This window comes from Olleya sp. Hel_I_94 (assembly GCF_007827365.1).
Taxonomy (GTDB): domain Bacteria; phylum Bacteroidota; class Bacteroidia; order Flavobacteriales; family Flavobacteriaceae; genus Olleya.
Map to the genome: position 1 here is coordinate 178,015 of NZ_VISI01000002.1, position 461,373 is coordinate 639,387.

A 461,373-nucleotide genomic window follows, 5' to 3' on the forward strand; every position below is an offset into this window, starting at 1 on the left:
ATTGGTTACTCTTTTTTTAATTGAAATGGTTCCGCTAACATTGTGTTCCGTTCGTCTTTTTAAGTCGTATAAAGCTTCAAAATCGGCTTCTGGATCTTGTATGTCTGAAGTTACATTGTCATAACGTAAACCTGCTGTAATAATGGTTTTAGGATTAATAGAATACTTAGCTTCTGTAAAAACACCCAAATCTGTAATGTATGAATCTTGCCAAACCTTATCGTTAAACGTTATTGGAGTAGCTAACATATTCCCATTCATAATTTTAATAATTCTAGTTCTGCCACCATCTCTAGCAACATGCATAGCATCTAAACCAGAAAATATATTTAGTTTTTCAAGCGGTTTCCAATTTAATTCTAATTTACCACCAATAGTTGTTGCATCTACCGCAGACGACGCTTCCATCATCATAAACGACGGTCTGTTATTGTTTGTCATTAAGTGATCAACATAGCTATAATATCCTTTTGCAGTCAAAGATTTAAGGACGTTACCAATGTTATCCAATTTATAGTCTAAAGATAAAATACTGCTGTTATCAAATTCAGTATCCATTGGTAAAGCTGTATGTAGGACATCACGACCAAAAGATTGTCTCCAATGTGCTTGTAAACGTTGGTCTTCAGTAAAATTATACCCTAATTTGATGCCGTAATCGGTACTTCTAAAGGACGAAGGGATTTCTGTTCCATTACCGTCTTCATAATTTCCAAAATCTCTGTAACCAGCATTAGCTACAATATCATATTTTTCTTGAATGTATTGTAATTGCGCTAAATTGACTAATGACCTTCCGTTGCTTTCATAACCACCAGATACTTTTCCGTGTATGCCATAATCTTCATAATCTGGTTTTTGTGTTACTAGATTAACAACACCTCCAAATGTCGCACCATAACGCACAGTATAAGGTCCTTTTATAATTTCAATTTTAGAAATTTCTTCAGGAATAATATGTGTTGTAATGGGATCCATTCTATTTGGACAGGCATGCATCGCTTTGGTGCCACCATCATATTGGATGTTTAATTGCTCATATTGAGATGCTCTAAAAGATGGGTCTATAGCATAGTTCCCTCTTTTAATTACCGAAAACCCATTGATGTTGTTAAACAAATCAGCAACGTTTTTAGGTTGTACAATGTCTTTTTCATAATTATTAGAAACAATTGTTAATACAGGATCTGTGTTTAATTTTCCAGTAACAATAACTTCGTCTAATTTGTGTACTTTTTGATTTGTAGTGTCTTTTTTAGTTTCGTTTTGATCTTGACTAAAAGACATAGCTGTAATTAGCATGCATAAAAGCACGCTATATATTTTTTTCATTTATAGTAGTATTATATTTAACTTCTGTGTTTGGGGTAGATCAACTACCTATACTAAAAGATAAATTATACCTGTGGAGGATGGAAACAATCGTTAATACTGCTAAACGAATACAGGTTTTGGTAAATCGTAAGGTTTTGTCTTTTAATGTAGTCCTTATGATGGAAAACTATGGCGTCTAACGTTGTTGTAAATAATAAAAGCTCTTTAAAATCCACAATGTTTTCTGGTGTGTTTTGCTCTTTATCTTGCGATTTAAAGACCTTATTTAAATGACATTTACCATTACATTGCAACTCTGGTTTGTCCTGATTGACACATAAAGCTTCTATAAAACCAATTGGGTCCAATTTATAATACGCATAAGTTAACGATACCCTTGTGCTATTAAATAGAATAAGGCATGTTAAACATAAACTGAAAATATGTGTCATTACTTTCATAATAACAAAGATATCTAACCTCTTTTTTTCTGAAAGTAACATTGGTCACCTTCACACATTAATTTTTAGGTATTGAAAACCTTTATTCTTATATAGGTTTTACAGATGGTTTAAGTGACAAATGTTACAAACCACTTTTGTGTTGTTCAGTAATTTTACACTATAAATAATTTAAAACATTACATCTTATGAATACTTTAGAAACAACACAACAAGAGGTTTTTGCAATGCCAAGAATTGGTGACAAAGCACCAGAATTTAAAGCAGTAACAACTCAAGGAGATATTAATTATCCATCGGATTATAAAGGAAAATGGTCTATACTATTTAGTCATCCAGCGGATTTCACACCAGTTTGCACATCTGAGTTTATGACATTTGCGCATTTAGAAGAAAAATTTGAAAAAGCAAATTGTAGTCTTATTGGTTTGTCAATTGATGGTTTATACAGTCATATTGCTTGGTTAAGAACCATTAAAGATAAAATTGAATTTAACGGAATGAAAAACATTGAAGTTAAGTTTCCTTTAATAGAAGACATCTCCATGGAAGTTGCTAAAAAATACGGAATGATTCAACCAGGAGAAAGTAAAACGCAAGCGGTTAGAGCAGTCTTTTTTGTAGATCCAAATGAAACTGTTAGAGCTATCATTTATTATCCATTAAGCTTAGGACGTAACTTTGATGAGCTTTACAGAGCATTAATAGCTATGCAAACCTCAGACAAGTTTAATGTAGCTACTCCTGCAGATTGGAATCCTGGAGATGATGTTATTGTATCACCAGCAGGTTCTTGTGGTGTTGCTGAAGAAAGAATGACTTCAACAGAAGATCTAGATTGTAAAGACTGGTTTTTCTGTACTAAAAAATTAGATAAAGATTTAGTATTGGATTCAATCTTAAAAAAGTAAGTCAATTACATTTAAAAAGAGCCTTTTATTAAGGCTCTATTTTGTATTTTAATTTCTAAATAAAAAAAAATCATGATTATTAAACAATTTGAAGATAAGCCATTAGCTCACTATTCTTATGCAATAATTAGTGATGGTAAAATGGCACTTGTAGATCCATCAAGAGATGTAAAACTGTATTACGATTTTGCAGAACAACATGATGCTAAAATTATTGCTGTTTTTGAAACGCATCCACATGCCGATTTTGTGAGTAGTCATTTGCAAATACATAAGGAAACTGATGCAAAAATTTATGTAAGTAAATTGGTTGGCGCTAATTATCCGCATCAAGCATTTGATGATGGAGATACTCTTAATTTAGGAACGGTAACTTTCTCGGCTATTAACTCGCCAGGTCACTCACCAGATAGTATAACAGTGATTGCTGTAGATGAAGAAAATAATCATGCTATGTTCTCTGGAGACACCTTATTTATTGGAGATGTCGGAAGACCAGATTTAAGAGAAAAAGCGGGTAATATGAAAGCTAAAAGAGAAGAATTAGCAAAAAGTATGTATCATACCATACATCATAAATTCAATCATTTACCAGACGCTACCATAGTTTATCCAGCACATGGTGCAGGATCGTTATGTGGTAAAAATATGAGTACAGATTCATCAAGCACTTTAGGAAGAGAACGTAATGAAAATTGGGCGTTTAAAAATTTAACTGAAGATCAATTTGTGAATCATATTTTAAAGGATCAACCCTTTATACCTTCTTATTTTGGATTTAATGTGGATATAAACAAAATAGGTGCTGATAATTTTGAATCTACATTTTGTGGTATACCTTTTTCATTTGGGATAACCAATTTTATTAAAGATGACAGATTAATTATTGATGTAAGAAGCGCAAAACAGTTTAAAAATAATCACTTAAAAGGAAGTATTAATATTATTGCAGAAACGGAAGATGATAAAGTAGAAACTTGGTTAGGATCTATTGTTACACCTAATGAAGCGTTTCATTTAGTAATTAACTCAATTAATGACAGAAAAACAATCCTAAGTCGTATTGCTAAAATAGGTTATGAAAAGCAAATCAAATCGATTATTACACTAGGTGCTAATACCTTTGAGGCATTTAAAGTATTAGATATTGAAGACTTCAAAAAACACCCAAATCAATATACCATTATTGATATTAGAAACGCTAGTGAGGTTGCAGAAGGTAAAATTTTTGAAACTGCGATTTCAATTCCTTTAAATCAATTAAGAGCTTCTAGAAGTCAAATCCCAACGGATAAACCTATTGTAGTACATTGTGCAGGAGGTTATAGAAGTGCAGCTGGAAGTAGTATTATTTCAAATATAATAAAAACAGTCCCTGTATATGATTTAAGTGATGCTGTTAAAGCATTTACAGCTTAAAAATAAATAACACATATTGATTTTGAAAAGCCACTTTTTTGAGGCTTTTTTGTAATATAAGTTACACAACGTTTAAGCCTTGTGTCGTATTTTTGTATTAAAATAAATAAGCTATGGATACCGAAATTTTAGCCAGAATTCAATTTGCCTTCACCATTGCCTTTCATTATATCTATCCTCCATTAAGTATTGGTATAGGTTTGATCATGGTTATTATGGAAGGACTATATCTTAAAACAGGAAATAAGCATTATGAAGTATTAACTCGCTTTTGGTTAAAAATCTTTGCTATAACTTTTGGTATTGGTGTCGCAACTGGTATTATTATGGAGTTTGAGTTTGGTACCAATTGGGCAGTATATTCAAGATATGTTGGTGATATTTTTGGAAGCGCTTTAGCAGCCGAAGGTTTATTTGCATTTGGGTTAGAAAGTGCCTTTTTAGGAGTTTTAATTTTTGGATGGAATCGTGTATCTCCTAGAGTACATTTTATATCTACAATTGGTGTTTTTCTTGGTTCCATGTTTTCTGCAGTTTGGATTGTAGTAGCTAACAGTTGGCAACAAACACCAGCTGGTTATCATATAGTTGGCGAAGGATTTAATGCTAGAGCAGAAGTGACAGACTTTTGGGCAATGGTTTTTAATCCATCTAGTGTAGATAGGATTATTCATGTTTGGCAAGGCGCATTTTTAGCAGGTGCGTTTTTAGTTTTAAGTGTGCATGCTTACTATTTACTTAAAGGTCGATATGTTGAGATTTCAAAAAAAGCATTTAAAATTGCTTTAGGTTTGGCAACTATTATATCATTAACTCAATTACTTTCAGGGCATAGTTCGGCAGATGGTGTGGCTGTAAATCAGCCAGCAAAATTAGCAGCTATGGAAGGGCATTATGACAAATCTGCACCTGCTGATTTATACTTGTTTGGTTGGGTAAATGATAAAACGCAAGAAGTGACAGGTATTGGTATACCAGGAGGTTTGTCTTTTTTGGTACATCAAGATTTTGAAGCTCCAATTACTGGATTAAATGCTTTTCCAGAAGAGGATAGACCAGGTCAAGTAAATGCAGTGTTTCAATTTTATCATATTATGATTTCTATAGGTATGTTTTTAATTGGATTAACATTATATGCTTCGTTTTTATGGTGGAAAGGAACATTATTTGAAAAACGATGGTTATTAAAAATCTTTGCATTTTCAGTGTTACTACCACAAATTGCAAATCAAGTCGGATGGTTTGCTGCAGAGATGGGACGACAACCATGGATTGTTTATGGGCATTTAAGAACTAATGAAGGGTTTTCGCAAGAAGTATCTTCTAATCAAATTTTATTCTCTTTAATATTATTTTTAGTAGTCTATGCTATATTGTTTTTATTATTTATCTATTCTTTAAATAAAAAGATAAAACACGGACCATATGATGAAGCTAATAATACACTAGACATTATTTAAACAAACACTTATGGAAACAATATTAGGTATAGATTATCCAACACTTTGGTATTTAGTTGTCGGCTTATTATTTTCGGGTTATGCTATTTTAGAAGGGTTTGATTATGGTGCTGGTGCTTGGCACTTATTTTTAAAAAAAGACTTAAGTCGTCGTATTGCAATTAATGCTATTGGTCCATTGTGGGACGCAAATCAAGTGTGGTTAATTATTGGTGGAGGCGCCTTATTTGCAGGATTTCCTGTTATGTATGCTACTATGTTGTCGGCAATGTATATACCTTTTATGTTGTTTTTAATGCTTTTAGTGTTAAGATCTTCTGCTATAAAATTTAGAAGTGCTGAAGACATGACTTGGTGGCGAAAAACATGGGATATTATTTATTTTGTTTCCAACACGTTAATAGCTTTTTTATTAGGTGTTGTCTTAGGTAATGTTTTGCAAGGTTTTGAATTAGGAGAAAACTTGACCTATCAAGGTGGTATTTTCTTCTCATTTTTAAGTCCTTATGCTATTATGGTTGGTTTTACAACATTATCTATTTTTATGACACAAGGTGCAATTTTTTTATTACTAAAAACGGAAGGTCGTTTGCATGCTAGATTAACGTTTTTGCTAAAAAAAGGAATGATTTTCTTTATTATAAGTTTTGCAGTAACATCATTATATACTTTGACTTTTTTACACGGAGTTACAGATAAATTTAAAGAAAACCCTGTGTTTTTTGCATTACCTATTCTAGCTTTTTTAGCGGTAGCTAATGTACCTAGATTAGTGTCTCAGAAAAAATATGCTAATGCTTTAGTTTTTTCATCTTTAACTATGGCTTTTTTATTAATGTTAGTTGCTTTTCAATTATATCCAGTATTATTACCTTCGACTATAGACCCTAAATACAGCGTAACTATATACAATGCAGCGTCTTCGCAAAAGTCACTTGGTATTATGTTAACTATTGTTGCTATTGGAGCACCATTATTAGCTGGTTATTTCTTGTTTTTATATAAAACATTTCATGGTAAAGTAAAATTGGACGATACTAGTTACTAGTTATGTAACATAAGTAGCTGTGCAGGTTTTAAGTATATAATATCTTTATTTAAAATTCACAGATTATGTCTAAAATCGTCATTTTAGGAGCCGGAATTTCTGGTCATGTAGCAGCTTCTCATTTAAGAAGAAAACTATCTAAAGATCACGAAGTTATTGTGGTATCTCCTAACAGTAATTACCAATGGATTCCTTCCAATATTTGGGTTGGAATTGGTAGAATGAAATCAAAAAAAATCTTATTCCCATTAGCACCTTTATACAAAAAGAAAGGAATAGGTTATAAACAAGCTAAAGCAATTTCGTTTTTTCCTGAAGGCGATAAAAATGAGGATAAACCATATGTTTTATCAGAGTATGTCGCAGGAGCTAATAAAGGTCAACAAGAAAAAATAACTTACGATTATTTAATTAATGCTACTGGACCAAAATTAAATTTTGAAGCGACAGAAGGCTTAATTCCTGGACAAAATAAAACCTATTCTGTTTGTACTTATACACATGCTGACCATGCTTGGGAAGGTTTAAATGAAGTTATTCAGCAAATGAAAGCTGGTAAAAAAGCTAAAATATTGATTGGTACAGGACACGCCAAATCAACTTGCCAAGGTGCTGCGTTTGAGTATATTTTAAATGTAGAACAGGAGTTGCGTAAGCACAATGTACGCGATATGGCAGAAGTCACTTGGATTTCTAACGAATACCAATTAGGCGATTTTGGGATGGATGGTATGTTGTTAAGCTACGGAAGCATGACCATGAAATCTCATGAAATGGTCGAAATGATTTTTGAAGATAGAGACATCAAGTGGATATTAGGAGCAGGTGTTAATAAAATTGAAGATGGTATTGCCCATTATGAAAACTTGGAAGGAGAATATAAGACTGAAACTTATGATTTTGCAATGTTAATTCCATCATTTTCTGGTCATGGTTTTAAAGCTTTTGATAAAAATGAAAATGACATCACAGAAAAACTATTTAAAGGGTTTATGATTGTAGATGCCGATTATACAACAAAACCATACGAAGAATGGTCTGTAAAAGATTGGCCAGAAACGTATCAAAACCCAAGTTATAAAAATATTTTTGCTCCAGGAATTGCATTTGCGCCTCCACACGCCATTTCTAAGCCAAGAACTAGCAAAAACGGAACGGTTATTTCGCCAGCACCTCCACGTACAGGTATGCCCTCTGGTATTACTGCCAAATTGGTCGCAGATAATATTATTGACTCTATTAAAAGTGGATCAGAGTCATTACATCACAAGGGAAGTTTAGGTAATATGGGAGCAGCATGTATTGCTTCTGCTGGTTACGGGATGACAAAGGGAAGTGGTGTTAGTATTACCACGTTTCCTATTGTTCCTGACTACGAAAAATATCCAAAAACACAAGGTAGGCAATTAGGTAAAACTTTTGGAGAAATTGGGTTAGCAGGACATTGGTTAAAACTAGCATTGCACTATGCGTTTATCTATAAAGCAAAAATGAAACCTTTTTGGTGGTTGATTCCAGAATAAATATACTACGCGTTTTTATTTACTATTTATCACTTATCCTGAAAAATCAAGTAGATATTTAGGTTTGCTTCAAAATTTTACAAGAATTTAATAAGTATCAAAATGACAGAAAGAATATCAAAATATCAAAGATTTAAAATGATGAATCCAATCATTCAGTTTTTTAAATTCATTTATTTAAGCATAAAAATAATGGTTGTTGTAGCAGGAGGACATGGTGGTACCAGAAGCTAATCAGAAGTAATAGCTGGTCTCTTTTAAATAGATTCTGAAGTTATAATATGCACACCCATAGCAACCATATTAATTTTAATATTTTCAAATGCTTCTAGATCTAAAGGTTTAGAAGCATCTTCAATAAAATAGCATTCAAAACCTTCTTGAATAGCATCGCGGATAGAAAAGTAAACACAAATATCAGATGCTAGACCACAAAAATAGAGTTTTGTGACCTCCTTTTCTTTTAGATAACCTGTTAATCCTGTTGCTTTTAAATGGTTGTTGTCATAAAAGGCGCTATAACTATCAATGTTAATATCGGTTCCTTTTCTAAAAATAGCTTCGTATTTTGTAATGTCTAATTTTGGATGTAATTCAGCACCTTTACTGCCTTGTACACAATGTTCTGGCCACAAGGTTTGCATTTGTCCACGCCAATCAATACTCTCAAAATCAGATTTCCCTTCGTGATTTACAGCAAAGCTAGAATGCGCTTTTGGGTGCCAATCTTGTGTGGCTACAATCAAGTCGAATTTATCTTGTATGCTATTTATTAGAGGTACAATATTATTACCGTTGGGAACAGGAAGTGATCCTCCAGGAATAAAATCGTTTTGTACATCAATGACTAAAAGTGTTTTCATAGTTGGACTATTTTTTAATAAATTAGACTTCGATTTATCTAACCATCTGCAGTATTACTTTAGTTTTTATGTTTGTTAATTAGATCATTTCGTTCCTTTTTAAGTTGACTACTTAATCCAATTTTATAGGTATGCGGATTTTGAAAACGTTTATATTCATCCGGGAGTTGAGCTAAACGCGATTGCGAATATTTAGCAATTTCGTTAACCGTTCTTACAGGTATTACACGCTTACCATCCTCCATTACTAGCTCTAATAATGGCTCTTTTTTTAACGCCTTAATATTTATTTGTTTGGTTACATCAAAAGGGTGTTCCATTTGATCAATCTCACCTTCGGTATAAATCGCGACAGCATCTGCGCCATAAAATTGTCCATCGTTATCAATCATGCGATACACTTGTTTTTTAAACGGTAGTGATACTTTTATAATGTTTTCAGAGAGTTTAATTCTTGGATCACCATTGTATTCAGATAATTTATATACACCATCTAACGCAGCGTCTGGTCGTCCTGTAACCAAATTAGTACCTACACCAAAAACGTCAATAGGTGCCTGTTGTTCTTTTAAACTTTTTATAACAAATTCGTCTAACTGATTAGAGACTACAATTTTTACATAACTTAAATTTGCAGCGTCTAAAATGGCTCTCGCTTTTTTAGATAAATAGGCTAAATCACCACTGTCCAATCGGATTCCAAAAAGTTTCTCACCTTTTTCTTCCATTTCTTTGGCAACTGTAATCGCATTTGGAAGTCCTAATTTTAGAGTATTATAAGTATCAATTAAAAGCACACAGTTTTTAGGTCGTACTTGCGCAAAATCACGAAATGCGTCTAATTCATTATCATAACTTTGGATAAACGAATGTGCCATTGTTCCTGTAGATGCGATGTTGTAATCTTCCGCAGCTTTCACATTACTAGTACTATCAAAACCACCAATAGCCGCAGCTCTAGACGCATAATAACCACCTGTAGCATGTGCACGACGTAATCCCATATCTAATAAAATGGCATCTTTTGCACTATAGCGTATTCTGCTAGCTTTGGTTGCAATTAAGGTTTGAAAATTAAGAATATTTAGTAAAAGGGTTTCTATAATTTGTGCTTCTATAATATTTGCTTCAACTTGTAAAATGGGACGATTAGGAAAAACAACATCGCCTTCTTTACTAGAACGAATACTTCCTTTAAAGCTAAAGTTTTTTAAATACTCTAAAAATTCGTTCTCAAATCCTTTTTGCTTTAAATAAGAAATATCAGACTCTGAGAATTTAAGCGACTCCAATATATCTAAAACATCTTCCAATCCTGCAAATATGGCATACCCATTATCAAAAGGATTACGACGGTAATAATAGTCAAATACAGCTTTACCATTTGGTTTAGTAACAAAATAGACTTGCGCCATTGTAATTTGATATAGATCCGTATATGCTGCAGTAATGTCCATAAATTTATAAGTTTAGTTTACAAGATATTCAAAATTTGAAAGATTTCCATTCTCAAATTCTAAAGAAATTAATAGTATTTAATAATTAGTCTAGTTGAAATTAAATAGTGGTTTTAAACCGAAATTAATTCCCTTTCACACGTTGCCAAAGTTCTGATAACAGCTTTTTACCGTCATTAGAATCTTTTGGAGCTTCAATAAATGAAACTTTACCAGAAGGATCAACGTCTAATTTGTATTTAAAAACAAAACTGTCTGATTTTGGTTTTAAACTTAATAATCCAAAACGTAAATCGTTAAAATAAAGGGTGTTTTCTGTTTTAGTAATTGTGTACCAACCTTCCGTAATGGTAATCATTTGCTTTACACTTTTATCTTCAACAAGACTACCTAGTAAGTCGTGGTTTTTTGGATAGCTTTCAAAAGTGATAGGTTGGCTGTCAAAAAACGAATAATTCCCCAATAAATAAGCATCATCAGTTTGCACATTAGCACTCCAAAGTATCGTGTTTAATGCAGATGGTCTAGTGTCAATATCTAAATAAGCAATGTTTTGTTCTTTTAAAGCAGATTCAAATTTTGTGTAAGCTGCCCATTTTAAAAGTAGCGTAATGGCTAAGTACGATGTACTTATAATCAAACCCATGTTATTATAAAAACGTCGTTTTGCAGTGGTCCGTTTTTGACGCATCGCTAAAATTAAAAATATCAGAAAAGGGACTGTGTACAAAGGGTCAACTACAAATATGTTTTTAAAAGCTAACCGTAAATCAAAAGGCCAAAACAGTTGTGTTCCCCAAGTGGTGTGTGCATCTAATATAGGATGAGTTACAAAAGCTAAAAAGAATAGCCAAGTCCAGTTTTTAAAGTTTTTATAGGTTTCGTAACGCGTGACAATCCAAGCTAAAATAGGTGCAAAAAGTACTGAAAACACAATAGAATGCGTAAACCCACGATGTACATAAAGTGCTGTAACATTGTCCGTGAAAAAAGAGGCTAAAACATCTAAATCAGGAATTGTACCTGCGATAGCACCATAAAGCATGGCCTTGTTTCCAACTTTTCTTCCTAAAACAGCTTCTCCTACAGCTGCTCCTAATACTATTTGTGTTAATGAATCCATATAACATGCAAAAGTAAGAGATACTAATTTATTTATAACAAGACTTCGGTTTTATGTTGTTTTTTACTTGGTAACTTATGTTACCGACCAAGCTATTTATGTAATGTACATTTGTATTGTAAATTAATTATTGATGAAAAAACACATTTATATACCATTATTACTGTTAGGATTAACACTTTCGGTTCATGCGCAACAAGTGGTACCCATTGCAAAATCTGATGTTTTGTCAAAAGTATCTGAGAATAATACTAGTATAAAAATTTCTGAACAAGATTTTAATGCAGCCAAAGCAGATTACAGGCAAACCAATGCAGTGTTTTTGCCAAACATTACAGCAAGTCACACTGCAATGGCGACGACTAACCCTTTAATGGCTTTTGGTTCTAAATTAAATCAGGAGATTTTAAGCTCAAACGATTTTAATCCTGCATTATTAAACGATCCTTCGCAGATTGAAAACTACGCAACCAAATTCGAAATTCAGCAACCATTAATTAATTTAGATGGTATTTACCAACGTAAAGCTGCTAAGTCAAAAATGGAAGCCATGTCTTTAAAGACAGAACGTACACAAGAGTATTTGGTGTTTGAAGTGGATAAAGCCTACATGCAATTACAATTAGCCTATAAAGCGGTAGACGTGTTAGTAAAAGCATTAGAAGCTGCAAATGCTAATAAAAAATTAGCAGAGGACAGTTTTAAACAAGGGTATTTACAACGTGCAGATGTGCTAAATGTTGAAGTACGTGTGACTGAAGTTCAAAATCAATTACAAACAGCTAAAAGTAATGTGCAAAATGCCTCTAATTATTTGTCTTTTTTAATGAATGATGATACTTATGTTGTGTATATGCCAAGTGATGAATTGTCCATTGCAACGTTTACTTTAGACGATAAAAAGGTTTCAGAAAATCGTTCTGACATTAAAGCTATGCAATTAGCAACCAATGCTTATGAAGCGATGAATAAAGCGGATAAGATGGCGTTTTTACCACGTTTAAATGCGTTTGGGAGTTATGAGTTGTATGACGATCAAATTTTCCAAGGAAGTGCTAATGGGTACCTTTTCGGAGCACAATTAAGTTGGGATATATTTCAAGGGTCTAAACGTATTGGTAAAGCTCAAAAAAGTAAATCAGAATTCGAAAAGTCTAAATTAGAGTATCAGCAATATGTATCTAAAAGTAATTTAGAATTAAACAAAGCTAAACGCGCCTTTATAGATGCTGATAATAAGTTGAAATTAACAACTTTAGCATTGCAACAGTCAGAAGAATCTTTACGTATTAGAACTAACAGATTTAAAGAAGGTCTAGAAAAAACATCTGATTTATTAATTGCCGAAACGCAATATGCACAAAAGCAATTGGAATATTACCAAACCATTTTTGAATACAATTACACACAAGCATATTTACAATTTTTAACTAAAGAATAAAAAAGATACAAGAATATAGAAGCAAGAATCAAGATTGATTTCCAAGAGTTCTTAATTATAAAAATGTCACACTAAGCGCAGTCGAAGTGTCTTAAATAAAAAATAATAACCATGAAAAAAATATATACAATCCTTACACTTTCTATAGCGCTATTTGTAGCCAGTTGTGGTAGCGAAGACAAAAAACCAGTGGTAGATAATTCGCCAGCAATTAGTGTAAAAACTAGTCAAGTTGCAGCAAATAGTAACAGTCCTTTTTTATCGGTAAGCGGAAAAATTCAAGCTACAAATAGTGCAGATTTAAGCACTAGAATGATGGGTTATGTTAATAAAGTATATGTCAACGTTGGCGATAAAGTACGTAAAGGACAATTATTAGTATCAATTAATAATAGCGATTTACAAGCTAAAAGAGCTCAGGTTAATGCAGGAATTACAGAAGCTAACGCAGCTTTAAATATTGCGCAAAAAGATTACAACCGTTTTAAAAACTTATTTGCAGACAATAGTGCGTCTCAAAAAGAGATGGATGATATGACTGCAAATTACGAAATGGCTAAGGCTAGAGTAGAAGGTGCCAATCAAATGAAAAACGAGATTAACGCACAGTTTGCTTACAGTAATATTACTGCACCTTTTAGCGGAACCGTAACTAGTAAAAATGTAGAAGCTGGTAATATGGCAAATCCTGGTGTGCCATTAATAAGTATAGAAACACCTGGAAATTTTGAAGTGATGGCAATGGTACCTGAAACTGAAATTTCAGAGATTAAATCAGGAACTACAGTAGATGTTTTGGTTAAATCGATTAATAAAACTTTAAAAGGAAAAGTAAAAGAAGTAAGTATATCAGCCAAAAACACCGGAGGACAGTATTTAGTAAAAATTGATTTAGATAAAACAGAGGCTAATATTTTATCAGGCATGTTTACAACAGTGCAATTTCCTGTAGAGAGAAAAGCAACGTCATCAATGGTTTTAATACCTACTGAAGCTATTGTCACAACCGGACAATTATCTGGAGTTTATACAGTAAGCCAAAGCAATACAGCATTATTACGATGGTTACGTTTAGGTAGAACTTTTGGAGATCAAGTGGAAGTGTTATCTGGTTTAAATGCAGACGAAGCATACATTGTTTCTGCTGAAGGGAAATTATTTAATGGCGCTAAAATTTCAATTCAATAACTAATAAGTCGCGTTAAGGATAGAAGTGGAAATCCTTTTTACGTCAGTCCGAGTGAATTTGCCTAAGCAAATTTGTATCGAGAACAAGTAAAAAGATTGCAACGGATAGCCTGTTAAAACGCCCAAAATATAAAGATTTCCATTGTCATGGGAATGAAAAAAAGTAATAATTATGAAAGAAGGAATCGCAGGTAAAATTGCCAAAGTCTTTATGCAGTCGAAGCTTACAGTGCTTTTAATGATTGTATTTATGGTAGTTGGTGTGTACAGTTCGTTTTTAATTCCGCGTGAAGAAGAACCGCAAATTGATGTGCCTATGGCAGACATTTTTGTGGGTTATCCTGGAGCAAGTCCTACCGAAGTGGAGTCGCGTGTGATTAAGCCTTTAGAGCAATTAATTTCGAATATTAAAGGTGTAGAATATGTGTATTCTACGTCTATGAAAGAGCAAGGAATGGTCATCGTACAGTTTTATGTTGGCGAAGATATTGAGCGTAGTTTCGTGAAATTATACAACGAAATTAACAAGCATATGGACCAAATGCCTGAAGGTGTTACGTTTCCGTTAGTAAAAACGCGTGCGATTGATGATGTGCCAATGTTAGGGTTAACGTTGTGGAGTGAAAATTATGACGATTACCAGTTAAACCAGATGGCTCAAGAGTTGGAAGCTGAAATTAAGAAGATAAACGATGTGGCTATTACGCATAAAATTGGTGGTAGAGATCGTCAATTACGTGTGGTTTTAGATAAAGATAAATTGGCTGCAAGTGGTTTGGATTTCTTGTCGGTTTCGGAAATGATTAAAGCAAATAACAGCCAATTAAGTGCTGGTAGTTTTGATAAAAATGATACTGAGTTTTTAGTAAATACAGGTGCTTTTTTAGCTTCGGTTACTGATGTTGAAAATCTAGTGGTTGGTGTGCAACAAAATCAACCAATATATTTAAAGCAAGTCTCTAAAATTATTGATGGACCAGAAGTACCACAAAATTATGTGAGTTTAGGTTACGGAAAAGGGAGTGTAAAATCGGCTGATTATAAGTCGGAATATCCTGCAGTAACTATTTCGGTTGCTAAACGTAAAGGTGCTGATGCCATGAAAATTGCCGATGTGATTATTGATAAAGTAGATCACTTACGTAGTACTTTAATTCCGGATGATGTACATGTAGAAGTCACTAGAAATTATGGTGAAACAGCGTCTCATAAAGTATCGGAATTGCTATGGCACCTTATCGGGTCTATCTTTGCGGTTACACTTGTAGTGATGTTAGCCATGGGTTGGCGTGGTGGATTGGTCGTGTTTTTATCGGTTCCAATTACGTTTGCTTTGACCTTACTAAGTTACTACATGATGGATTACACGCTAAACCGAATTACCTTATTCGCGTTAGTATTTGTAACGGGAATTGTGGTGGATGATTCCATTATTATTGCCGAAAATATGCACCGACATTTTAAGATGAAACGCTTGCCATTTAAAGAGGCTGCTTTGTATGCGATAAATGAAGTTGGAAACCCAACCATTTTAGCAACATTTACTGTAATAGCATCAGTTTTACCTATGGCTTTTGTATCAGGATTAATGGGTCCATATATGGCACCAATGCCAATAGGAGCATCCATTGCTATGATATTATCCTTATTTGTAGCTTTAACTATTACACCATATTTAGGTTATATTTTCTTAAGAGAAAAAGATAAAAAAGGCGCAGAGGAGAAACCAGAAAAACCAGTTGAAGACACACTTATTTATAAGGTTTACAACAAGTTTGAACGTCCTTTATTAGAAAGTAAGAGCAAACGTTGGTTGTTTTTAGGATTGACTTTTATGGGTTTAATGTTAACAATGGTGTTGTTTTTTACCAAATCGGTTGCTGTAAAAATGTTACCTTTTGATAACAAGAATGAGTTTCAGGTGGTTATTGATATGCCTGAAGGTACCACACTAGAACGTACAGGAGTTGTAGCACAAGAAGTGTCGCAATACTTGTCAACACGACCAGAAGTGGTTAATTATCAAAATTACGTGGGTACATCTGCACCAATTACGTTTAACGGTTTGGTACGTCATTACGATTTACGTGGTGGATCTAATATGGCAGATATCCAAGTGAATTTAATTGATAAAGGCGAACGTGATATTCAAAGTCACGGTATTGCTAAATTAATGCGTCCAGATATTCAGAAAATTGCTACAAAGTATAATGCCAATATTAAATTGGTAGAAGTGCCACCAGGACCTCCAGTATTGTCAACGATTGTTGCAGAAGTGTATGGACCTGAGTATAATGAGCAAATTAAGATTGCTAATAGCGTTCAAGAGATTTTAAAAAACACAACTGATGTGGTGGATATTGATTGGATGGTGGAAGCGGATCAAACCGAATATCAATTTGATATTAACAAAGAAAAAGCAATGTTGTATGGTGTTGCACCACAACAAATAGCATACACAATGAATATGGCATTGTCTAATAGAGCTATTACTAATTTATATGATGAAGATGCTGTAAACCAAGTAGGATTAGTATTGACTTTAGATGAAAAAGAAAAATCTACAATTACTGATATTTCGCAATTAAAGGTAAAATCTAAACAAGGTAATATGGTTCCTATTGCAGATTTGGTAACTATTACCGAAACCATAGCTGCAAAAAGCATTTACCGTAAAAATCAAAAACGTGTGGTTTATGTTATGGCAGATATGGCTGGAGATTTAGAAAGTCCAGCGTATGCTATTCTAGGTATGGAAGAAAAGCTGAATGAGATTCCGTTACAAAAAGGCTACGAGTTAAACGAAATGTATTTAGGTCAGCCAGACTTTGAAGACAATTATACTGTAAAATGGGATGGAGAATGGCAAATTACTTTGGAAGTCTTTAGAGATTTAGGTATTGCCTTTTTAGGAGCCATTATCTTAATATACATCTTAATTGTAGGCTGGTTTCAAAACTTTAAAGCACCAATTGTTATGATGGTGGCAATACCATTATCATTAATCGGAATTATTTTAGGACACTGGATTATGGGAGCATTCTTTACCGCAACGTCGTTTATTGGTATGATTGCGTTAGCAGGAATTATGGTTAGGAATTCGGTTTTACTTATTGACTTTATAAATTTAAGAACAGCGGAAGGTGTACCTCTTAAAGAAGCGTGTATTGAAGCAGGAGCAGTGCGTACAACACCAATTTTATTAACAGCAGGAACGGTTGTTATAGGAGCATTTGTGATACTGTTTGATCCAATTTTTCAAGGATTGGCAATATCATTAATGGGAGGGACTATTGTGTCTACAGTATTGACTTTACTGGTTGTGCCTCTTGTTTATTATATGATAGAGAAGAAGAATTATAAATAATGGGAAACTGTGTCGTTAATAATGAGATTCTGAAATGAATTCAGAATGACGAGCGGTTTGCAGATAAGATTGGGTAATAAAAAGAAAGTTGAGTTGTGAATAATTAGGTTCTGAAATAGGTTCAGAATGACATGAATATTAAGTTGTAAATTTAAAAAAGAAGAAAAATGTTAAATACATATTTTAGAGTAATTGTTGGTGTAATGGTATTATTAAGTGTGGTGCTTTCGGTTTATGTAAGCCCAAAATGGATGTGGTTTACTGTATTTATTGGCGTAAACTTAATACAATCAGCTTTTACAAAATGGTGTTTGTTAGAAACTATATTAGTAAAGTTAGGTGTGAGGAAAGAAAGCGCAGGTTGTAGCGTTAAATAGCATTAGTTTTATAATAAGTTAATTCCTATAAAATTAGTAGACTAAAAGTCCATAAATTGATTTGTAGCATGTATTTTTGCGCAAATTTAATTTATGGATTTTTTATTTCAACCTTGGCATTGGTTTGTTTCAGGATTTTTAATTGCCTGTACAATGCTATTTTTATTATTAATGGGAAAAAAGTTTGGTATGTCATCAAACTTAAGAACTTTTTGTGCTGCTTGTGGTGCTGGAAAAGTCAATTCGTTTTTTAAATTTGATTGGAGATCGGATGTGTGGAATTTATTAGTTGTAATAGGAGCAATGATAGGCGGTTTTATAGCATCACATTATTTGTCATCCGCAGATATGCCTGCCATTAGTGATGCTACAAAAGCATCGTTGTCTAGTATAAATATTTCGACTGAAAACCAATACTTACCTGTCGAGTTATTTTCTATTTCCGCTTTAAGCGATATTAAAACAATTGCTATTTTAATTGTTGGAGGAATCTTAGTTGGTTTTGGAGCACGATATGCTGGAGGTTGTACTTCTGGTCACGCTATTTCTGGTTTAAGTAATTTACAACTACCGTCTTTAATTGCTGTTATTGGCTTTTTTATTGGTGGATTAATTATGGTTCATTTATTATTTCCTTTAATTTTTTAATATGAAAAAACTACTATTTATTTTTATAGGGCTTTGTTTTGGGATTATAATGTATAAATCTGAGGCTGCTTCGTGGTTTAGAATTTATGAAATGTTCCGTTTTGAAGCGTTTCACATGTATGGTATTATAGGTACCGCTTTAGCGTTTGGTATTTTGTTTGTTCAGATTATTAAAAGGTATAACGTAAAATCGTTTGATGGTCATCCAATTATAATAGCACCAAAGGAAAAATCGTTTTCTAAATACTTGCTTGGAGGTATTATTTTCGGGTTAGGTTGGGCATTAGTTGGCGCATGTCCAGGACCTATATTTGTACTGGTAGGTGCAGGTTATTTGCCTATAGTTATAGTGTTTTTATCTGCTGCTTTAGGGACGTTTTTATATGGTGTATTAAAAGATAAATTACCACATTAATTACATTTTATTTTTAAAATCTGTAACATTTTTACAAATTATACGTCATATATGTATAAATGTTAAAGTGAATTAAAGTAAAAATGAAAACAGACAGACAGTTATTAGTATTAACCCATTTAAGTCAATTAGTGTCTTTAATTATAGGTTGTGGTAGCTTAATTTTACCACTAATAATATGGTTAACACAAAAAGATAAAATATATCAAATGGACGCTCATGGTAAAACCATTGTTAACTTTCAATTAAGTATAGTGGTTTTATATATTGTATGTGTACCTTTAATTTTACTTTTTGGTTTAGGACTATTAGGCTGGTTTGTTTTAGGATTAGTATCTATAATTTACCCAGTAATAAATGCCATTAAGGTTAGTAATGGCGAAGAACCGCATTACCCTTTATCTTTTAATTTTATTAGTTAGTTTACATTACATTGATAAAGAAGAAAAACGCAACCTGTTAAGGTTGCGTTTTTTGTTATGTGATTACATGAAAGGTGTTTAGAATTATTGTTTTGTAAATTCTAAGTCAGAAAAACCTTCAATTTTTAGATGACCTTCATCAGTATATTCTACGGTCGTGTTATGCTCAAAATCTTCATTATCAATAATAGTAAGTATTTCATTATGAATAGTCCATTCAAAAGGATTTGCACTTGATATTACATTGTCCTCTGTTATTACCATAGTTACTATTTTACCAAAGTTTTCACTTTCAAAGTGAATGTGATATTCAAAAGAGTCAGTAGCATCTTCGCGAAGCCAATCACCAATAATGGGATTGGTAGTGGTATTATTTACGTTAGAAGCATCGTCATTATTATTACAAGATAATAGAGCGATACTAGTTATTAATAAAAAGAATAATTTAAAACTGTACTTCATATTCTAGATTAATTGTTTAATCAATTGCTAAGTTATTTAATGTTGAGGGTAACTTAGATTATTGCGTTGTAAAAGTATTAAAATTAAGGGAATATAATATTTATTATAACAAAAAAAGCAACTCAATAGAGTTGCTTTTTTTGTTATATAGGTTTAAGTTATTAGCTGTTTAACATTACAGGCATCACTAACATAGTTACTTGTTCTCCAACTTCTAAATCATCAATAGGCGTTAAGATACCTGCTCTGTTAGGCATGCTTAGCTCTAATTGTACGTCGTTAGATCCTAAGTTGTTTAACATCTCTGTTAAAAAACGAGAGTTAAAACCAATTTGCATGTCGTCTCCTTGATAATCACAAGTCAAACGTTCTTCTGCTTTGTTAGAGTAGTCAATATCTTCTGCAGATATATTTAATTCTGCTCCAGCAATTTTTAATCTAATTTGGTGTGTTGTTTTGTTAGAGAAAATACTAACACGACGTACAGAGTTTAAAAACTGTGTTCTGTCTATTGTTAGTTTGTTTGGATTTTCTTTTGGTATTACCGCTTCGTAATTAGGATATTTACCGTCAATTAAACGACAGATTAATATTGTGTTTTCAAAAGTAAACTTAGCGTTAGAGTCATTATATTCAATAGTAATTTCCTCGTCACTTGCACCAAGTATTCCTTTTAATAAGTTTAAAGGTTTTTTAGGCATAATAAACTCGGCTACCTGAGAGGCTTTAACATCTTCTCTAGAGTATTTAACTAATTTATGAGCATCTGTAGCAACAAAGGTTAAACCTTCAGTAGAAAACTGAAAGAATACACCACTCATAACAGGTCTTAAATCGTCATTTCCTGCTGCAAAAATAGTTTTGTTGATAGCTGTTGCTAAAATATGACCAGGCATTTTTGTACTGCTTGGATCTTCTAAGCTAATGGCTTTTGGAAACTCGTTTCCGTCTGCATAAGCTAAAGCATATTTACCATGATTTGAACTAATTTCAACGGTATTGTTTTCTTCAATAACAAACGTTAATGGTTGTTCTGGAAATGTTTTTAAAGTATCTAAAAGTAAACGTGCAGGAATAGCTACGCTTCCTTCGTTGTCACTATCTACATCTAAAACAGCAGACATGGTTGTTTCTAAATCGCTTGCAGATACAGTTAATTTAGATTCATTTAATTCAAATAAAAAATTATCTAAAATAGGTAATGTATTTGAACTGTTAATTACACCTCCTAAAACCTGTAATTGTTTTAGTAAGTATGTGCTTGATACGATAAATTTCATCTATATGTGTAAATTAATACTATTAATAATTTGTCTTACAAATATATTGCTAATGTGTTAAAATAAGAAACAAACTTATTAACACTTACTTGGCATATTTTTTCTTACGAAGGTAGTTAAATATTAAACCAAAAACACCTAATAAAACCAATGGTAATAAGAGGTTTAGTAGTTGCCATTTTGTTTTTTCTTCTGTAATTTTTTCAGGATTTAAAAAGGCAACTGCAATTTCTTTGGATCTAATGTTTATAAGTCCTGTGTCATCTAAAAGATAATTAGCCACATTTGACAAAAATTCTTTATTACCAAAGGTTTGTCCTGTGTATTTGTCAAAACCTAGCTCTTCAGGACCTAATCTTCCAACTTCGTTTTTAATGACGTCACCATCAGATATGACTACCATTTTGGTTGGTATACTGCTGTTTTTAGAGTTTGAAATAGCAAAAGGTTTTACTCGGTTATTATATGCCGACGTAAAGGTGCCTTCTAGTAACACAGCTAATGTTTGTGGACCTTTATTAAAGGTTTTAGGCTCTAACTTATTATTGACCATATCCAAGCTGATTTCGCGAGGTGTACCTTCTAATTTAGTTAAAGGCGCAGTTTGAAGCAATATTGTTTTTTTTGTACTACTTTTAATAGTATCCATAGGATTGGCAAAATCAAATTTTAAGAAATCTAAATTATTGACAATAGGATGATTGCTGTTTCCTTTTGCTAAAGGCGAATAGGTCCAAGGATAGCTTTGAAATTGACTATCACTACCTTCTCCTGACGCTAAAGTTATAGGAGCAGAGTACATAGAGCTTACTATAAGTGGATTAATACGTATACCATATTTAAAGAAAAAATCGGTTAAATTTAAATCTAAAGGGATAGCAATATTTTTACCATAATCGTTATAAAGACTATCTTTATCCATTGCGACTTGCTCTAGTAACCATAGGCTTTTACCACCATTCATGGTATACTGATCTAAAACAAATTTTTCTTTTTCTGAAAATGCTTCTGTTGGCTTAGCTGAAATAATTAAATCGTATTCCTGTAATTTTTTTAGAGTACTTTCTGCGTAATTAGTAACGCTATCTAATGTAAATGGAGCAATAAAATAATAGTCTCTTATACTTTTAATATAGTCTGCAATGTATTTGTTTTCTAGCTGTCCATTACCTTTTAAAACTGCTATTTTACGTCGTTTAGGATTAACTAATTTGCTAATACCATCTGCAAAAGCATATTCTAATTGTTGTACAGAGTTATTAACTAATTGTTGTTGAGTCGCTCCAAGGGTGTTTTTTACTAACGGGATTTTTACCGTTTGATCATTATAACTTGCCAAAGCCCATGGAAAAATAACAGCTTGACTAGTTTTTCCGTTTTCTTGAACGTTTAATTGCATTGGTGTTAACCCTCTTGCATTTAATTGCTGGATATTTTGATCTCTAGTAGCTTCGTCCTCTATTGGATTTATAAAATTGAAACTAATGTTATTATTATAAGCCACTAACTCTTCTAATAATTGTCTGGTTTCAGATTGTAATTTTCTAAATTCTGAAGGAAAATCATCACCTTCTAAAAATACATCAACCAAAATAGGAGATTCTACCTTTTCTAATATGGTTAAAACCGAAGGATTTAAAGTGTAGCGTTGATCTGTCGTTAAATCAAAACGTTTATAAAAAGTATTGGCTATTACATTAATTACAATTAACCCAATAACTACAAATGCGATATTTTTGATAGACTTATTCAAATTTTTTCTCAAGTTGATAGGTTTTTACTGCAACAACAGTATCGTTTTTAAATTGAAGTTCAATACATTCTTGGTCTTTAGTAAAAGCACCAGGTTTAAAGCCCATATTATAATTCCATTGATCTTTAGAGTTGGCTTTAATACTATCATCCCAACCATACCATTCTGCTGTACCAAAATCTGTTTTAATTTCAGCTTTAGTTTTGCCAATTAATTGGTTATTATCATTTAATTGATCCATCATTTCAAACCTAAGTTCTGGGTATTCAGCCCAATTATCAGCATCAAAATGTTTTTGGTGATGGTAACTAGAAAAGATATTAACTATTGGATAAAATAAGTAAAAATAGAGTAGAGGTGTTGCTATTACTGTAAGTAATAAGCTTATCCATTTATTGTCTCCAATGGTTTTTATAAATAGCCATGCTAAGATAAATACAACTATAAACGATATTATTAAAATGGGTGTAATTACCATACTATTGTTTTTTAATATTGAATTTGGTTAGCGCAATAAACAAAATAGTAATACTTAAAAAGTACATTAAGTCTCTAGTATCCAGAACACCACGACTCATACTTTTATAATGTGCATTCATACCCAATTGCTCCACAGTATTACTAGATATTACATCTGCAATGCCTTCAAAACCAATATAAAAAAATAGACATAAAAACACAGCAATTATAAAAGCAACTATTTGATTGTCTGATATGGTTGATGCAAAAATACCAATTGCAGTATAGGCTGCTACTAAAAATAGTAAGCCAAAATAGGATCCTAATGTGCTTCCAAAATCTAAATTACCTAATGGGTTACCTAATTGATAAACGGTATAAACGTATAATACTGTTGGTATTAGCGCTATTATTATTAATAATAAGGCTCCAAAATATTTACCTAATACTAATTGTAATGTGGTTATTGGTTTAGTTAAAAGTAGCTCTAAAGTGCCTTGTTTTTTCTCGTCGCTAAAACTACGCATGGTAACCGCTGGAATTAAGAATATTAAAATCCATGGTGCCAATAAAAAAAACGTTGACAGATCTGCAAATCCGTTATCAAGGATATTAAACTCGCCTTTAAATACCCATAAAAAAAGACCGTTTAATAATAAAAATATAGCAATAACTAAGTAGCCTATTGGCGAAGCAAAAAATGAGTTTATTTCTTTTTTAAGTATGGCTAGCATGCTTTATTTATTAATGTTATTTATAATTTATTTTAACGAAACTAATTTGTCAACACTCCAAGCTTCTGGTTTTGCATTAAACAGTGGTTTAGTTTTAGCCCAAACGCCTTTAAAAAGGTCTGAATTGCGATAGTTTTCTAAATCACTTTCATTATCCCAATAACTGTAAGTAAAAAATATATTGGGATTGGTTTTGTCCTGATACAATTCTAACAATTGGTTGCCTTTAAAGTTTCTTATTTTAAATTTTACGGTTTCAAAATTAGCTAAAAAGATGGCTATATTTTCTTCGGCAAAACTTAATTTAACAATTCTTACAAACATGGTTTGGGTTTTAATGTGTTTCCGCGAAAGCGATACTTTTATTTATTTAAAAAAATTAATGGTTACTGTATCTCGCAGTCCTAATCCCATTAGGCTACTTGCACTACCAACCGTTTGGTTATTACTTTTATATATGGCTATTTCTAGATAGTTGGAACTGTTAAAGACGACTAAACCACGTCCTTCGTCATTACGTTTATCTTCTGGTGTGTCAAAGTTAACAATATCGCTATATTTGGATTGTATTTTTTTGAACTTATAATTTCTTGCAGACACTTCGTAAGAACGTCCTTTTTGAAGCGTTTCAAAAAAGTTTTTTCTAATATTAGTAACGACATTACCATAATTGTCAATGTAGATTATGCTGCCAATTATTTGCGTTTGCTCCTCATTAACGTAAGGCACTAGATTTTTAATTGGTTTTATTTTATCAATAGCTTTGCCTATAACTTCTAATGTTCCACCACGTGCTATGTGGCATGCTACTTTTACAAAGACATCTAAAACAGGAAAACTGGTTTCTATTTTATCATGTATATTAATTTCTACTAATTTAGAATGTGCAATCTCATTAGCTATCATGCTCATAATTCCGTTATTGGCACAGATAAAATAATGTTCGTCCAGCTCTACAGCAATATGCTTGTTTTCTGGATTAATTTCGGAGTCTATACCAATGACATGGATTGTACCTTTAGGAAAACTACTATAGGCATTTTGTATAATATAGGCTGCCTCAGCAATATTAAAAGGAGAGATACTATGAGAGATATCAACAATTTTAACTTCTGGCAATTCGCTGTAAATAGCGCCTTTTATTGCGCCAGCAAAGTGATCTTTCTCTCCAAAATCTGTGGTAAGCGTTATAATTGGCATGAATTATTGTTGATATTTTTTTAACCTAGAACACACAAAAAATGTGTAAATTTGTTAGATACACAAAACTAATAAAATTGTACAGATTAATTTAATAAATCAGCGCTTTTGAACGAAATAATTATTGAACTACAGGAGATCTCTCCAAAAGAGTTTTTTGGAACCGGAAATGAGAATATTACGCTACTAAAAAAATACTTTCCAAAACTCAAGATTGTAGCTAGAGGAAATACCATTAAGGCTTTTGGAGACGAAGAATTATTGGATGAGTTTGATCGTAGAATGACCATGCTATTAAAGCATTTTTCTAAATACAATAAATTAGACGAAAACGTAATCGAGCGTGTTTTAACTAGCCAAAGTAGTGATGATTACAGCACTTCTGAAAAAAGTGGCGAAGTCTTAGTACATGGTGCCAATGGTAAACCTATTAAGGCTATTACTGCTAACCAACGTAAAATGGTCGAGCTAATGCGTAAAAACGATATGGTATTTGCTATTGGACCAGCAGGAACAGGTAAAACGTATACAGGAGTAGCATTAGCAGTTAAAGCATTAAAAAATAAAGAGGTAAAACGTATTATTTTGACACGTCCAGCAGTGGAAGCAGGTGAAAATCTAGGTTTTTTACCTGGAGATTTAAAAGAAAAATTAGATCCTTATATGCAACCATTATATGACGCATTAAGAGATATGATTCCTGCGGAAAAATTAGCACAGTATATTGAAAATGGTACCATACAAATTGCACCTTTAGCATTTATGCGTGGTCGTACATTAGATCATGCTTTTGTTATTTTAGATGAAGGTCAAAATACAACGCATGCACAAATGAAGATGTTTTTAACCAGAATGGGTAAAAGCGCTAAATTTTTATTAACAGGTGATCCAGGTCAAATTGATTTGCCTCGTCGTACTATTTCTGGTTTAAAAGAAGCTTTACTTATTTTAAAAGGAGTAGAAGGTGTAGGAATGATTTTTCTGGATGACAAGGATGTTGTTAGACATAAACTAGTCAAAAAAATTATCGAAGCTTATAAAAACATTGAAAACAGAGAGTAAATTTATATTACAACAACAACAACAACAATACAACTAATGAGTAATACTATTATAGACACTAATTTTAAATTTCCTAATCAAAAAAGTCTATACAAAGGAAAAGTAAGAGCAGTTTACAATATTAATGATGAAGAATTGGTAATGATTGCAACAGACCGTTTAAGCGCTTTTGATGTGGTTATGCCAAAAGGAATCCCATATAAAGGACAAATCCTTAATCAGATTGCCACTAGCATGATGAAAGCTACCGAAGATGTTGTGCCAAATTGGTTAACAGCAACTCCAGATCCAAACGTTGCGGTTGGACATTTATGCGAGCCTTTTAAAGTAGAAATGGTTATACGTGGTTACATGTCTGGTCATGCAGCGCGTGAGTATAAAGCTGGAAAACGCATGCTTTGTGGTGTTGTAATGCCAGAAGGAATGAAGGAAAACGATAAGTTTCCGGAGCCTATTATTACGCCTGCAACTAAAGCAGAAATGGGTGATCATGACGAAGATATCTCAAGAGAAGACATCCTTAAAAAAGGAATAGTTAGCGAAGCAGACTACATTGTTTTAGAAGACTATACGCGTAAATTATTTAAAAGAGGGACAGAAATAGCTGCTTCACGTGGCTTAATTTTGGTGGATACTAAATATGAATTTGGTAAAACTAAGGATGGGAAAATTGTTTTAATTGATGAAATCCATACACCAGATTCTTCGCGATATTTTTATGCTGAAGGCTATCAAGACCGTCAAGATAATAACGAAGCACAAAAACAATTGTCTAAAGAGTTTGTAAGACAGTGGTTAATTGCTAATAATTTTCAAGGTTTAGAGGGACAAACTGTACCAGTTATGTCTGACGACTATATTGAAACCGTATCAGAACGTTATATTGAATTATACGAGAATATTATGGGAGAACCATTTGTAAAAGCAGATGTGTCAAACATTCAAGAACGTATTGAAGCTAATGTTTTAGCATATTTAAAATAAAATATAATTTATTTTTGAAATAATAAAAGAGCTTGCAATTGCAAGCTCTTTTATTTATAAAATAGTTGAATTAATTTTTAAGATACTTATCTTCCAACGCTAGTAAAGCTAAGTATGGATTGCCTTTTAAACCAAGTAGTTTAGCAAAAGCAGGTTCGGTTTTAAAACCTATTAATTTTAACGAAATGATATCTTTTTTAAACTGAAGTCCTTTTTGTTTTAAAATTTCATTTTCAATAAGCATATGTCTGTATGCATTTTGTTGTTTTGAAGGAATAGCTTGACCAAAAATTTCATATAAAAACTGATCAGTTTTAAAAGTAGCAATGGTTGACGGTATTGTATTTTGTATGGTTTGGTAGACTTTAAAGTCTTGATATCCTGAAAATTGCTGTTTTAAAAATAAAGGAAAGGTATCATGGTTTTTACACTCGCAAATAATATCTAAATCACTATTAGGTATATCTATATCAATTGGTATAGTGCCTGTTAAAATGGGATTAAAAGGTAATAACTTGTCTAAAACATTATGTTTTTTTAAGTCTAAATACGCAATTTTCTGTTTCTTATTTCCGTGTTTTAAGTATTCAATAGTTGTAAAATCTACGTTCAAAATGTTAATTTATAGTTGGTTTTAAAAATCACTACTTATAAGTCACCAAAATATCTGCTACTTTTTGTAAATCACTTTCATTAATCTCCGTTTTTGGTGCTAACGGAAATGTCTGTTGTCCTGGCCTACCAACAAAAGCAGCACGCCAACCAGCCCAAAGTGCACCAGCAACATCCCAACCATGCGCAGCAATAAGCATACAGTCTTCTGGTTTTATGTTCATTTTATTTGAAGCCCAAATATAAACATCATTAAAAGGTTTAAATTTTCCAACCGATTCAATACTTAACAAATCATCAAAATATTGGGTCAAACCAGCATTTTCAATTTTAATTTTAAGGCTTTCATCGTTAGAATTGGTTAAAGCTACAAGAGTAAAACCTTCAGTTTTTAACGTGTTTAAAGCGTCTTTTACTTCCGGATGAGGCGGTAAATTTTGCATCGATTTTACAACAATATCTCTAGTTTCCTCTTCAGAAATTACAATGTTATTATTGGCTGCAACCATTTGTAAAGCAGCAGCACCAATGTGTCCAAACGGTTTATATTGTCCACTTGCAGATACCACTAATGAATACTGTAACATTGTAGTAAACCATAAAGACAATAAATCGGATTTACCGCCTAAAGCATCTCCAACCTGTTTTTTCATTACGGTTAGATCTAAAAGTGTTTCGTTTACATCAAAGAATAATACTTTAGGTTTAGTTGTCATTAGTGTCGTTTTTTATTTCAATTGTTTTACAGCTGATAATATTTCCGATGGTTCTGCACGCTGTGTATAATCTGCGTCTAAAAAGGCATAAGTAATTATTCCGTTGGTATCTATAACATAAGTTGCAGCTAAAGGTAAGGTATTACTAATATCTCCATTAACTTTGTTTAGTCCAAAACCAGCGTTATAAATAGTAGCAACATCATCTGTTAGCGTGTAAACCACACCATATGCTTTTCCAATAGTGTTTTCTAAATCACTTAAAACGGTAAATTCAAGATTGTTTTTTTCTGAAGTACTTAAAGAATTATCTGGCAATTCTGGAGTCAAAGCCAAAAGTGTAGCACCTTCTTTTTTAAATTCAGGTAATTTTTCTTGTAAAGCGTGCAAAGTAATATTGCAATATGGACACCAACCACCTCTGTACCATGTTAAAACTACTGGTCCGTTTTTTAATTCGTTGTATAAAGTAACCGATTCGTTTAAGGCATTTTTTAAAGTGAAATTATGCGCTTTGTCTCCAACTTTTAAAGCAGAATCTAATACTCCAGAGTTTGCTACACTAGAAATTCCATCTGCATATATTTTTTTCTTTTCGTCTGTAAATTTAGATGCACTTGCTTGACGGACTTCATCTAACAATACATCTAAGTCACCTTTATTATTTGAACTCATATGTTTCTTTTGAAAAATTATAAAATTAAACCGCTTGTTGTTCAGCAATTAACTCCGTTAATACTTGTTTAAAAGTATCTACAGGTTGTGCTCCTGTTACTGCACTTTTACGATTAAAAACAATAGTTGGCACAGAATTTACACCCATGTTTTTCCAATAGTTTTGTTTGTTTCTTACTTCCAATTTTGCTTCATCGCTATCTAATTTAGCTAAAGCTTCATCTGCATTTAAACCAACTTCTAAAAGGGCTTCTTTTAAAACATCTCTTTTAGATACATCTTTTCTATCGCTAAAAAAGGCTTTAGTTAAAGTCATTTTTAATTCGGTTTGCTTTCCGAAGTCTTTAGCATATTCTAATAAAACATGAGCATCAAAGGTGTTAGCCATTCGCATCTCATCAAAATAATCGAATTTAAACCCTAGTTCTTCACCAGCATCAGTCATCATTTGTTGCGATTCTCTTTGTTGGTCTAATGTAGAACCATACTTTTCGGCTATATGTTCAATAACATTTTGACCTTCGGCTGGCATATTTGGATTTAATTCAAATGGCTGCCATTCAATTTCTAATTGATCTTCAACACCAAGTTCTTTTATTGCTTTTTCTAAACGCTTGTATCCAATGGTACACCAAGGACATACAACGTCAGATACGATATCTATTTTTAATTTATTTGCCATAATTAAAATGTTATTATTTCACTAATTTGAAGTTCAGCCTGAATATTAGTATAATTTTTTACATCTGCAGCAAAAGTTTCTGCATGAGGTCCAAAGGACTCTTGAAAAGCCTTCACACTGTCAAACTTTAAATGCGCAATAGCTACGTAAGGCGCAAGTTCTCCAGGAACTCTGCTAGCTATGCCTAAGTCTAATTCTAAATCTTTTAAAGCGCTACCAACTAATTTTGACACCATTGGTAAGTGCGTGTTTTTATAATAGTCTGCATCAAACTGTACATCTTTACTGTTTGGATACATTACGGATACTTTTATCATATTCTATTTTTTATAAAATTAATAAACCTTCCTCAAAAAAGGAGGAAGGTTTACAGTTATTAATCAACCTATAGTTTTTTAATTTTAAAACTAGATTATTTTTTTGACCAAGCAAATTTTTGAAAAGCCTCATCAACAGGTGTATTTGCAATGTGGTTTGTGTAATTACTAATTACTTTTTGAGATAATCCTAAAATTATTTCTAATACTTGTTGCTCACCATATCCAGCTGCGTAAAAAGCTTCTAAATCTGCTTGCGACACATTTCCACGATTACGTGTTATAGATAATGTTAGAGTACGTAGTGCTTCTAATTTTGCATCTGCAAGAGGCGTTTCATTACGTAAAGCGTCAATAATTGCATCATCAACTTTCATCATTTTAGCAATACCTGTATGTGCTGGCACACAGTAATGACAAGCATGTTCTACGTTAATGGTTTGCCATACCACAGTAAGCTCGTCGTTATTAAAAGATGTTTCTGTAAATAATTGGTGTAACTCTTGGTATGCTTTTAATAATTCAGGAGAAGCTGCTAAAACACCATGTAAACCAGGAATCATTCCGTATGCTTTTTGAGAGTTTTCTAATAAAGCTTTGCTACCTTCTGGAGCAGTTTCGATGTTGTGAATTTTTAAAGTTGTCATAAATTTTTGTTTTTATTTTAATATTCTGTTAATCTTTTCTAAACGTTCGTTTAGTTATTGTGTAAAAAAAATGTTTATAAATTTTTGAAGACCATTTCTATATAATCCTCAATTTCTTCTTTTGTGTTAACTCTAGATGCTGCTGCTAACCCGTGTTTAGCTAATAATAAATAGTTAGCTTGTTTTGCTATAGTTTCTTCGTTTTTTGAAGTATCCAATTTAAGTTTTTGAATAATTATGGATTTTAAGCTATCCATAAAACTATTCATTTGCTTTTGAATGCATTCATCTTCTTTTTCAGAAAACTCATTATAAGTATTAGTCACAAAACAACCTTTAATGTTGTCGCTTTTAAAACTAGAACTTACAGAATGGTAAAAAAATTGTTTAATATCTTCAACGCCTTGTGTTCCTTTTTTAAGTTTATCCAAAACCTGACTGACATTAGAACGGTATAGCTTTAAACTTTCTAGAAACAAACCATGTTTATTACCAAAACTAGAATATATTGAAAACTTGTTGATGCCCATTTCTTTCTCAAGCATTTGCATAGAAGTAGTTTCATAGCCATTTTTCCAAAAAAGATGCATTGCTTTTTCGACTACTTCAGTTTCGTTATATTGTTTTGTTCTTGCCATTTTTAATTTCCGTGTAAACGGTAACTTCTAATTACAGGACAAAACTAAACGATTGGTTAGTAATAAAAAAGCTTTTAACATTTTTTTAGTTTTTAAGCTTTAAATAAAGCTTACGAATCTTATTATACAAATAGGTATTAGTTTGCACATAATAAAAAGAAATAAAGCACACAACCACCATAAAAACAATAGCTCCAAGGATAGCTTGGGTTGGATTTAAACTTTTATAAAAAAAGTGTTTTAAGCTTAAACCTGTAAAACTACCGTAAATAATCATAAAATGAATCACATAAATAGACAACGTTTTCTGTCCAATTTTAGTAATTATAGCTTGTTTAAGATAAGTTTCAAAAGTGTAAAATATCCCAAAGATTACTAATACATTTCCAAGTCTACTAAACAAATAATTATAGTTAGCACTTCTGGTAAATAAAGGTAAATTAAATAGGTTATCTAGTAGTTTTAAAGTTGGACTAGAATAATAAATCATAAACACACCAATAATTAAAAAGGCAGCAATTTTAATAGGTTTGTAGTTGTTTTTATGTCCAAATTTAGCAAATAGTACAGCAATAAAACCACCAAAAGCAACGTAGCCAAACCATGGGATTATAGTAAATACCGATCCATGTTGTATGCTCAAGTAATTAGAGAATAATATTGGAGCGTTTTCAATTTTTAAGGTTCGGTATAATGGCTCTGATACAAAAATACTAAAGCCTATTATTAAAAATAATGCGGCTAAAACCCATTCATTTTTAAAACTTATTTTAAATAAAAAAATTAAAATTAATAAGGATAAACCTATGCATTGTAAGACATCTACTTGTAAAAAATTCATGTTAACTTGCCCATACATTAGACTAATAAACGAAAAGCGCAAGGCATAACCTAGTACAATTAGCAGTAAGCCTCGATTTATTCCTTTTTTAATTCGCTCTTGTTCTGTACCTTTTTCTTTAGCTTTTAATAATAAAAATACAAATACTAAACCTGTAATGGTAAAAAAGGTTGGAGCTGTAATCCCTCTAAAATAAGCCCAAATATTATAAATAGTATTGGAAGTGTCCCGATAAATTGGGTTTAAAAGCGAGTCTATAAAATGACCTTGTAACATCATTAGTATAGCAAAAGCTCTGACAGCATCAAGAAAAAAAAGTCTGGTTGGTTTCAAATGGTATTTTTGTTAGGGTTGTAAAGATAATAGTTATATTTAAAGTCTAAAACTTTGTAGTTATATGTATGATAAAATAAATGACTTTATAGCAGATTTTGCCTCTTTTGTTTGGGGTTTACCACTACTAATTTTATTAATTGGAGGTGGATTATACCTGCTAATTTTATCTAAGTTTTTACCGTTTAGATATTTAGGTCATGCCATTCAAATATTACGTGGTAAGTATGATAATCAGGATGACGAAGGCGAAATCACACATTTTCAAGCCTTAACCACAGCATTGTCATCTACCATTGGTATGGGAAATATTGCAGGCGTTGCAGTAGCCATCTCAATTGGAGGACCAGGAGCAGTATTTTGGATGTGGATTAGTGCAGTTGTAGGTATGTCTACCAAATTTTTCACCTCTAGTTTAGCCATAATGTACAGAGGTAAAGACAGTGCAGGTAATACACAAGGTGGTCCAATGTATTTTATAATGGAAGGTCTTGGTAAACACTGGAAGCCATTAGCAATTTTATTTAGTTTTTGTGGTTTAATTGGAGCATTACCAGTATTTAACGTTAACCAATTAACGCAAGCAATAAATGATATTGTATTAAAACCCAATGGAATTACAGTAGATTTTACCTCTAATTTAATTATTGGTTTGGCTTTAGTAATCATAACATCTATCGTAATTTTAGGCGGTTTAAACCGAATAAGTAAAGTTGCATCCAAATTAGTACCAAGTATGGTGTTGTTATATTTTGTGTTGATACTTATTATTTTGTTCGCTAATGCGGAAGTCGTGCCAACTTATTTTAAATTAATATTTACAGATGCTTTTGCAGCAGAAAATTATAAAGGAGACGCTTTTTTAGGAGGTCTTTTAGGAGGATTGATAGTTTTAGGAATCCGACGTGGCGCATTTTCAAACGAAGCTGGTATAGGTACAGCACCTTTAGCACATGGAGCTGCAAAAACCAACGAGCCTATTCGTGAAGGTTTGGTTGCTATGTTAGGACCAGCAATAGATACTTTAATAGTTTGTACGCTTACTGCTTTGGCAATTTTAGTAACAGGTGTTTGGCAAACTACAGAAGCTAATGGTGTTAGCCTAACAGCTAATGCTTTTGGAGCAGCAATGCCAACTTTTGGACGCTATTTACTATTGCTTTGTATTGTAATATTTAGTGTGTCATCATTGTTTTCTTATGCATATTATGGCGGAAAATGTCTGTCGTTTTTAATAGGAGATAAACACAAACATTATTACAACTATTTTTACATTTTAAGTATAATTCTCGGAGCAACAACATCACTTGCGCTAATGATTAATTTGATTGATGGTGTTTTTGCTTTAATGGCAATTCCAACTATGACAGCAACTTTAATATTGGCTCCTAAAGTTTTAAAAGAAGCAAAAGCATATTTTAAAAGGATGAAAGAGATTTAGATTACAAATTAAAATAAATAAATATAAATTACGTTTTAACTTTTATAACCACAAGATTAATACGCATATAAAGCAAAACTACTTTCTAACTTTAACCAAAACTAAATTTTATGAAACGTTTGCTCTTATGTACATGCTTTTTTACACTTATTTTTTCTTGTTCTACATCAGATGATGTTCAAGAGAATAATCTAGAACTTAATTTTTACGGACTAACAGTAGGTAATTCTTATACATATAAATTTTATAAGTATAACTCAGATACAGAAGATTACGATGAAACTTTAATTGTCCAAAATGTTATCATAGAGGATACAGAAGAGGTTTCTGGACAGCAATACTTTAAGATTAAAACAACTACAAGTGGAGTAGATGGTTTTAATTTATTTTATCTTCAAAATGGTGAAGAAATTGACTATTTACGAGAAGTAGACGGAACTTTAATTAATGATAATAACGATGTTCTTTTTGTTAATAACGAATTTTCAGAGCATTTGGTTAATAGTGATAATACGTCCTTAAATTTATACAGAAAAACAATTGAGGAACCAGTAATAATTAACTCTAACACAGGAAGTTTTAATTGTATTGAGATGCAAAATTATATTGTAACTGAAGATGGTACTACACTTGATGGTGTTAGTAAAATTCATTATTCCGAAGGGGTAGGGTTGGTACAACAAACTTGTGTTTATACTAGTTCATCTACACCAGTGATGATAAAAAAATTAAATTCTTACAATATCCAAAACTAAAACAAAATCTAGTTATTTATTAAAGTAGAGAATTTATATACTCATATTTTATTAATTAATACGAACTATGAAATTAAAAATTCACTTAGGATAGTATTCAATACATCCTAGGTTTTTATATACTTAAACATTTAGATTTTATTTACTGAAGCCTTAAATTGCTGTGGCGTCATTAGTTCCATTTTTTTAAACTGTCGGTTAAAATAACTGGTGTTATTAAATCCAGATTTAAATGCAATTTCGGACATTCTAAAATCTTTAGATTCTTTAATCAGTTTTTTAGAAAATTTAATTTTTTCTGAATTTATATAATCAATAGGAGAGATGCCTAAGGTGTTTTTAAACTGTTTATGGAAGTGAGACGTACTCATGTATGCTTTTTTTGCCAATAAGTCTACGCTGATATCTTTATTGGTTAAATTATCTTTAATAAATTTAATAACCGTTCCAATTCTAGTATCGTTAAAAATCTGATTAGGATCATTTATAATTAAAGATTTTGCTTTAGTTTGAAGTAGCCTAACAATCAATTCTTGTATCATTAAATCTAATAAAACATCTTTAGATTTGTTGTTGTTAGTAAACGTGTAGGTTAGTCTTTCAATTAAATGATTAACATCCGTATTGTTTATTAAATGCGAAGTGGTTTCATTTAAATCCCAACTATTATTTTCATTTTCAATAGCCACTTGTTGGTTAAATTTTTCTACAACCTCATTAATTTTAAAAGCATCAATACCTAAGGCTAAACATTGTGTTGGTTGTTCTTTTGTGGCAATCGGAAAATCAATTACCATTTCTTTATTGGTTGGCATCACTACAGATTCACCTGGAAAAAAATCAAAAGCTTCAAAACCATCTAAATGCATAATTTTCTGTCCAGTTAGCATACTTGCAATAATCGGGAAGTTAAACGTCAACGAGACTTTTTCCGCGAAAGCGTGAGTTTCAAAAATATTAAGCTCGGCATAATCTGCATTATACGTTGTTCTGTTTTCCACTAAGGTGGTCAGTTTTCTGTTGCTTTTATGATTGTTTAATAAGGACTGCATAATCAATACTACAATAAAATTTGAACATAAATTTGTTAATAATAGATATGTTCAAGATTATGATAATTCTGTTCAATTAAATTAGAATATGATAAAATAACTTTATCAAAACTAAAGATAATCTATTTTTTAAACTAATAAATTATCTATTTACTAATTTAACATGAAATTATATGAGTTATTCTAAACCTGAATTTAAAGAGAAATATGGCAATTTTATAAACGGAAAATTTGTAGATCCGTTAGGTGGGCAATATTTTGAAAATACATCTCCAATAGATAATAGTTTAATTGCTAAATATCCAAGATCTCAAAAAGAAGATGTCGAAATGGCTTTAGATGCAGCCAATGCAGCAAAGGAAGCTTGGGGAAATACCTCAGCAACAGAAAGGTCTAATTTATTAAACAAAGTAGCAGATATTATTGAAGCTAATTTAGAAGAATTTGCTTTAGTTGAAACTTGTGATAATGGAAAACCAATAAGAGAAACGTTGAATGCAGATGTCCCATTAGCAGTAGATCATTGGCGTTATTTTGCAGCTTGTATTAGATCGGAAGAAGGAAGTGCAACCGAGTTAGACCAACACACACTATCCATGAATATTAAAGAACCATTAGGTGTGGTTGGACAAATTATACCATGGAACTTTCCATTATTAATGTTGTCTTGGAAATTACCTCCAGCTTTAGTGACTGGTAATTGTGTGGTTTTAAAACCAGCCGAACAAACACCATCTTCTGCAACTTTATTAATGGAGAAAATTGCAGATGTATTTCCTCCGGGAGTTGTAAATATTGTACATGGTTTTGGACCAGAAGCAGGTAAACCTTTAGCATCAAGTCCTAAAGTAGATAAAGTTGCCTTTACAGGAGAAACCACAACAGGTCAATTAATTATGCAATACGCATCCAAAAACTTAAACCCTGTAACAATGGAGTTAGGTGGTAAATCACCAAATGTATTTTTTAATTCTGTAATGGACGCAGACGATGCGTATTTAGACAAAGCTATTGAAGGTGCAGTTTTGTTTGCCTTTAATCAAGGTGAAGTTTGTACTTGTCCTTCCAGAATTTTAGTACAAGAAGATATTTATGATGCGTTTATGGAGCGTGTTATTGAGCGCACAAATGCTATTGTACAAGACAATCCTTACGATGTTAACACAATGGTTGGTGCACAAGCATCTAATGATCAATACCAAAAAATACAATCTTATTTTAAAATTGGTAAAGACGAAGGAGCAAAAGTATTAACAGGAGGTGACGCCAAAAAATTAGAAGGAGATTTAGCAAATGGATTTTATATTCAGCCAACTATTTTAGAAGGACATAATAAAATGAGAGTTTTTCAAGAAGAAATTTTTGGTCCTGTAGCTTGCGTTACAAAATTTAAAGATGAAGCAGAAGCAATAGAAATTGCTAACGATACACTTTATGGGCTGGGAGCAGGAGTGTGGACTAGAGATGCACACCAATTATACCAAATACCAAGAGCGATTAAAGCTGGTCGTGTTTGGGTAAATTGTTACCACGCCTACCCAGCACATGCACCATTTGGAGGTTATAAAAAATCTGGATTTGGTAGAGAAAACCATGTGATGATGCTTAATTACTATCGTCAAACTAAAAATATGTTAATCTCTTACGATAAAAACAAATTAGGTTTCTTTTAGTAGAAATAAATTAATAGCATAAAGGCTGATTTATATTATAATTCAGCCTTTTTTAATAACTTTAAATTATGGAAAGAGTAGTAATCACAGAAGAGGCAGCAAAAGTATTAGAACAATTGAAAACAAAACATGGTGATTTAATTTTTCATCAAAGTGGAGGCTGTTGTGATGGTTCTGCACCTATGTTATTCGAAAAAGGCGATTTGTATTTAGATGAAAGCGATATCCTTTTAGGAACTTTAAATGGTGTTAATTTTTATATGAATCAAGACCAATTTGAATATTGGAAACACACGCATTTAACGGTGGATATAACAGAAGGTCGAGGAGCTAGTTTCTCTTTGGAGATTCCGTTAGGTTTACGATTTTTAATTCATTCAAGATTATTAACTAAAACTGAAGACGCGTTTTTTAATAAGTAATACTGTAAATTAGTTCTATTATCATTTTAATATTTTAAGCTTTAAAAATTAGTGTTATTCGCTATTTTAAAGCTTTTTTTATGGGTAATATTTAAATAATTAACGAATGCGTGTATATTATATTGCTAAATTGATATATTTATGCTAAATTAATATATATGACAGTAGATTTGTGCCCAAATTGTGGATCAGACCATTACATTAAAAGCGGAATTGTTAATGATAGGCAACGTTATAAGTGCAAAAAATGTAACTATTTCTTCTCTGTTAATAAAATAGGTAAGAAGATAGACGACTACTACGTTAATAAATCGTTACAGTTATACTTAGAAGGCTTAACCTATCGGGAAATTGAACGCATTTTAGGAATTTCTCATGTAAGCATCATGAATTGGGTAAAAAAGTACAACATAAAACGCCCATACAATTCCAATTACCACCCAACATATAAGATTTTAAACGCATCAGAGTTAGCTATTTATTTTAGTGATTCAAAAAATATAAAAGGTGCAGGCGTTGTAGTTACTGAGTTAGGAGATAAATTCATGTTGATTAAATGGGAACGCTTTAAAGATTAGTATAATAAATTAACAAAAAAATATATTAATTTTTTGTTAACACATTGTTTTTAAGAGCTTAGTAGTGCACACAAAACCAATTAACTACTAATTAATCCTTAAAACAATGAAAAAAACAACCGTATTATTGGTAGGACTCTTTTTAATGTCCTTTCAATTAATGACAGCTCAAGGCTCTCCCGATTACGATGGAGGTCTTAAGTTTAAGTTTAACGAAGATGGTTCTAAATATCTTCGGCTTATTTCTTGGGCGCAAGTCCAAGCTAATTATAACACAGATGACACTTTTGATGCTAACGGAAACGAGAACAGTAAATTAAATTTTAATTTGCGTCGTGCTCGTATTTTAATGTTTGCACAAATTAATAAAGACTTTTTAATCGTAACACACTTCGGATTAAACAGTTTAACAAGTTCTACATTAAGTCCTACTGGAAAAGGAGATGGTTCTCAACTCTTTTTTCATGATGTTTGGGCACAATACAATTTAGGCAAAGACCATACAGTTGGTGGAGGTTTACACTATTTTAATGGGATTTCTAGATTAAATAATCAAAGCACGCTTAACATGATGACCTTGGATAACAACCGACAATCATGGGCAACTATTGGCTTGTCAGATCAATTTGCACGTCATTTGGGTGTTTTTGCAAAAGGTAAATTTGATAAACTTCAATATCGCGTTGCTATTAATGATGCTTCTGTATCATCGTTAGATGCGCGTACTGCTGTTGCAGGTGGCGAAGCAGTTTATAATGGTCGTGCTACTTTAGGTTCTAAAGATGCAGGTAAAACATATGCAGGTTATTTTGATTATAATTTTTTAGATCAAGAGTCTAATTTTCTGCCTTATAAAGTGGGAAGTTATTTAGGCGGAAAAAAGATTTTTAATGTAGGAGCTGGTTTCTTTTTACATCCTAAAGGCTCTGTAATAGACACAGGTACAGCATTAACACCAAACTTAGAAGGTGAGGATGTTTCCATCTTTGCAGTAGATGCTTTTTATGATGCGCCTCTTGGTGATAACGGAAGCGCAATTACTGCTTATGCAGTATATCAAAACAGTGATTATGGTAAAGATTATTTATACAGTGCTTATGGTACAGGAAGCATGATTTACGGTCATGTTGGTTATGTATTTAAAGGTGATGTTGCAAAAACAAGGTTTCAACCTTATGTAAGTTACGGTACACATAGTTATGATGCTGTAAGTGATGATAGATCTACTTTAGGTATTGGTGTAAATGCGTATATGAGTGGACATAATTCAAAATTAACTTTAGAATATACAAATCAAGAATTTGGAGCATTAGATGCAAATACTATTTCGCTTCAAGCAATGATTTATCTATAAAAACTAACAACTATGAGTGATAAACAAAAACACGCGTCAGCGTACTGGAAAGAAAACATTAAATACTTAGCAATATTGCTTGTCATATGGTTTGTAGTGTCCTTTGGATGTGGCATTTTATTTAGAGAAGAATTAGACCAATTTAGACTAGGAGGCTTTAAACTAGGCTTTTGGTTTGCCCAACAAGGATCCATTTATGTATTCGTAATTTTAATTTTCGTGTATGTAAGATTAATGAATAAACTAGATAAAAAATACGGTTTTGACGAGTAGTCTAAACTAATAACTTAAAAGTATAATATTATGAGTGTACAATTTTGGACATGGTTATTAGTAGGACTTACTTTTGCCTTATATTTTGGAATCGCAATTTGGGCAAGAGCAGGCTCAACTAAAGAATTTTATGTTGCTGGTGGAGGTGTTTCTCCGTTAGCAAATGGTATGGCAACAGCAGCCGATTGGATGAGTGCAGCCTCTTTTATTAGTATGGCTGGTATTATTTCCTTTTCAGGTTATGATGGTTCTGTTTACTTAATGGGTTGGACAGGTGGATATGTGCTTTTAGCTTTATTATTAGCACCATATTTGCGTAAGTTTGGTAAGTTTACAGTGCCAGATTTTATTGGAGATAGATATTACTCAAACACAGCAAGAACGGTAGCGGTAATTTGTGCATTAATTGTATCATTTACTTACGTTGCAGGACAAATGCGAGGTGTTGGTATTGTATTTTCTCAGTTTTTACAAGTGGATATTAATATTGGAGTTGCTATTGGTATGGCAGTGGTTTTAACCTTTGCTTTATTAGGAGGAATGAAAGGTATCACATACACACAAGTCGCACAATATTGTGTGTTAATATTTGCTTTTATGGTGCCTGCCTTTTTTATATCAATGCAAATGACCGGAAATATTATTCCGCAAATAGGTATGGGAAGTAAGGTAGAAGGTGGTGCATTTTTATTAGATAAATTAGACACTTTACACACACAACTAGGTTTTAATGAGTATACCAGCGGAACAAAATCTACTTGGGATGTGTTTGCAATTACATTGGCATTAATGACAGGTACTGCAGGATTACCACACGTAATTGTGCGTTTTTTCACAGTACCAAAAGTAAAAGATGCACGTAAATCTGCAGGTTATGCGTTATTTTTAATCGCTATTTTATATACTACAGCACCTGCAATTGCAGTGTTTTCTAGAACTAATTTAATAGAAACGGTTAGTAATAAAGAATATAAAGAAATCCCAGAATGGTTTAAAAATTGGGAGAATACAGGATTGATAGCATGGTCTGATAAAAATGGAGATGGAAAAATTCAATATGTTGCTGGAGATGCTTTATCAGGTAAAAAACCAGAATATACAGATGCACGAGGCGCAAGTGGAGAGCGTATAGTAGCTAATGTAAGTGATGCTTCAAACGAGCTATATGTGGATAGAGATATTATGGTATTGGCAAACCCAGAGATTGCAAACCTGCCTAATTGGGTTATTGGTTTAGTGGCAGCAGGAGGTTTGGCAGCAGCATTATCTACAGCAGCAGGATTATTACTGGTAATTTCTACATCTGTGTCTCATGATTTAGTTAAAAAGCAATTAAAACCAGATATTTCTGATAAAGACGAATTAAAAGTGGCTAGAATAGCTATTTTTATAGCTATTTTAATTGCAGGTTACTTTGGTATTAATCCGCCAGGCTTTGTAGCTGCAGTCGTCGCGCTGGCATTTGGTCTTGCAGCAGCCTCCTTTTTTCCTGCTATTATTTTAGGAATATTTGATAAACGTATGAATAGTCAAGGTGCCATTTCCGGTATGGTTGTAGGTATTGTTTTAATGCTATTTTATATGATGAAATTTAAACTAAATATGTTTGGTGGTGGTACAAGTGCAGATTGGTGGTTTGATACATCTCCAGAAGGATTTGGTACAATTGCAATGTGTGTAAATGTAATAATATCATTAGTGGTTTCTAGATTAACACCTGCACCACCTCAAGATGTACAAGATATGGTTGAAAGTATTAGAATCCCTTCAGGAGCTGGAGAAGCTCAAGATCATTAAAATGTTAAGTTCTGTCTGAGTATTTTTCCGCGAAAGCGAAAATATATTGAGCTTAATTTTAATTTAGTTAGTTAGAAAGTCAGCATTACAAATTGTAGTGCTGATTTTCTTATATTAGTAACATCATAAATTTTTCGCTTTCGCGGAAAGCAAAACCAATTAACCAAATGAAAAAAAGACACGAACAAAAGCTAGTGGTATTATCAATAGCATTGTGTTTAATTTTTAATATTCCGTTTATTTTAGTTTTCAATTTTGAAGGTGCCCTTTTTGGAATCCCAACCTTATATTTTTCAATATTTTCAATTTGGTTAGTATCTATTGTTATTTCATATATCGTATTAAAACGTCACTATGAATAATTACGCATTAATAGCCATAATTATCATCTATTTAGCAGTGTTATTTTACATTGCTTTTCTTGCTGAAAAAAAACGACAGAGCAAATGGGTTAATAATCCCTATGTGTATACGTTATCATTAGCAGTCTATTGTTCGGCATGGACGTATTACGGAAGTGTTGGTATCGCAGCAAATTCAGGAATCAATTTTTTACCAATTTATTTAGGACCTGTTATAGCAGCACCTTTGTGGATTGTAGTGCTTAGAAAGATTATTAGGATTTCTAAACAACATAAAATTTCATCTATTGCAGATTTTATATCCTTACGTTACGGAAATAGTCGATTTCTTGGTGCTTTAGTAACTATTATTTGCTTATTCGGAACCTTGCCATACATTTCACTACAGTTAAAAGCAGTTTCAGAAACGTTTGAAATCATGTCTGATGATACCAGTTATGTATCAACCGCAGTAATTGACGATTCTACTTTTTACGTCGCTTTATTATTAGCAATATTCGCTACTTTTTTTGGGACTCAAAATGCGGATGCTTCCGAAAAACATAAAGGTATTATTGCTACAGTAGCTTTTGAGTCGGTTTTAAAACTAGTCTTCTTTTTAGCAATCGGTGTTTATGTCACGTTTTATCTATTTGATGGAACAACAGATATTTACGAGAAAATTTCAGTAACCGAAAACTTTAAACAACTCACCACACTTAGTGGAATAGAAGATGGTTTTAATTGGTTTTTCTTAATAGGCTTATCCTTTATGGCTATATTTTTATTACCAAGACAATTTCAGGTTTCAGTTTTAGAAAACAATAGAGAAAAACATCTTAAAAAAGCGATTTGGCTGTTTCCATTGTATTTATTGTTATTTAATCTGTTTGTTGTTTTTATTGCTTGGGCAGGAAAATTAACTTTTGGAGATGCTCAAAATGCAGAGTATTACTCACTGTTAATACCATTAGAAAACGGAAATTCTTTTCTAGCAACACTAGTTTTTTTAGGTGGTTTTTCGGCTGTAATATCAATGGTTATTGTATCAACCTTGGCATTGTCTACAATGGTGAGTAACAACTTGATTATTCCTTATGGTTTTTTAGATAAGTTTATTAAAAATCAACCGGAACGAAATTCCAAATACATTAAGAACATTCGTCGTATTTCTATTTTTACCATTATAATTTCGGCTTATTTCTTTTATGTTTCTTTTTCAAAAGAATTATCGTTGTACTCCATAGGGTTAATTTCATTTGTAATAATATCACAGTTAGCACCTTCATTTTTTATAGGATTATATTGGAATAGAGGTGCTTCTAAAGCAGCAATTACAGGTATACTTCTTGGTTTTTTTATAGCAATTTATACTTTAGTCTTACCGTTTACATTACAAGCGTATACAGGTACGGATGATTTTACTCAGTTAGGTTTATTCGGTATTTCAGCTTTAAAACCTAATGCTTTATTTGGTATCGATTTTTTAAGTCCACCAGCACATGCGTTTTTCTGGAGTATGACATTTAATATTATGAGTTACTTGGTGTTTTCATTAACGTCTAAAGGAAATTATAGAGAACGTAATTATGCTGAGATGTTTGTGGATAGTAATAATTTTACAACACTTCAGGATAGTGCTTTGGTCTGGAAAGGTGAAGCACATGTCGCAGATATTAAAAATGTATTAATTCGTTTTTTAGGTGAAAAAAGAGCCACTCGAGCATTAAACATTTTCTTCACAAAATATAAGTTGCCTCAAGACACCCAATTGGCAGATGCAAGATTAATTAATTTTTCAGAAAAACTGTTAACAGGAAGTATTGGTTCGGCTTCAGCTAAAATATTAATTGCCAGCGTTGTAAAAGAAGAACAAATTAGCTTAGTAGAAGTATTGAAGATTTTGGAAGAGTCTAAAGAAAACATTGTTAGCAACAAGGTACTTCTAGAAAAATCTAACGAATTGTCTCAACTGTCTTCAAAATTAAAAGATGCAAATCAAGAATTAATTAGCAAAGACAAACAAAAAGACGAGTTTTTAGATACAGTTGCACATGAGCTTAAAACTCCAATTACAGGTATTAGAGCTGCAACCGAACTATTAATGGATGATGACGATGATATGCCAAAAGACATTAAAGCTCAGTTTTTAAAAAACATCTTGCAAGATACCGACCGTTTAGGACGGTTAATACATAATATATTAGATTTTGAAAAGCTTGAAACTGGTCGTTTACATTTAGACTTACAATATCACGATATTCAAAAAACAATCCACCAAGCTATTAGCAGTATCTCTCAGATTGCAGCCAAAAAAGAGGTTAAAATAATTAATAATAATCCACATACATTTAGTACTAGATATGACGAGGATCGCATTCTTCAGGTTTTAATTAATTTATTATCTAATGCAATCAAATTTTGCAATCAAAAAACAGGCATTATTGAAATAGATTATAAGCTAGGAAATCAAACTGTAGAAATCTCTGTAACTGATAATGGTAAAGGGATTCCAGAAGAAGACCATAAGTTTATTTTTGATAAATTTTACCAGTCAAAACACCAAAATACTATTAAACCACAGGGTAGCGGATTAGGTTTAGCAATCACAAAACAAATCGTAGAAAAGCATAACGGAAAAATTTGGGCAAAAAAGGACGTTAAAAATGGCGCAACGCTTGTTTTTACCATACCTTTTAAGTAAATTGTTGTCGTAAAGTATGAAGAAGAAAATTTTAATTGTAGACGACGAACCTAATATTGTAATGTCGTTAGAATATACCTTCAAAAAACAAGATTTTGAAGTGTTTATTGCAAGAGATGGAAGTGAGGCTTTAGAGATATTAAAACATCATATTCCTAATGTAGTTTTGTTAGATATTATGATGCCAAATGTAGATGGTTATCAAACATTAACACATATTAAAAATACGGACAGTTTAAAGAATACTAAAGTGGTGTTTTTAACTGCTAAAAATAAGGCTTCAGATATTGAAAAAGGTTTAAAACTTGGAGCAGATAAGTATTTAACAAAACCTTTTTCTGTAAAAAAAATAGTTTCAGAAATTATGGAGCTAGTGACTTAAAACAGTTTTTTAAGTTTATTTAAAATTGGTTTTGTGTGCAAACAAACTAAGTTTAATTAAAGTTTAAAGACATGAAATTTCACATCAACCCATTAGCGTCAGATATTATAATTAGTATTTATATTATCGCTACGCTTTATCTTAGGTTTAAATTTGAAAGTCAAACCTATACAAGCCCAATGCTCTCAATTGTTTTGGGACTTTGTTTTGTGCTTATAATCTATGCACTTGTCAAATTAAAAGTACTTAATCCCAATTGGTTCGGCTTATTTAATTCTAAAAAAGTCTAGCTATGTATTATCAAGAATTTTATAGAAAAAGTATAGACCAACCAGAGCAATTTTGGCAAGAACAAGCCTCGCAATTGGATTGGTTTAAAGCGCCTAAAAACATATTGTCTAAAGATAAATATGACTATGATCAATGGTTTCAGGATGGAGAGCTTAATCTAAGTTATTTGTGTATTGACAAACATATCAAAGAAGGATTTGGAGATCAAAATGCTATTATTTACGACTCTCCTGTAACTAATGTAAAACAGCACATTACTTTTAGTCAATTACACCACGAAGTGTCCAAACTTGCAGGTGGATTACAAGGTTTAGGATTGCAAAAAGGCGATACGTGTATTATTTACATGCCTATGATTCCGCAAGCGTTATACGCTATGTTGGCATGTGTTAGGATAGGAGTAATACACTCGGTTGTGTTTGGTGGTTTTGCACCACACGAATTAGCAATTAGAATTAATGACTGTAAGCCAAAAGCAATTATTACTGCATCAAACGGAGTCGAAATCCAGAAAATTATTCCTTATAAACCTTTTGTAGATCAAGCAATCGCTAAAGCGGAAGTAAAGCCAGAACATGTTATAGTTTTTGATAGACAATTAGGTGTTGAGATTCCGAAGAAAAACTACGATGTTGATTATCAAACGTTAGTCGAAGCGTCTCCATCAATCGAAGCGATTTCGGTAAATTCCACACATCCTTCTTACATATTATATACCTCAGGAACCACAGGAACTCCAAAAGGAATTATTAGAGATACAGGTGGTTATGCAACTGCTTTAAAATTCGCTATGAAATATATTTATGGAGTAGATGAAGGTGAAACATTTTGGGCAGCAAGTGACGTTGGGTGGGTTGTAGGGCATAGTTTTATAGCTTACGGACCATTATTAAACAGAAATACAACTATAGTTTTTGAAGGAAAACCTATTAAAACACCAGATGCATCTACGTTTTGGCGCGTAATTAATGAGCATAATGTAAAAGCAATGTTTACTGCTCCAACAGCAATTAGAGCTATTAGAAAAGAAGATCCTAATGGTCAGATGTTAAAACGTTTCGATTTGTCTTGTTTAAAATATTTGTTTTTAGCAGGAGAGCGTTGTGATGTGGCAACTCTAAGTTGGACTGAAGAAAAACTTCAAATTCCTGTAATTGACCATTGGTGGCAAACCGAAAGTGGATGGCCAATGATTGCAAATATGGTTGGTGTTGCTTTGCAAGACATAAAACCAGGTTCGGCTGGATTACCTGTATCAGGTTACGATGTTAGAATATTAAACGAAGAAGGAGAGGAAATAGAATTTAGTGTAGAAGGCTACGTTGCTATTAAATTACCATTACCACCAGGAACATTAAGTAACCTTTGGGGGAATCCACAACGTTTTAAATCGGGCTATTTAGACCGATTTCCTGGTTATTATTTTTCTGGAGATGGTGGTTACAAAGACGAAGATGGTTATGTGTTTATTACAGGTCGCGTAGACGATATTATAAACGTTGCTGGACATCGATTATCTACTGCAGAAATGGAAGAAATTGTATCCTCACATAAATCTGTAGCAGAATGCGCAGTATTTGGTGTGCATTGTCAACTTAAAGGACAAAAGCCATTAGGCTTAGTGGTTTTAAAAACAGAAACAACTTTAAATAACGATGCCATTAAAAATCAAATTATACAAGATGTACGTCGCGAAATAGGCGCAGTAGCCTCCTTTAGAGAGGTATTAGTCGTAAACCGATTGCCAAAGACACGTAGTGGAAAAATTCTTCGTAAATTGTTACGTAATATCGCTGATGAGCAACAGTATAATATACCGTCAACCATTGATGATGTTACAATTATAGACGAAATAAAAATAGTATATAAAACCCATAGTATTGGTATTCATAAATAAGTTATTGGTGTAATAATTTTAAAAATATACCATTTAAACTAACGATACCTAAAGAGAACGTCACATCGAGTGATTTTTGAAATACGAGAAAATTGTATCGAGATGTAAAAAGATAAATAGCTATTTGTCAAACTTAGCGCAGTTAAAGTGTCTCGAAAAAACAGAAATAAAAACTAAATTAATAATATAAATATCCCAATAAACACAAGTAAAGTGTTTAATAAATTAAACTAATTATGAGTAATTATCACATAAAACATTTAGAAGAGTACTACCAAGTTTACCGTAAATCCGTCAGAAACCCGGAGAGTTTTTGGGAAGAAATAGCCGAAGAGCATTTTATGTGGCGTAAAAAATGGGACAACGTTTTAAGCTGGGATTTTGATAAACCTGAAGTTAAATGGTTTGAAGGTGCAAAATTAAATATAACCGAAAACTGTATAGACAGACATTTATATACAAGAGGTGATAAAACAGCTATTATTTTTGAACCTAACAGTCTAGACGAAAAAGCACTTCATATAACCTACAGAGAATTGCACGATCGTGTTTGTAGATTTGCAAACGTATTAAAAGAAAACGGAGTTGCTAAAGGAGACAGAGTTTGTATTTATTTACCAATGATTCCTGAATTGGCAGTTTCTGTATTAGCATGTGCACGTATAGGCGCAATTCATTCTGTTGTATTTGCAGGATTTTCATCAACAGCCTTAGCAACCAGAATAAATGATAGCGATTGTAAAATGGTAATTACAAGTGATGGATCTTATCGTGGTGCAAAAACAATAGATTTAAAAGGTATTGTGGACGAGGCACTTCAGGATTGTCCTGGTGTAAATACTGTTTTAGTAGCAAAACGTATTAACTCAGACATAAATATGCAACAAGGTCGTGACCAATGGTTACAACCACTTTTGGACGAAGCGTATCATGACTGCGTACCAGAAATAATGGATGCAGAAGATCCATTATTTATTCTATACACATCAGGATCCACAGGTACACCAAAAGGAATGGTGCATACCACAGGAGGTTACATGGTGTATTCTGCATATACATTTAAAAACGTATTTCAATACAGAGAGCAAGACGTGTATTGGTGTACAGCGGATATTGGTTGGATTACTGGACACAGTTATATTGTATATGGACCATTATGTAATGGAGCGACAACCGTAATGTTTGAAGGTGTTCCTAGTTATCCAGATTTTGGACGTTTCTGGGAAATTGTCGAAAAACATAAAGTCAATCAGTTTTACACAGCACCAACAGCAATACGTGCCTTAGCAAAAGAAGGCGTAGAGCATTTAGAAAAACACGATTTATCCTCACTAAAAGTATTGGGTACCGTTGGCGAGCCAATTAACGAAGAGGCTTGGCATTGGTACGATGATAACGTTGGAAAACGTAAAGCTCCAATTGTAGATACCTGGTGGCAAACCGAAACTGGAGGGATAATGATTACTCCAATCGCATTTGCAACACCAACAAAACCAACCTATGCAACCTTACCATTTATTGGTATTCAGCCAGCATTAATGGATGAGCATGGACAAGAAATAAAAGGAAATCAAGTCGATGGTCGTTTGTGCATAAAATTCCCTTGGCCAAGTATGGCAAGAACCATTTGGGGTAATCACCAACGTTATAAAGACACTTATTTCTCTGCCTACGAGGGTAAATATTTTACAGGAGATGGCGCATTGCGTGATGAGGTTGGCTACTACAGGATAACTGGTCGTGTGGATGATGTTATTATTGTTTCAGGACACAACCTTGGAACTGCACCCATTGAAGATGCTATTAACGAGCATCCAGCTGTGTCAGAAAGTGCAATTGTCGGCTTTCCACACGATATTAAAGGAAACGCTTTATACGGTTACGTAACTCTTAAAGAAACAGGAGAAAGTAGGGATCAAGATAATTTACGTAAAGAGATTAATCAGTTAATTACTGAGCAAATAGGACCAATCGCTAAGTTGGATAAAATACAGTTTACCAATGGATTACCTAAAACACGAAGTGGTAAAATTATGCGTCGTATTTTACGTAAAATAGCAAGTAATGAGACAGAAAATTTAGGAGATACAAGTACATTATTAAACCCAGAATGTGTGCAAGAAATCATGGATAATGTACTGTAGTATCATTGTAAAAAAGTAGGACAAAGCAAACTTAAATAGTAATATATAATTATTTATTTGGGCATTACACTTTTCCGCTTAAGCTACAAAGTGTCGGGCTTTCCGTTATATCTTTTGCAAAAAAAAGCAAAAGGATACCACTGCAATCCCTAATGCAAAAAACGCAACCTTTTTAGGTTGCGTTTTTTTATTAAAACGCAATAATTGAGTCTGCATAATTTATTAAAAAATTACTTTTTTGTAACAAAAACAGATTAAAAACGTCTTATTTTTAGGATAAATTAACCATTAGCTTATATTCAAGTTAATTATTAGCATAAATCAAAACCATTACCAAAATGAAAAAACTAATAGTAATTCTTATCGTATTTATCGTCAGCTTTCAAGCTAAATCACAAGACGTTCTAATTCCAGATGAAGTTAAAACATACATTCAATCAAGAGTTAATAATCAAGTTAATGTTGGTATTGTAGTTGGATATATTGATGGTCAAAATATAGACTATTATAGCTTTGGTAACACTGCAATGAAGGATGGAACACCTGTAAATAAAAATTCAGTGTTTGAGATTGGATCTATTTCAAAAACATTTACAACGACCATTTTAGCATTAAAGGTTAATAGTGGCGAAATGAGTTTAAACGACCCAATTTCAAAATACTTACCAGAAACAGTTAAAGTACCTACAAAAAATGGCAAAGAGATTACATTGCAACATTTAGCAACACACACGTCAGCTTTACCACGTATGCCAGATAATATGGCTCCAAAAGATGTAAACAACCCGTTTGCAGATTATACCTATAAACAATTATATAGCTTTATTTCTAATTACGAGTTAACTAGAGATATTGGTGTTTTTAGTGAGTATTCAAATTTAGGAATGGGATTATTAGGTCACATTTTAGAGCTTCAAAGTGGTCAAACTTTTGAGGAATTAGTAATACAACATATTGCTAATCCCTTACAAATGGATGATACCAGAATAGTATTAACACAGCAAATGCAAAATCGTTTAGCAAAAGGACATGCAGGATTATCAGAAACTAATAATTGGGATATTATCACCTTAGCTGGAGCAGGAGGAATAAGGTCAACTACCAGTGATATGGTAAAATATATCCAAGCAAATTTAAACTGTGCTTCTGGAAATACGCCATTAGATAAAGCGATGCAGCTAGCACATCAGTCTACTTTTAAAAGTGAAGAACAGCGTTTAGAAATGGCATTAGCTTGGCATATTGAAAATGGTAAATTTTTAATGCATAATGGTGCAACAGGTGGTTATTGTGCAATGTCAGCTATTGATAAAGCGGATAAAAAAGGCGTAATAGTTTTGACAAATAGTAATGAAAACGTGGATGCTATTGCTATTAAATTAATGGTACCATCATATCCATTACAACCTGTCAAACCATCGATAGCAAAGATGATGGCTAAAAAAATTAAGGATAGTAATATAGATGAGGCTATCATATTTTATAAAGATGCTAAAGTAAGTCAAGCTAATACTTTTAATTTTGATATAGACCAGCTTAACACTTTAGGTTATCAGTTTTTAGAAGAAGACCAAAAAGAAATTGCTTTAGCATTATTTAAATTAAATGTAGCACAATTTCCGGAGGCTTCAAACCCATACGACTCATTAGGTGAAGCATATTTAAAATCAGGAGAACAAACATTAGCTATCACTAACTACAAAAAGTCTTTAGCATTAAATCCAGCAAATGACAATGCAAGAGACGTTTTAAAATCGTTAGATGTGGTATTGGAAGAGGTTGTTATATCTTCAGAAATACTAAAAACTTATGTTGGTAAATATCAATTAGCACCAGATTTTTTTATTACTATTTCAACAAACGATGGACGTTTATTTTTACAAGCAACTAACCAATCAAAATTCGAAATTTATCCGTCAGAAGTAAATCAATTTTATTTAAAAGTTGTGGAGGCTAAAGTGGAGTTTAAGCCAAACAAGGAAGGTAAAATAGACCAAATGATTTTATTTCAAAATGGTCAAGTATTACCAGGTCAGCGCGTAGAATAATAAAATTAATTCGCGATATTTGCAGTGTACATGCAAATATGATTAATATTAGAGAATATATAGAAAAAACAGTGGTTATATCTGATCAAGATTGGCAACTGTTTTCGTCTAAATTAGAGAATAGAACTTTTAAAAAGAAAAGTACAATATTAGACGTTGGCGATACAGAAAACTATATTTCGTTTATAGAAAAAGGTATCGCTCGTTTTTTAATTCCGAAGGAAGAAAAAGAAATAGATTTGACCTTTGGATTTTGTTTTAAAAATGAGTTTGTAAGTGCTTACGATTCTTTTTTGACCAGAAAACCTTCATTATATAAGTTACAAGCGTTAACGGATATTACCATGTGGAGCATATCTTATGACGATCTGCAGGAAGTGTACGAAAAAAGTTTTGCAGGTAATGTAATTGGTCGTTTATCCTCAGAACGTTTGTTTTTAATTAAATCAAAACGCGAGCAATCGCTTTTAAACGAAACTGCTGAAGAGCGTTATTTAAATTTGTTTACAGAGCGTCCAAACTTAATAAAAGAGATTCCGTTAAAATATATAGCATCTTATATTGGTGTTACTCCTCAGGCTTTAAGTAGGATTAGAAAGCGAATTTCTTAACTTAGGTTCATTGTATGAGCATAATAGTATGTAGACCTTTGTAAATAAAGCAAAGTCTATGGCTATTTTAATATTTATCATAATTTTATGGTATACAGGTTTGTTCTTTCAGACCTTCTTTTTACATCGTTACGCAGCACATCAAACCTTTACAATGTCCAAAGTGACAGAGCGTGTTTGCTTTGTATTAACATGGGTTTTTCAAGGATCAAATTATTTAAGTGCCTATGGCTACGGAGTAATGCATAGGATGCATCATGCTTATGCAGATACTGAAAAAGATCCGCACTCACCTAAATACGATAGTAATTTGTTTACTATGATGTGGCGCACAAAAAATATTTATCAGGATATTAATAAAAAACGAATTGCAGTAGCAGATAAGTTTACTAAAAATGTACCACAATGGAAGGCATTTGATAAGATAGCAAGTTCTAGAATTTCAAGATTATCATGGGCTGCAGCCTATATTGTGTTTTTTAGTGTCTTTGCAACTGCTTGGTGGCAATGGTTATTACTACCTATCGCCTTTTTTATGGCACCAATCCACGGAGTTATTATAAATTGGTTTGCGCATATTTATGGCTATCGTAATTTTAAAGTTAGTGACACGTCTAAAAATTTACTGCCTGTAGATATTTTGATGATGGGAGAAGGATACCATAATAACCACCACTCGCATAGTGGACGTGCTAATTTTGGTGTACGTTGGTTTGAAATTGATTTTACATACTGCATAATGTATGTTTTAGATAAACTACATATTATAAAAATAAAAAAAACTGCTAATTAATTAGCAGTTTTTTTTTGCATAAATATTTAATCCAAAATGATTAATTTTTATATAGAGCTGTTTTTTAATGTTTTACAAATGGCTTGGGTTTAGCTAAATTAAAAGTAAAATAGGCTATTAAGCTTTAGTGACTAAAAAGTAAATTTAGTACTAAAATAACTAAATATAAGTTTCTATTTTAGAGGTATGAAAACCAACCTAAAATTATTTCTTCTTACATATATATGCGTTACTTGTCTTTTTAGTAATAAGGCTTTTTCGCAGCATCAAACAGATAGCTTATCATACTATACAAATGCTATAGAGAAAGTAACTTCTGAAGAAACGCTAGCTAAGGCGTATCAATATTTAATTGAGCATTTAGAAATTAAAAAGAAAAAAAACAGCAAATTAGGTATAGCTTATGATTTATATTTTTTAGCAAGAATAGACTACAAAGTAGGTTTTTATGATGATAGTGAAGTAAGTGCTGTTGAAGCTTTAAAGATATTAGATGGTCTAAAAGTTAATGATTATAATACTAAACTAACAACAGGAGTTTTAAACCTTTTGGGACAAGTCTATAATCAAAAAAACATGTTTGATAAAGCTAATGAGACGTATTTAAAAGCGTTATCTATTACTTCGACTTCAAGAGATAGTTTGGTGTTGTATAATAACATTTCTAATATTTATAAAAATCAAAAATTATATAATAAAGCTCAGAGCACATTAATAAAAGCAACTAATTTATTTAATAGGGTAGAAGACTCAATAGAAAAGGCCAGAGTTATTGATAATTTAGGGTTTATAAAATTTAAATTAAATAATCATGGTGCGTTTGACGATTTTAAGACAGCCTACACCATACGTCAAAATGTTGATAATTTAGCCGAGTTATATCCAAGTTATAAAAATTTATCCGAATATTACTTAAGTAAAAAGGATACAGTCCAAGCTTTATCCTTTGCAATAAAAGCCTATGACGTTGCTAATAAGGTAAACAGTTTGTCCTACAAATTAGATGCAGTTAAAACAAGGTATAATTTAGGAGATAATACGGTATTTAAGGAGTATTCATTTTTAAACGATAGCTTATTAAAAGCGACAAAACTAAGTCAAAATAAGTTTGCTTTGCTAAAATATAACGTTAGTAAAAGTCAATTACAGTCTCAAATAGAGAAAGCTCAAAAACAAATCTACCAATTATTAGCTGTTGTAATATTGATTTTAGCTTTGGGATTACTCTATTTTTTTAGAGCAAAACATAAAAAAGAAAAATTAAAAGAGGTTTATACAACAGAAACTAGAATATCTAAAAAAGTACATGATGAGGTAGCAAATGATGTCTATCAAATAATGACAAAATTACAGAGTAAAGCCACTATAAATGAAGACTTTTTAGACGATCTGGAAAAAATTTACATTAAAACTAGAGATATTTCTAAAGAAAATAGCACAATAAATGTTAATCAAGATTTTGAAATCCTACTTACAGACTTATTAGCTAATTATAGTAGTAATCAGGTTAATGTGATTACAAAGGACATTGCAAAGGTAGATTGGAAAAAGGTGTCAGATGTTAAAAAGACTGCACTTTACAGAGTGTTACAGGAGTTAATGACCAATATGAAAAAACATAGCCAAGCTAATATTGTAGTCGTAGTTTTTAGTCAAAACAATAAAAAAGTGACTATTAATTACAACGATAATGGTGTAGGAACACTATTAAAAAAGAATAATGGTTTGCAAAATGTGGAAAACCGTATTCAATCTGTTAATGGAACAATTACTTTTACATCCACAGTCAATAAAGGGTTTAAAGCAAACATTATATTATAAAGTATGTTTAGTAAAGTAATTATATCAGATGATTTAGGTAGTATTAGTCAAGGTGTTTTATCTGTCTTAAGTAAATTATCCATAACTAATGTCACACAAGTACAATATTGTGATGATGCTTATCTTAAAATATCTAAAGCAATTCTCGACCAACAACCATTTGAATTGTTAATTACAGATTTATCGTTTATTGCAGATCATAGAGACCAGAAATATAAATCAGGAGAAGAGCTTGTTGCGGCTTTAAAGCAACAGAATCCTGATTTAAAAATTATTGTTTATTCGGTAGAAGATAGATTACAAAAAGTAAGAGTATTGGTTAATAAACATAACATTGATGGTTATGTTTGTAAAGGTAGACGTGGTTTGATAGAACTTGATCAAGCTATTGTAACTACATATCAAAATGGTCAATATTTATCACCTCAAGTGCAACAAGCTTTAAGTCCAAAGTCTAATTTAGAGATTGATGATTATGACATTTTATTAATTAAATTATTATCTAATGGTTTGTCGCAAGAACAAATTAGAGAACAACTAAAAATAGATAATATTTCGCCTAATAGCTTGAGTACTATCGAAAAAAAGCTAAACAAACTACGTATACAATTTAAAGCTAACAATGCCATACATCTTGTTGCAATCGTAAAAGATTTAGGTTTAATTTAAAAAAAAACAAGTCTTTACGGGAAACCGTAAAATACATAAGCTAACAAGTCTTAAAATTGTATGCTAATTAATTAATAATGTTTTTTCTAAGGGAAAAAACTTTAGGCAATCCTTAGTGATTGCCTTTTTTATAATTTACTATAACCAAGTAAATTGATTAGAGTTTACAGGAATAATTATAGCTAATTGACTTTATGTATTCTCGATTAAAGCCTTGCAAATTTTTTGTAGGGCTTTTTTATTTTGTATTAATCTTGTAATTAAAAATAAAATTCAATTAATGGTTTTAATTTTAATTTGTATGCTACTTTTCATTACATTTAATTAATATGTAATTCATTTTTAAAAACAATAATTATGGCTAAATCACAAGACGCAAAAAAAAATGTAAAAAAGGAAGCGACCTTATCGCCTAAAGAAAAAAAGGCTGCTAAACTAGCTAAAAAAGCAACACGAAAATAATAGCTTATCCATAGACTGTTAAAACCACTCAAAAATGAGTGGTTTTTTAATTTAAAGCTATTACCTTTAGCTACGTTATAAATTTTAACTTAGCACTTATGGATATAAAATTAGCAGTACTTATTGATGGAGACAATATTCCCTCAGCATATGTAAAGGAGATGATGGAAGAAATTGCTAAATATGGTAATCCAACAATTAAACGTATTTATGGAGATTGGACCAAACCAAATCTTAATAAATGGAAAAGTTTGCTATTAGAAAATGCTATAACTCCAATCCAACAATATGGCTATACTACTGGTAAAAATGCTACAGATTCTGCCATGATTATTGATGCAATGGATATTTTATATTCAGAGAAAGTAGATGGCTTTTGCTTAGTATCTAGTGATAGCGATTTTACACGTCTTGCAACGCGTTTACGTGAAGCTGGAATGAAAGTCTATGGTATTGGAGAAAAGAAGACGCCAAACCCTTTTATAGTCGCTTGTGATAAGTTTATTTACATAGAAATACTTAAAAACCTAACCGAAGACAGTACATTAGAACCTTCAACCAAATCTTCTAAGTCCAAAAATAATTACGACACCATCACACAAAAAGAAATTAAGCTTATTGCTACAACTATTGACGATGTTGCAGATGACGATGGTTGGGCATTTTTAGGTGATGTTGGAAGTTTATTACAAAAAAAGCAACCTAATTTTGATTCTAGAAATTATGGTTTTCAAAAACTAACACCTTTAATTAATAGTATTCCAGCGTTTGAAATAGATAGTCGTGAGGACACTAGAGGTCGCATGAAGCTAATTTATGTCAGAATTAAAGAGGTAAAACCTAAAGGTCGAAAGCGATAATTAATCACACAATTATTACTACTATAATTTAAGGTAATTGCGATACTTTATATCGCGCAGCTAATAAATCTTGTACTTCTTTAACAGGTTTAAAGCAACCTTTAAGTTTTAACTTGTTGTTTTTACTAAGGTTTTTTACATCAATAAACTGACCAGAATCATTATTTTTCAATCCTTGTTTTGTTCTAAAGCGTAGCAATACTCTAAATGCATTTATGCACGAGTCAAACAAATCTTTGTGCTGAGGTTCGATTTCAACTAGTTTTTGGTAGCGTGCTATAGTATTGTTTATATCCTTAATATCATGCGACAAAATTAAAACACGTGCAGCATCAACAAGTGGCATAATAGCTCTGGATTTAATATCAAATTGATCTTTATGTTCTCCAGAATGCTCTACTAAAAAGCTTCTAAAAAAGCTTAAAGGTGCAGGTTTTTTTAAAGCATTTCTACCCATAAAAGTTAAGAAGATTTCATGACTATGTATGGCTCTAAAAATATTGTCGGACATACCACTAACTAAACTTTGGTTTCCATAAACAAAGTTATAATCAAAAAAAATGTTGCACAACATCATTTTATCCTCGTCAGAGTGGGTAATCCAATTGGTAAATTGAGATTTCCAATCAGAGACTGTTAAACACCATTTTGGGTTACTTGCCATCATGTTATCAGGACAAAACTTAAAGCCAACAATAGCTAGTTTTTTATTTACAGCAGTTGCTAATTTTAAAAAGTAAGCTTTAGTTTTATAGTCTTCTGTACTGTCTTCATACACTAAAGCATTGTCTTGATCTGTATATAATAGTTGCTCTTTTCTTCCTTGGCTTCCAATAGCTAACCAAGCAAAAGATACAGGTGGTTCTTGGTTAAATTCAGCAATAGTTAACTCTAAAATACGCGATGTAATTGCATTATTTATTGCAGAAATTATTTTGGTTATAAAACTAATTGGGATACTTTGTTTAAGATACCCTTTTAATAAATCTTGCGCTTTTTCTCTAATATATTTTAATGACTCAGCAGAATTTGCTCGTTTTATTTCTTTAATTAAAACCGAAGGATTATTACCATAAATTACAATAATATCATGCTCTGATAGGATACCAATTAACTCAGAGTATGGTGTCCCATCTTTGGTAATACATAGGTGTGAAATATCATTTTTTAGCATTGCAATTTGTGCTTCGGCAACAGATATACTGTCAGGAAACGTGATAACTGGAGAAGACATAATGGCTTCCACAGTGTCTGTTATGGTGTGTAATCCAGTAGCCACTTTATTACGTAAATCTTTGTCTGTAATAATACCAATTGGCTGTTTGTTATTAGTTATTACAATAGATCCCACTTTATTAGTGCTCATTATTTGCGAAGCTTCTTGTATACTAATTAATGGATTGCATACCACAGGGTTTTTAGAAAACTTTGCCGATTGCATTTCTGTAAAACTAGAGGCTTCAGGTTTTAAAACACCAATGTTAGCAAATAATGTACCCTTGTCTTCATCACTATAAGGGTTACGCGTATTAGTAGCAAAACTTGCAATTAAAAACTGATTGGCTTTTGGGTTATTTATTATAATGTCTTCAATAACCTTAGCAGGAATACTATAAATAATACTTTGCTCAATAGCTCTTGCATCTAATAAATAATGATCTTTACGTATTAATGCTCGTAATCCAAAAATATCTCCAGCATCACATTTATCAACTAATTTATCATCTTTAAAAATACCAATTGCACCTGCCTTTACCACGTAAAACACCTCTTGTAAAGCTTCATTTTGTTTAAAAATAAAATTATTCTTTTCAATGTAAATTACCTCAATCTCAGATGCAATAGCTAACAATTGCTCATGAATTAAAGCATCAAAAGGAGGAAAGTCTTTTATGAAATCTAAAATACGTTCTGTAATGGCGTTTTTCATCTTACTAATTTATGCAAAATTAATAGGTTAAAATTGGACTATTACTATCATTTTGTTAAAATAATTAGCAAGATAAAAAGACAATTTATTTGATTAACTTAGTGTTCTAATTATCAAGTTTATGAAAACCTAACTATTTATTTTAAGTGTCTTGTCTTTATTATGTTTTAATTGTAAAAAGATAGAAGAAACAAAAAAGGTTGAGACTACTAATACTGCAGAAAATTATTTAAAACCTAATACTGAAGATCAATTTTTAGGAGGTATAAAAATGATACCAATTACAACACCTAAAGGCGAATTTAAGGTTTGGACTAAACGCGTTGGAAATAACCCAACAATCAAGGTGCTTTTATTACATGGTGGTCCAGGAATGACGCATGAAATTTATGAATGTTTTGATGGCTACTTTCCGCAGGAAAATATAGAGTATTACTACTACGATCAATTAGGATCGTATTACAGCGATCAACCCAAAGATTTAAGTTTATGGGATTTAGATAGATTTGTAGAAGAGGTGGAACAAGTTAGAATTGCTTTAGGTTTAAATAAAGATAATTTTTACTTGTATGGTCAATCTTGGGGAGGAATTTTGGGCATGCAATATGCCTTAAAATATCAAGACAATTTAAAAGGATTAATTATATCTAATATGGTAGCTTCAATACCTGACTATCAAAAATATTCTGACCAGGTGTTAGCACCAAAATTAGATCCTGAAGTTTTAAAAGAAATTATGAGCTATGAGGATAAAGAAGATTACACAAATCAAAGATATTTAGATTTAATTGTCGAAAATTATTACACCAAGCATGTTATAAGAATGCCAGTCAAAGATTGGCCAGAACCAATTAACAGAAGCTTTAAGCATTTAAATCCTGATGTGTATGTAACAATGCAAGGACCAAGTGAGTTTGGTATTAAAGGTAATGCTACGCTTAAAAATTGGGATGTAAAAGACCGATTAAAAGAAATTAAAACACCAACCCTTACCATTGGAGCAACGCATGATACCATGGACCCAGAACACATGAAATGGATTAGTACCGAAGTCCAAAATGGACGTTTTTTGCTTTGCCCAAATGGCAGTCATTTATCTCAATTTGATGATCAAAAGGTGTTTTTTAAAGGGTTAATTAGTTTTATTAAAGATGTAGATTCTGGTGCGTTTTAATACGTGTCAGGTACATCAGTTAAGGTTTTTAGATAAGCTATAATGGCTTGCTGCTCGGTTTCTGTAAGGTTTAAATTATCAAAAGGAAGCGTTTGATGGTCCAAATCAAAACCCAATCCACCACCTCCACCAAGGTTGTAAAAATTAAGGACTTCCTCTAAAGTAGTATAGACGCCATTATGCATATATGGACCTGTTATAGCAACGTTTCTAACCGTTGGCGTTTTAAACATACCTTTATGTAAGGCTTCTTTATATTTATAATAAAAACCAGAATCGTCATCTAGTTTTTTATTTTGGGCTGTTTTTGGAACACCAACAACTTCTTTTTCTGTTTCAGTAAAAAAAGGTGGTACAGTTCCGCTAGTTAAAGGCATAAAATGGCATGTGGCACATAAGGCTTTGCCCATAAATAGGTTATAACCTAAGGTTTCTTCATCTGTAAAATTATTAAGTTCTCCTCTAATATTTTTATCAAATTTAGAGTCAAAACCGTTTAAAGTAGAAATATAAGCAGACAATGCTTTAATAACATTGGTATTGTTTTTTGGAACTTGTCCATAGGCTTCTTTAAATAATGTAATGTAAGTTGAGTCTTGTAAAATAGCTTCAGAAAAGGTGTGAACATTAGTATTAAATTCTTTATCATTTAAAAATACAGATGAAATTTGTTCAATCATGGTTTCAGATCTACCATCCCAAAAAAAGCTTTTTTGAAAGGCACTATTTATTAAAGTTGGTGTATTGCGCTTTAATGGCTTACCGTTATTATCTAAGTTAACAGTCATAGCATCCGCATATCCTAAAGCAGGACTATGACAGGTAACACAAGCCATACTGTTATTAGCAGAAAGTTGTGTGTCAAAAAACAATTTTTCGCCTAAAGCTATTTGTTTGTCGCTTGGGTTACGGTTAGTTGTTGGTGTAAAATAGTTTAAGTTGAAACTATTACTTTCAAAAAAAGTAAGTGCATCAAAATTAAAAGCTTCTGTATTAGTAGGTTCCCAAATGTTAGCTGTTTTCCTGATAGAAACCCATTGACGCGTGATTGGATTTAAGTAATCTCTGGTAAACGCAAACCTATCAAAAGCATCAAAATCCTGATGTTGATTAATGTAATTAATTGCTTTTATAATCGAGTTGTTAAACGCATCATCTAAGGATTTGTCTTTTTTTATAATCGAAGATTTTAAGGTGTTATTATATACGTTTTGAAGACTTTTTAATGAAACAGCACTTTCTTTTATACCTAAATGACTTACAGGAGTATCAAATCCTGACATACCCAAACTTACAATGCGCAAAAGCTGTTGGTGTGTAGCTATAAAAAAACGTTGTGGTGTTAATGCTCTGTTTTCCATATTTGCTTTTAATATGGCAAACAACCCTTGTGTAACATAGATTTCTTGATTAAAATCTGTGACAGACGTATCTGACTCATAAATACTTTCTTCTATTTTTTGAAGACCAATTGGTTTTAATATTTTACCTGTATCTTCTTTATACACAGGAAGTGCAGGACCATTAGCTCTGTGTCCTACTTCAGGATTTAAATACGAGGCAAAAGGCTCTGCTTTTTTAAAAGCCTCTCGTGCTAATGTAAAATAGTGTTTGGTGTTTTTACCAGTAAGACCTTCGGTTTTTAAACTATCTAAGTAATTAGAAGCAAGATCTATATTGTTTATATAATACTTTTGAGCAATGTCCCAATTTATGACGTCTACGGTTTCGGTTTTATCCGATTTGCAAGCTGATAATGTTACTAATAATACTATTATAATTAAAAATGAATGGTGTGATTTCATGTTGAGATTGTAATAAACAAAATGAATCTCCATTGTAAAATGGAGATTCATTATTAATAATAAAAGACGTCGTTTTATCTAGGTAATCCTTGTAGTAATACGATTTGGCCACCTTGGTTGTGTGGTAAGTTTGTAGATATAAAATCGTCACTTTTCCAGTAGTGTGGTTGTAAGTTTAGAATAAACGTGTCTGGCACACCAACTTTGTCAGAAATGTCAATTAAAGCACCAAACTCTCCAGATAAAGAAGAGCTTCCAGTAGGAGATAAGTTGCTTTCAATTTTTAAATCTAATACGTCTGTTGGATTATTTCCGTTTAAGTCTGTTTGGTAGATTCTAGCTGCATGACCTCTATCAAAAGAGTTAGGATCTTCTTGAATGTACACATAGTTTTCTGTTACACAAATATTGTCCGGACTTTGTAAGCTAGATAAGTTACCATCTTGGTTGTTTGTGTCTGTGTTACCACTTACAATTTGTGTTAATTGACCTTGTAATGGGTTGTTGGCATCTAGGTTTAATTTGTAAATGGTTCCCCAATCATTATAAGTTCCTGCTCCAGGACCTCTTCCTGTTACTGCAAAATAAACGTTTCTAGCGTTTTCATCACTTCCTTTTTGGTAGTCAACATCTTCAACACGCATAAACTGTGAAGCAAAAACACCAGTACAAGCTGTTTCCATTTCTGTTTTGGTCATTGACGCACCATTTTCTATTTCAACAAATTCAACATTATAGGTTGCTCCAAAATCTAAGCTTCCTTCGTTGTACACTGTATTTGGAGCAACATTTTGGATACCATTGGCACCATCAGATACTTCTTTTAAACGTAATACATATATTTTACCGTTAGTTAAATCTGCATCTCCATTTTCTGATAAATACATGATTACTTGACCTTCAGAGCCACTAGAATCGTCATCTCCACCAATAATCACAGTTTTTCCTGCATATGAATTTTGAGGTAATGGTACTGCATTTTCCCAAGAAAATTCACCTAAAGCATCCAAACCAAAATCGGCAGTAGGCGTAGGTGTTTCTATCCAAGGATCTATTGCTTTAACATCGTATGCGATACTTTCTGAAGCAGATAAAAAGAAATCTTCAGAGCCACCATGTATTGCAGCTTCCCACATTGTACCAGAACATTGTCTTGCAAAATCTGCAACTCCAGCGTTTAACAACCATTCTCCTTTTATAGGTCTCATGTTTTGGTCAAATCTAATTCTAGAGACACTATAATCGTCTTCTGCATTGACAACATAAATATATTCGTTACCATCTTTTAATAAACCTGCACCATCTTGTGCACCAACTAAACGGAATCCATTTGGTAAATAATCTGTCGAGCTAATTAATGAGTAAGCTTTTACATTGTTAAAGTTAGCGCTAATATCTACTAAAGGATCTAAAGCCGATTTGTTACTAAAAAGCTCATCGGTAGGCGTAAAATCTTGACCATCCTGACCGTTTGTTCCATCTAATCCATTTTCTCCTTCACAGCCTACTAATCCAAATCCTAGACTGGTAATTATGCATATTTGAAAAAAATGTTGTTTAAATAATTTCATTGTATTTGATTGTTTAAGTGGTTAATTTTGAACAAAACTAAGGTCAAGAGATTTAAAGAGTATTAACTTAAAATGATTGAAATTTTAAGAAAACTTTACGCTAATGTTACTATGTAAACTTTATGTTAAGCGGTATTTTTTAGGTGTTAATATGTTGTTTTACAATGCTTTGCTTGTGGTTTGTGTGCTTTTTTTGTTTTACGTTTTATTTAAGATTAGTTAATCTAGCGATAACTTTTAAACGTCAAAAAAGAACGGAATTTGCAGAAAAAACAATGGAATTATTTTTAGCAGTATTTGGAGCATTATTTTCAATTATGAATCCTTTAGGAACCGTTCCTGTATTTGTAGGCTTAACAGGAGAGCACAGTAAAAAAGAACGATCAGTCACAGCATTTTGGACAGCAATAGATGTTTTGGTTATTTTATTGCTTTCGTTTTTTGCAGGTCAGTATATCTTATCTTTTTTTGGAATTAGTCTTAATGCTTTAAAAATAGCAGGAGGATTAATAATTACATCCTCTGGTTTTGCGTTGTTGACCGGAAAATTTAGAGAACATAAAGGGATGAAACGTAAAAAGGTACAAGAAGATATACATACTAGAGATGGAATAAGTTTAACACCATTAGCAATACCTATGTTAGCTGGTCCTGGTACAATTTCGTTATTAATTACTTATAATCAAGAGTTTGTTTTAACTGCAGAAAAATTTACCATAGTTGGTGCTATGTTTTTAGCAGCAATTACTATTTATATAATACTTAAAAGTGCTTATTTTATTGTTAAGTTTTTAGGAGCTTCAGGTATTAATGCACTGTCCAGAATTATAGGTTTTATTGTAATAGCAATAGGTGTTGAGTATATAATATCTTCGGTAGTAGATATACTTTCAACAATTAAAATATAGTAACGGTTATAAAATGATATTTCGTTTTCTTGTTCTTTTAATAAATAAAAATAAAAATAGAGACATAAAACCGAAAACCGTAAACCCTATAAATAATGGTAAAGCTGTTGTGTCAACAAAACTACCAATGTAATTTGCAATTGGTACAGCCATTATTGTAGATATAAATCCTGTTATAGCAGCTCCAATACCAGCAATGTGTCCAATTGGCTCCATAGCAATAGCTCGTAGGTTTCCAAAGATAAAGCCTATGGTAAAAAATTGAATAGCCATAAATATTAATATAATAGGTAATGCAGGATTAGTTGTAGCATTCCAAAATAATAAGACATACAGTAACGCATTAACGCTAAAAACAATGATAGCTAAATAGGATAAACGCCACATACCAAGACGCATAACAAAGCTTCCGTTTAAAAAAGTGGATAAACCAACACCACATGCCAATCCAGCAAAGATGTATGGAAACTCGTCTATTAAGCCATATTGATTTTCAAAAATGACCTGAGAAGCACTTAAATAAACAATAAATGCACCAGAGATAAAACCAGAAATAATGGTAAATCCTATAGTTTCTTTATATTTTAATAATTCTTTTAAACCATCAATAAAAACATGTCTAGTAAACTTTATTTTATATTCAGGCTTTAAGGTTTCAGGCTGACGTTTCCAAAACCAAATAGCAACAACTAAAGCCATTATTAATTGAACATAAAAGATTCCTGTCCAATCGTAATGGTTTAAAATAAATTTACCCATTACAGGAGCAATAACAGGAACCAAAATAAAGAAGGTCGTAACAAACGACATTATTTTGGCCATATAATCTCCTTTAAACATGTCTCTAATAACAGCAATAGCGATAGTTCTTGGAGCTGCTAATCCAATACCTTGAATGATACGACCAACAACCATCATTTCTAAACTATGTGATAAAACACAAACTATACTTCCTATTGCAAATACAGTAAAACCAATATAAACAATGGGTTTTCTACCAAAACTATCCGATAAAGGTCCAAATAGTAGCTGTCCACATCCTAAACCTAGAAAAATCATGGTTATTAGTAATTGGTTGTTACTAGTGTCTAAACTATTAACTGTGATACCTATAGCTGACATTGCTGGTAAAATAGCATCAATCGCTAAGGCAACAATAGACATTAAAGATGCCATTAGTAATATAAACTCTAACTTAACAGGTGGATTTTTTTGCATGCTGCAAAAGTAGTTTAAAAAAGAATTATCATTGGTTTTATTAGTGTGAAATAGGTGTTAAAATAGACCCAATTAATTTGATAATTATCAAACTTTTATAACAACTTTGCAAAACAATTATATATTGAATAAATAATTATATTCGTATGTTGTATCTTGTAACAAACCTTTGATTTTCAATGAGAAATAGTGTAATAATTAGCCTGATTTTTGTGATGATTTCTAATCAATTATCAGCGCAACAAATTGCTTCGGATGTAATAAAGGAGCAAATTACTAAGTATAAAAACGATTTACGTGGTCCTTACAAGGATATTCGTTGGTTTTGTACTGATGGTAGCGTAAGGCAACCCAAAGATCCTTGTCCAGATAATGTTGGACCAGGAAATCAACATGCTAGATATAAAGATGAAGTCGAAAAATTAGCCTTAAGTAATCATATTTTTTTAGGTCAAATTTTGTCATTTTCTAAAACTGAAGCGTTTTGGGATGCATCAGCAAGCCATTCAAGATTAAAACAATACCAATTAGATAAATATTTAAGAGGCGTTGACGATGGTTGGATTAACAGAAAAAGTCAATTTTATAGAGGTGCCATTCAGTCGGAAGATGAAGAGGCTTGGGGAATTGATTTTTACAAATGGTTGCTATCAAAAGACGATGTTATAAAGCAAAATTTCTTTTTAGTTAGACAATCCTTAAAGGATATTCCGCATAATGGAGACGATAATTTAGCGCAATTAATGCGTAGTCAATCCAAAGTGCTATCGGATGCTTATTTACCATTTATGGATTTACGTGTAAAAATTCACGCACAACCAGAAATTAGTGATATTGAAAAAGTGAAAACTTTTAAAGCAAAACACGTAACAAAATTATCGGTTAATCAAATCAAGATGATTGACGATTTAATAGTTACAATGACCACCTTTTTTAAACCCATAGATTTAACTGCTTTATTGCAAAAGGCGACCTTGTTAAAAGAGACTACTTTTGGTAAAGCATTTAAGGATTATGTATCTGTACAGAATGAAACAAGTAACACTTCGGATTTAATCCAAAATACAGCAGAGGTATTAACGCTTTTAAAAACCTCTGTTTTGGAGGAAAAACGTCCTTTAGCACGTTTGCAATTACTAGATATATCGTTAAAATTAGAGGAGATGATTTTTAAAAATGCACCTCTTTGGCAACCACAAACCGTAGCACAATTAGTGGATAAAATATGCTATTTAGGTATGGCAACTGCTGCAACTGGTTATATAGAACAGCATGAGTGGGAAGCGCTAAATCTAACATTATCTGGCAACACAACAAACGATACTACTTTAGGCGAATTAACCACTGTTTTACAAAACGGAAGAAGTTTGGTGGAATGGAGTTCTGGAATGGTTAAAGCTACTTATCAAGAAACTGTAAACACCTATACTGCTTTTGAGCCTCTAGCATACGGTTTTATTGATGATAAAATTAGAGGGTCCATTGCATTGCATTTAGGTAAAGCGGTTGGAGAATTAGGTGATTTTATAGCCAATGAGTCTTCATTGACAAATAAAGTATTAAGTATTCCAAATCAAAGTACAATACGTGGTTTAAATCCTGGTTATGCGTTTGGTGAATTAGTAGTAATAGCAGGATCTCCCGATGATATTGAGGTGTCTTCAAATAAAATATATATTTTCCAGCGTCCACCAGCAGATTTAAAACCTGTTGCAGGAATTGCAACAGTATCTGAAGGTAATATGGTGTCTCATGTACAATTATTAGCACGTAATTTAGGCATACCAAATGCAGCTTTATCTGATCAAAATCTAGAGGATTTAATTGCTTTTAGCGGTCAAAAAGTGTTTTATGCAGTATCTAATAAAGGCAATGTAATTATTAAAGTAGAACAAGACATGTCTGAAGAAGAACGTGCTTTATTTGCTAAAAAAGAACGTCGTGATGAAAAAATAGAAGTCCCTGTTGAAACCATTATTTTAAACGAACATAACGTTTTAAATCTGCGAAGTGTCGATGCCAGTAATTCGGGTAAGATTTGTGGTCCAAAAGCTGCTAATTTAGGACAATTAAAAAAAATGTTTCCAGAGCAAGTTGTGGAAGGTTTAGTAATTCCGTTTGGAATATTTAGAGATCATATGAATCAAGATATGCCAGACCAAAGTAAAACTTACTGGCAGTTTTTAGAAGCAATGTTTAAAGAAGCAATTGCTATGGAATCTAAAGGTATTACAGAAGAAGAAATTGAACACTACCAGTTAAGACAATTAGAAATATTACGTGCTGCTATTAAAAAAATGCCTTTAAAAACAGAGTTTATAACCCAAATGGAAAATGATTTTAAAACTGTTTTAGGACAAGATTTAGGTGCCATTCCTGTGTTTTTAAGAAGTGATACTAATATGGAAGATTTAAAAGAGTTTACAGGAGCAGGATTAAACCTAACACTGTTTAATGTGGTTGATAAATCCAAAATATTAGAGGGTATTAAAGATGTTTGGGCATCACCTTACACAGAACGTAGTTTTAAATGGAGACAAAAATATTTATTAAATCCAGAAAATGTATTTCCATCAATTTTAGTAATTCCTAGTGTGGATGTTGATTACTCTGGAGTGCTAATAACAAAAGGATTAACGTCTGGAAACGATCAAGATTTAACTATTGCTTTTAGTAGAGGAGCAGGTGGAGCTGTAGATGGACAATCGTCTGAAACCTATTTGCTAAAGGATGTTGGTGGTTATCAATTTTTAGCACCTTCGCGAGAGCGTTATTACAATAGTTTACCAACCACAGGTGGCACGCTTAAACAGTCTGCAACCTTTGAGCAGCCTATTTTAAACGCTCAAAATATGGCAGATATTAAAGCGTTAGCTAAAACTATTAGACAAACTATGCCAAGTGCTACAGATGTAGACTATCAAGGTGCATATGACGTTGAATTAGGCTTTAAGAATGACAAACTATGGTTGTTTCAAATTAGACCTTTTGTAGAAAATAAAAAAGCATTAAGTTCTACGTATTTACAATCCATTACACCAACAGTAAACACTAATAAAGCGATTGCGCTTTCAAAAAAAATATAAATGAAAAAAGTATTAATTGTTCTAGTTTTAGTACTAATATGTTCTGCTTTTACAACAGCAACGTTATATCCAATTGATGGATATGAGTACACAGGTATTAAGCGTTTAAAACGTTTAGAATTAATTAAAAGTGGCGAAATAGTGGAGAAACAAACCTTACCTGAAGGAGCGTTTAAATCCTATTTGGATATTAAATTAAATTTAAAAGAAAAAGCAGCAGACAGTTTACATTGTTTTTTTAAAGAGAATGAAGCTTTTCAAAAAGACATTAATAATTTGTTTAGAGGATTAGATAAAAGTTACTCGTTAACTGTAATGGATATCTCAGATTTAAACGATATTAAATATGCACATCGTAATGAAACAGCTGGTTATCAGCCTGGAAGCGTAGGTAAACTAGCTGTATTATTAGGGTTATTTGATCAATTATCTAAAATTTATCCAGATAATTTTGAAAAACGCATTACATTATTAAAAACTAAAGTAGTTAAAGCAGGAGTTTGGGGATTAACAGATGAGCATACTATACCTATTTATAACATTGAAACTAAAAAATTAGTAAAACGTCAGGTTATCGCTAGTGACGAGTTTTCTTTATTTGAGTGGGCTGACCATATGTTATCTGTTAGTAATAATGGAGCAGCAAGTATTGTTTGGCGCGAAGTGTTATTAATGCAAGCTTTTGGCGAAAAATATCTAGAATTAACTGAAGCAGATGCCTTAACTTATTTTAAAACCACAGAAAAAAAGGTGCTAACAGACCTTGGTAACGATGTAGTAAATTTACCGTTACGAAACCTGGGAATAACTGCAGAAGAATGGCGTTTAGGGAGTTTTTTTACTAGAGGAGCAAATACTTACGTTGGTGATAAAGGAGGAAGTATTGGAACGCCATTTGGTGTTATGAAATTTTTAGTACAATTAGAGCAAGGTAATGTTATTGATGCGCAGTCTAGTCTAGAGATGAAACGTTTGATGTACATGACAGACAGACGTATTAGATATGCACAAGCACCTACTTTAAAAGAAGCAGCAGTCTATTTTAAATCTGGAAGTTTATATAAATGTGATAGAAGTAATGGTCAGGTTTGTGGAAAGTATATGGGTAATATTCAAAATTTTATGAACTCTGTAGCAATTGTAGAGCATCCTGATAACACAACTTATATGGTTGTATTAATGACTAATGTATTGCGTAAAAACTCGGCAACAGACCATATGACTTTAGCAGCAAATATTGATAAATTAATCAGGAAGTAAGGCCTAAAAGACTTTCGGTTTTTGCTCTAATTTTTTTATTAGTTTCATTAATTAACACCAATTCTAAAAGCGGTTTAAAGTTGGTGTTATTTGATTTTTCAATAAGATATAAAACAGCAAATTTTAGTTTTACGTCTTTTCGTTTTAAAAGCTCGTTATAACATTCAATTTCGCTAAAAACTTTAAGGTTTAATTTTTTTAATTTTTCTTCTTGATTAGAATCTAATAATACAGATTCGGCTACTGGAATTAATTCTTTTTTAAGCTGACTGTTTAGAATGTTATCTAAAAACTCGATTGCATGAATGCGCTGCTCTTCTTTACCATGCATGATGGTGTTTAAGATTGGGTCAACATCATTTGGAGGATATTTAATGCCTAAAAACCTAAAAATGCGTTGCAGTTGTCTGTCCAATCGTTGTTCTAGCAAATGGATAAGTCCGTTTCTGGCTTCGTTTTCATCTTTAGACTCCATGGTTACCGATTTCATTTTATATTGTAACACAATTTGAGTGTGTATAACAGCTAATGTATTTTGATATAATTGACATTCGTCTAAAATTTTATCCACTATAAAGCGATCTTTAATTTTTAGATGTGGATATTTCCATTTTAATCGTTTTAAGGCTTCAATAGCCTCAATTTTAACTGTATGTTCTGTATCACCAGTTAGCAACATTAATGTGTTAATGGCTTTTTGAGATTTAAACTTTTCGATAACCAATATTACATAAGCAGCATCTTCAAAATCTATTGTTTCTTTTATAACCTTTTGATATAGGACGTCTATAACAGGATCGTTATAAAAAAACAAGGCGTCTACAGCAATTTGTCTGGTTTCTTTTATTGATAAATGCGAAATAATATGGTCGATAAATTCAGGATCTAAAGTTTTGGAAGCACTGATTATTGCAGTCTTTACAACATCTAAATCTTTGGAAAGTAGTTGCGTTTTAAGCACATTGTAGTAGGTACTGATTTTTGCGTTACCAATACTTTCTAAAACAGATTTAATAGTATTGTTTTTTAAATTGGCATCAGTAAGCTCTAAATATTTATTTAAAGCAGATTCTATTTTTTGTTCTAAGTTAAAACGATTTTGTAATAGTTGGTTGTTTCTTAACTCCAAGGATAAGCCTACTAAAGCTGCATTAGCAATGGTGTTGTCTGTACTATTAATATGGTTTTCAAATAAAACGATTGTATTTTGCTTATAATTTTTTAAAAGATATCTAAAGGCAGACGTTGTAACTTGCTGGTTATCGTCATAAATCATAGCTTCAATTTGTGTTGATAAATTTTCCGTTTTCAAAAAATATAAATTATCAATAGCTAAGGCTTTTACTTTAGGAGAGTCGTGGTTTAATAGTGTTTTAATGGCTGTAAAAAAACGTTCGTCTTTAACTTCAAGTGTTTTTTCAAGCATGTTAATTATTTGGTTTTCTTTACCAGTATTTAAAACGCGTAAAACGGAACCAATGATTGAGGTGACTTTAAGTTCCTCTTTATGAACTTTGCTTTTTTTGACTTCAGCATTATCTAAAAGTTGTTTAAATGCGATGACATATTGCTGTCTTAAAAAATAGATTAAAACCAACCATATAATAATCAAGACGATAATAATAATACTAATAGATGTAGATGAAATATCTAAACCGTTAATAAAAAATATTAAAATAAAACCTGCTATTCCTGTAGCTATACTGTCCACAACAACATCTGTAAAGGTTTTAGTTTTCTTTTTTATATCCATTGGAATAGGTATGGACAATAACTCTGTAGAGGCTTTGTTTACGGACTGTTTTAAACTACCATCCACTACTTTTATAAATACAATAACCCATAACTCTGGAATAAAAAGTAGTAAAATAGAGCCTATTAAAATACCAGCAGGAAGCCATAAAAGGGATTTACCAACACCAAAAGTACCTACAATGCGTTTGGTTAAAAAAAGTTGAATTAATAATGAAATAACACTTAAAGTAGAAAACCAAAAACCAAAAAAGGAAGTTAACTCATCTTCCGTAGCTATAAATCTAGAGGCATAATCACTATATTGATAATCAATTAACTTGGCAATTAAAACACTCATCCCAATGACTAATGCAATTAAGCTTAATAATTTGGATTGTCTTATTAGTTTAAAAGGCGATTTAGTATTCGTCTCATTTTTTATAGATAACTGAAACTCGTTTAAATTTTTAACCTCATTTTTCCAGATATATCTAGATAATGGTACACATATTGAAACTAGTATTGCAGCTATAAAAAGTAAGTCTTCTGTGTATAAAATTTTAGTTAAAAAGGAAGTAAGGTAACCTCCAAAAATACCACCTGCAATAGCACCTGCACCAATAAATCCAAACACACGTTTAGCTTCTCTAACATTGTAAACCACATTAGCTAATAACCAAAATTGAGACGCAGTAAGTAATCCGTAAATAGCGACCCATACATACGGAATATATAAGAAAACGCCTGAAATGACATTAAATTTTAGTAAAATACCAAACGCTATTAATGAGGTTATAGAGGCTATTAACGTCCTATCTATTATGATGTTTAAAGTGTATTTTTCTAGAGCTTTGGTATAAAAAAAAGATCCAATTATAGCCATTAAGGCTGTTAGTACGTAACCTAAAGGTAAAGCGCTAGAGGTAAGCTCTGATAAAAACAGCGAATTTATTGTAGGCTTAATAACCAACAATGTTGTTATTAAAATAAAGATATTGAGTTGAAGTAGGAGCGTTTTGTTTAACTCTTCTTCTTTAATATCAAATGCTTTTAAAATAAATGTTTTAAGCTTTTTATTAATAGGAAGTTTGATTTTCAAGATGGTGTTTATAGGTCAAAAATTATTGTCAAATAACACTATAAAGGTATTGCTTTTTAAGTTTTATATAGGCAATAATTTGTCTAATTTAAAGGCTAGCTATTGTGTTCTTAAAACTTTTTCAATAGGTTTTATTAAGTCTCTAATAATTTGCTCTCCAGCTGAATCTTCGATTAAAGCGACTAAAATATAGCGTCTATTGTCGTCTTTTCCCCAAACTAAAACAGAGTCTGAATGGTAATTTTTCCATGAGCCAGATTTTCTAAATATTCTAGCTTCAGGTGCAATTTTATCTAAAGTGTTTACAAATTTATGGTGTAACTCTGGGTTTTCCATAATATCTAACATTTGTTTAGATCGTTTTCTGTTTACTAATTTACCATTGGCTAGTAAGTAATAATATCTGCATACTTGTGTAACTGTAGCAGCATGACTAAGGTTTTTTAAAGGTTCTCTGTTAGTATTTCCGCCACCACCATAACGTTTTCCAACCCAAAGACCACCTCCAAAGTTTTCGTCATAAAACTTATATTTTGGGCTTCTCATAACCGCTTCAATCTTATCGTATCCTAAGCGATCAATCATTCTGGTTGTTGCTTGATTGTTGGATTTGCTAATCATTAGTCGCATATCCTTTCTAATATCTTTAGTTTCTATTAATTCTTTTTTATCAATAGCATCCATTGCAGCAAGTAAAACAGCAATTTTTGGTAAACTTGCAGCATACATCATGTGGTTGCCATTAAGTCGTGCAAATTTTACATTATTAGTGTCTCTTAAGTCCACTAAACCAATTGCCATTTTTTTCTGATTAATTAAGGTTTTCCATAACGGATTAGAATTAATTTCTTTTTCTAATGTTTTTTGAAGATTATTATCAACCAAAGAAGTCAGTAATGCAATTCTGCCATCACTTGTAGGTAAAGGCAACTCATCTTGAGCAACACTATTGGTTACTAACAAAGTAACTAAGGCAAGAAAAAAAAGTTTTGTTTTCATCTTAAAATAACACAGTAATTATAATATAGCAAATGTATATAAATAACTAGTAGTTAAAGTGTTAATTTTTAATATTGAGCATTTTTATATTTATCAGCATTTGCAGTACTTGTCTGGTAATTATTATAATTATTTAGTTAATTTATTATAATTGAAGATGAAAAATAATCCTTACAAGGCTTAAATTTTAAATATTTTTTTTAAAGTAATCAATCCATTTTTTATGAATTTTAATTTGCTTAAATTTGTTTGAAACACGATATCAAAGTTAGATTTTAATGATTTTTAAGCAGTTCAGAATTAATTCCTTTTTCACTTTATTTATAACGTTAATTCTATTTTGTGGTTTTGCAATTGGTCAATCTAAAAAGCAGCAAAATTATTACAGCTTATTAGACTCTGCACAAACATATTTAGATGTAAACCCAAAAATATCAGCTCAGTTTTTAGATAGTATTCCTAATCCGATTACTTCTAATATAACAGGACGTTTAGCGTATTATTATCAATTAAAGGGACTTTTAAATGATAAAAATGAAGAACCTATCAAGCAGTTTCAAAATTTTGCTTTAGCTTTAAAACATGCTAAATTAGAGAAGGATTACGATATTGCAGGCATGGTATCTGTTGAGCTTTTTTATAATTCGTACCTAATTAATAAGGACTCTACTGCATTTAAATATTTAGAGGATGCTAAATCATTTTATACTAAAACTAATAATGTAAATGGCTTAGCAGAAGTAAGTCAAATGTACGCTTACATTCCGTTTGATCAAGGTGATTACGCCAAAAGTAACGCCTTATTATTATCTAATTTACAGCAATATAAAAATATTATAGAGGATCAATATTATTACATGTATGCCTTATTTATGTTGACCTCTAATTACGCTCATTTAGATAATTTAAATACAGCACATTATTATTTTAATTTACTTAAAAATTTAGAAAATGACAATACAATAGCAAGTGCATTGTACAAATCACATATAGTAACAATTAATAATTGTTTTGCACACATTCAGTTCAAACAAAAAGCAATGGATTCGGTAGCATTTTATCTTGATGCCTCTACTAAAATGCGTCAATCAATGAATAGCTATGATGTTAAGGAGTATTTTAAACTATATGCTGACTATTATGGACAATTGGGTAACGACGTTGCTAAAAATAACTATTTAGACTCTTTAAGTGTTTTTAACGACCAGTTATTACAAAAAGCATCTAACGCAAGTTTAGAATTAAATAATGCATTGGTTAACACTGATGAAGCATTGCTAGAGGTTACCAAAAAAAGAAATACAAACAGAATATGGATTGCAATACTTATTGGTGCTATAATTGTGTTTGGTACTTTTATAGCATTACGCTACAAGAAAATTAAACTTAAAATTATCGAGTTTACTAAACGCAAAGACGAATATCAGTTTATGCAAACCAATCATGAAAAACTGAAAGTTAAAGTTAGAGGATTAGAGGATTATATTACTGAACTTAAAAGAGAGTTGAGAACCATTTCTTCTATAGATAATTCTTCGGAACAAAAAGAAAAAACTAAAGCATTATATAAAAACATACATCATCAATCGTCAACATTTTTAGCAAAAGAAGAAAATTATTTAGAGCTAATTAATGATGTTAATATCGAGTTTTTTACTCAAATAAAAGCGATGCATCCTAATTTAAATGATTCTGAAATCATCATCTGTTATTATTTGTTTTTAGGTTTTAAAAATAAAGAAATCGCAGCTTTTTTAAATACCTCTACTCGTGCTGTAGAAAGTAAACGCTATCGTATTTCCAAAAAAATTGAGGAATTAGACAGCACACTTACGCTAATAGATTACTTAAATGACACGTTTAAGGATTCTAAAATTAGTGTACTTTAACCTATTAAAACCTTGATTTTTAGTATTTTTAAGATGTGCGTAGTTAATGCGTAGTTTATAATTTTATTAATGCAATTAGCCTTTAGTTATTTGTAGATATATAAATTATAACTCTAAATTACTAATGAAAAAAATCTACCTAATTTTATTACTATTATCAACGGGATCATTGTTTTCGCAATCCAAAGAGTATAGTGAAATGATTAATAAAGGAACTTATACAGTCCAAGAAATCCAGATAGCAGCTCAAGCCCATTTTGAAAATAAAGGCAAAGGAAGAGGTACTGGTTACAAACAATATAAACGATGGGAATATCAGGCTTTAAGATCCATTAAACAAAATGGAGTTTTAAGATCTAATAAATTTTATTATAATGAATTAGAGCGTTATAATAATTATATTAATCAAAAAGCAATTAACAGCAGAAGCGCATCTTCTGACAACGGAAACTGGGAGCAATTAGGACCATATTCTTGGAATGCAACTTCAGGTTGGAATCCTGGAACAGGTAGAATTACTTCTATAGCTTTTGAAACAGGTAACCAAAACCATATTATTGTAGGTGCCGAAACAGGAGGTGTTTGGAAAACAATAGATGGAGGAACCAACTGGACGCCTTTATGTGATAATTTTTCTAACATGAAGGTTTATGCCTTAGCTATGCATCCATCAGACCCTTCAACTTATTTTTGGGGATCAGATAACGGAACAATCTTTAAATCTACAGATGCTGGAGCAACCTGGAATTTAGTAGCTAGTACAATAGGCAGTGGAGAAGTAAACCGAATTTTGATTGATCCAACTACACCTTCAAAAATGTATTGTAGTATTGAGCATGGTGGGCTTTTTAAGTCTACTAACTCTGGCAGTTCGTGGTCATTAATTCATCCTGAAGCAGAATCTAGAGGTTATGATTTTGAGTTTAAACCCTTTGATTCTAATACAATTTATGCTTCTGGAGTCTTTTTATTTAAATCTACAGATGGAGGTGTAACTTTTACTAAAGTTGAAGCACCAACAGGCGTAACTAATTATGACACTGAGCATGTAAATGGGACTTTAAATTGGAAATCCATAAATCAAGGTTCGCAACATTTTGGTGTCACGTTAATTACGTCAAAAACAGGTTCTGGATTAGGATTATTTGAAAAAGGTACATCTGGAGCTACTGGTAATAAGACTAAATTAGTGATACCAGCTTTAAATTTAGGGACAGCAACTAATCCAGTTTTAAAATTCTCATATGCGCAACCGGATTATTTTGGAGATGTTGATGCTTTAAAAGTGTATTACAAAACAACCTCAGCAAGTTCTTGGATTGAGTTAGCTAGTTATACAACCGCTCAAGAAGCATGGTCTGATATTACTTTAAGTTTACCAAATACTTCTGCCGATTATCATATTGCTTTTGAAGGAGCTGTTACAAACGCAGGAGGTGGAGGTGTTACATTAGATGACATTAAGGTCGAAACTTCCAATTTAGGAACGGTGTTTAATGATGGCTTTGAGTCTGCAACACCTAATGTGTTTAGTGTTGGAGCAAAAATGCTTGCAGTTACAAATGCTGATCCATCTGCTGTTTATATGGTAGAGGCAAGTGGGACGTCAGGAGCTTATTTTAAAGCATTATATAAATCTTCTAACAGCGGAAATACGTTTACTACATTAGAGCATTCTGGTAAAAATTATTTTGGCTATAATCTTGTGGCTACAGATTTAAGTGATGCAACAAGTGGTCAAGCACCAAGAGATATGGATATTGCAGTAAGTCATACTAATGCTAACGAAGTGCATATTGCAGGTGTTAATACTTGGCGATCTTTAGATGGTGGTGTTACCTTTAATCCAACAACTAACTGGAATATTTCTGATACGGAATCAAATAATTTAGGTTATTCTCATGCAGATGTCGATTTACTGACGTTTGTTGGAAGTACATTGTATACAACAACTGATGGAGGTGTGTTTAAAGCTACAAACAGTGCAGGACCAATAAGTACAACCTATTTTACAGACATAACAGCAGGATTAGGGATTAGACAGTTTTACGCTTTTGGTATTAGCCAAACTAATCCTGTCGTAGTTACAGGAGGTGCTCAAGATAATGGAAGTGCTACATTAACTGCAACAGGTGTTTGGAGAGATTGGATTGGTGGGGATGGTATGGAAGGTTTTGTAGACAAAACTAACAGTCAAATTATTTATGGTACAGCTCAAGATGGAAGCTTAAATAAATCTATTGATGGTGGTCAAACATTAGCAGCAATCACTATTCCGGATAATAAAACAGGAAATTGGATTACACCTTTTGAGCAAGATCCAATTGCTGTAAACGTTATTTATGCTGGTTACGATCAAGTATATAAATCTTTAGATGGTGGCTCAAATTGGACCGCTATTTCTCAGGTTTTTGCTTCTAAATTAAACCATCTTAAAATTTCAGAGTCCACACCAAATACAATGTATGCTGCTTATTTAAATAAGCTTTATAAAACAACAACAGGATCAGGTACTTGGACAGAAGTAACTAGTTACTCTGGAGACTATATCAATTCTATAGCTATACATCCAACTAATCCTAATAAAGTTGCAATAGCAACGGTAGGTACAGAAAAGGTATATGTTACAGACAATGGAGGTGCAACATGGACCTCTTACAAATATGATTTACCAGATTTTAGTGCTTTAGCATTAGTATGGGATAACAATGGTAACGACGGATTATATTTAGGTATGGATTATGGTGTGTATTACATTGATAATACAACAAGTAACTCATGGAAACCTTTTATTAATAATCTACCTAATGTAAAAATTAGCGAGTTAGAAATTAATTATGCAGACAATAAGTTATATACAGCTACCTATGGTCGTGGTGTTTGGCGCACGCCTAGATATGATATTACAACATTAGGAATATCAGAAAGCCCAACAGAAATATCTGGTATAAAAATGTATCCAAATCCAGCATCACAAACGTTTAATTTGGTATCTAATTCAAATGAAACAGTAGATGTTAGAGTATTTAATGCTTTAGGAAAATTAATGTTCTTTAAAAAGAATCTTAACCTAATCGAAAATTATAAAATTGATATTTCGCAGTATCAAACGGGATTTTATTTTGTTAGAATCAATAATCAAAACGGAATATTTACATATAAGTTGATAGTTAAATAATAGCAATAATTAACTATGTTAGGAATCCTCAAGAGCAGCTGCTTTTGGGGATTTTTTTGTTTAAAATAGAACTGCGTAGTTATTGCGTAGTCTTTCTTAACGCAACTATGTAAAGGATATAGCATATTTGTGTTGTTCTAACCATTAAATAGAAAAACATGAAAAAAACAATTACGTTTTTATTATTGGTCTTCACGATTGTATCCTATGCTCAATCTATAGACTATAAATCGACACCTTATATAAAAGGGAGTAATTATTATCAAATTATTAAACAAGTCCGAGAGGAATTAGGAGCATTTAATAAAAATGCATCTAAAACTGAAATTAAAAAGCATAAACAATTTGAACGTTGGGCTTATTTTTGGAAAGATAGAGTAGATATTAACGGTAATTTCCCTAACGCTTTCTCAGGGTATTATAATGCAGGTATTATTGATGCCAATGGAAAAGTAGAAAACAACACTATTGTATTTAATCAAAGTAGCAGATCTTTAAATACTGGTCAAACCTGGACTAATATTGGACCACAACAAGTCCCAGATGCTAATGGTTATCCTAATTATCCGCAGCTTGGAAGGTTAACTAATTTTTTAAGATATAAACACGCTACAGATCCAAATCAAAACGTATTATTTGTAAGTGCTCCAGTTGGTGGTGTTTGGAAATCTACAGATAATGGTACATCATGGACGCCTAAATTAGATCATTTAGCAGGTATTGGTGTTACTGATATTAAAAGTAGTGCTACAGATATTAATAATCCTGGAACTATATACATATCTACAGGAGATTATGACGCTAAGCATATTAAATCAATAGGGATTTATAAATCAACTGATTTTGGCGAAACCTATCTGCCAACAAATTTGACATTTAGTTTAGACCAACAAGAGTCAACCTCTAATTTAATAGTTATTGATGCAAATACAGTAATTGTTGGAACTAATAAACACATTAAAAAAACAACAGATGGAGGTATCACTTGGACCAATGTTTATACTCATAATTATGACGATGCTGTAATAGGTAAGTTTCATAGAAATGGTAATAATATTATGTGTTCGGATAGTTGGGGTGGATTGTTTTTCTCTTCAAATAATGGAAGTACATGGAGTGTTTTAATACCAGAAGGTAACAATAGTCAACGTCATGCTATTACATCAGATCAATTAGGCGTGTTTTATGTACAAAGCGAAAATGGACAGATTTCTACATATAATACCACTTTAGCGTCACCAGTTTTAACTACCATTGGTGTGCCAGCAGTAGGATATAATACCCAAGGTTCTTATAACCAATGTTTAACTGTAAAAGATGGATTGATTATTAGTGGAGTAGTGGATGGAATAAATTCTGATGACTTAGGTAATACTTGGTATGTAACTTTAAACAATTCATGGTCTGATAATAGTTCTGCAGGTTCTTATGGACATGCAGATATACATGAAATCGGACCTTTAGATGATGGCTATTCTTTTTGGAATGTAAACGATGGTGGTTTAAATTTTGTAACCTATAGCAATATTGCAGATGAAAAACCTACGGTAGAATATAAGTCAAACGGAGTAATAGTAACGCAGCTTTATTCAGTAGCAATAACACCACAAACCACAACAGATAACATGATTATGGGAAACCAAGATAATGATGGTTACAGTTTAGAGTTAGTTGGAGGTGTACCAACATGGGTAACAGCAGGAGCAGGAGATGGTACTTGTACAGCAGTAGATTATACAAATCCTCAAATTAGATATTTAGGGTCACAAAATGGTGGGTTAACAAGAGCAAATAATGGCTTTTTAGGCGATGTTTGGGGAACAAGTTTAACAACACCAACTGCAGGAGCTCCTTTTGTTTGGACGCTAAAAATGCACTCCACAAATTCTTCAATATTATATGGTGGTTTTGCAGATGTTTATAAATCGGCTAATAAAGGAGACACTTGGACTAACTTAAACTCTGGAGCAGGAGCTATAGAGTATATCGAAACTTTTGGAAATAATTTAATTGTTATTGGCGAAACTTCTGCTAGAAAATCTATTAATGATGGAAGTACATGGACGACAATTAATCAACCTGAAGCTAGTGCTAAGATGAATTCTGTTTCATTAAATCAAAACAATACTAATATTTTATATGCAACAGTAAATGGTTATGTAGACGGATCAAAGGTTTTTAAATCTATCGATGGTGGATCAACTTGGACTAATATTTCAGCAGGATTACCAAACATAGTTGCAAAGCAAGTGGTTTTAAAACAAAATCAAGGTCAAGAGATTTTATTTTTAGGAACCGAAATTGGCGTGTATTTTAAAACAGGAACGGAAGATTGGGCTAAGTTAGGCGAAGGGTTGCCAAATGTGGTTATTAATGATTTAGAAATTAACTACACACAAGATAAATTGGTAGTTGGAACATATGGAAGAGGACTTTGGGAAATTAGTATTTTTAATGAAACCTTAGGTGTAGAAGAAGTACAATTATCTAATGAAGCTGCACCTGTAGTGTATCCAAATCCAGTAAATGCAGGACTTTTAAATATTAAATTAAACACTACCAATAGTAATTATGAGTACCAAATGTACAATGTGATTGGAGGTTTAGTCAAAAAAGGAAGCTTAACAACAGGATTAAATACTTTAGATGTTAGCACAATAGCGTCAGGGATTTATGTAGTAAGAATGACCGATGGTACAATAGTATCTTCTCAAAAAGTGATTATAGAATAAATAATAGCTAGTAATCTCTAATTTTTTAGGGAAACTAAAAAGAGCCTCAATTGAGGCTCTTTTTTTATATAAAATAGTCGTTTTTATAAAGGAATATTACCATGTTTTCTATTTGGTAATACTTCTTCTTTATGTTCTAACATTTTAAACGCTTTTATTAATTTACGTCTTGTGTTTTCAGGAAGAATAACTTCATCTATAAAACCACGTTCTGCAGCTTTATAAGGGTTAGCAAACAGTTCAGCATATTCTGCTTCTTTTTCTAAAAGTTTTTCTTCAGGATTGTCTGATTCTTTTATTTCTTTTCTAAAAATAATTTCGCTGGCACCTTTCGCTCCCATAACTGCAATCTCAGCACTAGGCCAAGCGTAATTTAGGTCTGCTCCAATGTGTTTAGAGTTCATGACATCATAAGCACCACCATAAGCTTTTCTTGTAATTACAGTTACTTTAGGCACTGTAGCTTCGCTTAAAGCGTATAATAGTTTTGCACCATGTACTATAATTCCGTTCCATTCTTGATCTGTTCCTGGTAAAAATCCTGGAACATCCACTAAAACTAATAACGGAATATTAAACGCATCACAAAAACGTGTAAAACGTGCTGCTTTACGCGAACTATTTACATCTAAAACACCTGCTAAAAATAATGGTTGGTTGGCAACAATACCAACGCTTTTTCCGCCAATTCTTGCAAAACCAACAATAATATTTTCAGCAAAATCTTTATGGATTTCAAAAAAGCTATCTTCATCAATTATACCTTTTATAACATTATGCATGTCATATGGTTTATTGGCATTAGTAGGAATAATTGTTTTTAGTTCTTCTGTAATTTCCTCACCTAATTCAAACGGTAAATCTTTTGGTTTTTCTAAGTTACTTTGTGGTAAATAACTAAGTAAACGTTTAACATCTTCAAGACATTCGATATCATTTGATGATGTGACGTGGGCTACACCAGATTTAGTTGAGTGCGTACTTGCACCACCAAGTTCCTCACTAGTTACCTCCTCGTTTGTTACTGTTTTAACGACGTTTGGACCAGTTACAAACATGTAACTGGTGTCTTCTACCATCATAGTAAAATCCGTCATTGCAGGACTGTAAACAGCACCTCCAGCACATGGTCCCATAATTGCAGATAGTTGTGGAATGACACCAGATGCTTTTACATTTCTATGAAAAATATCGGCATATCCACCTAAGGATTTTACACCTTCTTGGATACGTGCACCACCAGAATCGTTAAGACCAATAAAAGGCGCACCAACTTTGAGTGCTAAGTCCATTATTTTACAAATTTTTTCGGCATGTGTTTCAGACAAAGCACCTCCAAATACTGTAAAATCTTGTGCAAAAACATACACTAATCTTCCGTTTATTGTTCCGTAACCTGTAATAACACCATCACCATAAAATTTTTGGTTTTGCATTCCAAAATCAACAGTTCTATGGGTTACTAATGCACCAATTTCTTCAAACGAACCTTCGTCCATTAAATAAGTAACGCGTTCTCGGGCTGTTAATTTTTTCTTCTGGTGTTGTTTATCTATTCTTGCTTGACCACCTCCTAATTTGGATAGCTCAATTTTTTCGTTTAGGGTTTTTATTTTAGATTCCATATCTCTATTTTAATCACGTATGGTCGTAAATGCTATACGTTATGTAATTATCTAATTAGTTGGTAGTCTTAATTGCTTTTGATCCTCTAAATACTGTTTTACAGCAAAAAGAGCAGCTAATTTAGCTTCGTGTTCTGCATCTTGTTTTAAAGCTTCTGGAGAATAGTACTTTTTAACAAAATGTGTATCAAAATCACCCGATTTAAAAGCATCGTGATTAAACACAAACGTACCAAATGGCAACGTCGTTTCAATACCTTTAACATCGTAATCCGCTATCGCTTGACGCATTAATTGCATGGCTTCTTCACGTGTTTTACCGTAAGTAATTAACTTGGCTAACATTGGGTCGTAATAGATAGGAATATCCATACCTTGTTCAAAACCATTATCAACTCTAATCCCTTTTCCTTCCGGAAGTTTATACACGTCTAAATGTCCAACGCTAGGTAAAAAATCGTTTAAAGGATCTTCAGCATAAATACGTAATTCTAAAGCGTGACCATTAATTTTTAAATCAGATTGTTGTATGTCTAAAGCTTCGCCACGAGCCACTTTTATTTGTAATTCTACTAAATCAACACCTGCTATAATTTCTGAAACAGGATGTTCTACTTGTAGTCTGGTATTCATTTCAAGGAAATAGAAATTCTTGTTTTCATCTAATAAAAACTCGACCGTTCCAGCACCAACATAATCGCACGCTTTTGCTACTTTTATAGCAGCTTGTCCCATTTCTTCTCTTAATTCTGGAGTTAAAACTACACTTGGTGCTTCTTCAACTACTTTTTGGTGACGACGTTGTATACTACATTCGCGCTCAAAAAGATGAATAACATTACCATGCGTATCTGCCATGACTTGAATTTCGATATGACGAGGAGATCCCACATATTTTTCAATAAAAACAGAACCATCACCAAAAGCATTAACAGCTTCACTGATAGCGCGATTCATTTGAGATTCAAATTCGTCTTCTTTTTCCACAACACGCATTCCTTTTCCACCACCTCCAACTGACGCTTTTATTAGAATAGGAAAACCAATCGTTTTGGCTATTTTTTTAGCTTCAGGAATGTCTGTAATCGCTTGATCCGTTCCAGGCACCATTGGTATATCGTAACCTTTAACAGCGTCTTTAGCTGCAAGTTTACTACCCATGACTCTAATGGCATGCGATTTTGGGCCAATAAAAGTGATATTATTTTTTTCGCAAAGCTCTGCAAAATCTGCGTTTTCACTTAAAAAACCATAACCAGGATGTATACCGTCAACATTTAAGCTTTTGGCCACTTCTATAATTTTATCGCCTAATAAATACGATTGATTAGATGGTGCTTCTCCGATTAAAACAGCCTCGTCAGCAAATTTCACGTGAGGCGCATTACGATCTGCAGTAGAGTAGACTGCTACCGTTTTGATTCCCATTTTCTGGGCTGTACTCATGACTCTTATTGCGATTTCGCCACGATTGGCGACTAGTATTTTTTTCATGTTATTCAAATTCAATTAACAATTCACCTTTGTCTACAGTACTTCCCTTTGTTCCTGTCACAGACTTTATAACACCATCTCTAGGTGATACAATGCTGTTTTCCATTTTCATGGCTTCAAGGATAAGTAATGGTGTATCTACAGTAACTTCGTCTCCTGGTTTAACCATTATATCCAAGATTAATCCTGGCATTGGCGCTTTTATATTATCAATAACTTTGGAAGCACCAACCTCAAATCCCATTGCTTTTATTAAAGCATCCAATTGGTCTTCGATTTGAACGCTATAAAGGTTATTATTAACTTTTACGGAGTACGATTTTTTAAGAAAATCACTATCTGTGATTTCGACTTTAAAAGGTTTGTTATTGTCTAAAAGATGAAATGTATTCTGTTTAACTTCAACAGAATCAATGCTTTTTATAACATCTGAGTCTATTTCAAATTGATTAAGACCATTTGTTTTTACATTAAATTTTTGGCTCATTTTGTCTAAAATTATGAGGCATAAAGATAAGTAACTATAACGTTTTAGTAAAACAGAAATACAATATATTATTCTTTAATAGTTAACAATTACATCCATTAGGTTTATTTTTACGTACTTAAGTTATATACTTCATAGATTATGAAAATAAAATTACTTCTTTTATTATGCTTATTATTTCAGGTTGGTAACGCTCAAGACTTGTCCTTAGGATATAGTGCAAACGACTTAGCACAACATCCAATGCAAGATTTGGCTAAACCAGGTTATTTACAATCTGCAGCAGACCCATCTTTTCCAGCAACCCAAATACGACGTATTACTAATGCAGGAACAGGTAATTCTATTAAGCCTATGTATAGCACAATACAAGCTTGGAATGCAGATGAAAGTTTAATGATAGTTTATGGTGGAGGAAATCACCAATTATTAAATGGTCAAGATTATACCTTTATAAGAAACCTAACAGATGTCAATCCCGATGATATCGAGACTATTTTTTGGTCGTTTTTAAATCCAGATATATTCTTTTATATGGACGATGCTACGGATGATTTGATTAGTTACAATGTGCAAACCCAAGTAAAAACAGTATTGGTTAATATTAGAACAATTAGTAGTTGTGTTTCTAGTGACGGTTTAACAGGAGGTAACGATATCCAAATGATGTCTTGGGATGATGATGTATTTGCTTTTAGATGCGGAAATACTGCTGCATATTATTACAGAATCTCGACAGGAACGCTCACACAATTCAATCTGTCAGACGTTGCTTACACAGCTCCAATGCCTTTCCCTAGTGGTAATTTGTTTTTTCATAGAGGCGATGTTTATGATGCTAATGGTGATTTTGTTAGAAGTTTAAATATTGACGGTGTACAACATTCTTGCTTAGGAAAACTAAGTAATGGAGACGATGCCTATTACAATGTTAATTTTGAAGAAGGTGCAAATGGTGGTTGTCAAGGGACTTTAGTGGCGCACAATGCGACAACAGGAGACTGTTTTGCTGTTACAACTTATAGTGATTATGCATATCCAAAATCAGGAACGCACATATCGTCTTTAGCGCATAAAAATACTGAAGATGGTTGGGTTGCAGTTTCTTGTTTAGGTTTTCAGCGTGATGGCGTACAGATTTTAGATCAAGAATTATTTATCGCGAAGGTTAATGCGTTTGATGCAGATGTTTATAGAGTAGCTCATCACAGAAGTGATCCTGATGAGTTTGGATATTTTGCAGAACCACACGTTACAATTAGCCCAACAGGTACTAGATTATTATTTGGTAGTGATTGGAGTGGTACAGAAGACGGAGACTCTGTAGATAGTTATATAGCCGAATTAAATAGTTATACGCTATCAACTGCAGAGGTTGTAACGACTACTACATCAATCGCTCTATTTCCAAATCCAGTTAATAACACACTACAATTACAGTCTGCTTTAAATAGAACCATACAATTCTCTATTACTGATATTACAGGAAAGCAAGTCCATAATGCTAGCTTTTATAACAATGCAACAATAGATGTTAGCGCCTTAGCTAATGGTTTATATTTTGTAACTTTTAATAATGAAAGTACTTTGGATGCAATAAAATTTGTTAAGAAATAGAATTAAAATCGTCTTTAAAAACGGAACTATTTTGATGGTATCTAATGGCTTTTCTAGATAGGAAGATTCCGATAGCTAGAGATACAAAAGCACCAACCCAAATACCTGGGACAAAGTCTATAAATAAGAAAAAGTCGTAGGCACCATGAAATAAAATAGCAAAAAATAAGCCTAATAAGTTTAAGTATAGTTTGTTAGGTGCAAATTTTGCTTTACCCATAAAATAACCCATTAAAATACCAAAGGTAGCGTGAGCAGGCACTGCAGTAAAAGCTCTGGCAATTGCTGTTGCTGGTCCACTTTGCATGACGTACATGATGTTTTCGGTTGCTGCAAATCCCATGGACACCATCACTGCGTATACAATACCGTCAAAGGGTTCATTAAACTCTTTATGGCGTTGTGCAAAAAGTAAAACGATTAAAAATTTACTTAATTCTTCAGAAAAGCCAACAACAAAAAAGGCTTGTTTAAACTGTTCCCAAACACTTAGTTTATCTTCTAATGGCACAAGTATATTAAAAACAGAATAGAGTAGTGTAGTAATTATGATGCTAACAATAGCACCTAATAAAAACGAAATTATTAATAAGCGTTTAGGTTCTTTCTCGTACTTATCTTTTAGATAAATGTAAAATATAATGATAACAATTGGCGCTAAAGCCATTAATAGTAGTTGCATAGGTCTAAATTATAATATTTTTTCAGAAATTTGGTTTAGCACGTTTACATAATAATCTTTATTGCTTGCAACAAAATGACCATTTTCTTTACTATTCTCTAGAAGCGATTTAAACTGAGAAATAGTGACTAGCTTAAGTGCTTCAACTTCTTCTAACTGCGGTTTTAGTGTAGATATTGGTACTGTTAAAGGGGTAATATATGTATGATGAAACTCGTAATCTTTTATTCCGTTAGGGTAATTTTGAAAGCACTTAAAAACACCAATTTTTTGTAAATCACAAGAGTTTATTTGTAATCCAATTTCTTCCTTAATTTCTCTAATAGCACCAACCTCAATAGATTCTCCTGCATCAATATGTCCAGCAACAGATACATCCCAAAGTAAGGGATAGATTGCTTTTGAAGCAGCACGTTGCGCTAATAGTATTTGACCTTGGTTAGTATAAAACCAAATGTGTGCTGTATTGTGGTAAAGTCCTTTGTTATGAATCTCACTTTTTAAAGCAGATTGACCTGTGGGTTTACCATTTTTGGTGACTATATCTATTAACTCTTCCATAATTTATACGATTAAAAAAGCCTCTTTTAATAAAAGAGGCTTAATTATTAGTTGCTTATTAGCCAAGTTTGACTAAGCTATTATTTAAAATAAGAAAATGTTTCGCCATCTTCAATTTTAAGTAATGTTTCATAAATTAATTTAATTACGTTTTCTACATCATCTTGATGTACCATTTCTACAGTAGTATGCATGTAGCGTAATGGTAACGAGATTAATGCAGACGCAACACCACCATTACTGTATGCAAACGCATCAGTATCAGTTCCAGTAGCTCTGCTTAAAGCAGCACGTTGGAATGGTATTTTATTATCATCTGCAGTGTCTGTAATTAAATCACGTAATTTTTGTTGTACAGCAGGTGCGTAAGCAACAACAGGACCTTTACCAATTTCTACATGACCTTGTACTTTCATGTCAATCATTGGTGTTGTAGTATCATGTGTTACATCTGTTACTATTGCTACGTTAGGCTTGATAGTTTCTGTTATCATTTGTGCACCACGTAAACCAATTTCTTCTTGAACAGAGTTAGTAATGTAAAGTCCAAATGGTAACGTTTTTTTATTTTCTTTAAGTAAACGCGCGACTTCGGCAATCATAAAACCACCCATACGGTTATCTAAAGCACGACAAACAAATTTGTCTCCATTTAAAATATGAAACTCATCTGGATAGGTAATAACACAGCCAACATGCACGCCCATTTTTTCTACCTCCTCTTTATCTTTTGCACCAACGTCTATTGTAATGTTGTTTGGTTTTGGAGCTTCTTCCTTAGCTTTATTACGTGTATGTATTGCAGGCCATCCAAAAACCCCTTTTACAATACCATTTTTAGTATGAATATTAACTATTTTACTAGGTGCAATTTGATGATCACTACCACCATTTCTTACTACATAAATTAATCCATTATCAGAAATATAGTTAACGTACCAAGAGATTTCGTCAGCATGACCTTCAATTACCACTTTAAATTTTGCATCAGGATTTATAACTCCCACAGCAGTTCCGTAGGTGTCTGTAAAAAACGTGTCTACATAAGGTTTTAGGTAATCCATCCATATTTTTTGACCATCCCATTCGTAGCCAGTTGGTGATGCATTGTTTAAATATGTTTCTAAAAAGTCCATAGACTTTTTGTTTAGTATGCTTTTTGTTGCCATTTAATTTAATTTTTGTCTAAAATAACAATATTCACACTTATTTAATAGTTAGCAATACGTTAATTCTTAATTTTACAGTATAAGTTTCCGTTTTGGAATAGTTTTAGTAGTTATTTAATTATGAAATACATCCTTTTTATATTATTATGCATACCTACTCTTCTTGTTGGACAAGAAGTTAATATTATAGAGCAAGACTCAACAGAAGTTGAGTATATTATAATAGAAGGTGATTCAATACCCCAAAAATCTATTTATTTAGACGAAGTAATGATTTTGGATAAGCTTTCATTTAAATCTAAAGAAGACAGAAGACGTTACCTTATTTTAGGTCGCAAAACTTTAAAAGTCTATCCTTATGCTAAGTTAGCAGCAGATAGGTTAAATGCTTTAAATACAAGATTGCAGTCTTTAGATAGAAAACGTGATAAGAAAAAGTATGCCAAAAAAGTTCAAAAATATATTGAAGAAGAGTTTTCTGAAGAGCTTAAAAAGTTAACACGAACAGAAGGTCAAATTTTAGTAAAACTAATACATAGACAAACTGGTAAAACGACTTTTGATTTAATTAAAGAATTACGTAGCGGATGGAGAGCTTTTTGGTTTAATAGTACTGCTTATTTATTTAATATCTCATTAAAGCGCGAGTATGACCCAGAAAATGTAGAAGAGGATTATTTAATTGAAGATATATTAATACGCGCTTGGCAAAACGGTCAATTAAAATTAGTAAAATCACCTTTAGATTTTGAATATTTTAAGTTGAATAATAAATGGTCAAAAACAGAATAAAATTTATAAAATGCGAAAACAAACTCCTTTTGAAGAAAAGCTAAACGCACTGACACATAGTATTGGTGCTGCTTTTGGGATTGTAGCTTTAGTATTATTAATTGTTTTTGAAACCAAGAAAACTGAATTTAGTTTATTTAGTGTCGTGGTTTATGGACTATCCATAATAATCCTATTTACAGCATCAACTTTATATCATATTATTACTGACGAAAAAAAGAAACACTATTTTAGAATTGTTGATCATGTTAGTATTTACTTATTAATAGCAGGAACTTACACACCTGTTTTGCTAATTACTTTAGAGCAAAGTTTAGGTTGGATGCTGTTTTATATTGTTTGGGGAATCGCTGCTTTTGGAGTGGTATTAAAATTGTTTTTTACTGGACGCTTTAACACTTTTTCAACTTTACTGTACTTAGTAATGGGTTGGTTAGTGGTTTTTGATTTTTCAACACTATCTAGTTTAATGGATGCTAATGGTATTGTTTTACTTATGGCTGGAGGATTATCTTATACCGTAGGAATTGTTTTTTATGCTATTGAAAAAATACCTTATAATCATGTAATATGGCATCTATTTGTGTTAGCTGGAGCTATTTGCCACTTTTTTATGGTGTTATTTTACGTCATTTAAACTTGTGATGTTAAAATATGTAACTTAATTTAGTATTGCTTTTTAAAAGCCATAGGTGTTATGCCTGTTTTAGACTTAAAAAATTTAGAAAAATAAGCGTAATCAGAAAATTCTAAAGTATCTGCTATTTCAGCTAAGTTACTTTTAGAGTGTACAATTAGTCGTTTGGCTTCCAATAATAACCTCTCAGAAATTAATTGACTAGTGGTTTTATTTAAGGTTTGCTTGACCACTCGGTTAAGGTGTTTAGTTGTAATGTTTAGTTTATTAGCATAAAAATTAGGCAGTTTTTGCGTGTAAAAATATTGATTAATCAAGATTTCTAGCTGCTCTAAAATTTTAGAATAGCTAGATGTTATTAAGTTTTCAGGTTTTACATTTGCGGTGTATGCTCTAGTCAAATCAATGTAAATACTACTAATTAACGTAATTAGTTTTAATTCTTTTAATAGATTATTACTAGAATACTCATTGTATAATACCTCAAATTTAGTGCTTAAATCTAAAGTTTGCTTTGCGTCTAATTTTAGTGTTGGTGGATTTTGATAGGAGTAATAAAATGGAAAATTTTGCAATGCATGACTTAAAAAATTAAGATCATAAAAATCCTGTGTATGAAAAAAGATATAACCTTCCGGATTAGTGTCAAACTTCCAAGCATGTGTTTGACCTGGTTTTAAAAAAAACACCTTACCAGGTAAAACACTATAACTATTAAAATCAATTTCATGCATTCCTGTTCCTTTAGTAAATAAGACACACAAATAAAAATTATGACTATGTGGTTTTGTTATCAAGTCTTTATTTATCTGTATATGATTTAAAAAATCATTAACATACAGGTCATTAAAGGTTTTAATTTTTTTAAACTGATTTATTTTTAAAACAGGAATTTTCATATAAAATGTCTTAAAAGTACAAAAAATAGCGCTTTTATTATAGGTTTAAATATATAACATATACTTAATTTTGCGCTATAAATATGTAAGTTTTATGAGTACCGTTTTAAATGTAATACAATGTAAATGTCCTAATTGTAAAAAAGGAAAAATGTTTAGCACTCGTGGTAATATATTGTTTTTTAAAATTCCTGAAATGAAAACTAGGTGTGAAGTATGTGATTTTAAATTTGAAAAAGAACCAGGTTTTTTCTTTGGAGCTATGTTTGTTAGTTACGCACTTGCTGTAGGACAAATGATTATAAGTTTAGTTGTATTCTGGCACCTAATAGACTTTTCGCCATTAAAAGTCTTTTTAATAATAGCATTAATCACGTTATTATTAAGCACCTTAAATTATAAAATTTCTAGAGCTATTTGGGTTCATATATTTTATAAAAAACCTATAGAAAGTAAAATTAATAAGGTAGATTAACCTTCAATAACATCCTTATATTCTTCAAAAAAAGCTTCTAGAAGCGACATATGTGTATTAAAAAACACCATAACTTCCTGCCATGTGTTTTTATTATGGATGGATACTTTATGACCTAAAGGCACATAAATACGTGATATTTCTTTACCATTATCTAATAAAAATTCTTCATCATAAATAGCATCAGGTAAGTAATCGTCTATTAAAATAGACTTTAAAGCCATTAGTTTTTCCCAATAATTAATGCGGTTTTCTAAGTCGTCTTCTAAGTCAAGCGCTATCAAGGCTTTTTTATTATCAAAATAAAACTTTAAGCTTAAGCCTTTTAATTTAGTATTATATAAAATCCATTTTCTAGGAAATGACTTCCCAAAACTGGTCCAAAATAGTTCTTTAATTTGTCTGGATTCTTCTTTAGAAAACATAATTTTAATACATTATTGGATGAAATCTTTCTTGATATGATTTCAAATTTATAAAACAGAAAACCTCTATTATTTTAAATTAAATAAGCAATTACAATACCTAAAATAATGGTACTTAGTTTTGCTAAATTAAATTTATGACCTTCGCTACTTTCAAATAAAATGGTAGTACTAATATGTAAAAATATACCAATAACTAAGGCAGAAACTTCGTAATAATAGTTTTCAAAAAACTGAAATTGTGTTGATAAAAACACACCTAAAGGCGTCATTAAGGCAAACAATAATAAAAATAAAATAATTTTATTTCGACTTAAATTAGACGCTAAAAAAAAGGTTGATAATATAATAGCAACAGGCAATTTGTGGATAATAATTCCGTAAATTAAGTGATCATGAGCTTCTATTGGAATGCCTTCTAAAACACTATGGATACTTAAACTAATAAATAATAACCACGGAAACTCTACACTGTTTTTATTAATATGCACATGACCATGCTCTGCACCTTTAGAGAAAAATTCTAAAATTATTTGCAACAAAATACCAATCATAATAAACAACCCAATAGGCTTGCCTTGACTATTATAAACTTCTGGTAAAAAATGAAATACAGTTATAGATAATAAAAAAGAACCACTAAACGCTAGTAGTAATTTAAGATTACGGTTATGTTTTGGTTTAAAAATTAGGACAATTAAAAAGCCTAAAACAACAGCGATAATTGGTAATAAAAAATTTTTCATGTCCTTAATTATTTAAAAATCATGATTAAACGTTCGGACGTTTTTTTATGAAACTTACTAAGCTTATAATCTCCAAAAACATCTAATAAATAAACACCAGCTTGCTCAAATAAAGCTTCAAAATCTACTAGACTAAACGCTTTAACACGTTCTTGAAATTGGTAGTCATCACCTTCAAAACTAAAGCTAATGTCTTTAATTATGTAGCCATTTTCCACACGTCTTTTTTGTAAAAAGTCAATCCCTTCAACCGTTTTAGTATTTTCAGGTACTAAGTTTTCAATAATATATTCGGTATTCATAAAGTCAATAACACCAAAACCAAAATCGTTTAAATTAGCTTTAATCGCTTTTATCGTTGCTAAATTATCAGATTCGTTTTCAAAATATCCAAAACTGGTAAATAAGTTAAACACAGCATCAAAAGTTTCGCCAAAAGGCTGGCACATATTATGTACCTTAAAGTGCAAGCTATCGTTTTCAAATTGTTTTGCATAATTGATACTGTTTTCAGACAAATCTGCACCAACAACATCGTAGCCAATGGAGTTTAAATACACAGCATGACGACCTTTTCCACAAGCCAAATCTAAAATTTTTCCTTGTTCCGGAATATTTAAATAATCCGTTAAATTAGACATAAAAGCCTCAGCTTCAGTATGATCTCTGTCTTTGTAAAGTATGTGGTAAAATGGACTATCAAACCAAGATGCGTACCATTTATTTTCGTTTTTATTCATATATTATTTTTGGGGTTTAAACTTCCGCTTAAGCTCCAGTTTAACAGGCTCTCGCAACTCGCTCTCTGCGAGGAGCTCAAACAAATTGCTCCATCCTTAACCCATTTATTTATAAAGGTTATATTTCCGACAAAAATAGAGTATTTTTGCAAGGTAATAGACGAAAAGAATGGAAGAAAATTTCAATATGGTTGCCAAAACTTTATTTGGCTTTGAAGAGTTACTATCAAAAGAGCTTAGACAACTTGGCGCACAGAACATTAAAATAGGTGTGCGTAATGTTAGTTTTTCTGGTGACAAAGGGTTTATGTATAAAGCAAATTTAGCTTTACGAACAGCCACTAAAATATTAAAACCAATACATAGTTTTAGGATTAAAACTGAGCAAGATTTATACGATCAAGTTTACAAAATGGACTGGACGCCTTATTTAAAGCCTACAGGTACTTTAGCAGTAGATGCAACAATAAACTCGACCGTTTTTACACACTCGTTATATATTGCTCAAAAAACTAAAGATGCTATTGTAGATAGATTTAGAGATGATTCAGGAGAGCGTCCAAGTGTGGATTTAAAATTTCCGGATGTAAAAATTAATGTTCATATAGATAGAGAACAATGTAATATCTCGTTAGATTCTTCTGGAGATTCCCTACACAAACGTGGTTACAAATTAGCAACTAACATTGCACCAATTAACGAAGTTTTAGCAGCAGGAATTATTATGTTGTCAGGTTGGGACGGACAATCAGATTTAATAGATCCTATGTGTGGTAGTGGTACCATTTTAGCTGAAGCAGCAATGATTGCATGTAACATACCACCAAATTTAATGCGAAAAGAATTTGCTTTTGAGCGTTGGAACGATTGGGATGTTGATTTATTTGAAAAAATAGAGGAATCGTTAATTAAAAAAACTAGAGATTTTCATCATAAAATAATTGGTTACGATAAGTCTCCAAGTGCAGTAGCTAAAGCTAAAGAAAACATTGCAAATGCACATTTAGAAGATTTTATAACCATACAACACGAGGACTTTTTTAAGACCCAAAGGGGAGGAGAGGCTAAACTGCATATGGTATTTAATCCGCCTTATGGAGAGCGTTTAGATATAGAAATGGAAAGTTTTTATAAAAACATTGGAGATACTTTAAAACAAAATTATCCTAATACCAATGCTTGGTTTATTACTTCAAATTTAGACGCCTTAAAACATGTTGGATTACGACCGTCTAGAAAAATTCATTTAATGAATGCAATGCTAGACTCGCGTTTAGTTAAATACGAAATTTACGCAGGTAGTAAAAAAGGAAAGTACATGGATAAAGACTAATGGTAAATGCATTAACTAAAAATATCACATCGCTATTTAAGTTAGCAAGTATTATTAGCATCCCTTACTTTGGACTGATTTTATTAGGTTTTTTTGTAATACCAGAAAGTCTTATTTATATAAAAGAAGTTATTGGGTTTGGGTTTTTGACGCTTATTGTTTTTAGTATTACAGTTATATTTAGTAGTAATAAAATGAGACAATTTTTAAGTCTAGTTTTTTTAACGTTACTGTCATTTTTAGTATTTGTAAAGCTTAGTTTTTATCACAATTATGGTGTAAAAATTAGTGCTTCGGCACTTTTTGTAATTTTTGAAACAGACACGACTGAAAGTTCTGATTTTTTATCAAATTACTTTGATGGATTTGTATTTGGTCTAGCCATTCTATTTTTAATAATAGTACCTATATTGGCTAAATTGTTATTAAATAAAACTAATATTTCTGGACGATTTAGATATATAAGTGTTTTAGCTATTAGTACAGTTGTCGCTTCAAGTTATGCTATAAACAAGCGTTTTGATGCTGAAAATATTGTTGTAACCAGTATTACAAGTTATTCTGAGTTTATTAGTTTACGTAAAGATTTAAAAACAGATTTAGCTAAGCCTGTTTCTAACTATGTTAATGTGACTAAAATTGACACAACAGCACAAACACATGTTGTAATTATTGGAGAGGCGACTTCAAATTGGCATATGCAATTGTATGGTTATAACCGACCAACCAACCCTAAATTATCTAAAATTAGAGAACAGCTAATTGTTTTTGATAGTGTTATTTCTCCTCATGTACACACAGTAATGTCTTTGGATAAGATATTGACACTTTCTGATATGCAAGCTCCTAATAAAAAAAATAATACGTCTATTGTGCAATTGGCAAATGCTGCAGGATATGACACCTATTGGATTTCTAATCAAAGACCAGTAGGTTTGCATGAGCGTATCTCGTCAATTATCGCTAATGCAGCCAAGGAAAAATATTTTGTCGCTACGGATAATTCTGATGACATTATTTATGATGAAGCGCTTTTACCAATATTAGATAAAGTATTAAAAAAGCCTAGTAAGCAAAAAATAATATTCCTGCATCTAATTGGTACGCATGGTCGTTATTCTAGTCGTTTTCCTGAATCGTATAATTACTTTAAGGATAATAGTTTAAATTCTAAATTTAAGCATGACAAAGCATTTAAATTAATTAATGAATACGATAATGCGATTAGATATAATGATAATATAGTTAATTCAGTTATTGATAAAGTTAGGCAGCAAAACACAAATAGTTTTGTCCTTTACTTTTCTGATCATGGAGATGAGTTATTTGATACTATAGATTTTATTGGTCATAATGAATATCAAGCGACTAGACCAATGTACGAAGTACCATTTATAGCATGGTTATCTGATGAATATAAATTAGATTTTAATCCAACCAAGCAATATAATAACTTTACAAAGCGTGCTTATAATTTGGAAGATTTTATCTATAGCTTCGCTGATTTGGCTAAAATAAGATTTAATCAAATGGATAGTACTAAAAGTATTTTTAGTGACCGTTTTTTTAGAAAACCGAGATTAATCAGGGATAATGAAGATTATGATTTAAGACTGAAAACACTAGAAAATTAATTATTCTATTTCCTTTTCCTCGTCTTTCTTTTTAACAGCTTTAGATTTATTCTTTTTAAATAAAGGTATTAAATAGGATACACTGTAGCCATATCCAACACCAATACGACCAGAATCAAAAGTTTTATTAAAGCCTGGAACAAATAAATTTTCAAAACCAACAGGTTGATCTTGCGTTATCATACCTTTTAGTTGTGCATTTATTCCAAAATATAAGTTGTTTAAAACTTCGGCTTTAATACCAATAATCAATTCAAACCATATGGCAGACAGTCCACTGTATTCTTCTGTTTCTGTACTAGAAAATTGAGGTTGCCAATATTGATCAGTGTTATATATGGTGTAATTATTTCTGGTTTGACTAAATGTACTTGCACCAAGTCTAAACCCTGTATAAATCATGTTGTCTAAACCATCCCAGTTGTTATGCATATTATAATCAACACCTGCTTTAAAGTAACTACCTTTAGCAGTAACGCTTAAATAATCATTAGATGTGATTTTTTCTTCAGTACCAATTTCTCCAGCTAAAAACCAATCTCTAGTAAGTCTGTAATCCGCGTTTAGTTCAAACCCAGAATAATCATCATCTAAAGCAGTTCTAATTAATTTACTAGCGTCAGTTCCTATTCTTAAACCGTATTTTAACTTGACTGTATCTTTTTTAATAGTAGGATCTTCTTCTTGTGCTTGCAGCGAGAAACATAAGCACAATAAAAGACTAATGGTTAAAGTAATAGTGTGTTGTTGTTTCATCTTCAATTGTTAAATTATCGTTTTCTGGTTGCGCAAGTATTATCCAATTTCCGTCTGTTCCACCATCTATTGTTACGTCAACGTTTTCATAGATAGTTTTGTAACCACAAGCTCTAGAGACATATATATCTTTACGGTCATAAGTTATAGTAACTGTATCTGTGTTACCTGAGGTAATATTACCATCTTCATCTAAAACCGTATTATTTGTTAAAAAAAATGTAGTAGTATCTGTGTCTGTACGTAGCGGTAAAATTAATTCATCTACATCAACAACACTATAACCTGGTAACACATTGTCGTTATCTAAACCAATAACGTATAAATCATTTACAGTTTTTGGGTTTTCTGGTAAAGCATTATTAAAAAAGCCAATAACTAAGCTAGGTGTTGTAGGTGTGGTTTCTGGACACAAATCGTCACGTTCGCAAGTCAATAGACTTATACAACATAATGTAAGTAGTATTAATTTTATTTTTTTCATAAACTTTAAAAGCTATTTCTTTTCTAAAAGTACAATATTTTCAACATGGTGTGTTTGCGGAAACATATCTACTGCTTGAACTTTAGTAATAACATAGTGTTCTTTCATTAAAGCTAAATCTCTTGCTTGTGTTGCACTATTACAACTTACGTATACTACTTTTTGAGGAGCAATATTTAATATTTGTTGTACCACGTCTTTATGCATACCATCTCTTGGAGGATCTGTAATTATAACGTCTGGATGACCATGTGTTTTAATAAATTGTTCATTAAATACATTTTTCATGTCTCCTACAAAAAACTCACAATTTGTAATATTATTGCGTTTAGCATTTTCTTTTGCAGCACTAATAGCATCTGGAACAGCCTCGACACCAACTACTTTTTTAGCTTTTTTAGACACAAATTGTGCAATGGTACCTGTACCTGTATATAAATCGTAAACTAGCTCGTCTCCATTTAAATTGGCAAATTCACGAGTTAATTTATATAATTCAAATGCTTGATTAGAATTAGTTTGGTAAAAAGATTTAGCATTAATTTTAAAAGTTAAACCTTCCATTTCTTCAAAAATATGATCTTCACCTTTATAACAAATCACATCTTGATCGTAAATAGTATCATTAGCTTTTTCGTTAATGATATATTGTAACGAAGTGATTTCTGGAAATGTTTCAGCAACATAATCTAATAATAGTTCACGTTTAGCTTTATCTTCTTTAAAAAACTGAATAACAACCATAATATCCTTAGTTGATGATGTACGAATCATCATGGTACGAAGCAATCCAGTTTGATTTCTAGTATTAAAAAACTCCAGATTATTTTTTATTGCAAAATCTTTAACAGCATTTCTAATCGCATTAGAAGGATCGGCTTGTAAATGACACTTTTTAATGTCCAAAATTTTGTCCCACATTCCTGGAATATGAAAACCTAAGGCATTTCTGTCTCCTAAGTCTTGATCAGATTGGACCTCTTCTAAGGTTAACCATCTAGAATCACTAAAAGAAAATTCCATTTTGTTTCTGTAAAAATATTGTTCTGCAGAACCTAAAATAGGTGTTACTTCAGGTAAATCTAAGTGACCTATCCTTGTTAAGTTATTGGTAACTTCTTTTTGTTTGTAAAACAATTGATGCTCATAACCCATGTCTTGCCACTTACAACCACCACAAACACCAAAATGTTGACACTCTGGAGTAGTACGTTTATCACTAAGTTTATGAAACACGGTAGCTTTACCTTCAAAATAAGCCTTACGTTTTTTAAATGTTTGTACATCGACAATATCTCCTGGTACTGCATTAGGTAAAAATATAACGCGTCCATCAGGTGCTTTTGCTACAGTTTTACCTTTTGCAGCTGCATCAATTACCTCGACATTGGTAAATATTTGTTTTCTTGTATTTTTTCTAGCCATGTGGCAAAAGTACTTTCTTTTTTATTAGTAAAAAACTACACACAATAATTTTAATTAGCAAGTTATATTTATTAATTTGCAACTTCTTAGGGATGATTTCTCTCCCACGCTGAATTTTCGAGCTTTCGAAAGGATAAAGGTACAGAAGGAATGGCTACTTTATAACTTTTTAAATATTAAAAAAAATGGCTGTTTTAAACCAATTAACGTCGCAAGAAGCGATGGACTTAGAAAACAAATACGGAGCACACAATTACCATCCATTACCAGTTGTATTAAGCAAAGGTGAAGGTGTATATGTTTGGGACGTAGAAGGAAAAAAATATTATGATTTTTTATCTGCATACTCTGCAGTTAATCAAGGACATTGTCATCCAAAAATAGTAGGAGCAATGGTTAAACAAGCACAAACATTGACGTTAACATCACGTGCTTTTTATAACGACATGTTAGGTAAATTTGAAAAATTTGCAACCGAAACCTTTAATTACGATAAGTTATTACCAATGAATACAGGTGCCGAAGCAGTTGAGACTGCTTTAAAACTATGTAGAAAATGGGCTTATGAAGTTAAAGGAATTGACGAAAATGAAGCTGAAATTGTTGTTTGCGAAAACAACTTTCATGGTCGTACGACTACAATTATATCATTTTCTAATGATCCTGTAGCACGTAAAAACTTTGGACCTTATACTAATGGATTTATTAAAATTGAATACGATAATCTTCAAGCTTTAGAAGATGTATTAACAAGTAACAAAAATGTTGCAGGTTTCTTGGTTGAGCCAATCCAAGGTGAAGCTGGAGTTTATGTACCAAGTGAAGGGTATTTAGCAAAAGCAAAAGCATTATGTGAAAAACATAACGTTTTATTTATAGCAGATGAAGTGCAAACAGGTATTGCTAGAACAGGACGTTTATTAGCAACTTGTGGTAATTGTACTTGTGCAGACAAACATTGTTCTGGAACACCAGAAGTAAAAGCAGATATTTTAATTTTAGGAAAAGCGTTATCTGGTGGTGCATATCCTGTAAGTGCTGTATTAGCAAATGATAATGTAATGAATGTTATCAAACCTGGTAACCATGGTAGTACATTTGGAGGTAATCCTGTTGCAGCAGCAATTGGTACTGCAGCTTTAGAGGTTATTAAAGACGAAAAACTAGCACAAAACGCTTTTGATTTAGGAGAATTATTTAGAGCTGAATTATCTAAATTTATCGAGACCTCAAATATTGTAAACTCGGTTAGAGGTAAAGGGTTGCTTAATGCTATTTTAATTAACGATACAGAAGATAGTGACACTGCATGGAACATTTGTATTGCTTTACGTGATAATGGTTTATTAGCTAAACCAACACACGGAAACATTATTAGATTTGCTCCACCTTTAGTAATGACTAAAGCGCAATTATTAGATTGTGTTAGTATTATTACAAGTACTTTAAAACAATTTGAAAAGTAATTTTAATACTTTTTGAAATAAAAAAAAGACTGTCATTGACAGTCTTTTTTGTTTAGTATAATATTTTAATCTATTTATTAGAGATGATTACTTTTTTACTAATAGTACTTCCATCTTTAGTTTCTATTTTAGTAACATAAACACCATCACTTAAGTTTTTGGTAGAAAAAGTAACTCTTGTTTTGGTTTCCATATCTGATTTGTCAAAAATCTGCTTTCCAGTAATATCAAAAAGTTTAACCGATTTTAATGCAATAGCATTAGGGTTTTTAATAATTAGTTGGTTTAAATTATTTTCTTGAAGAATTACAAACGAAGCTTCATCAAATGTTTGGTTAGATAATGTTTGTGCTTCTTGAAAAACAATCTCAAAACGTTCATTATAGTTTCCTTGTGGTAAGTTTACTTCAAAGTCTTGCACTTTTAGGTTAACGTAAAGGTTTTGTACTTTATCACGTAAAAAAATAGGTTGTGAACTTTCAAAATTTTGAATATCAAATATTCTAAACCTAATTAATTGTTGATTATCTAGTTTAAGACCTATAGGTATAGTCAATTCAACTTCAAAGTTATCTGCTTTAGTATTGTAAGCCTCTTCATTTTGTATCCAATTAGCATCAGTATTTAACGCAGAAAACACCTTACTTTCCAAACCATAATCAAAATTAGGTGTTGCTGTTTCATGAAAGTTATGTAGTAACTGTCTAGTATAAAGATTGTTAAAATCAATATTTAATCTAAATCTTTTATAATCTGAAGGTAGTATTTGTAATCCATTACTATCGTACTGGATTTCGTATACTTGGTCTTCATTATTTGTTTGATTTTGGACTGAGGTTCTATAAAACTCACTGTTGGTTGCAGATTCTCTGTAAAAAACACGATGACTATCAGAGGTTAAAAGTGAGCCAGTAGCTGCACCTTTTACCATAAAGCCTTGTCCAATTGGTATATAGCGTCTGACTTGTTTTCCTGATGTTGACGAAGTACCTGTAGTATTTAATGTTCCGTCAGAATTGTAAGCGTTAAAGGTTGGAGGTACATAAGATCCAACAGTTCCGGAAGCGGTAATGGTAAATGACCCATATCCACCTCTGTAAGCCTCTAAAATATGAGAGCTTATCGCTTGGTCTTGTTCCCAAAAATAAAGTGTACCAGAGTCTAATAAAGGCGTATTATTAGCGTCATGTATAAAAGCACGAGCATCTAGAGCTGAAGGATAAGGGTTACCTATTAAGGTTTCTTGTCCTAAAACAACAGCTGTATTAATTTCTCCTTCGTTAGGTTTACCTCTAAAATCATATTGCTGACCAGCAGCAGCAGTTGAGCCTATGGTTCCTTTCATGGAAAAACCATATCCAGCATTTACTGTTCCTGATTGACCTACAAAATCCCAATCGCTATAGGCAGCTCCTGGATTATATTTCCAAAGCCAATAACTTTCTATATTTAAAGGACTACTTGTACCATTATAACCAGACGTACTGTAACCTGCTAAATTACTGTTGGTTAAATCTACAATATCAAAAATGTTTTGATTGGGTATAAAAGGAGCGTTTCCAGTGCTATTTGTAGCAACATTTCCGACAGGAGAGGACCAATAATTATAAGCGTAATTATTTACAGTACCTTCTTGATAAACACTAAGTCTACCTAAGCCAGAATTACCAGTATTACCAGCACCTTGTATTATTTGTGCTTCATTACGTAAATATAGGTTGGAGTTTACTTCTTTTAAATTAATATCATCCTCGACGTAAATTACTACGTCATTTCCAAAAATGTACGAATCGTTTCTAACCGTAAGCTGCGCAAAGGATTGTTGGCCGAATAAAGTTAGTATTAATAGGTAGAAAGTAGGTTTCATATTCTATTTTTTGACAAAGCTAAAGATTTAAGTTAAACTATTGTTACAATATAGTTTAATTTAACATTGTTATTTGTTCATTATCAGGTTTTTAAAGGTGTAGTTTTTTTCTGTCTTTTTTAATAAATCAGTTAGTATTTAGACTGTGTTTTTTTATCAAGAAATAAATAAAAGTTTAAATTTGCGACATATAACTTGAATACTAAACTATGTTTAAATCGCCTAAAATATATTACTTTTTAATTGTAATTGGTGCTGTAGTAGCGATATATGCTAATGCCAATGAGGAACAAAATATTCTGATATTAATTATTGGAATTATTGTTTTGATGTTTGGTCTTTTTAAAGTTCAGGCTACCATACCTAGTAAAAGGGAAAAAGAATCGTTTGTTGAAACGGAATCAAGTGACGAAAAATAATGAAATTTAAAATAGGAGATACAGTAGATGTTTTGGATGATGTTTTATCTGGAATTGTAACCTTAATAGAAGGAGATGTTATTACTATTGAAACCAATGAAGGTTTTGATTTGGATTTTAATGCTTCAGAGCTAGTGAAAATTAAATCTTCTACGTTGAGAGATAATATTTTTGACTCGGCTTCCATTAACGAAGTTTTATCTGAAAAAACTGAGAAAAAGCGTCATTCTACCACAAGAGTTAAAGCTAAAGAGCGTTATCAACCTACCATGGAAGTAGATTTGCATTTGCACCATTTAGTGGATAATGAAAGAGGCATGACAAGCTACGACAAACTGTCAATACAGTTAGATACTGCAAGACAACAATTAGAATTTGCGATAAGAAAACGCATCCAAAAAATTGTTTTTATTCATGGCGTTGGAGAAGGTGTCTTAAAAATGGAATTAGAAACCCTATTTAGCAGATACGATAACGTAAAGTACTATGAAGCCGATTATAAAAAGTATGGTTTAGGTGCAACAGAAGTATATATCTTACAAAACCCAAATACAAATTAAATAAATGGTGGTGTTAAGGTTCTAGTAGTTGATAAAAATGAGTCCTCTAAAGTTCCAAAAACAGTTTCTTCATATAATATTGTAGGAAACTCAACACCTTCTAAAAATAAAGTTATAGTAAATGTTTGTGTGATAGTGTGACTTCTAAATGATGTTGGTGCATTATCGTTGGTGTAATCTGGATTTAAATAATCTGCAACTGTGCTACTACCTGAAACATCATTAGTTGGATTATTATCAAAAGAATTAATTTCTTCGTTTCTAGTTGGTACACCATCACCATCATCATCACTATCTAAATAGTTAGGGATATTATCTCCATTAGGTAAATCTAAATCAGTATTTGTAGCACTTAAATTTAATTCGGCTAACGTCATACCTTCAACATAATTAACCCCTTCACTAATTGTCAAGACGTTGTCTCCATCATCGTCTGCATCTAAAAAGTTAGGTAAACCATCTTCATCTGTATCGTCATCATAAAGGTTTCCGTTACCATTTAAATCTTCTAATGCTGCAGGAATACCATCATTATCATCCTCCAATAATTCCATTGTAAAATAGGCACTACCACTACTTGCTGTAAACTCTTCAGTTATTTGTATCCCACTTGGAGGCACGTCGTTACAAAAAAAGTTAGAAGGATTACTGGTATAACTTCTAAATTTAAACAAATTAGCGATACTAAAATCAGTAGTTTGTTCAGCTACTAAACTAAGTAACAAAGCATTGTCTGGATCGGCTTCGGTTTCAATTAAATCCACAATTGTAAAACCAGGTTCTGTAAGTTGTATGGATAAGGTTTCGTTAGGATCCGTTTTTACTTTGTAAAGTACTAAATCACCACAAGTTTGAAAGGTGTCTCCAAATTCTAACTCAGTAGTTATAATATCTCCATCATCACATGATAAAAAGCTTAAAAACAAGGTAAATAAAACAGAAATTTTACGCATTATAATTTAATTTTGAAAGACAAAAATAATAGAATTGTCAAACTTATAACGCTGCTTAAGGCAATTAATTTTATTTAAACTATTTTTGTGCCCATTAATAGCAAAATTCTCAATGAAACCAGTATATTTTGATAGTGCTGCCACAACGCAGTTAAGACCAGAAATAATAGAAAAAATGACGCAAGTCATGCAACAATGTTATGGTAATGCTTCCTCGACACATAGTTTTGGACGTTCTGCCAAAGCAATGATTGAGCAAGCTAGAAAGACGGTTGCTAAATATTTAAATGTGTCTGCATCAGAGATTGTTTTTACATCAGGAGGTACAGAAGCAGATAATTTAGCCTTATTAAGTGCTGTTAGAGATTTAGGTGTTAAAAAAATTGTTACTTCTAGGATTGAGCATCACGCAGTGTTGTATACAGTACAACAATTGGAAAAAGAATATGGTATTAGCGTAGATTATGTAGATTTAGATAATCATGGTCATGTGGATTATAAGCATCTAGAAAGTTTATTACAATCATCCCAAAAGACTTTAGTCAGTCTTATGCACGTCAATAACGAGGTTGGTAATATACTAGATATGGATAAAGTTAGTAAATTATGTAAAGCTAATAATGCCATGTTCCATAGTGACACTGTACAATCTGTTGGTCATTACAAGTTAGATTTACAAGAGTTAGCAATAGATTTTATGGCAGTTAGTGGACATAAGTTTCATGGACCAAAAGGTGTTGGTTTTGCTTTTATAAGAAAAAACTCAGGATTAAAACCTTTAATTTTTGGAGGAGAGCAGGAACGTGGTTATCGTGCAGGCACAGAAGCGGTACACAATATTGTTGGTTTAGAAGAAGCTTTAAAATTGTCCTATGAGAATTTAGAAGTAGAAAGAGCCTATATTACTGACCTAAAAAAATACTTTATTGAAAAGTTAGTTTTAAACTTTTCTGGAGTGTCATTTAACGGAAGCAGTGCAGATTTTGATAAAAGCACTTATACTGTTTTAAACGTTTGTTTACCAATAGCACCAGAAAAAGGACCAATATTATTGTTTCAACTAGATTTAAAAGGTATTGCCTGTTCTAAAGGTAGTGCCTGTCAAAGTGGAAGCGCTAAAGGTAGTCATGTATTATCACAGATTTTATGTGATGAGGACATGCAAAAACCTTCAATAAGATTCTCTTTTAGTAAATACAATACAAAGGAAGAAATAGATTATGTTATTGAGGTGTTAAAAGAATTTATTTAAGAATTTTTATATTGTACTTTTACAATTCAAAAAAATAATTGCTAAACTACTCAACATATTTACATTCTCATTCTAATGAATGGGTCACTTTTGTTCATGGAGCAGGAGGAAGCAGCTCTATATGGTATAAGCAAATACGAGATTTTAAAGCCGAATTTAATGTGCTTATTCTGGATTTACGAGGTCATGGTAATAGTAAACCTAAGTTAAAAGATGCATTTAATACTAAATATACTTTTGATTCTATTACTAATGATATTGTTGAAGTTATAGATTTTTTAAAAATTGAAAGCTCGCATTTTGTTGGAATATCTTTAGGTACAATATTGATTAGAAACATAGCCGAAAAGCATCCTTCTAGAGTTAAAAGTATGATTATGGGTGGTGCCATAATGAAACTTGATTTTAGATCTCAAATACTTATTAAAGTAGGCGTGATATTTAAAAGCGTGGTACCATACATGTATTTATACAGACTGTTTGCTTTTATAATTATGCCAAGAAAAAATCACAAAAAGTCAAGATTACTTTTTGTTAATGAAGCAAAAAAACTATATCAAAAGGAATTTGTCAGGTGGTTTAAATTAACCTCTGAGTTAAATCCATTATTACGTTTTTTTAGAGCAAAGGATATTAAAATACCGACGCTTTATGTTATGGGAGCAGAGGATCATTTGTTTTTACCTTCAATAAAAAATATTGTAAATAAACACTCGACATCTATTTTGTATGTTGTGGAAAAATGTGGTCATGTGGTAAATGTGGAGCAACCTTTACTGTTTAATAAAACAAGTTTAGATTTTATCAAAAATAGGGTAGAAGCTATTTAATTGACATTACCTTTTATTTATTAGTTTAAATTGGATAATACTCCTATTCCTTTTTCTTTTTAGAGCTTATGTTTTTACCCAAATAATAAGCTATGCATATAGCGACCAGGCATAAACGTAAACGTTCCAGCAATAAGTATTGCACCAACATATAGTCCTATCATTTTAAATTTATGACGTTTAACATTTCCTTTTTTAATGGCTATATAAGCTGTTGGGACAGTGTAAATTGTTAAAAAACTAAACAGGTGTATCCATCCAAAATGGTTTAAAAACCTTGAACCAACAAAAGCAGGCATAAACAAAGTTATAATAGCTGTAAATAGCATTAGTAGCATGTAGATTCTGCCTATTATTTTATGAGTGTTAGTTCCTTTTTTAAAAATAAAACTAACTGTTCCTAAAACAAAAGCAGGAAGTATAGTTGCTAGATGAAGGTACATTAAGGTAGTGTAAGACATGGTTTTTGGTTTTGTATATCTCAAATGTACTACCAATACTATTTGTAGAATAATAGTACTTACTCAATTGTAACTTTTTAAGGCTAGACTGTAATTTGTTATTTAAAACTAATACTATCTAATATTAGCAACGCACTATTTAGATATTTTTTAAAGCTTTTATCTAATGCAGAATATTTATATTGATAATAGTGTCCATTATTTTGAAAATACATAACAATGACTTGGTGTGTTTCAGTTTCAAATTCATGGATATATACCGTTCCTAAGTGATTGTTTACTTCTTTTAATGACGCATTATAAATTGATACCACATCTTTATATTGTTTAATTTGATTATCAACAAACGTGTTAAATGGTAAAGCTTTTGTATTTAAGTTATGTTGAAAAACAGACACAATGGTTTTAAAATGATTGTCATTTGGTTGTATTGGTGTATAACCAACATAACCATGATGAAACACCTCGAACCAATCATGAGGTTTAGTAATCGTAAAGTTTTGATTAGCTTTAAACGCTTCAATTTTGGATAGATTAGTAGAGCTTGTTTCTTGATTATTGCTTTGACCAGAAACTTCTTTAGCTATATCATAAACCATATTTGGACTGTATTCACCATAGTTAACTATATATCTACCGTCAGATTTAATGATGACAAAACTACCATAAGGAATTTGGTATTTAAAAAACAGATTTTTAAAAACAGATGCTTCGTCTTTAATCCAATTTATATTTTTTTTATTGCGGTATTTTATGTTTTTATCATCTTTAAAGACCCAAAATTGATTGCAATCGATAATTGTATTAAGTTGTTTTTGATAATCAGGGTTATATATATAAGCTCTACTTTCGCTATTTAAATCTTTATTTGGAGCATCACCAGAGTTGTAATTTATAACAATATAATCTTTAAAGGTATTTTGGGTTTTTGAGATTTTGTTAATATAGTTTTTAACCGAGTCTATTTGGTGTTTTTTTAATACACCATAACGTCTTGCAGGATGTATCATCTTATAAAAAATGCTATCGCTTTCAAAATTCAATTCAAAATTTCTAGTACTATTATTGTTGTAATTTAAAAGGCTGTCAAATTCAGAAGGTTCTATTTTCTGTTTAAAGTCATAAGTGTAATGTTCTACTTTTTTAATGTCTTTTTTTATTTCTTCAGCGATTTCATAAACCATATCTTTATTATGCTCTCCATGTAACGATATAAAAGTTCCATCCGATTTGATAATCACAAAACTTCCGTAGGGAATTTGGTAATAAAAAAACAAGTTTTTAATAACACCTAAATCATCTTTTATCCAGAGTTTTTTATCCTCAAAATATTTAATATCTTTTTTTTCTTTATAAATAGAAAACTGATTACAATTTAAAAGTTTATTAATTTTTTTGACATAACCTTTATCGACAACATAACTTTTAGTGTCAGAATTAAACGCTTCATAAGGTTCGTTTCCAGAAAAGTAGTTAATAACAATATAATCTTTAAAGACGTTTTTTTTATTAGTTAGATAGTTTAAATACCCTTTTAAGGAATCTAAAACTATGGGATCTAATACATCAAATTGTTTTCTTGGATGAAACATTTTAATAATAGTACTATCATTTTTTCTTATTTCAACAACATTCTGATATGTGTCATAGTTAGAATATATTTTTTCAAATTCGTCTTTAGTTATTTCTTTTTTTAAATTAAATGTATAGTAATGTGTGTTTTTATCCTGAGCTAAACTGTAACTAGAGACTAGTATTGATAAAAGTAGTAGTACGGTTTTCATGGTATCTATTTTTAATTTCTTTTTAAAACGGTTTCACTCTGTTCTTTTAAAACAAAAGTATCACCATTAAATTTAAATAGGCATTTACATTCTTTTTCTAAGTTAAGATTCTCATCCAAAACTTCAATGTTTTCCTCTTTATTTTGTTCGCAAAAACAATCAGGACCACTTAAATCATCCGTTTGATAATTTACTGTTATGGTTTGATTGTTATTGTTATAATCTAGTATAGTATCGTACGATCTAGAATCTGTTGTGTATTCAAAATCTACTGTAAATACATCGTTTTCAAGATGCAAAAGTGTTATGTAATTATAAAAACACATACCACATGTTTTGACACTTCCTTGTAACAAATATTTTACCTTAGTGTTGGTGGTTAGTGTCTGTATGTTATCATAGCCATCAGGTTTAAATAGAGTACTATCACCTTCATCTGTATAAGTATCGTAAACTTTTTGGTATTCGGTGTTTTGTTTATAATAAATAACAGATATTCTGGATTGATAAGAGCCTCCAGATTTGGCATATAATACTAAATTATGCAGCTTATTATCGTCACTATTTATATAACTAATCTCATTGTACAATTTGTTTGTTAAATCAAAATCTTCAGTAGATTTCAAAATAAAAATAACATTAATTAAGGTTAATATTTTATGCTGAATGGTTTCAATAGCAGCATAAGCTTGCAAGGAATCGTTTATAACATCATCTGTATTTTCAAATGACTTAATATCAGTTTTGGATAGTCTTAAATCTTTAAATGAATACAAATCTCCATGAGGCGAAAGGGTTTCATAAATTTTTAATTGTTCGTTTAATTGGTCAATTGTTTGTTGTGCTAATTTGTTTTGAGAAATACAAAAGGAGCTACAAAGCAAAATGATTAAAACGAAGCAACTTTTCATTTTAAAAACGCATCGTGGTTCTTACATTAAAAACACGTGGTGTTAAATAGTTTGGTATAGCGTATTGACGTTTGCTATACACATCTCTTACCCAAGTATTAGTGATGGAATTTTGAACATTAAAGACATTAAAAATTTCAAATCCAAATGACAAATCTTTAAATGGTTTTTTCCAACCACTATCAAATTGCTTGTCTTTATCTACTAACACAAACTGAAAACCGATATCTGCACGTTTGTAGTCTGGTAATCTATTTTGAAACACATAAGGATCTGCATAACTTGGCGATCCACCTGGTAATCCTGTATTATAAACTAAGTTTAAATACATTTTCATGCTTGGTATATTAGGTACATAATCCTGAAACAATGCAGCAAATTTAAGACGCTGATCTGTTGGTCTAGCAATATAACCTCTGTCGTTAATATTCTCTTCTGTTTTTAGATACCCAAAACTAAACCAACTTTCGGTACCAGGAACAAACTCGCCATTTAATCTTAAATCTAATCCATAAGCATAGGCTTCAGCATTATTTGTAGCACGATATCTAATACGCACGTTTTCTAACGTATATGGATTAACGTCTGTAAGTTTTTTATAATACGCCTCACTAGTTAATTTAAAGGGTCTGTCCCACATTTTAAAGCTGTAATCGTTACCTAATACTAAATGTACAGATTTTTGAGCTTTAACGTTAGATTGTACAACTCCGTTTTGATCGCGTAACTCTCTGTAAAAAGGAGGCTGATAATATAAACCACCACTTAGTCTAAATAACATGTCTTTGTCCCAGTTTGGTTTTATTGCAAATTGCGCACGAGGACTAAAAACAGATTGTGATACGTCTTGATTGGTCCCTTGGTCGTTGACAGTCCAACTATGACTTCTAACACCAGCGTTGTACCAAACATCATGCTCTCCAATGGTGGATCTTTTACTCCATTGCACATAAGCTTGTAATCTACTTATGGTTGTATTGTTTCTGGCTTTAACATTTTGGTAAGCTTCTAATGGACCTTCATATGGCGTGTAGGGTTGGTCATTAAAAGCGTCCGAACTTGGTGGATTTATAGAAAATCCTGCCGAATCGATAACTTCCCATTCTACTAACCGATCTCTAATATCTTCATTAGTATACTTGACAGAAAATTTAAACTCGTTTTCATTTTTAGTATAAGTACCTTTAGCTTCTACATTAGTAATTAATGCATCTAAATCGTTACGACCATGATTTAATTGGCTACCAATACCTTCTGCAAATTCTACTTCACCTAAATTTTCGTCACCAATATTACTATTAACTTCTCCTAAAGCATATTGCGCTAAAATGTCAAAATATTCTTCTTCAGTAGTATGATAAGTAGAGGTTACTAAGGCTACAGATAAATCGTCATTTACATCGTAATTAGCACTTAAAGCACCAAAAAGCGTTTGGTATCTATCCTTTTCTTGACCTTGATATTGCACAATTAAGGCTTGAGGATTATCTAAGGTCCCAAAGTTAGTTTGTCTAGTTAATGGAATATAATTGTATTTATTAAGTGATGCATTACCTAAAAAGCTAACTTCTAACTTGTCTGTAAATTGGTAAGTTAAATAACTTTGCACGTCTGCAAAGGTTGGATTAAAATTAGTTTCGGTTTCTTTAGCATTTACCAATAAGCTATTATCTCTGTAACGTAATCCAACGATACTTGTAAATTTTGAATCTTTGCTAACGTTTTCTAAAGCGACACTTGCACCTAATAAACTGGCGTCAATTGCTACTGTGTTGTCTGTTGGTTTACGATATGTAATATCTAGTACAGACGATAATTTGTCTCCATATTTAGCTTGGAATCCACCTGCTGAAAAATCTACATTTTGTACTAAATCCGAGTTAACAAAACTTAAGCCTTCTTGTTGTCCAGATCTTATTAAAAAAGGTCTATACACTTCAATTCCGTTTACATAAATTAAGTTTTCGTCATAATTCCCACCTCTAACCGAGTATTGTGTGCTTAGCTCATTATTACTACTAACACCTGGTAATGTTTTAAGTAAATTTTCTACACCTGCTTGAGCACCAGGTATTTTTTTTAAGGTGGCTGGATCAATATTTACAATACCTTCCACATCCTTTCGTCTTTTTCCACTAATAACGACCGTTTCTATTTGCTCTACATTTTCTTTTAAAACGGGATTAAACTCTAATGTTTCTCCATTTTTTAAATTGAAGGTGGCAATGATATTTTTATGCGAAACATGAGAAAATATAATTTTTACATTTTTATTTGCAGGAATTTTAATTTCGAAAAACCCGTTGTCGTTGGTTTGCACTCCATTGTCATCACTTTTAATATTAACAGCATCAATGGGCTGATTAAATTCGTTTAAAATGACGCCTTTTATAGTTCCTGTTTGCGCTAAACAAAATAAAGGGAATAAAAAAGCTAGTAATCTAATGGTATAGTTAGGTTTGTCCAAGGGTAGGTGTGTTATTTTCTAAAAAAGCTTGCTTCAAATGTACTGCTATTTCCTACATTATCTGTTACAATAATTTTTAAATTGTTCTTAGTGTCTGTAACGACTTTATCATTAAAATCGTATGTTAAGGTTTTCTTTTTGTAATCATATTCCATTAAAATCCACTGACCATTTAAGGTTGCTCTATAGTTGGATATACCTGTATGTTTGTCGTCAATTTTAACTTTTAAAAAACGGTATTTACTTAACCACTGACCATCTTTAAAACTAATAGGTGTTATTGTTGGATTAACAGTATCTCTAGCTAAACAGTAAGTTCCTAAATTTTTAGTTCTAGTAAAAAGGATATTATCTTTTCTTTGGGTAGAGGAGTAGCTTAAAAAATTATTCCATCCAACTAATCTGGCAATATAAACTTGTTTTAAATCTTCCGGATTGTAATTACTTACATCGTAGCTTATGGTAAAATATTTTTTAGACGCTAGGTTGTTTTCGTGTAACTTTAAAGTATCACCATTAACTCTAAAGTCTATAAAAAAATCGTCATAAAAGGTCTCTCTAGGAAAGTCTACTTTTATATTTTGGTTTTCTAAAACGTTTGCTTCACCTGATTTGATGTAATAAGGAGATGTAAAGTTTTTAGAAACATCATTTGGTTGTTTATCTTCACCTTTAATGTTTATATCAATATTAGTTTCATTACCTTCAAAATCTGAGATTTTAACTTTATAAACGTTAGAAACAGTATCGTAAATAACTAAATACCCATCGTCAATCTTGTCTTTGTATAAGCTTAACGGGTTATTGGTGTCTAAAAATAATTTTTGAAGACGCTCTTTTTCATCTTTATAATGTGTGTAATCTATTAATCTATTTAGATGTTTAGTTTCGTCAAAAGAAAATTTTCTAAAATCAATTGTAAAATTTTGTGCTCCATTATAAAAGGTTTCAATTTTGTAAACACCATTTTTATTAGCAGCCAAATCTTGTTGATCTATAGTGTTAACAGCAAAGCCTATTTTTCCGTAAGCAGTTAAATCTTCTACTTTATAATCTCCATTTTTTTGAGGAATTACGCGCAGTTTTTGTTTTAAATTACTACCATTAACATGTGATAAATCATTTATCGGATAAGCATACATGCTTTTTACAATTGGCTTTTTACTGTCTTTAACTTTTAATCCAAATAGTAATGGATTAATAGGTCGTTCTTGATTATCTCTAATTTCAAAATGAAGATGTGGTCCACCAGAACCACCTGTATTTCCGGAATAAGCAAAGACCTCGCCTTTAGTAACTATTAAATCGTTGATGTCCGGAAATAATTCTATTTCAAAACTTTCCTTTTCATATTGATGCTTTTTTACATAGGCTTCAACCTTGTCAGAAAAACGTTGTAAATGTCCATGGACAGTAACATAACCATTAGGATGTGTAATATAAATAGCTTTACCATAACCGTAATGCGAAATTTTAATTCTGCTTATATAACCACTAGCAGCAGCATAGACACTTAAGCCTTCTCGTTGTTTAGTTTTAATATCTAATCCAGAATGAAAATGATTGCTTCTAAGCTCAGCAAATGTCCCTGATAAGACCAACTCTATATCCAAAGGAGACCTAAAGTAATCCTGTGGATAAATGTTTTGCGCAATAGACGATGTTGTTAAAAAAACGAGTAATAAAAGTATGTGTCGCATAAATAATTGGTTACTGCTAAAATATAAATTAGGTTTTAATTACCAAAGTAAAATCAAAGACTAAGCCATTTAATTGATAATGAGTTAAATTTAAGATATAATAAAAATTTATGAAAAATTAATTGCAAAGTGTTAAGGTTTGATTAACTTTGTAAGATAAGTATAGTATTAGTTAATGAGTAAGATTGAAACCATTGTTGATGCGCTAGAAAATAAAATTAGAAAGGTCTTATCAAGGCAACAAGTTTTAAAACTAGAAAACGCAAAGCTTAAAGAAGCTTTAGAACAATCACAATCTAAGATAGTTGCTAAGGATTTAGAATTAAAGAGTTGGCAAGAAAAGTATGACACTTTAAAAATGGCTAATACCATACTAGGCAGTGACAACGATAAACGAGAAACAAAGCTCAAAATAAACACATTAATTAGAGAGATTGACCATTGTATAAGCCAACTTTCTAGTTAATATTATATAGTTTTTATGGCAGACACGCTTAAAATAAAGTTATCTATTGCAAATAGAGTCTACCCATTAACTATTGTACCTAGTCAAGAAGAAGGACTGCGTTTAGCAGCAAAGAAGATAGAGGCTATGATTACCAAATTTGAGCAAAGCTATTCTGTGCGAGATAAGCAAGATGTTTTAGCCATGTGCGCTTTACAATTTGCTAGTCAAGTAGAACAGAAAGCCTTAGATAAAAACCATGTGGAGGAGCATGTTCAGGATAAGTTAGAAGCTTTAAATGACATGTTGCAATCGCATCTTAGTTTATAATACGTTCTTATAACATAACAATATTAGGTTACTGCCTACATTAATTATTTTTTTGATAAACTCAACGTTAATTCTTTAAAAAGGGTGAGTTTTAAGTTGTAAAAGCATGCTGCTAATAGTGATTTATCACTGTTTGGGCAGATCCTTGATCAGCTTGTTAGCCCTAAACTTGTTTTTAAGGAGTTTATACAAAACTAAATTAGTGTAGGCTTTTTTTATATACATAAACAATCAAAAATGGATAATACAATTTTAATTATAGCAGGTCTTGCTATTGGAGCCATAGTAGGTTTTATAATTGCTAAAGTGCTTGAAAAAAACAACGCTTCTAAACTTATTAAAGGCGCTAAAAAATCGGCAGCTAGCATTTTAAAAGAAGCAAATGTTGAAGGAGAAGGCATCAAAAAAGACAAAATACTTCAAGCAAAAGAAAAATTTTTAGAATTAAAAGCAGAACACGAAAAGGTAATCTTGTCGCGTGATAAAAAAATGGCTGATACAGAAAAACGTATCAGAGATAAAGAGTCTCAAGTATCTAGTGAGTTATCAAAAAACAAAAAACTAAATACAGACATAGAAGAAAAAGTAAAAGATTATAACCATAGACTTGATGTTTTAGAAAAAAAACAAGAAGAGTTAGATAGGCTACATAAAAGTCAAGTAGAGCAATTAGAAGTTATCTCTAGTTTATCTGCAGAAGAAGCTAAATCACAATTAGTAGAGTCTTTAAAAGGTGAAGCTAAAAGTGAAGCTATGTCTTACGTACAAGACAAGATGGAAGAGGCTAAATTGACTGCTCAACAAGACGCTAAAAAAATTATTATTAATACCATTCAACGTATAGGTACAGAAGAAGCTGTAGACAATTGCGTATCTGTATTTAACATTGAAAGCGACGATGTAAAAGGACGTATTATTGGTCGTGAAGGTCGTAATATTCGTGCAATTGAAGCTGCAACAGGAGTAGAGATTATTGTAGATGATACACCAGAAGCAATTATTTTATCATGTTTTGATTCGGTTAGAAGAGAAGTAGCCCGTTTATCATTACATAAATTAGTTACAGATGGTCGTATACATCCAGCACGTATTGAAGAAGTTGTTCAAAAAACAACTAAGCAAATAGAACAAGAAATTATTGAAGTAGGTAAGCGTACAGTTATCGATTTAGGTATTCACGGATTGCATCCAGAATTAATTAAAATGGTAGGTCGTATGAAATACCGTTCTTCATACGGACAAAATTTACTACAACACTCGCGTGAAGTAGCTAAACTATGTGGTGTTATGGCAGCAGAATTAGGTTTAAATCCTAAATTAGCTAAACGTGCAGGTTTATTACATGATATTGGTAAAGTACCAGATGCAGAAGCAGATATGGAAACACCACACGCTATTTTAGGTATGCAATGGGCAGAAAAATATGGCGAAAAAGAAGAGGTTTGTAATGCTATTGGAGCCCATCACGATGAAATAGAGATGAAATCTTTATTATCTCCTATAATCCAAGTTTGTGATGCTATATCAGGAGCAAGACCAGGGGCAAGACGTCAAGTTTTAGATAGTTATATCCAACGTTTAAAAGATTTAGAAGAAATAGCATTTGGATTTAATGGTGTTAAAAAAGCATACGCTATACAAGCTGGTAGAGAATTACGTGTAATTGTTGAAAGCGAAAAAGTAAGTGACCAAAATGCTGCAGACTTATCCTTTAGTATTTCTCAAAAAATACAAACTGATATGACTTATCCAGGACAAGTAAAAGTTACAGTAATCAGAGAAACTAGAGCAGTTAATATTGCTAAGTAGTTTTAATGTAGTTTAAATAAAAAATCCAGCTTATAGCTGGATTTTTTTTTGCTTTGGTATAATAATATTAAATGTAGATCCTACATCTTTAGTACTGTTTATGGTTATTGTACCTCCAAAAGCTTCTAATTGGCTTTTAATTAAATATAAGCCAACACCTTCTGCATCTTTGTTTTTATGAAACGTTTTATATAATCCAAAAACCTCGTTACCATATCTATCTAAATCTAATCCTAAACCATTATCAGTAATAGTTAACTCCAAATTGTCTTTTGTGCAATTAGATGATATTGTTATTTCCGGTTTACGATCAGGATGTTTATACTTAATAGCATTAGTAATTAAGTTGTGCATAATACTTTGGAAGTAGGATGAACTAAAACAAATGTTGCAATCATGCTCGACATTATTGTACAGTATAGTACTACTTTCGGCTATAAGATATGATAAATCGTTTACTGCTAAATTTACCTCACGACCAACAGACATTACATTACCCTTTATGTGCTTTTTAGATTGTACGCTTACATAATGACGTAGGTTAAGTAATGTTTTAGATAACGCCTTAGACACTGTTCTTAGGTGTCTAAACATCTCTTGTTTTTCCGCTTCTGAGTCTGCTTCATCATGAAATGTGATAATGCTTTCAAAATTGCTAGCGTATTCTTTTAAATTATGAGAGACGATATGTGCAAAACTTTGCAGTCTATTGTTTTGTACTGTTATTAAATCTATAGACTTTTTTAAGGAGCGTTCCGTTTCTTTTTGTTTGGTAATATCAGTGTGTGTCCCAATTATTCTGACCGGTTTACCATTATCATCATACTCAATAATTTTACCTTGGTCCAAAATCCATCTATAGGTATTGTCTTTATGCAGTATTCTGTGGATGTTTTTATATTCTGGATTGTCTCCATTAATATGATTATTGAAGTCTTCATAGTAATCATCAATATCATCTCTATGCACACGCTTATCCCATTCTGAAGCTTCAGAGCTTATTTCGTCTTCATTAAAACCTATAATTTGTTTGGATTCTTTTGAGTAAAAAACTTTACTTGTTTTAGAATTCCAATCCCAAAGTCCTATACCTGAATTTTGTAAGGCAAATTTCCATTTCAACTCCTCAAAAGTTGAATCTTCATTTTTAGCATTTTCATTGATCTTCATTTTAAACAGTATTTGGCGTGCAAACAAATATCTAAAATTATGATTGGTTATAAGTTACTTAGTTGAAATAAATAATTATATCGATAAAATGCATTTTTTTTAGATTAAACACTAATATCATCGATTAAATGTGATTTTATTTTTTGTTTATGAAGATTATTCTTGTTAATTAGGTAGCGTTATAGTAAACGTGGTTCCTAAATTTACAGTACTTTCTACAGTGATTGTTCCACCAAAAGCTTCAATTTGATTTTTTACTAAATATAATCCCACACCTTCAGAGTCATGGTTTTTATGAAACGTCTTATATAATCCAAAGATATCCTTACCAAACTTTTTTAAATCTATACCACAGCCATTATCTGTAATTTGTATTTCAATAGACTGTTCCGTACATGTGCTACTAATATGTATTTCTGGATGACGTTGTGGATGCTTGTACTTTATAGCATTTAATACTAAGTTTTGTATAATACTGTGAAAATAAGAGGTGTTAAAATTTAAAAAACAGTCTGGAGTTGTATTATTATGTATCAGTGCGTGGTTTTCTGATATATGATAATTTAAGTCCGTTAAAACGGTATTAATTTCAGTATTAATACATAGCTTTTCAGTATCTGTTTTTTGCTTGGATTGTACAGTAACTATTTCGTTTAAATTACTTATAGTTTTAGATAAAGATTTAGATAATGTAATTAAATACTCCATCATTTGGTCTTTTTCAGACACAGTTTGCGCTTCTTTATAAAAATCTAAAAGGCTTTCAAAATTTCCTGCATGTTGTTTTAGATTATGAGTCACAATGTGTGCAAAGTTTTGCAGTTTACTGTTTTGCTTAACTACTAAGTCCAAAGTTTCTTGTACTTTTAATTCATTTAAAGCATATTTTGTAATATCTACATGTGTTCCAATAAATCTAGAGGCTTCTCCTTGCTTATTTTTTTCGATAACTTTACCACGATCTAAAACCCATCTATAAGATCCATCTTTATGTTTTACCCTATGTTTGTTTTCGTAATAGGGTTTTATTCCATTAATGTGCTCTTGAAAATCCTTATGGTATTGTTCTTTATCTTCAGGATGTACACGATCATTCCAATCGTTTATATTTTGCCCAAATGTGTCGTCGTTTTCAAAGCCTATAATGGCTTTAGATGGTTTAGAAAAAAAAATGGATTGACTGGACGCGCAAAAATCCCAGATGCCTACCTTAGATATTTCTAATGTAGATTCCCAGTTCTCATTTCTAATTTGAAAAGAATTTTGATTGTTTAGAATACCCTTAATTAACTCTGACATAAAGTAGTGTTTATTAAATAGTTAGTTACAAAGGGATTCAGTCAATTTGCTTTAATCAACAGCACAAATATATGTTAAAATACTGATTTTTAACAACATATTTAAAAGTTTTTTTTATTTTCTTGGGTGAAAATTATTTATCACAGCTGTTAAATGCGATCGGTCTAAATGTGTGTAAATCTCTGTGGTGGTAATGCTTTCATGACCAAGCATTAATTGTATAGCTCTTAAATCTGCACCATTTTCTAGTAAATGTGTTGCAAATGAATGTCTAAATGTATGCGGAGAAATAGTTTTATCCAACTTAATCTTTTTTGCTAAATCTTTTATTATCGTAAAAATCATAGCCCTAGTTAATTGTTTACCTCTTCTATTTAAAAACAAAATATCTTGATGGTCAGGATTTATGGTTAAATGATTTCTAATTTGGTTTTTATAAATCAAAATATATTTTTGAGTGTCCTCCAATATTGGCACAAAACGTTGCTTGTCACCCTTACCAGTAATTTTTAAAAACCCTTCATCAAAAAATAAATCTGATAGTTTTAAATTAGTAAGTTCACTAACACGTAAACCACAACTATATAATACTTCCAATATGGCCTTATTGCGTTGACCTTGTGGATGTGTTAAGTCAATTGCGCTAATTAAATTATTAATATCATTCTCGCTTAACGTATCAGGCAATTTACGTCCAATTCTGGGTGAGTCTATGGTATCTAACGGATTATCTTTTCTGTAATCTTCAAAAATTAAATAATTAAAAAAACCTTTTAAACCAGATATTAATCTAGACTGTGACCTTGGATTTAAATTTTTGGCAGCATCATAAATAAAGTCTTTTATTATAGTTTTATCTATGGTAATAGGTGAGTGGCTAATTGTGTTAGCTTCTAAATATTTAATAAGTTTTTTTACGTCTAATAAATAACTATTAACAGAATTAACAGAAAGTCCTCTTTCTATTTTTAAATACATGGAATAATCCTCTAATGCTTGGTGCCATTTCATAGGGTTTAAAGGTATTAATTTATAATCATGTTAAATTAAAAACACCTCTATTTTTGTAAGTGATTGAATATTAATAATTAAAACTTTAAACCTTGCTTTAAGTGTTAATAGTGTGTTAAAGCTATTTTTTGTTTTGTTAAAGAATTGCTAAATTGCTAGGGTATTAATCAAAAACAAATTTTTAATTATGAAAAAATTATTTACAATCGCAGCTGTAGCTGTATTAGGAATGACAAGTGTGAATGCACAAGATTTTAATTTAGGGATTAATGGAGGTATGCCATTAGGTGATGCAGGTGATATATCATCTTTTAGCGCTGTTTTAGATTTAAATTACCTTTGGGAAGTTTCAGATGAATTTGAAGCAGGTTTAACCGCAGGTTTTTCTCATTCATTTGGAAAAGAAGATGAGTATTCTTTTGGAGGTACTACAATTACTGTTGAGGCTGAGGATATTAGTTTTGTGCCTGTAGGAGCTGCTGCAAGATTTAATGTTTCAGATAGTTTTACCATAGGAGCTGATTTAGGTTATGCTATTGGAATCAATGACGGAAACGATGGAGGATTTTATTATGCTCCAAAATTACAGTACGGGATTTCAGAAAGCCTAGATTTAGTTGCTGCATACAGAGGTGTAAGTGCCGATGGAGGATCATTTGACATAGCTACATTAGGTGTTGAATTTAAATTATAATTGAATTTAAATATATCTTAGTAAACCGAAGCTTTATAGCTTCGGTTTTTTTTTGTTACATATTTAATATCTTAATTAATTATAAATTTTGGCTTTTATAAATGAATTTAAATCTTGTATTATGTATGTGATTTTTATGCTTTTTTAATGATTGTAATATATCTAATTAATTACCAATAATATTGTTTATAAAATTGTTAATAAAGTGATTTTAATGCTGAATTAAGGCGTATTTATTTAACAATAACTAGTGTTTGGTTTTTATGTAATCTTTCTGATAGTAAGGCTTAACATAAATTTTATCAAAATAAAACGTTAAATTTTATTTTTAATGTTTTGATTTATAAATACTTGTTAATAACCGTGTTTCTTTTGTGTTATTTTTCTTGTTTAAACTCTTAATTGCTCCTAATTTTGTCGGCTCAAATAATTTAAAATTTAAATTTAATTATGAAAAAATTATTATTTACAGCTGCAATCGCAGTATTAGGATTTACAAGTGTTAATGCACAAGATGATGCTACTGTTGGTGGTTTCGAAAAAGGAGATGTTTTTATTTCTGGTTCTGTTGGTTTTGGTACTGAAACTACTGGAGATTTAGATTCAAACGTGTTTAACATTGCTCCAAAAGTAGGATACTTCGTATCTGAGAACATTGCAGCAGGTTTGAAAGTTGGTTATACTTCTTTATCTTCTGATAATGATGGTACTGATTTAGTAGACGCAAATGAATTTGCAGTTGGTGTATTTGGAAGATATTACTTCGCTCCAGCTAGCCAATTTTCTTTATTTACTGAGTTAGGTGTTGATTATACTTCAGGAGAAGATAAATTAGCAGATGCTAAGTATGATGGATTTGACATTGCTTTTGCTCCTGGTATTAGCTATTTCGTATCTAAAAACTTCGCTATCGAAGCTTCTGTAGGTGTTTTAGGATACTCTACAACTGAGCCTGATTTTGATGGAGCTGAGTCTACTGATACTTTTAACGTAGGATTAAACTTAAGCGATATTAACTTTGGAGTTGTTTACAAATTCTAAGTTTTTAAAACTTTATTATAAAAAGACCGAAGCTTAATCGCTTCGGTTTTTTTATGCCATAACTTTTGTATTTTTACTTTATGAAAAAACTAATTATAATAAATGGACCTAATCTTAATCTATTAGGTAAACGAGAACCAAACATATATGGTAGCCTATCTTTTACCGAATTTTTGGATCAAATTCAATCTAAATATCCATCTGCAACCATACAGCATTTTCAATCTAATATTGAAGGCGAATTAATTGATAAATTGCAAGAGGTTGGTTTTAGTTATGATGGTATAATTTTAAATGCAGCAGCTTACACACATACCTCTATTGGTATTGGTGATGCTGTAAAAGCTATTGAGACTCCTGTAGTCGAAGTACACATTTCTAACACCTTTGGTAGGGAAGAGTTTAGACACCAATCCTACGTGTCTCCAAATGCAAAAGGGATTATTCTTGGTTTTGGATTGCAAAGCTATGAATTAGCCATTCAAAGTTTTTTGTAATATAAAGCGCATTAATAATTTAGGCTTTACTTAACTTTTAAAAGCATAACTCTTAAAATAAATTTAATTTTTTAGTATAAAATAAGGTTTCTATTAAATACTGTTAAATACAGCCATATTGCTGTTAAACGTTGTTAACAGAACATCTGTACTTAGATGCAGTTCGTAATTTTGATGTATTAACCTTAAAAAATATACAATGAAAAAATTAATTTTAAGTACAGCACTATTTGTTTCTGGATTAGCATTGGTAAATGCACAATCGGATTCAAGAGAAGTCCAATTAGGTATAAAAGGTGGATTAAACTCATCAACAATTAGTGGAGATGATTTAGGTGATTTAGATTCTAGAACTAGCTTTAATGCTGGTTTAGTTGCAGAAATCCCATTAACTGAAAGATTATCATTCCAGCCAGAGGTATTGTATTCTGGTCAAGGATTTGATGTTAGAGAGATTGACCAAGATAATATAGTGGATACTGACGAAAATATCGAATATCAATTAGATTACATTCAAGTACCATTATTATTAAAAGCATATATTGTTAAAGGACTTAGTGTAGAGGCTGGACCACAATTTGGATTTAAAATCCACGAAGAGTTTGATTACCAACCAAACAGCGATGGTGGAGATATCGAAATTGATTCTGATGACTCATACGTAAAAGACTTTGATACAAGTATCGCCTTAGGTGCAGCTTATAAGTTTGATAATGGCTTTTTCTTAAGTGGACGTTATAACTTAGGTGTGACAGATATTTTTGAAGATGGTACACCATTTGAAGGTGTCGATGCTAAAAATAACGTGTGGCAATTTGGTATTGGATTTATGTTTTAATCCTATACAACCTATATAAATAAAAAAAGTTCCAGATAATTCTGGAACTTTTTTTATGCTTTAAAGTGTTTAAAATAAATTTTAAAACTTTTATAAATGTATTACTTCGTCATAAGCATCTGCAACAGCTTCCATAACCGCTTCACTCATAGTTGGGTGTGGATGTACTGCTTTTAATACTTCGTGTCCTGTAGTTTCTAATTTACGTCCTAAAACAGCTTCTGCAATCATATCAGTAACTCCTGCACCAATCATATGGCAACCTAACCACTCACCATACTTAGCATCAAAAATCACTTTTACAAAACCATCTTTAGCTCCAGAAGCACTAGCTTTACCTGATGCCGAGAAAGGGAATTTTCCAACTTTAATATCGTATCCTTGATCCTTAGCTTGCTTTTCGGTTAAACCAACACTTGCAATTTCTGGACTTGCATAAGTACAACCAGGTATATTACCATAGTCTAAAGCTTCAACATGCATACCAGCAATTTTTTCGACACATAAAATTCCTTCAGCAGAAGCAACGTGTGCTAAAGCTTGACCAGGAGTTACATCTCCAATTGCATAATATCCAGGAATATTAGTTTGGTAGTAATCGTTAACTAATATTTTGTCTCTATCAACCGCAATACCTACATCTTCTAATCCAATGTTTTCGATATTAGTTTTAATACCAACAGCACTTAAAATAATGTCAGCTTCTAAAACTTGTTCACCTTTAGCAGTTTTAACCGTTGCTTTAACACCTTCTCCAGACGTATCAACTTTAGTAACTTCTGCAGATGTCATTACGTTTATACCACTCTTTTTAAATGACTTTTCTAATTGCTTAGACACGTCAATATCTTCAACAGGTACAATGTTTGGTAAGTATTCTACAACAGTAACTTCAGTTCCCATAGAGTTGTAGAAGTATGCAAACTCAACACCAATTGCACCAGATCCAACAACAATCATCTTTTTAGGTTGTGTTGGTAATGTCATTGCTTCTCTATAACCAATCACTTTTTTACCATCTTGTGGTAAACTTGGTAACTCTCTAGAGCGTGCTCCAGTAGCAATTACAATATGATCAGCACTATAAACGGTTCCGTCTACTTCAACTTTTTTTCCTGGTTTTAATGTACCAAAACCATTGATTACCTCAATTTTGTTTTTTTTCATTAAAAACTGAACACCTTTACTCATGCCTTCAGCAACACCACGACTACGTTTAACAACAGCATTAAAATCTTTATCATAATCTGTTACGGATAAACCATAATCACTTGCGTGCTTTAAGTATTCAAAAACCTGAGCAGATTTTAGTAACGCTTTAGTTGGAATACAACCCCAATTTAAACATACACCACCAAGACTTTCTTTTTCAATTATAGCGGTTTTAAGGCCTAATTGTGAAGCGCGAATTGCGGTTACATAACCTCCAGGTCCACTTCCAAGAACAATTACATCGTATTTACTCATTCTATTATTTTTTGTAGTTTTAAGAAGTTACGAAGTTACAAAACCAAATTTGAATAAAGAATTTAGATTCTTAAAAAATTATAACTTTATATTACCTTTGTCATGCAAGTTTTTTTATATGAATATACCTAAATCTAGTTTTCCTCGAATTATAATAATTGGTGGTGGTTTTGCTGGCATTGCGTTAGCTAAAAAATTATCTAAACAAGAAGTACAAGTTGTTCTTTTAGATAAGCACAATTATCATACATTTCAACCATTGCTATATCAAGTTTCAACTGGAGGATTAGAGCCAGACTCCATTGCGTATCCTATTAGAAAGGTTTTAGGAGATTTTCCTAACTTTTTCTTTAGGTTAGCAGATGTTTCTGAAATTAATACAGAAAAAAATAAAGTTATTTCTAATATTGGAGAACTTAAATATGACTATTTAGTAGTAGCATCAGGCTCTAAAACCAATTATTTTGGTAATACATCTATCGAAGCCAATAGTATGGAAATGAAAACCGTACCACAATCTTTAAATCTTAGAAGTCTAATTCTTGAAAATTTTGAAGACGCACTTTTAACTTCGGATTTAAATGAAAGAATAGCTTTAATGAATTTTGTTATTGTTGGTGCAGGTCCAACAGGAGTAGAGTTAGCAGGTGCTTTAGCCGAAATTAAAAAAGGTATTTTACCCAAGGATTATCCAGATTTGGACACACGATTGGCACAGATTAATTTAGTGCAATCTGGTGATAAGATTTTAAAAGAAATGAGCCCTCAGGCGTCTCAAAAAGCAGAAGATTTTTTAGAAAAGTTAGGCGTTCATGTTTGGAAAAATGTAAGAGTAACTGGTTTTGATGGTAAAACCGTTACTACAAATAGTGATTTAACCTTTGATGCTGCAACAGTTGTTTGGGCAGCAGGAGTTAAAGGAGCAGCTATAAAAGGGTTGGACTCAGACCAGTTTGTGTCTAGAGGTAATAGGATTATGGTTAATGAGTTTAACCAAGTTAAAGGTTTAAATAATGTTTTTGCGGTTGGAGATGTAGCACAAATGGAAACAGAAAATACGCCTCATGGTCATCCTATGATGGCACAACCAGCAATACAACAAGGTAGGTTATTAGGTGATAATTTACTTAAAATGTTAGAAAATAAACCAATGAAACCTTTTACTTACAAAGATAAAGGCTCTATGGCTACAGTAGGACGTAATAAGGCTGTAGTAGATTTGCCAAACTTTAAATTTCAGGGTGTTTTTGCTTGGTTTGTTTGGATGTTTGTTCACCTATTTTTTTTAATAGGTTTTAGAAACCGAATGATTGTTTTTATTAATTGGGTGTATAATTACATTAGGTTTGATCGTGAAGCACGTTTAATTATTAGGCCTTTTAAAAAAGAGATAAAGTCTAATTCTTAGTCTTATTAAATTTAGAGTCATTAAATGCTTTAGAAGTCCCTTTTGGTATGGATAAAGATTGCCAATCTTCATTTTTAATTATAATGCCAATATAGGCTATTTGACCAATATGGTATGAATAGTGTCCTAATTGCCTAAAAATAGCGTCAGAGACTGTTTGGCTTTCGTTTCTTATATAAACAATACGCTCTAAATCGTTATTTTTTAATGGTGTAATAGCATCGTAAAGACATTGCCAACCTTTTTCCCAATCAGCAATTAATTCAGCTTTATTTGTATAAGTGGCTTCAAATTCTTGTTCGCGTTGTCGCCATTGTTTTTCGCCATCTTCAGTTAAAAAATTGGTCCATCTGCTTAGCATATTTCCAACCATATGTTTTACAATTATGGATACGCTATTGGAGTTGTCGTGAGATTGCCAATTCATTTCATTAAATGATAACTGCTGAAGGGCTTTGTCTCCAGCAGTTTTATAATAATCAAATTGTTTGATTAGGCTTGTAATGTAATTATTCATTTTTAAAATCTACACTTGCCGAGTTGATACAAAATCGTGTTCCAGTTTCAGTTGGACCATCATTAAATACATGACCTAAATGACCACCACAATTAGAGCAAACTACTTCTGTTCTAATCATCCCATGAGACTTGTCTAGTATATTGGTAACGCTACCTGGAATAGCTTCGTCAAAACTAGGCCAACCGCAATTAGACTCAAACTTACTGTTACTTTCAAAAAGTTGTTGGTTACAGCCAGCACATGCATAGGCTCCATTTTCAAAATGAAGGTTATATTTTCCAGTATGGGGCATTTCTGTACCTTTTTTGCGTAAAATACGGTACTGTTCTTCCGTTAACTCATTACGCCATTCTTGTTCTGATTTTGTGACTTTATAATTACTCATTATCTGGCTTAAAATTTAATGCAACTCCGTTAATACAATGTCTTTCTCCTGTTGTTTCCTTAGGACCATCATTAAAAACGTGACCTAAATGTCCACCACAAGTTGCGCAATGTTCTTCATCTCTAGTATAACCAATTTTGGTATCTGTACCAAATGCTACATTTCCTTTAATTTCTTGATCAAAACTCGGCCATCCTGTTCCGGAATCAAATTTGTTTTCACTTTTAAATAAAGGTGTATCACATGCAGCGCAATGGTAAGTTCCTGATCTATGCTCTTTATTTAAAGCACTAGAAAAGGGACGTTCTGTTCCTGCTTGTCGTAAAACATAATACTCAGCATCAGATAATTCTGCTTTCCACTCGGAATCTGTTTTAGTGATTTCAAAATTTTCTTTTTCTTTTTCTTTTGTGTCTTGCGCGTTGCCTTTACAATTAAATAAGGCACATGCAAATACTAATAATGCAATTTTTTTCATATTTTCTTCTTTTTTTTAAAGATATCCTAAAATCTTAAAATAGAATTAATACAGTCGTAATTTTAATTTAAAAATAACATTTTACTGTTTGTGATTTTAAGTGTAACTTTTCAACGTCTAATAAAAATGTAATACATGAAAATATTTCATATAAGCGCAGAATGTTATCCTATAGCTAAAGTTGGAGGTTTGGCAGATGTTGTTGGAGCGTTACCAAAATATCAAAACAACCTAGGAGCAACATCTAGTGTTATTATGCCTTATTATGATAATGCTTTCACCCAAAAAAATAATTTTAAGTCAATTTATGAAAGTAAATTAGACTTTAATGGTCATAAAATAGGTTACAATATTTTAAAAACTAAAGCTGCAGTTTTAGATTTTGAGGTTTATTTTGTGGATATCCCAAACCTTTTGCACAAAAATTATGTGTATTCTGCAGATGATACAGATCGCTTTTTAGCCTTTCAGATTGCGACATTAGATTGGATATTATCATTTAAAGATTTACCAGATATTATTCATTGTCATGATCACCACACTGGATTAATACCCTTTATGTGTCAAGAGAGTTTTAAATATAAAAGCTTAAATACAATTCCGGTAATTACTACCATCCACAATGCACAATACCAAGGTTGGTTTGGCTATGATAAATTACATTTAATACCAGAATTTGAGTCTACAAAAACAGGATTGTTAGATTGGGACAATTGTATAAATCCTTTGGCAGCAGCAATAAAATGTGCTTGGCGTGTAACCACTGTATCGCCTAGTTATATGGACGAGTTAAAACTAGAGGCCAATGGACTACAAGATTTATTACAACATGAAAGTAATAAATGTATAGGTATATTAAACGGAATAGATACAGTTGTTTGGAATCCCGAAACAGACCATTATATAGATCATAATTATAATATAAAAACATTAGAAGCTGGTAAATTAGCCAATAAATTAGCGTTGTGTAAAACCTTTAATTTAGATGAAAGCAAACCGTTAATTACATTTATTGGACGATTGGTGCATGAAAAAGGTGCAGACGTTTTTCCTTTGGCAATAAAAAAAGCATTGGAAGACGAAAATTGTAGTGTTTTGGTTTTAGGCTCTGGACATGACGAAGCTGAACAGGCTTTGCTTCAGTTAAAAGAAAATAATACAGGTCTTTACAATGTATTTATTGGCTATGACGAAAAACTGTCGCATAATATTTATGCAGGAGCAGACTTTTTACTAATGCCATCAAGGGTTGAACCTTGCGGATTAAACCAATTATATGCTTTGCGTTACGGAACAATTCCTGTAGTGAGAAGTATTGGAGGTTTAAAAGATACCATTGTAGATATTGACAAAAATGAGGGTTTTGGAATTAGTCATGAAGAAGTCTCAGTAGCGCAAATTTACAAAGCCATTACCCGAAGTGTTGATTTATATAATAAAACAACTATCTTTAAATCAATAAGAAAGCATATTATGACCATTGATCATTCATGGGACGTTTCTGCAAAAGCATATATTAATTTATACCAATCTTTAAAAAAATAACTATGATTAATAATAAAGTGTTATCTATAATTTTAGGAGGAGGACAAGGATCCAGATTATATCCATTAACTGCAACTAGATCTAAACCTGCAGTGCCTATTGCTGGAAAGTATAGATTGGTAGATATTCCTATTTCTAATTGTATTAACTCAGATATCAAACGCATGTTTGTATTAACACAGTTTAACTCGGCATCCTTAAATCGTCATATTAAAAACACCTATCATTTTAGTTTTTTTAGTTCGGCTTTTGTAGATGTTTTAGCTGCTGAGCAAACACCAGGTAACGAAGGTTGGTTTCAGGGTACAGCAGATGCGGTTAGACAAAGCATGCATCATTTTTTAAGTCATGATTTTGAGTATGCCTTAATCTTGTCTGGAGACCAATTGTATCAAATGGATTTTAACGAGATGATTGATGCACATATTAAAGCTAAAGCAAAAATATCTATAGCAACTATTCCTGTAAATGCTAAGGATGCAACGTCATTTGGGATTTTAAAAACAGATGATAAAAATGTAATTACTTCTTTTATAGAAAAGCCTGATGCATCATTGCTACCAGAATGGACATCAACCGTTAGTCCAGAAATGGAAAGTCAAGGTAAAAACCACCTAGCATCAATGGGAATCTATATTTTTAATAGAGATTTATTGGTAGAGCTAATGAGTAATCCAGATACAAATGACTTTGGAAAGGAAATCATTCCGCAATCCATTGCAAAGCATAAAACACTTAGTTATCAATTTGAAGGATATTGGACAGATATAGGAAACATAGATTCTTTTTTTGAAGCTAACTTAGGCTTGACGGATGATATACCTAAATTTAATTTATACGATAAAGATCAAAGCGTCTATACACGTGCTAGGATATTACCAACATCTAAAATATCCGGAACCGCTTTAGATAGAACAGTTATTGCAGAAGGTTGTATTGTGCATGCTGCTAAAATTGAAAAATCAGTCATTGGTATTAGATCAAGAATAGGTAAAGAAACCACCATTATTAACACCTACATGATGGGTTGTGATTCCTATGAATCTTTAGAAGAAATAGAGTCTAATAAGATTAATATTTTAATGGGAATAGGAGAGCGTTGTTTTATAAAAAACACCATTATTGATAAAAATATAAGAATAGGAGATGATGTTAGAATTAATGGTGGAAAGCATTTAGAAAATAAAGAAACGGATACCTATGTTATTAAAGATGGTATTGTTGTTATTAAAAAAGGAGCTGTAATACCTAATGGATTTGTAATATAGCTTATGGCAGAAGTCACTGTGTTTAGTCTTTTTACGGACTTTGATATTAATCTTTTTAAAGCTGGAAAACATTATCGATTATACGAGAAATTTGGATCTCATATAACTACGGTTAATAATGTTGAAGGCACCTATTTTGCTGTTTGGGCACCAAGCGCGACACAAGTGTCTGTAGTAGGTAACTTTAATGCATGGACAGAAGGTGACCATCTTTTAAATGTACGATGGGATAAAAGCGGAATCTGGGAAGGGTTTATACCAAACATTGGTAAAGGCAGTTTGTACAAGTATAAAATACAAAATAGCACTAATGGTAGCGTGACAGAAAAAGCAGATCCTTATGCTAGACGTTGCGAACATAATCCAAGTACAGCCTCTATAGTTTGGGAAGATAATTATACATGGAAAGATAAAAAATGGATGGCCTCCAGAAAGCAAAAAAATGCTTTAGATGCGCCTTATTCTGTTTACGAAGTACATTTAGGATCTTGGAAAAAGCAGGTTGAAGACAATCGTTTTTTATCTTATGTAGAGTTGGCAGACGACTTAGTAAATTACGTCAAGGAAATGAATTTTACGCACGTCGAGCTGATGCCAATAATGGAATTTCCGTACGATCCAAGTTGGGGTTATCAAATCACAGGATATTTTGCACCAACATCACGATTTGGTTATCCAGAAGAGTTTAAACTTTTGGTAGATACATTACACCAAAATGATATCGGAATTATACTGGATTGGGTACCTTCTCATTTTCCAGAAGATGCCCATGGATTAGGACTATTTGATGGTTCATGTTTGTATGAGCATCCTGATAAGCGTAAAGGGTATCATCAGGATTGGAAAAGCTTAATATTTAATTATGGTCGAAACGAGGTTAAATCATTTTTAATAAGCAATGCTTTATTTTGGTTAGATCAATACCATGCAGATGGTTTACGTGTGGATGCTGTAGCGTCTATGCTGTTTTTGGATTATAGTAGAGAAGATGGTGAGTGGGAATCTAATATACATGGAGGTAGAGAAAACTTAGAAGCCATAGCTTTTATACAAGATTTAAATAAAGCAATTTACGGAAACTATCCAGATGTACAGTCTATTGCAGAGGAGTCTACTGCGTTTCCAGGTGTCTCAAAACCTGTGTTTTTAGATGGTTTAGGATTTGGAATGAAATGGATGATGGGTTGGATGCATGATACGTTACAATATTTTTCAAAAGAACCAATTTATAGAAAACACCATCAAAATGATATTACCTTTTCATTAACCTACGCATTTACAGAAAACTTTATGCTGCCTTTAAGTCATGATGAAGTGGTGTATGGTAAAAAATCTATTTTGGGAAGGATGCCAGGAGATGAGTGGCAACGTTTTGCTAATGTTAGATTGTTATACAGTTATATGTTTGCTCATCCAGGTACAAAATTATTGTTTCAAGGTGCTGAAATTGGTCAAAGTGAAGAATGGAATTTTGAAACTAGTCTTGATTGGCATTTATTGGATTATCCATCGCATAAAGGGTTAAATAGATTTATAAAAGATATTAATACGTTTTATAAAACAGAACCAGCACTTTATCAAAAACAATTTTCAAGTGATGGTTTTGAGTGGATTGATTATGGAGATTCAGAACATTCTGTAATAGTGTTTATGCGTAAAGGAAATAAGCCTAAAGACAACATTATTGTAGCTTGTAATATGACACCAGTACCTCTAAATAATTACAGAATTGGACTACCTAAAAAAGGACAATTAATAGAAGTATTTAATAGCGATAATAAGCAATACTTTGGAACAGGAGATTTTCAAAATAAGTCAATAGTTAGCCAATCAAAACTATGGCATTCTAGAAAAAATTCAGTTGAAATTACAATACCACCTTTAGGTATGATAGCCTTAAAATATCAACCTTAAAAAAAAGAATATTACGATTATATAATATATGTAATTCTCATTTTTACTGTTTGATAATTAAGGTTTTAATAAATTTAATTATCGAAAACGTTATAGTTAATAATTTGTAACAATATCTAATAGCAAAGCTTTTGTAACAGGTTTATTTTGCGTTTTTTTACTATAAATAATTAGGACATTCAATTATGATTGTAAATACAGAATTAGAACAAAAAGGAAACTTATTTCCTTCACAAATAATAAAATTTAAAAAAGATGTAGACACATTATATTTCTATACAGAAAATAACGTAGTGCTTCAATTAACAGTCTTAAGGGATAGTGTCCTAAGATTTAGATACACAACAACAGGAACGTTTGATAACGATTTTTCTTATGCTATAACCAAATACGCAAGTACAGGTTATAATAAGTTAGAAATTGTAGAAAATGATGAGTTTTACATTATAATCACTTCTAAATTGAGATGTGAAGTCTCTAAAAAAGATGCCAGAGTCTCTATATATGATGCTATAACAGACGAGCTTATTAACCAAGATGAAATAGGTTTTCATTGGGAAGAAAGCTATGAGTTTGGTGGTAACATCGTTAAAATGAGTAAAACAGTTAATGAACGTGAGAGTTACTTTGGTTTAGGTGATAAGCCTGACCATTTAAATTTAAAAGGAAAACGATTTCAAAACTGGGTAACCGACTCATATGCTTTTGGTAAAGAAACAGATCCTATTTATAAAGCAATTCCATTTTTTACAGGTTTACACCATGGTAAGGCTTACGGAATCTTTTTTGATAATACCTTTAGATCGTATTTTGATTTTGGTCAAGAACGACGTAACGTAACCAGTTTTTGGGCTCAAGGAGGTGAGATGAATTACTATTTTATTTATGGTCCAAAAATGCAGGATGTTGTTGAGAATTACACAGACTTGACAGGAAAACCACATCAATTACCACCATTATGGGCTTTAGGGTTTCATCAATGTAAATGGAGTTATTATCCCGAAGCAGAGGTTAAAGCGGTAACCTCAAAATTTAGAGAGCTTCAAATACCATGTGATGCCATTTATTTAGATATAGATTATATGGATGGTTTTAGATGTTTTACTTGGAATAAAGACCACTTTCCAGACCCAAAACGCATGGTTAAAGAGTTGTTAGAGGATGGCTTTAAAACCGTAGCTATTATTGATCCAGGAATTAAAATAGACAACGAATATTCAGTTTTTAAAGAAGCTTTAGACAAGGATTATTTTTGTAAACGTGCTGATGGTCCATACATGAAAGGTAAAGTGTGGCCTGGAGAATGTTATTTTCCAGATTTTACAAAACCAGAAGTTAGAGATTGGTGGTCAGGATTATTTAAAGAATTAGTTGAAGACATAGGTATACAAGGCGTTTGGAATGATATGAATGAGCCTGCTGTAATGGAAGTGCCAAATAAAACATTTCCGGATGATGTGCGTCATGATTATGATGGTAATCCGTGTAGTCACAGAAAAGCACACAATGTTTATGGTATGCAAATGGCTAGAGCTACTTATCATGGAATGAAAAAGTTTAACTATCCTAAACGTCCGTTTGTAATAACTAGAGCAGCTTATTCTGGTACCCAACGATACACGTCTACTTGGACAGGAGATAATGTGGCTACTTGGGAGCATCTTTGGATAGCAAATGTACAAGCACAACGTATGGCAATGTCAGGATTTAGTTTTGCAGGAAGTGATATCGGAGGTTTTGCCGAACAGCCTCAAGGCGAATTGTTTACACGTTGGATTCAATTAGGAATTTTTCATCCATTTTGTCGTGTGCATTCTTCTGGAGATCATGGAGATCAAGAACCTTGGGCTTTTGATGAAGACGTGACAGATGTTGTTAGAAAATTTATTGAAATTAGATATCAACTTTTACCTTATTTATATACCGCTTTTTGGAACTTGGTAGAGCATGGTACACCTATATTAAAGTCTCTAGTCATGTACGATCAAGAGGATAATCAAACACACTATAGAACAGATGAGTTTGTTTATGGAGATCAAATTTTAGTTTGCCCAATACAAGAACCTAATGCTAAAGGTCGCAGAATGTACATACCTAGAGGTAGCTGGTATAACTTTTGGACCGATGAGTTAGTAGAAGGAGGAAAAGAAAAATGGGTTGATGCAGAAATAGATAGTATGCCTATTTTTATAAAAGAAGGTGCAATCGTACCTAAATTTCCAGTTCAGCAATATGTAGACCAAACAATAATTGAAGAGTTATCATTAGACGTGTACTTTAAGTTAGGTAAAGAGTCGTCACAGTTATTTGATGATGCTCATGATGGTTATGATTATACTAAGGGACGTTATAGTTTCAGGACATTTAAATTAACAGGTAAGTCTCAGGAATTAATTATTCAACAGCATAAAGAAGGTAAGTATGAAGCTACCTATAAGACTTTCAAATTAAATATTCACGCATTACCATTTGAAATTAATGAGATTCAAATAGATAATGAAACTGTAGCTATTGATCAAATTAAAGACAGCGGAATAGTGTCTATGGTTATTGATAAAAACTTTTCTGAAATTCATTTAATAGGAAAATAAATACAAGTAATATACTGTTTAAAGACTATATGTGACTTTAATCGATGTTTTGTTAGCAAATAAAAATACCGTTTGTTAAAATATGGCTAAGTTTTTGTAGATTTATAAAAAGAATAAATTATAATCAATATGAAATTAAAAAATAGTTTAGCGCTTGCCTTAACATTAGTAATGTTTTTGTCATGTTCTACTAATCCATTTACAGGAAAAAAAACATTAGCTTTTGTGTCTAATGCAGAATTGTTTCCAACAGCTTTCGCGCAATATAACCAAGTGTTAACAGAAAGTAAAGTAGAAACAGGAACAACAAGAGCAGAGATGATTAAGCGTGTTGGTCAACGTATATCTGTCGCAGCAGAACGTTGGTTAAATGCTAATGGACAACAAGGTTATTTAAATGATTATAAGTGGGAATACAATTTAATTGAAGAAGATGTTGTAAATGCTTGGTGTATGCCAGGAGGAAAAATTGTGTTTTATACCGGAATTTTACCAGTAGCAGAAAACGAATCTGCAATTGCTGCAATTATGGGTCATGAAGTAGCGCATGCTTTAGCAAATCACGGACAACAACGTATGAGTGCTGGAATGATACAACAAGGCTTAGGAGTTGTTGGTAATGTAGCTTTGGCAAATGATGAAAAAACTTTAGGAATCTTTAATCAATCTTATGGTATTGTTTCTAACGTAGGAGGTATGTTACCTTTTAGTAGAAGTCACGAAACTGAAGCGGATAGAATTGGTTTATACCTTACAGCTATTGCTGGTTACAATCCAGATGAAGCAGCTAATTTATGGAGACGTATGGCACAAGCAAGTGGAGGAGAAGCACCACCAGAATTTTTAAGTACGCATCCAGCAAATCAAACACGTATTGATAATTTAACAGCTTTATCTCCTTCAGCTAAAGCAGAAGCACAAAAATTTGGTGTAACTAGTTTTAGACCTTTAGGTAAATACTAGTTTTTTAAAAATATTTAATTACTTTCGAAGCTGCTCTTTATAAGAGCAGCTTTTGTATTTTTAAGCACTAACTAATTACTATTTAATGGCACATCTTAAAAAAGGAAGTAAAAAACTGCTTAATGCTTGGGCATTTTATGATTGGGCAAATTCAGTTTATACCTTAACTATAGCATCGTCAATATTTCCAATATTTTACTCAGCGCTTTTTGTCTCTCAAGTAGAAAAAACGGTTCCTGCTTTTGGAATGGTTTTTAAAAGCACAGCATTAATAACATATGTAACAGCTTTTACATTTTTAGTAGTAGCTTTTACATCTCCTATATTATCTGGTATTGCAGACTACGTAGGTAACAAGAAAAATTTCATGAAGTTTTTTTGTTATTTAGGAGGTTTAGGTTGTATTGGTTTATACTGGTTTAGTATAGAGTCCATTCATATTAGTTTGTTGTTTTATTTTATGGGTTTAATTGGTTATTGGGGAAGTTTGGTGTTTTACAATTCTTACTTACCAGATATTGCATTTCCTGAACAACAAGACAGTATAAGTGCTAAAGGTTTTAGCTTAGGTTACGTTGGAAGCGTTTTGTTATTACTAGTAAATCTAGCTATGGTAATGACACAAGAGACAGGTGAGGCTAAATTGCAAATGATGCGCTATTCTTTTGTTATGGTTGGTGTATGGTGGATTGGGTTTAGCCAATATTCATTTTATATATTACCAAAAGGAGTTAAAACAGGTGAAAAGGTAACAAGAGCGATAGTACTTAATGGTTTAAAAGAATTAAAATTAGTATGGATTCAACTAAAACAAAACTTAAGATTAAAACGCTACTTAGCAGCCTTTTTTGTGTTTAGTATGGCAGTACAAACCATTATGTTAGTCGCTGTGTATTTTGGAGAAGAAGAAATTGCTTGGGGAAACTCTGATGCTAAAACACAAGGATTAATAGTTAGTATTTTAGTAATACAATTGGTAGCTATATTAGGTGCTTTTTTAACGTCAAAAGCATCCGAAAAATTCGGTAATATTAAAACGCTTATAATCGTTAATTTTATATGGATGGCGTTATGTTTTTACGCTTATTTTATGGTTACACCTTTTCAATTTTACATAGCAGCTGGTTGTGTAGGATTGGTAATGGGAGGCGTACAAAGTTTAGCACGATCTACATACTCTAAATTTTTACCAGAAACAGAGGATACTACATCGTATTTTAGTTTTTTTGATGTTGCAGAAAAAATTGGTATTGTTATAGGAATGGTAATTTTTGCAACTATAGATCAATTAACAGGTAGTATGCGAAATGCTATATTGTTTTTGTTTGTATTCTTTTTAGTAGGTATCTTTTTGCTGTTTAGAGTGCCAAAACAAGGTGAGTTAAATTAATTTTATTATGTTTATAATCTAAAATATTAAAAATGAAAAAAATATTACTACCATTATTATCTTTAGCTTTTGTCTTTTTAAGTTGTGAAAACGAACCATTAGAGGGTTTTGAATTAGATGCTGCAGGTGGTAGCACAGGAGGCGGAAGTGTTGGAGGAGGTGAAGTTATTATAGGAGAACCTGGAGGAGAGACTACAGGCGACTATTGGCCTATGGCAGAAGGTAACAAATGGACTTACGACTACAGTGTGGATGGTGTTGCTGAAGAAGATTCTGTAATGGAAATTTCTAATCAAGAGGACTATTTAGGTTTTCCTTCATATTTATATAGCTCATTTTTTCAAAATTCTACAAGTACAGATGGATCAACAACTGGAGATGTAGAGTTAAACTCATATTCTAGTAAAAATGGTGGAGATTATCACTTTAGTGTAGCAAGTACTAATATTAATGTTGGTGGTTTTATTGAGATTTCTCAGTCAGCTTATGGATTTATAATGTTAAAAGACTATTTAAATGTAGGCGAAAGTTGGACTAATACATATACAATTACAACATCTACTGAAGTTTTGATTGAAGATTTACCTGAAGTGCCTACTACTAATTTAAACGTAATTTATACTAGCCAAATCATGGAAAAAGATAGTACTGTTGAGGTTAATGGTACAAGTTATAGTCCAGTAATTAAAGTTAAAGCGACAACTACCTACCAATTAGCAGGAACTCCTGATAGCTCTGCTGAGTATTTTTACTACTTTGCTAAAGATGTTGGGTTAATCAAATATGAAGGAAGTGTTTATGATGCAGACGATAATATTACCTCAAATGTTTTAGGAGAATTAAACGATGTTATTTTAAACTAAGATTTTTATTTAAATAAAAAAAGCCACAATTCTAAAACTAGAATTGTGGCTTTTTTAATAGCTAAGTTTTGTATTAATTACTAATATCTCCAGATCCAGTAACTTTTTTGTCTACTTTACTTGGACTACCTTTATATTCAATATCTCCAGAGCCTGTTACTCTTGCTTTGATAGCTTCTTTAGCATAAACAACAACATCACCAGATCCAGTTACTTTAGCTTCTGTAAAGTCAGCCATTAAGCGTCCACCATGAAAATCTCCAGAGCCTGTCACACTTGCATTTAAATTAGTTGTTTGACCAGTTAATGTCAAATCTCCAGAACCTGTTACATTTGCATCAACGTTAGTTGATTGTATATCTAAAGTAATATCTCCAGAACCTGATACTTTAGCTTCAAAATTTTTAGAAACTATGGTTGCATTAGACGTAACATCACCTGAGCCTGAAAGTGATACTTTGTCAATATCTTTAAACGGAATGGTGATCTTGATAGTTTTATTTCCGCTAGGTTTTAAATTAATATTATTTTCTGTTTTAACTATTAACCCGTTGCCTTCAACTTCGGTTAAAATATAATCTAAAAGGTTTTCTTCACCTTCAATAGTAATTGTACCTTCTTCACCTTCAACTAATTCAAATTCCATCCAACCTGCAAGTCTAATTGCATCATAATCTGATGTAGTTCTAGTTATTGTAGTAAGGTTTCCGTTTCCTTTAATTGTTTTTCCTTTTCCCCATTGCGCATTACAAGATGTAAATACTAAAAGTGTTAAGGTTAATGCTAATGTTTGTTTAAATGTTTTCATGATGATTGATTTTGTTAAATTATTATTTTTTATCAAAGGTTACGCTTCCGTACTCTGAGTTTATTTTTATTAGGTTCCCTGAATTACTCTTATTGTGATATCCAGAATAGTATTTATCAGAATGCTTGATACTTTTGGTGTTAATCTCAAAGTCATCTTCGCCAGTCAAACTTCCGTATTCTAATTTTATATCAAAATCAAAAGCGTATTCTGGATCAATACCTATTTTTATACCAACATAATCAGATTCAATATTTATATCTCCAGCATTTTTTGTCATTTTTCCAATTTTAATAGAACCGTAATCTGCATTTAAAGTCACGTTTTTATACACGTCACCTAATACTACTGTAAGGTAGTCTCCATTACCAGAAATGCTATTTAGTTTATTAACACGTAAGCTTCCGTAATCACAGTTATAATTTACGTTTTCGGCTATTTCTATTAACGACTTTGTATAGTCCGCAACAATGGTTAAGTCTTTAGTTTTTGCAACTGTAAATCCACTATAGTCAGCATTAATTTTTCCACTTTTGATATATTCAAAGTAACTATTGTTGGTGTAATCAAAATTGATAACATTATTATCTGCTAACAACTCTTTGGTTGTAATTTTACCATAATCACAACTTATTTCTGCACGACCTTCAAGTGTTCCTAAAGTTATATTACCATAATCGTTACTTAAGTCTACATGGTTTGTAATGGGCATTTTAACAACGTAATTTATTTTCATATTAACATCGTTGTTATTAGACCAATTCCACCAAGAGCTTTTCTTCTTTTTGCCAATTAAAGTCTCAGCAGAAACGTAATTGGATGTACCAGAAAATTCGACATCAATTTCATCTAATCTAGATTGTACTTCATCCAAGTCATTACCGTTGGTAGTTATTTTGACTTCTATAGCAATAGTATTACCTGTCCAAGTTACAATATCCAAGTTACCATATTTATTATCTATTTTCAAGGTTGCGTTTTTGGTAACAGTATATTCTTTTTTCAGAGTTTTTTGCTTAGTATGCTTACCATCTAAATCACCATTATTAGATAGGGAAACTATAGGTATTAAAAGGCAAAGGGATAATTTATATAGTAGTTTCATAATTGTTTTGTTTTAATGTTTTAAGCGCTTCAATTTGTAAAAGTGTGCTTTGTAACACGTCTATTCTGTTTTGAAAGTTGGTAATCATCGCATAAATGACACGTTGGTCCTCGCCACTTTCTGTTAGGTTTAATTTTAAGTTTTTGTATTCTAATTCAAGCCTATCTAACCTTAATAAAGCATCATTTACTAGTTTTTGTGTCTCAGGGCTTTTTTCTATTTTAAGTTTGTTTAACTCAAAAGCAATAGTATTAGAAAAAAAGTTTTGCGTTTCTGCTAATTCTGGAGAGATACTGGCTAAATCCTTTTGGGTAGTATCTGGTTTAATATTAAGTACAATACTTAAAATTAACACAACAGATGCTGCTACTGCCAATAAAGGCTTCCAATAATTAGTTTTATGACTAGCTACTTTAGTTTCTGTTTTATTTAGTTTGACAATAAAACGCTGTTGATGTCCTAAATTAGGGACTTCAATATCAAATTGACTATCTAAATTTTCAAATAATTGTTCTATATTATCTTTCATCACAATTAATTTAATTGTTCTAATTTTTTTCTTAAACTCTCTTTTGCTCTAGAGACTGTTGTTCTGCAATTAGCATAACTAATTTGCATGACTTCACTAATTTCTTCGTAATCATAACCCTCAATAAGATTTAAGGTTAATGCAATTCTGTAATTAGATTTTAGAGTATTTAAAGTGTCTAAAATTTGTTTTGCTTTAACAGAAGTAAACTCGATTGTTGTATCAACGCCTTGATGGTCTTCAATTTTATATAATACATCGTCCAGAGCTACGTCTTCATTTTTTTTATTTTTATTAAAAGCATGTATGCTATTATTAACAACAATACGTTTTAACCAAGCACTAAATGTGCTTATTTCTTTAAGTGTATTCAGCTTAGTAAATGCAGTCAAAAATGATTCTTGCATAATGTCTTCAGCTTCAAAACTATTATTCACAATTCTAAATGACGTATTATACATTGCCTTGTAATACCTGTTGTAAATCTCCAATTGTGCTAATTGGTTACCAGATAGGCAAAGCATTATAAGCGCTTCAATATTGTGTTTGGTTAGTGTCAAAAAATGGTTTGTTTTATATAAAGAGGAAAGTTAAAACACTTTGTTACAATTTTTTAAAAAAAAATATTTTTATTTTTTATTATTGATTATAACAAGATAGTATTAAACTTTTTGCGATTTAGAGTAGCATCTTAAAGTATGGCACATTAATTGAAATTTTATAATTGAAAATATGCTGTTACTTATTGTTAACTATAAGTTTATCAGTGTAATAGTAAAAATTTAATTTGTAATTTTAAAACACAATAGCTTAAATGAAACGATTACAGTGACATTTTGGCTTACATATATCTATGAAAAAATCTAACTTTATATCGCTTGACAGTTTGTCATTACAAGATTTTGATGAAAATTCAGAATTAATCCCTTTAATGACGCCAGAAGATGAAGAAAAAATAGCAAAAGAGGAATTGCCAGAAACACTTCCAATTTTGTCATTACGTAACACAGTATTGTTTCCAGGTGTTGTAATACCTATTACTGCAGGACGCGATAAATCTATTAAATTAATTAACGACGCTAATAAAGGCGGTAAGGTCATTGGTGTTGTTTCTCAAATAGATGAAGATGTAGAAGACCCTAAGGCAGAGGATTTACATCAAATTGGTACTGTAGCTAGAATTTTAAAAGTTTTAAAAATGCCTGATGGTAACACAACAGTTATTATACAAGGTAAAAAACGATTTGAGATTGATACTGTTATAACAGAAGAGCCTTACATTAAAGCAACTGTTAAGGAGGTACCACAAGCAAAACCTGCAGCAAAAAACAAAGAGTTTGCAGCAATAATTGAATCTATTAAAGAGTTAGCTGTACAAATCATCAAGGATAGTCCAAATATACCAACAGAGGCGACGTTTGCTATTAAAAATATAGAAAGTGATTCGTTTTTAATCAATTTTGTATCGTCTAACATGAATTTGGATGTAGATGAAAAACAGGCGCTTCTAGAAATGAATCACCTGAAGGATCGTGCTCTAGAAACATTACGTTATATGAACGTCGAGTTTCAAAAGCTAGAACTTAAAAATGACATCCAATCTAAAGTACAAAGTGATTTAAATCAACAACAACGTGAATACTTTTTAAATCAGCAACTAAAAACGATTCAAGAAGAGCTTGGTGGTGGTAATGCTGAGGAGATTGAAGACATGAAAAAGCGTGCTAAATCTAAAAAATGGGATGAAAAAGTCGGAAAACATTTTGATAAAGAGTTAGCAAAAATGCAACGTATGAATCCTCAGGTTGCAGAGTATTCTATACAACGCAATTATTTGGACCTATTTTTAGATTTACCATGGAGTAAGTTTAGTAAAGATAAATTTGATTTAAAGCGTGCCGAAAAAATATTAAATCGTGATCATTATGGTTTAGATGATGTCAAACAACGTATCATCGAGCACTTAGCAGTGTTAAAATTACGTAATGACATGAAGTCGCCAATCTTATGTTTATATGGACCTCCAGGAGTTGGTAAAACATCATTGGGTAAATCTGTAGCAGAAGCACTCGGTCGCGAATATGTGCGTATGAGTTTAGGTGGTTTGCGTGACGAAGCAGAAATACGTGGACATCGTAAGACTTATATTGGAGCTATGCCAGGACGAATTTTGCAAAGTCTTAAAAAAGCAGGTACCTCTAATCCAGTTTTTGTACTAGACGAAATTGATAAATTATCCAACTCTCATCAAGGAGATCCGTCTTCTGCATTATTAGAAGTTTTAGATCCAGAACAAAATGCCGAGTTCCATGATAACTTCTTAGAGATGGGTTACGACTTATCTAAAGTTATGTTTATAGCAACTACTAATAGTTTAAATACTATTCAGCCTGCTTTAAGAGACCGTATGGAAATTATCAATGTTACAGGTTATACAATTGAGGAAAAGGTAGAAATTGCTAAAAGACACCTATTACCAAAACAATTAAAGGAACACGGTTTAGAAGATAATCACATTAAAATAGGTAAACCGCAACTAGAAAAAATAGTAGAAGGTTATACTAGAGAATCTGGTGTACGTGGTTTAGAAAAGCAAATTGCAAAAATGGTGCGTTATGCAGCTAAAAATATTGCAATGGAAGAAGAATATAATATCAAGATTTCTAACGATGATATAGTAGAAATATTAGGTGGTCCAAAATTAGAACGTGATAAATACGAAAACAATAATGTTGCTGGTGTTGTCACAGGTTTAGCTTGGACAAGAGTAGGTGGAGATATTTTATTTATTGAATCTATTTTATCTAAAGGAAAAGGTGCATTAAATATTACCGGAAACTTAGGTAAGGTAATGAAGGAATCGTCTACCATTGCTATGGAGTTTATCAAGGCTCACGCTGAAGAGTTAAATATTAACCCTGAGGTATTTGAAAAATATAATGTGCACATTCACGTACCAGAAGGAGCAACACCTAAAGATGGACCAAGCGCAGGAGTTACCATGCTAACGTCATTAGTCTCTTTATTTACACAACGTAAAGTAAAGAAAAGCTTAGCAATGACAGGTGAGATTACATTGCGTGGTAAAGTATTACCAGTTGGAGGTATTAAAGAAAAAATACTAGCTGCTAAGCGTGCAAGAATAAAAGAGATTTTATTATGTGAAGACAATAGAAGAGATATAGAAGAAATTAAACCAGAATATTTAAAAGGTCTAACGTTTCACTATGTGTCAGATATGTTGGATGTTATTAAAATTGCAGTGACAAATCAAAAGGTAAGTAATGCTAAAAAATTATAAGACATCAAGTCTTTTTAAAAGGTTGTTCTTTATTGTAGTTATACTAAATTCAGCAATAGCTTCAGCTCAAGATCAAAACTTGGTTAATGTTATACTGGATGGTAAACCTGCAGTTTTAAACACCAAAACGGGAATTACCCAATTTGTTGATGATAATTCAGACAATAATCAAGAGGTAGTAAATGGTGATACGGATTTAGTAACAACCCATATTGTAGAACAAGGAGATACACTATACGCCATATCTAATAAATATGGCGTAAGTATTTCACATATTAAAGCAATTAATAACTTAAGTGCTAACCTGATATCAATAAATCAAAGGTTAAAAATAGGTTATGCTAATTCAGCTAAAGTAAAAGTTAGTAATGTGTGGATTGTAAAAAAAGGCGATACATTGTATAGTATTTCTAAAAAAACAGGAGTGCCAATTTCAAAAATTCAAAGCCTTAATAATATAAAGGATAATATAATAATTGTAGGAAAAACACTATTTTTAAGATAGTTTGAATCAATAGTTTATATTTGTTAAAATTAATTTAATTTATAATGAAAAAATTACTATTTATTCTAACCTTATTAACTGTTACTATTGGTTTTTCTCAAGACATTGAAGAAGAGTTTTTACCTATAGAAGTAGAAGGTAAGGAAGCCTTTATGTCTACTAAGACAGGTGAGTATGTGTTTAGATCACATGCAGACACAAATCCTGAAGAATTGACAACGACTTCAAGTGGTGTTGTTTATAACGATATATCCTATCATACAGTTGTAAAAGGAGAGACATTATCTGCAATTTCTAAAAAGCACAATTTAAGTGTAGATCAAATTGTAAATGATAATAAGTTAGCAAATAATGCATTAAGCTTAGGACAAAAGGTTAAAATTGTAAAACGTATTTTAGTACCATCCAGTAGTCCTGTAATAAGTTATGTAGGCGAAGAGCGAATAATAGCTAGATTGCCAGTAGGAGAATCTCCTGCAACATTACCACCACCTCCAGTACCAACACAAACCAATAAAGTAGCAATGCCTGCTCCAAAAAACACCAGCTATTCTAAGCCTAACATAGTGCCTTTAGTTGTGGAAGAAGATGAGATAATACAAGAAGAAGATTCTGCAGAAGTAATTGCAGCAAAAAAACAATTAGAAGAAGCTAAAAAACAATTAGAGTTAGCTAGACAAAAAGCTATTTTAAAAGAAGAAGCTAACGTTAAATTAGAAGAAACTAAATCGGTTTTTAAAGATGAAGAGCTCGTTACTGAAAATGAAAACACTAAACTTGAAACAGAGGAAGTTGTTTTGGAAGATAAAGTAGAGGCAACCATTGATACCGAAGTGTTAGATAATAATACTTTAAATACTACTGAAGAAGCTGATAAAAGACCTGAATATCATGTTGTTGTAAAAGGAGATAACTTGTATAATTTATCTAAAAGGTATAATACAACGGTTGAAAACTTAAGTAAGTTAAACGATATTCAATTCAACAATTTAAAGATTGGACAAAGGTTAAAATTGAAGTAAAAAAATAAATCTACAATAACTACGTTTTAATGTAGATTTATTTACTTTGCAAACTATGTTTAAGAAAAAGATTGTCCCACTTTTAATTTTATTTTCTAGTACTATTTGCTTTGCGCAATTAGGTGGACAATCAACATATCAATTTTTAAATTTAGTCTCATCACCACGTCAAGCAGCATTAGGAGGAAAGGTCTTAACTAATATAGATTACGACGTCACTCAAGGTTTGTACAATCCAAGTGCAATAAATCCAGAAATGGATAATCAATTTTCTTTAAATTTTAGTAACTATTTGGGTGGTATTACTTATGGTACTGCTGCTTATGCTTACACTTGGGACAGACGAACACAAACATTACATGCTGGAATGACCTATATTAATTATGGTGATTTTGATGGTTATGATGAAAATGGAGTTGCAACAGGTACATTTACTGGTACAGAAGCAGCTTTGTCGTTAGGATACGCTTTACAAATAGGGTATTCAGATTTTTATTTTGGCGGAAATATAAAATTTATCACATCAAGTTTAGAACAATACAGCTCTTTTGGTATAGCTACAGATTTAGGTTTAATGTATGTTGACGAAAAATTAGAGTTTCAAGCAGCATTAGTAGTCAGAAACTTAGGTACACAAATCACAACTTACGCAGGACAACGCGAAAGTTTGCCATTAGATATTACATTAGGATTGTCTCAGACGTTAGAAAATGTCCCATTGCGTTGGCACTTAACTTTTGAAAACTTACAACAGTGGCCAATTGGAGAAGCTAATCCTGCTAGAGTTACTACAGATTTAGAAGGTAATCAAACACAAGAAAAAGTAGGGTTTATTAATAATGTCATGCGTCACACTATTATAGGAGCCGAGTTATTTCCTGATAAAGGCTTTAATATAAGATTAGGTTATAATTTTAGACGTGCAGAAGAACTTAGAATTGTAGACCAACGTAATTTTTCTGGATTGTCTGCAGGTTTTGGTCTTAAAATTAATAAGTTACGTTTTAGTTATACACATGCTAAATATACAGCAGCAAGTAACGCAAATTTCTTTGGGTTAAATATAGATTTACAGTAAGTCTAAATAATAAGTTTTTCTAGGCTGTAACTATAAATCATTACTTTAATCATCTTTAAATGTTCAAAAATTAATGTTTATTTTTGAATTCTAAAAATAAAAATAAGTGCAAAAAATCACCATAGCAATAGACGGTTTTTCATCAACTGGTAAAAGTACAGTAGCTAAGCAATTGGCCAAACATTTAGGATATGTGTATGTAGATACAGGAGCTATGTATAGAGCAGTAACTTTATTTACCATGCAAAATGGATGGATTGATAAAAATCATTTTGACGTCTTAAGTCTAGTTTCTAATTTGGATAAAGTAACTATAAGTTTTAAGTTTAATTCAGAATTAGGTTTTGCAGAGGTGTATTTAAATGGTGTAAATATTGAGCGCGAAATTAGAACATTAGAAGTTTCCAGTTTTGTTAGTCAAGTATCTACTATTCCAGAAGTAAGATATCAGTTAGTGAAGCAGCAACAAAAAATGGGTAAGGATAAAGGTGTTGTTATGGATGGTCGCGATATTGGTACAGTTGTGTTTCCGTATGCAGAGTTAAAATTATTTATGACAGCATCTGCGGACAAACGTGCAACAAGACGTTATAACGAGTTAATTAATAGAGGAGACGATGTACAATATAACGACGTGTTACGTAATGTGCAAGAGCGTGATTATATAGACTCTAATAGAGAGGATTCACCTTTAGTTAAAGCAGATGATGCTATAGAAATTGACAACTCTGATCTATCGTTAACAGAGCAATTTGACACGATATTAAATTTAGTTACGCAAACACTAGATAAGCTAAAATAGAATCTTAAATTTTAATCATAAAAAAAGCGAATTGTTAGCTTTCGCTGAAACAATTCGCTTACATAGTTTGCTATTAAACTCCTACAAATTTGGAATTTTTAACTCTTGATCTGGGTGGATTACATCAGGATTATTTAATATATCCTTGTTAGCTTCAAAAATAGCAGTATACTTTCCTGCATTACCATAATAATGTTTAGCAATTTTTCCTAAAGTATCACCACCTTTTACAGTGTGTCTTGCGTAAACAGACTCGTCAGCAACTTCGATATTTGCTAAAATGTCAGTAGGACTATCTCCACCAGCAGCTTTAATAGCGTCCCACATTAGATTTTTTTCATATTGTGTAGCAGCAGTTCCTTTAACTTTTAATACACCATTCTCCTCAGTAACGTTTCCGTTAGCGATGTTTAATTTTTCTCCTAAATCAAGTACACTTTGATATTTTGCTTTTACAGCCATAATTAATTTGTTTTTAAATGTTATTCTTTCTTAAAGATAGTAATTATATTAAGACATTTCTTAAGGAAAATAGTATTTCAAATATTCTTAGTTAAAGTGTATTAAATATCCGATAAAGTGAAATTTTTGATAAAAAATTATAATTTATAGAGTACTGATAGTCAGCTAATTATTATTTTTATAATAGTATTTGGCAATATTGTCAAAAAGTAGTATTTTTGCACACCTTTTTAGCGCACTCAAGAAAGATGAAAAGGAATCAAACAATTTTATTTATAACACTTCTGTGTGTTAGCGCCTAAATCTTCTAAACATAACAGAATACAAAACATAGTGTATTTATATTTCAGCGAAAGCGAAACGTACACTATTAAAATTTTTTAAATGGCTGAAAAAGCAAAACAAGCGGAAGTAGAAGCTCAAGTAGCAGACACAAAAAATGCTCCAGTAGTATCTGAAGCACAAGCAAACCCTGAAAAATTCTTAGCAGAATTTAACTGGCACAACTACCAAGAAGGTATTGATGAGGTTGAAGATTCTCAATTAAAAGAATTTGAAAAATTAGTATCAGAAAATTTCGTAGATACTTTAGATGATGAGGTTGTTGAAGGAACAGTAGTACACATGACAGATCGTGATGCTATTATTGACATCAACGCTAAGTCTGAAGGAGTTATTTCTTTAAACGAATTTAGATACAATCCAGACTTAAAAGTAGGAGACAAAGTAGAAGTATTAATTGATGTACGTGAAGACGCAACAGGACAATTAGTATTATCTCACAGAAAAGCTCGTGTAATTAAGGCTTGGGACAGAGTAATCAAAGCTAACGAAACTGGAGAAATCGTTAACGGTTTTGTTAAATGTCGTACTAAAGGTGGTATGATTGTAGATGTTTTTGGTATCGAAGCATTCTTACCAGGATCTCAAATTGACGTTAAGCCAATTAGAGATTACGATCAGTACGTAAACAAAACTATGGAATTTAAAGTTGTTAAAATCAACCACGAATTTAAAAACGTAGTAGTGTCTCATAAAGCTTTAATTGAAGCTGATATTGAAGAGCAGAAGAAAGAAATCATTGGTCAACTAGAAAAAGGACAAGTATTAGAAGGTGTTGTTAAAAACATTACTTCTTATGGTGTGTTTATTGATCTTGGTGGTGTTGATGGTTTAGTTCACATTACAGATTTATCTTGGTCTCGTATCAACCATCCAAATGAGATTGTTGAGTTAGATCAAAAATTAAATGTTGTAATCTTAGACTTTGATGAAGATAAGTCTAGAATCCAATTAGGTCTTAAGCAATTATCTAAACACCCATGGGATGCTTTAGGAGAAAATGTTGCTGTAGGTGATAAAGTTAAAGGTAAAGTTGTTGTAATCGCTGATTATGGTGCATTTATCGAAGTTGCAGAAGGTGTTGAAGGTTTAGTACACGTGTCAGAAATGTCATGGTCTACTCACTTGCGTTCTGCTAACGACTTTGTAAAAGTTGGAGACGAAATTGATGCGGTTATCTTAACTTTAGATAGAGAAGATCGTAAAATGTCATTAGGTATCAAGCAATTATCTGCAGATCCTTGGACTGACATTACAACTAAATACCCAGTAGGTTCTAAGCACACAGGTATTGTACGTAACTTTACTAACTTTGGAGTTTTTGTTGAATTAGAAGAAGGTATTGATGGATTAATTTACATCTCTGACTTATCTTGGACTAAGAAAATCAAACACCCATCTGAGTTCTGTAACGTAGGAGACAAATTAGATGTAGTAGTATTAGAGTTAGATGTTGAAGGACGTAAATTATCTTTAGGTCATAAACAAACAACTGAGAATCCTTGGGATAAATATGAAACTGAATTTGCTTTAGATACAACTCATACTGCAGAAATTGCTGATGTTGTAGATAAAGGAGCTACAATTGAATTTAACGAAGATATAGTTGCTTTTGTACCATCTCGTCACCTTGAAAAAGAAGACGGTAAGATGTTGAAAAAAGGTGATACTGCTGAATTTAAAATCATTGAATTTAATAAAGAATTCAAACGTGTTGTAGCATCTCATACTGCTATCTTTAAAGCTGAAGAAATGGCTAACGTAAAAGCTGCTGTTAAGAAAGCTGCTGATCAAGCTGCCGAGTCTAAACCAACTTTAGGTGATGCAAACGAAGCTTTACAAGCATTAAAAGATAAAATGGACGGGAAAAAATAATTTCCTCTTTTTATTATAAATTTAAAAGCCTCTCAGAAATGAGAGGCTTTTTTTATTGTATCAATCCCTAGCAATTTATACTGCTAATTACGAGGTTTTAATTAGTTATAGCCTTATTAACTAGTTGCATCTATTATATATAAGTTGAGTAATATAATTTCCTTTTTCATTTAAAATCAGCAATTTATACTGTAAGAATATTATGTCAGAAATTATCATATTATGGCTATAGTTGTTAAAATTACGGTCATTTCATCGATAACATTTTGATAAACAGCATAATATATTTAATTTAATGTTGAATCAAATTTTTCGTATTGCAATACATTGATTTATTTTTTAAGTGTTTTTAGTTTCCCTAAACTGATTGTTAGCTTAATATTAATTTAAATCTTTTTATTATGAAAAAATTATTACTATTAGTGTTAGTAGTAGGATTTATTACTGCACATGCGCAAACAGGAAATACTGTGGCTGAAGCCATTCCTGTGAACGGTTCAAATCTAAGTGTTAATCTTATTAACTTTACTTCAGCAACAGCATCATCAGTACCTTATAGTTGTTCTGGACCTTTTAATGAGGACGTTTTTTATAAGCATCCCATTAATTCAGGTGCTAATAAGTTAACAATAGGTATGTTTAGTTTGGGGTTAAGTGTTTTATCTCAATTTGATTACCAAATACTATTAGCTCCAGGAGGAGATACGTCTAATTTACAAGAAGTAGTTTGTAGCAATTACAATGTTTTAATACTTGCTAACGGAAGTTTTACTTTTGTAATTGATAATTTTGATCCAAACGATGTGTATTACCTAAGGGTCAACACACCTCAAGGTCTTTTAGCACCTTTATTATCAAGTTTATTATCTACAACCACAGTAACGATGTATAGCGAATATGATGCTACTTTAAGTATAGCTACAGAAGAGGTTAAAGAGTATAAAATTATTAATAAACCAAACCATTTACAGATAGTAACAGATAAACATTTTGAATCTTATCAAATATACAGTTTAGATGGTAAGCAGGTAAAAACAGTTAATAGTCTAGATCAACTAGATACAATAGATATTTCTAAATTAAATACAGGAGTATATGTTTTACTGTTGGAGGATAATACTTTAAAATATCACCACAAATTTATAAAAAGTTAGAGGCTATATATTTTAAATTTATAAAAGGAGTTTTAGAAATAAGACTCCTTTTTTATGCTAAAACAAAAAACAACTTTCTTGTTATCATAATTTACTTTACATTTGTTTACCAAACCCGTTTGGAACACTATGAGTCAAAAAGTGCTACTTAATGCAACAGAAGTCAACATCATCTTACATAGATTGGCTTGCCAACTCATTGAAAAACATAACGATTTTTCTAATACTGTATTAATAGGTATTCAGCCTAGAGGTAAATATCTTGCAAATAGGATAGCTTCTTTATTAAAAGAAGAATATAAAATCAATAATCTGCAATTAGGTCATTTGGATATTACATTTTATAGAGATGATTTTAGAAGAAGTGATAAACCTTTGGAAGCAAGTACCACAGAAATTAATGTACAAGTAGAAGATAAAAAAATTGTGTTTATTGATGATGTATTATACACAGGTCGTAGTATTAGATCAGCTTTAACAGCAATACAATCGTTTGGTAGACCTAAAGAGATTGAATTGCTAACACTTATTGATAGACGTTTTAGCAGACACTTACCAATACAACCAGATTACAGAGGTAGACAGGTAGATGCCATTAATAATGAAAAAGTCAAAGTTAATTGGGTTGAAAATGAAGGAGAAGACACAGTATATCTAATAAATAATTAAAGTTATGAGCGAATTAAGTGTCAATCACTTATTAGGAATTAAATATCTTAACAAACAAGATATTGAGCTTATTTTTAAAACAGCAGACCACTTTAAAGAAGTGATTAATCGTCCGATTAAAAAAGTACCTTCGCTTCGTGATATTACAATAGCCAATTTATTTTTTGAAAATTCTACAAGAACTAAATTGTCTTTTGAGTTAGCTGAAAAACGTTTATCTGCAGATGTGATAAATTTTTCAGCCTCGCAATCATCAGTCAAAAAAGGAGAAACATTAATAGATACTGTAAACAACATATTATCCATGAAAGTGGATATGGTAGTTATGCGTCATCCTAATCCAGGAGCAGGCGTTTTTTTATCTAAACACGTTAATGCAAGTATCATAAATGCAGGAGATGGAGCGCATGAGCATCCTACACAAGCCTTATTAGATAGTTATTCTATTAGAGAGCGATTGGGTAGTGTAAAAGGTAAAAACGTCGTTATAGTTGGTGACATATTACACAGTCGTGTGGCATTATCTAATATTTACGCTTTAAAACTGCAAGGTGCCAATGTAATGGTGTGTGGTCCTAAAACATTACTACCAAAGCATATTGATAAATTAGGCGTAAAAGTAGAGACAGATTTACGCAAAGCTCTTAATTGGTGTGATGTAGCCAATATGTTACGTGTGCAAAACGAAAGAATGGATATTAGTTATTTTCCATCTACTAGAGAGTATACACAACAATTTGGTGTCAAAAAAGCATTATTGGATAGCTTAGATAAAGAGATAACTATTATGCATCCTGGACCAATAAATCGAGGAGTGGAGATTACCAGCGACGTCGCAGACTCAAAACAAGCCATAATTTTAGATCAAGTGCAAAACGGAGTTGCTGTTAGAATGGCAGTAATATACCTTTTAGCATCCAAAATAAAACAATAGTTATGATTATAGATCAAAATGAAAATTTAACTATTATAACCCAAGAAAATGCTTCGGTTATTGAATTAGTAAAAAAAATAGAAACCCTTTATCCAAAATTTAAAAACAATAATTTAATTATTAATTTAAATACTATCAAACCAATTTCTTTAGAAGAAATTATCGAGTTTTTAAGATTATCCAATCAACATCGCGCTGCAAAACATTCTTTTGTAATCGTAAACGAAGGAATCAATACTGACAAAACTCCAGAAGAAATTGTCATTGTTCCTACATTGCAAGAAGCTAAAGATATTATTGAAATGGAAGATATGGAACGCGATTTAGGGTTCTAATACGTGTGTTTTTCACTTTACTAAAAGTAATAAACTACCAATCAATAATTAAACATAATGAAATTAAATATCTTAGGTTGCTATAGTGCAACACCACGTACTTTTACCAATCCAACCGCTCAAGTTTTAGAAATAAACAATCATCTTTTTATGATAGATTGCGGAGAAGGTACACAAGTGCAGTTACGTAGGCATAAGATTAAATTTAATAGGATTAAGCATATTTTTATTTCGCATTTACATGGCGATCATTTTTTTGGTTTGATTGGATTAATTTCAACCTTTAGACTTTTAGGACGCGAAGCAGACTTGCACATACACGCACCAAAAGGCTTAAAGGAAGTTATTACACTTCAAATGAAATTAGCCAACTCATGGACTAATTACAATCTTTATTTTCATGAATTAAATAGCAAGTCGTCTGAGTTAATTTTTGAAGATGATAAGGTCGAAGTTCATACAATTCCGTTAGATCATCGTGTTTATACTAATGGATTTCTTTTTAAAGAAAAAGTAGGAGATCGTAAATTAGATATGAATGCAGTATTAAATAATAATATTGATGTTGCCTATTACAGAAAGTTAAAGCAAGGCTTTGATGTTGTTAACGAAGATGGACATTTAATTAAAAACGATACCGTTACACTACCACCAAATAAAGCTAAAAGTTACGCATTTTGTAGTGATACAGCCTACAACGAAGCAATTATACCTATAATTGATAAGGTGGATGTGTTATACCACGAGTCCACTTTTTTAGATCAACATTTAAAGTTAGCTAAACCTACTAAGCACAGCACAGCAAAACAAGCAGCTAGTATCGCTAAACAAGCTAATGTTGGTCAATTAATACTAGGACATTACTCGACCAGGTACGAGGACTTAAATCAATTTAAAATAGAAGCTCAAACCATCTTTGATAATGTCATGTTAGGAGATGATGGTAAAGTTTTTGACTTTTAAAATTGGCTTTACTACTTTGTTTTAACCATCTAAACTTGTACTTAATTTTTAAATGTTTTGACATATTAAAAAATAAGTTGATGTCTTTACAGGCTAAAAAAAATAATTTAATCTCTTAAATTTACAGTAAAAATTCAGTTATGGAAAAAGACTTAAGTAATTATAGAAAATCTTACGAAAAAGGAGCACTATTATTAGAAGATACTCCGGAAAATCCGATTGAGCTTTTTAGATCTTGGTTTAATGAAGTCGATAATTTTTTTCCACAAGATGAAACTAATGCCATGACTATATCTACTATTGGTACAGACGGTTTTCCTAAAAGTAGAGTAGTGTTACTTAAAAAATTCACTTATGAAGGTTTTATATTTTATACAAACTATGAGAGTGAAAAAGGTAAAGCTATCCAACATAACCCTAATGTTTGTCTTTCATTTTTTTGGCATGGAGCAGAACGTCAAATTATAATTAAAGGACAAACAGAAAAAATTGCTGCAAATTTAAGCGATGGTTATTTTGAGTCACGACCAAGAGGTAGTCAATTAGGAGCAATAGTATCTAAACAAAGTAGTGTAGTGGCTAGTAGGCAAGTGTTAGAGGATGATTTAAGAAGATTAGAGGAAGAATATCAAAATAAAGACATACAACGACCTGAATATTGGGGAGGTTATATAGTTAAGCCTGTGTCAATGGAGTTTTGGCAAGGTAGACCTAATAGATTGCATGATCGCGTAGTTTACACCTTAGATTTGGATTTTAATTGGGTAAAAAATCGTTTATGTCCATAAAATAATCGCTGAAATACATGTAAATTATGTATTTCATCGACAAAACGCATAGTACTTCGTTAAAAAGCATGTTTTTCATCGATTTTAACATTTCTTTAACAGTTTAATAGACTAAGCTATTATATTTTTGGAGTCCCAGATAACCTTAACTCCTTAAAAAATGAGAAAAATTACTAGCCTACTTATTGTTTTTTGCATTGCAATTTCTTTAACATCCTGTTCTACAGATACAATGGATGAAACTTTTGAAGACTCTAGCGTTTTAGTTATTCCTGATGCTAAACCTATTGAAATTGAAATTTTAGAATTAATTAATCAACACAGGATTAGTCTTGGTTTAAATACTTTAGACAATCTTAATATTATTAAGGGTCAAGCATTTTCTCATACTGATTATATGGTTAATATTAATGAAGTAAACCACGATAATTTTTATAGCAGAAAAAACTATTTAGTAAATAATGCAAACGCTTTAAAAGTTTCAGAAAACGTTGCTTATGGTTTTTCAAGTGCAAGTTCAGTAGTAAACGCATGGTTGAATAGTGATGGTCATAAAAGGACTATTGAAGGTGATTTTACAGATTTTGATATATCTGCAGAGTTAGATGAAAACAACAAATGGTACTTTACAAATATTTTTGTAAAGAAATAAAAACTAGTAAACATATATAAAAAGGCCTTTCTAAATTAGAAAGGCTTTTTTTTTATTTATACTGATTGGTAATTATAAACTTAGATCGTCTATTAAACTCATGTTCTTCATCAGAGCATTTAACTCCGTTGGTACATTTGTTAAGTATTTGTGACTCTCCATAACCAATAGCACTTTGTATACGATCGTTTTCAATACCTCTAGAGTACAAGTAATCTCTTGTTGATTTAGCACGTCTATCTGATAGCTTAAGGTTATAAGCATCACGACCACGACTGTCTGCATGAGACTCTATTTTAATAATCATCCTTGGATGCTCTCTCATTACTGCAACAATATTTTCTAATTCGTATGCAGCATCAGATCTTATAAATGACTTATCATAATCAAAGTAAATAGGATTGATTACAATTTCATTATCGATAATTAATGGTTTTAAATATAAATCAATTTCAGTATTTTCTCCGTTAACTGGAGTTGTAGTAAATTCTTTGGTATCAGGTCTATACACAACACGTTCTGCCATAACAGTAAATGTTTTATCACAATCTACTTCTTTAAATTCATACTTACCATCGTTTTCTGTAAAATAAGTATCTAGGACTTTACCATTAGCATCCAATATCACAACTCTAACTTTATCTAAAGGTTCTTTAGTTAAATCGTCATAAGCAATTCCAGAAACAGTTTGATTACATTGGTATTTACCAAAAGCATAAATATCATCTCCACCTTGACCACCTTCTCGATTAGAAGACAAGTAACCTGTTTGAGTTTCGTTGTCAATAAAAAAACAGAAGTCATCGTATGGACTATTAAATGGTGCACCTAAGTTTTTAATGTAAACTTGAGTGGTATCATTTTTTTTAATTTTTAATAAGTTACTTTCAAAAATATCAAGTAAACCAAGGTTTAAGTTTGCATCACTAGAAAAATACAGTGTAGAATCCTTGGCTACAAATGGAAACTTTTCATTCCCTTCAGTATTTATTTCAGGACCTAAATTAACAGGTGTACCATAGCTACCATCATTTTTAATTGCTACTTTATACAAATCAGTTTGTCCAAATCCACCACCCATATCAGAAACAAAATATAGTGTTTTGTTATCAGGACTCAGCGCAGGAGCTCCACATGAATACGAATCTTTATTAAAAGGTAATTCGGTTACATTAGTCCAGGTACTTCCAGATAATGTTGCTTTGTATATTTTTAAAAAAGAAGTCCCTTCTTTAGAGTACTTTCTTTTTTCTTTTTTATTTACATTGTTTCTAGTAAAGTACATAGTTTTACCATCGTTAGTAATAGTTACTAACCCTTCATGGTCATCTTTTGTATTTACCGTAGCGTTTAGTTTTTTTGAATCGTTAAAAGATTTAATAGCATTTTCAATTTTTATATCAGCTTCAAAAATATTTAAGAAAGGTTCGTTATTCCAATCGTATAATTCATTTTCATCTGTGATAGAATCTTTAACCCAAGTAGAGTAGTAGTATAACTTATCTTTAAACTCATAACCTCCAAAATCTGAATATCTGGTATTAATAGGAAGGTTTTCAAGTTCGACATATACCTTCTCTGTATTAGTTAATTGATTGTAGTTTTCAATATTAAAGTTGTCAATATTTTTAATACGATTATCCTTTTTGTTTTTATTATTAAACGTTCTTAAATAGTCGTTTGCTAATTCGTATTTTTTTTGACTTCTTAAAGTTTGTACATATTTATATATGTATTCAGTATCGATAGAAGGATATTTGTTTATGGCTTTATTATACCAAAATTCTGCTTTTTCAAGCTTACTAATATTGAAATAGCAGTCACCAATTCTTTTCAATATATGTTCTGTACTATCTTCTTTTTTGATTGCTTCCTTATACAGCTCTGCAGCTTTTTCATAAGAAAAATCTCTAAAAAAGTTATCTGCAACTTTAGTTTGTGCAACAGCTTGTTGTACAAATAAAAATAAAATAAGATATGCGGTTATTTTCATTTTCATTTTAAAAATATCTTGGTGATTTAACACGTTTTGTAGGTTTAAAGACTTCAAACATTAATAATATTTCATGCGTTCCTCCAGTGTACGGTCTTAGATCTGTTATATAATGCTCATAGGCATAACCAATTCTCATTTGAGGTGATACCTGAAAATCTGCCAACGCACCAATAGTTGATGTATCTCTATTATATCTATAACTTCCACCAATCCAAAACTTTTCGTCAAATAGTAAATGTGCACTTAGGTCAAATGATACAGGAGCACCATTAGTTAATTTAACTAATGCAGATGGTTTAAGTTTAGTAGATTCATTTAATTCAAATACATAACCAGCAGTTAAATAATACCCAACACGCTCTAAAGCGATGTAGTCTACTTCTGGATCTAAAGCACTTTCGTTATAATCTGTATTCAATATTCTTGGAGCAGATAAACCAACGTACCATTTGTTTTGATGTAAATAAGCACCAACACCAACATTTGGGTTCCATCTATTTGTAAAATTACTAAAGAAAGGGTCTATCGCTACTGTTGGATCATCTAGAAAACCTTCTTGGTCTAGGTTATAATGAGTAAATCCAGCTTTTAAACCAAATGCCAATTTTGTTTTTTCAGAAAGCTCAATAGTGTAAGAAAAATCACCATAGGCATAAACAAAATTTTCGTAACCTAATTCGTCATTAATAATAGATAGTCCTAAACCTATTTTCTCATTTTTTAATGGCGCATGTATAGAAACCGTTGATGTTGTTGGAGCACCAGCTAATCCAACCCATTGACTTCTATGTAGACCTACCACACTAATAGTTTCTCTACTTCCAGCATATGCTGGATTTATTGAAATAGTATTAAACATGTATTGCGAAAATTGGGGCAACTGTTGTGCTAATAGTTGTGCTGAACTACATATAAACACTAGAGCAATACTGAATATATTTATTTTTTTCATTTATAATCGTTATTTAGTTCCTAAATAAAGAGGACCAGCTAATGGTTTAATACCACTATCTTTTATATCTATTACGTAATAATATGTTCCGTTTGGTAACCTTCCTGCAGATCCTACTGAACCGCTTGGGCTTTGACCATTCCAATTGTTTTGGTAATCTCTAGATTCGTAAACAATATCTCCAAATCGGTTAAAGATTTTTATGTCGATAATAAATCCACATTCTTCAACACCACCTACAGTGAAAAATTCGTTATAAGCATCACCATTTGGTGTTACAGCTTTAGAAATTTTTAAATCATCTTCACCACATGGTAAAACGGTACAATCATCATGAATAGTTATTGTTAATTCGAAAGTATTTAAACAACCGTTATTTAAAGTAGTGTAAGTGAATACATAATCACCAAGCTCAACTTCTAATGGGTCAAAAATACCATCTATTATTGTAACACCTTCAGTAACTGCAACCCATTCTATAGTGTTATCCGAAACTTCTGGTAAATAATCATATAAATCAATTAAACCATCTTCGATACATTTTTCACCTTCTAAAGGTGTTGTAAAGTTTTCTGTTATCACATTAATTGTATGAGTAATCACATTTTCATTTCCACAATCATCGGTAGCAGTCCATGTCCAAATGATATCATAAATCTCTTCTTCACCAGTAAATGTAGTTGTTTCGTTAAATTCAACTGTGACTGGGTTTAAAGAACAAGTGTCTTCAAAGTCTAATTGTGGTACCTCTGGTACATTAGAACATATTACACTACTTGGTAAATCTAATGTACTTAATAATGCTGGACCAGTTGTGTCTTCTAGAGTAAGTGTAGCAGTTAACTGAGAAGTGTTACCACAATCATCAGCTACAGTATAAGTAACAGTAATAGTACCACTAGTACCACAAGTTGACACTAAGTTAGCAAAGTCGTAATCAGACGTTACAGTATTAGTTGGATCAACATCACAAGTATCAGTACCACAAGATTGAAGCGCAGTCATGTTTTCTGTATTCCAAGCATCAGCAATTGTTTGGTTATCTGTTCCACCACATTCGATAGTTTCATCAATCACAGTACAAGCAGTTAAGTCAGGACCAGTTGTGTCTTCTAGAGTAAGAGTAGCAGTTAACTGAGAAGTGTTACCACAATCATCAGCTACAGTATAAGTAACAGTAATTGTACCACTAGCACCACACGTTGATACTAAGTTAGCAAAGTCGTAATCAGACGTTACAGTATTAGTTGGATCAACATCACAAGTATCAGTACCACAAGATTGAAGCGCAGTCATGTTTTCTGCATTCCAAGCATCAGCAATTGTTTGGTTATCTGTTCCACCACATTCGATAGTTTCATCAATCACAGTACAAGCAGTTAAGTCAGGACCAGTTGTGTCTTCTAGAGTAAGTGTAGCAGTTAACTGAGAAGTGTTACCACAATCATCAGCTACAGTATAAGTAACAGTAATTGTACCACTAGCACCACAAGTTGACACTAAGTTAGCAAAGTCGTAATCAGACGTTACAGTATTAGTTGGATCAACATCACAAGTATCAGTACCACAAGATTGAAGCGCAGTCATGTTTTCTGCATTCCAAGCATCAGCAATTGTTTGGTTATCTGTTCCACCACATTCGATAGTTTCATCAATCACAGTACAAGCAGTTAAGTCAGGACCAGTTGTGTCTTCTAGAGTAAGTGTAGCAGTTAACTGAGAAGTGTTACCACAATCATCAGCTACAGTATAAGTAACAGTAATTGTACCACTAGCACCACAAGTTGATACTAAGTTAGCAAAGTCGTAATCAGACGTTACAGTATTAGTTGGATCAACATCACAAGTATCAGTACCACAAGATTGAAGCGCAGTCATGTTTTCTGCATTCCAAGCATCAGCAATTGTTTGGTTATCTGTTCCACCACATTCGATAGTTTCATCAATCACAGTACAAGCAGTTAAGTCAGGACCAGTTGTGTCTTCTATTGTGATTGTAGCAGTATAAATACTAAAGTTTCCAGTAGCATCCGTAAGAGTATAAGTTACTAGGATTGTTCCACTATTTCCACATGTAGATATTAGATTATTATAATCGAAATCAGATGTAACTTCTATATTATCATCACAAGCATCAGTAGCACAATTCTCTAAAGCTAATATGTTAGCATTATCCCAATTTGTTGCTAGTTCTAAGTTATTATCTCCATTACATTCGATAGTCTCATCTAGTATTTCACAAGTAGAGGTATCAGGAGGAGTAATATCTTCTATTAATTCAGTTGTTATTTGATCAGTATTAGTCACTATTTCACCATTAACAATTATAACAGCATTTACTGTTGCTATATTAGTTACTTCTGTAGCATCTATATCTATTTGAGTAACTAAATATGTCGCAGTATAGATCCAAGTTTCAGTTGGCTCTAAGATATTATTGTTGTTTAAGTCTCCAGATATTAATGAAATAGTTACCGCAGGAATAGCATTATCTAATAATGAATCCGTTATAATAATGTTACCTAATGAAACATTACCAGTGTTTGTAACAGTGAAAGTATAAGATATAGTTTCATCAATTTCAGTACATTCATTGTCATTATCATTATTGAAAACACCAGTTTTAACAATATTTATTGAGCCTGTTGGAGGACAGAACATTACGTCTGTATTATTTTCATCAATCACGTAAGTATCATTAGCAGAAACTTCAGTGTTATTAAGAATCTCATTACTAGTTACTGTTACGGTGTTAGTAATTACACCAGCATCAATATCCGCTTGAGTTACGGTGTAGTTAGGAGCAGTAAAGATCCAAGTTTCCGTAGGTTCTAATACACCATTAGTGTTAGTATCACCAGACAGGGTTACATCCGCAGTAATATCACCACCTAATAATGTATCGTTAATAGTTACTGTATTAATAGACACAGTACCAGTATTAGTCACAGTGAAAGTATATGTTACTTCACTATCTAAAGCAAGACACGCATCACCATTAGCAATAGCAGCCGACTTCACGATATTTAAACCAGATGTTGGATCACAGAAGGTAACGTCTGTATTATTTTCATCAATCACGTAAGTATCATTAGCAGAAACTTCAGTGTTATTAAGAATCTCATTACCAGTTACTGTTACGGTGTTAGTAATTACACCAGCATCAATATCCGCTTGAGTTACGGTGTAGTTAGGAGCAGTAAAGATCCAAGTTTCCGTAGGTTCTAATACACCATTAGTGTTAGTATCACCAGACAGGGTTACATCCGCAGTAATATCACCACCTAATAACGTATCGTTAATAGTTACTGTATTAATAGACACAGTACCAGTATTAGTCACAGTGAAAGTATATGTTACTTCACTATCTAAAGCAAGACACGCATCACCATTAGCAATAGTTGCTGACTTCACGATATTTAAACCAGATGTTGGATCACAGAAGGTAACGTCTGTATTATTTTCATCAATCACGTAAGTATCATTAGCAGAAACTTCAGTGTTATTAAGAATCTCATTACCAGTTACTGTTACGGTGTTAGTAATTACACCAGCATCAATATCCGCTTGAGTTACGGTGTAGTTAGGAGCAGTAAAGATCCAAGTTTCCGTAGGTTCTAATACACCATTAGTGTTAGTATCACCAGACAGGGTTACATCCGCAGTAATATCACCACCTAATAACGTATCGTTAATAGTTACTGTATTAATAGACACAGTACCAGTATTAGTCACAGTGAAAGTATACGTTACTTCACTATCTAAAGCAAGACACGCATCACCATTAGCAATAGCAGCCGACTTCACGATATTTAAACCAGATGTTGGATCACAGAAGGTAACTTCTGTATTATTTTCATCAATCACGTAAGTATCATTAGCAGAAACTTCAGTGTTATTAAGAATCTCATTACCAGTTACTGTTACGGTGTTAGTAATTACACCAGCATCAATATCCGCTTGAGTTACGGTGTAGTTAGGAGCAGTAAAGATCCAAGTTTCCGTAGGTTCTAATACACCATTAGTGTTAGTATCACCAGACAGGGTTACATCCGCAGTAATATCACCACCTAATAATGTATCGTTAATAGTTACTGTATTAATAGACACAGTACCAGTATTAGTCACAGTGAAAGTATATGTTACTTCACTATCTAAAGCAAGACACGCATCACCATTAGCAATAGCAGCCGACTTCACGATATTTAAACCAGATGTTGGATCACAGAAGGTAACGTCTGTATTATTTTCATCAATCACGTAAGTATCATTAGCAGAAACTTCAGTGTTATTAAGAATCTCATTACCAGTTACTGTTACGGTGTTAGTAATTACACCAGCATCAATATCCGCTTGAGTTACGGTGTAGTTAGGAGCAGTAAAGATCCAAGTTTCCGTAGGTTCTAATACACCATTAGTGTTAGTATCACCAGACAGGGTTACATCCGCAGTAATATCACCACCTAATAACGTATCGTTAATAGTTACTGTATTAATAGACACAGTACCAGTATTAGTCACAGTGAAAGTATATGTTACTTCACTATCTAAAGCAAGACACGCATCACCATTAGCAATAGTTGCTGACTTCACGATATTTAAACCAGATGTTGGATCACAGAAGGTAACGTCTGTATTATTTTCATCAATCACGTAAGTATCATTAGCAGAAACTTCAGTGTTATTAAGAATCTCATTACCAGTTACTGTTACGGTGTTAGTAATTACACCAGCATCAATATCCGCTTGAGTTACGGTGTAGTTAGGAGCAGTAAAGATCCAAGTTTCCGTAGGTTCTAATACACCATTAGTGTTAGTATCACCAGACAGGGTTACATCCGCAGTAATATCACCACCTAATAACGTATCGTTAATAGTTACTGTATTAATAGACACAGTACCAGTATTAGTCACAGTGAAAGTATACGTTACTTCACTATCTAAAGCAAGACACGCATCACCATTAGCAATAGCAGCCGACTTCACGATATTTAAACCAGATGTTGGATCACAGAAGGTAACTTCTGTATTATTTTCATCAATCACGTAAGTATCATTAGCAGAAACTTCAGTGTTATTAAGAATCTCATTACCAGTTACTGTTACGGTGTTAGTAATTACACCAGCATCAATATCCGCTTGAGTTACGGTGTAGTTAGGAGCAGTAAAGATCCAAGTTTCCGTAGGTTCTAATACACCATTAGTGTTAGTATCACCAGACAGGGTTACATCCGCAGTAATATCACCACCTAATAACGTATCGTTAATAGTTACTGTATTAATAGACACAGTACCAGTATTAGTCACAGTGAAAGTATACGTTACTTCACTATCTAAAGCAAGACACGCATCACCATTAGCAATAGCAGCCGACTTCACGATATTTAAACCAGATGTTGGATCACAGAAGGTAACTTCTGTATTATTTTCATCAATCACGTAAGTATCATTAGCAGAAACTTCAGTGTTATTAAGAATCTCATTACCAGTTACTGTTACGGTGTTAGTAATTACACCAGCATCAATATCCGCTTGAGTTACGGTGTAGTTAGGAGCAGTAAAGATCCAAGTTTCCGTAGGTTCTAATACACCATTAGTGTTAGTATCACCAGACAGGGTTACATCCGCAGTAATATCACCACCTAATAACGTATCGTTAATAGTTACTGTATTAATAGACACAGTACCAGTATTAGTCACAGTGAAAGTATATGTTACTTCACTATCTAAAGCAAGACACGCATCACCATTAGCAATAGTTGCTGACTTCACGATATTTAAACCAGATGTTGGATCACAGAAGGTAACGTCTGTATTATTTTCATCAATCACGTAAGTATCATTAGCAGAAACTTCAGTGTTATTAAGAATCTCATTACCAGTTACTGTTACGGTGTTAGTAATTACACCAGCATCAATATCCGCTTGAGTTACGGTGTAGTTAGGAGCAGTAAAGATCCAAGTTTCCGTAGGTTCTAATACACCATTAGTGTTAGTATCACCAGACAGGGTTACATCCGCAGTAATATCACCACCTAATAACGTATCGTTAATAGTTACTGTATTAATAGACACAGTACCAGTATTAGTCACAGTGAAAGTATATGTTACTTCACTATCTAAAGCAAGACACGCATCACCATTAGCAATAGTTGCTGACTTCACGATATTTAAACCAGATGTTGGATCACAGAAGGTAACGTCTGTATTATTTTCATCAATCACGTAAGTATCATTAGCAGAAACTTCAGTGTTATTAAGAATCTCATTACCAGTTACTGTTACGGTGTTAGTAATTACACCAGCATCAATATCCGCTTGAGTTACGGTGTAGTTAGGAGCAGTAAAGATCCAAGTTTCCGTAGGTTCTAATACACCATTAGTGTTAGTATCACCAGATAGGGTTACATCCGCAGTAATATCACCACCTAATAACGTATCGTTAATAGTTACTGTATTAATAGACACAGTACCAGTATTAGTCACAGTGAAAGTATATGTTACTTCACTATCTAAAGCAAGACAGGCATCACCATTAGCAATAGCAGCCGACTTCACGATATTTAAACCAGATGTTGGATCACAGAAGGTAACGTCTGTATTATTTTCATCAATCACGTAAGTATCATTAGCAGAAACTTCAGTGTTATTAAGAATCTCATTACCAGTTACTGTTACTGTGTTAGTAATTACACCAGCATCAATATCCGCTTGAGTCACGGTGTAGTTAGGAGCAGTAAAGATCCAAGTTTCCGTAGGTTCTAATACACCATTAGTGTTAGTATCACCAGACAGGGTTACATCCGCAGTAATATCACCACCTAATAACGTATCGTTAATAGTTACTGTATTAATAGACACAGTACCAGTATTAGTCACAGTGAAAGTATATGTTACTTCACTATCTAAAGAAAGACAGGCATCACCATTAGCAATAGCAGCTGACTTCACGATATTTAAACCAGATGTTGGATCACAGAAGGTAACGTCTGTATTATTTTCATCAATCACGTAAGTATCATTAGCAGAAACTTCAGTGTTATTAAGAATCTCATTACCAGTTACTGTTACTGTGTTAGTAATTACACCAGCATCAATATCCGCTTGAGTCACGGTGTAGTTAGGAGCAGTAAAGATCCAAGTTTCCGTAGGTTCTAATACACCATTAGTGTTAGTATCACCAGACAGGGTTACATCCGCAGTAATATCACCACCTAATAACGTATCGTTAATAGTTACTGTATTAATAGACACAGTACCAGTATTAGTCACAGTGAAAGTATATGTTACTTCACTATCTAAAGCAAGACACGCATCACCATTAGCAATAGTTGCTGACTTCACGATATTTAAACCAGATGTTGGATCACAGAAGGTAACGTCTGTATTATTTTCATCAATCACGTAAGTATCATTAGCAGAAACTTCAGTGTTATTAAGAATCTCATTACCAGTTACTGTTACTGTGTTAGTAATTACACCAGCATCAATATCCGCTTGAGTCACGGTGTAGTTAGGAGCAGTAAAGATCCAAGTTTCTGTAGGTTCTAATACACCATTAGTGTTAGTATCACCAGACAGGGTTACATCCGCAGTAATATCACCACCTAATAACGTATCGTTAATAGTTACTGTATTAATAGACACAGTACCAGTATTAGTCACAGTGAAAGTATATGTTACTTCACTATCTAAAGCAAGACAGGCATCACCATTAGCAATAGTTGCTGACTTCACGATATTTAAACCAGATGTTGGATCACAGAAGGTAACGTCTGTATTATTTTCATCAATCACGTAAGTATCATTAGCAGAAACTTCAGTGTTATTAAGAATCTCATTACCAGTTACTGTTACTGTGTTAGTAATTACACCAGCATCAATATCCGCTTGAGTCACGGTGTAGTTAGGAGCAGTAAAGATCCAAGTTTCTGTAGGTTCTAATACACCATTAGTGTTAGTATCACCAGATAGGGTTACATCCGCAGTAATATCACCACCTAATAACGTATCGTTAATAGTTACTGTATTAATAGACACAGTACCAGTATTAGTCACAGTGAAAGTATATGTTACTTCACTATCTAAAGCAAGACAGGCATCACCATTAGCAATAGTTGCTGACTTCACGATATTTAAACCAGATGTTGGATCACAGAAGGTAACGTCTGTATTATTTTCATCAATCACGTAAGTATCATTAGCAGAAACTTCAGTGTTATTAAGAATCTCATTACCAGTTACTGTTACTGTGTTAGTAATTACACCAGCATCAATATCCGCTTGAGTCACGGTGTAGTTAGGAGCAGTAAAGATCCAAGTTTCTGTAGGTTCTAATACACCATTAGTGTTAGTATCACCAGATAGGGTTACATCCGCAGTAATATCACCACCTAATAACGTATCGTTAATAGTTACTGTATTAATAGACACAGTACCAGTATTAGTCACAGTGAAAGTATATGTTACTTCACTATCTAAAGCAAGACAGGCATCACCATTAGCAATAGCAGCCGACTTCACGATATTTAAACCGTTGGTAGGAGTACAGAATGAAATTTCAGTATTATTTTCATCAATTACAAAAGTATCATTTGCAGAAACCGTTGTAATTCCATCAGGTTCTAGACCGACAATTGAAACTGAGTTAGTTATCAAACCAGAATCAATATCAGCTTGAGTTACAATATAATTAGGAGCTGTAAAAATCCAAGTTTCAGTTGGAGCAAGGAAACCGTCTCCATTAGTATCTCCTGAAAGTGTTACATCAGCAGTAATATCACCACCTAATAACGTATCGTTAATAGTTACTGTATTAATAGACACAGTACCAGTATTAGTCACAGTGAAAGTATATGTTACTTCACTATCTAAAGCAAGACACGCATCACCATTAGCAATAGTTGCTGACTTCACGATATTTAAACCAGATGTTGGATCACAGAAGGTAACGTCTGTATTATTTTCATCAATCACGTAAGTATCATTAGCAGAAACTTCAGTGTTATTAAGAATCTCATTACCAGTTACTGTTACTGTGTTAGTAATTACACCAGCATCAATATCCGCTTGAGTCACGGTGTAGTTAGGAGCAGTAAAGATCCAAGTTTCCGTAGGTTCTAATACACCATTAGTGTTAGTATCTCCTGAAAGTGTTACATCAGCAGTAATATCACCACCTAATAACGTATCGTTAATAGTTACTGTATTAATAGACACAGTACCAGTATTAGTCACAGTGAAAGTATATGTTACTTCACTATCTAAAGCAAGACACGCATCACCATTAGCAATAGTTGCTGACTTCACGATATTTAAACCAGATGTTGGATCACAGAAGGTAACGTCTGTATTATTTTCATCAATCACGTAAGTATCATTAGCAGAAACTTCAGTGTTATTAAGAATCTCATTACCAGTTACTGTTACTGTGTTAGTAATTACACCAGCATCAATATCCGCTTGAGTCACGGTGTAGTTAGGAGCAGTAAAGATCCAAGTTTCTGTAGGTTCTAATACACCATTAGTGTTAGTATCACCAGACAGGGTTACATCCGCAGTAATATCACCACCTAATAACGTATCGTTAATAGTTACTGTATTAATAGACACAGTACCAGTATTAGTCACAGTGAAAGTATATGTTACTTCACTATCTAAAGCAAGACACGCATCACCATTAGCAATAGTTGCTGACTTCACGATATTTAAACCAGATGTTGGATCACAGAAGGTAACGTCTGTATTATTTTCATCAATCACGTAAGTATCATTAGCAGAAACTTCAGTGTTATTAAGAATCTCATTACCAGTTACTGTTACTGTGTTAGTAATTACACCAGCATCAATATCCGCTTGAGTCACGGTGTAGTTAGGAGCAGTAAAGATCCAAGTTTCTGTAGGTTCTAATACACCATTAGTGTTAGTATCACCAGATAGGGTTACATCCGCAGTAATATCACCACCTAATAACGTATCGTTAATAGTTACTGTATTAATAGACACAGTACCAGTATTAGTCACAGTGAAAGTATATGTTACTTCACTATCTAAAGCAAGACACGCATCACCATTAGCAATAGTTGCTGACTTCACGATATTTAAACCAGATGTTGGATCACAGAAGGTAACGTCTGTATTATTTTCATCAATCACGTAAGTATCATTAGCAGAAACTTCAGTGTTATTAAGAATCTCATTACCAGTTACTGTTACTGTGTTAGTAATTACACCAGCATCAATATCCGCTTGAGTCACGGTGTAGTTAGGAGCAGTAAAGATCCAAGTTTCTGTAGGTTCTAATACACCATTAGTGTTAGTATCACCAGATAGGGTTACATCCGCAGTAATATCACCACCTAATAACGTATCGTTAATAGTTACTGTATTAATAGACACAGTACCAGTATTAGTCACAGTGAAAGTATATGTTACTTCACTATCTAAAGCAAGACAGGCATCACCATTAGCAATAGCAGCCGACTTCACGATATTTAAACCGTTGGTAGGAGTACAGAATGAAATTTCAGTATTATTTTCATCAATTACAAAAGTATCATTTGCAGAAACCGTTGTAATTCCATCAGGTTCTAGACCGACAATTGAAACTGAGTTAGTTATCAAACCAGAATCAATATCAGCTTGAGTTACAATATAATTAGGAGCTGTAAAAATCCAAGTTTCAGTTGGAGCAAGGAAACCGTCTCCATTAGTATCTCCTGAAAGTGTTACATCAGCAGTAATATTACCACCTAACAAGGTATCAGTAATAGTGAATGAATTTATTAATAAATCACCAGGGTTCGTAACGGTGAAAGTAAAAACTAATATATCTTCAGCGACAATACAAAAATTACCATTAGCATTATATGCTGATTTTACAACATTAAGTCCAGCAACACCATCAACTGTAAGGTATACAGTAGCTTGATCACAAGCTTGAGGCGTTCCGTTATCACAGATAGTGTATACAAAAGAATCCGTTCCTACATAACCAGCATTAGGTGTATAAGTAAAGACACCAGTATTAGCATCGATAGTTACTGTTACACCTTGAGCAGTAGTAACTGTAGTTGTAGTTACTGTTTGAGTGTTACCTTCGATATCATTATCATTTTCTAAAACATTACCAGTTAAAGGTGTTGTTGGTGTTGTATTGTAAGCGTCATCATTCGCATTAGTTGTATTAGGTGTTCCATCTGGCTGCACAGTAACAGTTACAGTTGCAGTGTCACAAAGCGCAGGCGAAGCGTTATCACAAATAGTATATTCAAAAGTATCTTCACCAATAAACCCATCATTAGGTGTATAGGTAATAGTCCCATCAGTATTAACAGTAACGGTTCCGTTATCAGGCGTTGTATTATTAGTAATAATAATAGGATCAGCATCTGGATCAAAGTCGTTAGCTAAGACCACAATATCTACAGGAGTACCTTCAGGTGTGGTTGCAGTATCAGCATTAGCAATAGGTGCTTCGTTTTCAGGACCACTTTCAGGTAAAACTTCGATGTATACAGTTGCAGTATCACAAGCTTGAGGATTACCATCATCACAGATTGTGTAAGTAAAAGTATCTTCGCCAGTAAAACCAGCATTAGGCGTATAGGTATAATTACCAGCATCATCAATAGTTACCGAACCATTAGTTGGATTAGTATTAGCAGTTACTGTTTGAATATCACCTTCAAAATCTTCATCGTTAGTTAATACATTACCAGAGACCGCTTGTCCAACAAATGTATTGTTGATATCAGCGATAGCGTCAGTAGTATTAGCAATACCACCAACTGTAAGGTATACAGTAGCTTGATCACAAGCTTGAGGCGTTCCGTTATCACAGATAGTGTATACAAAAGAATCCGTTCCTACATAACCAGCATTAGGTGTATAAGTAAAGACACCAGTATTAGCATCGATAGTTACTGTTACCCCTTGAGCAGTAGTAACTGTAGTTGTAGTAACAATTTGAGTGTTACCTTCGATATCATTATCATTTTCTAAAACATTACCAGTTAAAGGTGTTGTTGGTGTCGTATTGTAAGCATCGTCATTCGCATTAGTTGTGTTAGGTGTTCCATCTGGCTGCACAGTAACAGTTACAGTTGCAGTGTCACAAAGCGCAGGCGAAGCGTTATCACAAATAGTATATTCAAAAGTATCTTCACCAATAAACCCATCATTAGGTGTATAGGTAATAGTCCCATCAGTATTAACAGTAACGGTTCCGTTATCAGGCGTTGTATTATTAGTAATAATAATAGTATCAGCATCTGGATCAAAGTCGTTAGCTAAGACCACAATATCCACAGGAGTACCTTCAGGCGTTGTTGCAGTATCAGCATTAGCAATAGGTGCTTCGTTTTCAGGACCACTTTCAGGTAAAACTTCGATGTATACAGTTGCGGTATCACAAGCTTGAGGATTACCATCATCACAGATTGTGTAAGTAAAAGTATCTTCGCCAGTAAAACCAGCATTAGGCGTATAGGTATAATTACCAGCAGCATCAATAGTTACCGAACCATTAGTTGGATTAGTATTAGCAGTTACTGTTTGAATATCACCTTCAAAATCTTCATCGTTAGTTAATACATTACCAGAGACCGCTTGTCCAACAAATGTATTGTTGATATCAGCGATAGCATCAGTAGTATTAGCAATACCACCAACTGTAAGGTATACAGTAGCTTGATCACAAGCTTGAGGCGTTCCGTTATCACAGATAGTATATACAAAAGAATCCGTTCCTACATAACCAGCATTAGGTGTATAAGTAAAGACACCAGTATTAGCATCGATAGTTACTGTTACCCCTTGAGCAGTAGTAACTGTAGTTGTAGTAACAATTTGAGTGTTACCTTCGATATCATTATCATTTTCTAAAACATTACCAGTTAAAGGTGTTGTTGGTGTCGTATTGTAAGCATCGTCATTCGCATTAGTTGTGTTAGGTGTTCCATCTGGCTGCACAGTAACAGTTACAGTTGCAGTGTCACAAAGCGCAGGCGAAGCGTTATCACAAATAGTATATTCAAAAGTATCTTCACCAATAAACCCATCATTAGGTGTATAGGTAATAGTCCCATCAGTATTAACAGTAACGGTTCCGTTATCAGGCGTTGTATTATTAGTAATAATAATAGTATCAGCATCTGGATCAAAGTCGTTAGCTAAGACCACAATATCCACAGGAGTACCTTCAGGCGTTGTTGCAGTATCAGCATTAGCAATAGGTGCTTCGTTTTCAGGACCACTTTCAGGTAAAACTTCGATGTATACAGTTGCGGTATCACAAGCTTGAGGATTACCATCATCACAGATTGTGTAAGTAAAAGTATCTTCGCCAGTAAAACCAGCATTAGGCGTATAGGTATAATTACCAGCAGCATCAATAGTTACCGAACCATTAGTTGGATTAGTATTAGCAGTTACTGTTTGAATATCACCTTCAAAATCTTCATCGTTAGTTAATACATTACCAGAGACCGCTTGTCCAACAAATGTATTGTTGATATCAGCGATAGCATCAGTAGTATTAGCAATACCACCAACTGTAAGGTATACAGTAGCTTGATCACAAGCTTGAGGCGTTCCGTTATCACAGATAGTATATACAAAAGAATCCGTTCCTACATAACCAGCATTAGGTGTATAAGTAAAGACACCAGTATTAGCATCGATAGTTACTGTTACCCCTTGAGCAGTAGTAACTGTAGTTGTAGTTACTGTTTGAGTGTTACCTTCGATATCATTATCATTTTCTAAAACATTACCAGTTAAAGGTGTTGTTGGTGTTGTATTGTAAGCGTCATCATTCGCATTAGTTGTGTTAGGTGTTCCATCTGGCTGCACAGTAACAGTTACAGTTGCAGTGTCACAAAGCGCAGGCGAAGCGTTATCACAAATAGTATATTCAAAAGTATCTTCACCAATAAACCCATCATTAGGTGTATAGGTAATAGTCCCATCAGTATTAACAGTAACGGTTCCGTTATCAGGCGTTGTATTATTAGTAATAATAATAGGATCAGCATCTGGATCAAAGTCGTTAGCTAAGACCACAATATCCACAGGAGTACCTTCAGGCGTTGTTGCAGTATCAGCATTAGCAATAGGTGCTTCGTTTTCAGGACCACTTTCAGGTAAAACTTCGATGTATACAGTTGCGGTATCACAAGCTTGAGGATTACCATCATCACAGATTGTGTAAGTAAAAGTATCTTCGCCAGTAAAACCAGCATTAGGCGTATAGGTATAATTACCAGCAGCATCAATAGTTACCGAACCATTAGTTGGATTAGTATTAGCAGTTACTGTTTGAATATCACCTTCAAAATCTTCATCGTTAGTTAATACATTACCAAAGACCGCTTGTCCAACAAATGTATTGTTGATATCAGCGATAGCGTCAGTACAGTTAGAAAGAATTTCTGCAGATAAAGTAGTAGAACATTCATTAGCGTCTAATACTATAATAGAATAATTACCAGCTGCTAAATCATTTATCGTAGCGTTTGATGTATATGTTGTACCACCATCAATGGAGTATGTATAAGGTAAAGAACCTCCAGAAACAGCAATATTTATAGTACCTGTGGCTTCTGTTGAACATAAAATATTAGTTACAGAATCAATTGATGCAGTTAAGACAGGTTGGTTTACAGTGATAACTTGAGTATGAGATGTTGTCAAGTCACAAGCATCTGTAGCAATCCATTCTCTTGTTATTGTTTGGTTACCAGTACAAATGTCTCCAACAATTTCTTCATTAAATGTAACTATGGCATCACCACAATTATCAGTCGCTGTTAAAATAGGAGCATCAGGAATATTATCTCCATCTACTGTTGTATTAGTTGGTAAAGTCTCGACAAAAGTTGGAGGAGTAGTATCTTGAACATTTATTGTTAATGTTCTGATAGTTTCATTTCCACAATCATCAGTTGCTGTCCAAGTTCTTTCTAAAGTGTAAGTGTTTGGACAATCACCATCAGTTCTTATTTCGTTAAAAGTTACTGTTGCATTACTACAACTATCAGTAGCAGTAAGTACTTCAGGATCTTCTAAATCACTACATTCCAGCGTTATTTCATCAGTTATTGTACTTGGGTTAGTGTAATTTGAAATACAAGCAAACTCTATATTATGTTGTCTTAAATTACCTGAAACATTAGCTTTTCTGGCTACAATTCCTACTCTAAATCTAAATGAGGTTGTATTTGTGTTTCTAGTAGTAATATTAGCTTGCGGATATATATTAGTTACACCTGTATATTCAGTTGTTCCTGCTGTTGCCACAATCCAAGGACCTTCTTCAGTAATAGTTAAATCTGTTGGATCATTTACGGTATAACTATTTGTAAATTGTGTCCAGTTTACTTCTCCAAAATTTGCATTTCCATCAATATCACTAAAAGTCGTATAAAATTCTGGTAAAGGTGTTGGTTGATTATTTGTATTATCAATAAAATCTATTTGATATTCAGTGTAAGCTCTATCACCAATATTAGTTAAATTAAATGCTGTTTGAGGTCTAAAAGAGTCTACACTACCATTACCATTATCATCCAATAAAGGTACTGTTGTATTTATAGTAGCAAGTATTGTTACTACAGCATCCACACCTGGAGATACATTAGTAAACCTAAATTTTTCACCTTGTAAAAAGGTGTTATTATTACCATCTCCTAAAACTTCTGTATAATTTGCAAAACTTAAAACCGGAACATCAATGCAAGAAGGTTGATCGTTATTAGTATCATTAGGAAATCCGTCAAAAGTTGGACCAACAGTATCTTCTATTGTGAAAGTAGCTGTCGTTGAAGATGAATTTCCACAAACGTCAGAAGCAGTAAAAGTAACTGTAGTAGATCCTGTTACACCACAATCATTGCTTAAGTTACTATAATTATTTGACCATGTTACAGCACTACAATTATCTGTAGCAGTAGCACTACCATTGGTAGCTAACCAATTATTAAATGCAGCTTGACTATTTTGATCACATTGTACTGTAAAGTCAAAAGCATTTGTATCTATAACTGGAGCTGTAGTATCTTTAACTGTAATTATTTGAACATAATTATCAATTGTACGTCCACAAGAATCAGTAAAATTCCAAGTGTTTGTGTAAGTACCTAAAGTTGGACAATTATTAGAAGGAACAAAAGTACCCGAAGTTTTGATTGGTGTTAAACCAGGACACGAGGATACAGGTGCTAAAGCTTGCGCATTGCTTAATGCTGTTGGATTGTTACATTCTATTTCTCTATCTAAAGCAGATGTAGCTGTTACCCATGTTGCTGGTGCAGGTGCATTGATGGTTACAAGTGTATTTAAAGTATTACCAACACCACATCCATTAATTCCGTTGTGACTGCCACTAGAAATATTTTTAGGATTTATTTGTCCGATATAAGTGGCTACTAAATTAGAATCAAATGTACCAGAACAATTATTTTGTAAATAATAACAATTATCGTTAACAGACAAATTATAACTTAAACTTATAGATTGACTTGCTTCCAAAACACCATTTGGAACCATAAAAGTTAAAGTTCTAGTGGTATTATTGTAAGTGTAAGTTATACCAGATGATAAACCAGTTATTGGAAGATTAAGTTCAGCTCCATTAGGTATAACTGTGGTTAATGATACACCATTAGCATTATCATTTCCAACATTAGTTACATTTGCTGTGTAGGTGATTGTTTGTGGACTATTTGTTGGTGTAATTAAAGTTGGTGTTGCTGTAAAAATTGTCTGTAATTCTGGTTGATATATTTCAACAGAAAAACCTAAAACAAATAAGCCATAGGTTTCTTGATTAGACGTTAATCTAAGTGTAGTAGAGGTTTGGTTATTAGTTAATAACGAATTACCAGGGTTATTTAAAGGGAAAACAGCAGCGTCAAAACCTAAAGTATTTGTGCTCGCTGGATTTCTGTCAGTAAAATTATTTGCTCCATTACTTGGTCCTACAGTAATCCTACTATTAAAAAAGTTGTTAGCGTCTCTTAATGGTGCAGATATATCAACAAATGTATTTGATGAATTTAATATTTGTAATCGGTCTCCTGTCAAAGATCTATCTCCTTCAAGTGCTCCAATAACAATGTCAGATTGTACAATTCCATTTGGTACTGTTTGAAAACCAGAAATATTAATATCAAAATTGTTTTGAGTACTAGTAACATTAGCGTAACCATCAAAAAGCGTTATGTTTCTAGCTTTTAATTTATCACTTTTATAGACCATTATTACCTGCCATCCACCAGATGTACCAGTGTTGGTGTTTTCATGTGATACTAAAAATCCAGTTTTAGCCTCTACATTGGCAACCTGATATTTACCAAAAGGGTTTCCTAAATTTTTAACACTATTAGTTATGTCCTTAACGCATACATAAGGATCATTATTTAAATGTGGATTTTGATTTTTACCTCTATATATTACCTCGTCTGCATTTATAGTAGTATATGTGGTTTGACCTGGAAGCATCAATTTTACATTGTTATAATTCCAGTTAGGTTGATTTTCGGTTTCTATTCCAGCAACGTCAATACCTTTATCTGCTGCTGCCCAATACAATAGAACTTTGTCAATTACTAAACAACTGTCGTTTGGATATGGATTGGTTAAATTGGCACTACTAGAATTAAAAGTACTAGCATCACTATCAATGTCAACATAAACGTTGTCCACAAAATCATGATTGTCCTGCTCTCCATTATAACTTCCTGTGGTCGTTCTAGACAACATGTTGTTTCCTACCATTTTTACATCTCCATTAATAGAGGCACTGTAACGAGGTGTAAAGACTTTTTTTACTTGAGCTTGCAGACTAAAGCTAATTAAAAGGACTCCTAAAATTAGTAACCTTTTTGTGTAATTTGTTTTCAATATATTCAAAACTTAATAGTTTAATACTCTATTTTTAATATAAATTTATTGCAAGAAAATAGTGGCCAATAGCTTACTATTGGCGCAAAGGTTAAATAGAGAATCTTTTGTTCTCATAGTATAAACTTATTTTACTGCGTTAAATTTTATATTTTTAACTATTCATAAAAGCTAAAAAAATGCTACAGTTTAAGGGAGGTTTATCAAAAATGATAATTGTAGGTTTTTTTTATTTACTCTATATTCAGGGATCAAAATTAATTAATAGCATAACAAAAGAAGCACGATTTACACATCAAATCAAATAAATATGTTATAGCACCTATAAAACCGATAAATGGTATTTTAAAAAACAATAAACGAATATTAAAGCACTTAAACGATAGTCATGAGTAAAATTATACAATTTATTAGACATGCCAAATCTTCTTGGAAATTTAATGTGTCAGATCACGATAGGCCATTAAAAAAAAGAGGTGTTAAAGATGCTAATTTGGTTGCTAATCACTTAAAAACTAATTTCATAAAGCCTAACTTAATTTTAAGTAGCACAGCAAACAGAGCAAAATTAACAGCATTGCTTTTCGTCGATGTTTTGGATTTAAAAAACATACAATTTCAGCAAAAAAATGCACTTTATGATTTTTCTGGAGACTCAGTTTTAGAGGTCATAACTAACTGTAATGATAACGTTAATGTTTTGATGATTTTTGGGCATAATCATGCCTTGACAAATTTATGTAATTCTCTAGGTAATACAAGTATTGACAACGTTACAACCTCAGGTTTTGTGCAAATAGAATTTGATCAAAATTCATGGAAAAACATAAAAAATGGTAACACTACAAAAATTGTCTTCCCAAAACATTTAAAATAGACAATCTAATTAGATATATTTGTAGTAAATTTTGCTGTAAATGACTAACCATATTATTGATAATAAATACATAAACAGAGAGTTAAGTTGGCTACAATTTAACCATCGTGTTTTACAAGAAGCTGCTGACGAGTCTGTACCTTTGATTGAAAGACTTCGTTTTTTAGGAATTTTTTCTAATAATCTAGACGAATTTTTCAAGGTTAGATACGCAACCGTTAAACGTATCGATTACGCTGGTAGAGCTGGTAAAAGCCAGCTTGGTGGAATAAAAGCTTCTGAGTTGTTGGAGATTATTACCAACATAGTTATAAAGCATCAAACCGAAAGTTTAAAGATTTTAAGTGATATTCAAAAAAAGTTAGAAGCAGAGAATATTTTCATTTTAAGAGAATCTAAAATCACAAAAGCTCAAAAGCAATATCTTAGAAAGTACTTTTTAGAAAAAGTTAGCCCAGCTCTTGTTACCATTGTTTTAAATACCGAAATCAAGTTACCTAATCTTAAAGATAGTGCAGCTTATCTAGCGGTAAATATGCATTTAAAAGATGGAGAAAATCAATACGCTTTAATAGAAATATCTAAAAATATGGATCGATTTATCGTGTTGCCAAAAGTTGGCGATACTGATAATATAATCATGTTAGATGATTTACTTAGACTATTTTTAAACGATATTTTTAACATCTTCGAGTATAACAAAATTACTGCTCATATGATTAAAATCACTAGAGATGCCGAATTAGATTTGGATAGTGATTTAACTAAAAGTTATATGGAAAAAATCAGTGATGGTGTAAAAGAAAGACAAGAAGGTGAGCCAGTACGATTTGTCTACGATAAAACCATTGATAAAAAAACTTTAGACTTTTTAATGGACAAAATGGGTATTGATAATACAGATAGTATTATTCCAGGAGGTCGTTACCATAATCGTAGAGATTATATGGACTTTCCTAGCTTAGGACGTACCAACTTATTGTACGATAAAATAGTCCCATTACCAGTAAAAGGTTTAAGTCTAGAAGGTAGTATTTTTGAAACGATTGCTAAAAAAGACTATTTACAATACGCACCTTATCATACGTTTTCATACGTAGTAAAATTTTTAAGAGAAGCAGCTTTAGATCCTCAGGTTAAAGCTATTAAGATTACTATTTACAGATTAGCTCAAATTTCTCATGTAGCCAGTTCCTTAATAAATGCTGCCAAAAACGGTAAAAAAGTAATGGTCTCTATGGAGATTCAAGCACGTTTTGACGAAGAAGCTAATATCGCTTACGCGGAACAAATGCAGCGTGAAGGTGTACAATTAATATTTGGAGTACAAGGTCTTAAAGTGCATAGTAAAATGTGTATTATTGAAAGGGAAGAGGACAAAAAAATAAAGCGATATGGTTTTATAAGCACTGGTAACTTTAACGAGTCTACAGCCAAAATATATACAGACTATACTTTATTTACTGCTAACCAAAGAATACTTAAAGACGTCAATAAAGTGTTTAACTTTTTTGAAGTTAATTATAAAATTTACAGATTTAAACATATAATTACATCACCTCATTACACAAAAAATAAGTTTTTTAATCTTATAGATAGAGAGATTAATAATGTTAAAGAAGGTAAACCTGGTTATATAAAACTTAAAATGAATAGTATATCTAACTATCCAATGATAGATAAACTATACGAAGCAAGTCAAGCAGGAGTTAAAATACAAATGATAGTTCGTGGAATTTGTTGTTTAGTGCCAGGCGTAAAAGGTATAAGTGAAAACATAGAAGTAATAAGTATAGTCGATAAATTTTTAGAGCACACAAGACTTTACGTTTTTTGCAATAATAACAACCCTTTGGTTTATATCTCTTCTGCAGATTTTATGACCAGAAATATCGAGAACAGGGTAGAAGTAAGCTGTCCTATTTATGATAAAGATATAAAAGAAGAATTGATTGATACGTTTCATATTTGTTGGAATGATAATGTTAAAGCTCGGATATTAAATAAAGCACAAAACAATACCTACAAGCGTAACGATAAACCACAGTACAGAAGTCAATTTGAAGCTTACAATTATTTAAAAAATAAATTAGATGCTTAAAATCCAAAAATACGCAGCTATAGACATTGGATCCAATGCTGTTAGATTATTAATATCTAATATTGTTGAAGAAAAAGGTAGTGATACAAGATTTAAAAAAAGTTCGTTAGTAAGGGTTCCAGTGCGTTTAGGTGCAGATGTTTTTATAAATGAAGAAATATCGGAAAACAATGTACATCGTATGCTACAAACCATGCAAGCTTTTAAATTACTTATGGAAACCCATGGTGTAGTAAAATATAAAGCGTGTGCAACTTCTGCAATGCGTGAAGCAAATAATGGTAAAGATGTTGCAAAATTAATTAAGAAAAAAACAGGAATTCAGATTGATATTATTGAAGGTGAAGAAGAAGCAGCTATTATAGCAGCTACAGATTTACAATCGTATATTGATGTAAATAAAAACTATTTATATGTAGATGTAGGAGGTGGTAGCACTGAATTTTCTGTGATTGTCAAAGGTGAAAAAATAGCCTCTAAATCATTTAAGATAGGTACTGTTAGACTACTTAATGATATGGTTAAAAAGGAAGCTTGGATTGAGTTAGAACAATGGATAAAGCAACAAACCACAACTTATGATAAAATTGAGGTTATTGGTTCTGGTGGTAACATTAATAAAATATTTAAAGTGTCTGGAAAAGCTATGGGCAAACCGTTGTCTTACTTTTATTTGACGTCTTACTACAATATGTTACAAACGTATTCATATGAAGAGCGTATCTCTATATTAGATTTAAATCAAGATAGAGCAGACGTTATTATTCCTGCTACACGTATATATTTGTCTGCCATGAAGTGGAGTGGAGCAAAAGATATTTATGTACCAAAAATAGGTTTGGCAGACGGAATCATAAAAAGTATGTATAATGATACCGTTTCTAGCCATACAAAGTTAAAATAATACACTTTATCTATTTATTACTTTCTATTACTTAAAAAAAAATTATATTTACTTTTACAAAACTTAACTCAAAAAAACCAACTAAATTTTTCAAAATATGAAAAAAACTATTTTACTATTAACGTTTGTATTAGCTTCTTTTTACGGATTTTCTCAAGACGCTTTGTATGGTGTAAGAGCTGGATACAATATTTCTAATTTAGATTTTGATCCTGAAGTACCAACAGGTGTAGAAAATGCACATAGAAATGGATTTTTTATCGGATTTTTTGGAGAGTATAGTCTTTCTGACTCTTTTTCTTTTGCACCAGAAATTCAGTTTTCTGCCGAAGGAGCAAAAGATCAAGAATTACGTATTAACTACATTCAAGTACCATTATTTTTTAAATATAAGATAGGTAATAAATTAGCAATAGGTGTAGGTCCTCAAGCTAGTTTAAAAGGTCATTCTTATGAGGATGGATTACAAAATTTAGGTTTTTCTGCTTTAGGAGGATTAGAGTATATGATTTCTGACGAGTTTTTTATTGACTTCAGATATTCTTATGGATTAACAAATGTTATTGATGATAACGTTATTGATTTAGAAGCAAAAAATACAAATATTCAAATAGGTTTAGGAGTAAAATTCTAAAAACTATATTTACTATAAAAAAAAAGCCAATTCTATTAGAATTGGCTTTTTTTTATAGCTCTAGTTTAACCATGTATGGTTTCTTTTTTACTTAAATTAACCATGATTTCAGCTTCATATTCTAGTAAATCATTCCACTTTTTATCGACTTCTTTGCGGTCTCCATATTGTCTCGCAAAACCTAAAAACATAGTATAGTGATTAGCTTCACTTACCATTAATTTTCGGTAAAATTCTGCTAAAGTTTTATCTTCCAATTCTTCAGATAACAATCTAAAGCGTTCACAACTTCTGGCTTCTATTAAAGCAGCATAAAGTAACCTGTGGACTAATTGTGTTGTTCTACTTCCTCCTTTAGGAAAAAAGGTTATCAGTTGTAAAACATAGTCATCTTTGCGGTCACGACCTAAAACCCATCCGTTTTTAAGTATTAAATCATGGACCATTTTAAAATGGCTAATCTCTTCTTTAACTAAAGCTACCATTTCTTGTACTAATTCTGTATATTCCGGAAAACTAACAATTAATGAGATAGCAGTACTCGTTGCTTTTTGTTCGCAATATGCATGATCCGTTAAAATGTCTTCAATGTTTTTTTCTACTATATTAACCCATCTTGGATCGGTTGGTAATTTTAGTCCTAGCATAATTTTGTTAGTTGTTAACTCTTTCTTTCTATGGTATAATCGCCAAGTGTATTAATTGCTATGCTGTAAGTATTACAATCCTTAGTGTTTGGTATGCATTGGGAAGCAATTAAATGTAAAGTGTTAGTTTGTAAAGATTTTAATTGGTCAACATAAATTTCAGTATTAACGTAGCCCATACTATTTTCTAATAAAAATTGTTCATTAATATTATTTTTGAAAATAATTTTATCATTTTTAAAAACTTCAATTTCTGAAATTACTTCTCTGAAATAGTGTTTAGACTTTATGACGTTTTCTGAGGTATAACCCAATACAGAATGATCCATATCTGTATAATTTTTAATTTTAACCCTAAAGCCATTACTTAAAATGGTATCAGTGGTGGATTCTGTATACGCTTCTGGGAAAAAAGTTGCTTGTGTCTTAAAAGATTGTAGCATGTTACTTTCAGTAAGTAATTGTGTCTTAGATTTTTTAACACGATCACGTCCATCACAACTTAAAAATGCGACAATTACAACAAGTAATATTACTGCTAATTTATTCATGATTAAACATCTAAGTCAAAAGTTGTACGTAGCAGCTCTAAGTTAGGGTTTTTTTCTTTAAGCTTTTCATATTTTTCAATAGGTGTATAAGCGTATTTAGTATCCAACTCTTCATTAACGGTTATATCCAAAGCAATGTCGTAGTTTTTTAAGTTTTTTCTTAAATAGGACATCAAGTCAAAGGATTGTCTTTCGACTTCAACTTTATTTGTAGCGTTTGGAAACGTCAATTTAATTGAAAATCCGTCTTCTGCCAACGTTGGTTTATCAATGGATAGGATAGAGGCTAAATTAAATTTACCTTCTTTTTCTATTTGATGTACAAAAGCATTCCAAACTTCAGTTAATTCATCTTGATTAAAAGGTTCTCTTGGTAAATTTTCCTCATCAACTACAACATCTAATTGTTTTATTTGATGTTCTTTTTTAGCTCTAATACTTTTTAAGGATAAACCTGAAGTTCTTTTTTTACTAGAAGCAATACCATTTTCCAAGACAATTTTAGGTTTGGTTGGTTCTGCTTGCTTTTGTAATTCAGGATTAACTTTTGTATTGTTTTGTTGAGATACAGATGTATTTTCAACATGAACCGGTTTTACAACCTTAATAGGTTTAATTCCTATTTTTTTAAAGTATGAAGGTGGTATTATGAACCGACTGCTATTTTTTTTTTCTCCATCAAAAGTGATAGAGGCAAGTTGCATTAGTGTTAGTTCAACCAACAGTCGTTGGTTTTTACTGCTTTTATATTTTAAGTCGCAGTCATTAGCTAGATTAATACCTTTTATTAAAAAGTCTTGTTCTGCTTTTTTAGATTGCTCTAAATATTTATTTTTAGTATCATCTCCAACTTCAAGTAACTCAATAGTTGTTGGGTTTTTGCAAACTAGTAAATCTCTAAAGTGAGAGGCTAAACCTGCTATGTAGTGATGTCCATCAAAACCTTTTGCCAGCGTTTTATTAAATTGGATTAATAGTTCTGGAATTTTGTTTTCTAAGATGTAATCTGTACTTTCAAAATAGGTTTCGTAGTCTAAAACATTTAAATTTTCTGTAACCGATTGTCGTGTCAGGTCTTTACCAGAAAAACTTACAACTCTATCAAAAATAGATAAAGCATCACGCATAGCTCCATCCGCTTTTTGAGCGATAATATGTAAAGCATCATCTTCAGCATTTATACCTTGCTCTTCAGCGATGTATTTTAAATAATTTTTAGCATCCTTAACAGTTATACGTTTGAAATCAAAAATTTGACAACGAGATAGTATCGTTGGTATAATTTTATGTTTTTCTGTAGTTGCTAAAATAAAAATACAATGTTTTGGTGGCTCTTCTAATGTTTTTAAAAAAGCATTAAAAGCAGCTTGAGATAACATGTGGACCTCGTCAATAATATAGACTTTATATTTTCCAACTTGTGGCGGAATCCTAACTTGGTCTGTTAAGTTTCTGATATCGTCTACCGAGTTGTTTGAGGCAGCATCTAATTCAAAAATATTAAATGCATAGTCTTCTTCACCTGTTTCGTTACCATCACTATTAATCATTTTAGCCAAAATACGTGCACAACTTGTTTTTCCAACACCTCTTGGTCCTGTAAAAAGTAGCGCTTGTGCTAAATGATTATTTTCAATAGCATTAAGTAAAGTATTAGTAATAGCAGTTTGACCTACAACATCCTTAAAGGTTTGTGGTCTGTATTTTCTTGCTGATACTACAAAATGCTCCATGACTAATTATTGAACAACAAATTTAAAAAATAGCAGGTTAATTAGGAAGTCTTAGCCTTGATTTTATTTATAGTTATCAACAAATTTAAAATACAGGTAATGGTTAAAAGTATTTGAAGTTTCTAGCTTTAAAAATGTTTAGTTTGTTGTAATTTTGCAGCAGTAAATCGCCTTATCGCTTTAAATTTATTTTAAAGAGGAAAGTCCGGACACCATAGTGTAATCATAGTGGCTAACAGCCATCCATCGAAAGGTGAGGAAAAGTGCAACAGAAAGTATGTACAGGTCATGCTGTAGTGAAACCAGGTAAACTCTATGAGGTGCAATACCATGTATACTAACGTTTGAGCGTGCACGCGCGATTGTTAGAGGGTAGGTAGCTAAAGCGTGTTGGTAACAACAAGCTCAGATAAATGATAAGGGCTCTTTAGGGAGTACAAAATCCGGCTTATAGATTTACTTATTTATAAAAAAAAACCATCTATTATAGATGGTTTTTTTGTTTATTCTTCTTCGTCTGACGCTTCATTCTCAAAAAAGCTAAATACATTTCCGCCATAACTTTTGGAACGTACAAACTGCTTTAAGTTTGATAAGTCTGTATGCTTGGAATGCTCTATTATTAATAATCCTTCAGACTCTAAAAGGTTATTTTCAAATACAAGCTCTGGTATTTTAGAAAAGGCTTCTTCTGTAAAGTCGTATGGTGGATCTGCAAAAATGATTGTATGTTGCTGTTTTGTTTTTTCTAAAAACTTAAAAACATCGCTTTTAATGGTTTGTATATCCATTTCAAAACTTTCAGCAGTTTCATTAATAAATTTTATACAGCCATAATCTTGATCTACACACAAAATTTCTTGTGTACCTCTAGAAGCAAACTCATAACTTATGTTACCTGTTCCTGCAAATAAGTCTAATACAGAAACATCATCAAAATAAAATTGATTATTAAGTATATTAAACAAAGCTTCCTTAGCCATATCTGTTGTAGGCCTTACAGGTAGCTTTTTAGGTGCTGTAATTCTTCGTCCTTTAAATTGTCCTGATACAATGCGCATTATAAGCTTTTTAGTAAGGTGAAATATGAGTAATTTGTTGTTGGTGTCTTTGTAAAATTATAGGTATCCATTCTGTTTCCAAAAGATACGTTTCGGATGTATTTATAAGTGATGTTATATACATCATCTTCTTTATTAATTAATCCTAGTAAAACTAATTGTAGCGTTTCTGGATTAAGCTGTAATTGTTCTAAAGTAAATAAAAGGTAATAAATGTAATCTTCTTTTGTATGATATTCAAAGGTGTTATAAAGTAGTAATCCACCTTCTTTAATAGCTATTATTTCAAAGTTATTAGTATCTATATTTACGTAAACTTTAGTGTCGCTAGAATGCTTTTCTTTAACTAATAATTGTTCTATTAGTATAGTAGAGAAGTGCTTGTATGTAAAACTACCATATTTATCAAATATATAGTTGTTTATATTAGTAAACGGAACATAAATATTAATACTTTCATTGGTAATAATCTCGTCAAAAGTAATAAAGTCAGTTTTTAAAATCTTGGTATTAAATTTTAAATAATCTGCTAAATAATCTTCTTTAAACAATGCTTTTGGTACTAAGGTGGACCAATCATTAACATGGATTATGTTAATAGAGGAGAAGTTTTGATTTAAAATTTCTTCTGTATTAAAAAGGTGTATTACTGCGTCTAGAAGTTCTGTTGGTGTTTTTTTTATACTAAAGACCTGAGATTTTAACTCGATAATGGTTTTAGTATCTGGGTTTAAAACACAAAAAGAAAGTCCACTCAAACTAATTTGAATGGACAGTTCTAGGTTGGTTAAATGATTATATTCCTTATTCGTTTGAGCCATAAGTTTTAGGCCAGTTTCCAATTGTTTTAGCAGAACTCATAGATCCTACACGTAAAGCATCACCATTAACACCTTCAACAGATATTACTTGGTTTTCTTTAAGAACTAAATTTTTATCTTGATCAAAAAGGATATCGTCTTTTTTAACAAATGCTTCAAAAACAGGAATTTTATTACCATTTTCATCTTCAATTTCTCCAGCATCCATAGTAAACTTAGTACCATCTTTACCTACAGGAACATTCATCATTTGTTTATATCTGTCTGATCCTTTAAATAATCTTTCTTTAACAGATTCAAATCCAATAGTATCAGTGATAACAATATCTTTATAAGATGTTACACCACCATAAGCTTTAGTTCTTTCTTCATCAACAACACTTGAGTCTCTTCTTTCTATAATAGTAAATTTACCATTTTCGATAAATTTAATTAAAGAGTCGTAACTTTTAGTAAACTTACCAGTTACAGTTCTGTGTGCTAATTGAGAATCTCTAATATCAATTAAACGGTTAATAGCTGAAGCGTATCTTTTTTCTTTTAATTGATTAAATTTTATCTCACCATAAACAGAGTTAAAAGTTAAATATCCTAAAAAGATAATAAGGCCCCAAAGCGCAATAGTAATAAAAGGTTTTGCTTTTGTTGGAACAAATTTATCAATAAGCCAAACAATTAAAATGGTTAATAGGATTGCTCCAATTATAATAAGTGCTAATTTCATAGTGATTTATTAAATTTAATTAAGGTCTGTGACAAATCTACAATTTTTTTTTATTCGTAAAAACCATTGTTGGTAAAAATGATTTATATATTTGATAAAAAGTTTTCAATCCACACTATTTAATGACCAGTTCGCAATTTTATTCCCTTATAAAACAGCATTTTCCGTTTAATCCGACGTCAAAACAAGATATTTTACTTTTACAACTTTCTGAGTTTATTTTAAATGAAAGAGAAAATGGCGTGTTTTTGCTAAAAGGATACGCAGGTACAGGTAAAACCACCATTATTGGTACGATTGTAGCCAATTTGTGGCAAGCAAAAAAAAGTGCTGTGTTAATGGCTCCAACAGGTCGTGCAGCAAAAGTTATCTCTAATTATTCTAAAAAAGAAGCGTTTACCATCCATAAAAAAATATATTTTCCTAAAAAGGAAAAAGGTGGTGGCGTAAAATTTGTTTTACAACCAAATAAGCATAAAGACACCATTTTTATTGTTGATGAAGCGTCAATGATACCAGATTCGCCTAGCGATTCTAAACTTTTTGAAAACGGATCACTTCTGGACGACTTAATGCAGTATGTTTATCAAGGACATAGGTGTAAATTGTTACTTATTGGTGATACAGCCCAATTACCACCTGTAAAATTAGATTTAAGTCCAGCGTTAGATGAAAACACGTTGAGCTTAAACTATAATAAGTCAGTTACCAAAATGGAACTAGATGAAGTAGTACGACAAGGCGAGGATTCGGGAATATTAGAAAACGCTACGTTATTAAGAGAGACCATTGCAGGAAGTTTTTACGATAGTTTTAAATTTAACTTAAAATCCTTTAAAGATATTGTTAGGTTAGTGGATGGATATGAGATTATGGATGCTATAAATGACTCCTATAGTAATCTAGGGTACGAAGAAACTAGTATAATAGTTAGAAGCAACAAGCGTGCTAATTTGTACAATCAACAAATACGCAGTCGTATTTTATTTAGTGAAAACGAGTTGTCTGCAGGAGATTTTTTAATGGCAGTTAAGAATAATTATTTTTGGATAAAACCAACCTCTGAGGCAGGATTTATTGCAAATGGTGATATTATTGAAGTGCTTGAAATTTTTAGCATAAAAGAATTGTATGGCTTTAGATTTGCAGAAGTAAAAGTTAGAATGGTAGATTATCCTAAAATGATACCTTTTGAAACCGTTTTGATGTTAGATACCATAGAAGCAGAAACACCATCTTTACCCTATGAAGACTCTAATAGATTGTATCAAGAAGTCCAAAAAGACTATGAAGATGAAAGTAGTAACTATAAAAAATTTATGAAAATTAAAGGCAATAAGTACTTTAACGCACTTCAAGTTAAATTCTCTTATGCAATTACATGCCATAAATCGCAAGGTGGACAATGGAATACTGTTTTTGTAGAACAACCCTATTTGCCTAATGGAATAGATAAAGATTATTTAAGATGGTTGTATACAGCAATTACTAGAGCAAAAGAAAAATTGTATTTAATAGGTTTTAAAGACGATTTTTTTGAAGAAGACCATTAAATTATTATATTTTTATACTCCAATTTAATTCTTAGATGAAAATAATAGCAATGATTCCTGCACGATATAGTGCGTCGCGTTTTCCAGGTAAATTAATGAAAGATTTAAACGGAAAACCTGTAATAACGCGTACCTATGAAGCTACAGTAAACACAAATTTGTTTGATGACGTTATCGTAGTGACTGATAGTGATATCATTTATGACGAAATTTCTAAAATTGGTGGTCATGTCATGATGAGTCAAAAAGAGCACGAGTGTGGTAGTGATCGCATTGCAGAAGCTGTAGCGGATTTAGATATTGATATTGTTATTAATGTGCAAGGCGACGAGCCTTTTACTGAAGTTGAATCGCTTAAAAAATTAATTCAAGTTTTTAAAGAAGACAAAGAACAGCAAGTTGATTTAGCATCATTAATGGTACATATTACCGATTGGGACGAAATTAAAAACCCAAATACAGTAAAAGTAATTGTGGATCAAAATAATTTTGCATTATACTTTTCTAGAAGTCCAATACCTTATCCAAGGGACGAGACTGTATCTGTTAACTATTACAAACATAAAGGCGTATATGCTTTTAGAAAACAAGCCATATTAGATTTTTATAATTTACCAATGTTAAGCCTTGAAGCTTCAGAGAAAATTGAATGTATTAGATATTTAGAATACGGAAAACGTATTAAAATGGTCGAAACTAATGTGCAAGGTGTGGAGATTGATACTCCAGAAGATTTAGAAAGAGCTAAAAAACTATGGAAATAGATTACAGTCAAATAAAGGTCATTGGTTTTGATGCTGATGATACTTTGTGGATTAACGAAACCTATTTTAGAGATGCAGAGTTAGAGTTTGCTAAATTACTAAGCCCATTTGAAACTGCTAATAAAATAGACCAAGAGCTATTTAAAATGGAGATGAAAAATCTTCCAGTTTATGGCTATGGTGTTAAAGGCTTTGTGTTATCAATGGTCGAAATGGCTTTGGAGTTATCCAATAACACAGTCTCAAATCAAACCATATCTAATATTTTAGACATTGGTAAAACAATGATTAATAAAGAAGTAGAACTTTTAGAAGGTGTGGAGCAAGTATTACAACAACTGTCCAAAAAGTATAAATTAATAGTCGCTACAAAAGGCGATTTACTGGATCAAGAACGTAAACTTGAAAAGTCAGGTTTGTTAGATTATTTTCACCACATTGAAGTATTAAGTGATAAAAAAGAAGCAAACTATTCCAAGCTATTAAACCATTTAGATATAAAACCTTCAGAGTTTTTAATGATAGGTAATTCTTTAAAATCAGACATACTACCATTAATTAATATTAAAGCAAGCGCTATACATGTACCGTTTCATACCACATGGTTGCATGAGCAGGTAGACGTAAATGTTAATCAGTCAAAGCAATATAAAACAATTAAAAGTCTGTTAGACTTACCAAAACTATTACAATAATTAGTGAAGACTTTAGATATAAATACTTGGAACAGAAAAGAACATTTTCAACACTTTTCAAAGCTAAAAGATCCCTATTTTGGAGTCACTATACCTTTTGAAGTAGATAACGCTTACCAGTATGCAAAAGATAATAACGTCAGTTTTTTTGGTGTTTATCTTCATGCTTGTATGCAAGCTATAAATGCTGTAGACAATTTAAAATATAGAGTAGTGGAGGATACTATTCAAGTGTACGATACTATACATGCATCTGCAACAATTATGCGAAGTGATAAAACTTTTGGATTTTCATTTATAAATTTCACCGAAGATTTAGATGGGTTTTTAACTAACTTATCTAACGAAGTAGATAGAATCGAAAACAGTCCATCTCTTTTTCCTCCAGTTAATGGTTTAAATTGCGTACACTGTTCAGCAATACCTTGGCTTAATTTTTCAGGTCATAAAGAGCCTGTTTCAGTTGAAATGGACTCAGTGCCTAAGCTAGCATTTAGTAAAGCTGTAAAACAAGATAATAAGTTAATAATGAATGTTGCTATTAATGTAAATCATGCCTTAGTTGATGGATATCATTTAGCATTATTTTCAGAAATGTTTCAGAAAAACTTAAATAAGTAATAAATTTACAAACTAAGACGACAAGTCAATGAGTTATAAAAATTTTCCAATGGTGTCCAAAGTTATTTTTGGACGAGGTAGTTTTAATCAATTAAGCGATATTATAGAGCCTAAGCGGTTAAATACTAGTGCGCCATTTATATTTTTTGTAGACGATATTTTTAAAGGAGATGCGTGGTTAACCTCCAGAATACCTCTGTCATATTTAGACAAAGTGGTTTATGTTTCAACATTGGAAGAACCAAAGACAGAGCAGGTTGATCAATATGTGGAGGATATTATTTTAAACTTTAAAGAACGACCATCTGGCATCATAGGTATTGGTGGAGGTTCTATATTAGATATTGCAAAAGCAGTTGCCATTATGTTAAATAATGATGGTGAAAGTAAAGATTATCAAGGTTGGGATTTAGTTAAAAATTCAGCTGTATTTCACGTAGGTATACCTACAATATCAGGTACAGGAGCAGAAGTTTCTAGAACAACTATTTTAACAGGACCAGAACGTAAATTGGGTATTAATAGTGACTTTACTCCATTTGATCAAGTGCTTTTAGATCCAGAATTAACTAAAGATGTTCCTAAAGATCAATGGTTTTATACAGGTATGGATTGTTACGTACATTGCATAGAATCGCTAAGTGGAACATATCTAAATGCTTTTAGCCAATCTTATGGAGAAAAAGCTTTAGAGTTATGTCAAGAAATATTTTTAAGTGATGATTTATCAGAGCAAGAGTCTCAAGATAAATTAATGATGGCTAGTTGGCATGGAGGCATGAGTATTGCTTATTCTCAAGTAGGTGTTGCACATGCTATGAGTTATGGTTTAGGATATCTTCTAGGAGTTAAACATGGTATTGGTAATTGTATTGTTTTTGATCATTTAGAAGCGTATTATCCTGAAGGTGTTGCTGAATTTAAAAAAATGAAAGCCAAACATAATATAGTTTTACCTCAAGGTATTTGTGCCGATTTATCAGATAAGGACTTTGATGTTATGATTAATGTAGCTTTAAGTTTAGAGCCACTTTGGGAAAATGCAATTGGTAAAAACTGGAAAAAAACTATTACTCATGATACGTTAAAAGCGTTATATCAAAAAATGTAATATGTACTGGTTAGCTAAACTTATATATTTTAAGTTAATAGGATGGAAGGTTGTTGGTAATACTAACTTTTCAAAAGATACTATTAAAAAAGCAGTTATTATATCTGCTCCTCATACTAGTAATTTTGATTTTATTATCGGAATTTTATTAAGAAAAGTGACACAGGTCAAAACTAACTTTATTGGTAAACAAGAATTATTTACTTGGCCATTTGGTTACTATTTTAGAGCAGTTGGAGGAGTACCAGTGGACAGAAAAAATAAAGAGAATAAAGTACAAACTATAGCTAAATTGTTTGAAAACAAAGAAGAATTTAGATTAACATTAGCACCAGAAGGTACTAGAAGTAAGGTTGACGAATGGCGTACTGGATTTTACTATATCGCTAAACAAGCTAATGTGCCTATTATTATGTTTACGTTAGATTTTGGTAATAAGCAAAATACTGTTTCAGAGCCTTTTTACCCTACAGATAATATGGAAGCGGATTTTAAATTTATGAAAGCTTTTTTTAAAGACGTAAAAGGTAAGATTGAAAAAAATATATAGTTGTTATTTTTTTTTTTTTTTTTAAATTAATTTTTGGTACGACATTTGATTTTACTAGTATGTAGTCTAAAATGAAACATAAAGTAAACTATACGTCCCTAAAAAGAAACATTGATCACTACAAACAAAAGCGACTTTAATAAGTAATTAAAGTCGCTTTTATTTATTTAAAATTATAGTAATTAGTTTTTATTTTGAATTTCTTCAATTTCGCAACCAAATAAGCTTTGTTGCATAATTAATTTAGAAACCCCTTCTGGCAGCATACTTTGCCAACCTTCTTCACCATCACAAATCATTTTTAATACTGTTCTAGAAAATACATTTAAAGTGTTAGGATCATAATCGGTAATGTCTACAACCTTACCATTATATTTAAAGAATTTGTATAATTCTTTCATTCTAGGATGTACTTTTAAGTTATCACTTGTTGTTAATGAACCATCCTCATCACGCATTGGATAAAGGTATACGCGTAGATCTTTAAAAAATAACTTTCCAAAAGCTTCTAATATACCACCACTTAAATGTCTGTAATATTTCTCGTCAAATATATCTACTAAGTTATTAACTCCCATAGCTAATCCCATTCTACTCTTAGAGTATTGAGAGAAGTATTCTACTAACTTATAATATTCCTGGAAGTTAGAAATTAAAACGGTATGACCTAAAGAGCATAAAAGTCTAGCACGATCCATAAAATCTTGCTCATCAATCTCGCCTTCAGCTCTTAGATTAGATAAAGTAATTTCAAAAATTACTTGAGTATTATCCTCATCTACTTTATTTTCTTTAATAAACATATCCAATGACTTTTCGTACATGTCAATGTTTACTTTGGTTACTGGTCTAAAACTACCACGTAACGCTAATATATTTTTCTTGTAAAGGACTCTAGCAGGTAACACGTTATTTCCGTCAGGAGCAAACATGACAGCATCTGTCATTCCGTTTTTAACTAGTTGTAAACTCATTAAACGGTTATCTACATCCTTAAATACAGGACCAGAAAAATTAATAGTATCAATTTCTATTTGGTCTTTATCTAAATGGTCATATAAATAACGCAATAATTTTCTAGGTTCATTATACTTATAAAAAGCACCATATATAAGGTTTGTCCCTAAAATACCTAAAGTCTCTTGTTGCAATCTTGCATCATTTTCTTTAAATCGAAGGTGTAATACAATCTCATTATACTCTTCTTCAGCTGGATCTATTTGATATTTAATTCCAACCCATCCATGACCTTTGTATTTTTTTGCAAAATCAATTGTAGCCACAGTATTTGCAAAACTGAAAAACATCTTATTTGGATTTTTTTCACGATCAATACGCTCTTCAATAAGTTTTATTTCATGAGAGACCATTTTACGTAAACGCGCTTCGGTTACATAACGTCTATCGTTTTCAATTCCGTAAATGGCATCACTAAAATCTTTGTCGTAAGCAGACATAGCTTTTGCAATAGTCCCAGAGGCACCTCCAGCTCTAAAAAAGTGGCGTACAGTTTCTTGTCCTGCACCTATTTCGGCAAACGTACCGTAAATATTTTCGTTTAAATTAATACGAAGTGCTTTATCTTTTAAAGAGGGAATATTTTCAAATTCTTTATCTCCTTTTAGCCTAATTTCCATATAAAAATCCCTATGATGTTAAGTTTTACAAAGGTATCAAATAACTATATCAAACAAAAAAAATAACTTATTTTTGTGAGAAATATTCATTAAGTGAAAATAACATTTTTAGGCACAGGAACATCACAAGGAATTCCAGTAATTGGAAGCACACATCCTGTATGTTTAAGTAAAAATCCTAAAGACAAACGTTTACGTGTTTCTGTTATGATAGAATGGGAGGATAGTACGTTTGTAATAGATTGTGGTCCTGATTTTAGACAGCAAATGTTATATGCTAATCCGGAAAAAATTGATGCCCTTTTATTTACGCATGAACATGCAGACCATACAGCTGGTTTAGATGATATAAGACCATTTTGTTTTAAACAAGGCGAATTGCCAATTTATGCGCATAAACGTGTTATTGAGCAACTTAAAATAAGGTTTGAATATGTTTTTGCCACAACAAACAGATATCCTGGTGCACCAACTGTAGCAGTCAATACCATTACAAATAAACCATTTACAATTAACAATTTGCCAATAATCCCTATTGATGGCTTACATTATACATTGCAGGTTTTTGGTTTTAGATTTGACAAGTTTGCTTATCTAACAGATATTAAAACCATTTCTAGTTCTGAATTAGATAAACTTAAAAATTTGGATGTTTTGGTTATAAATGCGTTAAGAGAAAAAGAACATATTTCACATTTAAATTTAGAACAAGCGTTAGAGATTATTAACATCATCAAACCTAAAAAGGCCTATTTAACACATATTAGTCACTTATTAGGATTTCATGATGAAGTACAACAAAAGCTGCCAGAAAATGTGTTTTTGGCTTACGACAAACTAGAAATCACTATTTAAACTATTTATATAAAATGAAGAACAAAATCTTTATGTACCTGTTTATTTTTACATCACTAATTGTGGTGTTTCAATATGTAAATTCTAAAAAAATATTGGATGACAGTGCAAAACGAATGGAAAAACTTAAGGAGAGATCAGGTATATTACAAGACTCTTTAAATCTTCAAAACGAAGAATTATCTGATTTGACATTATTTGATTTAAGATATAGTCAAGAAGCTAAAGATTATTTTTATAATAAAAAATTGGATAGCGATGTTATGATTCCTTATATCAAAAACGAATTATACAAATTAAATGAAGCTGAAGGTGACCATCCTTTAATACCCTTTGCAGCTTCAGAAGGAAGAAAAATGCAGTTTAATACTATTAAAATGCTAAATCATAGATGGATTATTGCAGATTTTTCTGATGGTAGTTATTGGGGAGAATTACTAATTAAGTACTTTGTAACAACTGATAAAAAAATAGAATTTGAAGTTTTAGACTATTTACTTTATACTAGATAGAAATTAAGTTGTTTAAACAGAAAAGCCCAAATTAAATTATAAGTTTAATTTGGGCTTTTTATTTTTTGATAAAATTTTATATTAAGTGTTGCAACCAATCTTTAAACTCGTAAAAATTTTGAGGTGCTACACCATGTCCCACAGGAAACTCGCTAAATTGGTTTTTGATGTTTAAAGCCGATAAAAATTTAGGTGCTTTTCTAGCCCAATCCACAGGAATTACTTGATCAACAGTACCATGAGAACAATAGAAATTTAAATGGTTATAGGCAGAAGCCTCTTTAACTTCAAATATATCTTCATTTATATATCCACTTAAAGCTACGATATTGTTTACTTTTTCTGGATAGGTTAAGGCAACAGCATAGCTTAAAATACAGCCTTGACTAAATCCAAGTAAGGATACATTATTTTTATTTACTGGATAATTAGCTGTAGCCTGATCTATAAAATTAGCTATTAAATCTCTAGATTGTTTTGCTTGCTCATTATCACTCCATTTTCCCTGATCTGCATCAAAATTAATTGCATACCAAGCATTACCATAAGGTTGCATTGGATAAGGCGCTCTCACAGATATTATAAAAAGCTCTTCTGGTAATTCTGCAGCAAAACTAAATAAGTCATTTTCGTCACTACCATAGCCATGAAATAGGATTAGTAGTGGAGCATTGTCTTTTAATGACGATGGTCTAGTTATGTGATGTAGGTTAAAGTTTTCCATTAGTTACCAAGTCCTTTAAATAGTTTTTGAAAAATTGGTCCAACAAAAGGAATAGGTTTCATTGTTCCATTAATAGCAGTCATTACTCCTAAAAATAAAAGTGCTCCCATGCTTACCCAAAAAGCAATTGAGATTTGCATATTATCAAATTGACTAACAAAATAGCCAATAATCATCCATAAAAGACATAAGCCTAAACCTTGTCTGTTATGAAAACTTGTAAAGTCATTTTTCTTTTCGCCATTCATTATTATTGCTATGACGCTACCAATTATGGTTAGGTAGCTTAAAACAGCTAATGATTTGCCTTCTTCAATTGTTTGTTGGTTCATTGTATTATAATACTATTTTGTTATTTGCAATTATTCCGTATGCTTTTCCTTTTAATTCTTGTCCTAAAAAAGCACTGTTTTTTGACTTTGAAACAATATCAGTTTCCGCGAAAGCGTATTTAATATCTGGATTAAATAGCGTTATATTAGCTATTTGACCTTCTTCAATAGTGTTGTTATTTTGACCAAATCTTGCTTTACCTTTTGTAAGTAATTGAATGGTTTTTTTTGTAGAAAATAAGGTGTTTAATGCGCCAAATGCACTTTCTAGTCCTATGGTACCAAAGGAAGCATGATCAAATTCTACTTTTTTATCTTCTATGGTCATTGGATTATGATCACTTGTAACCATATCTATCGTGCCATCTTTTAAACCTTCAATTAAAGCATCAATATCTTTTTGTATTCTTAACGGTGGATTAACTTTGAAATTAGTGTCAAACTCTTCCAAAACAGTATCTGTTAAACATAGATTATGGATGGCTACACTGCAGGTAACGTCTAGCTTTTTTTGTTTAGCTTCTCTTATTAATGCAACACTTTCTGCTGTTGAAATTGTTGGTATGTGTAGCTTTCCGCCTGCATACTCTAACAAAAACAAATCTCTAGCAACTTGCATTGCTTCAGCTAAATTAGGACTACCTTTTAAGCCTAATGAAGTACTAGTTAATTCTTCGTTGACAATACCTTTACCAGAAATTCTTGTTTCTAAAGGAAAAGAGCATACTAATCCGTCAAAATTACTGGCATATTGTAATGCGATTTTTAACAAATTAGGGTTAGTTATTGGCTTTTTGTAATCGGAAAACGCGACAGCTCCTGCGTTTTTCATATCAAAAAGTTCGGCTAAATCTACACTGTCGCTATTTTTAGTTAAAGCACCAATTGGTAACAAGGTTACTGCTTGATTTTGCGCTTTGGAAAGTACAAAAGCCACATTGGCATTAGTATCTATAATTGGAAAAGTATTGGCCTGTAAAGCAATAGTTGTAAAGCCTGACTTAGCTGCAGTTTTTAGACCATTATCAATTGTTTCGCGATCTTCAAAACCTGGTTCTCCAAAACAAATACTACTATCAAACCAGCCTTGAGATAGGTGTAAGTTGTCTAAACTTATGGTTTTATAATTGTTAGTATTTTCTATGCTTGTAGCAATTTTACTAATCTTTCCTTTTTGAATTAATACGTCACAAACCTGATTATGAAAAGGGCTTGAAGAATCAATTATTGTTGCTGTTTTTATTAAGACGTTCATTTAAAATATTTTAAGATGAGCATTTCTAAAATTAATAAAGCTAATGCCAAAATTACAAACCATTTCCATAATTGGTTAACTTTACTATCGTTATTTATTGAATCAAAAATATTAGCTATTGAGTCGCTAACAGTGATGTTTTTGTAATTATCCAAGTTAATATAGGTTAAATCACTTTCTGACCTATCGTAATTATAACTTACATTTTGGATGATTTCGGTTTTATTTTTTAAATCGTAAACACCAGCTTGTTCTGGTAAATCATTGGTTTTAATAACCACTTTATTATTAAAATAATTTTGCTCTGGGATGATTTTGTTTTCTCCTTTTACTAATGTTAGCACTGCGTCTTGTTGTAAATTAATTGCAACATCGTAATTATTATCTTGTCCAATAGTATAATATAACGTACCTGTATTTAAACTTTGTTTGGCAATGTTATAAAACGTAGGTACAATTAAATTTATATTTTTAAAATTAGAATTGGTATCGTTTATTGGAGCTGAAAATAAATACAAATTTCCGTTTTGAGACAAAAAGGATTTACCGTCTTCAAATTGTAAAACGTTAGTTGCTTTAACATTATTTTGCGGATAGTAACGTTCTACTTTTGGATATTGAAAATTATCAACGCGTTTTTCAAACACACCATTTGTGTATAATGGATGACTATAATTTATGGTAGTAATACGTTTTTGTGTAGTTAATAAATCTCCAAAAGGAGTGGTGTTAAAACGTTGCAAGAAGGTATTATAATCCTTAAGATTACCTTTATCTGAAGGAATCAAAACAACATAACCTCCATTGTCCGTAAATACTTTTAATGCAGTAGTTAGGCTTTCTGGTATCGTTTCAATTTCATCTAAAATCACTAAATTTTGAGTATCAAATAAACTATAATCTAATACATTGGATTGTATTGAAGTGAATTTAAATTCGTCTTCCGTAAAAATTCTACTTAAATAATTGCTACTAGAGTTACTAATCGCTAATATGTTTGTTTTAGTAGGTTTATTAATATTAAAAAATAAGGTATTATCAAATTGTAATTGTGTGTCATCAATGGTAATTTTTCCTTTAATAATTTGATTATTAGGAATAGAAAACACTGTAGTACCTTGCCCATTTACTTCAACTGAAGCCTTAGATAGTAAATTATCATTATTGTATAATGAAACGGGAATATTACTAGTTGCTGTATCATTGTTTTTTAAAACTACCGTTAATTCTAAATTATTAGCATCTTGAGTAGATACATATACACTATCAATGGTTGTATTGGCTTTATTTACAGGTTTTAAATTAACTAAATTTAAAGTAGATGTTGAGTCTGACTCAATATTAAAGTCTGTATTTTTTTGCTGGAAATCTGATATAAATATCACATTTTTAAGCGTGTTATCCTGATTAGAAAACGATTGCTTTGCTTTTAATAAAGCTGCATTGTAAGCTAGTTGATTAGAGGAGTAATCCAATTGCAACAACTCGTTTTTTAGTGCTTTTATAGTGGTATTTTTGTAGCTATCTGTGTTGGTTATAAGCGACAAGGTTTCGGTTTCAGGAATGGTTTCAATTAAATCTTGGATAGCGCGTTTAAGTAATTCGCCTTTGTTTCCTTTGGCTTGCATACTAAAGGAGTTATCTAGATAAATAACCATCTCTTTTTTAGTATTAAACGTATCTGTTTTTGAAGTAAAAGGTTGCGCAAAAGCTATAATTATAGCAGCTAAAAGCAATAGTCTAGTAAGCAGTGTTAACCATTTTTTTATGACTGCACTTTTTCTAGTTTGTAATTGGATTTTTTTTAAAACAGCAACATTTGTAAAATACTCTTTTTGGAATTTTCTAAGCTGAAATAAATGAACAATAATGGGAATAAGCAGTAAGAAAAGCGCGTAAAGAAGTTCGGGATATTTAAACTGCATTAATTTTAAAGTTTGTCAAAGATAATAATTGCATTTATATAAAGCCTATTTCAAAATTAACAATTTAACAAAAACTTAGTGTCAAGATTGTGTAACAAATTTTATTTTTGAGCGTCTTCTAAACAAGACCATTAACAAATAAACATAAAAAATGAAAAAACTTTTAGTAACAACTATTGCAACAGGACTATTATTGGTTGGATGTAATAGCACAAAAACATCAGACAAATTAGCGTCTCAGTCGCCAATTGTAACCTCTATTGATTTGTCTAAAGTACTTAATGACAAAGCACCTGTAACAATTAATCCAGGACGTTTTACAGAGCAAACAGTAACGTATAGACTACCTCGAGTTGTGCAAGGGACTTACTCTGTAAGTGATTTTGGAAAATATGTAGAGGACTTTAAAGCGTTTGATTATAAGGGTACTGAGTTGCCAACAGTTAAAGTAGACACTAATACTTGGACTATTGCTAATGCTACTCAATTAGATTATATTACTTACAATGCTAATGATACTTTTGATCAAGAAGTAACAGGTGGAATAGGTGGAGAGGCTCCTTTTTCTCCAGCAGGAACAAATATAGAGCCTACTAACTACGTGTTAAACTTACATGGTTTTATAGGTTATTTTGACAACCTAAAAGACAGCCAATATAGTTTAGATGTTACTGCACCTGCAGATTTTAAACGTACGTCTGCTTTACAAGAAACTGGAAAAACAGTAAGTAAAGATGGTAAATTAGCAACATCAAGTTATTTTGCACCACGTTATTTTGATATTACAGATAATCCAATGTTTTATGGTGATTTAGATGTCGAAGAATTTCAGGTTGGAGATATCAAAATTGTTTTAAGTGTATATTCTCCAAACAAAGTGCATAGTGCTGCAAGCATCAAAGAAGTAATGCAAAAAATGATGCAAGCACAAAAAACATATTTAGGAGATGTTAATAGTACACCTCGTTACGATATCTATTTATATTTATCTGAAGGTAAGCCAGAATCACCAAAAGGTTTTGGAGCTTTAGAGCACCACACATCTACTGTAGTAGTTTTAGAAGAAGATATGCCTTTTGAAGCTTTAGCAGAAAGTATGATTGATGTAGTATCTCATGAGTTTTTTCATATTGTTACACCATTAAGTGTACATTCTGAAGATGTACATTATTTTGATTATAACCAACCAACATTTTCTAAGCATTTATGGATGTATGAAGGTGTAACAGAATATTTTGCAACACTATTCCAAGTGGATCAAGGTTTAATTGACTCGGAGGAGTTTTATGGAGATATACTAGGTAAAATTCAAACTTCAGCTAACTTAGATGATAGCATGAGTTTTACGGTAATGAGTGAAAACGTTTTAGACGAACCTTACGCACCACAGTACTATAATGTATACATGAAAGGTGCCTTAATTGGTATGTGTATTGACATCATCTTACGCGAAGAAAGTAATGGTAACAGAGGTATTTTATCATTAATGAAAGAATTATCTAACAAATACGGAAAAAACAAACCTTTTGAAGATGATAAGTTAATAGAAGAAATTACTGCAATGACTTATCCTAGTGTTGGCGAATTTTTAAACACGCATGTTGTTGGTGGTACACCAATAGATTATTCTGTTTACTTTAAAAAAGTAGGATTAAGTTTAGATACAGGAAAAGTTAAAACTAACTACATCCAAAACGACGGAACTTTAATTTTTGCTCCAGATAGAGTAACAATGACTATTCCTTTTAGCGAAGCTGTTAAGGATAATAGTTTTTGGAATGACAATGGTGTTTTACCAGGAGATGTTTTAAAATCAGTTGATGGTAAAGAATTAACTTTAGCTACAGCACAACAAATTTTAACTGCAATGTACATGTGGCAACCAGGTACAGACATTAATGTTGTTTTAGATAGAAAAGGAGAAGAAATAGTTATTAAAACTAAATTAACTCAGTCTTATACTAATGGAACAAAATTAGTCGAAGATGCTAATGCAACAGAAGCACAAAAAGCAGTAAGACAAGCTTGGTTAAAAGGCTAAATATTTGATAAAAAGTTTGGCATAAAAGTTGAAATGTTTAACTTAGAGAATGATTTACAACTAATTATAAAATTATTTAGCTAAACTTAAAAATATATAAAATGAAAAAATTAATTCTTATTGCATTTACCGTTTTTCTTGGAATCAATACTATGATGGCTCAAGACGCTAAACAAATTGAAGATGCTAATTACGTTATACTTTTAGATAGTAAAGTGTTTCATTACACAGCAGATGGTGTCGCACCATTAAAAGGAGATTTAAAATTAAATAACGGAACAATTGTTAAAAGTGATGGTACGTACATTGTGGACCAAAAAACTTTACAATTAAAGGATGGACAATGCTTAGGAATGAGCGGTACGCTTTATAAAGATCAAGAGACTTTGACTAAAAAGCTTATGAAGCAAATGAAAAAATCTTAGTTTATCACTCAAATATTTAAAAAGCCTAATCGAAAGATTAGGCTTTTTTTTATTTAGAGATGGTAAAGGTAAAAGTGCTACCTATGCCAATTTGGGATTTTAAAACAATATCACCATTAAGTTTTTTGACTAAGTTTTTTACAGTAAACAATCCAATTCCAGTCCCTTTATTACCTTTTGCGTCTGTTTGATTATTGTTATTAAATAATTTAAATACTTCGTTTTGTTGCTCTTGCGCAATACCAATTCCATTATCTGTCACAGAGAAAATATGAAAATTCTTATTTTCAGAATAGTTTAAAATAACCTCAGGATTTGGTTTGTTATTATATTTTAAAGCGTTGTCCACTAAATTTATTAAAATTTGAGTAACAGCAGCTTTATTAATAAATATGTTTTGGTTTTTTGTATTTGTTTTAAATTGTAAATCGTCTAACAGGTGTATGCGTTTAACTTCTTCAAAAAGCGCATTTAAGGCAATGGTTTGTTTATCTTCATTTAATAACTCGTTAGCTTTATAATGTATTAAAATTCCGTCAATATAATTTTTAAGAGAATCTGCAGATTCTTCAATATAATTAATGTAATCAATAGATTCTTCAGTAAAAACATTACCTTCTTCTTCCTTTAAAAAGGCAGTTAAAGATATAATGTTAGCTAGTGGAGATTTTAAATCGTGAGACACGTGACTAGCAAATTTGCTTAAATCAGCATTACGCTCTAATAACTCTTTTTTGGATTCATCTAAAAGTCTATTATTTAATCTTAAATCAAATAAGTTCATGACTTGTTTACCTAAAGTTATAAGGGCTTTTTTCTGAATTTCTGTTAGTTGTCTAGGTTCATGGTCGTAAACACATAACGTCCCTAAAGCTAAGCCATCTTTATTACGTAAAGGGACACCTGCATAAAATATAGCATTAAATTGATCTATTAATGGATTGTCTTTAAAACGACTATCTTTTCTAGAGTCTTCTACCACAAAAATATCTTGACTTTGTAATATAGCATGTCCACAAAAAGAGATGTCTCTTGGTGATTCTTGAACATTTAAACCATGATGAGATTTTAAAAAATTGCGGTCTGTATCAAGTAAGGTAATTAAAGAAATTGGCACTTCGCAAATAGTCGCAACTAAACTTGTTATATTATCAAAATCACTTTCTGGTAAGGTGTCTAAAATCTTATATTTTTTAACTTCGGATAAGCGTTCTATTTCGTTTTTGGGAAAATCTGGTACAATCATAAATGGATAGTTCTACTTACATTTTGAAAATGTATGTACGAAAATAATGATATTTTAGTTTTAAAAGATTAAAATTTTTCAAAAACACCTAATCCAAATAATGCAAAATCATATTTTACAGGATCGTTAGGGTCTAATAATCTTAAACTTGCGTCTAATTGGGCTAATGCTTTGCCATCATTTTGTTTTCGTTGTAATAATCCTAATTTTCTAGCCACATTACCAGAATGGACATCTAAAGGACATGATAGTTGGGCAGGAGATAGGCTAGTCCAAATCCCTAAATCTACGTTTGTATTATTAGGTCTTACCATCCATCTTAAAAACATATTGATACGCTTTGCAGCACTATTTTTTAAAGGATCACTAATATGTTTTTGTGTTCGTTGTAGGTGTTCTATTTCAAAAAAAACATGCTTAAAATTATGTATAGACTTTTGCAAACTATCCTTTTCGGCATGTTTTTTAAACACAGCTTCTAAACCGTCATGCTTTAAATAAATATGTTGTAAACCTTTTATAAAAGTTATAAAATCCAAACCATTAAATGTGCGATGTACAAACGATTCTAATTTTTTTAAATCTGATGGTTCATGATTCATTACAAAATCAAAAGGTGCTTGATCTAATAATTGCATCATTTTATGAGCATTAGTATTTATACTTTTTCTATTTCCCCAAGCAATTGTAGCACTTAAAAAACCAGCAATTTCTATGTCTTGTTTTTTACTAAATAAATGCGGAATTTGTATTGGGTCACTATCAATAAAATCGGGTTTGTTATATAGCTCTACTTTAGCGTCTAAAAATTCTTTTAACTCTTTGTTAGTCATTAATTATTTTGTTATTAATGTTTTATTTGTCAATAGTAAAAGTACTATTATCTAAAGGTTGTATGTTGAAAATTTAGTTAAAATCAAGTTTGAAAATTGGACAAACTAAATTTATCGTCCTAATTTTGGTTAAAATCACTGTCTATTATAACCCAAGTATTGTTTATCTTCTTAAATTCAAAAAGCGCTCTACTTGTGTCGTTATAACCATTTATAATAGTTTTGGACATTAATATAGCATATGTGAAATCACTATTAAATAAAGGAACTGATAAATTATGGTAAGTATATTGATCCGCTATTGAATTATACTTATGCAAAGCATCTTGGTAGACTTTTAAATTGACAGCAGCATTATTAGCGTTATAATTATCTTCAGCTTCTAGCATTGTATACTTTAGTTGATCCAAAGTATTAATGGCATTTGAGTCAATAATTTTTACATTTTTTATAGGTAGAACTTTCCAGTTTTTAAATGTAACCTTTAAGTGATTATCAAAATCACTACTAGCAAATGAATCATTAATTTTTTTAATAAAATAGGGTAATTGTCGCTTGTAATTATAACTGCTAACTACTTCGTGTATTTGCCTATAATTTAATCCTTGATTATCAAATTGAGGAAAAAACGCTTGGTTTAAAACAGCTAGAGTTTCTGATTTATAACGGTCTGAAAAATCTACTTTTTGCGATTTACACGCGCTAACTATTATTGTTACCAGCAGTATAAAAAAAGTGATTGAATTTTTCATTTTTAAATCATTTATCTAGGAATAATACAGCCGGAATTACTAAAATCCCGTTGTAACTAGCATGTAAAAACATAGAATAGATTAATCCTAAACGTACACGTACATAACCAAATACTGATCCTACCACTAATTGTGGAGCTATTAATAGTGGAGACAATAATAGTATTTGAGGTGTTACTTCGAAATTAAAAATATGTACATAACCAAATATAATAGTAAGCATGTAAAAGCCTAGCTTAAAATATTTTTTATTAAATAAGGTCATAGGACCTCTAAAGATTAATTCTTCAAGAACAGGAGCTAATATAACAGCACTTAGTATAATATTGATTTTAGATTGCTCTTCTAATAATTTATTTATAGAGTGTGAATCAGAACTGTAAAGACCTAAAGCTTCTAATATAATAGTTAATAGACCAAATCCTAAACCAAGCATAATGCAAAGTGGTATACATTGTAATACCAATCCCAATTTTTGCTTAAAAGTAGCATGTTTTAAAGGCTTTAAACGCGGATTTTTAATGAAATTCAAAACAGATTTAAAAAGTATAATCATATTTTAAACTATTTTTCCATCTACCATTGTTAATTTACGATCAGCCAAATTAGCTAAGTCTGCATTGTGAGTAACAATTACAAAGGTTTGTCCAAATTGATCACGCAGTTTAAAAAATAGATTATGTAAATTTTCGGCACTTTCACTATCTAAATTCCCTGAAGGCTCATCTGCAAAGATTAACTCTGGATTGTTTATTAAAGCTCTTGCTACAGCAACACGTTGTTGCTCTCCACCAGACAATTCGTTTGGTTTATGGTTGTATCTATGAGATAGTCCTAAAAAATCAAGTAGCTCCTTAGCACGTTTTTCTGCATCAGATTTGCTAGTTCCTTTTATAAAAGCTGGAATACAAACATTTTCTAAAGCAGTAAACTCTGGCAATAATTGATGAAATTGAAAAATAAATCCAATATTTTGATTTCTAAATTGTGCCAATTGCTTTTCTGATAAACCTGTAATTTCTTTACCGTTTATTGTTAGTTGACTTTCGGTTTTATTTTCAATAAAATCTAAGGTTCCTAAAATTTGCAACAATGTTGTTTTTCCTGCACCAGAAGCGCCAACTATGGATACAATTTCACCTTTTTTAATATGTACATCTACACCTTTTAAAACGTGTAAATCATCGTAATATTTATGTATATTTTTTGCTTTAATCATAGTCTAATATAAAGTACGGAAATTACCACTTTATAACGTATTAGGCAACTTTAAGTTGTTTTAGCTTTTTCTTTGAAAAACTTTTTTTAAATCGTTATAATCTATAAAATAAACCATTCTTAAAGAAAAAGTATTACGTTGTTCTTGCTTAAATAAGTCTTCTGTACTGTCAAAAAAACCAGCTTCCGAGTTATTTGAAAAATTAAAAATTTGGTTTCGATACAACGCTGTAAGTTGGCTACCAGGAGCAAACTGCCATGTATAACTTAAATCTAAATTCCAAGTATTAAAATTAATATCTGGGTCAAAATCAGAATCGCTACTTATATTGTCTTTAGTGTATATGTCAGATCTGTTTAATGAGCCATCGCTTTGTAAAGTATACATGCTATCATCATAAGTAACAGTACTTAAATAGTTTCTAAAACTTAATGTTAAAGCATTAAACGAATTAAAGTTATAACTACCAGATATACTGGCTGTCATATCTATTCTGTCACGCTGACCAAAAATAATTTCATCATTCACTTCTTGTCCATTAACATAACCTCTGTCAGCAGTATAATTATCATAATCAAAACCTAAAACCATTAAAAATTTGTCATTAAATTTAAAACGTGGATTTAGTCCAAACCAAATGTTATTAAAGTTTTTACGATCATCATTAAAAAAACGACCATATCCTAGATTAGCATCCAATGCAAAAAACAAATTATAGTTACTAGAAATATACATATTAGATTGTGCATAATTTTCTGTTACAAAATAGCTATCAAAACCGTTACGTGGTTCAAAATAGTCATATTGTTTTCCAAAATTCCAATTTCCATTAATACCAAGGTTATGTAACGTTTTGGTCTGAGCATCAAAGTTAAAACCAGTATTTGCACCTGTAAACGTATTTGGATTAGCTAATTGGTTATAGTTTAACCAAGTTCCAAAATAAGTATTATTAAAGTTTTTGGTTGGCTCAAACGTACGATAGCTAATTTCTGCATTGTAGTTACTGTAGTTATTTCTAAATAAAATTCCTAAATCATTAATATCATAGTTTTCATCTGCATAATCGTAAGTAACACTATATCTTATTTTACCACTATTTTTACCAACACCAAATCTTGCAGTATATCCATTTTCTGTATCAGGAACATCATTGAATGTACTCATTTTAACTTCGGCAATTGCACCATGTGTATTCTTCTTATTAACTAAGTCTAATAATAAACCTGTAACATTAGCATCTCTAAAATCACCATCTCTAGTAACATTAGTATTGATTAATGTTACTGACGAGTTTTTATTAAACTGTTGATCCAATACCATAATATTGTAATTAGCCAATGGTTCTACAATTTGAGATCGTTTAGCACCAGAGTCTACATTGGTAATATCCACTTCTGTTTTTTTAGTTATAGCATTAAAAAATCCAATACCTAAACCGTTTTTAGTACGTCCTGAGACTTTAACAGCATTTAGTAATTGTACTTTTTCTGGATATTCATCAATGGTTTCATTATCATTAAGGTTTAATCTTCCTGAAGGACGATCTCCAATACGTCTAGAATAAAATAAATTACCCTTACTAAATAGGTCTACACCTTCAGTAAAAAACTGACGTTGTTCAGCAAATTGTTGCTCAAAAGGACCTAGATTTAATTGGACGTCATCAAAACCTGCTTGACTAAAATCAGGTATTAAAGTCGCATCTAAAGTTATATTTTCTGTAATTCCGTATTTAATATCTAAACCAGCAGCAAAATCGCTTTCAGTCTCACCATCAAATGTACTTACTAATCCCGAAGCATAAGGGAAAAAGCTTAGTCTAGTAGGTGGCGTAATGTTTTTAATTCCTTTTAGTTCGGCATTATATAAACCTATATTTCCTTTGGTAACATCAATAGGATTCCACGTCATTTGTTCGCGCGTTTTTCTATAGTGTCTATGAAACTGAATACCCCAAGTTGGGTCTTCCTGTTGAGTAAAACGTAATGCTCTATACGGTATTTTAATTTCTACAATCCAACCGTCATCAACTAATTGAACACTACTTTCCCAAACCGCATTCCATCCAAAATCTTCACCATAATTTGGGCTTTCAACAGCATCTGCTTGCGTACCTGAGCTAAACACAAAAAACTCAGTATTGTTTTGTGCATCGTTATTTGGATTAAATATTAAACCAAAAAAGTCAGACTGTCCAAAATTATCACGTTGCGTAAATTGACGCATAATATCGTCTGGATTGTCATAACAGTAAGCAGACACGTATATACCAGAATCGTCATAAGTCATTCGGACTTTGGTTGTTTTATTTGCTGCTGCACTATCACCAACATCAGGTTTAAACTCGGTAAAATTAGTGGCAATTTGTGCATCTTTCCAAGCAGTATCATCTAAAACGCCATCAATTTTTACAGGTATTTCTGTACGTTTTATCTGATATAATTTTTTGTCTTGGGCTAGTAATTGATTAGATACTAGTAATGCGAAAATTAGAATAAAGAAAGGTTTCATTTAGCTTTTTGGTTGATTGTTACTGCATTAAAGACAGATAAAACTTTGCTTTGTTACAGTTTCCAAATGCAAATCTAATTTTGAAGTTAAAATAAACTCATAATTAAACGTTAAAACTCACTTCTGTTATAGTTTTCAGTGACATTAGCTAAACAGAAATAGTTATTTTTATAAGATGAAAGAAGAAAATTTAAAAGTAGCCACTTTTGCTGGAGGCTGTTTTTGGTGTACCGAAGCAGTTTTTTTAAGGTTAAAAGGGGTAGAAAAGGTTGTTTCTGGATTTACAGGAGGAGCAATTAAAAATCCTGCATATCGCGAAATTACAACAGGTAGAACTGGTCATGCAGAAGGTATTCAAATATTTTTTGATGATACAGTGATTAGTTATATAGAATTGTTAGAAGTCTTTTTTGCAACTCACGATCCAACTACGTTAAATAGGCAAGGACACGATATTGGAACACAGTATAGGTCTGCAATTTTTTATAATTCTGAACAACAAAAAGAAGAGGCTTTAGGCTTTATTCAGTTTTTAGAAAACGAAAAAGTGTTTGAAAACAAGGTGGTTACAGAGGTTACCGCTTTAGGTCCTTTTTATATAGCTGAAGCAGAACATCAAACCTTTTACGACCGAAACAGAGAAGCATCGTATTGTCAGTTTGTAATCGACCCAAAAATCACTAAATTGAAAACCTATTACAGTAATAAATTAAAAGAAAATAGTTCAAAAAATGCCCTATAAAAAATTTGAAGAGTACAATATCAAAGTGACAGATGATGTCAAAAACAGATATAAAAATATTATTGAAGATTTAGGTGAAGATACCACTCGTGAAGGTTTAATAAAAACACCAGAACGTGCTGCAAAAGCCATGCAGTTTTTAACGCAAGGTTATAATCAAGATGCAGCTAATATCCTAAAAGGAGCCATGTTTAAAGAAGAGTACAACGATATGGTTATTGTAAAAGATATCGAGTTTTATTCGCTTTGCGAACATCACATATTACCTTTTTTTGGTAAAGCACACATTGCATACATCCCTAATGGACACATTGTTGGATTAAGTAAGTTGCCACGTATTGTAGATGTGTTTTCTAGACGATTGCAAGTGCAAGAGCGGTTGACACATCAGATATTGGATTGCATAAATGACACTTTAAAACCAGAAGGCGTTGCTGTAGTTATTGAAGCTAGTCACATGTGTATGCAAATGCGAGGTGTACAAAAACAAAATAGTGTAACAACAACCTCAGGTTTTAGAGGTGCTTTTGAAAACATTGAAACACGCACAGAGTTTTTAAACCTGATCAGTACTAAATTAAGTTAGATTTTTGGAATACTATTTGCTTTATTTAAAATAGAATTACAAAATAATATCAATGAATTTTAATAACACAAACAAGTACACAAAACTATTTTTAGGATTAATCTTTGATGCCTTAGGCTATGTTTCCTTTATTATTCCTGGAATAGGAGAGTTTGCAGATATCGTATGGGCTCCAGCATCTGCTTGGTTAATGACTAAATTGTATAAAGGAAGAACAGGTAGGATAGCAGCAGTTTTTTCTTTTATAGAAGAAGCTTTACCAGGTTTAGATATCATTCCGTCTTTTACACTTATGTGGTTATATACCTATGTATATAGTAACAAGTCAGATAAAAATACAGTAACAACTTTATAAAGCATAACAGCACTTTTTTAAGTGCTGTTTTTATTTGTAAAAGCCTTTTCTAATAGCAATAAAGATAAATATCATTCCAGAATATCCTACAAAAAAGGGAATAATCATGTGTTTTAACTGTAAGACTAAAAATAAAGCAATTAGTAATAACTGAAATCCTAATCCAAAAGTAGATATACTTGTCATTAACCATTTAGGAAACACCTTTCCATAAGCAGCTCTTGGATCCAAAAAGTAAATAGTTTTGTCAAATCCACCATAAAGTATTTTGTATAATTTAAAAAGAATATTTACGTTGCTTTGCTTCTCACCAGCTAAGGCTGTAGGTGTTTTGGTTTCAAAAATGCGGCTTGTGGTGTCACCTTCAAACTTATTTCTTAAAATTACATAATAATAATTATATAAAGTACCTTGTAATTGGACTCCTAAAAAAGCTATAATAGTAAGCCAGATTGAAGTATTAGTAACATACCAAATGGCACTAAATATAATTGCATTTAAAATAATATCTGCAACCGAGTCTAAGTAGCGTCCAGTATAAGAAGGTGTTTGTTTTATTCTAGCTAACTCACCATCTGCAGCATCTAAAATAGATTTAAGTATTAAAAAAAATGCAGCTAACCAATATAGATTTTCAATAATACAATAAATAGCTATTAAGCCTGAAATTATAAAGGCTAAGGTAACATGTACAGGAGTAAAATTGGTGTGCTTTAAACGATTTGCAATATGTCTTGCTATTGGTCTTCCATAATCAGAAAGATCAACAAATTTATGCGCTTTGGGTAGTTTTGACATGTAAAGTCATAAGATAGAAAGGTGTTGCGGAATATACCATGTTAATATTCAAAATAGGTTTTATTAATTGTAATGTAAGCAATTAGTATGGTTACAATAGCTTCTTCAGAATTAAAAAATTGTGACTCAAGTTTTTCCCATTCAGCTAATACAGTATGCTTTAAATTAGACATCAATTGTCTTCTAATAAAAAGGTCTTTGGATACTGGTAACTCAGGAAACAAGGCTATAGCTTGACTTACAATTGTAGCAGATTCCTCAGCACCAATTGCTTGATAAGCATCCAATACTTGATGGGCAAAAGCTCCAGATGTATTGTAAAAAAAGTCAAACAATCCACCATTATTTAATTCACCTTCAAAAATATCAATGTAAACAAACGTTTTTTCGGGTTCAGAAAGTTGTTCAAAACTATTAACTTCACTGGCTTTGTTCCATAACACAGTACCTACCAATTCTATGATTTCGGTATCTTGTTTTTGGTTAAGCGCAAAGTCTATTTCTGTCATTAAAACATTTAATTTTAAAGTGAAGGCAAAGATACGACATTATTTTAGCTAAGTAATATGTTATAAAATAGTAGTCTTTAATTTTATTGTTGTTTTAATAATCTAATAAAAACATATAAAAAGAAAACACAAAACAACCAATCGTTTAGTCCATATATAGAGTAAAATATGCCAGCCATTTTATCTTTATCGTAAATTATGCTAACATCATTAGTTGTCATCCATTGTAACCAAACACTACCATAAATTAATTTTTCAATAGCAAAAACAAAAACTAACCATTTTACATTCTGAAATTTATACGCAATAGATATATAAGCTAATCCCCAAATTAAAATCATCAACATACCAAAATTGGACATTACATCTGGATCGTAAGCGTTAATAGTCTTGTTGGTAAAACCTCTAGAAAAAAGTAATACTGAGCTATTCATTACACCAGCAAGGATAAATCCTTTGCTAATTAATTTATTATTTATAGTCATATTTGATATTTTGAAGTTATTATTTTTTATAAGATCGATATTATAATTGATAAGTTCAAATGTTAAAAAAATTAATATAAGCTTAAATAACCGTGTTTATTCTATTAAACTAAAGTTAAACCAATGTTTGTTTTTTGGTAAGCAAGCAATTAGCGGTTATCTTTAAGTATGGAAAATATATTAGTAGCAGGTGCAAATGGTACCACAGGAAAAAAAATAGTAAATCTTTTAAGTCAATCTCAATATTTTAACCCAATTGCAATGGTTAGAAAGGAAGAGCAAATCCCATATTTTAAAGCTAAAAATATCGAAACAGTTTTAGCCGATTTAGAGCAGGATGTTTCTGGTGCTTTTAATAAAACTATTGATAAAGTTGTTTTTGCTGCAGGTTCTGGAGGAAAAAAAGTAGTGGAAGTAGATCAAGAAGGTGCTAAACGAATGATCGATGCATCAAATAAATATAAGGTAAGAAAATTTGTTATGTTAAGCTCTATGGGAGCAGATCAACCAGAAAAAGCCGAGCAATTACAAGATTACTTAAAAGCTAAACACAATGCAGATGAGTATTTAAAGTCTAGCGGATTAAATTATAGTATTGTAAGACCAGGATCCCTAACTAACGGAGAATTAACAAACAAAATACAATTAAAAACAAAGCTAAATAAAAGTGGAGAGATTAGTAGAAACGATGTTGCGCAAACTTTAGTAAGATCATTAAATGATGATGTGGCAAATAATGCTACATTCGAGATTTTAAAAGGAGAAACTTTAATTGGTGATGCATTAAATACGGTCTCAAAAGTTAATGGATAAACATTAAGCTTTAATCCAAACTATAAAAAAGAGCTGCCATTTGGTAGCTTTTTTTAGTTTAAAATTACGCTACTTATTCTGCATTGTTTACTTCAATCCAATAACCATCTGGATCTTGAAAGTAGATTTGTTGGACACCGTCATCACGCACATAATCTTTTTTAGGTGTATCGCGCCAATCAGAATAATAAATATCTAAACTTTTAAGGTGGTTTACAAAAGCATCAAAATTAGGTGTTGCCAGAGCAAAATGAACCGCTTTATTGGTTTTAACCTCCAGTTCTGGTCTAGGTATTAAATGGATTTGCTTTTGATCCGCAAGTGCTAACCATCTAGTTTTGGAAGTAGAAGCAGTATTTTCAATTTCTTTTAAATTAAAAACACGTTGATAAAAATTAACCGATGAGTTAACATCCTTTACAGATAAAGCAATATGATCATGTACAAATGTCATTGTCGTGTTTGATTTTAGACTATAAAACTAATTAAAACCGTCAATATTAGGCCAATAAAAACGACTTTAAACCTTCGTAATCACTTATTTTAGTGGCTACTTTCGTTTTGTCCATTACCGCCTCAATTTGTGGTGGTAAAACTTGCTTTTCTTTAATGACGTCTTCAACAACATCTAAAAACTTAGTTGGATGTGCTGTTTCTAAAAACACGCAATGTGCTTTAGGATGCGTTTTTAAATAGGTTTTACATCCTAAATAACCAACAGCTCCATGTGGGTCTGCAACGTAGTTATATTGGTTAAAAATCTCTTTTAAAGCCGCTTTTGTTTCCTCATCTGTAAAGCTAAAAGATGATAAGTTTTCTTTTAATGCGCTAAAGTTGTTTTTATAGATTTCCTGAATACGGACAAAGTTACTCGGATTACCAACATCCATAGCATTACTAATGGTTTGTACTGATGGTTTTGGCGTGTATTGTTCCGTTTTTAAGTAATTAGTAACCACATTATTTTGGTTATTAGACGCAATAAAGTGTTTAATTGGTAAGCCTAATTGTTGTGCCATCATTCCTGCGCATACATTTCCAAAATTACCGCTTGGGACAGAAAACACAATCTCTTTATGTGTTTTGTGTAATTGTTTGTATGCAAACATAAAGTAGAGTAGCTGTGGCAACCAACGTGCTACGTTAATAGAATTTGCAGATGTTAATTGCATTTTACTTGTTAATGTATCATCCAAAAAAGCACGCTTAACCATATCTTGGCAATCGTCAAATACACCATCAACTTCCAAAGCTTTAATGTTTTGACCTAAGGTTGTCAATTGTTTTTCTTGAATATCGCTTACTTTTCCTGAAGGATATAAAATAACAACATTCACACCTTTTACACCTAAAAATCCATTAGCAACAGCACCTCCTGTGTCTCCAGAAGTGGCTACTAATACTGTGACTTGATTGGCATTGTCTTTATTAAAATAACCTAAACAACGTGCCATAAAACGGGCTCCAACATCTTTAAAAGCCATAGTTGGTCCATGAAATAACTCTAATGTTGATATGTTATCATTCAGTTTTATTACAGGGAATTCAAACGATAAGGTTTCAGCAATAATAGTTTTTAAAACATCCTTTGGTATATCTGGACTCACAAATTGTTGCAAGGCTTCAAATGCAATATCATTGTAACTTAAATGGTCTATATTTTTAAAAAATGAAGCTGGTAAAGGCGTAATATTTTCTGGAAAATACAATCCTTTATCTGGCGCTAATCCTTTTACAACAGCATCTTTAAATGTTGTGTTTGGTGCTTTATGGTTTAATGAGTAGTAGTTCATTTTTTTATTTTGTTTGACTTTGCGTAAACAAAGGACTTGGTAATCTGTTTTAGATTTTTTATTTATTAATAATGATAATTAACTTAATATTTTCATGCCTTCTGTATTAATTTTAGATACATAAGTATTAAACTTAATGTCCGTTTTTGCATAAATAGTAGTCATTGCTTTGGCTACAGCTTCAGCAGTTTCTTTACTTTTTGACAAAGCGAATATCGATGGTCCCGAACCTGAAATTCCAGTACCTAAAGCGCCTGCTTTTATAACTTCGGTTTTAACCGAATTAAAATGAGGAATTAATTGACTTCGGTAAGGCTCCACAACCACATCTGTTAAAGATTGGCTAAGCAAATTATAATCGTTAGTATGTAAAGCATGGACTAAGCTACCAACGTTAGACCATTGTGTGATGGCGTTTTGCAACGGAATCTGTTGTGGTAAAATAGCACGCGCTTCAGAGGTTTTAACTTCAATTTGTGGATGGATAATAGTCACAAATAAATCATCAGGCGTTGGCAATTGCAATACTTGTAAAGGCGATGTACTTTTTACTAATGTAAAACCGCCAAATAGGGCAGGAGCAATATTATCAGCATGCTCGCATCCACTAGCCAAAGCTTCACCTTTCATAGCAAAATCTGTTAATTGGGTTTGGTTATATGGTCTACCTAACAACTCATTTATAGCAAATACACTTCCGGCTGCACTAGCAGAACTGCTTCCAATTCCGCTTCCTGGTTTTATGTTTTTATAAATCTCTATTTCAAATCCACAATCAGGATTAGCGTGATTATATAAGGCTAAAGCCGAAACACTAGCAACATTTTTATCTGTTTCAAAAGGAAGGTCTGCACCAACAATTTTGGTTATTTTGATTCCTTTTTCATTGGTTTTTCTAATCACCATTTCATCACCAATAGTATCTAAGCAAAAGCCTAAGACGTCAAATCCACAAGAGACGTTAGCGACTGTGGCTGGCGAGAATATTTTGATTTCGTTCATTTAAAACTCCTTTTTATAATTTCCGCGAAAGCGGTACTATTTTTACTAATTACCGACTATGATATGCCTTATTTATTGCCTATTCTGATAATATCTGCAAATAATCCGGAAGCAGTCACATCCGCTCCAGCTCCAGCTCCTTTGACTATTAAAGGCTGTTCTGGATAGCGTTGTGTGTAAAACATAACAATGTTATCTTTTCCTTCAAGGTTATAAAAAGGATGTCCTTCTGGTACTTCTTGTAAGCCTACTTTTGCTTTTCCATTTTTATATTCGGCAACATATTTTAGCTGACATTTGTTGGCTGTAGCCGAAGCATATAGTTTTTGGAAATGTGCTTCGTCATTAATTAAAGTATCGTAAAAATCGTCAACTGAGTCGCTATTCAAATTGGCTTCAGTTAAAAATGAATCGTTTGTAATATCTTCAATTTCCATCGGAATTCCATTTTCACGTGCCAGAATTAATATTTTTCTAGCCACATCAATTCCGCTTAAATCAATACGAGGATCAGGCTCTGTATAGCCTTCAAATTGCGCTTGTTTTACCGTGTCATGAAAATTCTTTTTATCACTAAAATTATTAAACACAAAGTTTAAACTACCAGACAAAACCGCCTGTATACTAATTACTTTATCTCCAGATGCAACTAAATTGTTAAGTGTGTTTATGATAGGTAAACCTGCACCAACATTAGTTTCGTATAAAAAAGGTGCATTATATTTTAATGATAAATCTTGTAAGTTTTTATAGTTTGCATACTTGTCCGAACAAGCTATTTTATTACAAGCAACAACAGCAACACTTTGTTTTAAGTAGTTTTCATAAACGGAAGCGACGTCTTTATTTGCGGTAACATCCACAAAAATGCTGTTTCTAAGATTAAGCTCTATTACTTTTTGATAAAAGCCTTCTATACTAGATTTGTCTGCATGATGAAACGGTTCTGTCCAATTATTTAAATCTATTCCGTTAGGATTAAAAATCATTTTTCTGGAGTTAGACATTCCAACAATTTTGACATCTAATTTTAGATTCTTTTTTAAAAAGTTATGTTGTTGTTTGATTTGATCAATTAGTTTTTCGCCAACATTTCCTATTCCTGTAATAAACACATTTAATTGTTTAGTATTGACTTCAAAGAAACGCTCGTGTAAACTATTTAATGCTTTTTTAACATCACTTTGATTAATAACTGCAGAGATGTTTTTTTCTGAAGCGCCTTGTGCAATAGCTCTAACATTAATATTGTTTTTTCCAAGAGTACTAAAAAGTTTTCCGCTAATACCTTGGTGACTCTTCATGTTATCACCAATTAACGCTATAATGGATAATCCTTTTTCAACAATTATTGGATTAATTTTATGCAGCGAAATTTCGTATTCAAAAGCTGTGTTTATGTTTTGTTCCGCTTGTTCAGCATTACTAACATCTATTCCAAAACAAATAGAATGTTCTGATGACGCTTGTGTAATAAATATGATGTTTATTTTCTCGTTAGCTAAGGTTTCAAACAATCGTTTTGAAAACCCAGGAATACCAACCATACCACTACCTTCCAATGTTAATAAGGCAACATTGTCAATATGACTAATCCCTTTAACCGTTAGATGACTTTCCTTTTTTTGATTAGAAATAATAGTCCCAAAAGCTTCTGGATGCAATGTGTTTTTGATATGTATTGGAATTGATAGATTTAAAACAGGTTGGACCGTTGGAGGGTATAAAACCTTAGCACCAAAGTGAGATAATTCCATAGCTTCTTGATAAGATAAATTAGCTATTGGATATGCTTGTTTTACTAGCTTTGGATTTGTGGTGTACATACCACTAACATCTGTCCAAATCTCTAATTGGTCTACTTTTAATGCTGCAGCAACAATAGCAGCTGTAAAGTCTGATCCACCACGACCTAAAGTTGTTGTTTCTCCACTTTGTGATTTAGAAACAAAACCTGGTAAAATTGTAATAAGTTGATTAGCTTTATTAAAATAATCTACGATATTTTTATTAGTTACATCATAATTGACTTCAGCTTTTGTAAAGTTATTATTTGTAATTATTAACTCTTGGCTATTTTTTAAAACCGTATTTAGGTTTAAGTCTTCCATGACTTCTGCAATTATAAATGACGACAATAATTCGCCATAACTTACTAATTTATCAGATGTTTTAGGAGACAACTCATTAATTAAATAAATACCATTTAATAGTTGTTTTAAGTTTTCAAACGTTGCATCAACTTCTTTTAAAATAGACTTAGGATTATTAACTAAGCCTTCAATAACTTTAAAATGAATGCTTTTAATTTTTTCAAAAACAGTTAGATAACTTTTGTCTTTTTGTTTAGCTAACTCACCTGCTTGTAACAATTTGTCAGTGATACCACCAACAGCAGATACAACACACACTATAGGACTAGATAGAGATTCTTTTTGAAGAATAGCTATAACTTTTTTTATGTTTTGAGCAGTACCTACAGAGGTACCTCCAAATTTTAATACTTTCATTTCAAATTAATTTAAGATAGGAATTGTAGTTAAAAAACTACCCAAACGGAAGGATATATAGCTATTAACCCAAAAGGGTAATGGTCATAATTAACGTAAAAATAGTATGTCTTTTTTTCATTTTATGCATCTATACCTATCAAATGTATTACTTTTACTTTTATCAAAAAAACTAAACGTCAATTTTTGCGAGATTGATAATTATTAGCCAATATATTATTAAAATGAAAATATTTTCGAAAGAACAAATTTATGAAGGTGATGCTTTAACTGCTAAAAAACAAGGTATTACATCTACAGATTTGATGGAACGTGCAGGAACGCAAATCTTTAATTGGTTGCATATGCGTATGCAAGGTGCACAGGTTCCAATTCACGTATTTTGTGGGATAGGTAACAATGGAGGTGATGGTTTAGTCGTTGCAAGGCACTTGACAACTCATGGGTATAATGTAAAAACTTATATTGTTAACCATAGTACAACACGCTCTAAAGATTTTTTAAATAACTACGAACGCATAAAAAGCACCACCAAAGATTGGCCTGTTTTATTAAATGATGCTAGTGAATTACCTGCTATAAATGAAAAAGATATAATAGTAGATGCTATTTTTGGTATAGGTTTAAACAGACCTGTGGAAGGTTGGATTAAGCAATTATTTAATTATTTTAGAGCTACAAAAGCTTTTGTATTATCAATAGATATACCTTCTGGTTTGGCTACAGATACAGCACCTGTGGATGCAGAGTGTGTGGTAAATGCTGGTTACACTTTAAGTTTTCAGACTCCTAAATTAGTTTTCTTTTTGCCTGAAACCGCAAAATACACTGTACAATGGGAAGTTTTAGACATTGGTATTGATCCAGAATATCTTTACACCACACCAACCGAAGCGGAATTAATTGGAAAAAATGAAGTCTTACCGTTATATAAGCCAAGAGAAAAATACAGTCATAAAGGAAGTTTTGGACATGTTTTAGTTATTGGAGGTAGTTACGGAAAAATAGGATCTGTTACTTTAGCTAGTCAAGGTGTACTTGCAATTGGAGCAGGAAAAGTAACAGCTTATACGCCTAAATGTGGTTACATACCATTGCAAGTTGGTTTTCCAGAAGCAATGGTTATTACAGATGCAGATGAAGAAATAATCACATCCATAGCATTTGATATACAACCTAATGTCATTGCGTTAGGAGTAGGTGTAGGGACAGATGTTAAGACAATTGATGCTTTTGAAGCATTTTTAAAAGTCAATAAAACACCTTTAGTTATTGATGCAGACGGAATTAATATATTAGCTAAAAAGAAAGCGTTATTAAAATTTTTACCAGAAAACACGGTCTTAACTCCGCATCCTAAAGAGTTAGAAAGATTGGTTGGGAAATGGAAAGATGAATTTGATAAACTTAAAAAGACCAAGGCGTTTTCTAAAAAGTATAAATGTATTATAATAATTAAAGGAGCAAATACTATAACTGTTTATCAAGATAAATTATATGTTAATGCAACAGGGAATCCAGGCTTGGCAACAGCAGGAACAGGAGATGTTTTAACAGGTATAATTTCTGGATTAATAGCTCAAAGTTATGATCCATTAGTAGCAGCTATATTTGGAGTGTATTTACATGGTAAATCTGCAGATTTATTAGTAGAGGATTTAGGGTATCAAAGTTTTATAGCAAGTCATGTTATTGAAGGTATTCCATTAGCTTACCTAGATTTGTTTAAACAACCAGAGCAACCAGAAATAGAAAATGCTGATAGCGATTCAAAAAAATAAAAGTAAATAAATTAGAGCATAAAAAAAGCGAACTGAAAAGTTCGCTTTTTTTATAAAATAATTGTACTTAGGATTAAATACCCATAGACGTAAAGTATTCTTTGATTTTTGGATAAGAAGGTCTTGGTGCATCAGCATTAACAATATTTCCGTTTGGATCGATTAAGATAAATCTTGGAATAGAGTTAATTTTATAACCTGTAACAAAGTCAGATTCAAAAGCATTATCTGCAAATAATTGAATGCCTCCCATTTCTTTTTCTTCAATCATCTTTTTCCAACCGTCTTTAGATAATTTAAAAGATTCCTCTTTACTATCTGCTCTATAACCTCTACCATCATCAGTAGATAAACTAACAAAAGCAATGTTTTTACCTTCGTAATCTTTTTCTAAAGCTTTTAATGAAGGAATTTCTCCGATACAAGGACCACACCAAGTTGCCCATACATCTATATACACAAATTTACCTTTTAAGTCAGATAAAGAGGTTGTACCACCTTTGTAGTTTTCATAATTTTCAAAAGTAGGAGATGGTGATCCTGCAGGAAATTCTTCCTTAAGTTTAATACCACTTAAAACATAACCTTTTAATCCTTTTAACATTGGATCTACTTGCTTTCTAGCTTCTGAAATAATTGTAGAATCTATAGCTTCATTTTTGTCATAATAAGCAAGCATTTTAGTTTTAATATCCTCTAAACTAGCATCTAAATTTGAAGCTTCAAGATTTTTTAAAGCTTCCACATCTACTAAATCTTGTTCAAATTTAATTCTATCCACTAAGAAAGTAGATTTTTCAGCACCTTTACCACTAAATTTAATTGACTCGTCAAACATTTTTGCGTCTAAAGTCATTTTTAAATCCATATCGTTTGCTAAAAATACAGTTGTTTGCTCTTTACCATCGTAAATTCCAAAAACACCAGTAGTTACTTTTAAAGTATCACTAAATGTACCATCTTCCATTACTTTAATTGTTTTTTTAAAGTCTCGACCTTGGTATACAAACAAAGAATCGCTGTTTTTATTTTCTATTTTACCAGAAAAAGTGGCGTAATCTTTTGGAGCTTCTTTTTTACAAGCAACGATAGATAAAGCTGCTAAGCAAACTAATAGTTTTTTCATTATTTAAATTTTTATTTTCTCAAAAATATATAGAATAATACAAGTTTTAAAGTATTTGTTTAATTATTAACAAATACTTGCATATTATTTAAGTTATGATGACTTTTGACCAGACAAAAAATACAAATGAATACAACTCACATTATATCCTCAAAATCTTTAGATTTAGCAACAATTCAATCTATAATTTTAGAACAAAAGCAATTGGAGTTATCTTCAGAATCTGTTGATAAAATCAATGAATGTCGTACGTATTTAAATGAAAAACTAAAATCAGAGACGAGACCTATTTACGGTATAAATACAGGTTTTGGATCGTTATATAATGTTAAGATCAGTAATGAAAACTTAACAAAGTTACAAGAAAATCTAATGATGTCTCATGCTTGTGGGACTGGAGATTTAGTACCAGAACCTATTGTAAAATTAATGCTTTTATTAAAAATACAATCCTTAAGTTATGGTCATTCAGGAGTACAATTAGTAACAGTCAAACGTTTAATAGATTTTTATAATAACGATATATTACCTTTAGTTTATACTCAAGGTTCTTTAGGTGCATCTGGAGATTTGTCGCCTTTAGCACATATGTCTTTACCGTTAATTGGAAAAGGTAAAGTTACTTTTAAAGGAGCGATATTAGAGGCTGAAAAGGTCTTAAAACAATTTGATTGGCAACCTATTACATTATTATCTAAAGAAGGTTTAGCGTTATTAAACGGTACACAATTTATGAGTGCTTATGGGACTTATTTGTTGCTTAAGTCTTATAAATTATCCTATTTAGCAGACCTAATTGGAAGTGTATCTATTGATGCTTTTGATGGAAGAATTGAGCCTTTTAATGAATTAATACATTTAGTAAGACCGCATAATGGGCAATTAGAAACTGCAAGTCGTGTTAATGCGTTTTTAGAAGGTAGTCAAATCATTAGTCAAGAAAAACAACACGTACAAGATCCATATAGCTTTAGGTGTATACCACAAGTGCATGGAGCAACTAAAGATACTTTAGCTTTTGTAGCAAAAACGTTTGAGACCGAAATTAACTCGGTTACAGATAATCCTAATATTTTTACAAAAGAAGATGAAATAATTTCTGGAGGAAACTTTCATGGGCAACCCTTAGCTTTAGCATTAGATTATTTAAAAATTGCTATGGCAGAATTAGGTAATATATCAGAAAGACGTGTGTTTCAATTAGTATCAGGATTAAGAGGTTTGCCAGCGTTTTTAGTTGATAATCCTGGCTTAAACTCAGGATTTATGATTCCGCAATATACTGCAGCAAGTATAGTTAGTGCTAATAAGCAATTAGCATCTCCTGCAAGTATAGATAGTATTGTATCAAGTAATGGTCAAGAAGATCACGTAAGTATGGGAGCCAATGCAGCTACACAAGCGTATACTTTAATTAATAATGTAGAGCGTGTTTTGGCTATTGAGCTGTTTAATGCGTCTCAGGCATTAGCATTTAGAGCACCTTTAAAATCAAGCCAATTTATTGAGCAATTTATTTTTAGTTATCGTGAAGTAGTACCTTTTATTAAAGAGGACGAAATTTTACATGATGATATCCAAGCTTCAATTGAATTTATTCAAACTTTAGGTATAGATTCTGAAGAGTTATTTTAATTCTATAGTCTTATTTAGTATTTGAATTGCCCAAAGTTTAGCGTCTTCAATATCTGAAAATATCTCGAAAGGTTTATTTAAAAATAAACGTTCGATTTCTGCATTCCTAGCTGCTAGAGTAGTGGATACTACTGCAAATCCTTTTAGGCTTTCAACCTGTGATACGCCTTTATATATTGTAGGATCTACTGCATATGAATGTATCCTATTAGTGATATATACAAATGGATTATTTTTAAATGCTACACTAGCAAAATAGATAATCTCATCGGATATGTCCTGATTAAATACAACACCTTCATTTACTTCAGCAATCATTATATTGTCAGAAACTAATAGCGTGCAAAAAGATAATTTTGTTTTAGTAAAATTCATCTAGTATAATTAATTAAAAAAGCTTCACTTAAATTAGTGAAGCTTTTAATATGATGCAAATATATTTCTAATTTTAAGATTCTGCAGGTTTTTCTGCTTTTTCAATAGCAATAGTAATTTCATCAGTTTTTGTATCTAAATCCATTACTATTTTATCGCCTTCTTGTAATTTTGAAGTGATAATTTCTTCAGCAAGAGCATCCTCAACGTACTTCTGTATAGCACGTTTTAAAGGTCTTGCTCCATATTGCTTATCAAAACCTTTTTCTGCAATAAAATCTTTTGCTGCTTTAGTTAATTTTAGTTTATAACCTAAGCCATCAATACGTTTTAGTAGTTTATCTAGTTCGATATCAATAATCTTATTAATATCTTCTTTTTCTAGCGCATTAAATACTATAACGTCATCAATTCTATTTAAAAATTCTGGAGCAAATGATTTTTTAAGTGCATTTTCAATAACACTTCTAGAGTTAGCATCTTCTTGAGATTTTTGAGAAGCAGTACCAAAACCTATTCCTGTACCAAAATCTTTTAATTTTCTTGCTCCAATATTAGAAGTCATAATAATTATGGTATTTCTAAAATCGATTTTACGACCTAAACTATCAGTTAAATAACCATCGTCTAAGACTTGTAATAGCATGTTAAAAACGTCTGGATGTGCTTTTTCTATTTCATCTAAAAGAATTACAGCATAAGGTTTACGACGTACTTTTTCAGTTAATTGTCCACCTTCTTCGTAACCTACATATCCTGGAGGTGCACCAACTAATCTTGAAATTGCAAATTTTTCCATGTATTCGCTCATATCAATTCTTATCATAGCTTCTTCACTATCAAATAATTGATTAGATAATACTTTTGCTAATTGCGTTTTACCGACTCCTGTTTGTCCTAAAAAGATAAACGAACCAATTGGTTTATTAGGATCTTTAAGACCAGCACGATTACGTTGTATAGCTTTAACAACCTTTGCAACAGCATCATCCTGACCTATTACTTTACCTTTTATTAAATCAGGTAGTAAGGCAAGTTTGTTACTTTCGGTTTGCGCAATACGATTAACAGGTACTCCTGTCATCATGCTTACAACATCTGCAACGTTGTCTTCGGATACTATTTCTTTATGTAGTTTAGTGTCTTCTTCCCATTTTTCTTGTGCAACAGCTAATTCTTTTTCTAAGCGTTTTTCGTCATCACGTAAACGTGCAGCCTCTTCATACTTTTGTTTTTTAACAACCGTATTTTTAGTCTCTCTAACGTCCTCTAATTTTTTCTCTAATTCGATTATTTGCTTAGGTACATCAATGTTTGTAATGTGTACTCTTGAGCCAGCTTCATCCAAAGCGTCAATTGCTTTGTCTGGTAAAAAACGCTCAGTCATATAACGGTTAGTTAACTTAACACAAGCTTCAATAGCTTCATCTGTATACGTTACATTATGGTGATCTTCATATTTAGCTTTAATATTGTTCAAAATTTCAATCGTTTCTTCTACAGAAGTAGGTTCAACAATTACTTTTTGAAAACGACGCTCTAAAGCCCCATCTTTTTCAATATATTGTCTGTACTCATCTAAAGTGGTAGCACCAATACATTGTATTTCTCCTCTAGCTAAAGCAGGTTTAAACATGTTAGAAGCATCTAAGCTTCCTGTTGCTCCACCAGCACCAACAATGGTGTGAATTTCGTCAATAAAAAGAATAACATCGTCATTTTTTTCAAGCTCGTTCATAACCGCTTTCATGCGCTCTTCAAACTGTCCTCTATATTTAGTACCAGCAACTAAGCTTGCTAAATCTAAAGTAACCACACGTTTGTTAAATAAAATACGTGATACTTTACGTTTAACAATACGATTTGCCAAACCCTCAGCAATTGCAGATTTACCAACACCAGGCTCACCAATTAACAAAGGGTTGTTCTTTTTACGACGCGAAAGTATTTGAGACACACGCTCAATTTCTTTTTCACGTCCCACAACTGGATCAAGTTTACCTTCTTCAGCCATAGCTGTCAAGTCGCGTCCAAAATTATCTAAAACAGGTGTTTTAGATTTTTTGTTACCTTTTGCTCCAGGTGTATTAAATATGTCTTTAGAACCAGAGTCTTCTGCAGAGGAGTCATCCTGAAATGACTCAGCTTTTGGAGCTCCAGTTATATCTTCGAAGTTATCGTCGTTTGTAATCATAGACTTAAATTGTTCTTTAACGTTATCATAATCTACTTTTAACTTATTTAAAAGTTTTGTAGTCGGGTCGTTTTCGTTTCTTAAAATACATAATAATAAATGTGCAGTATTTATTGATGTACTTTGAAACAGTTTTGCTTCTAGAAAAGTAGTCTTAAGCGCACGTTCTGCCTGACGTGTTAAGTGCAAGTTTTTCTTTTCGTTAGAAATTATTGTGGTATTAGGATTAGCAGGACTTAATATTTCAACTTTTCGTCTTAAATGATTTAAATCAATATCCAACGCATTTAAAATATTTATTGCTTTTCCGTTTCCGTCTCTTAATAAACCAAGCATTAAGTGTTCCGTGCCTATAAAGTCGTGTCCTAAGCGCAATGCTTCCTCTTTACTATAGGCAATGACGTCTTTTACTCTTGGTGAAAAATTATCATCCATATATTTATTCCTTTCAGCTTTAAAAATAGTAAACATAATTAGTAATGGCAAAAACTATACCTTAAATAATATGTTAATTAATTGAGGTTTGAAAGTAGTGAATATTTCAAAATAAAGCACAATTGAGTTATTAACTAAAAAGGAGTAGGTAATTGTTAATAAAAAACATCAAAAAATAGACTTAAAAGGCTTACCGTTACTAATGAAAGTTTTATATTAGCGTGTTTTGAAATAATGAATAAAACTAATTAAATTTATATATGGCAGAAGGAGAAAAGGTCATTCCAATTAATATTGAAGATGAAATGAAGTCGGCTTACATTGATTATTCAATGTCAGTCATTGTGTCACGTGCTTTACCAGATGTTAGAGATGGTTTAAAACCAGTACATAGACGTGTACTTTACGGTATGCATGAACTGGGTGTTAGAGCAAGTTCCGCACATAAAAAGTCAGCAAGAATAGTTGGAGAGGTTTTAGGAAAGTATCATCCACATGGAGATACATCAGTTTATGACGCAATGGTACGTATGGCTCAAGAGTGGAGTTTACGTTACATGTTAGTAGACGGTCAAGGTAACTTTGGGTCTGTGGATGGAGATAGTCCAGCTGCAATGCGTTATACAGAAGCACGTATGCGCAAGATATCTGAAGACATGTTGGCAGATATTGATAAAGAAACTGTAGATCATAAATTAAATTTTGACGATACTTTAGAAGAACCGACTGTTTTACCAACTCGTATTCCAGGACTTTTAGTTAATGGAGCATCTGGTATTGCTGTAGGTATGGCTACTAATATGCCACCTCATAACTTAACAGAAGTGGTTGATGGTACAATTGCCTATATTGAAAATAATGATATTGAAATTGACGAATTAATCACACATATTAAAGCTCCAGATTTTCCAACAGGAGGTACAATCTATGGATATGATGGTGTAAAAGAGGCTTTTCATACTGGTAGAGGACGTATTGTAATGCGTGGTAATGCTAATATTGAAGAAGTTCAAGGTAGAGAGTGTATTATTGTCACAGAAATACCATACCAAGTCAATAAGGCAGACATGATTAAAAAAACTGCCGATTTAGTTAACGAGAAAAAACTTGAAGGAATAGCAACTATTAGAGATGAGTCTGATAGAAACGGTATGCGTATTGTTTACGTGTTAAAGCGTGATGCAATTCCTAATATTGTATTAAATAAACTATACAAGTATACAGCACTACAGTCTTCTTTCAGTGTAAATAATATTGCTTTAGTTAACGGTCGACCACAATTATTGAATCTAAAAGAATTGATTCACTATTTTGTTGAGCACAGACATGAAGTAGTTGTTAGACGTACGACTTATGAGTTGCGTAAAGCTGAAGAAAGAGCACATATATTAGAAGGACTTATTATTGCATCTGATAATATAGACGAAGTAATTGCGATTATTAGAGCTTCTAATAACGCAGACGAAGCAAGAAACAACTTAATAGAACGTTTTAAACTTTCAGAAATACAAGCAAAAGCTATTGTAGAGATGCGTCTACGCCAATTAACTGGTCTAGAGCAAGACAAGTTACGTAGTGAGTATGAAGAGATAATGAAAACTATTGAAGACCTTAAAGATATTCTGGATAAAAAAGATCGCAGAATGCAAATTATTAAGGATGAATTAATAGTTGTTAAAGAAAAGTATGGAGATGAACGTCGCTCTGTAATAGAATATGCAGGTGGAGATTTAAGCATCGAGGATATGATACCTGATGCACAAGTAGTAATTACTATTTCGCACGCAGGTTATATTAAACGAACGTCTTTAACAGAATACAAAACACAAAATAGAGGAGGAGTAGGACAAAAAGCATCTACAACTAGAAATGAAGATTTCTTAGAACATTTATTTGTTGGTACAAATCACCAATACATGTTATTCTTCACTCAAAAAGGTAAATGTTTCTGGATGCGTGTTTACGAAATACCAGAAGGAAGTAAAACCTCTAAAGGTAGAGCAATCCAAAACCTAATAAATATTGAGCAAGACGACAAAGTAATGGCGTTTATTTGTACTCAAGATTTAAAAGACGAAGACTACATTAATAGTCATTATGTAATAATGGCTACTAAAAAAGGTCAAGTTAAAAAGACTGCTTTAGAGCAATATTCTAGACCAAGAACTAATGGTATTAATGCAATTACTATTAAAGAGGATGACGAGTTACTAGAAGCTAAATTAACTACCGGAAACAGTCAAGTAATGATAGCACTTAAATCTGGTAAAGCCATTAGATTTGAAGAAGCTAAAACTAGACCAATGGGTAGAAATGCATCTGGTGTTAGAGGTATAACTTTAGCACATCCAAAAGATGAGGCAATTGGTATGGTAATCGTAGAAAATCCACAAGAAGAAACAGTTCTTGTAGTTTCTGAAAACGGTTATGGTAAACGTACTTATATAGATGATCCAGAAGATGGAGAAGCGGTTTATAGAATAACAAATAGAGGAGGTAAAGGAGTTAAAACCATATCGATTTCTGAAAAAACAGGAGATTTAGTATCTATCAAAACAGTAACAGATACTGATGATTTAATGATTATAAATAAATCTGGAATTGCAATACGTATGGCTGTAGAGAGTTTACGTACTATGGGTAGAGCAACTCAAGGTGTAAAATTAATTAACCTAAAAGGAAAAGACTCAATAGCAGCAGTTGCAAAAGTAATGAAGGACGATGAAGAAGAATTAGATGAAAATTTGGAAGGTCTAGAAAACAGTACAGATGCTGAAGATGGCACAACTATTGATATTACAGAAGAAGAATAATTTTAAATTTAACAATAAAAAAAAAACTAATAATGAAAAAACAATTAATTCTTGCGATAGCATTACTTGTAACAGTGTTTTCTTTTGCTCAGAAAAAAGAAGTAAAAGCTTTAGAAAAGGCTGTAAATAAAAATAATTATGCTGAAGCTAAAAGCTTAATCACGCAATTAGAACCTATGATAGGATCTATGGACGATAAATTAAAAGATAAGTATTATTTAGCTGCAGCAAATGCATATTTTGCTAATGGAACTTCTAATGCTGAGGATGTTTTAAAAGCGACAACACTTTTAGATAAAGTAACAGAAGATAATAGTGATGTAACTGTTTTAAGACAAGATATTGAAAATGACCTATTAACTAAGGCTAATGGTTTTTTTACGACTAAAGAGTTTGGTAAAGCAGCAGTTGCTTTTGAAAATCTTTATAATGTAAATAAGGAAGAGCAAACGTACTTATATTATGCTGCTTCTAGTGCTATTAACAATCAAGATATGGATGGTGCTTTAAAATACTATTTACAACTTAATGATTTAGGTTATACAGGTGTTGGGACAGAGTATTTTGCAACAAACAAAGCAAATGGAGAAGAAGAGATTTTAGAAAAAAATGCTAGAGATAACTACGTAAAACTTGGAACACACGAAAATCCAGGCGAAAGACAAACAGAATCTAGAGCAGGGGAAATCACTAAAAATATTGCTTTAATTTACGCTAATAAAGGTGAAAATGATAAAGCATTAGAGGCCATTGCTACAGCAAAAAAGAACAATCCGGAAGATGTCAACTTAATTATTAGTGAAGCTAATATTTATAATAAGATAGGTAATACCGCTAAGTTCCAAGAGTTATTACAAGAAGCTGCTTTAAAAGTACCTAATGATCCTACAATCCATTATAACATTGGTGTTGTGTACATGAATAGTAACGAGATAGCAAAAGCTAGAAAGTCTTTTGAAAAGGTATTAGAATTAGATCCAACAAATTCTGACGCTGCATTAAACTTATCAACTTCATACATTACAGAAGGTAATGCATTAATTGAGCAAATGAATAGTTTAGGAACTAGTAAAGCTGATAATTTAAAATATGATCAATTAAAAAATCAAAAAGGTCAGTTGTTTAATGATGGTGCAAATACGTTATTAAATTACATAAAAATAGATCCAAAAGCTCCAGATTCAATATACGAGCAATTGGCTAATATATATAATGCTTTAGGTGAAACTGAAAAAGCTAAAGAAGCTAAAAGCCATATTAATAAATAGTAGTATTTATTAAGTAGAATAAAAAAAAGCCTTCATTAATGAAGGCTTTTTTATTTTATATAATCTTTTTAATAACCCTAAGTTTATGGGTATGCATTCGTTTATCAGAATTATAAATACCACTGTGATCTAAACGGTCAATTCTTACTTTACCATGAGCATGGATGATGTAATTGTCTTTCATTATAATACCAACATGTGTTATAACACCTTCATTATTATCAAAAAAAGCTAAATCACCAGGTTCACTCTCTTCAATAAAGCTTAGAGCTTCACCTTGACTTGCTTGTTGCGAAGCATCGCGTAATAGTTTATAACCATTTAATTTATAAACCATTTGAGTAAAACCACTACAATCAATTCCAAAAGGTGTTTTTCCTCCCCAAAGATAAGGTGAATTAAGATATTTAAATGCAGTAGAAATTATTTCAGATTTAGGATTTTGTTTGTCAACATAAACACCTTCATAAGTATGGTTTAATAACGATAACCCATTTAAAGTTGAACCTAAAACAATCGTATTTAATAGCTGATTTTCGTCTTGAACAAATTCAACTAAATCAGACGATAGTTTTAGAGCTTCTAAATTTAGAATTTGATAGGACGCTTCAGTAATTTCTAAATACTGTTTATTATCAATCCAACCTTCATATTTATCATAGGCTAATCTAATTTTACTCCATTGTTTACGTTGCTCCAAAACCTTAAATAAATCGCCATATAGTACTTGCGAAACTAATTCGCTAGTATCAGATGGTTCTAATCTTAAAGGTAAAATACTTAAATTACAAATTCCGAACTGCATTTGTTGATTTTAGTGACGTTGAATAACCATAGCAGAAGCACCACCACCACCATTACATATAGCAGCAGCTCCAATTTTAGCGTCATTTTGTTCTAAAACGTTAAGTAGCGTAATTAAAATTCTAACTCCAGAACATCCAAGTGGGTGACCTAGTGATACAGCACCACCATTTACGTTAACATTAGAATCGTTTAGACCTAAAATTTTCATATTAGCTAATCCAACTACAGCAAAAGCTTCGTTAAATTCAAAATAATCAACATCTTTAAGATCGATGCCAGCTTTATTAATAGCTAATGGCAATGCTTTAGCAGGAGCGGTTGTAAACCATTTTGGCTCTTGAGCAGCATCTGCATAACTCAAAATTGTTGCAAGAGGTTTTAAACCTAATTCTTCAGCTTTTTCAGCACTCATTAACACCATTGCACCAGCACCATCATTAATAGTAGATGCATTTGCTGCAGTTACAGTTCCATCCTTACTAAAAGCAGGTCTTAAACCAGGTATTTTATCCATTTTAACATTAGTAAATTCTTCATCTTTACTAACAATAATAGGTTCTCCACGTCTTTGTGGAACTTCTACTGGAACGACTTCGTTATCAAATTTTCCGGCTTCCCAAGCAGCAGATGATCTATTGTAACTTTGTATAGCGTAGTTGTCTTGATCCTCTCTTGAAAAGTTATATTCTGTAGCACAAGCATCTGCACAAACACCCATTGCATTTTGATCGTATGCATCTACTAAACCGTCTTTTTGTAAACCATCAATTAAAGTAGCGGGACCAAATTTAGTTCCTGTTCTAGCATGAAGGTAATGCGGAATCATACTCATGTTTTCCATTCCTCCAGCAACCACTATATCATTATCACCTAAAGCAATACTTTGTGCAGCTTGCATAACTGTTTTCATACCAGATGCGCAAACTTTATTAATGGTTGTACAAGGTACTGTATTTGGTATTCCTGCATAAATAGCAGCTTGTCTAGCTGGTGCTTGACCATTACCAGCCTGAACAACATTTCCCATTAATACTTCTTGTACTAATTCTGGTTTTAAATTTATTTTATCTAAAGCTCCTTTAATAGCTATAGCTCCTAATTTTGTAGCAGGTACAGTGCTTAAAGCTCCTAAAAAACTTCCTATTGGTGTTCTAGCAGCAGAGACAATAACGACTTTTTTACTCATAATTTTTATGTAATATATTAGTCCCACGAAATTACTAATTTTTTAATAAAATTTAGGTTATTCTTGGGATTATAACTTAATAATAGGGTTATAATTTGTTACATTTGATAAACACGAGATTAAAGTATGAAAGATCAAATTAATACCATTTATAAAAACCATTCTCAGTTTTATAAGATATTATTGTTTTTAGCAACAACATTTTTAATCGTTTTTATTTTTCCAAAAAGCGGACGATTTAAGTATAATTTTGAAAAAGGGAAACCTTGGCAAACCGAAAATTTATATGCACCTTTTAATTTTGCAATTCAAAAATCAAAACTAAAAGTTACAGAAGAGCAAGAGCTTATAAAAGCTCAAACCACTTATTTTTTTGATAAAAACGAAACCATTGAAAAAAAAGTAAAAAATGAATATGAAAATGCTTTCAATAAAACATTTAATGATTCTATTGGTAACTTTAATAAGCTAAAATCTAAAGGTTTAGTGATATTGAATGACCTTTATCAGTATGGTATATTAAATGAAGATCTTAAAATTAACGAAAAAAGTAACGTTGTAATTTTAGTTGATAATGTTGAAAAAAAATCCGCATTATATACTAATTTAAAAAAACAAGGAAATATAAAAGACAACATTGAAAAAGAATTGAAAGAGGAAAATTTATTTAGATATTCAAATAAATTGACAGCTTTGTTTTTTGATATCATACAATCCAACCTATCTTACAATAAAACCCTTACAGATAATGTATTACAAGAGTCTTTAGATAAGATTTCTAGTAATCGAGGTGTAATTGATAAAGGGACCTTGATAATATCAAAAGGAGAGGTGGTAAATGATGATAAATATCAGGTATTAAATTCATTATCAAAGGAATATGAGTCTCAGGTTTGGAGTAAATCTAGCTATAATTGGATAGTTTTTGCATACACCTTATTAGTTGCTTTAGCGTTATTAATGTTGTTATTATTTATTAGAAAATATAGGTTAGATGTTTATAAAAACAATACCAAAGTTACTTTTATATTTTTTAACGTCTTAATTATTGTATTACTTACTACGTTAATCATAAATTATAATTCAGAATACGTCTATTTGGTACCAATAGCAATTTTACCCTTGGTATTAAAAGCTTTTTTTGATGCCAGATTAGGTTTGTTTACACATGTAATTACTGTTTTGTTATTAGGCTCTATTGTACCAAATAGCTATGAGTATATGTTTTTACAAATAATAGCAGGTATAGTTACTATTTTAACAGTATCAGAATTATATAAAAGAGCAAACCTTTTTATATCAGTTGGACAAATTACTTTAGTTTATATTATAGCTTACTTTGCTTTTTTTGTAATACATGAAGCCAGTATTGATAACTTAAAATGGGAAACCTTTGGACTATTTATATTATGCGGACTTGCAACCTTATTTGTGCAACCTTTAATTTATGTCTATGAAAAACTATTTGGTTTAGTGTCTGATGTTTCATTATTAGAATTATCCGACACCAATTCTAAACTTTTAAAAGAATTATCAAATAAAGCACCAGGAACATTTCATCACTCATTAAATGTGGCAAATTTAGCTGAAGCTTCAGCTAATGAGATTGAAGCCAATGCAATGCTAGTTAGAGTAGGTGCATTGTATCATGATATAGGAAAAATGAAATCGCCAACCTACTTTACAGAAAATCAATCCTCAGGAATTAATAGTCATGATGAATTATCGCCAAAAGAAAGTGCAAAAATAATTATTAATCATGTCTTAGATGGAATTGAAATAGCTAAAAGATATAATCTACCTGATCGCGTAATAGACTTTATTAGAACGCATCATGGAACAAGTCAAGTCTATTATTTTTATATGAAAGAAAAGGCTAATAGTGAAGCTGTAAACATCGAAGATTTTACTTATCCAGGTCCAAAACCTTTTAGTAAAGAAACTGCTATTTTAATGATGTGTGATAGTGTAGAGGCAGCTTCCAAAAGTTTAAAAGAACCAACATCAAGTAAAATTGATAATTTTGTTGAAAATATCATAAATAAACAAAAAGATGACGGTCAATTTTTGAATGCTAACATAACTTTTAAAGAAATTGAATCCATTAAAAAAGTGCTAAAACGCAAGCTTGCAAATATTTACCATCTTAGAATTGAATACCCTGAATAATTTTTCAAAAAAAACAGTAAAAAATGTTGTGTAATATAAGATGATATCTTAGATTTGCACCCGCAATTAATTGCAAAGTTCATTACAACATAATTAACGGAGAGGTGCCTGAGTGGCCGAAAGGAGCGGTTTGCTAAATCGTCGTAGGTGGAAACACTTACCCAGGGTTCGAATCCCTGTCTCTCCGCTATTATTTTCTCAAAATTTTTATTTTGATAACCTTTTTCGGGGTGTAGCGTAGCCCGGTTATCGCGCCACGTTTGGGACGTGGAGGCCGCAGGTTCGAATCCTGCCACCCCGACTTTTTATTGCTACGGGCTCGTAGCTCAGCTGGATAGAGCACCTCCCTTCTAAGGAGGCGGTCACAGGTTCGAATCCTGTCGGGCTCACTTAAAGCTTCACTAGAAATAGTGAAGCTTTTTTGTTTTAAATTGATTTCTTATATTTTACTATTCTTTAAGTACTTTTAAGATAGAAGTAATAATTGTTACATCACTTAATAATTAAGCTTGATACCATTTTTATGGTATTATTAAAGATTCTTAAATTATCAATTAAGTACGCGTTTATTATTTTTGAAAGTTTAAATATTTAATAAATTTACTACCGACGAATAAGGAAAGCAATATGAATAAAAAAATAGCTTACTTAGAGCTTCATTAGAAATAGTGAAGCTTTTTTGTTTTATATGGTTTTTGTGTTCTATTTTTTTTAGCCCAACATAAAGCGTTGGTTTTTAGGTGATTATGTTTTCGAATTGCATTTCATCGAAAATTTTAAAAAAAAATTATTTTGTTTCGAAAAAAAGATTAATTTTGCACTCCCAAATCGCTATGTAAGCAAAAGTTTACATATAATAATTTTTATAAATGAATAACCTACTTAAATTCGTGGCATGTCTATGCCTTATTTTTTCATCAACTAGTTGTAGTCTAGAACCTTTGGAGGGTCAAAACTCTGGCAATTCTACAAAAATTAGTAATGCAACAGCAACTACTTTTTGTGATAATCAAGATCCGCAATCTAGACTAATTAACAATGGAACGATAGCGTATACGTTTACAATTATAGATATTGACCAAAATGTTATTGAAATTTTAAATGTAGCTCCTGGAACTTCATCTTCTTGGTCAAGTTTTAATGAAGGACAAACTATTTTTAGTGTTGATGGGTCTGCATACAATGTATCAGACAGTAAAGTTGTTTTAGATATGTCTACTTGTACTAAAGTAGAAATCGTAATTAACAATTTAAATGAAGTTAATGAACCAATCATTTTAACTTTAGATTAAATTTTTACTGAACTTATTATAGTTTTTGAGTTTTCGAGGATGGTGGTGAAAAATAAATAGTTTTTACCACCATCTTTAATTTTAAACTTATTTCTAATTTGAGCAACTGTTTCAGAAAAGTTTCTTGTGGTAATATTTGCTTGATTTAAGTTTATTTCTTTCTTATAAGATTTTTTATTGTATGCTATTGTTTTGATTATTTTAAAACGTCTTCCAGGAAATTGAATTAAATCATTACTTGTATATAAATGCGAGTGTTTGTGTAGTTTATATATGTTTTTAATACCTGCAATACTATTAAATGCTCCTGATTTTAAAATGGCTGTATTTGGCTCGTATAGATAATTTAAAGGTTGACTGTAAGTAGGAGTAGTTTCTAATTCGTTTTTTAAAGTAAAATTAAAACGCTGTGTATCTTTATTAGTAATATTTATTGTTTTGATTTCTATTTCATTACTAAAATCTTTTTCTAAAATCCATAAAAGCTCTTTTACTTCGTTATTTACTGCTACACAATGAATGTGTTTTACGTTTTGTAATTCGCTAATTCCAGATGTAATATCTAAGATTGGTGACGTTTTTATCATTATATTCTTAGAATACTGAAAAAGCATATCCAAGTTTTCTGGAACATTTGGTAAGCAATCTTTAAGTAAAAAAACTTTACCTTTAATATCATTTCTTCTTGATGGATCAATGTAAATCCAATCTACTTTTTTACCAATAGTTTTTAAAACTTCTAGTCCATCATTTGCATGAAACGTTATGTTGTTTACTTTTAACTTAGATGTATTCTTTTCTACTATTTCAGATAAACTAACGTTTAAATCGCAATGTATTACTGTATCTACTTTTTTTGAAAAATAGTAACAATCTACACCAAATCCTCCAGTAATATCAATGATTGATTTTCCTGAAATTAAATTAGATTTATATTGTGCTGTAACTTCTGAGGATGTTTGCTCTATATTAAGTTTAGGCGGAAAGTATATGTTAGGAGTATTAAACCAAGTCGGTAATTTTTTTTCACACTTTTTTTTAGATTCAATTTGTGTGATTATATCTTGTTTTAAATTATTATCAAAGGGAATTCCTTTTAAAGCTAAATTGGCTAGGTCAGAATTAATATTTTGATTAATGAATTCTTGTATTTTGGGGTCTAAAATGGCTTTATTAAAATTAGTCATCCAAGCCTTGTGTCAATTTATTTACCACTCTGTATTCTGATAAAAACTCCTTTGATATAACTTTTATTGCTGTATATGTTGGTACTGCTAATATCATACCTACTATACCAAAAAGTAATCCTGCTATGATTATTACTAAAAATATCTCTAAAGGGTGAGAATTAACACTTTTAGAAAATATAAAAGGTTGGCTAATAAAATTATCTACAAGTTGTGCGATTATAAAACCAATCATAACATACATTGTTTTTGGTAAAATTACATCGCTAAAATTTTCGCCTAAATTACTAGACATACTTAACAGGATTAGCAAAAATGCACTAATTATTGGTCCTACGTATGGTATTATATTTAGTAATGCACACAGTGTTGCTATAATTACAGCATTTTCGATTCCAAAAATTAATAGTACGATGGAGTAAATTGTAAATAGTATTAATAGTTGCAATACTAAGCCACCAAAATATCTTGTTAATAAATCACGAATAGTTACAAAGGATTTTCTTAATCTTTTTTCATGCTTTTTAGGAAGCACAGTTACTATACCTGTACTCATTAATTTGCTGTCTTTTAAGAAGAAAAAGGAAATAAAAAGCACTGAAAATAATCCTATGCTAAAGCTTCCTAGTCCTGATATAAAATAGTTTAAAAATTCTGGTATAACTCCAAAATTAATTTTTGACATTATTTTAGAGTCTTTGAAAGATTCTTCCACTTCGTTTGTGCTTAAGCCAAAATGACTTATTGCTTCTTTATATAAGTTTTCGATATTAGATTGTAATAAATCTATATCTAATAAAGATAAATTTTGTCCTTGTTCTATAATTAAAGGGATAAATAAACTAATTAACCCGAAAACAAGACTTAAAAATAATATCATGGTAGATACTACAGCCAGCGTATCGGAAAATTTTAATCTATTTTTTAAAAACACGACTAATGGTCGTCCCAACAGGGATACAACTCCAGCTATTACCAAATAAACAATTACAGATTGTATCTTATACACAAACCATATCAATAAGGCTAATCCTAATAGGACAGCACAAGCTTTTAAAATTCCGTTTGCAATTGTTCTTGAAGTCATATATGTAAATATATAATTATTGAAATTTATTTTAGCGAAAACTGTTTAGTAATTTCATATAGTGTGATACTAGTGGCTTGAACAACATTCATGCTACTATTTTGGCCAAACATATTTATATGTACTATGGCATCGCTAATTTTTAGGACTTCCTCGGATACTCCAAAGTTTTCATCTCCTATAATTAATGCGATAGGTTGATTAGGATTAAATTTAACTTTATTTAATGCTTGACTATTTGTAGATATTTCTAAAGAAAGAATAAAATAATTGTTTTCCTTTAATTTGTTAACGACTTCTAATGCTGATTTATGCATTTCATAATTCACAGACTTTTCTGTAGCACGAGAAGTTTTGGTCATTTTTCTACCTAAAGGAATGTCTGTTCCACAAAATATTAATTTTTCTATACCAAAAGCATCACAAGCTCTAAACAAACTTCCAATATTTGGTGCGTTTGAAACGTTTTGACATACAACTGTTACAGGAAATTGTTGTTGTTTAAATTTTGAATTATAGTGTGTAAGTTGCAAATTTATAGATGCTATTTAATACTTATTAGTAAATAAAGATAATATTAGTTAAAATTAAAATGATTTAAGCTAATATAATTTAAAGTATGTAATAGGAGTTAGGCTTATTCAAATTAATTTTCAAAAGCATATTTAACAATATTAGCTCCCATTTTTAAAGCTTTAAGTCTGATGTCTTCTGGATCATTATGTACTTCTTGATCTTCCCAACCGTCTCCTAAATCACTTTCAAAAGTAAATAGTACCACTAATCTAGTGTCATGATATAATCCAAAAGCTTGTGGTCTTTTACCATCATGCTCATGAATTTTTGGTAATCCGTCTTTAAATAAAAAAGCTGTACTAAAAATTGGATGTGTTATTGGAAGCTCTTCTAATTCTTGATTTGGAAAAATTTGTTTTAAGGCAGCCACTACATAAGGTTGCATTCCATAATTGTCATCAATATGCAAAAAACCACCTGACTTTAAATAAATACGTAAATTTTCAGCTTCGTCATCGTCAAATATTACATTTCCATGACCTGTCATGTGTAACAAAGGAAACCTAAAAACATCACTACTTCCAGCTTCTACGGTTTCTGGTTTTGTATTTATTTTGGTATCAATATTTGCGTTACAAAACTTAATAAGGTTAGGTAGTGCTGTTGGATTACTATACCAGTCTCCACCACCTTTATATTTTAGTATTGCTAAATCTTGACTATGTAAGAAAACAGAGAATAACAAAAATACTATTAAGTGTCTTAGTTTCATAAATTACTCGTTTATAAAAGCAATACTATGACATGCAACTATTGCTGCAGTCTCTGTACGTAACCTTGTTTCTCCCAAAGTTACAGGAATAAATTTATTTTGAATTGCCATTTTTATTTCTTTAACAGAAAAATCGCCTTCAGGTCCAATTAAAATGGTAATTTTTTTATTAGGAAGTACTTGTGATTTTAAAGATTTTTTATCGGTTTCCTCGCAATGTGCAATATAGGTGTCTCCATCAAAATTTTGATTAATATAGTCTTTAAATGTTATTGGCGCATTTAAAATAGGGTAGTAGCAGCTTAAAGATTGTTTCATTGCAGATTGAATTATCTTATCAAAACGTTCAATTTTGACTACTTTTCTTTCGCTATGATCACAAATTATTGGTGTGATGCTGGTAATACCAATTTCTGTAGCTTTTTCTAAAAACCACTCGTAACGATCATTCATTTTAGTTGGTGCAACAGCTAAATGTAATTGATAATTTTTAGGCGCTTGATGTGTGGTGTTTAAAATATTTACAACACAGTTTTTTTGATCTGCAATGGTCAATTCAGCTTCAAATAAATACCCTTTACCATTGGTAATGTTAAGTAGGTCACCTGTTTTTTTACGTAATACTTTAACAATGTGCCTACTCTCGTCCTTAGGAAACGAAAATTGATTAGTATCTGGAGCTATATCTGGATTGTAAAATAATTGCATATCACTTATTTTGCGATTACCTTTAAAACTTTAATTTCCTTAATCTTTTTAATTCTTTCGGTTTTTAAAATAATATAAAAACCATTGCTTTCTTCAACTCTTACAGTATAAAGGGTATCTAGTTTATTATCTAAATTAAAGGCTTGTTCTTCCACTTCTAAAGGCATTTTTCCTTCTTTTAGCCATCCAGAATCTCCACCACGTTTAGCGTTTTTATCCATAGAATAACGCTTTGCTAAATCGTCAAAACTTATACCTTCTTCAAAAGATTTAAATATTTCATTTTTATATTGTACAATTTGTGTCGCATCTAACGTGTTACCATCAAAATAGATATAACTAATACGGTAATGTCTTTCGTCTGTTTTATCTATAACCTTGTAATGTGTTGTGTTAAATTCCGATTTAACGACCTCTGTACCACCAACACTAGTATTCATTAATTTTGTAGCTAGTTTGGTTTTGTGCTTTTCTTCGTTAAAAATTAAAATTTTATTTTTTCTAGATTTTTTACTTACCAAAAATTTTTCAGCTTGTTCTACCGTTACAATAGTATCTAATTCTTTTTCTAAATCTTTTTGAGCATATATAGAAACAGTTAGTAAGCAAATAGTAAGTTTAATAAGGGTTTTCATTTTGTATAAAGGAATTTTAATTTCAACAAAAAAACAAAATTAAAGTTTAAATGAAGAAAAATTATTGCTTTTAGTACTATCGCAATTATATTTTAAGTCTAGAGTTGGCCATAACATTTTGTTCCGCAAAGTCACCATCTAAAAATTTTAGGTAGCCAACAATAGCTATCATAGCTGCATTGTCTGTGGTAAATTCAAATTTAGGCACGTAGGTTGTCCAACCATGCTTGGTTTCGGCATCTTTTAACGCTTGTCTAATTCCGCTATTTGCAGATACGCCACCACCTATGGCAATATGTTTAATATCTGTTAATTTAACTGCTTTTTTTAACTTGTCTGTCAGAATACCAATTATAGTATACTGTATAGATGCACAGATGTCGTTAAGGTTTTCTGCTATAAAATTAGGGTTAAGTTTAACTTGTTTTTGGATAAAGTACAATACAGCAGTCTTAAAACCTGAAAAACTAAAATTAAGTCCATCCACTCTAGGTTTAGTAAAAGGGAAGGCTTTAGGACTACCTAGTTGTGCAAGTTTGTCTATTTGTGGACCAGCAGGATAGCCTAATCCTAATATTTTACCACTTTTATCAAATGCTTCTCCAACAGCATCATCAATAGTTTCTCCAATAACTTCCATATCAAAGTAATGTTTGACTTTTACAATCTGTGTGTGTCCACCAGAGATAGTCATGGCTAAAAACGGAAATGGAGGCTTTTTAAAACCGTCCTCTTCAATAAAATGCGCCAATATATGTGCTTGCATATGGTTTACATCAATTAAAGGGATATCTAATCCAAAAGCTAACGATTTTGCAAACGATGTACCTACAAGTAGGCTACCCATTAATCCTGGGCCTTTTGTAAAAGCAATAGCACTAAGTTGGTCTTTAGTAATTCCGGCTTGCTTTAAAGCTTGATCTACTACAGGTACAATATTTTGTTGATGCGCTCTAGAGGCTAATTCTGGTACAACACCACCATAGGCTTCATGTATTTTTTGACTGGCAATAACGTTGCTTAATATTTTTCCATTTAGGATTACAGAAGCAGCTGTATCATCACAAGAACTTTCAATTCCGAGTATATAAATATTTTGTGAAGTCATTAGTTATTTTTAGGCATAATAATTGTTAATTTTGATGAAATGTTTAACAACTCAATTACATTTGTTATAATAATTACAAAAGTAAGTTATTCCGTATAATTTTTAACTTTAAAAGCAATATCAAAAAAATTCTCAAAATAATAGGTAAACTGATAGCTATCTTGCTATTGTTATTCGTCATTGTGGTGTTAGTTTTATCTATTCCTGCGGTTCAAACGCGTTTAGGTAAATCTGCCACTAATTGGGTAAATGAGCAATATAAAACTAATATTAATATAGAAAAGATTGGTTTACAGTTTAATGGAGAGGTTGAGATTAAAGGCGTATTAATTAGAGATTATAAAAAGGATACCTTAATTAGTGCAAGCCAGCTAAATACATCCATAGTTAATTTTAAAAATTTATATAAAGGAAAATTAAATTTTGCAGACATTGATTTAGAAGATTTAATTTTTAATATCGTTACTTATAAGGACGAAACAGATACTAATCTTGATGTTTTTGTTGCTAGATTTGACGACGACAATCCTAGACCAGAAAAAAGCACCTTTTTATTATCCTCTAGTGATGTAACAATTTCTAACGGAACGTTTAATTTTATAAACTATAATAAGGAGACACCACAGATACTAAATTTTCATGGTATAAATTTAAATGGAACCAATTTTGTAATTGATGGTAGTGATGTCAAAACCAGAATAAATACCATGCAATTTGTAGATAGTCGTGGTTTAAAATTAGAAAATCTAACCTCTAATTTTTCGTATACATTATCTCAAATGCGTTTTGACGACTTAAATTTAAAAACACCACAGTCTTATCTGCAAGGAGATCTAATATTTAGTTATAACAGAGCAGATTTTAAAGAGTTTGAAGACAAAGTTAAAGTAGAGGCTAATTTTACAGAAGGAAGCGTTTTATTAGACGAATTAAATGTGTTTTACAACGAATTTGGTATAAACCAAAGAGCAGATTTTTCGACAAAATTATATGGTACACTTAACAATCTAACTGCTCAAAATTTAAAGTTAGAGACCAGTCGAAACACTAAAATTTACGGAACACTTAATTTTAAAAACCTATTTAATGCTGAAGATAATAACTTTGCTATGCAAGGTGATTTTGAAAATTTATCCTCAAATTATAAAGACTTAAAAGCACTGCTACCTAATGTATTAGGACAATCAATACCAACCATATTTGATAAGTTAGGAAACTTTAAGGTGGTTGGAAACACTAATATTACAACACAAAAGATAAAAGCAGATCTAGAGATAAGCACCTCTTTAGGTTACGTAAATTCCAATTTAGAAATGTCTAACATTAATAATATTGATTACGCATCCTATAAAGGTAATATTATTTTGGACGAGTTTAATTTGGGTAAAATGTTAGACGATCCCAATTTAGGTAGCACCTCGTTAAATGTAGATGTTGATGGTGTTGGTTTTAAAAAAGAAAATTTAAAAACTCAACTAAAAGGTGACATTTACAGTATAAATTATAACAAATATACTTATCAAGGTATTGTAGTTAATGGACAATACAAACAAAGTAAGTTTAATGGTAAATTAGTTGCTAACGACAAAAATTTACAACTAGAGTTTAATGGATTAGCAGATTTATCTAAAAATGTCAGAACCTTTGATTTTGAAGCCAAAGTTGATTATGCCAACTTAAAAGCACTTAATTTTTATAACAGAGACGAACAATCAGAGTTTAAAGGTATAGTGGACATGAAAATGACTGCTAATAATATCGATGATGCAGTTGGTAGTATCAATTTTAAAAATACAGTGTATAAAAATGAGAACGACACCTATACATTTAAGGACTTTGCTATTAGTTCTGAGTTTTTAGACAACGAACGATTTATTAAAGTAAACTCTCCAGAAATTGTCGAAGGACAATTAAAAGGAAACTTTAAATTTAATGACTTAGGGCTACTTTTTGAAAATTCGCTTAAAAGTATCTACACTAATTATGTTCCAAATAAAATTGAAGGTAATCAATATGTAGATTTTAACTTTAAAATTTATAATAAAATAATTGAAGTCTTTTTACCAGAAGTAGAAGTAGGTGCAAACACCTTTATTAAAGGTCGTGTAGAGAGTAACGAAAAAGCATTTAAGCTAACGTTTAAATCTCCTAAGATTAAATTGTTAGACTATTTTGCAGATGCAATTGAGGTGCAAGTGGATAATAATAACCCTTTATTTAACACTTACGTAGAAGTTGATAGCGTATACACCAAGCACTACAGCGTGTCTAAGTTTAATTTAATTAACGTGACTTTAAACGATACTTTGTTTATGAGATCAGAGTTTAAAGGAGGTAAACGTAATGACGATTTTTATAACTTAAGTTTTTATCATACTATCAATAAAGACAACCAATCTGTAGTTGGTTTTAAAAAGAGTGATGTTACTTTTAAAGGTAATAAATGGTATGTAAATGAAGAAAAAAACAAGTTAAATAAAGTAATATTTGACAGAGATTTTAAAGATTTTAAAATTGAGGAGTTAGTTATGAATCATGAAAATGAAGAAATTAAACTAGCCGGAACTATAAAAGACTCAACCTACAAAGACATAAAATTAAATTTTAAAGATGTCGATTTAAATAAAATTGTTCCCGATTTTGATGGTCTTACTTTAGCAGGTAATATTAACGGTAATCTTGATGTTTTACAACAAAACGGAAGCTATTTACCAAATTCTGCAATAACCATTGATAATTTAGAAGTCAACGACACTTTTTTAGGATCTTTTGATGCTAAAATCACAGGTAACGCTACATTATCTAATTACATTGTAGATGCTAAGATTAAGGATGATGACACCAATTCATTTACAGCAAAAGGTAATATAAATATTGCTGCAGATGATGCCTATATCGATGTGGATTTGGATTTCAATAAATTCAGTTTAAAAATACTAAACCCTTTCCTAGAAGGCGTTTTAAGCGATATAAGAGGAGATGTTTTTGGAACAGCTAAAGTGGTAGGTAGTTTAGATAAACCTAATTTTAACGGACAATTAAATATAGATAAAGGTGGTTTAGGTGTGCCTTATTTAAATGTAGATTATGCATTTCAGGATAAAGCTTCTGTTAGTTTAAAAAATCAAAGTTTTATATTTAACACCATAAATATTACAGATACAAAAGAAGACTCAAAAGGTGTTTTAGACGGAAGTATTAGTCATACTAATTTTTCTAAATGGAAATTAGATTTAAATCTAGAAACACAACGATTACTAGTTTTGGATACTAAAGAAACCGAAGAGTCTTTATATTATGGTACAGGATTTATTGGTGGATCAGCCTCAATTTTTGGACCAACCGAGAGTTTAAGCATTAATGTTATTGGTGAAACTAAAAAAGGTACAGTCTTTAAAATACCATTGAATGATAACGAGTCCTTTGGTGATAATTCAATCATTCACTTTTTAAGTCCAGAAGAAAAAAAAGCTAAACAAGAAGGTATTGTTTTAGAAAATGAGACAGATTCAGGTTTAGATTTAAATTTCGAATTGGATGTAACCGAAGAAGCTGAAATAGAAATATTAATCGATAAAACTTCTGGAAGTACTATTAAAGGTCGTGGTGTTGGTGGTTTATTAATTGAAATAAATACAAATAATAAATTTAATATGTATGGTGACTTTGTGGTTTATGAAGGCGTTTACAACTTCTTTTATGGAGGCGTTATTCAGAAAAAATTTATTGTAGAGCCATATACAAGTACACTAGCATGGAATGGAAAGCCATTAGACGCTATAATAAACATTGAGGCTAAATATTTAACACGTGCTAATCCATCACCATTATTAGATAGTCCAATTAATAGAAGCATTCCAGTAGAGCTTACTTTAGCTTTATCTGATCGATTAGAAAGACCAGAAATTAACTACCAATTTGACTTTCCAACAACAAGTTCGACAATTAAATCAGAGCTAGATTATAGGCTTGATACAAATGAAGAAAAAGAAAGTCAAGCTTTATTTTTAATTGCAACTGGTGCGTTTAGTAGTGGATTAAACGATATTAATTTTACTGGAACATTAACTGAGCGATTAAATGGATTAGTTAATAACCTGTTATCTAGTGGTGACGGTAAATTTGATATTGGTGTTAATTTTGAAGCTGGAACCAATAACCCAGAATACCAAACAGACAACCGTGTTGGTCTAACATTGCAAACCAAAATATCTGATCGTGTATTAATTAATGGTAAGGTTGGTGTTCCTGTTGGTGGTTTAGGTGATTCTGTTATTGCAGGAGACGTTCAAGTAGACTTTTTATTAAATGAAGAAGGTACACTTACCGCAAAAGTGTTTAATCGCGAAAATAGTATCCGTAATTTTGGAGAAGAGATTGGTTACACACAAGGTGTTGGTTTATCTTATAGCGTCTCGTTTGATACTTTTGGCGAATTAATGCGAAAAATTTTCAACCCTTCAAAATTAGACGAAGAGGATAATGAAGGTATTATTTTGGAGGACGAAACTCCAGAAAAAAAATCTGAAAACAATGCTCCCTTTCCTCAAAATATGATTATCAAAGAAGAGGAATAGCAGATTATCAATTCTGTATTTTTCTTCATTTAACAGCCTGTATTTTATTAAGTTATTAACGAAAACGTTATAGTTTTGCGCTTATTGCAAAATTTTGTTAAAAGCGATGTCATATATAATATTTGTTTAGTAATTTTACTTTGATAATAAAAAATACATGTCAAAAACCATAAAAAAAATAGCTGTAATGACTTCTGGAGGAGATGCTCCAGGGATGAATGCAGCAATCCGATCTGTAGCTAGAACTTGTGCATACTATAACATAGAATGCGCAGGAATATATCGTGGCTATGAAGGAATGATAGAAGGAGACTTCAAAGAATTAACAGCACGAAACGTAAAGGGTATTATTAATAAAGGTGGTACTGTTTTAAAATCGGCAAGGTCAAAAGAGTTTCGTACTAAAGAAGGACGTCAAAAAGCATACAATGCTCTAAAAGAAGCAAACATTGATGCCTTAGTAGTAGTAGGTGGTGATGGTACATTTACAGGAGCCCTAATCTTTAATCAAGAATTTGATTTCCCAGTAATGGGAATACCAGGAACTATAGATAATGATATTTATGGTACATCACATACATTAGGTTATGATACCGCTTTAAATACGGTTGTAGAAGTTATTGATAAGATTAGAGACACAGCAAGTTCTCATAACAGACTATTTTTTGTCGAGGTAATGGGTCGTGACGTTGGGCATATTGCATTAAACGTTGGTGTTGGAGCAGGAGCAGAAGAGATTTTAATCCCTGAAGAGGATTTAGGTTTAGATAGATTGTTAGAGTCTTTAAGACGTAGTAAATTATCTGGTAAATCATCTAGTATTGTAGTCGTAGCTGAAGGTGATAAAATTGGTAAAAATGTTTTTGAACTTAAAGATTACGTTGAAGAAAACATGACAGAATACGAAGTGCGTGTATCTGTATTAGGTCACATGCAACGTGGTGGATCTCCATCATGTTTTGATCGTGTTTTAGCAAGTAGAATGGGTGTTAAGGCAGTAGAAAGTCTTCTAGAAGGTAAATCTAATTATATGGTTGGATTGTTAAGCGATACTATACAATTAACACCTTTAGAACAAGCTGTAAAAGGAAAATCAAAAATTAACGAAGAATTGATACGTGTGTCAGATATCATGACCACATAATATAAACTGATTACAAATAAAAAAAATAATATGTCAACATTAAAATTAGGAATTAACGGATTTGGTAGAATTGGTCGTATCGTATTTAGAGCGACAGTAAAACGTAGTGACGTAGAGGTTGTTGCTATTAACGATTTATTAGATGTAGATCACTTAGCTTACTTATTACAATACGATTCTGTACACGGAAGATTTGATGGTACTATCGAAGTAAAAGACGGAAACCTTGTTGTTGACGGAAAAACGATTCGTATTACAGCAGAAAAAGATCCAAAAAACTTAAAATGGGATCAAGCAGGAGCAGACGTAGTTGCAGAATGTACAGGTATTTTTACAACTTTAGAAACAGCTAACTACCATATTGAAGGTGGTGCTAAAAAAGTAGTAATCTCTGCGCCAAGTAAAGATGCACCAATGTTTGTTATGGGTGTAAATGACGATAAATTAACTGCAGCAGATACAATCGTGTCTAACGCGTCTTGTACAACTAATTGTTTAGCGCCAATCGCTAAAGTAATTGAAGATAACTTTGGAATAGAAGAAGCTTTAATGACTACAATTCACGCAGCAACGTCTACACAATTTACTGTGGATGCGCCTTCACGTAAAAATTACCGTTTAGGTCGTAGTGCATTAAATAATATTATTCCAACATCTACAGGAGCTGCAAAAGCAGTAGGAAAAGTAATTCCAGAATTAGATGGTAAATTAACTGGTATGGCTTTTAGAGTACCAACGGTTGATGTATCTGTAGTAGATTTAACGGTTAGAACTAAAAAAGAGACATCTTTAGAAGACATTAAAGCAGCTATGAAAAAAGCTTCGGAAGGTGCTATGAAAGGTGTTTTAGGTTATACTGAAGATGCAGTAGTATCTCAAGATTTTGTTAGCGAAGTGCAAACAAGTGTTTTTGATGCAGATTCTGCTATCGAGTTAAACTCTAAGTTTTTCAAATTAGTATCATGGTATGATAATGAGTTTGGATATTCTAATAAATTAGTTGACTTAGCTCAAAAAATTAATACACTATAATACGTGTAACATTATGTAATTTAAGCACAGTAAATAGATTTTATTAATCTTTTTACTGTGCTTTTTTTTTATCTTACCATAAAAATTTCAAAATATGATTTTAGTTGTTGATAGTGGCTCTACAAAATGTGATTGGATAGCAGTTGATAAAAACGGTAACCAATTATTAGAAAAAATTCGTACTAAAGGTTTAAATCCTGCAATACTAAGCGAAAAGAAAATAAAAAAAATCTTAAAAAATAGTCCTGCATTAAAGGATAACCAAGAGATTGTAACGCATGTCTTTTTTTATGGAGCTGGTTGTGGTACAGAAAAACCAAGACTAATGTTAAAAGTTATTCTGCAAGAGTTTTTTCCAAATGCAGATGTTTTAGTGGACGAGGATACTATGGCTGCAGTTTATGCAACCATTAATAATCCAACAGAAGCTGCTGTAGTTTGTATTTTAGGGACAGGATCTAATTGTAGTTATTTTGATGGTAATAAAATACACCAACGTGTTAAATCATTAGGTTATAGTATTATGGATGACGCTTCAGGAAACTATTATGGTAAAGAGTTGTTACGCGACTATTATTACAATCATATGCCTGAAGATATCAGAATTGCATTTGCAGATAAGTTTAACCTTGAGGCCGATTATATTAAATACAATTTATACAAACAGCCTAATCCAAATGCCTATTTAGCGCAATTTGCTGAGTTTATGATATTAAACAAAGATTCTAAATATATAGTGGAGTTAATAAAATCAGGAATAAGACGTTTTGCTAAAAATATGATTTTGCAATATAAGGAAGAATTAAAAACGGTTCCTGTACATTTTGCTGGGTCTATAGCGTTTTTCTGTCAAAAAGAAATCAAAGCAGTCGCTGACGAGCTAAATTTTAAAGTTGGAAATTTTGAAAGAAGGCCAATTGAAGGTTTAGTTGCCTTTCATACCAATAATATTAAATAAATGGAGATAGCTATAATTGCACACGATGGTAAAAAAGCTGAAATGGTTCAGTTTTTAAATGAACATAAAAAGATTTTACTTCAAAAAGAAATCTCTTTAATATCTACAGGAACTACTGGTAAAAAAGTTAAAAAAGCAGGTTTTGAAGTGTTAAGGATGTTATCTGGACCAATGGGTGGAGACGCACAAATAGCAGCTAGAGTAGCAGAGGGTAAATGTCATATGGTATTGTTTTTTAGAGATCCTCTAGAAAAACATCCACATGAGCCAGATGTATTAATGTTAATGCGTCTTTGTGATGTGCACGATGTACCTTTAGCTACAAACTTAGCAACTGCAGAGCTTTTAATTAAAGCTATTTAACAGCAATCATACTAATTTCTACATTAACAAACTTAGGTAAGTTAGCAACTTCTACTGTCTCTCTTGCAGGAGCAGTTTCATCTTTAAAATAAGTACCATAAACTTCATTTATTTGTGCAAAGTTATGCATGTCACTTATAAATATTGACGTTTTTATAACGTGCTCAAAAGTCATGTCTGCAGCTTCTAATACTGCTTTCATGTTTTCCATGACTTGTTTTGTTTCTGTTTTAATATCATCCATGACAAGCTCTCCTGTCTCAGGATGTAAAGCTATTTGCCCAGAAGTGTATAAAGTATTGCCACTTAAAACTGCTTGATTGTAAGGTCCAATTGGAGCAGGTGCTTTTGATGTTGTAATTATTTTTTTCATAAAAGTAAAAGTGATGTATTAGCTAAAAGTTAGTTTATAAACCTTCATCAGGTTTACGACGTTGCTCGTATTTTAAATCTTGTAATATACTAGACTTGATTCCTATAAAGAAATTCCAACGGTTATAAGTACCAAAAGGAACCCAAGTAAAATTCATTCGCCAGCTTAAAAGATCTCTTTGAAAACGTAATTGCGTTAAACCAAATCCTTTATTTTTAAAATCATAACTTGATGATCCTCCAATAGACCAACGTGGTGCAATATCTAAATCTCCTGAGAACATTAACGAGTGTGATGATATTTCGTTTTGTCGTGCATTATTGGAGTAGTTTATGGCATAGGCTAATCTAAAATTCCAAGGAATTCCATAGTTGTAAAGCTCACTTGGTTCTTCCTCTTTATCTTCATCTTTATCATCATCTAAAAATCTAGAGTCCGCAAAATCTTGCGAGACACCAAATAAATCATCATCACGACCACCACTTAATAAGCGTTCGTTTCTTGAATTTTCATTTTCATCTCTAGAAGCACTTAATCCTTTACTATCAAAAGAATAACCCATGGTTAGGTTAGCACTTGTCATTCTAAATAAACTTCCGTTATTATCAATGTTGTACGTATTGATTCTAACATTATTATTATCTAAGGCGTAAGGATCTAAAGTGGCACCAAAGTTTATATTCATTTTATTATTAAACAGTTGTGTTCCTCCTGTAACTCTAATCGGACTCCAGTTTAAAGAGTCACCAGCAACGTTGTAAGAGGTTGAAAAGTTTAGGTTGTTAAGTAATATTATCTTTTTTGGTTCGACAACTGTAGAGTCCTTATCGCGCACCTTAGCTTCAAAGTTATTTGAAACTCCAATTCCAATAGAACTAGAGTAGGTGTTGTTAGGTGTTCCAAAAAGATTGTTTTCAAAACGTGTATATTCTGATTGTGTAGTACCATCAGCATCTATAACTTCTACTGTATCGTAATAATTATCAAATGCAGGATTAATGTTATAACTTATAGATGGTCTGATTACGTGTCTTATTGCTTGTAGTTTTTTACCTTCTTTTTTCTTATCAAAGTTAAACATACCATAAATCGTTGTTCCTAAACTCGTAGAAAAATTATAAGTTCTAAAGCTATCAAAGCCATTAATATCTTCTGTTACAATTTCTTCTTCATCTGCATCATAATATTTGTTAACAGTGTTTAATGTCCAAACTTCGTTAAAGTTTGCACTCGCACTCATACTAAAATATTTAAATACTTTAAAGTTAGTTGATAGTGGAATAGTGTGTTGTGCGCCAATTTTAGCGTCATCAAACATTTCACTTTTAAAGAAAAATTCGTCTGTAGTGGTAATTCTATTTTCTGCTCTTAAATTATATTGGACATTTATATTTTCTAACATCCCTTTTTTTGTACCTTCTTTAGGTGCAAACGGGAAAATACGACCAATACTACCTTGAAAAGTTGGTAAGGTCATGTTAATAGCTCCTGTTTGAGTGTTTTGAGAATGCGATGCAGTCAAGTTTATATTAACCTGAGGCTCACCCAGAAATGTTTTGGAATAAGCAATAGAAGACGCTAGCGTATTATTTTGTGTACTAGGTAAGTTGATTTGGTTTATAGATTGTTGGTAATAATTTTGACTACCTAAGTTAACGTTAGCCGAGAATCTAGCGTTTGGATTAGCTTTTGCATCTTGTTGATGTGACCAACGTAAGTTATAAATAGTTGTTTTTGCATAATCCGGAAAACCACGTTCACTGGTAATTAAGTTTTCATATCTAAAGGCTAGATTACCTCTAAATTTATAACGTCTTGCGTATTTGTTTTCTACTCTTAAACCATAACTACCATTGGTATAATAATCACCTAATAAGGCTAAATCAAAATAATCACTAATAGCAAAATAATACCCACCATTTTGTAAAAAGTACCCACGATTACCATCCTCTCCAAAACTAGGAAAAATAACACCTGACGTTTGCTTTTTGGTTAAAGGAAAAAAGGCAAAAGGTAATCCTATAGGTGTTGGTACATCATAAATAAATAAGTTTGTTAGTCCAGTAATAACTTTACTACCTGGCACTAATTTACCTGTTCTAATTAAAAAGTAGTATTCTGGATCTTCTAAATCTTCAGCAGTTGTAAACTTTGCGTTTTTTAAATAATAAACCGAGTCATTTACTTTTTTGGTAGTTTCTGTTATTAATGTACCACCATTTTGTTCGGTAACCGAATTATATATTAACCCTTGTTTAGTAACCGTATTAAATACAATAGAATCTGGTTCTATTACATTTTCGCCTTGTTTAAATACAGGTCGCTGTTTGTAAAGTTTAGTAGAATCGTCAATAATACCTTTGGCATAAATTAAATCTTTATCAAAATCTAAAATAATATGACCAGCAGTCACTTCCATATCTTCATAAAGCACTTCAGCTTCGTTATAAAGATGCATTTTGGATTCCTTTTTCTTATAAGACATGTAATCCGTAGCTTTATAGGAAACAGTACTAGATAGTAAAGGTTTGACTTTTATGGTGTCTACAGTAGTGCTATCACTAGCTTTTTCTGACAGTAAAGGAATATCTTTGTCAGTTTTTGTAGTGTCAATTATTGTATTGACTTGTAATTCGGTTGTTTTTACTGCAGGTAAATCAACGCCCTTTTTAGGGATTTCTCCTTGCGCAAAGCCTAGAGTGTTAATAAACACTGTAAAACTCAAAGTAAAAAGTATGTTAAGACTATGTGTACGCAACGCTTTTAAATGTATTTTTGTAAAAGTATGGCTTGGTATTTGAATTGACAAAACTACATATATTTTTTTGTGAATGTTTTAATATTCGTTAAAATTTATAAATCATACTAAACGCAAAATAAATTGGTTATAACATCTATGCAAACGAACATTTTTAAACTTATAGTATCCTTTATAATAGTATTAACATTTAATAGCTTTCAAACTAGTCTTGCACAAGGTAGTAATGGTAAGTTTATTGTTGTTTTAGATGCTGGACATGGAGGTAAAGATCCAGGAAAACATGCTAAAACAGGTTTGAAAGAAAAAGATATTGCCTTAAATATTGTGTTAAGTGTTGGAAAAATCTTGGAAAAAAATCCTGACATAAAAGTGGTGTATACTAGAAAAACGGATGTTTTTGTAGATTTATTTAAAAGAGGAAAGATAGCTAATGATGCCAATGCAGACCTTTTTGTATCCATACACTGTAATGCTCATAATACGCAAGCTTCAGGATCCGAAACTTATGTTTTAGGAATACATCGTAATAAAACTAATTTTGAAGTTGCTAAAGCAGAAAACGAAGTAGTTTACTTAGAAGAAAATTATAAAGAAAACTATAATGGTTTTGATCCAAACTCACCAGAATCTTTTATTGGGTTATCTTTAATGCAAGAAGAATATTTAGATCAAAGTATAAAATTGGCCTCTTTAATTCAAAGTTCTTTCACTAATAAATTGAAAAGAAAAAACAGAGGAGTAAAGCAAGCTGGATTTATAGTTTTACATCAAACGGTTATGCCAAGTGTATTAGTAGAGACTGGTTTTATTACTAATACAGCGGAAGGTGCTTATTTAAACTCGGCTAAAGGACAAAAAGATTTATCTAAATCTATATCTGATGCAATTTTGGATTATAAAACCGAAATTGATAAAAATGTAGGTAGTATTGTAATGGAAGCACCTATTGTGGACACTATTTCAACAGAAGAAAAAACAATTAAAAATACCGTTTTTAAAATTCAAATAGCAGCAAGCTCAAAATCTTTAGAGCCTAAAGCCTATAATTTTAAAGGATTGCAAGATATTTCTAGAGAAAAATCAGGAGGTCTTTATAAATATTATTACGGTTATACTTCGGACTATAATAAGATTCAAAAACTACAAATAGAAGCTAAAAATAAAGGTTATAAGGACGCTTATATTGTTGCTTTTAAAGATGGTAAACAAATCAAACTTTCAGAAGCATTAAAAACCGAGTCTAATTAGACCCATTCTTTTATAATTATTTTCTAATTTTGTTACCAATCTAAATTTCATATCTTGAAACTATCACTAGAAGTTAAAACAGCCATATTAGTTATTCTTGGAATAATATTTTTCATTTTTGGATTTAGTTATCTAAAAGGGAATAATATATTTGATTCTAACAATACATATTATACAGAGTTTGATTATAACTCATTAGCAGTATCTGCTCCAGTAACTATAAAAGGGAATACGGTAGGTAAGGTTAAAGAAATCAAATATGATTTTGAAACCGGTAAAACAAGAGTCGCTTTCTCGGTAGACAAACAATTACAGTTTTCTAAAAACAGTAAAATTAGCATGTACCAAACAGGTTTAATGGGTGGTAATGCATTAGCAATAAAACCTGCAGAAGACAATCAAATGGCTAAGGATGGCGATTTAATCCAATCAGACGTAGAGGAAGGTTTAGTAACTAGCCTTACCAGTGATTTCTCTCAATTAAGCACTAACCTTGACGGAACGTTAAAAACGGTAGATACATTAATGGGTAATCTTAATGGTTTAATTGCAGACAAATCTGAAAATGGATTACAAAATACGTTAGCCGAATTAAATGCTACCTTAAAATCTTACAAAGGATTAGCGTATTCGATTAACTCTGTAGTTAAAAAAAATGACGAAAACATAACTACAATGGTGGATAACTTTAATCAAACTAGTGGCAATCTAAACCAGATGAGCCAAAAGTTAAACCAAGTAGATATAGCAAAAACGGTTGAAGATTTGCAAGCAACCTTAGCAAGCGTAAATACCATGATGGCAAACGTTAAAAACGGAGAAGGATCACTGGGTAAACTACTTAAAGACGATGGCTTGTATACAAACCTAGAAGGTGCAGCATTACAAATGGAGCAACTTTTAGAGGACATGAAACTAAACCCTAAACGTTACGTACACTTTTCATTATTTGGTAAAAAGCCAAAACAATACGATGCAGAAGGAAACGATCTTAAAGATTAACACAAAATAAAACTAACTAAACTAACCCTATGGAATACATACCTAACATAATTTTTGCAATAATACTTTTTGCAGGTATTGGCTACTTTGCAAACAATGTAAAAAAATTAGTCAGAAACATAAAACTAGGTAAAGACGTTGACGTATCAGACAATAAACCACAACGTTGGAAAAACATGGCATACATTGCTTTAGGACAAAGCAAAATGGTTAAACGTCCTATTTCTGGATTTTTACATGTTATTGTTTACGTAGGATTTGTAATAATAAACATCGAAGTTTTAGAAATTATAATCGATGGTTTATTTGGTACACACAGGATTGGTCATAGCTTACTTCCAGAAGCACTTTACGGTTTTTTAATAGGAAGTTTTGAGATATTGGCAGTACTAGTATTAGTAGCAGTTGTTATCTTTTGGACGCGACGTAACGTTATTAAACTAAAACGTTTCATGAAGTCAGAGATGAAGGGTTGGCCTAAATCTGATGGTAATATTATATTGTATTTTGAAGTCGTATTAATGTGTCTATTTTTAGTGATGAATGCAACAGACACAGTCTTTCAAGACTATAATTCTGGTAACGTAATCAGTCAATTTATAGCACCATTATTTAGTGGATTATCAGAAGCAGCATTACATACTTTAGAGCGTGCAGCATGGTGGATTCACATAGTAGGTATTTTAGTATTTTTAAACTACCTATATTTTTCTAAGCATTTACATATCCTTTTGGCATTTCCAAATACATATTACGGTAAGCTTACACCAAAAGGACAATTTAAAAACAATGCAACAGTAACTAAAGAGGTTAAGTTAATGATGGATCCAAACGTAGATCCATTTGCAGCACCTGCAGAAGGTACAGAAGCAGCAATGCCAGAAAAATTTGGAGCAAGTGACGTACAAGATTTATCATGGGTAAACCTTTTAAATGCCTACACGTGTACAGAATGTGGACGTTGTACAAGTGAGTGTCCAGCAAACCTAACAGGTAAAAAGCTATCACCACGTAAAATAATGATGGATACCAGAGACCGTCTGGAAGAAGTAGGTAAAAATATAGATGCCAATAAAGGGACGTTTGTAGACGACGGTAAACAATTATTAGGCGACTATATTACAACCGAAGAGCTTTGGGCTTGTACAAGTTGTAACGCCTGTGTAGAGGCTTGTCCAGTTAGTATTGATCCATTAAACATTATCATGGAAATGCGTCAATACTTAGTAATGGAGCAAAGTGCTGCACCAACCGAGTTAAATAACATGATGACCAATATAGAAAACAATGGTGCACCTTGGCCTTACAACCAAATGGACCGTTTAAACTGGAAAGACGAGTAGTATAATTTGGGCGTTACCACAAGGGTCGCGCTATCCATTATATCTTTTTTTGCCATATATGGCAGCAAAAAAAGGATGTCATTACTATCGCTAACGCAAACCACAACATGAGTTTTATATTAAAAATACCATCAAAAACAAGACTAATAGTTGGCATTATAGCTACAACTTTAGCTGTGTTATCATTCTTAATTTTAGATAAATATAAGGTTGGTTTTTTAGGTGGATTAATATCAGGAATGCTTTTAGGGATGGGTATTGGTTTAATAGTAACATATAAAAAAACACAACGTATATAATTGAAGTATAGAATTTTAATATTACTAATCAGTAGCTTTAGTTTAACACAACTAAACGCACAAGATTATAAAAAAGATTCACTTCAATTTAAAATTATAACACAAATAAAATACAAGTCTGGAGCAGTACAAGACATAAAACTTAAAAAAGTATTATGCGACTATTGTACAGACAAACAAACAAAACAATTAGGGTTGCAAGCACTAAAGTTAGCAAGCTTAGAGCAAAACGATCCAAAAAATAAAAAGGAAAACGGAATTAAGATTTTATCCATTTACATAAGATTAGCTAAAACCGATTTTTCAGCAATTAAATAAAACAGATTATGAGCGAACAACTTATAGTGCCAACTATGGCAGAAATGATGAGCCAAGGTAAAACTCCAGATATTTTATTCTGGGTTGGATCAGCAGGAAGTTATGACGACAGAGCTAAAAAAATCACCAAAGCTTTTGTAAAAATATTAAACAAAGCAAAAGTAAATTTTGCAGTATTAGGTACAGAAGAGAGCTCAACAGGTGATATCGCAAAACGTGCAGGAAACGAGTTTTTGTTTCAAATGCAAGCCATGATGAATATTGAGCTGCTTAACTCATATAACGTAAAACGTATTGTAACCTGCGATCCGCATTCATTTAATTGTTTAAAAAACGAATATCCAGAATTAGGAGGTAATTACGAGGTGTTACACCACACACAATTTATCAAACAATTAATAGACAATAAAGTTATTCAAATAGAGAATAGCAACTTTAATGGTAAACGTATCACGTTTCATGATCCATGTTATTTAGGTCGTGCAAATTCAGAATATTTAGCACCAAGAGACGTGTTATCTGTATTAAACGCAAATTTAATCGAGATGAAACGAAACAAATCTACAGCATTATGTTGTGGTGCAGGAGGTGCGCAGATGTTTAAAGAGCCAGAAAAAGGAGATAAAGATATTAATGAGTTAAGAACAGAAGATGCTTTAGAGACTAATCCAGATATAATCGCTACGGGTTGTCCTTACTGTATGACCATGATGTCTGATGGTGTAAAAGTTAAAGAAAAAGAAAACACAATTAAGGTTATGGATATTGCCGAGCTAATTGCTAACGCACAGGACCTATAATGGATATCAAAAAAATTATACTTACAGGTTTAATCTCAGGAATTGTGTTTGCTTTATTAATGGCTGGATGGGATTATTATAAAGAGGTGCCTTTTTCGGTTTTAAAATTTGTAATTCATTTTGTGTTATTTGCATTGTTTAATGGCTACATGTCCTACAGAACAGAAAAAAAGAAATTAAATAATAAGTAGCATTTAGTCGCTTTTTAATAGCAGTTTAATAATGACCAACGAGATATTTCTTCTAAACATATCAGGACCAGATAAACCAGGTTTAACCTCCAGTTTAACTAATGTTTTATCGCAATATGGTGCTAAAATTTTAGATATAGGTCAGGCTAATATACACGATACGTTGTCATTGGGTTTTATGTTTGAGATAGAATCTGGTAACAACTCAGCAGCAGTTTTAAAAGATCTATTATTTAAAGCTTATGAGTTAGGTGTCAAAGCTAAATTCACACCAATATCTTTAGAGGATTACGAAAAATGGGTAGGTCTACAAGGTAAGGATAGATATATTATTACCATTTTAGGAGAAAAACTAACAGCAGAACAAATATCTGAGGTAACTAAAGTGATTTCAGAAAAAAACCTAAATATTGATGCTATTAAGCGATTAACTGGACGTACTTCATTAATTAAAGAAGAAGAATACCCAAGAGCATCCATACAACTATCCATTAGAGGTAAAATTGAAAACAAAGCAGAGTTTACAGAAAAATTTATGCAAATTTCTCATGATTTGGATGTAGATATAGCGTTTCAAGAAGATAACATTTATAGACGTAACAGACGTTTGGTGTGTTTTGATATGGACTCAACATTAATACAAACCGAAGTTATTGATGAGCTAGCAGAGCTAGCAGGAGTAGGAGCAGAAGTAAAGGCAATTACAGAGTCTGCTATGCAAGGCGAAATTGATTTCAACGAAAGTTTTAAACAACGCATGCAATTATTAAAAGGGTTAAGTGAAGACGTATTACATGACGTAGCAATCAACTTGCCAATTACTAAAGGTGCAAGACGTTTAATAGATACTTTAAAAAAATACGGTTTTAAAACAGCAATTTTGTCTGGTGGTTTTACTTACTTTGGACACTATTTGCAAAAAGAATTAGGTATTGATTATGTATACGCTAATCAATTAGAAATAAAAGATGGTTTACTTACTGGTGGCTATCTTGGAGAGATTGTAGATGGTAATAAAAAAGCCGAATATTTACAAGATATAGCTAATAAAGAAGGCATCGATATTAGTCAAACCATTGCAGTTGGAGATGGAGCCAATGACTTACCAATGCTCAACCTAGCAGGATTAGGTATTGCATTTCATGCCAAACCAAAAGTAAAAAATAATGCCCAAAGTGCTATTTCTAGTATAGGATTAGATGGTGTATTATATTTATTAGGATACCACGACAGACATATAGATTTAATAGAATAACGATAAAAAACATGTTAGTAGATTTTAACACATTACCAGAAACATCAAGAGTATGGATTTATCAGTCTAATCGCTCATTTTCGGATACCGAATTAGAAGAGATTAAAGCTAAGTTAGATATTTTTATCGAAAGTTGGACTGCTCATGGTAGCGACTTAAAAGCTGGCTATGATATTAGATATAAGCGTTTTATAATTTTAGCTTTAGACCAAGAGATAAATAAAGCAACAGGATGTAGTATTGATGCTTCTGTCACATTTATTCAACAACTAGAGAAACTGTATAATGTAGACTTGTTAGACAAAATGAATGTGTCTTATAAGCAAGGCGAATTTGTAGCACATAAGACCTTAACCGATTTTAGAAAAATGGCTAAACAAAAAGCGGTTTCAAAAAACACAATTGTATTTAATAACTTAGTTACTAACATTGAAGAGTTAAACGAAAGTTGGGAAGTACCAGCTAGCGAAAGTTGGCACAACAGATTTTTAAATTAATCATTACTTTTATTTCTTAAGGTATCTTATTTTTATAACTATTTTACTTACTTAAATTTGTTAATTATAGTTTAATTATTAGTTAATTAGTATTTAAATCTTTTTTTTAAAATTAAGGTTAAAGTAACATATGTTACACAATTAGCAATTAATTATCACGTTATTTATAGGTAAATTTATATTAACTAGTTATGTCTAAAATCAAAGTTATTTTATTTGTTACCCTATTATTCTCAATACAATCTTTTGCTCAAGATTGGCATACTGATATAGATAAGGCAAAAAGTTTGGCTAATAAAAATAATCAAAATATAATATTAGTTTTTCAAGGTTCTGATTGGTGTGCGCCTTGTATTAAATTGGATAAGGAAATTTGGAGTACTTTACAGTTTCAAAATTTAGCTAAAAATCACTTTGTAATGCTCAAGGCAGATTTTCCTAAAAGAAAACAAAATAAATTACCTCTAGATTTACAAGCACATAATAATAAGCTTGCAGAAAAATACAACCCAAACGGTTATTTCCCTTTCATACTTGTATTAAACGCTAAAGGCAATGTGTTAGGTAGTTTAGGTTATGAAAAATCAACTCCTGAAGACTTTTACAAAAAACTAATAGCTTTTGAAAACTAATATTTTAATAGTCGTATTATTATTTTGTGTTTTGGGTTTTAGCCAAGACACTTATAATAAGAAACTTAAATTAATGGGAAGTAGTTTTGGTATTACAGTAGTAGCAGACTCCCAAAAGCAAGCAGACACTTTTATTAATATAGCAATTTCTGAAATTTCTAGAATAGAAAAATTAATATCGTCTTGGGACCCAAATTCACAAACGTCTTTAATTAATAAAAATTCAGGAATCAAAGCAGTAAAAGTTGATTTGGAGTTATTTAATTTAATAAATAGAGCTTTAAAAATCTCTAAATTAACCAATGGTGCTTTTGACATTAGTTACGCATCTATGGACCAAATATGGAAGTTTGATGGTACAATGACTGAAATGCCATCCAAAGAAGCTATCAAAAAATCAGTGGATAAGGTTGGTTATCAAAATATAATATTAGATAAAGATCAACAAACAGTTTTTTTAAAATTAGAAGGCATGAAAATTGGTTTTGGAGCTATAGGTAAAGGTTATGCTGCAGACAAAGCAAAAGCATTGCTAATATCAAAAGGTGTAATCTCTGGAATTATTAATGCTTCTGGTGATTTAAATACTTGGGGAAAACAACCTAATGGAGATGATTGGAAAGTTGCCATAATAAATCCACTAAATAAAGAAAAAATTTTCTCGTGGTTACCAGTTAATAATAGCGCAGTTGTCACTTCTGGTAATTATGAAAAATATGTAAAATTTAATAACATCTTATACACGCACATTATAGATCCAAGAACAGGGTATCCTGCAACAGGCATTTTAAGTGTTACTATTTTTACTAAAACAGCAGAATTGGCAGATGCATTAGCGACTTCAATATTTGTTATGGGAAAAGACACAGGTTTAGATTTTGTAAATCAATTAAAAGGAGTAGAGTGCATTATTATTGATGAAAACAATACCATTATTACCTCTAAAAACATAGAATTAAATAACTTGAAACATGATTAAAAAAGCAATTATTTTAGTTACTCTTATTTTTTCGTTTAGCTCGTGTGTAGTAGTAAAAGAATATGAGAAAGTAAATTTAAGTGATCCAGATATGTCATTAACACAAAAAAAAATTGATCGTTTTGAAACAGCCTTTCAAGTCTATCGTGAAGGTGCTTCAGGTGCTAATGGAGGTAAGTCAGGTGGTGGATGTGGTTGTAATTAATAAGCAAAAAATGAAAAATAATATAATAATTATAATGTTTTTGTGCTTTGGAAGTGCATGGTCTCAACAAGATTCTACATTAGTTTACAAAAAACGTGTTTTAGAAACAACTGAGGTTGATTTTTTATCAAGTTATTACAGTCAAGACGGTAATAATGCCTCAGTTACAGGAGGTATAGGTACTGAAGAATTGACAGATGCAACAGCAACCATAGTTGTTAGTATGCCTCTAAATGAAGATGACGTTTTAACTATAGATGCAGGAATTTCAGCATATACTTCAGCATCGTCAAGTAATACAGATCCCTTTGACGATTCAGATGGTGCAACACCTTGGTCAACTTCGTCAGGTGCTTCAGCTAGTGATGTTTGGGCAAATATTAATGCAGATTACTCTCATAGTTCTGACGATAGAAATACTATTTGGAATGCCGATCTATCTTTGGCTTCTGAGTATGATTACTTTTCATTAGGTTTTGGTGGTGGATTGACTAAACTTTTTAATGAAAAAAATACAACAATAGGTGTAAGTGCTAAAGTGTATTTAGATACATGGAATCCTGTTTACCCAATAGAGTTAAGATCTTTTGAAGATAATAATAGAAATCTAACACAGGGTTTATTTAGTAATTTAAATATAATTGATCAAAACGGAAACACATCATTAGCGTATAATCCAGTTAATTATAAATCCATTCAGGATAAGGGTAGAAACACCTATTCTTTATCATTAAGTTTTTCTCAAATCCTTAGTAAAAACGCACAATTTTCTGTCTTTTTGGATCTTGTTAATCAACAAGGCTGGTTAGCAAATCCACTACAACGTGTATATTTTTCAGATGTAGACAATTATTACGTAGGTAATGCAGCTAGTATTCCTAATTACACATCATCAGGTAATACTGATGTATTTCAATTAGCAGATGATATAGAGCGGTTACCAGACAGTAGAATAAAAATTCCTGTAGGATTTCGCTTTAATTATTATTTAAATGAAGTTTTTACCGTTAGAACTTATTATAGATATTATTTTGATGATTGGGGAATTAAATCAAATACAGCTAGTATAGAAGTCCCAATAAAGATTTCGCAAAAATTTACATTATATCCATCGTTTAGATATTATGATCAAACCGAAGCAGACTACTTTGCACCTTATGAGCAAAACCTATCTACAGAACAGTTTTACACATCAGATTATGATTTATCTAAATTTAATGCCAACCAGTATGGTTTTGGTATAAGTTATACAGATATTTTTAGTTCTGCACATATCTGGGAATTCGGATTAAAAAGTATAGATTTTAAGTACAATAATTATCAACGTAATACAGGACTAAGTGCTAATTATTTTGGATTAGGTTTTAAATTTGTTATGGATTAACGGTTTATAATTAGGTAATAAATCTATCTTAAAGTCCTTTAATAATAGGGATAAATATACTAATTTGGCATAGTTTTTAGTTGTACATTAAAGTGTAACTATAATAGTCAATTTTAGTATATGCAATATTTAAAATCCCTCGTCTTATTTTTATGTTTTACTTGTGTCATGGTTGCACAGGATACGCCTAACCCTTTATTAGATAAAAACCCTGTAGCCCAACAACAATGGGTGGATAGTCTGTATAATAGTATGTCTTTAGAAGAAAAAATTGGACAACTATATATGGTTCAGGTGTTTTCAAGTCAATCACCACAAGAAAAAATTAATATTGTAAATCTAATTAGAGACAACAAAATTGGAGGATTAATTTACTCAAAAGGTGGTCCTGTTAGACAAGCAAAACTAAATAATGAGTTGCAAGCTGCTGCTAAAGTACCATTGTTAATTGGTATGGATGCAGAATGGGGTTTGAGCATGCGTTTAGATTCTACTTACGCATTTCCTTGGAATATGACGCTTGGTGCTGTTAAAAACAATCAGTTAATAGAGCAAACTGGACGTCAGTTAGGTGAACATTGTAAGCGAATTGGTGTACATTTTAATTTTGCTCCTGTTGTAGATATTAACACTAATCCAAATAATCCTATTATTGGTAACAGATCTTTTGGAGAAGATAGAGATAACGTTACAGATAAGGCATTAGCCTTTATGAAAGGGATGCAGAGTACTGGTGTTTTAGCAAACGCAAAACATTTTCCTGGTCATGGAGATACGGAAGCAGATTCGCATAAAACACTACCAACAGTTAGTTTTGACGAAAAACGTATTGATTCGGTTGAGTTATATCCTTATAAAAAGTTAATAAAGGAGGGTTTGTCTAGTGTTATGGTAGCTCACCTTAATATACCAAGTCTAGAACCTAGAGATGGATACCCTTCAACGTTATCAGAAAACATAGTGACGTCTATTTTAAAAGAGCGTTTAGGTTTTAAAGGCTTAATTTTTACAGATGCATTAACCATGAAAGGAGCTTCTAATTTTAGTGCTCCTGGAGATATCGATTTAGCAGCTTTTAAAGCTGGTAATGACGTTATGCTTATGTCTGGAGATGTTCCTACTGCTATAAATAAATTTATTGAGGCTTATAATGCAAATGAAATTACAGAAGCGCGATTAGCACATTCTGTTAAAAAGATTTTAATGGCTAAATACAAAGTAGGGTTAAATGACTACAAGCCAATTGGAACGTATAACTTAGTTTCTGATTTAAACAGAATTAAAGATGATGCGTTGTATGAAATACTAATGGAAAATGCAATTACCATAGCAAGAGATACAACTAATCAGTTACCTTTTAGAAATCTTGAAACTAAAAAAATCGCTTATGTTAGCTTAGGAGATGATTCCGGAAGTACGTTTTATCAAGAGTTAAAAAAATACACTAAAGTTCATGAAATTGCTGCGGATAATTTAGATGAGCTTATTACAAAGCTTCAATCTTATAATACCGTTATCGTTGGTTTTCATAAGTCCAATGACAGTCCATGGAAAGATTATAAATTTACAAATAAAGAGCTAGTTTGGTTGCAAGAAATAGCTAGAACTAATAATGTTATTCTAGATATATTTGCTAAGCCATACGCCTTATTAGATTTAAGTACAGTAACAAATATAGAAAGCGTTATTGTGAGTTATCAAAATAGTAAAATAGCTCAAGAAAAATCGGCTCAATTAATATTTGGAGCTATTCCTGCAAAAGGAAACTTACCAGTTTCTGCGGGTGAGTTTTTTAACGTTGGTGATGGTAAGCAAGCCAATTCTTTAGAGCGTTTGGGGTATTCAATACCAGAGCGAGTTGGCATGTCTAGTTATGCACTTAAAAAAATTGACTCGATTGCCAACTATGCAGTCAATGGTAAAATGACACCAGGAATACAATTAGTTATTGCTAGAAAAGGTAAAGTGATTTATAATAAAACCTTTGGTAAACATACTTATGAAGGTTCGACTAAAGTAGAATCTGATGATATTTATGACATTGCGTCTTTAACTAAAATTGTAGCTACATTACCATTATTAATGGAGTTAGAAGAGCAAGGTATTGTGTCTTTAGATACTAAACTTTCAGAGATTATACCGTCTTATAAAAATTCAAATAAAAAAAATGTGACTTTAAAAAAGATGTTGTCACATTACGCCCAATTAAAACCATGGATTCCTTTTTATTATAAAACTTTAGATCCAGAAACTAGCAAACCTTCGGCTAAATATTATAGAAAAACTAGAAGTAAGGGATTTACAGTAAAGGTTGCTCCAGAACTTTACATGAGAGATGACTATAAAGATTCCATTAATACTATTATTAAAGATACAGAGCTATTATCACGATTAAAATATCGCTATAGTGATTTGCCTTATTATATTTTAAAGCAATATATAGAATCTCATTATAGTAAACGTTTAGATGAGTTAACTACAGATCATTTTTATAAATCATTAGGTGCTAATAATACAATGTATAATCCTTACGATAAAATTAGTGACACTAAAATTGTACCTTCAGAGAATGATGATTATTACCGTTACCAAACTGTACAAGGTTACGTGCACGATATGGGAGCTGCAATGCAAGATGGTGTTGGTGGTCATGCAGGCGTATTTAGTAATGCTAATGATATTGCTAAGATTATGCAGTTGTATTTACAAAAAGGATTTTATGGTGGTAAACGTTATTTTAAAAATGAAACCTTAGATAAGTTTAATACCTGTTATTATTGCGAAAGTAACAATAGAAGAGGTATTGGATTTGATAAGCCACAATTAGGAGACGCTGGACCAACTTGCGGTTGTGTAAGTATGACTAGCTTTGGTCATTCAGGATTTACAGGGACTTATGCTTGGGCAGATCCGGAACAAGAAATTGTGTATGTATTTATGGCTAATAGGACCTATCCAACGTCTAAAGGACCAAATACATTATTAAGAGAAGATATTAGAACCAATATTCAGGCAGCAATTTACGAAGCTATTATAGATTAAATTGTAAAGTTATCTGAATTATATAGACCAAGTTATAAAACTATAAAGATTACATGAAAATAGGAATTGTTTGTTATCCAACATTTGGAGGAAGTGGAGTAGTAGCAACAGAGTTAGGATTGGAGTTGTCAAAACGTGGTCACGAGATTCACTTTATTACATATAATCAACCTGTTAGACTTGAGTTATTAGGTAATAATGTTCATTTTCATGAAGTTAATGTACCTGAATATCCTTTGTTTCACTATCAACCTTATGAGTTAGCATTATCTAGTAAATTGGTAGATATGGTTAAGCTTCATCAAATAGAAGTTTTACACGTACATTATGCAATACCACATGCATACGCAGCTTACATGGCTCAAAAAATGTTAAGAGAAGATGATATTTATTTACCTATCGTAACCACATTACATGGAACAGATATTACATTAGTAGGTAGTCATCCGTTTTATAAACCAGCTGTTACATTTAGTATTAATAAATCAGATGCTGTAACTGCAGTATCACAGAGCTTAAAAGATGATACATTGCGTTTATTTGATATTAAAAATGAAATAAACGTAGTCACTAATTTTATAGATATTAATAAGTTTAGTCATAATTTTACAGACTGTCAACGCGGAATGATGGCTAACGATAATGAAAAAATTATTACACATATTAGTAATATGCGAGAAGTAAAGCGTATTCCTGATGTGATTAATATTTTTAATAATATTCAAAAAGAAATTCCTGCTAAATTAATGATGGTAGGTGAAGGTCCAGAAAAAGAACCTGCTGAGCGTTTATGCGAAAAATTAGGTATAAGCGATAGGGTTGTATTTTTTGGAAATAGTAATGAAATTGATAGGATACTTTGCTTCTCCGATTTGTTTTTATTACCAAGTAAAACCGAAAGTTTTGGATTATCAGCTTTAGAAGCGATGGCTTCAGGAGTACCTGTAATATCTAGTAATACAGGAGGTATTCCAGAAGTAAATAAAGAAGGTTTTTCTGGTTATTTAAGTAATGTTGGTGATGTAGAAAGTATGAGTAAAAACGCTATAAAAATACTTAAAGACGATTCAGTTTTAAAACAGTTTAAAGCAAATGCTAAGGAGCAGGCTAAAACTTTTGATATTCATCAGATTGTACCACAATATGAAGCTATCTATCAAAAAACACTAAACAAGTGTAAGGTTTTAAAATAATAGTACAAAAAAAACCACCGTAATAGGTGGTTTTTTTTATTTAAATATAGTGTTGATTTAAAATCTATAACGGATTCCTAATGCGATATCAAAATCTAAATCATCTCTGTAATCTCCAAAGCCTAATTCTGGTCTAAAGTCTAAAGATAATTGTAACGGAATATCAAAATTGTATTCAATTCCAATATCTCCAGCAGCAAAAACAAAAGTTTCATCATCTATAGCGCTGTTGTCAAAACTATAAGATCCAACACCACCACCAACTCCAGCGTACCAATTAAAGTCACCATCTAATACCCAAACCCATTGGTATAAACCAGCAAGTTTAAAACCGTCATAAGCACTACCAGAACGCCATCCTAAATCTACTTCTAATCGGTTATTATCACCTAAAGCACGTTGGTAAGACACTTCTGCTCCAAACCCGTCGCTATCTCCTAAACGTAAACCAATAGCGTTATCAGAAATATCCTGAGCGTAAGTAATTGTTGCAAATCCAAAAATTGCAAAAGCAAATAAAAAGTATTTTTTCATGTTAATTAATTTATTAGTTAATGTATGTACGTTTAAAATCCAATTAAGGATTATAACGCTCTAATATATTATCAAGTTAACTTATTTTTTGTTAAAAATATAAAATTTATTAACAAAAAAAAGACTGATAAACAGGTGTTTATCAGTCTTTAGTAAACTAAAACTAACTAACTATTATTCTCTATTTTACTACAGAAACATCAATTCTTCTATTTTTAGCACGTCCTTCTGCAGTTGCATTGTCAGCTATAGGATCAATAGATCCCATCCCTTGTGTATTTATACGTCCCGAAGCGACTCCCATTTCAACTAATGTATTTTTAACAGATAATGCTCTACTAGCCGATAAACTTTTGTTTCCTTCTACAGATCCAGTATTGTCTGTGTGACCTCTAAATAAGATATTTACTTTAGGGTAAGCTTTCATAATTGCTGCTACATTTTCAATTTGATTCATAGAATTAGCATCTAAAGAAGAAGATCCTGTATTAAAATATAATCTATCAAAAGCGTAGTATTTACCAGCTTCCATTTTACCGTCTTTGATATAACTTAAAAAGTTATCTTCAAATCCGCCTTCAGGTATATTTAATTTTGTTCCATTAGGTAAATCAGAGCTAAAAAAGTTGCCGATAGCTTCACCAAAAGCGTTGACTACATTTCCAGAAGCATCAACTATTCCTCCAGCAACATTACCAATTGTTTTTCCAGCTGCATCAACAGCATTACCTGCTGCGTCTACAGTTTTACCAATAGCGTTACCAGCTGCATCCACAACATTACCAGCAGCATCAACTGTGTTATCAATCGCGTTACCAGTAGCATCTACAACGTTTCCTGCAGCATCAGTTACTCCATTGGCAGTATTTTTAATTGCTCCTGTAGTTTCATTAGCTGCATCTTTTACATTATCCATTATAGATTTTTCACTATCACATCCTTTTATTAAAAAGAAAGCTAGTAACAATCCGATAATACCGATTGCCCAAGGTAAAATCTTTTTTAGTAAAGATCCTCCCGACTTTACAGCATTATTAGCTGTGTTAGCAGCAGCTCCTGAAACTTTGCTTGCTCCACTAAAAGCAGCTTTACCTGCATTACCAGCTAACCCTGCAGCTCCTCCTACAACTTTACCTGCACCACCAATAACGGATTTTCCCGCATCTCCAGCTATTCCTGCAGCACCACCAATAATTTTACCAGCACCATCAACAGCAGCTTTTCCTGTGTTGCCAGCAAACCCTAAAGCACCACTAGCTAAGCTTCCTAATTTATCAGAAATTCCTGAAAATGAACTTAGACCTAATAATGATGCTAATCCAGCAGGAGCAAACTTATCAAGAAAACTACCTTGATTTGATAATAAACCTACAAAGCTTCCTAAATCCATCCCTGAAGCTTTTTGCTTTCCTAAGACTCCTCCTAAAACAGATCCTGCAACATTTAAAATAGATGAAGACGAATCTTTACCCATTCCAGATACAGAGCTTACCAAGTCTATAACTCCTGAAGCTTTTTCTCCTAATATATTTTTTACAAAATCTAATCCTTTATTTAAAAACCCTTCCGATTGTGCGCCACCAACTCCTATTGTACTTGCTAAGTTGTCAACAGTACTTCCGTCTCCTAACATGCTAAAAATAGATTTAGCACCTTCAGGCGAAGAGGCTTTATCCATTATTCCTCCCAACAAAGCAGGCGCTGCAGCCATAAGTCCTTTTTGGATGGTGTCCTTTTGTTCTCCTCCTAAAAGTGAAGAAACGTTACCAAGTACATCATCAGATAATTGATCTTTAAATAGATTTAATAGATTTGTTGCCATTTATTTATTGTTTTAAGTTAATAATTACTAATACAAAGATATTTTTCTAATAAGCTTTAGTATTTTTGTTAGATAACTTAATAACGGTTATCGATAAAGTGTATCATTAATACGCTAAAACACCGTTTTTTTTAACTTAATTTTAGTTTTATTTAGCTTTATGGATTTAAAGAGTCTAAAAAACAGCTTGTTAGGTGATTTGTTTTATGATGATTTAACTAAATCTATTTATGCTACAGACGCTTCGGTTTACAGAATACTACCCATAGCTGTAGCTTACCCAAAAAATAGTGACGATTTAAAATTGCTTATACAGTTTGCTACACAAAATAAAACAGCATTAATACCTAGGACTGCAGGTACATCTTTAGCAGGACAATGTGTTGGAGAAGGTATAATAGTAGATGTATCCAAATATTTTAATGCTATTGTTTCTTTTGACAAAAAAAACAAAACAGTAACTGTGCAACCTGGAGTGGTTCGCGACCAGTTAAATAATTATCTAAAGCCTTTTGGATTATTTTTTGGTCCAAATACATCAACCTCAAATCGTTGCATGATTGGTGGAATGGTGGGTAATAATTCGTCAGGTACGACATCAATAAAATATGGAGTTACCAGAGATAAAGTGCTTGAGTTACAAACGGTGTTAAGTGATAGTAGCGTGGTTACTTTTAAAGGACTTACTAAAGCTAATATCAAAGAAAAATTAAAACTTGATACTTTAGAAGGTCAAATATATAGACAACTACAAAGCAATTTATTTAATGATAACGCTAAAGCGGAAATAATAAAGCACTTTCCAAAACCAGAAATCCATAGACGTAATACAGGTTATGCAATTGATGAATTAGTCAAAGATGAAACGTTTAACATTTGTAAATTACTTGCAGGAAGCGAAGGTACCTTAGCTTTTACTACGCAAATAACATTACAATTAGACGACTTACCTCTGGCAAATAGGATTATGGTTGCTATGCATTTTAATTCTATTAAAGAGTGTTTAAATGCTGTACAACCAGTAATGGAGCATGATTTATATACTTGCGAAATGATGGATAAAACCATTTTAGATTTAACCAAGTTTAATAAAACGCAACAAGACAATCGGTTTTTTATTCAAGGTGATCCCGAAGCAATTCTTATGTGTGAGGTTAGAGGAGTAACATTAGAGCAAGTAAAACAACAAGCTAATGACTTAATTAATATTTCTAAATCAAATACAGCAAGCTATGCTTACCCTATATTAATAGAAGACCAAATTGATAAGGCTAATAATCTAAGAAGTGCAGGTTTGGGCTTAATGGGTAATATGATTGGTGATAAAAAAGCAGTAGCTTGTATAGAGGATACTGCTGTTGCATTACCTGATTTAGCTAATTATATAGCAGATTTTACAGCCTTAATGGCTAGTTACAATCAAAAAGCAGTTTATTATGCACATGCAGGAGCAGGAGAATTGCATTTGCGTCCAATTTTAGATTTAAAACAATCCGATGACGTTAAGCTTTTTAGGCAAATTACAACAGATGTAGCGCATTTAGTTAAAAAGTATAATGGATCCTTTAGTGGAGAGCATGGTGATGGTATTGTTAGAGGTGAGTTTGTTGAGCTTATGATTGGTAGTAATAACTATCAATTATTAAGAGAGATAAAATCAAGTTTTGATCCTAATAATATTTTTAATCCAGGAAAGATTGTGGATGCTTATCCTATGGATAAAAACTTGAGATACCAACCAGATAAAGAGGTGCCAGAAATTACAACTCTTTTAGATTTTTCTAAGTCGCAAGGTATTTTAAGAGAAGCAGAAAAATGTAATGGTTCTGGTGATTGCAGAAAACTACCTGAGTTTGGTGGTACTATGTGTCCTAGTTACAGAGCAACTAAAAACGAAAAAGATACAACAAGAGCAAGAGCAAATGCACTATGTGAATATTTAACAAATTCTGATAAAAAAAATAAGTTTAATCACACAGAATTAAAGTCTGTTTTTGATTTATGTTTAAGTTGTAAAGCATGTGCAAGTGAGTGTCCAAGTAGTGTAGATGTTGCTAGTTTAAAAGCAGAGTTTTTGTATCAATATCAAAAGGAAAATGGCGTTTCAATTAGGACTAAATTATTTGCATTTAATAATCAATTAAATCAATTTGGTAGGCCAGTAAAAGGGATTACTAATTTTATGTTTTCTAATAAGATTACTGCATCATTAATTAAAAAAAGTCTAGGAATTGCTAAACAAAGAAGTTTGCCTTTATTGTCAAGTAATACTTTAGGTAGTATATTTCAATCATCTAAAAACAAGTCTTTTGTATATAAAAAAATAAAAACAGTTTATTTGTTTAATGACGAGTTTACTAATCAATTAGATGCTAACATTGGTGAAGATGCTATTCAACTATTATATGCTTTAAACTATGATGTTAAACTAATCAGTAACGCGGAATCAGGACGTGCTTTTATATCTAAAGGTTTATTGGATCAGGCTAAAAAAGTAGCCGAAAAAAACGTTAGTTTATTCAAAAATATAATTACTGAAAATTCGCCTTTAATAGGTATTGAACCTTCAGCGATTTTAACTTTTAAAGATGAATATCCAAGACTAGTTGAGGACAAAATTTCTGCGGAAGCAATAGCCAAAAACACATTTTTAATTGAAGCCTTTTTATCTAACGAAATTGCTATTGGAAACATTACTTCAGATCAATTTACATCCGAAGCAGAAGTGATTAAATTTCATGGTCATTGCCATCAAAAGGCACAATCAAACCAAATCCATAGTTTTAATGTTTTAAATCTTCCAAAAAATTATAAAGTAACCATAATACCTAGTGGTTGCTGTGGTATGGCTGGTAGTTTTGGTTACGAAAAAGAGCATTATGAGATAAGTATGCAAGTAGGTGAACAAACATTATTTCCTGCTGTAAGAAAAGCACCTGAAACTACTATAATTAGCGCTAATGGTACAAGTTGTAGGCATCAAATAAAAGATGGTACACAACGCGTTGCATACCATCCAGTTACTATATTAAAAAAGGCTTTGCTATAGTTATTCTGATACATTATAATCCGATAAAACTTGTGTATTAGTAATAGAAAGTGAGGTTTGTAAAGCGCCTAAATCTGCACCTAATTGATTTAATAATGCGGCAGTTTCAGTATTTAGCTGATAATTAGTATTAGCTTCTGCTTTAATTAAACCTACATTTTCAGCATAAAAACTATTAACAGATAGTACTTGTTGAGTGTCTAAAATTGAAATGGTTTGAGCTACTAAAATGGTAACTTCAGTGGTTACAGATAACTCTAAACTAATATTAGAAGACGTCACTGTATTATAGGTTACACCATTTACATCTAGGCTATTTAAGTTTTGTAATTGTTTACTTTTTAAAGTGTAATTTATGGTAACAGGATACCCTTCTAAATCTTGTGTAAAGGATCCAGTTTGTATAGATAATTGCGTTCCGTTATTTGCTTGTGTATTGTATAATAATGCATTGTCAAGTTCAATTTGAAAATCAAAACCATCAATAGGTAAAGCTACCGTTCCGTTAGCAGCTAAAGTCGTTTGGGTTCTAGATAATTCGCCACTAGTCAATATACCACTCATGGTTCCGTTAGCGATTCCGCCTTGGTTAACAGATAATGTGTAACCGTTTGAGGATTGGCTTTCAACCATTAATTCATCTTCACTTGGTGTATCTAAGCCAGTATTATTGTCGGTATTTACAACATTATAATCCCAAGAATTTAATGTGTTTAAAGGAAAAAAATCGCCTTCAAATTGTTGTTGTGACGTTGCAGGACTATCATCGGTAGAGTCGCTAGAGCAGCCAACTAAAATAATACTTAAAATTATTAAAGATGTAAATTTAGAAAAAGTCATAGGTCTGTAATTTTTAACAAATTAACACAAACTATAACAAACACCAAAATTAACGCTTATTTAGATGTTTTAAAAGGCTTCATAATAGTTATAGCTGCAATCAATTCTTGCTCTGACATCTCTTTAATGTCTTCATCAGCAAAAAAAGCAGATAATTTATCCTCACTATATCTATATAATTTCCAACGTTTAAATTGATACTCCAAAGCTGTAAAATTTTCTACCCAATCTCCAGAGTTTAAATAGTTTGTGGTGCCTTTTTTAGTTTCAACTATTTCATTTTTTGGTTGGTGGATATGACCACAAATAACGTAATCATACCCATTTTCTATGGCTAAGTCTGTCGCTGTTTTTTCAAAATTACTAATAAAGCGTACAGCACCTTTGACACTACTTTTTATTTTTTTAGATAACGAATAACGTTCTTTACCTAAAGTTACCAATATCCAATTAAAGACTTTATTAATTAATATTAAAAGGTCATAACCGTAAGCGCCTAATTTAGCTAACCATTTGGCACTTTGTATGGACGCATCAAAAACATCACCATGAAAAAACCATGCTTTTTTACCGTCTAATTCTAGTACCAATTTGTTTACAATGGATATATTTCCAATCTCTGAGTCTGTAAATTTTCTCAGCATTTCATCATGATTACCAGTTATATAAGTCACTTTGGTACCTTTTGCAGCTAAAGAGACTATCTTTTTTATAACTTGCATGTGTGATTTAGGAAAATAACGTTTGCTAAACTGCCAGATATCTATAATATCACCATTTAGTATTAAATGTTTAGGATCAACGCTACTTAAGTAAGTCAACAATTGTTTAGCATGACAACCATAAGTACCTAAATGGACATCTGATATGACTACAACTTCAACTTTTCTTTTTAATTTCAATACGGTTTACTTTCTTGATTACTAATGCAAATATCAAATTGTAGTGTTAATCTAACATTATTGCATAATTATCTAATTATAAGCTAATTGTTAAGATATCATTACCAATTTTTATAAGTTGAAATTATATTGGTTTTGTTTGACTATTATTTATGATTACATTAGCGTAAATTAAATTATTTATGGCAGGTAATAGCTTCGGAAACTTATTTAAACTCACCACTTTTGGAGAATCTCATGGTGTAGCTATTGGAGGAATTATTGATGGATGTCCTCCAGGAATTGAAATAGATTTGGAGGCTATCCAAATGGAAATGAATAGACGTAAACCAGGTCAGTCTGCTATTGTAACTCAGCGTAAAGAGCCAGATGAAGTTAAATTTTTGTCAGGAATTTTTGAAGGCGTTACAACAGGTACGCCAATTGGATTTATTATCGAAAATTCTAATCAAAAATCTCATGACTATTCACACATCAAAGATAGTTATAGGCCAAGTCACGCAGATTATGTCTACGAAAAAAAATATGGTTTAAGAGATTATAGAGGAGGAGGTCGTAGTTCTGCCAGAGAAACTGCTAGTCGTGTCGTTGCAGGCGCAATTGCTAAGCAAGTTTTAAAAAATGTAAAAATTAATGCTTTTACGTCTTCAGTTGGAGACATATTTATAGACAAACCGTATCAAGATTTAGATTTCACTAAAATTGAAAGCAATGCTGTGCGTTGTCCAGATTCAGCTATAGCTGAAAAAATGATTACACGTATTAAACAAATCCGTAAAGAAGGTGATACCATTGGAGGTACAGTAACTTGTGTGCTTCAAAATGTACCAATAGGTTTAGGCGAACCTGTTTTTGATAAACTGCATGCCGAATTAGGTAAAGCAATGTTATCCATTAATGCTGTTAAAGGTTTTGAATTTGGTAGTGGATTTTGTGGTGCTAAAATGAAAGGTAGCGAGCATAATGACTTATTTAATATTGACGGAAGTACAAAAACTAACCTATCTGGAGGTATACAAGGTGGTATTAGTAACGGAATGGATATTTATTTTAGAGTTGCATTTAAACCTGTGGCTACTTTAATACAAAAATATGAAACCATTAATAGAGATGGTGAAATAGTAGAAATGCAAGGAAAAGGAAGACATGATCCTTGTGTGGTACCAAGAGCTGTACCTATTGTGGAAGCTATGGCAGCTTTAGTATTAGCGGATTATTTATTGATCAATAAGACGTATTCTTAAATAAAATAAAGTCTAATAACTTAGTTTATAATATTTAAATGGACCCTCAAATTTATTATACTGCTTTAAATACCTTTGATCCCGAAAGTAAAACGGGATTTAGTTGGGTAGATTTTATGGCTTATTCTGATTTGACACATCTAACAGAATTAGTATCTTTAGATGGTAACTTAAATAGGTTGTCTTTTATGCCTGATTTAGATTCGGTAAAGGATTGGGATCATATTATTACACATCATGGCATGGTCATGTTTTATTTTAATGATTTAAACTATGTGCTTGAAAAAGTAAAAGAGTTGCATTATTTTAATTTGTTAGCAATAGTCAAACAACCTAATAGTGAAAAAGCGAACTTAACAACACATTTTGATTTTGTAGGCTATGACTTAATTGACGTTACAGGAGATACTAGTGCTTTATCAAATGCAGGAGGTTTTGATGCTACATTTTTACCTTCAGATTTAAATGATTATGGTTTAATAACGGACTATGATAAAGCAAAAACAATACAAACACAATTACCATTAAACAATCCAAATCAAGAACATACAACGTGTCATCTTTACGAAGTTTGGAGACATAAAACAATAGGAAGAAAAGCTAATTTAATAACTTAAAAAAAGTACTTTTTAAAAGGAACAACTACCAAAAGATATGAAAAAACTTGCATTACACTGGAAAATTATAATAGGAATGATATTAGGTATCATTTTTGGATTTTTAATGAATAGCGTTGATGGAGGTAGAGGTTTTGTTGGAGATTGGATAGCACCTTTTGGAACTATTTTTATTAATTTATTAAAATTGATTGCTGTTCCGTTAATATTAGCGTCACTAATAAAAGGAATTTCTGACCTAAAAGATATTTCTAAAATTAAATCTATGGGCTTACGTACCATAGGTATTTATATTGGGACAACTGTTATAGCTATAGTTATTGGTTTAAGTATAGTTAATATTATTAAGCCAGGCGAAGGAATGCCTCAAGACACAATCGAGAACATCAAAACAGCATACCAAGGTAATGCAGATGTTATGATAGGCAAAGCCAAAGTGACTAAAGAAGCTGGTCCATTACAACCATTAGTAGATATTTTTCCTAGTAATATATTTAATTCGTTTGCAGAGCCAGCGATGTTACAAGTTATATTCTTTGCTTTATTTGTGGGTATATGCTTACTATTAATTCCGGAGAAAAAAGCCAAACCATTAATTGATTTCTTTGATTCTTTAAATGAAGTGGTTATGAAAATGGTAGATTTAATTATGTTGTTTGCTCCTTATGCAGTATTTGCACTAATGGCAAATGTAATTATCGCATTTGATGATACCACCATATTGGTTAAACTATTGGGTTATGCTGCATGCGTAGTATTTGGTTTATTTTTAATGATTTGCTTCTACCTAATGCTAGTCAAAGTAGTTACTAAAAAATCACCTTTATGGTTTTTAAAACAATTTAGTCCAGCGCAATTATTAGCATTTTCTACATCAAGTAGTGCTGCTACATTACCTGTAACTATGGAGCGTGTAGAGGAGCATTTAGGTGTTGATAAAGAAGTCGCAGGATTTGTTTTACCAGTAGGAGCAACGGTTAATATGGATGGTACAAGTTTATACCAAGGTATTGCTGCTGTATTTATTATGCAAGTTATTTGGCCTGAAGGACTAACTTTTACAAATCAATTAGTTATTGTAGGTACCGCTTTATTAGCTTCTATTGGTAGTGCTGCAGTACCAAGTGCTGGTATGGTTATGTTAGTCATTGTATTAGAAGCTATCGGATTTCCTGCAGAATTACTACCTATTGGGTTAGCTTTAATTTTTGCGGTTGACAGACCATTAGATATGTGCAGAACGGTAGTTAATGTAACAGGAGATGCGACTGTATCTATGTTAGTAGCTAAGTCCTTAGGTAAATTACATGATAATCCTAAGGCTAAAGAATGGGATGATAATTATGAAAATGTAAAATAAACTACTAATTTTAATACGTTTAATGGTTTAATACATATAAATAAAAAAGTAATTATGGATGGATTTGATACTATTGTTTCGGTAGATTGGTTGAAGGCTAACATTAATCATGACCAGCTAATCGTATTGGATGCGTCTATACCAAAAGTAGGAAGTCAGTCTTTAAAACCGAATCAAAAGTATATTCCAAAAGCCCGTTTTTTTGATATAAAAAACGCTTTTAGTGATGTTAACGCAACATTTCCTAATACAATACCCTCAGAGATACAATTTGAAACAGAAGCCCAAAAACTTGGAATTAATAATACTAGTTTTATTGTGGTTTATGACGCTTTAGGCATCTATTCTAGTCCAAGAGCTTGGTGGCTTTTTAAAACGTTTGGACATAATAATGTAGCGGTTTTAGATGGTGGTTTGCCAGAATGGGAAGCTAGCGGTTATGTTACAGAACATAAATATAAAACAGATTTTAAATCTGGCAATTTTACAGCTAAATACAACCCAAATAATGTAGTATACTTTGAGTCGATTGAAGCTATTAGTAAAGATCCAGATTTTACAATTATTGATGCTAGATCTAATGATAGATTTACTAGTAAAGTAAAAGAACCTAGAGCAGGTTTACGATCTGGCACAATACCAAACTCGATAAATTTACCGCACGATGCTATTTTAGAGGGTTACAAGCTTAAGTCTATAGATGAGTTGCGTCTGATTTTTGAAACTATTTTAAAGCAGAATCAACACATAGTATTTAGTTGTGGCTCTGGTATTACAGCATCTGTTTTAAGCTTAGCAGCAACAATTATAGGTTATAATAATAGTGTTTACGATGGATCGTGGACAGAATACGGAACTTTAAAATCTTCAATAATGAAACAACCTAATACATGGACTAAGGACGAATTGTTAGCCTATATTTTAATATTTATAGCACATTCAGATTTAGACGAAACTAAAAAAGAAAAAAATTATATTCTTTCTAGAGTTAATAAAGACGTTTATAATCGTGTACACGAAAAATTTGAAGAAGATAACGACTATCAAAGTATTCAAAATATAATTGAAGCAGTTAAAACTCATGATTATTATCGCAATGATTTTGCAGATCTATTTGCAGATATAAAACTTATGGCTTTTGCAGATGGTGAAATGGATCAAATGGAGAAAGCTGCTTATAATTTATTAAAAAAAATACTAAAAGCTTAGTTTAGCAACTTTTGATTAAGATTTAGGGTAAAATTAAAAAGCCTCAAAACAGTTTTTTTGTCCTAAGTATAATACTATGCTAATTTAAGGTTAGACATTCCTTAAACTAAAACGCAATCTATTCCTAACTAACAGAAGTTAGGCTTGAGTTAACATAACTGTTTTGAGGCTATAACCAACCTCATACTCAAAGTTAAGAGACTAGCTAGTGTTATAAAATTGTAATTGAGTAAACAGGTGTTTTTAATGAGGGAAGTATAACTTTGGATGAGTCAAAGCTTATTAATTTAAAAATTTAGCTTTTAATTCTGGAGTAGGAATCATACAAGCTTCTTTTTTGCCATACCATCTATAACGGTTTTTAGCTACAAAGTCGTACACCCAATTTCTAATAAATGTAGGCACTATAAAAAAAACACCTAACATATTTATCGGAAATCCCAAGTGTGTGGCTATTACTAAAGCAGCAGTAGATTTAACCTTTAAGCCTTTAGTATTGGAATAGAGTAATATAGAGTCTGTTTTGCTTGTATCCAAGTTATATTTCTGGATAATGGACTGACCAATATTACTTTGTAAAGGAGCAAATAGATACTTGTTTTTTGTATCGTGTTTTATAACAAATTGTATTGATGTGTTGCAAAGGTTGCATACACCATCAAAAAGAATAAGCGATTTGTCGTTTGGTAAATTTTGCATATCACAAAAATAAATTAATATATTTACAAAAATCAATTATATGAGAACTTTACAACAATGGTTTGATAGTTATGCTGTCAGTCATCAAAATCCGACAAACATTTCTATACATTTTATATGTGTGCCAGCTATATTTTTTAGTGTTGTTGGTTTGTTTATGTCTATACCTAGTGGATTTTTAAATAATATTTTACCGCATCCTATCATTGCTAATTGGGCATTTGTTTTATTAGTTATAACCTTGGTGTTATTTTATTTTAGACTGTCTGTAAAGGTTGGAATACAAATGTTGTTGTTTTCGGCTTTTTGTCTTGTACATAATTATGTTATTGCGCAATATGTTCCTTTAGTTTACTTCTCTTTAGCGTTATTTATTATAGCTTGGATTGGTCAATTTTATGGTCATAAGGTAGAAGGTCAAAAACCTAGTTTTATTGATGATTTACAGTTTTTATTAGTTGGACCAGCTTGGGTTATGTACAAACTATTTGGTAAGTAGTATATTTAAGTAATCACAACACATGAGTTCGAGTGCTTCGACGTAGGAGGAGTATATCTAGAACTTTTACTTTTATTATTTTAATGTACTTCTCGATACAATTTGCTCGTGCCTCACAAATCACTCGAAGTGACGATGTGTGTTTTTAGTTGTACTTAGCAGTATTTGAGTAATCGCATCATGTCAGTTCGAGTGGTTCGACGTAGGAGGAGTGTATCGAGAACTTTTACTTTTATTAATTTTATATGCTTCTCGATACAATTTGCTCGTTCCTCACAAATCACTCGAAGTGACGATATGGCTTTTTGAGTTGTAAGTTAATTAGATAAGCAAATTACATTCTAATTTAGAGTAATCACAATACGTCAGTTCGAGTGCTTCGACATAGGAGAAGTGTATCGAGAACTTTTACTTTATAGTTTTTTATGCTTCTCGATACAATTTGCTCGTGCCTCACAAATCACTTGAAGTGACGATGTGGTGTATTGTTATAATACTATTATTTCTTTTTAACAGCCTCAACAAGCTCTAATACATCAACATTGACGTTAGTGGTAAACATACCATAGTTCACAATTGCTTTGCCTTTTTCAAACTTATCAATAGTACCAACAGCGCGACCATCATTCATCCTAACGCGATCACCAACTTTTAAGATTGCTTTTGGTGCTACAGGTTTGTTTTTTTCTTTTTCTTTAGCGTCTTTCTTCTTTTTACGGATGACTTCTACTGTTTTTTCGGCTTCCTGTTTAACTTGTTTCTCTTTAGCTTTTTCGGCTTTAGCTTGTTTTGCAGTTATTTTTTTTCGTTTAGAGTTTTCAATTTGTACTAATCTAAATAACTCTGACATTAACTCTTTTTTCTTCTTATCGTTAAAAAATTTCTCTGCAATATCATTCATTTTCTGACCTAAATAAATCAGTCGTTGATTGCTGTCATATAACTCTTGATAGTTTTCTAGTTTTTTCTGAACTTTAGCATTGATTTCTTCTAATTTATCAGCTTCAGATTGTTTTTTCTTTTCATTAACCTTTAGCGATTCGCTTGTTTTTTCAAGCTTAGCACGTTGTTTTTGCAGCTTAGCTATCGTTGCATCAAAGCGGACTTTACTGCGTTCAATTTTCTTTTTAGAACGATTAATTAAGCTATACGGAATTCCATTTTTTTGTGCGACTTCAAACGTAAAACTACTACCTGCTTGACCTAATGCTAATTTGTACATTGGTTCCAAGGTACGCTCGTCAAACATCATGTTAGCGTTTATCATTTCTTCCTTTTCATTAGCCAACATTTTTAGGTTAGCGTAATGTGTGGTAATAATTCCGTAGGCTTTTCTAGCATAAAATTCTTCCAAAAAAGTTTCAGCTAAAGCACCTCCTAATTCTGGATCAGATCCAGTACCAAATTCGTCAATTAAAAACAGCGTATTCTTGTTAATTTTCTTCAAGAAATAATTCATCTGTTTTAAACGGTAGCTATAGGTACTTAAATGATTCTCGATGGATTGATTATCTCCAATATCGCTAACAATACGATCAAATAAAAAGGCTTTGCTACGCTCATGCACAGGAATTAAAAAACCGGATTGCAACATGACTTGCAGTAAACCAACGGTTTTTAATGTAATGGATTTACCTCCAGCATTTGGACCCGAAATCACAATAATGCGACTGTCTTCTTTAAGTCCAATGGTTTGCGGAAACGTTTTTTCTTTTTTCTCTAAATTGTTTAAATAGAGTAGTGGATGGTAGGCATCACGCAAGTATAACGCTCTGTCTTCGCTAATTTCTGGTAAAATAGCGTTCATGGATTTAGCATATTTCGCTTTCGCGGAAATCACATCCATTTCGGTTAAAAAGGTTTGATATAACTCTAATAACGGTAAGTAATGACGAATGTAATTGGTCACTTCTTTTAGGATACGCACGACTTCTTCGCTTTCTTCGTATTCTAAATTATTAAGTTCTCTGGTGTGTTGTAACGTGGTTTCAGGCTCAATATAAACAATACTTCCTGTTTTACTTCCACCCATAATGGCACCTTTAACTTTACGTCTATACATAGCTTTTACTGCTAGTACGCGTTTGTTGTCCACCACAGACTCTCTAATATCATCTAGATATTCTAGATTGTGATATTGGTTTAAAGCAGAGGTAAAGCTAGAGTTAATTTTACCTTTTAACTTATTTATTTGTTGTCTAATGTTTTGTAATAAAGCCGAAGCGTTATCCTTTACGTCTCCAAAACGATCCACAACGCTATCCACCTTTTCAATTATAGCAGTGGTGACTTCAATTTGTGTGCTAAATTGTTGTAAACCTGGATAATAGGTGTCAAACTTTTTTAAAAATTTGACAATATCGTTAGCGGTTAAGGATATAGAAATTAGTTTTTTAAGACTATGGGTTTCTAAATAGGTATTTTCTATTTTTAATAATTGCAGCTCTTTAGTAATGGTGTCAAAACCATGATTTGGAATGCGATTATCATTATAGTAAGACGATAGATACTCGTTAGTTAACTGTAATGCGTTAAGTAGCGTTTCTTTGTCTTTATATGGTAAAATACTTAGTGCTTTTTGGTTACCTAAAGCAGTAACGCAATACTCGCTTACTTGCTTTAAAACGGTAGAAAACTCTAAATCTTGTAATGTCTTTTCGTGAATGTTTATCATCTATATTATTTTTCGTGACAACGAAAAACTGGTAATAAGCGTTAATTATTCTTTTTTTAGCATTACAAATTTACGGAATTGCGTTGGGATTTTAAATTATAGTTTAAATAGTTGTTTATCATTTTAAGATTTGATTAATAAATATCTAGTACAAGAAACACTTTAACTTGCGATTGGTTAGTTCTTTTTATTTTTAAAATAATTATAATACAGTTTAGCTACCATTCTAGATGACGCTAAACCTATAATAAAAACAGGAATATATCTTTTTTGAAAAACACTTTCTGTAAATAAGTCTGTTACACTTAAAGTAATTAAAATTACAGATACCATCCATAATAAAGTAAATACTATCAGGTTAGTTTTTGTCGGATTTTGAAGGATATTTTTTTTGGTCATTTTGGCTATTTCAGGTCACTATTTTAACTTAATCATTTCTTGTTTTATTATAACGTCTCCAGAGTCAGTTTGACATATAATTTTATTGTCGTTAATCTCAATGATTTCAATAACATATTTAACACCAATAATAGGTTGCATTTTAGGATCGTTAACTTTAGTATAAACCATTTGGTATTTACAATCCGAAAGCCAAGTCACAGTGCTTGTCATTTCTAAATTTAGTTTTGGGTAAGTATCTATTTGTATCGAGTCTGTCCTGATAGTTAGTAAGTCTGCGTAATCTGGATCTGTGTAAGTAAATGTTCCGTTTTTAAATGCTGAACAGTTTAACTCTTGACTAAAACAATTGGTTGTTATTTGAAACAATACTATAAAAATTATTTTTTGCATATTAAGTGAAATTGGGTTTTAACTGTTTACTGTTTTTGTAACCACAATCTAATGGCTTTACGTAAAGAAACTTCAGGTTTTGGTAACGGAATGGTTTGTCCAAATTGTTTACTTCGGTTAAATTTTGAATAGTTTGTTTTGTGTTTTTTCCAAACTTCTGGGTATAACTCCAAGAACTTATTAAAAAAACTTTGTTCGTTAATTTTACCTTCTAATTTAGAAAGTACGTCTTTAAATATTTGTTCTTGATCTATAATCATTGGGTTGTTGTATTGAGCAAATTATAGCGCTTTTGGTTAGCTTACGGTAACTTGAATTGGTTAGGTAGCTAAATTAAGTAAATTTAAATTGATACTTGTTTAGAGGTTTATTAGTTATTTGGGGTAGGAGTTAGCAAAGTTTTAAGTTAATTAGTTTCTTTTGTTAACTCATTAATTATAGTAATTTTCTCTACGATATATTCAATAACTTGTTTCGGTTGTAGTTCGGAAGATTTAAAACCATAAATATCATTCTCACAACTAGAACAATATTCGTTTGTAGCGTTGTTAGTTTTACTACATTCACAAATCCAGACTTCTTTTTCTTTAGATGACAGTATTTGTTTTTTTAAGGATTTTGTGCCTCGTTTTGGAAATGAATTATTTATAGATTCTGTTATACGATTAAAACCCTCAATATCGTTATAATCATAATGAGATTTATCAAAAGTAGCTATACTTAAACCAATTTTATTTTTTGAAATATTTTCATTTTGTATAAGTTCTATGGTGAGATCAAAATCTAAGAGAAACAACTCTTTTATTATAGTTTTAATTTCGTTTATAGTAGTGTTATCATCATTTTTTAAAATGAAATTATATAAAATTTTATGTTTGTTTTCATCTGAAAGATTGTCAATATAAATTTTTAATTTTTCTGTAAATTCATTGATCTTGTTTTCAGGATAATTACTATTCAGGAAATAAGATAATTTGGTTAGCAAAAATGGGAAGACTTCAATCATTTGATTAGAAGTAATGAACTGCCAAGTATCATTATTAAAATTTAAAGTATCTTCTTTAGCTTTTTTTATAATCAAATTCTTCTGTCTTAAATCATTTATTTCATCCACAGAAATTTTTTCAGCAATTGTTTTTTGTTTTATTTCGTTACCATTTTCATGTTTGGATATAACAGCAGTACCAATAGCTGTAATCATAAACATTGATTTGCCTTTACCTGATATTTCATCAATATCAATTTTTAAGCCAAGTACACAATTCCCACCAACTTCATAACAAGAGTATTTGATTTTTGTTATAGCATCCTCATAAATTGAATTTAGTCTTTTTTGATAAGAACTAGATTTGCCACCAAATACATCTGTTAAACCACCTAAAAAATCACTAAACACATTTGTTCCTAAGACTATATGTGCAGATACTGGTTGAATATGTTTAACTACTTTCATTCCTACAATTGAAGCGGTTGTAGTCACTATGATGTCTTTTGGTTTAGCCATGTTTTTTTAGGTTTAATTAATATTTAATAAGCTTAGGAAATGAATTATTTGTTCGGTGTTTTTAATTATTATAAGTTTGTGAAACCATTTACTTTAGACTTAAAATTTTTATGAATTAATTGTCTAATGCTTTATTATTTCCTCGATAAATGCAATTAATGATTCAATTGTATCAATATTTTTAGTTGATTTTTCAAAAATTTCAAAATTGAAATTTTTTTCTATTTCTTTTTTTATTTGAGAAGGGTTTCTCGAGCACACATAAATTTTTCTACTACTTTTGTTAAATGAATGTTTAATTAACTTTTTAAGATGCGGTTCTGATTTCATTGAATTTCCAAAAATTATTAATTTATCAGAATTTTCCATTGATTTTTTTATTTCAATAAAATATCGGCTTAGAACAGAATCTCTACTAATTAATTCTTCTTTAAGATTTGGATTGTTAAAAATTATTACAGGATCAAAATTTTGTGTGTTTTTTGAGGTTTTATATGTAATTCCATGTTTTTTTTCGAATTTATATGAGCCATGTATATGAAATCTACGAATTTTATTTTTTAAGTTTTTATCATATAATTTTAAATAATTTGGAAGTTCAGGAATTGATCCAAAACCATCAACACCTATAAAACCATGTTGAGAACCTCCTTTAGTGAATAAAGCATCAATTATACCATCGTAGTTAGTATTATATATATCACAATTTGTAATGTTGTTATTATTTATAAGTTTTTCAAAAGAATCTCCAAAATCTGGAAAAAATCGTTTCAAATCTTTGTAGCCTTCTGAATTTTCATGAATTCTAAACTCTTCTGCTATTTCTCTAATCTTATCAATTAATAAGATGTTAAACGTTTTTTTTATTTCGTCTATTTTTTGTTTTCCCATTATTTGTTCAAATAATTGTATACTTGAAAAAAAGTCTAAAACTGCATAAATCATTTTTATTAATTCTTCATCACTGACATGTTGATAATGATTTTTTAATTCATTAAAGAGAGAGTCAAATTTTTTCCATAAAGAGGATATTTCACGAATTTTGCTTCCAATTTCACTTTTTGATGTAGAAATACTTGAAGGGATATTTTCTGTTGTGGTTTGGGTTATAATTGATTCAATTAGATAATTAAATCCATTTCCAATTATGAACGATATTTTCATTTTGTTTGTTTTTATCTCTTAATAATTGATGCAGTAAACTTTCTTAAGTTATAATAGACCACATATAGTTTCATAATCACTAAAACGAAGCTACAAGTATCTAATTTAGCTTGCAATACGTACAACTACGTATTTTTAGTTTCGGTTGTGTTGTAAATTTAGATTAAGTTTTGGTGGTATTTTTACGGTATTCCGTAATCATATTAAATGTTATAAACATTAAAAGCACAAACTAAGGGTTTGTGCTTTTTGTAAAGTGATTATAACTGTTGCTATAATGTAAACTGTTTAGGTCTGGTTTTATAGTTTCGGTAGTAGGTAAGTGGCTTATGGCAGTATTTCCGCGAAAGCGTTATACTATTAACTTGTGTTTAGGCTATTATAAAATTGTAGAGTAGTCCAACGCTTATGGCTATTCCAAAACTAAGTAGTGTACCTATTAAAATATATTCGGTTAATTTACGGTCTTTGGCTTTGGATAAATCGCCAAACCTAAACACGGATTTTGCTGCTATTAATAGTCCTATGGCACTCCATTGATTGATGATTATAAAGCCAAACACAAATAATCGCTCTAGTATACCAATGTATTTTCCTGCTTTTTCTAAAGAGTCGTTTGCATCGTCCTCGTCTAGGATCCATTTGCTCATGACTAAGCGCATGATTACGGATGCGATACTAGTTATAGCTATTAAGGATAGTAGTAATGCTAAAACGTTTTTAGAGTATAATGTGTTGATGTCAAAGCTGTATTGCGTGTAAGTTAATGCGACTATTGCAATGACTATTAGGTGTGCTATTTGATCTAATATAAATAGTAGTCTTGGGTTTATTTTTTTGGTTAGATTAAGTTTGATGACATCTATTATGTAATGAGAGACGACTATGCTGACTATTCCTATCCAATAGTTGGCATTAAATTGTAGTAAAATTAGTAATGCTAAGGCGTGGATTAGCACATGAAAATATAGGTATTTGGACTTGTGCTTTTTTATGGTTTTGTCTTTTACCCATTGGTCTGGTTGCAGGACAAAATCGCCAATTGCGTGTGCTAGGACTAATTTTAGGACTAATAACATCATAATTTTTGTAATTGTTGTTGGTAGTAGGTGTTTAGTTGCATGACCTCATCATAGCCACCACGTTTTAGGGCTTCGCTGATATTACTTTGGGATTTGCCTAATAGTGTAGCTATTTCTTTTTGGTTTTTTGTAGGATGCTCCAAAACCGTTACAATAACATTGGCAACTGTGCTGCTCCAGTTATTTGCGGTTAATAAGGCTAGATTTAGCATAATGTTTAAGGGTTGGTCCCAATCTGGTTGATTTGTGTTTATGGCTAGTGTTTGCTTTTTTAGGTTTTCAAAAGCTAAACCAGAGTTAACGTAAGCAGGACCATTGGATTCGGCTATTTTTTTAGCCTTATGGGTTTGCTGTCCTAAACCAATTGCGATTCTGACATCGTATAATTTACTTTCTTTAATGGCTGCTTTTATATGTATAGCAGCTAATAATGCAACTTGTGGTGTGGTGATTAATTGAAAACTGTCTCCTCTAAAAATTTCCCAATCGTGTGGCTCTTGACCATATTGATCAAGCGTTTTTTTTAAAGTATCCAACCATTGCAAGACATTACCTTGTCTAGAATTTATAATATCTCCTGTTAACACTGCTATCATAGTACTACTATTTTTTATAAAGATATCTGTTTTTAAGACGATATACAAATATATCTGCTTATAATACGATAATTTAAAATATCTGCTTTAAAACAGATAATTAATTATATCTGATTATTAAAGCGATTACATGTAGCTAGTCACTGTCATGACTACTAAAGTAAAGATAATTAGGATGATAAATAATGGCATTATAAATTTTAGCCATTTATTAAATCCTACTTTAACCACAGCTAAAGAGGCTAAAATTAAACCTGTTGGGTTAATAAAATAAAATAATCCCATACCAAATTGGTAAGCATTAACCACAATCTCTCTACCAATACCAACACTATCCGCTAAAGGTGACATGATTGGCATAGTTAGTACAGCCATACCAGAACTACTAGGTATAAAAAAGGATAAACCTGCATAAATAGCAGTTAAGGCACTAGCAAAAACACCTTTATTCATACCTTGTGTCATTCCGCTAGCATAATGTAATAAGGTGTCACTAATTAAGCCATCTGCCATAATAACGGTTACACCACGTGCAATACCAATAATTAAGGCAACACCTAATAAATCTCCTGCACCTTTTACAAAGGTGTCTATAAAATCGGTTTCTTTAATCTTAGCAATAATACCAATTATGATAGATCCCACTAAAAAAGTAGAAGTCATTTCCACAAACCACCACTCTAAAGCAACAACACCATAAATCATGATTATAAAGCAAAGCGCAAATACAATTAAGGATAATCTTAATCTAGTAGTAAAGGCTACCGTTTTTGAGTTATTTTGTGTAAATAAGGCAGCAATTTGCTGTTGTTGGTCATAAATAATAGATTTTGTAGGATCTTTTTGGACACGTTTACCATATCTAATAATATAAATTAAAGCAATAGTCAGACAGGCAAACAACATAAAAAGACGAATCCATAATCCTGTGGTCCAACTAATTCCAGCCGAATCACTAGCAATAATAGTACTAAACGGATTAATTGTTGAGCACATGGTACCAATCGAGCTTCCTAAAAAGATACAAGCAATACCAACCATAGCATCATATTTTGCTGCTAAAAACACAGGAATTAGAATAGGGAAGAAGGCGATAGTCTCTTCAGCAAAACCAAACGTTGTTCCGCCAGCAGCTACCAAAACAGTAACTAATATAATAAGGATAAACTCGCGACCTTTTAAAGCATTTGCCAACCATCCAATACCAGCATCAAAAGCTCCTGTACTATTAATAATACCAATTAATCCTCCAATAATTAAAACTAGAAAAATAATGTCTGAAGCCTCAATAATACCCTTAACTGGCGATTTTACAAAGTCGTAAAAACTTTGTGGTTTGGCTTCCAGCTGTTGGTAGGTATTTGGAATATTAATAGGTTTATAAATGTCGCCATTTGTAAATTTTTCTAACGGAATTTTAATATTTAAAGTCTCCAACGTTTCCTGAGTAGCAGGTAAGGTAACAGATTGCTCTGTACTAACTCTAGTAAACTGATTAGATGTTTTATCGTAACCCAAGGTTTGGTATTTACCAGCAGGAACTAACCAAGTTAATAGCGTTACTAATCCTGCAATAATTAGTAAAATGGTTTGTGCAGAAGGAAATTTAAGTGTTTTCATGTATTATTTATTCAACTTTTTGAAAATCAAACACTATTTCAAATAAATTAAAACAGTTTTTAAGATTACTAAAAGTTACGCTTTAAATGGTTATTTAATATTTTGAATATTGGTTTAGTGTTATTAAAGATAGTATTATTTTTAGCATACTATTACAAGTCAACGCTACAAAAATAAACAACATATGAACGTCGCTATCCATGAAAGTTGGAAAAATTATTTACAAACCGAATTTGATAAACCTTATTTTAAAGATTTAACTCAATTTGTAGACAATCAATATAAAACTGAAACTTGTTTTCCACCAGAAGATTTAATATTTAATGCTTTTAACACCTGTACTTTAAAGGCTTTAAAAGTCGTTATTATTGGTCAAGATCCTTACCACAATTACAACCAAGCTAACGGATTGTCGTTTAGTGTTAAAGATGATGTAAAACATCCACCATCTTTAGTAAACATTTTTAAAGAAATTGAAACAGATTTAGGTAAACCTTATCCGTCAAGCGGAAATTTAGAGCCTTGGGCTAAACAAGGCGTGTTTTTGCTAAATGCCACATTAACCGTTAGAGCACATGAAGCAGGTAGCCATCAAAACAAAGGTTGGGAAACCTTTACAGATGCTGTAATAAAAACTATTAGCAAGCAAAAAGAAAATGTTGTGTTTTTACTTTGGGGAGGATTTGCTAAGAAAAAAGCGAAGTTAATAGATGGTACAAAACATCATATATTAACCTCTGGACATCCATCACCATTAAGTGCTAATCGTGGGTATTGGTTTGGAAATAAACATTTTAGTCAGACTAACAGTTTGTTAATATCTGATGGGTTAGATTTGATAAATTGGTAGATTTATAATTGTTGTAGTTTTTTGAAACTGCTTCGCGTTGTATGTCAAACACTCCGATTTTATTTCATAAAACCACCTCTCTTTGGCTAAAGTGAGGAGCTGTGTAAGATTGTGCTAATGTCTTTGAGATAAAGTATAAATAAAAACGCCTCATTTTAAATGAGGCGTTTTTATAATTTATACATCTGCGACTAAATCTTCATACTTCCATTTTTCAGGAATAATATTTAATGCAAACAATTCGTCTTGTACTTTTTGTACTGTTTTTTTAGAAATATTTTCTTGCGACCATTCTGTTAAGCCTAACCATTCTTGCACGTCTTCCAATTCCTGCTCGTAGCGGTTTGCAATCATACGATCAATACTTGGTATATCTTTAAACTCTTGGGTTGTAGCATTAACAATGTCTAAAATAGCCTTCACATCGTCTTTATTGGTTTTCAAAAATTCTTCTCTAACAGCTATAACAAAACAAGGCCAAGGTGAAGGACAGTTGTCAACACGTCTAAATGTACCATTATCTACTAATGGTTTTGTGGTAAATTTTTCCCACATAAAGTAATCTGCTTTACCTTGGGTTAGTCCCTCAACAGCACCTTCAAGGTTTTTTATAACTTCAAAATCTAAATCTTTTTCTAAATCCCAACCGTTATTTTCTGCATTAATGTATGCCATTAAATGCGATCCAGAACCATATCTGCTTATAGCAGCTTTGGTTCCTTTTAAATCTTCAATCTTATTATAGTCAGTGTTTGCAGCAACATGAATTCCCCATATTAATGGTGTTTTTACAAAAACTTGTACAATTTTAGACTTATTACCATCAATAATATCTTTAATAATCCCTTCTGTTAGGATTACTGCCATATCGATGTCACCATCTCTTAAGCCTTTACACATGGCTCCAGTGCCTCCAAAATAGTCTTTCCAACGTAAGTTGATATCTTGCTCTTTAAATTCGCCATTTTTTAAACCTAAATACCAAGCTAGATTAAAATGTTCTGGTACACCACCAATATTAATTTGTTTCATCTTAACTAACTATTTTATCTAACGTATATGTAATTAACTGATCTACTATTTTTTTAGGATCTTTACTAAATTCTCCAGTAGCACGATTGGCTATAATAGCATTCATGGATACAGCACGATGACCCAATAATTTAGATAAACCGTAAATTCCGGCAGTTTCCATTTCTAAATTAGTTATAGGTTGATTGTTAAAATTAAAACTAGCAAGTTTATCGTTTAAATCGTTATCCTGAATGGATAATCTTAATACACGACCTTGTGGTCCATAAAAACCAACATTTGTTGCTGTAAAGCCTTTAGTGGTTTGATCAGATTCTAATTTTGCAGCTAAGTCTTTATCTACTGCTACGATATAGGGTTTTGATTTTTCCGAAGCCCAATTTGTATGCGCAACTAAGGCATCTGCTACATCAGTTTGTTGTATGTGTTTACTATTATAAAAATGAAGTAGACTATCAAATCCACAAGCTTTTTCGCTTATTACAAAGGTATCAATAGCAATGTCTTTTTGAATAGAACCAGAGGTGCCAATACGAATTATATCTAAAGACTTGTGCGTTTTATTTATGGTTCTGGTTTTTAAATCTATATTAACCAAAGCATCTAATTCATTAAACACAATATCGATATTATCAGTTCCAATTCCAGTTGATATAACGGTTATACGTTTACCTTTGTACATTCCTGTTTGAGTATGAAACTCTCTTTTACGGGTTGTAAACTCAACCGAATCAAAGTATTTTGTTACTCCAGAAACACGATCAGGATCACCTACAGTAATAATCGTATCTGCAATATGTTCTGGTTTTAAATTAAGATGGTAAACACTACCATCAGGATTTAAAATTAATTCTGATTCTTGTATAGCCATTTATATGGTATGTATTAATTTATTTTCTGTTTTATTGTATTGGTAGTCCGCTTTATTAACGCCTCCAAATCTAAAATTGGTATCAATTATTTTAAAGAAGTTTTTTTGATGCTCTAATGCTAAATGCCCATTTCTATTAAGTATCAATGTCTCTTCAGTTTCATCATAAAATAGGTGTAACCTATCAATCATGCGTTCTAATTGTAAATCTCCAAAACCATAATAGCCTTGATAATGTATACAGTATCCAAGTAGGTGATGGCGTGATTTAATTTTGTATTCTTTGATTAATTTTAAAGTATTGTACTCTAAGGTATTTAAACCGCTTCTTGTATCCGGAAAACGACGTAAATGTGCTTTTAAGCAATTGCTTAAATATTTAAAACTAGAAGGTCTAACAATTAACTCTTTTAATAAATTATGGTCTTCTTCACAATATATTCGCCATGCTTTTTGTGCAGTTGCAATATCATCAACATTTAATTTGATTTTGTTTTCAAACTCTTTTAATAGTTGTTTTTCAGATAATTGTGCAAGTCCTTTTAAGTCTTTTTCGCCTTCAATACGACCGCTACAAACTAAATATAAAGGTAACTTTATTCCTTTTTGTTTAATTAAACTAATAGCAGCTATTAAGTTAATATGACAAAATAAGTCATATTCAAACCATAAAATAATTTGGCTGTAGTTAGAGACATCGTTTAGTTTATTAAACTCAGTCTTGATTCTATCTACATCATACTCGACATCATAGGTGTTTTCTAGAAACGTTTGTCTAATTTCAAAAAAATTAGGTGTGTCAAAGTCTTTTAGGGTAGGACCTTCACACAGCATTTCGTGCCAAGTCAACATGTCGCCTTCAAAATTTAATTTTTTAAGGACATCTGTAACATTAGATCCATTGGTGATATGTAGACTAGTTTGACTCATTTTAACCTCCAACTCGTTTAACATTAAAACCTTTATCTTTAAGAATAGCCATTATTTTATCGCGATAATCACCTTGGATAATAATTTTATCATCTTTAAAACTTCCACCAACACTTAAAGTTTGTTTTAGCTCTTTGGCCAAAAGTTTAAAATCTTCTGTAACTCCAGTATACCCTTCCAAAATTGTAATAGGTTTCCCTTTACGTTTTTCGTATTTACAAAGTATTGGGTCATCTTGTAGCCAGATATCACTAATGTCTTCTTGTTCTTCGATATTTTCCGACACGTGATCTGGAAAAAGATTTTTTAATTGATCTTTTAAATCCATTGTAGTAGTATTCCGTTTACAGATATGTAGACTTTAGTCAATGATTATTAACTAAAGTCTAATGCCTGTTAACTTATTTTTTAAGCCCAAGTTCTCTTAAACGTTCGTCTAAAAATTCTCCAGCAGTAATATCTTCAAATTGTTTTGGATTAGCATCATCTACACAACTATCTAAAACATCTAGTTTCATTTCGCTAATAGGATGCATGAAAAAAGGAATTGAATAACGTGAAGTTCCCCAAAGTTCTCTTGGTGGATTAATTACTCGGTGTATTGTAGATTTTAATTTGTTGTTGGTATGTCTAGATAACATATCACCAACATTAATCATTAATTCGTCTGGTTCTGCAATAGCATCAATCCATTCACCTTTATGGTTTTGCACTTGTAATCCACGACCTTGTGCACCCATTAATAATGTGATTAAATTAATATCACCATGTGCAGCAGCACGTACAGCATTATCAGGCTCTTGTGTAATAGGAGGATAGTGGATAGGTCGTAAAATTGAGTTTCCGTTGTGGATATAATTATCAAAATACGTTTCTTCTAAACCTAAGTATAACGCTAAAGCACGTAACACGTATTTAGCAGTTTCTTCTAATTTTTGGTAGGCTTTTTTACCGACTTCATTAAAATGAGCCAACTCATTAACCGTAACATTTTCAGGATATTCCTTTGCACGTTCAGCATCATCTTCAACATATTGTCCAAAATGCCAAAACTCTTTTAAATCACCTTCTTTTTTACCTTTTGCACTTTCTTTTCCAAAAGACACGTAACCACGTTGTCCTCCAATTCCAGGGATTTCGTAGTTGTGTTTGGTCTCTAATGGTAAAGAGAAAAAGTTTTTTATTTCTTTATATAAATCGTCAACTAAGGCTTCATCAAGTAAATGCCCTTTTAAGGCTACAAACCCAATTTCTTCATAGGCTTTCCCTATCTCAGCAACAAATTTTTGTTTTCTAACAGGATCTCCAGATGTAAAATCCTTTAAATTAACGCTAGGTATGCTATTCATCTTTATTATTTTATAAGTGTAATATATACAAATGTAGCGAAAACATTGGAAAAATGGTAGTCATATTTTTTTTAAAGTGCTCATTTATTTTTAAGCAATTATTCTATATTTGACAAACGCTATTTATGAAAACAGCAGTATTAGAAAAAACCATAATGACTTTTGATAAAAAAACTCTAGATAACACTACGCTTTTAAACCTTTATAAGCGTATGCTAAAACCAAGATTAATAGAAGAAAAAATGCTAATTTTATTACGTCAAGGTAAGGTTAGTAAATGGTTTTCTGGTATTGGTCAAGAAGCTATATCTGTTGGCGTAACCTCGGTTTTGGATCAGGAAGAATACATCTTACCAATGCACAGGAATTTAGGTGTTTTTACGACTAGAGACATTCCATTACACAGATTATTTTCACAGTGGCAAGGAAAAGCTAATGGTTTTACTAAAGGTCGTGACAGAAGCTTTCATTTTGGAACACAAGAATTTAATATAGTGGGAATGATTAGCCATTTAGGACCTCAATTTGGCGTTGCAGATGGGATTGCATTAGCATCAAAACTTAAAAATAAAAATCAAGTTACTGCTGTATTTACAGGAGAAGGCGGAACAAGTGAAGGAGATATACACGAAGCGTTAAACGTAGCTTCTGTATGGCAATTACCAGTATTGTTTTGTATAGAAAATAATGGATACGGTTTATCCACACCAACTACAGAGCAATATAATTGTAAAGATTTAGCAGACAGAGCTATTGGTTACGGTATGGAAAGCCATATAATTGATGGTAATAATATCTTAGAAGTTTACACAAAATTAAATGATATTGTAACAAGTATGCGTAAAAATCCGCGTCCTGTTTTAATCGAGTTTAAAACTTTTAGAATGCGTGGACACGAGGAGGCTAGTGGTACCAAATATGTGCCACAAGACTTAATGGATCAATGGGCAGCTAAAGATCCTATCCAGAATTTTGAAGAGTATTTAGTACAACAAGCGCTTTTAAATGACACAATTATTGCGGATTTAAAAGAAGAAATAATTAAAGAAATTAATGATAATTTAGATATCGCTTACGCGGAAACTCCAATCACACCTATTGAAAGTGATGAATTAAATGATGTGTTTCAAAACTTTGAATATCAAGAATTTAAAGAAAACAGTAATACTGAAGAATTACGATTAATTGATGCTATATCTGAAGGATTAAAACAATCCATGGAGCGTCACGATGATTTAGTAATTATGGGTCAAGATGTTGCCGAATATGGTGGTGTTTTTAAAATAACTGATGGTTTTGTAGCGCAATTTGGAAAAGACAGAGTACGTAATACTCCAATTTGTGAATCTGCTATTATCGAAACTGCAATGGGCTTAAGTATTGCGGGAATTAAAAGTGTGGTGGAGTTACAGTTTAGTGACTTTGTGACCTCAGGTTTTAATCCTGTAGTTAATTATTTAGCAAAATCACATTACCGTTGGAACCAAAATGCAGATGTAGTTTTAAGAATGCCATGTGGCGCAGGCGTTGCAGCAGGACCATTTCATAGTCAAACAAATGAAGCTTGGTTTACAAAAACACCTGGTTTAAAAGTGGTGTATCCAGCGTTTCCGTATGATGCTAAAGGACTTTTAGCTACAGCCATTAACGATCCAAATCCTGTCTTGTTTTTTGAACATAAAGCATTATATAGAAGTATTAGACAACAGGTTCCAACCGATTATTTTACAATTCCGTTTGGTAAAGCTGCAACCTTACAATCAGGAAACGATGTTACTGTAATAGCTTATGGTGCAGCAGTACATTGGGCTTTAAATACACTAGAAAAACATCCAAATATCAAAGCAGATGTTATTGATTTAAGAACTTTACAACCTTTAGATACTGATACTATTTACGCGTCAGTTAAAAAGACAGGTAGAGCTATTATATTACAAGAAGACTCGTTATTTGGAGGAATAGCAAGTGATATATCTGCATTAATAATGGAGCATTGTTTTGAGCAATTAGACGCTCCTGTTAAGCGAGTCGCTAGTTTAGATACACCAATACCATTTATAAATCAATTAGAAGATCAATACCTTTCTAGAGATAAATTTGAAGGTGAATTACTAAAATTATTAGAGTATTAATATATTTTTAGCATTTAGGTATGATTTTTGGTTTATTTTCGACTAATAATAGATAATAATACCATGAAATTTTACATTTCTTTTTTTATTCTTTTTAGCATCTCACTATTCGGTTATGCCCAAATAGATAGTGAGAGTAATGGTTTTGCCATTCCTGCAATAGAATCTGAAGACCCTAAAGATGATCCAGAATTAATTATAGAGCCTGCTCCAGAAGCAGAAACGGTCAAACCTGATGCTGCAAATAACAATGAAATTATTGCGCCTAAGGAGGTGCAAACTGCTGTTAAACCTAAAAAAGAGTTCTCGATGATTGAAGAGGATAATAACTTTAGAAATCCAGCAGAATTGTTTAATAAGCAATTAAAAAAACAACTTAAGTTTAAGGAAGACGACGAAAAATCTAATAATGGAAGCTTAGTTAATCAATTTTTAGGAGAGTATAAAACAACAGCTAAAGTCGTTAACATAATCTACAGAGATCATCAATATCCTGATGGCGATGCTATACGTGTCTTTTTAAATGATGATATTATGGTACCAAGTGTGACATTAACTTCAGGGTTTAATGGCTTATTAATATCTTTAGATGAAGGTATTAATAAAATAGACTTCCAGGCTTTAAACCAAGGGACTTCTGGACCAAATACAGCAGAGTTTCAGGTATTGGATAAAGATGGGAATGTTATTGTTTCAAACCAATGGAATCTGGCAACAGGTGTTAAAGCATCCATTGTTGTTGTTAAAGAAGAGGGTAGTGTGCTTAAGTTAAAATCTCAGGTAGAAGACAAATCTGAAGCTGATCCAAATCCAAAAAATGACGAATAACTTAATTAGGTACTAGACCTAAACTATTAAATAATTTAGCTTTTGTAGCATAAAATTTATTGTTTAATTGTATTGCTTTTACTTGAGATTCAATCAATTTATTTTCTCTACTATTTATTAAAAACACTGAACTTTCACCAAAGCTAAATTTACGTTCTTCTGCGCTAAGCAACGTTTTGTAATCTGCAACTATTGTTTTAATTAATTGGTTTTGAGTCTTGTAAGACTCTAATTCTTGCGTAATAGCTTCAATTTTATTTTTTATCTGAAGTTGGGTGTCTGCAAATGTAAATTGGGCATCTTGTAATTTTAGTTTAGATAATTTTAAATCACCACGTTCCTTTCTTAAAAATAAAGGAAATGCAACATTTATCGTTGCTTTATATGATGCAGCATTAAACGTATTTACTTGATCTGGAGTTTCTGACAAAAAATTATATTGAGCATCAATAACTGGTAAAAGTTTATTCGCTTTTAATCGTCTATCTACATCTAAACCATCTATTTTACTTGCTAAAGCTAATAATTTTGGATGATTATCTAAATTGTAACTTTGGATAGTGTTGATACCTAAAACTAGGTCAACATCTTCTTCTAAAGTATTGATAGGACTTACGGTTTGATTAATATCAACAGGCGTATTGTTTAACCAAATAAAGTTAGAAGCCTCCAAACGCGATTTTAATAATTTTACTTTTGCTTGTTCAAGTTCAAGCATTCTGTTTTTAACTACAATACCAGCTTCTAAACTATCAATACCTGCTTTGTCTCCTGCTAAAACGCTTGAACGCACACCATTAAATCTTATGCTAGCATTAGCTAAAAAACGCTCGTAAATTTTAGTTTCATTATAAGTTTGTAACCAATCAAAATAAGCTATTGATGCGTCATAAAGGACTTGATTTACTTGTAAATTACGTTCTGCTTGAGTTTGCTCTTTAAAAAACTTAGCTTTTTTAACGTCAGCCATTCTCTTGTTTATCAATAACCCTTGTCCTAAAGAAAATCCAATTCCTGCGCTAAATAATCCATCTTCAGGGACTGTATTTTCTGGGTTTAGATAATAACCTGTGTTTTCCTCAAAGTTAGCTTTAAGTTCTATTCCGTACCAAGTTGGGACTTTAAATGTTGCATTTAAACGCTCATAATACTCGGTGTTTTTATAATCTTTTTCATTAAAATCGGCTTCAAGCTTTGGGTCAAAACCACCTCGTGCTTTCATTAAAGAAGCTTGACCACTTTCAAGTAATAAATCGGCTTGTTTAGCAACAGGATGATATTGCTTAACATAGCCTAAAAATTCGGTATAACTTAAACTATCCAACGTTTGAGACTGCAGTACAAATGGGATAATAATTGTTATGTATAAAATAACTTTTTTCATATTTATTTTTTGTCTGCTTTTGCTGTTTTATTATCAGTTGGTTGATAATAGTTAGGAGGGAAGCCATTTAATTGCCTCCATAATTCAAACCAAATTGGCACATCTTCTAATAATCCAATAGCTCTGGCACCAGAACCAACGCGAATAGCTTCAGGCCATTTATGCTCGTTTTCAACAGGAGCTAAAAGCACTCTAAATTTCCCGTTAGGACTTATAAAACGCTCTATTGCTACTACTTTCGCACCATATGTTCCGTAGGACACGTTAGGCCAACCACTAAATATAATTGCAGGCCAACCGTCAAACTGAACCCTAAAAACTTCGCCTTCGTGTACTAAAGGTAAATCTATTGGGTTTATAAACGTCTCAATAGCAATATCAAAATTTGAAGGAGATATACCTACCAATTGTTCGCCTTCTTTAAATGTTTCACCAATACCAGCTTTAATAGCTTTGTTTATGTAGCCATCTTGAGGAGCTTTAATGTAATACATATCATTACGCATCGAGTAATTAGTAAAATCGTTTTCTAATTTTGTGACTTGTGCTTCTGCATCAAAACCGCTTGATTCTGCAGTAAATTTATCGCTTTGTGCTTTTGATATTTTATCAGAATACTCAGCACTAATACGATTTAACTCTACTTTAGCGTTAATAATCTCGTTTTGAGCAGCTAGATATTTGTTTTCTTGCGAAATTAATTTTGCCTGAGTTTCTTGCAATTTTAAACGTTTTTCTTCTACGTCTGTAACTGCTTTTAAACCTTCGGTTTGCAATTGCTGTGTACGTTCAAATTGCTTTTGTGCGATGCCTAAATTGGTTTTAGAAGCTTCAAAATCTATACTATCACTTTTTACTTTTAATTTAGATTGTAACAACTTGTTTTCGGCTTGTTCAAGTTTTAATTTTCTTTCATTGGCTAAAGCCGATATTTGGTTGTTTAAAGCATTGACTTTACCAACATAAGATTGTACTGACGATGATTTAGCTTTTATTTGCTGACTTGTTCTTTCAACCAAGTTAGGATCAAAATATTCATTTTTTATTTCCGAAATAAATAAAATCGTATCACCTTTAGCTACAAAGTCCCCTTCTTTAACAAACCATTTTTCAATACGTCCAGGAATAGGTGATTGTATGGTTTGAGGACGCTGGTCAGGCGTTAAAGTGGTAACTAAACCTGAGGCTGTTATATTTTGGGTCCAAGGAAGAAACAAAATAATGATACCAATTACTCCAAAAATGATAAGTAAACGATTAAAATGCTTGTAATGTCTTCTGGTTAATGCTCTTTGCACCGAAGTATATCGACTGATGTCAACATTTTTATTGACGCTATTTGTTGAAATATTTAACATGCTATTTTGTGTTAATTATTTGACCTTTTTCTAAAATGATAACTTTGTCTAATTTAGAATGCCAAATGTTATTTTGACTAACTACTATAAGTGTCCAAGGATGTTCTGGTTGACTTAAAAAATTGACTAGTTGTTGTGCTTCTTTAGCTTCAAATTGATCAAGAGGCTCTTTTAGCATTAGTAATTTAGGGTTTTTAACGATGCTTCTAGCTAACATAATTTTTTTAGATATGGTAAAGGATACGCCTTTACCTTCTGGATAAATCATTGTATTTAAACCATTAGGTAACTGTTTTACAAAATCTTTTAATCCTACATTTTGAATAGCCCAATCTAATTGCTGACTTGTAATGTCTGTATCTCCAAACGTAATGTTTTGTAAAAGTGTACCTTCAAAAGGTGTTTCTTCTACTAAAGTTTGACCAATATGTTGTCTGTAACTATTAATATTTAAACTAGTCAGCGATTTATCACAGACATAAACGCTTCCATTTGTTGGACTAATTACTCCAGCTATTAATTTTAACAAACTAGATTTACCAGAACCACTATTACCTTGGATTAAGATGCGGTCTTTTGCATTAATTTTTAGAGAAACATCTTGCAAAATTGGCTTTTTTCTGTCCTTAACACTGTAAGACACATTATCTAATTCTATATTAAAGTCATTATGTTTTACATTTAAAATTTCGCCATCCTGAGGTTCTAATTCTTTATCAACGACTTTACCTAATTTTTCAATAGAAGTCAAAACATCATAAAAGGTTTCTAGTCCTAATATTAGTTTTTCAACAGAATTAATAACTAATAGGATAATAATTTCAGCAGCAACAAATTGACCAATATTCATTTGTTGGTTAAGTACTAAAGCACCACCAATCATTAATAATCCTGCAGTTACTAGAACTTTAAATCCAATTAACTGAATGAATTGTATGACCAATATCTTAAAATGACTCTCACGAGCTTCTAAATAATTAGTAACTAATTTGTCATTTTTATTAAGTGCTAAGCTTGTTTTTCCTGATAATTTAAAGCTTACAATAGATCTAGCAATCTCTTGAAGCCAATGCGCTACTTTGTATTTATGATTAGATTCATCAATACTTGTTCTTAACCCTTTTTCTGCAGTAAATTTAAATACTACATAAATTAGGATTAATAATAAAGCACCATAAATTATAAAAAAGGGATGGTAAAAGGATAATAACATTAATCCAAATACAATTTGTAAAACTGCAGCAGGAAAGTCTATCATTACTTTGGCAATACCTTTTTGCACATTTATTGTGTCAAAAAAACGATTAGCTAATTCTGGTGGGTAATAACCATTTAATTCGCTCATTTTCATTTTAGGAAAACGGTAAGCAAACTCAAAAGACGCTCTTGTAAAAATTTTTTGTTGAATATTTTCTATAATTCTTATTTGCATTAATTGTAGTACACCAACAAAAACAACACCTAAAGTCACTAATACGACTAATACTATCCATGATGTGCTAACTTGAGCTGCCTGTAATAAATTAATAATAGCTTGTATTCCAAGCGGTAACGATAAGTTTACTAATCCTGCAAAAATGGCATAGAAAAAGACTTGTCTGACGTCTTTTTTGTCTAATTTAAGTAGGCTAATAAAGCGTTGCCAAGCGGTTAATATTTTTTTACTCATTTGTTGAGATGTTAAGGGTTTTGAAAACTAAATCTTTAAAATAGTTAGTTGGATCGTCTGATTTTTTAAGATCAGATATAGTAGTAAAATGGTCTTTTAAAAAATGCTGATGCAATGCACCATCAATAACAGTACTTGATAAACTAAAGGCATACGAATAATCCTTATCAATGGTTAATACCATATCATGTAGTCGTGTAACCAGTCTTTTGTATACTAGAAAGTAACCTTCCTTATTTTCGTTATCGACCTCTTTAGTTAGGTATGATTTAGAGTATTCGTTAATTACAATACGTTTTAAAAGTACCTCATCGATATGAGAGAAATTAGAGTCTAAAGTTGCTGATTGTGCAAGGACCTCAATAGCTTTTTCAATTTTTTGTTTTGGATTTGCAATACTGTTAGTAGCAAAAACCAATTGATATTCTAACCAGCTCCAATACCAAGAGGTAAGGTAGATTAGTAGTTTGTGTTTGCTTTCAAAATAACGATAAATGCTACTCTCGTTAGAGCCAATTTTAGTACCTAATTTTTTAAACGTAAATAAATCAAATCCAATCTCATCAATTAGTTGGATACTGTTTTCAACAATACGTTTACCTAAATCAGAAGATTCTGGATCTTTAAGGTAAATTTTATCGTTTATATTAATTTTTAGATTTGAAAGTAAACTATGCATAAATAATTATTTGATTGCAAAGATAATAGTAATACTATTACAAATGAAATCACATTAACTATTTATTAACTTTTTCTAAAAATTATAAAAGTAATTTACTTAAAAGTACTGTTGCTAGGCAATTCAAAAAGTTCTAAATCAAAGTAAGGTACAGCAGCAAGGAAGTGGTCAAAAAGGTCGCTCATAACATACTCATAACTTTCCCAACGTTTATCTTTACTAAAACAGTAAATCTCTAGAGGCACACCTTGAGAGGTAGGTTGTAATTGTCTTGCCATTAATAACATGTTATTATTAATAGCAGAATGCTGCTCTAAATACGTCTGTATAAATTTTCTAAAAACACCAATATTGGTCATATTGCGACCATTAATTAATGAAGATTTATCTATACCATGAGATGTATTAAAATTATTAATCTTGTCTTGCATGGTACTTAGATAAGTGGATATGATTTCAATCTCTTTTAAACGTTCAATATCTTCATTGTTTAAATATTTGATAGACGTTTGCTTGATTAACATGTGTCGTTTGATACGTCTACCATCAGAGTTTGTCATTCCTCTCCAGTTTTTAAACGAGTCTGATATTAAAGCATACGTTGGTATAGTGGTAATAGTGTTATCAAAATTTTGAACCTTAACCGTTGCTAAATTAATTTCAATAACATCTCCATCTGCACCAAATTTTTCAAAAGTAATCCAGTCACCAATACGAACCATATCATTTATAGACACTTGTATACTTGCTACAAAACCTAAAATGGTATCCTTAAATATTAATAATATAATAGCAGTAGCAGCACCAAAACCAGTGATAAACTTCCATAGAGAATCTCCTCCAACCAGAACAGCCATAGCCAATCCAGCACCAAGTATCCATGCAAATATCATAAAAACTTGTATGTAACTATCTATTGGTTTATCCCTTAAACTAGGTAAAGTTTTAAAGTAATTTTTTAAAGTATTAAGTATACTTCTTACAATCCAAAGCCCTAAAACAATTCCTGCCACTTGCATACATTTTTCAAAAAGCAAATGCAGATTAGCAAAATCATTAAATACTAACGGAATACTTTTTATTGCAGTATATAAAGCTGGAATATGCGCTATATTTCTAGGGACACGATTAGTAATTAATAAGTCGTCAAAATTTGATTTTGTTCGTGATGCAATTTTAGCCGAAATCAACCTTAAAACCTTTCTAACTAATAGATCTAAAATTAAAATAAAGATTAGTGTTAAAATCAATAACACCAACATATTTAAGTACTTAGATGTAACTCTAGTTAGTCCTAAATCTCTAAAATAATCGTAAAAAAAATGTGCGTATTGTATCATGAAATATGTTAATATTTAAAACAAAAGTACTATGTTTTTAACAATTACTCTTGCTATAAAAACTAAAGATACGTTAAAGTAGTTGGTTTAGATTTTTAATAGCCAAAACATCTGCAACTTGCATATTGTCAAGAGTGATATTTCCGACTCTAACACGCACCAAACGTAGGGTTGGACAATTTACAGCACTAGTCATTTTGCGGACTTGTCTAAATTTTCCTTCCGTTAAAGTTACTGACACCCATGATGTTGGACCATGTCTAGCATCTCTTATTTTTTTGGAACGTTCCGGTAAATCAGGTAATTCTTTTAATTTTGTGACTTTACAAGGTTTTGTAATATATTTTTTACCGTTAAATCCTATTTCTACACCTTCGGATAATTGTTGTATCGCTTTCGCGGAAATGTCGCCATCTACTAACGCATAGTATTCTTTTTCAATTCCGGATTGGTTAATATGGTCACTTAGTTTACCGTCTGTGGTAAGTAGGAGTAGACCTTCACTTTTTTCGTCCAAACGACCAATAGGCATAATGCCTTCCGGAAAATCACCCAATTCTCCTAAAAATCGCTTTTTCTGTTCTTTAGCAGCATTGCTAGAAAACTGACTTAGCATTCTATAAGGTTTGTATATTTTAAAGTGTCTATGCTTAGTGTCCATATAAAATTTTGAAAACTAAATCCTTTGTAAGTTGTTGTCCATTAGCTTTTTCGCGAATTAAATCATAACTAAATCTAAAATCACAGCCCGATTTATAATCACTACAACCATAAGCTGTTTTTCCTTTAATAATCGTTCCTTTTTTACATTTTGGACACAGATTAGTTTCGGAATTTGAACTTGCTTTAGCAGACTTTTTTTGCTTAGGTTCTAATTTAAGTTTAAAATTGTCATCAAAACGCAACAAACCTTCAACAGTTGCACCTTCGACTTTAAAACCTTTTAAATTAACGGTAGATCCTTTGTCCAATAAACGTTTGTATTGGTTTTCGGATATATTCTTTTCACCAAAACTAAAAGGTAATACAAAATCACATGTTTTACCATAATTGGTACACCCATAAGCCTTTTTTCCTTTTAAAATTTGTCCTTGTTTGCATTTAGGACAGGCTTTACCAACAATACCTTTAGTACCAGTTTTGGTTTTAGATTTTGATTTGGTGGATTTTTCTGATTTATTGTTAGTGTAGCTTATTTTAGCTTCAAGTTTTTCGCTTCGCACTTCATAGACTAATTGATCTACCATATGCTTCATGTTTTTAATAAAAGCAGCAGCCGAATATTCGCCTTTTTCAATATCCTTTAATTGTTTTTCCCAAAGACCAGTCAACTCGGCAGATTTAAGCAAATCATTACTAATAATATCTATTAATTGGATGCCTGTAACGGTTGGTAATACTTGTTTTTTATTTCGTTTTATGTACTTACGTCTAAACAGTGTTTCAATAATATTTGCTCGTGTGGATGGTCTACCAATACCATTTTCTTTCATTAAATCACGCAACTCGTCATCGTCCACTTGCTTACCTGCAGTTTCCATAGCACGAAGTAGTGTTGCCTCTGTAAACTGATTAGGTGGTTTGGTTTGCTTTTCTAAAAAACTTGGTTCATGTGGTCCTTTTTCACCTTTAACAAAAGTAGGTAATAAACCTTGCTCTTTTGTTGTGCTATTTTTTGTTTCAAATACAACACGCCATCCTTTTTCAAGGATTTCTTTACCAGTGGTTTTAAAGTTTACGGTTTCGGCTTTTCCTATGACTGTGGTGTTAGCCACTTTACAATCGTCGTAAAACACAGCAATAAAACGTCGTGTAATAATATCATATACCTGTTGTTGATTATATTGTAAATTACTTTGTACACCAGTAGGGATTATGGCATGGTGATCTGTAACCTTAGCATCATCAAAAACTTTTTTAGATTTTTTAATTTTTTTAGCTAAAACAGGAGCTGTTAAAGTCGCGTATTGTGTTAGGTTTTTTAAAATACCTGGTACTTTTGGATAAATATCGTTGGGTAAGTAGGTTGTATCTACTCTAGGATAGGTAACCACCTTCATTTCATACAGTTTTTGTACAATTTTAAGGGTTTCGTCTGCAGAAAATCCAAATTTGGTATTACAGTACACTTGTAATCCTGTTAAGTCAAATAATTTTGGCGCATATTCATTACCTTTTTTCTTGGTAATAGAGACGATTTGAAAGTCATGTGCTTTTACAATATTAGCTAACTTTTCTCCATCTTCCATTTTTAAAAAACGACCTTCCTCATAGCTAAACAAGGTATCGCGATACATGGTTTGCAGTTCCCAATAGGGTTGAGGCTTAAAGTTTTCAATTTCTTTCCAACGGTTTACAACCATTGCTAAAGTTGGTGTTTGCACACGTCCTACACTTAATACTTGCTTGTAGCCACCATATTTAACCGTATATAGTCTTGTAGCATTCATACCAAGTAGCCAGTCTCCAATAGCACGCGAAAAACCTGCATAATATAGATTATCGTATTTTTTGCTTGGTTCTAGTTTTTCAAAACCTTCTTTTATTGCTTCGGTCGTTAGAGAGCTAATCCATAAACGCTGTACTTCGCCTTTATACTTAGCTTGATCAATAACCCAACGTTGGATTAATTCTCCTTCTGTTCCTGCATCACCACAATTTATTACCACATCTGCTTTGTCAAAAAGGCTTTTAACAATTTTAAATTGCTTTTGTATCCCAGAATCTTTGGTGACTTTAGTTTCAAATTTTTCTGGTAGCATTGGTAAGTTGTTTAAATCCCAACTTTTCCAATAAGGTTTATAATCATTTGGTTCTTTTAAGGTACAAAGGTGACCAAAAGTATAGGTTACTGCATAGCCATTACCTTCATAATAACCATCACGTTTAGAGTTGGCACCTAATACTTGAGCTATTTCTCTAGCTACAGATGGTTTTTCGGCAATACAGACTTTCATTTTATAAGGTCTATTAGTTATTAAAGCGCAAAGGATTAGTTTGTTGCGCTAATATATTAAAGCGTCAAAATTAGGCTTTAATTTTTAGTTTTTAAAGTCGCAAAATAAGTGAATAAGTTAACTAAATAAAAGGGTTTTGTTAGTAGTTATTAACTATTGATTAAGCCTTTTGGTTGTTGCTAAAATTTCAGAATAATTAGACTCTCCAAACTTACTAGTAAATTCGCCATCTTTTGAAATGACTAAATAGCTAGAGCAAGGATAATGGTATTCAAAAAATAAAGATTCTATTAAACCATCTGGATCTTGATGCCATTTAGATAGATCATAATTATTTGATAATCCGTCTATACTTTTATATAGATAAATAGGTTTGATTTGTACTAAATTGTATAATTTAACCTCAAAATCTTGTTGTGCTTTTACTCTTGTTTGTTTTGTTGCTGACCCACTAGAATTGCAAGGATCTTTTCCTGGATAATAAATAATTACAATAGGTTTGTCGCTAGCAATATTAATATCTAATTTATTGTTTAATTGTTTTATTATAGTTGCTTTATCTGATATTACACCATGTTTTTGACCAGCTACTAATCGTTTATCAAATTTTGTTTTATTAGACACATAAGCCCATGATAAATCTTGATTTTTTAATAGTTGATTGTAAAATTTAGATTGACTTATTCTATTATTTTCCTGATCGTATAAACGGGATTTTCGATAGGTAACTTGTGTTGTTTCGCTACTTCCGTTTTGATTTGTTTTACATGATGCTAGCAGCAGTAAGGAAAGAGTAAAGAATACTAGTTTTTTCATTTTTTAAAATTTCAATTAAAACATTAAAGACCTACAATGTAATAAAATTAAAAGACTATTTAATAAGTGCGCGTGATTAATAAAAAGTTATGAAGATTACGTAAAACAATTAATTATTTTCATTGTTAAACACTTTATTTTTCATCCATTTAAATCTAGAAAGCATTTTAGATTTATGAGTAAGCAAATGTGCAAAAAACAGTGTTGTTATTAATGCAATAAAAGCTAATGTGCCTAAAGCACCACCATAACCTTTAAAAAAAGCGCTTTTATTTATGTAAACTATACTAAATAAAAGGCCAGCAAAAGCTAACAACAAATAGTTGTTTTTACCTTTTGGAGAAGCCATTCCAATAAATGAGGCTCCAATAAATACTAACGGAATATTTTGAGTGAGATACACATTTAATACATTAGGAAAGCAGTAAAAAAACAAACCAATTGTTAAAGATAGTAAGGCAGACGCCCTGACTGGACCTTGTTTTAACTGTTCACTTACGTAAAACGTTACAGTAGCTCCTAAAACACTAGCTAATATTATAGGTATAATATTCATAAATATAACCAGTGTATTAATGATACAATAATGACACCTGCAAAAGCTAAAGCACCAAGTTTACCTCCAATTCCAAGAAACAAGTTTTTAGACAGCATATATAACAATCCAGTAATGCAACCTGCAGCAATTACAAAACTTATAGATGGTGTTATTTGTGCGCTAGACATACCAACAAAAGCACCACAATATATTACTGTTGGTAGTTTTTTTAGATAATTAGATTGGCTATTTATTTTTGGTACAAATGAGGCTAAAACACCAATAATTCCTGCTGCCAATACACTACCCAAACCAAGATATATATTAATTATATAACACAATAATGCACCTATAGGAACCCAAATTACAACAGACAACCTCTCATAATTATACTTATGATGATGTAAATCTAAATAGCGATAACCAAAAAAGGTAGATAGGATAACTACTATAATTGCAGTGCTAATTAATACATTATTTGCTGTGTATTGTTCTTTAATTATCATGGATAAAAAAATAATCTGAATAAGTAATAACAGAGCAACTGTTAAAAGTCTGATGTATTTGTGTGTTTTCAAAAAAATAAGAAACCGAATTAATTACTAATATTAGTTAGGGAAAAAGATTTAAGGCTACAAAACTACTCTAATAAATTAAATTACCATGCGACCACAAAGCATTTTGTTATTTGACCGTTAGGAAACTTTAGCCATAGTAAAGGTGAATATTTTTCGGATTGATATATGGTTAATTGTGGCTTTATTTGATCTAGAGTCAACCAATTAACATGACTATTCACGTCTAATAACCAATCGGTTTTTTGAGGCTTATAAAATTTACAATCCTTAAACAGCATTAGATCTTTATACTTAAAATAAAAGCCATAAATACAGTTATTGTTTAACGTTTTAAAAGTAATGTTACTTCCATAAGGTACAAAAATTTGCGCCTTAAAATATATTTGCTGTTTTATGGAATCGACATCTAATTGTAATTTATCTAAGTAAGGTTTTGTAGCAGTATTATATAGTAGTGGTAGTTGTTTTAATTTAAGTTTATTTAATTTTTCAATTAAACTATCTCGACGCATAGGTCCAATTAAACAGTCTATTTCAGTGCTCCCTAAACTGGCATCATATAGATAGTATTTAAATTGAATTTCTAAATGAATTGGTTCCGAATTATTTAATATTAAGCAGTCCAATTCGCCAATAGTCTGGTTCACATTTTCCTGTATTTGGATGTTTTCTGACAAAACAGAAATGTCATCAAATTGCTTTAACTCCTCAAACACAAATTGTTCTACACGTTGTCCTAACCTAATATTAGGTCTAACCTTTCTATTAAAAACAAAAGGCCTATCTAATTGCTTAACAAAAGGTTGCATAGTATTTATTTCAGAAAAAAATAAATGTGGTGTATTAAAAAAGCCACTAAATTGGGCCTGAAAATTATCGGTTTTATCGCTCATATTGTTATGTAAAAATAGGTATAATAATTTTTTTTGAAGAATAGTCGTTGAAACCCTTTAAATCGTTGTATTTTTGCACATCTTAAAATTTAAAAATTGCAATTAATTAATGTCTACTAAAACTCTAGAATTACAAGAACGTACAGAAGGAAAAAGTCTTTATAGTTACCAAAAAGGAGCAATCGATAAGATTTTTAAATGTTTTGAAGAAGCGCCTGAAGATTATCATCTATTATATCAACTACCTACAGGTGGTGGAAAAACGGTTATTTTCTCTGAAATTGTAAGACAATACTTAAAACACCACAAAAAACAAGTGTTAGTAATGACACATAGGATAGAATTATGTAAGCAAACATCAAATATGCTTTCAGAATTTGGTGTAAGTAATAAAATTGTAGATAGTAAAGCAGATTTAAGTGATCAAGGTGATTTTAATTGCTTTGTAGCAATGGTTGAGACACTTAATAATCGTTTAACAGATAATAAGCTAGATATTTCAGACATTGGACTAGTAATTATTGATGAGGCACATTACAATAGTTTTACTAAGTTATTTAAGTTTTTTGAAAAATCGTTTATTCTTGGTGTAACTGCGACACCTTTAAGTAGCAATATTAACCTTCCAATGAAGGATAATTATAACGAGCTAATCGTTGGAGAAACCATCCAATCATTAATTGAAAACGAATTTTTAGCGCGTGCCGAAATATTTTCATACAACGTTGGATTAACCTCTTTAGTGGTTGGAGCTAATGGTGATTATACCGTAAAATCATCAGAAGATTTATATACCAATACTGATATGCTAACTAAGCTGATACAAGCTTATGAAGAGCGTTGTAAAGGTAAAAAAACATTAATATTTAATAATGGTATTAATACCTCATTACACGTATATGATACCTTTAGACGTGCTGGATATCCAGTAGCACATTTAGATAATAACAATACTAAAAAAGAGCGTAAAGCCATCTTAAAATGGTTTAAAGAAACGCCTGATGCCATCTTAACTTCTGTAAGTATCTTAACCACTGGTTTTGATGAGCCAACAGTAGATTGTATCATGCTTAACAGAGCAACCAAGTCCTTAACATTGTACTATCAAATGATTGGTCGTGGATCACGTATATTAAAAAACAAAAATAAGTTTATAGTTATCGATTTAGGTAACAATTTACACAGATTTGGACCTTGGGGAAGTGATTTAGATTGGCATAAAATTTTCCGTTCTCCAAATTATTATTTAGATGGTATTTTAAGTGATGAAGAACTTGAAAACAATTTTAGATATGAAATGCCAGAAGATTTGCGCGAGCAATTTAAAAAATCTGACCATGTGTATTTTGATATTAAAAAATGCTACATTGATAGTATTAGAGCAGGAGAAAGCTCTAAAGTTGTATTAGAGCGCTCCATCCAACATCATGCACATATTTGTACAGAAAATAGTGAGGATTTATGGGATGCATTAGCTTTAGCTAAATTATTGGGTGACGATATAGATTACCGTATTTCTAGATATACTAAGTGTATAAGTAAAAGCACGTTTAACTTTGTAGAATGGTTAAAAGACGATTATCGTAAAAAATTAAACGCCTATTTACGTACTAATTTTGATGAGATTTTTGAAGAAATCAATGGTTTTCCACCAGAAGATTAAATCTTAAATGTAACAGTATTCAGTCGCAGTTTGCAGTTGCTTACTTTTGTAAAAACATATTAATAACACAGACTAATTACTATTTAATTATGACTTTTAAAGACCTTGGTTTAGATAAAAACTATATAAAATCTCTTAAGGAATTAGGGATTAAATCGCCAACCGAAATTCAGGCACAAGCGATTCCTATGTTATTAAAATCATCAACCGATTTTATTGGTTTAGCACAAACAGGAACAGGTAAGACAGCTGCTTTTGGACTGCCATTACTACATAAAATTAATCCTAAAAAAGATGCAGTCCAAGCGTTAATAATTGCGCCTACTAGAGAATTGGTTCAGCAAATTAAAAAACAACTATTTAAATTCACCAAGTATAACAACTCTAAAATATTTTTGGAAGGTGTATATGGTGGCGAAAAAATAGACATTCAGTTACGTAACGTTGCTAGAACCACACACATTATAGTGGCTACTCCAGGTCGATTAGTAGATTTAATGACGCGTGAGGCTGTAGATTTATCTCAAGTTAAAACAATTGTTTTAGACGAAGCAGATGAAATGCTAAGCATGGGTTTTAAAAATGATTTAACGACTATTTTAAAAGGCGTTACAGGTCAAAAAAACACATGGTTATTTAGTGCTACAATGTCTAACGATTTAAAAGATATTGTTAAGCGTTACATAGCTGACGAAGCTATACGATTAGAGATAGATAGAAGTAGTGTAGTAAACCAAAACATATCTCATTATTTTGTTGAAACGACGTTGCACGAAAAATCGTCTACATTAATTAGACTTTTAGAAGACAGAGAAAACCAACGTGGAATAATTTTTACAAAAACAAAAGCTGGTGCACAAGCACTAAGACATCAATTAGAAACCGAAGGATTTAACGTTGGTGCTTTGGAAGGTGACATGCAACAAAAAGAGCGTGATAAAGTCATGCGTGCTTTTAAAAATACAACCTTACAATTATTAATTTCTACAGATGTATCTGCTAGAGGTATTGATGTTAATGATTTAGCATTTGTAATTCATCATCAATTACCAGAACATACTGAATATTATACACACAGAAGTGGTCGTACAGCACGTGCTGGTAAAAAAGGAGAATCTATTGCATTAATTTTAGGTAATGAGCATAGTGATCTTAAAAAAGTAGAAACCACATTAGGTATTAAATTTAAACAACTATCTGTTTAATTATAAAATTAAAAAAAGCGACTTAATTAAGTCGCTTTTTTTGTATATACATTTTAGCATTAATTAATGCGTATTCATTTTTCCTTTACGTTTGGCTAATTGTCTTTCTAATTGATTGACAACTTCACTAACACTTTTGTGTAAAGTCTCTTTGCTTTCTTCAGCAAATAATCTAGGACCAGGAGCACTAAGTCTAATACCTGCAATTTTACCAGATTTATCATCATTAGTATTTTCTAATTTAAAAAATACATCAGCACGTACTATAAATTCATATTTATTAAAAAGTTTTTGGATTTTTTCAGTGGTAAATTCCTCTAAAGCCTCACTTGCTTTTACCTTGTCATATTCAAAATTGATATCCATATATTTAGATTTTAAGATTACTTAAAGATAATTAAATTCAATTTCATTTCCATTTAATTTATTAAAAATTTAAGACAAAAAATTATTGATTATCTTTAAACCACAATCAAAAAAACTTTAAATAATGCGTACAATTAAAATTGCTTTACTGCTAATGTCCTTAACAGTAATCTCTTGCAAAGATTCAGGTACCACTGAAACTACAAAAACCGAAGATTTTAAAATCAATTATGAAAAATTCACTCTAAAAAATGGTTTGGAAGTAATCCTTCATGAAGACCATTCTGACCCAATTGTAGCTGTTGCTACCTTAATGCATGTAGGTTCTAACCGAGAAAAACCAGGAAAAACAGGATTTGCTCACTTTTTTGAACATATGTCTTTTAACGACTCAGAGAATGTTCCTGTTGGAGCCAATCGTAAAATGATACCAGAATGGGGAGGAAGTCGTAATGGTGGAACTTCTAATGATTATACTGTGTATTATGAAGTTGTTCCAAAAGACGCCTTTGAAAAAATCATGTGGATTGATTCAGATCGTTTTGGTTATATGATTAACACTGTGACAGAAGCTGCTTTAGAGCGCGAAAAGCAAGTGGTTAAAAACGAAAAACGCCAACGTGTTGATAATGCAGCTTATGGTTATACAGATGAAATTATTAGAAAAAACCTATATCCTGAAGGACATCCTTACAGTTGGACAGTTATTGGTGCCTTACCAGATTTACAAGCAGCAACTATCGATGATGTTAAAGCCTTTTACCAACAATATTATGGTGCAAAAAATGCATCTTTAGTTATTGCTGGAGATATTGATGTTGCTGAAACTAAAAAATTAGTAGAACAATGGTTTGGCGAAATACCAAGTGGACCAGAAGTTGAAGAGCAAAATTTTGAACCTGTTGTATTAAACGAAACTAAGTCGTTATACTTTGAAGACAATTTTGCTAAACTACCAGAAATAAGACTAGTGTATCCTACATTTAAAAACTATCATGAAGACACTTATGCTTTGGATATTTTAGGTCAATTACTTAGCGGAAGCAAAAAATCACCTTTATATAATGTGATTGTTCAAGAACAAAAATTAGCACCTAACGTTGGCACTTACCAAAATAGTAGTGAATTAGCAGGCGAGTTTGTTTTTAGAGTACGTGCTAATGCAGGAACAGATTTAGATCAAGTTAAGTCTGCTATTGACGATGGTTTAAAACGCTTTGAAACTACAGGAGTTAATTCGGCAGATTTAAAACGCATTAAAGCTCAATTAGAAACAGATTTATATCAAGGTGTAAGTACTGCGTTAAATAAAGCATTTCAATTAGTTCAGGATAACGAGTTTAATGGTGATCCTAGTTTTATTACAGAACGTGCCAAATTAACTAATGCTGTTACAGAAGCAGATATTATGCGTGTGTACAATACTTACTTAAAAGGTAAACATGCTGTAATGACTAGCGTTGTACCTAAAGGGCAATTAGATTTAGCTGTAGCTGAAAGTAAAGAAGCAACGGTTTGGATTGAAGAGGTTAAACAAGACGTCGCTAACGAAGAGGTGAGTCAAGGTGAAGAAGCGGTTTACGAGAAAACACCTAGTAAATTTGATAGAAGCGAACCTGATTTTGGTAAACTTCCGGTATTTAAAGCACCTGCAATTTGGAAAGGTGAGTTAGAAAACGGAATGGCTTTATATGGTATAGAAAATAACGAAGTACCTTTAGTGCAGTTTGATATTACAATTCCTGGTGGACAATTATTAGATCCAAAAGGAAAAGAAGGTGTGTCTAATTTATTTAGCGATTTGATGATGCAAGGGACAAAAACAAAAACTGCTGCGGATTTAGAAGAGGCTATTGGTTTATTAGGTGCTAATATTAATATGTATAGTGCAAATGAGGATTTTCATATTACGGGATCGTGTTTAACTAAAAATTTAGACGAAACTATAAAACTAGTTAAAGAGATTATTTTAGAACCTCGTTGGGATGCTAGTGAGTTTAGTAGATTAAAACAAGCATTAGAAACCAGTTTAAAGGGTAGCGAAGCTAACCCAAATGCAATTGCATCTAATGTATTTGACCAATTAATGTATGGTAAGGATAACCGTTTTGGAATTAATAGTTCTGGAACCTTACAAAGTACCAAGGACATTACAATGGAGGATTTAAAAGCTTATTATAAAAATTTATCTCCTAAAAAGGCATCATTCCATATTGCTGGAGCGATTAACAAAACGCAAACCATAGCTGCTTTAAGTCCTTTAAAAGCATGGGAAGGAGAGACTATAAATGTACCAACATTAGCGGTTCAATCAACTAATACAGGCGGAACACTATATTTTGTAGACGTTCCTGATGCTAAACAATCGGTATTATATATTGGTAAATTAGCGTTATCTGGAAAAGACGAAAACGCTAACAATCTTGATTTTGCAAACGAAATCTTAGGTGGTGGATCAAGTGGTCGCTTATTTCAAACCCTAAGGATAGGTAAGGGTTATACTTATGGTGCGTATTCTGGTATTACAAATCGTGAAGCTGTTAGTCCTTTTGCTATTAGATCAAGTGTTCGTGCCAATGCAACTTTAAAGTCTCTAGAAATCATTAAAAACATGGTTAAAGACTATAAACAAAGCTTCACAGACACTGAAGTCGAGTTAACCAAAAACAAAATTCTTAAAGGTAATACTAGAGCTTATGAAAGTTTAGGTGCACAATTAGGTATTTTAAGACGTATTAGTAAATACAATAAAGACGACAATTTTTTAGACACAGATCAAGACGAATTATTATCTATGAATCTGGAAAACTACCAAGCAATTATAGACCAATATTTAAACGAGTCTGAAATGGTATATCTAGTAGTTGGTGACAAAGCTACTCAATTTGAGGAAGTTAAAAAATTAGCTAAACCTGTGGTGCAATTAGATATATACGGAAACAAAATATAACCACTCACTATATATAGTTCTTAAAAGCACAATGTAATCATTGTGCTTTTTTTTATGCTTTACAATTACTGTATATGTAAATATTGTAAAGGTCTAAGATAATTGTATAATGGATTTAGTAGTGTTTATATCCATCTTTGTAGTATAACAATTAGTAACCATTAAACACTAAAATTATGAAGCTAATAAGCATATTATTCAGTCTATTTTTTGCTTCCACAATAGTAGTAAACTCTAATGCTGTTAACACTATGGATCATAGAGGTATTACAAAACAAGTCGTTTATGATGGCTATGATGGAAGAATTTTTTACTTCACAGATATAAAAGATAACACAATTATTATTGAAGATATTAACGCAAGTAAAACCTTAAATAATTATAATCTAGAAGCCAATAAACACGTTGGTAAAGCCTTTAATTTAACTGTAAAACAAAGTACAGAGGATAACATCTACAGCGAAATTGAAGTCGTATCTATTAACCTAATAAATCAATAAATTATGAAAGCATTTAAAAACATAAAATTTGCCCTAATCGCATTTATCGCGTTTAGTTGTCAACACACAGTTAAAGGACAAACTCCAGAGGTTGTTAAACAAGCATTTGAAGCTAAGTATCCAAACGAAAATAATCCAGATTGGGAAGTTGATGCTAACGGAAATTATGAAGCTCAATTTAAACAAAATGGCGAAAAATATAGAGCAGATTTTAGTCCAAGCGGAAATTGGATTGAAACCGAATCGAGCATTAAAAAAGACGACTTGCCTAAAGCTATTAGAGACATTATTAAAAACGAATATGGTAGTGAAGACATTACCGAAGTAGAGCATGTTGATAGTGCGTCAAAAGGCGAATTTTATGACGTAGAGTTTAAGCAAAAAGGTAAAAATAAAGATGTCGAGTTTAGAGCAAACGGAACAATCATAAATTAGTATTGCCTTTAGTTAATAAAGCCCAACTAACCATGTTGGGCTTTTGTAGTTTTATAACCAAATACCATCATGACAACCACAAAAACATTTAAACTTTCAAGTTTACCAAAACTTTTGTTTACCACAGCTAAGTCTTGGTATAAAAGCGAACCCTTCCAACGTAGCGCAATCGTTGCGTATTACGCCATTTTATCCTTACCAGCTTTAATTATAATTATATTAAATTTAGTAGGATCTGTTTGGGGACGTGATATCGTACAAGGTGAATTGTTAGATGAAATCGCTAAAGCCATAGGTCCTGACACTGCCGAAACCATTCGATTAATGATAGTTGGTCGTGGTAATGAAACCACATCATTGTTTACAACAGTCGTTGGTATAGCAACCTTATTATATGGTGCAACAGGAGTCTTTTTTCAGCTTCAAGCTGCTTTTGACAAAATTTGGGATAATGAAGCGGATTATGCCAATGGATTTATAGCAACCCTAATTAGTCGTTTAAAAAGCTTTGGTTTTATATTAATTATTGGATTCTTACTGCTAACTAGTTTTTTACTAACTTCATTATTAAGTACGTTTAGCAATCAATTACAACGCTTTCTTCCAGATAATGTCGTAGAATACCTGTTTGCTTTTGATTTTATAATATCTATTGGATTTATATATGTATTATTTGCTGCTATGTTTAAGTTTTTACCATCTGCAACCATTTCATGGAAGTCGGTTAGGGTAGGTGCATTGTTAACCACGCTACTTTTCTTATTAGGTAAATATCTATTAGCTATATATTTTAATACCATGCAACCAGGATCCACTTATGGAGCAGCAGGTTCTATAATATTAATCATGCTTTGGGTGTCTTATACTAGCTTGATACTATTGTATGGAGCACATTTTACAAAAACCTATGCTAATACTTTTATTAGGGATTAATATTAGGTATTTAATATTTAACTCATGTGTCAATATTGTAAAGGACAACAATAATTGTGTAACAGGTAAAGCTACCTTTTTTCTGACCTTTGTTTAAAACAAATTCAAACCAATTAATTATAAAACGCTATACAAATAGCAACACGTTTTTGATTAATTATAAAACATAAAAAGCTGTGATTAAACCAAGAGAAAAAGCACCAGAATTACAAATCAAATTAGTAAACAATACAACATGGAAATTAAGCGATCAGTCGCCAGAAAATTTCACGTTAGTATTATTTTATAGAGGTAAACATTGTCCTGTTTGTAAAAGTCAGTTAGAAGAACTTCAAAAAAAGTTAGATAAATTTACAGATAGAGGCGTAAATGTTATTGCCATCAGTTCTGATACTGAAGACGTCGCAAAAGCAACACATAAAGAATGGGACATTTCAAATATTCCGTTAGGCTACGATTTTTCAATTGACGAAGCTAGAAAATGGGGATTATTTATTTCTTCAGGAATTAAAGAAGAACCAGAATTATTTACAGAGCCTGGATTATTTTTAATTACACCAGATCAAACCGTGTATTGGGAATCTATCCAATCTATGCCATTTGGAAGACCAGGTTTTAATGATGTCTTAGGTGGTATTGACTACATATTAAAAGCGGATTATCCTGCTAGAGGAGAAGCCTAAAACCTTAGGATTAAACAAAATTTGATCCTACAACACGATTAGCCTTTCATTAAAGGCATTTCAAAACACGCTTATTCATATTAAAGTCTGACTTGGACATTACTAAGCGTATCACTAACTTAAATATAAATTTACATGAGTAATACCACAGATAAAGGATTTACAACTATTAATCCAGCAACCGAAAAAACAATAAAACAATACGATTACATGACAGAAGACCAAGCCATTAAAGCTGTGGACAATTGTCATGAAGCTTTTTTAGAGTGGAAACTAAAACCGTTAGAAGAACGCGCAACCATTATAAAAGCAGTTGGTAAAGCATTAATGGATGTAAAGGACGAGTATGCCGAATTAATGACTCAAGAAATGGGTAAATTAGTTAGCCAAAGTCATGACGAGATCGAGCTTTGTGCTGGAATTTGCGAATACACAGCAACTGAAGGTATCAAACAACTACAAGACGAAGTACGTACCATGGAAAATGGAGGAAAAGGAATCATCCAACAAGCACCTTTAGGCGTTATTTATGGTATTCAACCATGGAATTTTCCATTATACCAAGCCATTCGTTATGCGATAGTAAATTTAATGGCAGGAAACGGAGTGTTATTAAAACATGCTAAAAACGTAACAGGATCTGCATTAAAGCTTAAAGACGTTTTTGAAAAAGCAGGATTACCTAAAAATCTTTTTACGGTTTTAATTATAGATCACGAAACATCTGATAAAATTATCGAACATAAAGCAGTTAGAGGTGTTACGCTAACAGGAAGCTCCAAAGCTGGTGAATACGTAGCACAAAAAGCAGCCAAAGCGTTAAAAAAGACAGTCTTGGAGTTGGGTAGTAATGATGCCTATTTAGTATTAGACGATGCAGATATTGATTTAGCAGTACAAACAAGCATACAAGGACGTACGTATAACAACGGAGAAACTTGTGTAGCAGCAAAACGTTTTGTGGTAGTAGACAAAGTGTACGACCAGTTTAAAGACGCGTTTGTTAAAGGAATGAAAGACATTAATTTTGGCGATCCTATGGACAAAGACTCAAAATTAGGACCCATGGCTAGAAAAGATTTAAGGGACAAAATTCACCAACAAGTAGAAGACAGTGTTACTAATGGAGCAACTATTTTATGTGGAGGTACCATTCCTGAAGTTACAGGATATTATTATCCTTCAACCGTTTTAGGTGACGTAAAACCAGGACAACCAGCATATAGTGAAGAGCTATTTGGACCTGTTGCTTCACTAATTAAAGCAAAAGATAACGAAGATGCTATGCGAATAGCTAACGACAGTCGTTTTGGACTTGGAGGCGGAATTTTTAGTAAAGACGAAGACAAAGCCATCCAATTAGCAAAAGACCATTTTGATACAGGAATGATAAACATTAACTCTTATGGATTAGCACATCCAAACATGCCATTTGGAGGAATTAAAGACTCTGGTTATGGACGTGAACATGGTGGATTTGGTATCAGAGAGTTTGTAAATTCTAAATCTATTATGTTGAATAATAGCAAATAAATTTTAATAGCGTAATAGCTGTCGTATATAAAAGATCAAGTTGAAAAGCTTGGTCTTTTTTTTGGTTTATGGTGTAATTTAAGATAGCATGAATCACTCTCATTTAAAAATTAGAAACAATTAGTTTAAAATTAAATTCAATCCTTTTTGTTTAAATCCCTATGTATTTTGTAGTTTTAATTTTTCTAAACAACTGTAATTATTGTAGTTCTTATTGTATCATAATTATAGTCTTTTTTAGTGGTTTATAAGTAGAAAAAATCTCTTTATAGTTCTATTTTAAGAGAAAAATTGAATTAAAATGAAAAACGAAAATCAAATAAAATGTCCTAATTGTGGGACTTCCATAGATGTTCAAGATATTTTATCACATCAATTAGAAGAGGAAATAAAACAAAAGTATCAGTCGCAAATTGCTGCGGAGAAAAAACGATACGAGAGTCAGCAAGAGCAACTTAAACAAGAGAAGTTAGATTTTGAACAAAAGAAAAAGCGTGAGAATGTGTTATTTCAAGAACGTCTAGAAAATCAGCTTAAAGAAGATAAAAAAGAAATTGAAGCAAAGCTAAAACTTAAATTAAAGGAAGAGCAATCGGACCAGTTTGCTGCGTTACAAAAAGAGTTAAACGAAAAATCTGAACAGGTCAAAGAGTTAAACCGCTCTAAAGCAGAAATTGAAAAGCTTAAAAGAGAAAAAAGCGAACTTAAAGAAGCTGCTGAGGCGGAAGCACAAAAAAAGCTTAACGAAATTCTAGTGGCTGAAAAAGAGAAGATTAAAAAATCTGAGGAAGACAAAAACGAATTGCGTTTTAAAGAAATGCAAAAGCAATTGGAAGACCAGAAAAAGCTAACTGAAGAAATGAAACGTAAGCAGGAGCAAGGCTCTATGCAACTACAAGGTGAAGTGCAAGAGTTAGCAATAGAGGAGTGGTTAGCAGCTCAGTTTCCGTTAGATACTATCGAGGAAATTAAAAAAGGTGCCAGAGGTGGAGATTGTATCCAAATTGTACATACTAGAACAGAACAAAACTGCGGTACTATTTACTACGAGAGTAAACGCACAAAAGATTTTCAGCCTAGCTGGATAGAAAAATTTAAAGCAGACATTAGAGATCGTGGAGCCAATATTGGTGTGTTAGTGACTGAGGTCATGCCATCAGATATGGACCGAATGGGTTTAAAGGATGGTATTTGGATTTGTAATTACGACGAGTTTAAAGGGTTGTGTGCTGTGTTAAGAGAAGGAATTTTACAAGTTAATAACGCTATTATCACACAAGAAAACAAAGGTGATAAAATGGATTTATTATATGATTACTTAACTAGTAACACCTTTAGAATGCAAATTGAAGCAATTGTGGAAGGTTTTACACAAATGAAGTCTGATTTAGAGAGTGAAAAACGATCGATGCAACGCATTTGGAAGCAAAGAGAGAAGCAAATCGAGAAAGTGGTGACCAATACCATAGATATGTATGGCTCTATTAAAGGTATTGCTGGAAATGCAATACAATCTGTAAAAGCTTTGGAATTGCCTGGTTTTGATGAAGATGACGATTAATTATTACGTTTTTTTACATAAATATTAATTTTTATTTCACTGAAAATCAAATAATAAATGAGAATTATAACTCATTATCTAATTAATGGCACTATACTTGCATAATATTAAGTATTAATAAATAAATTATATTACAATGAGTAGAGGTACAGTAAAGTTTTTCAACGACACAAAAGGATTTGGTTTTATTACTGAAGAAGGAGTAGACAAAGATCATTTTGTACACATTTCTGGATTAATCGATGAGATTAGAGAAGGTGATGAGGTTGAATTTGACTTACAAGAAGGAAACAAAGGATTAAACGCAGTTAACGTAAAAGTTATCTAAGATATATATTCAGTACAATTCAAGAAAAAGGTTGCCTAAAAAGGCAGCCTTTTTTTATGCGCAAAATTTAAGATCTATTAAAACTAGGGACTGAAAAGGTTTAGACATCTAATAGATTTATTTTGGCATAAAATTACAAACAAAAAAAGGTTGTCCAAATGGACAACCTTTTTTATTAATATATAAAGCGAAGCTTATTTTAAGCTTTCTAATAATTTTTCTGCAACTAACTCAGACGATGCTGGATTTTGTCCAGTAATTAAATTACCATCTTGAATAGCGTAAGCTGCCCAATCTTCTTTTTTAGAGTAGATTCCACCATTTTTACTTAACATGTCTTCCACTAAAAATGGAACAACCTGTGTTAAGCCAACAGCATCTTCTTCAGTATTTGTAAATCCTGTTACTTTTTTACCTTTAACTAATGGTTCTCCATCTGTTCCTTTTACATTTTTTAATGCAGCAGGAGCGTGGCATACAAATGCTACAGGCTTATCTTGAGTATTAAATTTTTCGATTAAAGCGATTGACGTTTTATCGTTTGCTAAATCCCATAATGGTCCATGACCACCTGGATAAAATACAGCATCAAAATCGTCAGCATTCATGTCTGATATTTTATGTGTATTAGCAATTAATGCTTGTGTTGCTTCGTCTTTATTGTAACGCTCAGTATCTGCAGTAGCAGCATCTGGTGAGTCACTACTTGGATCTATTGGAGCTGCACCTCCATTTGGAGTGGCAATAGTAATTTTAGCACCTTTGTCTAGTAATGTGTAATATGGATTTGCGAATTCTTCAACCCAAAATCCTGTTTTTTTCCCTGTATCTCCTAATTTATCGTGAGATGTTAATACAAATAATACGTTCATAGTTTTTTCTTTTTTAGTTTCTGTTTTTACTTCTAAAACGCTTTCAGAAGTTGTTTTATCCTTACAGCTAGTTGCTGTAACAATGGTTAGCGTTAAGGCTAATGTTTTTATTAAATTCATTTTAATACTACTGAGTATATTTAATAATAATAATAATATCAGTTTGAGTGCAGTTAAAAACCTTAGAATTTTTGCTGTTATAGCACTTTAACTACACCCAAAAATGATAATATGTTTAGTATGCCATTTTTACAATTTTTTCTGCATCTTCAGGCATTAAAGCTTGACGTTCGCCTAATTTCCAACCTCTAGCTTTAAAACGTTTAGCAACTTCTTCAGCAGTACCTTCATAATCTTTAGTATAGTCAGATAATTTAGTATCAATACCTAACTCATGGAAAAATGCTTCGGTTTTAGCAATAGCTTCATAGGCTTTATCGTCTGTACTACCTTCAGTAATATTCCAAACACGTTCTCCATATTGTGCTAATTTTTCTTTTTTAGCTTCAAAATTATATTTGTAATGACTTGGTGCAATTACAGCTAAGGTACGTGCGTGATCAATTCCGAATAAAGCTGTTAACTCGTGACCCATCATGTGGATTGCCCAATCTCCAGGTACTCCTTTTTGAATAAGTCCGTTTAATGCCATAGTGCAACTCCACATAAAGTTAGAGGCTGCTTGGTAATTTGTAGGATCTTTTAATACTGTTGGAGCTACCTCTACTAATGTTTGTAGTATACTTTCTGCAAAACGATCTTGTAATAAAGCTCCAATTGGATATGTCATATACTGTTCTAAAACGTGTGTGAAAGCATCTGTTAAACCATTTGCTAATTGACGTTCTGGAATAGACGTTATTACTTGTGGATCTAATATTGAAAACACTGGAAATAAACCAGGTCCTCCCATTGCTAATTTTTCTTTAGTTTCTTCACGTGTAATAACTGCTCCAGAATTCATTTCGGATCCTGTTGCTGGTAATGTTAACACAGTTCCAAAAGGCATTCCTTTTTCAGTTCTAACATTTTTAGTTAAGATATCCCAAGGTGTATCACCATCGTAAACAGCAGCTGCAGATAAAAATTTAGTTCCGTCAATTACAGAACCACCACCAACTGCTAGTAAATACGTAATGTCTTGATCTTTAATAACTTTTAAAGCGTCCATTAATGTTGCGTATTCTGGATTTGCAGGAATACCTCCAAACTCAGTAACATTAACATCTGCTAAAGCGGTTTTTACTTGATCGTAAATTCCGTTTTTCTTAATACTTCCTCCACCATAAAGTAATAATACTTTTGCATCTGCAGGAATTTCATTTTTTAATTGTTCTATTGTATCCTTTCCAAAAATAATTTTGGTTGGGTTTTTAAATTCAAAATTGTTCATCTTCTTTTTCTTTTGGTTATTATATTTTTACTATCATTTTTCCTTTGTTTTTACCTTCAAATAAATCGATAAAAGCTTGAGGAATATTATCGAAACCATCAACGATAGTTTCGGTATAGGTTAATTTGTTTTCAGATAACCAACCTGATAATCTTTGAATGGCTTCTGGGAACTTTTCGGCATAATTACTTACTATAAAACCTTGCATTAACGCACTGTTTTTAACTAAAAACGGTTGTACGCTTAATCCTGTAGGCAATTCAGTATTATTATATACCGAAATGGCACCACAAATAATGATTCTCGCGAATTGATTAATACTAAACATTACAGCATCCGAAATTGGTCCTCCAACATTATCAAAATACACATCAACTCCGTTTGGCGCAGCTTCTGCAATTGCAGATTTCATGTCTTTTGTGGTGTTGTAATTGATACCTTCATCAAAACCGAATTTACTTTTTAGCATATCGATTTTTTCATCTGTACCAGCAATTCCAATAACGCGTAAGCCTAATATTTTAGCTATTTGTCCAACAACACTACCAACAGCACCTGCAGCTCCTGAGACTACTATGGTTTCGCCTGCTTTAGGCTTTCCTATTTCGGTTAATCCTAAATAAGCAGTTAAACCTGTCATACCTAAAATACCTAAATAGGTACTTATTAAAGGTGCTTTTTCCGGATCTACTTTATTTAAACCTTCACCATTAGACACTTGTTGTGTTGACCAATTTAGCATGCCAGAAACATAATCTCCAACTTGGAATTTATCGTTTTTAGATTCTAAAACTTTGGCAACAACACCAGAATGTACAGGCTCATTTAATTTAAAAGGTGGCACGTAAGATTTTGCATCATTCATTCGTCCTCTTAAATAAGGATCTACCGAAACATACGCTACTTCTAATAAAATCTCACCATCAGCTATGGTTAATGTTTTATATTCTTCTACAAATTCAAAATTAGAAAGTGTAGGTTGTCCTTCAGGTCTGCTTTTTAATACTATCGTTTTCATATTCATTTTCATTTAAGTTTTATACTATTCAATAACGGTTACAATCTCATCCATAGGTCTTCTAACCTTAACAAGATTTACTAACCAATCTTCATCTTCTTTTCTGTAACCAATTGGTAATAATACAGCACTACGTAATCCTTTTTCGCGTAATCCTAAAATTTTGTCTACAGCATCTGGCTCAAAACCTTCTAAAGGCGTTGCGTCTACACCTTCAAAAGCTGCAGCAGTTAAAGCCTCTGTAAAAGCTATGTAAGCTTGTTTTGATGCGTGAATAAAGTTTTCTTCTGGATCTTTTTGAGGATACATACCTAATAACATTTGTCGGTAATTTTCCCAACCTTCGTTTTTAAAACCACGAATGTCATTAGTTAAATCAAACATATAATTAATACGCTCTGGCGTATAATGGTCCCAAGCAGCAAAAACTAACAGGTGAGAACAGTCTGTAATTACAGATTGATTCCAAGCTATTGGTTTAATTTGCTCTTTAATATCTTGGTTTTTTACCACAAATATTTCAAAAGGTTGCAATCCTGAAGATGTGGGAGCCAAGCGTGCAGCCTCTAAAATACGCTCTATTTTATCTTCTGCTACTTTTTCACCATTCATGGCTTTAGCTGCGTATCTCCAATTTAATTTATCTAATAATTCCATATATTTAATGTTTGTTTTAGTTGTTTTTAGTAATGCGTTGAATGGCATCTGATGCTATTATAGTATTAGCATGATTGGTGCTATTAGCTAGATTTAACATAGCTTGAGCAATAGTTTCTGGTTCAATAATTTTATATTTTTTTAAGGAACCTATAAATAGCGGTTTTAATGCTTCAAAAATTGAGATTCCTATTTTTTCAAGCGTACGTCTTTCTTCACGTTGGCCTCCAATTAATGAAGGTCTTAAAATAAAGGTTCGGTTGATGTCTTGATTTAGGACATCTTGCTCCATCTCGCCTTTAGTTTTATTGTAAAATATGTTGCTTTTTGCATTGGCACCCATTGCAGATATAACTACAAATGTATCTATGCCATTAGCTTTAGCGAGCTTTGCAGCAGAAACCGGAATCCCGTAATCTATTTTTTTGTAAAGTGATTTATCTGGTGTTTTACTTTTAGTTGTACCAATGCAACAAAACACTTGATGTGCGGTAAAATCGTCTTTAAAATCTTCTAGTTTTAATAGATCTCCAATGTATTGAGTTACCTTACTAGGTAAGCCTTCTATTTTAGATCGTGAAAACAATTTTATGCTGGAGTAATCTTTGTCTTCAATTAATTTTTGAAGTAAAAGACCTCCAGTTAAACCTGTAGCACCTAATATAATTGCTGTTTTTTTCATTTTAATTACAAACTTTTATGCTGTTCCAAGCAGATTGATAGGCTTCTTCTAAATGGGCTTTATCTAATTGAAAAACACCACGTTTTTGTGTAATCATTAAAAACGATAATGGATTTATAGCATAGGCGTACAGTAAATAATCAGATAAAGGTTTTATAATACCTTCTTGTCTTCCGCGTTCCCATAGGTCCAGCAGTGGTTGCAAGTGTTTTATACCTTCTTGTCTGCTTATCTCGTCAATCATTGGTGTGTTATCACATTGTGCCAAAAACATAGCGTTTTCACTTTCTTTTAATTTAAAATCTGCAATACGGTTCCAGATTAGTTTAAAGCCAGCTTCAATAGGCATATCTTTTTTATAAGTCTCAAAAGCATATTTTGTGTAGTCTGCTTTAACTTCGACGTAAGTCTTATTTACTAAATCTTGTTTATTTTCAAAATACAAATAGATTGTAGCAGGTGAGACGTTAGCCATTTTTGCTATTTTACTCATTGGTGTCGCATGAAAACCATTGTTGTTAACCAACTCGATTGTCGCCTTTACCAATGCGTTACGTTTATCTATACTTTTTTGAAGTTTTGCCATTTTTGTTCTAATTCTGATGCAAAGATATACAAAAATGAATGTTCATTCTTTTTTTTAACAAAGATTTAATTTATGATGATTTTATTACAAAACCATAAGATTAAATCATAGTGAACACTAGCGTAAACGTAAAGGCTTAAAGCTAATATAAATGATAGTGTAAATGAACAATAGTGCTAAATACCATGTGTTTACAACTAAATCTAGATAATCAATTTTACCATTTGCAAAACTTAGTATCATTAAGACTTGTGCACCATAAGGTAAGATTCCTTGAATAATACATGCAAAAACATCTAAAATAGAAGCTGTTTTTTTGTTGTCCAACTGATATTGATCGTTGATTGTTTTTGCGATTGGACCAGCTATTATAATAGAAACTGTATTATTAGCAATTGCCATATTAATTGTACCCACCAATGCTGCGATACCTAGTTGTGCAGAGCGTTTACTTTGAATTAAATTTTTAATTTTACTAAGAATATAGTTTATCCCTCCATTTTTTTCCACTAAAGCAGCTAATCCACCTGTTAATAGAGATAACAAAAAGATTTCAGTCATACTGGTGAAACCGTTGTATGCGATTTTAGTAGACTCTATTAATGTGAAATCTCCATAAATAATTCCTAAAAGTCCACCAGCAATAACGCCTAATAGCAATGTTACAAATACATTTATACCAATAACAGATAGTAGGATAACCAATAGATAAGGCGTGATTTTTATAATGGAGTAGGTGTAGGTTACAGCATCTGTCGGCACAGCTTTTAATCCAAAACCTTGTATAATTAAAATACCTATAGTGATTAAAGCCGCAGGCAAAGCGATTTTAATATTTTGCTTAAATTTGTCACTCATTTTACAGCCTAATGACTGTGTTGCTGCAATAGTTGTGTCTGATATTACGGAAAGATTATCTCCAAACATACTACCACCTAGTAATGCACCACATAATATCCCTAAATCTACATTGCTTTTATCTGCAAAACCAATAACAATTGGAGCTAATGCAACTATTGCACCAACAGATGTACCTGTAGATACAGATAAAAAACCTGCTATTATAAACACGCCAAAATAGATGTATTGTATAGCAATATAATCCAGTCCAAGATTTACAATAGCGTCTACACTTCCAGTAGCCTTGGTTATAGTTGCAAATGCACCAGCCAATAAATAGATTAGGCACATGGTTAATATTTTATCATCACCACAACCTTTAAGCAGCGTATTTATTTTAGAGGTTATGGATTGTTTAAACATTAAAAATGCCACAATTATACCGACTATAACAGCAATTGGAGCTGGTAATGCGTAAAAATCGTTTTGATAAATTCCAACACCTAAAAACGTAAATACAAATACGAATAATGGTATTAATGCTGAAAATTTTGGAGTAATTGTTTTTGAATTTGCCATGTTTCCTTTTCATTTTTAAAAGGAAATAGCAGCAAATAAAAGACATATGATTTAACATTTGTTCCAATTACTTGGCTTATCTATTTAGCACCTTGCTTGTTATTGCAGGTTGCTATCTCCTTTTATTGAGATTCTTGATAATTTATTTAAGTCGGCAAATGTATAGCATAAAGCCATACCAAAATATTAAAATACGTTAAAATTTGTAAAAATATAAACGATAAATTATGTTGAATACCTGATTAAAAACTACTGTTTTTACACGTCCGATTATATGAAGTGATTAGTTAAATAGAATTACATAATAGTTTTAAAAACAGACTTTTGCAATTAGAAATATTTACTAGAGATGTCATTGTCTTTGACAAGTTTAGTTTTCAAAATAAAGGTCATAAAAAGATAAAGCGACAAATAATGACAAAACAATATTAAAAAGGTGAAAATTTCGTTATACAGAAAATATTCATTGATTGGAGATAAGCCAAGGTTGAAAATTGTGGCAACACCTGAGGCTAACAAAATAGTACCAGTAGCGTAATTATCACTAATATATATCATAGCAAAAGTGATCGCATAAATAAATAAGCACAACGCACAAATAAACATGAATGTTATGTTATAATTCGGTATTTGATCAATCAATAAATCTACCACTGCATAAATAACATATCCAACTAAAAAAACGCCAAGTATAACAGATAATGATAGAAAAGATTTTAATTTACTTTTTATTAAATACTTTTTTAAAATCAAGGTAAAAAGTATAAGGTATCCTGAAGTTAATAAGCTTATAGCATTAAAATATTTATTATAATCGTAAAAACTTATAATATTAAGAATAAGAAAAGCTAATAAAGCTAGTAGAAATTTAGGATCGGCTTTCTTTTTAGTAATACTTAAATATTTAAAAATTAATATTAGAATAACTATAGGAGAGATATAAATTAAATCTTTTCTAGACGTAAGTGAGACACTCATAATCAATGCTGCTATTACAGCAATAAAAAAAAGGATGTCAAAAAAGAAGATTTAATTTTAAACATTACAAAATGTAATAGATTACATTCAAATATAATTAAATGATTATCAACATATACCTGTTTTGTTAATTTATAATCAGTCTAAAACTAAATAAATTTAAAGTTTAATATATATTTTAGATAAAATTTGATTTAAACAGCTTTAATTTGGCATCTTATTCTTTTATAATTTATAGGAAGAACTTATGATGACGAACAAAATGATTGGTATAGTTGGTGGTGTAGGTAGTTACGCTGGTATTGACTTAATTAAAAAGGTATACGATTTAACAGAAGCAACGTCGGATCAAGACCATTTACCAGTTTCAATGCTCTCTGTACCTCATAAAATTATTGACAGAACTAAATATCTTTTAGGTGAAACTGAAATAAATCCTGGTATTGCTATAGCAGAAATTATATCGTCTTTAATCGCTAGTGGATCGTCTATTATTGCTATTCCGTGTAATACAGCACACGCTAAACCGATTTTAAGCTTGATTGAAAAAAGTATACCAGAATCTTGTGTTTTAGTTAATTTAATTGAAGAAGTTGGACTCTATATTTCTACAAAACATCCAGAAATCACTAAAGTTGGTGTTTTAGGAACTACAGGAACTATTTTAGCAAAAGTCTATCCTGAAGTTCTAGCAAAATACAATATCGAAGTTATTCAACCTTCCGAAGATATTCAGGATTTATTTGTACATCCTTCCATATACGATACATCTTACGGAATTAAAGCATTTTCAAATCCGGTAAACGAAAAGGCGAAAGAAAACCTGAGTATGGCAGCGACCTATTTGTCTAGAAAAGGCGTACAAGCTGTTATTTTAGGGTGTACCGAAATTCCGTTAGCAATCCAATACCAAAAAATTGAAGACAGCTTAATTATTGATGCTACAACCGTTTTGGCTGCTGCTTTAATACGCGAATCTAAAAAAATGGAATTAATAGCTTAATTACTCGTTAAGCTCTAATAGTTGGTGCACAACTTCCACGTTTTAACAACATATACTCTCCATTATTTTTAAATTCTCGTATAGAAGTTCCTGCATAACGCTTAAACGTTTTAGATAAATGACTTACGTCTGTAAAACCAAGCTCGTCTGCAATTTGTGTTAATGTAAAATCGGAATTTAGCAATCGAATTTCTACAAGTTTCAGCTTCGCTTTAATAATATATTCTCGAAGAGACATATTTACTTGTTTCTTAAAATATTCACTTACATAAGTCGCAGACATCATAAAGACATCGGATAGATTTTCGACTTTAAGTAGCTCTGTTTTAGCAATATTTTCATTAATATAAGTCAACATTTTTGTAATTCTATCATCCGAATTATTTTTTGGAACTTCAAAATAACTTCCTTTTTTAATATTTCGAATTAACAACTCTAAAACACTCGTCATTAAACTAGTTACTAGGTTAACAGATTCTTCGCCATAATTTCTAGATTCTTGTAAAATCATAGTTACTAGGCTGTTTAAATGGTCTCTATCCATTTCATTCTTAATAATATCTCCTGGTAATTGGTTATAATTAGAGAGTATATAAGCAGCTTCTTTAAACCATTCGTTTCTATCAATTGTAATCCTATTTACATTCTTAAAAAACGAATCTGTAAATTTTAAAAACACAAAACGCGTCGGTTTTTCAATAGTAAAAGAGTGACATTTTAATGGTGGTAGCAAAAACATGCTATTTTTAGTATAAGTGTAATCGTTGTAATTTATACATTGTGTACCTTCACCTTCTTTAATTAAAACCAATTCAAAAAAGTTGTTTTTAACAGGACGCTGTTTCCATTCTGTTAATTCTATTTCTTGTATTTCAAAAGGTTTATATGCTTCTAATACTTGCATTATCTCGTGTTTTATTTAAAATATTCAAACAAATTTATATAAAAAAGAAATAACAACCTGATTTTTCATACTCATAACCTTTATTTATACATTAATATCCAATTAAGATACATTAAAAGGGTTTGTTTGACTAGTTTATTTTAAGTGAAATGACAGAAACGGTAAATTAGAAAACCATACAGTTATATATTAATTAATAGGGATTAGGATTTAAATTCTAATCACTATTTTTACATAAACACATCCAATTTGATTTTTAAATACATTAAAAAACATTCTATTTTATCTATTTCTGTAGGTATCATTTTTATTTGCACTTTAATTGTGTTTTTTGCTACCGAAGCAAGTTATTATGCAATTGAAACCGCTTCATTATGGGTTCGGAATTATTTTGGATATTTCTATTTATACTTAGGTTTTGGTTGTGTTGTAGCATTGTTATTAGTTGCATTTTCTAAATACGGAAACATAAAACTTGGCAAACCAAACACGAAACCAGAATACTCACTTTGGTCTTGGATTGCTATGTTGTATAGTGCAGGAATGGGATCTGGTATTTTATTAAGAGCTGTACAAGAACCTGTTTTTATGCAACAAAACCCACCTTTTAAATCTAATTTGTCTAACGATATTTTGGCCTTAGAATTCACTTTTTATCAATGGGGAATTACAGCTTGGGCATTTTACGGACTATTTGCAGTTATTGTTGGTTATGCTTTGCATGTTAAAAAAAAGAAAGTGAGAATTAGTGCCACAATCGAAGATCAAATTAAAAATAAACCTATAAAAAGTAGCGTAGATATTATCACTATTATAACCACTATTTTTGGACTAATAGCAGCAATTGGTTTGGGTACTACACAAATTAATGGAGGACTAAACCATGTGTTTAATGCTGGTTTTGGGTTAACTACAACTATAATTCTATGTGTTTTAATATCAACAATCGCTTGTTATTCCGCTTGGCAAGGTGTAAATAAGGGTATCAAAATATTTTCAAAATTAAATATTATAGTCACTCTAGTAATTTTATTATTTATCTTTTTTACTAGCAATACCAAAGAGATTTTAGTTTCCTTTGTAACTGCAACTTATCACTACATTATAGACTTTATTCCAATCAGTTTAGCATTGGGAGATTACAATCCTGGTTTAGAGTTTTTAACGGGTTGGACCTTTTATTACTGGGCATTTTGGTTGGCTTGGGCACCTTTTACAGGCATTTTTATTGCGCGTATTTCTAAAGGAAGAACAATAAGACAATTGCTATTAGGTGTTTTAATTATTCCGTCTATCGGAACCTTCTTTTGGTTTTCGGTTTTTGGAACTTCAGCATTCAATTTAATTAAAAATTGGGGAACATATAATAACGAATTTGGAAATGTATTCTCATCTATTTTTGTATTCTTCGAACATTATCCCTTTGCTACCGTTTTAAACATAACTTCTATATTTTTATTAATTAGTTTTTTAATCACTTCTGTCGATTCTGCTGTATTTGTGTTAAGCATGTTTACAGATAAAGGTTCTAAAAATCCTAACAAAGCACATCGCGTTATTTGGTCTATTTTCATTCTATTAGCCACTATCGCACTCATTCTTCTAGGTAACATTAAGTCTAATGTCAATGTTTTGGAGGCTGTGCAGCGATTATTAATTATAACGTCTTTACCATTTTCATTTTTTATCATTATCATGTTTGGCTTTTTTATACAGGATTTAAGAAAAGAAAGACCTAATAATGCAAATTTAAAAGAACATTAAAATGGACTTATTTAATCAAACAAATTTATTTTCAACAGAAGGAGTCCGCAAAACAGTATACGATTTACCAGGAGCTGATGTTACTTTATTCGAAAATTTCTTCAGCATAGAAGAAAGCAATACGCTATATAAAAGTTTACTAGAAAACACACCTTGGGAGCAAGAACAAATTGTTATTCATGGCAAATTAATTGATTATCCCAGATTAACCGCTTGGTTTGGCGATGTTGAAAAAGATATTACATATGCCGAAACTAAGAGTAAAATGCATTTGTGGAATAATGATTTACTTTTAATAAAAAACCGAATTGAAAAAGAAGTCGATATTAAATTTACACGTTGTTTACTCAATTATTATCGCGACGGAAAAGATAGTGTAGATTGGCATCAAGATTATAAAGGCGAGCAACGTAAAAATTCAGTAATCGCCTCAATAACCTTTGGAGCTACAAGACCTTTTCAGCTAAAACACGTATCTCGTAAAGATTTAAACCGTGTCGATATTCCGTTAGCTCATGGTAGTTTATTACTTATGCAAGCTGCTACTCAGCAATACTGGAAACACAAAATTCCTAAAACCAAAAAACCAATTCAGCCGAGAGTCAACTTAACTTTTAGATGGGTTGGCTAGATTTTAGCCTTGTATTAATAAAGGTTTAACGTTTATTTAATGTATGTATAAGTGTCATAAAACAGTGTTTTTTACTTGTTTTAGGAAAATTTTAAGAAAAAACCCTTAAAAAACCTTTTTTTGTACCTGCATTACCTTTTTTTGTACGCTAAAAAAAGGAGTATACGTAATTATATTTGCAATGTAATTATTAATCAACACATAAAAAATACATACAAATGAATTTAAAAGAAATTTTAAACTGGAGATACACAACTAAAGAATTTGACCCAACAAAAAAAATATCTGATGCAGATATGCAACTAATAGACAATTTAAGAATAGCTGTTTACAATGGTGATGCAAATCCTAAGCAATTAAACATATTTAATGATTTGCTTAATAAGTATACCAAAAATGGAATTGTAGTTTTAGCATGCACAGAGTTATCTGTTATTAATACCTCAAATTCTAAGTTAGTTTATGATATGGCTAGAATACAGATACAAGCAGCTATAAAATCGATTTAATAGCATTATTTTATTATAAACCACTTTTGTTTTTAAGAATATAAAATCAAAAAGACACCTAATAATATCCCAAATAAAGGAACAAGTTTTTTGCGTTTATTATGTTCTTTAAAAACAATACCTCCAATTACAACTGCAATTATAAGTTGACTTCTTTTTATAGCAGATAATAACATGATTAAGGCATCAGGATCTTGTAGTGCTTTAAAGTAAAAATAATCTGCTGCTTGTAATAAAATACCAACAGCAACAATAGTCCAACGCCATTTAAACGCTTGTCGTTTAGCTTTATACGGAAACCACGTAATAGATAATATAACTATTAAAATTAGTATGGTATACCAACAAAACCAAAATTGTAACGTTTGAGGGTTAAGGCTTAAACTCTGAATCAAAAATTTATCATATAAACCGCTAGAAGCACCTAAAAATGTTGCTCCGATAATAGCGAAAATCCATTTGTTTCTTTTAAATATAATACCTTCTTTTTTACCAATTCTAGAATAGAGGATTACAGAAAATATGATAAGAAAAAAACCTATCCATTGTAAAAACTTAGGCGTTTCGTTATAAATAATTATGGCTCCAATAAAAGTAAAAAAAGGACCTGCGGATCGGATTGGTGTGACAATAGTTATGGGTAAATGTTTTAACGCTTGATAGGCTAATATCCATGACGCAGCCATAATCATTGATTTGATAAATATAAAACCATGCGTTTGCCAAGGAATACTAGTAATATAAAATCCTAAGTTTTTGGTTTCCTCTGGAAAAAAAACAGAACCAATAAAAAACGGAAGTATAAATAAAAAGCCAGATCCAATGGTACCTAAAAGTACAGGAAAAACCTCATTACCTTGTACTGCATGCTTTTTACACAAATTATGTAATCCTAAAAAAAGAGCTGCTAATAAACCTAAATACATCCACATGCTGCGAATATAGTTTTTTAACAGATTTTGAAATACTAAAACTGATATTTTTAAACGTTTTACACCATCAAAAATTAAATTTTAATCAAAAAACTATATTTTAAATGTGATAAGATTTTTACTACAACGGACTTTTTTACTGTTCATCGTTTGAATGGAATTTCTTACTAATAATGACAACACTTTTTTTCGGTTTTATGACGAATTTAACTTTTATGCATTTACTAGTTAAGTACTAAAAACATTAGACTTAAACCATATTTAAACATAATTAATTAACGATTCTACACTCTAATTCAAAATCATTATTATTTCGATAATTGTGGGTTTTGACAGCTAATTATTTCATTAAAATTTTTGTCTTTTATTGATTTCAATTGTTGTTAATTTGCCGGCTTAATTAATTTTTAAAATAAAAAATAATTTGAATATGAAACAGTATTACAACATTTTATCATTAACACTTATACTAGTATTTAGTATGCAATTTTCTTTTGCACAAAACACAGAAAAGACTTGGTCTTTTGAAACTGGTTTTACTGCAATTGATGTTTATCCTGTCGGAGAAGATTTTCCTCAAGGAGATTATTTAGACGAATTTTTAAATCTAAACGATCATTGGAATTACGGTGTTTATGTTGGGATTACAAGAAACTTTAATAATAACTTATCACTTTCTGCTAGAGGTACTTTTAGCGAAATTAGCAAATGGGGTGATTTAGGTGCTGCAGATGAAAGTGTATTAGTGGATAACCTAAAATATTATGGTTTAGACGCTATGATCAATTATGCTTTTGGTAAAGGTAAATTACAACCTTTTTTAGCAGTTGGTGGTGGTTACACTTGGATTGAAGAAGGTCCATACAATACTTCTTTTGCTGCTAACGGATCAGACTTAGTTGGTGCTGGTACTGTAAATGGAGCTTTAGGATTACGTTATAACGTTACTAATAGATTTGGTATTAACTTACAGACAACATATAAGCACTCATTTGAGGACTATTTAACAAAGCATTGGGCACACAGTTTAGGTTTAGTTTATAGCTTAAATCAAGATACTATTAAGGAAGAAAACAGTGCTGACATGTCAGTTACAGATTCTAAAAATGACAAACGTTGGTCTTTTGAAACTGGTGTAAGTGCTATTGATGTTTATCCTGTTGGAGAAAATGCGCCACAAGGAGATTATTTTGACGAATTTTTTAACCTTAACGATCACTGGAATTTAGGTGTATATGTTGGTGTAACTAAAAATTTCAACAAAAACTTATCTATTACTGCAAGAGGTACTTTAAATGAGTTAACTAAATGGGGTGATTTAGGTAGTGCAGATGAAAGCGTTTTAGTAGACAACCTTAAGTATTACGGTTTAGATGGTATGATTAACTATGCATTTGGTAAAAACGATTTACAACCATTTTTAGCAGTTGGTGGTGGTTATACTTGGATTGAAGAAGGTCCTTATAATACATCTTATGCAGCAAACGGTTCAGATTTAGTTGGTGCAGGTACTGTTAATGGTGCTGTTGGTTTAAAATATAGCATCAATGATGATTTTGGATTAAACTTGCAAACCACTTACAAGCATGCGTTTAAAGACTACTTACCAAAACATTTTGCACATAGCTTAGGTATCGTGTATAAATTAGGAAATGGAAACGCTAAGGAAGAAGTAAATAACGATATTGATGGAGATGGTGTACCAAACGAGTATGATGTTTGTCCAGAAGTTGCAGGATTAGCTAGTCTTGGTGGATGTCCTGATACAGATGGTGATGGTGTTGCTGATAAAGACGATTTATGTCCTGAAGTAAAAGGTCGTGTTGAATTTGGTGGATGTCCTGATACTGATGGTGACGGTTTCCCTGATAATAAAGATAACTGTCCTGAGGTAAAAGGAACAGATAACGGTTGTCCTGTTGTTGTTAAAGACGTTAAGCCAGTTGCTAACCCTATTGAAGGCGAAAGAAAAGTGTATTTTGCTTATGATAGTGCAGAGCTTGATTTAAATGCTAAAATAATCTTAGATCAATTAACTACAGATATGACTAAAGATGCATCTTACAACGTGTCTATAGTTGGTCATGCAGACAACAAAGGTGGTGTTAACTATAACTACAACCTATCTGTAAAAAGAGCGCAAACTATTAAAGATTACTTAGTATCTAAAGGATTAGCTTCAGATGTTATTACGACTACAGGAGTAGGAGAGACGCAACCAGCAACTACTAATACAACTGCTGCTGGTAGAGCAGAAAACAGAAGAGGTGTATTAACTATTAAGATTAACTAATTAGTTAATCCATAAATTACAACTTATAAAAAAAGCTATCATAATTTTAATTATGATAGCTTTTTTGTTTTATAAAACTCAATGTTATTATAAATTATTCAAAAGTATGACGTTGTTCTGCTATAACAGATGCTTTAAGCAATTGGTTAAATGTTTTTATACTTTCAAAGTTTTTAGTAATTTGACTAGAAACAGCCACTCCAGAAATTCCCGTTTTTAAAATAGCTTCAATATCTGAAGTTGTAATTCCTCCAACACCAATAATTGGCGTTGTTGTATTTAAAACATCCATAATTGCAGTATAACCTTCTAAACCTAGAATTGGTCCTACATTGGCTTTAGTATCAGTAAATCTAAAAGGTCCCAAACTAATATAATCAACTTCTTTAGTGATTAAAGTTTCGCAGTCTTCTAAAGTATTAGCAGTACCTCCAATACTTTGCCAAGTATATAAGTGTTTTCTAGCAATAGTTGGACAAGTGTCTGAAGGTCCTAAATGGACTCCATCTGCTTTAATCGTTTTAGCTAATTTATAATGGTCATTTATAATTAATCTTGTCTGATAATGGGATGTTATTTTTATAACCGCTTCAGCCAATTTTAAAAACTTTTTTTCAGACACATTTTTATAACGTAATTGTACTAATTCTGCACCAGAAGTACATGCCTTTTGCACATTTTCTAAAATTTGTTTAGCAGTTTCGCCTTGTGTTATATAGTGTAGTTTAGGTATAATCATGTATTTAATACTTTCTTGTTACAACCGTGTTTTGGATATTAAAACACAAAAATACAACTATTATAAACACTTAAGTCTTTCTTGATGCGCACAACTATTATAATTTATTAAGAAGGCTTTAGCAAAAGTTTAATAGATACATACAACCTTAGCAGTACTATGTTATGTAACTTTGTAGTTGCAATATTTAAGGTCTAAAACAGACTTATAATAGCACACTTACAAACTATGAAAACTCAAAAAACATCATATTCTATTTTAGATTTAGCGTTAGTGTCTCAAGATCATTCACTAAAGCAAACCTATGATAATGCGTTACATTTAGCACAACAAGCGGAAGACTTTGGTTATAAAAGATATTGGTTGGCAGAACACCATAACTCGCCCAATATAGGTAGTAGTGCCACCTCAATTTTAATTGGTTATGTTGCACAAGGCACCAAAACAATAACTATTGGATCTGGAGGAATAATGTTACCAAATCATTCGCCATTAATAGTAGCAGAGCAGTTTGGTACATTAGCGACGTTATATCCTAACCGTATTGATTTAGGTTTAGGTAGAGCACCTGGAACAGATCGTGAAACAGCTGAAGCGATTAGGTCTGATTTTATGGAAGCTGCACACGCATTTCCTAATATGGTAGGACAAATTCAGCAATATTTTTCTGAAGATAATGCAACATCTAAAGTTAGAGCTACAGTTGCAGAAGGTGTGACTGTTCCTATTTACATCTTAGGATCAAGTACAGATAGTGCTCATTTAGCCTCTAAAAAGGGATTACCTTATGCATTTGCAAGTCACTTTGCGACAACTCATTTATGGGATGCTTTAGATATTTATAGAAATAAATTTCAACCTTCATCAGTGTTGCAAAAACCTTATGTTATTACTGGTGTAAACATTATTATTGCAGATACTGATCAAGAAGCAGAGCGTCTATCTACGTCATTAATTAGCATGATTGTTGGCTTATTTACAGGCAAAAGACAAGCAGTACAACCACCAACAGAGATGACAGAGTATTACAAAGAAGTTTTAAAAAATCCTCAGGTACATCAAATGTTAAAATATTCTTTTATTGGTAGCAAAGATACTGTAAAGCCTAAAATTAAAGCATTTATGGAGCAGACTAAAGCTGACGAGCTTATTGCTGTTACTAATATTTATGATATTAACGACCGTATTAAATCGTATCAATTATTTGCAGAAATTATGGATGAGCTAAATACTGATTAGCACTAATTTATGTACATTTATTGATGAAGCTTTTCTAATTAATCATTTAGTTTTAATGAAAATATACGAAACACTTGTTATTGGTGGTGGTCAGGCAGGTTTGTCTGTCGCCTATTTTTTAAGACGTTATAAAATTGAATATTTAATTTTGGACGATCAAGATCAAGCAGGTGGATCATGGACAAATACTTGGGACAGTTTAAAGTTGTTTTCTCCAACACAATTCAGCTCATTATCTGGTTGGGGAATGCCTGAAGGCGAATCCGAATATCCTAGTAAAACGAGTTTTATTGAGTATTTAAAGCAATATGAAATACGTTATAATTTAAATATTAAAAGAAGTACTAAAGTAACCGCTGTACATAAAACAGCGTTTGGCTATAAACTTGAAACAAATACGGGAACGTATTACTGTAAAACCTTAGTTAGTGCTACAGGAACTGCGCAAAACCCTTATATACCAACATATCCTAAGCAAGAGATGTTTTTAGGAACCATGATACATTCTTCAGAATATAAAAATGCAGATTCCTATACTAACAAAAGTGTATTAATAGTAGGAGGCGGAAACTCGGGAGCACAAGTTTTAGCAGAAGTTTCTAAAGTTGCAAAAACCCAATGGGTTACTATAAATGAGCCTAATTTTTTACCTGATGATATTGACGGTCGCTATTTATTTAATGATGCTACAGATAAGTTTTATGGAAAAACAGGTAATACTAATGCGGGTTTAAAAACATCGTTAAGCGATATTGTCATGGTACAAAGCGTAAAAGAGGCTAGAGGTAGAGGTGCACTAACGTCTAAACGTCCTTTTTCTTCTTTTTATGATAATGGAGTTGTTTGGGACAATGAAGATAAAACTGCAGTTGACGCAGTGATTTGGTGCACTGGTTTTAAGGCTAACTTAAAACATTTAGAGTCCTTGGATATTATTGAAAATAATAAAATAGAGACCAGTTATACTAAGTGTAAAAAATTACCAAATTTATGGTTAGTTGGTTATGGTAGTTGGACTGGATTTGCATCTGCGACTATTTACGGTGTCGGCAAAACAGCAAGACATACTGTTAATAATATAGTTTCGATTTTAAGATCTTAACATTTTAATTATTAATCAAGTAATTTTGTGTTTCAAATTAAAAACCTTTAAATTTTCAGCACAAAAAAAACCTATTAAAATCACGTTTTAATAGGCTTTATTTTTTTTATATGTACTATTTAAAAGACTTATTGTTTTTTAGAACTACTTTTAAATTTATAGGTAATTCCAAAGTTAATTCCGAATGACGAATATGGTACTTTTTGAGATAATTTTCTAGATGAATCCGTATTTGAATTAGATAAATTATCTACATACGTTGTTTCTTTATTATAATCGTTTGGTAAATTATCAATATTATAAAAACCAGCAAATGCAACAGTACCATCAGGTAAAACTACATCTGTATTAAATTCTGTAATTTCAGAGTCTTAACGCTTTAAGCTAATTCCGTAATACTCAGCTTCAACAAATAAATTTAAGTTATCATTTAGGTTAAATTTATAACCTAAAGCACCTACAAATCCTAATGGAAAATGTCCATGAAAATCTTCTTTATAATTCGTTTCAGAGTAAGACCCTAAAGGGATTCCAAAAGCATCAGCTTCTGCCTGAGAAAGTACTGATTTATCATATACTACAGCTTCAGTTTTTCCTCCTAATTTTAATAAAGCACCAAAACGACCATAAATATTGTTTGTAAATTTATATACTATAGATGTTGATGCTCCAAAAGCACGTGCTCTAGCAACAGCATCTACTTCACGATTTGGAACATTAACTTCGGATACCGTTTGGTCAGTACCATGTAAATATCCTAAACCTAAATCTACACCAAAAGACTCATTAAAATAATAAGTCCCTCTTAGTTGTACATTTGCACCTTCTCCATAACTACCATAAGCGTTTTCAGTTTCTGATAAGTTAACTGTTTCTCCTAATTTCATTCCAGCACTTCCAACAGCATAACCTGTACTTAAAGAGACTTCTAATTGAGCAAATGATAGACCACTAATTAATAGTGCTGTTAACACTATTCCAAATTGTTTCATAATTGTTTGATTTGAAAATTATTTTATGTAAAAAAGTAAGATTGAATTTACAGCTATTTTACTTCAATTTCAACCTATACAAATATACTTTATTTATATACAAATTAGCTTTAAAAATAGTTAATCTCTTGGTGTAAATACAGACTAATTTGCTAATCAAATACTTAAGTCAACTAGCGTCGTTAAAAGATTGTAGAAAAAAAATGTTAATTTGAACATGGATAATATTAGTTTTAAAAATGTAAATATTATATTAGTAAAACCAAACTAACTTAACCGCATTTAAAATTCTGATTAGTGCTATGAAAAATGATTATCAAGACCCTTTAGGAACCCACTCAGAACAACTTAAAACCAATAAATTAAATTATTTAAAACAATTAGAAAAAGATAAAATTATAGAGCGACAAATTCGTTTTCAAGAGTTACTAATTAGTATATCTACACAATATATTAACTCTGATTTATCGGACATTGATAATTTAATTAATACTTCTTTACAACAAATATGCGAGTTTGTAGAGTCTGACAGAAGTTACATTTTTTCATACAATTTTATAGACAACACCACGTCTAATACTTACGAGTGGTGTGCACAAGGTATTGAACCAGAATTAGATAATTTACAGCAAGTCCCATTAGAATATTTTCCGCAATGGGTTGAAGCACATAAAAAAGGGGAAGCCTTTTTTGTGGAAGATGTCAGTTTATTACCAAAAGATGGCGAGCATGGTTTACGTGCTGTTTTAGAGCCACAAGGCATTAAAAGCTTAATAACGATACCTAAGTTTAAAAACAAAGAATTGATAGGTTTTATAGGATTTGACTCCGTTAAACAAATCAATAAATTTAATGATCAAGAAAAAGATATCCTTTTTGTATTTGCTAACATGCTAGTAAATATTATTCAACGAAAGGAAAATGAAGAACGTCTTAAGGAGCAAGAGGCTAAAAAAGAAGAATTATTACAGTTTTTATCACGTCAAAATGAAGAATTAAATGAATATGCTCATGTTGTATCACACGATTTAAAAGCACCATTAATAAATATCCATACGCTAATAAGTTGGTTTATGGATGACCATAAAGATATATTGGAGGATGTAGCATTAACACCATTACATCAAGTGTTGTTTAATGTAGAAAAGATGGATTTTTTAATCAAAGGAATTTTAGATTACTCAACCATTGACAGACTTGAGGCAGAAGATAAATCTATTGATTTTAATGTAATCGTAGACGAAGTTATACAAACATTATTAGTGCCAACTTACGTTACCATAACAGTACAACCAAACTTACCTAGTATAAATGGTAATGCTTGGCGATTTAAACAAGTGTTTCAAAATTTGATACAAAATGCCATAAAATATGGTAATCCAGAAAAAGGAAGTATACAAGTTGGTTACACAGATCATGATGATCATTATCAGTTTTTTGTCAAAGACAATGGTATTGGTATTAAATCTGATTATTACGACAAAATTTTTAAAGTCTTTACTAAATTAGAAAGTACAGGATCATCCTCTGGTATAGGTTTGTCCATTGTAAAAAAAATAATTACTTACTATAAAGGGGCTATTTGGGTTGACAGTCAAGAAGGTGTTGGAACCACTTTTTATTTTACGTTATTAAAAAACTAGACCAGTTTCTTTTTTGATAAAAAATGGATTGCGCAATAAGTGATATTATTATTTGTTAATTTTGTTTAACCTTACACGTGTATTGTTAAACATTTTGTATCTTCACATAATTAAAACTAATAGATACAAAAGACACTAAATAATAACGATATGTTCGGAATATTTAAAAAGAAATCAGAAAAAGAAAAATTACAAGCTAAATATGAAACGCTTTTAAAAGAAGCCCACACGTTATCTACTACCAACAGAAAACTAAGTGACCAAAAAACGTTTGAAGCTGAAGAAGTTATGAAACAGTTAGAAAAACTTAATTAAGGTTTCTAGCTTTTTTATTAAGCATTTTATAATGTAATTTAAATGAATCTTTTAAATTTAGCAATACTATTATCTAGTTGTGCCTTTTTATTTTATGGTATTAATTGCCTGTATTCTCTGAAAATGAAAGACGAGTTTAAAAGATTTGGCTTAGACAAACAAAGAGTCCTAACAGGCATTTTACAAATATTAGGAGCTTTAGGCTTAATTTTAGGTTTTTTCCTGTCTCCAATACTAACATTAATAGCTTCTGCTGGATTAACAATTTTAATGATGTCAGGGTTTATTGTTAGGATAAAAATAAAAGACAGTATAGCACAAGCCTTACCATCGTTAATCTTTGCACTTATAAACTTATATATTTGTGTAGAATATTATTACAAAATTACTTCGTATTAGACTCTAAATAAAAGCAATAATTAGGCATAAGGTTAATAAAAACGTTGCAGGAAAAGATTTTATCAATGGATCATTTATCTTAAAATGCATTACCACAGATCCCGATAAAAGTACAGCTAATCCAAATGCTGCTGGTTGTTTTAAAACAGGAAACCAAATAGCACAAATTAATAAAACAGCAAGAGTTACCTTAAAAAAACCAACGATGTAACACATTTGCTTTGATAGTCCAAAAACGCGAAACTCTTCCAATAAAGTTTTTGCATTTCCGCCTCGCCATTTTGTTGCTTTATTATTTTGTATTAGCCATACGTTAAGTATACTTATACCTACTATAATTTGAAGAGCAATAATTATATAATTCACGATAATGTTGGTTTTATTGATTTATAACTAGATTAGCTTATCTCAAAAATACAAATTTTGTTTATCTTTACGTTAAAATAATTAAACAAAATAGTAAAGTGAAAAAACAGGATTATAAAATACATATAATTGGTGCCGGAATTAGTGGTTTAATTGCTGCAACGGTTTTAGAAAAAAATGGATTATCTCCTGTTATTATTGAATCGACTGATAGGGTTGGAGGCCGAGTAAAAACAGATATTGTAGAAGGTTATCAATTAGATCATGGTTTTCAGGTATTATTAACTGCTTATCCTGCTGCACAAAAATATCTTAATCTTGAAGCCTTACAATTACAAACGTTTATCCCAGGAGCTTCAATTTTTAAAAATGGAAAACAAAATAGTATTGGAGATCCTCTCAGAGATAAGTCATTATTATTTTCGACGGTATTTGCTAGAGTAGGAACCCTTTCTGATAAATTTAAGATTCTGAAACTTAATATTAAATTAAAGAAAAAATCACTTTCAGAAATATTTTCAAGCAAAGAACAAACCACAAAATCCTATTTAATAGATTTTGGTTTTTCTTCAAAAATGATAAATGACTTTTTTAATCCTTTTTTTAGCGGAATCTTTCTAGAAAACAAATTAGAAACCTCTAGCAGAATGTTTGAATTTGTATATAAAATGTTTGGTCAAGGTGACGCAGCGTTGCCAAAAGGAGGAATGCAAGCCATACCAAAACAATTATCAAATAATTTAAGGCGTACCACGTTTAAATTTAATACAAAAGTGGCAACTGTTAATGATAGCGAAATAATTCTTGAAGATGGGCAAAAGATTAAAAGTGATTTTACCATTATAGCAACAGAACCAAGTAAATTAGTAAACAAACTAAACAAAAAAGTAACAGAATGGCAGAGCTGTGATACTTTGTATTTTGAAACTGAAAGTAAAGTTATTAATAAACCTTTAATTGGTTTAATCCCTGAAAAAGATGCAGTAATAAATAACATTTTTTATCACACTAGCCTTGAATCCGATTTAAAAGGTAACAAAGAGTTGCTATCTGTTACTGTTGTAGATAATCAAAACTTGTCTTCAGATAAATTGATACAACGTGTTCAAACCGAATTGAAACAGTATTGTGGTATTGATGTCATTAAACTTATCAAGCATTACAAAATCCCAATGTCTTTACCTAAAATACAAAATTTACAATATAACCTTTTACCATCACAAACGCGTTTGACTGATACAATTTTTCTAGCAGGAGATGTTCAATTAAATGGGTCTTTAAATGCTGCTATGATAGCAGGAGAGAAGGCTGCACATGGTGTTTTGGATAATTTATAATCGTGTGTTATAAATTTAAAGTTTTAAGTAGTCTTATGACTAAGTTAAAATCACCTAAAAAACAGAAGATATGTATTATTTTTGTAGTCAATATATTAAGTATAAAAAATAAGATTTGTTAGATAAAAAACAGCAATTACCACAAACACAAGTAATAGATACAGACTATTTTATTTACTGTCTTGAAGCAGTTGAAGATGAAGAAATTGAAACTGTGACAGAAACGCAAAACAAATTAGACCTGTTAACATCACAGTATGGTGTTGCTAGTATTTATAACACATGCGACTCTATTGAAGGTTTAGAATCTAACCTAAATGCATTGGTCTTGGACGATCATAACTTTAATGATTACGAAATAATTTATCTAGTAATCCCAGGCGAAGCTAATAGTATTATTCTAAACGATTATAATTATAGTTTGCAGGAAGTTGCAGAGCTTTTTGAAGGACGATTACAAGGTAAGATTCTACATTTTTCCAATGCTAAAGTGTTAGATTTAGATGAAGAAGAAGCACAATATTTTTTAGATATTACTGGAGCAAAAGCTATCTCTGGTTATGGTTATGAATCCAACGGAATTACCAGCTCAAACCTTGATATAGCCTTTTTTAACTTATTTAAAGAAGATGATAATATGTTTGACGTTGTCGAAGAGCTGCATCAAAGACATTACAAACTATGCAAACTTCTTGACTTTAGATTGTATTATTAAGAATAACAATGTATTATTAAAACAAATAGACGCATTGTCTTAATTTAAAAACCCTAACTAATTTTGCATATAGTTAGGGTCTTTACAATGTTATTTTTGTTTATAAAATCGTGCTACTCTTTAAAGCTAATATCTCTAATATTACTTATTTGGGAATATATATAAGGTAAATTTTGAATATATAATTTCAAAATTTAACTTTTAGGACTAATTTTATTTATGGTTGTGGTAAATCCATTTTGCGAAAATGTTAAAGCTTTTTCATTACCATCTATAATCTCTAAAGTTGCACCAACTACAGTGTCATAAAGTGTGGTCTCATTTTTTTGGGTTAATTCACTTTTAACACCTTGTGCTTCTACTACTAAATACAACTTCGTGTTTTCTTCAATTATTTCTAGTGTTAAATTTGCTTCTTTAAGCAAATATTTACCAGTATATTTTTTAAAGTTTTCAATATTAACGGTCTTAAAGTTTTCAATGTTTTCATTACTCAAATACGCTAATAAATCATCTTTTAAAGTCTTTTCAAACGGTATACTCAAGGTATTACTAAACATTAAAAACAAGTTTTTAGTTTTAGGATTATAAGCATTTCTAAAAGCATAGCCTATGTTATTTCCACCATGTCCAAATAATTTTTCGTTAGCATTATTAGATTTCATAATTCCAAAACCATAATTCTCATTCCCTGACACCATCATTTGTTGTACTGTTTCTTTTTTAAGTAAAATATCAGTTTCAAATAAAGAGGTGTAAAACAATTCCATATCAGATAATGTAGACGCTATACTTCCTGCTGAATTTGCAATATTTGCAAAAAACTTATAATTCAAATACGCTGTAACATCTTTTTCTTGATGGTAAGGTGTTGCTAAATTTGGTAAACCTTTGTGTAAATAAGGGTAAGTATTATTCATTTTTAAAGGAATAATGATGCGCTCTCTAACCAAATCAAAATAACTTTGATCCGTTATTTTTTCAATAATTCTGCCTAATAACAAGTAGTTTGTATTGCAATAATCATACTTACCTATCATTTTTGGATTGTTTTGTTCTATTTGATTTAAAAGATCAATATTATAAATAGAATCATTTTTAGCATAAAATGCATCTTGGATGTTTTTTCCTATAACTTCATCCAAACCACTCTCATGAGTTAGTAATTGTTGGATAGTTAATCCATTATCTACATTTTTTAGTGGTGTCAAATACATGCCTATACTATCACTTAGTTTTACTTTGCCTTTTTCTACTTCTTGAAGCAATAAAATTGCAGTAAATGTTTTTGATGCACTACCAATATTAAAAACATGATTTTCATGTAAGTTAAAGTTACCAAGACTTAATGCGTTTATCTCATTATCTTTTTTTATAAGTATAGCAACACCTTTATTTTGTTGGGTTAACAAGGGATTAAATTTCTGATCAATAAGGTCTAATTTGTCTTCCTGAGCAAAAGACATACTTTGAATAAGTACAAATAGTAATAGTGTTAATTGTTGTAAAGTTTTCATGTGATATCTATTTTTAAATTATACCTCAAAACTCTCTTAATTCTTCAATATCTAAAAAAAAGAATGACAAACAGGTCTGATAAAATGACAACGGTAAAAAGACCTATTATCATTAAAAAAGAGTGGTTTACACTTATTTAGGCAACTTTCATCATTATAAAACAGAGATGTTTAGATGAAATAGTATTTTTGATTAGATAATTAAAGCAATAAAATGTCAAAATTAGAGTCTTGGTTAGATAATAAAATAGTACAAAACCTCTTTATTTGGGTTTTCTTCTTTTTAATTTTACTAACGGTTATATCCAATAGCAATAGGGTAGAAGTTGCACTGTTTTCTATATTACTGTTGGCACCAGCTGTATACATAAACAACCTTGTAATACTGCCTTATTTTAAACAAAATCGTGCGTTATTTCTTTTATTTTTTATTTTAAATACGCTGTGTTTTACCATAATTTCTGTTTTACTTATTAAAACTGTAGATAACCAAGAGTTTGAAATAAGAATGTTTATTAACTTTTTTGGAATAATGGTTTTAGCACTAATTTTTGCTTCATCTATAAAATTGGTAAGAGATAATTTTATTAGACGTCATCAGGAAAAAGAAGCCGAATTAAATTTACTTAAAGCACAATTAAATCCACATTTTTTATTCAATACATTAAATAATTTATATGGCTTAGCAGTTGTAAAATCGGATAAATTGCCAAATCTAATGTTGAAATTATCAGACTTATTACGTTATAGTTTATATGAAACAAAAGACACTTTAGTCCCTTTAGAAAAAGAAATTACTTATTTGGAAAACTATATGTCTTTAGAGAAAATCCGATTAGAAGACAAAACCGAAATTGAATTTATAAAATCAGGAGCGATTTCATCAAAAAAAATAGCTCCTATGTTATTAATTGTCTTTGTTGAAAACGCATTTAAACATTTAGGAACCTTGACAAATGGAGAAAGTAAGGTTTTAGTTTCTGTTATGGTAGATGATAAAAAAATAACATTTATATGTAATAATACTTTTGATAAAAACAGCATAAAGCAAAATGATTTTGAAAAAGGAAAGCGTGGTATTGGCTTAAAAAACGCTACTAAACGATTATCTTTAATGTATCCAGAAAAATATCAGCTAACCATTACAGATAATGATAAAAGCTATAATACCAAATTAATAATAAATGTTTAGATGAAAAATTTACAATGTATTATTGCAGATGACGAACCTATAGCACGTCAAATTTTGGAAAATTATATTCAAGCAATTCCTAATTTAGAAATTATAGCGTCTTGTAAAAATGCTTTTGAAGTACTTGAAATATTGCAAACTAAGACTGTGGATATTTTATTTTTAGACATTAATATGCCTAAGCTTTCTGGTTTAAGTTTACTAAAAACCATACAGCAAAAACCGTCTGTAATTATAACGACTGCCTATCCAGAATATGCTATTGAAGGGTTTGAACTTTCTGTAACAGATTATTTATTAAAACCTTTCTCTCTAGAACGTTTTTTACAAGCTGTAAATAAAGTGCCTCAAAAAGAAGTCTCAAAGCCTGAGACTACGACAATAACAAAACAAGAAATTCCACAATCAATATTTGTGAAAAGTGACAAAAAAATTATTAAAATAGATTTTGATCAAATTAATCATATCGAAGCATATGGTAATTATATCAAGATTTTTACAGATACAATGATTTTAACACCACAAACGCTAACGGAATTTTTAGAAAAACTTCCAAATCATTTTATCAGGATTCATAAATCATGTATCATAAATTTTAATCAGTTAAAACTGATTGATGGTAATCAAGTAGTCCTTCAAAATAATACAAAGTTACAAATAGGAAAATCTTATCGGAAAAGTGTTTTAGATAGCATTTAAGATTTTCTATCTTTTATTTATATAATAACTCTTGTTTGTCTTTATAATATATATTGAGATACTTTTGACCTATGAATAGTCTTTTCCTCGGAATATAACTTGAAAGTCATAGCAATTAACACTCAAGTAGAAGAAGACCCTTTATTGGAAATCACAGAATTATGTAAACGAAATTAGCTTGACATAATTACTATCGATATAAGTCTAAAGTCGTTATATCTGCAATTATGTCAAATAACGCCCAAAAGCGCTATTTCGCTAATTGTTGTAAAATGTACTATAATGTTCTGCGTTATGTAACTTGAGCTTTGGCTAAAAGCGAAAGTTGTTTCTACAGTTTCTTTAAAAAATTTATTCTTAAAAGTTTCTTTTACTAAAGTTAATGAAACACTTTTTATGCGACGTCGTAGGAGGGAAGCGTAATGTGTGTGGAATGATATATAAATGTTAATTATTTTCTAAAAGTTCTCATTTTGAGAACTTTTATCTATATTTGCATAAAGAATGAAGTAATTATGGTCCATATCATAGCTGTCAAGCATCTAAAAAACTTTATGGATGATAATCCTTCATACTGCGAATGCCTGAAAGCGTGGGTTTCAATTGTATCGAAGTGTAATTGGGAAAAGCCTCAAGATATGGTTGCTGAATTTGGAGCAAAAGCTGTTGATTTACTAGGTAAAAAAGATAATAAAAAGACAACAGTATCTTGTAATAGAGTAGTATTTGATATTAAAGGGAATCATTTGAGAATTATTGCAAAATATCAATTTCATCCTAAATTAAAAAAATCTCGTTTGTATTTATGTTGGATTGGAACGCACAAAGATTATGATAAGATTTGTGATAAAAATGAACAGTACGATATTAATATGTTTAATTAAAAAAAGAAAATCATGGATTTCAAATTAATAAAATCTGAACAAGAGTATGAAGCTGCTATTTCTCTTTTAGAGCAAATTGGCGACAATCCAGATTTTGAGGAAAATGAAAAATTGATAAACGATTTTGAAGTACTGGAAAAGTTGATAGAAGTTTATGAAAGAGAAAATTTCCCTATCGAAAACGGAGACCCAATTGAAATAATTAAACTTAAAATGGCTTATATGGATTTGGCTCAAAAAGACTTAATTCCATATATAGGTTCAAAGGGAGTAGTATCTGAAGTAATGAATAAAAAAAGAAGATTATCAAAAGCAATGATTAGAAATCTTTCTGAATTTTTGAATGTAAGTCAAGAAATTTTGAATGTGGATTATGATCTTGGAAAAGTTGATGTTTCAATTACAAATGAACAAGTTAAAGAAAAAGGAGTTTTAAGATTTTTAATTCCTACAGGTATTGATGCTTCTGGTATTTCAAATAGAATAAAATCAAGAGGTGTAACCCTTGCAATGTGTAACTAATTTATGAAGACAATAACATTTTATTCGTATAAAGGAGGTGTTGGTAGGTCTCTGACTCTCTCAAATATTGCTATGAGACTAGCCGATTTAGGAAAAAAGGTTTGTATTATAGATTTTGATTTGGAAGCTCCAGGCTTACATTTGAAATTTGATAAATATATTGAAAGTAATGATATTAAAAAGGGGTTAGTAGAATATCTTTATGATTATCAAGAAAACAATTATATCCCTGAAAATTTTGATGAGTATTTATTAGATATATACTATGATAGTAAATTAGAAGGATTAATTAATTTTTTTCCTGCTGGAGATGTAAATTCAAATGATTATTGGAAAAAACTATCATCTATTAATTGGAAAGATTTGTTTTATTCAAATAACAGCAAGGGAGTAGAGCTTCTTTTGAATTTAAAAGAAATGATTAGAAAAGATATTAATCCTGATTTTCTACTAATTGATTCTAGAACTGGAATTACCGATATTTCTGGGATTGCAATGACTTTATTAGCTGATTCAATTGTAACATTAGCTGCAAATAATAAGGAGAATATTTTAGGTACATCAAAAGTCATAAAAAGCTTGAAAAATGATGAAAATAAACTTCTTGGAAAACCATTAGATATATACTTTGTATTAACTAGAATACCATATTATATAAAGCCTGAAGACAAACATAAAGAAGCTCAATTAATAAATTCAGCAGCCAACTTATTAAATAGAGACGAAGATCTTGTAGATGAAATTTTTGTTATACATTCTGACCCTGAATTAGAAGAAGAGGAGAAATTTAAAATTAATCATCATTCTAAATCAAAGTCAGAAAATGTTGTTCCAATAGAGGAAGACTATTTGATTCTATTTGAAGAATTGACTAAATCAGAATTAAATGGCGATGAAATAATTAAGTTTAATAAGTTAAGAGACAGTGAATTATTGATAGAAGAAGCTAGAAGTAGTTCTGATAATTCTCTAAAAATAGAATTATTAGAAGAAGCATTAAAATTAAATGAAAATTCACTTGAGGCACTTCATTTAATTGGGATTGCTCATCATGCAAAAGGTAATTATAGTAAGGCAGTAACTTATTATAATAAAGGAATTAAAAAGAGTAGTAATGCTAATTTTTTCAAAACTTTCAAAGCTCAAAATTTATATAAATTAGGAAAAAAAGAAGAAGCTAAAAATATTTTAAAAGATGTACTAGTTGATGATGAAACTAATTTTGGAGCTTTATTAATATTAAGTAATATTCTATATGATGAAAAGCAATTTGACGAAACACTATTGTTAAACAAAAAGCTGATTAAATACCATAGTGATTATTCAATAGGCTATAATCTTGTTGGTAATTCATATAGAGTATTAAATGATTACGATAATGCCTTAAAGTTTGTTTATAAATGTTTAGAACAAGACCCAAGAAATGCTTTAGGCACTCTCACATTAGGTGAAATTTATTCCGAATTGGGTAATGATGAGGAATTCTTTAAAAATTTACAGCTAGCTTTTGTATTTGGGATTAATTCAAAAGATTTTCAAGAGATATTGAAAAACGAAGGAAAAGTATATAGTAAGTATTATAATGATAAAAGGTTTTTAGATTTATTAAAAAATTATAGAATAAAAGTAAATCTTGTATAGAATTCTTTTCGGCCTCATAAAATTTTGGTTAAAACAATAGGAGAAATGAGCCTGCATATTTTAGGGGTTTAGTAATACAGTTTCTTGAGTGTTTCATTTATTCAATGGATTTCAAAGCAATGTTAATGAGTTACAATGTTTCCTGAAATATAGCGAATGAGCCGTTAATTGTTTCCAAAAGTTTATGCAGCCTTGAATTTTTGTTTCTTTTGTTTCAAGACAAAAGACAATGAAGCTTTAAAAGAAAACTTCAATTAGTAGATTAAATATAACAAGTGCATGGAATTTTATTTTTCTTAAAATTTATGCTCTTGTGGCAAGTTGACGAGAATCGCTTAAAATTTTTTTTGACGTATATTTTGTCGAATACACGATTTTTAAAACATGGCAAAAGGTTAGCTTTTATAATGCGCTGACAAGCGGCTGGAAATTGAGTTATAAATAAATTGCAATGCAATAAGCAATTTGTATTTATAAAAACAATATGGCGTTGGCAGCGGATATTTTACATAACGTCAAATTATAGTTACAAATACTTTAGTATTCACGAACTCAAAAATTTAAAATAAAAATACGTGAGTAAATGCAAACAATTCTGCGAAGCAAACCGCTTAATAGTTTAATTGGCCTAAGTTCTCAATAGTCTTTAATAGATGAATGTTTCTAGGGGTATTTTACATAGTATAGAATTATAGCTATCAAATGAACCATTGATGTAAACAGCTATACAAATGCATTTGTACTATAATTTATATTATGTAAAATAGAATATTTTAAAACCTCTTCTATTGTTAGAAATACATGATAAATAGTTTTATTAGGTATTTTAAAACTATATACTATAAATAAATTGCTTCAAATTAAAAAAAATATTCATCGACTTAATTTATAGTATAAACTGTAAATAGAATACTTTATTTAAGTTTCGTTTTTAAAACAATATTTAAAGTTAAACCCAGAATAATTAAAATTATACCAAGTAAGCTAATTAGCGTATAAATTTCTTGTAACCAAATGGCTCCAATTATCATTGTAAATACAACTTCAATATATTTTAAAGGTGCAACTTGATTAATTTCGGCATTTTGTAAAGCTTTAGTCATGTATAGTTGTCCAAAATAACCAAAGATTCCTAAGCTTAGCAATAAAACCCATTCCATACCTTGTGGATTTGTCCAATGGTTTATACTTAGCACACCTCCAATGATTGCAGAAATAATCATAAAATAATTTACTACAACTATCGGATGATCATGGCTTCCAATTTTACGGATAATAATATAAACTAAACCAGTAAAAACAGCAGATAATAAAGCATATAACAAGCCTAAAGTATCAATGTTATTATCAAAGCCTTTTAAAATTACGACTCCCAAAAATGCTATAAAAAAACATATCCATTGAAAGTATTTGATATGTTCTTTTAGTAAAAATATTGCAAAAAAAGCTGCAAATATGGGAGAAATATACCTAATGGATACTGCAGATCCCATGGATAGATGATTAAGAGACATAAAAAACAAGGTCATAGCAATACAGCCAACTACTCCTCTAGCAATTAATAAACCTTTTTTATTTCCTAAAAAATTTATCTTGTTTTTTAGTAAAAACGGAACAGTAAAAAATAAGGTTCCAATGGATCTAAAAAACACCACTTGATTAACATTAAAATGGCTAGATTGTTTGACTAAAACATTTAATAGTGCAAATCCTAATGCACTGATAGTCATATAAAATATTGCTTTTTTTTGCATACTTTTATTATTTAGACTTTCATATTTAGTCATATATTAAAAGCAGCTTGTTTAGAAGCTGCTTTATAGTGCAAATATACTTGTAAATGCTAAATTTATAGGTAGTAAAACTTTACTTTTTAAGCGTTTTAATAATATTAATTGCTGTTTTTGTAAGGTTAGTAATGGTGTCTAAATCATAGTTACCGTCTTTATCTTTTGCTATTAGTTTTGAGCCTATACCAACACACGTTACGCCTGCATTAAACCAAGATTCCAAACTTTGTTGTGTAGGTTCTACTCCTCCAGTTGGCATAATACTAGTCCAACTACATGGTCCTTTTATTGCTTTTACATAACTTGGATTGTAAGCATTACCAGGAAATAATTTTACTATTTCACAACCTAACTCTTCTGCTCTAGCTATTTCTGTTAATGTTGCACAACCTGCAGACCATAATACTTTTCTGCGATTACATACTAAAGCAATATCCTCTCTTAATACTGGTGTGACAATAAAATTTGCTCCTAATTGCATATATAATGATGCAGCTGCAGCATCTGTAATTGAGCCAACACCCAAAATCATTCCAGGTAAATTAGCAATTGCATATTTGTTTAGTGCTGCAAAGGTTTCAAAAGCAAAGTCTCCTCTACTTGTAAACTCTAAAAGTCTTGCACCACCATCGTAACATGCTTTTAATATTTTTTTACTGACTTCTATGTCTTCATTATAAAATAAAGGAACTAAGCCTGTCTTTTGCATTACTGATGCAACTTCTATTCTTGAATATTGTGCCATGTTATTGTTTTTTATCTTGAAACTTTTCCTGATGAATCACCACTTAATAATTTTTCTATGTCGTTAAGTGTTACTAAATTAAGGTCACCAGAGATAGTATGTTTTAAACAGCAAGCTGCTACTGCTATATTTAATGCTTTTTGTTTATCTGTATCGTCATTTACTAAACCATAAATTAATCCACCCATAAATGCATCTCCACTTCCTACCCTATCTACAACCGGAGTTACCTCTTTAACATCTGCATTATAAATTGTTTTTCCGTCATATAATACGCCTCCAATACGTTGGTGCGATGCACTAACTGAATATCTCAATGTAGTCGCTGCAGTTTTTAAATTAGGGCATAATTTAAATAATTGGTCGTATAAAGCTGGCAACGATTTTTCATTTTGATAATTAGGGTCTACTTTATCTTTACCTAACATAAAAAATGCAGTATCAATATCGCCTAAAATTACATTACTATATTTTAAAAGTTCTGGCATGATTTGATCTGGAGTCTTACCATATTGCCATAATTTGGATCTATAATTTAAATCTGAAGAAATTGTAATCCCTAATTTATTAGCAACTTTTAAGGCGATTAAGCACTCATCTGCAGCAGATTGAGATATTGCAGGTGTAATACCACTCCAATGAAACCAAGTCGCATCTTTTAAGACCGCTTCCCAATCTATGGATCCAGTTTGAATAGTTGACATAGAACTGTGAGCTCTATCATAAACCACATTACTACCACGTGTACCTGCTCCAGTTTCTAAATAATAAATACCTAGACGATCACCTCCATAAATTATGTTTTTAGATTCGACATTAAATTTGCGCATCTCTTTAAGTGCACAAGCGCCAATTTCGTTATCAGGTAATCGGGTTACAAATTCAACAGGAATACCATAATTTGCTAATGATACTGCTACATTAAATTCTCCACCACCATAAGAGGCAGCAAATGTTTTTGCTTGAGAAAATCGCAAATGACGTTCTGTTGAAAGTCTAAGCATTATTTCTCCGAATGTGACAATTTTACTCATTTTATAAATTTGATTACTATTCTATTAATTGTATTAAAAGCCAGATTGTTTTGCTTAAATCTATTGTATTACCGTGAAGATAATCAATTGACAAAACAAAACAATCTGACTTTATAAATTTAGGTTATTAAATACCTAATGCTTGACCACCACCAATTTGGATAGTTTCTGCTGTGATAAATGAAGCATCCTTACTTGCTAAGAATGAAATTACACCTGCTACATCTTCTGGCTGACCTAATCTACCTAACATAATATTATTTGCCCAAGATGCAAATACTTCTGGCTTAGTCGCTTTAATTTGTGCATGAAAAGGTGTATCAATTGTACCTGGAGATACAGCATTAACACGTATTCCGTATTCTGCTAAATCTTTAGCCAATGCTCTTGTAATGGCATGCACACCTGCTTTAGACGTACCATAAATTCCTGCTCCTGGTCCACCTGCAGTCCATCCTGCATTTGATGTATAGTTTATTATTGAAGGGTGTTCTCCTTTTTTAAGAAAAGGAATTGCAGCTCTAGAAGCAAAAAATACAGAGTCTAAGTTTAATGCCATTACGTTTCTGTAAAACTCAGTTGTCATTTCTTCAAATCTAGAACGACCACCTAATCCACCTGCATTATTAACAAGTACATCAATACGACCATATTTTTCTCCAATTTTAACGATGTTTTCTGTTACTTGTGCTTCACTTGTAACATCAAAACCGTAATATTCTGCAGTGATACCTAAACCTACTAATTCTTTTAGTTTTTCAGCTCCAGCTGCATCATCAATACCGTTTAAGATTACAGTATAGCCATCTTTTCCTAATCGTTTTGCTACTTCAAAACCAATTCCACCTGTGGCTCCTGTTACTATAGCTACTTTTCCGTTTGTATTACTCATTTCTAATTGTTTTTATTGTTGTTATTCTTTATTTAAAAATCTATGTGCTTAATTAATTACTTGGTTTTAAAGGTTCTATTTTAGGACATAATATCCAGATAGCCAATAATGCAATTATTGCTAAAGCGCCTCCTATTAAAAAAGCGGGAGTATAATTACCTCCTGTTGTTATAAACGTTACTAAAAGAGTTAATCCTGCAGCACCTAGTTTTGCTGCCATACCAGCAAAACCTGATAATGTTCCTACTATTTTTCCACCAAACATATCACTAGGTAACGTTTGGATATTTCCGATTGCTATTTGAAATCCAAAAAGTAATACTGCCATAATGATGACTGCAGTTGTAGCAGATCCTGGTGCTTTAAGTAAAAAGAAACAAGGAATCATAATTAAACATCCTAATGTAATTACCATTTTTCTAGTTTTATCCACTGACCAACCTGCTGTTAATCTATTTTGCGCTATCAGACCACCAGCCCAAGCACCAATCATAGCACCAACGTAAGGTAACCAAGCAGAAAATGCGATTTCTTTAACGTTTAAACCAAAGACTTCAGATAAATATATTGGTATCCATACTATAAATAACCACCATATAGGATCTAATGCTGCTGATGCAATAATTACTCCCCAACTTTCTTTATGTTTAAGAAGTTGTGCAGTTGTTGGTACATAACCATCATCGTAATTTCCATCTTGATCTAAGTCTTGATTTTTTTGTCCAGATAGAATGTATTTTCTTTCATCCTCTGATAACCATGGGTGTGTTTTTGGTCCTGACTTTACAATGTATAGCCAAGGTATTAACCATAATAGTCCAAGAGCACCTACAACTATAAATATAGCTTTCCACTCTAAATAAGCAGATAATAATCCTATAACAGGATAGGCTACTATACCTCCAATTGCAGCTCCAGAATTAAATACGCCTTGTGCTAAAGCACGCTCTTTAGTAGGAAACCACTCTGCATTTGCTTTCGCTGCTCCTGGCCAATTACCAGCTTCAGCTAAACCTAATATTGATCTAAAAATTGAAAAACTTAGCATACCTTGTGCAAATGCATGAAACATAGTTGCTACAGACCATACACCTATTGAAAGCGCAAATCCCATTCTGGTACCAATCCAATCAAAGATTTTACCAAACAATGCTTGACCACCAGCATATGATAATATAAAAACCGTTGATATCGTTCCAAATATTAACTTATGTCCATCTTGATCCATGTCTGGGAATAGATCTTTAGCAATTTCAGGCCAAAGTGCTCCAAAAGCTTGTCTGTCTATGTAGTTAACAACTGCAGCCAAAGCTACAAGTCCAACTACCCACCATCTAAGTCCTTTTAATTTCATGTTTTTTTTTAATTTAAAAAAATAAAAGTCTAAACCAAATAACAAGTAACTACTCATTATCAGTTGATTAACTTAATTTATATTGTTTTTGATTGAAAATAATTTGAGATTTAACTATCTTAAATTATCATCTGTTTATTTTATAAGTTATAACAGTATTTATACAGTTCGTTAAAGTGATTTTTCATTGCCTGTTTAGCTTCAATTGGGTCTTGATTTTTAATGGCTTCAAAAATTAATTCGTGTTCTTTAATTGCTGTTTGAGACAAATTTTTATCACAAACATGATACTTTTCAAAATTTGTAATTATTTCTGGTGTAATAATTAACATAAAAGTATTCATTGTACTGTTTCTACTTGCTCTTGCAATAGCTAAGTGAAATAACAAATCTTCTTGAACTGCATCTTCTTTATTAATTACTTTATTTTTATAAGCATCTAAGGCAGATTTCATTTTTTCTAAATCCTCATCTGTACGTCTTAAAGCTGCTAGTCTAACCGTTTTTAATTCTAACAAAATTCGGGTTTCTACTAACGATTTAAAATCTGGATCCTCTAATCTTAAAATATCTTCTATCATACCATTAAGCGCTATGACTCCAATATTTGCTACAAATGTTCCGCTTTGTGGAATTGATTTTAACAGACCATAAAACTCTAATTTTTGAATGGCTTCCCTTACACTACTTCTAGAAACTTCAAACATTTCTGATAACATACGTTCAGCTGGCAATTTATCTCCAGGTTCAAGATTTTTTTTATTAATTAAATCTCTGATGTTAGCAATTATTGTCTTCTGAATATTAAAATTTTCGTTTTTTGTAAGGATTTCCAATTTCATATAAATAACATTTTATTTATTTAACTTTTCATGTCAAATTTAAGAATTCTGAGTAGACTTTTATTTAATTATTAAGCTAAACTTTAAGGTCTTTTTAATGACCTATAAAGCCTAACTTAACAACAAGACTAATCAAATATTTTTAGTGTTTGACTTCTAAATCATAATATCTAACTTTTGCAAAAGCCCCTTCATCTCTGGTTTGCAAATAGTTTCCTGCTTTAAAATAGTTTTCAAAAATACCCCATTTTTTCATGTGGATATCTTCGTAAACTTTGTATTCGTTTTCATTTAAAATAATCACCATTTTTCCGTCAGAAACTTCCACTTCTAAAGTAAATTTTTTGAATCCTACTTCTTGCTCAAAATTAAATCCTTCGTCATCATCCCAAGCATCTTCATGTAACATTTCTTCTTCTGTTGCATCTAAGTTTTTAAGGACTTTTGTTTTTACTCTAATTTTTCCTTTGTCCCAATAAATTTTAAGAATTGGTGGTGCATTATTATCTTTCTCTCCTATTAAATCTCTTTGTTCATTAGTTAATCTACCATGAATTTGCATAATGATAGTGCGATGATATTTACCCTCACTATCTTTAGAAATATCATCTATTGCTAATTTTCCTTTCATATAACCACCTTGCTTAAATGTCCAATTAACATTATTATCTCCAGATACCATTTGCTCTCTTAGTTCTGACCTAGAGTATTTAGTATTTGCAGTGGTTGCGCTACTTGGAAATGCATAAAAAACAATTGCTCCTTTTGTAGAATCGTTATACATATAAGGTTTTAACGATTCATTTGTAGCGTAATCCAAAATTTCTGGAGGAGACACTTCTTGTGGCTTTTTACCATCACCAGCAGGAGTTGTTACTTTCCAATGGATTAAATCTATGTTTGGCAGTTTATATCTATTTCTTTTCTTTTTTTTCTTCTTCTTTTTTGATTCAACTTTAGACTCTGTAACAACCTTATTAGATTGACAGTTAGCATTGAAGACTGAAACAAAAACAAACAAGACTATTAATTTAAGTTTTATACGCATAAGTTTCAGTCTTTAATTTTTATTGATTGTTATTAATTATTGTAAATCGGCTGTAAAATTATCTACTCTAGCTTCTTCACCTTGATTGGTGATGTAAATACTTACTGTGTTATTAGCGCCAGAATTAAACATAATGTTTACTGGCGTGTAAGCTTCTGCAGATCCAGTAAAAGATTGTAAGATTGCTGCATCTGTTTCAGCTTGAGTAGTAAATCCTCCACCTGCAAGTATTGCAACTGTACATGATCCACCAGCAGCTTCTAGTCTATATGAGTAAGAAATTACGTAATCTGTGTTTGGAGATACTTCAATTTCTTGGTAACCAATTCTGTCTCCTGCTCCTGGAAATTTAGCTGCTTGTCCACCATCTGGAACAGTACTACTTGTATTAATTTGAATTACACCACCTAAGTTAGAGTTTTTCCAAGAATCACGACCATCTCCTGAACCATCAGGTAATGTATTATCCTCAAAACTTGGTTCTAGAATAACAGGTATGATAGCTAAAGGCTCTTCTGGTTCAAACACCACAACATCTATTGTTACTGTATCAGATGCACCATTAGCGTCACTTGTTGTTAAAGTAACTGGATAAGTCCCTTCTCCTGCTTCAAATGTATAAGTAGGATCTTGATCCGTTGTTGTTACACCTCCACCAAAATCCCACAAATACATTGTAGATTCTGAGGATAAATCAGAGAAATAAATCTTTTTAAAATCATCTATATCTGCTGCATATGTAAAATTTGCAGTTGGTAAAACAGTGTCTACTTTTGAATTAGCATCTGGTAACTCAAACTCAAATTGATCTTCGCAACTTGTAAAAGTGAATGACATAATCATGCTTACAAGTAAAAACGTAGTCGTACGAATAATATTAACTTTGTTTTTCATATTTTTTTATGTTTTAATATCCTGGGTTTTGACTTAAAAGTCCATTACTTATATTAATTTCTCTAGCTGGAATAGGTAGTAATAAATCTCTTGTATTAAAAGTGTAGTCCATCTCTGTAGCATGTGCACTTAATACTGAGTTTGCAATTCCAAATCTTACTAAATCAAAGAATCTATGGTTTTCAAAAGCCAATTCTACACGTCTTTCATTAATTAAATCTTGTTTAGTAATCGCATCTGGAGCATCTATAGTTGGCATATTAGCTCTTAATCTAACTTCGTTAAAAGAATCTCTTGCTGCTTGTACTGTTGTTTGCGTACCACCTGCCATAATAGCTTCTACATGCATTAATAATACATCTGCATAACGTGATACAATCCAATCGTTTCCTGCTTGACGTGGATTTGGACCATAATTATCTGCCAATCCAAAACCATTAGGTAAAAACTTAGCTACTTCGTAGAAAGAACCAACTGTAATGTAAGATTCTGCTGTTCTATCTCCTCCGTATAGTCCAAAGTCCGCAATTAAATTATCGTTAATTACATTTAAGCCATCTTGTCTACCAACAGATGTTGTAAACTCTGATGAGAATCCTTGACTCTCTGCAGTGTTACCTGCTACATAACCAATTGCAAATAGTATTTCATCGTTTAATTCTGAGTAATACACATCATGAAAGTTTGGCATTAATGAGAATTGCATGCTTTGTATTATTGATTCGCATAATTGTTGAGCGCCTAAATAATCTGGTGATTGTTTAGTTAAATATACTTTAGCTAATAATGCTTGTGCAGCTGCAGTAGATGCTCTTGACTTGTAAGTACTATTTAAATTTAATATTGCTTCTTGTAAGTCTTCAATTATAACAGTGTAAATAGTTGAAGTACTAACTCTTGTAAAAAGTACATCTGTTTCTTCTGGACCAACTACAGATGTAATTAATGGTACATCACCAAATAAACGTACTAGGTTAAAGTAAGCGTATGCTCTTAAAAATTTAGCTTCAGCTGTGTAAGATGCTCTATTTGCTGCATCTGCTTTTTCAATATAATTTAAAACAGTGTTTGCTCTAAAAATGATCTCGTAAGAACTAGCATAGTAATCCTCTACTTCCACATTATTAGCATCTACTAAATATCTATGAAAATCTGCTTTAGATCCTTCTGTTGTAGCAGATCTAGTATTATCAGTTCTCATTTCTGTTAAAAGATATTCAAACTGTACACCTCTATTATAATTTGAAGAGTTAGTTTCGGTATCTTCATTTACGCCTTGAATAGCATCGTAAATTCCGATAATTCCAGCAAGTACATCGTCATCGTTATTAAAAAACTGATCAACTACTACTACTGAGTCTGGCGTTGGGTTTAGAAAATCATCGTTACAAGAAAATAACATCATTCCTGAAACTAAGACCGCTATATATTTTATATGTTTCATAATTTATATGTTTTTTTTAATTAAAAGTCTACGTTTAAACCAAAAGAGATAGTTTTAAAAATAGGTGTACCTGCTCTTTGCGCACCATATTGTGTTGGTGTATCATCATCTACAAACTCTGGGTTAAATCCATTATACTCACTAGAAGTAATGTATAATAAGTTTTGAGCAGTAGCATAAACTCTTAATTTAGATAAACCAATTCTTTCTGTTATGTCATCCGGTAAAGTATAACCTAAGTTGATGTTTCTTAAAGAGAAGTAAGATGCACTTTGTACCACGTCATCTGTTAATACTCTTTCTTGTAAAAATGAAGCATCTGGAATAATTCCTGCATCGACTACTTCTTGCGGACTAGTCGTTGCACCTTGCCAATGTGTTGCAAAATATTGGTCTCCAATGTTTTTAACCTCTGCACCATGACTACCTTGAACCATGAATGAAAAATCAAATTGATCATAACTAAACTCATTAGTTAAACTCCAAACTAATTCTGGGTAAGGATTACCTAAGATTGCTTTATCTTCTTCTGTAATTAAACCATCACCATTTAAATCTTTTACAATTACATCTTGTGATTGTCCATTAATTGGGAAGTATGGAGACTCCCAGTATTGATTTGCTAATTCTGTATCTACTACATAACCATAAAAAGATGATATTGGGTTACCTACTAGGTTTATCCATTGTGAGTTTCTACCAAATGTATCTTCTGGAGTTGCACCATTTGAATCACCATAATCAGTTAATTCATTTTTGTTTGTAGAAGCGATTAAAGTTGTGTTCCATCTAAAGTTTTCTGTCGAAATATTTTTTGTTCTAAACTCTAATTCAAAACCACTATTTACTACTTCTCCTAAGTTTACAATACCTTCAGAAAAACCTGTCGTGTAAGATACTGGGTTGTTTAACAATAAGTCATTACTTGTTCTTTTATAATAATCTAAAGAACCACTAATTTTGTTGTTAAATAATCCAAAGTCAATACCTGGATTAAATTCTTTTGAAGCTTCCCATCTTAACTCTGCGTTTGCAATATTAGCAGGAGAAAAACCTGTAGTAACGTTACCATCTATAATAGCATTTGAGTCGTTTAATAAAGATAAGTATGCGTACCAATCTGTAAGATCACTTCCTGTATCAAAGTTTTCGTTACCTGTAAGACCGTAACTTACTCTTAATTTTAAGTTGTTTACAACATCGCTTTCACTTAAAAAATCTTCGTTAGATACATTCCAACCTAAAGATAATGCTGGGAAGTTACCCCATTTTGTACTTGCTCCAAATACAGAACTTGCATCACGTCTAAATGACGCTGATAACAAATACTTGTCGTTATATGCATAGTTTACCCTTCCAAAATAACCGATTTTATTTTTTTCGATATTATATTCTCCGTAGCTAGCAATTGTAGTTGCTGCATTAAGATTTTTAATTAAGTCATTAGTATAACCAGAACCTTCTACTGCACTGTTTTCAATTCTTCTATTTTGAACTGTAAAACCTGCAAGAAAATCAAACTCATGGTTTCCAAAATCTTTAGAATATGATAAGGTGTTGTCCGATATTATACGTCTAGATTCTCTGTTTTGCAACTCGTAAGATGCTCTACTTGCTCCATTTTGGTGGTGTTTTGTACCATTCCAACGCGTTCTTTTTCTTCCCTCTAACGTAACACCAAGTGATGTTTTAGCTGTCAGTCCGTCTAAAATTTCATAACTTAAATATGTAGAACCTAAAAGCTTATTATTAAATTCATAATGCTCTCTTTCAGCATATTGCGCGTAAGCATTAGCATCTCCAGATGTACGTGGTCTAGTAGAACTACCATCTCCATCTAAATCAAGCTCCATTAAATGATCTTCTAAAAAGTAATCTCCTACTTGAAGATCTGGAAAATAGTAATTTGCAGAAGGGTCGTCTTGATTTACAAATTGAAGCGACTCTTCAGTATGATAAATTGGTAACCAAGGTGACTGTCTTATTGGATTGTGAATTGATGTTGGTAATGCTCTTCTTTTAGAATAAGAAGGAGTAAGACTTGCACCAAATTTTAATTTTTCGTTTAGCTTTGTATCTACTTTTAGTTTAAAGCTATATACTTTATAGTCATCTGTTAATACAACACCTTCATCATGAGAATATCTTAATGCTGTACTAAACTTTGTGTTTTTGTTACCACCTCTAGCAGAAAGCGAATGGCTAGTAATTTTACCTCCATCAAAAAACACATCTTGCCAATCTCTGTCTACACCTAAAGTACTAACTAATAGTTGCATGTACTGTGTTCTTTCTGATAGCTCACCAGTTTCAGCTAATTCTTTTGCAGCCCAATCACTTACGCTTTTTTTATAGTTATCACTATCGTGTGCTTCTTTAAATCCTGTATAAGTGTCATAGCTAAACTTAGTTTTTCCATCCTTACCACTTTTTGTGGTAATAATTATAACTCCGTTTGAACCTTCACTACCATATATTGCTGCAGATGCTGCATCTTTTAAAACCTCAAAAGACTCTACATCGTTCATATCAATACTACCAAGAAAATCAGAACTAACAACAATTCCGTCGACTACTACAGCAGGACCAGAACTAGCATTAATAGATCCTGTTCCTCTAATACGAATGGTTGGTGCAGCTCCAGCCTCAGCAGATGTTGCTTGTATATTAACACCAGACACTTGACCAATTAATGCATCATCAACTCTAGGTACAGCGATTTGATCTAAATCATCATTTACAACCTTAGATATTGAACCCGTTAAATGGCTTTTCTTTTGAGTGCCATAACCAATTACAACGACTTCTTCTAAAGTATTAGCATCAACAGTTAAAGATATATTAACTTGTGTTTGCTTATCAATAATTACTGATTGAGCAGCATATCCAATATATGAAAACTGTAAAACGTCTCCAGCTTTAGCATCGATTTGATAATTACCATCAAAATCTGTACTAGCTCCTGTATTGGTGCCTACAATAATAACATTAACGTTAGGTAATGGCATATTGTACTCTGCGTCAACCACTACCCCTTTTACTGTTAACTTTTCTTGCGCAAAAGCTGCAATACACATAAAGAGCATTGCAAATAGTGCCGATTTAGCTTTTAAATTCATAATTAATTTTTAAGTTTTAGTTAATTAATTTGTTTCACTAAAAACATAAATATTAGGCAAGTATCAATATGTTTGTTACTTTTGTAATGTTATGTTTTTGCATAATAACTTCCCGTCAAAGAAGTATTTTTATAAAAAGGATAAGTTTTAAAACTTGTCCTTTTTTTTATTTATTTACTATAATTCAAATTGGTTTACCAATCTGGTTTACCAAATATATATAAAATTTTGTTAATTACAACGTTTTCGTAAAATTTAAATGTTAAAATAGAGGATGTTAGTGTTAAAATAGCAAATAAATGTGCGTTACGCTATTACTATATTTTTTAACTAAAAACCTTCTAACATGTAGATAAATAAGAAATAATAATGCTTATTTATCCGAAAAATACGACGGTCCAACACCTGTTAAAAAATCTTCTCTTACAGGACTAAAAGTATCTATTAGCTGTCCTTCTTCTAAACAAATTGCACTATGTAATAGATTTGGTTCAATATAAACACCATCACCAGCTTCAACAATTTGCTTAACACCATCAATTTCAAATTCAAATTTTCCAGAAACACAATACGTAGCCTGTGTATGAAAATGTTGATGAGGCGCACCTAAAGCTCCTTTTTCAAACTTTACACTTACCATCATAATTTGATTGTCATAACCTAAAAATTTTCTGGAGACACCACCTCCTAGTGTTTCCCATTCCATGTCTTTTGCGACAATGTACTTTTCGCTAAATCTTTTCATTTTTATCTGTATTTAATTATTTTATTTAAAATAATAAGAACCTGACCATTCGTAATCCTTATCGTTAATTGTAACTTTATGTTTTGCATCTACTAAAGCATTTGTATTAGCTGTTATAAACAATTTAGTAACACCCTTTACATTAGTAATTTGAATAGCTGTATAGGCTTCCGAGTTTAAGACTACGTTTAATTGCTTTATATTACTGTTGGAATTGATAGCAGACTCAGTTACTGGACTGTAACTTCCATGTGCTTCTATAGTGGATACAAAAATGGTGTTTTTAGCATTTTTACGTCTGACCATAAATGCTGCCTCACGTCTTAAATTAAATTCTGGATCATTTGCTCCAATCCTAGTAAACAGCAAGTCATCATTTGCATCTGTCAAAGTTGTTAATGTGTAAAACTTACCTTTATTTAACCATGAAAGTTGACTATTATCATTAGTCGCTTTTGCTGTAGCTTCAACAAATAAATGTTGATATCCATTCTTGCTACCTAATGGATTTAGTGCATTAGTTGTTTTATAATCAAAATTGGTTTGAATTAATTGCCCTAAAAAATAATATGGGAAATCATATTTATTAGGCTTGTTTGAAGTCACCTTCATAATATCTAATACGTATGGTTTTTCAAAATCTTCGTCTTTAATGACTGCCATAGTGCGTAAAAACTCTGTATTTGGATAAGCATTACTATCTTTTGCACTTGCTACTTGTACATTTGTATTATCTGAAGAAAAATAATTTAAAACAGAATGATACTGACTACCAACTTCATATTTTGCGTCAAAGTGAGAGGTTTCATTTTGAGTAATCGTATTATGTGCAATGGTTTGTTTTGCCCAAGTTTTATTTTCTTTTAAGTAATTTCCGCCTCCTTTTTGCTCAATGTTTACATATCTAGCTAAACCATAATCTTGTATAACTTCTTCTCCATTTTCATATAAAGAATAGGATAACTTATCATAATGCCCATGACTTGATCCTTGCGCTGCATATTTAAATACTAATTCTATAGTTTCGTTTCTTAAAACTGCAACACCACCTTGTGCACCTTCTGGTCCATCAGATAGGTTAATAGATTTTTTAGAAAAAGGTGTTGCTTTGTTGTTTTTAATACCAAGTGCTACAGCTAATCCAGAGTCGTCTAATAAGACACGATCTTGTGCTTTAGCGATACTTAATAATCCAGTATCTTGTGTTCCAAAATGGTACGAAATATCTACTGCTGTGACTAACGCACTTGTGTAATACGACATCCCTTTTTGACCATCATTTAAAGGAAAAAAATCTCCATCTGCATCAGATAAATTTAATAGTGCATTAATTGACTTAAGTAAAACACCATTTTTATATTCAAATATTTTTAACTCTGGTTTTACATTATGTAATCCTTCAGCAAAAATTAAAAAAGGATACATAGCATAGCGCTGATAATAAGGTCCTTCATTATAATAACCATCTGGTGAAAAAGGCTCTTCAATATTTGCTAAAAAACCAGCTTTTCCATCTTTGTTTAAAAAACCACCATCGTCGTCTTTTTTGTTAGAGTCTAATTTTAAATCTTTAATACCGTATAATGCACGATCTATCAATTCTTGATCATCCATAACTAAACCAATCATTCCTACAGCTGCATTTCCCCAGGTACTGTGATTGTGTACGCGTTGATAAAATTGTGGACTGTCTATAGAGATATGATCTGCAAATGGTCTGAATAAATTGGTTTCCAGCGTATTGCGTTCTTCTTTAGTTAAATAATTATAAATACAATCATAAGCTTGACTTACATACACTAACCAATTAGAATCATTTAAACATTGCCAAAACAATTTACCTCTAGCATAAGACCTTGTTTTTGGATGTAATGGTAATGTTTTATACAATGCTTCATACTGCATCAACATATCTTTTACATATTTAGCATATTTCTGGTCATCTAAAATTTGATATAAAACACCGGCTTTTTGCATAATAATCATGTTACTTTTATGTTTTACATGAGTATATCCACCAGAATAATCTACTGGAATTGGTGTATCAATACCCAAAGCAATTTCGGCATCAACTTCTTCTTTAACCAGTTGTAATGTTTTATCAAAAATTGGAATGTTACCTAGTTGGGCTCTTATATCTTTTACGCCTTGAGCAGTTAAAATTAATTTTGGATGGCTTTGGTTAGCGTTGTAATTATCTTTTTCAACCTTTTTTTGAATTATTGTTGACTCATTATTATTACATGATAACATAATACATACCAACATTAGTGCTGTACTTTTTAAGAATAAGGCTATTTGTTTAGTCATTGTTATTTAATTTAAGGCAATTTCTAATTGATACACTTGATTTCCATATACAGGAATTTTAGCAGTTTTATAAGCTTTTTTATTTACAGTCTTTAATGGTTTACCATCAACCATAACTTGCATATATAAATCATTGTAAGGTTGAGACAGTAATTGTATTGTTATGGTATCATCATTATTAAAAATATAAATATCCGAAGTCTGAGAAAATGAAATAGATACCTGTTTGTTAGTTATTGTTTGCACAGAAAATAATAAAGAAGCCTCTGCCTTAGTCAACGAGACTGCATCATTATTACTAGCTTTCCAGTCAGTCTGATTTAATTTCCAATTATTAATATTAGGTATTGCTTCTGTTTCGTCAATACGTTTATCATAGGTTTTAAAAGGAAAAATGACACTTATAAAATTAAATGAGTTTTGATTATTTTTAGAAACGACAGACCATTGTTTACCTCTGGCTCCATCTGTTTTTACTGAATCTATAGTATTTAATTGTAAAATATCTAATCCTGAACCGTTATCAAACGACGCTCGTAGTAAATTTGGTCCATTTTCTTTGGTATAATGTCCTTGCCAAACTTGTTTATAAGTATGATTACTTTCTGATTTAAAATTGTCTTTTACTATCCAAAACTCTTTTTTTATAGCTATCACTTGTCTTACATAATCAACACCAATGTTATTAAACCCATCGTGAGTACCCACAAAAACATCCATTACATCATTATTAAACCATGTAAGTGTTTTAGGTTGCGCTATTTTTTTAAATTTGCCAAAACCACTACCTCCTTTATTACTTGTATATTGCTTTCCTAGTAACTGATCATCCACTAAAGCAACATTTTTAGTCATTGAGTTTTTAAACAATTCTAGGTCTGAAAGTGAATACCTAACTTGATAATTAGGCAAAACTACCTTACCATTAGACATAGCTTGAACACCAAGTACATCTCCATGTTGATGGTCTGGTTTTATAGGGTCTACTCCTGCCGAAATAACCATCATATTATCATGTTTATCCCAACCTTCCCTCATTATATAGTAACCAGTATCTGGAAAATCTAAGGATAAGGCTTTAGGAGGTGATGATTGCTTGTTTTTAAGTTTATCTAACTGAGTTTGACTAGCTGTCCAATAAAATTTAGTACTTAATTGATCTGTTGCAAAATAACCAATCTCAGGATTTTCAAAAAGTAGATACCCTAAAGTCATGGCTCCAGAAATATCATTAGTTTCTGCCCAAGGTGTATCTGTATCATCTGACAGTACAGGAGCTGATTTATCTGGAAAAGCAATTTTTGAAAGCGTTGTAAATAAGGACTTTAGTTTACTTTCCCAAACAGCATCTATAGGTAGTTTACTTTTTTTAGCTAATTGGTATACATAATAATAAGTTCCAATGTCGCTAATGTGGTAATGCACTGTGCGCTCAAACTGGAAACCGTCATTATTAATTTCTTTATCTAAATGCGCTCCTAAAAGTGTCATTGCATGATTATACCATTGATCAGCACCTTCAAAATCTTTTAAAATAATGGCAATCATTGCTAAAGCTGTTAGACCTCTAGTTTGGTGATTACCAGGTACAAATTCTTGATTATTTTCAAACAAATGTTGAGCGTGTTGCAAAAAAGTAGCTATTGTTACAAGTTGTTCTTGATCAGAATAACCCGATTGACCCAAAAATAAACTATGTAATTGTAACCAATTTATAACACGATAACCTGACCTAAAAGCTTCGTAAACACCATTGCCATCAGGAATAGTTTCAAATTGATTATTAGCTAATGCTAAATTTAATGATGCTAATTGCTGAGTGAAATAATCTAAATATTTTTGGTTTTTATTTTGATAAAAATAGTAGTATCCTATATCTATCATTTTATGTTGTCTAGCCAAATGCCTTAAAGCATAAGCATTTACTGGCTGACCATTTTGATAGTTAAAAGGAAGTTTCCATTGTGCATTTGCTTCAAATTTTGCTAAATGATCTAAAGCACGCTCTGTATGTCCAACTTCCGCTTCGGGATAAATGGTTTGATACTCTTTAAATCGTTCTTCATTTGTCTTCCAATCATAAAAATAACGCTCTGAAAATTTTTCTCTGAAATACTCAGCCAATCTTTGTTCTGATAGGTCACCATTTGCAATAAGCTGTTTTTTTACAGACTCAGTTAAATAATTACTCAGCTCTGGAATAGGTAGTACTTTGTCAGAGGGAATATTTTGAGCACCTAAAAAGTTTACAAAACCTAGGCATATTATTAAATTGAAGCAAAAAACTTTCATATTAATACATTAATTTCAGTTTCAAATTTTGCACAACTTTAATTTCACCAGAATTGGTAATAGTATTATTTTCAGGCTTTTGATCTTTTTCTCCCCAAAGAACAGCTACAATCTTAACTGGATTATTTTTAAAGGTATTATTAGCAAATTCAACATTAACAATACCTCTATTTTTAATCAAGATATTTTCAGTCTCAGATTGTCCACAATTTGTAACCGTATTATACTTAAATACTAAGTTTCCACCAATGGTAGACTCGTCATAACCACCACGATAATAATTTAAAACATTAGCATCCACATTACTAAAAGTATTATTCGTTACGTAAACAAACTCACTGTTATAATCACCTTTGTCGTTAGTCTCTTTATTTAATTGAATCCCACTCTTACAATTTTTAATAATTGAATTAGCTACCGAAACGGTATCTGCAAAAGACCCTTTTGACACTTCTAATACGCTGTTAAACTCACTAACTTCTGTATTATTAAGCCACAATCCATAAGCGCTACTCATGTTTTTGTCTAAAGTTTTAAAGGCTGCTTGGCTTTGGTTTCCTTTTAAAATAAGGTCTTCGATATGCAATACACCTTTTGGCTGCATTGAAAAAGCTGTAATATTTGATGTAAAACTTATTTCTGCTTTATTATTTTTATCTGTAGATTTTAATGTAATTAATTTAGAAATTGGTAATTCCTTATTAACTAGATATGCTCCAGGTTGTAAGCTTATTGTGTCTCCAGAATTAGCTTTTGCTAAGGCTTCGACCAATTGGACTGACGTGCTAACTTTAATCGTTTTAGCTTCGGTTTTTGCTTTATTTGTATTATACCAATTGGTTCCGTAATTAGATTTATCGTATAATACTTTGTGGTTTCCTGTATTAATAATTGCTCCAACAGTAGTATTGTCTGCAGTTCTTTTATTTCCGAATAGGTCAGTATCAATCGTTTCAAAATCAAAACCTGAATACACATTACCATTTGCTAATTTTGGCACCATTAATTGCGGTGACACTGCTGTAACGTCCATATTAGTAGTAATTAAACCTTCAGGTTTTACTTCACTTTTATTGTCGCTATTAGTGTAATTACTTTTAAATAAAACACCATCTACCTTATCATAATTTTTAATTGGAAAATCAAAAGGTGTTTGATTGTATAAAACATTGTTAGCAATTACCGTTCTAGTTGGTCTAGCAGAGCGAATTTCGGATTTTGGTAACACGTCACTTTGACTAACATTTGACCCAACACTAAAGTGAAAAGGTGTTTTTGTGTCTATAAAAGAATTATGTGCAATAACAACATCTGTAACTTGATTATAACGATTTAATGGCGATTTAGGAATTCCATTCATTATAGCTAAAGGCGCTCTAAACGTTTCACCTTTAAGGTTATAAAAATAATTATTTGTAATCCAATGTCCTGTATTAATCACTCTAATTCCACCAATAAATTGTGAATTATCATTACCTATAAAAATGTTTCCATCTATTGTAGCATAGTTTCCGTGACGTAAAACTAAAGAGCCTTCGCTTTCAAAAAACACATTATTTTTAAATGTATTATTGTTTGATTTACTAGAGATAATTTCAACTTCACCATTACAACGTTCAAATAAATTATTTTCTACATTGGTATGTGATGGTGTCATAGATGTACCACTGTCTCCTATTTGCATAGTTTCGCCATGTGGACCACCTTTTCTTGGTCTAGGTCCAAAATGATTGTTTATTATTTGATGGTAGTTTTTTACATGTTGGTTACCATCTAATCTTACCATAACGGTTGGACCAAAATTTGATTTTCCGGTTATATAATTATTACTTAACTGATTATGTCTTCCCCAAAATTCTACCCAATGGTCACTAACATCTCTATCTGGTTGTGTAAAAGCATCAATTACACAATTAGTTACTATACTATGGTTAGCAATTAAAGTATCATTAATTTTAAATTGAATAACATTTTCTGAAGGCGTATAACCGTTTTTAAAATGTAGCCCTTCTACTACTAAATAGTCTCCACCAATTTTTAAGTTTGAAATCCCTTCTATACTTACTTTTCCTGGAGTTTCCGCTTTTAGCGTGATTGGCTTATTTGAAGTTCCTTTACCATAAAATTCAATTTCAACATCTTTATATATACCATCTGCTAATACAATGTTATCTCCAGCTTTACTATCCTTAATTGCATTTTGCAATTCTTCAATAGAATTCACCTTAATATTATTAGAAATTTCTGTGTTTCCGCAGGAGACTAATACTATGGTAAGTAGTAAAAATGTTATTATTTTTTTCATCTATATATTGATTAATTTGTTGTTGTTATAATTTTTAATGTATCACGTTTAAACTAAAATATTTAATGTACGCAAAACCGTTTGGGCTGGTAGTACCTAAATAATTTCCAGCTTTAAAGTAGTTATGAAAAGGCCATTTATTTAAACTTACGTCAGTATAAACAAGTGGTTCTTGATTATTTAACTGTACTTCTACTCTACCAGTTGAGGCTAAGATCCTAAAATCAAAAGCTTCAAAGCCAACGTAACCTAAATTGTGTTTAATATCAAACCATGTAGCACTTGAAGTTTCTAGAAGTGCATCACCAGAAGTTGTTTGGTCTATTAATGATTTTTTATGTGACCATATGTAACCATCTTTCCAATATATTTTAATTAAAGGAGGTCCATTATTAGAAGAAAATCCATGAATAGCCATATCCTCTTCGGAAATTATACCATGAATCTGCATTACGATTACCTTATGAAAATTTGCACTAGTATCTGCATCTTCTGAAATAGATACCACTTGCAATCTTCCAATCATTTCGCCTCCATCGTTTAAAGACCAATTTTGCTTAGCATTATTTGGATTGATTAATTCTCTTAGTTCTGTTCTGGAATACAAACTATTTGAGGTTGAAACATCAGGAATAGAATAAAACACTAAGCTATTGTCTGAAGTATCATCATATAAATATGGTTGAATAGCTGTTTCATTTTGATAACCAAAACCTACTAATTGATTTGGTTGAAACTCGTCTGGAGAACCATTATTATTTAAATCGACTGGTAAAGTTAATTTCCAATTTGTAAAGTCTATTATGGGTGTGCTATTTTCAGTATCCAGAATTTGACCAATAGTAGTCGACGTATTGTTATCCTCTGGATTATCAACCGATGAACAAGACATCCATAAACTTAAAAACAAAGCTGTTTTTAATACAAATGCGGTTGAAGAAAAAGCGAATTTCATTATAAAAATATAAAAAATTAGAAATTGGTTTACCAAACTGGTTTACCAAATATAAACGTTTTATATTAATATTAAAATTTTTAACGGTTTTATTAATAAATTGTTAATTATTAGCCTTTAAATTGATTAAACAATAAGTAGTAATAAATTTAAGTTAAATCATATATAATTATAGATTAAAACTAAGTGTAATAATTAAATAGTGTACACTCTTACCTTTTTCTTTTTTAATCTTGTGTTATTAATTGTATCGATAATAATAGTTGCTTTTGTTTTTGGCACAGCTACAAACACACAATCTTGTTTAAGTTCTATAATTCCAATTTCGGATTTATCTAGATTACATTGTTTAAACAACACACCTGCTACATCTCCTTTAGAGATTTTATCTTTACGTCCTCCAGAAATAAATAGTGTAACCCAATCTGTTGTTAAAGTATTAACCGTACCTTTTGGCGTTACTGTATCATCAAATTTAATAAAATCCGGAAGGCGCTCTCCTTCCCATTGTATAACATAAGATGTCCCTTCTGCATTCATACGTGCAGTACGACCATTACGATGTGTAAACTCTTCTGCCTTTAAAGGTAATTGATAGTGAATAATGTAATTTAATTCAGGAATATCTAAACCACGTGCTGCAAGATCTGTGGCGATTATAATTTGATGTGTACCGTTTCTAAATTTAATTAATGCTCGTTCTCTATCAATTTGCTCCATTCCGCCTTGAAAGCAACCATGTCCAATATTATTTTTAGTTAAAAAGTCACTTACAAATTGTATAGTATCTTTATAATTACAAAATATAATACCTGGTTTATTACCTATATCATGTAATAAATCGACTAACGTTTGAAGCTTATTTTTATCTGGAGACAAAACTTGCTTGATTTCTAAATTTGAAACTTTAGTATCAGAATAATCAATAATCAATTCGTTTTCAAGACCTACAAAACGCGGAATTTCCATGTCTTGAGTTGCTGATGTTAGAATCCTCTTTTTAATATGAGGCAAACTAGCTATTATTTCACTCATTTCCTTTTCAAAGCCTACTTCTAAAGACTTATCAAATTCGTCTAAAACAAACGTGTTTATATCATCCACTACAAAGGTTTCACGTCTTAAGTGATCTGCCACACGACCAGGGGTACCTATTAAAATCGCAGGTGTATGTGCTAAGTCGATTTTATCTTTACTAAAATGTCTACCTCCATAAACAGCATTTGCTTTAAAACCGGTTCCCATAGTGCGAATAACCTGTTCTATTTGAATTGCTAATTCTCTTGAAGGTACTAATATTAGTAATTGTACATTTTTACAATCTGTATTTAATGCAGTAATGGTAGGCAATAAAAAGGCTAGTGTTTTACCAGTTCCTGTTGGCGATAATAACACTGTGTTTTCAGCATTTGTAATAGATAACAAAGCTTCTTCCTGCATTGGATTAAGTGCCTTGATATTTAATTTATCTAAAATATCTTGCTGTACTTTTAAATAGCTACTCATGGTTTATTTTTTCTTTTTTTTCTTTACAACCTCTTGTTTATCAACAATGGTATTATTTTCTGCTATGTAATTAGATAATATTTTATCTACTAATTCTTCTTTTGTTAAATGATGAAAAATAGTTTTTACTTTTGCTTTAAAATCTTCTGGAATATCTCTGTTTACCTTAGTTTTAAAGATTTTTTTAGCCCAAAGTAATCCATTATTTTGTTCTATACTTTTAGCATCAGCTTTTTGATATTGTTTGAAATTAATACCTAGTTCTGCTTCAAACTCCGGAATGTCTTGTACCTCGTCTTCTTGAATAACACTTAATGCAAGACCATTTGCTCCTGCTCTGGCTGTACGACCACTTCTATGCACATAAGCATCGTATGTGTCTGGTAAATGATAATTAACTACAAAAGCTAAATCTTTTACATCAATACCACGAGCAGCCAAATCTGTTGCTACAAGTATATTAATGTGACCTTCTCTAAACTGACCCATAATACGATCTCGAATCCCTTGTGTTAAGCTACCATGTATAGCTCCAGAAGAAAATTTATTTATAGCTAGATTTTTAGCTAACTTGTTAACTGCTGCTTTTGTTTTACAAAAAATAATGCCACGCTGACCATCATTGGCGTTTAAAAAGTGCATTAACACATTTAATTTCTCTATTGGCTCAACCACCACATATTGATGATCTATCCCTTGGTGACCAACGGTTTCCATATCAGCTTCAATAGTCAACACTTTTTTAGACAAACTGTTTTGAACCAATTGCTTTATTGTTCCTGGCATAGTTGCAGTAAACAATAACGTTCTTCTGCTTTTTGGTAAAACCTTAATTATAGCATCAAGACCTTCTTTATGTGCACTAACCATTTCATCTGCTTCATCTAAAACAAAATATGAAATCTCTTTTATGTTTATTGCGTTACGCTCTATTAAGTCCGCTAAACGTCCAGGAGTTGCTACAACAATATGAGTGGTTTTTTTAAGTGCTTCGATCTGTGGTTTTATTGGTATACCACCAAAAACACCAGCAATAGACACGCTTAATTTAGAGGAATTAAATGCTTCTAAATTTTTAAATATTTGCTGACCCAACTCTCTTGTTGGAGCTAAAATAACTGCTTGAATATGACTTTTATTACTATCTATTAATTGTAATATTGGCAATCCAAAAGCAGCAGTTTTTCCTGTTCCTGTTTTTGCAATAGCAACAATATCGTCAGTTTGGTTTAGTATTACAGGTATTACTTTTGATTGAATATCTGTTGGTTTTGTAATTTGCAAATCTGCTAAAGTGCTTTGCAATGCTGTATTAATACCTAAACTTAAAAATTGTTGTGACATAAAATATAATTTTATGCAAATATAGTAGAGTTTTATTGGTTTAATAGATTTATGTCAAGCGATTTAGAATCACTTTTAAACAGTTATTTAATTTAATAAATTATATAAATAAAAAAGGGGATAATTTTTCAATTATCCCCTTTTCTCACTATCAACAAACCAAATCAAAAAATCATTTATTCCATTTCTATAATACCAACCACTTCATAAGCTCTGGTACCATCTACTTGTATTTTTTCGTATAATATATTTGCGAATTCGTAATATGTCTCGTCGTTTATAACAACCTTTTCATAATCGTCTGGTAACTCATAAACAATAGTACCAACTTCAGGATCTACCACTTCATATTCATTACCAATTTGAGTATAAAATACACCATAAGCATTGTAATAATTACGATTATTATAACGTACTTTTTTATAATTTACTGGTAAGGTTTTAATCCTGAAACCAACCTTTGGAGCTATTACAATATAACGACCTCTAGACTGTGTATAATACTTATTTTTAGCATAGTAATAGTTTTGTCCTCTATATATTACGACCGTTCTGTTTGGTACAGTTCTAACCGAAACCACTTTACGTTTTGGTGTTTTATAAGTGACCTTAGTGCTAGGCACACGCGCAGCAACAGTGCGCTTAGTAGTCGTTGTTGTGGTTGTAGTAACTCTTTTATTACTTGTAGTTCTTCTTGTTTGTGCTTCTGTTTGTGTTGCAAATGCTACCAGTAATACTGCTGGCAATATGTATGCTTTTATAAATGTTTTCATAATTTAAAGATTTAAAATTCAACTTTATTTTACTATTAATACTAAGACGTTTTTTAGTATTAATAGTTTAAAGGTATTTGAATTAATTCTGTTAAAAAATGAAAATAGACCGTTAGCTAGAATGTATCTACAAAACTGAGATTTTTATAGATGAGATTATTTTGAAGAAACAAAATCTTAACAAATTAATGCAAAGAATTATTATTAATATACTCTAAAAACTTAGGTTTATATTGCTCTGAAACTGTTATACGTTGGTCGTTAATTATAATTTGACTGCGCTCTATTATATCTATATTTTTTAGTGATACTATAAAAGAGCGATGCACACGCATAAATTGTGTTTCTGGCAATTCTTCTTCTAACGACTTTAAACTCATTAACGTTAAAACTGCTTTAGGATTATCTTTTAACCAGATTTTAATGTAGTCTTTTAAACCTTCAAAATATAAAACATCTGCTAGTTTTATGCGAAGTTGTTTGTATTCCGATTTTACAAATAAAAATTCTTTTTCTTCAGATAATACAGACTGCTTCTTCCCTTTTACCAACTCAAACCAAGTAGCTGCTTTATTGGCTGCAGCTAGGAACTCAGCATAATCAAAAGGTTTTAATAAATAATCTATAGCTTCTACTTTAAAACCTTCTAAAGCATAATGATCAAAAGCTGTAGTGAAAATAACACGCGTATCTTTTGGTAACATTTTAGAAAATTCTAGACCTGTTAAATCTGGCATTTGTATGTCTAAAAACAATAAGTCTACAGGATTGTTTTTAATAAACTCCATAGCTTCAATCGCACTACTACACTTTTGTTTTAGATCTAAAAATGGTGTTTTTTCCACATAACTTTCTACTAAATTTAAAGCCATAGGCTCATCGTCTACAATAACACAAGATATTTTATTGTTGCTCATAATTTAATTGGTTTCAATTTCTAATTGTGCATAAAAACGGGAGTCTTTTACAAAGGTTTTAAAACTGTTTTTGCTTGGATACAGTAACTCTAATCGTTTTTTAATATTAGGAAGTCCAATTCCTGAACCGCTTTTATCTTCGGTTTTCTTCGGAAAGTTATGATTTTCAATAGTAAATAAAACCGTTTGATTATCCAAAGTCAGATTAATATCAATAGTACTTGCTTTACTAGCCGAAACGCCATGTTTAAAAGCGTTTTCAATTAATGAAATAAATAATAAAGGTGCAATTTTAATTCCGGTTTCCGCTGATGGAAAACTATAGTTAACCACTGTTTTGTCAGACACACGAAGCTTCATAAGCTCAATATACTTTTTCATAAAATCTATTTCCTTAGTTAAAGCTATAGATTCTTCGCTTGTTTCATATAGCATATAACGCATTAACTTGCTTAAACTATGTATTGATGTTTTGGCTTGTTCTGGTGAAATATCTACCATAGCATAAATATTATTCAACGAGTTGAAAAAGAAATGCGGTTGCAATTGATAATGTAAATGTTGTAATTCAGACTGTAATTTAAAATTAGCAGCTTCCTTACGTTCTGCTTCTGTTTGTACCCAACGTTTTGTGGTTTTTACTGCTATTGAAAACAATAAAGGTGCCATGTAAGATACCATCTGAACGTAAATAAACATCTTAAATGGTGGACCAGAACTATCACTACTACTTGGTCGTTTTTTTGCTATATCCTTAAAAAAAGTATCTTCAACTGTTTCTTTAAAATAAATAAATAACACTATGCAAATCAAGTTAATACCTATAAACCAAATTGTTTTTTTAGTGAATAGAAATTTATCTATTAGTACAAAGTAATTTAAATAAAATAAGACTGCTGATAACGCTAAGGGAATCCAAAAATGAATGACCACTCTATTGATTTCTTGCTCTTGACTATAGGACAATAAGTAAGGCATACTAAACAGTACAAACCAAACTAGAATGTGTGATAATAATGTTATGTTTTTGTTTTTAATCATGAGTTATCTATTCGTAACGTAAAGCGGTTATTGGGTCTAATGCTGAAGCTTTTCTTGCAGGATACCATCCAAAAAAGATACCTGTAATTGCACATACTGCAAATGATATTATTATTGAATACAACGCAACGCTTGTAGGCCAATTTAAGAATTTTTCTATAAAAACTGTAGCTCCAAGTCCTAAGATTACACCAAGTAATCCACCAGTGATGCTAATTAAAATTGCTTCAATTAAAAATTGCATTAAAATATCCGATCCCTTGCCACCAACAGCCATACGTAAACCAATTTCTTTGGTACGCTCTTTTACAGATACATACATGATATTCATAATACCAATACCACCAATTAATAGCGATATACTAGCTACTGCAACTAATAAAATGGTTAACATTTCGCTAGTAGAGCTAAAAGTTGAAATTAATTCTTCCATAGATCGCACACTAAAATCATCATCTTCATTATCTAATAATTTATGCTCAGTTCTTAAAATTTCTGTAACCTGAGTCACAGCATCTGCAGCATCATCTTCACTAATTGCAGAAGCTATAACTTGATTTAAATAGTCTATTGCCAAAATACGTTTTTGAACCGTTGTATAAGGTGCAATAACCACATCATCCTGATCTTGACCAAAGGTGTTTTCTCCTTTTTCTTCTAAAACACCAATCACTTTAAATGGAATATTATTAAAACGAATCATTTGTCCTACAGGTTCTTGTCCATCTGAAAATACATTATCGACAACCGTTTGCCCAATTACTACAACTTTTGAAGCCGATTGCACATCTACATTTGTAAACATACTTCCGCTTTGCAATCCAACAACTTTAATCTCTAAATAATCTGGATTAACGCCATAAATTGTAGAAGGCCAGTTGTTTGAGCCATTAATAACTTGTCCACCACCATTAACGACTGGTGTTACATAGCTTAATAAATCGGCTTGCGCTTTTATGACTTCGTAATTTTGAAGTGTTAATGTTTGTACATCTCCTCCACTACCTCTGGCTGGACCTCTGTCGTCTGCTCCTGGTCTTATGGTAATCATATTTGAACCCATATTTGAAATGGTAGAACGAATACTTTCTTTAGACCCTTCACCAATAGCCAACATAGCAATTACAGACGCTACACCAATGATGATACCTAACATGGTTAGCAAGGTTCTCATTTTATTAAGTACGATAGCCTTAAAAGCAATTTTTATTAAATTTAATAGTCTCATAATTAATCGTCTTGTTTAGGCAGTTTAGCTAATTGCGCTGCTGCAGATTGTACTTTGTGATTTTGATAATCCTGCATTATACTACCATCTTTTAACACAATAGTTCGGCTACTAAAAGTGGCAATATCTGGCTCGTGTGTAACAAAAGTTATAGTAATCCCTTTGGCATTAAGTTCTTGAAACAGCGACATAATCTCGTAGGATGTTCTTGTGTCTAGGTTTCCTGTAGCTTCATCTGCTAGAATCATTACTGGATTATTTACCAACGATCTAGCGATAGCAACACGTTGTTGTTGTCCTCCTGAAAGCTGCGAAGGTGTATGATGCAACCTGTCCCCTAAACCAACCATTTCCAATGCTTTTATAGCACGCTCTCTACGTTCTTCTGTAGACACTTTACTGTTATATAACAAGGGTAATTCTACATTTTCTATTGCAGATGTTCTTGCCAATAAGTTATAAGATTGAAATATGAATCCTATTTTTTCGTTTCTTATTGTTGCTAATTCATTTCGGCTTAAAGCCTTAACACTTACACCATCAATTTCATATTCACCAGAGGTTGGCTGATCTAAACACCCTAAAATGTTAAGCATCGTACTTTTTCCAGAACCACTAGATCCCATTATGGTAACAAATTCGCCTTCTTTTATATTAAAAGAAATTCCTTTTAAGGCATGTACCGTTTCAGTTCCCATGGTAAACTGACGTTTTAAGTCTTCTATTTTAATAATGTCTTTACTCATGCCTTTTATTTTTTCTTGTTTCCTCCTGGACGTTGTGGCATAAACGGACTTTCGTTTACTCCTGCTGGTCCTGATGCTTCTGCTTTTGATACACCTTTTAAACTATATACTAGCTCATCACCTTCATTAACTCCGCTTAATACTTGTACATTTACGCCATCACTAGCGCCTAAGGTTACTGTTTTTGGTGTAATGCTTCTATCTTTTTCTAATACCCAAAGTGTAGTTTCTTTTTCTGAAGTTGTACTACCACTGTTTGATAAATTATGATGTGTGTTGTAAGACTCTAATGTTTCAGCTTCTGGAGTAAAGTTTATGGCTTTAGCTTCCGCAGTTAACACATCGTTTAGTTCCAAAGTATAAATAGAAATGGTTGCTGTTAATCCTGGTTTAAGTTTTAAATCTGGATTGTGTGCCTTAATAACCACTGTGTACGTTACTACATTTGATGTTACTGTTGGGTCTAAACGTACTTGCGTGACTTCACCTTCAAAAGTTTCACCTAAATACGCATCTACCGTAAAGGTTACACGTTGTCCTTCTTTTACATTTCCAATATCTGCTTCATCTACGTCTGCTTCTACTTGCATTTCTTTTAAATCTTGAGCAATTGTAAATAAGGTTGGCGTGCTTAAACTTGCTGCAACCGTTTGTCCTTCGTCTATAGCACGAGATAATACTACACCATCAATTGGCGAATAAATATTAGCATAACCTAAATTTGTTCTAGCCGATTGTAAGTCTGAATAACGTTGAGTTACTGTTCCCTTAGCGGTTGCATAATTAAATGCAGCGTCATCAAAATCTGATTTACTTATAACTTGATTATCAAATAATGTTTGTTGTCTGTCGTAGATAGTTTTGGTGTAATTTCTTTGGCTTACAGCATTATCATAAGCTGCTTGTGCTTGGGTTTTTGCTGCGTTTAGATTGGTTTTATCCAACTCTGCAATAAGCTGACCTTCTTTAACAACGCTATTATAATCTACATAAATTTTCTCGACAACTCCAGAAACTTGGGTACCAACTTCCACTTGTGTAATTGGCTCAATAGTTCCCGTTGCAGTAACCATAGTGGTTACATTTGCTTTTTTAGCTGTAACTGTTTTAGGCTCTATAACTATGGTATCTTCACCATTTATAAAACTGAATGCTACAATAGCAAGTATTACTAATACTACGCTTCCTAATATGATTTTCTTTTTAGATTTCATAATTCTGTTAATTAAAGTTTAATATCGTTTCCTTGGTAAAATTGTAATAACTCGTGGTATAAAATATTTAAGTATTTAGACTGTAAATAGTTTTGCTGCGCATTGGTATAGGTGTTTTGGCTTACTACCAAGTCTGTTGTACTTAATCCACCTAATTCATACTTTTTTTGTGCTAGTTTATAACTTTGTTCTGCTGACACTTTAGAGGCTTCGGCAGCTATAACTTGCTCTTGTGCAGATATTGCATTTTGGTAAGCAGTTTCAACTTTTCGGTACACTTCCTTTTCTGTATTTTGTTTTTGTATTTGCGCTTTATCAATGTTTATTGATGCTGTTTTAACTGCTGCTTTAGTTTGATTTCTATTAAATATTGGAATGGTTAACGATAACCCTAATTTTTGATTAAAATTAACATCAAACTGGTCTGAAAACGTATTATTGTTAATACTTGTGTAACCAGAACCTATGCTTCCTGTTAAGGATAAGGTTGGTAAAAAGCCTCCTTTAGCAATGTCAAGTTCTTTCTCGTTTGCTGCAATATTTAAATTACTTGCCTGAATTTCTGGTAGAAAACCAATAGCATTATTATAAAGTTGATTTTTATCGATGTCTAGATTAATTAAATCCATGTTTTCATCAATAGTTTCAATTTGAATATCTTCTAAAGGCGATAATTCTAATAATTGTTTTAGTTGAATAATGTATTGTTGGTAATCGTTTTTAGCCGATATGACATTGAACTTATTAGTGGCTGCTTGACTTTGTGTTTCGGTGTAATCACCTAAAGCAATAGTGCCTGCATCTAATCTTGCTTTTGCTCTTTCAACTTCTTTTTCTGATGCAACAACATTGTTTTCCGCAATAGCGATACTTTCTTTGCTATAAAGTGTTTGTAAATACACTTCTAAAATGTTTAAAACAATATTGTTTTTTTCGACTTCTTCTAAAAAAATACTTTGCTCTAATAAAATCTTATTCTGCTTAATTTGGTTGCTAAGTTGATTCCCTTGAAATAAAGTCATCGAGCTATTAATACCAACATTTGTACTATGGATTTGATCTGTAACATAATCGCTAGTAATAGGATCTATAGTACTTCCGTTGGAAAAATTTTGCGATGCGCTTCCAAATAAATTAGGTAGTCTAGATGACTTTGCTTTACTGTAATCCACTTCGGCAAGGTTTTTATCTAAAGTGGCATCTTTGATCGTAATATTATGCTCAATTGCATAATCTATGCAATCTTGAAGCGACCAAACTTTAGTTGATGTTTCTTGAGCAAGCGACAGTTGCACAAAAAATAAACTGACTATGATTAAATATAATTTCATTTTAAAAGGTGTTTTAATTCTACACTTCAAAGGTGAAACTATATACTATCTTATTATAAAGCGATAGACGTTTGAGGGTTTTAACTATACGAAATCGGGTAATCTATCGACGAGAATTTTTTGGATTTAGCCTAAAAACAAAAACAGCCTCTAAATAACTTAGAGGCTGTTTTTTATATTATTAAAAAAGTGCTTTAATTTTTAAGCGAATTCATGTCAATTACAAAACGATATTTAACATCGTTACTTGTTACACGATCGTAGGCTTTATTAATGTCTTGCATATCAATAAGTTCAATATCACTAGTAATATTGTGTTCTCCACAAAAATCTAACATCTCTTGTGTTTCTTTTATACCTCCAATTAAAGATCCTGCAATACGTTTACGACCTACTATAATATTTCCACCATGAAAAGGTTCTAATGCTTCAATTGCACCAACTAAAACCATAGTCGCGTCTATTTTAAGCAACCCTAAATACGGATCCATTTTATGACCTACAGGAATGGTATTTAAGATAAAATCGAAACTACCTTGGTGTTTTTTCATGTCGTCTGCATCTTTAGACGCTAACACTTCATGTGCGCCTAATCTTTTAGCATCTTTACCTTTTTCTGGAGATGTTGTAATCATAACAACATGCGCTCCTAAAGCATTCGCAAATTTAACTCCCATGTGACCTAAACCACCTAGACCAATAACACCAACTTTATCTCCTTTTTTAACTTTCCAGTGACTTAAAGGTGACCATGTTGTAATTCCAGCACATAATAAAGGTGCTGTTGCTGCCTCGTCTAAATTTTCAGGAATATTTAATACAAATTTTTTGTCAACCACTACTGACGATGCGTATCCACCATATGTTTGTTTACCTTCAATATGTTTATCTGGACTGTTGTAGGTCCATGTTGCACCTTTTTCGCAAAATTGTTCTAAATCCTGATCACATGATGCGCAAGATTGGCAAGAGTCTACTAAACACCCTACACCTACTAAATCACCAACTTTATAGTTGCTAACTGCTGATCCAACCTCTGTAACACGACCAATAATTTCGTGTCCTGGCACTACTGGATAGGTAGATCCTTTCCAATCGTTTCTAACCGTATGGATATCACTATGGCAAACACCACAATACGTAATATCAATTTTTACGTCGTCTGTACCTACAGCACGTCTTTGAATATCTAAAGGTTTTAAATCTTCGGTTGCCGAAGTTGCACCATATGCTTTTACCGTTGTCGTTGCCATTTTTATGCTTTTTTAAGTGTTACTTTAAGTTCTATCTCTGTATTTAATACTTTAGAAATTGGACATACTTCCTTTGCTTTGTGTGCTATTTGCTGGAATTGTTCGGCATCAATTTTTGGAACATCACCTTCTAGGTCTAGTGTTATTTTGGTAATTGCTCCATCCTCAAAAGTGACCGTAGCATCTACGTCTAAACTTGTTGCTGTAAAATTATCTTCGTTTAATAAAAAACTTAATTGCATTGCAAAACATCCTGCGTGCGCTGCACCTATTAACTCCTCTGGATTTGTTCCTTTTTCACCATCTTCAAATCGTGTATGAAACGAATATTGTGTTTTATCTAAAACTTTACTTCCTGTAGTAAGACTTCCTTGTCCATCTTTACCACTTCCTTTCCATTCTGCATTTGCTTTTCTTGTAAATTTCATTTTGTATGTTTTAAGTTAAACTATAATTATTTTGAGGCTGTTGGATAGTCTGTATATCCTTTTTCTCCTGTTGTGTAAAAGGTATCCTCATCCCATTCTGCCAGCTCTAAATTGTTTTCAAAACGCGCTACTAAATCTGGATTTGAAATGAATAATTTACCGTAAGCTACTAAATCTGCATCACCATCCTCAATAACCTTGTTTCCTTTTTCTTGATCAAAACCTGCATTAATCATTAATGTACCATTGTATAATGGTCTAAAATGCTTAGCAATCTCTTTGACTGCATACGGAATCTCTGAAACATCAGTAAAAGGTTCTGATAAATGTACGTATGCTAGATTATAATCATTTAATTTTTTGATAATATATTCAAAAGTTGGTATAGTCTCCTCATCCATGGTCATTCCAAAAAGACCATTTAAAGAAGGGTTAAAACGTGCTCCAATTTTTTCTTGCGGAATTACTTGTTTTATAGCATCTAAAACTTCAAAGAAAAAACGTGTTTTATTTTCTATGCTTCCACCATATTCATCTATTCTATTGTTAGATGAATTATTAAAAAACTGGTGAAATAAATAACCATTTGATGAATGAATCTCTACACCATCAAAACCTGCTTTTACTGCATTTGCTGCAGCATCTTGAAAATCTTTAACCGTTTGTTTAATCTCTTGAATAGTCATTGCCTTAGGTGTCACAGTATCTTTAAACCCCTCAGGTGTATACGATTTTGCGTTTGGATTTAAAGCTGAAGATGACACAGGTAAATCACCATTATGAAAGTCTGGATGTGACATACGACCAACATGCCATAATTGAATAAAGATTTTTCCGCCTTTATCGTGCACACGTTTAGTTACTTTTTTCCAGCCTTCTACTTGCGCATCTGTATGTATTCCTGCGGTATTGATGTAACCGACAGCTTTTTTTGATACTTGAGATCCTTCTGTAATAATTAAGCCTGCAGAAGCACGTTGCTCATAATATAATCCGTGTAATTGGTCTATTGGTACATTACCATCGTTATTTGCGCGACTACGTGTCATCGGAGCCATAACGACTCTGTTTTTTAAATTTATGTTTTTGTTATATGGTAGTAATAAAGGTTGTTTGCTCATGTAAAAATATGTAATATGTTAATTATTACAAACTTACAAATCACTTCCTTCAATTTAATTGATCTATATCAATTAGGACAGTTTTAACTTTTTAATTGTTTTCTTACTCTGCTTAGGTTTTCGGGAGAAATACCAAGGTAATTAGCAATATCATAATTGGGTACTCGGTTTTCAATATTTGGATATGACACGCAAAACTCCAAATACCTTTCTTTAGTTTTTTTTTCAAGCGTCGATAAAATACGCTTACGCTGTGCGATAAAAGCTTGTGTTATTAATACCCTAAAATAACGTTCAAAAACTGGTGCTTTTACATATAACTCTTGCAGCACGTCGTAGTTTATTGCCAATAGTGTGGCGTCTTCAATAGCTTCAATATATAAGATGGATGAACCTTGATTATAAAAAGCATCAAAATCTCCGATCCACCAATTTTCAATAGCAAATTGAACAATATGAATACCACCTTTATCATCAATGTAATATGCTTTTAAACAGCCTTTTACTACAAAGTATTCATGCTTAACATGTGTGCCAGGTTTTAGTAAAAACTGCCCTTTAGATACAGATATTTGATTTAAAGCAGCATTAAATAATTTAATATCCTCCAAACTTGGAGATACGTGATTATTTATATGATTTATGATAGCAGAATACATCATACAAAGATGATAAAAATTTAAATCATTATCAATGGAATTATTGAGCTTTAAATGAATAAAAAAAGGCTTTATGTAAACATAAAACCTTTATCAACTACTATCAATCAATTCAAAAAAAAAAAAAAAACGTAAAATAACTTAAGGGTTAATAAACGTATTAATATCTTCCATACTAAATTTAGGATTAGCACCTTGACTTCCCGCAACCAATGCTCCAATAGCGCATGCATAATTAATGGCGTCTTGAGGATTGTCACCTTTAAGTAATTTGCTTATTAGTGTAGCTAAAAATGAATCTCCTGCACCAACAGTATCAACGACCTCTATATGGTAACCACTATTGTAATAAAAGGTATCATTAAAATATAAAATTGCGCCATGACGACCTTTTGTTACACAAATAGTTTTGGTATTTGTATGATCCGCTAAAAATTTGATATTTTGCTCTAAAGAATGTGTTTTGGAATTTAATGTTTCTCCTATTTCAAAAATTTCTTCATCATTAAATTTTATAAAATCAGCTTCATTCATTAAATGATTTAAAACCTCTTTTGTATAATATGGCGCTCTTAAATTTACATCAAATATCTTGTACTTTGCATAATTTAAAAGTTGGTATAAAGTCTCTCTGGAGTTTTCATCTCTTGCAACTAAACTACCGTAAATAAAAGCATCAGCTTGTTGTGTTACACTTTTATTAAGGGATGTAATTTGAATATTATCCCAAGCTCTAGGAAACATAATATCATAAGAAGCAGAACCTTTTGCATTAAGCATAACTTTAACCTTACCCGTTTTTAACTTAGCATCCACTTGTAAATTATCGATATTTACACCTTGACTTAAAATGAAATCTTTTATTTTATTTCCTTTATTATCGTCTCCTATACTACTAATAATTGACACATTATTGTCTAAAGACTGTAAGCGTAAAGCCACATTTAAAGGTGCTCCTCCAATTTTTTTATGTGAAGGAAAAACATCCCATAACACTTCTCCAAAACAAACTATATTTTTCATTTATATTAGTTTAAATATTAGCGTTTAAATCAAATACACATTGCTCCACACCATGCTTTAAAATATCATTATATGCTGTTGTGTAAGCTTCAACAAATGGCTTTGAGTCTTTTAATAAACCAAAAATTGCTTCTATTTCTAAAAAGGCTTCTGGATTAGCAGTGCTTTCCAATGCTTTTGCATGTAATATCGGTTGCATAGCATCTTTTATTATTAAACCTTTTCCTTTCTCATCTTTACCTAAACTATATATAGCCCAAGCAGCTACAACAAATGCAGCACTAGTAATATCACCTTTATCTTGTAATTGTGCGTTTACTGTCGGTAATATAAAAATGGGAAACTTAGCCGAACTTTCTGAACAAATACGATCAATTTGATCTTTAATATTGATATTTCCGAAGCGATCTAACAACGATTTTTTGTAGGCCTCTAAATCTACACCTTCTAAATTCCCTAAAGTTGGCGTCACTTCTTCATCCATATAATGCATTAGAAAAGTTCTGATATTTGGATTATTGACCGCTTCATCAATGGTATTATAACCCATTAATGCACCAAAAATTCCTATTACTGAATGACCAGCATTTAATAAGCTTAGTTTCATTTTTTCATATGGCACCACGTCTTTTACAAACTGCGCTCCAACATTTTCCCAAGCAGGTCTTCCTTCAATAAAATTATCTTCTATAACCCATTGTTTAAAAGGCTCGCAAACTACTGGCCAAGCATCATGAATTCCTGTAGTTTTAATTATTTTTAATATATCCTCTGGTGTCGTTGCTGGTGTTATCCTATCTACCATAGCGTTTGGAAACGATACGTTTGACTCAATCCAATTGATTAAATCTGGCTGAGCTTTGCTAACATAACTTAGTAACATCATTTTTATCATGTGACCATTACCTTGAATGTTATCGCATGACTGAATAGTTACACCTTTTAAACCTTGTGATTGTCTTAACTTTAATGCTTGTGTGATATATCCAAAAATGGTTTTTGGCACATTTGGATTGTTTAAGTCATGCTGAATTAAAGGATTGGTAAAATCGAATGTTTTATTCGCTTCGTTGTAATTATAACCACCTTCTGTTATAGTTAATGATATAATTTTTACTTCAGGACTTGCCATTTTTTCGATAACCGCTAATGGATTCTCTGGCGCATATATATACTCCACTATAGAGCCAATAATACGATTAGTGTGAGTACCATCTAACTCTTTAACCACTAAAGTATACAATCCATCTTGATCTTTTAGAGTATTATAAATTCTTCTATCAAAATCTAATAATGCAATACCACATATTCCCCAATCCTTATTGTTTGGATCATGTAATAATTGGTCTGTATAAAAAGCTTCATGTGATCTATGAAAACCACCAATACCAACGTGTACTATTCCTGTCTTTATGATCTTTCTGTCGTATTGTGGTACTGTAATTCTTTCAGATATATTTGAAAGATTTTCAGCGTTTAATTTGTAATTTTTCATCTTAATAATTTTATTATTTACTCTCAAATCTTTGAAGTAATACTGCAAAAATGATTATAGCTCCTTTAACAACTTGCTGCGGATAAGAAGGCACATTTAGTAAGTTTAAAATGTTTCCTATTAATCCTAAAATAAGTACACCCATTAACGTATTAATAGCAGTTCCTTTACCACCATTTAAACTAGCTCCACCAATCACAACAGCTGCTATAGCATCTAACTCCCAAGACATTCCCATATTTGGTGATCCTAAATTAGTTCTGGATGCCACTATTATTGCAGCAGTAGCAGCTAAAGCACCAGAAATAGCATATACCAAAAACTTATACTTATTAACTTTAATTCCGGATAAGCGTGAGGCCTCTTCATTACTACCAATAGCAATAATTAAACGACCAAATACATTATACCGCAACATAACCATAGTAGCGATTACGATTAAAAAAAAGACTATAGCAATATTTGGAACACCTAATGTAGAGTTGTTTGCAAAATTTGACATAAATACACCTCCTGCAGTTTTAAATGTAACTGGAGACCCTTTAGAGTAAATAAAACCTAATCCTCTTGCAATAGTCATTAATGCTAAAGTTGCTACAAAAGGAGCCATTTTTTGATAAGCTACTAGATAACCCGAAATACTACCTAAACCAAAACCGATAGCAATGGTAAAAACAATAGCTAATGGAAGTATGATTAAATTAATTAAAATAGCAAACGTAACTGCAAGCAAGGCGACCATGGAGCCAACTGATAAATCAATACCTCCTGTTAATATTACTATTAACATCCCTATACTAATAATACCAATACCAGAGACTTGTTTTAATAAGTTAGACAAGTTTACTGAGGTAAAAAACACATCGGATATCAATGCTGAAAAAATTACCAGTAAAATAAAAATGAATATAGTATTATACTTTACTAAAAACTTAAGAATACCACTTGGACTGCTAAGTTGTTGTTTTGATGTTAAAGCCATAACATGAAATTTTTAATATTTAATTAGATTGTTTTAATGCTTTACCAATCGAGTAACGCAATATGTTTTCTTCAGAAAATTGTTCTTTTTGTAACTCGCCATAAATAGTCCCTTCATGCATGACTAAAATACGGTCAGAAACACCCATAATTTCTGGCATATCAGACGATATTACAACTACTCCAACTCCTTTTTTAGCGACTTCGTTTATAAGATTGTAGATTTCTATTTTAGCACCAACATCTACACCTCTAGTAGGTTCATCAATAAAAATAACTTTACTATCAATACTTAACCACTTAGCTAGAGCTACTTTTTGCTGATTTCCACCACTTAAGTTTTTAACATCAATCTCTGAACTAGGCGTTTTAATGTTTAATTTATCAATTAAACTTAATACCTTTTTATACTCGCTGTCCACATTAATAAATCCTAATTTTCCTGATATCGAATTAAAATTAGTCACACTAATATTTCTTCTTATGGACAAGGGTAAAAAGACCCCTTCTTCTTTTCTGTCTTCAGACACAAAACCAATTTGATGAGAGGCAGCATCTACCGGAGATTTTGTTTTAATCTCTTTACCGTTTAAAATTAATGTTCCAGATTTTTTTTTGTCTGCTCCAAAAATAAGTTTAGCAGTTTCTGTTCTTCCACTTCCTCCTAATCCAGCAATACCAAGCACTTCACCTGGACGTACTGAAAAAGAAACATCATGAACCATGGTGTCTTTTGCAGTTAAATTTTTAACCTCAAAAATAGGTTCTGTTCCTATTTTAGCATCTCTAATGGGAAACAAATCTTTCAATTCGCGACCAATCATTAATCGAATAATACCATCTGTATCTGTATCCTTAATAGCCATACTTCCTGTGTCAACACCGTCTCTTAGTACTGTAACAGAATCTGCTATTTTAATAATCTCGTCTAAATGATGAGAAATGTATATTATTGAAATTCCTTTATCTCTTAATCTAAAAAGGTTGTCAAACAGTTTTTTTGTATCTGTAGGATCAAAAACAGTTGTTGGCTCATCTAAAACCAATACTTTAGTGTCTTCAGATAATGCTTTTGCAATTTCGACTACTTGTTTTTGGACTATACTTAAATTTCTAACTTTTGCTGAAGCGTCAATTGTAAAGCCTAAAGAGTCTATTAAAGCTTGAGCATCTTTAGTAATCTTATCCCAATTCATCCAAAACTTACTTGCTCCTAATTTGTGTAAATAGATGTTTTCGGCAACAGACAAATCATTAACTAAAGACAACTCTTGATACACCACACTAATGCCTAAAACCTGACCTTCATGTGTGTTTTTAGGATTAATTTCTGTCCCATTTAAGCGAACACTACCAGAGTCTTTATGATGTACACCACTTAATATTTTTATAAGTGTTGATTTTCCTGCTCCGTTTTCGCCTAATAATGCATGAATTTCTCCTGGTTTAACTTTTAAAGTCACATCTTTTAATACGGAAACAACACCAAAACTTTTTGATATTCCTGACATTTCAAGACGATATTCATTTTTTAAGTTTTTCATATCAATGGATATTAGCTATTAAAATAAAGCATCAGGATTGTAATATTTAGCAGCGTTTTCTTTTGTAATTAATAAAGGTGCTGTATAAGATTTTTTATCAAAATCACGTTTTCCGTTTATATATTCTATTGCATACTTCACAGCATTTTTACCAATTTGTACTGGACTATTCATTGCAGTACAACCATAAAAATCAGTTTCCATAATGTACTTAATAGCTTCTTTTTGTCCATCAGCACCAGCAACTATTAATATATCATCTGTTTTACCAGCCTGTTCAATAGCTTTAATAGCACCTAACACACACACATCAGACTCAGTGATCACCACATTAATATCTGGATGAGCTACTAAAATATCTTCCATAGCTTTTAAACCACCTGCATAAGACCACTCTGTGTACGCTTGGGTTTTTACATTTAAATTAATTTTTCCTTGCGTACGTAATTGCTCCTCTGTTATACCTTGTAACAAACCTTGTTTGCGTGTGCGTCCAACAGGGTTTCCTGCGTTACCACTTAACAAAGCAATATTCATTGGTGTGTTACCCATTTTTTTAGCTAACCACTCTCCCGCTAATGCGCCATTTTCCAGATTATTAGATTGAATGGTTGTTACAAAGTCTGCGGAAGAATTTATAGAACTATCAATTATAAAAACCGGAATTTTTGCAGCTTTAGCTACTTTCGTAATTCCAACCAAAGCATCCGGATCTTTTGGATTTAATAAAAGGGCATCAACACCTTTAGTTATTAAATCCTCAACCGCAGCAATTTGCTTGGTGATATCATCTTGACCGTCTGCTGATAAAAAAATCATACCATTTTTTTCTGTAGTAGATTTAATACTTTGTAGCAAAGCTTGGTAGTAAGGCGCATTTAATGATGGTGTGCAATAACCTATTTTTTTACCTGTAAGATCTATAGCACTATTAAAAAGCGCTCCTTCTACCTCTGCACTATTTGTTGTATTTTGACTTGCATCTAAATGCTCTACACAGCTGTATAGCGATAGATTAAATAAGAGAACCAACATTGGTATACTTATAAATTTTAGTTCGAATTTTAAGTTTTTTATTCTCATGATTTTAAATATTACTTAAAGATTTTTTTCTTTTTATGTAAGTTAACACTTTATCGTTACACATTCATTATTAATGATTTAGCTTTAATTTAAAACAATGTTATATCTAATTGTAACACGGTCTTTTCTTGCTCTGGATTCCACATTGCAGTAACATCCACTGGTATATTATAATTACTAATTTTAAGCTTTTTACTAAAGGTAGCACCAACATTAATGATATTACCAGAACCCTTTGTATAAAAAGTTTTATCTGTAATAAAAGACCATGCACCTCCAGCAAATAAAGACAAGCTTGAAGATTTGTTTTGCCACACTTTGCTATTAATTTCAAAATAATGTGTCCACGAGTTTTCAAGTTCACCATTGGATTGCACATGATAATCACCAGAACCTCCATTAATAATTGTTGCTAAATACAGTAAGGTATTAGGCGTAATATTGTAACCAAAATTTAAATCCACAAAATTATAACCTTGTGTTTTATCATAACTCCAATAGTGGAGCTTATCTCCTCTTTCTTCTACACCTGTATAATTATTATGTGATACTGCTTCAATAAAAAACTTATCTGAAAAACGATATTTGGTATAAATTGAAAACTCTTTATAATATGCACTTTCATTGTCACCAGTAACAATATTCTTAACATCTACAGAAGAAAAACTTGCACCTCCCCAAAAACCGAAAGTAAACTTCTTGTTTTTTGAATTATATTCTAAGTTAGCAGTAAATAATGCTCCTGGATGCACTACAAAACCATGCCATGTGTGCATATTCTTTACATGTGCACCAATACTAAATGGCTCATAATCCTGCTTTGTATCTTCTACATTATTTTGGTTGTCTTCCTCTAACACCTCTTGATTTTGAGAAAAAACATTTGGAACAACACTAAGCATAAAAAAACCAAACAATAATAGTAGTAGATTTTTATTACCAAGCTTTTCAGACTTTATACTATGTTTGGTTAATTGGCTAATTGTCATTTTATTATGTTTTAAAATTTAGCATATTTTTAAACGTCATAATTACGTTTGTTTTTCAAATGTATCATAATTAATTTATAAAAACCTAATAATTCGTAAAAAAAATATGTTATATTAACTTTTATATATGCTATATTACCAAAAACTTAAGTATATTGTATTAGAGACATATAAGTTATTTAACGTAATAATGACGTTAACTTACCTGTTTTAATAAATGAAGTAAATCTATGAGTACAGAAAAAATATTAAACCTATCGGTAGATTGTGTGGTATTTGGGTATGACACCAACACCAAGTCGTTGAATGTCTTATTAATAAACCGATTTTTAAAATCTAAATTAACTGAAGAAATATTGGTTAATGATTTTGTATTGACGGGATATCATGTATATAATAACGAAACTTTGGACGATACAGCCACTAGAGTTTTAAAAGAATTAACAGGATTAACAAATCAATACAAAAAGCAGTTTAGAGCTTTTGGAGATCCAGATCGATTAACAAATCCAAAAGACCTAATTTGGATTGAAAATGAAGCTTTTAATTTAAGAACAATAACAATAGCTTATTACTTTTTACTTAAAACAGAAGATGTTAATTTAGAAAACAACGCCTTCAACCCAAGATGGTTTCCTGTTAACACCTTGCCTGAAATAGGTTTTGATCACGAAAAAATAATATTAGAAGCTTATGAAGATTTAAAAGTTAAATGCTTATCAGAGCCGATTATATTTAAATTACTTCCTGATAAATTTACAATTAATGAAGTGCAAGATCTATATCAATCTATCTTAGGCATTGAAATAGACAATCGCAACTTTAGACGCAAGCTAATTAACAAAAAATACATTATTGCTTTAGATGAAAAGCAAGTTGGCGTATCCAAAAAACCGTCACAACTTTATATGTTTAGTATGGATATATATAATAAAATGTTTAGCAAAAATTATTTGATAAGCATCTAAAATTTATATTGTAATTTTTTAAATAAAAAAACCCATTAAGATTGCTCTTAATGGGTTTATAATTTAAATTATGGTCGATTATATTTTTTTAACCTTAACTGCGTTCATCCCTTTCATTCCTCTTTCAAGCTCGAAAGACACTTTATCATTTTCTGCAATTTGATCTATCAATCCACTAACGTGGCAAAAATATTTTTCGTTGTTTTCTGTATCGATAATAAAACCAAAACCTTTAGATGTATCAAAAAATGATACTTTCCCGTTTCTTACTGGATCTTCTTCCTCTCCTTCAACCTTTTTAGGAACACCTAAAACGATTTCTTCTGCATCAATCTTTTCCTTTAATTCTGGATCTGGTGGAGTATCTACCAAATTACCATTATAGTCTACATATGCAAACTGTATACCATCAGAACCACCATTAGCTTCTTTGTCAAGCTTACGTGCCTCCATCTTCTTGCGCTTATCTTCTCTTTTCTTTAAGCGTTTTTTTTCTTTTTCACTTTTATTAAATGTTTGTTGCGATTTAGCCATTAGCGTTATTAAATGTGTGTTTTAAATGAATTCATTTATCAGAAAGTAATTAAAAGCTATGTTCTGCTTAACGATTCTAAAGTACTTAAAATAAAGATTAAGGAAAGGTTTACTTGCTTAAATGAGCTACAAAGATAGTAAATTTTTAAATAATTGTATATTAAGTCTTTAGGCTAATTAGCTTTTTTTATGTAACAGCCTTAATTATTGCTTTTTAAATCGTGAAAAAATGATTAGTTTTTTCTTAGAGTTAATAAAATAAACTCCTGTTAATAATGTTAATGCTGCAACTATAGATTGCATGGTAATTTGCTCGTCTAGTACATACCAACCTAAAAAAAATGCTATTACAGGATTTACATAAGCAGAAGTAGAAACTTTTTCTGTAGCGACCTCTTTTAACAAGTAATTAAATGCTGTAAACGCCACAACGCCTCCAAATACAATTAATAATAACATAGACCCTTTGGCATTTAGACTCCATTTTGTTGGTGCTAACCAAGCCTCATTAAAAACTAAGCTTAATATAAATAATAAAAGACTAGCAAAAAGCATTTGATAACCTGTTGCTACAAAAAAGTTTTTAGGCAAATTAGATTTAGAAACAAAAATACTACCGTAACTCCAGCTTAATACACATGTAAATATCATTAATATTCCAATAATACTATCCTTATTAAGTGCTAATGCTTCTTGACTTACTAAAAGATACATACCTACAAAGCCAAAAATGACACCAATAATAGATTTTGTTTTAATTTTAGAACCATGCAATATTCGCATTAAAAATATAACAAATAATGGTTGTGTAGCTGCTATTAATGCAGCAAAACCGCTATCTACATACTTTAAGGCCCAAACAAAGACTCCATTGCCATACACCAAAAATAAAAATCCAGCAAAAGCTGAATTTAATAATTGTCTTTTGGTGGCTTTAAGTGATATTTTTAAAAATTTGGCAATTATAAAAATCAATATTCCAGCACTAAAAAATCTTATTCCAGCTAAAAAAAATGGTGCGACCTCTGACACCATAATTTTATTTAACAAATATGTAGAACCCCAAATAAAGTAAATAGAGAAAAAAGCAAGTACAATTAATATTGATTTTCTAGTACTATCCATACGATTAATTTTAAACGAAATTAATGATTAATCCTATATAAATGGTAATTAAAAAAAACAATAATTATCTTTGTAAAAAAGACAAATATTATGCTTCAAACATTTCGTATCGTTGCTTTATTAGAAGGTGTTTCTTACCTATTATTAATGGCTGCTGCTATTTACAAAAGACTTCCAGATGGTGACGATTATTACGTCCAATTATTAGGAATGCCACATGGTTTATTATTTGTTGGATACATTGCTTTAGCTTTTTTAATTAAGCCAGAACAAAAATGGTCAAATAAAGTCTTTGGTATTGTATTATTGGCGTCCATATTACCTTTTGGTACTTTTTACGTAGATAAAAAATATTTAAAATAAGTTTGCAATAGTGTGATGTACTTAAATACTAATTTGACAACCTGTCTTTTACAAACTCAATTTTAGTTTTTCCGTGTGGTTTTGAATTACCATCCTCGTCTAGATTAACCATAATAATATTATCTACTGTAATTATGGTTTCTCTGGTGCGCATATTTCTTACTTCGCAATTTAAAGATATTGAGGTACTTCCAAATTTTTTAACTTCCATACCTATTTCAATTATATCACCTTCAACAGCCTTACTCATAAAGTTAATTTCGCTCATGTATTTGGTCACCACTTTATTGTTTTCTAACTGAATTATTGTATAAAGTGCTGCTTCCTCATCAATCCAAGCTAATAATTGTCCTCCAAATAATGTTCCGTTTGGATTTAAGTCTTCGGGTTTAACCCATTTTCTAGTGTGAAATCTCATGTTTTTTTCTTTTAATCAAAGATAAAAAATCTTGATTGTTAACAACACAGTTAAAAAGTATATTTAACTATACCATCATTAGTCTTTATTATCAATATTTTTAATAAAACTTAAATATTATGACTACCAGAGACACACAATTACTAGCTATCAGACCCATAATTAAAAGTATTATTATTAGTCAAAATATGAGCGATGAGGAGCGTTTCCAGAACATAACCCTTAGACCAATTATAAAACTACAAAATGAATTATTTATTCAAGTTTTTAGAAATTATATAACTAAACATAAAAATGTATTTTATCAATTAACCATTGAAAAACGTTTAAATTATATTGAAAATGCTGTCCATAAAGACATCAAATTTAGAAATAGTATAAAAGGAATGATAATTGGTCAATTTACTACAGAAGAATATGAAAAATATATTCTAAATTCGTCCGCTTTAAATAAACGAATGATGACCATTGTAAAACAGCGTTTGCAAAGTAATATTCAGCTATTTGAAAAACCAGAAATACTAAAAGCAGTTTAATATAACCAATGACAATAAAACAACAACTTCTGCAAATTTGTAACGAACAGGTAGAAAAACGCATTACAGATTATAAAAACGAAATAGACCTTATAAAAGAGTCTATAGAGAGTAATGATAAAGGAGGCTCTGATGATGATGATTCTGGAAACGGTAAACTTTTAAATGATTTAGAAAAAAATATGGGTTATCTAAACGATGCTAGAAAAACCCAAGATTATTTAAAATTAGTAAAAGCTAATTTATTAAGTACTAGTGCAGCTTTAGGAAGCTTAGTTAAGACGGACAGTCTTCACTTTTTTATATCCATTAGTGCTGGTAAAATCCAAATTGATAACCAAGATTATTATGCCATTTCATTACAATCACCTATTGGGCAATTATTAAAACAAAAGTCTGCAGGTGACACTTTTGAATTTAATGGCACTAAATATACGGTTACAGAAGTTGCTTAATCTTGTATTAAAGACACACCATTTAAGTCTGTAGTTAATACATCACTCATATAATCAAAAAAGGGTCTAATGGTTTTAAAATAGTCATTGACCTTTTGAGCAAAGTCTTCTGAGATGACTTCTGCGTCTGTAAATTGTATAGAAAATATGTATTGCTTTTTCTTAATTAAATCAATAGCTTCATGATCTTTGTCAAAATTTCTTGGAGCTGTTTTTAGTTCGTCACCTTTTAGTGTTCCCCAAACAGATTTAAATTTTGAATCATTAATGATTGATTTAATCTCATAATCATCCATTTCAAATTCTTTTCTAATTCTTAACAAATCCTCTTTGCTAGGATCCCAAAAACCACAGGCAATAAAATTATTTCCTGGTTGTATTTGCACATAATATCCACCTCTTAATCTTGGTTTAACACGATGAAACGTACCTCCAAAATTATTTTTGTAAGGTAATTTATTTTTAGAAAAACGCACGTCTCTGTAAATCCTAAACAGCTTCATTTTATCAAGTTCATCATGCACTTGCATTTTTGAATATATGTCATTAAAAACCAATTTAGTTGCTTTTAACGCCTTATCATACTCTGGTTTGTTATCTGCAAACCATTCGCGATTATTATTTTTTTCTAATTTTTTAAGAAACTCTATTGCTAGTTTAATGCTCATAAATTTGTGATGTGGTTTAAAAATACAAAAGTCCTAAAATTAATTAGGACTTTTGTTGCTATTAATCAAATACATTTAAAATATATTAATTAATTTTTTCTTTTTCTTAGCTATTTTTATTTGTTTTAATCTACAGCATCTTCTACATCGTCCGCAACGTTTTCTACTGCGTCTTCAACTTTTTCTCCTGTAGTTTCTTCTCTACATCCTGTTAACAGTAGTGATACTGAAAATAACAAGATAAATGCGTGTGCTAGTTTTTTCATTGTTTTGGTTGTTAGTGGTTATTTTATTCTTCTATTTCTTCTTCTACATCATCCATAGCATCATCAACATCATCTGAGGCGTCCTCTAGATTGTCGTCTATGTCGTCCATAGTTTCTTCAACTTTTTCTTCAGTCGTTTTGTTTTCTTCTCTGCATCCTGTTACAGCTATTGAAAGTGAAAATAGGATTAGAAATGTATATAAAAGTTTTTTCATTGCTTTAGGTTTTAACGGTTTAATAAACTAATCAGCTTACTTATTTTTGCTTAAAATATCAGTTAAAAACTGATTAGTTTTTAATTAGTTTTAAGCTTTTTTTAATAGTGTCAATACAAATAACACTAAAAAAATGAAGAATAATACTTTAGCAATTCCTGCAGATGCTCCTGCTATTCCACCAAATCCTAAGATTCCAGCGATAATTGCGATAATAATAAATGTGATTGTCCAACGTAACATAATTTTTGGTTTTTAATGATTAATACTAAACTAAAAGCGCTTTACTTTTAATTGTTTGAGAATGAATTCTCGGTTTCCTTAGGCACATCAAATGATAGTTTGTTATCAAATTGAAGTGTTCTAATTGGAAATGGTATGTTTATATTTTCTTTGTCGTAAGCTTTCTTTATTTCAATTATAGCTTTACTTTTTGATCTCATTTTTTCTAAAGCATTTTCTGCATCTATCCAAAATCTACATAGGTAGTTAATCGAGCTTCCTCCATATTCTGTGTAGTAAAACTCCACATCTTCTGGTTTTTCTATTTGATCAAATGTATTGCAAATGGTTGCTTTAGTTAATTGTTCTACATGATCTAAATCCGATTCATAACCTACTCCACATTCCAAGAAAACTCTCATTTTAGTGGTTAAGGTGTAATTTTTCATGGGATTGTCAAGGATCATCTTATTTGGGATTATCACCATGTTATTGTCAGCTTCCTTTATGGTAAAATCTTTTAAATTAATATCTATAACCTCTCCAGAAAACCCATTGGTTTCTACCCAATGCCCAATTTGTATTTTTTTTCTAAAAGACAATACAATACCAGCAAACGTGTTAGATAATGTCCCTTGCAATGCTAAACCAATTGCTAAACCTGCAACACCAGCACCTGCTAGTAAAGAGGTTAAAGTTTTACTTAAGTTTAAAATACCTAAGGCCAAAAACAGTCCTGCTAATACTACAACTACCGATGATAGACTACCTATCATGTTAGTAATAGAGTTTTGCTGAATTTTTCTAGATACTAATTTTGTTACATATTTATTTACATATTTAGCTATAAAATAGGCTGCTACTAATACAACTATGGCTAAAACTAGATTTGGTATATTGGATACTATAGCATTAAACCAAGATTCTAACTTGTCGATTAATAGGTTGTATGCTTCTGATAATTGAGATTTCATATTGTTTTATTAAGTTAATTAAGATGTAATAGTTTTAAACTTTTAATTAACTGGTAGTTACTACTTTTTTTAGTTGCTCTGAGGTATTTTTAGACCAAGCGTTTAACATCCAACTTGATTTTTCAAGCTCTCTAATGTATGCACCAATCAAATCAATTGTTCCCTCATCTCCTGCTTCTTCCGCTTTACTAAGTACTTGAGACATTTGCGCTAACATCGTCTTGTGGTCATTTAGTAGTTCCTCTATCATTTCTTGATCAGTAATCATGCTTGAGGCTTCGGATAGTGACGAAATTTTTAAATAATTACTAAATTTACTTACTGGGTGGTGTCTTAAAGTTAAAATGCGTTCTGCTATTTCATCTACTTTTAATTTTGCTTCGTTGTACATGTTTTCAAATTTTTCATGTAAATCAAAAAAGTTTTTTCCTAAAACATTCCAATGGAAACTTCTTAATTTTTGGTAGTATATATTATAATCTGCTAATAACGTATTTAACTCTACAACTACAGGTAGTATTTTCTCATCTTGCATATTCAAATAATTCATGTGTTCTGTTTTTAATGTTGTTAATTTCTTTGATACAAAGATGCAACACTAATCCAGTTGGCATGTTATATGATTTTTTAAGAATGTTATAGAATTTCAACAAACACCTATAAAACAGAGGTTTTTATATTAAAATGGTGTTAAAATGTAGAAATTATGAAGAATTTGATAACTTTTACTCGAACTCGATATCCTTTAAAATTAATCCAGAAGCAGGAGCTATGTAGTGATTATGACCTTCAAAATCTGGTTTTAAACTGGCTTCAATATCTGCTAATGTGCGTTTACCTTGACCAATTTCAATCAATGCTCCCATCATTAAACGGATTTGATTACGCATAAACCCCTTTCCCTTTACACGCAGTATATAACTTTGTTCTGGAAAAAAGTTTGCTGTATAAATCGTGTTTTCAACAATTTCGCATTTTAAAATAGTCCTATTATATATACCATTATCTGTTGGTCTATAACAATAGTGTTTTAAAAAATGTTCTCCTTCAAACAGTCTCGCTGCCTTTTTCATTAACTCAATATCTAAAGGATCTAAAATTGTAGTTAATATTGGTGCACAAAACGGATGAAACTTACCGCCAAATGCAAAAACGTATAAATACTCTTTTATTTTAGAATGTTGAATAATATTAAATTTACTATCCACCTCTTTAATTGTCAAAGCACGAAGATCTTGTGGTAGATTGTAATTAAACAAGGCCATAAATGCTTCAAAATCATCAATAGGCTCTTCTAAAAACAACTCGAAAGCAGCACTCTCCGCACTTACCATAGCATCTGTACGACCAGAAGTTAGTGTTTTAAATTTCTTTTTTTCTAAGATGAAATTTAAAGTTCTGTCAATCATTAAATGTAAGGTCTTTAAGTTAGGCTGCTTTTGCCAACCATGAAACCTATACCCTAAATATTGAATTGTAATGACGTAGAAATACTTTTTTTGCATGATATTTTATGAATGCCGAAAATACTGCTTTGTAATCATTTCGCAAAAATTTTATACCTTGAAACCTTAATAACTAACTAAAACTAACTTTATGACAAATGTAAACTCACAAAAACCACCTATGTGGTTTTTAGTAATTAGTATTATTGCCTTAATATGGAACCTTTTAGGCGTATTTGCTTACATAGGACAATCTATGATGACTGACGAAGTATTAGAACAACTACCAAAAGCTGAACAAGAGATGTATGCAAACTTACCTTCTTGGTATATTGGTGCTTTTGCTATAGCTGTTTTTGCTGGAGCAATTGGAAGTTTAGCTCTGGTGATAAGAAAAAAATGGGCTTTTCATGTTTTATTAATTTCGTTAATTGCAGCATTAGTACAAATGTATTATTTAGTATTTGTACTAAAAATGGCTAATGCAATGACACCAATGATAGTGATTGTGGGAATGGCTTTAGTATGGCTAGCCAATCATGCAACTAAAAAAGGATGGATATCATAAAGCTGATCAATACACACAAAAGCATCAATTATGTAATTGATGCTTTTTAAAACTTTTATAATTTGAATTTAAAATATCCCTTTGATCCTTATTTAAAACACCACGTTATTATTGGATTTGGTCTTGCTTTATGGATTTTTTTATTTTTATTTATTACTGAACCTTTAGACATAAGTGAGCTTAACACATCAGAAAAGCTAAAGTATTTACCTTTTTATAGTCTGATTGCTACAGTATCCTACTTACTATTTTTACCGCTACAAAATTACATTTATAAACAGTCACAAAATAATTGGTTATTAAAACACGAAATACTGTTTTTATTAAGCCTGTCTGTTGTTTCTGTTATTTTAGCTAGGTCTTATTATTTATATGTTGTGGTCGCTGGACAAGCAAATCCACATACTTTAGGCTATATGCTTATGTCACTTTTACTACCTGCATTAGCTATTATTTTACCAATTATAATTATTGGTCGCTTTGCTTTTGGCAAATATTTTGAAAAAATATTAGAGGATAAAAAAATTGAGATTAAAGGAGAAGGTAATTATGAAAGTTTAAAGCTTCATTTAAACGATTTAATTGCTGTACAATCTTCAGACAATTATATTGAGGTTTTTTATATATCTGGAGCTATTCTTAAAAAAAGTTTGATCAGGAATAAATTATCTACTATCGAAACTACTTTTACAGATTTACAACGCACTCATCGCTCTTACGTTATAAACCCTTATCATTTTCAGTCTTGGAAAACCGAAAAAGGGAAACACTTTTTAGTACTATCGCATAACATAGAAGTGCCAATATCCAAAACTTATTTAGAAGCTATTAAAAGTGCTTTAAATTTCGCCACAGCATAACGGTATCTCACCCCAAACCCTTGTTATAATTGATTTTTATTTGATTTGAAATATATCTTTGTTTCAGAAAGTTTAATCAATTAAAACCTGTTACAATGAAAAATTTCACATTAATTTTAGTTCTTTTTTTAGCTTCTATTCAGCTTACTTTTTCTCAAACCGAAACTTGCGACTGTAAAACCGATTTAGATTTTATTGTTGAAAAAATAAAAGCAATGCCTTCTTTTAAAACGCAAATTAAAGGTGAGAAAGCAACCCAATTTGAAAATACTTACACAAACTTATCTAACCAAATGAAGCAGCCCATTTTAATAGAGGATTGCTATAAAATGTTATTACAACAAATGGTTTTAGTTAATGATGTGCATGCCTCATTAAGCTATACTAAAACACCTATTAATAAGGAAGACTTAAAAGATACTTTAAAACTAAATGACTTTAAAGCAAGTAATGCTTTTAAAAATCATCCAAAAACAGAATATAATTTAAACGATTTGAAGGCCGAATTATCCAAAAAAAATGATGAAGAACTAGAAGGTATTTATAATTATGGTGATGATCTTAAAATTGGAATTTACCAACAAAAAGAAAGTGAAACCTTAGTAGGTGTTGTTTTAAAAAGTAACCTAAAACAATGGGACGCTGGACAAATTATAGTTTATGCTACCCATACCGTCGGACTAAAATATAATTTGTTTTACTATAACCCAAGCACTAGAACTCCTGGGTTTGTTAAAAATATATCTTTTGAAAATGGAAGACTTTGGATATATAAAAAAGTAAGCAACACTAATAACGAAGAATTACCTATAAAAGACCAATCTAACTGGGAGTTTAGACAATTAACACCAGATATTCAATATTTGTATTTTGGTAACTTTAGTTCGTTTAGTAAATCTAATCGAAAAGCGTTTATAGACTTTTATGCTAAAGCGAAAAAAGAGCTAAGCGCTACAAATGTAATTGTGGATTTAAGAAGTAATGCTGGTGGAAACAGTAAACTATCTGATCCATTTTTAAAATTATTAAAAAAGAAGAACGTTTATATTTTAACCAATTGCTTTACAGGAAGTAATGGTGAGCAATTTACTTTAAAACTAAAAGCATTAAAAAACGCGAAACATTTAGGACAGACCACTCGCGGTATTATTGCTTACGGAATGAATTATGGTTACAACTACAATACCCCTTCTGGTAATTTTAATATTACTCCAACAGATATGAATTTTAATAAGTACATAGCTTACGAAGGGAAAGGTGTCACTCCAGAATTTGCTTTAGATTTTGATAAAGATTGGCTAGAGCAAACATTAGCAATAATAAAAAACACACCTAAGTAATAACACATAACGGTTTTACGTGGTTCTAATGCACGATTAAACTTTCTATTTTATCATTAGATAAACTGTCGCTAAAAAATTAGCGACAGTTCTTATATTTACTTCTTCTCTCTTCCTTTTAAAACATCCACAACATCATTAAGCTTAAACCCTTTAGCTTGCAATAACATTAAATAATGAAACAGTAAATCTGCACTTTCACTTAAAAATAAATCGTCTTTGTTATCCATTGCTTCAATAACAACTTCTACAGCTTCTTCACCCACCTTTTGTGCTACTTTATTAATTCCTGAAGCAAATAACGACGCCACATAAGATTTCTCTGTATTACCAGCTGCCACTCTACTTTCAATAGTATTTTCTAATTTTGAAATAAAACCGAAATTTTCAGAATTAGCGTCATCCCAACACGTATCAGACCCTTTATGACATGTTGGTCCTTTTGGATTAACTTGTATTAGTAAGGTGTCGTTATCACAATCAAGCTTAATATCAACTAGGTTCAATACGTTTCCACTTTCTTCCCCTTTAGTCCATAATCTGTTTTTTGTGCGACTAAAAAAAGTAACTAATTTAGTGTCTTTTGTTTTATTGAATGCTTCCTCGTTCATGTAACCCAACATCAAAACGTTTTTTGTTGTGGCATCTTGGATTACTGCTGGTACTAGACCGTCATTGTTTTTGTTGAAATCTATAGTCATCTTGTTATGTATTGGTATTGCTAAGTGTTTTTATTTGCTTAGTAATGTTTTCTTAATTATTTGATACTGAAACAAGTTCAGTATGACTTTGTGCTTATTATCGTGTCGTCAGTTCGAGTGACATTGTCTTTTTTACAATTTTGTATTGAGTAACTTTTTTGTTGCGCTTCTCGATACAATTTGCTCATGCTTCACAAATCACTCGAAATGACGTAATGTTGCTAGCTCTAAGTAGAACGTTTTACAATCTAACTTCTATATTATTTTCTCTTAATTCTTCTTTTAAATCTTGTATTGCTATTTCACCAAAATGAAAAACACTTGCAGCTAAAGCAGCGTCAGACTTACCATCTTTAAACGTATCAACAAAATGTTGTACTGTTCCTGCGCCTCCTGAAGCTATTATCGGAATATTTAATGTTTCGGATAACTTTGCTAAAGCTTCATTTGCAAAACCTGCTTTAGTACCATCGTTATTCATAGATGTAAACAAAATCTCTCCTGCTCCTCTACTTTCAACTTCTTTTGCCCAATCAAATAAATTTAGTTCGGTAGGAATACTTCCGCCAGCCAAATGCACGATCCATTCACCATCTATTTGTTTTGCATCAATAGCAACCACAACACATTGGCTACCAAACTTATTAGCCAATTCGTTAACTAATTCTGGTCTTTTTACTGCTGAAGAATTGATAGATACTTTATCAGCACCAGATTTTAATAACACATCAACATCTGCGATTGAAGAAATACCACCGCCAACCGTAAACGGAATATTAACATGTTCAGCCACTTTTAAAACCATATCAATCATGGTTTTTCGACCTTCTAGTGTTGCTGAAATATCTAAAAACACTAATTCGTCTGCTCCTTTTAAAGCGTATTGCTTAGCTAATTCTACTGGATCTCCTGCATCACGTAGGTTTACAAAATTGACACCTTTAACGGTTCTTCCGTCTTTAATGTCTAAGCATGGTATGATTCGTTTTGTAAGCATATTTAAATCCTCGAAATCAAGGTTTATTATTAATTATTATACTACTATTTAATAAGTATTGAAATACGTCAGAGAGACACTTCGACTGCGCTCAGTGTAACTTTATAATCGCATTTTTTACTCTATATCACAATAAGGAGCATTATAAAAAGCGTTCTAATTCTTTTAAAGTAATTCTGTTTTCATACAGTGCTTTTCCTATAATTACACCTTCACATCCAATCTCTGCAAGCTTTTCTAAGTCTTCAATGGTAGTTACACCACCTGATGCAATCAACTTAACTGACTGACCAGAACTGTCATTACTGCATTGTTCAATAATATTTTTATACAATTCTATAGAAGGGCCTTCTAACATGCCATCTTTAGAAATATCCGTACAAACCACATATTGTATGCCTTGTTTTTGGTAATCTTTTATAAACGGTATAACTTCCAAGCTACTCTCTTCTAACCATCCACTAATTGCAATTTTCTCATTATTACAATCTGCACCAAGAATAATTTTTTGAGAACCGTACTTGCGTATCCAACCTTCAAAAGCATCTCTGTTTTTAACAGCTATACTTCCTCCTGTAATTTGTTTTGCTCCTGAGTTAAATGCTGTTATAATATCGTTATCAGACTTTAAACCACCTCCAAAATCGATTTTAAGATTGGTTTTAGACGCGACTTGCTCTAAGACTTTATAGTTTACTACGTGTGATGCTTTTGCACCTTCTAGATCTACCATGTGTAAGTATTCAATTCCTGCATCTTCAAATTGCTTAGCAACTTCTAATGGGTTTTCGTTGTAGATTTTTGTGGTACTGTAATCTCCTTTAGTCAAACGTACACACTTTCCTTCTATAATGTCAATTGCTGGTATTATTCTCATATCTCTTGCCCACAAAAGTGGAAATTATTTTTTTATTTACTTTTTATTTTAATTCAAGACCTTTCGACTGCGCTCAAGGTGACAACATTATGGTTTACAATTCAATAAAATTCTTTAATATCTGTTCTCCTGCAGTACTACTTTTTTCAGGATGAAATTGTACACCATAAAAATTATTGTGTTGCAAAGCTGAAGCAAAGTCTATACTATAAGTAGTAGTCGCGATGCTTTCTTTACAGTTTTCCGCATAAAAACTATGTACGGAATACATAAATTCTTCATTTTTGACACCCTTAAACAAATCAGACTTTAGATCTGCAATAGTATTCCATCCCATTTGCGGTACTTTAACTGAGTTATCAAAACGCTTAACAATCACATCAAAAATACCTAAACCTTCTGTATTTCCTTCTTCAGACGATTTACACATCAATTGCATGCCTAAGCAAATCCCCAAAACCGGTTGTTTTAATGTTGGAATTAAAGCATCCAAACCACTTGATTTAAGCATTTTCATTGCTGAACTCGCCTCTCCAACTCCTGGAAAAATTACTTTATCTGCTGCTTTGATTTCTTCTGGATTATTAGATAATATAGCATCATACCCTAAGCGTTTAAACGCAAATTGTATACTTTTTATATTACCTGCTCCGTAGTCTATAATTACTAGTTTCATAATTTGGCTTTTCGTTTTTCGCTATCAGCAAATGGCTAACAGCTAATAGCTGATTTACAACATCCCTTTAGTTGATGGTAAAAACATTTTGTTAGAATCGCGTTTTACTGCCATTTTCATAGCTTTAGCAAATGCTTTAAAGATGCCTTCTATTTTATGATGCTCATTAGTACCTTCCGCTTTTATGTTTAAGTTACATTTTGCACCGTCGGTAAACGATTTAAATAAATGGAAAAACATTTCTGTTGGCATATCACCAATTTTTTCACGTTTAAAATCAGCGTCCCATTCTAACCAGTTTCTACCACCAAAATCAACTGCAACTTGCGCTAAACAGTCATCCATTGGTAAACAAAATCCGTAACGCTCGATACCTAATTTATTACCTAAAGCTTTATTAAACAACTCCCCTAAAGCAATCATCGTATCTTCTATCGTATGGTGCTCGTCCACTTCTAAATCGCCTTCAACTTTTATTGTTAAATCCATTGCACCATGACGACCAATTTGGTCTAACATGTGGTCAAAAAAGGATAAACCAGTATCAATATCATTTTTTCCAGAACCATCTAAATTTAATTTGATATAAATCTTAGTCTCGTTAGTGTTTCTAGTGATTTCTTGAACACGATCTTCTAATTTTAAAAACTCATAGATAGCTTCCCAATCTGTGCTTGTCAATGCTATACAATCAAAAATAGCTTGTTTAGATGTTTCAATTTCGTCAGCTCCTAATTCTGGATCCTCAGACAAAAAGATACCTTTAGCGCCTAAATTTTTAGCCAATTCCATGTCTGTAATTCGATCTCCTAACACAAACGAATTTTTTAAATCGTACTGTGTCTCATCAAAATACTTAGTCAATAACCCTGTTCTAGGCTTACGTGTCTCTGCATTTTCATGCGGAAATGTTTTATCAATAAAAACATCACTAAAAACAACGCCTTCCTTTTCAAAAGCAGTCATCACTTTATTTTGTGCAGGCCAAAAGGTGTCTTCCGGAAATGAATCTGTTCCTAAACCATCCTGATTTGTAACCATTACCAGCTCGTAATCTAATTCTGAAGCAATTTTAGCCATGTATTGAAACACTTTGGGGTAAAACTCTAGCTTCTCTAAACTATCTAATTGATAATCTACAGGTGGCTCTAATACCAATGTTCCGTCTCTGTCTATAAATAATACTTTTTTCATGTGCTATTTGTTGTAGTGAAATCCTGAAACACGTTCAGAAAAACGTGTTATATTCTTTTTAATGTTTCGATTAATGTGTTGTTTTCTTCCGGTGTCCCAACAGTTATACGAACGCAGTTTTTAACTTGTGTATTTCTATTTCTAATAATTACTTTCTCTTCTATTAGATATTGATACGTTTTATTTGCATCATCAACTTCAACTAACAAAAAATTAGCATCCGTAGGATATATTTTCTTTACAATATCCAATTTAATTAATGCGTCTTTTAACTTTGCTCTTTCATCAAGAATAGTATCAATATTTTGCGTCACTTCTTCCAAATAATTCAAACTTTTTAAAACAGCTTCTTGATTTAAAGTACTCACATTATAAGGTGGTTTAACACGGTTATAAAGTGTAATTATAGCCTGACTAGCATAAGCAACACCTACCCTAACGCCCGCCAATCCCCACGCTTTACTAAAAGTTTGACTTACAATTAAATTATTAAACTTATCAATGTTTTTAATAAAAGATGCTTGCGCACTAAAGTCAATATAAGCCTCGTCCACAATTACGATACCGTTAAAATTTTCCAAAATATATTCAATATCTTCAGGATTTAAACTGTTTCCTGTTGGGTTATTAGGCGAACATATAAATATGATTTTAACATCTTCAAAATCTAAATACGGTTGTAATTGATTTAAATTAATCTGAAAATCGTTAATTAACGGTTGTTCTATAACTTCAATATTATTGATGTTGGCAGACACATTATACATTCCGTAAGTTGGCGTAAAGGTTAAGACCTTATCTTTTCCAGGTTCGCAAAAAATACGAAACGCTAAATCTATAACTTCATCACTACCATTACCAATAAAAATTTGGTCTGTTGCGACCTTTTTAATGGCAGATAATTTATCCTTAATTTCTTTTTGCTGCGGATCAGGATATCTGTTTAAATCTCCAAATGGATTCTCGTTTGCATCTAGAAAAACATCTGCAGTCCCTTTAAACTCATCTCTTGCAGAAGAATATGGTTTTAGCGCTTTTATGTTAGCTCTAACCAGATTGTTTATGTTTGTTTTTTGGTTCATTTTCTCTTATTACTAAATGTATTGGCAATATTCTGTTGTATTATTCTTGTTTGAAACTGAAACCAGTTCAGTAGGACGTTGCACTATTTTAAATCATTTAAACGAATAGTAACCGCATTTTTGTGTGCTTGTAATCCTTCGGCTTCAGCCATTAACTCAATAGTGTTTCCAATATTTAGTAACCCTTGTTTTGTAATATTTTGAAACGTAATCGCTTTTGTAAAACTATCTAAATTTACTCCTGAATAGGCTTTACTAAACCCATTAGTTGGCAAGGTGTGATTGGTTCCAGATGCATAATCTCCAGCACTTTCTGGTGTGTAATTACCAATAAACACAGATCCTGCATTCTCTATTCCGTCCACATAAAAATCGTTATTATCCGTACAAACAATAAAATGTTCTGGTCCGTATTGATTAATTAAATCTAATGCTATGGCATCAGTTTCAACTAAAATAGATTTAGAATTATCTATAGCTTGTTGTGCAATATCTTGTCTTGGAAGCGCTTTTAGCTGAAGCTGAATCTCTTCCGCGACAGCGTCAATTAACTTTTGAGAGGTAGACACCAAAATGACTTGGCTATCCGCTCCATGCTCGGCTTGGCTTAATAAATCCGAAGCCACATAACTAGCATTTGCAGTATCATCTGCCACAACTAATAACTCACTTGGACCTGCAGGCATGTCAATAGCAACACCATATTTAGTTGCTAATTGCTTAGCAACCGTTACAAATTGATTTCCTGGTCCAAATATTTTGTAAACCTGAGGGATACTTGCTGTACCAAACGTTAAACCAGCGATCGCTTGGATTCCGCCAACTTTTATAATTTTAGTCACTCCGCAAAGTTGTGCTGCATATAAAATTTCGTTAGCAATTTTACCCTCTTTATTTGGCGGAGAACATAATACTATCTCTTTGCAACCTGCAATTTGCGCAGGCACTGCTAGCATTAAAACCGTTGAAAATAAAGGCGCTGTACCAGCAGGTATGTAAATCCCGACTTTCTGAATCGCTCTTTTTTCTTGCCAACAGTTAACACCTTCTGTTGTTTGTACACTAACTTTTTCGGTTTTTTGTGCAGCATGAAACGCTTCAATATTATTTTTTGCTTGCTGAATGGCTTCTTTTAATGGCTTTGAAACCTTAGCACTTGCTGCTTCAACTTCTTCAACTGTAACCACATTTGACTCTAATTCTGCGCCATCAAATAATTGCGTGTACTTAGCTACTGCTTGGTCACCATTACGCTGTACGTCTTCAAAAATTTGAGTTACCGTAGCTTCTATATCATTAACGGTTTGCGTTGGACGTTGCAAAATGTCTGACCAAGACGATTGGTTTGGGTTGCTTATTGTTTTCATTTTAGTTTTTTATTAAGCTTCTCGATACAATTTCTCGTACCTCAAAATCACTCAAAGTGACGTTATGTTATAGTACCATGTTATCGATTGGACAAACTAGGATACCTTCTGCTCCGTTTAGCTTTAGTTCGTCAATAATTTCCCAAAAATCATTTTTGTTAATTACAGAGTGGATTGAACTCCAACCCTCTTGTGCCAATGGTAAAACCGTTGGGCTTTTCATTCCTGGTAAAATATTTATAATATCGTCCACCTTGTTATTTGGTGCATTTAATAATACGTAGCGGGATTGTCTAGCTTTTAAAACAGATTGTAATCTGAACTGCAGTTTATCAAGTATAGCCTGATTATCATCAGAAATTTGAGGAGATACCGCTAATACCGCTTCTGACTTTAAAATAACTTCTGCTTCTTTTAAACCGTTTTTAAATAATGTACTTCCGCTAGATACAATATCTACAATAGCATCCGCTAATCCAATGTTTGGAGCAATCTCTACAGACCCATTAATAATGTGTAAGTTGGCTGTTACTCCGTTTTTCTCTAAAAATTGATTAACTGTATTTGGGTAAGACGTTGCGATGCGTTTTCCTTCTAAATCTCTTACAGAATTGTATTTAACACCTTTTGGCACTGCCACAGAAACTTTACAACTTGAAAATCCTAGTTTTTCAGCAATTGTGATATCGTTTCCTTTTTCGATTAAAACGTTTTCTCCAATAATAGCAACATCCACCACACCGTCTTTAAGGTATTGTGGAATATCTCCATTACGCAGATAAAAAATTTCTAATGGAAAGTTTTTTGCAGATGCTTTTAATTGGTCTTTACCATTATCTATAGAAATACCAACATCTTTAAGGATTTGCATCGAATCCTCGTTTAATCTTCCTGATTTTTGAATTGCAATTTTTAATTTACTCATTTTATTTCTTTTTAAATTTTTTAGATTTTTTTTGAAAATTTGAGTAAATCTTTAGGAAAGTGTATAAAAACAAAAAACCGTTTGATTTACTCAAACGGTTTTAAAATATATTTTGATTTTATTCAATACATTTCTAACTGGCTTGAGTGCTAGTATGGAAATGATGATGATGTAATTGAATAAAGTTCATGTCTTTTTTTGCTCTGTACAAAGATTGTTAAATTTTATTTTAAAAACCAAATTTATTATAAAATAATTTTAAGTTTTTATAAAAATTCTAATACTCAATTTATTGGTTACCTAAAATAATAGGCATTCCGCTATCTCCTGATCCAATCACAATTACTTTGCTATTATTAGATTCTGAAAGCTTTACAGTAGCTTCTATTCCTTTATCTTGTAATATTTTATCAGTTAATGACGCACTTAAAATTTTGTTTGCATCAGCTTTACCTTGAGCTTCGATAATTACTTTTTCAGCTTCTTTAGCAGCAGTAACTAATCTAAACTCATACTCTAAAGATTCTTGTTCTTGTTTAAGTTTACGCTCAATTGCATCTTTAATAGTTGGAGGTAAAGTCACATCTCTAATCAAAATGTTATTTAATTGTATGTATTGTGACTCGACGATTTTTTTGGTTTCTTCAAAAATTTCATCTTGAATAGCATCACGTTTACTAGAATATAATTGCTCTGGAGTATAACGCCCTACAACGCTTCTAGCTGCACTACGTATGGCAGGCTGCAATACTCTGCTTACATATTCTCTACCTTTTTCTTTATGTAATTTACTTAAGTTTTTATAATCAGGTTGATATAATACAGAAGCATCTAATTTAATATCCAAACCGTTTGAAGATAACACAGACATTTTTTCTGGTAATTCTTGTTGTCTAACCTCGTAATCGATAACACTGTTCCAAGGTGCTACAAAATTTATACCTTCACCAAGTGGTTCGCTATCTGGATCTACTCCACCTCCAAGTTGATACAATACTCCTGCATGACCAGAATCAATTGTTTTAACCGATTTAGCCATAATAATTAATCCTATTACTGCTGCTATTATAAAAGGAAATGCTCCTTTTGGTAATTTTTCCATAATTTTTTTTAATTTTAAATTAATCCTTTAAATTTTCTGATAAACCATTCTAACGCTAAGCTTAAAGCGATAATAAATAGTAAGTATGACCAATCAATCAAAGGTACAACACTTTTATTGCTTTTTTGAATGGGTTGGTAACGATTATCGTTTAATAAACTATCGATTAAAGCCTCATAACTATTTATAAAATATGCTTCACCACCACTATTAGTAGCTAATTGTTGCAACTTTGTTACATCTGCGTTTAAAAATTGTTGCTCTACGTTATACTCAATAATTTTAAAAGTACCAGAAACTGAAATATTCTCTGAAGCTGAATTTACCGTAAAGTTGTAGTTTCCAGATTCTAATCCATTTAAGTTAACTTGATAACTATTTCCTTTTAAAATCAAAGGTCTATTTAAAACAGCTTGGGTTTTTGTGTTTTTTAATGAAATCACCAAGGATGCATCAGTATCAAACTCGTAATTTTTATTAAAAAACTGAGCGTTTATAACAATATTATCACTTCCGTTGTAAAATGAATTATAATCAATATTCAATCTATTGCGACGCTTATTAGATGCCAAGTATTGAACTAATTTACCAATAAAATTATCAAACTTTAAAAAACTGTCTTCGTTAATGTAACTTTGCGCTCGCCATTTCCAAATATCTTCTCCAAACAATACTGCTTCCCTAGTTCCATTAGTTTCTAAAGTAGCTAATAACGGTTGTTCTGTTTTTATACTAGATACTGTTTTATACAATATTGTTTCAAACGGTTGATTAAAAATAGCCTCACCAAAAGTAGATTTTAAAGGAGGAAGATTTTCAAAATCTATATCTTCAACTATAAAAGGGTTATAATTTTTATTAAATGAAGGTTGATAATCTTCGGTTTGTGAGGTATAATCTAAATTATAACTACTAGTCACTTTATTTAAAAATTGCCAATCTGTTTTTGCTCCAATAATAACCCATTTATTCTTGTTTTGCTTTTGTAATTCATCAAACAATGACTTAAACAAAGCATTTGGCTGATATAGTATAACTAATTGAAAATCATTTAATTGATTTAAAATTTTATTAGGGTTTAAAAACACAACTTCACGTTGCTCATTACTTTCAATACTTTTTTTAATAGCTCCTAAATCAGGATGTAAAATAGTACTAACAATAGCAATTTTAGATTTTTGATCAATGACTTCTACTGCAAAATTTTTGTAGTTATTGGTCTTATTTTTTTCAGTATCTAACGGAATTATTTGTGCTTTGTAATCTTGCACTCCAACATCATTTGCAGGTAAAGTAAAATTTAAAACTTGACTATTATTAGATTTATCTAAAGTTATTGGTTTGGAAAAAACGGTAGCATTTCCTTTTGTGACTATAAACTTACTAGTTATTGGTTGACTACCATTATAGACTACTATAGCTTCAAGAGGAAAATTATTTTTTAAATATGCGTATTTATTAACATTTAGCTTACTAATCTGCAAATCTGAGTAAACTACTGTATCACCAAGGATTATTGGGTAAATAGCTTGATTATATTTTTTTGCAGAAAATTGATAATCATTACCAATAGTCTGATTACCATCTGTTACCATTATAGTTGGCGACACTGTGTTTTTATACACTTGGGTTAAGGATTTAAAAACTTTATCAACATTAGTTTGACGATCTGCAAAAGTAAAACTATCTGCAACTTTTATATCCTCTCCAAAAGCAAACAGTTTTACATTAAATTTATCAGTAACCTGAGTGTTTTTTAGAATATAGTTAGTGAATGTTTTAGCCTTATCTGCTTGATTTAAATGCTTTAACGATGCTGAATTATCTACCGCTAATATTAAGTTTGGTTTTTCAGTATAATATTCTACTTGCTCAAATTTTGGATTTATTAGTAATAATAAGACTGAAAACAAGGTGATAAAACGTAAAAAAGCAAAAAGCGCATTATCTTTTGATGCGCTTTTTGTTTTATAATACTGAAATAAGGCTAATAATACAGCGATTATTCCTGCTAAAATGATATATAATATAGTATCTGCAGACACTTAATCTTCTTTTACTTTAATAATATCAAACGCGTCCATAAAACGTTTGATATCCTTATTATTATCATTTTCTGTCAAGCATATTACTTGAGATACAAACATTATATTATCTACTAAATAAGCATTCATATAAATATATGCCTTTTCAATTTCAATTTTAAAACTCCTTCCTGGATAGCCATTGTGAGTTACTTCGTTTTTAAATATTAATGTACCATTAACATTTTGCACAGCACCTTGAACCGCTGCATCAAGAACTTCATCTTCATAATTATCCGCTACATCTTCGAATTGAGACTTTGGATATGCTGATTTTATAACAGAATAAACAACATTAATACTATTTTCTGAAGTTGCCACATGCATAATCATGTACATATCTAAAGGTCCTACTTCCGTATCTATAACTTCAAGTGTTTGTACAGGTTGAACAGGATATTTAGCAATAAATGCATGCTCTTCGGATTTATAGTCAATCCATTCTTGAGCTGAAGCATTTAACGCTGACACTAAAAAAAGCGTCAATGCAAAAATAATGTTTTTCATGGTTTAATTATTGTAAGACCGTTTGTGGCTAACCCAATTTTAGGTTAACATTCCACCATCAACATTTATAGTTTGTCCAGTTACATAGGCAGACATATCTGATGCTAAAAACACACATACATTAGCAATATCTTCTGGTGTACCACCACGCTTAAGTGGTATAGCATTACGCCATCCTTTAACGGTTTCTTCATCTAACTTTGCAGTCATTTCTGTTTCGATAAAACCTGGTGCAATCACATTACTTCTAATATTTCTAGAGCCTAACTCTAAAGCTACAGATTTAGAAAAACCAATAATACCAGCTTTTGATGCTGCGTAGTTAGTTTGTCCAGCGTTACCTTTGACACCAACTACAGAACTCATGTTAATTATAGATCCTTTACGTTGCTTTAACATAGTACGTTGTACTGCTTTTGTCATATTAAAAACAGACTTAAGATTAACTTCAATTACTTGATCAAAATCTTGTTCACCCATTCTCATTAACAAGTTATCTTTAGTAATACCTGCATTATTTATTAACACATCAATGCTACCAAATTCTGCTAAAACATCCTCTGCTAATTGCTGTGCTTCGTCAAAACTTGCTGCGTTACTTTTATATCCTTTTGCTTTTACACCAAAAGCATTTAATTCTTTTTCTAACTCGTTTGCAGCCTCTACAGACGAACTGTAAGTGAATGCTACATTTGCACCTTGCTGAGCAAATACTTGAGCAATCCCTTTACCAATACCTCTGGAAGCACCTGTAATAATTGCTGTTTTCCCTTCTAAAAGTTTCATTTATGATCTATTTTTTGTTTTTCGATTTAATCGAAAATATATTGTTAGTTTACTATTTCAAATATAGTAATTACAAATTGTTATGTATAAAAAAACCTCATAATTTATACAATTATGAGGTTTTAATCTATAGCCTTCTTGCAGTCTCTTTATGTTGTTTTAATTACATTTTAACGTCTTCTTGTTTTTCGTAATTAAATAAATAATCCACATCCATCTCTTGTACTTTTCCTAATTTATTTAGAGCTTTTAAATCCACATCTTTTTTGTTTCCAATTACCATAACGTTATAATCTTCTCCTTTTATGTTTTTATTAAAAAACTCGCGTAAATCCGCTAAAGTCATATCTTTAATTGCATTATACATAGCTTCTCTGTTATCCTCTGAGATTCCTAATTTTTGAAGTCTTTCATAACTCCAGAAAATACTAGATTTATTAATACGTTGTGCTGCTATTTGCTTTAAAGTAGACTCTTTAGCTGCATTAAACTGTGCTTCAGACTCTGGCATATCATTCATTAATCCCATCATAGCCTCCACTGCTTGTGGCATTTTGTTTGCCTGAGTACCAATGTATGCCATTACATAATTAGAATCGTCTTTTTCTCTAGCAGTACTATAATTAGACCATGCAGAATATGCTAATGATTTAGATTCTCTAATTTCCTGAAAAACTATTGAGGATAAACCTCCTCCAAAATAGGTGTTAAATAATGTAGATGCAGCCATGTTTTCTGCTTTAAAAGGTTCTCCTTTTGCTAAAAACATCATTTCTGATTGTACCATGTCAAAATCTACAAAATACACATTTCCTCCAGTTTCTTTTTCTGTAAAAGTAACTGCTTCAGGATAATCTTTAAGATCTTGACTTACTTTATGAGATTTATTTATAGCTGAAATTGCATTATCTACATCTTTACCGTAATAAAACATACGCTGTTTGTAGTTTTTTAAATCTTTGGTTAGATTTACTAATTCTTGAGGATTAATACTATTTAATTCTGTTACAGGAATGATATTTCGTAAGCTAGAATTTTCGCCATATTTAGCATAATTCATTAAACCACTTCTTAAAATACTACCTTTATTAGTTTTATTATTTTGTCTTCCTTTAGCAATAGATTGCACGTATTTACTATATGCTTCTTGGTTTGGTACAGCATTATCCAATAATTCTTCTAACAGCTCAAGACCTTTTGGAAGATTTTCTTTTAACCCATTTAAACCAATAAAAGTTTGCTCATTACCTGTATTAACGTAATAATCTATTCCTAATTTATAAAACTCTTTTTTCAAGTCTTCATTTGAATATTTATCTGTGCCTAAATACTCTAAATAACCTACTGCTAAATCTAATTTTTTGTCATTATCACTTCCCATATCAAAAATGATGTTTAAGTCAAATAAATCATTTGATTCATTCTCAATATATGACACTTTAATTCCGCTATCGGTTTTAGTTGTTTTAATAGCTGAAGCATAATCTACATAGACAGGTTTTAAAGCTTCTGACTCCATTTTATTAAAGTCTTCGATATATTTAGAATTAGCACCTCTATTAAGATTAACAGGTGTAATTCCTGGGTTTTGTACCTTTACGATTTTGTCGTCATTACCTTTACGTTTGTACGTTACAACGTAATTATCTTTGTAAAATGAATTAGCAAAATCCACCAATTGTTGTTTTGTAATCTTTTTTAGGTCGTCTAAAAAACGGACTTTGTCTTCCCATTGTTCGTTATGAATAAAAGCATCAACATAAGCATCTGCTACAGCTGTACTACTTTCAAATTGCTTTAATTGAGATTTTTTAAGATCATTGATAACTGCATCAATCATCCAATCTTCAAATTCACCTTTTTTAAGTTTGTTAATTTGATCTAACATTAAACCTTTTAACTCTTCTAACGACTGACCTTCTTTAGGTGATCCACTTAAAGAATGATAACCATAATCGTTTAAAAATGTTGTTGAAGATCCAGCATATTGCACTAATTGCTTTTGATTTAAATTTAAATCCATCAAACCAGCGTTACCATTAGCCAAAATCATATCTGCTAAGGTTACAAGTTTTTCTTCTTCAGTATTAACTCCGCCTGTTCTGTAGGCTATAGAAATACTTTCTGCAGTTGGTCCATACACCTCGTTTTCTACTATTGCAGTTAATGGCTCTTCCTTAGGTAGTACAGGATGCTCTACTTCTTTTCTTTCAAACTTACCAAAGGTATTGTTCACTTTTTGTATGGTTGATTCAAAATCTAAATCACCAACTAAAACGACTGCCATATTATTTGGTACATAATATTTGTCAAAATAGTTATTAATATCTATCATAGAAGGATTTTTTAAATGCTCTGCAGTACCAATAGTAGATTGCTGACCATAAGGATGATTAGGGAATAAACCTTCCAGCATAGCTGCATAACGTTTACGACCATCATTATCTTGGCCTCTATTAAACTCTTCAAAAACAGCTTCTAATTCTGTATGAAATAAACGTAAGACTACTTGTCCAAAACGCTCGCTTTCTAGTGCTAAAAATTTGTCTAATTCGTTTACCGGAATTTTATTGGTATACACTGTTTGCTCAAACCAAGTATAAGCGTTAGTACCTGTAGCACCTAAAGAGCTTGACATTTTATCATACTCATTAGCTACTGAATAGTTTGATGCTTCTAAAGACACTCGATCAATCTCTTTATAAATAGCTAGTTTATTATCTGGATCTTTTTCAGCTCTATGTTTTTCATATAAATTAGAAATAGTGTCTAGATATTTTTTTTCAGTTTCCCAATTAACTGTACCAATCTGATCGGTACCCTTAAAGACCATGTGCTCTAAATAATGTGCTAATCCAGTAGATTCTTTGGGATCGTAATTAGAACCAGCTCTTACTGCAATGTAAGTTTGGATTTTAGGCTCATCGGTGTTTTTGCTTAAATATACTTTTAGACCATTATCTAGGGTATACAATCTTAATCCTGTTGGGTCATTAGCTACGCTTTGATAACTAAATCCATTGGCATCCTTTTGTGTTTCTGTTTTAGCTGCGGTTGTATCCGAATTACTTTTTTTGCAGCTAGCAACAAAAGTAATTACAACTAAAGCTAAAATTAGTTTTAAATGTTTCATTTTTTGGTTGATTATGTTAATAAAAAAAGTTCGTTAGCTAAATTAAGCTAACGAACTTTAAACGTTTATTTATTTGGATTATTTTAACACATTAGTGTTAAGTAATTTAAGCCATAACTTCGGCTACTTTTTTACCAATTTCAGCTGGAGAATCTACTACGTGAATACCACAATCTCTCATAATTGCTTTTTTAGCTTGAGCTGTATCATCAGATCCACCTACAATTGCTCCTGCATGACCCATTGTACGTCCTGCTGGTGCAGTTTCACCTGCGATAAAACCAACGATAGGTTTTTTACTTCCTGAAGCTTTGTACCAGTTAGCAGCATCTGCTTCTAATTGACCACCAATTTCACCAATCATAACAACACATTCAGTTTCTGGATCATTAATTAATAACTCAACCGCTTCTTTTGTAGTTGTTCCAATAATTGGGTCTCCACCAATACCAATTGCAGTAGTGATTCCTAATCCTTGTTTTACAACTTGATCCGCAGCTTCATACGTTAATGTACCAGATTTAGATACGATACCAACTTTTCCTTTTTTGAAAACAAAACCTGGCATAATACCAACTTTAGCTTCTCCTGGAGTGATAACGCCTGGACAGTTAGGTCCAATTAATCTACAGTCTTTGTCTTTGATATAAGCTGCTGCTTTAATCATATCTGCTACAGGAATACCTTCTGTAATACAAATAATTACTTTAATTCCTGCGTTAGCAGCTTCCATTATTGCGTCTGCTGCAAATGCTGGTGGTACAAAAATGATTGTAGTGTCTGCTCCTGCTTTATCTACAGCTTCTTGCACTGTGTTAAAAACTGGTCTGTCTAAATGAGTTTGACCACCTTTACCTGGTGTTACACCACCTACTACATTTGTTCCGTATTCAATCATTTGACCTGCGTGAAAAGTACCTTCACTACCTGTAAATCCTTGAACTATTATTTTTGAATCTTTGTTTACTAAAACGCTCATGTTTTGTATTGATTAAGAAATTTTATGTTGAATTGTTCTTTGCTATGCAAAAGTAAGTTTTTGATTGCGATTACTAAAAGTATTTTAAATTTTATTTTACGAATATGATGATAAACTAGAAGGATTTTCATCAAATAATTGACTTATTTCGTATCCTTTATATAAAAGTCCATCCTTTACTTCCCAGATTGAAATAAAATGAGCTATTGGCTCCACCTTATCAGGTCTTTCAATTGTAGCTGCATAGGCTGTATATCTAGCTGTAATGGTATTATTTTCTTTTAGTAAATGACTTAATTTATAAGTAAATGACACAAATGATTGTCTAACCTCCTTTAGCTTTTGGTCAATACCGTTATAATCTAAGGCTGTATATCCTTGACTACTATTCCAATGCAATTGACAATTTTTATCAAACATTTCAATCGCATTATCTGCTTTTGCTAAATCTAAACTATAAAAGGCTTTTACAATTGCTCTGGCTGACATCTATTTGTTTTTTAATTGTTTAATTATTTCAGGAATTCGCTTAATATATGCCAACTCTTTTAATTTTACTCTTGATTCTTCAATTGGCGTCCCAAAATAGGATTTTCCGCCTTCTATGGATTTTGTCACACCTGTTTGACCTAAAACATTAGCTTTTTTACCTATTGTAATTCCGCTAGTTGTTCCTACTTGTCCCCAAAGTGTAACTTCATCTTCAATAATACAACATCCTGCAATACCTGTTTGAGAGGCAATTAAACATTTTTTACCAATAACGGTATCATGCCCAACTTGGATTTGATTATCTAATTTAGAGCCTTCTCCAATGGTCGTGTCTCCTGTAACCCCTTTATCTATAGTACATAATGCACCAATATCTACATTATCTTGTATTACTACTCTACCTCCAGATTTTAATTGATCAAATCCTTCTGGTCTATTTTTATAATAAAAAGCACTAGCACCTAAAATACTTCCAGCATGGATGGTAACATTGTTTCCAATAACCGTGTCGTCGTATATACTTACGTTAGAATGGATTACACAATTATCTCCAATAGTAACATTATGACCTATAAAACAATTTGGTTGTATTACTGTATTTACGCCAATTTTTGCTGATGTTGATATCTCTACATTTGAACTAGTAAATGGTTTAAAATATGACGTAAGTTTATTAAAATCTCTAAAAGGATCATCACTAATTAACAATGCTTTACCTTTAGGACAATCCACCTCTTTGTTAATTAAAACAATGGTAGCTGCACTATTTAAGGCTTTATCATAGTATTTTGGGTGATCAACAAAAACAATATCTCCAGGTGTTACTACATGAATCTCGTTCATGCCTAGCACCTCAAAATTAGCATCTCCTACAAACGTACAGTCTATAATTTTTGCAATGTCTTGTAATGTATATGGCTTTGGAAATTTCATTTAACTCCAGACTATTCCTTTACACGTTCTTTGTAAGTCCCTTTGTCTGTTTCAACTTTAATTTTATCGCCTTCATTAATAAATAAAGGAACGTTAACAGTTGCTCCAGTTTCTACCGTTGCAGGTTTTGTTGCATTAGTAGCAGTGTTACCTTTAACTCCTGGCTCAGTAGCTGTTACTTCTAAAATTACGGTTGCTGGCATATCTACAGAAAGTGGCATATTGTCTTCTGAATTGATTTGAATAGTAACCACTTCACCTTCTTTCATTAAATCTGGTGTATCTAAAGCAGACTCTAATAATCTAATTTGAGAATAATCCGCTTCATTCATAAAATGATAAAATTCGCCATCATTATATAAATACTGAAATTTATGTGTTTCTACTCTTACATCTTCTAATTTATGACCTGCAGAAAACGTATTATCTAACACTTTACCGTTAGTTACACTTTTCATTTTTGTTCTAACAAATGCTGGTCCTTTACCTGGTTTAACATGTAAAAATTCAATGATTTTATAGATATCATTGTTATATCTAATACATAGTCCGTTTCTAATATCTGAAGTCGTTGCCATTTTTATTTTTTAATTTTTAATTTTTAATTTGATTTGAAATACCCTTTCATGATTCCACGATGAGAATTCTTTATAAACTGAAGAATTTCATCTCTTTCTGTCGTTGCTTCCATTTCTGCTTCAATAATAGCAGCAGCTTGCGAGTTGTTGTAATTTTTTTGGTATAAAATTCTGAATATGTCCTGTATTTCTCTAATTTTTTCAGTGGTATAACCTCTACGTCTTAAACCAACAGAATTAATTCCTACGTAAGATAGTGGCTCTCTACCTGCTTTTACAAAAGGTGGTACATCTTTACGCACCAAAGATCCTCCTGTTACAAAAGCATGACTACCTACTGAACAGAATTGGTGTACAGCTGTCATACCTGCCAAAACAACATAGTCACCTATATTTATATGTCCAGCTAAAGTTGAATTATTAGAAAATATGCAATTATTACCTACGATACAATCATGAGCAATATGGCAATATGCCATTATTAAACAGTTATCTCCAACAACAGTTTTCATTCTGTCAGTTGTACCTCTATTAATTGTAACACACTCTCTTATAGTAACATTATCACCTATGATTGTAAGTGTATCTTCATCATTATATTTTAAGTCTTGTGGTACCGCAGAAATTACAGAACCAGGAAAAATATTACAATTTTTACCGATTCTTGCGCCTTCCATAATTGTTACGTTACTACCAATCCACGTACCTTCTCCAATAATTACATTATTGCTTATAGTAGTAAATGGCTCAATAACCACATTTTTTGCGATTTTCGCTCCTGGATGAACGTATGCTAGGGGTTGGTTCATTTTTTTAGTATTATTTTACTTTTGTTATTTGTGCCATTAATTCTGCTTCTGCACATAATTTACCGTTTGCATAAGCATAACCTTGCATATGGCAAATACCACGTCTTATTGGTGTTATTAATGAACATTTAAATATTAACGTATCACCTGGCACTACTTTTTGTTTGAATTTAACATTATCCATTTTCATGAAAAAAGTTAAATAATTTTCTGGGTCTGGAACGGTACTTAAAACTAAAATACCACCTGTTTGCGCCATAGCTTCTACGATTAAAACGCCTGGCATTACTGGTGCTCCTGGAAAGTGACCTTTAAAAAACTCCTCGTTCATGGTCACATTTTTAAGACCAATAACATGATTGTCTGATAATTCAAAAACCTTATCTAGTAGTAAAAAAGGTTGTCTATGTGGTAACATGTCCATAATTTGATTGACATCCATAACCGGAGTTTGGTTTAAATCAATATTTGGTACGTTATTACGTCTTTCGTTTTTTATTAATTTGGACATTTTTTTCGCAAACTGAGTGTTTACAAAATGACCTGGTTTATTAGCAATTACTTTACCTCTAATGCGTGTTCCTATTAAAGCTAAATCACCAATAACATCTAGTAGTTTGTGTCTTGCTGCTTCATTAGGATAATGTAAGGTTAAGTTATCTAAAATCCCATTTGGTTTAACAGCAATTGCATCTTTATTAAAAGCTGATTTTAATTTTTCCATTGTAGAATCAGACAATTCTTTATCTACATAAACGATAGCATTATTTAAATCACCTCCTTTAATTAATCCATGCTCTAGTAATGATTCTAATTCATGTAAAAAACTAAACGTCCTAGAATCTGATATGTCCTTTTTAAAATCGGACATATTATTTAATGTTGCATTTTGTGTACCTAATACTTTAGTCCCAAAATCAACCATTGTTGTAATTTGATACTCTTTCGCTGGCATTACTAAAATTTCGCTACCAGACTCTTCATCTGTGTAAGAGATAACATCGCTTACGTCATACACTTCTCTAAAGGCATCTTGTTCTTCAATTCCTGCTTTTTCTAATGCTTCTACAAAAAACTTAGAAGATCCATCCATAATTGGTGGTTCTGAGTTATCTAGTTCTAAAATAGCATTATCTATATCTAAACCTACTAAAGCAGCTAATACATGTTCGCACGTTTGAATGGTAACTCCGTTTTTTTCTAAACAAGTTCCACGTTGTGTGTTAGTCACATAGTTTGCATCTGCCTCTATAACAGGGTTTCCTTCTAAATCTATTCTTTTAAAAGAAAATCCAGCATTTACTGGTGCAGGTTTAAAGGTTAATGTTACCTCTTTTCCTGTATGTAAGCCAACACCTTTAAGGGATACTTCCTTAAGTATTGTTTTTTGCTTTATGTCAGTACTAATTATTCCCATTTCCTTTTTTTTCTAATTCGTTTATTGTTTTAGCTAATTTTGGAAGATTTTTAAAATACACATAAGATTTATTCCAATCCACGTAGCTAAATGCTGGCGAACCTTGTAACACCTCATTGTCTTTAATATTTCTACCTATTCCTGATTGTGCTTGTATTTTAACATTGTTTCCAATAGTTAAATGTCCTGCAAAACCTACTTGACCTCCTATTTGGCAATTTTCGCCAATTTTAGTTGAACCTGCAATACCTGTTTGAGCAGCTATTACTGTGTTTTTTCCAATTTCTACGTTGTGTGCTATTTGGATTTGGTTATCTAATTTTACACCTCGTCTAATTATTGTAGATCCTAAAGTAGCTCTGTCAATGGTTGTAGCTGCTCCAACATCTACAAAATCTTCAAGTATAACATTTCCAATTTGTGGTACTTTACTATACTCGCCTTGATCATCAGGTACAAAACCAAATCCATCTGCTCCAATTATAGCTCCAGAATTAATTACACAATTTTTACCAATCACACAGTCTGAATAAATTTTTGCTCCAGAAAACAACACTGTATTATCGTCAATTATAACATTGTCTCCTATATAACAATTAGGAAAAATCTTTACATTATCTCCAATTTTTACGTTGTCACCTACTACTGTAAATGCACCAATGTAAATATCCTTTCCAACTTTAGCTGTATCGGATATGGATGTTGGTTGTTCAATCCCAAACTTATTTAGCTTTACTTGATTGTAATACTCTAATAATTTTGAAAATGACTTATACGCGTCATCCACCTTAATTAAAGTGCAACTAACGTTTTGCTCAGGTACAAAGTCTTTTGCTACAATAGCAATTGATGCTTTTGTAGTATATATATAATGTGTGTATTTTGGATTTGCCAAAAAGGTCAAAGCGCCTTCTACACCTTCTTCTATTTTAGATAATTTAGATACCTCTACTTGAGGATTGCCTTCTACGACACCATCTAAAATACCTGCTATTTGTTCTGCGGTAAATTTCATTGTCAACAAAAATAGAAAAAATGTGCTAAAGTTGGTCTTTTGGATAGCATATATAATATTTAGTCACTGGTTTTGACAACGCTTTTAAGCTAAGTTGGTCTGAAGCCTTAACTATATCCTCAACTTTACCATTTTTATGTAAGATATTTATATTTTGTTTTTTTCTTGAATATGCTTGATTACTAATCTGTCCTGTAAACACAAAATAGTCTGCATCTGCATCAGTAATATTATATTTTGATTGCAAATTAGATTTATGTGCTATTAAAACGTCTTTTGAAATAGGCTTTTTCTTTATTTTTACTTTTAAAAGATGTCTATTTATTATCATCTCGCAAAGATTTTTTAAAACAAAGTCATCATGATATTGCCAATTTTTCATTGCTGCAACAATATCATAATCATCTAATTTAGCAAATGTTTCTAGACAATCTGCATCAAATTTGTCAATAGTAATTTCATTTTTCAAAAAAAAGGATAACGGTTTACTTGCTTCTAGATAAACGCCTTTTGCTACCAATTCTTTAGCACGTTTTAGCACTCGTATTAATAACTGCTCTGCGACTAAGCTGGTTTTATGTAAATAAACTTGCCAATACATTAAGCGTCTAGCTACTAAAAATTTTTCTACACTATATATACCTTTATCTTCAATAACTAATTGATCATCTTTAACATTAAGCATTGTTATTAAACGCTCACTATTAATATTACCTTCGGACACACCAGTATAAAAACTATCACGTTTTAAGTAATCTGCTCGATCCATATCAATTTGACTAGAGATTAATTGCAACATAAAGGTCCTGTGATAGTCTCCTTTAAAAATCTGAATAGCAAGTGTTAAATCGTCGTTAAATTCAATATTTAAAGCTTCCATAAATAACAACGATATTTCTTCATGAGAAACACCACTTACAATACTATGTTCCATTGCATGACTAAATGGTCCATGACCAATATCGTGTAATAAAATAGCTATATAAAGCGCTTTTTCTTCGTCTTCAGAAATTTCAACCCCTTTAAAACGAAGCACTTGCACTGCTTTTTGCATTAAATGCATACAACCAATAGCGTGATGAAAACGTGTATGATGCGCACCTGGATATACTAAATAGGACAAACCCATTTGAGAGATACGTCGCAGTCGTTGGAAATATTTATGCTCTATTAAATCAAATATTATAGAATTTGGTATAGTAATAAATCCGTAAATTGGATCGTTTAGTATTTTAAGTTTGTTACTTGCTTTCAAGCTTAATCCTTTATTTAATTAATATACACAAATATACATGAACAATATAAATATTCTTTGGGTTGATGACGAAATAGATCTATTAAAGCCTCATATCATCTTTTTAGAACAAAAAAACTATAAAGTAACCACTTGTAATAGCGGAACAGAAGCTTTAGAAATTTTAGAGGAGAAAAAATTTGATATTGTTTTTTTAGACGAAAACATGCCTGGATTAAGTGGTTTAGAAACTTTAAACGAAATTAAAGAAAAACAAGACACACTTCCTGTAGTGATGATTACTAAAAGTGAAGAAGAATATATTATGGAAGAGGCTATTGGTAATAAAATTGCCGATTACCTTATAAAGCCAGTAAATCCAAACCAAATACTACTTAGTTTAAAGAAAAACTTAGATCATTCTAGATTGGTGTCTGAAAAGACAACCTCTAATTATCAACAAGAATTCAGAAAAATTGCGATGGATATGTCCATGGTTAATAGTTATGAAGAATGGGTAGATCTTTACAAAAAGCTAATTTATTGGGAAATTCAATTAGAAGACATTGAAGACCCTAGTATGTTTGAAATTTTAGAGTCTCAAAAAAACGAAGCTAACACACAGTTTGGTAAATTTATTGACAAAAATTACCCTTCATGGTTTGAGCCTAACACTGATGCTCCAATTTTATCACATACCTTATTTAGAGAAAAAATTGCGCCAGAACTAAGCAAAGAGCAACCAACCTTATTAGTAGTCGTTGATAATTTAAGATACGACCAATGGAAAGCGTTTGAACCTTTTGTAAACAACCACTACAAAAAGCAAAAAGAAGAAGCCTTTTATAGCATCTTACCTACAGCCACTCAATACGCCAGAAATGCTATTTTCTCTGGGTTGATGCCAAGTGACATGGAAAAACTACATCCAGAATATTGGAAAAACGATACAGATGAAGGTGGTAAAAACTTACATGAAGCTGACTTTTTAAATGCCCAAATGAAGCGTTTAGGACTTACAAACCTTAAACATGAATATTATAAGATTACCAATCTTGCGTCTGGAAAAAAACTAGCAGATAACTTTAAAGGTCTTAAAGAAAACGATTTAACTGTTGTGGTTTATAACTTTGTAGATATGCTTTCGCACTCTAAAACAGAAATGGATGTCGTCAAAGAATTAGCCTCTAACGATAAAGCTTATAGAAGTTTAACTCAAAGTTGGTTTAAAAACTCACCTTTATTAGAAATGATACAGCAAGCCCAACACATGGGATTTAAACTTATAATTACAACAGATCACGGAACCATAAATGTTAAAAACCCATCAAAAGTTATTGGAGACAGAGACACAAGTTTAAACTTACGCTACAAAACAGGTCGTAGTTTAAGCTACGAAAACAAAGACGTCCTAGCTGCTAAAGATCCAAAAACAATCCATTTGCCTTCTATTAATATGAATAGCTCATTTATATTTGCAAAAAGTGATTTATTTTTTGCTTACCCAAATAACTACAATCATTATGTAAGTTACTACAGAAACACTTACCAACATGGTGGTGTATCTTTAGAAGAAATGATTATACCTTTTGTAGTATTAAGTCCTAAATAATATATTTTTGCAAAAAAAAAGTTTAAAGTGACTATACAATATAATATAGAACAAGTAGAAACAGTTGCAAAACAAGTCTTAGAAGCAGCAACCTCTAAAATAATATTGTTTGAAGGTGACATGGGTGTTGGTAAAACAACATTAATAAAAACACTTGTAAGCTTATTGGGTAGCGACGACCTAGTTAGCAGCCCAACGTTTTCATTAGTTAATGAGTATAAAGGTTTAAATGATAACATCTTTCATTTTGACCTTTATCGTGTTGAGGATGAAGAAGAGTTATACAACTTTGGTATAGAAACTTATATATACTCAGATCATTACATTTTTGTAGAATGGCCAAATCTTCTAAAACCCTTGCTACAAGACCAGTTTACCACCATTCAAATTGTATTGTCAGAAAATACGACTCGCGAGCTCACGCTAACCAATAATGATTAAAAAAATCTCTTTTTTCTTTCAATAAATAGTGTATTTTTGACCAAGTGTGGTTTAAACCACAACAAGAAATTAAAAAAAGCTTGATTTTAACATAATTTTAACATTTGGCCTATTTTTGATTAGAGATTTTATATACTTTAGAGGTATAATTAATTAAATCCCTAACAAAATGAAAACTAAAAAGTACGTAATAGCATTAGCTATTTTTGGTGGTGTATTATTCACTGCACAAGCAACAAATCTTATTGATTTAAATGGACAACAAACAACAGAAATCGACGGAAGAAAAATCAAAATCCCACCAGCAGGTTAATAGAAAAATAATAATTTCAGGTTCGATTATAGCAACATTCATTGCTTTAACTCCTTATCTGTTTTACATTTATGAAAGTGTTCCAGACCAACAAGTTTGGGACACTTTTTTTTACAAATTTAATAGTGTAGTTTACGAAAATGTTCAAATTGTTGTTTGGACAATAACAGGTAAGTTAATTCCATTACTACTGCTATTTATTTGGTTCTTTACCTGTCGACACTGGTGGTATCATGCATTATTAGTACCAATTATGATGTATAGTTATCAATTAATACATTTTGCCTTAAATAACACATATTATTTTGATGAATTTAATTTAATTCATATGCTACCATTTATGGCAATAATTATTCCATCAATATATTTAGTTAGAGCTAGAATATTTAATAGATTAAATACGGTTGACAAAACAATACAAGACCTAGAAGACGAATTAACATTTAAACCAAAAACGTTTTGGGGAAAGATTAAACAATATTTTTAATACCACCCTAAAAACCCCCATACTACCCTACTTAAAATGCTTAAAACCTACTATATTATTAATAGTTTTGTTCAAAATTTATTTAACAATGCTAAGGCTAATAAAACCTTAGAAGAACAAGAAGAAGAGCTTTTTAAAAAGCCTACAACCTTTTGGGAAAAAATAAGACTTTATTTTTAATGCTTTAATTACAATAATTTGTAATTTGTTTCAGTTTTAAAAACCACATTAATAATGTCTAAACCACTGTCTCCATTTTCAAAAGCAGAATTATTACCTCAAGAGGAAACTTTAGAAATTTTTAAACACAAAAGCAGTTTATTTATTGGTATTCCTAAAGAAACTGCATTTCAAGAAAAACGTGTTTGCCTTACTCCTGACGCTGTATCAGCAATTGTTAGTAATGGTCATCGTGTTTTAATTGAGTCTGAAGCTGGTAAAGGCTCTAATTTTAGCGATAAAGATTATAGCGAAGCTGGAGCTGAAGTCACAAAAGATACTGCAAAAGTGTATTCTTGCCCAATGATTTTAAAAGTAGAACCACCTACTTTAGACGAATTAGAATTAATTAATCCTCAAACCACCTTAATCTCTGCTTTACAGATTAAGACACAATCTAAAAAATATTTTGAAAAACTAGCTGCAAAACGAATCACTGCTTTAGCTTTTGAATTTATTCGTGATGCGGATGGTGCATATCCTGCGGTTAGAGCTTTAAGCGAAATTGCTGGAACTGCTTCCGTACTGATTGCTGCGGAGTTATTGAGTAATTCTAGTAATGGTAATGGTTTAATGTTTGGAAATATTAGTGGTGTTCCTCCTGTAGAAGTGGTTATTCTAGGTGCTGGAACCGTTGGCGAGTTTGCTGCCAGAAGCGCTGTTGGACTTGGTGCTAATGTTAAGGTTTTTGACAATTCTATTACAAAATTACGTTGTTTACAAGCTAATCTTGGACGCACATTGTACACATCCACAATTCAACCTAAATATTTAAGTAAAGCCTTAAAACGCTGTGACGTAGTCATTGGAGCTGTAAGAGGAAAAGATAGAGCACCAATTATTGTGTCTGAAACCATGGTGGAAAGCATGAAAAAAGGATCCGTAATTATTGATGTAAGCATTGATATGGGAGGCTGTTTTGAAACTAGCGAAATTACGACACATAATAACCCAACCTATATTAAAAATGGCGTAATCCACTATTGCGTACCAAATATTCCTGCTCGCTACTCTAGAACCGCTTCTGCTTCTATTAGTAATATTTTTACGCCTTATTTATTAGAAATTGCAGATAATGGAGGTTTAGAACACGCTATTAGATTTGATAAAGGTTTAAAAAATGGATTGTATTATTATCACGGAATTTTAACAAGTCGTGCAGTTGGCGAATGGTTTGACTTAAATCATAGTGATATAAACCTATTAATATTCTAAATTTGCAATTCAATTTATTAGAATGAAAATATTACACAGAATTGGTTACTATTTAGGTGGATTCTCTATTGGTTTAGTTTTATTAGCTTTTTTCTTAAACGGAAGAGGTGTCTCTTGCGAGTATAATTATGGTCCAGAAGGAAGAGTCTTAAAGAATATACGTACAAAAACACTACACTTCTCTGCAGACAGTCAAGCACTTTTAGACACAAAAGCTATTGACACCTCTGCAATAAGTTACATCCTTAAAAAAGGAGATGTAGATTTTTCTAAAAGTGAACCTAGAAAAGAACCTTGTGGTATGTATTTTATTTATGGTGAAACTAAAGACAGTAAAAACTACGAATTTTATATAGAAAACTGTGATAGCATTGCAACCTTGCAAACTATAAAAGTTCTAGATTAATTAGATTTTCGTCTTTTACGCTCCTTTTTTAATAAAGTAAGCTCTCGTCCTGTTTGTCCAGCAACAGATGTGTTTTCTTCTGCACGTCTAATTAGGTATGGCATCACGTCTTTAACTGGTCCAAAAGGCAAATATTTTGCAACATTATAACCATGCGCAGCTAGATTAAAGCTAATATGATCGCTCATACCATATAATTGACCAAACCAAACACGATTATCATCTTTACTTATTCCTAATTCTGTCATTAGTTTTAAGGCTAATAAAGAGCTTTCTTCGTTGTGTGTACCAATAAATATTGAGATTGTATTTAAATTATTTAAAATATACAATAAGCAATCATTAAAGTTTCTGTCGGTCGTGATTTTGTCTTTACAAATCGGTGATTCATAACCTTTATCATTAGCACGTTCACGCTCTTTCTCCATGTAAGCACCTCTAACAATCTTATAACCTAAAGTATAACCTTCAGATTTAGCACGCTCATGCGATACTTTTAAAAAGGCTAAACGATCGTGTCTATACGTTTGTAAGGTATTATAAACAATAGGTTTATCTGTATTATAAACCTTCATCATTTCTACCGCTAAATCATCTGCAGCGTCTTGCATCCAACTTTCTTCGCCATCAATCAAAACTTCAACATCTCTTTCTTTTGCTATTTTACAAATGGCGTGATATCTAGCCACTACTCTATCCCATTCTTGCTGCTCAGCATCAGTAAAAGCTTTTCTTTCTCCTTTTTTCTGAAACAAAAATAAACGACCTAAACCTGTTGGTTTAAAGACTACAATTGGCATAGCGTCTTTCTTATCGCTAAACTCGACAAGCTTCATTATTTTTTCTTTAGCAGAATCAAATTGATTTTCGACAGCTTTACCTTCAACAGAATAATCTAAAACCGAACAAACACCTGCAGTATACATTTTATCAATAACTGGCAAACAGTCTTGTTCATTTATTCCACCACAAAAATGATCAAAAACAGTCGCTCTAATCAAGCCTTCTACAGGTAAATGTGCTTTTAAAGCAAAATTTGTAGCTGCTGTACCTATTCTAACTAAGGGTTGATTAGATATCATTTTAAACAAAAAGTAAGCACGATCTAACTCAGTATTGCTTTTAAGCTTGAATGCAACTTCAGTGTTTTCAAAAATAGTGTTGTCCAACATAATAATTTTAATTTTGACAGCACAAATATACTACTCATTAGTCTTATTTTTTAAAAAAACTATTAATTTTACCCATTAACGTTTTTACGCATTTATGACTCCTATTAAAACCCAAGATTACAGCATACAATTTAATCAAAATAGCTACTCTGCATTAAATACTTACATCTCTGAAAATACGTTTTCAAATATTTTTATTTTAGTAGACAGCAATACGTCAACCCTTTGCTTACCTAAGTTGTTATCAGAATTAACAACAGATTTGACTATTGAAATAATTGAAATTGAAGCTGGCGAAAAACATAAAAACATCGAAACTTGTTTGGGTGTTTGGCAAACGTTATCCGAGTTAAGCGCAGACCGAAAATCTTTTATGATTAATTTAGGAGGAGGTGTTGTTACGGATTTAGGTGGTTTTGTGGCGTGTACTTATCAAAGAGGTATACAATTTGTAAATATTCCGACCACACTTTTATCTATGGTTGATGCGTCAATTGGAGGTAAAAATGGCGTAGACTTAGACCACATAAAAAATCAAATAGGCATCATTAAAACACCTAATATGGTGTTAATCGATACTAGTTACCTTTCTACTTTATCAAGCAGAGAAATGCGTTCTGGTTTAGCAGAAATGCTTAAACATGGATTAATACACAATGAATTATATTACAATAAGTTAACAGCCTTATCTAAATTAACACTTGAAGATTTGGATCAGCTAATTTATGACTCTGTTTTGATTAAAAAAGCAATTGTAGAACAAGATCCAACCGAGCAAAATCTTAGAAAATCTTTAAATTTTGGACATACACTAGGTCATGCAATTGAGTCGTTTTATTTAAACCATGAGACTAAAGCTTTACTGCATGGAGAAGCCATAGCGATAGGTATGATTTTGGAAGTTTACTTATCTTCTAAACTAATTAACTTTCCTGAAGAAAAGGTTATCGACATTAAAAACAGTTTAATAAAGATATATGACAAAGTAGATATTCCAACAGAAGATCTCGAGGCTATTATTGATTTAATGAAGTTTGACAAGAAAAACGAAAAAGGTAATATCAATTTTGTATTATTAGAAGCTATTGGGCAACCAAAAATCAATTGCATAGTAGATAATGACTTGATAATCAATTCTTTTAAATTTTACAACGAATAATACGTTTGCATTAAAATAATTTGTAATTTTAGTTAATTGCTATGTTACAGAACTATTCTAACCAGTTTAATTTAAAATATATTGGTATGCGAAAAGTTATTGTAGATTATAAAAAATTAACACCTGAGGTACTAAATTTACTCACTCAAAAGTTTCCGGATGGTTATGGCGATAAAGATATTATCACCTTTGACAATCATAACAATGAAACTATTGAAGCTGTTGAAGTCCAAACTAAAGATACGATCTATTTAGTCAAGGTTAGCTGTAAATTACATTACACGATGACCAATTTTGATTCTGAAATTAACTTAGAAACAAATAGCGATGGTCATGTTGTTGTAGATTTTAACCAAAAACAACTTGACAGCAATTTGATTTTATCTGATGAAGAAGAATAAAGCTACAAATAACGCTCTTTAATAATACGTATATGATGTTTTTCATGACCAATTATTAAAAAGCCTAATGCTCTAACAGATACATGTCCTGAGCCAGCTACACCTTTGGATAACAACGTTGTTTGACTAAAGCTATTATACAGCGCTATACTAGCCTGCCTAACACTTTTATACTCTTCTAACAAGCTATCAATAGTCCTATCATCTGCACCAGAATACTCCACATATTCATTTTCATCAAAGCCCGACAACACTGTTTTATCTTGTCTAGCAAAACGTAATGCTCTGTAACAAAATATACGCTCAGTATCAATTAAATGACAAATAATCTCTTTAATAGTCCACTTACCTTCTGCATATCTATAACTTAATTTATCTTCATCAATAGATTGAAAAAAAAGAAGAGCTTCATCAAAACTAGATTGCAATCCTGGCAACAACTTAAGTCCATTAGCATTATCAATATACCCTTTAAAATAAGGAATATATTCCGTGTCATTTAAATCTGATATGGTCATAATTTTAAAATTTAATCTAAATAAACAAAAAACGCTTCAATATTGAAGCGTTTTAAATTTTAATAAGTGTTTTTTTAATGCATTACAATTCGTTAAAAATACTGTGCATTAAACGTTTTTTATCGTTAATGCTTTCTTCTAAAGATATCATTGTTTCTGTTCTGTAAACACCTTCTATGTCATCTAACATAAAGATTACATCCTTTGCATGCTCAGTGTTTCTAGCTCTAATTTTACAAAAGATATTAAATTTGCCTGTAGTAACATGCGCTACAGTCACAAAAGGAATTTCGTTTATACGCTCCAAAACAAAAGATGTTTTAGAAGTATTTTGTAAAAACACACCTACGTAAGCTATAAATGAATACCCTAATTTACGATAATCAAGCGTTAATGACGATCCTTTAATTATCCCTGCATCTTCCATCTTTTTCACTCTAACGTGAACTGTACCAGCTGAAATTAATAATTTTTTAGCTATATCTGTAAAAGGAACTCTTGTGTTTTCTATCAACATATCAAGAATCTGATGATCAATTTCGTCTAGTTTAAACTTTGCCATTTTATGTTTTTATTAAATAATAGACAAAATTAAAACATTTTTAATGAATTTTATACATTAAAATTGTAAATTTTTAAAGATTTAATGATAATTTCACATTAGTAATAACAACGAAATCGTTTTCGTAATCTATAGATATCAACTTATTATCGTGATTTAGAACGTTATTGTGGCTAGCATCTATTTCTTTATGACCATAAAATTTAGATAAATCTGTAATAGCAACAACTTTAGGCATAAACTTTACTGCATTATTAAGCAATCGTTCCTGATAATTAATACCAATATCTAATATCTGATCTTTAAATTGTGCATTACGTATAATTACATCATAAAATCGCTTTCCGTTTTCTGGGATAGCATTATAATGTGTCACATCAAACCGCTGCTTATCCTCACTAACTATATAATTCAAAGCTAGTAAAAGAGCTTTAAAAACAAAACCTCGTACTACTTCCCTATTGTAATCATCTTTATAATGTCCTGCTTCAAACAAGATTGTAGGCGAATTTAAGCTTTGAAACGCATCACCAACACAATTAATATTAAAACCGTCGTCATACCTCCCAATTTGATTAGGTAAATCATCTTGTAAACCCATATTAATAGCACTTATAACATGCATAGCTTTTTGCCTAGTTGTAGTAACACTTCTATGTTTATCCTGCGATGGAGACAAAAAAGATAAAGTCGCAGGTTTATTAGTATCACCAACACTAAACATAGTACGTTGTCCATGAAGATTAAAACAATAATCGGGTTTAAAGCATTTAAAACAAGTGTTTAAAACAACACTTTCAGGCTGGGATAAATCCTGTGCATCCCTATTTAAATCTACAGCATTAGCGTTTAGCCTAGTATAAGCTGCAGAGCCATCTGGATTTAACATAGGTATGATTTTAAGTGTACATGCCTCTAAAAGTGATTGCATACTAACATCACTAAAACTATTTAACATATCAAATACCGCTTTTGTAGTCGTAGATTCATTTCCGTGCATCTGTGACCACATTAACACTTTAATTGGTCCATTACCAATTGTTATAGAAGAAATACTTTCACCCAAAACAGATTTACCAATAACTTCTACTTTACAAAATTCAGGTAGATTATTTATAAGCGGAGCAATGTCTTTTAACTGAATATAACGTCCATACAACGCAGCCACTTTATAGGTAGTATATAACGTATTTAATAATTGATTATCCATAGTTGTTTTATTAGTTTACAAATGTAACCAAATAGTTATTTACAATTGTAACCAACAGAATTTACATTTGTAATTTACTTATGTAAACATTTATGGTGATTTAAAAGGCAAATACTATAACGCTAATAATCAATTAGTTCTGATTCTTACAAAACTATTTTAAAATACTATTTTTCAGGTAGTTAATGCATTACATTTAAAGTTTTTATTTAATATTATTTACGCGATAGCTATGCTAATTAACCTTTAATAGTTACAATATTTACATTTGTAACATCGATTGTTCAGATTAAATGTTTACATTTGTATCGTTATGATAAACAATGCAGATTTTTCTAAAAGACTTCAAAAAGTCATGGATTATTACGGTGAGAATGCCTCTTCTTTTGCCGAAAAAATTGGTGTGCAACGCTCTAGCATATCACATATATTATCAGGTAGAAACAAACCAAGTTTAGAATTTGTATTGAAAGTGCTCTCCTCTTTTGAGGAAGTAGAATTGTATTGGTTGATGAATGGAAAAGGTGAATTTCCAAAAAGTGAAACTAAAAACCGACAAACACCAATTGCACCAATTTCTAAAAATGAAGATCAAGATTTATTTTCTAATACAAAAAATGAAAATCCAGTAGAAACTAAAAATTCTGATTTACTACAAAATTTAAATCAAAAATCTTCTAACGGAAAAATTATTGAACGCATCGTAATTTTTTATTCTGATGGAAGTTTTTCAAATTTTGAAAATTCTTAATTAAGACGCCTCTTTTTTATTTTTCATTTTCTTTTGAATAAAATTTCTGTTTTGTGAATTTTAAAAAAACGAACGCAGACGTCATAAATTTTTAAAAATTTAAATTTGTTCACCTTTTCAACTTTTTGTCACCATTTTCAAATTTCGCGAATTTGTAGTTAGGTACATAAAATTTTCAAATACGCGAATTATAGAAAGGTTGAATTTTTGATATTATAATCAAACTTTTAATTAATTTTGTTGTAAACCTTATGTGATGAAATTAAAACTAATATACCTTATTATTTTAACTAGCTTTTTTAGTTGCTACAAAGTGGAACGAAACTGCAAAGACTTTAAAACAGGTCAATTTTATAGCGAAGTTAAAGTTGGAGATGTAATTTATAAATCTACCTTTACTAGAACAGATAGTTTACAAATAGAAACATATGAAGGTAAAGTTGATAGTACATTGGTAAGGTGGGTAAATGATTGTGAAGTCATTTACAAAACTATAAATCCTAAAAATATGGCTGAACGTAAAGATGTACATCTTAAAGTTTTAGTCACTACAGATACTTCTTATACTTTTGAATATTCTTATGTTGGAGAGACCAATAAACAAAAAGGTATAGCTTATATTAAAAAATAAAACATGTTAGACTTTCTACTTTCTAGTGATGCTATTTTTGCATTATTAACTTTAACTTTCTTAGAAATAATATTAGGGATTGATAATATTGTTTTTATTTCTATTGCTGCAAATAAACTTCCAGAAGACCAACGAAACAAAGTAACAAACATTGGACTACTACTAGCAATGGTACAACGTATAATCTTACTGTTTTTTGTATCCTTTTTGGTAGGATTGTCCGAGCCTTTTTACAAAATAGATTTTAATTGGATGCATCTGGAATTAAGTTGGCAAGCATTAATTTTATTTTTTGGAGGATTATTTTTAATATATAAATCTACTTCGGAAATTAGAGAGAAAGTAGAAACACCATCACATGATGAAGACGAAGTAAAAAGCAAACCAATTAAATCCTTGCAACAAGCTATTGTTCAGATTTTAATAATAGATTTTATATTTTCAATAGATAGTATTTTAACAGCAGTTGGTATGACCAATGGATTATCTACTAACCATAATCATAATTTGATTTTAATGATTATTGCTGTAGTAATATCCATTATTATAATGATTGCTTTTGCTAATAAAATAAGACGTTTTATAGACGCCAATCCAAGTATTCAAATTTTAGGACTATCCTTTTTAATCTTAATAGGGTTTATGTTAATTACCGAAGCTGGTCACCTATCGCACACTACCTTTTTTGACAAAACGGTTGGAGCTATACCTAAAGGTTATCTGTATTTTGCTATAGCCTTCTCGTTATTTATAGAGTTTTTAAATCAAAAAATTTCTAAAAAGAAATAAAAAAAAAGACCATCTAACGATGGTCTTTTTTTTATTTAATAAGTTTAAATTATTTAGACAAATATACTGCTGATGCAGCTGCTAAACTATTATTAATAAAAGGAGTAATGTTTCCTCCTGCTTCAAAATTATTGAACGCTAAAATTCTTCCGCCTCCATTACCTGCTTCTGCAATGTAAACAGTTTGTGTTGATGCGTCATAAGCAACATCTACAGGATTACCTAATAATGTTGAAGCACCTGATACTCTAACTTGTTGTGACACTTCTAAAGTTCCACCATTAGCTACAGCATTAAACTTTGATGTAAAATTTTCGATGTAATGAAAACCTCCATCATCTTGACCATTTGCAGCATCTGCAATATCTGTTAATATCATAACATCAGAACTAGCATCAAAAGTTAAACCATGTGTTCTAACAATTCCTTCTACAGCAATTCGTTTAGTAGCTGCCAAAGTCATATCTGTTGTGTTAGATAAAAAGTCCGAAAACACTGCTAACTCATTTGTAGCATCCACTACAGCATAAAGATTATTGTTATCAAACGTTATTCCCCATAATTTAAACGACGTTGTAATAGTATTACGCAATGTAATTGTGTTACCATCTTTTGTGTAAACGTATAATCTTCCGTCTGGAGTTAATGGATCTCCATCCACATCTGCATTATCTGCAACCACTATAAAATTGCCATTAACAGCAACTTCTCTTGGACTTTGCATATCATTGGTTCCATCCACATCTACTGTTAACGTAGCGCCAGAAACCAAACTACTTGTATTATTATAACCTTCTAATCCCAAATCTGTTCTAGAAGCTTGTAATAAAAAATCGTTTGTTGCATTATAATATACTCCGTCTGCAGCAATACTAGTTGTAATTAATGTTTTAGACGTTACAGCAGATTGATCTGTAACATCATAAATTGTAATATTACCATCTGCATTATTAGAAGTATATAACTTTACTGAAGTAGGTTCACCATCGTTAATGACTATTGCATCGTTATCATCATCACTACAAGATACTAGTGCTGCCGCAACGAAAAGGGATAACATTGTGTTTTTTGCTAAATTTGATGTTTTCATAATTTTAAAATATTTATTGGTTTATAAGTATGTACGTAAACACTCTAAAAGCAGTTTTTAATATTTTAAATTTTATGATATTGTTAACGTTATTGGCTATGGTAACAAGCCTGATTTAAAGATCTTGTTTGGCAAATATTCGGTCATATGCAATATGTTTGCTTAGTTTTTATTCCTTCAGATAATCTTTTAATTCCTCCTTTAATTTATGATAAGATTTTAATTTTTGGGATAATATATCTTTTTCTGAGTAAACTTTACTTATTGAAATTGGAGTATCAAAATTGTTAGATATTATTTCTATAGAAATCTTATCACCTTCCTGTAATTTATTACTAAACCAATTAGCGTGTTGTTGAGTATCCGAGTTTAATCCGCTAATTGAGATGTTTAATTCTTCTGAATTATCCTTTTCTCGTCTTACAGAATCTAGAATACAGGTAACTATAGTGTTTTCATTTTCAAATCCAGCTCGACATATTTTTTTTCCATTTATGAGAACTTGAAATCCAAATTTATTTTTCATTTAATTTTTAGGTTTTGAGCGCGTTCCGCAATGAATGGCAACACTAAAACAAAGTCACCTGACCCTTATCATCTAACCCATATTCCTGATTATCATCATCTTTGCTAGATATTTCATCTGTTTTAGATTCTGTTTTTTTAGAAATATTCTCCTCCTCCTTCACTTCTATGTCTTCTGCTGGAGTTTCTTCTGGAGCTTCATAAGGAATTGGCTCTAATAAATTAATGGCATTTACTTTGTCTTTGGTTAGTTGGTTTCCTAAAGCAGAAATCCCTTTAATAGCGATAAACTCTTCCAAATTCACTTCTTCGTTATCCTTTCTATCTTTACCTCTTTCTTTAGCAAAAACAATTTCGGCAACAGGTTTCCAGTCTGTAGATACAATTTCTAATTGCGAATTAGGATGATCTGTAATAAAGGATTCTTCTTTGTTTTCATTTTCAATTAAAAATCGCTTAACATAGTATCGCTCCTTTTCTCCATCATAATAAATAGCAGATACAGGCTTTTTAGGCAACCATTTTTCCAAGACAATCATATCATCATCAAAATGAAGCGTTACCTCTGGAGTAACCGTTTTTACTATACCTTTTTGATTTATTATTAACAGTTTATCCTCTCCTCTAAACTCGCCAACTAACTCACCTCTACCGTCAACATTTAAACGCTGTACAGTGTCGTCAAACCATATTTTTCTTGGCTTTAAAGTCGAAATTCCTTTTTCTTTTAACTCTACAGATTTAATAGCATGTTTAGTCACCACGTTACCTTTAGACGCACGACCTTTAATTAAAATATCCGCAAAATCTAAATCCCATTTTAACTTTTTAATACTTCCAACCTGACGTAAACTAATAGAAACTACCTCAGCTTCTCCATTTGGATTAGCAGAAAAATACCAGGTTTTAGAGCCTTTGTTTCCGTTAGTTAAATCATATTCTTTATCTCGTGTAATAGACGTTACAGCAAAACGCTTAACATACGCTGGACCTTTTGTGCCATCACGATAAATTAAATTATAAATGGTACGCTTGTCTTTCTTTTTAAAGACTGCTACGTGTATAATATTTTTACCTATAAAGGTTTTACTATCCACTTTGGTAACCATCATTTTACCATCTGCAGTAAAAGCAATGATATCGTCAATATCACTACAATCGCAAACATACTCATCACGTTTTAGTGATGTACCAATAAAACCTTCTTCTCTATTTACATATAATTTGGTGTTTCTTATTACTACTTTAGTAGCATCCACATCTTCAAACGCACGTAGTTCTGTTTTACGCTCACGACCTTCACCATACTCTTTTTTAAGTCTTATAAAATACGCTATTGCATAGTCTATTAAATTTGCTAAATGATGTTTAACCTCAGCTATTTGCGCTTCTAAAGCATCAATTTTTTGTTGCGCCTTATCAATATCAAATTTAGAAATACGTTTTATTCTAATTTCTGTTAAACGCGTAATATCATCTACTGTAATTGCACGTTTAAGATGTTTTGTATGTGGTTGTAATCCTTTATCAATAGCCTCAATAACACCATCCCAAGTTTCTTCTTCTTCAATGTCACGATAGATTCTATTTTCGATAAAAATACGTTCAAGACTCGCAAAGTGCCATTGCTCTTCAAACTCACCTAGTCTAATTTCTAACTCTTGTCTTAATAAATCTACAGTATTATCTGTACTACGACGCAACATTTCTGTCACACCAACAAATAGTGGTTTGTTATCTTCAATAACACAGCCTAAAGGCGAAATTGAACTTTCGCAGGCTGTAAATGCATATAAGGCATCAATGGTTTTATCTGGAGACAAACCAGAAGGTAAATGAATTAAAATCTCTACTGTTGCAGCAGTATTATCTTCAATTTTTTTGATTTTAATTTTTCCTTTGTCGTTAGCTTTTAATATCGAATCTATTAATGAAGAGGTTGTAGTACCAAAAGGCAACTCATTAACAACCAATGTGTTTTTATCTAACTGACTAATTTTAGCACGACAACGTACTTTTCCGCCACGCAATCCATCATTATAGTCACTACAATCTGCAATACCTCCTGTTGGAAAATCAGGAAACAATGTAAAGCGTTTACCCTGTAGATGTTTTACAGACGCATCAATTAACTCAATAAAATTATGCGGTAATATTTTTGTTGATAATCCTACAGCAATACCTTCTCCTCCTTGTGCAAGCAATAAAGGAAACATTACTGGTAAATTCACAGGCTCTTTACGACGACCATCATAGGACGCTTGCCATTCTGTTATCTTAGGATTAAAGACAACGTCTAATCCAAATTTAGAAATTCGGGCTTCAATATAACGTGCTGCTGCTGCACGATCTCCTGTTAGGATGTTTCCCCAGTTTCCTTGTGTATCTATTAATAAGTCTTTTTGACCAATTTGTACCATAGCATCTGCAATACTTGCATCTCCATGTGGATGATACTGCATGGTATGTCCAACTATATTGGCTACTTTATTATAACGTCCATCATCCAAATCCTTCATGGAATGCATGATACGACGTTGTACAGGTTTAAATCCGTCTTCTATTGCTGGAACTGCACGTTCCAGAATTACGTAGGATGCGTAATCTAAAAACCATTCTTTATACATACCAGTAATCCTGGTAATGGTTTCTTGAGGTTCTTGATTGTCTAAGTTTTCTAAATTGTCGTTAGCTAGGTCGTCGTTTTCTTCTATCATCTATTTATCCTCCTCAATTAAATCAAGTTCAACTTTAAGATTATCAATAATAAACTCTTGTCTTGTTGGTGTGTTTTTACCCATATAAAATGACAACAACTCTTCAATAGACATATTATCATCTAACATTACTGGATCCAATCTAATATCTTCACCTATAAAGTGAACAAACTCATCTGGACTAATTTCTCCTAAACCTTTAAATCGAGTAATTTCTGGCTTTGGTTTCAGTTTTTCTATTGCTTCTCTACGTTCATCCTCTGAGTAGCAGTAAATGGTTTCTTTTTTATTACGAACTCTAAATAAAGGGGTTTGTAATATATACAAATGACCTTCTTTAATTACTTCTGGAAAAAATTGTAAAAAGAAAGTGATTAATAATAATCTAATGTGCATACCATCGACATCGGCATCTGTTGCAATAACGACGTTGTTGTATCTTAAATCTTCCAGCGACTCTTCGATATTTAAAGCAGCTTGCAGGAGATTAAACTCTTCGTTTTCGTAAACAATCTTCTTTGTTAATCCATAACAATTTAAAGGTTTACCCTTTAAGCTAAATACCGCTTGTGTATTTACATCTCTAGATTTTGTGATACTTCCTGATGCCGAATCTCCCTCTGTTATAAACAAGGTACTTTCCAAGTTACGTTCATTTTTAATATCACCAAAATGCACACGACAATCGCGTAATTTTTTATTGTGTAAACTCGCTTTTTTAGCTCTGTCTTTTGCTAATTTTCTAATACCTGACAGCTCTTTACGTTCACGTTCTGCTTGTAAAATTTTACGTTGTAGCTTATCTGCTGTTTCAGGGTTTTTGTGTAAATAGTTATCTAAATGTGTTTTAAGAAAATCTGAAACATAGGTTCTAACAGTAGGTAACTCTCCTCCCATGTCTGTAGATCCAAGTTTTGTTTTTGTTTGACTTTCAAAAACAGGTTCCATAACCTTTATAGCTACAGCACTTACAACGGACTTACGTATATCTGAAGCATCATATTGTTTTCCAAAAAAGTCACGAATGGTTTTTACCAAACCTTCTCTAAAGGCATTTAAGTGCGTACCTCCTTGTGTGGTATTTTGACCATTTACAAAACTGTTATATTCTTCGCTATATTGTGTTTTACTATGTGTTAAAGCGACTTCAATATCATCACCACGTAAATGAATGATTGGATATAACAAGTCTGATTCAGCAATTTTTTCTGCTAATAAATCTTTTAATCCGTTTTCAGAATAAAATTTTTCTCCATTAAAAACTATAGTCAATCCTGGGTTTAGGTAAACATAGTTTTTAAGCATTTTTACTACATATTCACTTCTGTATTTATAGTTTTTAAATATAATATCATCAGGAACAAAGGACACCTTGGTACCTTTACGACGCGTTGTTTCTTCTAAAAACTCCTCGTCCATTAAATTACCTTGAGCAAAATCTGCAGAAGCACTTTTACCGTCTCTAGAAGACTCTACTCTAAAATAAGATGATAATGCATTTACTGCTTTTGTACCGACACCATTTAATCCTACGGATTTTTTAAAGGCTTTTGAGTCGTACTTACCTCCTGTGTTCATTTTAGACACAACATCCACTACTTTACCTAAAGGAATACCACGTCCATAATCGCGAACAATAACTTTGCTTCCTTGTATCGAAATTTCTATGGTCTTCCCTGCTCCCATGACATACTCATCAATGGAGTTGTCTAACACCTCTTTAAGTAGAATATATATACCATCATCTGGAGACGATCCGTCACCAAGCTTTCCAATATACATTCCTGGACGCATACGTATATGCTCTTTCCAGTCTAGTGATCGTATATTATCTTCGGTATATTTAGTTTGTTCTGACATAAAATTTTGATGCAATTTGGAGATACGTTGCTAATATAATATAACCCTTTAAAAAATGAAACACTGCATAGATAAAGTAATTAACAATGTATAACTATTAGTGTTAAGATTGTTGATTTTGTATGATTTCGGCCTTAATTTTTAGAAAATGATTTCTAGTTTCAAGCAAATTTTTCATATAACTAGTTAAAAATAACACGTTAGCCAATCTACCTAAAATGCCAAAAGGCGACTGAAAATAAAACATATCAATCATTATGGTATCTTCTCCTTTTGTACTAAAAATATGTTCGTGCTTAAAACTTTTAAATGCTCCTGAAACCATCTGATCAACAAAGTATTTAGGCGATTCAAAATGTGTTATTTTGGAGGTTAGTTGCTGACGGATTCCAAAATGGGTAGCTTCCCATGTTACCGATTCTCCTAAACCTATTAAACCAGAGGTTTTACCTGCAATAGCCTTCTCATTTGAGTGTTTTAATGAATCCTTATGAAAATCTATATCTCTGGACAAATCAAAACATGTTTTCAAACTCGCATGGATAACTGTTTTAAGTTGTATTAAAGGCATATTAATTACTTTACTGTAAAAATACAAAACGCCATAATGAAATGCATCATTATGGCGTTGTAAAAACTTTATTTTAGTGGGCTTACACGTTAAATAAGAAATGCATTACATCTCCATCTTTAACAGTGTATCCTTTACCTTCTACTCTCATTTTACCTGCCTCTTTAACTTTTGACTCGCTACCATAAGTAACATAATCATCATAAGCAATCACTTCGGCACGAATAAAACCTTTTTCAAAATCTGTATGAATTACTCCTGCAGCCTGTGGTGCAGTTGACCCGACATTTATAGTCCATGCTCTAACTTCCTTAACTCCTGCTGTAAAGTAAGTTTGTTGGTTTAATAATTTATAAGCAGATCTAATTAATTTTGCAGATCCTGGCTCTTCCAGTCCAATATCTGATAAAAACATTTGACGCTCTTCATAATCATCCAACTCATTAATATCTGCTTCTGTTCCAACTGCTAATACTAATACTTCAGCATTTTCATCTTTAACAGCATCTTTAACTAAATCTACGTAAGCATTTCCAGAGACAGCACTATCCTCATCCACATTACAAACATATAATACAGGTTTTCCAGTTATTAGTTGCGATGGCTTAACAAATTCTTCTAATTCATCTTCTGTAAACTCTAAAGCTCTAACAGACACACCTGCTTCTAAACCAGCTTTTAACTTTAGTAACAAAGCCTCTTCTTTTTGAGCCTCTTTATTACCTGTTTTTGCAGCACGTTTAACTTTTTCTAGTTTTTTATCTACAGTTTCAAGATCCTTTAATTGTAATTCCATATCGATAGTTTCCTTATCTCTAATTGGATTTACATTGCCATCAACATGCACAATGTTATCATTGTCAAAACAACGTAAAACATGTAAGATCGCATCTGTTTCTCTAATGTTTCCTAAAAACTGATTACCTAAACCTTCACCTTTACTTGCTCCTTTTACTAATCCTGCGATGTCAACAATCTCAACAGTTGCTGGTAATACACGTTCTGGATTAACCAAGCTTTCTAACTTTTCTAATCTTGGGTCTGGTACATTTACTACACCTATGTTAGGCTCTATAGTACAAAACGGAAAGTTAGCACTTTGCGCTTTTGCATTTGATAAACAATTAAATAATGTTGATTTACCAACGTTAGGCAATCCTACAATTCCTGCTTTCATGTAAAGAAAATTTATTTCAAATTAAGGCTGCAAATATAGTACTATCTTATTTACTAAATTACAGTTGTATTATATTTAATTCACTTTAGAAAAACCTAATAATAACGCCTAATATTTAACAAAAACACTGATAAATTCTTACAAATTTTATCAATTTTTTAATAAAACAGCACGGTTTTGTTAAAATTTTAACATAATTTAGCGTCTAATCAACTTAAAATGTTTAAATATGAAAAAACTTAAATTATTGTTTTTACTTCTGCTCACTGTAGGATTTGCAAGTGCACAAACCAATGTAACTGGTACCGTTAAAGGTGACGATGGTTTTGGCATACCTACAGTTAATGTTGTAGAAAAAGGAACCTCTAATGGAACAACAACGGATTTTGATGGTAATTACTCATTAAACGTGTCAAGCAATGCTACTTTAGTATTTAGTTACGTTGGTTATGAAAGTAAAGAAGTATCCGTAAACGGACAGTCTACAGTTAATGTTACATTATCAAGTGGTGAAGCATTAGACGAAGTTGTATTGGTTGGTTCTAGAACAGCTCCCAGAAGTAATGTAGACAGCGCATTACCTATTGACGTAGTTGGCACAAAAGAGCTAACATCCACTGGTCAAGCTACCTTTGACAAAGCACTACAGTACAGAATACCTTCCTTTAACACAGTACAAACACCTGTTAATGATGCGACTTCTTTATTAGATCCTTATGAAATAAGAAACATGGGTCCTAGTAGAACCTTAATACTAATTAACGGAAAGCGTAAAAATTTAAGTGCTTTATTATACACACAAACGTCTCCTGGACGTGGAGAAACTGGTGCAGATATTTCTGCCATACCTACAGACGCGATTAAACGTGTAGAAATTTTACGAGATGGTGCGTCTGCTCAATATGGTTCTGATGCTATTGCTGGTGTAATGAATATTATACTAAAAGACAATGCAAATTTTGGATCCGCAACTTTAAGAAGTGGAATTACTAGTGAAGGTGATGGAGAAATGATTGGAATTGCTGTAAATAATGGTTCTACAATTGGAGGTGATAAAGGTTTTATTAATTACACTATAGATTTTTCTAAAACTAATTTAGCAAATAGACCAGGAACAGTAAATGCTGTAGCAGAAGCAGATGCTGATTTAGGATTTGATGCTGATTTAGGATTTGTTCAAGAATTTTTATCTCGTCGTCCAGATGCAGGAAATATTAATGGTTCTCCTGAAAATGCAGCTTCAAAATTCTTAATTAATAGTGGGTTAGATATAGCTGAAAACACAGAGCTTTATTTTAACGCAGCTTACGTTTATAAAAAAGTAAATAGCTTTGCTAATTACAGAACACCATATTGGAGGGCTTTAAACGATGACAATGCTTATTTAGCAGATTTTTTTCCTGGAAATAATCCAAATACAACTAATGGATACGATGGATATGTACCAACCTTTGAAGGTTTATTAAACGATTACAATGGTACCGTTGGAGTAAGAACTAAAATAAACGATTGGAACGTTGATTTAAGTTATACTACAGGAGGAAATACGCAAACTTATAAAGTTAATCAATCTCATAACGGAAATGAAGTTTATACAGCAAATTACAATCCTGAAACAGGAGAGTTTGAAGCTGTAGAATTATACAGAGCTAATAGTCCACAATCTTTTGATCCAGGAGGAACTAGATTTACACATAACGTTGGTAACATTGACATCTCTAGAGTATTATCCGATAAAGTAAGTATTGGATTTGGTACAGAGTTTAGAAACGAAACTTTTGAAGTAATCGAAGGTGGTGCTGCATCTTACGAAGGTGGTGGAGCAGATTCTTTTGCCGGAAATACTCCTCAAAACTCAGGTAAATTTAATAGATACAATTTTGGTGGTTACTTTTCAATTGATTATGACGTAAGTGACGCTTTTCTTTTAAGTGGTACAATTAGAACAGAAAATTATTCAGATTTTGGAAACACCTTTGTTTACAAACTTAGTTCTAGATTAAAGTTAAACGATCAATTTACAGCAAGAGCTTCAGTTTCTTCTGGGTTTAGAGCGCCTACATTACACCAAATTTATACACAAAAATCGCAATACTCTTTCAACCAGGTGGAGCAATTGTTGTAGGTGGATTAGCTAATAATGTATCCACTCAAGCAACTTTATTAGAAATCCCTAATTTAGACGCAGAAACATCTAACAACTTTACAATTGGATTTGGTGGTAAACTTGAAAACAATTTTAGCTTTACTTTAGATTACTATAATATTTCTGTAAAAGACAGAATTGTATTAGGTGCAGAAATTACAGGTACAGCTTTTGACGTTAATGGTAATAATATTGGTACAACACCTTTAGACGATATTTTAAGGGATAACAACTTATCAGATATAAGCTTTTTCTCTAACGCAATTGACACAAGAACATCTGGAATTGATGTAGTATTAAGCAAAAAAAATATTGAAATTGGTAATGGAGACTTGGATTTAAATTTATCAGGAAACTACACTTTCCAAAACGAAAGAGATGGTGACGTTAAAGACATACCTTTAGTGGCACAAGCTGGTCAATCTGTAGTAAACGCAACTCAAGAAGCTTTATTTTTTACTTCTAGACCAGAAACTAAATGGATCCTTGGTGCTAACTATGAAATTAACAAATTTGGACTTTCGTTAAACAACACCTATTTTGGAAAAACAACATTTAAACAACAAGGATTAGATAATAATTTACGTACTGAGTTTACACCTAAAATTGTAACAGACCTAGGTATCAATTACAGCGCTTCTGACAAATTAACTATTGCCTTTAACATTAATAACATTTTAAATGTACTTCCAGAGTGGAGCTTCAAAGCTGAAAATGCTGTTGGTGAAGCTATAATTAACGATACATCAATAACCTCTACTGGTCAAACTGAGATTCAAAATCAATCAGATTTAATAACATTTAACCAACGTTACTCTCAAATGACTTATGATGGTTACCATTTTAGTCAACTAGGGACAATGTTTAATTTATCTTTAAACTATAAATTTTAATATTTAAAATAGTTTTATCACAAAAATGCTGCTCTTCTCGAGCAGTATTTTTTTTATCTTTAATTAGTATTATTCCATTAATAAGTTAATTAACACACTAAATAAATTATGCATAGTTTATACTTAAATGGATTTGAGAAGATTTATGATGCTATGTATTGAATATTTATTAATTATAAAAATGAGTGGAAACTTCTACTATACCTTAATAATTTTAAGGTATAAGAGTGTATTGACAAGCCAGCTTATATGTTGATTGTTAAGCTGTAGTGGCTCAAAAAATAGCATAAAAAAAACCTAAGACAGTGCTTAGGTTTAATTTAGTTTATATCAAGTTTATGTTTCTAACAGATACTATCCATCAGGATGCATAAATTTTTGTTTTCCTAATAAAGTGTCTTTACTCTCTACATGATCATCATCAGGTACACAACAATCTACTGGGCAAACTGCTGCACATTGTGGCTCTTCATGAAAACCTACACATTCTGTACACTTATCAGGTACAATGTAATAAATCTCATCACTAATAGGCTCTTGTGCTTCATCTGCATCAACTTCTTTACCATCCGTTAACACTAACTTACCGTTAAGACTTGTTCCATCCTTATATCTCCAATCATCAGCACCTTCATAAATTGCTGTATTTGGGCATTCTGGTTCACAAGCTCCACAGTTAATACATTCGTCTGTTATAATAATTGCCATAGCGTATTTTTAATCTTTTTTGTTTACTTAACTTTGTGGTGCAAAAATAAAGCCAAAAAAGGTGTTATACAAATAATAATGAGTAACAAAGATCACATAACGGAAGCATTTGTACAATTAGGCCATTTTATTAGTCAATTTACTACAGAAAGTCCTGAGAAAAAAGAAAACATATTACATAATCAATTGTTTTTTGATGGTTTTAAACATCAAATCAAGTTAGCAAAAGAACATAACGGTTGGTTTACACAACAAAATATTCAATATGCTTTAAAAGGTTGGAGTGACCAATTAACTAAAGCAACGCTTCAAAATTGGTTAAAAAAGTACGATTTAACGACTACCAATCCTAAAACCGTTGCCATAATTATGGCTGGTAATATTCCGTTAGTAGGTTTTCATGATTTTTTGTGTGTTTTACTAACTGGACATTCCGTATTAGTAAAACAATCTTCTAACGACAAACACCTTCTACCCTATTTAGCCAAATATTTAGAACATATAACTCCAGATTTAAAAGGAAAAATAACCTTTACAGAAGATAAATTACAAAACTTTGACGCAGTAATTGCTACAGGAAGCAATAACACAGCACGCTATTTTGAGTTTTATTTTAAGAATAAACCTTCAATAATTAGAAAAAGCCGAAACTCGGCTGCAATATTAACAGGGTCTGAAACACCAGAACAGTTAGACGCCTTATCTGATGATATTTTTAGATACTATGGTTTAGGTTGCAGAAATGTTTCTAAAATGTTTATACCTAGAGATTATAATTTTGATGCTTTTTTTAATGCCATGTATAAATGGAATCCGATTATTAACGAAGCCAAATACGCTAACAATTACGACTATAATAAAGCAGTATATATAATGAGTGAATTTGATATGCTAGAAAATGGTTTTTTAATGATTAAAGAAGACCAAAGCTACGCATCACCAATAGCTACTGTGTTTTATGAGTATTATGATTCTATCGAAACTTTAAAACAAAAATTACAACTTGATAAAGATTTAATACAATGTATTGTCGCTAATAATTTTGATGATTCAGAAGTTTCGTTTGGAAAAACACAACAACCAGAACTTTCAGATTACGCAGACGATGTTGACACAATTGCATTTTTATTAAAAATCTAAAGGATAAATTATTAAATTCTTAACTTAATTTAAATCAATAATTAGCACCTTTGTTAATTGATAAAATAAGATAATTTCTGTATTACCAGAAAACTAAATTTGTAACCATGCAAAAACATAATTTTAGCGCAGGACCATGCGTATTACCTCAAGAAGTATTACAAAAAGCATCACAAGCTTTATTAGATTTTGATAACGGATTATCCCTAATCGAAGTCTCGCATAGAAGTAAGTCCTTTGTTGATGTGATGGAACAAGCTAGAGCTTTAGCATTAGAGTTATTAGGCCTAGAAGGTAAAGGCTACAAAGCCTTATTTTTACAAGGTGGAGCAAGCATGCAATTTTTAATGGTCGCTCAAAATTTATTAGAAAAAAAAGCTTCCTATTTAAACACAGGAACTTGGGCAGACAAGGCTATTAAAGAAGCTAAAATTTACGCAGATATTGTAGAAGTAGCATCCTCTAAAGACGCTAACTATAATTATATTCCAAAAGGTTTTGATATTCCAGAAGATCATGATTATTTTCATTGTACATCCAACAACACTATTTTTGGAACACAAATGAAAAGTTTTCCTAAATCACCAATCCCATTAGTATGTGATATGAGTAGCGATATTTTTTCACGCTCATTAGACTTTTCTCAATTTGACTTAATTTACGCAGGAGCTCAAAAAAACATGGGACCAGCTGGTACAACCCTAATTGTTGTTAAAGAAGATATTTTAGGAAAAGTATCGCGTAAAATACCATCAATGTTAGACTATAAAGTACATATAGACAAAAGCAGTATGTTTAATACACCTCCTGTATTTGCAGTCTACACCTCTATGTTAACATTACAGTGGTTAAAGGATTTAGGTGGTATTAAAGCTATCGAAAAAGAAAATGACAAAAAAGCAAGATTAATGTATTCTGAAATTGATTTAAACCCATTATTTAAAGGTTTTGCAGCTAAAGAAGACAGATCAGACATGAACGCTACCTTTACATTAGTTAATGAAGATTTAAAAGAAACTTTTGACACCATGTGGAAAGAAGCTGGCGTTAGTGGATTAAATGGACATAGAAGCGTTGGAGGTTACAGAGCAAGCATGTATAACGCCTTATCTTTAGATAGCGTTAAAGTACTTGTTGAAGTAATGAGTGAATTAGAAAGTAAAGCATAAAATTATTGAAAATGAAAATATTAGCAAACGACGGAATTTCACAAAGCGGAATTGACGCTTTAGAAGCTGCAGGTTTTGAAGTTAACACAACAACAGTAGCCCAAGAGCAGTTAATTAATTACATAAACGATAAAGACATTAGTGTTTTACTAGTAAGAAGCGCTACAACTGCAAGAAAAGATTTAATCGACGCTTGTCCTAATCTTAAAATTATTGGACGTGGTGGTGTCGGAATGGATAACATAGACGTTGACTATGCCAAACAAAAAGGCTTACACGTTATAAATACACCAGCAGCATCATCGCAATCTGTTGCCGAGTTAGTTTTTGCTCACCTATATGGTGGAGTAAGATTTTTACACGACGCTAACAGAAACATGCCTTTAGATGGTGACACGCAATTTAAAAAATTAAAGAAAAACTACGCTAAAGGAGTTGAGTTAAGAGGAAAAACGCTTGGTGTAATTGGATTTGGTCGTATTGGTCAAGAAGTTGCAAAAATTGGTTTAGGTGTTGGAATGAAAGTTATTGCTGCAGATAAATTTATAGAAGCTGCATATGTTAGTGTTGACTTTTTTGATGGACAATCAGTAACATTTAATATTAAAACTGAAACAATGGAGGATGTTTTAAAACAATCAGACTTTGTTACACTTCACGTACCAGCACAAAAAGACTACGTTATAGCTAAACCTGAGTTTGATGTCATGAAAGATGGATCTGCTATAATTAATGCTGCAAGAGGTGGTGTTGTTAATGAAGTAGATTTAGTAAGTGCGCTTGAAAGCGGAAAACTAGCATTTGCAGGTTTGGATACGTTTCAAAACGAACCTACTCCTGCAGTACAATTATTAATGAATGGTAGAATTTCTTTAACGCCACACATTGGAGCTGCAACTAATGAAGCACAAGATAGAATTGGTACAGAGCTAGCAACTCAAATCAAGAATATACTTTTAAACGGATAAACAATACATTTTAACGTATACTTATTTAAAACGAAATTTATAAAAAGCCACATTGTTAAAATGTGGCTTTTTTTTGTACTTTTCAACTATCAAATCGTATTAACTATTAATTTTTATATAAAATGGCAGGAATTTTAGACCTATTAAACTCAGATTTAGGAAAAACAATTATCAGTGGTGTATCTGGATCAACAGGAACAGACCAAGACAGAACAGGAAGCGTTTTAACAATGGCTTTACCAGTGTTAATGAAAGCAATGGAACGTAACGCTTCAACACCAGAAGGTGCAGAAGGACTTTTAGGAGCAATTAAAGGAAAGCACAATGGTAGCATATTAGATAATTTAGGAGACCTTTTTGGAGGTGGAGTAAATGAAGAAGTTGTTAATGATGGTGACAAAATTTTAGGTCATGTATTAGGTGCTAAAAGAGATGGTGTACAACAAGTAATAGGACAAAAATCTGGCTTAGATTCTGGATCAGTTGCAAACATATTAAAAGTAGCAGCTCCAATTTTAATGGGTGTTTTAGGAAAACAAGCAAGTCAAAACAACGTAAGCTCTACAAATGACTTAGGTGGTTTACTTGGTGGTTTACTTGGTGGAAACGAAACTAAAAACGAACAAAGCTTTCTAGAAAAAATATTAGATGCAGATGGTGATGGTAGCATTATCGATGATGTAGCAGGAATGGTACTTGGTGGTGGATCTAGTAAAAAAGGAGGATTATCTGGTTTATTAGGTGGTCTTTTTGGAAAATAAACTTTTCATTTTATAATTTATATAAAGCCAAACCTATGTTTGGCTTTTTTTTTGTGACTTACATCAACTTATTTTTTTGTATTTTTAAGAAAAAGAAGCGCATGAAAAACATACTTTTATTTGCTATATTATTAATGATAGCTTTTAGCTGTAATACCAATAAAGTTGCTAGTTCCAAAGATTTATCATTGGCTCAACCTGGTGATACTATTACCATATCAAGTGACAAAACAGAATATGATATTATTATTATAGAGCCAGGTTTTAATACTTGGCTACAAACTGTAGCTAAACCGGAAGGCTATTATACACAACAATATCTAGAAAACAAAAATGTAATGTATGTATCAGCCTGGAATAATCGTGCATTACAGCCACAACGCTACAACCCAAACTTATACGAACTCCAAATCGACTACCAATCTAACATAGATTATGGTTATGACGTAAATTATAAGTTGTATAATTATTTTGTTTATTTTCAAAACAGATATAAACAAAATCTTTTAGGTGGTCGTATTCCTCCTAATTAAAGCCTTTTCTATATCTTTGCAACGATAAAAATTGCAATGGAAAAATTTAAAAAACGTTGGGAAATCCAACAAAATTGGCAACTATTATTTCCTGTATTAGGATTTTTAGCACTAGCATATTCTAGCTATAAGCTTGCTAATAAAATGATTGACAACAACATATTCTTAGTTATTACTTCTACTATAATAACCACTTCAGTATTATTAAAGTTTGTATTATTTCTGTTTAAAAAACTAGAAAACAAGTGGGAAGTCACTTATAAATGGGAAATGATACGCATATTTATAGTATTTGCGGTTACTGGTAGTTCTTCTTTATTTGTAGGAAGACCAATAATATATTGGTTAGGAATTACTAAAGAAAACTTAAATATTGTGGTCTATTGGATTTTATATATTATCATTGGGCTAATTTTCTATCAAATAATGTTAGTCTTTTTTGGGTGGCTGTCAGGGCAGCACAAATTCTTTTGGGAATTTGAAAAAAAGATGATAAGACGTTTTGGTTTAGGTAAATTCGTAGATTAATTGAAACAACAACAGCACATAGCATTTAAATATATAGCAATAGTTTTACTACTTGCTGTAATGCTACCTTCTGCTGTAAAGTTTACACATGTTTTTGAAAACCATAAGCATGAAGTGTGTTCAGACAATATAACATCTCACATGCATGAGACTGATGTAGAATGTGAATTTTACAAGTTTAAACTTAACACCCAATACTATACTTTTTTTGAAATTTCTTTATTAAATATAGAAGATAATTTCTTGAAAATAAACAATACATTATATAACTTTAAGTATAATCATCAGCAATTATCGTACTCGCTTCGAGGACCTCCTTTTTTAGTTTAACATAAGTAATTATTTAAACTAAATTTTTTTACAATGAAATATTATTTAATTGTTTTGTGCTGCTGTGTATTCAGTTGGGCACAAAGTCAAGATTGCAATGCTACTTTTTCAGGAGAAGTGCATGATTTTCATGATGGTACACCAATAGTAAATGCTACCATTTTTATTAAAAGCCTTAATAAGTATACCACTACGGATATTAATGGGCGTTTTAATATAGATAATCTATGTAATGCTCTAATAGTTGTGGAGGTTAGCCATCTTGCATGCGAAACCAAAACCGTGGACGTTAACATTATTAACGATACCTTTATCGAAATTAACCTAGAGCATCATATAGAAGAGCTAAATGAGGTTAAAGTTACTGGTGCTTCTGGCATTAAACTGACTAAAACTGCACAAGAAACTCATTTAAAATCCGATGTTATTGATCGTTTTAGTTCACTTAATTTAGGTGATGCTTTAAAACAGATTAGTGGTGTATCTTCCATAAATACTGGTAATAGTATTGTTAAACCTGTAATTAATGGTTTACATAGCAGCCGAATTATTGTAATGACTAATGGTGTAAGGCTTCAGGATCAAGAATGGGGAATTGAACATGCACCAAATATAGATTTAAATACTGCTGGTAGTATCAATGTGATTAAAGGTGCCAATGCACTAGCATATGGTGGTGATGCAATTGGAGGCGTAATCGTTTTAAAACCTTCTAACATCAGTTTAAAAGATTCACTTTACGGTAAAACAATAGTAAGTGGTAACACCAATGGTAGAGGCTATAATTTAAATACCTCATTAACAAAAACATACAAAAAAGGTTGGTATTTAGGTGCACAAGCTTCTTTAAAACGTTCAGGAGATATGGAAGCACCCGATTATAGTTTAACCAATACTGGCTTAAACACCAAAGGTTTTTCTGTTAATGGTGGTTTTAAAACTTTTGAAAAAGGCTTTAATGTATATTATAGTTATTTAGATAATGAAATAGCCATTTTAAGAGCAGCGCATATAGGTAATATTGAAGATTTAGTAAATGCGATTAACAATCCGCAACCATTAGTAATTGAAGATTTTAGTTATGATATTAACGCGCCTAAACAGGACGTTACCCATCATGTTTTTAAAACTGAATTCTATAAACGTTTTAAAAAATTTGGACGCGTAGACATACAGTATGATTACCAAAACAATCATCGTTTTGAGTATGATATACGTGTTGGTGATGATAGAGATAAACCTGCTATAGATTTAACTCTAAAAACACATACTTTAAAAACTAGCGTGACGTTGGATTCTAAAAACAATATTTCTTATAATTTTGGAGTAAATGCAGGATATCAAAATAATTTTGCAGCAAACACAGGTGTTAGACGCCTAATTCCGGATTATGACAAGTATGATGTAGGAGCATTTATTGTTACCGAATTAAAATTAAATAATGACCTATCTATGGATTTTGGTTTACGTTATGATTTTAATCAAATTGATGCTAAAAAATACTACTTAACTAGTCGTTGGAATGAGCGTAACTATGATTCGGATTTTGGAAATATTGTGATTGACGATTTAGGTACACAATTACTGACTAATCCAGTTTTTAATTACCACAATGTTTCAGCATCAGCAGGTATTGCTTATCAATTAAATGAATATAATAGTTTTATATTTAATTATGGATTATCTAATCGTGCTCCTAACCCATCCGAGTTATTTAGTGATGGCTTACATCACTCGGCAGCTAGAATTGAATTAGGAGATTTACGTTTAAAACAAGAAACATCAAATCGTATTTCTGGTAGCTATAATTTTCAAAAAAACAATTTATCATTAAACATTGAGGCTTTTTATAATTATATAAAAGATTACATTTTTATAGAGCCTACTGGAACAGAACAAACCATTCGTGGTGCCTTCCCAGTTTGGAGTTACAATCAAACAAATGCTGCTTTATATGGATTAGATCTTACTGCTAATTATAGCTTTAATGACCATTGGTTTTTAAATAATAAATCCTCAATCACAAAAGGAAAGGATGTTAGCCAAAATGAAGCGTTAATTGATATGCCTTCGTTTAAAACTGTTAACATCATAGGGTATTCTAACCCAAAATGGTTAGATCTTAAAACCGAATTACAAAGTGAGTGGGTTTTTAGACAAAATGATTACCCAAATAATAATTTTGAAGTATTTATACCAACTACAGAACAAATGGAATTGGTAGATGTAAGTACTACGCCTCCAGCCTACCATTTGTTGCATTTACAAAGCAATATTACATGGGAAATGTCCAAGTCTACAGACTTAAATATTGAGCTAAATATTACAAATATTTTTAATACAAATTACCGAGAAAACCTTAATAGATTACGTTATTTTGCTGATGATGTAGGAAGGAATATAATGTTACAATTAAAATTAAACTATTAACATTTAAAACATTAACAATGAAAAATTTAACACTAAAAACAATTAAACAATTATCGCTATTATTTTTAATTTCAATAGCATTTACAGCGTGTTCAAGCGACGATGACAATACAAATAACCCAGAACCTGTTAATGAGGAGGAAGTAATTACAACCTTAACTGCTACACTTATTCCTGTGGGTGGAGGTACAACCGTAACAATGCAAACACGTGATTTGGATGGTGATGGACCAAATGCTCCAGTAATAACAGTATCATCAGACTTAGTGGCCAACACAGTATATAATGGTAGTCTAGTTTTGTTAAACGAAACTGAATCTCCTGCTGAAGAAATAAATGAAGAAATTGAAGAAGAAAGTAATGACCACCAATTTTTTTATAATGTAACTAATAGCATTGCTACTTTTACTTACGAGGATTTTGATGATAACGGAAATCCTTTAGGTTTAGAGTTTACTTTAACTACAGCTGCTACAGCTATGACTGGAAATCTAACAATTACTTTACGTCATGAACCAAGCAAATCTGCAGTTGGTGTTAGCGATGGAGACATTACAAACGCAGGTGGAGAAACTGATGTGCAAGCTGTATTTCCTGTTGTAATACAATAATAGTTAACTAAGTTTACCACTATTTTTAATAAAAACATCCCGTAAATTACGGGATGTTTTTTGTTTTAAACTTAAATAGATTTAAAAAAAATGTAACAAATGCCTTGTTTAAACCACTAATTAAAAAACAACTTAAACTATTATGAAAACAGCATTTTACTTACTATTATTAACCTTTGGGTCTTCTTTTTTAGTATATAGTCAAGACCAACCTTTAAGTCCCAATAACAATACAGCAGATACATCACTTGTCCAACCAGAATCATCTAATATGAACTGGTATATTGTCCAAGACACAGTTAAAGTACTTATTGGAAAAATAAATACTCAAATTAAAAAAGATAAAAAAGAGCTTTACGTCGTTACTACTGTGGACATGACCCAAGCCACAACTAAATGGGTAGACACCACAATTGTATCTATTAAAAACTTTAAACCTATATACCACTCGTCATACAATCAGCAACGTGATATGGTATTACATTTTAACTCTAAGGTTACTGGTTATTATTTTGATAAAAAAAACGATTCTAAAACAACTATTAATGAAACTACCACTAAACCTTATTTTGATAGTAATTTTTACCCACAACTTATTAGGTTTTTACCGTTAACGGAAGGTTATAAAAATACTATTGCCATTTTTGATTATAATCCTACAACTTCAACAGGTGTTATAACAGCTACTATTAAAAATACAGAACTGGCAATTTTAAACTTAAATGGTCAAGAAACTAAAGTTTGGAAAGTGCAAACAACAGATGATATTTCTAAAAATCAAACCATTAGCACTTACTATATTGATGTTACTACCAGAAAAATATTAAAACATGATATTGCTTTTAATGGTAGATTAATGACAATGGAAATAATTGATTAGCATTCTGCATCTTAATAAAAGACTAAGTAAATTTTAACTTGATATTATTTCTAAACCTAAAAGCAACTCAATAATTTTCAATACTTTTGTTAGGCAAACTTTTAAAAATTTCCGCTTGACGGTAAAACAAAAATATATTTCATGAAAAATACAGCTTTAACAGCAACTCACGAAGCCTTAAACGCAAAAATGGTTCCTTTTGCAGGTTACAAC

General features: G+C 31.5%; 411 protein-coding genes, 3 tRNA genes, 2 other RNA genes, 1 pseudogene and 1 riboswitch (2 of these 418 cut by a window edge). Of the genes and pseudogenes, 196 read left to right on the plus strand and 221 right to left on the minus strand.

Annotation, left to right across the window (positions count from 1 at the left end):
• Nucleotides 1-1,332 carry the 5' portion of a TonB-dependent receptor gene (locus JM82_RS03830; RefSeq protein ID WP_261375292.1) on the minus strand. 771 nt of this gene lie to the left of the window's left edge, so the window shows 1,332 of its 2,103 coding nt (coding positions 1-1,332); it begins with the start codon at nt 1,330-1,332; its stop codon lies off the left edge, out of view.
• Nucleotides 1,333-1,397: 65 nt separating this feature from the next.
• A complete protein-coding gene (locus JM82_RS03835) occupies nt 1,398-1,775 on the minus strand; it encodes a hypothetical protein (RefSeq protein ID WP_145001413.1) in 378 nt (125 codons plus the stop codon).
• Between the two features lie 188 nt (nt 1,776-1,963).
• Here JM82_RS03835 and JM82_RS03840 point away from each other — a divergent pair, with 188 nt between their 5' ends.
• The 6 genes from JM82_RS03840 to JM82_RS16510 all read left to right on the plus strand — a co-directional run bounded on the left by JM82_RS03840 (nt 1,964) and on the right by JM82_RS16510 (nt 8,370).
• Nucleotides 1,964-2,686, plus strand: a complete 723-nt coding sequence (locus JM82_RS03840; RefSeq protein ID WP_145001415.1) for a peroxiredoxin — start codon at nt 1,964-1,966, stop codon at nt 2,684-2,686.
• A 72-nt stretch (nt 2,687-2,758) separates the two neighbouring features.
• On the plus strand, nt 2,759-4,105 hold the full coding sequence (locus JM82_RS03845) for an MBL fold metallo-hydrolase (protein ID WP_145001417.1): 1,347 nt from the start codon (nt 2,759-2,761) through the stop codon (nt 4,103-4,105).
• Nucleotides 4,106-4,218: 113 nt separating this feature from the next.
• On the plus strand, nt 4,219-5,565 hold the full coding sequence (locus JM82_RS03850) for a cytochrome ubiquinol oxidase subunit I (RefSeq protein WP_028291013.1): 1,347 nt from the start codon (nt 4,219-4,221) through the stop codon (nt 5,563-5,565).
• Between the two features lie 10 nt (nt 5,566-5,575).
• A complete protein-coding gene (gene cydB, locus JM82_RS03855; protein WP_145001419.1) occupies nt 5,576-6,613 on the plus strand; it encodes a cytochrome d ubiquinol oxidase subunit II in 1,038 nt (345 codons plus the stop codon).
• A 65-nt stretch (nt 6,614-6,678) separates the two neighbouring features.
• Complete coding sequence (locus tag JM82_RS03860) at nt 6,679-8,136, plus strand: NAD(P)/FAD-dependent oxidoreductase (protein ID WP_145001421.1); 1,458 nt, start codon at nt 6,679-6,681, stop codon at nt 8,134-8,136.
• A 102-nt stretch (nt 8,137-8,238) separates the two neighbouring features.
• Entirely contained in the window at nt 8,239-8,370 is a 132-nt protein-coding gene (locus JM82_RS16510; RefSeq protein WP_261375294.1) for a hypothetical protein, read from the plus strand.
• A gap of 23 nt (nt 8,371-8,393) precedes the next feature.
• On the opposite strand, the gene pncA is transcribed toward JM82_RS16510, so the two are convergent.
• The 3 genes from pncA to JM82_RS03875 all read right to left on the minus strand — a co-directional run bounded on the left by pncA (nt 8,394) and on the right by JM82_RS03875 (nt 11,579).
• Nucleotides 8,394-8,999, minus strand: a complete 606-nt coding sequence (gene pncA, locus JM82_RS03865) for a bifunctional nicotinamidase/pyrazinamidase (protein WP_145001423.1) — start codon at nt 8,997-8,999, stop codon at nt 8,394-8,396.
• Between the two features lie 59 nt (nt 9,000-9,058).
• Nucleotides 9,059-10,456: a nicotinate phosphoribosyltransferase gene (locus JM82_RS03870; protein ID WP_145001425.1), complete on the minus strand. Its 1,398-nt coding sequence runs from the start codon at nt 10,454-10,456 to the stop codon at nt 9,059-9,061.
• A 124-nt stretch (nt 10,457-10,580) separates the two neighbouring features.
• Complete coding sequence (locus tag JM82_RS03875) at nt 10,581-11,579, minus strand: metal-dependent hydrolase (protein WP_145001427.1); 999 nt, start codon at nt 11,577-11,579, stop codon at nt 10,581-10,583.
• A 133-nt stretch (nt 11,580-11,712) separates the two neighbouring features.
• Between JM82_RS03875 and JM82_RS03880 the strand changes: the two genes are divergently transcribed.
• From JM82_RS03880 to JM82_RS03910, 7 genes are all read left to right on the plus strand, one after another.
• Entirely contained in the window at nt 11,713-13,020 is a 1,308-nt protein-coding gene (locus JM82_RS03880) for a TolC family protein (protein ID WP_145001429.1), read from the plus strand.
• Nucleotides 13,021-13,131: 111 nt separating this feature from the next.
• On the plus strand, nt 13,132-14,208 hold the full coding sequence (locus tag JM82_RS03885) for an efflux RND transporter periplasmic adaptor subunit (protein ID WP_145001431.1): 1,077 nt from the start codon (nt 13,132-13,134) through the stop codon (nt 14,206-14,208).
• Nucleotides 14,209-14,380: 172 nt separating this feature from the next.
• Nucleotides 14,381-17,575: an efflux RND transporter permease subunit gene (locus tag JM82_RS03890; RefSeq protein ID WP_145001433.1), complete on the plus strand. Its 3,195-nt coding sequence runs from the start codon at nt 14,381-14,383 to the stop codon at nt 17,573-17,575.
• A 167-nt stretch (nt 17,576-17,742) separates the two neighbouring features.
• Nucleotides 17,743-17,952, plus strand: coding sequence for a DUF2892 domain-containing protein (locus tag JM82_RS03895; protein ID WP_116822969.1), 210 nt, complete (start codon nt 17,743-17,745; stop codon nt 17,950-17,952).
• A 93-nt stretch (nt 17,953-18,045) separates the two neighbouring features.
• Nucleotides 18,046-18,600, plus strand: coding sequence for a YeeE/YedE family protein (locus tag JM82_RS03900; RefSeq protein WP_145001434.1), 555 nt, complete (start codon nt 18,046-18,048; stop codon nt 18,598-18,600).
• A gap of 1 nt (nt 18,601) precedes the next feature.
• Complete coding sequence (locus JM82_RS03905; RefSeq protein WP_145001436.1) at nt 18,602-19,015, plus strand: DUF6691 family protein; 414 nt, start codon at nt 18,602-18,604, stop codon at nt 19,013-19,015.
• Between the two features lie 83 nt (nt 19,016-19,098).
• Entirely contained in the window at nt 19,099-19,437 is a 339-nt protein-coding gene (locus tag JM82_RS03910; RefSeq protein WP_145001438.1) for a DUF4870 domain-containing protein, read from the plus strand.
• 84 nt (nt 19,438-19,521) lie between these two features.
• Here JM82_RS03910 and JM82_RS03915 read toward each other — a convergent pair whose 3' ends face one another.
• The 7 genes from JM82_RS03915 to JM82_RS03945 all read right to left on the minus strand — a co-directional run bounded on the left by JM82_RS03915 (nt 19,522) and on the right by JM82_RS03945 (nt 25,325).
• Nucleotides 19,522-19,899 (minus strand): hypothetical protein, encoded by a 378-nt coding sequence (locus JM82_RS03915; RefSeq protein WP_145001439.1) that lies wholly within the window; start codon nt 19,897-19,899, stop codon nt 19,522-19,524.
• Between the two features lie 161 nt (nt 19,900-20,060).
• A complete protein-coding gene (dnaN, locus tag JM82_RS03920; protein ID WP_028283060.1) occupies nt 20,061-21,179 on the minus strand; it encodes a DNA polymerase III subunit beta in 1,119 nt (372 codons plus the stop codon).
• An 85-nt stretch (nt 21,180-21,264) separates the two neighbouring features.
• Complete coding sequence (gene gldG / locus JM82_RS03925; protein ID WP_261375295.1) at nt 21,265-22,944, minus strand: gliding motility-associated ABC transporter substrate-binding protein GldG; 1,680 nt, start codon at nt 22,942-22,944, stop codon at nt 21,265-21,267.
• On the minus strand, nt 22,925-23,410 hold the full coding sequence (locus JM82_RS03930) for a hypothetical protein (RefSeq protein ID WP_145001440.1): 486 nt from the start codon (nt 23,408-23,410) through the stop codon (nt 22,925-22,927). Before JM82_RS03930 ends, gldG begins: the two co-directional genes overlap by 20 nt.
• Nucleotide 23,411: 1 nt before the next feature.
• On the minus strand, nt 23,412-24,125 hold the full coding sequence (gene gldF, locus JM82_RS03935; protein WP_145001441.1) for a gliding motility-associated ABC transporter permease subunit GldF: 714 nt from the start codon (nt 24,123-24,125) through the stop codon (nt 23,412-23,414).
• 27 nt (nt 24,126-24,152) lie between these two features.
• Nucleotides 24,153-24,449, minus strand: coding sequence for a putative quinol monooxygenase (locus tag JM82_RS03940; RefSeq protein ID WP_145001442.1), 297 nt, complete (start codon nt 24,447-24,449; stop codon nt 24,153-24,155).
• 42 nt (nt 24,450-24,491) lie between these two features.
• Nucleotides 24,492-25,325: an S-adenosyl-l-methionine hydroxide adenosyltransferase family protein gene (locus tag JM82_RS03945; protein ID WP_145001443.1), complete on the minus strand. Its 834-nt coding sequence runs from the start codon at nt 25,323-25,325 to the stop codon at nt 24,492-24,494.
• A gap of 108 nt (nt 25,326-25,433) precedes the next feature.
• Here JM82_RS03945 and JM82_RS03950 point away from each other — a divergent pair, with 108 nt between their 5' ends.
• Together JM82_RS03950 and JM82_RS03955 are read left to right on the plus strand one after the other, a co-directional pair.
• On the plus strand, nt 25,434-26,387 hold the full coding sequence (locus JM82_RS03950; protein ID WP_145001444.1) for a PhoH family protein: 954 nt from the start codon (nt 25,434-25,436) through the stop codon (nt 26,385-26,387).
• 36 nt (nt 26,388-26,423) lie between these two features.
• Nucleotides 26,424-27,371: a phosphoribosylaminoimidazolesuccinocarboxamide synthase gene (locus JM82_RS03955; protein ID WP_145001445.1), complete on the plus strand. Its 948-nt coding sequence runs from the start codon at nt 26,424-26,426 to the stop codon at nt 27,369-27,371.
• Nucleotides 27,372-27,441: 70 nt separating this feature from the next.
• On the opposite strand, the gene JM82_RS03960 is transcribed toward JM82_RS03955, so the two are convergent.
• The 8 genes from JM82_RS03960 to JM82_RS03995 form a co-directional block, all read right to left on the minus strand.
• On the minus strand, nt 27,442-27,984 hold the full coding sequence (locus JM82_RS03960) for a DUF4269 domain-containing protein (RefSeq protein WP_145001446.1): 543 nt from the start codon (nt 27,982-27,984) through the stop codon (nt 27,442-27,444).
• A gap of 31 nt (nt 27,985-28,015) precedes the next feature.
• On the minus strand, nt 28,016-28,699 hold the full coding sequence (locus JM82_RS03965; RefSeq protein WP_145001447.1) for a haloacid dehalogenase type II: 684 nt from the start codon (nt 28,697-28,699) through the stop codon (nt 28,016-28,018).
• A gap of 12 nt (nt 28,700-28,711) precedes the next feature.
• Entirely contained in the window at nt 28,712-29,374 is a 663-nt protein-coding gene (locus JM82_RS03970; RefSeq protein WP_145001448.1) for a peroxiredoxin-like family protein, read from the minus strand.
• 25 nt (nt 29,375-29,399) lie between these two features.
• Nucleotides 29,400-30,056, minus strand: a complete 657-nt coding sequence (locus tag JM82_RS03975; protein ID WP_145001449.1) for a DsbA family oxidoreductase — start codon at nt 30,054-30,056, stop codon at nt 29,400-29,402.
• 2 nt (nt 30,057-30,058) lie between these two features.
• Nucleotides 30,059-30,373, minus strand: a complete 315-nt coding sequence (locus tag JM82_RS03980; protein ID WP_145001450.1) for an EthD family reductase — start codon at nt 30,371-30,373, stop codon at nt 30,059-30,061.
• A gap of 95 nt (nt 30,374-30,468) precedes the next feature.
• Complete coding sequence (locus tag JM82_RS03985) at nt 30,469-31,020, minus strand: carboxymuconolactone decarboxylase family protein (RefSeq protein WP_145001451.1); 552 nt, start codon at nt 31,018-31,020, stop codon at nt 30,469-30,471.
• A 74-nt stretch (nt 31,021-31,094) separates the two neighbouring features.
• Entirely contained in the window at nt 31,095-31,658 is a 564-nt protein-coding gene (locus JM82_RS03990; RefSeq protein WP_145001452.1) for a TetR/AcrR family transcriptional regulator, read from the minus strand.
• An 85-nt stretch (nt 31,659-31,743) separates the two neighbouring features.
• Nucleotides 31,744-32,832, minus strand: a complete 1,089-nt coding sequence (locus JM82_RS03995; protein ID WP_145001453.1) for a heparan-alpha-glucosaminide N-acetyltransferase domain-containing protein — start codon at nt 32,830-32,832, stop codon at nt 31,744-31,746.
• A gap of 64 nt (nt 32,833-32,896) precedes the next feature.
• On the opposite strand from JM82_RS03995, the gene JM82_RS04000 reads away from it, so the two are divergent.
• Nucleotides 32,897-34,273: an alanine/glycine:cation symporter family protein gene (locus tag JM82_RS04000; protein ID WP_145001454.1), complete on the plus strand. Its 1,377-nt coding sequence runs from the start codon at nt 32,897-32,899 to the stop codon at nt 34,271-34,273.
• 110 nt (nt 34,274-34,383) lie between these two features.
• A complete protein-coding gene (locus tag JM82_RS04005; RefSeq protein ID WP_145001455.1) occupies nt 34,384-35,028 on the plus strand; it encodes a hypothetical protein in 645 nt (214 codons plus the stop codon).
• Between the two features lie 131 nt (nt 35,029-35,159).
• Here the strand turns inward: JM82_RS04005 and JM82_RS04010 are convergent, their stop codons facing one another.
• Complete coding sequence (locus JM82_RS04010; protein WP_145001456.1) at nt 35,160-36,080, minus strand: AraC family transcriptional regulator; 921 nt, start codon at nt 36,078-36,080, stop codon at nt 35,160-35,162.
• 173 nt (nt 36,081-36,253) lie between these two features.
• Here JM82_RS04010 and JM82_RS04015 point away from each other — a divergent pair, with 173 nt between their 5' ends.
• From JM82_RS04015 to JM82_RS04100, 17 genes are all read left to right on the plus strand, one after another.
• Entirely contained in the window at nt 36,254-37,753 is a 1,500-nt protein-coding gene (locus JM82_RS04015; protein ID WP_145001457.1) for an aldehyde dehydrogenase family protein, read from the plus strand.
• A gap of 68 nt (nt 37,754-37,821) precedes the next feature.
• Nucleotides 37,822-38,175, plus strand: coding sequence for a DUF779 domain-containing protein (locus JM82_RS04020; protein WP_145001458.1), 354 nt, complete (start codon nt 37,822-37,824; stop codon nt 38,173-38,175).
• A gap of 158 nt (nt 38,176-38,333) precedes the next feature.
• The gene (locus JM82_RS04025) at nt 38,334-38,753 is read left to right on the plus strand and encodes a terminase gpP N-terminus-related DNA-binding protein (RefSeq protein WP_145001459.1); all 420 of its coding nucleotides are present in this window, start codon (nt 38,334-38,336) and stop codon (nt 38,751-38,753) included.
• 106 nt (nt 38,754-38,859) lie between these two features.
• A complete protein-coding gene (locus tag JM82_RS04030) occupies nt 38,860-40,107 on the plus strand; it encodes a hypothetical protein (RefSeq protein WP_145001460.1) in 1,248 nt (415 codons plus the stop codon).
• Nucleotides 40,108-40,119: 12 nt separating this feature from the next.
• Complete coding sequence (locus JM82_RS04035; protein ID WP_090838695.1) at nt 40,120-40,380, plus strand: DUF4212 domain-containing protein; 261 nt, start codon at nt 40,120-40,122, stop codon at nt 40,378-40,380.
• Between the two features lie 30 nt (nt 40,381-40,410).
• Nucleotides 40,411-42,177, plus strand: coding sequence for a sodium:solute symporter family protein (locus tag JM82_RS04040; protein ID WP_145001461.1), 1,767 nt, complete (start codon nt 40,411-40,413; stop codon nt 42,175-42,177).
• A 167-nt stretch (nt 42,178-42,344) separates the two neighbouring features.
• Entirely contained in the window at nt 42,345-42,539 is a 195-nt protein-coding gene (locus tag JM82_RS04045) for a hypothetical protein (RefSeq protein WP_145001462.1), read from the plus strand.
• The gene (locus JM82_RS04050) at nt 42,532-45,222 is read left to right on the plus strand and encodes a sensor histidine kinase (protein WP_145001463.1); all 2,691 of its coding nucleotides are present in this window, start codon (nt 42,532-42,534) and stop codon (nt 45,220-45,222) included. The genes JM82_RS04045 and JM82_RS04050 overlap by 8 nt, the downstream gene beginning before the upstream one ends.
• A 16-nt stretch (nt 45,223-45,238) precedes the next feature.
• Complete coding sequence (locus tag JM82_RS04055) at nt 45,239-45,604, plus strand: response regulator transcription factor (RefSeq protein ID WP_145001464.1); 366 nt, start codon at nt 45,239-45,241, stop codon at nt 45,602-45,604.
• A gap of 292 nt (nt 45,605-45,896) precedes the next feature.
• The gene (locus JM82_RS04065) at nt 45,897-47,792 is read left to right on the plus strand and encodes an acetate--CoA ligase (RefSeq protein ID WP_145001466.1); all 1,896 of its coding nucleotides are present in this window, start codon (nt 45,897-45,899) and stop codon (nt 47,790-47,792) included.
• 236 nt (nt 47,793-48,028) lie between these two features.
• Nucleotides 48,029-49,936, plus strand: coding sequence for an acetate--CoA ligase (gene acs / locus JM82_RS04070; protein ID WP_145001467.1), 1,908 nt, complete (start codon nt 48,029-48,031; stop codon nt 49,934-49,936).
• Between the two features lie 338 nt (nt 49,937-50,274).
• On the plus strand, nt 50,275-51,984 hold the full coding sequence (locus tag JM82_RS04075) for a serine hydrolase (RefSeq protein WP_145001468.1): 1,710 nt from the start codon (nt 50,275-50,277) through the stop codon (nt 51,982-51,984).
• A 38-nt stretch (nt 51,985-52,022) separates the two neighbouring features.
• Nucleotides 52,023-52,595 carry a Crp/Fnr family transcriptional regulator gene (locus tag JM82_RS04080; RefSeq protein ID WP_145001469.1) on the plus strand — a complete coding sequence of 191 codons (573 nt, stop codon included), beginning with the start codon at nt 52,023-52,025 and terminating at the stop codon, nt 52,593-52,595.
• 58 nt (nt 52,596-52,653) lie between these two features.
• Nucleotides 52,654-53,388 (plus strand): acyl-CoA desaturase, encoded by a 735-nt coding sequence (locus JM82_RS04085; RefSeq protein WP_145001470.1) that lies wholly within the window; start codon nt 52,654-52,656, stop codon nt 53,386-53,388.
• Between the two features lie 186 nt (nt 53,389-53,574).
• Nucleotides 53,575-55,209 carry a tetratricopeptide repeat-containing sensor histidine kinase gene (locus JM82_RS04090; RefSeq protein WP_145001471.1) on the plus strand — a complete coding sequence of 545 codons (1,635 nt, stop codon included), beginning with the start codon at nt 53,575-53,577 and terminating at the stop codon, nt 55,207-55,209.
• A gap of 3 nt (nt 55,210-55,212) precedes the next feature.
• Complete coding sequence (locus JM82_RS04095) at nt 55,213-55,878, plus strand: response regulator transcription factor (protein ID WP_145001472.1); 666 nt, start codon at nt 55,213-55,215, stop codon at nt 55,876-55,878.
• Nucleotides 55,879-56,438: 560 nt separating this feature from the next.
• Nucleotides 56,439-57,200, plus strand: coding sequence for an NYN domain-containing protein (locus tag JM82_RS04100; RefSeq protein ID WP_145001473.1), 762 nt, complete (start codon nt 56,439-56,441; stop codon nt 57,198-57,200).
• 28 nt (nt 57,201-57,228) lie between these two features.
• On the opposite strand, the gene JM82_RS04105 is transcribed toward JM82_RS04100, so the two are convergent.
• Nucleotides 57,229-59,130, minus strand: coding sequence for a DUF294 nucleotidyltransferase-like domain-containing protein (locus tag JM82_RS04105; RefSeq protein WP_145001474.1), 1,902 nt, complete (start codon nt 59,128-59,130; stop codon nt 57,229-57,231).
• Nucleotides 59,131-59,281: 151 nt separating this feature from the next.
• On the opposite strand from JM82_RS04105, the gene JM82_RS04110 reads away from it, so the two are divergent.
• Nucleotides 59,282-60,304, plus strand: a complete 1,023-nt coding sequence (locus JM82_RS04110; RefSeq protein ID WP_409994619.1) for a proline iminopeptidase-family hydrolase — start codon at nt 59,282-59,284, stop codon at nt 60,302-60,304.
• Here the strand turns inward: JM82_RS04110 and JM82_RS04115 are convergent.
• Entirely contained in the window at nt 60,301-62,109 is a 1,809-nt protein-coding gene (locus JM82_RS04115; RefSeq protein ID WP_145001475.1) for a cytochrome-c peroxidase, read from the minus strand. The two genes, JM82_RS04110 and JM82_RS04115, sit on opposite strands and share 4 nt — an antisense overlap.
• A 74-nt stretch (nt 62,110-62,183) precedes the next feature.
• Entirely contained in the window at nt 62,184-63,680 is a 1,497-nt protein-coding gene (locus JM82_RS04120) for a PhoX family protein (RefSeq protein WP_261375299.1), read from the minus strand.
• A gap of 275 nt (nt 63,681-63,955) precedes the next feature.
• On the opposite strand from JM82_RS04120, the gene JM82_RS04125 reads away from it, so the two are divergent.
• Nucleotides 63,956-64,588, plus strand: a complete 633-nt coding sequence (locus JM82_RS04125) for a MarC family NAAT transporter (RefSeq protein ID WP_145001476.1) — start codon at nt 63,956-63,958, stop codon at nt 64,586-64,588.
• A 6-nt stretch (nt 64,589-64,594) separates the two neighbouring features.
• Here JM82_RS04125 and JM82_RS04130 read toward each other — a convergent pair whose 3' ends face one another.
• The gene (locus JM82_RS04130; RefSeq protein ID WP_145001477.1) at nt 64,595-65,806 is read right to left on the minus strand and encodes a multidrug effflux MFS transporter; all 1,212 of its coding nucleotides are present in this window, start codon (nt 65,804-65,806) and stop codon (nt 64,595-64,597) included.
• 179 nt (nt 65,807-65,985) lie between these two features.
• Between JM82_RS04130 and JM82_RS04135 the strand changes: the two genes are divergently transcribed.
• Complete coding sequence (locus tag JM82_RS04135; RefSeq protein WP_145001478.1) at nt 65,986-68,892, plus strand: PEP/pyruvate-binding domain-containing protein; 2,907 nt, start codon at nt 65,986-65,988, stop codon at nt 68,890-68,892.
• Entirely contained in the window at nt 68,893-70,152 is a 1,260-nt protein-coding gene (locus JM82_RS04140) for a serine hydrolase (RefSeq protein ID WP_145001479.1), read from the plus strand. It abuts the gene before it with no gap.
• On the opposite strand, the gene JM82_RS04145 is transcribed toward JM82_RS04140, so the two are convergent.
• The gene (locus tag JM82_RS04145; protein ID WP_261375300.1) at nt 70,142-72,985 is read right to left on the minus strand and encodes an NTP/NDP exchange transporter; all 2,844 of its coding nucleotides are present in this window, start codon (nt 72,983-72,985) and stop codon (nt 70,142-70,144) included. The genes JM82_RS04140 and JM82_RS04145 overlap by 11 nt on opposite strands.
• A gap of 99 nt (nt 72,986-73,084) precedes the next feature.
• On the minus strand, nt 73,085-73,984 hold the full coding sequence (locus JM82_RS04150) for a serine hydrolase (RefSeq protein ID WP_145001480.1): 900 nt from the start codon (nt 73,982-73,984) through the stop codon (nt 73,085-73,087).
• Nucleotides 73,985-74,262: 278 nt separating this feature from the next.
• Here JM82_RS04150 and JM82_RS04155 point away from each other — a divergent pair, with 278 nt between their 5' ends.
• The 3 genes from JM82_RS04155 to JM82_RS04165 all read left to right on the plus strand — a co-directional run bounded on the left by JM82_RS04155 (nt 74,263) and on the right by JM82_RS04165 (nt 81,783).
• A complete protein-coding gene (locus JM82_RS04155; protein ID WP_145001481.1) occupies nt 74,263-75,873 on the plus strand; it encodes a helix-turn-helix transcriptional regulator in 1,611 nt (536 codons plus the stop codon).
• Between the two features lie 124 nt (nt 75,874-75,997).
• Nucleotides 75,998-79,051: a T9SS type A sorting domain-containing protein gene (locus JM82_RS04160; protein ID WP_145001482.1), complete on the plus strand. Its 3,054-nt coding sequence runs from the start codon at nt 75,998-76,000 to the stop codon at nt 79,049-79,051.
• Between the two features lie 158 nt (nt 79,052-79,209).
• Nucleotides 79,210-81,783 (plus strand): T9SS type A sorting domain-containing protein, encoded by a 2,574-nt coding sequence (locus JM82_RS04165; protein ID WP_145001483.1) that lies wholly within the window; start codon nt 79,210-79,212, stop codon nt 81,781-81,783.
• Nucleotides 81,784-81,866: 83 nt separating this feature from the next.
• Here the strand turns inward: JM82_RS04165 and JM82_RS04170 are convergent, their stop codons facing one another.
• From JM82_RS04170 to JM82_RS04180, 3 genes are read right to left on the minus strand one after another with little or no spacing between them, the layout of a single operon-like run.
• Entirely contained in the window at nt 81,867-83,408 is a 1,542-nt protein-coding gene (locus JM82_RS04170; RefSeq protein ID WP_145001484.1) for an acyl-CoA carboxylase subunit beta, read from the minus strand.
• A gap of 51 nt (nt 83,409-83,459) precedes the next feature.
• The gene (gene accC, locus JM82_RS04175; protein ID WP_145001485.1) at nt 83,460-84,902 is read right to left on the minus strand and encodes an acetyl-CoA carboxylase biotin carboxylase subunit; all 1,443 of its coding nucleotides are present in this window, start codon (nt 84,900-84,902) and stop codon (nt 83,460-83,462) included.
• A 1-nt stretch (nt 84,903) separates the two neighbouring features.
• Nucleotides 84,904-85,389 carry an acetyl-CoA carboxylase biotin carboxyl carrier protein subunit gene (locus JM82_RS04180; RefSeq protein ID WP_145001486.1) on the minus strand — a complete coding sequence of 162 codons (486 nt, stop codon included), beginning with the start codon at nt 85,387-85,389 and terminating at the stop codon, nt 84,904-84,906.
• Between the two features lie 141 nt (nt 85,390-85,530).
• Between JM82_RS04180 and JM82_RS04185 the strand changes: the two genes are divergently transcribed.
• Nucleotides 85,531-87,006: a T9SS type A sorting domain-containing protein gene (locus tag JM82_RS04185; RefSeq protein ID WP_145001487.1), complete on the plus strand. Its 1,476-nt coding sequence runs from the start codon at nt 85,531-85,533 to the stop codon at nt 87,004-87,006.
• On the opposite strand, the gene JM82_RS04190 is transcribed toward JM82_RS04185, so the two are convergent.
• The 3 genes from JM82_RS04190 to JM82_RS04200 form a co-directional block, all read right to left on the minus strand.
• Nucleotides 86,996-87,688 (minus strand): PrsW family intramembrane metalloprotease, encoded by a 693-nt coding sequence (locus JM82_RS04190; protein WP_145001488.1) that lies wholly within the window; start codon nt 87,686-87,688, stop codon nt 86,996-86,998. The genes JM82_RS04185 and JM82_RS04190 overlap by 11 nt on opposite strands.
• A 9-nt stretch (nt 87,689-87,697) precedes the next feature.
• Nucleotides 87,698-88,249 carry an NUDIX hydrolase gene (locus tag JM82_RS04195; RefSeq protein WP_145001489.1) on the minus strand — a complete coding sequence of 184 codons (552 nt, stop codon included), beginning with the start codon at nt 88,247-88,249 and terminating at the stop codon, nt 87,698-87,700.
• 80 nt (nt 88,250-88,329) lie between these two features.
• Nucleotides 88,330-89,418: a M42 family metallopeptidase gene (locus JM82_RS04200; RefSeq protein WP_145001490.1), complete on the minus strand. Its 1,089-nt coding sequence runs from the start codon at nt 89,416-89,418 to the stop codon at nt 88,330-88,332.
• A gap of 120 nt (nt 89,419-89,538) precedes the next feature.
• Between JM82_RS04200 and JM82_RS04205 the strand changes: the two genes are divergently transcribed.
• Complete coding sequence (locus JM82_RS04205) at nt 89,539-90,210, plus strand: DUF4294 domain-containing protein (protein WP_145001491.1); 672 nt, start codon at nt 89,539-89,541, stop codon at nt 90,208-90,210.
• Nucleotides 90,211-90,220: 10 nt separating this feature from the next.
• Nucleotides 90,221-90,847 (plus strand): PAQR family membrane homeostasis protein TrhA, encoded by a 627-nt coding sequence (gene trhA, locus JM82_RS04210; RefSeq protein WP_145001492.1) that lies wholly within the window; start codon nt 90,221-90,223, stop codon nt 90,845-90,847.
• A gap of 29 nt (nt 90,848-90,876) precedes the next feature.
• On the opposite strand, the gene JM82_RS04215 is transcribed toward trhA, so the two are convergent.
• Nucleotides 90,877-91,746 carry an AraC family transcriptional regulator gene (locus JM82_RS04215; RefSeq protein WP_145001493.1) on the minus strand — a complete coding sequence of 290 codons (870 nt, stop codon included), beginning with the start codon at nt 91,744-91,746 and terminating at the stop codon, nt 90,877-90,879.
• A gap of 196 nt (nt 91,747-91,942) precedes the next feature.
• On the opposite strand from JM82_RS04215, the gene JM82_RS04220 reads away from it, so the two are divergent.
• Nucleotides 91,943-92,221 carry a DUF983 domain-containing protein gene (locus JM82_RS04220; RefSeq protein ID WP_261375302.1) on the plus strand — a complete coding sequence of 93 codons (279 nt, stop codon included), beginning with the start codon at nt 91,943-91,945 and terminating at the stop codon, nt 92,219-92,221.
• Here the strand turns inward: JM82_RS04220 and JM82_RS04225 are convergent.
• The 3 genes from JM82_RS04225 to JM82_RS04235 form a co-directional block, all read right to left on the minus strand.
• On the minus strand, nt 92,218-92,646 hold the full coding sequence (locus tag JM82_RS04225) for a DUF4268 domain-containing protein (protein ID WP_145001495.1): 429 nt from the start codon (nt 92,644-92,646) through the stop codon (nt 92,218-92,220). The two genes, JM82_RS04220 and JM82_RS04225, sit on opposite strands and share 4 nt — an antisense overlap.
• A 74-nt stretch (nt 92,647-92,720) precedes the next feature.
• Nucleotides 92,721-93,392, minus strand: a complete 672-nt coding sequence (locus tag JM82_RS04230) for a ZIP family metal transporter (RefSeq protein WP_145001496.1) — start codon at nt 93,390-93,392, stop codon at nt 92,721-92,723.
• A gap of 8 nt (nt 93,393-93,400) precedes the next feature.
• Nucleotides 93,401-94,132: a class I SAM-dependent methyltransferase gene (locus tag JM82_RS04235; protein ID WP_145001497.1), complete on the minus strand. Its 732-nt coding sequence runs from the start codon at nt 94,130-94,132 to the stop codon at nt 93,401-93,403.
• 169 nt (nt 94,133-94,301) lie between these two features.
• Between JM82_RS04235 and JM82_RS04240 the strand changes: the two genes are divergently transcribed.
• Both JM82_RS04240 and JM82_RS04245 read left to right on the plus strand, forming a co-directional pair.
• Nucleotides 94,302-95,465 (plus strand): class I SAM-dependent RNA methyltransferase, encoded by a 1,164-nt coding sequence (locus JM82_RS04240; protein WP_145001498.1) that lies wholly within the window; start codon nt 94,302-94,304, stop codon nt 95,463-95,465.
• Nucleotides 95,465-97,099 (plus strand): sulfatase-like hydrolase/transferase, encoded by a 1,635-nt coding sequence (locus tag JM82_RS04245; RefSeq protein WP_145001499.1) that lies wholly within the window; start codon nt 95,465-95,467, stop codon nt 97,097-97,099. Before JM82_RS04240 ends, JM82_RS04245 begins: the two co-directional genes overlap by 1 nt.
• Here JM82_RS04245 and JM82_RS04250 read toward each other — a convergent pair whose 3' ends face one another.
• Genes JM82_RS04250 through rlmD form a run of 3 tightly spaced genes read right to left on the minus strand, consistent with a single transcriptional unit; the run spans nt 97,100 to nt 99,764 of the window.
• On the minus strand, nt 97,100-97,855 hold the full coding sequence (locus JM82_RS04250) for a DUF6048 family protein (RefSeq protein WP_145001500.1): 756 nt from the start codon (nt 97,853-97,855) through the stop codon (nt 97,100-97,102).
• Nucleotides 97,821-98,339, minus strand: a complete 519-nt coding sequence (locus JM82_RS04255) for a DUF6452 family protein (RefSeq protein ID WP_145001501.1) — start codon at nt 98,337-98,339, stop codon at nt 97,821-97,823. The genes JM82_RS04250 and JM82_RS04255 overlap by 35 nt, the downstream gene beginning before the upstream one ends.
• Before the next feature lie 12 nt (nt 98,340-98,351).
• Nucleotides 98,352-99,764 (minus strand): 23S rRNA (uracil(1939)-C(5))-methyltransferase RlmD, encoded by a 1,413-nt coding sequence (gene rlmD / locus JM82_RS04260; RefSeq protein WP_145001502.1) that lies wholly within the window; start codon nt 99,762-99,764, stop codon nt 98,352-98,354.
• 185 nt (nt 99,765-99,949) lie between these two features.
• Between rlmD and rocD the strand changes: the two genes are divergently transcribed.
• A complete protein-coding gene (rocD, locus tag JM82_RS04265; RefSeq protein WP_145001503.1) occupies nt 99,950-101,230 on the plus strand; it encodes an ornithine--oxo-acid transaminase in 1,281 nt (426 codons plus the stop codon).
• A 70-nt stretch (nt 101,231-101,300) separates the two neighbouring features.
• Here rocD and JM82_RS04270 read toward each other — a convergent pair whose 3' ends face one another.
• Nucleotides 101,301-103,097, minus strand: a complete 1,797-nt coding sequence (locus JM82_RS04270; RefSeq protein WP_145001504.1) for a T9SS type A sorting domain-containing protein — start codon at nt 103,095-103,097, stop codon at nt 101,301-101,303.
• A 209-nt stretch (nt 103,098-103,306) separates the two neighbouring features.
• Between JM82_RS04270 and JM82_RS04275 the strand changes: the two genes are divergently transcribed.
• Together JM82_RS04275 and JM82_RS04280 are read left to right on the plus strand one after the other, a co-directional pair.
• Nucleotides 103,307-103,516, plus strand: a complete 210-nt coding sequence (locus JM82_RS04275; protein ID WP_145001505.1) for a hypothetical protein — start codon at nt 103,307-103,309, stop codon at nt 103,514-103,516.
• Entirely contained in the window at nt 103,516-104,076 is a 561-nt protein-coding gene (locus JM82_RS04280) for a Smr/MutS family protein (RefSeq protein WP_145001506.1), read from the plus strand. The genes JM82_RS04275 and JM82_RS04280 overlap by 1 nt, the downstream gene beginning before the upstream one ends.
• Here JM82_RS04280 and JM82_RS04285 read toward each other — a convergent pair.
• Entirely contained in the window at nt 104,073-105,029 is a 957-nt protein-coding gene (locus JM82_RS04285) for a hypothetical protein (protein ID WP_145001507.1), read from the minus strand. The two genes, JM82_RS04280 and JM82_RS04285, sit on opposite strands and share 4 nt — an antisense overlap.
• A 112-nt stretch (nt 105,030-105,141) precedes the next feature.
• Between JM82_RS04285 and JM82_RS04290 the strand changes: the two genes are divergently transcribed.
• Nucleotides 105,142-106,281, plus strand: coding sequence for a cysteine desulfurase family protein (locus tag JM82_RS04290; RefSeq protein WP_145001508.1), 1,140 nt, complete (start codon nt 105,142-105,144; stop codon nt 106,279-106,281).
• A 38-nt stretch (nt 106,282-106,319) separates the two neighbouring features.
• Complete coding sequence (locus JM82_RS04295) at nt 106,320-107,111, plus strand: alpha/beta fold hydrolase (RefSeq protein WP_145001509.1); 792 nt, start codon at nt 106,320-106,322, stop codon at nt 107,109-107,111.
• 74 nt (nt 107,112-107,185) lie between these two features.
• Here the strand turns inward: JM82_RS04295 and JM82_RS04300 are convergent, their stop codons facing one another.
• The 5 genes from JM82_RS04300 to JM82_RS04320 form a co-directional block, all read right to left on the minus strand.
• On the minus strand, nt 107,186-107,572 hold the full coding sequence (locus JM82_RS04300; protein ID WP_145001510.1) for a DUF2306 domain-containing protein: 387 nt from the start codon (nt 107,570-107,572) through the stop codon (nt 107,186-107,188).
• A gap of 98 nt (nt 107,573-107,670) precedes the next feature.
• A complete protein-coding gene (locus JM82_RS04305) occupies nt 107,671-109,356 on the minus strand; it encodes a hypothetical protein (RefSeq protein ID WP_145001511.1) in 1,686 nt (561 codons plus the stop codon).
• Nucleotides 109,357-109,367: 11 nt separating this feature from the next.
• A complete protein-coding gene (locus tag JM82_RS04310) occupies nt 109,368-110,267 on the minus strand; it encodes a hypothetical protein (protein WP_145001512.1) in 900 nt (299 codons plus the stop codon).
• A 1-nt stretch (nt 110,268) separates the two neighbouring features.
• Nucleotides 110,269-112,734: a carboxypeptidase-like regulatory domain-containing protein gene (locus tag JM82_RS04315; protein WP_145001513.1), complete on the minus strand. Its 2,466-nt coding sequence runs from the start codon at nt 112,732-112,734 to the stop codon at nt 110,269-110,271.
• Between the two features lie 11 nt (nt 112,735-112,745).
• The gene (locus JM82_RS04320; RefSeq protein WP_145001514.1) at nt 112,746-114,434 is read right to left on the minus strand and encodes a M23 family metallopeptidase; all 1,689 of its coding nucleotides are present in this window, start codon (nt 114,432-114,434) and stop codon (nt 112,746-112,748) included.
• 175 nt (nt 114,435-114,609) lie between these two features.
• Between JM82_RS04320 and JM82_RS04325 the strand changes: the two genes are divergently transcribed.
• From JM82_RS04325 to rny, 4 genes are all read left to right on the plus strand, one after another.
• Entirely contained in the window at nt 114,610-114,900 is a 291-nt protein-coding gene (locus tag JM82_RS04325; protein WP_145001515.1) for a hypothetical protein, read from the plus strand.
• Between the two features lie 15 nt (nt 114,901-114,915).
• Entirely contained in the window at nt 114,916-115,209 is a 294-nt protein-coding gene (locus JM82_RS04330) for a cell division protein ZapA (RefSeq protein ID WP_145001516.1), read from the plus strand.
• A 59-nt stretch (nt 115,210-115,268) separates the two neighbouring features.
• Nucleotides 115,269-115,395: non-coding RNA, 6S RNA (gene ssrS / locus JM82_RS04335), on the plus strand.
• Nucleotides 115,396-115,446: 51 nt separating this feature from the next.
• Nucleotides 115,447-117,018, plus strand: coding sequence for a ribonuclease Y (gene rny, locus JM82_RS04340; RefSeq protein WP_145001517.1), 1,572 nt, complete (start codon nt 115,447-115,449; stop codon nt 117,016-117,018).
• A 30-nt stretch (nt 117,019-117,048) separates the two neighbouring features.
• Here the strand turns inward: rny and JM82_RS04345 are convergent, their stop codons facing one another.
• From JM82_RS04345 to xerD, 3 genes are all read right to left on the minus strand, one after another.
• Nucleotides 117,049-118,188 carry a sensor histidine kinase gene (locus tag JM82_RS04345; protein ID WP_145001518.1) on the minus strand — a complete coding sequence of 380 codons (1,140 nt, stop codon included), beginning with the start codon at nt 118,186-118,188 and terminating at the stop codon, nt 117,049-117,051.
• A 165-nt stretch (nt 118,189-118,353) separates the two neighbouring features.
• Nucleotides 118,354-119,487 (minus strand): sensor histidine kinase, encoded by a 1,134-nt coding sequence (locus tag JM82_RS04350; protein WP_145001519.1) that lies wholly within the window; start codon nt 119,485-119,487, stop codon nt 118,354-118,356.
• 114 nt (nt 119,488-119,601) lie between these two features.
• Nucleotides 119,602-120,498 carry a site-specific tyrosine recombinase XerD gene (gene xerD, locus JM82_RS04355; RefSeq protein WP_145001520.1) on the minus strand — a complete coding sequence of 299 codons (897 nt, stop codon included), beginning with the start codon at nt 120,496-120,498 and terminating at the stop codon, nt 119,602-119,604.
• 187 nt (nt 120,499-120,685) lie between these two features.
• Here xerD and JM82_RS04360 point away from each other — a divergent pair, with 187 nt between their 5' ends.
• From JM82_RS04360 to JM82_RS04375, 4 genes are all read left to right on the plus strand, one after another.
• Entirely contained in the window at nt 120,686-121,192 is a 507-nt protein-coding gene (locus JM82_RS04360; RefSeq protein ID WP_145001521.1) for an outer membrane beta-barrel protein, read from the plus strand.
• A 450-nt stretch (nt 121,193-121,642) separates the two neighbouring features.
• Nucleotides 121,643-122,233, plus strand: coding sequence for an outer membrane beta-barrel protein (locus tag JM82_RS04365; RefSeq protein ID WP_145001522.1), 591 nt, complete (start codon nt 121,643-121,645; stop codon nt 122,231-122,233).
• 80 nt (nt 122,234-122,313) lie between these two features.
• Complete coding sequence (aroQ, locus tag JM82_RS04370) at nt 122,314-122,730, plus strand: type II 3-dehydroquinate dehydratase (protein ID WP_028283145.1); 417 nt, start codon at nt 122,314-122,316, stop codon at nt 122,728-122,730.
• 199 nt (nt 122,731-122,929) lie between these two features.
• A complete protein-coding gene (locus JM82_RS04375) occupies nt 122,930-123,568 on the plus strand; it encodes a porin family protein (protein WP_145001523.1) in 639 nt (212 codons plus the stop codon).
• Nucleotides 123,569-123,658: 90 nt separating this feature from the next.
• Here JM82_RS04375 and lpdA read toward each other — a convergent pair whose 3' ends face one another.
• Nucleotides 123,659-125,035, minus strand: coding sequence for a dihydrolipoyl dehydrogenase (gene lpdA / locus JM82_RS04380; RefSeq protein ID WP_145001524.1), 1,377 nt, complete (start codon nt 125,033-125,035; stop codon nt 123,659-123,661).
• A 118-nt stretch (nt 125,036-125,153) separates the two neighbouring features.
• On the opposite strand from lpdA, the gene JM82_RS04385 reads away from it, so the two are divergent.
• Entirely contained in the window at nt 125,154-126,443 is a 1,290-nt protein-coding gene (locus tag JM82_RS04385; protein WP_145001525.1) for an NAD(P)/FAD-dependent oxidoreductase, read from the plus strand.
• Here the strand turns inward: JM82_RS04385 and JM82_RS04390 are convergent.
• Genes JM82_RS04390 through msrB (JM82_RS04400) form a run of 3 tightly spaced genes read right to left on the minus strand, consistent with a single transcriptional unit; the run spans nt 126,433 to nt 127,826 of the window.
• A complete protein-coding gene (locus tag JM82_RS04390) occupies nt 126,433-126,960 on the minus strand; it encodes a DUF1572 family protein (RefSeq protein ID WP_145001526.1) in 528 nt (175 codons plus the stop codon). The two genes, JM82_RS04385 and JM82_RS04390, sit on opposite strands and share 11 nt — an antisense overlap.
• Nucleotides 126,953-127,348, minus strand: coding sequence for a peptide-methionine (R)-S-oxide reductase MsrB (gene msrB, locus JM82_RS04395; RefSeq protein WP_145001527.1), 396 nt, complete (start codon nt 127,346-127,348; stop codon nt 126,953-126,955). The genes JM82_RS04390 and msrB (JM82_RS04395) overlap by 8 nt, the downstream gene beginning before the upstream one ends.
• On the minus strand, nt 127,341-127,826 hold the full coding sequence (msrB, locus tag JM82_RS04400) for a peptide-methionine (R)-S-oxide reductase MsrB (RefSeq protein WP_145001528.1): 486 nt from the start codon (nt 127,824-127,826) through the stop codon (nt 127,341-127,343). Before msrB (JM82_RS04400) ends, msrB (JM82_RS04395) begins: the two co-directional genes overlap by 8 nt.
• A 135-nt stretch (nt 127,827-127,961) precedes the next feature.
• Between msrB (JM82_RS04400) and JM82_RS04405 the strand changes: the two genes are divergently transcribed.
• From JM82_RS04405 to JM82_RS04435, 7 genes are all read left to right on the plus strand, one after another.
• Complete coding sequence (locus JM82_RS04405; RefSeq protein ID WP_145001529.1) at nt 127,962-129,371, plus strand: glycogen synthase; 1,410 nt, start codon at nt 127,962-127,964, stop codon at nt 129,369-129,371.
• 2 nt (nt 129,372-129,373) lie between these two features.
• The gene (locus tag JM82_RS04410) at nt 129,374-130,639 is read left to right on the plus strand and encodes a glucose-1-phosphate adenylyltransferase (protein ID WP_145001530.1); all 1,266 of its coding nucleotides are present in this window, start codon (nt 129,374-129,376) and stop codon (nt 130,637-130,639) included.
• A 3-nt stretch (nt 130,640-130,642) separates the two neighbouring features.
• On the plus strand, nt 130,643-132,553 hold the full coding sequence (gene glgB / locus JM82_RS04415; protein ID WP_145001531.1) for a 1,4-alpha-glucan branching protein GlgB: 1,911 nt from the start codon (nt 130,643-130,645) through the stop codon (nt 132,551-132,553).
• Between the two features lie 185 nt (nt 132,554-132,738).
• Nucleotides 132,739-135,144 (plus strand): glycoside hydrolase family 31 protein, encoded by a 2,406-nt coding sequence (locus JM82_RS04420; RefSeq protein WP_145001532.1) that lies wholly within the window; start codon nt 132,739-132,741, stop codon nt 135,142-135,144.
• Nucleotides 135,145-135,273: 129 nt separating this feature from the next.
• Nucleotides 135,274-136,107: a M48 family metallopeptidase gene (locus JM82_RS04425; RefSeq protein WP_145001533.1), complete on the plus strand. Its 834-nt coding sequence runs from the start codon at nt 135,274-135,276 to the stop codon at nt 136,105-136,107.
• 85 nt (nt 136,108-136,192) lie between these two features.
• Nucleotides 136,193-137,497 carry an MFS transporter gene (locus JM82_RS04430; protein ID WP_145001534.1) on the plus strand — a complete coding sequence of 435 codons (1,305 nt, stop codon included), beginning with the start codon at nt 136,193-136,195 and terminating at the stop codon, nt 137,495-137,497.
• A gap of 32 nt (nt 137,498-137,529) precedes the next feature.
• Nucleotides 137,530-138,360, plus strand: a complete 831-nt coding sequence (locus JM82_RS04435; RefSeq protein WP_145001535.1) for a hypothetical protein — start codon at nt 137,530-137,532, stop codon at nt 138,358-138,360.
• A 73-nt stretch (nt 138,361-138,433) separates the two neighbouring features.
• Here the strand turns inward: JM82_RS04435 and JM82_RS04440 are convergent, their stop codons facing one another.
• The 4 genes from JM82_RS04440 to JM82_RS04455 are packed head-to-tail and all read right to left on the minus strand — an operon-like array spanning nt 138,434 to nt 141,362.
• Nucleotides 138,434-139,168 (minus strand): head GIN domain-containing protein, encoded by a 735-nt coding sequence (locus JM82_RS04440; RefSeq protein WP_145001536.1) that lies wholly within the window; start codon nt 139,166-139,168, stop codon nt 138,434-138,436.
• A 22-nt stretch (nt 139,169-139,190) separates the two neighbouring features.
• Nucleotides 139,191-140,273 (minus strand): hypothetical protein, encoded by a 1,083-nt coding sequence (locus tag JM82_RS04445; protein ID WP_145001537.1) that lies wholly within the window; start codon nt 140,271-140,273, stop codon nt 139,191-139,193.
• Nucleotides 140,257-140,802: a hypothetical protein gene (locus tag JM82_RS04450; protein WP_261375306.1), complete on the minus strand. Its 546-nt coding sequence runs from the start codon at nt 140,800-140,802 to the stop codon at nt 140,257-140,259. The genes JM82_RS04445 and JM82_RS04450 overlap by 17 nt, the downstream gene beginning before the upstream one ends.
• Before the next feature lie 5 nt (nt 140,803-140,807).
• Nucleotides 140,808-141,362: an RNA polymerase sigma factor gene (locus tag JM82_RS04455; protein WP_145001539.1), complete on the minus strand. Its 555-nt coding sequence runs from the start codon at nt 141,360-141,362 to the stop codon at nt 140,808-140,810.
• A 293-nt stretch (nt 141,363-141,655) separates the two neighbouring features.
• On the opposite strand from JM82_RS04455, the gene lon reads away from it, so the two are divergent.
• The 5 genes from lon (at nt 141,656) to cmk (ending at nt 147,510) form a co-directional block, all read left to right on the plus strand.
• A complete protein-coding gene (gene lon, locus JM82_RS04460) occupies nt 141,656-144,103 on the plus strand; it encodes an endopeptidase La (protein ID WP_145001540.1) in 2,448 nt (815 codons plus the stop codon).
• Nucleotides 144,087-144,608: a LysM peptidoglycan-binding domain-containing protein gene (locus JM82_RS16515; protein ID WP_145001541.1), complete on the plus strand. Its 522-nt coding sequence runs from the start codon at nt 144,087-144,089 to the stop codon at nt 144,606-144,608. Before lon ends, JM82_RS16515 begins: the two co-directional genes overlap by 17 nt.
• 44 nt (nt 144,609-144,652) lie before the next feature.
• Nucleotides 144,653-145,630, plus strand: a complete 978-nt coding sequence (locus tag JM82_RS04470; RefSeq protein ID WP_145001542.1) for a LysM peptidoglycan-binding domain-containing protein — start codon at nt 144,653-144,655, stop codon at nt 145,628-145,630.
• 55 nt (nt 145,631-145,685) lie between these two features.
• Nucleotides 145,686-146,708 (plus strand): type IX secretion system protein PorQ, encoded by a 1,023-nt coding sequence (porQ, locus tag JM82_RS04475; RefSeq protein ID WP_145001543.1) that lies wholly within the window; start codon nt 145,686-145,688, stop codon nt 146,706-146,708.
• 106 nt (nt 146,709-146,814) lie between these two features.
• The gene (gene cmk, locus JM82_RS04480; protein WP_145001544.1) at nt 146,815-147,510 is read left to right on the plus strand and encodes a (d)CMP kinase; all 696 of its coding nucleotides are present in this window, start codon (nt 146,815-146,817) and stop codon (nt 147,508-147,510) included.
• An 81-nt stretch (nt 147,511-147,591) separates the two neighbouring features.
• Here the strand turns inward: cmk and JM82_RS04485 are convergent, their stop codons facing one another.
• On the minus strand, nt 147,592-147,972 hold the full coding sequence (locus JM82_RS04485) for a LysM peptidoglycan-binding domain-containing protein (protein ID WP_145001545.1): 381 nt from the start codon (nt 147,970-147,972) through the stop codon (nt 147,592-147,594).
• Nucleotides 147,973-148,356: 384 nt separating this feature from the next.
• On the opposite strand from JM82_RS04485, the gene rpsA reads away from it, so the two are divergent.
• The 8 genes from rpsA (at nt 148,357) to JM82_RS04525 (ending at nt 155,684) form a co-directional block, all read left to right on the plus strand.
• Nucleotides 148,357-150,189 (plus strand): 30S ribosomal protein S1, encoded by a 1,833-nt coding sequence (gene rpsA / locus JM82_RS04490; protein WP_145001546.1) that lies wholly within the window; start codon nt 148,357-148,359, stop codon nt 150,187-150,189.
• A gap of 401 nt (nt 150,190-150,590) precedes the next feature.
• Nucleotides 150,591-151,343 (plus strand): T9SS type A sorting domain-containing protein, encoded by a 753-nt coding sequence (locus JM82_RS04495; protein ID WP_145001547.1) that lies wholly within the window; start codon nt 150,591-150,593, stop codon nt 151,341-151,343.
• A 129-nt stretch (nt 151,344-151,472) separates the two neighbouring features.
• Entirely contained in the window at nt 151,473-152,012 is a 540-nt protein-coding gene (gene pyrR / locus JM82_RS04500; protein WP_145001548.1) for a bifunctional pyr operon transcriptional regulator/uracil phosphoribosyltransferase PyrR, read from the plus strand.
• Between the two features lie 4 nt (nt 152,013-152,016).
• Nucleotides 152,017-152,946 carry an aspartate carbamoyltransferase catalytic subunit gene (locus JM82_RS04505; protein ID WP_145001549.1) on the plus strand — a complete coding sequence of 310 codons (930 nt, stop codon included), beginning with the start codon at nt 152,017-152,019 and terminating at the stop codon, nt 152,944-152,946.
• A gap of 2 nt (nt 152,947-152,948) precedes the next feature.
• Nucleotides 152,949-153,281, plus strand: a complete 333-nt coding sequence (locus JM82_RS04510) for a ribonuclease Z (RefSeq protein ID WP_145001550.1) — start codon at nt 152,949-152,951, stop codon at nt 153,279-153,281.
• A gap of 57 nt (nt 153,282-153,338) precedes the next feature.
• Nucleotides 153,339-154,244, plus strand: coding sequence for a ribonuclease Z (locus JM82_RS04515; RefSeq protein ID WP_145001551.1), 906 nt, complete (start codon nt 153,339-153,341; stop codon nt 154,242-154,244).
• A gap of 140 nt (nt 154,245-154,384) precedes the next feature.
• Nucleotides 154,385-155,032: a pyridoxamine 5'-phosphate oxidase gene (gene pdxH, locus JM82_RS04520; protein ID WP_145001552.1), complete on the plus strand. Its 648-nt coding sequence runs from the start codon at nt 154,385-154,387 to the stop codon at nt 155,030-155,032.
• A 160-nt stretch (nt 155,033-155,192) separates the two neighbouring features.
• Nucleotides 155,193-155,684, plus strand: coding sequence for a CAP domain-containing protein (locus JM82_RS04525; protein WP_145001553.1), 492 nt, complete (start codon nt 155,193-155,195; stop codon nt 155,682-155,684).
• Between the two features lie 52 nt (nt 155,685-155,736).
• Here JM82_RS04525 and JM82_RS16575 read toward each other — a convergent pair whose 3' ends face one another.
• From JM82_RS16575 to JM82_RS04540, 3 genes are read right to left on the minus strand one after another with little or no spacing between them, the layout of a single operon-like run.
• Nucleotides 155,737-157,677 (minus strand): OmpA family protein, encoded by a 1,941-nt coding sequence (locus JM82_RS16575; protein WP_145001554.1) that lies wholly within the window; start codon nt 157,675-157,677, stop codon nt 155,737-155,739.
• A 7-nt stretch (nt 157,678-157,684) separates the two neighbouring features.
• Complete coding sequence (locus JM82_RS04535; protein WP_145001555.1) at nt 157,685-158,632, minus strand: type IX secretion system membrane protein PorP/SprF; 948 nt, start codon at nt 158,630-158,632, stop codon at nt 157,685-157,687.
• A gap of 9 nt (nt 158,633-158,641) precedes the next feature.
• Nucleotides 158,642-176,545, minus strand: a complete 17,904-nt coding sequence (locus JM82_RS04540; protein WP_145001556.1) for an Ig-like domain-containing protein — start codon at nt 176,543-176,545, stop codon at nt 158,642-158,644.
• Between the two features lie 379 nt (nt 176,546-176,924).
• Here JM82_RS04540 and JM82_RS04545 point away from each other — a divergent pair, with 379 nt between their 5' ends.
• The 4 genes from JM82_RS04545 to JM82_RS04560 all read left to right on the plus strand — a co-directional run bounded on the left by JM82_RS04545 (nt 176,925) and on the right by JM82_RS04560 (nt 181,052).
• Nucleotides 176,925-177,413 (plus strand): SixA phosphatase family protein, encoded by a 489-nt coding sequence (locus JM82_RS04545; protein ID WP_145001557.1) that lies wholly within the window; start codon nt 176,925-176,927, stop codon nt 177,411-177,413.
• Between the two features lie 40 nt (nt 177,414-177,453).
• Complete coding sequence (gene ppk1 / locus JM82_RS04550; protein ID WP_145001558.1) at nt 177,454-179,514, plus strand: polyphosphate kinase 1; 2,061 nt, start codon at nt 177,454-177,456, stop codon at nt 179,512-179,514.
• Complete coding sequence (locus tag JM82_RS04555) at nt 179,507-180,418, plus strand: Ppx/GppA phosphatase family protein (RefSeq protein ID WP_145001559.1); 912 nt, start codon at nt 179,507-179,509, stop codon at nt 180,416-180,418. The genes ppk1 and JM82_RS04555 overlap by 8 nt, the downstream gene beginning before the upstream one ends.
• Nucleotides 180,419-180,515: 97 nt before the next feature.
• Nucleotides 180,516-181,052, plus strand: a complete 537-nt coding sequence (locus JM82_RS04560) for a porin family protein (protein WP_145001560.1) — start codon at nt 180,516-180,518, stop codon at nt 181,050-181,052.
• Between the two features lie 65 nt (nt 181,053-181,117).
• Here the strand turns inward: JM82_RS04560 and JM82_RS04565 are convergent, their stop codons facing one another.
• Genes JM82_RS04565 through dnaX form a run of 3 tightly spaced genes read right to left on the minus strand, consistent with a single transcriptional unit; the run spans nt 181,118 to nt 183,983 of the window.
• Entirely contained in the window at nt 181,118-181,699 is a 582-nt protein-coding gene (locus tag JM82_RS04565) for a tRNA-(ms[2]io[6]A)-hydroxylase (RefSeq protein WP_145001561.1), read from the minus strand.
• A gap of 14 nt (nt 181,700-181,713) precedes the next feature.
• On the minus strand, nt 181,714-182,250 hold the full coding sequence (locus JM82_RS04570; protein ID WP_145001562.1) for a hypothetical protein: 537 nt from the start codon (nt 182,248-182,250) through the stop codon (nt 181,714-181,716).
• A 2-nt stretch (nt 182,251-182,252) separates the two neighbouring features.
• Complete coding sequence (gene dnaX / locus JM82_RS04575) at nt 182,253-183,983, minus strand: DNA polymerase III subunit gamma/tau (protein ID WP_145001563.1); 1,731 nt, start codon at nt 183,981-183,983, stop codon at nt 182,253-182,255.
• Between the two features lie 159 nt (nt 183,984-184,142).
• Here dnaX and rnpB point away from each other — a divergent pair.
• Nucleotides 184,143-184,450, plus strand: an RNA gene (rnpB, locus tag JM82_RS04580) — RNase P RNA component class A.
• Between the two features lie 36 nt (nt 184,451-184,486).
• On the opposite strand, the gene rsmD is transcribed toward rnpB, so the two are convergent.
• From rsmD to JM82_RS04595, 3 genes are read right to left on the minus strand one after another with little or no spacing between them, the layout of a single operon-like run.
• Entirely contained in the window at nt 184,487-185,044 is a 558-nt protein-coding gene (gene rsmD / locus JM82_RS04585) for a 16S rRNA (guanine(966)-N(2))-methyltransferase RsmD (RefSeq protein ID WP_145001564.1), read from the minus strand.
• A complete protein-coding gene (locus JM82_RS04590; RefSeq protein WP_145001565.1) occupies nt 185,044-185,865 on the minus strand; it encodes a DUF3822 family protein in 822 nt (273 codons plus the stop codon). Before JM82_RS04590 ends, rsmD begins: the two co-directional genes overlap by 1 nt.
• The gene (locus JM82_RS04595) at nt 185,849-186,589 is read right to left on the minus strand and encodes a hypothetical protein (RefSeq protein WP_261375307.1); all 741 of its coding nucleotides are present in this window, start codon (nt 186,587-186,589) and stop codon (nt 185,849-185,851) included. Before JM82_RS04595 ends, JM82_RS04590 begins: the two co-directional genes overlap by 17 nt.
• A 122-nt stretch (nt 186,590-186,711) precedes the next feature.
• Here JM82_RS04595 and JM82_RS04600 point away from each other — a divergent pair, with 122 nt between their 5' ends.
• The 6 genes from JM82_RS04600 to JM82_RS04625 are packed head-to-tail and all read left to right on the plus strand — an operon-like array spanning nt 186,712 to nt 191,883.
• On the plus strand, nt 186,712-188,142 hold the full coding sequence (locus JM82_RS04600; protein ID WP_145001566.1) for an ATP-dependent RecD-like DNA helicase: 1,431 nt from the start codon (nt 186,712-186,714) through the stop codon (nt 188,140-188,142).
• A gap of 35 nt (nt 188,143-188,177) precedes the next feature.
• Entirely contained in the window at nt 188,178-188,906 is a 729-nt protein-coding gene (gene kdsB, locus JM82_RS04605) for a 3-deoxy-manno-octulosonate cytidylyltransferase (protein ID WP_145001567.1), read from the plus strand.
• Entirely contained in the window at nt 188,897-189,601 is a 705-nt protein-coding gene (locus JM82_RS04610; RefSeq protein ID WP_145001568.1) for an HAD family hydrolase, read from the plus strand. Before kdsB ends, JM82_RS04610 begins: the two co-directional genes overlap by 10 nt.
• A 3-nt stretch (nt 189,602-189,604) precedes the next feature.
• Nucleotides 189,605-190,222: a CatA-like O-acetyltransferase gene (locus JM82_RS04615; protein WP_145001569.1), complete on the plus strand. Its 618-nt coding sequence runs from the start codon at nt 189,605-189,607 to the stop codon at nt 190,220-190,222.
• A 28-nt stretch (nt 190,223-190,250) separates the two neighbouring features.
• A complete protein-coding gene (locus tag JM82_RS04620) occupies nt 190,251-191,333 on the plus strand; it encodes an iron-containing alcohol dehydrogenase family protein (RefSeq protein ID WP_145001570.1) in 1,083 nt (360 codons plus the stop codon).
• Between the two features lies 1 nt (nt 191,334).
• Complete coding sequence (locus tag JM82_RS04625; protein ID WP_145001571.1) at nt 191,335-191,883, plus strand: 1-acyl-sn-glycerol-3-phosphate acyltransferase; 549 nt, start codon at nt 191,335-191,337, stop codon at nt 191,881-191,883.
• A gap of 182 nt (nt 191,884-192,065) precedes the next feature.
• On the opposite strand, the gene JM82_RS04630 is transcribed toward JM82_RS04625, so the two are convergent.
• Nucleotides 192,066-193,520 carry a TonB-dependent receptor gene (locus tag JM82_RS04630; protein WP_145001572.1) on the minus strand — a complete coding sequence of 485 codons (1,455 nt, stop codon included), beginning with the start codon at nt 193,518-193,520 and terminating at the stop codon, nt 192,066-192,068.
• Nucleotides 193,521-193,613: 93 nt separating this feature from the next.
• Between JM82_RS04630 and JM82_RS04635 the strand changes: the two genes are divergently transcribed.
• Together JM82_RS04635 and JM82_RS04640 are read left to right on the plus strand one after the other, a co-directional pair.
• Nucleotides 193,614-194,375: an MBL fold metallo-hydrolase gene (locus tag JM82_RS04635; protein WP_145001573.1), complete on the plus strand. Its 762-nt coding sequence runs from the start codon at nt 193,614-193,616 to the stop codon at nt 194,373-194,375.
• A gap of 14 nt (nt 194,376-194,389) precedes the next feature.
• Entirely contained in the window at nt 194,390-194,887 is a 498-nt protein-coding gene (locus JM82_RS04640; RefSeq protein WP_145001574.1) for a hydrolase, read from the plus strand.
• Nucleotides 194,888-194,963: 76 nt separating this feature from the next.
• Here the strand turns inward: JM82_RS04640 and JM82_RS04645 are convergent, their stop codons facing one another.
• Genes JM82_RS04645 through JM82_RS04660 form a run of 4 tightly spaced genes read right to left on the minus strand, consistent with a single transcriptional unit; the run spans nt 194,964 to nt 199,123 of the window.
• Complete coding sequence (locus JM82_RS04645; protein ID WP_145001575.1) at nt 194,964-195,611, minus strand: alpha/beta hydrolase; 648 nt, start codon at nt 195,609-195,611, stop codon at nt 194,964-194,966.
• A complete protein-coding gene (locus JM82_RS04650; RefSeq protein WP_145001576.1) occupies nt 195,611-195,943 on the minus strand; it encodes a hypothetical protein in 333 nt (110 codons plus the stop codon). Before JM82_RS04650 ends, JM82_RS04645 begins: the two co-directional genes overlap by 1 nt.
• A 4-nt stretch (nt 195,944-195,947) precedes the next feature.
• Complete coding sequence (locus JM82_RS04655; protein WP_145001577.1) at nt 195,948-197,198, minus strand: dihydroorotase; 1,251 nt, start codon at nt 197,196-197,198, stop codon at nt 195,948-195,950.
• Nucleotides 197,195-199,123, minus strand: a complete 1,929-nt coding sequence (locus JM82_RS04660; RefSeq protein ID WP_145001578.1) for a vWA domain-containing protein — start codon at nt 199,121-199,123, stop codon at nt 197,195-197,197. The genes JM82_RS04655 and JM82_RS04660 overlap by 4 nt, the downstream gene beginning before the upstream one ends.
• 151 nt (nt 199,124-199,274) lie before the next feature.
• On the opposite strand from JM82_RS04660, the gene JM82_RS04665 reads away from it, so the two are divergent.
• Both JM82_RS04665 and JM82_RS04670 read left to right on the plus strand, forming a co-directional pair.
• Nucleotides 199,275-201,164, plus strand: coding sequence for a peptidase M61 (locus tag JM82_RS04665; RefSeq protein ID WP_145001579.1), 1,890 nt, complete (start codon nt 199,275-199,277; stop codon nt 201,162-201,164).
• Between the two features lie 101 nt (nt 201,165-201,265).
• Nucleotides 201,266-201,589 carry a DUF6799 domain-containing protein gene (locus JM82_RS04670; RefSeq protein WP_145001580.1) on the plus strand — a complete coding sequence of 108 codons (324 nt, stop codon included), beginning with the start codon at nt 201,266-201,268 and terminating at the stop codon, nt 201,587-201,589.
• Between the two features lie 49 nt (nt 201,590-201,638).
• Here JM82_RS04670 and JM82_RS04675 read toward each other — a convergent pair whose 3' ends face one another.
• The 6 genes from JM82_RS04675 to JM82_RS04700 all read right to left on the minus strand — a co-directional run bounded on the left by JM82_RS04675 (nt 201,639) and on the right by JM82_RS04700 (nt 208,153).
• The gene (locus tag JM82_RS04675) at nt 201,639-202,835 is read right to left on the minus strand and encodes a sensor histidine kinase (RefSeq protein ID WP_145001581.1); all 1,197 of its coding nucleotides are present in this window, start codon (nt 202,833-202,835) and stop codon (nt 201,639-201,641) included.
• 68 nt (nt 202,836-202,903) lie between these two features.
• Nucleotides 202,904-203,668 carry a TIGR02757 family protein gene (locus tag JM82_RS04680; protein ID WP_145001582.1) on the minus strand — a complete coding sequence of 255 codons (765 nt, stop codon included), beginning with the start codon at nt 203,666-203,668 and terminating at the stop codon, nt 202,904-202,906.
• Nucleotides 203,669-203,787: 119 nt separating this feature from the next.
• Nucleotides 203,788-204,420: a hypothetical protein gene (locus JM82_RS04685; RefSeq protein WP_145001583.1), complete on the minus strand. Its 633-nt coding sequence runs from the start codon at nt 204,418-204,420 to the stop codon at nt 203,788-203,790.
• 7 nt (nt 204,421-204,427) lie between these two features.
• Nucleotides 204,428-204,976 carry a CPBP family intramembrane glutamic endopeptidase gene (locus tag JM82_RS04690; RefSeq protein ID WP_145001584.1) on the minus strand — a complete coding sequence of 183 codons (549 nt, stop codon included), beginning with the start codon at nt 204,974-204,976 and terminating at the stop codon, nt 204,428-204,430.
• Nucleotides 204,977-204,979: 3 nt separating this feature from the next.
• Nucleotides 204,980-205,639, minus strand: a complete 660-nt coding sequence (locus JM82_RS04695) for an ABC transporter ATP-binding protein (protein WP_145001585.1) — start codon at nt 205,637-205,639, stop codon at nt 204,980-204,982.
• Between the two features lie 60 nt (nt 205,640-205,699).
• A complete protein-coding gene (locus JM82_RS04700) occupies nt 205,700-208,153 on the minus strand; it encodes a DUF5916 domain-containing protein (protein ID WP_145001586.1) in 2,454 nt (817 codons plus the stop codon).
• Between the two features lie 175 nt (nt 208,154-208,328).
• Here JM82_RS04700 and msrA point away from each other — a divergent pair, with 175 nt between their 5' ends.
• From msrA to JM82_RS04715, 3 genes are read left to right on the plus strand one after another with little or no spacing between them, the layout of a single operon-like run.
• Entirely contained in the window at nt 208,329-208,895 is a 567-nt protein-coding gene (gene msrA, locus JM82_RS04705; RefSeq protein WP_145001587.1) for a peptide-methionine (S)-S-oxide reductase MsrA, read from the plus strand.
• A complete protein-coding gene (gene folE / locus JM82_RS04710) occupies nt 208,885-209,481 on the plus strand; it encodes a GTP cyclohydrolase I FolE (protein ID WP_145001588.1) in 597 nt (198 codons plus the stop codon). Before msrA ends, folE begins: the two co-directional genes overlap by 11 nt.
• Nucleotides 209,482-209,533: 52 nt before the next feature.
• Complete coding sequence (locus tag JM82_RS04715) at nt 209,534-209,836, plus strand: hypothetical protein (RefSeq protein ID WP_145001589.1); 303 nt, start codon at nt 209,534-209,536, stop codon at nt 209,834-209,836.
• A gap of 30 nt (nt 209,837-209,866) precedes the next feature.
• Here JM82_RS04715 and JM82_RS04720 read toward each other — a convergent pair whose 3' ends face one another.
• From JM82_RS04720 to JM82_RS04730, 3 genes are all read right to left on the minus strand, one after another.
• A complete protein-coding gene (locus JM82_RS04720) occupies nt 209,867-210,634 on the minus strand; it encodes a CDP-alcohol phosphatidyltransferase family protein (protein ID WP_145001590.1) in 768 nt (255 codons plus the stop codon).
• Nucleotides 210,635-210,675: 41 nt separating this feature from the next.
• Entirely contained in the window at nt 210,676-211,143 is a 468-nt protein-coding gene (locus JM82_RS04725) for a DMP19 family protein (RefSeq protein ID WP_145001591.1), read from the minus strand.
• Nucleotides 211,144-211,226: 83 nt separating this feature from the next.
• A complete protein-coding gene (locus tag JM82_RS04730) occupies nt 211,227-211,628 on the minus strand; it encodes a hypothetical protein (RefSeq protein WP_145001592.1) in 402 nt (133 codons plus the stop codon).
• 168 nt (nt 211,629-211,796) lie between these two features.
• On the opposite strand from JM82_RS04730, the gene JM82_RS04735 reads away from it, so the two are divergent.
• Complete coding sequence (locus JM82_RS04735; RefSeq protein ID WP_145001593.1) at nt 211,797-212,441, plus strand: SDR family oxidoreductase; 645 nt, start codon at nt 211,797-211,799, stop codon at nt 212,439-212,441.
• A 73-nt stretch (nt 212,442-212,514) separates the two neighbouring features.
• Here JM82_RS04735 and JM82_RS04740 read toward each other — a convergent pair whose 3' ends face one another.
• The 4 genes from JM82_RS04740 to thrA all read right to left on the minus strand — a co-directional run bounded on the left by JM82_RS04740 (nt 212,515) and on the right by thrA (nt 217,746).
• The gene (locus tag JM82_RS04740; RefSeq protein WP_145001594.1) at nt 212,515-212,895 is read right to left on the minus strand and encodes a VOC family protein; all 381 of its coding nucleotides are present in this window, start codon (nt 212,893-212,895) and stop codon (nt 212,515-212,517) included.
• A gap of 46 nt (nt 212,896-212,941) precedes the next feature.
• On the minus strand, nt 212,942-214,234 hold the full coding sequence (gene thrC / locus JM82_RS04745; RefSeq protein ID WP_145001595.1) for a threonine synthase: 1,293 nt from the start codon (nt 214,232-214,234) through the stop codon (nt 212,942-212,944).
• A 78-nt stretch (nt 214,235-214,312) separates the two neighbouring features.
• Complete coding sequence (locus JM82_RS04750; protein ID WP_145001596.1) at nt 214,313-215,236, minus strand: homoserine kinase; 924 nt, start codon at nt 215,234-215,236, stop codon at nt 214,313-214,315.
• Nucleotides 215,237-215,304: 68 nt separating this feature from the next.
• A complete protein-coding gene (gene thrA, locus JM82_RS04755; protein ID WP_145001597.1) occupies nt 215,305-217,746 on the minus strand; it encodes a bifunctional aspartate kinase/homoserine dehydrogenase I in 2,442 nt (813 codons plus the stop codon).
• 224 nt (nt 217,747-217,970) lie between these two features.
• Between thrA and JM82_RS04760 the strand changes: the two genes are divergently transcribed.
• A complete protein-coding gene (locus tag JM82_RS04760; protein ID WP_145001598.1) occupies nt 217,971-219,527 on the plus strand; it encodes an NAD(P)H-hydrate dehydratase in 1,557 nt (518 codons plus the stop codon).
• A 73-nt stretch (nt 219,528-219,600) separates the two neighbouring features.
• Here the strand turns inward: JM82_RS04760 and JM82_RS04765 are convergent, their stop codons facing one another.
• Nucleotides 219,601-220,653, minus strand: a complete 1,053-nt coding sequence (locus tag JM82_RS04765) for a TlpA family protein disulfide reductase (protein WP_145001599.1) — start codon at nt 220,651-220,653, stop codon at nt 219,601-219,603.
• Between the two features lie 126 nt (nt 220,654-220,779).
• Here JM82_RS04765 and hutH point away from each other — a divergent pair, with 126 nt between their 5' ends.
• Entirely contained in the window at nt 220,780-222,288 is a 1,509-nt protein-coding gene (gene hutH, locus JM82_RS04770) for a histidine ammonia-lyase (protein ID WP_145001600.1), read from the plus strand.
• Here hutH and JM82_RS04775 read toward each other — a convergent pair.
• Both JM82_RS04775 and JM82_RS04780 read right to left on the minus strand, forming a co-directional pair.
• Nucleotides 222,280-222,663 carry a hypothetical protein gene (locus JM82_RS04775; RefSeq protein ID WP_145001601.1) on the minus strand — a complete coding sequence of 128 codons (384 nt, stop codon included), beginning with the start codon at nt 222,661-222,663 and terminating at the stop codon, nt 222,280-222,282. The two genes, hutH and JM82_RS04775, sit on opposite strands and share 9 nt — an antisense overlap.
• Before the next feature lie 73 nt (nt 222,664-222,736).
• Nucleotides 222,737-225,292 (minus strand): ATP-dependent Clp protease ATP-binding subunit, encoded by a 2,556-nt coding sequence (locus tag JM82_RS04780; protein ID WP_145006604.1) that lies wholly within the window; start codon nt 225,290-225,292, stop codon nt 222,737-222,739.
• A gap of 260 nt (nt 225,293-225,552) precedes the next feature.
• On the opposite strand from JM82_RS04780, the gene gyrA reads away from it, so the two are divergent.
• Both gyrA and JM82_RS04790 read left to right on the plus strand, forming a co-directional pair.
• Entirely contained in the window at nt 225,553-228,105 is a 2,553-nt protein-coding gene (gyrA, locus tag JM82_RS04785; RefSeq protein WP_145001602.1) for a DNA gyrase subunit A, read from the plus strand.
• Between the two features lie 32 nt (nt 228,106-228,137).
• Nucleotides 228,138-229,373: a tetratricopeptide repeat protein gene (locus JM82_RS04790; RefSeq protein WP_145001603.1), complete on the plus strand. Its 1,236-nt coding sequence runs from the start codon at nt 228,138-228,140 to the stop codon at nt 229,371-229,373.
• Nucleotides 229,374-229,428: 55 nt separating this feature from the next.
• On the opposite strand, the gene JM82_RS04795 is transcribed toward JM82_RS04790, so the two are convergent.
• Both JM82_RS04795 and JM82_RS04800 read right to left on the minus strand, forming a co-directional pair.
• A complete protein-coding gene (locus JM82_RS04795) occupies nt 229,429-230,178 on the minus strand; it encodes a C40 family peptidase (protein ID WP_145001604.1) in 750 nt (249 codons plus the stop codon).
• Nucleotides 230,179-230,187: 9 nt separating this feature from the next.
• Complete coding sequence (locus JM82_RS04800; RefSeq protein WP_145001605.1) at nt 230,188-231,366, minus strand: acetyl-CoA C-acyltransferase; 1,179 nt, start codon at nt 231,364-231,366, stop codon at nt 230,188-230,190.
• Nucleotides 231,367-231,492: 126 nt separating this feature from the next.
• Between JM82_RS04800 and JM82_RS04805 the strand changes: the two genes are divergently transcribed.
• The 5 genes from JM82_RS04805 to JM82_RS04825 all read left to right on the plus strand — a co-directional run bounded on the left by JM82_RS04805 (nt 231,493) and on the right by JM82_RS04825 (nt 234,827).
• The gene (locus JM82_RS04805) at nt 231,493-233,535 is read left to right on the plus strand and encodes an HD family phosphohydrolase (protein ID WP_145001606.1); all 2,043 of its coding nucleotides are present in this window, start codon (nt 231,493-231,495) and stop codon (nt 233,533-233,535) included.
• A gap of 98 nt (nt 233,536-233,633) precedes the next feature.
• Nucleotides 233,634-233,722 (plus strand) — tRNA-Ser (locus JM82_RS04810).
• Nucleotides 233,723-233,761: 39 nt separating this feature from the next.
• Nucleotides 233,762-233,836, plus strand: a tRNA-Pro gene (locus JM82_RS04815).
• Between the two features lie 14 nt (nt 233,837-233,850).
• Nucleotides 233,851-233,924, plus strand: a tRNA-Arg gene (locus JM82_RS04820).
• 480 nt (nt 233,925-234,404) lie between these two features.
• Nucleotides 234,405-234,827, plus strand: coding sequence for a hypothetical protein (locus tag JM82_RS04825; RefSeq protein WP_145001607.1), 423 nt, complete (start codon nt 234,405-234,407; stop codon nt 234,825-234,827).
• Here the strand turns inward: JM82_RS04825 and JM82_RS04830 are convergent.
• The 7 genes from JM82_RS04830 to tsaD all read right to left on the minus strand — a co-directional run bounded on the left by JM82_RS04830 (nt 234,824) and on the right by tsaD (nt 240,840).
• Nucleotides 234,824-236,014 (minus strand): class I SAM-dependent methyltransferase, encoded by a 1,191-nt coding sequence (locus JM82_RS04830; RefSeq protein ID WP_145001608.1) that lies wholly within the window; start codon nt 236,012-236,014, stop codon nt 234,824-234,826. The two genes, JM82_RS04825 and JM82_RS04830, sit on opposite strands and share 4 nt — an antisense overlap.
• Nucleotides 236,007-237,101 (minus strand): AI-2E family transporter, encoded by a 1,095-nt coding sequence (locus tag JM82_RS04835; RefSeq protein WP_145001609.1) that lies wholly within the window; start codon nt 237,099-237,101, stop codon nt 236,007-236,009. The genes JM82_RS04830 and JM82_RS04835 overlap by 8 nt, the downstream gene beginning before the upstream one ends.
• Before the next feature lie 26 nt (nt 237,102-237,127).
• Nucleotides 237,128-237,634 (minus strand): TrmH family RNA methyltransferase, encoded by a 507-nt coding sequence (locus tag JM82_RS04840; RefSeq protein ID WP_145001610.1) that lies wholly within the window; start codon nt 237,632-237,634, stop codon nt 237,128-237,130.
• Nucleotides 237,635-237,747: 113 nt separating this feature from the next.
• Nucleotides 237,748-238,389 (minus strand): DUF4159 domain-containing protein, encoded by a 642-nt coding sequence (locus JM82_RS04845; protein ID WP_145001611.1) that lies wholly within the window; start codon nt 238,387-238,389, stop codon nt 237,748-237,750.
• 3 nt (nt 238,390-238,392) lie between these two features.
• Nucleotides 238,393-239,097, minus strand: a complete 705-nt coding sequence (locus tag JM82_RS04850) for a 16S rRNA (uracil(1498)-N(3))-methyltransferase (protein WP_145001612.1) — start codon at nt 239,095-239,097, stop codon at nt 238,393-238,395.
• Nucleotides 239,098-239,102: 5 nt separating this feature from the next.
• Entirely contained in the window at nt 239,103-239,732 is a 630-nt protein-coding gene (locus tag JM82_RS04855; RefSeq protein ID WP_145001613.1) for a peptidylprolyl isomerase, read from the minus strand.
• Nucleotides 239,733-239,817: 85 nt separating this feature from the next.
• Nucleotides 239,818-240,840, minus strand: coding sequence for a tRNA (adenosine(37)-N6)-threonylcarbamoyltransferase complex transferase subunit TsaD (tsaD, locus tag JM82_RS04860; RefSeq protein WP_145001614.1), 1,023 nt, complete (start codon nt 240,838-240,840; stop codon nt 239,818-239,820).
• A 161-nt stretch (nt 240,841-241,001) separates the two neighbouring features.
• On the opposite strand from tsaD, the gene JM82_RS04865 reads away from it, so the two are divergent.
• The 5 genes from JM82_RS04865 (at nt 241,002) to JM82_RS04885 (ending at nt 248,914) form a co-directional block, all read left to right on the plus strand.
• Nucleotides 241,002-245,417, plus strand: coding sequence for a translocation/assembly module TamB (locus tag JM82_RS04865; protein WP_261375310.1), 4,416 nt, complete (start codon nt 241,002-241,004; stop codon nt 245,415-245,417).
• Nucleotides 245,418-245,574: 157 nt separating this feature from the next.
• Nucleotides 245,575-246,561, plus strand: a complete 987-nt coding sequence (pfkA, locus tag JM82_RS04870) for a 6-phosphofructokinase (protein WP_145001615.1) — start codon at nt 245,575-245,577, stop codon at nt 246,559-246,561.
• 30 nt (nt 246,562-246,591) lie between these two features.
• A complete protein-coding gene (gene gap / locus JM82_RS04875) occupies nt 246,592-247,593 on the plus strand; it encodes a type I glyceraldehyde-3-phosphate dehydrogenase (RefSeq protein ID WP_145001616.1) in 1,002 nt (333 codons plus the stop codon).
• A 94-nt stretch (nt 247,594-247,687) separates the two neighbouring features.
• Nucleotides 247,688-248,551, plus strand: a complete 864-nt coding sequence (locus JM82_RS04880; protein ID WP_145001617.1) for an N-acetylglucosamine kinase — start codon at nt 247,688-247,690, stop codon at nt 248,549-248,551.
• Entirely contained in the window at nt 248,552-248,914 is a 363-nt protein-coding gene (locus JM82_RS04885) for a methylglyoxal synthase (protein WP_145001618.1), read from the plus strand. It abuts the gene before it with no gap.
• Here the strand turns inward: JM82_RS04885 and JM82_RS04890 are convergent.
• Nucleotides 248,907-249,287, minus strand: a complete 381-nt coding sequence (locus JM82_RS04890) for a RidA family protein (protein WP_145001619.1) — start codon at nt 249,285-249,287, stop codon at nt 248,907-248,909. The two genes, JM82_RS04885 and JM82_RS04890, sit on opposite strands and share 8 nt — an antisense overlap.
• Before the next feature lie 34 nt (nt 249,288-249,321).
• Nucleotides 249,322-252,096: a putative LPS assembly protein LptD gene (locus JM82_RS04895; RefSeq protein WP_145001620.1), complete on the minus strand. Its 2,775-nt coding sequence runs from the start codon at nt 252,094-252,096 to the stop codon at nt 249,322-249,324.
• A gap of 87 nt (nt 252,097-252,183) precedes the next feature.
• Between JM82_RS04895 and JM82_RS04900 the strand changes: the two genes are divergently transcribed.
• The 15 genes from JM82_RS04900 (at nt 252,184) to bshA (ending at nt 266,436) form a co-directional block, all read left to right on the plus strand.
• The gene (locus tag JM82_RS04900; protein WP_145001621.1) at nt 252,184-253,296 is read left to right on the plus strand and encodes an N-acetylmuramoyl-L-alanine amidase; all 1,113 of its coding nucleotides are present in this window, start codon (nt 252,184-252,186) and stop codon (nt 253,294-253,296) included.
• 54 nt (nt 253,297-253,350) lie between these two features.
• Nucleotides 253,351-254,298, plus strand: a complete 948-nt coding sequence (locus tag JM82_RS04905) for an MlaD family protein (protein WP_145001622.1) — start codon at nt 253,351-253,353, stop codon at nt 254,296-254,298.
• Between the two features lie 29 nt (nt 254,299-254,327).
• Nucleotides 254,328-255,641: a (Fe-S)-binding protein gene (locus JM82_RS04910; RefSeq protein ID WP_145001623.1), complete on the plus strand. Its 1,314-nt coding sequence runs from the start codon at nt 254,328-254,330 to the stop codon at nt 255,639-255,641.
• A gap of 107 nt (nt 255,642-255,748) precedes the next feature.
• A complete protein-coding gene (locus tag JM82_RS04915; RefSeq protein WP_145001624.1) occupies nt 255,749-255,940 on the plus strand; it encodes a hypothetical protein in 192 nt (63 codons plus the stop codon).
• Nucleotides 255,941-256,258, plus strand: coding sequence for a hypothetical protein (locus JM82_RS04920; RefSeq protein ID WP_261375312.1), 318 nt, complete (start codon nt 255,941-255,943; stop codon nt 256,256-256,258).
• 8 nt (nt 256,259-256,266) lie between these two features.
• Nucleotides 256,267-257,058: a (Fe-S)-binding protein gene (locus JM82_RS04925; protein ID WP_145001625.1), complete on the plus strand. Its 792-nt coding sequence runs from the start codon at nt 256,267-256,269 to the stop codon at nt 257,056-257,058.
• On the plus strand, nt 257,058-257,249 hold the full coding sequence (locus tag JM82_RS04930) for a hypothetical protein (protein ID WP_145001626.1): 192 nt from the start codon (nt 257,058-257,060) through the stop codon (nt 257,247-257,249). Before JM82_RS04925 ends, JM82_RS04930 begins: the two co-directional genes overlap by 1 nt.
• Before the next feature lie 31 nt (nt 257,250-257,280).
• Entirely contained in the window at nt 257,281-258,504 is a 1,224-nt protein-coding gene (serB, locus tag JM82_RS04935; protein ID WP_145001627.1) for a phosphoserine phosphatase SerB, read from the plus strand.
• Between the two features lie 11 nt (nt 258,505-258,515).
• On the plus strand, nt 258,516-259,001 hold the full coding sequence (locus tag JM82_RS04940) for an ABC transporter ATPase (RefSeq protein WP_145001628.1): 486 nt from the start codon (nt 258,516-258,518) through the stop codon (nt 258,999-259,001).
• A 191-nt stretch (nt 259,002-259,192) separates the two neighbouring features.
• Nucleotides 259,193-259,633, plus strand: a complete 441-nt coding sequence (locus JM82_RS04945) for a thioredoxin family protein (protein WP_099569287.1) — start codon at nt 259,193-259,195, stop codon at nt 259,631-259,633.
• On the plus strand, nt 259,623-260,612 hold the full coding sequence (locus tag JM82_RS04950; protein WP_261375313.1) for an FAD:protein FMN transferase: 990 nt from the start codon (nt 259,623-259,625) through the stop codon (nt 260,610-260,612). Before JM82_RS04945 ends, JM82_RS04950 begins: the two co-directional genes overlap by 11 nt.
• Complete coding sequence (locus tag JM82_RS04955; protein ID WP_028282218.1) at nt 260,605-260,817, plus strand: DUF4266 domain-containing protein; 213 nt, start codon at nt 260,605-260,607, stop codon at nt 260,815-260,817. The genes JM82_RS04950 and JM82_RS04955 overlap by 8 nt, the downstream gene beginning before the upstream one ends.
• Before the next feature lie 10 nt (nt 260,818-260,827).
• Nucleotides 260,828-262,201: a DUF3570 domain-containing protein gene (locus JM82_RS04960; protein ID WP_145001629.1), complete on the plus strand. Its 1,374-nt coding sequence runs from the start codon at nt 260,828-260,830 to the stop codon at nt 262,199-262,201.
• 120 nt (nt 262,202-262,321) lie between these two features.
• Nucleotides 262,322-265,243, plus strand: coding sequence for a glycoside hydrolase family 3 N-terminal domain-containing protein (locus tag JM82_RS04965; RefSeq protein WP_145001630.1), 2,922 nt, complete (start codon nt 262,322-262,324; stop codon nt 265,241-265,243).
• Nucleotides 265,244-265,296: 53 nt separating this feature from the next.
• Nucleotides 265,297-266,436: an N-acetyl-alpha-D-glucosaminyl L-malate synthase BshA gene (gene bshA, locus JM82_RS04970; protein WP_145001631.1), complete on the plus strand. Its 1,140-nt coding sequence runs from the start codon at nt 265,297-265,299 to the stop codon at nt 266,434-266,436.
• A gap of 57 nt (nt 266,437-266,493) precedes the next feature.
• On the opposite strand, the gene JM82_RS04975 is transcribed toward bshA, so the two are convergent.
• Together JM82_RS04975 and JM82_RS04980 are read right to left on the minus strand one after the other, a co-directional pair.
• Nucleotides 266,494-266,970, minus strand: coding sequence for a hypothetical protein (locus tag JM82_RS04975; RefSeq protein WP_145001632.1), 477 nt, complete (start codon nt 266,968-266,970; stop codon nt 266,494-266,496).
• Nucleotides 266,971-267,151: 181 nt separating this feature from the next.
• Nucleotides 267,152-268,792 (minus strand): OmpA family protein, encoded by a 1,641-nt coding sequence (locus JM82_RS04980; RefSeq protein WP_145001633.1) that lies wholly within the window; start codon nt 268,790-268,792, stop codon nt 267,152-267,154.
• A 160-nt stretch (nt 268,793-268,952) separates the two neighbouring features.
• Between JM82_RS04980 and JM82_RS04985 the strand changes: the two genes are divergently transcribed.
• Entirely contained in the window at nt 268,953-271,841 is a 2,889-nt protein-coding gene (locus JM82_RS04985) for an FAD-binding and (Fe-S)-binding domain-containing protein (protein WP_145001634.1), read from the plus strand.
• On the opposite strand, the gene JM82_RS04990 is transcribed toward JM82_RS04985, so the two are convergent.
• Both JM82_RS04990 and JM82_RS04995 read right to left on the minus strand, forming a co-directional pair.
• Nucleotides 271,842-272,681, minus strand: a complete 840-nt coding sequence (locus JM82_RS04990) for a hypothetical protein (protein WP_145001635.1) — start codon at nt 272,679-272,681, stop codon at nt 271,842-271,844.
• A gap of 56 nt (nt 272,682-272,737) precedes the next feature.
• Nucleotides 272,738-273,583 carry a UDP-2,3-diacylglucosamine diphosphatase gene (locus JM82_RS04995; RefSeq protein WP_145001636.1) on the minus strand — a complete coding sequence of 282 codons (846 nt, stop codon included), beginning with the start codon at nt 273,581-273,583 and terminating at the stop codon, nt 272,738-272,740.
• Nucleotides 273,584-273,765: 182 nt separating this feature from the next.
• Here JM82_RS04995 and aroC point away from each other — a divergent pair, with 182 nt between their 5' ends.
• Genes aroC through JM82_RS05015 form a run of 4 tightly spaced genes read left to right on the plus strand, consistent with a single transcriptional unit; the run spans nt 273,766 to nt 278,013 of the window.
• Complete coding sequence (gene aroC, locus JM82_RS05000) at nt 273,766-274,827, plus strand: chorismate synthase (protein ID WP_145001637.1); 1,062 nt, start codon at nt 273,766-273,768, stop codon at nt 274,825-274,827.
• A 38-nt stretch (nt 274,828-274,865) separates the two neighbouring features.
• Nucleotides 274,866-275,444 carry a hypothetical protein gene (locus tag JM82_RS05005; RefSeq protein ID WP_145001638.1) on the plus strand — a complete coding sequence of 193 codons (579 nt, stop codon included), beginning with the start codon at nt 274,866-274,868 and terminating at the stop codon, nt 275,442-275,444.
• Nucleotides 275,445-275,481: 37 nt separating this feature from the next.
• Nucleotides 275,482-276,804: a dicarboxylate/amino acid:cation symporter gene (locus tag JM82_RS05010; protein WP_145001639.1), complete on the plus strand. Its 1,323-nt coding sequence runs from the start codon at nt 275,482-275,484 to the stop codon at nt 276,802-276,804.
• Nucleotides 276,805-276,858: 54 nt separating this feature from the next.
• A complete protein-coding gene (locus tag JM82_RS05015) occupies nt 276,859-278,013 on the plus strand; it encodes a sulfurtransferase (RefSeq protein ID WP_145001640.1) in 1,155 nt (384 codons plus the stop codon).
• Between the two features lie 282 nt (nt 278,014-278,295).
• Here JM82_RS05015 and JM82_RS05020 read toward each other — a convergent pair whose 3' ends face one another.
• Nucleotides 278,296-278,712 carry a thiol-disulfide oxidoreductase DCC family protein gene (locus JM82_RS05020; protein ID WP_145001641.1) on the minus strand — a complete coding sequence of 139 codons (417 nt, stop codon included), beginning with the start codon at nt 278,710-278,712 and terminating at the stop codon, nt 278,296-278,298.
• Nucleotides 278,713-278,752: 40 nt separating this feature from the next.
• Between JM82_RS05020 and JM82_RS05025 the strand changes: the two genes are divergently transcribed.
• The gene (locus tag JM82_RS05025; RefSeq protein WP_145001642.1) at nt 278,753-279,211 is read left to right on the plus strand and encodes a DUF962 domain-containing protein; all 459 of its coding nucleotides are present in this window, start codon (nt 278,753-278,755) and stop codon (nt 279,209-279,211) included.
• A 499-nt stretch (nt 279,212-279,710) separates the two neighbouring features.
• Here JM82_RS05025 and JM82_RS05030 read toward each other — a convergent pair whose 3' ends face one another.
• The 9 genes from JM82_RS05030 to JM82_RS05070 all read right to left on the minus strand — a co-directional run bounded on the left by JM82_RS05030 (nt 279,711) and on the right by JM82_RS05070 (nt 288,643).
• On the minus strand, nt 279,711-281,885 hold the full coding sequence (locus JM82_RS05030; protein ID WP_145001643.1) for an endonuclease MutS2: 2,175 nt from the start codon (nt 281,883-281,885) through the stop codon (nt 279,711-279,713).
• Nucleotides 281,886-282,062: 177 nt separating this feature from the next.
• The gene (locus JM82_RS05035; protein WP_145001644.1) at nt 282,063-282,284 is read right to left on the minus strand and encodes a hypothetical protein; all 222 of its coding nucleotides are present in this window, start codon (nt 282,282-282,284) and stop codon (nt 282,063-282,065) included.
• An 18-nt stretch (nt 282,285-282,302) separates the two neighbouring features.
• Entirely contained in the window at nt 282,303-282,677 is a 375-nt protein-coding gene (locus JM82_RS05040; protein ID WP_145001645.1) for a hypothetical protein, read from the minus strand.
• A 26-nt stretch (nt 282,678-282,703) separates the two neighbouring features.
• Nucleotides 282,704-282,937: a hypothetical protein gene (locus tag JM82_RS05045; RefSeq protein ID WP_099569299.1), complete on the minus strand. Its 234-nt coding sequence runs from the start codon at nt 282,935-282,937 to the stop codon at nt 282,704-282,706.
• A gap of 146 nt (nt 282,938-283,083) precedes the next feature.
• Nucleotides 283,084-284,181, minus strand: a complete 1,098-nt coding sequence (locus tag JM82_RS05050; protein WP_145001646.1) for a YbjQ family protein — start codon at nt 284,179-284,181, stop codon at nt 283,084-283,086.
• Between the two features lie 123 nt (nt 284,182-284,304).
• On the minus strand, nt 284,305-285,345 hold the full coding sequence (locus JM82_RS05055) for a hypothetical protein (protein ID WP_145001647.1): 1,041 nt from the start codon (nt 285,343-285,345) through the stop codon (nt 284,305-284,307).
• Between the two features lie 371 nt (nt 285,346-285,716).
• Entirely contained in the window at nt 285,717-286,427 is a 711-nt protein-coding gene (locus JM82_RS05060) for a DUF3307 domain-containing protein (RefSeq protein ID WP_145001648.1), read from the minus strand.
• A complete protein-coding gene (locus tag JM82_RS05065; protein WP_145001649.1) occupies nt 286,424-287,023 on the minus strand; it encodes a SatD family protein in 600 nt (199 codons plus the stop codon). Before JM82_RS05065 ends, JM82_RS05060 begins: the two co-directional genes overlap by 4 nt.
• Nucleotides 287,024-287,149: 126 nt before the next feature.
• Nucleotides 287,150-288,643, minus strand: a complete 1,494-nt coding sequence (locus JM82_RS05070) for a YfcC family protein (protein WP_145001650.1) — start codon at nt 288,641-288,643, stop codon at nt 287,150-287,152.
• Between the two features lie 184 nt (nt 288,644-288,827).
• On the opposite strand from JM82_RS05070, the gene ung reads away from it, so the two are divergent.
• Nucleotides 288,828-289,493 carry a uracil-DNA glycosylase gene (ung, locus tag JM82_RS05075; protein WP_145001651.1) on the plus strand — a complete coding sequence of 222 codons (666 nt, stop codon included), beginning with the start codon at nt 288,828-288,830 and terminating at the stop codon, nt 289,491-289,493.
• Nucleotides 289,494-289,670: 177 nt separating this feature from the next.
• Here the strand turns inward: ung and JM82_RS05080 are convergent, their stop codons facing one another.
• From JM82_RS05080 to JM82_RS05100, 5 genes are all read right to left on the minus strand, one after another.
• On the minus strand, nt 289,671-290,525 hold the full coding sequence (locus JM82_RS05080) for a substrate-binding domain-containing protein (RefSeq protein WP_145001652.1): 855 nt from the start codon (nt 290,523-290,525) through the stop codon (nt 289,671-289,673).
• Nucleotide 290,526: 1 nt separating this feature from the next.
• Nucleotides 290,527-291,396: a nucleoside phosphorylase gene (locus tag JM82_RS05085; RefSeq protein ID WP_145001653.1), complete on the minus strand. Its 870-nt coding sequence runs from the start codon at nt 291,394-291,396 to the stop codon at nt 290,527-290,529.
• Nucleotides 291,397-292,326: a DUF1835 domain-containing protein gene (locus tag JM82_RS05090; protein ID WP_145001654.1), complete on the minus strand. Its 930-nt coding sequence runs from the start codon at nt 292,324-292,326 to the stop codon at nt 291,397-291,399.
• A gap of 1 nt (nt 292,327) precedes the next feature.
• The gene (locus tag JM82_RS05095; protein WP_145001655.1) at nt 292,328-292,654 is read right to left on the minus strand and encodes a translation initiation factor; all 327 of its coding nucleotides are present in this window, start codon (nt 292,652-292,654) and stop codon (nt 292,328-292,330) included.
• A gap of 73 nt (nt 292,655-292,727) precedes the next feature.
• Nucleotides 292,728-293,675 carry an isopenicillin N synthase family dioxygenase gene (locus JM82_RS05100; protein WP_145001656.1) on the minus strand — a complete coding sequence of 316 codons (948 nt, stop codon included), beginning with the start codon at nt 293,673-293,675 and terminating at the stop codon, nt 292,728-292,730.
• Between the two features lie 155 nt (nt 293,676-293,830).
• Between JM82_RS05100 and JM82_RS05105 the strand changes: the two genes are divergently transcribed.
• On the plus strand, nt 293,831-295,807 hold the full coding sequence (locus JM82_RS05105; protein ID WP_145006618.1) for a thiamine pyrophosphate-dependent enzyme: 1,977 nt from the start codon (nt 293,831-293,833) through the stop codon (nt 295,805-295,807).
• Between the two features lie 63 nt (nt 295,808-295,870).
• Nucleotides 295,871-296,635 carry a hypothetical protein gene (locus tag JM82_RS05110; RefSeq protein WP_145001657.1) on the plus strand — a complete coding sequence of 255 codons (765 nt, stop codon included), beginning with the start codon at nt 295,871-295,873 and terminating at the stop codon, nt 296,633-296,635.
• A gap of 1 nt (nt 296,636) precedes the next feature.
• Here the strand turns inward: JM82_RS05110 and JM82_RS05115 are convergent, their stop codons facing one another.
• From JM82_RS05115 to JM82_RS05165, 11 genes are all read right to left on the minus strand, one after another.
• The gene (locus JM82_RS05115; protein WP_145001658.1) at nt 296,637-298,019 is read right to left on the minus strand and encodes a TolC family protein; all 1,383 of its coding nucleotides are present in this window, start codon (nt 298,017-298,019) and stop codon (nt 296,637-296,639) included.
• Nucleotides 298,020-298,021: 2 nt separating this feature from the next.
• On the minus strand, nt 298,022-299,377 hold the full coding sequence (locus tag JM82_RS05120) for an HlyD family secretion protein (RefSeq protein ID WP_145001659.1): 1,356 nt from the start codon (nt 299,375-299,377) through the stop codon (nt 298,022-298,024).
• 1 nt (nt 299,378) lies between these two features.
• A complete protein-coding gene (locus JM82_RS05125; RefSeq protein WP_145001660.1) occupies nt 299,379-301,046 on the minus strand; it encodes a peptidase domain-containing ABC transporter in 1,668 nt (555 codons plus the stop codon).
• On the minus strand, nt 301,039-301,725 hold the full coding sequence (locus tag JM82_RS05130) for a TetR/AcrR family transcriptional regulator (protein ID WP_145001661.1): 687 nt from the start codon (nt 301,723-301,725) through the stop codon (nt 301,039-301,041). Before JM82_RS05130 ends, JM82_RS05125 begins: the two co-directional genes overlap by 8 nt.
• Nucleotides 301,726-301,820: 95 nt before the next feature.
• Nucleotides 301,821-303,065: a mechanosensitive ion channel family protein gene (locus JM82_RS05135; RefSeq protein ID WP_145001662.1), complete on the minus strand. Its 1,245-nt coding sequence runs from the start codon at nt 303,063-303,065 to the stop codon at nt 301,821-301,823.
• 73 nt (nt 303,066-303,138) lie between these two features.
• Nucleotides 303,139-303,726 carry a pseudouridine synthase gene (locus JM82_RS05140; protein ID WP_145001663.1) on the minus strand — a complete coding sequence of 196 codons (588 nt, stop codon included), beginning with the start codon at nt 303,724-303,726 and terminating at the stop codon, nt 303,139-303,141.
• Nucleotides 303,716-306,022 (minus strand): DNA topoisomerase 3, encoded by a 2,307-nt coding sequence (locus tag JM82_RS05145; RefSeq protein WP_145001664.1) that lies wholly within the window; start codon nt 306,020-306,022, stop codon nt 303,716-303,718. Before JM82_RS05145 ends, JM82_RS05140 begins: the two co-directional genes overlap by 11 nt.
• A gap of 153 nt (nt 306,023-306,175) precedes the next feature.
• On the minus strand, nt 306,176-306,838 hold the full coding sequence (locus tag JM82_RS05150) for a hypothetical protein (protein WP_145001665.1): 663 nt from the start codon (nt 306,836-306,838) through the stop codon (nt 306,176-306,178).
• A gap of 109 nt (nt 306,839-306,947) precedes the next feature.
• The gene (locus JM82_RS05155) at nt 306,948-307,394 is read right to left on the minus strand and encodes a hypothetical protein (RefSeq protein ID WP_145001666.1); all 447 of its coding nucleotides are present in this window, start codon (nt 307,392-307,394) and stop codon (nt 306,948-306,950) included.
• Nucleotides 307,391-307,882: a hypothetical protein gene (locus JM82_RS05160; RefSeq protein ID WP_261375319.1), complete on the minus strand. Its 492-nt coding sequence runs from the start codon at nt 307,880-307,882 to the stop codon at nt 307,391-307,393. The genes JM82_RS05155 and JM82_RS05160 overlap by 4 nt, the downstream gene beginning before the upstream one ends.
• A 152-nt stretch (nt 307,883-308,034) precedes the next feature.
• A complete protein-coding gene (locus JM82_RS05165; RefSeq protein ID WP_145001667.1) occupies nt 308,035-308,847 on the minus strand; it encodes a DUF1853 family protein in 813 nt (270 codons plus the stop codon).
• 109 nt (nt 308,848-308,956) lie between these two features.
• Here JM82_RS05165 and JM82_RS05170 point away from each other — a divergent pair, with 109 nt between their 5' ends.
• Nucleotides 308,957-310,510, plus strand: a complete 1,554-nt coding sequence (locus JM82_RS05170) for a DEAD/DEAH box helicase (protein WP_145001668.1) — start codon at nt 308,957-308,959, stop codon at nt 310,508-310,510.
• An 86-nt stretch (nt 310,511-310,596) separates the two neighbouring features.
• On the plus strand, nt 310,597-311,715 hold the full coding sequence (locus JM82_RS05175) for a DEAD/DEAH box helicase (RefSeq protein WP_145001669.1): 1,119 nt from the start codon (nt 310,597-310,599) through the stop codon (nt 311,713-311,715).
• A 63-nt stretch (nt 311,716-311,778) separates the two neighbouring features.
• Here the strand turns inward: JM82_RS05175 and hpf are convergent, their stop codons facing one another.
• Entirely contained in the window at nt 311,779-312,081 is a 303-nt protein-coding gene (gene hpf / locus JM82_RS05180) for a ribosome hibernation-promoting factor, HPF/YfiA family (protein WP_028282178.1), read from the minus strand.
• Between the two features lie 124 nt (nt 312,082-312,205).
• Between hpf and JM82_RS05185 the strand changes: the two genes are divergently transcribed.
• The 8 genes from JM82_RS05185 (at nt 312,206) to JM82_RS05220 (ending at nt 321,004) form a co-directional block, all read left to right on the plus strand.
• Nucleotides 312,206-315,031 carry a M16 family metallopeptidase gene (locus tag JM82_RS05185; protein WP_145001670.1) on the plus strand — a complete coding sequence of 942 codons (2,826 nt, stop codon included), beginning with the start codon at nt 312,206-312,208 and terminating at the stop codon, nt 315,029-315,031.
• A gap of 176 nt (nt 315,032-315,207) precedes the next feature.
• Complete coding sequence (locus JM82_RS05190; RefSeq protein ID WP_145001671.1) at nt 315,208-315,531, plus strand: hypothetical protein; 324 nt, start codon at nt 315,208-315,210, stop codon at nt 315,529-315,531.
• Nucleotides 315,532-315,534: 3 nt separating this feature from the next.
• Nucleotides 315,535-315,966, plus strand: a complete 432-nt coding sequence (locus JM82_RS05195) for a PepSY-like domain-containing protein (protein ID WP_145001672.1) — start codon at nt 315,535-315,537, stop codon at nt 315,964-315,966.
• A gap of 69 nt (nt 315,967-316,035) precedes the next feature.
• A complete protein-coding gene (locus tag JM82_RS05200) occupies nt 316,036-316,899 on the plus strand; it encodes a YihY/virulence factor BrkB family protein (protein ID WP_145001673.1) in 864 nt (287 codons plus the stop codon).
• Nucleotides 316,900-317,075: 176 nt separating this feature from the next.
• A complete protein-coding gene (locus JM82_RS05205; RefSeq protein WP_145001674.1) occupies nt 317,076-317,582 on the plus strand; it encodes a peroxiredoxin-like family protein in 507 nt (168 codons plus the stop codon).
• Between the two features lie 135 nt (nt 317,583-317,717).
• Entirely contained in the window at nt 317,718-319,115 is a 1,398-nt protein-coding gene (locus JM82_RS05210) for an NAD-dependent succinate-semialdehyde dehydrogenase (RefSeq protein WP_145001675.1), read from the plus strand.
• A 301-nt stretch (nt 319,116-319,416) separates the two neighbouring features.
• On the plus strand, nt 319,417-320,676 hold the full coding sequence (locus JM82_RS05215) for a DUF2130 domain-containing protein (RefSeq protein ID WP_145001676.1): 1,260 nt from the start codon (nt 319,417-319,419) through the stop codon (nt 320,674-320,676).
• Nucleotides 320,677-320,812: 136 nt separating this feature from the next.
• A complete protein-coding gene (locus tag JM82_RS05220) occupies nt 320,813-321,004 on the plus strand; it encodes a cold-shock protein (RefSeq protein ID WP_145001677.1) in 192 nt (63 codons plus the stop codon).
• Nucleotides 321,005-321,198: 194 nt separating this feature from the next.
• Here JM82_RS05220 and JM82_RS05225 read toward each other — a convergent pair whose 3' ends face one another.
• From JM82_RS05225 to JM82_RS05260, 8 genes are all read right to left on the minus strand, one after another.
• Entirely contained in the window at nt 321,199-321,996 is a 798-nt protein-coding gene (locus JM82_RS05225; protein ID WP_186439178.1) for a type 1 glutamine amidotransferase domain-containing protein, read from the minus strand.
• 115 nt (nt 321,997-322,111) lie between these two features.
• Nucleotides 322,112-323,269, minus strand: a complete 1,158-nt coding sequence (locus JM82_RS05230) for an iron-containing alcohol dehydrogenase (RefSeq protein WP_145001678.1) — start codon at nt 323,267-323,269, stop codon at nt 322,112-322,114.
• A 19-nt stretch (nt 323,270-323,288) separates the two neighbouring features.
• Nucleotides 323,289-324,287, minus strand: a complete 999-nt coding sequence (locus JM82_RS05235) for an NADP-dependent oxidoreductase (protein ID WP_409994620.1) — start codon at nt 324,285-324,287, stop codon at nt 323,289-323,291.
• 24 nt (nt 324,288-324,311) lie between these two features.
• A complete protein-coding gene (locus JM82_RS05240; RefSeq protein ID WP_145001680.1) occupies nt 324,312-324,944 on the minus strand; it encodes an NAD(P)H-dependent oxidoreductase in 633 nt (210 codons plus the stop codon).
• 16 nt (nt 324,945-324,960) lie between these two features.
• Nucleotides 324,961-325,626 carry an NAD(P)H-binding protein gene (locus tag JM82_RS05245; protein WP_145001681.1) on the minus strand — a complete coding sequence of 222 codons (666 nt, stop codon included), beginning with the start codon at nt 325,624-325,626 and terminating at the stop codon, nt 324,961-324,963.
• 1 nt (nt 325,627) lies between these two features.
• The gene (locus JM82_RS05250; RefSeq protein WP_145001682.1) at nt 325,628-326,212 is read right to left on the minus strand and encodes a TetR/AcrR family transcriptional regulator; all 585 of its coding nucleotides are present in this window, start codon (nt 326,210-326,212) and stop codon (nt 325,628-325,630) included.
• Between the two features lie 117 nt (nt 326,213-326,329).
• Nucleotides 326,330-327,631 carry a Na+/H+ antiporter NhaC family protein gene (locus JM82_RS05255; RefSeq protein ID WP_145001683.1) on the minus strand — a complete coding sequence of 434 codons (1,302 nt, stop codon included), beginning with the start codon at nt 327,629-327,631 and terminating at the stop codon, nt 326,330-326,332.
• Between the two features lie 47 nt (nt 327,632-327,678).
• A riboswitch (SAM-I-IV-variant riboswitch) is annotated at nt 327,679-327,777 on the minus strand.
• A gap of 184 nt (nt 327,778-327,961) precedes the next feature.
• Nucleotides 327,962-328,609, minus strand: a complete 648-nt coding sequence (locus tag JM82_RS05260; protein ID WP_145001684.1) for a hypothetical protein — start codon at nt 328,607-328,609, stop codon at nt 327,962-327,964.
• A gap of 247 nt (nt 328,610-328,856) precedes the next feature.
• On the opposite strand from JM82_RS05260, the gene JM82_RS05265 reads away from it, so the two are divergent.
• Nucleotides 328,857-329,612, plus strand: coding sequence for an aspartate/glutamate racemase family protein (locus JM82_RS05265; RefSeq protein ID WP_261375321.1), 756 nt, complete (start codon nt 328,857-328,859; stop codon nt 329,610-329,612).
• A 7-nt stretch (nt 329,613-329,619) separates the two neighbouring features.
• On the opposite strand, the gene JM82_RS05270 is transcribed toward JM82_RS05265, so the two are convergent.
• Nucleotides 329,620-330,516 carry an AraC family transcriptional regulator gene (locus JM82_RS05270; RefSeq protein ID WP_145001685.1) on the minus strand — a complete coding sequence of 299 codons (897 nt, stop codon included), beginning with the start codon at nt 330,514-330,516 and terminating at the stop codon, nt 329,620-329,622.
• A 249-nt stretch (nt 330,517-330,765) separates the two neighbouring features.
• On the opposite strand from JM82_RS05270, the gene JM82_RS05275 reads away from it, so the two are divergent.
• From JM82_RS05275 to JM82_RS16525, 3 genes are all read left to right on the plus strand, one after another.
• Entirely contained in the window at nt 330,766-332,280 is a 1,515-nt protein-coding gene (locus tag JM82_RS05275; RefSeq protein ID WP_261375322.1) for a BCCT family transporter, read from the plus strand.
• Between the two features lies 1 nt (nt 332,281).
• Nucleotides 332,282-332,911, plus strand: a complete 630-nt coding sequence (locus JM82_RS05280; RefSeq protein ID WP_145001686.1) for an alpha-ketoglutarate-dependent dioxygenase AlkB family protein — start codon at nt 332,282-332,284, stop codon at nt 332,909-332,911.
• A 218-nt stretch (nt 332,912-333,129) separates the two neighbouring features.
• The gene (locus tag JM82_RS16525; RefSeq protein ID WP_261375323.1) at nt 333,130-333,420 is read left to right on the plus strand and encodes a hypothetical protein; all 291 of its coding nucleotides are present in this window, start codon (nt 333,130-333,132) and stop codon (nt 333,418-333,420) included.
• A 32-nt stretch (nt 333,421-333,452) separates the two neighbouring features.
• Here JM82_RS16525 and JM82_RS05290 read toward each other — a convergent pair whose 3' ends face one another.
• Nucleotides 333,453-334,352 (minus strand): EamA family transporter, encoded by a 900-nt coding sequence (locus JM82_RS05290; protein WP_145001687.1) that lies wholly within the window; start codon nt 334,350-334,352, stop codon nt 333,453-333,455.
• A 430-nt stretch (nt 334,353-334,782) separates the two neighbouring features.
• Between JM82_RS05290 and JM82_RS05295 the strand changes: the two genes are divergently transcribed.
• Nucleotides 334,783-336,645, plus strand: a complete 1,863-nt coding sequence (locus tag JM82_RS05295; RefSeq protein WP_145001688.1) for an OmpA family protein — start codon at nt 334,783-334,785, stop codon at nt 336,643-336,645.
• 94 nt (nt 336,646-336,739) lie between these two features.
• Here the strand turns inward: JM82_RS05295 and thiE are convergent, their stop codons facing one another.
• A complete protein-coding gene (gene thiE, locus JM82_RS05300) occupies nt 336,740-337,384 on the minus strand; it encodes a thiamine phosphate synthase (RefSeq protein WP_145001689.1) in 645 nt (214 codons plus the stop codon).
• Between the two features lie 228 nt (nt 337,385-337,612).
• Between thiE and JM82_RS05305 the strand changes: the two genes are divergently transcribed.
• Both JM82_RS05305 and JM82_RS05310 read left to right on the plus strand, forming a co-directional pair.
• Nucleotides 337,613-338,623, plus strand: coding sequence for an LLM class flavin-dependent oxidoreductase (locus JM82_RS05305; RefSeq protein ID WP_145001690.1), 1,011 nt, complete (start codon nt 337,613-337,615; stop codon nt 338,621-338,623).
• Between the two features lie 55 nt (nt 338,624-338,678).
• Nucleotides 338,679-339,725, plus strand: coding sequence for an ArsO family NAD(P)H-dependent flavin-containing monooxygenase (locus JM82_RS05310; RefSeq protein WP_145001691.1), 1,047 nt, complete (start codon nt 338,679-338,681; stop codon nt 339,723-339,725).
• A 371-nt stretch (nt 339,726-340,096) separates the two neighbouring features.
• On the opposite strand, the gene JM82_RS05315 is transcribed toward JM82_RS05310, so the two are convergent.
• Complete coding sequence (locus tag JM82_RS05315; protein WP_261375324.1) at nt 340,097-340,717, minus strand: outer membrane beta-barrel protein; 621 nt, start codon at nt 340,715-340,717, stop codon at nt 340,097-340,099.
• Between the two features lie 302 nt (nt 340,718-341,019).
• On the opposite strand from JM82_RS05315, the gene JM82_RS05320 reads away from it, so the two are divergent.
• The 3 genes from JM82_RS05320 (at nt 341,020) to JM82_RS05330 (ending at nt 343,074) form a co-directional block, all read left to right on the plus strand.
• The gene (locus JM82_RS05320) at nt 341,020-342,360 is read left to right on the plus strand and encodes an ATP-binding protein (RefSeq protein WP_145001692.1); all 1,341 of its coding nucleotides are present in this window, start codon (nt 341,020-341,022) and stop codon (nt 342,358-342,360) included.
• Between the two features lie 150 nt (nt 342,361-342,510).
• Nucleotides 342,511-342,675 carry a Lacal_2735 family protein gene (locus JM82_RS05325; protein ID WP_145001693.1) on the plus strand — a complete coding sequence of 55 codons (165 nt, stop codon included), beginning with the start codon at nt 342,511-342,513 and terminating at the stop codon, nt 342,673-342,675.
• A gap of 42 nt (nt 342,676-342,717) precedes the next feature.
• Entirely contained in the window at nt 342,718-343,074 is a 357-nt protein-coding gene (locus JM82_RS05330) for a DoxX family protein (protein WP_145001694.1), read from the plus strand.
• 3 nt (nt 343,075-343,077) lie between these two features.
• Here JM82_RS05330 and JM82_RS05335 read toward each other — a convergent pair whose 3' ends face one another.
• Nucleotides 343,078-343,440, minus strand: a complete 363-nt coding sequence (locus JM82_RS05335; protein ID WP_145001695.1) for a DoxX family protein — start codon at nt 343,438-343,440, stop codon at nt 343,078-343,080.
• A 98-nt stretch (nt 343,441-343,538) separates the two neighbouring features.
• Between JM82_RS05335 and JM82_RS05340 the strand changes: the two genes are divergently transcribed.
• Together JM82_RS05340 and JM82_RS05345 are read left to right on the plus strand one after the other, a co-directional pair.
• Nucleotides 343,539-344,777 (plus strand): NAD(P)/FAD-dependent oxidoreductase, encoded by a 1,239-nt coding sequence (locus JM82_RS05340; RefSeq protein ID WP_145001696.1) that lies wholly within the window; start codon nt 343,539-343,541, stop codon nt 344,775-344,777.
• Between the two features lie 115 nt (nt 344,778-344,892).
• Nucleotides 344,893-345,492 (plus strand): DUF6642 family protein, encoded by a 600-nt coding sequence (locus tag JM82_RS05345; protein ID WP_145001697.1) that lies wholly within the window; start codon nt 344,893-344,895, stop codon nt 345,490-345,492.
• Between the two features lie 194 nt (nt 345,493-345,686).
• Here the strand turns inward: JM82_RS05345 and JM82_RS05350 are convergent, their stop codons facing one another.
• Nucleotides 345,687-347,009 (minus strand): serine hydrolase domain-containing protein, encoded by a 1,323-nt coding sequence (locus JM82_RS05350; RefSeq protein WP_145001698.1) that lies wholly within the window; start codon nt 347,007-347,009, stop codon nt 345,687-345,689.
• A 214-nt stretch (nt 347,010-347,223) separates the two neighbouring features.
• On the opposite strand from JM82_RS05350, the gene JM82_RS05355 reads away from it, so the two are divergent.
• The 5 genes from JM82_RS05355 to JM82_RS05375 all read left to right on the plus strand — a co-directional run bounded on the left by JM82_RS05355 (nt 347,224) and on the right by JM82_RS05375 (nt 351,947).
• Entirely contained in the window at nt 347,224-348,201 is a 978-nt protein-coding gene (locus JM82_RS05355; protein ID WP_145001699.1) for a sensor histidine kinase, read from the plus strand.
• On the plus strand, nt 348,202-348,900 hold the full coding sequence (locus JM82_RS05360) for a LytR/AlgR family response regulator transcription factor (RefSeq protein ID WP_145001700.1): 699 nt from the start codon (nt 348,202-348,204) through the stop codon (nt 348,898-348,900). It begins immediately after the preceding gene.
• Between the two features lie 554 nt (nt 348,901-349,454).
• Nucleotides 349,455-349,784, plus strand: a complete 330-nt coding sequence (locus JM82_RS05365; RefSeq protein WP_186439179.1) for a type II toxin-antitoxin system HigB family toxin — start codon at nt 349,455-349,457, stop codon at nt 349,782-349,784.
• A 12-nt stretch (nt 349,785-349,796) separates the two neighbouring features.
• Nucleotides 349,797-350,306: a type II toxin-antitoxin system HigA family antitoxin gene (locus JM82_RS05370; RefSeq protein WP_186439180.1), complete on the plus strand. Its 510-nt coding sequence runs from the start codon at nt 349,797-349,799 to the stop codon at nt 350,304-350,306.
• A 3-nt stretch (nt 350,307-350,309) separates the two neighbouring features.
• The gene (locus JM82_RS05375) at nt 350,310-351,947 is read left to right on the plus strand and encodes a KGGVGR-motif variant AAA ATPase (protein ID WP_145001702.1); all 1,638 of its coding nucleotides are present in this window, start codon (nt 350,310-350,312) and stop codon (nt 351,945-351,947) included.
• A gap of 914 nt (nt 351,948-352,861) precedes the next feature.
• Here JM82_RS05375 and JM82_RS05380 read toward each other — a convergent pair.
• The 34 genes from JM82_RS05380 to JM82_RS05545 form a co-directional block, all read right to left on the minus strand.
• On the minus strand, nt 352,862-353,734 hold the full coding sequence (locus tag JM82_RS05380) for a DMT family transporter (protein ID WP_261375325.1): 873 nt from the start codon (nt 353,732-353,734) through the stop codon (nt 352,862-352,864).
• 79 nt (nt 353,735-353,813) lie between these two features.
• Entirely contained in the window at nt 353,814-354,482 is a 669-nt protein-coding gene (locus tag JM82_RS05385; protein WP_145001704.1) for a bifunctional 4-hydroxy-2-oxoglutarate aldolase/2-dehydro-3-deoxy-phosphogluconate aldolase, read from the minus strand.
• A gap of 11 nt (nt 354,483-354,493) precedes the next feature.
• Entirely contained in the window at nt 354,494-355,516 is a 1,023-nt protein-coding gene (locus JM82_RS05390) for a sugar kinase (protein ID WP_145001705.1), read from the minus strand.
• 127 nt (nt 355,517-355,643) lie between these two features.
• Nucleotides 355,644-356,408 carry an SDR family NAD(P)-dependent oxidoreductase gene (locus tag JM82_RS05395; RefSeq protein WP_145001706.1) on the minus strand — a complete coding sequence of 255 codons (765 nt, stop codon included), beginning with the start codon at nt 356,406-356,408 and terminating at the stop codon, nt 355,644-355,646.
• 52 nt (nt 356,409-356,460) lie between these two features.
• Nucleotides 356,461-357,762: an MFS transporter gene (locus tag JM82_RS05400; RefSeq protein ID WP_145001707.1), complete on the minus strand. Its 1,302-nt coding sequence runs from the start codon at nt 357,760-357,762 to the stop codon at nt 356,461-356,463.
• Between the two features lie 140 nt (nt 357,763-357,902).
• Nucleotides 357,903-358,604, minus strand: a complete 702-nt coding sequence (locus JM82_RS05405) for a FadR/GntR family transcriptional regulator (RefSeq protein ID WP_145001708.1) — start codon at nt 358,602-358,604, stop codon at nt 357,903-357,905.
• Nucleotides 358,605-358,746: 142 nt separating this feature from the next.
• A complete protein-coding gene (locus JM82_RS05410) occupies nt 358,747-359,652 on the minus strand; it encodes a polysaccharide lyase family 7 protein (protein WP_145001709.1) in 906 nt (301 codons plus the stop codon).
• A 36-nt stretch (nt 359,653-359,688) separates the two neighbouring features.
• Nucleotides 359,689-360,546 (minus strand): PKD domain-containing protein, encoded by an 858-nt coding sequence (locus JM82_RS05415; RefSeq protein WP_145001710.1) that lies wholly within the window; start codon nt 360,544-360,546, stop codon nt 359,689-359,691.
• Nucleotides 360,547-360,559: 13 nt separating this feature from the next.
• A complete protein-coding gene (locus JM82_RS05420) occupies nt 360,560-361,990 on the minus strand; it encodes a RagB/SusD family nutrient uptake outer membrane protein (protein ID WP_145001711.1) in 1,431 nt (476 codons plus the stop codon).
• A 20-nt stretch (nt 361,991-362,010) separates the two neighbouring features.
• Nucleotides 362,011-365,109 carry a SusC/RagA family TonB-linked outer membrane protein gene (locus tag JM82_RS05425; RefSeq protein ID WP_145001712.1) on the minus strand — a complete coding sequence of 1,033 codons (3,099 nt, stop codon included), beginning with the start codon at nt 365,107-365,109 and terminating at the stop codon, nt 362,011-362,013.
• Nucleotides 365,110-365,482: 373 nt separating this feature from the next.
• Nucleotides 365,483-365,854, minus strand: coding sequence for a cupin domain-containing protein (locus JM82_RS05430; protein WP_145001713.1), 372 nt, complete (start codon nt 365,852-365,854; stop codon nt 365,483-365,485).
• Between the two features lie 21 nt (nt 365,855-365,875).
• The gene (locus tag JM82_RS05435) at nt 365,876-368,164 is read right to left on the minus strand and encodes an alginate lyase family protein (RefSeq protein WP_261375326.1); all 2,289 of its coding nucleotides are present in this window, start codon (nt 368,162-368,164) and stop codon (nt 365,876-365,878) included.
• 6 nt (nt 368,165-368,170) lie between these two features.
• Complete coding sequence (locus JM82_RS05440) at nt 368,171-370,456, minus strand: heparinase II/III family protein (RefSeq protein WP_145001714.1); 2,286 nt, start codon at nt 370,454-370,456, stop codon at nt 368,171-368,173.
• A 1-nt stretch (nt 370,457) separates the two neighbouring features.
• The gene (locus JM82_RS05445; protein ID WP_145001715.1) at nt 370,458-372,761 is read right to left on the minus strand and encodes a chondroitinase-B domain-containing protein; all 2,304 of its coding nucleotides are present in this window, start codon (nt 372,759-372,761) and stop codon (nt 370,458-370,460) included.
• Between the two features lie 34 nt (nt 372,762-372,795).
• Nucleotides 372,796-373,716: a polysaccharide lyase family 7 protein gene (locus JM82_RS05450; RefSeq protein WP_145001716.1), complete on the minus strand. Its 921-nt coding sequence runs from the start codon at nt 373,714-373,716 to the stop codon at nt 372,796-372,798.
• Between the two features lie 195 nt (nt 373,717-373,911).
• On the minus strand, nt 373,912-375,222 hold the full coding sequence (locus tag JM82_RS05455; protein WP_145001717.1) for a DEAD/DEAH box helicase: 1,311 nt from the start codon (nt 375,220-375,222) through the stop codon (nt 373,912-373,914).
• Between the two features lie 3 nt (nt 375,223-375,225).
• Nucleotides 375,226-376,566, minus strand: coding sequence for a DEAD/DEAH box helicase (locus JM82_RS05460; RefSeq protein WP_145001718.1), 1,341 nt, complete (start codon nt 376,564-376,566; stop codon nt 375,226-375,228).
• A 176-nt stretch (nt 376,567-376,742) separates the two neighbouring features.
• A complete protein-coding gene (locus JM82_RS05465) occupies nt 376,743-377,339 on the minus strand; it encodes a DUF6515 family protein (protein WP_145001719.1) in 597 nt (198 codons plus the stop codon).
• A gap of 185 nt (nt 377,340-377,524) precedes the next feature.
• Entirely contained in the window at nt 377,525-378,256 is a 732-nt protein-coding gene (locus JM82_RS05470; protein WP_145001720.1) for a LytR/AlgR family response regulator transcription factor, read from the minus strand.
• 3 nt (nt 378,257-378,259) lie between these two features.
• Nucleotides 378,260-379,297: a sensor histidine kinase gene (locus tag JM82_RS05475; protein ID WP_145001721.1), complete on the minus strand. Its 1,038-nt coding sequence runs from the start codon at nt 379,295-379,297 to the stop codon at nt 378,260-378,262.
• A 7-nt stretch (nt 379,298-379,304) separates the two neighbouring features.
• A complete protein-coding gene (locus tag JM82_RS05480) occupies nt 379,305-380,525 on the minus strand; it encodes an ABC transporter permease (protein ID WP_145001722.1) in 1,221 nt (406 codons plus the stop codon).
• A 2-nt stretch (nt 380,526-380,527) separates the two neighbouring features.
• Nucleotides 380,528-381,271 carry an ABC transporter ATP-binding protein gene (locus JM82_RS05485; protein WP_145001723.1) on the minus strand — a complete coding sequence of 248 codons (744 nt, stop codon included), beginning with the start codon at nt 381,269-381,271 and terminating at the stop codon, nt 380,528-380,530.
• 5 nt (nt 381,272-381,276) lie between these two features.
• Nucleotides 381,277-382,485, minus strand: coding sequence for an efflux RND transporter periplasmic adaptor subunit (locus JM82_RS05490; RefSeq protein ID WP_145001724.1), 1,209 nt, complete (start codon nt 382,483-382,485; stop codon nt 381,277-381,279).
• Nucleotides 382,486-382,496: 11 nt separating this feature from the next.
• The gene (locus tag JM82_RS05495; protein ID WP_145001725.1) at nt 382,497-383,816 is read right to left on the minus strand and encodes a TolC family protein; all 1,320 of its coding nucleotides are present in this window, start codon (nt 383,814-383,816) and stop codon (nt 382,497-382,499) included.
• Nucleotides 383,817-384,010: 194 nt separating this feature from the next.
• Nucleotides 384,011-385,069 (minus strand): NAD(P)-dependent alcohol dehydrogenase, encoded by a 1,059-nt coding sequence (locus JM82_RS05500; RefSeq protein WP_145001726.1) that lies wholly within the window; start codon nt 385,067-385,069, stop codon nt 384,011-384,013.
• 2 nt (nt 385,070-385,071) lie between these two features.
• Nucleotides 385,072-385,497: an OsmC family protein gene (locus tag JM82_RS05505; protein ID WP_145001727.1), complete on the minus strand. Its 426-nt coding sequence runs from the start codon at nt 385,495-385,497 to the stop codon at nt 385,072-385,074.
• A 26-nt stretch (nt 385,498-385,523) separates the two neighbouring features.
• On the minus strand, nt 385,524-386,618 hold the full coding sequence (locus tag JM82_RS05510; RefSeq protein WP_145001728.1) for an alkene reductase: 1,095 nt from the start codon (nt 386,616-386,618) through the stop codon (nt 385,524-385,526).
• 83 nt (nt 386,619-386,701) lie between these two features.
• Nucleotides 386,702-387,280: a Crp/Fnr family transcriptional regulator gene (locus JM82_RS05515; RefSeq protein WP_315897450.1), complete on the minus strand. Its 579-nt coding sequence runs from the start codon at nt 387,278-387,280 to the stop codon at nt 386,702-386,704.
• Between the two features lie 138 nt (nt 387,281-387,418).
• A complete protein-coding gene (locus JM82_RS05520) occupies nt 387,419-388,300 on the minus strand; it encodes a carbohydrate kinase family protein (protein ID WP_145001729.1) in 882 nt (293 codons plus the stop codon).
• 10 nt (nt 388,301-388,310) lie between these two features.
• Nucleotides 388,311-389,795, minus strand: coding sequence for a mannitol dehydrogenase family protein (locus JM82_RS05525; protein ID WP_145001730.1), 1,485 nt, complete (start codon nt 389,793-389,795; stop codon nt 388,311-388,313).
• Between the two features lie 13 nt (nt 389,796-389,808).
• A complete protein-coding gene (locus tag JM82_RS05530) occupies nt 389,809-390,777 on the minus strand; it encodes an ABC transporter permease (RefSeq protein WP_145001731.1) in 969 nt (322 codons plus the stop codon).
• 19 nt (nt 390,778-390,796) lie between these two features.
• Entirely contained in the window at nt 390,797-392,320 is a 1,524-nt protein-coding gene (locus tag JM82_RS05535; protein WP_145001732.1) for a sugar ABC transporter ATP-binding protein, read from the minus strand.
• An 18-nt stretch (nt 392,321-392,338) separates the two neighbouring features.
• The gene (locus tag JM82_RS05540; RefSeq protein WP_145001733.1) at nt 392,339-393,403 is read right to left on the minus strand and encodes a substrate-binding domain-containing protein; all 1,065 of its coding nucleotides are present in this window, start codon (nt 393,401-393,403) and stop codon (nt 392,339-392,341) included.
• 89 nt (nt 393,404-393,492) lie between these two features.
• Nucleotides 393,493-394,392, minus strand: coding sequence for a hypothetical protein (locus JM82_RS05545; RefSeq protein ID WP_261375327.1), 900 nt, complete (start codon nt 394,390-394,392; stop codon nt 393,493-393,495).
• A gap of 230 nt (nt 394,393-394,622) precedes the next feature.
• Here JM82_RS05545 and JM82_RS05550 point away from each other — a divergent pair, with 230 nt between their 5' ends.
• Nucleotides 394,623-395,360 carry an NUDIX hydrolase gene (locus JM82_RS05550; protein ID WP_145001734.1) on the plus strand — a complete coding sequence of 246 codons (738 nt, stop codon included), beginning with the start codon at nt 394,623-394,625 and terminating at the stop codon, nt 395,358-395,360.
• Nucleotides 395,361-395,438: 78 nt separating this feature from the next.
• Here the strand turns inward: JM82_RS05550 and JM82_RS05555 are convergent, their stop codons facing one another.
• Both JM82_RS05555 and JM82_RS05560 read right to left on the minus strand, forming a co-directional pair.
• Nucleotides 395,439-395,894: a cold-shock protein gene (locus JM82_RS05555; protein ID WP_090841006.1), complete on the minus strand. Its 456-nt coding sequence runs from the start codon at nt 395,892-395,894 to the stop codon at nt 395,439-395,441.
• A gap of 204 nt (nt 395,895-396,098) precedes the next feature.
• Complete coding sequence (locus JM82_RS05560; RefSeq protein ID WP_145001735.1) at nt 396,099-397,019, minus strand: EamA family transporter; 921 nt, start codon at nt 397,017-397,019, stop codon at nt 396,099-396,101.
• Nucleotides 397,020-397,109: 90 nt separating this feature from the next.
• Here JM82_RS05560 and JM82_RS05565 point away from each other — a divergent pair, with 90 nt between their 5' ends.
• A complete protein-coding gene (locus JM82_RS05565; RefSeq protein WP_145001736.1) occupies nt 397,110-397,382 on the plus strand; it encodes a DUF3817 domain-containing protein in 273 nt (90 codons plus the stop codon).
• A gap of 28 nt (nt 397,383-397,410) precedes the next feature.
• Here the strand turns inward: JM82_RS05565 and JM82_RS05570 are convergent, their stop codons facing one another.
• Nucleotides 397,411-397,800: an acyl-CoA thioesterase gene (locus JM82_RS05570; RefSeq protein ID WP_145001737.1), complete on the minus strand. Its 390-nt coding sequence runs from the start codon at nt 397,798-397,800 to the stop codon at nt 397,411-397,413.
• Nucleotides 397,801-397,919: 119 nt separating this feature from the next.
• On the opposite strand from JM82_RS05570, the gene JM82_RS05575 reads away from it, so the two are divergent.
• Together JM82_RS05575 and JM82_RS05580 are read left to right on the plus strand one after the other, a co-directional pair.
• Nucleotides 397,920-398,336: a glyoxalase gene (locus JM82_RS05575; RefSeq protein WP_145001738.1), complete on the plus strand. Its 417-nt coding sequence runs from the start codon at nt 397,920-397,922 to the stop codon at nt 398,334-398,336.
• An 8-nt stretch (nt 398,337-398,344) separates the two neighbouring features.
• On the plus strand, nt 398,345-398,791 hold the full coding sequence (locus JM82_RS05580) for a hypothetical protein (protein ID WP_145001739.1): 447 nt from the start codon (nt 398,345-398,347) through the stop codon (nt 398,789-398,791).
• Here JM82_RS05580 and JM82_RS05585 read toward each other — a convergent pair.
• The 7 genes from JM82_RS05585 to JM82_RS05610 all read right to left on the minus strand — a co-directional run bounded on the left by JM82_RS05585 (nt 398,788) and on the right by JM82_RS05610 (nt 402,641).
• Nucleotides 398,788-399,459: a DUF2461 domain-containing protein gene (locus JM82_RS05585; RefSeq protein ID WP_145001740.1), complete on the minus strand. Its 672-nt coding sequence runs from the start codon at nt 399,457-399,459 to the stop codon at nt 398,788-398,790. The genes JM82_RS05580 and JM82_RS05585 overlap by 4 nt on opposite strands.
• A 125-nt stretch (nt 399,460-399,584) precedes the next feature.
• On the minus strand, nt 399,585-399,725 hold the full coding sequence (locus JM82_RS16325) for a hypothetical protein (protein ID WP_186439181.1): 141 nt from the start codon (nt 399,723-399,725) through the stop codon (nt 399,585-399,587).
• A 23-nt stretch (nt 399,726-399,748) separates the two neighbouring features.
• Nucleotides 399,749-399,940 (minus strand): hypothetical protein, encoded by a 192-nt coding sequence (locus JM82_RS05590; protein ID WP_145001741.1) that lies wholly within the window; start codon nt 399,938-399,940, stop codon nt 399,749-399,751.
• Nucleotides 399,941-400,030: 90 nt separating this feature from the next.
• Nucleotides 400,031-400,183, minus strand: coding sequence for a DUF1328 family protein (locus JM82_RS05595; RefSeq protein ID WP_028282108.1), 153 nt, complete (start codon nt 400,181-400,183; stop codon nt 400,031-400,033).
• Nucleotides 400,184-400,230: 47 nt separating this feature from the next.
• Nucleotides 400,231-401,136 carry a mechanosensitive ion channel family protein gene (locus JM82_RS05600; RefSeq protein WP_145001742.1) on the minus strand — a complete coding sequence of 302 codons (906 nt, stop codon included), beginning with the start codon at nt 401,134-401,136 and terminating at the stop codon, nt 400,231-400,233.
• Nucleotides 401,137-401,182: 46 nt separating this feature from the next.
• Nucleotides 401,183-401,686: a Dps family protein gene (locus tag JM82_RS05605; protein ID WP_145001743.1), complete on the minus strand. Its 504-nt coding sequence runs from the start codon at nt 401,684-401,686 to the stop codon at nt 401,183-401,185.
• 175 nt (nt 401,687-401,861) lie between these two features.
• Nucleotides 401,862-402,641: a tRNA pseudouridine synthase A gene (locus tag JM82_RS05610; RefSeq protein ID WP_145001744.1), complete on the minus strand. Its 780-nt coding sequence runs from the start codon at nt 402,639-402,641 to the stop codon at nt 401,862-401,864.
• A gap of 91 nt (nt 402,642-402,732) precedes the next feature.
• On the opposite strand from JM82_RS05610, the gene JM82_RS05615 reads away from it, so the two are divergent.
• The 3 genes from JM82_RS05615 to JM82_RS05625 all read left to right on the plus strand — a co-directional run bounded on the left by JM82_RS05615 (nt 402,733) and on the right by JM82_RS05625 (nt 405,349).
• Nucleotides 402,733-403,149, plus strand: coding sequence for a hypothetical protein (locus tag JM82_RS05615; RefSeq protein WP_145001745.1), 417 nt, complete (start codon nt 402,733-402,735; stop codon nt 403,147-403,149).
• Nucleotides 403,150-403,211: 62 nt separating this feature from the next.
• On the plus strand, nt 403,212-404,009 hold the full coding sequence (locus tag JM82_RS05620) for a LytTR family DNA-binding domain-containing protein (protein ID WP_145001746.1): 798 nt from the start codon (nt 403,212-403,214) through the stop codon (nt 404,007-404,009).
• Between the two features lie 95 nt (nt 404,010-404,104).
• Nucleotides 404,105-405,349, plus strand: coding sequence for a S41 family peptidase (locus tag JM82_RS05625; RefSeq protein WP_145001747.1), 1,245 nt, complete (start codon nt 404,105-404,107; stop codon nt 405,347-405,349).
• A gap of 98 nt (nt 405,350-405,447) precedes the next feature.
• Here JM82_RS05625 and hisIE read toward each other — a convergent pair whose 3' ends face one another.
• The 21 genes from hisIE to JM82_RS05730 all read right to left on the minus strand — a co-directional run bounded on the left by hisIE (nt 405,448) and on the right by JM82_RS05730 (nt 428,258).
• The gene (hisIE, locus tag JM82_RS05630) at nt 405,448-406,050 is read right to left on the minus strand and encodes a bifunctional phosphoribosyl-AMP cyclohydrolase/phosphoribosyl-ATP diphosphatase HisIE (RefSeq protein WP_145001748.1); all 603 of its coding nucleotides are present in this window, start codon (nt 406,048-406,050) and stop codon (nt 405,448-405,450) included.
• 241 nt (nt 406,051-406,291) lie between these two features.
• Nucleotides 406,292-407,047, minus strand: coding sequence for an imidazole glycerol phosphate synthase subunit HisF (gene hisF / locus JM82_RS05635; RefSeq protein ID WP_145001749.1), 756 nt, complete (start codon nt 407,045-407,047; stop codon nt 406,292-406,294).
• A gap of 142 nt (nt 407,048-407,189) precedes the next feature.
• A complete protein-coding gene (gene hisA, locus JM82_RS05640; protein ID WP_145001750.1) occupies nt 407,190-407,924 on the minus strand; it encodes a 1-(5-phosphoribosyl)-5-[(5-phosphoribosylamino)methylideneamino]imidazole-4-carboxamide isomerase in 735 nt (244 codons plus the stop codon).
• 94 nt (nt 407,925-408,018) lie between these two features.
• Entirely contained in the window at nt 408,019-408,600 is a 582-nt protein-coding gene (gene hisH / locus JM82_RS05645) for an imidazole glycerol phosphate synthase subunit HisH (protein ID WP_145001751.1), read from the minus strand.
• Between the two features lie 54 nt (nt 408,601-408,654).
• Nucleotides 408,655-409,794, minus strand: a complete 1,140-nt coding sequence (hisB, locus tag JM82_RS05650) for a bifunctional histidinol-phosphatase/imidazoleglycerol-phosphate dehydratase HisB (protein ID WP_145001752.1) — start codon at nt 409,792-409,794, stop codon at nt 408,655-408,657.
• A gap of 47 nt (nt 409,795-409,841) precedes the next feature.
• Complete coding sequence (hisC, locus tag JM82_RS05655) at nt 409,842-410,876, minus strand: histidinol-phosphate transaminase (protein ID WP_145001753.1); 1,035 nt, start codon at nt 410,874-410,876, stop codon at nt 409,842-409,844.
• Nucleotides 410,877-410,959: 83 nt separating this feature from the next.
• Nucleotides 410,960-412,243: a histidinol dehydrogenase gene (hisD, locus tag JM82_RS05660; RefSeq protein ID WP_145001754.1), complete on the minus strand. Its 1,284-nt coding sequence runs from the start codon at nt 412,241-412,243 to the stop codon at nt 410,960-410,962.
• Nucleotides 412,244-412,310: 67 nt separating this feature from the next.
• Complete coding sequence (hisG, locus tag JM82_RS05665) at nt 412,311-413,168, minus strand: ATP phosphoribosyltransferase (protein ID WP_145001755.1); 858 nt, start codon at nt 413,166-413,168, stop codon at nt 412,311-412,313.
• 289 nt (nt 413,169-413,457) lie between these two features.
• Nucleotides 413,458-414,270, minus strand: a complete 813-nt coding sequence (locus JM82_RS05670; RefSeq protein ID WP_145001756.1) for a prohibitin family protein — start codon at nt 414,268-414,270, stop codon at nt 413,458-413,460.
• A gap of 14 nt (nt 414,271-414,284) precedes the next feature.
• Nucleotides 414,285-416,315, minus strand: a complete 2,031-nt coding sequence (locus tag JM82_RS05675) for a VWA domain-containing protein (RefSeq protein ID WP_145001757.1) — start codon at nt 416,313-416,315, stop codon at nt 414,285-414,287.
• Nucleotides 416,316-416,861 (minus strand): hypothetical protein, encoded by a 546-nt coding sequence (locus JM82_RS05680; RefSeq protein ID WP_145001758.1) that lies wholly within the window; start codon nt 416,859-416,861, stop codon nt 416,316-416,318.
• Nucleotides 416,862-416,900: 39 nt separating this feature from the next.
• A complete protein-coding gene (gene fabG, locus JM82_RS05685; RefSeq protein WP_145001759.1) occupies nt 416,901-417,647 on the minus strand; it encodes a 3-oxoacyl-[acyl-carrier-protein] reductase in 747 nt (248 codons plus the stop codon).
• Between the two features lie 163 nt (nt 417,648-417,810).
• The gene (locus JM82_RS05690) at nt 417,811-420,780 is read right to left on the minus strand and encodes a M16 family metallopeptidase (RefSeq protein WP_145001760.1); all 2,970 of its coding nucleotides are present in this window, start codon (nt 420,778-420,780) and stop codon (nt 417,811-417,813) included.
• Nucleotides 420,781-420,886: 106 nt separating this feature from the next.
• Nucleotides 420,887-421,759 (minus strand): succinate--CoA ligase subunit alpha, encoded by an 873-nt coding sequence (gene sucD, locus JM82_RS05695; protein ID WP_145001761.1) that lies wholly within the window; start codon nt 421,757-421,759, stop codon nt 420,887-420,889.
• A 96-nt stretch (nt 421,760-421,855) separates the two neighbouring features.
• Nucleotides 421,856-422,248, minus strand: a complete 393-nt coding sequence (locus tag JM82_RS05700; RefSeq protein ID WP_145001762.1) for a nuclear transport factor 2 family protein — start codon at nt 422,246-422,248, stop codon at nt 421,856-421,858.
• Complete coding sequence (locus JM82_RS05705; protein ID WP_145001763.1) at nt 422,249-423,184, minus strand: UDP-3-O-(3-hydroxymyristoyl)glucosamine N-acyltransferase; 936 nt, start codon at nt 423,182-423,184, stop codon at nt 422,249-422,251.
• A gap of 11 nt (nt 423,185-423,195) precedes the next feature.
• Nucleotides 423,196-423,762: an elongation factor P gene (gene efp / locus JM82_RS05710; protein ID WP_145001764.1), complete on the minus strand. Its 567-nt coding sequence runs from the start codon at nt 423,760-423,762 to the stop codon at nt 423,196-423,198.
• A 23-nt stretch (nt 423,763-423,785) separates the two neighbouring features.
• Nucleotides 423,786-424,571, minus strand: coding sequence for an acyl-ACP--UDP-N-acetylglucosamine O-acyltransferase (gene lpxA / locus JM82_RS05715; protein WP_028282084.1), 786 nt, complete (start codon nt 424,569-424,571; stop codon nt 423,786-423,788).
• Between the two features lie 10 nt (nt 424,572-424,581).
• Complete coding sequence (locus JM82_RS05720; RefSeq protein ID WP_145001765.1) at nt 424,582-425,988, minus strand: bifunctional UDP-3-O-[3-hydroxymyristoyl] N-acetylglucosamine deacetylase/3-hydroxyacyl-ACP dehydratase; 1,407 nt, start codon at nt 425,986-425,988, stop codon at nt 424,582-424,584.
• Nucleotides 425,975-427,003: a UDP-3-O-(3-hydroxymyristoyl)glucosamine N-acyltransferase gene (gene lpxD / locus JM82_RS05725; protein WP_145001766.1), complete on the minus strand. Its 1,029-nt coding sequence runs from the start codon at nt 427,001-427,003 to the stop codon at nt 425,975-425,977. The genes JM82_RS05720 and lpxD overlap by 14 nt, the downstream gene beginning before the upstream one ends.
• 25 nt (nt 427,004-427,028) lie before the next feature.
• Nucleotides 427,029-428,258 (minus strand): HD domain-containing protein, encoded by a 1,230-nt coding sequence (locus JM82_RS05730; protein WP_145001767.1) that lies wholly within the window; start codon nt 428,256-428,258, stop codon nt 427,029-427,031.
• 37 nt (nt 428,259-428,295) lie between these two features.
• Between JM82_RS05730 and JM82_RS05735 the strand changes: the two genes are divergently transcribed.
• The 7 genes from JM82_RS05735 to JM82_RS05755 all read left to right on the plus strand — a co-directional run bounded on the left by JM82_RS05735 (nt 428,296) and on the right by JM82_RS05755 (nt 432,930).
• Nucleotides 428,296-429,849: a bifunctional response regulator/alkaline phosphatase family protein gene (locus tag JM82_RS05735; protein ID WP_145001768.1), complete on the plus strand. Its 1,554-nt coding sequence runs from the start codon at nt 428,296-428,298 to the stop codon at nt 429,847-429,849.
• Nucleotides 429,850-429,876: 27 nt separating this feature from the next.
• Nucleotides 429,877-430,290 carry a tRNA (adenosine(37)-N6)-threonylcarbamoyltransferase complex ATPase subunit type 1 TsaE gene (gene tsaE, locus JM82_RS05740; RefSeq protein ID WP_145001769.1) on the plus strand — a complete coding sequence of 138 codons (414 nt, stop codon included), beginning with the start codon at nt 429,877-429,879 and terminating at the stop codon, nt 430,288-430,290.
• A gap of 169 nt (nt 430,291-430,459) precedes the next feature.
• On the plus strand, nt 430,460-430,603 hold the full coding sequence (locus JM82_RS16330) for a hypothetical protein (RefSeq protein WP_186439182.1): 144 nt from the start codon (nt 430,460-430,462) through the stop codon (nt 430,601-430,603).
• A complete protein-coding gene (locus JM82_RS05745) occupies nt 430,545-431,090 on the plus strand; it encodes a hypothetical protein (RefSeq protein ID WP_145001770.1) in 546 nt (181 codons plus the stop codon). Before JM82_RS16330 ends, JM82_RS05745 begins: the two co-directional genes overlap by 59 nt.
• A 36-nt stretch (nt 431,091-431,126) precedes the next feature.
• Nucleotides 431,127-431,270 carry a hypothetical protein gene (locus JM82_RS16335; protein WP_186439183.1) on the plus strand — a complete coding sequence of 48 codons (144 nt, stop codon included), beginning with the start codon at nt 431,127-431,129 and terminating at the stop codon, nt 431,268-431,270.
• Nucleotides 431,271-431,324: 54 nt separating this feature from the next.
• Complete coding sequence (locus JM82_RS05750; protein ID WP_145001771.1) at nt 431,325-432,524, plus strand: alanine dehydrogenase; 1,200 nt, start codon at nt 431,325-431,327, stop codon at nt 432,522-432,524.
• A 22-nt stretch (nt 432,525-432,546) separates the two neighbouring features.
• Nucleotides 432,547-432,930, plus strand: a complete 384-nt coding sequence (locus JM82_RS05755; RefSeq protein WP_145001772.1) for a DUF4258 domain-containing protein — start codon at nt 432,547-432,549, stop codon at nt 432,928-432,930.
• Here the strand turns inward: JM82_RS05755 and JM82_RS05760 are convergent.
• Nucleotides 432,927-434,102: a proline dehydrogenase family protein gene (locus JM82_RS05760; RefSeq protein ID WP_145001773.1), complete on the minus strand. Its 1,176-nt coding sequence runs from the start codon at nt 434,100-434,102 to the stop codon at nt 432,927-432,929. The two genes, JM82_RS05755 and JM82_RS05760, sit on opposite strands and share 4 nt — an antisense overlap.
• A gap of 94 nt (nt 434,103-434,196) precedes the next feature.
• Here JM82_RS05760 and aroB point away from each other — a divergent pair, with 94 nt between their 5' ends.
• Both aroB and JM82_RS05770 read left to right on the plus strand, forming a co-directional pair.
• The gene (gene aroB / locus JM82_RS05765) at nt 434,197-435,261 is read left to right on the plus strand and encodes a 3-dehydroquinate synthase (protein ID WP_145001774.1); all 1,065 of its coding nucleotides are present in this window, start codon (nt 434,197-434,199) and stop codon (nt 435,259-435,261) included.
• Nucleotides 435,262-435,347: 86 nt separating this feature from the next.
• Nucleotides 435,348-435,662, plus strand: a complete 315-nt coding sequence (locus tag JM82_RS05770; protein WP_145001775.1) for a hypothetical protein — start codon at nt 435,348-435,350, stop codon at nt 435,660-435,662.
• Between the two features lie 2 nt (nt 435,663-435,664).
• Here JM82_RS05770 and JM82_RS05775 read toward each other — a convergent pair whose 3' ends face one another.
• The 3 genes from JM82_RS05775 to JM82_RS05785 form a co-directional block, all read right to left on the minus strand.
• Nucleotides 435,665-436,180, minus strand: coding sequence for a DinB family protein (locus tag JM82_RS05775; RefSeq protein WP_145001776.1), 516 nt, complete (start codon nt 436,178-436,180; stop codon nt 435,665-435,667).
• Nucleotides 436,181-436,262: 82 nt separating this feature from the next.
• A complete protein-coding gene (locus JM82_RS05780; protein WP_028282071.1) occupies nt 436,263-436,742 on the minus strand; it encodes an Lrp/AsnC family transcriptional regulator in 480 nt (159 codons plus the stop codon).
• Between the two features lie 73 nt (nt 436,743-436,815).
• The gene (locus JM82_RS05785; protein WP_145001777.1) at nt 436,816-437,952 is read right to left on the minus strand and encodes a M14 family zinc carboxypeptidase; all 1,137 of its coding nucleotides are present in this window, start codon (nt 437,950-437,952) and stop codon (nt 436,816-436,818) included.
• A gap of 313 nt (nt 437,953-438,265) precedes the next feature.
• Here JM82_RS05785 and JM82_RS05790 point away from each other — a divergent pair, with 313 nt between their 5' ends.
• The 3 genes from JM82_RS05790 (at nt 438,266) to JM82_RS05800 (ending at nt 440,123) form a co-directional block, all read left to right on the plus strand.
• Nucleotides 438,266-438,703, plus strand: a complete 438-nt coding sequence (locus JM82_RS05790; protein WP_145001778.1) for a helix-turn-helix domain-containing protein — start codon at nt 438,266-438,268, stop codon at nt 438,701-438,703.
• Nucleotides 438,704-438,959: 256 nt separating this feature from the next.
• Complete coding sequence (locus JM82_RS05795) at nt 438,960-439,334, plus strand: DNA topoisomerase IV (protein WP_099569405.1); 375 nt, start codon at nt 438,960-438,962, stop codon at nt 439,332-439,334.
• A 3-nt stretch (nt 439,335-439,337) separates the two neighbouring features.
• Nucleotides 439,338-440,123 carry a TerC family protein gene (locus JM82_RS05800; RefSeq protein ID WP_145001779.1) on the plus strand — a complete coding sequence of 262 codons (786 nt, stop codon included), beginning with the start codon at nt 439,338-439,340 and terminating at the stop codon, nt 440,121-440,123.
• Nucleotides 440,124-440,172: 49 nt separating this feature from the next.
• Here JM82_RS05800 and JM82_RS05805 read toward each other — a convergent pair whose 3' ends face one another.
• The 6 genes from JM82_RS05805 to ychF all read right to left on the minus strand — a co-directional run bounded on the left by JM82_RS05805 (nt 440,173) and on the right by ychF (nt 448,063).
• Nucleotides 440,173-441,213, minus strand: a complete 1,041-nt coding sequence (locus tag JM82_RS05805; RefSeq protein ID WP_261375330.1) for a hypothetical protein — start codon at nt 441,211-441,213, stop codon at nt 440,173-440,175.
• Nucleotides 441,214-441,382: 169 nt separating this feature from the next.
• Nucleotides 441,383-441,739 (minus strand): hypothetical protein, encoded by a 357-nt coding sequence (locus JM82_RS05810; RefSeq protein ID WP_145001780.1) that lies wholly within the window; start codon nt 441,737-441,739, stop codon nt 441,383-441,385.
• Between the two features lie 43 nt (nt 441,740-441,782).
• Complete coding sequence (locus JM82_RS05815; RefSeq protein WP_145001781.1) at nt 441,783-444,455, minus strand: DNA gyrase/topoisomerase IV subunit A; 2,673 nt, start codon at nt 444,453-444,455, stop codon at nt 441,783-441,785.
• Complete coding sequence (locus JM82_RS05820) at nt 444,456-446,315, minus strand: DNA topoisomerase IV subunit B (protein ID WP_145001782.1); 1,860 nt, start codon at nt 446,313-446,315, stop codon at nt 444,456-444,458.
• Nucleotides 446,316-446,418: 103 nt separating this feature from the next.
• On the minus strand, nt 446,419-446,829 hold the full coding sequence (locus JM82_RS05825) for an SRPBCC family protein (RefSeq protein ID WP_315897451.1): 411 nt from the start codon (nt 446,827-446,829) through the stop codon (nt 446,419-446,421).
• A gap of 139 nt (nt 446,830-446,968) precedes the next feature.
• A complete protein-coding gene (gene ychF, locus JM82_RS05830) occupies nt 446,969-448,063 on the minus strand; it encodes a redox-regulated ATPase YchF (protein ID WP_145001784.1) in 1,095 nt (364 codons plus the stop codon).
• Between the two features lie 229 nt (nt 448,064-448,292).
• Between ychF and JM82_RS05835 the strand changes: the two are divergent.
• Nucleotides 448,293-451,102, plus strand: a pseudogene (locus tag JM82_RS05835) (TonB-dependent receptor).
• A gap of 354 nt (nt 451,103-451,456) precedes the next feature.
• On the opposite strand, the gene JM82_RS05840 reads toward JM82_RS05835, so the two are convergent.
• Nucleotides 451,457-451,810 carry a 4Fe-4S dicluster domain-containing protein gene (locus tag JM82_RS05840; protein ID WP_145001785.1) on the minus strand — a complete coding sequence of 118 codons (354 nt, stop codon included), beginning with the start codon at nt 451,808-451,810 and terminating at the stop codon, nt 451,457-451,459.
• 78 nt (nt 451,811-451,888) lie between these two features.
• Here JM82_RS05840 and JM82_RS05845 point away from each other — a divergent pair, with 78 nt between their 5' ends.
• The 11 genes from JM82_RS05845 to gcvT all read left to right on the plus strand — a co-directional run.
• The gene (locus JM82_RS05845; RefSeq protein WP_145001786.1) at nt 451,889-452,950 is read left to right on the plus strand and encodes an acyl-CoA reductase; all 1,062 of its coding nucleotides are present in this window, start codon (nt 451,889-451,891) and stop codon (nt 452,948-452,950) included.
• A gap of 107 nt (nt 452,951-453,057) precedes the next feature.
• A complete protein-coding gene (serC, locus tag JM82_RS05850; RefSeq protein ID WP_145001787.1) occupies nt 453,058-454,119 on the plus strand; it encodes a 3-phosphoserine/phosphohydroxythreonine transaminase in 1,062 nt (353 codons plus the stop codon).
• Nucleotides 454,120-454,130: 11 nt separating this feature from the next.
• The gene (locus tag JM82_RS05855) at nt 454,131-455,087 is read left to right on the plus strand and encodes a D-2-hydroxyacid dehydrogenase (protein ID WP_145001788.1); all 957 of its coding nucleotides are present in this window, start codon (nt 454,131-454,133) and stop codon (nt 455,085-455,087) included.
• 122 nt (nt 455,088-455,209) lie between these two features.
• Nucleotides 455,210-455,848: a DUF937 domain-containing protein gene (locus tag JM82_RS05860; protein ID WP_145001789.1), complete on the plus strand. Its 639-nt coding sequence runs from the start codon at nt 455,210-455,212 to the stop codon at nt 455,846-455,848.
• A gap of 101 nt (nt 455,849-455,949) precedes the next feature.
• The gene (locus JM82_RS05865) at nt 455,950-456,381 is read left to right on the plus strand and encodes a DUF6146 family protein (RefSeq protein ID WP_145001790.1); all 432 of its coding nucleotides are present in this window, start codon (nt 455,950-455,952) and stop codon (nt 456,379-456,381) included.
• A gap of 36 nt (nt 456,382-456,417) precedes the next feature.
• Complete coding sequence (locus JM82_RS05870) at nt 456,418-456,909, plus strand: DUF6787 family protein (RefSeq protein WP_145001791.1); 492 nt, start codon at nt 456,418-456,420, stop codon at nt 456,907-456,909.
• Entirely contained in the window at nt 456,910-457,239 is a 330-nt protein-coding gene (locus tag JM82_RS05875) for a hypothetical protein (protein ID WP_145001792.1), read from the plus strand.
• 33 nt (nt 457,240-457,272) lie between these two features.
• Nucleotides 457,273-459,669, plus strand: coding sequence for a TonB-dependent receptor (locus JM82_RS05880; protein ID WP_145001793.1), 2,397 nt, complete (start codon nt 457,273-457,275; stop codon nt 459,667-459,669).
• Nucleotides 459,670-459,686: 17 nt separating this feature from the next.
• Complete coding sequence (locus JM82_RS05885; protein ID WP_145001794.1) at nt 459,687-460,280, plus strand: type 1 periplasmic binding fold superfamily protein; 594 nt, start codon at nt 459,687-459,689, stop codon at nt 460,278-460,280.
• A gap of 142 nt (nt 460,281-460,422) precedes the next feature.
• Complete coding sequence (locus JM82_RS05890; RefSeq protein WP_145001795.1) at nt 460,423-461,160, plus strand: hypothetical protein; 738 nt, start codon at nt 460,423-460,425, stop codon at nt 461,158-461,160.
• Nucleotides 461,161-461,301: 141 nt separating this feature from the next.
• On the plus strand, nt 461,302-461,373 hold the start of the coding sequence (gcvT, locus tag JM82_RS05895; protein ID WP_145001796.1) for a glycine cleavage system aminomethyltransferase GcvT. 999 nt of this gene lie beyond the right edge of the window; only the first 72 of its 1,071 coding nucleotides appear in the window; it begins with the start codon at nt 461,302-461,304; its stop codon lies off the right edge, out of view.

Excerpts from the sequence above, each read along its gene's own strand:
- JM82_RS05585 (WP_145001740.1), bottom strand. The coding sequence starts at position 399,459 with ATGAGCATTAAACTAGCAATAGAGTTTCTTAAAAAATTAGAAAAAAAT.
- JM82_RS05510 (WP_145001728.1), bottom strand. The coding sequence starts at position 386,618 with ATGAGCAAACAACCTTTATTACTACCATATAACAAAAACATAAATTTA.
- JM82_RS05350 (WP_145001698.1), bottom strand. The coding sequence starts at position 347,009 with ATGAAAACTTTACAACAATTAACACTATTACTATTTGTACTTATTCAA.
- JM82_RS04610 (WP_145001568.1), top strand. The coding sequence starts at position 188,897 with ATGGAAATAGATTACAGTCAAATAAAGGTCATTGGTTTTGATGCTGAT.
- JM82_RS05855 (WP_145001788.1), top strand. The coding sequence starts at position 454,131 with ATGAAAATATTAGCAAACGACGGAATTTCACAAAGCGGAATTGACGCT.
- JM82_RS05325 (WP_145001693.1), top strand. The coding sequence starts at position 342,511 with ATGTTCGGAATATTTAAAAAGAAATCAGAAAAAGAAAAATTACAAGCT.
- msrB (WP_145001528.1), bottom strand. The coding sequence starts at position 127,826 with ATGAAAAAAATTGCATTATTAGTATTTGCATGTGCCTTATTTAATTGT.
- JM82_RS16575 (WP_145001554.1), bottom strand. The coding sequence starts at position 157,677 with ATGAAAATAACCGCATATCTTATTTTATTTTTATTTGTACAACAAGCT.
- JM82_RS03840 (WP_145001415.1), top strand. The coding sequence starts at position 1,964 with ATGAATACTTTAGAAACAACACAACAAGAGGTTTTTGCAATGCCAAGA.
- JM82_RS05405 (WP_145001708.1), bottom strand. The coding sequence starts at position 358,604 with ATGAAATTGGAAATCCTTACAAAAAACGAAAATTTTAATATTCAGAAG.
- JM82_RS05815 (WP_145001781.1), bottom strand. The coding sequence starts at position 444,455 with ATGATAGAAGAAAACGACGACCTAGCTAACGACAATTTAGAAAACTTA.
- hisC (WP_145001753.1), bottom strand. The coding sequence starts at position 410,876 with ATGAACCAAAAAACAAACATAAACAATCTGGTTAGAGCTAACATAAAA.
- JM82_RS05700 (WP_145001762.1), bottom strand. The coding sequence starts at position 422,248 with ATGTCAGCCAGAGCAATTGTAAAAGCCTTTTATAGTTTAGATTTAGCA.
- JM82_RS16510 (WP_261375294.1), top strand. The coding sequence starts at position 8,239 with ATGACAGAAAGAATATCAAAATATCAAAGATTTAAAATGATGAATCCA.
- JM82_RS05495 (WP_145001725.1), bottom strand. The coding sequence starts at position 383,816 with ATGAAATTATATTTAATCATAGTCAGTTTATTTTTTGTGCAACTGTCG.
- JM82_RS04790 (WP_145001603.1), top strand. The coding sequence starts at position 228,138 with ATGAAAAAACAATTAATTCTTGCGATAGCATTACTTGTAACAGTGTTT.
- JM82_RS05610 (WP_145001744.1), bottom strand. The coding sequence starts at position 402,641 with ATGCAAAAAAAGTATTTCTACGTCATTACAATTCAATATTTAGGGTAT.
- JM82_RS04425 (WP_145001533.1), top strand. The coding sequence starts at position 135,274 with ATGAAATTAAAAAATAGTTTAGCGCTTGCCTTAACATTAGTAATGTTT.
- JM82_RS05400 (WP_145001707.1), bottom strand. The coding sequence starts at position 357,762 with ATGAAATTAAAAGGACTTAGATGGTGGGTAGTTGGACTTGTAGCTTTG.
- JM82_RS03875 (WP_145001427.1), bottom strand. The coding sequence starts at position 11,579 with ATGGATTCATTAACACAAATAGTATTAGGAGCAGCTGTAGGAGAAGCT.
- JM82_RS04525 (WP_145001553.1), top strand. The coding sequence starts at position 155,193 with ATGAGAAAAATTACTAGCCTACTTATTGTTTTTTGCATTGCAATTTCT.
- JM82_RS04845 (WP_145001611.1), bottom strand. The coding sequence starts at position 238,389 with ATGAAACTAAGACACTTAATAGTATTTTTGTTATTCTCTGTTTTCTTA.
- JM82_RS05430 (WP_145001713.1), bottom strand. The coding sequence starts at position 365,854 with ATGAAAAGATTTAGCGAAAAGTACATTGTCGCAAAAGACATGGAATGG.
- JM82_RS05095 (WP_145001655.1), bottom strand. The coding sequence starts at position 292,654 with ATGGATTTAAAAGATCAATTAAAAAATCTTTTTCCAGATCACGTGTCG.
- JM82_RS04655 (WP_145001577.1), bottom strand. The coding sequence starts at position 197,198 with ATGAACGTCTTAATAAAAACAGCAACAATAATTGATTCTTCAAGCCCT.
- JM82_RS05290 (WP_145001687.1), bottom strand. The coding sequence starts at position 334,352 with ATGTGGATGTATTTAGGTTTATTAGCAGCTCTTTTTTTAGGATTACAT.
- JM82_RS05750 (WP_145001771.1), top strand. The coding sequence starts at position 431,325 with ATGTCTAAACCACTGTCTCCATTTTCAAAAGCAGAATTATTACCTCAA.
- JM82_RS05840 (WP_145001785.1), bottom strand. The coding sequence starts at position 451,810 with ATGGCAATTATTATAACAGACGAATGTATTAACTGTGGAGCTTGTGAA.
- JM82_RS05800 (WP_145001779.1), top strand. The coding sequence starts at position 439,338 with ATGTTAGACTTTCTACTTTCTAGTGATGCTATTTTTGCATTATTAACT.
- JM82_RS05035 (WP_145001644.1), bottom strand. The coding sequence starts at position 282,284 with ATGACCAAAAAAAATATCCTTCAAAATCCGACAAAAACTAACCTGATA.
- hisG (WP_145001755.1), bottom strand. The coding sequence starts at position 413,168 with ATGAGTAAATTAAAAATTGCAATTCAAAAATCAGGAAGATTAAACGAG.
- JM82_RS05160 (WP_261375319.1), bottom strand. The coding sequence starts at position 307,882 with ATGATAATTAAAGAACAATACACAGCAAATAATGTATTAATTAGCACT.
- JM82_RS04255 (WP_145001501.1), bottom strand. The coding sequence starts at position 98,339 with ATGAAAAAAATAAAATTAATACTACTTACATTATGTTGTATAAGTCTA.
- JM82_RS04085 (WP_145001470.1), top strand. The coding sequence starts at position 52,654 with ATGGCTATTTTAATATTTATCATAATTTTATGGTATACAGGTTTGTTC.
- JM82_RS04485 (WP_145001545.1), bottom strand. The coding sequence starts at position 147,972 with ATGGCTGTAAAAGCAAAATATCAAAGTGTACTTGATTTAGGAGAAAAA.
- JM82_RS04760 (WP_145001598.1), top strand. The coding sequence starts at position 217,971 with ATGAAAATATTTTCGAAAGAACAAATTTATGAAGGTGATGCTTTAACT.
- JM82_RS05470 (WP_145001720.1), bottom strand. The coding sequence starts at position 378,256 with ATGAGCAACAATAAAATATCTTGTGTTATTGTAGACGATGAGCCTATG.
- JM82_RS05575 (WP_145001738.1), top strand. The coding sequence starts at position 397,920 with ATGACTACCAGAGACACACAATTACTAGCTATCAGACCCATAATTAAA.
- JM82_RS04900 (WP_145001621.1), top strand. The coding sequence starts at position 252,184 with ATGCAAACGAACATTTTTAAACTTATAGTATCCTTTATAATAGTATTA.
- ung (WP_145001651.1), top strand. The coding sequence starts at position 288,828 with ATGAACGTCGCTATCCATGAAAGTTGGAAAAATTATTTACAAACCGAA.
- JM82_RS04555 (WP_145001559.1), top strand. The coding sequence starts at position 179,507 with ATGCTTAAAATCCAAAAATACGCAGCTATAGACATTGGATCCAATGCT.
- JM82_RS04125 (WP_145001476.1), top strand. The coding sequence starts at position 63,956 with ATGGAATTATTTTTAGCAGTATTTGGAGCATTATTTTCAATTATGAAT.
- JM82_RS05130 (WP_145001661.1), bottom strand. The coding sequence starts at position 301,725 with ATGCATAGTTTACTTTCAAATCTAAAAATTAATATAAACGATAAAATT.
- JM82_RS05370 (WP_186439180.1), top strand. The coding sequence starts at position 349,797 with ATGGATTTCAAATTAATAAAATCTGAACAAGAGTATGAAGCTGCTATT.
- JM82_RS05245 (WP_145001681.1), bottom strand. The coding sequence starts at position 325,626 with ATGAAAAAAACAGCAATTATATTAGGTGCTACAGGTTTAACTGGAGGT.
- JM82_RS04140 (WP_145001479.1), top strand. The coding sequence starts at position 68,893 with ATGAAAAAAGTATTAATTGTTCTAGTTTTAGTACTAATATGTTCTGCT.
- JM82_RS04120 (WP_261375299.1), bottom strand. The coding sequence starts at position 63,680 with ATGAAATTATTTAAACAACATTTTTTTCAAATATGCATAATTACCAGT.
- JM82_RS04590 (WP_145001565.1), bottom strand. The coding sequence starts at position 185,865 with ATGGCTCAAACGAATAAGGAATATAATCATTTAACCAACCTAGAACTG.
- JM82_RS04515 (WP_145001551.1), top strand. The coding sequence starts at position 153,339 with ATGAAATTAAATATCTTAGGTTGCTATAGTGCAACACCACGTACTTTT.
- JM82_RS05155 (WP_145001666.1), bottom strand. The coding sequence starts at position 307,394 with ATGAATATTATACCTATAATATTAGCTAGTGTTTTAGGAGCTACTGTA.
- aroQ (WP_028283145.1), top strand. The coding sequence starts at position 122,314 with ATGAAAAAACTAATTATAATAAATGGACCTAATCTTAATCTATTAGGT.
- JM82_RS05670 (WP_145001756.1), bottom strand. The coding sequence starts at position 414,270 with ATGGAAAAATTACCAAAAGGAGCATTTCCTTTTATAATAGCAGCAGTA.
- gyrA (WP_145001602.1), top strand. The coding sequence starts at position 225,553 with ATGGCAGAAGGAGAAAAGGTCATTCCAATTAATATTGAAGATGAAATG.
- JM82_RS04115 (WP_145001475.1), bottom strand. The coding sequence starts at position 62,109 with ATGAAATCACACCATTCATTTTTAATTATAATAGTATTATTAGTAACA.
- JM82_RS04285 (WP_145001507.1), bottom strand. The coding sequence starts at position 105,029 with ATGCGTAAAATTTCTGTTTTATTTACCTTGTTTTTAAGCTTTTTATCA.
- pfkA (WP_145001615.1), top strand. The coding sequence starts at position 245,575 with ATGTCAAAAACCATAAAAAAAATAGCTGTAATGACTTCTGGAGGAGAT.
- JM82_RS05135 (WP_145001662.1), bottom strand. The coding sequence starts at position 303,065 with ATGATACAATACGCACATTTTTTTTACGATTATTTTAGAGATTTAGGA.
- JM82_RS04005 (WP_145001455.1), top strand. The coding sequence starts at position 34,384 with ATGAAACGTTTGCTCTTATGTACATGCTTTTTTACACTTATTTTTTCT.
- JM82_RS04250 (WP_145001500.1), bottom strand. The coding sequence starts at position 97,855 with ATGAAACAACAACACACTATTACTTTAACCATTAGTCTTTTATTGTGC.
- JM82_RS05025 (WP_145001642.1), top strand. The coding sequence starts at position 278,753 with ATGAGAACTTTACAACAATGGTTTGATAGTTATGCTGTCAGTCATCAA.
- JM82_RS04020 (WP_145001458.1), top strand. The coding sequence starts at position 37,822 with ATGGAAAGAGTAGTAATCACAGAAGAGGCAGCAAAAGTATTAGAACAA.
- JM82_RS04675 (WP_145001581.1), bottom strand. The coding sequence starts at position 202,835 with ATGATTGTACCAGATTTTCCCAAAAACGAAATAGAACGCTTATCCGAA.
- JM82_RS04410 (WP_145001530.1), top strand. The coding sequence starts at position 129,374 with ATGATTAATAATAAAGTGTTATCTATAATTTTAGGAGGAGGACAAGGA.
- JM82_RS04645 (WP_145001575.1), bottom strand. The coding sequence starts at position 195,611 with ATGGAAAACTTTAACCTACATCACATAACTAGACCATCGTCATTAAAA.
- JM82_RS04275 (WP_145001505.1), top strand. The coding sequence starts at position 103,307 with ATGTTTAAATCGCCTAAAATATATTACTTTTTAATTGTAATTGGTGCT.
- JM82_RS05885 (WP_145001794.1), top strand. The coding sequence starts at position 459,687 with ATGAAAAATTTAACACTAAAAACAATTAAACAATTATCGCTATTATTT.
- JM82_RS04280 (WP_145001506.1), top strand. The coding sequence starts at position 103,516 with ATGAAATTTAAAATAGGAGATACAGTAGATGTTTTGGATGATGTTTTA.
- JM82_RS05330 (WP_145001694.1), top strand. The coding sequence starts at position 342,718 with ATGAATCTTTTAAATTTAGCAATACTATTATCTAGTTGTGCCTTTTTA.
- JM82_RS05615 (WP_145001745.1), top strand. The coding sequence starts at position 402,733 with ATGACAAATGTAAACTCACAAAAACCACCTATGTGGTTTTTAGTAATT.
- JM82_RS05310 (WP_145001691.1), top strand. The coding sequence starts at position 338,679 with ATGAAAATATACGAAACACTTGTTATTGGTGGTGGTCAGGCAGGTTTG.
- JM82_RS04800 (WP_145001605.1), bottom strand. The coding sequence starts at position 231,366 with ATGAGTAAAAAAGTCGTTATTGTCTCTGCTGCTAGAACACCAATAGGA.
- ppk1 (WP_145001558.1), top strand. The coding sequence starts at position 177,454 with ATGACTAACCATATTATTGATAATAAATACATAAACAGAGAGTTAAGT.
- JM82_RS04915 (WP_145001624.1), top strand. The coding sequence starts at position 255,749 with ATGAGTTTTATATTAAAAATACCATCAAAAACAAGACTAATAGTTGGC.
- xerD (WP_145001520.1), bottom strand. The coding sequence starts at position 120,498 with ATGAAATGGCACCAAGCATTAGAGGATTATTCCATGTATTTAAAAATA.
- JM82_RS03850 (WP_028291013.1), top strand. The coding sequence starts at position 4,219 with ATGGATACCGAAATTTTAGCCAGAATTCAATTTGCCTTCACCATTGCC.
- JM82_RS04750 (WP_145001596.1), bottom strand. The coding sequence starts at position 215,236 with ATGAACGAAATCAAAATATTCTCGCCAGCCACAGTCGCTAACGTCTCT.
- JM82_RS05005 (WP_145001638.1), top strand. The coding sequence starts at position 274,866 with ATGGACCCTCAAATTTATTATACTGCTTTAAATACCTTTGATCCCGAA.
- JM82_RS05810 (WP_145001780.1), bottom strand. The coding sequence starts at position 441,739 with ATGAAAAATAAATTTGGATTTCAAGTTCTCATAAATGGAAAAAAAATA.
- JM82_RS04065 (WP_145001466.1), top strand. The coding sequence starts at position 45,897 with ATGTATTATCAAGAATTTTATAGAAAAAGTATAGACCAACCAGAGCAA.
- JM82_RS05265 (WP_261375321.1), top strand. The coding sequence starts at position 328,857 with ATGATGACGAACAAAATGATTGGTATAGTTGGTGGTGTAGGTAGTTAC.
- JM82_RS04430 (WP_145001534.1), top strand. The coding sequence starts at position 136,193 with ATGGCACATCTTAAAAAAGGAAGTAAAAAACTGCTTAATGCTTGGGCA.
- JM82_RS05165 (WP_145001667.1), bottom strand. The coding sequence starts at position 308,847 with ATGAGCGATAAAACCGATAATTTTCAGGCCCAATTTAGTGGCTTTTTT.
- JM82_RS05415 (WP_145001710.1), bottom strand. The coding sequence starts at position 360,546 with ATGAAAAACAAAGTTAATATTATTCGTACGACTACGTTTTTACTTGTA.
- JM82_RS04190 (WP_145001488.1), bottom strand. The coding sequence starts at position 87,688 with ATGCAACTACTATTAATGGCTTTAGCGCCAATTGTTATCATTATATTT.
- JM82_RS05775 (WP_145001776.1), bottom strand. The coding sequence starts at position 436,180 with ATGACCATATCAGATTTAAATGACACGGAATATATTCCTTATTTTAAA.
- JM82_RS04360 (WP_145001521.1), top strand. The coding sequence starts at position 120,686 with ATGAAAAAATTATTTACAATCGCAGCTGTAGCTGTATTAGGAATGACA.
- JM82_RS05250 (WP_145001682.1), bottom strand. The coding sequence starts at position 326,212 with ATGGCAAAACTTCAAAAAAGTATAGATAAACGTAACGCATTGGTAAAG.
- JM82_RS04035 (WP_090838695.1), top strand. The coding sequence starts at position 40,120 with ATGAGTGATAAACAAAAACACGCGTCAGCGTACTGGAAAGAAAACATT.
- JM82_RS04660 (WP_145001578.1), bottom strand. The coding sequence starts at position 199,123 with ATGCAGTTTAAATATCCCGAACTTCTTTACGCGCTTTTCTTACTGCTT.
- JM82_RS05390 (WP_145001705.1), bottom strand. The coding sequence starts at position 355,516 with ATGAGTAAAATTGTCACATTCGGAGAAATAATGCTTAGACTTTCAACA.
- JM82_RS04940 (WP_145001628.1), top strand. The coding sequence starts at position 258,516 with ATGTTAGTAGATTTTAACACATTACCAGAAACATCAAGAGTATGGATT.
- JM82_RS03870 (WP_145001425.1), bottom strand. The coding sequence starts at position 10,456 with ATGGACATTACTGCAGCATATACGGATCTATATCAAATTACAATGGCG.
- JM82_RS04740 (WP_145001594.1), bottom strand. The coding sequence starts at position 212,895 with ATGACATTTGTACATGATCATATTGCTTTATCTGTAAAGGATGTTAAC.
- JM82_RS04090 (WP_145001471.1), top strand. The coding sequence starts at position 53,575 with ATGAAAACCAACCTAAAATTATTTCTTCTTACATATATATGCGTTACT.
- JM82_RS04825 (WP_145001607.1), top strand. The coding sequence starts at position 234,405 with ATGAATAACCTACTTAAATTCGTGGCATGTCTATGCCTTATTTTTTCA.
- JM82_RS04180 (WP_145001486.1), bottom strand. The coding sequence starts at position 85,389 with ATGAGCCAAAAATTTAATGTAAAAACAAATGGTCTTAATCAATTTGAA.
- JM82_RS05260 (WP_145001684.1), bottom strand. The coding sequence starts at position 328,609 with ATGAGTGTCTCACTTACGTCTAGAAAAGATTTAATTTATATCTCTCCT.
- glgB (WP_145001531.1), top strand. The coding sequence starts at position 130,643 with ATGGCAGAAGTCACTGTGTTTAGTCTTTTTACGGACTTTGATATTAAT.
- JM82_RS04040 (WP_145001461.1), top strand. The coding sequence starts at position 40,411 with ATGAGTGTACAATTTTGGACATGGTTATTAGTAGGACTTACTTTTGCC.
- JM82_RS04320 (WP_145001514.1), bottom strand. The coding sequence starts at position 114,434 with ATGCGACACATACTTTTATTACTCGTTTTTTTAACAACATCGTCTATT.
- JM82_RS05440 (WP_145001714.1), bottom strand. The coding sequence starts at position 370,456 with ATGAAAGTTTTTTGCTTCAATTTAATAATATGCCTAGGTTTTGTAAAC.
- JM82_RS05090 (WP_145001654.1), bottom strand. The coding sequence starts at position 292,326 with ATGAGTCAAACTAGTCTACATATCACCAATGGATCTAATGTTACAGAT.
- JM82_RS04195 (WP_145001489.1), bottom strand. The coding sequence starts at position 88,249 with ATGGAAGAGTTAATAGATATAGTCACCAAAAATGGTAAACCCACAGGT.
- JM82_RS04735 (WP_145001593.1), top strand. The coding sequence starts at position 211,797 with ATGGAAAATATATTAGTAGCAGGTGCAAATGGTACCACAGGAAAAAAA.
- JM82_RS04510 (WP_145001550.1), top strand. The coding sequence starts at position 152,949 with ATGATTATAGATCAAAATGAAAATTTAACTATTATAACCCAAGAAAAT.
- JM82_RS05395 (WP_145001706.1), bottom strand. The coding sequence starts at position 356,408 with ATGAGTAATACAAACGGAAAAGTAGCTATAGTAACAGGAGCCACAGGT.
- JM82_RS05890 (WP_145001795.1), top strand. The coding sequence starts at position 460,423 with ATGAAAACAGCATTTTACTTACTATTATTAACCTTTGGGTCTTCTTTT.
- JM82_RS04955 (WP_028282218.1), top strand. The coding sequence starts at position 260,605 with ATGATTAAAAAAGCAATTATTTTAGTTACTCTTATTTTTTCGTTTAGC.
- JM82_RS05555 (WP_090841006.1), bottom strand. The coding sequence starts at position 395,894 with ATGGCTAAATCGCAACAAACATTTAATAAAAGTGAAAAAGAAAAAAAA.
- JM82_RS04670 (WP_145001580.1), top strand. The coding sequence starts at position 201,266 with ATGAAAAAATTAATTCTTATTGCATTTACCGTTTTTCTTGGAATCAAT.
- JM82_RS05790 (WP_145001778.1), top strand. The coding sequence starts at position 438,266 with ATGATAAACAATGCAGATTTTTCTAAAAGACTTCAAAAAGTCATGGAT.
- JM82_RS04375 (WP_145001523.1), top strand. The coding sequence starts at position 122,930 with ATGAAAAAATTAATTTTAAGTACAGCACTATTTGTTTCTGGATTAGCA.
- JM82_RS05570 (WP_145001737.1), bottom strand. The coding sequence starts at position 397,800 with ATGAGATTTCACACTAGAAAATGGGTTAAACCCGAAGACTTAAATCCA.
- lpdA (WP_145001524.1), bottom strand. The coding sequence starts at position 125,035 with ATGAGTAAATACGATGTAATTGTTCTTGGAAGTGGACCTGGAGGTTAT.
- JM82_RS04690 (WP_145001584.1), bottom strand. The coding sequence starts at position 204,976 with ATGATTATACTTTTTAAATCTGTTTTGAATTTCATTAAAAATCCGCGT.
- JM82_RS04030 (WP_145001460.1), top strand. The coding sequence starts at position 38,860 with ATGAAAAAAACAACCGTATTATTGGTAGGACTCTTTTTAATGTCCTTT.
- JM82_RS05560 (WP_145001735.1), bottom strand. The coding sequence starts at position 397,019 with ATGGATAGTACTAGAAAATCAATATTAATTGTACTTGCTTTTTTCTCT.
- JM82_RS04685 (WP_145001583.1), bottom strand. The coding sequence starts at position 204,420 with ATGAAAAATTCAATCACTTTTTTTATACTGCTGGTAACAATAATAGTT.
- JM82_RS05020 (WP_145001641.1), bottom strand. The coding sequence starts at position 278,712 with ATGCAAAATTTACCAAACGACAAATCGCTTATTCTTTTTGATGGTGTA.
- JM82_RS03975 (WP_145001449.1), bottom strand. The coding sequence starts at position 30,056 with ATGGCAAATAAATTAAAAATAGATATCGTATCTGACGTTGTATGTCCT.
- gldF (WP_145001441.1), bottom strand. The coding sequence starts at position 24,125 with ATGCTAGCCATACTTAAAAAAGAAATAAACTCATTTTTTGCTTCGCCA.
- JM82_RS05460 (WP_145001718.1), bottom strand. The coding sequence starts at position 376,566 with ATGTCACAACAATTTTTAAGTTTAGGTATTAATACAGCATTGCAAAGC.
- JM82_RS05255 (WP_145001683.1), bottom strand. The coding sequence starts at position 327,631 with ATGGCAAATTCAAAAACAATTACTCCAAAATTTTCAGCATTAATACCA.
- msrA (WP_145001587.1), top strand. The coding sequence starts at position 208,329 with ATGAAAGAAGAAAATTTAAAAGTAGCCACTTTTGCTGGAGGCTGTTTT.
- pdxH (WP_145001552.1), top strand. The coding sequence starts at position 154,385 with ATGGAAAAAGACTTAAGTAATTATAGAAAATCTTACGAAAAAGGAGCA.
- JM82_RS05015 (WP_145001640.1), top strand. The coding sequence starts at position 276,859 with ATGGATGGATTTGATACTATTGTTTCGGTAGATTGGTTGAAGGCTAAC.
- JM82_RS05845 (WP_145001786.1), top strand. The coding sequence starts at position 451,889 with ATGAGTAACAAAGATCACATAACGGAAGCATTTGTACAATTAGGCCAT.
- JM82_RS04885 (WP_145001618.1), top strand. The coding sequence starts at position 248,552 with ATGGAGATAGCTATAATTGCACACGATGGTAAAAAAGCTGAAATGGTT.
- serC (WP_145001787.1), top strand. The coding sequence starts at position 453,058 with ATGCAAAAACATAATTTTAGCGCAGGACCATGCGTATTACCTCAAGAA.
- JM82_RS05055 (WP_145001647.1), bottom strand. The coding sequence starts at position 285,345 with ATGAAAATATCGTTCATAATTGGAAATGGATTTAATTATCTAATTGAA.
- JM82_RS04205 (WP_145001491.1), top strand. The coding sequence starts at position 89,539 with ATGAAATACATCCTTTTTATATTATTATGCATACCTACTCTTCTTGTT.
- JM82_RS05365 (WP_186439179.1), top strand. The coding sequence starts at position 349,455 with ATGGATGATAATCCTTCATACTGCGAATGCCTGAAAGCGTGGGTTTCA.
- JM82_RS05360 (WP_145001700.1), top strand. The coding sequence starts at position 348,202 with ATGAAAAATTTACAATGTATTATTGCAGATGACGAACCTATAGCACGT.
- JM82_RS04225 (WP_145001495.1), bottom strand. The coding sequence starts at position 92,646 with ATGTTTTCTAAAGAAGAATCCAGACAAATTAAAGAACTATTTTGGACC.
- JM82_RS04965 (WP_145001630.1), top strand. The coding sequence starts at position 262,322 with ATGCAATATTTAAAATCCCTCGTCTTATTTTTATGTTTTACTTGTGTC.
- JM82_RS05780 (WP_028282071.1), bottom strand. The coding sequence starts at position 436,742 with ATGGCAAAGTTTAAACTAGACGAAATTGATCATCAGATTCTTGATATG.
- JM82_RS04445 (WP_145001537.1), bottom strand. The coding sequence starts at position 140,273 with ATGAAACTACTATATAAATTATCCCTTTGCCTTTTAATACCTATAGTT.
- JM82_RS04080 (WP_145001469.1), top strand. The coding sequence starts at position 52,023 with ATGATTAATATTAGAGAATATATAGAAAAAACAGTGGTTATATCTGAT.
- JM82_RS03955 (WP_145001445.1), top strand. The coding sequence starts at position 26,424 with ATGAGTAATACTATTATAGACACTAATTTTAAATTTCCTAATCAAAAA.
- JM82_RS05455 (WP_145001717.1), bottom strand. The coding sequence starts at position 375,222 with ATGAGTAGCTATTTAAAAGTACAGCAAGATATTTTAGATAAATTAAAT.
- JM82_RS05320 (WP_145001692.1), top strand. The coding sequence starts at position 341,020 with ATGAAAAATGATTATCAAGACCCTTTAGGAACCCACTCAGAACAACTT.
- JM82_RS04715 (WP_145001589.1), top strand. The coding sequence starts at position 209,534 with ATGAATTTTAATAACACAAACAAGTACACAAAACTATTTTTAGGATTA.
- JM82_RS04185 (WP_145001487.1), top strand. The coding sequence starts at position 85,531 with ATGAAAATAAAATTACTTCTTTTATTATGCTTATTATTTCAGGTTGGT.
- JM82_RS04545 (WP_145001557.1), top strand. The coding sequence starts at position 176,925 with ATGAGTAAAATTATACAATTTATTAGACATGCCAAATCTTCTTGGAAA.
- JM82_RS05125 (WP_145001660.1), bottom strand. The coding sequence starts at position 301,046 with ATGAGTAAAAAAATATTAACCGCTTGGCAACGCTTTATTAGCCTACTT.
- JM82_RS05530 (WP_145001731.1), bottom strand. The coding sequence starts at position 390,777 with ATGGCTTTAACATCAAAACAACAACTTAGCAGTCCAAGTGGTATTCTT.
- JM82_RS03910 (WP_145001438.1), top strand. The coding sequence starts at position 19,099 with ATGAAAACAGACAGACAGTTATTAGTATTAACCCATTTAAGTCAATTA.
- JM82_RS04880 (WP_145001617.1), top strand. The coding sequence starts at position 247,688 with ATGATTTTAGTTGTTGATAGTGGCTCTACAAAATGTGATTGGATAGCA.
- JM82_RS05485 (WP_145001723.1), bottom strand. The coding sequence starts at position 381,271 with ATGAGTAAAGACATTATTAAAATAGAAGACTTAAAACGTCAGTTTACC.
- porQ (WP_145001543.1), top strand. The coding sequence starts at position 145,686 with ATGTTTAAGAAAAAGATTGTCCCACTTTTAATTTTATTTTCTAGTACT.
- rlmD (WP_145001502.1), bottom strand. The coding sequence starts at position 99,764 with ATGGCTAGAAAAAATACAAGAAAACAAATATTTACCAATGTCGAGGTA.
- JM82_RS03930 (WP_145001440.1), bottom strand. The coding sequence starts at position 23,410 with ATGGTAATTACACCCATTTTAATAATATCGTTTATAGTTGTATTTATC.
- JM82_RS05515 (WP_315897450.1), bottom strand. The coding sequence starts at position 387,280 with ATGATGTATTCTGCTATCATAAATCATATAAATAATCACGTATCTCCA.
- JM82_RS04630 (WP_145001572.1), bottom strand. The coding sequence starts at position 193,520 with ATGGAAATTAGGCTAAAAGGAGATAAAGAATTTGAAAATATTCCCTCT.
- JM82_RS04640 (WP_145001574.1), top strand. The coding sequence starts at position 194,390 with ATGAAGAACAAAATCTTTATGTACCTGTTTATTTTTACATCACTAATT.
- JM82_RS05280 (WP_145001686.1), top strand. The coding sequence starts at position 332,282 with ATGGACTTATTTAATCAAACAAATTTATTTTCAACAGAAGGAGTCCGC.
- JM82_RS04025 (WP_145001459.1), top strand. The coding sequence starts at position 38,334 with ATGACAGTAGATTTGTGCCCAAATTGTGGATCAGACCATTACATTAAA.
- JM82_RS16325 (WP_186439181.1), bottom strand. The coding sequence starts at position 399,725 with ATGAAAAAACTAGCACACGCATTTATCTTGTTATTTTCAGTATCACTA.
- JM82_RS04765 (WP_145001599.1), bottom strand. The coding sequence starts at position 220,653 with ATGAAAAAACTATTAGTTTGCTTAGCAGCTTTATCTATCGTTGCTTGT.
- rny (WP_145001517.1), top strand. The coding sequence starts at position 115,447 with ATGGATAATACAATTTTAATTATAGCAGGTCTTGCTATTGGAGCCATA.
- JM82_RS05050 (WP_145001646.1), bottom strand. The coding sequence starts at position 284,181 with ATGGCTAAACCAAAAGACATCATAGTGACTACAACCGCTTCAATTGTA.
- JM82_RS04420 (WP_145001532.1), top strand. The coding sequence starts at position 132,739 with ATGATTGTAAATACAGAATTAGAACAAAAAGGAAACTTATTTCCTTCA.
- JM82_RS04350 (WP_145001519.1), bottom strand. The coding sequence starts at position 119,487 with ATGTCAGAGTTAATTAAGGGTATTCTAAACAATCAAAATTCTTTTCAA.
- JM82_RS04100 (WP_145001473.1), top strand. The coding sequence starts at position 56,439 with ATGGATATAAAATTAGCAGTACTTATTGATGGAGACAATATTCCCTCA.
- JM82_RS04330 (WP_145001516.1), top strand. The coding sequence starts at position 114,916 with ATGGCAGACACGCTTAAAATAAAGTTATCTATTGCAAATAGAGTCTAC.
- JM82_RS05170 (WP_145001668.1), top strand. The coding sequence starts at position 308,957 with ATGTCTACTAAAACTCTAGAATTACAAGAACGTACAGAAGGAAAAAGT.
- JM82_RS03945 (WP_145001443.1), bottom strand. The coding sequence starts at position 25,325 with ATGCCAATTATAACGCTTACCACAGATTTTGGAGAGAAAGATCACTTT.
- JM82_RS05295 (WP_145001688.1), top strand. The coding sequence starts at position 334,783 with ATGAAACAGTATTACAACATTTTATCATTAACACTTATACTAGTATTT.
- JM82_RS05605 (WP_145001743.1), bottom strand. The coding sequence starts at position 401,686 with ATGAATTATTTGAATATGCAAGATGAGAAAATACTACCTGTAGTTGTA.
- JM82_RS04980 (WP_145001633.1), bottom strand. The coding sequence starts at position 268,792 with ATGGCAACAAATCTATTAAATCTATTTAAAGATCAATTATCTGATGAT.
- JM82_RS04240 (WP_145001498.1), top strand. The coding sequence starts at position 94,302 with ATGGAAGAAAATTTCAATATGGTTGCCAAAACTTTATTTGGCTTTGAA.
- JM82_RS05490 (WP_145001724.1), bottom strand. The coding sequence starts at position 382,485 with ATGAAATCTAAAAAGAAAATCATATTAGGAAGCGTAGTATTAGTAATA.
- ychF (WP_145001784.1), bottom strand. The coding sequence starts at position 448,063 with ATGAAAGCAGGAATTGTAGGATTGCCTAACGTTGGTAAATCAACATTA.
- JM82_RS05865 (WP_145001790.1), top strand. The coding sequence starts at position 455,950 with ATGAAAAACATACTTTTATTTGCTATATTATTAATGATAGCTTTTAGC.
- JM82_RS04680 (WP_145001582.1), bottom strand. The coding sequence starts at position 203,668 with ATGACTAACAAAGAGTTAAAAGAATTTTTAGACGCTAAAGTAGAGCTA.
- JM82_RS04625 (WP_145001571.1), top strand. The coding sequence starts at position 191,335 with ATGTACTGGTTAGCTAAACTTATATATTTTAAGTTAATAGGATGGAAG.
- JM82_RS04700 (WP_145001586.1), bottom strand. The coding sequence starts at position 208,153 with ATGAAACCTTTCTTTATTCTAATTTTCGCATTACTAGTATCTAATCAA.
- folE (WP_145001588.1), top strand. The coding sequence starts at position 208,885 with ATGCCCTATAAAAAATTTGAAGAGTACAATATCAAAGTGACAGATGAT.
- JM82_RS05880 (WP_145001793.1), top strand. The coding sequence starts at position 457,273 with ATGAAATATTATTTAATTGTTTTGTGCTGCTGTGTATTCAGTTGGGCA.
- JM82_RS05735 (WP_145001768.1), top strand. The coding sequence starts at position 428,296 with ATGAACAATATAAATATTCTTTGGGTTGATGACGAAATAGATCTATTA.
- JM82_RS05355 (WP_145001699.1), top strand. The coding sequence starts at position 347,224 with ATGTCAAAATTAGAGTCTTGGTTAGATAATAAAATAGTACAAAACCTC.
- JM82_RS04290 (WP_145001508.1), top strand. The coding sequence starts at position 105,142 with ATGAAACCAGTATATTTTGATAGTGCTGCCACAACGCAGTTAAGACCA.
- JM82_RS04470 (WP_145001542.1), top strand. The coding sequence starts at position 144,653 with ATGAAAAAATTACTATTTATTCTAACCTTATTAACTGTTACTATTGGT.
- JM82_RS04130 (WP_145001477.1), bottom strand. The coding sequence starts at position 65,806 with ATGCAAAAAAATCCACCTGTTAAGTTAGAGTTTATATTACTAATGGCA.
- hisD (WP_145001754.1), bottom strand. The coding sequence starts at position 412,243 with ATGAAAACAATAAGCAACCCAAACCAATCGTCTTGGTCAGACATTTTG.
- pyrR (WP_145001548.1), top strand. The coding sequence starts at position 151,473 with ATGAGTCAAAAAGTGCTACTTAATGCAACAGAAGTCAACATCATCTTA.
- JM82_RS04050 (WP_145001463.1), top strand. The coding sequence starts at position 42,532 with ATGAATAATTACGCATTAATAGCCATAATTATCATCTATTTAGCAGTG.
- efp (WP_145001764.1), bottom strand. The coding sequence starts at position 423,762 with ATGGCAACGACTTCAGATATTAGAAACGGACTATGTATTAGATATAAC.
- hisH (WP_145001751.1), bottom strand. The coding sequence starts at position 408,600 with ATGAAACTAGTAATTATAGACTACGGAGCAGGTAATATAAAAAGTATA.
- JM82_RS05450 (WP_145001716.1), bottom strand. The coding sequence starts at position 373,716 with ATGAAATTCGCTTTTTCTTCAACCGCATTTGTATTAAAAACAGCTTTG.
- JM82_RS05200 (WP_145001673.1), top strand. The coding sequence starts at position 316,036 with ATGACAACCACAAAAACATTTAAACTTTCAAGTTTACCAAAACTTTTG.
- JM82_RS04985 (WP_145001634.1), top strand. The coding sequence starts at position 268,953 with ATGGATTTAAAGAGTCTAAAAAACAGCTTGTTAGGTGATTTGTTTTAT.
- rsmD (WP_145001564.1), bottom strand. The coding sequence starts at position 185,044 with ATGCGCATTGTATCAGGACAATTTAAAGGACGAAGAATTACAGCACCT.
- hpf (WP_028282178.1), bottom strand. The coding sequence starts at position 312,081 with ATGGATATCAATTTTGAATATGACAAGGTAAAAGCAAGTGAGGCTTTA.
- rpsA (WP_145001546.1), top strand. The coding sequence starts at position 148,357 with ATGGCTGAAAAAGCAAAACAAGCGGAAGTAGAAGCTCAAGTAGCAGAC.
- JM82_RS05525 (WP_145001730.1), bottom strand. The coding sequence starts at position 389,795 with ATGAAAAATTACAAATTAAACGCTGAAAATCTTTCAAATATATCTGAA.
- JM82_RS05060 (WP_145001648.1), bottom strand. The coding sequence starts at position 286,427 with ATGATGTTATTAGTCCTAAAATTAGTCCTAGCACACGCAATTGGCGAT.
- JM82_RS04505 (WP_145001549.1), top strand. The coding sequence starts at position 152,017 with ATGAGCGAATTAAGTGTCAATCACTTATTAGGAATTAAATATCTTAAC.
- accC (WP_145001485.1), bottom strand. The coding sequence starts at position 84,902 with ATGAAAAAAATACTAGTCGCCAATCGTGGCGAAATCGCAATAAGAGTC.
- JM82_RS05785 (WP_145001777.1), bottom strand. The coding sequence starts at position 437,952 with ATGGATAATCAATTATTAAATACGTTATATACTACCTATAAAGTGGCT.
- gap (WP_145001616.1), top strand. The coding sequence starts at position 246,592 with ATGTCAACATTAAAATTAGGAATTAACGGATTTGGTAGAATTGGTCGT.
- thiE (WP_145001689.1), bottom strand. The coding sequence starts at position 337,384 with ATGATTATACCTAAACTACACTATATAACACAAGGCGAAACTGCTAAA.
- JM82_RS05795 (WP_099569405.1), top strand. The coding sequence starts at position 438,960 with ATGAAATTAAAACTAATATACCTTATTATTTTAACTAGCTTTTTTAGT.
- JM82_RS04075 (WP_145001468.1), top strand. The coding sequence starts at position 50,275 with ATGAAAAAACTAATAGTAATTCTTATCGTATTTATCGTCAGCTTTCAA.
- JM82_RS04165 (WP_145001483.1), top strand. The coding sequence starts at position 79,210 with ATGAAAAAAACAATTACGTTTTTATTATTGGTCTTCACGATTGTATCC.
- JM82_RS04930 (WP_145001626.1), top strand. The coding sequence starts at position 257,058 with ATGGATATCAAAAAAATTATACTTACAGGTTTAATCTCAGGAATTGTG.
- JM82_RS03985 (WP_145001451.1), bottom strand. The coding sequence starts at position 31,020 with ATGACAACTTTAAAAATTCACAACATCGAAACTGCTCCAGAAGGTAGC.
- bshA (WP_145001631.1), top strand. The coding sequence starts at position 265,297 with ATGAAAATAGGAATTGTTTGTTATCCAACATTTGGAGGAAGTGGAGTA.
- JM82_RS04105 (WP_145001474.1), bottom strand. The coding sequence starts at position 59,130 with ATGAAAAACGCCATTACAGAACGTATTTTAGATTTCATAAAAGACTTT.
- JM82_RS05040 (WP_145001645.1), bottom strand. The coding sequence starts at position 282,677 with ATGCAAAAAATAATTTTTATAGTATTGTTTCAAATAACAACCAATTGT.
- JM82_RS04045 (WP_145001462.1), top strand. The coding sequence starts at position 42,345 with ATGAAAAAAAGACACGAACAAAAGCTAGTGGTATTATCAATAGCATTG.
- dnaX (WP_145001563.1), bottom strand. The coding sequence starts at position 183,983 with ATGGAGCATTTTGTAGTATCAGCAAGAAAATACAGACCACAAACCTTT.
- rocD (WP_145001503.1), top strand. The coding sequence starts at position 99,950 with ATGGCTGTTTTAAACCAATTAACGTCGCAAGAAGCGATGGACTTAGAA.
- JM82_RS05120 (WP_145001659.1), bottom strand. The coding sequence starts at position 299,377 with ATGTTAAATATTTCAACAAATAGCGTCAATAAAAATGTTGACATCAGT.
- JM82_RS04015 (WP_145001457.1), top strand. The coding sequence starts at position 36,254 with ATGAGTTATTCTAAACCTGAATTTAAAGAGAAATATGGCAATTTTATA.
- JM82_RS05520 (WP_145001729.1), bottom strand. The coding sequence starts at position 388,300 with ATGAAAAATATAGTTTGTTTTGGAGAAGTGTTATGGGATGTTTTTCCT.
- JM82_RS04300 (WP_145001510.1), bottom strand. The coding sequence starts at position 107,572 with ATGTCTTACACTACCTTAATGTACCTTCATCTAGCAACTATACTTCCT.
- JM82_RS05590 (WP_145001741.1), bottom strand. The coding sequence starts at position 399,940 with ATGAAAAAACTTTTATATACATTTCTAATCCTATTTTCACTTTCAATA.
- JM82_RS04440 (WP_145001536.1), bottom strand. The coding sequence starts at position 139,168 with ATGAAAACATTTAAACAAACATTAGCATTAACCTTAACACTTTTAGTA.
- JM82_RS05745 (WP_145001770.1), top strand. The coding sequence starts at position 430,545 with ATGGACAACAAACAACAGAAATCGACGGAAGAAAAATCAAAATCCCAC.
- JM82_RS04890 (WP_145001619.1), bottom strand. The coding sequence starts at position 249,287 with ATGAAAAAAATAATTACAACATCAAAAGCACCTGCTCCAATTGGACCT.
- JM82_RS03965 (WP_145001447.1), bottom strand. The coding sequence starts at position 28,699 with ATGACAACTAAACCTAAAGTATTATTCTTTGATGTAAACGAAACACTT.
- msrB (WP_145001527.1), bottom strand. The coding sequence starts at position 127,348 with ATGAGTAATTATAAAGTCACAAAATCAGAACAAGAATGGCGTAATGAG.
- JM82_RS05380 (WP_261375325.1), bottom strand. The coding sequence starts at position 353,734 with ATGACTAAATATGAAAGTCTAAATAATAAAAGTATGCAAAAAAAAGCA.
- fabG (WP_145001759.1), bottom strand. The coding sequence starts at position 417,647 with ATGAAACTTTTAGAAGGGAAAACAGCAATTATTACAGGTGCTTCCAGA.
- JM82_RS04325 (WP_145001515.1), top strand. The coding sequence starts at position 114,610 with ATGAGTAAGATTGAAACCATTGTTGATGCGCTAGAAAATAAAATTAGA.
- JM82_RS05190 (WP_145001671.1), top strand. The coding sequence starts at position 315,208 with ATGAAGCTAATAAGCATATTATTCAGTCTATTTTTTGCTTCCACAATA.
- JM82_RS04095 (WP_145001472.1), top strand. The coding sequence starts at position 55,213 with ATGTTTAGTAAAGTAATTATATCAGATGATTTAGGTAGTATTAGTCAA.
- JM82_RS04595 (WP_261375307.1), bottom strand. The coding sequence starts at position 186,589 with ATGAAATTAGCACTTATTATAATTGGAGCAATCCTATTAACCATTTTA.
- JM82_RS04850 (WP_145001612.1), bottom strand. The coding sequence starts at position 239,097 with ATGCAATTATTTTACAATCCAGATATAGCTCCAGATACTAATCAATTT.
- JM82_RS05550 (WP_145001734.1), top strand. The coding sequence starts at position 394,623 with ATGAGTACAGAAAAAATATTAAACCTATCGGTAGATTGTGTGGTATTT.
- JM82_RS03915 (WP_145001439.1), bottom strand. The coding sequence starts at position 19,899 with ATGAAGTACAGTTTTAAATTATTCTTTTTATTAATAACTAGTATCGCT.
- JM82_RS04620 (WP_145001570.1), top strand. The coding sequence starts at position 190,251 with ATGAGTTATAAAAATTTTCCAATGGTGTCCAAAGTTATTTTTGGACGA.
- JM82_RS04385 (WP_145001525.1), top strand. The coding sequence starts at position 125,154 with ATGAATATACCTAAATCTAGTTTTCCTCGAATTATAATAATTGGTGGT.
- JM82_RS04200 (WP_145001490.1), bottom strand. The coding sequence starts at position 89,418 with ATGGCAACAAAAAGCATACTAAACAAAAAGTCTATGGACTTTTTAGAA.
- JM82_RS05115 (WP_145001658.1), bottom strand. The coding sequence starts at position 298,019 with ATGAAAAAAGTTATTTTATACATAACAATTATTATCCCATTTGTACTG.
- JM82_RS03980 (WP_145001450.1), bottom strand. The coding sequence starts at position 30,373 with ATGATAAAAGTATCCGTAATGTATCCAAACAGTAAAGATGTACAGTTT.
- JM82_RS04150 (WP_145001480.1), bottom strand. The coding sequence starts at position 73,984 with ATGAAAACAAAACTTTTTTTTCTTGCCTTAGTTACTTTGTTAGTAACC.
- JM82_RS05185 (WP_145001670.1), top strand. The coding sequence starts at position 312,206 with ATGCGTACAATTAAAATTGCTTTACTGCTAATGTCCTTAACAGTAATC.
- hisF (WP_145001749.1), bottom strand. The coding sequence starts at position 407,047 with ATGCTTACAAAACGAATCATACCATGCTTAGACATTAAAGACGGAAGA.
- JM82_RS05195 (WP_145001672.1), top strand. The coding sequence starts at position 315,535 with ATGAAAGCATTTAAAAACATAAAATTTGCCCTAATCGCATTTATCGCG.
- JM82_RS05475 (WP_145001721.1), bottom strand. The coding sequence starts at position 379,297 with ATGATTAAAAACAAAAACATAACATTATTATCACACATTCTAGTTTGG.
- JM82_RS05240 (WP_145001680.1), bottom strand. The coding sequence starts at position 324,944 with ATGGAATTATTAGATAAATTAAATTGGAGATACGCAGCTAAAGCCATG.
- JM82_RS05080 (WP_145001652.1), bottom strand. The coding sequence starts at position 290,525 with ATGAAACAAATTAATATTGGTGGTGTACCAGAACATTTTAATCTAGCT.
- JM82_RS04910 (WP_145001623.1), top strand. The coding sequence starts at position 254,328 with ATGGAATACATACCTAACATAATTTTTGCAATAATACTTTTTGCAGGT.
- JM82_RS05705 (WP_145001763.1), bottom strand. The coding sequence starts at position 423,184 with ATGAAATTTCCAAAGCCATATACATTACAAGACATTGCAAAAATTATA.
- JM82_RS04170 (WP_145001484.1), bottom strand. The coding sequence starts at position 83,408 with ATGGAATCTAAAATAAAAACCCTAAACGAAAAAATTGAGCTATCCAAA.
- JM82_RS05375 (WP_145001702.1), top strand. The coding sequence starts at position 350,310 with ATGAAGACAATAACATTTTATTCGTATAAAGGAGGTGTTGGTAGGTCT.
- cydB (WP_145001419.1), top strand. The coding sequence starts at position 5,576 with ATGGAAACAATATTAGGTATAGATTATCCAACACTTTGGTATTTAGTT.
- JM82_RS05045 (WP_099569299.1), bottom strand. The coding sequence starts at position 282,937 with ATGATTATAGATCAAGAACAAATATTTAAAGACGTACTTTCTAAATTA.
- JM82_RS04215 (WP_145001493.1), bottom strand. The coding sequence starts at position 91,746 with ATGAAAATTCCTGTTTTAAAAATAAATCAGTTTAAAAAAATTAAAACC.
- JM82_RS05500 (WP_145001726.1), bottom strand. The coding sequence starts at position 385,069 with ATGGCAACGACAACGGTAAAAGCATATGGTGCAACTTCGGCAACCGAA.
- JM82_RS04160 (WP_145001482.1), top strand. The coding sequence starts at position 75,998 with ATGAAAAAAATCTACCTAATTTTATTACTATTATCAACGGGATCATTG.
- kdsB (WP_145001567.1), top strand. The coding sequence starts at position 188,178 with ATGAAAATAATAGCAATGATTCCTGCACGATATAGTGCGTCGCGTTTT.
- JM82_RS04055 (WP_145001464.1), top strand. The coding sequence starts at position 45,239 with ATGAAGAAGAAAATTTTAATTGTAGACGACGAACCTAATATTGTAATG.
- JM82_RS05435 (WP_261375326.1), bottom strand. The coding sequence starts at position 368,164 with ATGACTAAACAAATAGCCTTATTCTTAAAAAGTACAGCACTAATGTTG.
- JM82_RS04405 (WP_145001529.1), top strand. The coding sequence starts at position 127,962 with ATGAAAATATTTCATATAAGCGCAGAATGTTATCCTATAGCTAAAGTT.
- JM82_RS04725 (WP_145001591.1), bottom strand. The coding sequence starts at position 211,143 with ATGACAGAAATAGACTTTGCGCTTAACCAAAAACAAGATACCGAAATC.
- JM82_RS03900 (WP_145001434.1), top strand. The coding sequence starts at position 18,046 with ATGGATTTTTTATTTCAACCTTGGCATTGGTTTGTTTCAGGATTTTTA.
- JM82_RS05535 (WP_145001732.1), bottom strand. The coding sequence starts at position 392,320 with ATGAAAAACTTAAAAAATGAATATCGTCTTGAAATGTCAGGAATATCA.
- JM82_RS05225 (WP_186439178.1), bottom strand. The coding sequence starts at position 321,996 with ATGAATTTAATAAAAACATTAGCCTTAACGCTAACCATTGTTACAGCA.
- JM82_RS03940 (WP_145001442.1), bottom strand. The coding sequence starts at position 24,449 with ATGTTTGTAAGAATTGTTAAATTAAGTTTTGCCGAAGAAAATATAGCC.
- lon (WP_145001540.1), top strand. The coding sequence starts at position 141,656 with ATGAAAAAATCTAACTTTATATCGCTTGACAGTTTGTCATTACAAGAT.
- JM82_RS05145 (WP_145001664.1), bottom strand. The coding sequence starts at position 306,022 with ATGAAAGTCTGTATTGCCGAAAAACCATCTGTAGCTAGAGAAATAGCT.
- JM82_RS04345 (WP_145001518.1), bottom strand. The coding sequence starts at position 118,188 with ATGAAGATCAATGAAAATGCTAAAAATGAAGATTCAACTTTTGAGGAG.
- JM82_RS04990 (WP_145001635.1), bottom strand. The coding sequence starts at position 272,681 with ATGACTTTTTCTAAATTTACATCTTTAATAATTTTAAGTATTATTTTA.
- JM82_RS04365 (WP_145001522.1), top strand. The coding sequence starts at position 121,643 with ATGAAAAAATTATTATTTACAGCTGCAATCGCAGTATTAGGATTTACA.
- JM82_RS04925 (WP_145001625.1), top strand. The coding sequence starts at position 256,267 with ATGAGCGAACAACTTATAGTGCCAACTATGGCAGAAATGATGAGCCAA.
- JM82_RS04390 (WP_145001526.1), bottom strand. The coding sequence starts at position 126,960 with ATGAATAATTACATTACAAGCCTAATCAAACAATTTGATTATTATAAA.
- JM82_RS05425 (WP_145001712.1), bottom strand. The coding sequence starts at position 365,109 with ATGAATTTAAAAGCTAAATCGGCACTATTTGCAATGCTCTTTATGTGT.
- serB (WP_145001627.1), top strand. The coding sequence starts at position 257,281 with ATGACCAACGAGATATTTCTTCTAAACATATCAGGACCAGATAAACCA.
- JM82_RS04775 (WP_145001601.1), bottom strand. The coding sequence starts at position 222,663 with ATGAATTTTACTAAAACAAAATTATCTTTTTGCACGCTATTAGTTTCT.
- JM82_RS05680 (WP_145001758.1), bottom strand. The coding sequence starts at position 416,861 with ATGAAAAACATTATTTTTGCATTGACGCTTTTTTTAGTGTCAGCGTTA.
- JM82_RS16515 (WP_145001541.1), top strand. The coding sequence starts at position 144,087 with ATGCTAAAAAATTATAAGACATCAAGTCTTTTTAAAAGGTTGTTCTTT.
- tsaD (WP_145001614.1), bottom strand. The coding sequence starts at position 240,840 with ATGACTTCACAAAATATTTATATACTCGGAATTGAAAGTTCTTGTGAT.
- JM82_RS04975 (WP_145001632.1), bottom strand. The coding sequence starts at position 266,970 with ATGAAAAAATACTTTTTATTTGCTTTTGCAATTTTTGGATTTGCAACA.
- JM82_RS04835 (WP_145001609.1), bottom strand. The coding sequence starts at position 237,101 with ATGACTTCAAGAACAATTGCAAACGGAATTTTAAAAGCTTGTGCTGTC.
- acs (WP_145001467.1), top strand. The coding sequence starts at position 48,029 with ATGAGTAATTATCACATAAAACATTTAGAAGAGTACTACCAAGTTTAC.
- hisA (WP_145001750.1), bottom strand. The coding sequence starts at position 407,924 with ATGAGAATAATACCAGCAATTGACATTATAGAAGGAAAGTGTGTACGT.
- JM82_RS05065 (WP_145001649.1), bottom strand. The coding sequence starts at position 287,023 with ATGATAGCAGTGTTAACAGGAGATATTATAAATTCTAGACAAGGTAAT.
- JM82_RS16330 (WP_186439182.1), top strand. The coding sequence starts at position 430,460 with ATGAAAACTAAAAAGTACGTAATAGCATTAGCTATTTTTGGTGGTGTA.
- JM82_RS04435 (WP_145001535.1), top strand. The coding sequence starts at position 137,530 with ATGAAAAAAATATTACTACCATTATTATCTTTAGCTTTTGTCTTTTTA.
- dnaN (WP_028283060.1), bottom strand. The coding sequence starts at position 21,179 with ATGAAATTTATCGTATCAAGCACATACTTACTAAAACAATTACAGGTT.
- trhA (WP_145001492.1), top strand. The coding sequence starts at position 90,221 with ATGCGAAAACAAACTCCTTTTGAAGAAAAGCTAAACGCACTGACACAT.
- pncA (WP_145001423.1), bottom strand. The coding sequence starts at position 8,999 with ATGAAAACACTTTTAGTCATTGATGTACAAAACGATTTTATTCCTGGA.
- JM82_RS04135 (WP_145001478.1), top strand. The coding sequence starts at position 65,986 with ATGAGAAATAGTGTAATAATTAGCCTGATTTTTGTGATGATTTCTAAT.
- JM82_RS04000 (WP_145001454.1), top strand. The coding sequence starts at position 32,897 with ATGTATGATAAAATAAATGACTTTATAGCAGATTTTGCCTCTTTTGTT.
- lpxD (WP_145001766.1), bottom strand. The coding sequence starts at position 427,003 with ATGAAATTTACCGCAGAACAAATAGCAGGTATTTTAGATGGTGTCGTA.
- JM82_RS04010 (WP_145001456.1), bottom strand. The coding sequence starts at position 36,080 with ATGCAGTCCTTATTAAACAATCATAAAAGCAACAGAAAACTGACCACC.
- JM82_RS05410 (WP_145001709.1), bottom strand. The coding sequence starts at position 359,652 with ATGCGTATAAAACTTAAATTAATAGTCTTGTTTGTTTTTGTTTCAGTC.
- JM82_RS05595 (WP_028282108.1), bottom strand. The coding sequence starts at position 400,183 with ATGTTACGTTGGACAATCACATTTATTATTATCGCAATTATCGCTGGA.
- JM82_RS04220 (WP_261375302.1), top strand. The coding sequence starts at position 91,943 with ATGAAAACTAGGTGTGAAGTATGTGATTTTAAATTTGAAAAAGAACCA.
- JM82_RS04245 (WP_145001499.1), top strand. The coding sequence starts at position 95,465 with ATGGTAAATGCATTAACTAAAAATATCACATCGCTATTTAAGTTAGCA.
- JM82_RS05215 (WP_145001676.1), top strand. The coding sequence starts at position 319,417 with ATGAAAAACGAAAATCAAATAAAATGTCCTAATTGTGGGACTTCCATA.
- JM82_RS03895 (WP_116822969.1), top strand. The coding sequence starts at position 17,743 with ATGTTAAATACATATTTTAGAGTAATTGTTGGTGTAATGGTATTATTA.
- JM82_RS03885 (WP_145001431.1), top strand. The coding sequence starts at position 13,132 with ATGAAAAAAATATATACAATCCTTACACTTTCTATAGCGCTATTTGTA.
- JM82_RS05210 (WP_145001675.1), top strand. The coding sequence starts at position 317,718 with ATGAGTAATACCACAGATAAAGGATTTACAACTATTAATCCAGCAACC.
- JM82_RS05565 (WP_145001736.1), top strand. The coding sequence starts at position 397,110 with ATGCTTCAAACATTTCGTATCGTTGCTTTATTAGAAGGTGTTTCTTAC.
- JM82_RS04805 (WP_145001606.1), top strand. The coding sequence starts at position 231,493 with ATGAAAGATCAAATTAATACCATTTATAAAAACCATTCTCAGTTTTAT.
- JM82_RS05420 (WP_145001711.1), bottom strand. The coding sequence starts at position 361,990 with ATGAAACATATAAAATATATAGCGGTCTTAGTTTCAGGAATGATGTTA.
- JM82_RS04600 (WP_145001566.1), top strand. The coding sequence starts at position 186,712 with ATGACCAGTTCGCAATTTTATTCCCTTATAAAACAGCATTTTCCGTTT.
- JM82_RS05760 (WP_145001773.1), bottom strand. The coding sequence starts at position 434,102 with ATGTTGGACAACACTATTTTTGAAAACACTGAAGTTGCATTCAAGCTT.
- JM82_RS05625 (WP_145001747.1), top strand. The coding sequence starts at position 404,105 with ATGAAAAATTTCACATTAATTTTAGTTCTTTTTTTAGCTTCTATTCAG.
- JM82_RS04960 (WP_145001629.1), top strand. The coding sequence starts at position 260,828 with ATGAAAAATAATATAATAATTATAATGTTTTTGTGCTTTGGAAGTGCA.
- aroB (WP_145001774.1), top strand. The coding sequence starts at position 434,197 with ATGACTCCTATTAAAACCCAAGATTACAGCATACAATTTAATCAAAAT.
- hisIE (WP_145001748.1), bottom strand. The coding sequence starts at position 406,050 with ATGACTATAGATTTCAACAAAAACAATGACGGTCTAGTACCAGCAGTA.
- JM82_RS04730 (WP_145001592.1), bottom strand. The coding sequence starts at position 211,628 with ATGACTATAAATAATAAATTAATTAGCAAAGGATTTATCCTTGCTGGT.
- JM82_RS05305 (WP_145001690.1), top strand. The coding sequence starts at position 337,613 with ATGAAAACTCAAAAAACATCATATTCTATTTTAGATTTAGCGTTAGTG.
- JM82_RS04270 (WP_145001504.1), bottom strand. The coding sequence starts at position 103,097 with ATGAAACCTACTTTCTACCTATTAATACTAACTTTATTCGGCCAACAA.
- JM82_RS04155 (WP_145001481.1), top strand. The coding sequence starts at position 74,263 with ATGATTTTTAAGCAGTTCAGAATTAATTCCTTTTTCACTTTATTTATA.
- JM82_RS04570 (WP_145001562.1), bottom strand. The coding sequence starts at position 182,250 with ATGAATAAATTAGCAGTAATATTACTTGTTGTAATTGTCGCATTTTTA.
- JM82_RS05820 (WP_145001782.1), bottom strand. The coding sequence starts at position 446,315 with ATGTCAGAACAAACTAAATATACCGAAGATAATATACGATCACTAGAC.
- JM82_RS03970 (WP_145001448.1), bottom strand. The coding sequence starts at position 29,374 with ATGAGTTCAAATAATAAAGGTGACTTAGATGTATTGTTAGATGAAGTC.
- JM82_RS04535 (WP_145001555.1), bottom strand. The coding sequence starts at position 158,632 with ATGAAAAAAATAAATATATTCAGTATTGCTCTAGTGTTTATATGTAGT.
- JM82_RS05580 (WP_145001739.1), top strand. The coding sequence starts at position 398,345 with ATGACAATAAAACAACAACTTCTGCAAATTTGTAACGAACAGGTAGAA.
- aroC (WP_145001637.1), top strand. The coding sequence starts at position 273,766 with ATGGCAGGTAATAGCTTCGGAAACTTATTTAAACTCACCACTTTTGGA.
- JM82_RS05105 (WP_145006618.1), top strand. The coding sequence starts at position 293,831 with ATGACTTTTGATAAAAAAACTCTAGATAACACTACGCTTTTAAACCTT.
- JM82_RS05600 (WP_145001742.1), bottom strand. The coding sequence starts at position 401,136 with ATGAAATCTCAATTATCAGAAGCATACAACCTATTAATCGACAAGTTA.
- JM82_RS05690 (WP_145001760.1), bottom strand. The coding sequence starts at position 420,780 with ATGAAACATTTAAAACTAATTTTAGCTTTAGTTGTAATTACTTTTGTT.
- JM82_RS04230 (WP_145001496.1), bottom strand. The coding sequence starts at position 93,392 with ATGAAAAATTTTTTATTACCAATTATCGCTGTTGTTTTAGGCTTTTTA.
- JM82_RS05030 (WP_145001643.1), bottom strand. The coding sequence starts at position 281,885 with ATGATAAACATTCACGAAAAGACATTACAAGATTTAGAGTTTTCTACC.
- JM82_RS05505 (WP_145001727.1), bottom strand. The coding sequence starts at position 385,497 with ATGAAATTTACAAGAAAAGCAAATGCAGAATGGAAAGGAAGTGGTAAA.
- JM82_RS03860 (WP_145001421.1), top strand. The coding sequence starts at position 6,679 with ATGTCTAAAATCGTCATTTTAGGAGCCGGAATTTCTGGTCATGTAGCA.
- JM82_RS05315 (WP_261375324.1), bottom strand. The coding sequence starts at position 340,717 with ATGAAACAATTTGGAATAGTGTTAACAGCACTATTAATTAGTGGTCTA.
- JM82_RS03845 (WP_145001417.1), top strand. The coding sequence starts at position 2,759 with ATGATTATTAAACAATTTGAAGATAAGCCATTAGCTCACTATTCTTAT.
- thrA (WP_145001597.1), bottom strand. The coding sequence starts at position 217,746 with ATGAAAGTATTAAAATTTGGAGGTACCTCTGTAGGTACTGCTCAAAAC.
- JM82_RS16335 (WP_186439183.1), top strand. The coding sequence starts at position 431,127 with ATGCTTAAAACCTACTATATTATTAATAGTTTTGTTCAAAATTTATTT.
- JM82_RS05755 (WP_145001772.1), top strand. The coding sequence starts at position 432,547 with ATGAAAATATTACACAGAATTGGTTACTATTTAGGTGGATTCTCTATT.
- JM82_RS05220 (WP_145001677.1), top strand. The coding sequence starts at position 320,813 with ATGAGTAGAGGTACAGTAAAGTTTTTCAACGACACAAAAGGATTTGGT.
- JM82_RS04565 (WP_145001561.1), bottom strand. The coding sequence starts at position 181,699 with ATGCTAGGACTAAAATTACCAACCGATCCAAGATGGGTTAATATAGTA.
- JM82_RS05085 (WP_145001653.1), bottom strand. The coding sequence starts at position 291,396 with ATGGCTATACAAGAATCAGAATTAATTTTAAATCCTGATGGTAGTGTT.
- JM82_RS04695 (WP_145001585.1), bottom strand. The coding sequence starts at position 205,639 with ATGATTAAAGCAAAAAATATACATAAATATTACGATGATTTACACGTT.
- JM82_RS05070 (WP_145001650.1), bottom strand. The coding sequence starts at position 288,643 with ATGAAAACACTTAAATTTCCTTCTGCACAAACCATTTTACTAATTATT.
- sucD (WP_145001761.1), bottom strand. The coding sequence starts at position 421,759 with ATGAGCGTTTTAGTAAACAAAGATTCAAAAATAATAGTTCAAGGATTT.
- JM82_RS03905 (WP_145001436.1), top strand. The coding sequence starts at position 18,602 with ATGAAAAAACTACTATTTATTTTTATAGGGCTTTGTTTTGGGATTATA.
- JM82_RS05720 (WP_145001765.1), bottom strand. The coding sequence starts at position 425,988 with ATGGGAATAATTAGTACTGACATAAAGCAAAAAACAATACTTAAGGAA.
- JM82_RS04310 (WP_145001512.1), bottom strand. The coding sequence starts at position 110,267 with ATGAAAAGTTGCTTCGTTTTAATCATTTTGCTTTGTAGCTCCTTTTGT.
- JM82_RS04495 (WP_145001547.1), top strand. The coding sequence starts at position 150,591 with ATGAAAAAATTATTACTATTAGTGTTAGTAGTAGGATTTATTACTGCA.
- JM82_RS05270 (WP_145001685.1), bottom strand. The coding sequence starts at position 330,516 with ATGCAAGTATTAGAAGCATATAAACCTTTTGAAATACAAGAAATAGAA.
- JM82_RS04855 (WP_145001613.1), bottom strand. The coding sequence starts at position 239,732 with ATGAAAACCCTTATTAAACTTACTATTTGCTTACTAACTGTTTCTATA.
- JM82_RS05100 (WP_145001656.1), bottom strand. The coding sequence starts at position 293,675 with ATGAATAGCATACCTAGCGTTAATTTAAAGGATTTTACATCTGGAGAT.
- hisB (WP_145001752.1), bottom strand. The coding sequence starts at position 409,794 with ATGAAAAAAGTATTATTTATAGACAGAGACGGAACATTGGTATTAGAG.
- JM82_RS04560 (WP_145001560.1), top strand. The coding sequence starts at position 180,516 with ATGAAAAAAACTATTTTACTATTAACGTTTGTATTAGCTTCTTTTTAC.
- JM82_RS04305 (WP_145001511.1), bottom strand. The coding sequence starts at position 109,356 with ATGAAAACCGTACTACTACTTTTATCAATACTAGTCTCTAGTTACAGT.
- JM82_RS05445 (WP_145001715.1), bottom strand. The coding sequence starts at position 372,761 with ATGAAAAAAATAATAACATTTTTACTACTTACCATAGTATTAGTCTCC.
- JM82_RS05805 (WP_261375330.1), bottom strand. The coding sequence starts at position 441,213 with ATGAAAACATCAAATTTAGCAAAAAACACAATGTTATCCCTTTTCGTT.
- JM82_RS05480 (WP_145001722.1), bottom strand. The coding sequence starts at position 380,525 with ATGAGACTATTAAATTTAATAAAAATTGCTTTTAAGGCTATCGTACTT.
- JM82_RS04830 (WP_145001608.1), bottom strand. The coding sequence starts at position 236,014 with ATGACTAATTTTAATAAAGCCATTTTAGACCCCAAAATACAAGAATTC.
- JM82_RS04235 (WP_145001497.1), bottom strand. The coding sequence starts at position 94,132 with ATGAATAAAAACGAAAATAAATGGTACGCATCTTGGTTTGATAGTCCA.
- JM82_RS05230 (WP_145001678.1), bottom strand. The coding sequence starts at position 323,269 with ATGAACAATTTTGAATTTAAAAACCCAACCAAAATTATTTTTGGAAAG.
- JM82_RS05235 (WP_409994620.1), bottom strand. The coding sequence starts at position 324,287 with ATGAAAACGATAGTATTAAAAAGCAGACCTGAAGGACAACCTACACTT.
- JM82_RS05465 (WP_145001719.1), bottom strand. The coding sequence starts at position 377,339 with ATGAAAACATTTATAAAAGCATACATATTGCCAGCAGTATTACTGGTA.
- JM82_RS05385 (WP_145001704.1), bottom strand. The coding sequence starts at position 354,482 with ATGGCACAATATTCAAGAATAGAAGTTGCATCAGTAATGCAAAAGACA.
- JM82_RS05140 (WP_145001663.1), bottom strand. The coding sequence starts at position 303,726 with ATGGACACTAAGCATAGACACTTTAAAATATACAAACCTTATAGAATG.
- JM82_RS03835 (WP_145001413.1), bottom strand. The coding sequence starts at position 1,775 with ATGAAAGTAATGACACATATTTTCAGTTTATGTTTAACATGCCTTATT.
- JM82_RS04650 (WP_145001576.1), bottom strand. The coding sequence starts at position 195,943 with ATGAACCAACAAACAATTGAAGAAGGCAAATCATTAGCTGTTTTAAGC.
- JM82_RS03880 (WP_145001429.1), top strand. The coding sequence starts at position 11,713 with ATGAAAAAACACATTTATATACCATTATTACTGTTAGGATTAACACTT.
- JM82_RS04665 (WP_145001579.1), top strand. The coding sequence starts at position 199,275 with ATGAAAAAACTTTTAGTAACAACTATTGCAACAGGACTATTATTGGTT.
- JM82_RS04795 (WP_145001604.1), bottom strand. The coding sequence starts at position 230,178 with ATGCAGTTCGGAATTTGTAATTTAAGTATTTTACCTTTAAGATTAGAA.
- JM82_RS05010 (WP_145001639.1), top strand. The coding sequence starts at position 275,482 with ATGAAAAAACTTGCATTACACTGGAAAATTATAATAGGAATGATATTA.
- JM82_RS04780 (WP_145006604.1), bottom strand. The coding sequence starts at position 225,292 with ATGGATGATAATTTTTCACCAAGAGTAAAAGACGTCATTGCCTATAGT.
- JM82_RS05110 (WP_145001657.1), top strand. The coding sequence starts at position 295,871 with ATGAAATTTTACATTTCTTTTTTTATTCTTTTTAGCATCTCACTATTC.
- JM82_RS04720 (WP_145001590.1), bottom strand. The coding sequence starts at position 210,634 with ATGTCAAAACTACCCAAAGCGCATAAATTTGTTGATCTTTCTGATTAT.
- JM82_RS05870 (WP_145001791.1), top strand. The coding sequence starts at position 456,418 with ATGGAAAAATTTAAAAAACGTTGGGAAATCCAACAAAATTGGCAACTA.
- JM82_RS05545 (WP_261375327.1), bottom strand. The coding sequence starts at position 394,392 with ATGACAATTAGCCAATTAACCAAACATAGTATAAAGTCTGAAAAGCTT.
- hutH (WP_145001600.1), top strand. The coding sequence starts at position 220,780 with ATGAATACAACTCACATTATATCCTCAAAATCTTTAGATTTAGCAACA.
- lpxA (WP_028282084.1), bottom strand. The coding sequence starts at position 424,571 with ATGAACCAACCCCTAGCATACGTTCATCCAGGAGCGAAAATCGCAAAA.
- JM82_RS05540 (WP_145001733.1), bottom strand. The coding sequence starts at position 393,403 with ATGAGAATAAAAAACTTAAAATTCGAACTAAAATTTATAAGTATACCA.
- JM82_RS05860 (WP_145001789.1), top strand. The coding sequence starts at position 455,210 with ATGGCAGGAATTTTAGACCTATTAAACTCAGATTTAGGAAAAACAATT.
- JM82_RS04945 (WP_099569287.1), top strand. The coding sequence starts at position 259,193 with ATGTCTAAAATCAAAGTTATTTTATTTGTTACCCTATTATTCTCAATA.
- JM82_RS05770 (WP_145001775.1), top strand. The coding sequence starts at position 435,348 with ATGCGAAAAGTTATTGTAGATTATAAAAAATTAACACCTGAGGTACTA.
- JM82_RS03990 (WP_145001452.1), bottom strand. The coding sequence starts at position 31,658 with ATGGCAAGAACAAAACAATATAACGAAACTGAAGTAGTCGAAAAAGCA.
- JM82_RS03890 (WP_145001433.1), top strand. The coding sequence starts at position 14,381 with ATGAAAGAAGGAATCGCAGGTAAAATTGCCAAAGTCTTTATGCAGTCG.
- JM82_RS04450 (WP_261375306.1), bottom strand. The coding sequence starts at position 140,802 with ATGAAAGATAATATAGAACAATTATTTGAAAATTTAGATAGTCAATTT.
- JM82_RS16525 (WP_261375323.1), top strand. The coding sequence starts at position 333,130 with ATGAATTTAAAAGAAATTTTAAACTGGAGATACACAACTAAAGAATTT.
- thrC (WP_145001595.1), bottom strand. The coding sequence starts at position 214,234 with ATGAACTACTACTCATTAAACCATAAAGCACCAAACACAACATTTAAA.
- JM82_RS05150 (WP_145001665.1), bottom strand. The coding sequence starts at position 306,838 with ATGAAAAAACTAGTATTCTTTACTCTTTCCTTACTGCTGCTAGCATCA.